This is a genomic window from Xanthomonas arboricola pv. juglandis, from assembly GCF_905367715.1.
GTDB classification, from domain to species: Bacteria; Pseudomonadota; Gammaproteobacteria; order Xanthomonadales; family Xanthomonadaceae; genus Xanthomonas; species Xanthomonas arboricola.
In genome coordinates this window covers 4,583,805-4,997,863 of record NZ_HG999362.1, presented here as the reverse complement: position 1 = coordinate 4,997,863, position 414,059 = coordinate 4,583,805, and the positions used below count along the sequence as shown (strand labels likewise).

General features: G+C 65.8%; 312 protein-coding genes, 2 tRNA genes, 3 rRNA genes, 4 other RNA genes, 8 pseudogenes and 1 riboswitch. Of the genes and pseudogenes, 199 read left to right on the top strand and 130 right to left on the bottom strand.

Annotated features, from left to right (window positions below):
* Window positions 1–242: 242 nt before the first annotated feature.
* From rpmH to mnmE, 5 genes are all read left to right on the top strand, one after another.
* The gene (gene rpmH, locus KHN93_RS21480; protein ID WP_002805908.1) at window positions 243–383 is read left to right on the top strand and encodes a 50S ribosomal protein L34; all 141 of its coding nucleotides are present in this window, start codon (window positions 243–245) and stop codon (window positions 381–383) included.
* Window positions 384–421: 38 nt separating this feature from the next.
* Complete coding sequence (gene rnpA, locus KHN93_RS21475) at window positions 422–868, top strand: ribonuclease P protein component (protein WP_039512801.1); 447 nt, start codon at window positions 422–424, stop codon at window positions 866–868.
* Window positions 869–883: 15 nt separating this feature from the next.
* Window positions 884–2,605, top strand: coding sequence for a membrane protein insertase YidC (yidC, locus tag KHN93_RS21470; protein WP_039518135.1), 1,722 nt, complete (start codon window positions 884–886; stop codon window positions 2,603–2,605).
* A gap of 93 nt (window positions 2,606–2,698) precedes the next feature.
* Window positions 2,699–5,401, top strand: a complete 2,703-nt coding sequence (locus KHN93_RS21465; protein ID WP_211921395.1) for a polysaccharide deacetylase family protein — start codon at window positions 2,699–2,701, stop codon at window positions 5,399–5,401.
* Between the two features lie 164 nt (window positions 5,402–5,565).
* Complete coding sequence (gene mnmE, locus KHN93_RS21460) at window positions 5,566–6,906, top strand: tRNA uridine-5-carboxymethylaminomethyl(34) synthesis GTPase MnmE (protein ID WP_211921393.1); 1,341 nt, start codon at window positions 5,566–5,568, stop codon at window positions 6,904–6,906.
* 102 nt (window positions 6,907–7,008) lie between these two features.
* Here the strand turns inward: mnmE and KHN93_RS21455 are convergent, their stop codons facing one another.
* Together KHN93_RS21455 and KHN93_RS21450 are read right to left on the bottom strand one after the other, a co-directional pair.
* Window positions 7,009–10,053: a TonB-dependent receptor gene (locus KHN93_RS21455; protein ID WP_104560923.1), complete on the bottom strand. Its 3,045-nt coding sequence runs from the start codon at window positions 10,051–10,053 to the stop codon at window positions 7,009–7,011.
* 582 nt (window positions 10,054–10,635) lie between these two features.
* Window positions 10,636–11,496 (bottom strand): acid phosphatase, encoded by an 861-nt coding sequence (locus KHN93_RS21450; RefSeq protein ID WP_104560922.1) that lies wholly within the window; start codon window positions 11,494–11,496, stop codon window positions 10,636–10,638.
* Window positions 11,497–11,691: 195 nt separating this feature from the next.
* On the opposite strand from KHN93_RS21450, the gene KHN93_RS21445 reads away from it, so the two are divergent.
* On the top strand, window positions 11,692–13,992 hold the full coding sequence (locus tag KHN93_RS21445) for a TonB-dependent receptor (protein WP_016901849.1): 2,301 nt from the start codon (window positions 11,692–11,694) through the stop codon (window positions 13,990–13,992).
* 97 nt (window positions 13,993–14,089) lie between these two features.
* On the opposite strand, the gene KHN93_RS21440 is transcribed toward KHN93_RS21445, so the two are convergent.
* A non-coding RNA gene (locus KHN93_RS21440) (sX9 sRNA) lies at window positions 14,090–14,165 on the bottom strand.
* A gap of 80 nt (window positions 14,166–14,245) precedes the next feature.
* Between KHN93_RS21440 and KHN93_RS21435 the strand changes: the two genes are divergently transcribed.
* Window positions 14,246–15,346, top strand: a complete 1,101-nt coding sequence (locus tag KHN93_RS21435) for a glycerophosphodiester phosphodiesterase (RefSeq protein ID WP_104560931.1) — start codon at window positions 14,246–14,248, stop codon at window positions 15,344–15,346.
* An 86-nt stretch (window positions 15,347–15,432) separates the two neighbouring features.
* Here KHN93_RS21435 and KHN93_RS21430 read toward each other — a convergent pair whose 3' ends face one another.
* Both KHN93_RS21430 and KHN93_RS21425 read right to left on the bottom strand, forming a co-directional pair.
* Entirely contained in the window at window positions 15,433–16,218 is a 786-nt protein-coding gene (locus tag KHN93_RS21430; protein WP_104560921.1) for a rhomboid family intramembrane serine protease, read from the bottom strand.
* A gap of 355 nt (window positions 16,219–16,573) precedes the next feature.
* Window positions 16,574–17,530, bottom strand: coding sequence for a TerC family protein (locus tag KHN93_RS21425; protein WP_211921391.1), 957 nt, complete (start codon window positions 17,528–17,530; stop codon window positions 16,574–16,576).
* 261 nt (window positions 17,531–17,791) lie between these two features.
* Between KHN93_RS21425 and KHN93_RS21420 the strand changes: the two genes are divergently transcribed.
* Complete coding sequence (locus tag KHN93_RS21420; RefSeq protein ID WP_024939159.1) at window positions 17,792–18,958, top strand: class I SAM-dependent rRNA methyltransferase; 1,167 nt, start codon at window positions 17,792–17,794, stop codon at window positions 18,956–18,958.
* Between the two features lie 31 nt (window positions 18,959–18,989).
* Window positions 18,990–19,307 carry a hypothetical protein gene (locus KHN93_RS21415; RefSeq protein ID WP_065046913.1) on the top strand — a complete coding sequence of 106 codons (318 nt, stop codon included), beginning with the start codon at window positions 18,990–18,992 and terminating at the stop codon, window positions 19,305–19,307.
* Window positions 19,308–19,539: 232 nt separating this feature from the next.
* Here KHN93_RS21415 and KHN93_RS21695 read toward each other — a convergent pair whose 3' ends face one another.
* Window positions 19,540–19,674: a hypothetical protein gene (locus KHN93_RS21695; protein WP_280518749.1), complete on the bottom strand. Its 135-nt coding sequence runs from the start codon at window positions 19,672–19,674 to the stop codon at window positions 19,540–19,542.
* Window positions 19,675–19,692: 18 nt separating this feature from the next.
* Window positions 19,693–20,004 carry a hypothetical protein gene (locus KHN93_RS21655; protein WP_244812169.1) on the bottom strand — a complete coding sequence of 104 codons (312 nt, stop codon included), beginning with the start codon at window positions 20,002–20,004 and terminating at the stop codon, window positions 19,693–19,695.
* On the opposite strand from KHN93_RS21655, the gene KHN93_RS21405 reads away from it, so the two are divergent.
* The 14 genes from KHN93_RS21405 (at window position 19,961) to KHN93_RS21340 (ending at window position 39,113) form a co-directional block, all read left to right on the top strand.
* Window positions 19,961–20,383, top strand: a complete 423-nt coding sequence (locus tag KHN93_RS21405; protein ID WP_244812168.1) for a DUF3088 family protein — start codon at window positions 19,961–19,963, stop codon at window positions 20,381–20,383. The genes KHN93_RS21655 and KHN93_RS21405 overlap by 44 nt on opposite strands.
* A gap of 101 nt (window positions 20,384–20,484) precedes the next feature.
* Window positions 20,485–21,072: an RNA polymerase sigma factor gene (locus KHN93_RS21400; protein WP_104560920.1), complete on the top strand. Its 588-nt coding sequence runs from the start codon at window positions 20,485–20,487 to the stop codon at window positions 21,070–21,072.
* A gap of 2 nt (window positions 21,073–21,074) precedes the next feature.
* A complete protein-coding gene (locus KHN93_RS21395; protein ID WP_104560919.1) occupies window positions 21,075–22,043 on the top strand; it encodes a FecR family protein in 969 nt (322 codons plus the stop codon).
* A 156-nt stretch (window positions 22,044–22,199) separates the two neighbouring features.
* Entirely contained in the window at window positions 22,200–24,962 is a 2,763-nt protein-coding gene (locus tag KHN93_RS21390) for a TonB-dependent receptor (protein ID WP_181141937.1), read from the top strand.
* Between the two features lie 11 nt (window positions 24,963–24,973).
* On the top strand, window positions 24,974–27,100 hold the full coding sequence (locus KHN93_RS21385) for a penicillin acylase family protein (RefSeq protein ID WP_244812167.1): 2,127 nt from the start codon (window positions 24,974–24,976) through the stop codon (window positions 27,098–27,100).
* A gap of 81 nt (window positions 27,101–27,181) precedes the next feature.
* Complete coding sequence (locus tag KHN93_RS21380) at window positions 27,182–27,658, top strand: hypothetical protein (RefSeq protein ID WP_166763786.1); 477 nt, start codon at window positions 27,182–27,184, stop codon at window positions 27,656–27,658.
* A gap of 122 nt (window positions 27,659–27,780) precedes the next feature.
* The gene (locus tag KHN93_RS21375) at window positions 27,781–29,037 is read left to right on the top strand and encodes a dipeptidase (RefSeq protein WP_211921389.1); all 1,257 of its coding nucleotides are present in this window, start codon (window positions 27,781–27,783) and stop codon (window positions 29,035–29,037) included.
* Between the two features lie 419 nt (window positions 29,038–29,456).
* Window positions 29,457–30,767 (top strand): MFS transporter, encoded by a 1,311-nt coding sequence (locus KHN93_RS21370; protein WP_104560914.1) that lies wholly within the window; start codon window positions 29,457–29,459, stop codon window positions 30,765–30,767.
* A gap of 25 nt (window positions 30,768–30,792) precedes the next feature.
* Window positions 30,793–31,962: a glycerate kinase gene (locus tag KHN93_RS21365; RefSeq protein WP_211921387.1), complete on the top strand. Its 1,170-nt coding sequence runs from the start codon at window positions 30,793–30,795 to the stop codon at window positions 31,960–31,962.
* 154 nt (window positions 31,963–32,116) lie between these two features.
* Window positions 32,117–33,295, top strand: coding sequence for a sugar diacid recognition domain-containing protein (locus KHN93_RS21360; protein WP_104560912.1), 1,179 nt, complete (start codon window positions 32,117–32,119; stop codon window positions 33,293–33,295).
* Window positions 33,296–33,437: 142 nt separating this feature from the next.
* A complete protein-coding gene (locus KHN93_RS21355; RefSeq protein ID WP_425512716.1) occupies window positions 33,438–35,168 on the top strand; it encodes a sensor domain-containing diguanylate cyclase in 1,731 nt (576 codons plus the stop codon).
* 137 nt (window positions 35,169–35,305) lie between these two features.
* Window positions 35,306–35,698: a DUF2628 domain-containing protein gene (locus KHN93_RS21350; RefSeq protein WP_016902101.1), complete on the top strand. Its 393-nt coding sequence runs from the start codon at window positions 35,306–35,308 to the stop codon at window positions 35,696–35,698.
* 601 nt (window positions 35,699–36,299) lie between these two features.
* Window positions 36,300–36,515 carry a hypothetical protein gene (locus KHN93_RS21345; RefSeq protein WP_211921384.1) on the top strand — a complete coding sequence of 72 codons (216 nt, stop codon included), beginning with the start codon at window positions 36,300–36,302 and terminating at the stop codon, window positions 36,513–36,515.
* 120 nt (window positions 36,516–36,635) lie between these two features.
* On the top strand, window positions 36,636–39,113 hold the full coding sequence (locus KHN93_RS21340) for a GH92 family glycosyl hydrolase (protein ID WP_104560910.1): 2,478 nt from the start codon (window positions 36,636–36,638) through the stop codon (window positions 39,111–39,113).
* A 440-nt stretch (window positions 39,114–39,553) separates the two neighbouring features.
* Here KHN93_RS21340 and KHN93_RS21335 read toward each other — a convergent pair whose 3' ends face one another.
* Together KHN93_RS21335 and KHN93_RS21330 are read right to left on the bottom strand one after the other, a co-directional pair.
* Window positions 39,554–40,969, bottom strand: coding sequence for an amino acid permease (locus tag KHN93_RS21335; protein WP_039816211.1), 1,416 nt, complete (start codon window positions 40,967–40,969; stop codon window positions 39,554–39,556).
* A 181-nt stretch (window positions 40,970–41,150) separates the two neighbouring features.
* The gene (locus KHN93_RS21330; protein ID WP_016902107.1) at window positions 41,151–41,531 is read right to left on the bottom strand and encodes a hypothetical protein; all 381 of its coding nucleotides are present in this window, start codon (window positions 41,529–41,531) and stop codon (window positions 41,151–41,153) included.
* A 319-nt stretch (window positions 41,532–41,850) separates the two neighbouring features.
* On the opposite strand from KHN93_RS21330, the gene KHN93_RS21325 reads away from it, so the two are divergent.
* From KHN93_RS21325 to KHN93_RS21310, 4 genes are all read left to right on the top strand, one after another.
* The gene (locus KHN93_RS21325) at window positions 41,851–43,386 is read left to right on the top strand and encodes a DNA recombination protein RmuC (RefSeq protein ID WP_181141938.1); all 1,536 of its coding nucleotides are present in this window, start codon (window positions 41,851–41,853) and stop codon (window positions 43,384–43,386) included.
* Between the two features lie 182 nt (window positions 43,387–43,568).
* The gene (locus KHN93_RS21320) at window positions 43,569–43,973 is read left to right on the top strand and encodes a hypothetical protein (RefSeq protein ID WP_026064228.1); all 405 of its coding nucleotides are present in this window, start codon (window positions 43,569–43,571) and stop codon (window positions 43,971–43,973) included.
* Between the two features lie 153 nt (window positions 43,974–44,126).
* Window positions 44,127–44,678 carry a glutathione peroxidase gene (locus KHN93_RS21315; RefSeq protein WP_104560908.1) on the top strand — a complete coding sequence of 184 codons (552 nt, stop codon included), beginning with the start codon at window positions 44,127–44,129 and terminating at the stop codon, window positions 44,676–44,678.
* 141 nt (window positions 44,679–44,819) lie between these two features.
* The gene (locus KHN93_RS21310; RefSeq protein ID WP_104560907.1) at window positions 44,820–45,449 is read left to right on the top strand and encodes a lysozyme inhibitor LprI family protein; all 630 of its coding nucleotides are present in this window, start codon (window positions 44,820–44,822) and stop codon (window positions 45,447–45,449) included.
* Window positions 45,450–45,612: 163 nt separating this feature from the next.
* Here the strand turns inward: KHN93_RS21310 and KHN93_RS21305 are convergent, their stop codons facing one another.
* The 6 genes from KHN93_RS21305 to KHN93_RS21280 are packed head-to-tail and all read right to left on the bottom strand — an operon-like array spanning window position 45,613 to window position 49,721.
* Window positions 45,613–46,662, bottom strand: a complete 1,050-nt coding sequence (locus KHN93_RS21305; protein ID WP_104560906.1) for an MlaA family lipoprotein — start codon at window positions 46,660–46,662, stop codon at window positions 45,613–45,615.
* A gap of 10 nt (window positions 46,663–46,672) precedes the next feature.
* A complete protein-coding gene (locus KHN93_RS21300; protein ID WP_104560905.1) occupies window positions 46,673–46,972 on the bottom strand; it encodes an STAS domain-containing protein in 300 nt (99 codons plus the stop codon).
* The gene (locus KHN93_RS21295) at window positions 46,962–47,624 is read right to left on the bottom strand and encodes an MlaC/ttg2D family ABC transporter substrate-binding protein (RefSeq protein WP_016902124.1); all 663 of its coding nucleotides are present in this window, start codon (window positions 47,622–47,624) and stop codon (window positions 46,962–46,964) included. Before KHN93_RS21295 ends, KHN93_RS21300 begins: the two co-directional genes overlap by 11 nt.
* Window positions 47,621–48,166 carry an outer membrane lipid asymmetry maintenance protein MlaD gene (gene mlaD / locus KHN93_RS21290; protein ID WP_016902127.1) on the bottom strand — a complete coding sequence of 182 codons (546 nt, stop codon included), beginning with the start codon at window positions 48,164–48,166 and terminating at the stop codon, window positions 47,621–47,623. Before mlaD ends, KHN93_RS21295 begins: the two co-directional genes overlap by 4 nt.
* Before the next feature lie 11 nt (window positions 48,167–48,177).
* Window positions 48,178–48,927, bottom strand: a complete 750-nt coding sequence (locus KHN93_RS21285; RefSeq protein WP_016902129.1) for an MlaE family lipid ABC transporter permease subunit — start codon at window positions 48,925–48,927, stop codon at window positions 48,178–48,180.
* On the bottom strand, window positions 48,927–49,721 hold the full coding sequence (locus tag KHN93_RS21280; protein WP_102252981.1) for an ABC transporter ATP-binding protein: 795 nt from the start codon (window positions 49,719–49,721) through the stop codon (window positions 48,927–48,929). Before KHN93_RS21280 ends, KHN93_RS21285 begins: the two co-directional genes overlap by 1 nt.
* 235 nt (window positions 49,722–49,956) lie before the next feature.
* Here KHN93_RS21280 and KHN93_RS21275 point away from each other — a divergent pair, with 235 nt between their 5' ends.
* Entirely contained in the window at window positions 49,957–50,244 is a 288-nt protein-coding gene (locus tag KHN93_RS21275) for a DUF6916 family protein (RefSeq protein WP_024940543.1), read from the top strand.
* On the opposite strand, the gene KHN93_RS21270 is transcribed toward KHN93_RS21275, so the two are convergent.
* From KHN93_RS21270 to KHN93_RS21255, 4 genes are all read right to left on the bottom strand, one after another.
* A complete protein-coding gene (locus KHN93_RS21270; RefSeq protein ID WP_102257240.1) occupies window positions 50,237–50,806 on the bottom strand; it encodes a GNAT family N-acetyltransferase in 570 nt (189 codons plus the stop codon). The genes KHN93_RS21275 and KHN93_RS21270 overlap by 8 nt on opposite strands.
* 4 nt (window positions 50,807–50,810) lie before the next feature.
* The gene (locus KHN93_RS21265) at window positions 50,811–51,350 is read right to left on the bottom strand and encodes a phage tail protein (protein ID WP_039518205.1); all 540 of its coding nucleotides are present in this window, start codon (window positions 51,348–51,350) and stop codon (window positions 50,811–50,813) included.
* 59 nt (window positions 51,351–51,409) lie between these two features.
* On the bottom strand, window positions 51,410–51,937 hold the full coding sequence (locus KHN93_RS21260) for a phage tail protein (protein ID WP_047126543.1): 528 nt from the start codon (window positions 51,935–51,937) through the stop codon (window positions 51,410–51,412).
* A 65-nt stretch (window positions 51,938–52,002) separates the two neighbouring features.
* Entirely contained in the window at window positions 52,003–52,548 is a 546-nt protein-coding gene (locus KHN93_RS21255) for a phage tail protein (RefSeq protein ID WP_024940539.1), read from the bottom strand.
* A 600-nt stretch (window positions 52,549–53,148) separates the two neighbouring features.
* Here KHN93_RS21255 and KHN93_RS21250 point away from each other — a divergent pair.
* The 6 genes from KHN93_RS21250 (at window position 53,149) to KHN93_RS21225 (ending at window position 70,177) form a co-directional block, all read left to right on the top strand.
* A complete protein-coding gene (locus KHN93_RS21250) occupies window positions 53,149–58,038 on the top strand; it encodes a putative Ig domain-containing protein (protein WP_425600186.1) in 4,890 nt (1,629 codons plus the stop codon).
* Between the two features lie 369 nt (window positions 58,039–58,407).
* Window positions 58,408–61,812 (top strand): exodeoxyribonuclease V subunit gamma, encoded by a 3,405-nt coding sequence (recC, locus tag KHN93_RS21245; RefSeq protein ID WP_211921380.1) that lies wholly within the window; start codon window positions 58,408–58,410, stop codon window positions 61,810–61,812.
* Window positions 61,809–65,744 carry an exodeoxyribonuclease V subunit beta gene (gene recB, locus KHN93_RS21240; RefSeq protein ID WP_211921377.1) on the top strand — a complete coding sequence of 1,312 codons (3,936 nt, stop codon included), beginning with the start codon at window positions 61,809–61,811 and terminating at the stop codon, window positions 65,742–65,744. The genes recC and recB overlap by 4 nt, the downstream gene beginning before the upstream one ends.
* A gap of 353 nt (window positions 65,745–66,097) precedes the next feature.
* Window positions 66,098–68,257, top strand: a complete 2,160-nt coding sequence (gene recD, locus KHN93_RS21235; RefSeq protein ID WP_211921375.1) for an exodeoxyribonuclease V subunit alpha — start codon at window positions 66,098–66,100, stop codon at window positions 68,255–68,257.
* 138 nt (window positions 68,258–68,395) lie between these two features.
* Window positions 68,396–69,451, top strand: a complete 1,056-nt coding sequence (locus KHN93_RS21230; protein ID WP_047126549.1) for a virulence RhuM family protein — start codon at window positions 68,396–68,398, stop codon at window positions 69,449–69,451.
* Window positions 69,452–69,802: 351 nt separating this feature from the next.
* Complete coding sequence (locus KHN93_RS21225; protein ID WP_244812258.1) at window positions 69,803–70,177, top strand: hypothetical protein; 375 nt, start codon at window positions 69,803–69,805, stop codon at window positions 70,175–70,177.
* Between the two features lie 113 nt (window positions 70,178–70,290).
* Here the strand turns inward: KHN93_RS21225 and KHN93_RS21220 are convergent.
* The 5 genes and pseudogenes from KHN93_RS21220 to KHN93_RS21200 form a co-directional block, all read right to left on the bottom strand.
* Window positions 70,291–70,546 (bottom strand): annotated as a pseudogene (locus KHN93_RS21220) (antitoxin).
* 579 nt (window positions 70,547–71,125) lie between these two features.
* Window positions 71,126–71,458 carry a hypothetical protein gene (locus tag KHN93_RS21215; protein ID WP_211921370.1) on the bottom strand — a complete coding sequence of 111 codons (333 nt, stop codon included), beginning with the start codon at window positions 71,456–71,458 and terminating at the stop codon, window positions 71,126–71,128.
* A 125-nt stretch (window positions 71,459–71,583) separates the two neighbouring features.
* The gene (locus KHN93_RS21210; protein ID WP_104575338.1) at window positions 71,584–72,324 is read right to left on the bottom strand and encodes a RelA/SpoT domain-containing protein; all 741 of its coding nucleotides are present in this window, start codon (window positions 72,322–72,324) and stop codon (window positions 71,584–71,586) included.
* The gene (locus KHN93_RS21205) at window positions 72,321–73,325 is read right to left on the bottom strand and encodes a ParA family protein (RefSeq protein ID WP_146094294.1); all 1,005 of its coding nucleotides are present in this window, start codon (window positions 73,323–73,325) and stop codon (window positions 72,321–72,323) included. The genes KHN93_RS21210 and KHN93_RS21205 overlap by 4 nt, the downstream gene beginning before the upstream one ends.
* A 61-nt stretch (window positions 73,326–73,386) precedes the next feature.
* Window positions 73,387–74,223, bottom strand: coding sequence for a restriction endonuclease (locus tag KHN93_RS21200; protein WP_104594072.1), 837 nt, complete (start codon window positions 74,221–74,223; stop codon window positions 73,387–73,389).
* A gap of 361 nt (window positions 74,224–74,584) precedes the next feature.
* On the opposite strand from KHN93_RS21200, the gene KHN93_RS21195 reads away from it, so the two are divergent.
* The 3 genes and pseudogenes from KHN93_RS21195 (at window position 74,585) to KHN93_RS21185 (ending at window position 76,772) form a co-directional block, all read left to right on the top strand.
* Window positions 74,585–75,481 (top strand): RluA family pseudouridine synthase, encoded by an 897-nt coding sequence (locus tag KHN93_RS21195; protein WP_211921368.1) that lies wholly within the window; start codon window positions 74,585–74,587, stop codon window positions 75,479–75,481.
* Window positions 75,482–75,599: 118 nt separating this feature from the next.
* On the top strand, window positions 75,600–75,917 hold the full coding sequence (locus KHN93_RS21190; protein WP_180969400.1) for a hypothetical protein: 318 nt from the start codon (window positions 75,600–75,602) through the stop codon (window positions 75,915–75,917).
* A gap of 128 nt (window positions 75,918–76,045) precedes the next feature.
* Window positions 76,046–76,772: pseudogene (locus KHN93_RS21185) on the top strand (DUF2306 domain-containing protein).
* Here the strand turns inward: KHN93_RS21185 and KHN93_RS21180 are convergent.
* Entirely contained in the window at window positions 76,769–77,224 is a 456-nt protein-coding gene (locus tag KHN93_RS21180; protein ID WP_024939627.1) for a hypothetical protein, read from the bottom strand. The pseudogene KHN93_RS21185 and the gene KHN93_RS21180 overlap by 4 nt on opposite strands.
* A gap of 303 nt (window positions 77,225–77,527) precedes the next feature.
* Between KHN93_RS21180 and KHN93_RS21175 the strand changes: the two genes are divergently transcribed.
* Entirely contained in the window at window positions 77,528–77,929 is a 402-nt protein-coding gene (locus KHN93_RS21175) for an antitoxin Xre/MbcA/ParS toxin-binding domain-containing protein (RefSeq protein ID WP_026064237.1), read from the top strand.
* 80 nt (window positions 77,930–78,009) lie between these two features.
* Here the strand turns inward: KHN93_RS21175 and KHN93_RS21170 are convergent, their stop codons facing one another.
* The 3 genes from KHN93_RS21170 to KHN93_RS21640 form a co-directional block, all read right to left on the bottom strand.
* Window positions 78,010–79,626: an alpha/beta hydrolase gene (locus tag KHN93_RS21170; RefSeq protein WP_211921364.1), complete on the bottom strand. Its 1,617-nt coding sequence runs from the start codon at window positions 79,624–79,626 to the stop codon at window positions 78,010–78,012.
* A 629-nt stretch (window positions 79,627–80,255) separates the two neighbouring features.
* Window positions 80,256–81,188: an XVIPCD domain-containing protein gene (locus KHN93_RS21745; RefSeq protein WP_043087610.1), complete on the bottom strand. Its 933-nt coding sequence runs from the start codon at window positions 81,186–81,188 to the stop codon at window positions 80,256–80,258.
* A 16-nt stretch (window positions 81,189–81,204) separates the two neighbouring features.
* Window positions 81,205–82,119, bottom strand: coding sequence for a DUF6393 family protein (locus tag KHN93_RS21640; RefSeq protein ID WP_244812165.1), 915 nt, complete (start codon window positions 82,117–82,119; stop codon window positions 81,205–81,207).
* Between the two features lie 136 nt (window positions 82,120–82,255).
* On the opposite strand from KHN93_RS21640, the gene KHN93_RS21150 reads away from it, so the two are divergent.
* Window positions 82,256–82,816 (top strand): hypothetical protein, encoded by a 561-nt coding sequence (locus tag KHN93_RS21150; RefSeq protein ID WP_211921360.1) that lies wholly within the window; start codon window positions 82,256–82,258, stop codon window positions 82,814–82,816.
* A 93-nt stretch (window positions 82,817–82,909) separates the two neighbouring features.
* On the opposite strand, the pseudogene KHN93_RS21835 reads toward KHN93_RS21150, so the two are convergent.
* The 3 genes and pseudogenes from KHN93_RS21835 to KHN93_RS21140 all read right to left on the bottom strand — a co-directional run.
* A pseudogene (locus KHN93_RS21835) lies at window positions 82,910–82,960 on the bottom strand (FitA-like ribbon-helix-helix domain-containing protein); the annotation flags it as partial.
* 133 nt (window positions 82,961–83,093) lie between these two features.
* Window positions 83,094–84,206 carry a type II toxin-antitoxin system RelE/ParE family toxin gene (locus KHN93_RS21145; protein ID WP_211921358.1) on the bottom strand — a complete coding sequence of 371 codons (1,113 nt, stop codon included), beginning with the start codon at window positions 84,204–84,206 and terminating at the stop codon, window positions 83,094–83,096.
* On the bottom strand, window positions 84,193–84,399 hold the full coding sequence (locus tag KHN93_RS21140) for a hypothetical protein (protein ID WP_024939633.1): 207 nt from the start codon (window positions 84,397–84,399) through the stop codon (window positions 84,193–84,195). The genes KHN93_RS21145 and KHN93_RS21140 overlap by 14 nt, the downstream gene beginning before the upstream one ends.
* A 269-nt stretch (window positions 84,400–84,668) precedes the next feature.
* Here KHN93_RS21140 and KHN93_RS21135 point away from each other — a divergent pair, with 269 nt between their 5' ends.
* Window positions 84,669–85,184, top strand: a complete 516-nt coding sequence (locus tag KHN93_RS21135) for a CcdC protein domain-containing protein (protein ID WP_211921356.1) — start codon at window positions 84,669–84,671, stop codon at window positions 85,182–85,184.
* 40 nt (window positions 85,185–85,224) lie between these two features.
* Here KHN93_RS21135 and KHN93_RS21130 read toward each other — a convergent pair whose 3' ends face one another.
* A complete protein-coding gene (locus KHN93_RS21130; RefSeq protein WP_211921354.1) occupies window positions 85,225–86,490 on the bottom strand; it encodes a phospholipase D-like domain-containing protein in 1,266 nt (421 codons plus the stop codon).
* A 178-nt stretch (window positions 86,491–86,668) separates the two neighbouring features.
* Window positions 86,669–87,217: an RNA 2'-phosphotransferase gene (locus tag KHN93_RS21125; protein ID WP_211921352.1), complete on the bottom strand. Its 549-nt coding sequence runs from the start codon at window positions 87,215–87,217 to the stop codon at window positions 86,669–86,671.
* Window positions 87,218–87,288: 71 nt separating this feature from the next.
* Here KHN93_RS21125 and KHN93_RS21120 point away from each other — a divergent pair.
* Together KHN93_RS21120 and KHN93_RS21115 are read left to right on the top strand one after the other, a co-directional pair.
* Window positions 87,289–87,405 (top strand): annotated as a pseudogene (locus KHN93_RS21120) (LysR family transcriptional regulator); the annotation flags it as partial.
* Between the two features lie 205 nt (window positions 87,406–87,610).
* On the top strand, window positions 87,611–88,972 hold the full coding sequence (locus KHN93_RS21115) for an MFS transporter (RefSeq protein ID WP_039518256.1): 1,362 nt from the start codon (window positions 87,611–87,613) through the stop codon (window positions 88,970–88,972).
* A gap of 223 nt (window positions 88,973–89,195) precedes the next feature.
* On the opposite strand, the gene KHN93_RS21110 is transcribed toward KHN93_RS21115, so the two are convergent.
* From KHN93_RS21110 to KHN93_RS21090, 5 genes are all read right to left on the bottom strand, one after another.
* The gene (locus tag KHN93_RS21110; RefSeq protein WP_211921350.1) at window positions 89,196–91,397 is read right to left on the bottom strand and encodes an FUSC family protein; all 2,202 of its coding nucleotides are present in this window, start codon (window positions 91,395–91,397) and stop codon (window positions 89,196–89,198) included.
* Complete coding sequence (locus KHN93_RS21105) at window positions 91,394–92,854, bottom strand: efflux transporter outer membrane subunit (protein ID WP_047129766.1); 1,461 nt, start codon at window positions 92,852–92,854, stop codon at window positions 91,394–91,396. Before KHN93_RS21105 ends, KHN93_RS21110 begins: the two co-directional genes overlap by 4 nt.
* Window positions 92,851–93,771, bottom strand: coding sequence for an efflux RND transporter periplasmic adaptor subunit (locus KHN93_RS21100; protein WP_164741626.1), 921 nt, complete (start codon window positions 93,769–93,771; stop codon window positions 92,851–92,853). Before KHN93_RS21100 ends, KHN93_RS21105 begins: the two co-directional genes overlap by 4 nt.
* The gene (locus KHN93_RS21095) at window positions 93,768–93,986 is read right to left on the bottom strand and encodes a DUF1656 domain-containing protein (RefSeq protein WP_211921348.1); all 219 of its coding nucleotides are present in this window, start codon (window positions 93,984–93,986) and stop codon (window positions 93,768–93,770) included. Before KHN93_RS21095 ends, KHN93_RS21100 begins: the two co-directional genes overlap by 4 nt.
* A 102-nt stretch (window positions 93,987–94,088) precedes the next feature.
* On the bottom strand, window positions 94,089–94,544 hold the full coding sequence (locus tag KHN93_RS21090) for a MarR family winged helix-turn-helix transcriptional regulator (RefSeq protein ID WP_047129764.1): 456 nt from the start codon (window positions 94,542–94,544) through the stop codon (window positions 94,089–94,091).
* 131 nt (window positions 94,545–94,675) lie between these two features.
* On the opposite strand from KHN93_RS21090, the gene folE reads away from it, so the two are divergent.
* The 5 genes and pseudogenes from folE to KHN93_RS21065 all read left to right on the top strand — a co-directional run bounded on the left by folE (window position 94,676) and on the right by KHN93_RS21065 (window position 104,116).
* Window positions 94,676–95,278, top strand: coding sequence for a GTP cyclohydrolase I FolE (gene folE, locus KHN93_RS21085; protein ID WP_211921346.1), 603 nt, complete (start codon window positions 94,676–94,678; stop codon window positions 95,276–95,278).
* 19 nt (window positions 95,279–95,297) lie between these two features.
* Window positions 95,298–96,767 (top strand): DUF3375 domain-containing protein, encoded by a 1,470-nt coding sequence (locus KHN93_RS21080; RefSeq protein ID WP_016902174.1) that lies wholly within the window; start codon window positions 95,298–95,300, stop codon window positions 96,765–96,767.
* Window positions 96,754–97,455: a DUF4194 domain-containing protein gene (locus KHN93_RS21075; protein ID WP_211921344.1), complete on the top strand. Its 702-nt coding sequence runs from the start codon at window positions 96,754–96,756 to the stop codon at window positions 97,453–97,455. Before KHN93_RS21080 ends, KHN93_RS21075 begins: the two co-directional genes overlap by 14 nt.
* Before the next feature lie 384 nt (window positions 97,456–97,839).
* A pseudogene (locus KHN93_RS21070) lies at window positions 97,840–101,359 on the top strand (ATP-binding protein); the annotation flags it as partial.
* A gap of 696 nt (window positions 101,360–102,055) precedes the next feature.
* Complete coding sequence (locus KHN93_RS21065; RefSeq protein ID WP_211921342.1) at window positions 102,056–104,116, top strand: TonB-dependent siderophore receptor; 2,061 nt, start codon at window positions 102,056–102,058, stop codon at window positions 104,114–104,116.
* On the opposite strand, the gene KHN93_RS21060 is transcribed toward KHN93_RS21065, so the two are convergent.
* Window positions 104,113–104,892, bottom strand: a complete 780-nt coding sequence (locus KHN93_RS21060; protein ID WP_211921340.1) for a sulfite exporter TauE/SafE family protein — start codon at window positions 104,890–104,892, stop codon at window positions 104,113–104,115. The two genes, KHN93_RS21065 and KHN93_RS21060, sit on opposite strands and share 4 nt — an antisense overlap.
* 90 nt (window positions 104,893–104,982) lie before the next feature.
* Here KHN93_RS21060 and KHN93_RS21055 point away from each other — a divergent pair, with 90 nt between their 5' ends.
* Window positions 104,983–105,372, top strand: coding sequence for a YchJ family protein (locus KHN93_RS21055; protein WP_211921338.1), 390 nt, complete (start codon window positions 104,983–104,985; stop codon window positions 105,370–105,372).
* Window positions 105,373–105,528: 156 nt separating this feature from the next.
* On the opposite strand, the gene KHN93_RS21050 is transcribed toward KHN93_RS21055, so the two are convergent.
* Entirely contained in the window at window positions 105,529–106,287 is a 759-nt protein-coding gene (locus tag KHN93_RS21050) for an SDR family NAD(P)-dependent oxidoreductase (RefSeq protein WP_065046747.1), read from the bottom strand.
* Between the two features lie 96 nt (window positions 106,288–106,383).
* Between KHN93_RS21050 and KHN93_RS21045 the strand changes: the two genes are divergently transcribed.
* The 6 genes from KHN93_RS21045 to bphP all read left to right on the top strand — a co-directional run bounded on the left by KHN93_RS21045 (window position 106,384) and on the right by bphP (window position 114,436).
* Complete coding sequence (locus KHN93_RS21045; protein ID WP_211921335.1) at window positions 106,384–107,256, top strand: LysR family transcriptional regulator; 873 nt, start codon at window positions 106,384–106,386, stop codon at window positions 107,254–107,256.
* A 262-nt stretch (window positions 107,257–107,518) separates the two neighbouring features.
* Entirely contained in the window at window positions 107,519–107,725 is a 207-nt protein-coding gene (locus tag KHN93_RS21040; protein ID WP_039518438.1) for a hypothetical protein, read from the top strand.
* Window positions 107,726–108,040: 315 nt separating this feature from the next.
* On the top strand, window positions 108,041–110,200 hold the full coding sequence (locus KHN93_RS21035; RefSeq protein WP_425600162.1) for a lytic murein transglycosylase: 2,160 nt from the start codon (window positions 108,041–108,043) through the stop codon (window positions 110,198–110,200).
* A 379-nt stretch (window positions 110,201–110,579) separates the two neighbouring features.
* A complete protein-coding gene (locus tag KHN93_RS21030) occupies window positions 110,580–111,845 on the top strand; it encodes a TCR/Tet family MFS transporter (RefSeq protein WP_104591272.1) in 1,266 nt (421 codons plus the stop codon).
* 99 nt (window positions 111,846–111,944) lie between these two features.
* Window positions 111,945–112,538 (top strand): biliverdin-producing heme oxygenase, encoded by a 594-nt coding sequence (locus tag KHN93_RS21025; RefSeq protein ID WP_211921331.1) that lies wholly within the window; start codon window positions 111,945–111,947, stop codon window positions 112,536–112,538.
* Entirely contained in the window at window positions 112,535–114,436 is a 1,902-nt protein-coding gene (gene bphP / locus KHN93_RS21020; protein ID WP_211921329.1) for a bacteriophytochrome BphP, read from the top strand. The genes KHN93_RS21025 and bphP overlap by 4 nt, the downstream gene beginning before the upstream one ends.
* 39 nt (window positions 114,437–114,475) lie before the next feature.
* Here bphP and KHN93_RS21015 read toward each other — a convergent pair.
* Together KHN93_RS21015 and KHN93_RS21010 are read right to left on the bottom strand one after the other, a co-directional pair.
* Window positions 114,476–114,546: non-coding RNA, sX9 sRNA (locus KHN93_RS21015), on the bottom strand.
* A 53-nt stretch (window positions 114,547–114,599) separates the two neighbouring features.
* Window positions 114,600–115,775, bottom strand: coding sequence for a benzoate/H(+) symporter BenE family transporter (locus KHN93_RS21010; RefSeq protein WP_104560842.1), 1,176 nt, complete (start codon window positions 115,773–115,775; stop codon window positions 114,600–114,602).
* A gap of 815 nt (window positions 115,776–116,590) precedes the next feature.
* Here KHN93_RS21010 and KHN93_RS21005 point away from each other — a divergent pair.
* From KHN93_RS21005 to KHN93_RS20970, 8 genes are all read left to right on the top strand, one after another.
* A 16S ribosomal RNA gene (locus KHN93_RS21005) occupies window positions 116,591–118,137 on the top strand.
* 92 nt (window positions 118,138–118,229) lie between these two features.
* Window positions 118,230–118,305: transfer RNA gene (locus KHN93_RS21000), tRNA-Ala, on the top strand.
* Window positions 118,306–118,324: 19 nt separating this feature from the next.
* Window positions 118,325–118,401: transfer RNA gene (locus KHN93_RS20995), tRNA-Ile, on the top strand.
* 227 nt (window positions 118,402–118,628) lie between these two features.
* A 23S ribosomal RNA gene (locus KHN93_RS20990) occupies window positions 118,629–121,509 on the top strand.
* Between the two features lie 112 nt (window positions 121,510–121,621).
* Window positions 121,622–121,736: ribosomal RNA gene (gene rrf / locus KHN93_RS20985) — 5S ribosomal RNA — on the top strand.
* The 16S, 23S and 5S rRNA genes sit together here with 2 tRNA genes alongside, the layout of an rRNA operon.
* Window positions 121,737–122,035: 299 nt before the next feature.
* Complete coding sequence (gene mutM, locus KHN93_RS20980; protein WP_211921327.1) at window positions 122,036–122,851, top strand: bifunctional DNA-formamidopyrimidine glycosylase/DNA-(apurinic or apyrimidinic site) lyase; 816 nt, start codon at window positions 122,036–122,038, stop codon at window positions 122,849–122,851.
* A gap of 184 nt (window positions 122,852–123,035) precedes the next feature.
* A complete protein-coding gene (locus KHN93_RS20975) occupies window positions 123,036–124,139 on the top strand; it encodes a DUF4380 domain-containing protein (protein WP_211921325.1) in 1,104 nt (367 codons plus the stop codon).
* 68 nt (window positions 124,140–124,207) lie between these two features.
* Complete coding sequence (locus tag KHN93_RS20970) at window positions 124,208–125,809, top strand: OpgD/OpgG family glucan biosynthesis protein (RefSeq protein ID WP_211921323.1); 1,602 nt, start codon at window positions 124,208–124,210, stop codon at window positions 125,807–125,809.
* Window positions 125,810–125,956: 147 nt separating this feature from the next.
* On the opposite strand, the gene KHN93_RS20965 is transcribed toward KHN93_RS20970, so the two are convergent.
* Both KHN93_RS20965 and KHN93_RS20960 read right to left on the bottom strand, forming a co-directional pair.
* A complete protein-coding gene (locus tag KHN93_RS20965) occupies window positions 125,957–127,201 on the bottom strand; it encodes a GAF domain-containing sensor histidine kinase (protein WP_024937659.1) in 1,245 nt (414 codons plus the stop codon).
* A gap of 523 nt (window positions 127,202–127,724) precedes the next feature.
* Window positions 127,725–128,360 carry a thymidine kinase gene (locus KHN93_RS20960; RefSeq protein WP_211921321.1) on the bottom strand — a complete coding sequence of 212 codons (636 nt, stop codon included), beginning with the start codon at window positions 128,358–128,360 and terminating at the stop codon, window positions 127,725–127,727.
* 113 nt (window positions 128,361–128,473) lie between these two features.
* On the opposite strand from KHN93_RS20960, the gene KHN93_RS20955 reads away from it, so the two are divergent.
* The 3 genes from KHN93_RS20955 (at window position 128,474) to KHN93_RS20945 (ending at window position 132,289) form a co-directional block, all read left to right on the top strand.
* Window positions 128,474–130,450 carry a UvrD-helicase domain-containing protein gene (locus KHN93_RS20955; protein ID WP_211921319.1) on the top strand — a complete coding sequence of 659 codons (1,977 nt, stop codon included), beginning with the start codon at window positions 128,474–128,476 and terminating at the stop codon, window positions 130,448–130,450.
* Window positions 130,451–130,513: 63 nt separating this feature from the next.
* Window positions 130,514–131,104 carry a GNAT family N-acetyltransferase gene (locus tag KHN93_RS20950; protein WP_211921317.1) on the top strand — a complete coding sequence of 197 codons (591 nt, stop codon included), beginning with the start codon at window positions 130,514–130,516 and terminating at the stop codon, window positions 131,102–131,104.
* 150 nt (window positions 131,105–131,254) lie between these two features.
* Window positions 131,255–132,289: a DUF4272 domain-containing protein gene (locus KHN93_RS20945; RefSeq protein WP_104560279.1), complete on the top strand. Its 1,035-nt coding sequence runs from the start codon at window positions 131,255–131,257 to the stop codon at window positions 132,287–132,289.
* 132 nt (window positions 132,290–132,421) lie between these two features.
* Here KHN93_RS20945 and KHN93_RS20940 read toward each other — a convergent pair whose 3' ends face one another.
* A complete protein-coding gene (locus KHN93_RS20940; RefSeq protein WP_047127679.1) occupies window positions 132,422–133,090 on the bottom strand; it encodes a YceH family protein in 669 nt (222 codons plus the stop codon).
* Window positions 133,091–133,429: 339 nt separating this feature from the next.
* Between KHN93_RS20940 and KHN93_RS20935 the strand changes: the two genes are divergently transcribed.
* Complete coding sequence (locus KHN93_RS20935) at window positions 133,430–134,395, top strand: 5'-nucleotidase, lipoprotein e(P4) family (RefSeq protein ID WP_211921316.1); 966 nt, start codon at window positions 133,430–133,432, stop codon at window positions 134,393–134,395.
* Window positions 134,392–135,123, top strand: a complete 732-nt coding sequence (pyrF, locus tag KHN93_RS20930) for an orotidine-5'-phosphate decarboxylase (protein ID WP_211921314.1) — start codon at window positions 134,392–134,394, stop codon at window positions 135,121–135,123. The genes KHN93_RS20935 and pyrF overlap by 4 nt, the downstream gene beginning before the upstream one ends.
* A gap of 243 nt (window positions 135,124–135,366) precedes the next feature.
* Here pyrF and KHN93_RS20925 read toward each other — a convergent pair whose 3' ends face one another.
* From KHN93_RS20925 to KHN93_RS20910, 4 genes are all read right to left on the bottom strand, one after another.
* Window positions 135,367–136,887 (bottom strand): tryptophan halogenase family protein, encoded by a 1,521-nt coding sequence (locus tag KHN93_RS20925; RefSeq protein WP_211921312.1) that lies wholly within the window; start codon window positions 136,885–136,887, stop codon window positions 135,367–135,369.
* Window positions 136,888–137,135: 248 nt separating this feature from the next.
* A complete protein-coding gene (locus KHN93_RS20920) occupies window positions 137,136–140,168 on the bottom strand; it encodes a TonB-dependent receptor domain-containing protein (RefSeq protein ID WP_039527680.1) in 3,033 nt (1,010 codons plus the stop codon).
* Window positions 140,169–140,485: 317 nt separating this feature from the next.
* Complete coding sequence (locus KHN93_RS20915) at window positions 140,486–143,515, bottom strand: TonB-dependent receptor (protein WP_039527683.1); 3,030 nt, start codon at window positions 143,513–143,515, stop codon at window positions 140,486–140,488.
* Window positions 143,516–143,649: 134 nt separating this feature from the next.
* A complete protein-coding gene (locus KHN93_RS20910) occupies window positions 143,650–144,702 on the bottom strand; it encodes a LacI family DNA-binding transcriptional regulator (protein WP_016904027.1) in 1,053 nt (350 codons plus the stop codon).
* A gap of 406 nt (window positions 144,703–145,108) precedes the next feature.
* On the opposite strand from KHN93_RS20910, the gene KHN93_RS20905 reads away from it, so the two are divergent.
* From KHN93_RS20905 to KHN93_RS20895, 3 genes are all read left to right on the top strand, one after another.
* Window positions 145,109–146,083 carry a hypothetical protein gene (locus KHN93_RS20905; protein WP_181141889.1) on the top strand — a complete coding sequence of 325 codons (975 nt, stop codon included), beginning with the start codon at window positions 145,109–145,111 and terminating at the stop codon, window positions 146,081–146,083.
* A complete protein-coding gene (plsB, locus tag KHN93_RS20900) occupies window positions 146,083–148,752 on the top strand; it encodes a glycerol-3-phosphate 1-O-acyltransferase PlsB (protein ID WP_024937637.1) in 2,670 nt (889 codons plus the stop codon). The genes KHN93_RS20905 and plsB overlap by 1 nt, the downstream gene beginning before the upstream one ends.
* A 321-nt stretch (window positions 148,753–149,073) precedes the next feature.
* Window positions 149,074–150,054 (top strand): zinc-binding dehydrogenase, encoded by a 981-nt coding sequence (locus tag KHN93_RS20895; RefSeq protein WP_211921309.1) that lies wholly within the window; start codon window positions 149,074–149,076, stop codon window positions 150,052–150,054.
* Window positions 150,055–150,464: 410 nt separating this feature from the next.
* On the opposite strand, the gene KHN93_RS20890 is transcribed toward KHN93_RS20895, so the two are convergent.
* Complete coding sequence (locus KHN93_RS20890; RefSeq protein ID WP_023905744.1) at window positions 150,465–150,668, bottom strand: YdcH family protein; 204 nt, start codon at window positions 150,666–150,668, stop codon at window positions 150,465–150,467.
* Window positions 150,669–150,824: 156 nt separating this feature from the next.
* Between KHN93_RS20890 and KHN93_RS20885 the strand changes: the two genes are divergently transcribed.
* Entirely contained in the window at window positions 150,825–151,397 is a 573-nt protein-coding gene (locus tag KHN93_RS20885) for a hypothetical protein (RefSeq protein WP_211921307.1), read from the top strand.
* A 185-nt stretch (window positions 151,398–151,582) separates the two neighbouring features.
* Window positions 151,583–151,936: a hypothetical protein gene (locus KHN93_RS20880; RefSeq protein ID WP_139052486.1), complete on the top strand. Its 354-nt coding sequence runs from the start codon at window positions 151,583–151,585 to the stop codon at window positions 151,934–151,936.
* A gap of 65 nt (window positions 151,937–152,001) precedes the next feature.
* Here KHN93_RS20880 and KHN93_RS20875 read toward each other — a convergent pair whose 3' ends face one another.
* A complete protein-coding gene (locus tag KHN93_RS20875; RefSeq protein ID WP_039408933.1) occupies window positions 152,002–152,256 on the bottom strand; it encodes an XAC0095 family protein in 255 nt (84 codons plus the stop codon).
* Window positions 152,257–152,774: 518 nt separating this feature from the next.
* Here KHN93_RS20875 and KHN93_RS20870 point away from each other — a divergent pair.
* On the top strand, window positions 152,775–153,128 hold the full coding sequence (locus KHN93_RS20870; RefSeq protein WP_024937634.1) for a ribonuclease E inhibitor RraB: 354 nt from the start codon (window positions 152,775–152,777) through the stop codon (window positions 153,126–153,128).
* Window positions 153,129–153,195: 67 nt separating this feature from the next.
* Here the strand turns inward: KHN93_RS20870 and KHN93_RS20865 are convergent, their stop codons facing one another.
* The 4 genes from KHN93_RS20865 to KHN93_RS20850 form a co-directional block, all read right to left on the bottom strand.
* Window positions 153,196–153,729, bottom strand: a complete 534-nt coding sequence (locus tag KHN93_RS20865; protein ID WP_104596771.1) for a lipocalin family protein — start codon at window positions 153,727–153,729, stop codon at window positions 153,196–153,198.
* 345 nt (window positions 153,730–154,074) lie between these two features.
* Window positions 154,075–155,109 (bottom strand): glycoside hydrolase family 43 protein, encoded by a 1,035-nt coding sequence (locus KHN93_RS20860; protein ID WP_104596773.1) that lies wholly within the window; start codon window positions 155,107–155,109, stop codon window positions 154,075–154,077.
* A gap of 36 nt (window positions 155,110–155,145) precedes the next feature.
* A complete protein-coding gene (locus KHN93_RS20855; protein ID WP_211921305.1) occupies window positions 155,146–156,633 on the bottom strand; it encodes an MFS transporter in 1,488 nt (495 codons plus the stop codon).
* 99 nt (window positions 156,634–156,732) lie between these two features.
* A complete protein-coding gene (locus KHN93_RS20850; protein ID WP_211921303.1) occupies window positions 156,733–159,672 on the bottom strand; it encodes a TonB-dependent receptor in 2,940 nt (979 codons plus the stop codon).
* A gap of 283 nt (window positions 159,673–159,955) precedes the next feature.
* Between KHN93_RS20850 and KHN93_RS20845 the strand changes: the two genes are divergently transcribed.
* The 7 genes from KHN93_RS20845 (at window position 159,956) to KHN93_RS20815 (ending at window position 171,215) form a co-directional block, all read left to right on the top strand.
* Window positions 159,956–161,464 carry an MFS transporter gene (locus KHN93_RS20845; RefSeq protein ID WP_425600161.1) on the top strand — a complete coding sequence of 503 codons (1,509 nt, stop codon included), beginning with the start codon at window positions 159,956–159,958 and terminating at the stop codon, window positions 161,462–161,464.
* Between the two features lie 10 nt (window positions 161,465–161,474).
* Entirely contained in the window at window positions 161,475–162,461 is a 987-nt protein-coding gene (locus tag KHN93_RS20840) for an endo-1,4-beta-xylanase (protein ID WP_211921299.1), read from the top strand.
* Window positions 162,462–162,504: 43 nt separating this feature from the next.
* A complete protein-coding gene (gene uxaC / locus KHN93_RS20835; RefSeq protein WP_211921297.1) occupies window positions 162,505–163,926 on the top strand; it encodes a glucuronate isomerase in 1,422 nt (473 codons plus the stop codon).
* A gap of 163 nt (window positions 163,927–164,089) precedes the next feature.
* The gene (gene galB, locus KHN93_RS20830) at window positions 164,090–166,789 is read left to right on the top strand and encodes a beta-galactosidase GalB (protein WP_244812164.1); all 2,700 of its coding nucleotides are present in this window, start codon (window positions 164,090–164,092) and stop codon (window positions 166,787–166,789) included.
* A gap of 459 nt (window positions 166,790–167,248) precedes the next feature.
* Window positions 167,249–168,295 carry a hypothetical protein gene (locus KHN93_RS20825; RefSeq protein ID WP_181141891.1) on the top strand — a complete coding sequence of 349 codons (1,047 nt, stop codon included), beginning with the start codon at window positions 167,249–167,251 and terminating at the stop codon, window positions 168,293–168,295.
* 618 nt (window positions 168,296–168,913) lie between these two features.
* A complete protein-coding gene (locus KHN93_RS20820) occupies window positions 168,914–170,101 on the top strand; it encodes an endo-1,4-beta-xylanase (RefSeq protein ID WP_425600160.1) in 1,188 nt (395 codons plus the stop codon).
* Window positions 170,102–170,177: 76 nt separating this feature from the next.
* On the top strand, window positions 170,178–171,215 hold the full coding sequence (locus tag KHN93_RS20815) for an SMP-30/gluconolactonase/LRE family protein (RefSeq protein WP_104560291.1): 1,038 nt from the start codon (window positions 170,178–170,180) through the stop codon (window positions 171,213–171,215).
* A gap of 251 nt (window positions 171,216–171,466) precedes the next feature.
* On the opposite strand, the gene KHN93_RS20810 is transcribed toward KHN93_RS20815, so the two are convergent.
* Window positions 171,467–172,369 carry a DUF3800 domain-containing protein gene (locus KHN93_RS20810; protein WP_244812163.1) on the bottom strand — a complete coding sequence of 301 codons (903 nt, stop codon included), beginning with the start codon at window positions 172,367–172,369 and terminating at the stop codon, window positions 171,467–171,469.
* Between the two features lie 111 nt (window positions 172,370–172,480).
* The gene (locus KHN93_RS20805) at window positions 172,481–173,524 is read right to left on the bottom strand and encodes a Kelch repeat-containing protein (protein WP_211914444.1); all 1,044 of its coding nucleotides are present in this window, start codon (window positions 173,522–173,524) and stop codon (window positions 172,481–172,483) included.
* Between the two features lie 161 nt (window positions 173,525–173,685).
* Here KHN93_RS20805 and KHN93_RS20800 point away from each other — a divergent pair, with 161 nt between their 5' ends.
* On the top strand, window positions 173,686–174,696 hold the full coding sequence (locus tag KHN93_RS20800) for a DNA-binding protein (RefSeq protein ID WP_211921295.1): 1,011 nt from the start codon (window positions 173,686–173,688) through the stop codon (window positions 174,694–174,696).
* An 80-nt stretch (window positions 174,697–174,776) separates the two neighbouring features.
* On the opposite strand, the gene KHN93_RS20795 is transcribed toward KHN93_RS20800, so the two are convergent.
* Window positions 174,777–174,935 (bottom strand): DUF2256 domain-containing protein, encoded by a 159-nt coding sequence (locus KHN93_RS20795; RefSeq protein WP_104560419.1) that lies wholly within the window; start codon window positions 174,933–174,935, stop codon window positions 174,777–174,779.
* A 227-nt stretch (window positions 174,936–175,162) separates the two neighbouring features.
* On the opposite strand from KHN93_RS20795, the gene KHN93_RS20790 reads away from it, so the two are divergent.
* Together KHN93_RS20790 and KHN93_RS20785 are read left to right on the top strand one after the other, a co-directional pair.
* Complete coding sequence (locus tag KHN93_RS20790; RefSeq protein ID WP_104560294.1) at window positions 175,163–175,567, top strand: hypothetical protein; 405 nt, start codon at window positions 175,163–175,165, stop codon at window positions 175,565–175,567.
* 90 nt (window positions 175,568–175,657) lie between these two features.
* Window positions 175,658–176,029, top strand: a complete 372-nt coding sequence (locus tag KHN93_RS20785) for a hypothetical protein (protein WP_104560295.1) — start codon at window positions 175,658–175,660, stop codon at window positions 176,027–176,029.
* 66 nt (window positions 176,030–176,095) lie between these two features.
* Here KHN93_RS20785 and KHN93_RS20780 read toward each other — a convergent pair whose 3' ends face one another.
* From KHN93_RS20780 to KHN93_RS20770, 3 genes are all read right to left on the bottom strand, one after another.
* A complete protein-coding gene (locus tag KHN93_RS20780; RefSeq protein WP_104560296.1) occupies window positions 176,096–177,100 on the bottom strand; it encodes a 2-hydroxyacid dehydrogenase in 1,005 nt (334 codons plus the stop codon).
* A gap of 232 nt (window positions 177,101–177,332) precedes the next feature.
* The gene (locus tag KHN93_RS20775; RefSeq protein ID WP_181141892.1) at window positions 177,333–177,491 is read right to left on the bottom strand and encodes a DUF2256 domain-containing protein; all 159 of its coding nucleotides are present in this window, start codon (window positions 177,489–177,491) and stop codon (window positions 177,333–177,335) included.
* Between the two features lie 296 nt (window positions 177,492–177,787).
* Window positions 177,788–178,078: a SymE family type I addiction module toxin gene (locus KHN93_RS20770; RefSeq protein ID WP_244812162.1), complete on the bottom strand. Its 291-nt coding sequence runs from the start codon at window positions 178,076–178,078 to the stop codon at window positions 177,788–177,790.
* 470 nt (window positions 178,079–178,548) lie between these two features.
* On the opposite strand from KHN93_RS20770, the gene KHN93_RS20765 reads away from it, so the two are divergent.
* Window positions 178,549–178,935 (top strand): bleomycin resistance protein, encoded by a 387-nt coding sequence (locus KHN93_RS20765; protein ID WP_054591734.1) that lies wholly within the window; start codon window positions 178,549–178,551, stop codon window positions 178,933–178,935.
* A gap of 150 nt (window positions 178,936–179,085) precedes the next feature.
* Here the strand turns inward: KHN93_RS20765 and KHN93_RS20760 are convergent, their stop codons facing one another.
* The 7 genes from KHN93_RS20760 to KHN93_RS21635 form a co-directional block, all read right to left on the bottom strand.
* Window positions 179,086–180,549: a mannitol dehydrogenase family protein gene (locus KHN93_RS20760; protein WP_212579697.1), complete on the bottom strand. Its 1,464-nt coding sequence runs from the start codon at window positions 180,547–180,549 to the stop codon at window positions 179,086–179,088.
* 227 nt (window positions 180,550–180,776) lie between these two features.
* The gene (locus KHN93_RS20755) at window positions 180,777–183,464 is read right to left on the bottom strand and encodes a glycoside hydrolase family 3 protein (RefSeq protein WP_425600159.1); all 2,688 of its coding nucleotides are present in this window, start codon (window positions 183,462–183,464) and stop codon (window positions 180,777–180,779) included.
* A 2-nt stretch (window positions 183,465–183,466) separates the two neighbouring features.
* Window positions 183,467–185,161, bottom strand: a complete 1,695-nt coding sequence (locus tag KHN93_RS20750; protein ID WP_211921293.1) for a glycoside hydrolase family 43 protein — start codon at window positions 185,159–185,161, stop codon at window positions 183,467–183,469.
* Complete coding sequence (gene manD / locus KHN93_RS20745) at window positions 185,161–186,420, bottom strand: D-mannonate dehydratase ManD (protein WP_211921291.1); 1,260 nt, start codon at window positions 186,418–186,420, stop codon at window positions 185,161–185,163. Before manD ends, KHN93_RS20750 begins: the two co-directional genes overlap by 1 nt.
* An 11-nt stretch (window positions 186,421–186,431) precedes the next feature.
* The gene (locus tag KHN93_RS20740; RefSeq protein ID WP_211921289.1) at window positions 186,432–188,420 is read right to left on the bottom strand and encodes a sialate O-acetylesterase; all 1,989 of its coding nucleotides are present in this window, start codon (window positions 188,418–188,420) and stop codon (window positions 186,432–186,434) included.
* Entirely contained in the window at window positions 188,417–190,612 is a 2,196-nt protein-coding gene (locus KHN93_RS20735; protein WP_212579695.1) for an alpha-glucuronidase family glycosyl hydrolase, read from the bottom strand. The genes KHN93_RS20740 and KHN93_RS20735 overlap by 4 nt, the downstream gene beginning before the upstream one ends.
* 118 nt (window positions 190,613–190,730) lie before the next feature.
* On the bottom strand, window positions 190,731–190,895 hold the full coding sequence (locus KHN93_RS21635; protein WP_016903660.1) for a hypothetical protein: 165 nt from the start codon (window positions 190,893–190,895) through the stop codon (window positions 190,731–190,733).
* Between KHN93_RS21635 and KHN93_RS20730 the strand changes: the two genes are divergently transcribed.
* On the top strand, window positions 190,846–191,862 hold the full coding sequence (locus tag KHN93_RS20730) for a LacI family DNA-binding transcriptional regulator (RefSeq protein WP_228960737.1): 1,017 nt from the start codon (window positions 190,846–190,848) through the stop codon (window positions 191,860–191,862). The two genes, KHN93_RS21635 and KHN93_RS20730, sit on opposite strands and share 50 nt — an antisense overlap.
* A 69-nt stretch (window positions 191,863–191,931) precedes the next feature.
* On the opposite strand, the gene xylA is transcribed toward KHN93_RS20730, so the two are convergent.
* Complete coding sequence (gene xylA, locus KHN93_RS20725; RefSeq protein WP_046342382.1) at window positions 191,932–193,269, bottom strand: xylose isomerase; 1,338 nt, start codon at window positions 193,267–193,269, stop codon at window positions 191,932–191,934.
* A 481-nt stretch (window positions 193,270–193,750) separates the two neighbouring features.
* Between xylA and ttcA the strand changes: the two genes are divergently transcribed.
* The 3 genes from ttcA (at window position 193,751) to KHN93_RS20710 (ending at window position 197,449) form a co-directional block, all read left to right on the top strand.
* Entirely contained in the window at window positions 193,751–194,671 is a 921-nt protein-coding gene (gene ttcA, locus KHN93_RS20720) for a tRNA 2-thiocytidine(32) synthetase TtcA (RefSeq protein ID WP_211921288.1), read from the top strand.
* 66 nt (window positions 194,672–194,737) lie between these two features.
* Window positions 194,738–195,643, top strand: a complete 906-nt coding sequence (locus tag KHN93_RS20715; RefSeq protein ID WP_007974628.1) for a recombination-associated protein RdgC — start codon at window positions 194,738–194,740, stop codon at window positions 195,641–195,643.
* A 1,020-nt stretch (window positions 195,644–196,663) separates the two neighbouring features.
* Window positions 196,664–197,449: a YgjP family zinc-dependent metalloprotease gene (locus tag KHN93_RS20710; RefSeq protein WP_211921286.1), complete on the top strand. Its 786-nt coding sequence runs from the start codon at window positions 196,664–196,666 to the stop codon at window positions 197,447–197,449.
* A 139-nt stretch (window positions 197,450–197,588) separates the two neighbouring features.
* Here the strand turns inward: KHN93_RS20710 and KHN93_RS20705 are convergent, their stop codons facing one another.
* Both KHN93_RS20705 and hemH read right to left on the bottom strand, forming a co-directional pair.
* Entirely contained in the window at window positions 197,589–198,455 is an 867-nt protein-coding gene (locus KHN93_RS20705; RefSeq protein ID WP_212579694.1) for an alpha/beta fold hydrolase, read from the bottom strand.
* 2 nt (window positions 198,456–198,457) lie between these two features.
* Window positions 198,458–199,423, bottom strand: a complete 966-nt coding sequence (hemH, locus tag KHN93_RS20700) for a ferrochelatase (protein WP_039521260.1) — start codon at window positions 199,421–199,423, stop codon at window positions 198,458–198,460.
* Window positions 199,424–199,574: 151 nt separating this feature from the next.
* Here hemH and KHN93_RS20695 point away from each other — a divergent pair, with 151 nt between their 5' ends.
* The 4 genes from KHN93_RS20695 to tatC all read left to right on the top strand — a co-directional run bounded on the left by KHN93_RS20695 (window position 199,575) and on the right by tatC (window position 202,166).
* Entirely contained in the window at window positions 199,575–200,477 is a 903-nt protein-coding gene (locus KHN93_RS20695; RefSeq protein WP_181105714.1) for a lipid-binding SYLF domain-containing protein, read from the top strand.
* A 73-nt stretch (window positions 200,478–200,550) separates the two neighbouring features.
* A complete protein-coding gene (gene tatA / locus KHN93_RS20690; RefSeq protein WP_016904256.1) occupies window positions 200,551–200,778 on the top strand; it encodes a Sec-independent protein translocase subunit TatA in 228 nt (75 codons plus the stop codon).
* 15 nt (window positions 200,779–200,793) lie between these two features.
* Window positions 200,794–201,432: a Sec-independent protein translocase protein TatB gene (gene tatB, locus KHN93_RS20685; protein ID WP_211921284.1), complete on the top strand. Its 639-nt coding sequence runs from the start codon at window positions 200,794–200,796 to the stop codon at window positions 201,430–201,432.
* Entirely contained in the window at window positions 201,429–202,166 is a 738-nt protein-coding gene (tatC, locus tag KHN93_RS20680) for a twin-arginine translocase subunit TatC (protein WP_016904254.1), read from the top strand. Before tatB ends, tatC begins: the two co-directional genes overlap by 4 nt.
* Before the next feature lie 267 nt (window positions 202,167–202,433).
* Here the strand turns inward: tatC and KHN93_RS20675 are convergent, their stop codons facing one another.
* From KHN93_RS20675 to KHN93_RS20665, 3 genes are all read right to left on the bottom strand, one after another.
* Window positions 202,434–203,333: a BPSS1780 family membrane protein gene (locus KHN93_RS20675; RefSeq protein ID WP_016904253.1), complete on the bottom strand. Its 900-nt coding sequence runs from the start codon at window positions 203,331–203,333 to the stop codon at window positions 202,434–202,436.
* A 45-nt stretch (window positions 203,334–203,378) separates the two neighbouring features.
* On the bottom strand, window positions 203,379–204,143 hold the full coding sequence (locus tag KHN93_RS20670) for a glutamine amidotransferase (protein ID WP_016904252.1): 765 nt from the start codon (window positions 204,141–204,143) through the stop codon (window positions 203,379–203,381).
* A 539-nt stretch (window positions 204,144–204,682) separates the two neighbouring features.
* Entirely contained in the window at window positions 204,683–206,497 is a 1,815-nt protein-coding gene (locus KHN93_RS20665) for a GspE/PulE family protein (protein ID WP_016904251.1), read from the bottom strand.
* Between the two features lie 90 nt (window positions 206,498–206,587).
* Between KHN93_RS20665 and glyQ the strand changes: the two genes are divergently transcribed.
* From glyQ to KHN93_RS20650, 3 genes are all read left to right on the top strand, one after another.
* Window positions 206,588–207,496 (top strand): glycine--tRNA ligase subunit alpha, encoded by a 909-nt coding sequence (gene glyQ / locus KHN93_RS20660; protein WP_039513568.1) that lies wholly within the window; start codon window positions 206,588–206,590, stop codon window positions 207,494–207,496.
* 296 nt (window positions 207,497–207,792) lie between these two features.
* Window positions 207,793–209,985, top strand: coding sequence for a glycine--tRNA ligase subunit beta (gene glyS / locus KHN93_RS20655; RefSeq protein ID WP_211921282.1), 2,193 nt, complete (start codon window positions 207,793–207,795; stop codon window positions 209,983–209,985).
* Complete coding sequence (locus KHN93_RS20650; protein ID WP_211921280.1) at window positions 209,985–211,574, top strand: tetratricopeptide repeat-containing sulfotransferase family protein; 1,590 nt, start codon at window positions 209,985–209,987, stop codon at window positions 211,572–211,574. Before glyS ends, KHN93_RS20650 begins: the two co-directional genes overlap by 1 nt.
* 217 nt (window positions 211,575–211,791) lie before the next feature.
* Here KHN93_RS20650 and KHN93_RS20645 read toward each other — a convergent pair whose 3' ends face one another.
* Window positions 211,792–214,482 (bottom strand): TonB-dependent receptor domain-containing protein, encoded by a 2,691-nt coding sequence (locus KHN93_RS20645; protein ID WP_212579693.1) that lies wholly within the window; start codon window positions 214,480–214,482, stop codon window positions 211,792–211,794.
* 239 nt (window positions 214,483–214,721) lie between these two features.
* Between KHN93_RS20645 and KHN93_RS20640 the strand changes: the two genes are divergently transcribed.
* From KHN93_RS20640 to KHN93_RS20615, 7 genes and pseudogenes are all read left to right on the top strand, one after another.
* Window positions 214,722–216,503 carry an autotransporter assembly complex protein TamA gene (locus KHN93_RS20640; RefSeq protein ID WP_016903873.1) on the top strand — a complete coding sequence of 594 codons (1,782 nt, stop codon included), beginning with the start codon at window positions 214,722–214,724 and terminating at the stop codon, window positions 216,501–216,503.
* Window positions 216,500–220,360, top strand: coding sequence for a translocation/assembly module TamB domain-containing protein (locus KHN93_RS20635; RefSeq protein WP_104560310.1), 3,861 nt, complete (start codon window positions 216,500–216,502; stop codon window positions 220,358–220,360). Before KHN93_RS20640 ends, KHN93_RS20635 begins: the two co-directional genes overlap by 4 nt.
* Before the next feature lie 75 nt (window positions 220,361–220,435).
* Window positions 220,436–220,560 (top strand): annotated as a pseudogene (locus KHN93_RS21830) (transposase); the annotation flags it as partial.
* A gap of 322 nt (window positions 220,561–220,882) precedes the next feature.
* The gene (locus KHN93_RS20630) at window positions 220,883–221,263 is read left to right on the top strand and encodes a hypothetical protein (RefSeq protein ID WP_211921278.1); all 381 of its coding nucleotides are present in this window, start codon (window positions 220,883–220,885) and stop codon (window positions 221,261–221,263) included.
* 405 nt (window positions 221,264–221,668) lie between these two features.
* On the top strand, window positions 221,669–222,103 hold the full coding sequence (locus KHN93_RS20625; RefSeq protein ID WP_211921276.1) for a hypothetical protein: 435 nt from the start codon (window positions 221,669–221,671) through the stop codon (window positions 222,101–222,103).
* 10 nt (window positions 222,104–222,113) lie between these two features.
* The gene (locus KHN93_RS20620; protein ID WP_046345097.1) at window positions 222,114–222,563 is read left to right on the top strand and encodes a 3-dehydroquinate dehydratase; all 450 of its coding nucleotides are present in this window, start codon (window positions 222,114–222,116) and stop codon (window positions 222,561–222,563) included.
* Window positions 222,544–222,771, top strand: coding sequence for a hypothetical protein (locus tag KHN93_RS20615; RefSeq protein ID WP_016903869.1), 228 nt, complete (start codon window positions 222,544–222,546; stop codon window positions 222,769–222,771). Before KHN93_RS20620 ends, KHN93_RS20615 begins: the two co-directional genes overlap by 20 nt.
* A gap of 90 nt (window positions 222,772–222,861) precedes the next feature.
* On the opposite strand, the gene KHN93_RS20610 is transcribed toward KHN93_RS20615, so the two are convergent.
* Window positions 222,862–224,592, bottom strand: coding sequence for an outer membrane protein assembly factor BamB family protein (locus tag KHN93_RS20610; RefSeq protein ID WP_211921274.1), 1,731 nt, complete (start codon window positions 224,590–224,592; stop codon window positions 222,862–222,864).
* 52 nt (window positions 224,593–224,644) lie between these two features.
* Between KHN93_RS20610 and KHN93_RS20605 the strand changes: the two genes are divergently transcribed.
* Window positions 224,645–224,875 carry a hypothetical protein gene (locus tag KHN93_RS20605; RefSeq protein ID WP_211921272.1) on the top strand — a complete coding sequence of 77 codons (231 nt, stop codon included), beginning with the start codon at window positions 224,645–224,647 and terminating at the stop codon, window positions 224,873–224,875.
* A 290-nt stretch (window positions 224,876–225,165) separates the two neighbouring features.
* Here KHN93_RS20605 and KHN93_RS20600 read toward each other — a convergent pair whose 3' ends face one another.
* Window positions 225,166–225,750 (bottom strand): gluconokinase, encoded by a 585-nt coding sequence (locus KHN93_RS20600; protein WP_065049481.1) that lies wholly within the window; start codon window positions 225,748–225,750, stop codon window positions 225,166–225,168.
* A gap of 158 nt (window positions 225,751–225,908) precedes the next feature.
* On the opposite strand from KHN93_RS20600, the gene KHN93_RS20595 reads away from it, so the two are divergent.
* From KHN93_RS20595 to KHN93_RS20585, 3 genes are all read left to right on the top strand, one after another.
* The gene (locus KHN93_RS20595; protein ID WP_211921270.1) at window positions 225,909–227,291 is read left to right on the top strand and encodes an MFS transporter; all 1,383 of its coding nucleotides are present in this window, start codon (window positions 225,909–225,911) and stop codon (window positions 227,289–227,291) included.
* Between the two features lie 68 nt (window positions 227,292–227,359).
* Complete coding sequence (locus KHN93_RS20590; protein WP_212579692.1) at window positions 227,360–229,714, top strand: GH36-type glycosyl hydrolase domain-containing protein; 2,355 nt, start codon at window positions 227,360–227,362, stop codon at window positions 229,712–229,714.
* A gap of 207 nt (window positions 229,715–229,921) precedes the next feature.
* Window positions 229,922–233,371, top strand: a complete 3,450-nt coding sequence (locus KHN93_RS20585) for a hybrid sensor histidine kinase/response regulator (protein ID WP_102581244.1) — start codon at window positions 229,922–229,924, stop codon at window positions 233,369–233,371.
* Window positions 233,372–233,466: 95 nt separating this feature from the next.
* Here the strand turns inward: KHN93_RS20585 and KHN93_RS20580 are convergent, their stop codons facing one another.
* Both KHN93_RS20580 and KHN93_RS20575 read right to left on the bottom strand, forming a co-directional pair.
* A complete protein-coding gene (locus KHN93_RS20580; RefSeq protein WP_104560433.1) occupies window positions 233,467–234,051 on the bottom strand; it encodes a manganese efflux pump MntP in 585 nt (194 codons plus the stop codon).
* Between the two features lie 12 nt (window positions 234,052–234,063).
* Window positions 234,064–234,226, bottom strand: a riboswitch (yybP-ykoY riboswitch).
* Between the two features lie 598 nt (window positions 234,227–234,824).
* Entirely contained in the window at window positions 234,825–235,574 is a 750-nt protein-coding gene (locus KHN93_RS20575) for an IclR family transcriptional regulator (protein WP_016901778.1), read from the bottom strand.
* 180 nt (window positions 235,575–235,754) lie between these two features.
* Here KHN93_RS20575 and fucP point away from each other — a divergent pair, with 180 nt between their 5' ends.
* On the top strand, window positions 235,755–237,062 hold the full coding sequence (fucP, locus tag KHN93_RS20570) for an L-fucose:H+ symporter permease (RefSeq protein ID WP_104560314.1): 1,308 nt from the start codon (window positions 235,755–235,757) through the stop codon (window positions 237,060–237,062).
* Window positions 237,059–237,427 carry an L-fucose mutarotase gene (locus tag KHN93_RS20565; protein WP_102584147.1) on the top strand — a complete coding sequence of 123 codons (369 nt, stop codon included), beginning with the start codon at window positions 237,059–237,061 and terminating at the stop codon, window positions 237,425–237,427. Before fucP ends, KHN93_RS20565 begins: the two co-directional genes overlap by 4 nt.
* A gap of 261 nt (window positions 237,428–237,688) precedes the next feature.
* On the opposite strand, the gene KHN93_RS20560 is transcribed toward KHN93_RS20565, so the two are convergent.
* The 5 genes from KHN93_RS20560 to KHN93_RS20540 all read right to left on the bottom strand — a co-directional run bounded on the left by KHN93_RS20560 (window position 237,689) and on the right by KHN93_RS20540 (window position 243,257).
* The gene (locus KHN93_RS20560; protein WP_211921268.1) at window positions 237,689–239,008 is read right to left on the bottom strand and encodes an L-fuconate dehydratase; all 1,320 of its coding nucleotides are present in this window, start codon (window positions 239,006–239,008) and stop codon (window positions 237,689–237,691) included.
* 571 nt (window positions 239,009–239,579) lie between these two features.
* Window positions 239,580–240,437 carry a fumarylacetoacetate hydrolase family protein gene (locus KHN93_RS20555; protein ID WP_047127638.1) on the bottom strand — a complete coding sequence of 286 codons (858 nt, stop codon included), beginning with the start codon at window positions 240,435–240,437 and terminating at the stop codon, window positions 239,580–239,582.
* A 158-nt stretch (window positions 240,438–240,595) separates the two neighbouring features.
* Window positions 240,596–241,366 (bottom strand): SDR family oxidoreductase, encoded by a 771-nt coding sequence (locus tag KHN93_RS20550; protein ID WP_039521219.1) that lies wholly within the window; start codon window positions 241,364–241,366, stop codon window positions 240,596–240,598.
* Window positions 241,363–242,235, bottom strand: a complete 873-nt coding sequence (locus KHN93_RS20545) for an amidohydrolase family protein (protein WP_211921266.1) — start codon at window positions 242,233–242,235, stop codon at window positions 241,363–241,365. The genes KHN93_RS20550 and KHN93_RS20545 overlap by 4 nt, the downstream gene beginning before the upstream one ends.
* Window positions 242,232–243,257 (bottom strand): aldo/keto reductase, encoded by a 1,026-nt coding sequence (locus KHN93_RS20540; protein ID WP_211921264.1) that lies wholly within the window; start codon window positions 243,255–243,257, stop codon window positions 242,232–242,234. Before KHN93_RS20540 ends, KHN93_RS20545 begins: the two co-directional genes overlap by 4 nt.
* Before the next feature lie 337 nt (window positions 243,258–243,594).
* Between KHN93_RS20540 and KHN93_RS20535 the strand changes: the two genes are divergently transcribed.
* A complete protein-coding gene (locus KHN93_RS20535) occupies window positions 243,595–245,223 on the top strand; it encodes a family 43 glycosylhydrolase (protein ID WP_211921262.1) in 1,629 nt (542 codons plus the stop codon).
* A gap of 100 nt (window positions 245,224–245,323) precedes the next feature.
* Here KHN93_RS20535 and KHN93_RS20530 read toward each other — a convergent pair whose 3' ends face one another.
* From KHN93_RS20530 to KHN93_RS20520, 3 genes are all read right to left on the bottom strand, one after another.
* Entirely contained in the window at window positions 245,324–245,527 is a 204-nt protein-coding gene (locus KHN93_RS20530) for a hypothetical protein (protein WP_016901788.1), read from the bottom strand.
* A gap of 3 nt (window positions 245,528–245,530) precedes the next feature.
* Window positions 245,531–246,094, bottom strand: a complete 564-nt coding sequence (locus KHN93_RS20525) for a peroxiredoxin family protein (RefSeq protein ID WP_212579691.1) — start codon at window positions 246,092–246,094, stop codon at window positions 245,531–245,533.
* A gap of 494 nt (window positions 246,095–246,588) precedes the next feature.
* Window positions 246,589–247,509, bottom strand: coding sequence for a DUF4424 family protein (locus tag KHN93_RS20520; RefSeq protein ID WP_053051278.1), 921 nt, complete (start codon window positions 247,507–247,509; stop codon window positions 246,589–246,591).
* 63 nt (window positions 247,510–247,572) lie between these two features.
* Here KHN93_RS20520 and KHN93_RS20515 point away from each other — a divergent pair, with 63 nt between their 5' ends.
* Entirely contained in the window at window positions 247,573–248,151 is a 579-nt protein-coding gene (locus KHN93_RS20515; protein WP_244812161.1) for a hypothetical protein, read from the top strand.
* Between the two features lie 82 nt (window positions 248,152–248,233).
* Here the strand turns inward: KHN93_RS20515 and KHN93_RS20510 are convergent, their stop codons facing one another.
* Window positions 248,234–248,902, bottom strand: coding sequence for a response regulator transcription factor (locus tag KHN93_RS20510; protein WP_016901792.1), 669 nt, complete (start codon window positions 248,900–248,902; stop codon window positions 248,234–248,236).
* Between the two features lie 262 nt (window positions 248,903–249,164).
* Entirely contained in the window at window positions 249,165–251,108 is a 1,944-nt protein-coding gene (acs, locus tag KHN93_RS20505) for an acetate--CoA ligase (RefSeq protein WP_211921260.1), read from the bottom strand.
* 294 nt (window positions 251,109–251,402) lie between these two features.
* On the opposite strand from acs, the gene KHN93_RS20500 reads away from it, so the two are divergent.
* From KHN93_RS20500 to KHN93_RS20475, 6 genes are all read left to right on the top strand, one after another.
* Window positions 251,403–252,785 (top strand): DcaP family trimeric outer membrane transporter, encoded by a 1,383-nt coding sequence (locus tag KHN93_RS20500; RefSeq protein ID WP_167707989.1) that lies wholly within the window; start codon window positions 251,403–251,405, stop codon window positions 252,783–252,785.
* Between the two features lie 84 nt (window positions 252,786–252,869).
* Entirely contained in the window at window positions 252,870–253,187 is a 318-nt protein-coding gene (locus tag KHN93_RS20495; protein WP_211921257.1) for a DUF485 domain-containing protein, read from the top strand.
* A complete protein-coding gene (locus KHN93_RS20490; protein ID WP_211921255.1) occupies window positions 253,184–254,911 on the top strand; it encodes a cation acetate symporter in 1,728 nt (575 codons plus the stop codon). The genes KHN93_RS20495 and KHN93_RS20490 overlap by 4 nt, the downstream gene beginning before the upstream one ends.
* A 502-nt stretch (window positions 254,912–255,413) precedes the next feature.
* Window positions 255,414–256,451 carry a glycerophosphodiester phosphodiesterase family protein gene (locus tag KHN93_RS20485; protein WP_225880096.1) on the top strand — a complete coding sequence of 346 codons (1,038 nt, stop codon included), beginning with the start codon at window positions 255,414–255,416 and terminating at the stop codon, window positions 256,449–256,451.
* Window positions 256,452–256,603: 152 nt separating this feature from the next.
* On the top strand, window positions 256,604–257,443 hold the full coding sequence (locus KHN93_RS20480) for a peptidylprolyl isomerase (RefSeq protein WP_211921253.1): 840 nt from the start codon (window positions 256,604–256,606) through the stop codon (window positions 257,441–257,443).
* On the top strand, window positions 257,440–258,270 hold the full coding sequence (locus KHN93_RS20475) for a hypothetical protein (RefSeq protein ID WP_211921251.1): 831 nt from the start codon (window positions 257,440–257,442) through the stop codon (window positions 258,268–258,270). Before KHN93_RS20480 ends, KHN93_RS20475 begins: the two co-directional genes overlap by 4 nt.
* A 149-nt stretch (window positions 258,271–258,419) precedes the next feature.
* Here the strand turns inward: KHN93_RS20475 and KHN93_RS20470 are convergent, their stop codons facing one another.
* Window positions 258,420–259,568 carry an ROK family protein gene (locus tag KHN93_RS20470; protein ID WP_211921249.1) on the bottom strand — a complete coding sequence of 383 codons (1,149 nt, stop codon included), beginning with the start codon at window positions 259,566–259,568 and terminating at the stop codon, window positions 258,420–258,422.
* A gap of 158 nt (window positions 259,569–259,726) precedes the next feature.
* On the opposite strand from KHN93_RS20470, the gene KHN93_RS20465 reads away from it, so the two are divergent.
* Genes KHN93_RS20465 through KHN93_RS20450 form a run of 4 tightly spaced genes read left to right on the top strand, consistent with a single transcriptional unit; the run spans window position 259,727 to window position 264,879 of the window.
* On the top strand, window positions 259,727–262,345 hold the full coding sequence (locus tag KHN93_RS20465; RefSeq protein WP_244812160.1) for a TonB-dependent receptor: 2,619 nt from the start codon (window positions 259,727–259,729) through the stop codon (window positions 262,343–262,345).
* Window positions 262,335–263,609, top strand: coding sequence for a phosphodiester glycosidase family protein (locus KHN93_RS20460; RefSeq protein ID WP_211921245.1), 1,275 nt, complete (start codon window positions 262,335–262,337; stop codon window positions 263,607–263,609). Before KHN93_RS20465 ends, KHN93_RS20460 begins: the two co-directional genes overlap by 11 nt.
* A 56-nt stretch (window positions 263,610–263,665) precedes the next feature.
* Window positions 263,666–264,445 carry an exodeoxyribonuclease III gene (gene xth, locus KHN93_RS20455; protein WP_039814811.1) on the top strand — a complete coding sequence of 260 codons (780 nt, stop codon included), beginning with the start codon at window positions 263,666–263,668 and terminating at the stop codon, window positions 264,443–264,445.
* Window positions 264,442–264,879 carry a GFA family protein gene (locus tag KHN93_RS20450; protein ID WP_016901809.1) on the top strand — a complete coding sequence of 146 codons (438 nt, stop codon included), beginning with the start codon at window positions 264,442–264,444 and terminating at the stop codon, window positions 264,877–264,879. Before xth ends, KHN93_RS20450 begins: the two co-directional genes overlap by 4 nt.
* A 55-nt stretch (window positions 264,880–264,934) precedes the next feature.
* On the opposite strand, the gene KHN93_RS20445 is transcribed toward KHN93_RS20450, so the two are convergent.
* Window positions 264,935–265,186, bottom strand: coding sequence for a GlsB/YeaQ/YmgE family stress response membrane protein (locus KHN93_RS20445; RefSeq protein ID WP_016901812.1), 252 nt, complete (start codon window positions 265,184–265,186; stop codon window positions 264,935–264,937).
* Window positions 265,187–265,312: 126 nt separating this feature from the next.
* Between KHN93_RS20445 and KHN93_RS20440 the strand changes: the two genes are divergently transcribed.
* Window positions 265,313–265,909, top strand: a complete 597-nt coding sequence (locus tag KHN93_RS20440) for a 4'-phosphopantetheinyl transferase family protein (protein ID WP_167706167.1) — start codon at window positions 265,313–265,315, stop codon at window positions 265,907–265,909.
* A 111-nt stretch (window positions 265,910–266,020) separates the two neighbouring features.
* Here KHN93_RS20440 and KHN93_RS20435 read toward each other — a convergent pair whose 3' ends face one another.
* Both KHN93_RS20435 and KHN93_RS20430 read right to left on the bottom strand, forming a co-directional pair.
* Entirely contained in the window at window positions 266,021–267,607 is a 1,587-nt protein-coding gene (locus KHN93_RS20435) for an alkaline phosphatase D family protein (RefSeq protein WP_211921243.1), read from the bottom strand.
* A 262-nt stretch (window positions 267,608–267,869) separates the two neighbouring features.
* Entirely contained in the window at window positions 267,870–269,498 is a 1,629-nt protein-coding gene (locus KHN93_RS20430) for an alkaline phosphatase D family protein (RefSeq protein WP_211921241.1), read from the bottom strand.
* A gap of 352 nt (window positions 269,499–269,850) precedes the next feature.
* Between KHN93_RS20430 and rsmG the strand changes: the two genes are divergently transcribed.
* From rsmG to rpmG, 8 genes are all read left to right on the top strand, one after another.
* Window positions 269,851–270,492, top strand: coding sequence for a 16S rRNA (guanine(527)-N(7))-methyltransferase RsmG (rsmG, locus tag KHN93_RS20425; protein WP_211921239.1), 642 nt, complete (start codon window positions 269,851–269,853; stop codon window positions 270,490–270,492).
* A gap of 118 nt (window positions 270,493–270,610) precedes the next feature.
* The gene (locus KHN93_RS20420; protein WP_211921238.1) at window positions 270,611–272,431 is read left to right on the top strand and encodes a DUF885 domain-containing protein; all 1,821 of its coding nucleotides are present in this window, start codon (window positions 270,611–270,613) and stop codon (window positions 272,429–272,431) included.
* Window positions 272,432–272,933: 502 nt separating this feature from the next.
* Entirely contained in the window at window positions 272,934–273,317 is a 384-nt protein-coding gene (locus KHN93_RS20415; protein WP_016902720.1) for a hypothetical protein, read from the top strand.
* Window positions 273,318–273,372: 55 nt separating this feature from the next.
* Window positions 273,373–274,644 carry a TolC family protein gene (locus KHN93_RS20410; RefSeq protein ID WP_211921236.1) on the top strand — a complete coding sequence of 424 codons (1,272 nt, stop codon included), beginning with the start codon at window positions 273,373–273,375 and terminating at the stop codon, window positions 274,642–274,644.
* 209 nt (window positions 274,645–274,853) lie between these two features.
* On the top strand, window positions 274,854–276,116 hold the full coding sequence (locus tag KHN93_RS20405) for an efflux RND transporter periplasmic adaptor subunit (RefSeq protein ID WP_211921234.1): 1,263 nt from the start codon (window positions 274,854–274,856) through the stop codon (window positions 276,114–276,116).
* Window positions 276,117–276,439: 323 nt separating this feature from the next.
* Entirely contained in the window at window positions 276,440–279,619 is a 3,180-nt protein-coding gene (locus tag KHN93_RS20400) for an efflux RND transporter permease subunit (protein WP_211921232.1), read from the top strand.
* Window positions 279,620–279,821: 202 nt separating this feature from the next.
* Window positions 279,822–280,058: a 50S ribosomal protein L28 gene (gene rpmB / locus KHN93_RS20395; protein ID WP_002809459.1), complete on the top strand. Its 237-nt coding sequence runs from the start codon at window positions 279,822–279,824 to the stop codon at window positions 280,056–280,058.
* Between the two features lie 13 nt (window positions 280,059–280,071).
* A complete protein-coding gene (gene rpmG, locus KHN93_RS20390) occupies window positions 280,072–280,239 on the top strand; it encodes a 50S ribosomal protein L33 (protein WP_002809462.1) in 168 nt (55 codons plus the stop codon).
* Between the two features lie 347 nt (window positions 280,240–280,586).
* On the opposite strand, the gene KHN93_RS20385 is transcribed toward rpmG, so the two are convergent.
* From KHN93_RS20385 to KHN93_RS20375, 3 genes are all read right to left on the bottom strand, one after another.
* The gene (locus tag KHN93_RS20385) at window positions 280,587–281,609 is read right to left on the bottom strand and encodes an amidohydrolase family protein (RefSeq protein ID WP_104571213.1); all 1,023 of its coding nucleotides are present in this window, start codon (window positions 281,607–281,609) and stop codon (window positions 280,587–280,589) included.
* A 234-nt stretch (window positions 281,610–281,843) separates the two neighbouring features.
* Window positions 281,844–282,899, bottom strand: a complete 1,056-nt coding sequence (locus KHN93_RS20380) for a 4-oxalomesaconate tautomerase (RefSeq protein ID WP_211921230.1) — start codon at window positions 282,897–282,899, stop codon at window positions 281,844–281,846.
* The gene (locus KHN93_RS20375) at window positions 282,892–283,563 is read right to left on the bottom strand and encodes a 4-carboxy-4-hydroxy-2-oxoadipate aldolase/oxaloacetate decarboxylase (protein ID WP_211921228.1); all 672 of its coding nucleotides are present in this window, start codon (window positions 283,561–283,563) and stop codon (window positions 282,892–282,894) included. Before KHN93_RS20375 ends, KHN93_RS20380 begins: the two co-directional genes overlap by 8 nt.
* Before the next feature lie 101 nt (window positions 283,564–283,664).
* Between KHN93_RS20375 and KHN93_RS20370 the strand changes: the two genes are divergently transcribed.
* The 6 genes from KHN93_RS20370 to KHN93_RS20345 all read left to right on the top strand — a co-directional run bounded on the left by KHN93_RS20370 (window position 283,665) and on the right by KHN93_RS20345 (window position 292,131).
* Window positions 283,665–284,975, top strand: coding sequence for a LysR family transcriptional regulator (locus KHN93_RS20370; RefSeq protein ID WP_211921226.1), 1,311 nt, complete (start codon window positions 283,665–283,667; stop codon window positions 284,973–284,975).
* A 13-nt stretch (window positions 284,976–284,988) separates the two neighbouring features.
* Window positions 284,989–286,407, top strand: coding sequence for a cardiolipin synthase (gene cls, locus KHN93_RS20365; RefSeq protein ID WP_039814846.1), 1,419 nt, complete (start codon window positions 284,989–284,991; stop codon window positions 286,405–286,407).
* A gap of 263 nt (window positions 286,408–286,670) precedes the next feature.
* Window positions 286,671–288,065 (top strand): FAD/NAD(P)-binding protein, encoded by a 1,395-nt coding sequence (locus KHN93_RS20360; protein WP_211921224.1) that lies wholly within the window; start codon window positions 286,671–286,673, stop codon window positions 288,063–288,065.
* Window positions 288,066–288,368: 303 nt separating this feature from the next.
* Entirely contained in the window at window positions 288,369–290,555 is a 2,187-nt protein-coding gene (gene uvrD / locus KHN93_RS20355) for a DNA helicase II (RefSeq protein WP_211921222.1), read from the top strand.
* Window positions 290,556–290,669: 114 nt separating this feature from the next.
* Window positions 290,670–291,308, top strand: coding sequence for a hypothetical protein (locus KHN93_RS20350; protein WP_146092563.1), 639 nt, complete (start codon window positions 290,670–290,672; stop codon window positions 291,306–291,308).
* A gap of 376 nt (window positions 291,309–291,684) precedes the next feature.
* Window positions 291,685–292,131 carry a universal stress protein gene (locus KHN93_RS20345; protein ID WP_024937550.1) on the top strand — a complete coding sequence of 149 codons (447 nt, stop codon included), beginning with the start codon at window positions 291,685–291,687 and terminating at the stop codon, window positions 292,129–292,131.
* Window positions 292,132–292,291: 160 nt separating this feature from the next.
* Here the strand turns inward: KHN93_RS20345 and tagK are convergent.
* A pseudogene (gene tagK / locus KHN93_RS20340) lies at window positions 292,292–292,922 on the bottom strand (transcriptional regulator TagK).
* A 288-nt stretch (window positions 292,923–293,210) separates the two neighbouring features.
* On the opposite strand from tagK, the pseudogene KHN93_RS20335 reads away from it, so the two are divergent.
* Window positions 293,211–293,389, top strand: a pseudogene (locus KHN93_RS20335) (type VI secretion system contractile sheath small subunit); the annotation flags it as partial.
* Window positions 293,390–293,765: 376 nt separating this feature from the next.
* Here the strand turns inward: KHN93_RS20335 and KHN93_RS20330 are convergent.
* Both KHN93_RS20330 and KHN93_RS20325 read right to left on the bottom strand, forming a co-directional pair.
* Complete coding sequence (locus KHN93_RS20330) at window positions 293,766–294,455, bottom strand: hypothetical protein (protein ID WP_016902737.1); 690 nt, start codon at window positions 294,453–294,455, stop codon at window positions 293,766–293,768.
* A 124-nt stretch (window positions 294,456–294,579) separates the two neighbouring features.
* Window positions 294,580–295,179: a TetR/AcrR family transcriptional regulator gene (locus tag KHN93_RS20325; RefSeq protein ID WP_244812159.1), complete on the bottom strand. Its 600-nt coding sequence runs from the start codon at window positions 295,177–295,179 to the stop codon at window positions 294,580–294,582.
* 59 nt (window positions 295,180–295,238) lie between these two features.
* Between KHN93_RS20325 and KHN93_RS20320 the strand changes: the two genes are divergently transcribed.
* The 5 genes from KHN93_RS20320 to KHN93_RS20300 all read left to right on the top strand — a co-directional run bounded on the left by KHN93_RS20320 (window position 295,239) and on the right by KHN93_RS20300 (window position 300,878).
* Window positions 295,239–296,243 (top strand): NADP-dependent oxidoreductase, encoded by a 1,005-nt coding sequence (locus KHN93_RS20320; RefSeq protein ID WP_244812158.1) that lies wholly within the window; start codon window positions 295,239–295,241, stop codon window positions 296,241–296,243.
* Window positions 296,243–296,626, top strand: coding sequence for a hypothetical protein (locus tag KHN93_RS20315; RefSeq protein ID WP_016902740.1), 384 nt, complete (start codon window positions 296,243–296,245; stop codon window positions 296,624–296,626). The genes KHN93_RS20320 and KHN93_RS20315 overlap by 1 nt, the downstream gene beginning before the upstream one ends.
* A 699-nt stretch (window positions 296,627–297,325) precedes the next feature.
* Window positions 297,326–297,700: a DUF2147 domain-containing protein gene (locus KHN93_RS20310; protein WP_104560359.1), complete on the top strand. Its 375-nt coding sequence runs from the start codon at window positions 297,326–297,328 to the stop codon at window positions 297,698–297,700.
* Between the two features lie 131 nt (window positions 297,701–297,831).
* Window positions 297,832–298,371, top strand: a complete 540-nt coding sequence (gene ecfK, locus KHN93_RS20305; RefSeq protein WP_026064380.1) for an ECF-type sigma factor EcfK — start codon at window positions 297,832–297,834, stop codon at window positions 298,369–298,371.
* Entirely contained in the window at window positions 298,350–300,878 is a 2,529-nt protein-coding gene (locus tag KHN93_RS20300) for a serine/threonine-protein kinase (RefSeq protein WP_211921220.1), read from the top strand. The genes ecfK and KHN93_RS20300 overlap by 22 nt, the downstream gene beginning before the upstream one ends.
* Before the next feature lie 203 nt (window positions 300,879–301,081).
* On the opposite strand, the gene KHN93_RS20295 is transcribed toward KHN93_RS20300, so the two are convergent.
* Window positions 301,082–301,363, bottom strand: coding sequence for a DUF2782 domain-containing protein (locus KHN93_RS20295; RefSeq protein ID WP_039515413.1), 282 nt, complete (start codon window positions 301,361–301,363; stop codon window positions 301,082–301,084).
* A 77-nt stretch (window positions 301,364–301,440) separates the two neighbouring features.
* On the opposite strand from KHN93_RS20295, the gene polA reads away from it, so the two are divergent.
* The gene (gene polA, locus KHN93_RS20290; protein ID WP_104560363.1) at window positions 301,441–304,242 is read left to right on the top strand and encodes a DNA polymerase I; all 2,802 of its coding nucleotides are present in this window, start codon (window positions 301,441–301,443) and stop codon (window positions 304,240–304,242) included.
* Between the two features lie 430 nt (window positions 304,243–304,672).
* Here the strand turns inward: polA and hemF are convergent, their stop codons facing one another.
* From hemF to KHN93_RS20270, 4 genes are all read right to left on the bottom strand, one after another.
* A complete protein-coding gene (gene hemF, locus KHN93_RS20285; RefSeq protein ID WP_104560365.1) occupies window positions 304,673–305,572 on the bottom strand; it encodes an oxygen-dependent coproporphyrinogen oxidase in 900 nt (299 codons plus the stop codon).
* 781 nt (window positions 305,573–306,353) lie between these two features.
* Complete coding sequence (locus KHN93_RS20280) at window positions 306,354–306,932, bottom strand: hypothetical protein (RefSeq protein ID WP_104560367.1); 579 nt, start codon at window positions 306,930–306,932, stop codon at window positions 306,354–306,356.
* Complete coding sequence (locus KHN93_RS20275) at window positions 306,929–307,645, bottom strand: hypothetical protein (protein WP_104560369.1); 717 nt, start codon at window positions 307,643–307,645, stop codon at window positions 306,929–306,931. Before KHN93_RS20275 ends, KHN93_RS20280 begins: the two co-directional genes overlap by 4 nt.
* A 310-nt stretch (window positions 307,646–307,955) precedes the next feature.
* Window positions 307,956–310,316, bottom strand: a complete 2,361-nt coding sequence (locus KHN93_RS20270) for a S9 family peptidase (RefSeq protein ID WP_212579688.1) — start codon at window positions 310,314–310,316, stop codon at window positions 307,956–307,958.
* Window positions 310,317–310,680: 364 nt separating this feature from the next.
* On the opposite strand from KHN93_RS20270, the gene KHN93_RS20265 reads away from it, so the two are divergent.
* Together KHN93_RS20265 and KHN93_RS20260 are read left to right on the top strand one after the other, a co-directional pair.
* Complete coding sequence (locus KHN93_RS20265; RefSeq protein WP_026064401.1) at window positions 310,681–312,024, top strand: AMP-binding protein; 1,344 nt, start codon at window positions 310,681–310,683, stop codon at window positions 312,022–312,024.
* A gap of 35 nt (window positions 312,025–312,059) precedes the next feature.
* Complete coding sequence (locus KHN93_RS20260; RefSeq protein WP_211921218.1) at window positions 312,060–313,073, top strand: hypothetical protein; 1,014 nt, start codon at window positions 312,060–312,062, stop codon at window positions 313,071–313,073.
* A 1-nt stretch (window position 313,074) separates the two neighbouring features.
* On the opposite strand, the gene KHN93_RS20255 is transcribed toward KHN93_RS20260, so the two are convergent.
* Both KHN93_RS20255 and KHN93_RS20250 read right to left on the bottom strand, forming a co-directional pair.
* Complete coding sequence (locus tag KHN93_RS20255; protein ID WP_211921216.1) at window positions 313,075–314,082, bottom strand: chorismate transformation FkbO/Hyg5 family protein; 1,008 nt, start codon at window positions 314,080–314,082, stop codon at window positions 313,075–313,077.
* Window positions 314,079–315,461: an NAD(P)/FAD-dependent oxidoreductase gene (locus KHN93_RS20250; protein WP_211921213.1), complete on the bottom strand. Its 1,383-nt coding sequence runs from the start codon at window positions 315,459–315,461 to the stop codon at window positions 314,079–314,081. Before KHN93_RS20250 ends, KHN93_RS20255 begins: the two co-directional genes overlap by 4 nt.
* A gap of 291 nt (window positions 315,462–315,752) precedes the next feature.
* On the opposite strand from KHN93_RS20250, the gene xanC reads away from it, so the two are divergent.
* From xanC to fabG, 9 genes are all read left to right on the top strand, one after another.
* Window positions 315,753–316,022: a xanthomonadin biosynthesis acyl carrier protein XanC gene (gene xanC / locus KHN93_RS20245; protein WP_011260626.1), complete on the top strand. Its 270-nt coding sequence runs from the start codon at window positions 315,753–315,755 to the stop codon at window positions 316,020–316,022.
* Between the two features lie 37 nt (window positions 316,023–316,059).
* The gene (locus tag KHN93_RS20240; RefSeq protein ID WP_212579687.1) at window positions 316,060–316,743 is read left to right on the top strand and encodes a COG4648 family protein; all 684 of its coding nucleotides are present in this window, start codon (window positions 316,060–316,062) and stop codon (window positions 316,741–316,743) included.
* 53 nt (window positions 316,744–316,796) lie between these two features.
* Window positions 316,797–317,546, top strand: a complete 750-nt coding sequence (locus KHN93_RS20235; RefSeq protein WP_039512728.1) for a lysophospholipid acyltransferase family protein — start codon at window positions 316,797–316,799, stop codon at window positions 317,544–317,546.
* An 11-nt stretch (window positions 317,547–317,557) separates the two neighbouring features.
* The gene (locus KHN93_RS20230; RefSeq protein WP_024937534.1) at window positions 317,558–317,845 is read left to right on the top strand and encodes an ApeI family dehydratase; all 288 of its coding nucleotides are present in this window, start codon (window positions 317,558–317,560) and stop codon (window positions 317,843–317,845) included.
* Window positions 317,842–318,816, top strand: a complete 975-nt coding sequence (locus KHN93_RS20225) for a lysophospholipid acyltransferase family protein (protein WP_039524636.1) — start codon at window positions 317,842–317,844, stop codon at window positions 318,814–318,816. The genes KHN93_RS20230 and KHN93_RS20225 overlap by 4 nt, the downstream gene beginning before the upstream one ends.
* Entirely contained in the window at window positions 318,740–319,387 is a 648-nt protein-coding gene (locus tag KHN93_RS20220) for a LolA-related protein (protein WP_039512723.1), read from the top strand. The genes KHN93_RS20225 and KHN93_RS20220 overlap by 77 nt, the downstream gene beginning before the upstream one ends.
* Before the next feature lie 93 nt (window positions 319,388–319,480).
* Complete coding sequence (locus tag KHN93_RS20215; RefSeq protein ID WP_166769561.1) at window positions 319,481–321,847, top strand: MMPL family transporter; 2,367 nt, start codon at window positions 319,481–319,483, stop codon at window positions 321,845–321,847.
* The gene (locus KHN93_RS20210) at window positions 321,834–322,283 is read left to right on the top strand and encodes a hotdog family protein (protein WP_054592914.1); all 450 of its coding nucleotides are present in this window, start codon (window positions 321,834–321,836) and stop codon (window positions 322,281–322,283) included. The genes KHN93_RS20215 and KHN93_RS20210 overlap by 14 nt, the downstream gene beginning before the upstream one ends.
* A 164-nt stretch (window positions 322,284–322,447) precedes the next feature.
* Window positions 322,448–323,185, top strand: a complete 738-nt coding sequence (gene fabG / locus KHN93_RS20205; protein ID WP_211921211.1) for a 3-oxoacyl-ACP reductase FabG — start codon at window positions 322,448–322,450, stop codon at window positions 323,183–323,185.
* A gap of 262 nt (window positions 323,186–323,447) precedes the next feature.
* On the opposite strand, the gene KHN93_RS20200 is transcribed toward fabG, so the two are convergent.
* From KHN93_RS20200 to KHN93_RS20180, 5 genes are all read right to left on the bottom strand, one after another.
* Window positions 323,448–323,678 carry a hypothetical protein gene (locus tag KHN93_RS20200; RefSeq protein ID WP_244812157.1) on the bottom strand — a complete coding sequence of 77 codons (231 nt, stop codon included), beginning with the start codon at window positions 323,676–323,678 and terminating at the stop codon, window positions 323,448–323,450.
* Between the two features lie 197 nt (window positions 323,679–323,875).
* Window positions 323,876–325,498, bottom strand: coding sequence for an NAD(P)/FAD-dependent oxidoreductase (locus tag KHN93_RS20195; RefSeq protein ID WP_211921209.1), 1,623 nt, complete (start codon window positions 325,496–325,498; stop codon window positions 323,876–323,878).
* Entirely contained in the window at window positions 325,495–326,316 is an 822-nt protein-coding gene (locus tag KHN93_RS20190; protein WP_211921207.1) for a glycosyltransferase family 2 protein, read from the bottom strand. Before KHN93_RS20190 ends, KHN93_RS20195 begins: the two co-directional genes overlap by 4 nt.
* Window positions 326,313–327,086: a beta-ketoacyl synthase chain length factor gene (locus KHN93_RS20185; protein WP_211921205.1), complete on the bottom strand. Its 774-nt coding sequence runs from the start codon at window positions 327,084–327,086 to the stop codon at window positions 326,313–326,315. Before KHN93_RS20185 ends, KHN93_RS20190 begins: the two co-directional genes overlap by 4 nt.
* Entirely contained in the window at window positions 327,086–328,282 is a 1,197-nt protein-coding gene (locus KHN93_RS20180; protein ID WP_024940579.1) for a beta-ketoacyl-[acyl-carrier-protein] synthase family protein, read from the bottom strand. The genes KHN93_RS20185 and KHN93_RS20180 overlap by 1 nt, the downstream gene beginning before the upstream one ends.
* A 218-nt stretch (window positions 328,283–328,500) precedes the next feature.
* Between KHN93_RS20180 and KHN93_RS20175 the strand changes: the two genes are divergently transcribed.
* The 5 genes from KHN93_RS20175 to zwf all read left to right on the top strand — a co-directional run bounded on the left by KHN93_RS20175 (window position 328,501) and on the right by zwf (window position 336,152).
* Window positions 328,501–328,761 (top strand): YcgL domain-containing protein, encoded by a 261-nt coding sequence (locus tag KHN93_RS20175; protein WP_039529613.1) that lies wholly within the window; start codon window positions 328,501–328,503, stop codon window positions 328,759–328,761.
* Entirely contained in the window at window positions 328,754–332,074 is a 3,321-nt protein-coding gene (locus KHN93_RS20170; RefSeq protein ID WP_211921203.1) for an ankyrin repeat domain-containing protein, read from the top strand. The genes KHN93_RS20175 and KHN93_RS20170 overlap by 8 nt, the downstream gene beginning before the upstream one ends.
* Window positions 332,075–332,100: 26 nt before the next feature.
* Entirely contained in the window at window positions 332,101–332,430 is a 330-nt protein-coding gene (locus KHN93_RS20165) for a low molecular weight protein tyrosine phosphatase family protein (RefSeq protein WP_104560393.1), read from the top strand.
* A gap of 63 nt (window positions 332,431–332,493) precedes the next feature.
* On the top strand, window positions 332,494–334,293 hold the full coding sequence (locus KHN93_RS20160; RefSeq protein WP_104560395.1) for a glycoside hydrolase family 15 protein: 1,800 nt from the start codon (window positions 332,494–332,496) through the stop codon (window positions 334,291–334,293).
* Window positions 334,290–336,152 carry a glucose-6-phosphate dehydrogenase gene (zwf, locus tag KHN93_RS20155; RefSeq protein WP_181141900.1) on the top strand — a complete coding sequence of 621 codons (1,863 nt, stop codon included), beginning with the start codon at window positions 334,290–334,292 and terminating at the stop codon, window positions 336,150–336,152. The genes KHN93_RS20160 and zwf overlap by 4 nt, the downstream gene beginning before the upstream one ends.
* A 310-nt stretch (window positions 336,153–336,462) precedes the next feature.
* On the opposite strand, the gene KHN93_RS20150 is transcribed toward zwf, so the two are convergent.
* Window positions 336,463–338,274 carry a monovalent cation:proton antiporter-2 (CPA2) family protein gene (locus KHN93_RS20150; protein WP_211921201.1) on the bottom strand — a complete coding sequence of 604 codons (1,812 nt, stop codon included), beginning with the start codon at window positions 338,272–338,274 and terminating at the stop codon, window positions 336,463–336,465.
* 548 nt (window positions 338,275–338,822) lie between these two features.
* Between KHN93_RS20150 and mgtE the strand changes: the two genes are divergently transcribed.
* Complete coding sequence (gene mgtE, locus KHN93_RS20145) at window positions 338,823–340,190, top strand: magnesium transporter (RefSeq protein WP_211921199.1); 1,368 nt, start codon at window positions 338,823–338,825, stop codon at window positions 340,188–340,190.
* A gap of 217 nt (window positions 340,191–340,407) precedes the next feature.
* On the opposite strand, the gene KHN93_RS20140 is transcribed toward mgtE, so the two are convergent.
* The 3 genes from KHN93_RS20140 to KHN93_RS20130 form a co-directional block, all read right to left on the bottom strand.
* Window positions 340,408–342,747, bottom strand: coding sequence for a TonB-dependent hemoglobin/transferrin/lactoferrin family receptor (locus KHN93_RS20140; protein WP_211921197.1), 2,340 nt, complete (start codon window positions 342,745–342,747; stop codon window positions 340,408–340,410).
* Between the two features lie 139 nt (window positions 342,748–342,886).
* The gene (locus KHN93_RS20135) at window positions 342,887–343,786 is read right to left on the bottom strand and encodes an EF-hand domain-containing protein (protein WP_104560403.1); all 900 of its coding nucleotides are present in this window, start codon (window positions 343,784–343,786) and stop codon (window positions 342,887–342,889) included.
* Between the two features lie 141 nt (window positions 343,787–343,927).
* Complete coding sequence (locus KHN93_RS20130) at window positions 343,928–344,713, bottom strand: DUF4198 domain-containing protein (protein WP_104560405.1); 786 nt, start codon at window positions 344,711–344,713, stop codon at window positions 343,928–343,930.
* Window positions 344,714–344,911: 198 nt separating this feature from the next.
* Between KHN93_RS20130 and KHN93_RS20125 the strand changes: the two genes are divergently transcribed.
* The 7 genes from KHN93_RS20125 (at window position 344,912) to KHN93_RS20095 (ending at window position 355,620) form a co-directional block, all read left to right on the top strand.
* Window positions 344,912–347,620: a bifunctional acetate--CoA ligase family protein/GNAT family N-acetyltransferase gene (locus tag KHN93_RS20125; RefSeq protein ID WP_039521122.1), complete on the top strand. Its 2,709-nt coding sequence runs from the start codon at window positions 344,912–344,914 to the stop codon at window positions 347,618–347,620.
* 106 nt (window positions 347,621–347,726) lie between these two features.
* Window positions 347,727–348,767, top strand: a complete 1,041-nt coding sequence (locus tag KHN93_RS20120; protein ID WP_039524674.1) for a DUF475 domain-containing protein — start codon at window positions 347,727–347,729, stop codon at window positions 348,765–348,767.
* 1,375 nt (window positions 348,768–350,142) lie between these two features.
* The gene (locus tag KHN93_RS20115) at window positions 350,143–352,641 is read left to right on the top strand and encodes a ribonucleoside-diphosphate reductase subunit alpha (RefSeq protein ID WP_024940692.1); all 2,499 of its coding nucleotides are present in this window, start codon (window positions 350,143–350,145) and stop codon (window positions 352,639–352,641) included.
* A gap of 169 nt (window positions 352,642–352,810) precedes the next feature.
* Complete coding sequence (locus tag KHN93_RS20110) at window positions 352,811–353,854, top strand: ribonucleotide-diphosphate reductase subunit beta (protein WP_039521116.1); 1,044 nt, start codon at window positions 352,811–352,813, stop codon at window positions 353,852–353,854.
* A 200-nt stretch (window positions 353,855–354,054) separates the two neighbouring features.
* Window positions 354,055–354,540, top strand: coding sequence for a flavodoxin (locus KHN93_RS20105; protein WP_039521114.1), 486 nt, complete (start codon window positions 354,055–354,057; stop codon window positions 354,538–354,540).
* The gene (locus tag KHN93_RS20100) at window positions 354,512–354,838 is read left to right on the top strand and encodes a thioredoxin family protein (RefSeq protein WP_039514063.1); all 327 of its coding nucleotides are present in this window, start codon (window positions 354,512–354,514) and stop codon (window positions 354,836–354,838) included. The genes KHN93_RS20105 and KHN93_RS20100 overlap by 29 nt, the downstream gene beginning before the upstream one ends.
* A gap of 374 nt (window positions 354,839–355,212) precedes the next feature.
* Complete coding sequence (locus tag KHN93_RS20095) at window positions 355,213–355,620, top strand: acyl-CoA thioesterase (RefSeq protein ID WP_104560574.1); 408 nt, start codon at window positions 355,213–355,215, stop codon at window positions 355,618–355,620.
* A gap of 6 nt (window positions 355,621–355,626) precedes the next feature.
* On the opposite strand, the gene KHN93_RS20090 is transcribed toward KHN93_RS20095, so the two are convergent.
* From KHN93_RS20090 to KHN93_RS20075, 4 genes are all read right to left on the bottom strand, one after another.
* Entirely contained in the window at window positions 355,627–356,142 is a 516-nt protein-coding gene (locus KHN93_RS20090; protein WP_016903647.1) for a hypothetical protein, read from the bottom strand.
* A gap of 388 nt (window positions 356,143–356,530) precedes the next feature.
* The gene (gene panE / locus KHN93_RS20085; protein WP_181141913.1) at window positions 356,531–357,475 is read right to left on the bottom strand and encodes a 2-dehydropantoate 2-reductase; all 945 of its coding nucleotides are present in this window, start codon (window positions 357,473–357,475) and stop codon (window positions 356,531–356,533) included.
* A 5-nt stretch (window positions 357,476–357,480) separates the two neighbouring features.
* Window positions 357,481–358,284, bottom strand: coding sequence for an ABC transporter permease (locus tag KHN93_RS20080; RefSeq protein ID WP_016903649.1), 804 nt, complete (start codon window positions 358,282–358,284; stop codon window positions 357,481–357,483).
* Window positions 358,281–359,297 (bottom strand): ABC transporter ATP-binding protein, encoded by a 1,017-nt coding sequence (locus KHN93_RS20075; protein ID WP_065048950.1) that lies wholly within the window; start codon window positions 359,295–359,297, stop codon window positions 358,281–358,283. The genes KHN93_RS20080 and KHN93_RS20075 overlap by 4 nt, the downstream gene beginning before the upstream one ends.
* Before the next feature lie 35 nt (window positions 359,298–359,332).
* Between KHN93_RS20075 and KHN93_RS20070 the strand changes: the two genes are divergently transcribed.
* The gene (locus KHN93_RS20070; protein ID WP_180969382.1) at window positions 359,333–360,160 is read left to right on the top strand and encodes a ferredoxin--NADP reductase; all 828 of its coding nucleotides are present in this window, start codon (window positions 359,333–359,335) and stop codon (window positions 360,158–360,160) included.
* Between the two features lie 260 nt (window positions 360,161–360,420).
* Here KHN93_RS20070 and dmeF read toward each other — a convergent pair whose 3' ends face one another.
* Complete coding sequence (gene dmeF, locus KHN93_RS20065) at window positions 360,421–361,422, bottom strand: CDF family Co(II)/Ni(II) efflux transporter DmeF (protein WP_211921194.1); 1,002 nt, start codon at window positions 361,420–361,422, stop codon at window positions 360,421–360,423.
* A 65-nt stretch (window positions 361,423–361,487) separates the two neighbouring features.
* Here dmeF and KHN93_RS20060 point away from each other — a divergent pair, with 65 nt between their 5' ends.
* Together KHN93_RS20060 and KHN93_RS20055 are read left to right on the top strand one after the other, a co-directional pair.
* A complete protein-coding gene (locus tag KHN93_RS20060; protein WP_039514053.1) occupies window positions 361,488–361,760 on the top strand; it encodes a metal/formaldehyde-sensitive transcriptional repressor in 273 nt (90 codons plus the stop codon).
* A gap of 62 nt (window positions 361,761–361,822) precedes the next feature.
* Window positions 361,823–361,897: non-coding RNA, sX9 sRNA (locus tag KHN93_RS20055), on the top strand.
* A 282-nt stretch (window positions 361,898–362,179) separates the two neighbouring features.
* Here the strand turns inward: KHN93_RS20055 and KHN93_RS20050 are convergent.
* Both KHN93_RS20050 and KHN93_RS20045 read right to left on the bottom strand, forming a co-directional pair.
* Window positions 362,180–363,751: a GH39 family glycosyl hydrolase gene (locus KHN93_RS20050; RefSeq protein WP_211921192.1), complete on the bottom strand. Its 1,572-nt coding sequence runs from the start codon at window positions 363,749–363,751 to the stop codon at window positions 362,180–362,182.
* A gap of 120 nt (window positions 363,752–363,871) precedes the next feature.
* Window positions 363,872–367,537, bottom strand: a complete 3,666-nt coding sequence (locus KHN93_RS20045) for a YobI family P-loop NTPase (protein ID WP_211921190.1) — start codon at window positions 367,535–367,537, stop codon at window positions 363,872–363,874.
* Window positions 367,538–368,132: 595 nt separating this feature from the next.
* Between KHN93_RS20045 and KHN93_RS20040 the strand changes: the two genes are divergently transcribed.
* From KHN93_RS20040 to KHN93_RS20020, 5 genes are read left to right on the top strand one after another with little or no spacing between them, the layout of a single operon-like run.
* Complete coding sequence (locus tag KHN93_RS20040; protein WP_104560564.1) at window positions 368,133–368,720, top strand: hypothetical protein; 588 nt, start codon at window positions 368,133–368,135, stop codon at window positions 368,718–368,720.
* Window positions 368,717–368,917, top strand: a complete 201-nt coding sequence (locus KHN93_RS20035) for a helix-turn-helix transcriptional regulator (protein WP_016903655.1) — start codon at window positions 368,717–368,719, stop codon at window positions 368,915–368,917. The genes KHN93_RS20040 and KHN93_RS20035 overlap by 4 nt, the downstream gene beginning before the upstream one ends.
* Window positions 368,918–368,975: 58 nt before the next feature.
* Entirely contained in the window at window positions 368,976–370,553 is a 1,578-nt protein-coding gene (locus KHN93_RS20030) for an alpha/beta hydrolase (protein WP_211921188.1), read from the top strand.
* A gap of 31 nt (window positions 370,554–370,584) precedes the next feature.
* A complete protein-coding gene (locus KHN93_RS20025; RefSeq protein WP_102255101.1) occupies window positions 370,585–371,331 on the top strand; it encodes an ABC transporter ATP-binding protein in 747 nt (248 codons plus the stop codon).
* Window positions 371,328–372,521, top strand: coding sequence for an ABC transporter permease (locus KHN93_RS20020; RefSeq protein WP_102255100.1), 1,194 nt, complete (start codon window positions 371,328–371,330; stop codon window positions 372,519–372,521). Before KHN93_RS20025 ends, KHN93_RS20020 begins: the two co-directional genes overlap by 4 nt.
* Window positions 372,522–372,822: 301 nt before the next feature.
* Here KHN93_RS20020 and KHN93_RS20015 read toward each other — a convergent pair whose 3' ends face one another.
* The 5 genes from KHN93_RS20015 to KHN93_RS19995 form a co-directional block, all read right to left on the bottom strand.
* Window positions 372,823–373,842, bottom strand: a complete 1,020-nt coding sequence (locus KHN93_RS20015) for an energy transducer TonB (RefSeq protein ID WP_211921186.1) — start codon at window positions 373,840–373,842, stop codon at window positions 372,823–372,825.
* A 131-nt stretch (window positions 373,843–373,973) separates the two neighbouring features.
* Window positions 373,974–375,539 carry a tryptophan halogenase family protein gene (locus tag KHN93_RS20010; RefSeq protein ID WP_211921184.1) on the bottom strand — a complete coding sequence of 522 codons (1,566 nt, stop codon included), beginning with the start codon at window positions 375,537–375,539 and terminating at the stop codon, window positions 373,974–373,976.
* 12 nt (window positions 375,540–375,551) lie between these two features.
* Window positions 375,552–376,565, bottom strand: a complete 1,014-nt coding sequence (locus KHN93_RS20005; RefSeq protein WP_211921182.1) for a cupin-like domain-containing protein — start codon at window positions 376,563–376,565, stop codon at window positions 375,552–375,554.
* Window positions 376,555–377,256 carry a SapC family protein gene (locus KHN93_RS20000; protein ID WP_181141910.1) on the bottom strand — a complete coding sequence of 234 codons (702 nt, stop codon included), beginning with the start codon at window positions 377,254–377,256 and terminating at the stop codon, window positions 376,555–376,557. Before KHN93_RS20000 ends, KHN93_RS20005 begins: the two co-directional genes overlap by 11 nt.
* Window positions 377,257–377,433: 177 nt before the next feature.
* On the bottom strand, window positions 377,434–380,448 hold the full coding sequence (locus KHN93_RS19995; protein WP_104560550.1) for a TonB-dependent receptor: 3,015 nt from the start codon (window positions 380,446–380,448) through the stop codon (window positions 377,434–377,436).
* Between the two features lie 251 nt (window positions 380,449–380,699).
* Between KHN93_RS19995 and KHN93_RS19990 the strand changes: the two genes are divergently transcribed.
* The 3 genes from KHN93_RS19990 to KHN93_RS19980 all read left to right on the top strand — a co-directional run bounded on the left by KHN93_RS19990 (window position 380,700) and on the right by KHN93_RS19980 (window position 386,093).
* Window positions 380,700–381,389, top strand: coding sequence for a glutathione binding-like protein (locus KHN93_RS19990; protein WP_104560548.1), 690 nt, complete (start codon window positions 380,700–380,702; stop codon window positions 381,387–381,389).
* A gap of 347 nt (window positions 381,390–381,736) precedes the next feature.
* On the top strand, window positions 381,737–383,965 hold the full coding sequence (locus tag KHN93_RS19985) for a S9 family peptidase (RefSeq protein WP_181141909.1): 2,229 nt from the start codon (window positions 381,737–381,739) through the stop codon (window positions 383,963–383,965).
* 343 nt (window positions 383,966–384,308) lie between these two features.
* Window positions 384,309–386,093, top strand: a complete 1,785-nt coding sequence (locus KHN93_RS19980; protein ID WP_104560544.1) for a DUF885 domain-containing protein — start codon at window positions 384,309–384,311, stop codon at window positions 386,091–386,093.
* Between the two features lie 786 nt (window positions 386,094–386,879).
* Here the strand turns inward: KHN93_RS19980 and KHN93_RS19975 are convergent.
* Window positions 386,880–387,326 (bottom strand): hypothetical protein, encoded by a 447-nt coding sequence (locus KHN93_RS19975; protein ID WP_104560540.1) that lies wholly within the window; start codon window positions 387,324–387,326, stop codon window positions 386,880–386,882.
* A 201-nt stretch (window positions 387,327–387,527) separates the two neighbouring features.
* Here KHN93_RS19975 and KHN93_RS19970 point away from each other — a divergent pair, with 201 nt between their 5' ends.
* The 3 genes from KHN93_RS19970 to KHN93_RS19960 all read left to right on the top strand — a co-directional run bounded on the left by KHN93_RS19970 (window position 387,528) and on the right by KHN93_RS19960 (window position 391,917).
* A complete protein-coding gene (locus KHN93_RS19970; protein WP_024939083.1) occupies window positions 387,528–387,770 on the top strand; it encodes a hypothetical protein in 243 nt (80 codons plus the stop codon).
* Window positions 387,771–388,028: 258 nt separating this feature from the next.
* Window positions 388,029–389,018 (top strand): porphobilinogen synthase, encoded by a 990-nt coding sequence (hemB, locus tag KHN93_RS19965; protein WP_024939082.1) that lies wholly within the window; start codon window positions 388,029–388,031, stop codon window positions 389,016–389,018.
* Between the two features lie 379 nt (window positions 389,019–389,397).
* Window positions 389,398–391,917 carry a PepSY domain-containing protein gene (locus tag KHN93_RS19960; RefSeq protein ID WP_211921180.1) on the top strand — a complete coding sequence of 840 codons (2,520 nt, stop codon included), beginning with the start codon at window positions 389,398–389,400 and terminating at the stop codon, window positions 391,915–391,917.
* Between the two features lie 35 nt (window positions 391,918–391,952).
* On the opposite strand, the gene KHN93_RS19955 is transcribed toward KHN93_RS19960, so the two are convergent.
* Together KHN93_RS19955 and KHN93_RS19950 are read right to left on the bottom strand one after the other, a co-directional pair.
* A non-coding RNA gene (locus KHN93_RS19955) (sX9 sRNA) lies at window positions 391,953–392,028 on the bottom strand.
* 756 nt (window positions 392,029–392,784) lie between these two features.
* The gene (locus KHN93_RS19950; protein ID WP_104560536.1) at window positions 392,785–393,666 is read right to left on the bottom strand and encodes a TolB family protein; all 882 of its coding nucleotides are present in this window, start codon (window positions 393,664–393,666) and stop codon (window positions 392,785–392,787) included.
* A 52-nt stretch (window positions 393,667–393,718) separates the two neighbouring features.
* Between KHN93_RS19950 and aroE the strand changes: the two genes are divergently transcribed.
* The 19 genes from aroE to KHN93_RS19855 all read left to right on the top strand — a co-directional run bounded on the left by aroE (window position 393,719) and on the right by KHN93_RS19855 (window position 414,058).
* Entirely contained in the window at window positions 393,719–394,570 is an 852-nt protein-coding gene (gene aroE, locus KHN93_RS19945) for a shikimate dehydrogenase (RefSeq protein WP_039512659.1), read from the top strand.
* Window positions 394,560–394,934 carry a hypothetical protein gene (locus KHN93_RS19940; RefSeq protein WP_211921177.1) on the top strand — a complete coding sequence of 125 codons (375 nt, stop codon included), beginning with the start codon at window positions 394,560–394,562 and terminating at the stop codon, window positions 394,932–394,934. Before aroE ends, KHN93_RS19940 begins: the two co-directional genes overlap by 11 nt.
* Window positions 394,931–395,167 carry a hypothetical protein gene (locus KHN93_RS19935; RefSeq protein ID WP_104555869.1) on the top strand — a complete coding sequence of 79 codons (237 nt, stop codon included), beginning with the start codon at window positions 394,931–394,933 and terminating at the stop codon, window positions 395,165–395,167. The genes KHN93_RS19940 and KHN93_RS19935 overlap by 4 nt, the downstream gene beginning before the upstream one ends.
* A gap of 253 nt (window positions 395,168–395,420) precedes the next feature.
* Entirely contained in the window at window positions 395,421–397,553 is a 2,133-nt protein-coding gene (gene dinG, locus KHN93_RS19930; RefSeq protein WP_211921175.1) for an ATP-dependent DNA helicase DinG, read from the top strand.
* A 148-nt stretch (window positions 397,554–397,701) separates the two neighbouring features.
* A complete protein-coding gene (locus KHN93_RS19925) occupies window positions 397,702–398,982 on the top strand; it encodes a beta-barrel domain-containing protein (protein WP_280518747.1) in 1,281 nt (426 codons plus the stop codon).
* Window positions 398,979–401,165, top strand: coding sequence for a peptidase domain-containing ABC transporter (locus tag KHN93_RS19920; protein WP_104595408.1), 2,187 nt, complete (start codon window positions 398,979–398,981; stop codon window positions 401,163–401,165). Before KHN93_RS19925 ends, KHN93_RS19920 begins: the two co-directional genes overlap by 4 nt.
* A gap of 19 nt (window positions 401,166–401,184) precedes the next feature.
* Window positions 401,185–401,352 (top strand): hypothetical protein, encoded by a 168-nt coding sequence (locus tag KHN93_RS19915; protein WP_023905561.1) that lies wholly within the window; start codon window positions 401,185–401,187, stop codon window positions 401,350–401,352.
* Between the two features lie 20 nt (window positions 401,353–401,372).
* On the top strand, window positions 401,373–402,506 hold the full coding sequence (locus tag KHN93_RS19910) for an ATP-grasp domain-containing protein (RefSeq protein WP_244812156.1): 1,134 nt from the start codon (window positions 401,373–401,375) through the stop codon (window positions 402,504–402,506).
* Complete coding sequence (locus KHN93_RS19905; protein ID WP_104560530.1) at window positions 402,503–403,111, top strand: DUF6624 domain-containing protein; 609 nt, start codon at window positions 402,503–402,505, stop codon at window positions 403,109–403,111. Before KHN93_RS19910 ends, KHN93_RS19905 begins: the two co-directional genes overlap by 4 nt.
* Window positions 403,112–403,143: 32 nt before the next feature.
* The gene (locus KHN93_RS19900; protein WP_211921173.1) at window positions 403,144–403,344 is read left to right on the top strand and encodes a hypothetical protein; all 201 of its coding nucleotides are present in this window, start codon (window positions 403,144–403,146) and stop codon (window positions 403,342–403,344) included.
* Between the two features lie 203 nt (window positions 403,345–403,547).
* The gene (gene katB, locus KHN93_RS19895) at window positions 403,548–405,053 is read left to right on the top strand and encodes a catalase KatB (RefSeq protein ID WP_211921171.1); all 1,506 of its coding nucleotides are present in this window, start codon (window positions 403,548–403,550) and stop codon (window positions 405,051–405,053) included.
* A gap of 57 nt (window positions 405,054–405,110) precedes the next feature.
* Window positions 405,111–405,686, top strand: coding sequence for an ankyrin repeat domain-containing protein (locus KHN93_RS19890; protein WP_016902785.1), 576 nt, complete (start codon window positions 405,111–405,113; stop codon window positions 405,684–405,686).
* Window positions 405,687–406,551: 865 nt separating this feature from the next.
* Complete coding sequence (locus tag KHN93_RS19885; RefSeq protein ID WP_016902784.1) at window positions 406,552–406,776, top strand: hypothetical protein; 225 nt, start codon at window positions 406,552–406,554, stop codon at window positions 406,774–406,776.
* Window positions 406,777–407,227: 451 nt separating this feature from the next.
* On the top strand, window positions 407,228–408,232 hold the full coding sequence (gene dusA, locus KHN93_RS19880) for a tRNA dihydrouridine(20/20a) synthase DusA (RefSeq protein ID WP_104560582.1): 1,005 nt from the start codon (window positions 407,228–407,230) through the stop codon (window positions 408,230–408,232).
* 337 nt (window positions 408,233–408,569) lie between these two features.
* Window positions 408,570–408,872 (top strand): hypothetical protein, encoded by a 303-nt coding sequence (locus KHN93_RS19875; RefSeq protein WP_047130012.1) that lies wholly within the window; start codon window positions 408,570–408,572, stop codon window positions 408,870–408,872.
* A 71-nt stretch (window positions 408,873–408,943) separates the two neighbouring features.
* Window positions 408,944–409,627, top strand: coding sequence for a response regulator transcription factor (locus KHN93_RS19870; RefSeq protein WP_002808458.1), 684 nt, complete (start codon window positions 408,944–408,946; stop codon window positions 409,625–409,627).
* 74 nt (window positions 409,628–409,701) lie between these two features.
* Window positions 409,702–411,072, top strand: a complete 1,371-nt coding sequence (locus tag KHN93_RS19865) for an ATP-binding protein (protein WP_024939071.1) — start codon at window positions 409,702–409,704, stop codon at window positions 411,070–411,072.
* A 231-nt stretch (window positions 411,073–411,303) separates the two neighbouring features.
* Complete coding sequence (locus KHN93_RS19860; protein ID WP_425512296.1) at window positions 411,304–412,785, top strand: DUF1800 domain-containing protein; 1,482 nt, start codon at window positions 411,304–411,306, stop codon at window positions 412,783–412,785.
* 85 nt (window positions 412,786–412,870) lie between these two features.
* Window positions 412,871–414,058 (top strand): DUF1501 domain-containing protein, encoded by a 1,188-nt coding sequence (locus KHN93_RS19855; protein WP_104560526.1) that lies wholly within the window; start codon window positions 412,871–412,873, stop codon window positions 414,056–414,058.
* Window position 414,059 lies beyond the last annotated feature (1 nt).

Sequence of the window (414,059 nt, the reverse complement as noted above, 5' to 3'; positions counted from 1 at the left end):
CAAAGTATGATCATCTGTTGCTGGCTGCGGCGCGCAGAAAAGCGCCGTGCTCGCAGCCCGGTAGTGAAAAGAGGATGCGCCAGACTAGCACCGAGGGCAGGGTTTTCCCAGACTTATTCACAGGTCCATCCACAGGGCTTGACCGCCATTACCCCCGCTAACGTCTGGGGGGAGTTGACCCGGCCGCTGATGGCCCTATAGAATTGCCGATTCTATTCGTCTCCATTCATGCAGAGGGCCCCATGGCCACCAAGCGTACTTTCCAACCCAGCAACCTCAAGCGAGCACGCGACCATGGCTTCCGCGCACGTATGGCAACTGCCGACGGCCGCAAGATCCTGGCTCGCCGCCGCGCCAAGGGCCGCAAGCGCCTGAGCGCTTGATTGCCGCGCCGCTCCCTGCGGCCGAGGCAGTCCCTAACGTGAACGCATCGAACCCGTGCAGGCGATTTCCTCGCTCTGCGCGGGTTCGTACGCGTGCGCAATATACGGTCGTTTTCGATACTGCACGTCGTACCTCGGACCCGTTGCTCAGCCTGCACTGGCGGACCGGCGATACGCCGCCGCGCCTGGGCATGGCGGTGTCGCGCAAGGTCGATACCCGTGCGGTGGGACGCAACCGGATCAAACGCGTATTGCGCGATGCCATGCGGCATCTGCTGCCCGAGCTTGCCGGCGGCGATTACGTGATTGTGGCGCGCTCCGCAGCCGCAAAAGCGACCAATCCACAGATTCGCGACGCCTTCCTGCGTCTGCTGCGCCGTGCCGGCGCATTGCCCCTGCCTGCTGCGCCCGGCACAATGCCGCCCGCCAGGACGATGCACCCATCCTCCCTTTCCCCGACAGAGCCGGAACCCAGTTCCGACTGAGCGAGTTGCTGCCCGATGAACCAGACCCGTGTTTTCCTGATTTTTGCCTGGCTGATGGTCGCGGCGCTGCTGTGGATGGAGTGGGGCAAGGACAAGGCCGCCGCCAATGCGCCGGTGGTTGCGGCGACGCAGTCGGTGCCGGCTGCGCGCGATCTGGACGCTGCGGCACCGTCGGCCAATGTGCCGGCGGCCCAGGCCATTCCGCAGGCGGGCGTGCCGGGCGCCGTACCGGCGACCAGCACGACTGCCGCGCCGCCGGCCGCTGCCGGTGCTGCGCCGGTGATCACCCTGACCTCGGACGTGCTGCGCCTGAAGCTGGACGGCCGCAGCGTGCTCGATGCCGAATTGCTGCAGTTTCCGCAGACCAAGGACGGCACCGCGCCGGTCAGCCTGCTGACCGAAGATGCCGCGCATCCCTATAACGCCACCAGCGGTTGGGCCAGCGAGCATTCGCCGGTACCGGGCGTGGGTGGCTTCCGCGCCGAACAGCCGGGCACCGCGTTCGAACTGGCCAAGGGCCAGAACACGCTGGTGGTGCCGTTCGTGTGGAATGGCCCCAACGGCGTGTCGATTCGCCGCACCTTTACCCTGGAGCGCGGTCGCTATGCGATCTCGATCAAGGACGAGGTGATCAACAAGAGTGGCGCGCCGTGGAACGGCTACGTGTTTCGCAAGCTGAGCCGGGTGCCGACCATCCTCAGCCGCGGCATGACCAACCCGGATTCCTTCAGCTTCAACGGGGCGACCTGGTACAGCCCGCAGGAAGGCTACGAGCGTCGCGCGTTCAAGGACTACATGGACGACGGTGGCCTCAATCGCCAGATCACCGGCGGCTGGGTGGCGCTGCTGCAGCACCACTTCTTCACCGCGTGGATTCCGCAGAAGGACCAGGCCTCGCTGTACGTGCTGAACCAGGACGGCCCGCGTGACGTGGCCGAACTGCGTGGCCCGGCCTTCACCGTGGCGCCGGGCCAGACCGCGACCACCGAAGCGCGCCTGTGGGTGGGCCCGAAGCTGGTCAGCCTGATCGCCAAGGAAGACGTGAAGGGGCTGGACCGCGTGGTCGACTACAGCCGCTTCTCGATCATGGCCATCATCGGCCAGGGCCTGTTCTGGGTGCTGAGCCATCTGCACAGCTTCCTGCACAACTGGGGCTGGTCCATCATCGGCCTGGTGGTGCTGCTGCGTCTGGCGCTGTATCCGCTGTCGGCTGCGCAGTACAAGTCCGGTGCCAAGATGCGCCGCTTCCAGCCGCGCCTGGCGCAGCTGAAGGAGCGTTACGGCGACGATCGCGTCAAGTACCAGCAGGCGACGATGGAGCTATTTAAGAAGGAAAAGATCAACCCGATGGGCGGCTGCCTGCCGCTGCTGATCCAGATGCCGATCTTCTTCGCGCTGTACTGGGTGCTGGTGGAATCGGTGGAACTGCGTCAGGCGCCGTGGCTGGGCTGGATCCAGGATCTGACCGCGCGCGATCCGTACTTCATCCTGCCGGTGCTCAACATCGCCATCATGTGGGCCACGCAGAAGCTGACCCCGACCCCGGGCATGGACCCGATGCAGGCCAAGATGATGCAGTTCATGCCGCTGGTGTTCGGCGTCATGATGGCCTTCATGCCGGCCGGCCTGGTGCTGTACTGGGTGGTCAACGGCGGCCTGGGTCTGCTGATCCAGTGGTGGATGATCCGCCAGCACGGCGAGAAGCCGAGCAAGATCATCCAGGCCAACGCCAAGTAAGCGCAATTGCACAGAGCCCGCCGCAAGGCGGGCTTTCTGCATGTCGCCGCAGTTGCTGTCTGCCCTGTTGTCTTCATCGCCAAGGACGCCGTCGTGATGTCATCGCCGCTGTATCGCCTGTTGCTGTGCGCCGCTTGCGCCGGAATGCTGGCGATGGCCGGCTGCGGCAAGCAGACCGCCGGCGAGGCAGCGTCTGCCGCCAGCACCGCTGCGCCGGCCGCCGCTGGTGCGGCAGCCGAAACCGACAACGACGACGCACGCGCACTGATCGCGCAGCTGCGCGAGCAACTGGACCGGCATCGCCGCATCATCGTGTTGCTGGCCGATGCGGATGCCCAGACACCACGCGATCGCGCCACCTCCAGCAGCGTGGGGCAGCAGCTGTTCCATGAAAACCTCCAGCAGCGCGAACGCATCGCTGCGCGATTCGAGACGGTGCTGACGTCGAACGCAGCGCGCCGCTTCGCGACGATCGCCACGGTGCTGGACGAGATCGAATCGGCACCGGATCTCTACGACGCCGACCGCCTGGCGTTTGCCGAAGTGTTGCGCGACCTGCACGCACGCATTGGCCGCGATTCGGCACTGCCGGCGGTGAAGCTGCATCAGCGCATCGGTGAGGATCTGGAAGCGCTGGACGAGATCGAGCGCAGCTACAACAAGGAACTGACGCAGATTTTCAGCCGCTTCGATCGCAGGCGCGCGATCGTGCCCAAGCGCGAGAAGTGGGACGACTACGTGGCGCATCTGCGCAGCCTGTACACGCGCGAAAAGATCCTGCGCGATCATGGCGTGGTGGAGCCGTACCCGTTCTCCGCGCGCGATAGCGACAGCGAGATCTTCGGCCGCGACCTGCCGCCCAAGACGGTGGTGCTAACCTTCGACGACGGCCCGCACAAAGCCTATACCGAGGAGATCGTGGCCATCCTCAAACGCTACGACGTGCCGGGCGTGTTCTTCGAAGTGGGCCGCAACCTGGGCAGCCTGGACGCGCAGGGCAAGCCGACACTCGCGCCGCTATCCAAGATCAGCCACGCGCTGATGGAAGAAGGTTATGCGGTGGGCAACCACAGCCTGACCCATGCGCAGTTGTCCAAGACCACCGGCGATGCGTTGCGCAGCCAGGTGCTGGACACCGACACGTTGTTGCGCGCGGTGGACGACAAGCGTGCGCCGTTGTTCCGGTTTCCGTATGGGGCGCGCAATGCCGAAGGCTTGCAGCTGCTGGGCGATGCAGGCTTGAAGTCGATCATGTGGAACATCGACTCCATGGACTGGGCTGACCCGGTGCCCGAGTCGATCGTGCAGCGCGTGCTCGACCAGGTGAACAAGGAGCAGCGCGGCATCGTGTTGTTCCATGACATCCACGACCGTGCAGTGAAGGCACTGCCGCAGATCCTGGACCGACTGATCGCCGATGGCTACCAGTTCGCCGGCTGGAATGGCCGCGAGTTTTCGGTGGCGCACGCGCCCAGCGCGGCGGCCGAGGCAACCGTGACCACCGGCTACGCCAACTCCTGGGCGATCGTGATCGGGATCGACGACTACGCGCACTGGCCCAAGCTCGAATATGCCGCCAACGATGCGCAGGCCATCGCCAGCACCTTGACCGGCCCGTTGGGATTTCCGTCCTCGCAGGTAATCGTGCTCAAGAACGGGCAGGCCACGCGCAACAACATTCTTGCAGCGTTCCACGATCGTCTCGGCGAGGGACGCGCGCAGACCAACGACCGCGTGTTCGTGTTCTTTGCCGGGCATGGCGCCACGCGCCGGCTGGCATCCGGGCGCGACCTGGGTTACATCATTCCGGTCGACTCGGATCCGCAGCAACTGGCCAGCGATGCGATCGCGATGAGCGACCTGCAGAACATCGCCGAAAGCCTGCAGGCCAAGCATGTGCTGTTCGTGATGGATGCCTGCTATAGCGGATTGGGGCTGACGCGCGGCGGGCCGACATCCAGTGCTTACCTGCGCGAGAACGCGCGACGCATCGCCCGCCAGATGCTCACTGCCGGCGGTGCCGATCAGCAGGTGGCCGACAGCGGCCCGAACGGGCATTCGGTATTTACCTGGGTGCTGCTGCAGGCGCTGGCGGGCAAGGGCGACCTCAATGGCGATGGCCTGATCACCGGTACCGAACTGGCAGCCTATGTCGCACCGGCGGTGTCGGCAGTGTCGGCGCAGACCCCGGCATTCGGCAGCCTGCCCGGCTCGCAGGGCGGCGAGTTCGTGTTCCAGGTACCGAGCGGCGAAGAGTTCCTGACCGCCGGTACCGCGCAGTTGTCCGCCGATGCGATCGCACTCAACGGACGCGTGGATGCGGCGCGTCCTGTCGCCACCACCAGCGGTGCTGCAGTGGCGGCTGCACCGGTGACGGTAAAAACCCTGCAAGGCGGCGAAGCCAGGCTGGTCTTGCCGACGGCGGTGAAGAGCAGCGACCGCCAACGTGCGCAGCTGGCCAACGAGCGCGGCCTGCAGTTGTACAAGGAAAAACGCTACGCCGAAGCGGCCGAGCAGTTTGCCGAGGCCTTGAAGCTGCGTCCGGATTTCGCCTTGGCCGCCAACAACCTGGGCTTTGTGTATTACCGCCAGGAACGCTTTGCCGAATCGGCGCGCTGGCTGGAAAATACCTTGAAAATCGATCCATCGCGTGCGGTGGCCTATCTCAATCTTGGCGATGCCTACGCAAAAGCCGGCGATCGCGACAAGGCGCGCAAGGCCTATTCCACTTACCTGGAATTGCAGCCGCAAGGCAGCGGCGCCGCGCAGGCTCGCACGCAGTTGCAATCGCTGTGATTCACGGCGGCTGACGCAGCGTTGCGAACAGGCGTCAGGAGAGCGCGTGCCGCGATGGAGGCGTGATACACCAGGGACCCGGGCATCGGCAGGATGCCGCTGCCGGCCGCGCAGTCGCTGCATCGCCGCGCTTGTCTTCTTCAATCCACCTCAGAGCAATGCCCATGTCGTCTTCCACGTCTACCATCGTTGCTATCGCCAGTGCCGCCGGAGCCGGTGGGGTGGGGATCGTGCGCCTGTCCGGGCCGCAGGCGGCGCAGATTGCCGCCGGGCTGGGCGTTGCGCAGTTGCAGCCACGGCAGGCGCGGTACGCACGCTTTCGCGATGGGCAGGGCGAGGTCATCGACGATGGCATCGCCCTGTGGTTCAAGTCACCGCGCAGCTTTACCGGCGAAGACGTGGTGGAGCTGCAGGGACACGGCAGCCCGGTGCTGTTGCGGCAGCTGGTGGCGCGTTGCATTGCGCTGGGTGCGCGGCAGGCACGCGCGGGTGAATTCAGCGAGCGCGCCTTTCTCAACGGCAAACTCGATCTGGCACAGGCCGAAGCCATCGCCGACCTGATCGCCGCCGGCGATCTGCGCGCGGCACGTGCTGCGCGCAGATCGCTGGACGGTGTGTTTTCGCAACGTGTCGATGCGCTCAGCGACAGCCTCACCCGGCTGCGCATCCATGTGGAAGCGGCGATCGACTTTGCCGACGAGCCGCTCGACACCCTGGGCGGGGCGCAGGTGCGCGACGGGCTACAGCAGGCGCGCGCATTGCTGGCACAACTGCTGCGCGATGCCGAGCGCGGGCGCAAGTTGCGCGACGGCCTGCACGCGGTGCTGATCGGCCCGCCCAATGCCGGCAAGAGTTCGTTGCTCAATGCACTGGCCGGTAGCGAGCGTGCCATCGTCACCGATGTCGCCGGCACCACCCGCGACACCTTGCATGAAGCGATCCAGCTCGATGGGTTCGAGTTGACCCTGGTCGACACCGCCGGCCTGCGCGATGGCGGTGATGCGATCGAGCGCGAGGGCATGCGTCGCGCGCGTGCGGAGTTGCAGCGCGCCGATCTGGCGCTGGTGGTACTGGATGCGCGCGACCCGCAAGCCGCGCGCGATGCGCTCGGCGATGCCATCGATGCGGTTCCGCGTCAGCTGTGGATCCACAACAAATGCGATCTGCTGGCCGGCCCCGCAGCGCTCGATCGCGACGCGGTCGCGGTCTCGGCGGTGACCGGGCAGGGACTGGAGCAATTGCACGTCCGGTTGCGCGAGCTCGCGCTGGGCGATGGAGCGGACAGCGTGGAAGGCGAATTCTCCGCACGCACGCGGCATGTCGAGGCATTGCGCCGCGCCGAACAGCATGCAGACGCAGCGGATCTGGAGCTGGGCTTCGAACAACTCGAACTGGCCGCCGAAGAATTGCGCCTTGCACAGGAAGCACTCGGCGAGATCACCGGCAAGCTGAGCGCCGACGAATTGCTGGGCAAGATCTTTTCGAGTTTTTGTATCGGCAAGTGATGCGGCGCGGCACCGCGCGCAGCGATGAATGCAGCATTCGCGAAATAAAAATCCGGCCTCTCACGAGGCCGGACATCGTATGTAAGACACGGATACTGCGAGTTAGAAATCGTAGCGAGCGGTCAACCGGAACGAACGAGGCGTCTGATAGTTCTGATCGTTCAAATAGTTCGGGCTGATCACATCGCGAGACGCTTCACTGAACTCGTTGTACTCGGTGACGCGGTCATTGTTGAACAGGTTGAAGACATCCAGCTTGATACGCAGCTTGTTATCAGCCCAGTTCGGCATGTACACCGCAGCCAGGTCGAACGTCCAGGTCCACGGTGTACGCCCTTCGTCACCACGCTGATGCAGTTCACGCGTGCCATCGGCGTTCAAGCAATAGAAGCTTGAGCCACTGTACGCAGTCAGGGTGCCTTGGTCGGGCTGTGCGATGCCTTCGAGCGGGATATAGCCTTGGCAATTCACAGGGCGACCGGATTGGAGGACTAGATTGCCGCCCAGCTGCCATTCGGGGGTGACCGTATAGGCACCGAACAGCTTGAGCGTGTGTTGGCGATCGTTCGGTGTCGGGCCGTAGGTGCCGTCGGTGAACAGACGATGGTCAAAGTCCTGCGTCAGGCCCGGATCTTCCTGTTCCAGGGTCGAATTGACGTAGCCCTCGACGTTGCCGCGCGTTCTGGCGAACGTATATGAACCCTGGAGGTTGAACTTTTCACCGGTCCGTTCCCAGAAGAACTCCAGCGCGGTGTGAGTACGCTGGTACTTGGGCAGACCGAGATACGAGGCCGGTAGGGTTGCCAGTTCCACTTCGCCGTCGCCATCCAGATCGACATTGAGGGTGACGTCGCTACCAGGATTCAGGAAGTAGCAGTTCGGAACGGAACTGGGATCGAAGTTGGTGTATCCGTTGTCCGCCGCCCAATCGATCCACGGATTGGTCGTGCAGGTGTCGTCCATGCCCGACTTCACTTCACGGCGGATCATGCGCACGCCGGCCATCCAGTTGTCTGTCAGCTGCAGCTGACCGCCGAGAATCACTTCATCCTGATACATGGGCGAAAGATTGGTGGAGGCGACCGACGCAGGGTTGGGTGCGACGAGCGAGCCATTGGTCTGGGTAGCGCCGATTTGCGCACCCTGACCAACCGGCCTGCCGTCGGCTTCACTCCAACCGTTGACGAAGTACCAGTTGGAAACGGTCGACTCTGCACCGGTCGCGCGGATGCTCGAGTTGGTCGCCACCGGGATGTAGTAGCGTCCGGCGGTACCGAACAGCTTTAGGCTGGCGTCACCGAGCACATCCCAGGAGAAGCCAATGCGCGGAGCAAGTTTGTAATCCGACTCGACCCAGGCAATACCGTCGCCGTTTTTGTTTTCGAATTTCTCCCCGCGCAGACCGAGCACTGCTAGAAAATTTTCGGTCACCTGCCAATTGTCTTCGGCATAGAACGCGCTATTGATGTTTTCGTAGCTGGAGCTGCTGGTCTGATAGACGCGCGAACGTGCGTACAGTGCACCACGTGGGACCAACTGGCCATTCACCGTCCGGCCCGGCCGCCCGGCAAACGCGCCGGTCGCCACGGCATTGCCCGGGACAGTGTAGTACGCCCAGTTGATTCCACCGGCATAGGTGCTGCCGCGATGGCTGGATTCGTATTTTTCTTGATCGACGCCAAAGCGCAGCCGATGATCGCCCAGCACCCATTCGCCATCGACGCGAAATGCCCTGCGGATATCCTCGTCCGGCTCGGCATTCAAGTCGGCGACTGTGGAGATGGTACCGGGGTTGCAGCCGATATAGCGATCGACCGTGCTGGTGGTCAGGCCAAAGCTATAGGCCCATGGGCACTCTCCACCTGCGGGATTGGCAGGCAGTCGGGAATCGATCAGGTTGCTCAAATACCCGTACTGTGCCGACAGGGTGAAGTTGTCGGTGAAATAGCCGGTGTATTTGAGAATCCCGACCTTGCCGCCGTTTTCCATCTCGTATTGTTCGATCGGCGCTTCGTGCCGTCCAACGTTGTAACGGCTGTCGCCGTTGGCGTCGGGGTTGTACTCGTAGGTGCTGTACTTGGTCTTGGCCTGGTTGTAGATGCCGGTGAACTCAAGCAGGTTGCTGTCGTTGATGTACCAGTCGAGTTTGACCAATCCCTGCGGGGTGTTGTCACGGGTACGTTGGCTCGTCAGTGCACTGAATGTGTCGTTCGTTTCACTTCGACCCTCGGCCATCGCGAAGAAGAACAACCGGTCCTTGATGATCGGGCCGCTGGCATAGGCCGAGTAGATGGTGCTATCGGATCGATTGTCGCTGCGGTACACGTACAGCGGATCGGAAGCATCCGGATCGCGGTCGCGAACATCCTTGCCGGTTGCCCTTCCCCAGTCGGGTTCCCATTCGACGCTACCGCCGTAGTGCCAGTCGTTGGAACCGGATTTGGTCACGATGCTGACGATGCCACCGAGCGAGCGCCCGTACTCTGCGCCATAGCCGCCGGTCTTGACCTGCAGCTGTCCTATCCCCTGGAACGGCACGTTGGCGAAGGACAGGAACGTGCGCATGTTGGTCACGTCGAAGCCGTTGATGTAATAGCCGTTCTCGGCCACCGACGAACCGCCGAACGAGGCGAGATTTCCGGCACCCAGACCGCTGTCGCCCCTGACTGCGCCAGGCGCCAGCAAGGCGACCGAGGAAACATCGCTGGCCACCGGCAGCGAGATCATCTGGTCGGCAGTGAACACCGTGGTGGATTCCACCGACGACACGTCGATGGGATTGAGCGCGCCCGTGCCAATCACGTTGACCCTGTCCAGAGTTGTCGCATTGGTTCCGAACACGACCTGCGAACCGCTACCCACCTTGACCTCGACCTCGCGCGTTACCCCGTCGGCAGTGACCACGTATTTGCCCGGCGGTAGCTGGCTGAAGCTGAATCTGCCGTCAGTCGCCGCGGTCACCGAACGGGTGACGCCGGTCTGAGGGCTCTGAATGGCCACGGTGCTGCCCGGCTGCCCGCTACCGAAGATGGATCCCACCGCACTCTGTGCGTGCACGCCACCTGCGACACACATGGCCAACGCAAGGCTCAAGGCGCTGCGCGTGATATTCCTGGACAACGAACTACGAACCCCTGAACGCGTCATTCCTCTCTCTCCTGATGAACTACGCCTACGACGACTTCGAAACGTGGGACTCAACTGCCCTGCGGCGGCTGAGGGGGAGGGGCGCTTCAAGCGACAGCAAGCTGAACGGCCGTCATTTTCCTGAAGGCTGTCTGAAGATTAACCCAGGATTTACGAAGATGTCATCTTTCGGGAACTTTCGTGTGAAACAGCACTTTCGGGCCGGGTATCGGAGAGCGAATTCGTGTAGCGGCGACTGATCGCGCCCAGGCGAACCACGCGCTTTTGGGCAAAGGCTGCGGCCAGAGGTGCCGAATCGCTGGCGCAGAGCTGCGGCTGGTCTGCAGGTCTGCTGCAAGTGGCTGGCCGCCGTTGCGGCACGGACGCGGATCGCCCATCCGAGCGATCCAGCGGCAATGGCTGTGGGTCGGAGCGAGCCAATCCGCAGCGGTAGCTGCTTGCCGGGGGGCATGGCGGAACGGTGTGGAGTCCGCCAGCGAGTGATTGCTCAGGCTGACGCAGCGCGCTCCGCCATGCCGGCAGTGTCGAAGGCGTGCCAGCCAAGCAGTCGCTACGTCTTTTGTAAGCCGAGGTCGGTGCCGCTTACATCACATCAGGCAACACCGTCAGCAGAGCAGCGTTCTCTGCATCGCATGCTGGCGATGCAGCGGCGGTGGCAGGTTGCTTCGCACGTGCCTTGTCGATCTCGCGGCGCGCAGCGGCTAGATCCTTCTGGAACTCGGGGTTGTCGTGCAGGGCGGCGACGGTGGCGGCGCCCATGATGCGGCCCTGCAGGACATCGCTCTGCCAGTGCACGTTGCAGACCAGGCGGCTGTCGCCGAAGGCGCGGCCGCGGGCGAGCAGGGCGTCGCGCTGGGCGGGTGCCAGCTCGGCCAGGATCAGGCCCCAGCTCCAGCCGATGGCGGTGTGGCCGGAGGGGTAGGAGCCGTTCTTGCGCAGCGCCGCGTCGTCGTCGGGCGTGCACATCGGCTGGTCGTTGCGCATGAACGGGCGTGGCCGCTGGTAACGGGCCTTGGCTGCGCTGGTGCTGGTGCTGGCGTCGCGCATGCTGCGTTCGAGCAGGCGCAGCAGGTGCGGGGTGTGCGCCTGGTCGATCTGGATGCCGAGCGCGCAACTGAAGTGATTGGCGGCCGCCGGGAAACTCAGCGCAGCATCCTGTGTGGCCAGGTCCCAGCGCGGTGTGCCGCGCAGGGCGAGCATGGATGTGGCGATGGCCTGATCGTTGGCGAGCGCGGCGCTGCCGTCCTGCGGCGGTGGCGGTACCAGGCGCAGGCTGTCGGGCACCTGTGCTTTTTCCAGGTAGCCATGTGCATCGGTGGCGATCACCGAGCCCGTCGGGGCCACCTTGTCGCGCGCGCTTGCACTGCCGCATCCCACTGCCAACACCGCCATGGCGACGCTGGTCAGCGTCCGGGAACAAGCGCGAGCAATGCGATCGGACATGCAGCAACCCTCGGACAACACAGATGGATGAGTGCGCAGATTACGACGCGCAGATGACATCTGCGTGCCAGCGCAACGCAGCTGCGGCGCGGAATGCGCAGCCGCTGTCGCAGCACTGTCATGTCCCGGTCGCATCGGCGCAAGACAGCTGTCGCACGCTTGCCGTCATCTTTTGACTCGTCCCCCCTGCCGCTCATGCCCAAGACCCATCTGTTAAGTGCCGCCGTTCTTACCGCGCTCGTGCTGTCGCCGGCTGCCCACGCCGCCGATCCCGAGGTGACTGCCGATACCGGCACGACCGTGCAGCAACTCGACGCGGTCTCGGTGATCGGCCAGGGCGAAACGCGTCAGGTGCAGCGCATCACCCAGCAGGACATTCCGGTGTTGCCGCCGGGCACCAGCATCCAGAAGCTGCTCAACCGCATGCCGGGCGTCAACGTGCAATCCAACGATGCCTTCGGTGCCAACGAGGAGTCGCAGACGATCAGCCTGCGCGGCTTCAACGGCACGCGCCTGGGTTATACGCTCGACGGCCTGCCGCTGGGCGACAACGCCTACGGCAACTACAACGGCCTCAATATCAGCCGCGCCCTGATCGCGGAAAACTTCGGTGGCGTGGAGCTGGCCTCGGGCATCGGCGCACTGGGCACCGCCTCCACCAGCAACCTGGGCGGCACCATCCAGTATTACTCGGCCGATCCGTCCAGCGTGTTCGGCGGGCAGCTGTCGCAGACGGTGGGCTCCGATGCCAACCGCCGCACCTTCCTGCGCGTGGACACCGGCGACTACAACGGGTTTTCGGCGTATCTGTCCGGCATCAATGCCGAAGCCGACATGTGGGCGCGCCCGGAGTCGCCGACCACCACGCGGCAGTTCAATGCCAAGGGCGTGTACCAGTTCGATGGCGGCAAGCTGACCGCGTTCGCCGACACCTCGCGGACCTCGCAGGCCGATTATTCGTATCTGTCCAAGAGCGGCATGGCGCGTGGCCTGGGCTGGGACTGGAACCTGTACGCACCGGACTGGAACCGTGCGTTAGCCGCGGCGTACTGCGCACCGGCCACGCGCAATGCGGCGCGCTGCGGTTTCAGCGGCGGCGTGGACAACATCGACGACGCCTATTACCAGAGCCGCGCGTTGCGCGACGACGATCTGTTCTACGTGGCCGGCGACTTCCAGCCCAACGATGCGATCAGCCTGCACACCCAGGTCTACCACCACGAAAACAAGGGTCAGGGCCACTGGTGGTCGCCGGGCCAGGCGTCCAACCCGGGCACGCCGCAGGCTTTGCCGATCTCCATCCGCAGCACCAATTACTGGATCAACCGCACCGGCGGCATCGCCTCGCTCGGCTGGAACCTGGGCCCGCATCACCTCGAAGCCGGGCTGTGGTACGAGCGCAATCACCACGATGTGGAGCGCAATTTCTACTGGATCGACGGGCCGGTCAGCGACGACAAGTTCCTGCAGGATCCCGACCGCCGGCTGTTCTCGCAGAACTACATCATCACCACGCGGCAGTTCTACGTGCAGGGCAACTTCAAGTTCCTCGACGAGCGCCTCAGCGTGGATCTGGGCATCAAGAGTCCGAGTACCGAAATGACCGCGCGCGAAACGCCGGGGCTGGCGGTGGAAGCGCCGGTGGCGACCGGCTCGATCAAGGCCAGCGAGTCAGTGCTGCCGCAGGTCGGTCTGGGCTATCGCATCGCAGACGGGCAGGAAGTGTTCGCCTCGTACGCGGAAAACATCGCCGCGTTCCAGGGCGGCGGCGCCGGTGGTCCGTTGCTGGTGACGCAGGCCTCCTTCGATGCCAGCGTCGGCGCACTGGAGCCGGAGAAGTCGCGCACCGTGGAAGCCGGTTATCGCTTCGTGCGTGACCGCTTCGAAGCCTCGCTGGTGGGTTACGACGTGACCTTCGACAACCGCCTGCTCTCGCTCAATCCCTGCGCCAGCATCCAGCAGGGCACCACGCCGGCCTGCACCACGCGCTTCTTCAACGTGGGCTCGGTGAGCAGCCGCGGCGGCGAACTGACCGTGATCTGGAAGCCGACCAGCTACCTGCAGTGGTACAACTCGGCCTCGATCAACCGCTCGACCTACGACGACAACTACGTGCAGAACGGGGTGATCATTCCGACCGCCGGCAAGACCACGGTGGATACGCCCAAGCGCATGTTCGCCAGCGAAATCGCCTTCAACTACGCCAACTGGAACATCAACCTGCGCGGCAAGTACACCGGCCAGCGCTACTACACCTACACCAACGACCAGGGCTTTGGCGGTTACACCTCGTTCGATGCGGGCGCCGGGTACGACTTCGGCCAGGCCGGCGTGCTGCAGGGGCTCAAGCTCTCGCTCAACGTGACCAACCTCACCGACAAGCGCTATGCGTCCAACCTCACCGCGTTCGCCAACAGCGATCCGAATGGCCGTCAGCTGGCGTTCCATGCCAGTGCGCCGCGGCAGGTGTTTTTGACCTTGGATGCCAAGTTCTGAGGACGGGATTGGAGAGTCGGGATTGGGGATTGGTAACAGCGGGTCTTGTGGCTGCTTATTGATTTCCGGTGGCGATCGACGTGGATGGTTTTAGAGTGGCTGGCAAGACTTAGGGAGTGATTGTCAGGCTAGTGCGGACGATGCGGAGAAAGCGGGATGTACACGTCGTACATCCCGCACCAACCATCGGCAGCGCTCGCCTGGCGGTTGTACCGTGGTGTTGATGGCTGCTTTTTTTTTGTTGGAGAAAGGCATGATGCAGTTCCACCGTGCGTTGGTGTTGGGGGCGATGATGGTCGGCATGAGCGGGCCCGCGTTGGCAGAGGCGCCGTTGGCGAAGACGGTGCAGATCTTTGCGCACCGTGGCGCCAGCGCGTTGCGCCCGGAACACACCCTGGCCTCGTATGCCAAGGCGATTGTCGATGGCGCCGATTTTGTCGAGCCGGACCTGGTGTCCACCAAGGATGGTGTGCTGGTGGCGCGCCATGAGAACGAGATCGGCGGCACCACCGATGTGGCCAGCCACCCGGAGTTCGCCGCGCGCAAGACCCGCAAGACCATCGATGGCCAGGCGATGGAAGGCTGGTTCACCGAAGACTTCACTCTTGCCGAATTGAAGACCTTGCGCGCGCGCGAGCGGTTGCCGCAGTTGCGCGGCACGCGTTGGGATGGGCAGTTTCAGATCGTCACCTTCGACGAGATCATCGATTTTGTCGCGGCCGAATCAGCAGCGACCGGGCGCACGATCGGGCTGATTCCGGAGATCAAGCACCCGAGCTATTTCAATGGGCTGAATCTGGCGATGGAAGACAAGGTGCTGGCGAGCCTGCGTGCGCATGCCTACACGCAGACGGCGCCGGTGGTGATCCAGTCGTTCGAGACCGGCAACCTGCGTTACTTGCGCGGCAAGATCGGGCGCAGCAGCAATATCCGCTTGCTGCAGTTGCTGGGCGGCGCGCAGATGGCGCTGCCCGATGTGGGCGTGGGCAACGCGCCGCGCACCTACGGGCAGATGATCACGCCCGAGGGGCTGAAGCAGGTTGCCGGCTATGCCGATGCCATCGGCCCGGACATCCGCAGCATCATTCCACTGGATGCGCAGCAACGCCTGAGCACGCCGACCAGCTTGGTGCACGACGCGCACGCGGCAGGATTGCAGGTGCAGCCGTATACCTTCCGCCCGGAGAATTATTTCATGGCCGCCAACAACCGCAGCAGTGCTGCGGTGACCGAGCGTAACGAGGCCGGTGCATTGGCCGAGTTGAACGCGTATCTGGATGCGGGTATCGATGCGTTCTTTGCAGATGATCCCGGCTTGGCGCGGCGTGCGTTGAGCGAGCGTGCAACGCGTTAAACGTTGGACGCATATGCGGTCTGTAGGAGCGCGCTGGCGCGCGATGAAGCGTTCCCGATAACGCTCCATCGCGCGCAAGCGCGCTCCTACGGCCCAGGTGGCCGTTCGCGTGGCGGGAAGTGCAGCACCACGTTCTGCGAGCCGTCTTCCTGGCGCTGCCACAGCACCGGCACCTGGCGTGGCGGCGGCGGTTCCAGCACGTCGCGTTCGGTATTGCTGATCTCCCAGGCGGCGTCTTCGTCCTCATCTTCCCAGCTGTAGCGCGGCCTGGCCTGTTGCGGGTCGCGCAGGCGCAGCAGCAGCGCGGCAATCAGGCCGGCCACCGCGCCGCCCAGATGCGATTGCCAGGACACGCCGGCCTCGTGCGGCAGGATGGTCAGCAACATGCCGCCGTAGAACAGGAAGGCGATCATGCTGGTGGCAATCGCCGGGCGGTCGCGGCGCAGCAGGCCCAGCACGAACACCAGGAACATCAGCCCGTGAGTGACGCCGCTGGCGCCCAGATGCCGGCTCCCGGGCTCGCCCAGCAACCACGCGCCCAGTCCCGAGCCCAGCCACAGCAACGGCAGCGCCAGGGCGGTGGCGCGCGGATACACGCTGCCGGCCAGTGTGCCCAGGATCAATAGCGCGGCGGCGTTGGCGCCCAGATGCGCAAGCGAGCCGTGCAGCAGCGGCGCGGTGAGGATGCCGAGCAGGCCGTCGGCCTGCAGCGGTGCCACCGCCCAGGCGCGCCAGTCGAACATGCCCTGGGCGGTGAACACCGCCACCAGCAGCAGCACGGCGGCCAGGCTGAAGTTGAAGGCACGCAAGACCCGGGAACGATCCAGGCGATCTTGCGAGGTGGCGTCGGCGGCAACAGGATGCGGTGTCATGCCTTCACGGATGGCGTCGCACAGATGTTTTACAAGCCTGTTCGGCGCGGGATAAGCAGGCCCGACGACGGGATAATCCAGTTCCGCCACCGCTGATTGGCGCAGCGGCTCGCGTGGCGTCACGCAGGTGGCCGAAGCGCGACACCCATTGGCTGCAGGGTCCTTGCCCGCCCACCGTCGCGGGACACGCCGCAAGTACCTCCGTGTAATCCCTTACGCGGCATCCATGCCGCGTAAGGTCCCGCGACGGTGAGCAGGCAACGACCCCCTCGAGTTGGTCAGTGCGTAACTGCGAGCAACGCACGCGGCCCTGCCGTTCGCGAATCCCAAATCCCTAATCCCGATTCCCAGCACCTCAGTGCCGAGCCGGCTTGGGCGGCCGCAGCAGGCTCAGCACGATGGTGAAGACCAGGATCACGATCACCACCGCCAGCGAGACCAGCACCGGGATCTTGTACAGATCGATGATCATCATCTTGGTGCCGATGAACACCAAGATCACCGCCAGGCCGTACGGCAGCAGGTGGAAGCGGTCGGCCATGCCGGCCAGCAGGAAGAACATCGCGCGCAGGCCCAGCACCGCGAACACGTTGGAGGTCAGCACGATGAACGGGTCGGTGGTGATCGCGAAGATCGCCGGGATGCTGTCCACCGCGAAGATCACATCGATCACCGCAATCAGGATCAGCACCACGAACAGCGGGGTGAACCAACGCTTGCCGTCCTTGATCACGCTCAGCGCATGGCCGTGGTATTGCGGGCTCAGGCGCAGATGGCCGCGCATCCAGCGCAGCACCCGGTTGGCTTCCAGGTCCGGCTCCTTGCCGGCGGAGAACCACATCTTGATGCCGGTCAGCAGCAGGAAGGCGCCGAACACGTACAGCAGCCAATGGAACTTGGTCAGCAGCACCGAGCCGGCGAAGATCATGATCGCGCGCAGCACGATCGCGCCCAGCACGCCGATGATCAGCACGCGCTGGCGCTGCTCCTCGGGCACGCCGAAGTAGGTCATCACCATCAGGAACACGAAGATGTTGTCGACCGCCAGCGATTTCTCGACCAGGTAGCCGGTCAGGAACTCCAGCCCGATGCGGTCGGCCGCCGCATCGCCCATGCTGCCCTGCAGGTACCACCACAGCCCGGCGTTGAAGGCCAGCGCCAGCAGCACCCAGCCGATGCTCCACCAGGTGGCTTCCTTGAAGGTGACCTTGTGGGCACCGCCGTGGCGCATCAGCACCAGATCGACCAACAGCGCCACGATCACCACGATCGCGAAGCCGCCCCATAACCAGACATTGCCAATGGTTTGCATAAAAGAATCCCGAAAGTGAAACGACCTGGACAGCCGGTGGGCTGAGGCCTTGTGACACGGAAATCGTGGATTCCGGGTGACGGACCTTCGCCTGCGCGGCGAAGGTCTCGCTCACAACCGGCCGGGCCGGTTGCCGTTGCACCGGAGCGCCTGATGGCAGGGCTCGTCATGACGGCGACAACGCTGGGAGCTACTCCCCTTCTGCAGCCGATTCTGCGTGCCCGGGGCAGGCACGTCAATCCAGCCGGATACAATGGGCGGATGAATACTCCTGTCCCCGTCGTCCGACTCAAGAATGCGTGGCGCTCCAGCCACCCGTGGATCTTCCAGAAGCTGGTGGAAAAGCCCGCCGCCAAGCCCAAACCCGGCACCATCGTCGATGTGGTCGGCGTGGACGGGGAGTGGGTCGGCCGCGGCTTCTACAACGGCCACTCGCGCATCGCCGTGCGCATCCTGGAGACCGACCAGGCGGTGCCGGTGGATGCGGGCTGGTTTTCGCGCAAGATCGCCGCGGCAGTGAGCCTGCGCCGCGACTGGCTCAAACTCGACGCGGTGTCCGATGCCTGGCGCGTGGTGCACAGCGAAGGCGACGGCCTGTCCGGCTTGGTGGTGGACCGCTATGGCGACCTGGTGGTGGTGGAGTTCTTCGCCGCCGGCATGTTCCGCCACCGCGAATGGATCTACGAGGCGCTGCGCGAGCAGTTCCCGGGCTGCCGCTTCCACAGCTTTGCCGACGAACACGTGCAGAAGCAGGAAAGCTTCGATTTCCACGGCAACACCACCACCGAAGCGTCGGTGATCACCGAGTACGGCATCAAGTTCCGCGCCGACCCGGCCGGTGCGCACAAGACCGGCTTCTTCGCCGACCAGCGCGAGAACCGCCAGTGGCTGAGCGAGCAGGTCGAAGGCAAGAGCGTGCTGGACCTGTGCTGCAACACCGGCGGCTTTGCGGTGTATGCGGCCGCTCGCGGCGCGTCCGAGGTGCTGGGCGTGGACATCGACGAGGACGTGATCGCCATCGCCAAGGGCAACGCCAAGCTCAACAACGTGCGGCCGAAGTTCGTGCAGGCCGACATCTTCCCCTGGCTGCGCGATGCCTCCAACCGCGGCGAGCAGTTCGATGTGGTGATCCTGGACCCGGCCAAGATGACCCGCGACCGCGAGCAGGTGATTCCGGCGCTGAAGAAGTACCTGGACATGAACAAGCTGGCGCTGGGCGTGGTCAAGCCCGGTGGCCTGTTCGCCACCTTCTCGTGCACCGGGCTGGTGGCCGAACAGGAGTTCCTGGACATGCTGCGGCGCGCCTCGTATTTCTCCGGGCGCACCATCCAGATCCTGAAGGTGGCCGGTGCCGGTCCGGACCACCCGTTCATGGCGCACGTGCAGGAATCGCGCTATCTGAAGGCTGTTTTCTGCCGCGTGATCTAGCGCGGCGATCAACCCCTGGAGCGGCCAGTCGATGACAGCGGACGATGAGGAACGCAAGGCGCTGACCCGGTTGCTGCGCGAGATCGAGCGGCCCCATGCCAGTCTGCTGGCCAGCAACTGGCCGGTATTCGGCGTGTGGCTGCTGTTCGCCGGCGCCTTCATGTACCTGTTCCAGACCGGTAGCGGTTCGCCGTTGCATCCATTGCTGCTGGCGCTGGGCTCGACCTGCCTGGGCGTGCTCGGTGCCTGGATCGTGCTGCGCTCGGTATGGGCGCGGCAGTGGCTGCATGTGCGCGAGCACGTCGATGTCGAGAGCGTGCGCGCGCGCCTGGCCGAACTGGGCGATTGAACGACGCGCAATACCACTGCGCGCCGATCGGGCGCGTGCGATGGATTGCGCGCAGGCCAGATCAAATCGCTTGCGTGCTGCGTGCTGCGCGCTGCGTGCAGCCCACTTGCGAACATCCGATCGCTCCTGCCAGCCGCGCGACATACCGCGTGTCGCAGGCCATATGCGGTCTGCGCGTATCGGTCACATCAGGCGATGACCTGCGGTGGGTTGCAGCTGCAGCGGCAACCGATCACCCAGCCAGCGGGCGTGCGGTGATTTCCGGCACGGCCTGGGACAGCTCGACACCGAACTCGGGATTGCGCATCGCCGCGCCATCGGCATAGCCGTGGAACACGCCTTGGGTGGGCGTGGTGCCTTTGCGCAATTCGATATCGTCACGCACCTACGCGGTGCCGGCAATGTTGACTGCACCGAACGCGCCCGGCCTCCTGAAGATGGTACTGGCCTGCGCATCGGCGCCGATCTTTGCGTCCGCATGCCACCCAGTCAGACCGCCAAGTACCGCATCGCCCTGCACGGTGCCGCCGATCACCGTGGCGTGGCCATTCGCATGGCAGCGCGCCCTGGTGCGTGGCGCGCCTGCATAACCCAAAGCAGTCAGGTCATTGCCAACGGCCATTTCGTTGGCCGCATCTGAGCGGACATTGTCGATGTCTGCCGCGATCTGCGCGGCGGCGGTCACCAGGCTGGACACACCCGCATCGATCGCGATCGATGCTTCCGCGCAGCGAGGACGCCACCGCCATGTCCGATTCGTCCACCTCCGCGCTGTCCGGAGCCAAACCGGTTCTGCTGTTGCTGGAGCACGACTCGAAGATCCCAAGCAGGCCGGCCGCCGCTTCTTCTGTCGCCATGGCTGGTTGCTGGAAGTTGCGTTGTCGGGCATCGATGGAGTGCACGGCCGGCTGGAGATGCGCCGGATCGGCTTCCCGCGGCCGCGTCGCGAAGTGATCGGCCTGGTCGGCGAAAGCGACCGATCGCTGCCCACGCTGGTGACCTGCAGCGCGCGCTGCGCGGGTAGTGCCATCGCAGCGAACCACCCGTCAGAGGGCATGGCGGAGTTGCGTCGCTGACGCATCGTGCCTTTGAAGAGCAGGTCATTCGCTCGAATCCCCCGGAGAACGCAATGACTTCCTCACTTCGACGTGCGGGCACGTCAGCGGCCGCGTCCTAGATGCCGGCCATCGAGTCCCAGCGCGCCGCCTGGTTGGCGACGCAGGTCCTGCCGCACGAGCCGGCGCTGCGGCGCTGGCTGCGCAAGCACGCCCCCGGCAACGTCGATTGCGACGATGTCATCCAGGAGACCTACGCCATCCTGGCCGGGTTGGGCGAGGTGGGCCATATCGCCAACCCGCGCGCCTATCTGTTCACCGCCGCGCAGTCGGTGCTGCTGCAGCAGGTGCGCCGCGCCAGAATTGTTTCGATCGAAAGCGTGGCGGAAATCGAGCGCCTGGACATCACACAGGACGAGCGCTCACCCGAGCGCCACGCCATTGCCGGTCAGGAGCTGCGCCGCATCGGCGAAGCGCTGGCGGCACTGCCGGACAAATGCCGCCAGGTGTTTCTGCTGCGCAAGGTCGATGGCCTGTCGCAGCGCGAGATCGCCGCGCGGCTCGGAATCAGCGAGAACACCGTGGAAAAACACATCGTGAAGGGGTTGCGGCTGCTGATGGCGCGGATGGGCCGCACCCCCGCACCCGCACCGAGTGCCGGCCAGGCCGCGCCGGCCACGCGCCTGGCCGATCCGCAGCGCGGCAGCTGAGCATGCGCAGCATCGACGACATTGCCGCCGCCTGGGTGGGCCGCGAAGACGGCGACCGGCTCACGCCGGCTGAGCGCATGCAGCGCGACCGCTGGCTGGCCGAAGACGTGCGCCATCGCGGTGCCTATGCACGTGCGCACGCGGTGCACCTGCATTTCGATCGCGCGCGTGCGTTGGGGCAGGGCTTTGGCGCGGAAGCGACGCGTTCACGGCGCACGCATCGACGCGGCAGGTGGCTGGCCGCACTGGCCGCCTGTGTGGTCGCTGCGGCCACCGGCATGCTGGCATTGCAGCAGGCCGTGCCCGACCACGGCGCGCCCGGCAGCGGCCATCACCTCACCCGCATCGGCGAGGTATTGCGCCTGCCGTTGGCAGACGGCTCGGCGGTGACGCTGAACTCCGGCTCGGAGGTGGTGGTGGAGTTCAGCGTGGCCCGTCGCCAGGTCCAGTTGCTGCGCGGTGAAGCCTTGTTCGACGTGGCCAAGGACCGCCATCGCCCGTTCGTGGTGATGGCGGCCGGCGCGGAAGTGCGCGCGGTCGGCACCAGTTTCAGCGTGCGTCGGCGGCAGGACGATGCCGTCAAGGTCGTCGTGCGCGAAGGCACCGTCGACGTGGAAGCCGACCAGCGCGCACCGCAGCGGGTGACAGCCAACATGCTGGCCATGGTCAGCCCGACGCGGGCGGTGCAGGTGCAACCGCTGCCAGCACGGCGCGTGCAGCAGTTGCTGGTCTGGCGCGAGGGCATGATCGCCTTCGACGGCGACACCTTGGCGCAGGCCGCTGCCGAATTCGCCCGCTACAACGACATGCGCATCCTGATCGACGACCCCGCGGTGGCGCGGCGCACCGTGGTCGGCCTGTACTCGGCCAACGACCCGGAAGGCTTTGCACGCTCCGTTGCGCTGAGCATGGGCCTGCAGATCGAACACACCCGTGGCGGCATCCACCTGCGCGGCGCACTCGCGCAGTGAGGTGCAGCGCTGCACGTCACCACCAGCGATGTCGATGGCGGAAAAGCGGCGGCGACGCATCCAACAGACAGGGGGCCACACAGCAACGGTGACAACGACCGGACAGCGGCGCACGCGCGCCAGCGGAGAGCAGTGATGCAGGCAGCAAGCAGGCGTTTGAGCAAGGCCATCGGCACCGCCGTGGCGATGATGGCAGCGGGACATGCGGTGGCAGCGTCAGCGCAGGGGCGCACCTTTTCGCTCCCCGAGAGCAATGCGGTGGTGGCGTTGCCGGAGTTTGCGCGGCAGGCCGGGGTGCAGATCGTGGCACCCGGTGAATACCTGCAGCAGGTCCGCACGCCGGCCGTGCAGGGCACGCTGGAATCGCGCGTGGCCTTGCGGCAGTTGCTGGCCGGCACCGGATTGAGCGTGGTCGAAGACGATGGCGAACGCATCACGCTGACCTCGGCGCAGCCGCTGACGGCCGCGCTCCACGGCCATCCGGGGACGGGGTATGCGCAGGTGGACGCATCCGCAACCACGCCACCAGCGTCATCGCCACCCGCAGATGCCGCCGTCGGCAATCTGGATGCGGTGGTGGTCACCGGCGCGCGCGGCGTGCAGCGCACCGTCACCGAAAGTCCCACCCCGATCGATGTGATCGGCGCGGCGGAACTGGAAAAGACCGGTCGCCCTGGCTTGCTGGCGGCGCTCAACGATCTGGTGCCGTCATTCAATGCGCCAGCCAAATCCGGCAACGGCACCTCGTATGTGATCGCCACCGGCGGGCTGCGCGGGCTCAATCCGGATCACACCCTGGTGCTGGTCAACGGCAAACGCCGCCATCGCACCGCCAGCATCAACATCGCCGGCATCGTCGGGCGCGGCTCGGTGCCGGTGGACATGAGCCTGATTCCGGTCTCGGCGGTGGACCACATCGAGGTGCTGCGCGATGGCGCGGCCGCGCAATACGGTTCGGATGCGATCGCCGGCGTCATCAACATCCTTCTCAAATCCGACGCCGAGGGCGGCAAGGCCGACATCCTGTGGGGCCAGAACATCGACCGCGCCGATGGCGACAGCAGCAGCGCCAGCGTCGGCAAGGGCCTGGCACTGGGCAGCGACGGCTTCGTCTATCTGGCCGCAGACGCCAGGTATCAGCAGACCTCCAATCGCGCAGTGCCGGTGGCCGACGATTACCGGCTGTACTACCCGGTCAACGGCCAGCCGGACCCGCGCGAGGCCACCGCCGACCGCCTGATCACACGCAACTTCGGCCAGCCCTGGCAGAAGGGCGCCAACCTGTCCTACAACGCCGAACTCGGCCTGGGCGGTGACCTGCGTGGCTATTCCTACGCAACCTACAGCCGCCGCCTAAGCGACCTGGAATGGTCGTTCCGCAATCCCAACGCCAACAACACCCTGCAAGAAATTTATCCGGACGGTTACAGCCCGCGCCTGCGCATCGACGAGACCGATTACGAGTTCACTGCCGGCATCAAGGACCTGTGGGGTGAGTGGGACTGGGACCTGGCCACCAGCTACGGCCGCAACGCCTCCGAACGCGACGGCCTGCACACGCTCAACGCTAGCCTGGGGCCGACCAGCCCCACCGCGTTCTATCTGGGCCAGCTGACCTCCACCGACTGGACCACCAGCCTGGACATCACCCGCGGCCTGCAACTGGCCGAGCGCCCGCTGCAGGTGTCGCTGGGCGTGCAATACCGCTACGAGAAATACCAGATCCAGGCCGGCGAGCAGGCGGCGTATGCGGCCGGTGACTACGTGTTTCCGGCTAGCCATCCGCGTGCCGGGCAGGCACCGCCGCCCGGCGCACAGGGCGCGATCACCTTCCAGCCCGATGAGGCCGGCAGCCTGGATCGCAACAGCGGCGCGGCCTATGTCGATCTGACCTGGGACGTGGCCGACAGCGTGTCGCTGGGCCTGGCCGGGCGCTACGAGCGCTTCGACGATTCGGCCGGCGACACTGCGGTAGGCAAGTTCACCGCGCGCTGGGCCATCACCCCCGCCTTCGCGCTGCGTGGCGCGGCCAGCACCGGCTTCCGCGCGCCCGCGTTGGCGCAGGCCTTGTACGCGGCCACCAACAGCAGCTGGCGCACGCTGGACAACGGCGATCGCGAACTGTTCCTGGCCAAGACGCTACCGGTGGATTCCCCCGCCGCGCTGGCACTGGGCGCCGAGCCGCTGAAGCCGGAGGAATCCACCAACGCCAGCATCGGCTTCACCTACAACCCCTCGCGCGCGCTCAGCCTCACCGTGGATGCCTACCGCATCGATCTGCACGACCGCATCGGCATGACTGGCTACATCACCGGTGCGGCGATCACCGACCTGCTCACCCGCGCCGGCGTGTCCGGGGTCGACAGCGCGCAGTACTTCACCAACGCCATCGATACCCGCACCGAAGGCGTGGACGTGGTGGCGACCTGGCGCATGGAGGCCGGCGACTGGGGCCGGGTCAACTGGAACCTGGGCTACAACTACAACACCACCGAGATCACCCGCATTGCCGACAACCCGGCCGCACTGGACTCGCTGGGCGCCGGCTACGAACTGTTCGACCGTGCCTCGCGCGGCTATCTGTCGCGCACTCCGCGCAGCAAGGTGTTGCTGGGCGGCAACTGGGTGATCGGCGACTTCGCGCTCAACGTGCGCGTCAACCGCTTCGGCAGTTTCGATGTGCTGGAGAACAACCCGGCCAACGACGAACACGTGCCGGCCAAATGGATCACCGATCTGGAAGCGTCCTACGCACTGTCCGGGCGCATCACCTGGACGCTGGGCGCCAACAACCTGTTCAACCAATACCCGAAGAACATCGGCGCGGTCGCCAGCACCGGCAGCGGTTTCTACGTCACCAGCGTGCCGTACGGCTTCACCGGCGGGTCCTATTACACCAAGTTGACCTACACCTTTTGAGGAGTGATCCAGTGCCGCGACTTTCTTCGATGCGGGCGCATGCGCGCAGCGCTTCCCTCTGCGCGGGGCTGTTGATCGCATTGTTCTGCGCCCCGCAGGCGGCCGGCGCCGGCAAGGGCAGCGGCGAAATCCTGTGGGACCGCTACGGCGTGCCGCATATCTATGCCAGGACCGAAGCCGGCACCTTCTACGGCTTCGGCTGGGCGCAGACCCACAGCCACGGCAATCTGTTGCTGCATCTCTATGGCGAAGCCCGCGGCCGCGCCGCCGAATACTGGGGCGAGAAGTACGCCGAACAGGATCGCTGGCTGACCAGCAACGATGTCTACCCACGCGCGCAGCAGTGGTACCGACAACAGACCCCGGGCTTTCGGGCCGACCTGGACGCATTCGCGCAAGGCATCAACGACTACGCGGCCGCACACCCGCAGGCCCTGGACCCAGAGGTCAAGGTGGTGCTGCCGATCACCGGCGTGGACGTGGTGGCGCACGCGCACCGGTTGATGAATTACGTCTACATCGCCTCGCCGGCCAAGGTGCTGGGCGAGCCACCCAAGGACGGCCAGGCCCGCGATGGCTCCAACGCCTGGGCGCTGATGCCCAAGAAGACCCGCGACGGCCACGCCATGCTGCTGGCCAACCCGCATCTGCCCTGGGGCAGCGGCTTTTTCACCTATTACGAAGCGCATCTCAACGGACCGGGAGTGGATCTGTATGGCGCCACCCAGGTGGGCCTGCCGATCCTGCGTTTCGGCTTCAACAAGCAACTGGGTTTCACCAATACGGTGAACACGCTGCTGGGCCAGACCACCTACAAACTCACGTTGTCGGGCGAGGGCTATCTGCTGGACGGCAAACTGCTGCCGTTCAAGCGGGAAACCAGAACGCTGAAGATCCGCCAGGCCGATGGCGCGCTGAAAGAACAGACCTTGCAGGTGCGGCAGTCGGTGCACGGGCCGGTGTTCGAACGTTACGACGGCAGCACTGTGGCATTGCGTGTGGCCGGCCTGGATCGGCCCGACATGCTCAAGCAGTACTGGGACATGGGCAAGGCGCAGGACTTTGCGCAGTTCCAGCGCGCGCTGAAACAACTGCAGGTGCCAATGTTCAACATCGTCTATGCCGACAACGCCGGCAACGTGCTGTTCCTGGACAACGGCATCCTGCCCAAACATGCCCAGGGCGATCTGAAGTACTGGAGCGGGCTGGTGCCGGGCGATACCGCGTCCACGCTATGGAGCGATGTGCACAGCTACGACGAGCTGCCCAAGGTGATCAACCCGGCAGGTGGCTTCGTGCAGAACACCAACGACCCGCCGTGGCTGGCCAGTTGGCCGCGCGTGCTTGACCCAAAAAAATTCCCGGCCTATGTCGCACCGACGGGGCCGATGTCGCTGCGCGCGCAGAACTCGGTGAAGATGCTGGCCGAGCACGACAGCATCGACTTCGACCAGTTGGTGGCGCTCAAGCGCACCGCGCAGGCGCTGGCGGCCGATCGCACGTTGCCGCAGCTGTACGCTGCCGCCGCAGACAGCACCGATCCGGACATCCTCGCTGCGGTCAAGGTGCTCAAGGCCTGGGACCGCCACTTCGAAGCCGACAGCCGTGGCGCGCTGTTGTTTGAGCAATGGGCGCGCTTGTTCACCGGCGATGCGCGCTATCTCTCGCAGGCCGGCTATGCCACGCCGTGGTCGCTGGACGCTCCGCTGACCACGCCCAGCGGCCTGAAGGACCCGGCGCTGGCGCTGCGTCAACTCAAGCAGGCCGTTGCCAGCACCAGGCAGGCCTATGGCGCCATCGACCGCCCGTACGGCGAGGTGTCGCGCTTCCACCTGGGCGATGTCGATGTGCCCGGCCGCGGCGGTTTCGGCAATCTCGGCGCGTTCGACGTAATTACCTGGAACCCGCCCAATGCCGATGGCCAACGCCTGCCGCAGCACGGCGAAACCTGGGTCTCGCTGGTGGAGTTTTCCACCCCGATCAAGGCCAAGGGCCTGATGAGTTATGGCAATGCCAGCCAGCCAGGCTCGGCGCATATCAACGACCAGCTGCAGCTGCTGTCCAAAGGCGAGTTCCGCACCTTGTGGACCACCCGCGAGCAGGTCGAACAGCACCTGGAATCACGCACCGACTTCTGACGATTACCCCGACGATCGCCCCAGCTTGAAGCAGCTACCCGACAGCACCGCCCGCCATCCCAGCATCCAAGGACACAGACCATGCGCACCTTTCCGACCGCCGCCCTGTTCGCCGTCGTGGCGTTGACCGCCACGTTCACCGCGTCTGCGGCCGATCCGCATGACGGCGCCTGGACCCTGGTGGAATCCAAATCCAACTGGAGCGACGGCAAGTTCCCCAAGGGCATGCGGCTGACTATCAACGTGCAGTTCTCCGACAACCGCATCGAATACCACTCCATCAACACCACCCGCCCTGACACTCCGTACAAGGTCGACTACGTCACCACGCTGGATGGCAAACCCAGCCCGCTCAACGAGCAGGCGCGCTTCAACCAGATCGCGGTGAGCAAGACCGGCGCCGACACCTACCAGATCCTCAAGATGAAGGACGACGACGTGATCGTCGGCGAGTTCTGGACGTTTTCCGCAGACGGCAAGACGCTGATCCGCAATGGCGTGGGCAAGTCGCCGGAAGGCAAATCCAAGGCCTACCACGAGTTCTTCGAACGCAAGTGAGCACTGGCGCGTGGTCGCGGGCAGCAATGTCTGCGACCACGCGCCACGACAGCCAGTGATCGTGCAGCGGCTGAGGCAAGCGCAGCTATGATCGATGCACCCCCCATCTTCTGCGAGCTGCCATGACCCTGCATCGCCTGTGCACCGCCATCCTGCTCAGTCTGGCCGTGGCCGCACCCGGCCACGCGCTGGAGTTTTCCAAGGCCGAACTGGCGCGCGCCACGGCGCTGCAAAAACGCCTGGTCACGCTGGATTCGCATCTGGACACGCCGGCCAACCTGGAGCGCCCCGACTTCGACGTGTTGCAGGCGCATGCCGGCAACCGGCTGTCGCAGGTGGACTACCCGCGCATGGTCGAAGGCGCGCTGGATGGCGGCTTCTGGGCGGTCTACACCGGGCAGGGCAATCGCAGTGCGGCCGCGCACCTGGACGATCGTGATGCCGGTCTGCAGCGGCTGTTGAAGATCCACACGCTGCTGGCCGCGCAACCGCAGCGCTTCGCCTTCGCCACCACGCCCGCCGATGCCGCGCGCATCAAGGCCGATCGCAAGCGCGTGGTGTACATCAGCATGGAAAACGCCAGCCCGCTGGTGGCCGACCCCACACTGCTGCGCTTCTATTACGCGCAGGGCCTGCGCCTGATGAGCACCGTGCATTTTCTCAACAACGAGTTCGCCGACTCGGCCACCGACCCCAAGGGGCCGGAGTGGAAGGGCCTGAGCCCGGCCGGCAAGCAACTGGTGCAGCAGGCGCAGGCGCTGGGCATCGTGATCGATCAATCGCATGCCTCCGATGCGGTGTTCGACCAGTTGATCGCACTGTCGCCGGTGCCGATCGTGCTCTCGCACAGTGGCGCACGTGCGGTGTTTAACCATCCGCGCAATATCGACGACGCGCGGCTGAAGGTGCTGGCCGAGCACGGCGGGGTGATCCAGGTGAATTCCTACGGCGGCTATCTGGTCGACAGCGGCGCCAGCCCCGAGCGCAAGGCCGCCGAGAAGGCGCTGACCGAGCAATATGGCGGCTGGGAGCACATCAAGATCGCCGACGGCACGGCCCTGAGCGCCGCGCTCAAGGAGCTGGATGCGCGCTACCCGATCAAGCGCGCCACCGAGGAGGACTTCTTCGCCCATCTGGAGCATGTGCTCAAGGTGGTCGGGCCCGAGCACGTGGGCATCGGCATGGACTGGGACGGCGGCGGTGGCGTGGTCGGCCTGGAAGACGTCTCCGACCTGCCGCGCATCACCGCCTGGCTGCTGCGCAAGGGCTACACCGAGCAGCAGATCGCCGGCATCTGGGGCGGCAACCTGCTGCGGGTGATGGGGCAGGCGCAGGCGTATGCGGTGGGGAATGGGGAATCGGGAGTGGGGAATCGGTAGAGCGCGGGAGTTGGGATTGGGGATTCGAGATTCGCAAAGCCTAGGGGGTCTGTCGTGCGGGGCTGGGTGCTGCGTCGGGCTTGGCGGTGGGGCGCCGGCTTGGTTGTTGGTGCAGGGCTGGGGTAAGGCGCGTCGCCGCTAGTTGTCAGCCAGGTAGTTGGGGGCGGGTCGCCGTCGCTGCATCGGGCGCCAGCCTGCACCAACAGCATGGTTGCTGTTGCGTTCCGAGCCCGGCACACGCCGGGTGTGGTTGTGGTTGATTTGGGCAGTTGCACAAAAACCGGCGTCTGCCTGCCCGCAGACAGGCAGCAGGCTGACGATGCTTCCGGGAAAAAGCTCCAACTAGAATGCGCCGACCCCTGTGTGGTGCCGATGTCAGCACTGCGCGCCGGTGGGCCCACCGACTGCTGGAGCGTGCGATGACCCAAGCCACCCGGCCACTGCCGCCCCCCGATGGCATGGCCCCGACCTACCGCAAGATCCTGTGGCGGCTGATCCCGTTCCTGTTCGTCTGCTACCTGTTCAACTACCTGGACCGGGTCAACGTGGGCTTCGCCAAGCTGCAGATGCTTGGCGATCTGGGCATGAGCGAGACCGTGTACGGGCTGGGTGCGGGCATCTTCTTCATCGGCTACCTGGCCTGCGGGGTGCCGAGCAATCTGATCCTGCAGCGCATCGGTGCGCGCCGCTGGGTGGCGATCATGATGGTCAGCTGGGGCCTGCTGTCGACCTGCCTGATGTTCGTGCGCACGCCTGCCGGCTTCTACACCCTGCGCCTGCTCACCGGCGCGGCCGAGGCCGGCTTCTTCCCCGGCATCGTGCTGTACCTGACGCGCTGGTTTCCGCGCGCCCAGCATGGCCGGGTCATGACCGTCTTCATGTCGGCCATCCCGATCTCCGGCTTGCTGGGCGGGCCGTTGTCGGGCTGGATCCTCGGCCATTTCTCGGCCGGGCAGGGCGGTCTGGCCGGCTGGCAGTGGATGTTCCTGCTGCAGGGCCTGCCAACCGTGCTGCTGGGCATCGGGGTGTGGTTCCTGCTCAGCGATGGCGTGCAGCAGGCGACCTGGCTGGACCCGCAGCAGAAGCACGCACTGACCCGCGCGCTGGCCGCCGACGAAGCCGGCAAGCCGGCCGGCGCCTCCAGCTCGCTGGGCGCGGTGCTGCGCAGCCCGGCGGTATGGATGCTGGGCACGGTGTACTTCTGCATCCAGAGCGGGGTGTATGCGATCAACTTCTGGCTGCCTTCGATCATCCAGGGCAGCGGCGTCACCGACCCGACCCGGATCGGCCTGATGAGCGCCATCCCGTACCTGGCCGCAGCGGTGTTCATGCTGCTGATGGGGCGCTCGGCCGACCGTCGCCGCGAGCGCCGCTGGCACCTGGTGATCCCGTTGCTGATGGGGGCGGCCGGGCTGTGCATCGCCGCCAGCGTCACCGACAACCTGGCTCTGGCCCTGTTCGGCATGACCCTGGCCACGATGGGCGCGGTCAGTGGCTTGCCGCTGTTCTGGCCGCTGACCAACGGCTTTCTCACCGCCGCCGCCGCGGCCGGCGGGCTGGCGCTGATCAACTCCACCGGCCAGGTCGCCGGCTTCGTCAGCCCGTACCTGGTGGGCTGGATCAAGGACGCCACCCACAGCACCGAGCTGGCGCTGTACGTGCTGGCCGGGGCCATGCTGCTGGGCGCCGCGCTGGTGCTGCGGGTGCCGGCACGCGCGGTGAACCAGTGATGCGTCCGTCCCAGCGAGTGTGCCCATGAAGATCGTCATCGCCCCCGATTCCTACAAGGAAAGTCTGTCCGCGCTGGAGGTGGCCACCCAGATCGAGGCCGGCTTCCGCGAGGTATTCCCCGACTGGCAATACCGCAAGGTGCCGGTGGCCGATGGCGGCGAAGGCACGGTCGACGCGTTGGTGGCGGCCACCGGCGGGCGGGTGATCGACTGCACGGTCAGCGGCCCGCTCGGCACCCCGGTGCAGGCGTTCTTCGGCCTGACCGGCGACGGCCGCACCGCGGTGATCGAAATGGCCGCCGCCAGCGGCCTTGCGCTGGTGCCGCCGGCCGAGCGCGCGCCGCTGCGCACCAGCACCGCGGGCGTGGGCGAATTGATCCTGGCCGCGCTGGATGCCGGCGCGCGGCGCTTCATCATCGGCATCGGCGGCAGCGCCACCAACGACGGCGGCGCCGGCCTGGCGCAGGCGCTGGGCGTGCGGCTGCTGGATGCGCAGGGCGAGTCGATCGGCCCCGGCGGCGGCGCGCTGGCGACGCTGGCCCGCATCGACACGCAGGACCTGGACCTGCGGCTGCAGGACTGCCAGTTCGAAGTGGCCTGCGATGTGGACAACCCGCTGATCGGCCCGACCGGCGCCTCGGCGGTATTCGGCCCGCAGAAGGGTGCCACCCCCAGCATGGTGCGCCAGCTCGACAGCAACCTGCAGCGCTACGCCGATGTGCTGCAACGCGACCTGGGCGTGCGCCTGCACGACCTGCCCGGCGGCGGTGCGGCCGGCGGCCTGGGCGCGGCGCTGGTGGCCTACCTGGGCGCGCAGTTGCGGCCCGGCGTGGAGATCGTCGCGCAGGCGCTGGGGCTGGATGCCCTGGTCGCCCAGGCCGATCTGGTCATCACCGGCGAAGGCCGCCTGGACAGCCAGAGCCTGCACGGCAAGACCCCGGTGGGCGTGGCGCGGCTGGCGCAGCGGCACGGCAAGCCGGTGATCGCCATCGCCGGTTGCCTGGGCAATGGCGCTGTGCTGCTGCATGGGCACGGCATTGATGCGATGTTTGCGGTGGTGCATCGCGCCTGCACGGTGGAGCAGGCGCTGGCCGAAGCCGCCAGCAACGTGCGCATCGCCGCACGCAATGTGGCCGCGGCGCTGCAGCTGGGCCAGGCCTTGGCGCAGTTGCCTGCGCGTGCAGCCACGCGCTGACGGCAGCGCGCGGGATGCCGTGCGCAGGCTGTGCCACGCGGTCGCCACGTGATCCACTGGCGCTGCCTGCCTGATGCATGAGCGCTGCACCGTCACGCAGCACCGAACATGCCACCGTGTCCTCCCCCCGATCGCGCCAACAGACCCCACGCCCATGCTCACGCTCGACCGCACCCTGGCGCAGTCCATCGTCGACCGCGCGATGACCATCATCGACGGCAACGTCAATGTGATGGACCACACCGGCGTCATCATCGCCAGCGGCGAGCCGGCGCGCATCGGTCAGCTGCACGAGGGTGCGCTGCTGGTGCTGTCCAGGCAGGGCCGGGTGGAGATCGATGCGGCGCTGGCCCAGCAGCTGGATGCGGCGCGCCCGGGCGTCAATCTGCCGCTGATCGCCGATGGCCGCATCGTCGGCTGCGTCGGGCTGACCGGCGACCCGCAGCGGATCGGGCAACAGGCCGAACTGGTGCGCATGGCCGCCGAAGCGATGCTGGAACAGGCCGGCCTGCTGCGCCTGCTGGCCCGCGATGCGCGCCTGCGCGAGGAAGTCACGCTTGGCCTGATCCGCGCCGACGGGCCTACCCCGGCACTGGCCGGCTGGGCCGAACGGCTCGGCATCGCGCTCGACCTGCCGCGCGTGGCGGCAGTGATCGAAGTGGAAAGCGACACCCTCGACCTGGACGCGATGCTGGTGGAACTGCAGCGCCTGCACACGCTGCTGTCCACGCCCGAACGCGGCAACCTGATCGCCGCCACCGCGCTCAACGAACTGGTGGTGCTCAAGCCCGCACTGGACCGCCGCGGCCACTGGGATGTCGACGAACAACGCCGCCGCGCCCACACCTTGCTCGAGCGCATGCGTGCCAGCAGCCCGCTGCGGATTCGCCTCGCGCTGGGGCAGTACTTCCCGCAGCCCGGCGGGCTGGCGCTGTCGCACCAGATCGCGCGCACCACCATGCGCATCGGCAAGGCGCGCGCGCCGCAGGCCGATGCGTTCTTCTACGACGACCATCGCCTGCCGGTGCTGGTGGACGACCTGCGTCAGGCCTGGCAGGCCGACGAACTGCGCAAGCCGCTGCAGGCGCTGCTGGCCCAGGACCGCCGCGGTGACCTGGCGCAGACGCTGTCGGTGTGGTTCGGCGCCGGCATGCGCATGGCGCCCACCGCCAAGGCACTGGCCATCCACCGCAATACGCTGGATTACCGCATGCAGCGCATCGCAGAACTCTGCGGCGTGGACCTGCGCAATACCGACGACTGCGTGCGCCTGTATCTGGCCTTGCAGATGCGCGACGACACTGCGGCAAGCGGGACCGAGCCCATCCTATGACGGAGCGTGTGAGCTGCGCACAAGGCATCTTCTGTGCGATGGCGCACGCAACGCTGCGTTAGCAGGTATGTTCGGTCCGCTAGACTGAGCGGATTGCCCGGGGGACCAAGCGAGCATTTCATTGAGCCACTGCGACGCCGTCGTGTCATCCACCTCCCGCGAGGCCGAGCGGCTGTCGCGTCTGGCGCTGTTGCAGGTCGTCGATACCGATGCCGAGCCGTTCTTCGATGCGCTGGCCGCCGCCGCGCAGGCGATCGCCGGCACGCCGATCGCGCTGGTGTCGCTGGTGGACGAACATCGCCAATGGTGGAAGGCCAATATCGGCCTGCCCGATGCCAGCGAAACCCCACGCGAACTCGCGTTCTGCGCCTACACCATCCAGGACGATGCGGTGATGGAAGTACGCGATGCGCCGGCCGATCCGCGCTTTCGCGACAATACGCTGGTCACCGATGCGCCGGGGATCCGTTACTACGCGGGCGCGCCGATCGTGTTGTCCGACGGCTTGCGCATGGGCACGGTATGCGTGATCGACCAGCGCCCGCGCGCGCTGGAGCCGGCGCAACTGGCCGCCTTGCAGCAGCTGGCCCGGGTTGCCGCCGAAGGCCTGGAGCAGCGCCGGCTGATGCTGGAACGCCAGGCCGCCAACGAACAGCTGCAGCAGCGCCTGCGCGAGAGCGAGGCGTTCCTGGAACGCACCGGCCGGGTCGCCGGCGTCGGCGGCTGGGAAGTGGACGTGGCCAGCGGCACCCTGACCTGGTCGGACCAGACCTGCCGCCTGCACGATCTGCCGGCGGGCTACCGGCCGACCCTGGCCGAGGGGATCGGCTTCTACCCGCTCGATGCGCGCGCGGTGATCACCGAGGCGGTCGAGGCCTGCGTGCGCGATGGCACGCCCTGGGATCTGGAACTGCCGCTGGTCAGCGCCACCGGCCGGCAGCTGTGGGTGCACAGCACCGGCTCGATGGAGCATGTGGACGGACGCACCCGCCTGATCGGCGCGATCCAGGACGTCACCGACCGCCACCGCGCGGTGGATGCGCTGGCCGCCAGCGAACGCAAGTTCCGCAACATGTTCCAGTACAGCCTGGGCCTGATCTGCACCCACGACATGGATGGCCGCCTGATCAGCGTCAATCCGGCCGCCGCACGCTCGCTGGGCCGCAGCGTGGAGGGCATGGAAGGCCGCTCGTTGCTGGAATTCGTCCGCCCCGAGCTGCATGCCGCCCTGCACGGCTATTTGTCGCGGATGGTGCTCGACGGCCAGGACGCCGGCGTGATCGAGCTGGTCGCCAGCGATGGCAGCCTGCGCCACTGGCAGTACCGCAACGTGCTGGACGTGGAGGCCGACGCCACTATCGTGCTGGCGCACGCCCAGGACATCACCAACCAGTACCAGCAGGAGAAGCAGCTGCTGGAATGGTCGTTCACCGACCCGCTCACCAACTGCTACAACCGCCGCTTCCTGGACGAGCTCGACAAGCGCGACCCCAGCGTGCGCTGGGGCTGCATCGTGGTGGATCTGGACAAGTTCAAGCTGGTCAACGACACCCATGGCCACCAGCGCGGCGACGAGGTGCTGGTGCAGATGGCCTGGTTCCTCAACCAGCCGCTGCGCACCCAGGACCGTCTGGTCCGCCTGGGTGGCGACGAGTTCCTGGTGCTGCTGCATCAACCCACCCAGCCGCAGCTGGCGGTCCTGGTGCGCGACTACATGGCCGCCATCGACGAGGCGCCAATCCGGTTCACCCTGGGCACCGCCCTGCGCAACGACGGCGAAGCGCTGGCAGCAGTGGTCGACCGCGCCGACCACTCGCTGTATGCGCTGCGCCGGGCGCGCCGCGGCACCGGCCTCAGCGACCAGCGCGAATAACGCGCGCTGTACTGCTTCAAGCGGCCACTGCCGAAGCTGATCGGCGGCTGACCCCGTCTTCCGTCCGGCGCCCGCAAACGTGTCCGGTGAATACGCGATCGCCTATCATGTAACCGTTTTCAACTACATGGTTTGGAATGGACACCTTCGATCGCACCCAGCTCAGTCCCAAGTGGCAGTTCCGTTTCGACTTCTTCGACCGGCACGGTGGCCCCAAGGACCCCAGTTACAAGAACGCACTGAAGACCTTGAGCTTTGGTGAGAAGGTCAAGGTCGGCATGAACTTCTATGCCTTCTTCTTCGGCGTCATCTACTTCTTCATCATCGGCCTGTGGCGCAAGGCGTTGAGCCTGATCGGCATCAGCGTCGTGGTGAGCATCGTGGCCTCGTTCCTGCCGGCCGCGTTTCAGAATGTGCTGTGGCTGCCGCTGTCGTTGTTGACCGGCATGATCGCCAACTACGCCTATTACCTGGACAAGGTGAAGGGCAGCACCAGCTGGAACCCGTTCGAAGGCATGCGCTGGATCTGAGCAACTGCGTCACCGGCGCGTCGGCCCCTCCCGCCGCCACGCTAGCGTCGCCAAGCCCGGTCACTGACCGGGCTTTTTTTATGGGCCAACCACACCCCAGGAACCAAGACCCTCTCCCCCCGGGGCGATAGGCACAGCTTGCGCGCCACTGGCGCGTGCCTGGGTAGCGCTGGCCGGGGCGCGGAGCGGGGGTTGGGGTGAGGGTCCGTCCCCCGACGCGCAACACGCCCAGGCGCACGCCTCTCAACCGACCGCGCGCAACGCAGCCAAATCACCCCAAGCCAGCTCATCCGTCAGCGCAACTGACACGCTTCAAAACTGCAGCACCCTGCCACGTGCAACAGCCTGATTCAAAACGCCTAAACCACCGAAACACTGCCAAACCCTGCACACTTTGCTGCGGCGCGGTGTGCAGCCGCGGGTCGGGAATGCTTAATCTTTGCCAACCGATAACACAAAGCGGTACCGGATTTGGATCGATCCAAGTACGCCATTCCGCAAGTGTTTGAAAAGACGATGTCTTTCCGTCGTACCACCGCCCTCGACGAGACGCTTGAATGACCGATTACGCCGTTTTCGCCCGCAGCAGCTGTCCCGTGCCGTGCTGCTCGCATTGCTGTCGCCCCTGTCCGCCCTGGCCCAGCAGGCCGGCGCCCCGCAACAACTCGATGCCGTCACCGTGACCGGTTCGCGCATCAAGCGCGTCCAGGCCGAAGGGCCGGCGCCGGTGCAGATCATCGGGTCCGAGGAGATCCGCAGCCGCCTGTTCAGCCCGGTCGGACGCGAGATCGCGGCAGAATACGTGTTCAATTTCTGAGCCACTGCCAACCCGTCGCAAGCCGCCGTCAGGCGGGTATCGACCGGTCGCCGCGTCTGGGCCGTCGGCACGCGTCATCCACCTGCGGCCTCGCCCGCTCTCTCCCCCGAGGTGTCCTGCATGCCCTTCGCCGTTGCATCCGATCGCTCTTCGTCGCATTTCCCATCAACGCCGCGGTGGCGCCGCGCCGCCGCCGGCCTGTGCCTGCTCGGCATGGCGGTGTGCGCGCCGCTGGCCGCGCAGGACCCGGCGCAGGTCAACACCTTCATCGGCAGCAAGGACGACGGCAACACCTTCCCCGGTGCCTCGGCGCCGTTCGGCCTGGTCCAGGTCAGCCCGATCGGCGCGCATTACGCCGGCTGGCGCTACGACGACCCCAGCATCCGCGGCTTCGGCCATTCGTTCCTGTCCGGGGCCGGCTGCTGGGAGCAGGGCGGGCAGGTCTCGGTGCTGCCGGTCACCGGCCGCATCGGCCCGGGCGGCGACTTCGACACCGGCGACGCCAAGGCCTTCGACCAGAAGCGCTACGCCGCCCGCTACACCCATGACGGCGAAGTCGGCCAGGCCGGCTACTACAAGGTGCGGCTAACCGACTACGGCGGCATCGACGCCGAAGCCACTGCGCTCACCCGCGCCGCCGCCGAGCGCTACAGCTTTGCCCCCGGCGCCGATACCGGGCATGTGCTGGTCAACCTGGGCCAGGCCAACGACCGCCACGTGGTGATCGGCAGCCAGCTGCAGGTGGTCGGCGACCGCGTGGTCGAAGGCAAACTGACCACGCAAAGTTTCTGCGGCGGCCACGAATACACCACCTGGTTCCGGCTGGAGTTCGACCGCCCGTTCACCGCGCACGGCGTCTGGGGCGAAGACGGCGGCGTGCCCGACGCGCGCCACGGCATGGGTGGCGAACTCAAGCCCAATGGTGCCTGGCTCAGTTTCCCGCTGGGCAACAACAAGAACGCGCGCGCAGTGACCGTGGTCAGCGCCATCTCGCACGTGGATGCCGAAGGTGCACGCAACAACCTGCGCGCCGACGGCATGCTCGGCGGCAAGCTGCTGGGCCTGGAGCAGATGCGCCAGCGCGCGCAACAGGCCTGGCGCAAGCAGCTGGCCAGCCTGCAGCTGGATGGCGCCAGCAACGACGATCGCAGCGTGGCCTACACCGCGCTGTATCACGCCCTGCTGCAGCCGCTGACCGGCAGCGATGCCGATGGCCGCTATCGTGGCTTCGACGATGCGATCCATCGCGCCGATGGCTGGACCTACTACGAGTATTTCTCGCTGTGGGACACCTATCGCTCGCAGAACCAGCTGCTCGCCTTGCTGCAGCCGGCACGCGCGCGCGACATCGGCCGCTCGCTGCTGGCGATCCATCAGCAAGGCGGCTGGCTGCCGCGCTGGGGCTATGCCAACTTCGATACCAACATCATGACCGGCGACCCGGTGACCCCGTTCCTGGTCGACCTGTGGCGCTTCGGCGCGCTGCAGGACAACCAGGTGCAGGCATACGCAGCGCTGCGCCAGAACGCCTTCGAACAACCGCCAATCAACTCGCGCCACGCCGGCCGCTCCGGCAACGCCAGCTACCTGGCCAACGGCTTCGTGCAGTACGACCGCGCGTTCCCGTCCAAGGGCATGGACGTGGACCCGCACCACGGCGGTTCGGCCACGCTGGAATACGCGCTGGCCGACTGCGCGCTAGCGCAGATGGCGCAGGCGCTCGGCCACCCCGACGACAGCGCGCTGCTGCGCAAACGCGGCGGCAACTGGCACAACGTCTGGGACGCCGGCGTGCGCGATGCCGACACCGGCTTCAGCGGCTTTCCACGGCCCCGGCTGGAAGACGGCAGTTGGTACGCACCCTCGGACGATCGCTACAGCCCGCGTTCGCAGCACGGCTTCCACGAAGGCACCGCCTGGCAATACCAGTGGCTGGTGCAGCAGGACATCCCCGGCATGCTGCAGGCCATGCATGGCAGCGAGCAGGCCGGCAAACGCCTGGATGCCTTCTTCGCCTACGACGACCTGCTGAAGGACCCGCTCAATGCCGCGCGCACGCACTGGGTGGTCGGCCCGTACAGCTACTACAACCAGTACCGCTACAACCCCAACAACGAACCGGACCTGCACGCACCGTGGATGTACACGTTGATCGGCCAGCCGTGGAAGACCGCCACCGTGGTGCGCGCCGCCCAGCAGCTGTTCACCAACGCGCCCAACGGCGTCACCGGCAACGATGACCTCGGCACAATGTCGGCCTGGTACCTGTTCAGCGCGCTGGGCCTGTATCCGGCGGTGCCGGGCAGCGGGCAGTTCCTGCTGCATGCCCCGCGCTTCAAGCGGGCCACGCTGGACCTGGGCAACGGCAAGCGCCTGCGCATCGACGCCCCCGGCGCCGACGGCCGCGCGCTGCAATACGTGGACAGCGTACGTTTTAACGGCAAACCGCAGCCCCGGGTGTTTCTGGACTGGACCCAACTGCAGCAGGGCGGCACGCTGTCGTTCGCGCTGACCAGGCAGCCCCCGACCCAGGGCTGGGGCACGCAGGCGGATGCACTCCCAACCTCGTTTTGCCCCACGCCTGCAGCCGCGCCTTGAGCCAAAGCTTCCCCCCTGGTTGCGGGGAGTGAGAGGGAAAGACCTAACGTTGCCGGCGCACGTGCTCAAGCCCCTCTCCTGCGGGGTGATAAGGCACAGCTTGCGCGCCTCTGGCGCGCGTGCCTGGGAGCGCCCGCGCTGCTAGCGCGGGCCGGGGTGAGGGTAGGGAGCCAAGCCCCTGACCAAGTTGGATAACACCAGGCGTCGCCCGTACCCTCATACGGCCTTTCGGGCCACCTTCTCCCGATGGGAGAAGGGAGTGGTCAGCGTGCATCCGCAAGCAGTCGTGCAGCACGGGACTGCTACCGCCAGGACTTTCCCATCGACGATTCAAGCTTGAAGGCGCGTGGCGACGCGTTCGTCATCGCTGGCTATTGGTGGATATCCGGGGCGCCCCTCATCCGGCCCTTCGGGCCACCTTCGCCCGATGGGAGCTGGAACTACCCAACCTTCGCCAAGCGGCTATTCCGCCGCCCATAGGCCACATACACCACCACGCCCAATACGTTCCAGACCAGGAACCAGCCCTGCGTGGTACTCGGCAGGCTCCAGAACAGGTACAGGCAGCCCAGGATCGCCACCGGTCCCACGACCCACGCCAGCGGCGTGCGGAAGGAGCGCGCACGCGTCGGCTCGCGCACGCGCAGCACCAGCAGGCACGCCGCTACCGCAGTGAACGCGGCCAGGGTCCCGGCATTGGCCAATGCGGCAATTTCATCCAGGCGTGCCACACCGGCCAACGCGGCCACCAGCACCGCCGTGAACAAGGTGATCGCCACCGGCGTACCGGTGCGTGCATTGACCTTGGACAGGCCGCGCGGCAACAGGCCATCGCGCGACATCACGAAGAAGATGCGGCTCTGCCCGTACAGAAACGCCAGCAGCACCGTCGGCAGCGCGATGATCGCCACCGCACCGATCACCAACGCCGCCTTGCCGTGGCCAAGTTCGCGCATGATCAGCGCCAGCGGCTCCGGGCTCTTGCCGAACACGGTGAAGCTCATCGCGCCCACCGCCGACAACGCCACCAGCACATAGATCAGCGTGCAGCCGATCATCGAACCGACGATGCCGATCGACAGATCGCGGCCCGGGTTCTTGGTCTCCTCGGCCGCGGTGGAGATCGCATCGAAGCCATAGAACGCGAAGAAGATGATCGCCGCCGCCGCCATCACCCCGCGCTCCACGCCATCCGGGCCTGCGGTCTTGGGAAAGCCATACGGCATGAACGGCTGCAGGTTGGCACTGTCGAAGGCCGGCAACGCGATCGCCACGAACACGCCCAGCGCCACGATCTTCAGCACCACCAGCACCGCATTGAGCGTGGCGCTTTCCTTGGTGCCGGCCATCAGCATGCCGGCCACCAGGAAGGTGATCACCACCGCCGGCAGGTTGACGATGCCGCCGGCGTGCGGCCCGGCCACCAGGGCATGCGGCAGGTTGACCCCCAACCACTGCAGGAAGCCGACGAAATAGCCCGACCAGCCCACCGCCACCGTGCTCACCACCAGCGAGTACTCCAGCACCAGGCTCCAGCCCACCACCCAGGCGATGCTCTCGCCGAGCGCGGTGTAGCTGTAGGTGTAGGCGCTGCCGGCGGCTGGCATCATCGTGGCCATCTCCGCATACGCCAGCGCCGCGCAAGCGCACACGATGCCGGCGGCTACAAACGACAGCAGCACCGCCGGGCCGGCCTTGTCCGCGCCCACCCCGATCAACGTATAGATGCCGGTGCCGACGATCGCGCCGATACCCAGCGCGATCAGATGCGGCCAACTCAGGCTGCGGACCAGTTGCCGACCGGCCTCGTGCACGGTGACCTGATCGATGGATTTGCGCCTGAGCCAAGACGACATGCGGACCTCGCGGGAATCAAAGAATTCCCGAGTGTCGCCCAACGCGCTGCAGCAAAGCTATCGGTCCAAGGTCATGCGTCGGCGCAAGCATGGCAGCGCAGGCACGCCCACCGCCTTCTGTGAGCGCGCGCCACACCTCGCCGTTCCCTGGCCAAACGCGACGGCCCCGCACAATCCACGCTCACTCAACCGACGGGCGATGCGGTGGACGCACATTGCGATACACCAACTGCACCGCCCACGCGCCCACCAGACCCACCGCACCGGCGGCAAAGTGGGTCCAGTCGAGCAGGCGTGGCGCCGCCCCGTTGGCGTCATGCCCCCAGAAGTTGAACCAAAGCAGCACCAGTGCGGTGACCCCGATCCCGATCCAGAACCACAACCGCGTGCCGCCGATCGCATAGAACCCGAAAGGCAAGGCCGCGCCGATCAAAAAGTGCACCGGGAAGAAATACGCCGTGCCGTACGGCCGCATCAGGTACCACACGATTGCCGCAAAGCTGCCGAGAAACGCGAACAGGCCCAGCGCGAACAGACGGGTTTGGTTGGTGGCAGTGGTCATCAGCTGGCCTGGCAGGAACGAAGCCCCACCCTAGCCATGCGCAGGTCACGTTGAGGTCAATGCGCTGCAATCTGCCTGCAACTCCATCACCGCGGCGCTGTCTGGCCCGCTTCGCGCAGCGGCTGCGGCATCTGCGCGAAGTGGCCCCGACGTGCTGCGTTGGCGCAGTGCGCGCGCCACCCAACTGCGCCACCCAACTGCGCCCTGCAGCCGCCGCCGGCCGGCAAGCCACTGACGCAGCCCCTGCGACCGGCCCGGCTACACTGCGCACATGTCATCCGAATCCCTGATCCTTCTCGGACTGCTCGTCGCAGTCCTGGTGCTGCAGCTGATCGCGCTGCTGCGACGTCCTTCCACCAGCGGCCTGGAGCTGGCGCTGCGCGCCGAGCAGCGCGACGGCCGCGGCGAATTGCGCGAGCAACTCGAAGGCCTGGCGCGGCAGCAGGACAGCCGCCTGGAAACCTTCGCGCGCAATCTCACCGAACTGTCCACGCGCACCGACCAGCGCCTGGACCTGTTGCGCGACGCACTCGGCGAAGACGCCCGCAAGGCCCGCGAAGAAAGCGCCCTGGCGCAACAACGCACCGGCGAATTGCTGACGCTGCGGCTGACCGAATTACGCACCCAGCTCGACGGCTTCGGCCAGCAGCAGGAAACCCGCATCCAGGTGTTCGGCCAGCAACTGACCGAGCTGATCGCACGCACCGACACCCACATGGCCGCCCTGCGCGACGCGCTAGCCGAAGATTCCCGCAAGGGCCGGCAAGAGGCCGGCGAGTCGCAGCAGCGCTTCACCGAGGCCTTGGGCCAACGTCTGACCGAACTCACCCAGCGCAACGAACTGCGCATCGGCGAAATGCGCGCCACGCTGGAACAACAGCTGGCCAACCTGCAGAACGACAACGCCAGCAAGCTCGAACTGATGCGCGCCACCGTCGACGAAAAACTGCAGACCACGCTCAACACGCGCCTGGATGCCTCCTTCAAGCTCGTCTCCGAACGCCTGGAGCAGGTGCAGCGCGGCCTGGGCGAAATGCAGCAGCTGGCCACCGGCGTGGGCGACCTCAAGCGCGTGCTGACCAACGTCAAGGACCGCGGCGGCTGGGGCGAGGTGCAGCTGGAGAACATCCTCGAGCAGACGCTGACGATGGAGCAGTACGCGCGCAGCGTGCGGGTCAAGCCCGACAGCGCCGAAGCGGTGGATTTTGCGATCCGCCTGCCGGGGCGTGGCGACGACACCGTGGTATGGCTGCCGGTCGATGCCAAGTTCCCGCGCGAGGACTACGAGCGCCTGATCGACGCGCAGGAAAAGGGCGACCTGGACGCGATCAAGAATTCGACCGCGCAGCTGGAGCGCGCCATCCGCATCCAGGCCAAGTCGATCAGCGACAAGTACGTCTGCCCGCCGCACACCACCGACTTCGCGGTGATGTTCCTGCCTACCGAAGGCCTGTACGCCGAAGTGATCCGCCGCGCCGGCCTGGTTGACCTGCTGCAGCGCGAACATCGCGTGGTGCTGGCCGGCCCGACCACGTTCACCGCCCTGCTCAACAGCCTGCAGATGGGCTTCCGCACGCTGGCGATCGAGAAGCGCTCCAGCGAGGTCTGGCAGGTGCTGGGCGCGGTGAAGAGCGAGTTCGGCAAGTTCGCCGGCATTCTCGAAAAGGCCGAGCGCCAGATCAGCACGGTCGGCAAGAGCCTGGGCGAAGCCAGCCGCAAGACCCGCACTATCGAACGCCGCCTGCGTGGTGTGGAAACCCTGGCCAGCGAACAGTCCCAGGCGCTGCTGGACGATGCCGGCAGCGACGACACCGGAAGCAGCAACGAAGACGACGGCAACGACGAGCAGGAGTGATCCGTTGCATAAGGCGATGCCACACGCCATGACGTAGGAGCGCACCCGGGCGCGACCAGGCATTACCGATAACGCCTCATCGCGCCCGGGTGCGCTCCTACCAACGCAGGCCTCCGGCGAGTCCTCTTGCGCCGATAGCGAGCACGCCACGCAGACATCGCCACCGCGATGCTGGCACCCACCTGGTTCAAGACGAGAGCTTCAACATGGCAACCCGATGGATTCACGCAGTGCTCTGCGCGCTGCTGTTGACCGCATGCAGCAATACCCCGGCGGCCAGGTCGGACGCTGCGGCGGACGCCCCGCAGGCTCCGCGCGCCGTCTCCGCCGACGCAGCCGAATGCACGGCAAAGGGCGGGCAACTGCGTCCGGTCGGCCGCATGCAGACGGTGCGTTGCGTAGTGCCGTATGCCGACGCCGGCAAGACCTGCAGCGACAACTCCGACTGCAGCGGCGATTGCCTGGCCACCAGCATCGTGCCGACCGGCACCGCGACATCCGGCACCTGCCAGCGCGACAGCGATCGCTTCGGTTGCCGCCAGGAAGTGGTTGGCGGCATGGGCCAGGCCGCGTTGTGCATCGATTGATGGCTGCGAACAGGGTCAAGCGCGCGCACAGGCCGATCAGTCGATCGGGCTGTGCGCGTCGCTGCAGATAACTGCAAGCGCCCTGAGCCAGCGGCATCGCTCGCTCCACCCTGGCGGTTTATGCTCTCGGCTCCACCTGTCCAGGACGCACCGATGAGCCAGACGCTGTACGACATCCCCGTGGCCCGCATCGACGGTGAGCCCGCCACGCTGGCCGACTATCGCGGCAAGGTGTTGCTGGTGGTCAACGTCGCCTCCAAGTGCGGGCTGACCCCGCAGTACGAAGGCCTGCAGGCGCTGTATCGCGACAAGCAGGCACAGGGGCTGGAGGTGCTGGGCTTTCCGGCCAACGACTTCAACGGACAGGAGCCCGGCAGCGAGGCGGAGATTGCGCAGTTCTGCCAGCTCACCTACGACGTGAGCTTTCCGATGTTTTCCAAGATCGCCGTCACCGGCGCCGAAACCCATCCGCTGTATCAGGCATTGACCAGCGCCCGCCCGCAGGCCACCGGCGATGGCCCGATGCGCGAAAAGCTGGCCGGCTACGGCATCGCACCCAACCCGGCACCGGGCGTATTGTGGAACTTCGAGAAATTCCTGATCGGCCGCGACGGCCAGGTCATCGATCGCTTCGCCCCCGACGTGCCGGCAGACGATGCGCGCCTGCGTGCAGCGGTGGATGCGGCGTTGGCATCGGCTGCCTGAAGTCCTCTCTACAAGGGCCAGACACCACGCGTGCGCAGCAGTGGCACGCGTGGCCTGAGCGCACACCGCGGAGCAGGGCTTGCGGTAGGGATACGGTTAAAGACGGCTGCACCATCTACATTCGACGCTGAAAACAGACAGATGTCTGGAGTGATCTGCACAAGTGCAGGAACACGCTGCGTTTGCTGGCCTGGCCAAAACATCACGGCGGTTGCGGATGAGCCGGGCTCCGCCAGTCAGCATGCGATTGCACTGCTCGATTTTCAGTCACCGGCCGCCCGAGCTGCGAGCAAGCTGCATCCGATGTGGCAGTGCCATCACCGCGAAGGCGACACAACAAGGAACCTGTCGATGCGTCTTATCTTTGTCGCCCTGATGCAGCTTGGCAGTTTGTCGCTACACGCTGCGGAACCTTGCCGCGATCTGCAGACAACCCCGGCAAGTAATGCCTGCTGGAACCAGCAGGTCGGTATATCGCAGGAACGTCTGGACGATTATCTGGCTACCGCGCGCGACACGGCCATTTCCACATTGGGTGTTCCCGCCAATGCGTTCGACAATGCACAGACGGCGTGGACGACTTACCGCGATCTTCAATGCGGCAATGTGCGAACGCGCTGGCGCGATGCGACAGTCATGCCGGCCAAGGTGGCGAGCTGCATCGTCGACCTCAACGATCAGCGGGCGCACGACCTGTGGAAACACTATCTCACCTATGTCGACCGCACACCGTCGCTCAGGCCCGAGCCCGCGTTGCGCTCCGGCAAGTGATATCGCAATTGCAATCCGATTCTTCGGTTCTGGTTGCCCGAAGTAATCATCCGCAGACGCAGCCAGGCCTTCGGTGACCACCTCGCATGATTGTTGCGGAAAACAAAAAACCCGGGATCGCTCCCGGGCTTTTCGTATTACTGCAAACCGCAAGCTCAACCGATCAACGGATCCACTGCGGGATCGGCATCGCATCCACCGGCACAGTGCTGTCCTTGTCTTCGCGCAGGTAGTCGGGCAGCTCGTTGTCCTTCTCGCGATGGCTGCGCAGATCGCGCACGATCTGGTAGTTGCGGCGCTGCATCCACGCATCGCGGGTCAGTGCATATTCGTCCGGTGCCTGGTCGCGCAGTGAATCCAGCGACATCAGCTGCGAGCGCGTATCCACCAGCTGCAGACCCTGCAGGGCGAAGCGTGCACCGCTGTCGTCGACCTGGCGCAACGGCGACAGCGGAATGTCGCCGCCCAGGCCGAAGGTATCGCGTACGGTGCGCGGGCCGAACAACGGCAGCTCGAAGTAGCGCGAATTGCGCCAGCCCCATACGCCCAGGGTCTGGCCGAAGTCTTCGCTGCGGCGCGGAATGCCGGCCGCGGAGGCCGGGTCGAACAGACCGGCCACGCCCAGCGTGGAATTCATCACGAAGCGGCCCAGCGACTGCACCGCATACACCGGGTGGCCCTGCAGCAGCTGATTGACCATGGTCAGCGGCGTGCCGAGATTGTCGAAGAAGTTGGTCACGCCCAGACGGGCCGGACGCGGCACCACCTTGGTGTAGCCGGTGGCCAAGGGACGCGCCACGCCGCGGTCCACCGCCAGGTTGAAGCGGTGCATGCCGCGGTTGTAGCGCTCCCACGGATCGTAGGACGGCGCGTCACCAGCCTGTGCCGGTGCACCGTTGGCGCCGGCCTGCGGGGTGGTGGGGCCGTAGAGCGCGGCGAAGTCGTCCTCGGCCGAGGTGGGGGCACCGGCCGTGCCGGCATCGGCGCTGGCCTGGTCGGCAGGCGCCGCCGCGGAGGCCGGCAGGGCGTCGGGTGCGGCAAAGCCGGCGGCGGCCGGCTGCGCGGTCACACCGGCATCGTCGCGTGCCGGCGCCGGCGTCGCATCCGGAGCGGGCGCGGCAGCGGCCGCAGGCGGTGCGGGCTTTGGAGCATGGCTGGCACAGGCGCCAAGCAGCAGGCAGGCCAACAGGGAAAGGGGGCGAAGCTGGGTCATGGGGTGGCGCTCAGGCCTGGAAATCGAAAGTAGGGGACAAACGGTAGGCGGCACGCAATTCGTCCAGACCGGACGCTTCACCCACCACCGTGACAGGACCGGCACTGCTGCTGCGCACACGCGCAGCCAGTTCGGCCAGCATCGCCACGCCGGCACTGTCCAGGCGTTGTACACCCGACAGGTCCAGCGTGCGAATGCCGTCCAGCTGCGCGATCGCCTGCGGCCAGGCCGCAGTGACCGCGTCGCGGTCAAACACGCCGGTGAGTACCAGCGTGTCGCCATTGCGTTGCACGGAGCTGTTACTTGCCATTGGCCGGTGCCGGACCGACCTGCAGATTGCCGCTACGCAGCTCTGCGGCGACCTTGGCAATACCCTTCTCGCGCAGCGGGCCGTCGAACTGGGTCTTGAAGGTCTGCACGTAGGAGATGCCTTCGATCATCACGTCAAAGATCTTCCACTGGCCACCGACGTTACGCATCATGTAATCGACCGGGGTCGGGTCGTTGCCGGCGCGCATCAGGTCGGTGGAGACCTTGACGCCGCGGTTGCCCGGCAGCGCGCTTTCGGACTTGGCACGGAAGGTCGGCTTGCCTTCGAAGTTCAACAGCGCGGTGCCGTAACGCTGCATCAGGTTGTCGGCCAGCGCATCGGCGAACAGCTTGACGTCCGCATCGGAGGCGCCACGGCCGTTGACGCCCAGCACCAAGCGGGCCGAGTAATCGCGGTCGAAGGCCTTGTTCAATTCGCCATTGATGTACTGGCGCAGGGCGGCCGGGTTGCTGCGGAACTCGGCGCGGCGCTGATCCAGCGTGCTCAGGATGCGGGTGCTGCTGTCGATGACGGTCTTGGTGGCCGCGCCCTGCGCAGGCGCGCTGGCGGCAGCCGGCTGCGCCAGCACGGTGGCCGGTGCGCACACCAGCAGGGTCGAGGCCAGGATGGCGGAAAGCAGGGTGGTCTTCATTGGTGTGGTTCCGTAGAGGGAGAAGCGGTCTGGGCAGGCGCCGGGGCCTGCCCATCGGTGGCGGCCGGGGCATTGCTGCCACCACCGCCACCACTGAACATGTATTTGCCGACCAGCTGCAGCAGATCCACCGCCGGCTGGGTGAAGCCGATTTCTTCGCCCGGCTTGAGCGTCTCCGGGTCGCCGCCCGGCTGCAGCCCGATATAGCTCTCTCCCAGCAAACCGCTGGTGAAGATGCCGGCCGAGGTGTCGGCGGGCAGATCCTTGTATTTGTTGTCCAGCGACAGGGTGACCACCGAGTCGAACTTGGTCGGGTCCAGGCTGATGTCGGACACCTTGCCGATGGTCACGCCGCCGATCTTCACCGGCGCCTGCGCCCGCAGCTGGCCGATCTGGCTGAAGCGTGCGGTCAGCGTGTACTGGCTGGAGCCGAAGCCCCAGCGCTGGTTGGTCGAGGCCACCGCCAGCACCAGCAGCGAGGCCAGGGTCAGCAGCAGAAAGGCGCCGACGGCGAATTCGAGTCGTGGTCCACGCATGGCCATAGTTATTCCACTCACCTAAACAACATTGCAGAAAGGACGAAGTTGAACATCAGCACCAGCAGCGAGGCGTTCACCACCGCACGGGTGGTGGCGATCGAGGTGCCTTCGATGGTCGGCTCGGCGTGGAAGCCCACGTAGGCGGCGACCAATGCGGCCGTGCCGCCGAAGATCGCCGACTTGAGCATCGCCACGCCGAAGTCGTCCCAGAAGTCCACGCTGTTGCTCAACCCCGACCAGAATGTGCCGTTGTCGATGCCCAACACGTGTACGGCCTCGAAGTAGCCGCCGGTGATGGCCAGCGAGCAGAACACGCCGGTGAGCAACGGCACCGTCAGCACCGCCGCCCAGAAGCGCGGTGCCACCGCCTTGGCCACCGGATCGATGGCCATCAGCTCCAGCGCCTTGATCTGGTCGGTGGCGCGCATCAGGCCAAGCTCGGCCGCGATCGAACTGCCGGCCCGGCCAATGAACAACAGCGCGGTCAGCACCGGTGCCAGTTCGCGGTACAGCGACAGTCCCAGCAAGGTGGACAGCGCATCCGACGCACCATAGGTGGTCAGCGTGCGGTAGCCCTGCAGGGTCAGCACCAGGCCGACGAAGGCGCCGCCGACGGCGATGATCGGCAGCGAGCGCGCGCCGACCTTGTAGATCTCGCGCACCAGCTCGGCGATGAAATCGCGCGTGGGCACCGAACCGCGCAGCACGGTCAGCGAGAACAGCCCGGCGCGGCCGAAGGCGCGGATCGAGTCGACCATGGCCATCAGGCAGCACTCCGGTCGCGCCGCGGCGCCGCATCGAAGGCGATCGGGCCATCCGGCTGGCCATGCAGGAACTGCTGCACCAGCGGGTCGGTGCTGTCCTGCAATTGCGCGGGCGTGCCGGCGAACACAATGCCGCCATTGGCGATGACCACCGCCTGGTCGCTGATCGGCAGGGTTTCGTGCACGTGGTGACTGACGATGATGCTGGTCAGGCCAAGGCTGTCGTTGAGGCGCTGGATCAGGCTCATGATCACGCCCGAGGCGATCGGGTCCAGCCCGGTCAGCGGTTCGTCGTAGATCATCAGCGGCGGGTCCAGTGCCAGCGCCCGCGCCAGCGCCACACGCCGCGCCATACCGCCGGACAGTTCGCGCGGCCAGGCATCGGCAGCGGCCAGCAGGCCCACCGCATGCAGCTTCATCTGCACCAGGCGCTGCAGCACCGGCGCCGGCAGGCGGGTATGCGTGCGCAGCGGCAGCGCGACGTTGTCGGCCACGCTCAGGTCGGTCAGCAGGCCATTGCCCTGCAGCAGCACGCCGACATTGCGACGCATCTCCAGCAGTGCACGGTTGCCATGCGGGATCGCGTTGCCGAACAGGGTGACCGTGCCGGCGACCGGACGCAGCTCACCTGTCAGTGCGGCCAGCAAGGTGGACTTGCCGCTACCGGAAGGACCGAGCACGGCCGTGATGCTGCCGCGTGGCACGTCGAGCGAGACGTCGCGCAGGATCGTGCGACCGCCGCGATCGATGCGGACACCGGACAACTGCACGACAGGGGATGCGGACGCCGTCATCGAAGCCTTTAACAGAATTCCAACGCGATAGAGTAACCGTCACACGGCTGAACATAACCGAACCGGTGCGTGCAGTATTGTCGCATGACGCCTGTACCGCAGCAGACGCGTCACCGCCTGTACGTATGCAACAAGCCGTCTCATGCATGACGCAACGCAATCTTCGAATGCGCGGGTGTTGTGGCAGGTATGCCCTATGTGGATGATCGGATGCCCGGCCGACCATGAGCACAAAATGGACTTACTGACCCTGGAGCACTTTGCAGGCAGCGTCAACGACACGTTCTCTGCCGCATTGAACGAAGGCGAGGTTCCATTCGTGCTGGTCGAGGCGCGCGCGCTGCCCACCACGCATGCGGTGCATCGCGCGCCATTCTCGCTGCTGTTCCGCAACAGCTCGGCATTCCTGTTTCCGCAGCAGACCTATCGGTTACGTCACACGCGGCTGGGCGAGATCGGCATCTTCCTGGTGCCGGTGGCGCGCGAGCGCGACGGGTTCCTGTATCAGGCGATCTTCAACTGAGCTGCGTGACCGCGTCTGCTTCGGCGCCGCGCCAATGCATTGCCAGATGCGTATCGCCGGAATCGCCGGCGACAAACCCCAGACGCGCATAGAGACGTTGGGCGGCTGGATTGGCATGCAGAACGTGCAGCGATAAGCCGCATCCCGCTGCACATGCGCGTGTTTGCGCCTGCACGATCAACGCAGTGCCGACGCCTTTACCGCGCCAGGCCGGCATCAGGCTGATATCGATCACTGCGTGTTGCGACGGTGCGCGCTGCAGATACAGCCGGCCGATGCGTTCGTGCTGCCACTGCACGACCATAAAGTCCGCATCGGGAAAATGGCGCAGATAATGCGCGCGCTGCAGGGCGAACTGCTGATCCAGAAACGCGCGCTTGGTTGCGTCCGGCCAGGGCACCTGCGCCAGCTCTTCGCTGCGCGTGCTCGCGTAGAGATCCTGCAGCCAGGGTAGATCGGCATCCTGCTCGGCCCGCAATGCGATGGCATGCGCATCCGGTACAGCGGCCTGGCCTGCGCCCAATGATGCTGTCATCACCTTGCTGGAAAGCAGGCGTGCCATGACGTCAACCGAAGTCTGGGTAGTCGCCGTACAACGCAATGCAGAAGTTCACTGCCAGATAGGGCTGCTGGTTCTCGTGCGCTACGCCATTGCCGGTGGGCAGCAGCGCGGTCGGCGAGAACTGCGTATCAGGCTGCGTCACCGTCACGAATGGACGTGCGGTGCTGCTGCTCATCGTCGACAGTGCCGCACCATTGGCGGGTGTGCCGGTCTTTTTGGTCGAGTCCGCTTGTGAAAATGCGTTGATGCCGTGTTGGTGCGGCGGAATCTGATTGCTCAGCAGGCTCACCCCGGCTGTGCCGAACGTGTCACCACGCTGCCGGTTGCTCAGTCCGCCGCCCTGGCCTTGCTGGGAGCCGGCGCGCGCGCAGAAGTTGGGCAACTGGAACGTACTGGAGCCGTTGCCGCCGTAGGCGACACCCAGCAGCGAGTACAGCGCAGTGTTCTGAACGATCGGCAATGTGGCGCCATTGCACAGCGCCCAGCCGACGGGATTGAAATCGAAGCCAAACAGCTGGATTTCGCCGGTATAAGGTTCGGTCATGAACGCATTCCTCCGATGGAACGGGTGGGCGTCGCGATGAGCGCGGTGCGCCGAATCGATCAGCTCTGCTGTGGAAAAATGCCGGCGGTGGAGATGCAGTACTGCACCGTCAAGGTCGGCATAGTGTTGTCGTGCGCCTGTCCGCCGCCGGCGATCGTCGTCGATTGCGTTGCCATCGGCGCTGCCGTGGCACCGGTCGTATCGGTCGCGTAGAACACGTCGCCGGTCACTGTGCCGGGCAGCAATCCCGCAGGCGCGGTCGCGGTGGCGGCAGTGGGTGTGGCGACCAGCGTGTGCGTGTGCGCCGGCATCTGCAGGCTGTTGAGCGTCACCGTTTCGGTGCCAGAGGTGTGGGCAATGACGTAGTTGCTCAGACCAGGGCCCTGGCCCTGGTGCAGCGGCACGCGTCCGCGCAGGTCCGGTACCGCAAAGGTGTTCTGCCCGTCACCGCCATAGAGCGTGCCTATCAGCACGAACAGGGTCTCGTACTCGGAGATCGACAGCAGGCTGCCGTCGCAGGCCTGCCAGCCCTGCGGGGTGCGGCCGAAGCCGAACATGCGGATCTCGCCGATGAATGGAGTGGCCATGGTGTCCTTCCTGGTTTGTGATGCCGCGCCGTCATCGGCACGCAGCGTGTAGAAGTGCCGGCGAACTAGCTACGCGAGGGAAAGATGCCGGACAGCGCAATGCAGAAATTGATCGTGGTGTAAGGCTGCATGTTTGGATGCGGTTGGCTGCCGCCGGCAGGGCCTACCGACTTCGGGTCCAAGGACACCAGGGTCCCCGGTGCCGCATAGAGCGCAGTGGCCGGACCGGTGGTGCTGGCATTGTTGCCGAAGTTGCGGCCAGAAGGACTGCGGTTATTGCCCGTAGTGCTGGTGGATTCCAGCAGGTGGGTATGTGCGGGCAAATTGCTTGGCAGCAGCGTCACGTTCTCGCTGCCAGCCATCTGGCCCAGTGGCGGCACCGGCGGTTGCCAGCTCGGATCCGTTGACGGTGCGAAGCCGATGGGCGTGCGCCCGCGCATGTCCGGCAAGCCAAAGGTAGTGCGGCCGTCGCCACCGAAACGCGTACCAAGCAAGCTGAAGAGTGCCTGGTTTTGATTGACCGGCAGCAGTTGGCCATTGCACTGCGCGAAATACTTGGGCGCAAACGCAAAGCCGGTCATCATGATCTGACCCAAGAAGAACTCACTCATGCGGACTTCCTTCCCGTAAGTGCAACGCCGACTGCGTGTCGGAATAATTTGCACAGATACATGTCATGTTTGAATAGAGCAAGTCTCAACTATTCAGAATTGGAATGAAGTATTAAGTTTTTGTTCTTTATTCGTTAGTCAGTTCCTGTTCAAATACCCCCGCAATGTCGAAGGGAGCAATCCCACTAGGGCGACGTTGTCTTCAGGCACGAGGATCGTTGCCGGCGCCGGGGATGGCGCGCTCCAGGGGTGTGGACAGTGAATAAGCAACCTAGGTTTCCAGCGGACGCCACCGGCGGCCGCGCACGTTTGGCCGTGATGTTTGTCCTGTTCGCGATGATGCTCTTGGCGCCAGGCTGGGCGATGGCGCAAGCCTCGACCTACTGCCCGACGCTGAACGCCACCGTGGTGCAGGGCGGTTCGGTACAGATCGACGTGACGACCTGCGATGGCACGGGAGCAGACGATATCGGCATCGGCTGGAACGGCGTGCAACCCCCGCACGGCACGCTCGTGGTGCCCAATCCGAGTGGTGCGCAGGGCACGCAGATCGTCACCTACACACACAACGGTGACAGCGCCACCAGCGATACGTTCCCGCTGGAAGATGGCCGGGGCGACACCATCACCGTCAACATCACCATCACTCCTAACCAGCCGACGCTGTCGATCAACAACGTGTCGGTGAACGAGGGCAATGCCGGCACCACAAATGCCACCTTCACCGTCTCGCTCAGCCAGCCGGCGGGCACCGGCGGCGTCAGCTTCGATATCGCCACCGCCGACGGCACCGCCACTGCCGGCGTGGACTACGTTGCCTCCAGCCTGACCGGGCAGACCATTCCCGCCGGCAGCAGCAGCGCCACCTTCACCGTGCTGGTCAACGGCGACACGCTCAGCGAGCCGAACGAGACCTTCTTCGTCAACGTCAGCAACGTCACCGGGGCGAGCGTGGGCGATGGCCAGGGCCAGGGCACCATCGTCAACGACGATGCGCTGCCTGCACTGTCGATCGACGACGTCAGCGTCAATGAAGGCAACAGCGGCACCACCACGGCCACCTTCACGGTGAGCCTGAGTGCGGCCAGCGGCCAGACCGTGTCGGTCAATTACATCACCGCCGATGGCACCGCCACCGCCGGCAGCGACTACGCCGCCCGCTCCGGCACGCTGACCTTCGCGCCGGGAGTTACCGCGCAGGGCGTGGCGATCACCGTCAATGGCGACACCGCGGTCGAACCCAACGAGACCTTCAGCGTCGGCCTGTCCGGCGCCAGCAACGCGAGCATTGCCCGCGCCACCGGTACCGGCACCATCGTCAACGACGATGTGGTGGTGGTGGTCGGGCCGGCATCGCTGCCGGCGGCGACCGCGGGCAGCGCCTATAGCCAGACCCTGAGCGCCAGCGGCGGCACCGCGCCGTACACCTTCGCCATCACGGCCGGTGCGTTGCCGGCCGGGTTGAGCCTGAGCGCTGGCGGCGTGCTGTCCGGCACGCCCACCGCCAGCGGCGGCTTCAACTTCACCGCGACCGCCACCGACAGCGGCGGCAGCCCCACCAGCGGCGCCCGTGCTTACACGCTGACCGTGGCCGTGGCCACGACCACCTTCCCGGCGACCAGCCTGCCGGCCGGCACCGCCGGCCAGGCCTATTCGAGTGCGCTTAATCCGGCGACCGGCGGCGTTGCGCCGTACACCTACGCCGTCACCGCCGGTGCCTTGCCGGCGGGCATCACGCTAGACGGCAGCAGCGGCGCCCTGACCGGCACCCCCGGCAGCGTGGGCAGCTTCAGCTTCAGCGTAACCGCCACCGACAGCACCACAGGCACGCCGTCGCAGGCCACACGTAGCTACACCTTGACCATCGCTGCGCCGCCGATCGTGGTCGCGCCGTCCACGCTGCCGGCCGCCACCCGCGGCACCGCCTACAGCCAGACGTTGAGCGCCAGCGGCGGCACCGCGCCGTATACCTACGCGCTCGCCAGTGGCACGTTGCCGGCAGGTATCACGCTGGCCAGCAACGGCACGCTGTCGGGTACCGCCACGGTGGAAGGCAGCTTCAACTTCACCGTGACCGCGACCGACGCGAACACCTTCACCGCCACGCAGGCCTACGCACTGACCGTGGCTGGCCCGAATCTGGTCTTGCCGGCGAGCACCTTGCCGGCGGGCACGGCCGGGCAGGCGTACTCCGCGGCGATCACGCCGGCCACCGGCGGCACTGCGCCTTACACCTATGCATTGACCGGCGGTGTTCTGCCGGCGGGTGTGGTGGTGGACGCGGCCACCGGCGCGCTCAGCGGCACGCCGACCGTGGCGGGCACGTTCAACTTCACCCTGACCGCGTCCGACAGCACGCCCAGCCCGGCGGCGCAGGCCAGCCGCAACTACGCGCTGACCATCGCGGCACCCGTGGTCGTGATCGCGCCCACCACGCTGCCGGCCGCCACCCGCGGTACCGCCTACAGCCAGACGTTGAGCGCCAGCGGCGGCACCGCGCCGTATACCTACGCGCTCGCCAGTGGCACGTTGCCGGCAGGTATCACGCTGGCCAGCAACGGCACGTTGTCGGGCACCGCCACGGTGGAAGGCAGCTTCAACGTCACCGTGACCGCGACCGATGCGAACACCTTCACCGCCACGCAGGCCTATGCACTGACCGTGGCTGGCCCGAATCTGGTCTTGCCGGCGAGCACCCTGCCTGCAGGCACGGCCGGGCAGGCGTATGCGGCGACGATCGCCTCGGCCACCGGCGGTACGGCGCCTTACAGCTATGCATTGACCGGCGGTGTCCTGCCGGCGGGTGTGGTGGTGGACGCGGCCACCGGCGCGCTCAGCGGCACGCCGACCGTGGCAGGCACGTTCAACTTCACCCTGACCGTGTCCGACAGCACACCCAGCCCGGCGGCGCAGGCCAGCCGCAGCTACACGCTGACCATCGCGGCACCTGTGGTCGTGATCGCGCCCACCACGCTGCCGGCCGCCACCCGCGGCACCGCCTACAGCCAGACCCTGAGCGCTAGCGGCGGCACCGCGCCGTACACCTATGCAGTCAGCGCGGGCAGCCTGCCGGCCGGCATCACGCTGGCCAGCAACGGCACGCTGTCGGGTACCGCCACGGTGGAAGGCAGCTTCAACGTCACCGTGACCGCGACCGACGCGAACACCTTCACCGCCACGCAGGCCTATGCACTGACCGTGGCCGGCCCGAACCTGGCGTTGCCGGCCAGCACCTTGCCGGCAGGCACCGCCGGGCAGGCGTACTCCGCAGCGATCACGCCGGCCACCGGCGGCACGGCGCCTTATCGCTATGCACTGACTGCGGGCGCCTTGCCCAATGGCGTGGTTGTCGATGCAGCGACCGGCGCGCTTAGTGGCACGCCGACCTTGTCCGGCACCTTCAACTTCACCCTGACCGCGACCGACAGCACCCCGAGCCCGGCTGTGCAGGCCAGCCAGAACTACTCGGTCACCATCGCGGCGGCAACGCTGGTGCTGGCGCAACCGACCCTGCCACCGGCGGTGCGCGGCAGCGCGTACAACCAGGTGCTCACGGCCAGCGGCGGCGTTGCGCCCTATCGCTACAGCATTGCCAGCGGCACATTGCCGGCCGGCCTGACGCTGGCCAACGACGGCACGCTGTCGGGCACGCCGACGACGCAGGGCACCTCGTCCTTCACCATCGCGGTGGCCGACGCCGGCAATGCCAGCGCCACCCAGGCCTACAGCTTCACGGTGAGCGATGCGGCGCCGGTGGCGGTGGGGGATGTGGCGGCCACCATGTCCGATGCTGCGGTGACGGTGGCGGTGACCGCCAACGACACCGGCAACATCACCGCGATCGCCATTGCCGCTGCGCCGACCAACGGCACCGCCGTGGTCAACGGGCTGGAGCTGGTCTACACGCCGGCCGCCGGTTTCGTCGGCACCGATGTGGTGAGCTACACGGTCACCGGTAGCGGCGGCACGTCTGCGGCGGCCACAGTGACCATTGCGGTCAATGCGCGGCCGGTTGCAGTGTCGGTGACTGCGGCGGCAGTGCCGGGCGAGGCGCAGCAGGTCGACCTGACCCGCAATGCCACCGGCGGGCCGTTCGTGGCCGCGGCCGTGGTCGCGGTGCTGCCTGCGTCGGCCGGTACCGCCACCATCACCCAGGTTGGTGGTCTCGCCACCGCGGCGGCGGCACGTGCATCGGGCCCGTCGCCGGCGGCGGCTGCAATGGCCGAGACGCCGACCTTCATGCTGACCTTCACCCCGAACCCGGCCTTCGTCGGCCAGGCCACGGTGCAGTTCACCTTGTCCAACGCGTTCGCCACCTCGGTGCCGGCCAACGTGGTGTTCACCATCGCGCCGCGCCGCGACCCAAGCGTGGATGCGGAAGTGCGTGGCCTGATCGATGCGCAGTCCGAGTCCACGCGGCGTTTTGCGCGGGCGCAGATCGACAACTTCCAACGCCGTCTGGAAGCCACCCATCGCGGCGGCAGCACCTTCAGCAACGCGGTGAGCTTCCAGCCGACCTCGCATTGCCGCCAGGCCGACCGCGGCATCAGTGCGCAGCCGTGCAGCCCGGACACGCAGGAGGCCGACAACGACTTCCGCGATGCGCCGGCAGTGGCCAGCAGCGGCACCAGCGGCACCAGCACCGCGCAGGGGCAGGGCGATCTGGGGCTGTGGGTGGGCGGTGCGATCCGCTCTGGCAGCCTGGACAAGCAGTCCAACAGCAACGGCGTGGACTTCCAGACCGACGGCCTGAGCGTGGGCGCCGATTACCGGGTGGCGCAGTCGCTGGCGATCGGTGCGGGCCTGGGTTGGGGCCGCGACGACAGCGATGTGGGCAGGAACGGCAGCCACTCCAAGGCCACCGCCTACACCATGGCGTTGTATGCCAGCTTCCATCCGGGCAAGGCGTTCTTCTTCGACACCCTGGTCGGCTACCAGTTGCTGTCCTACGACCTGCGTCGCTATGTCACCGACGACGCCTCGATGGCCGAAGGCAACCGCGACGGCAAGCAGTGGATCGCCTCGCTGTCCACCGGTGCGGACCTGCAACGCGGCGAGCTGCAGATCACCCCGTATGCGCGTGTGGATGTGGCGCGCGCCACGCTGGATGGCTATGTCGAAGATGGCGTGGCGCCGTTCGCGCTGCGCTATGACGACATGGACGTGGCCACCACCACCGGCAACCTGGGCCTGCGCCTGGAATGGCGCCGCGAAGTGGCCTGGGGCCGGCTGACCCCGCAGTTGCGCGTGGAATATCAGCGCGACTTCCAGGGCCGCGGCGATGCCACGCTGAGCTACGCCGATCTGAACGGTGGGCCGTTCTACCGCGCGGGCCAGAGCGCGTTCGATCGCAACCGCCTGATGGTGGGCATCGGCGCGGCGTTGCTGACCGAGCAGGGCCTGTCGACGCGGCTGGAATACCGCGGCATCACCGACGGCGACAGCAACAACGATCAGACCTGGATGATCAATCTGGAAAAGAAGTACTGATCGTCTCCAGCGTCGTGCACCAAGCCAACGCGATGGGCCGGGCGAAGACCCCGGCCCATCGCTTTTTGTGATGCCGCCGCAGGGGTATGGCATGGCGGCGCCGGCGCTTGGGGGCGTGTTGGTCGACGGTGGCTTGCGGGGGATACCGCCAAGCGCTGCGGCCGCACGGCATGCATCAAAGGCGATCCGCAATCCGCTCGCGCCTGCTGCGTTCGGGTGCACTAGCTCCGCAGCGTGTCGGCGGTCGATCGCCAAGATCGGCCCCACGTCTGCTCATTCCAGTACGGCCCGAACAGCGGCGCCACTCGCTGCGCGCCGGCCCCGGGCCAACAGCGCAGCACGGCCGCATCCGGCACAATGCGCGTACGCATGCACGCCACTTCCGCGCCCGATTTCCGCCTCTATCCCTCAAATGCGCTGGATACGCTGGCTGCCTTGCTCGCACAGGAGCTGCGCCGGCCGGTGCCGGAGCAGCCGTTGCTGCAGCCGGAGGTGGTGCTGATCCCGCAGGTGGCGATGCGGCGCTGGCTGCAGTCCACGCTGGCGGCCGAGCACGGCGTGGCGGCCAATCTGGAATTCCTCACCCCCGGCGAATTCGTCGCGCGCGCGCTGGAATGCAATCTCGGCCCGGCCAACGACGACCTGGACATGGCGACCACGCAGTGGCGCCTCTATACCGCCTTGCAGGCCGATCTGGGCAGCGACGCGGCGTTGGCGCCGCTGGCCGGTTATCTGTCCGATGGCGACGCGCTCAAGCCCTGGGCGCTGGCCGGCGAGCTGGGCAATGTGTTCGAGAAGTACCAGGCCTGGCGACGCGACTGGTTGCTACGCTGGGAAGGCGGCGCCGACCCCGATGACCCGCAGGCGCGGCTGTGGCGCAGCATTGCCACCGGCCGGCAATACCGCGCGCGCCGCATCGGCCAGTATCTGGATCGCTACGCACGCCCGGACGGCCCGCTGCCGCAGGGCTTGCCCAGGCGCCTATTCGCCTTCGCAATCTTGAATATTTCGCCCGACGTGCTGCGCGTGCTGGCCACGCAGGCGCGCGTGGGCACGCTGCATTTCTACCTGCCCACGCCCACGCAAGGTTACTGGGGCGATCTGCAAACCCTGTGGCAGCGCCGTCGCGAAGACGGTGCGGTGCAGTTGTTTGCCGAGCAGGTGCAGGAAAACCCGCTGCTGCAGGCCTGGGGCGCAGCCGGGCGTGACTTCATGGCATTGGTCGGCGACTACGAGGTGGTGCACCCGCTGGCCGAGATCGCCGCCTACGCCGACCCATTGGAGTCCGGCCGCCGCGCACTGGCCGACGGCGGCCTGGGCGACAGCCTGCTGCGGCGCATGCAGAGCGACCTGTTCCATCGCCGCGCGCCCAGCGTGCCTGCGGTGTTGCCGGCGGTGAATCTGCACGACCCCAGCCTGCAGGTGCACGCCTGCCACACCCGCCTGCGCGAGCTGCAGGTGCTGCACGACCAGCTGCGCGCCTTGCTCGACGATGCGCGCTTCGACCCGCCGCTGCAGCCGCGCGAGATCGCGGTGCTGTCGCCAAATATCGACCCGTACGTGCCGTACCTGGACGCGGTGTTCGGCAGCCACGGCAACGACGATGCCTTGCCGTACGCGCTGGCCGATGCCAGCCCGTTGGCCAGCGAGCCGCTGGCCGAAGTGTTCCTGAGCTTGCTCGGCCTGCCGATCGCACGCTTCGGCCTGCACGAGATCCTCGACCTGCTCGCCAGTGCGCCGATTGCCGAGGCCGCCGGCCTGGACGAAGCCGGGCTGGAACGTCTGCGCGGCTGGCTGCATGCGGCCGGCGCGCGCTGGGGGCTGGACGCGGCGCATCGGCGCCAGCATCAGGCACCGAGCGACGACGCCTACACCTGGCGCTTCGCGCTGGACCGGCTGCTGCTCGGCCATGCCAGCGGCGCCGATGACGATATCGAGGGCGTGGCGCCATGGCCGCAGCTGGAAGGCAGCGCGCTGGCCGCACTGGATATCTTGTTGAAGCTGCTGCGCGTGCTCGAACGCCACCAGTCCGTGTTGGCCGAGGCGATGACGCCGGTCGAGTGGCGCGAGCGGCTGCTCGGCCTGCTGGAGGCGCTGATGCCAAAAGCACCTTCGGCACCGCGTGCGCAGCGCGCGCTGGATCGGCTGCGCAGCTTGATCGACCAATTCGCCCGCGATGCGGTGCGTGCCGAGTACGCAGGCAGCGTGCCGGCCGAGGTGGTGCGCGCGCATTTTGCTGCGGTGCTGGGCGAGTCGGACACGCGTGCGCCGCTGCTCACCGGCGGCATCAGTTTCGGCCGCATGGTGCCGATGCGCTTGCTGCCGTTCCGCGCGATCTGCCTGCTCGGCATGAACGATGGCGACTTCCCGCGCCGCGACCCGGCCGCCGGGCTCAATCGCCTCACTGCAGAATTGGGCACCGAGCGTCGCCGGCACGGCGACCGTTCGACCCGCGAGGACGACAGGTTCCTGTTCCTGCAGTTGTTCGCCTCCGCGCAGGAAGTGTTCTACCTGAGCTATCTCGGCGCCGATGCGCGTGACGGCAGCGCGCGCGAACCGTCGGTGCTGGTCAGCGAGTTGCTGGGCAGCGCCGCGCAGTACCACGCCGACCCGGCGGCAATCGACACGCTGGTGGTGCACCACCCGTTGCAGCCGTTTGCCGCCGCCGCGTTTGGTGCGCCGGGCGATCACGGCGCCGACCCGCGCCGTTTCAGTTATCGCCGGCAGTGGCGGCCTGCGGTGGACAGCCTTACCGGCCAGCGCCAGCCGCTGGCACCGTGGGTGGCCGGCGCGTTGCCGGCCGATGACATCGCAGTGCCGGCCAGCGTCTCGATCGACGAACTGCGCCGCCTGTTCGCCGACCCGGCCGGGCAATTCCTGCGCCACCGCCTGGGGATGCGCCTGCCGGATCCGGCCGGCGAAGACAGCGATCTGGAGCCGCTGCTCGCGCCCACGCGCGGGCTGGAGCAATACGGCCTGCAGCAGCACGTGTTCGACGCCGCGCTGGCTGGCGACACCGAGCGGCTCTACGAGCGTCTGCGCGCGCGCGCGCTGCTGCCGTCCGGGCCGCTGGGGCGACGCCAGCTTGAGGAGCGGGTGGCGCAACTGCGCCCGTATGCCGAGGCATTCCGGCACTGGCGCGGCGAAGCGCCGGCGCAGTCGCGCCGGTTGCAGGTGCAGATCGGCCAGACCGAGGTGCACGGCCGCGTGCCCGGCTGGTATGCGAGCGGGGTGGGGCGGGTGCAGGTCGGCGCGCTCAGCGGCCGCAGCGCGATCCGCCACGGCCTGGAATGGCTGCTGCTGCGCGCCGCCGGCGAGCACGCGCCGTATGTACGCTTCTTCGAAGACGAAGACGGTTTGGGCCCGCATCCCATCGATGCCGAGCCGCTGTCGCAGACGCAGGCGCAGGGCGCGTTGGCTGCGCTGCTGCAGGTGTACCAGCAGGGCTTGCAGACGCCGCTGGCGTTCGCGCCCTATAGCAGCTGGAAATACCACCAGGCCGCGCGCAGCGACGACCTGGATAAGGCCATTAAGGAGGCCGCCGGGCAGTGGCAGTCCAGCTTCGGCTGGAGCGAATCGCACAGCCCGGAACTGCGCCTGGTCAACCGCGGCCGCGACCCGTTCGCCGATGCGCAGCGCTTTGCCGATTTCGCCATCACCAGCCACCGCGTGTACGACCTGCTCGAGCGCGGCAACGCCGATGCCACGCTGGATCCGGAGCGATTGATCGAGAGCTGGCGCCACTGGCACGGCGCGCAGGAAGAGGCCGAATGAGCGCCAGCCCGGTCACCGACCCGTATCTGCACCTGCCGCTGCATGGCGTACGCCTGATCGAGGCCAGCGCCGGCACTGGCAAGACCTTCACCCTGGCCACGCTGTTCACCCGGCTGGTGGTCGAGCGCGGCCTGCGCATCGGGCAGATCCTCGCCGTCACCTTCACCGAGGCGGCCACCCAGGAACTGCGCCGCCGCATCCGCGAGCGCCTGGTGCTGGCCGCAACGCTAGTCCCCGACGCCCCCGTAGGAGCGGCCCCGGCCGCGACCGACCTCGCCGATGGCCCATCGTGGCTAGGTCCGCTCCTACAGGACGCGCCCGATGTGCTGCTTACGCGCGCCATCCTCGCCACGCACTTGGCCAGCGGCACCGAAACACCCGCGGCCCTGCGCCGCCGCCTGCAACAGGCGGTGGAAGAAATCGACCTGGCCGCCGTGTTCACCATCCACGGCTTCTGCGCGCGCGTGCTGCGCGAGCATGCGCTGGAAAGCGGCCAGGCCTTCGCCGCACCGGAACTGCTCGCCAACGACCGCGAACTGCTCGGCGAAGTCGCCGCCGATCTCTGGCGCCAGCGCGCCGCCGATGCGGCAATGGCCGAAGACCTGATCGCGCTGTGGTCGGGCGGCCCGGAGGCATTGGCCAGCGATCTGCGCGCCTTGGTGCGCCATCCAACGCTGCTGCCGGCGGCAGCCACGACAAACGACGATTCCGCTGCGCTGCTGCAAGCGGTGCAGGACGCCAGTACTGCACTGGCCGCTGCATTCCAGGCGCACGGCAGCGCGTTTTTCGACACCATCATGGCCGCCATCGACGGCGGCATCCTGAGCAAGGTCAGCTACAAGCCCGAGTGGCTAACAGCGCTGTGGCATTGGTTCGACAGCTTCGCCGCCGCGCCATCGATGCACACAACGCCGCACGCCAAGCTGATCAAACTCACCGCTGCGGAACTGGCCGCCGGCACCAACAAGAAGTTCGTCGAGCGCACCCCGGCCTCGCCGCTGAGCCACGAGATCGACGGCTATCTCACCGCGCTGGCTGGTGTCGAAGCATGGCGCAGCCGTCGCCGCATCCGCCTGCTGCACGCCCTGCGCGAGGATGCCATTGCGCGGCTGGCATTGCTCAAGCGCCAGCGCCGCGTGCAGACCTACGACGACCTGGTCGATGGCGTCGCGCACGCGCTGGAAGGCGCGCAGGCGCAGGCGCTGGTCACGCGGCTGCGCGCGCAATACGCCATCGCGCTGGTGGACGAATTCCAGGACACCGACGACCGCCAATGGGCGATCTTCTCCAATGTGTTCGGCGAAGGCCCGCTCGCGCGCGCGGCCGGCCTGGAGCCGGCGCTGTTTCTGATCGGCGACCCCAAGCAGGCCATCTACGGCTTCCGCGGCGGCGACGTGCGCACCTATCTGGCCGCCGCCGTCGCTGCCGAACTCGCCCCGCCGCTGAGCCACAACTTCCGCTCGCGCCCCGGCGTGCTGGCGGCCATCGACGCGCTGTACGCACAGGCCGGCTACACCGATGCCTTCCTCACCGATGGCATCGCCTTCCACCCGGTGCGGCCCGGCACCAAGCGGGTGGATGCCGACCTGCAACGCGATGGCGCCGCCGCCCCGGCGCTGACGCTGTGGCGCGCCCCGGAACCGCCGCCGCCACCTGCCGCGGCAGCGGCAAAAACCAAGCAAGCAGGAAAGCCCAAACCCTGGAGCGCCAACCGCGCCCGCGAGCTGGCCACCGCCGCCTGCGTGGCGGCGATCCGTGGCTGGCTGGCCGGTGGCCGCGACGGCACTGCCACCGTCAATGGCCGCCCGGTGCAGGCCGGCGATATCGCCGTGCTGGTGCGCAGCCACGGCGAGGCCACGCGCATGCAGCAGGCGCTGGGCGCGGTGGGCATCCCCGCCGTGGCGGCCGGCAAGCAGAGCCTGTTCGCCACCGACGAGGCGCTGGAACTGCTGGCCCTGCTGCAGGCCTTGCTCGACCCGGGCGACGACAGCCGCCTGCGCGCCGCGCTGGCCACCGTGCTGATCGGCGCGGACGCCGCCGCCATCGCCGCACTCGCACACGACGGCGAGCGTCACCGCCGCTGGCAGCAGCAGGCGCTGGACTGGCGCGAGCGCTGGCAGCGCGGCGGCCCGCTCGCCCTGATCGGCGACCTGGGCGCCGCGCACGGGCAACGCCTGCTCGCCCTGGTCGATGGCGAGCGCCGCCTCACCAACTACCTGCAGCTGGCCGAACTGCTGCAGGAAGCCGACGCCCGCGCGCTCGGCCCGCACGGCCTGGTTGATTGGCTGTCGCGCCGCATCGCCAATGCCGACGACAACGACGAAGCCCAGCAGCTGCGGCTGGAGTCGGACGCGCGCCGCGTGCAGATCGTCACCCTGCACAAGAGCAAGGGCCTGGAATATCCGCTGGTGTTCCTGCCGTACATCGGCATCGGCCGCAGCGACAAGGGCGCCGGCCGCCATTGCGTGGTGCATGCGCCGGAGCTCGGCCGCCAGCTGCACTGGAAGACAGACAAGGACGACCCAACCTGGAGCGCCGCCGAAGCGGCCTGGAAGCAGGAACAACGCGCCGAAGACGCACGCCTGCTCTACGTCGGCCTGACCCGTGCCGAGCACGCGCTGTGGATCGCCAGCGGCCCGTTCCACCAGCACGAGCGCACCGCACTGTCCGGCATGCTGCGCGCGCTGGACGCACTGCAGGGCGCGGCCGGCGAGGGCGCAGTGGTGGTCGATATGTCCACGCCGCCCACCAACCTGCCGCGCCTGCCGCCGCCGGTCGAAGCGCAGGTGCCGCCCGCGCGCGCGCCACAGCGGCATATCGCCCCGGACTGGTGGGTCTACAGCTTCACCCAGCTGGCCAACGCCGATGCCGGCGCCGCCACCGACCCGATGGCCAGCGCCACGGTGGTCGGCAGTGGCGGCAGCGACGAGCCGTCCGGCAGCGAGGCCGTTGCGGTGGCCGCCGAGGTCGACGCCTTCGACCCGCGCTTTGCCGGCAACCGCTTCGGCGTGGTGATGCACGACGTGTTCGAGCGTTGCGATTTTGCCGCCTGGCAGGCCTGGCGCCCCGGCCTGCCAGCACCCGAGGGCCAGGCCGCCGCCATCCTCGAGGCGCTGCAACGCGGCGGCTACGTCGAGAAGGAATGGGACGACGGCCTGGCCATGCTCACCGCGCTGATCGGCCACACCCTCACCGTGGCCCTGCCCGAAGGCACCACCCTGGCCGCCGTGCCCGCGCCGCAGCGCCGCAACGAGATGGAATTCCACTTCGCCATGCGGCCCACCCGCGTCGATGCGCTGCTCGCGTTGCTGCATCGCTTTGGCGTGGTCGGCGACCGCCAGGCCTTCGGCGCGCGCCAGCGGCTGGAAGGCCTGATGACCGGCCTGATCGACCTCACCTACACCGTGGACGGGCGCTGGTACGTGCTCGACTACAAGTCCAACCGCCTGCCCAGCTACGATGCCGACGCCCTGGCCCGCGCCATGGCGCACAGCGAGTACGAATTGCAGGCGCTGATCTACACCGTCGCCTTGCACCGCTGGCTGCGTTTCCGCCTGGGCGATGGCTACGACTACGCCCGCGACTTCGGCGGCGTGCGCTACCTGTTCTGCCGCGGCCTGGACGCCACCCGCAACCCCGCAGCCGACTCCAGCTCCATACCCGGTTCCGGTTCCGGTTACGACTCCCGCTCCGACTCCGTCAACGGCGCCAGCGCCGCCTCCGATTCCGACCCCGTCAATGGCACCAGCTCCATCTCCGATTCGGGTTTCGACGCCGACGCCGGCTTCGACGCCGTCAACCGCGCCATGCCCGCACCCGGCATCCACGCCTGGCGCTTTGACCCGGCGCTGGTCCAAGCCCTGGACGCCCTGTTCGCCGGCAGCGCCCCGGAACCGACATCCAGCAACCCAGGCACGCCCGATGCCCGCTAGCGCACAGCCCCTTACCGCTGACGCACCAAAGCCCCGCTCCCCCCGGAGCGATAAGGCACTAGTTGCGCGCCACTGGCGCGCGTGCCTTGGAGCGCCCGCGCCGCTGGCGCGGGCTGGGGCGCGGAGCGGGGGTTGGGGTGAGGGTACGTCCGCCGCCGAAGCATCCAAGCCATGACCCAACAGACCGCACGCCCGATCAGCGCTGTGCGCACGCCCCGCTCCCCTCGGGGCGGGCAGACACCGCTTGCGCGCACTGGCGCGCGTGCCTGGCAGTGTCTGCGCCACGCCGCGCGGGCTGGGACGCGCAGCGGAGGTTGGGGTGAGGGCGCCTGCGCCCGGGAGGCGTCCAGCGCATGAACCACCCAACCCTCTTCAACGCCCTGATCAAGGCCGACGCGCTGCGCCCGCTGGATCTGGCCTTCGCCCAAAGCCTGCAACGCCTGGCCCCGGACACCGACCCCCAGGTGTTGGCCGGCGCCGCACTCGCCTCGCTGGCCGTCACCAGCGGCCACGCAGGGCTGGACCCCACCCGCGCCGGCATGCTGCTGGACACGCGCGAGGGCCCAGCGCCCGCACTCCCGGACCCCACCGACTGGCAACGCACCCTGGCCGCCTCGCGCTGGGTCGACCAACCCAATCCGCAAGATCCCGCCGCCGCCGACTGCCCGCTGGTGCTGGAACACGGCCTGCTCTATCTGCGCCGCTACCGCGAGTACGAGCGCCGCCTGGCGCTGGGCCTGCAACGCATCGCCGCCCAGTCGCCGCCCCCATTCGACGCCGCCACGCTGGCACCGCTGTTCGCGCAGCTATTCCCGAACGCCACTGCCTCATCCCCTCTCCCCCCGGGAGAGGGTGCCCGAAGGGCGGGTGAGGGGACGGGCCTGCCCGAGCCATCCGTCGACCAGGAAGGTAAGGCCTCACCGGCCCCATCCCACCACCCAGACCGCCAGGCCCAGGCCGCCGCGCTGGCGCTGCGCCGCACCCTGCTGCTGGTCACCGGCGGCCCCGGCACCGGCAAGACCACCACCATCGCCCGCCTGCTGCTGCTGCGCATCGCCCAGGCACACGCCTCCAACACCCCGGCACCGCGCATCGCTCTGGCCGCGCCCACCGGCCGCGCCGCCGAGCGCATGGCCGAGAGCCTGCGCCTTGCAGTCGCGCGCGCCATCGCTGGCGGCATCGACCCGGCCCTGGCCGATGCCCTGCCCAGCGGTGCCAGCACCCTGCATCGCCTGCTCGGCGTCATCCCGGATTCCCCGCACTTCCGCCATCACGCCGACAACCCGCTGCCGTTGGACCTGATCGTCGTCGACGAAGCCTCCATGGTCGACCTGCCGCTGATGTGCAAGCTGGTCGAAGCCGTCGCCGATGGCACCCAGCTGATCCTGCTCGGCGACGCCGACCAGCTGCCTTCGGTGGAAGCCGGCGACGTGCTCGCCGCCATCCTGCAGGCCGCCGGCCCCGGCGATGCCCTGCAGCCGCAGGACGCACAGGCGCTGCAAGCGCTGCTCGGCAACGCACCCGGCGACACCACGCCCGCCGCCAGCCACGGCGGCGGCCTGGCCGGCCACCGCGTGCACCTGCTGCGCGGCTACCGGCAGGCGGACGGCTTTGCACTGGCCCCATTGGCCGACGCCGTGCGCGCCGGCGACGCCGACACCGCCCTGGCCCTGCTGCGCAGCGGCGAGCTGGCCGGCGTGCACTTCCACGAAGACGGCGAAGACCCGCTCACCCTGGGCCGCGACGCACTGCTCGCCCACTGGCGCGCGCTGGCCGACGCGCAAGACCCGGCCGCGGCCCTGCGCGATGCCGCGCGCCTGCGCCTGCTCACCGCCGTGCGCGCCGGCCCGCAGGGCGCACGCGGCCTCAACGCCCGTATCGAACAACTGCTGGCCGAAACCGGCTCCGGCGCGCGCCGCCTCGGCGCCGCCTCGCCCTGGTTCCAGGGCCGCCTGCTGCTGATCACCGAAAACAGCTACCGCCACGGCCTGTTCAACGGCGACGTCGGCATCTGCCTGCGCAGCGAAGCGAGTCCTTTTTCGGGGCACAGCGACGAAGGCCCGTCTTCAGGGCCAGGCCAGCCCGGCGGCACCGCCAGCCGCCGCGACCCAGGCACCGACAGCCGTGCCCAAGGCCCGTTGGTCGCCTGGTTCGAAGGCGACGGCGACGGCCAGGTGCGCGGCTTCCACCCCGCCGCACTGCCCGCGCACGAAAGCGCCTTCGCCATGACCGTGCACAAGGCCCAGGGCAGCGAATTCGACACCGTCTGGCTGCAACTGCCCACCCGCGACGCCCGCGTGCTCAGCCGCGAACTGCTCTACACCGGCATCACCCGCGCCCGCCGCGCCCTGCACCTGGCCGGCAGCGAAGCGGTCATCCGCAGCGCACTGGCCCGGCACGCCGCGCGCATCTCTGGCCTAGCGTGGCGGTTGGGTGCGCAGCAGCAGGCGGCACCCGCCAAGCCAGCAACAGAACCAGCTACTGCGTTGCCCGTGCAGGGTTCGTTGTTCTGATGGACGCGAGCCGGCGCAATGGCAACATCACTTACGGCAGAACGGCACGTTCGCCTATCACCATCACCGGGCATGCCCGGATAGCATCATGGACGAAGAAAAACTGGTTGTGCGGTATCGCCAGCATGGGAGGCATCAATGGCGAAAAAGCATGAAATTTCGCTCGTCCGCTCGTCGGCGGCCGAATACCTGACCTTCGTGGCCGCCGCAGGCGAGGGCGGCGTGCAGGCGGCGTATGCCGACGAAAACGTCTGGCTGACGCAGAAGATGCTGGCCCAGCTCTACGATGTCGAAACCCACACCATCAACTACCACCTGAAAAAGGTGTTCGCTGACAACGAGTTACAGCCAGATGCAGTTATTCGAAATTTTCGAATAACTGCCGCCGACAGCAAGAGCTACGACACCAAGCACTACAACCTCGCGGCCATCATTGCCGTGGGCTACAAGGTCAATTCCGAGCGCGCGGTGCAGTTCCGCAAGTGGGCCACCACCATCATCGAGTCCTTCACGATCAAGGGCTTCGCGATGGACGATGAGCGCCTGAAGAATGACGGCACGGTGCTCGGCAAGCGCTACTTCGAAGAGCAGTTGCAGCGCATCCGCGAGATCCGTCTCTCCGAGCGCAAGTTCTACCAGAAGATCACCGACATCTACGCCACCGCCCTGGACTACGATGCCACCGCGCAGGCAACCCAGCGGTTCTTCGCCACAGTGCAGAACAAGCTGCACTGGGCCATCCACGGGCAAACCGCAGCAGAAGTCGTCTACCACCGAGCCGATGCCGGCAAGCAGCACATGGGCCTGACCACCTGGGCCGATGCACCGCGCGGGAAGATCCAGAAGTTCGACGTGGCGGTTGCCAAGAACTACCTGACCACCGGCGAGATGGCGCAGTTGCAACGCCTCGTATCGGCCTATCTGGACCTGGCCGAGGACATGGCACTGCGGCAGATTCCGATGACCATGCAGGATTGGGAAACACGTCTGAATCGTTTCATCGAAGCAACCGACCGGCAGGTGTTGCAGGACGCAGGGCGCGTCACCGCCGAGATCGCCAAAGCGCATGCGGAAAGCGAGTTCGAAAAGTACCGCATCGTGCAGGACCAGCTGTTCGTGAGCGATTTCGATCGCGTGTTGCAGCAGCTTGATGCAGGAGACCGGGTGGACGGTGCCGACGAGGACTTGCGCTAGACGGTGATGTGGGAAGCGCCAAAGCGTCAGGTCCCCAACCGCGCGCGATAGTGCACGTTGGATTGAAAGATCGCTCCGAGGATGAATCGCGACTAGCGTCTGCCCAGGAGTCGCCCGCCACGGTGGTTCCGCCCGTCCAGGGCTCGTACCCCAAGCCGGAGAGATGGCATGAGAACTGACGACAAAGAAGCGCTTGCGCGTAAGAGGTGAATGATGAAGGCGATATGGGTTCTTGGGATTCTCGCGCTGTCAGCCTGCTCCAGCGCGACTGCGGCTGGGAGGCTGGAGATCAGACTCCAAAACAGACAGGCAGCGCATACAGCGACAGCTGGAGCATCCGTCTCAGTCACGATGGCCAACGCAGGTGACCAGCCCATCGAGCTACCTGCCTCGTATGTTCCAGACGTAGACAAAGGCGGGGTGTTGCAGACCAATCTGTTCAAGGTCCTGCAAGAGGACGGCAGCCCCGTCGACTATCGCGGCATCTATGTGCACAACGTCCGAGGTTCCATGCCATCTCTTGTCCTGAAGCCGGGGCAGTCAATCGTCAGGACGATCAATCTGTCATTGAGTTACCAGATCATGCCTGGGCGCAATTACTCGGTCGGGGTACACCCACTTATACGTTATCGGGAGCAGCAGGAATCAAAGAGTAAAACCACCTCAGCCGATATGACGTCGCTGAAGACTGCTACATCCAACATCATCGAGATCACGCCTCGATAGGTCTGCGATGTATCGGCGAACCTGCGCCTGGCCCCAGCGTGCCGAGGTGTAGCGGATGATCCCGCGCAGATCGGCTTCGGCTTCGGCTGCGTCGGTGAGGACTTAGCCGTGCATCAACCGCGACGGCCCTCGGCCAATTCTTCATACAGGATGGTGCTGATGCTCCTGGTAGACACGTTGCCGGCAAGGCCTTCCTCGACACGTCCCCCAAGGAGGGTATTCAACTCCTGCCATGCCTGATCGGCGTTTAGGTCGCCAGGGAACAGGCGTTCAAGCGCGTATTTGCTTGATGGTCTTGCCCTGCAGAGCCGCCAGCTCCTTCAGGCTCTGGTGCTGCTGATCGTTCAGATCGATGGTCAAACGGCTCATGACGAGCTCCAAATCCGCACAAACCCACATTAGTGCAGCAGCTTTGGCCGGGTCGTTGATCGGTCTGCTGCAGCGTTGGGGTGCTACCGCAGGTCATGCCAGCGGTGAGTGGGAGAGTCCGACAGGCCGAGTTCGCAAGCCAACGCTCAGCCCCTAGTGAAACGTCCAAAAAACGCGAGGTCAGGCGATCCGCCTGACCCCGTTCGCCGTCTGGCAGGCCGGGCGGCTTACTTGCCCTTCTTTTCCTGCTTGGCCGCGCGCTTTTCCTTCAGCGTCTTGGTCGGCTCTTTCTTCTGGCTCTTCTTCTGGTCCATCCCCTTGCTCATGACACCCTCGTAGTTGCTGGATTGATCGGTTGGGCAGCGCCATGACCCTGGCGTGCCTGCGCACTGTACGGCTTGAGCGGGGTGGAATGGCAGCGGCAGCGCAAGGCCGGGCGACGGGCGGCGCGTCCGGCCCGGCGTCTGCGCGAGGCAGCATGCACCAGTAGCCCTTCGGCGTGGCCGGCTAGGCCACAAACGCAAACGCCCGCGTGCGACCGGCAAGGTCTGCACGCGGGCGCTGGCGACAGCGGCGGGCTTACTTGGTCGGCACGCGCTGGTACTGCTCGCCACCGGTGTTGAGGTGACCGTTGGCCGCGTCGATGGCGAAGTTCACCGTCTCGCCATCGTTGGTGACCTGCAGCGCCCCGTCCTTGTAGACCGCCGGGTAGCTCTCGGTCTTGGGCTTGCGGCTGAAGAACTTCGGCGTGGTGCTGCGGACCATGAAGGTCTCGCCATTGCGCTCGATGTCCATCGTCTCTTCCTGCGTCTGCACGTTGACCCAGTGGCCGACGAACTTCTCGCCCTCCTCCTTGGCGCAACCGCTCACCAGCAATGCCGCGGCCAGCGCGGTGCCCATCCACTTCATCATCGTGTGTTCTCCAGTTGAGTCTGGAGCCGAGGATGGCGGGTTGGGGATGTATGGGAGGTCAAGATCTCAAAGATATCGAACGGAGAAAATTTTTTAAGAATTATGTCCCAGCTTAATTTATATCCCTATTTTGGTACGGAAGATAAAGACTTGCGACGATTAGTGGATATCGATGAAGCTCCAGATACAGCGCTCAAACTGGCATTTAAAGTGTCAGCTTCCGCTCGCGATCGAATGATGGAATCAACTAAGCGACCACCCGTCCCGACGAGTTTTGATAAAGCACGTAATTGCTCTCTGCAAGCAATACTTTGCACGGGTCGTGGGTAATTCATAGAGTGGTCCACTTCACCCCAAATTTCTTCAAAAAGGGTTCGGACTTGAATCTCGCAACAAAGATCCGATTCAGCGCTAGGGCGAACTAGATAGTGGACAGATGTATAAAAGGTAGGTCTAATTTCCGGATCGAAACCCAATCCTCTGAAAAATTCGTCAGCCTCCGGGTCCCAACTGAAAACTTTTGGGTCTTCTCCCAATACCCAGTCGCCCGACTTGACTTGCGTCATGATCGCATCATGGATCGGTTTGAATTGGGCTGCGTGGATGTGGAAAACACGTACTCCGGCAAGGTCGGTAATAACTTTAAATATGTTTTTCTCTGAAACTGCAACCCCTAACTCCTTTTTTCTTTTTAATTTTCCGAGAAGGTTATCTTTACCCTTGATTCTTAGCTTAACTGAGTGGACGTCTGTCGACAAACTCGGGTGGGAGACGAAAAATTGAAGAACAGTGCTGGCGAATAGTTTGATTCGATGTTCTTGCTCACTGAATACTTTTAATGCCGATTTGTGTGCTTTTGAAATCATTTTTCGCCTCCTGTTCGAGTCATGACTTCATGGGCAATTTTATCAAATACTTGGCCAGCCTTTACAATCTGAGAATTATGCCCTGGATTAACTTTGCCTTTTAATTCGCTGAAGGGAAGTTTCAATTTTTGTGCGTCAGCGGCAAGGGACTGAAAGTGTTTGATTTCGCCAAGTTTGTAAGGGGGATTTATGTGGAAATCAGCTCCTAAATTAGCTAGAACATCTACGACACGTTGCTTTACGCGGGGCCCAATTTTTGATTCCCAGTGTTCATGGGGCTTTGCACTTTTTCCTCCCGTTTTCACTTTGTACGCGGAAGCTACATAGCCCAAGAACTTCGGTCGTCCCTGCAATAAAGTTGCTTTAGATGAGTCGGACGCTAGTGACTTGACGGTGTTCCAATCTGAAATCCACCTGTGAAGTGACTTTCCAACTGCGCCCAATGCTCGAAGTGAAAAAAGATCAGATCCCACCGGGGCCAGAAAATAATCAGAATCTAGAAGTATCGCCCTATTTAAAGGCCCAACGTTCGGGCCTACATCAAAGAGTACGTAATCAGCACCATAATCAGTAGCAACTTTGTTGACCAGCCTTGATAATGCACCCATCACATCATACCCGCGACTCTTTCGTGCAAAAGAATCCGTCCACGCAGCCGGAAGCTCTTCCTCATATTGCGATATCAAAACATCTCCGGCGAGAAGTAAGACGTTCTTATATATTTCTAGCACGTCTATTTCTGCAATATCGCCTCGACCAAGCACAATAGGCTTAATCCCATCCCAAATTGTGGTTGATCCTTTGTCTTCTTCACTTTTGCGGAGATAATTATCGAGCTCATTTTCTTCCAGGCAAAAAGCCGAGAGATTGCACTGCGGATCAGCATCAACCATCAGGACCTTCGCGCCGGCCTTTGCGATGGCAGTGGCGAGATTAACCGTTATTGTTGTTTTCCCGACGCCACCCTTATTATTAAAAAGAGCAATTTTTTTAAATGACATGATTTTCAAAGCCTATTTTTATTTCAGGGAGCATTTCAAGAACAAGCAGGACAGGGTCCATTTACACAGTCTTCCTGCACGCGGGGAATTGGCTGCAGCCTAGGAACTCTTGGCCAGTGCCCCAATTCCTTCTTCGCACAAGCACACTGCCGCATCGCGGACAGCTTGGAGAGGTGATGTTTGCAGAAGCATTAGACTCAGCCGAAGCAAATACAGGCTCGACACGCGCTGCTGGTTGCATCGGTTGGGTAGGCGGCTGTCGTTGAGCCGCTTGAATCATGTCCAGCAGCTGTTCGCCGCCGATCAGTTCAATAGGCTTGCCTCGGGCGAAATGCTCTGCGTCATTTGTGTAGGTGCCGATGCAGACGATCTTTACCGAGTGAGCCCGGTGATGAGCCAGCAGGCCGAACATCTCTCGCACGACGCTGACTCCGACCTGCTGGCGCTTCCATTGCTTGCATTGCACCAGTGTGCGGCGGCCGTCCTTGCGCAGGATCAGGTCGATGCCGCCGTCGGCGCCGCCCAGGCCGGTTTCTTCGACGCTGTAGCCCTGGCGGCGAAACGCTTCGCCCACCAATTGTTCGAACTGGCGCCAGCCGCCGGCGGCCAGGCTCTCCAGGCTTGTGCGTGTTTCCAAAAAGCGCCGCCGGCTGCGTGTGCCCAGGTAGGAGAACAGCGCGGCAAGCCAGCAGACGCCGAGCAGCGTCCACGCCAATGGCGCGAACATTCCACTCGATTGCTGGGCGAAGCCCTGCGACGGCATTCCGCTCTGGTGAGAGAACCACCAGGCGATGCCGTAGCGCACCACCAGATACGCAGCGATTCCCATCACGAAGCCAACCGGCCACGGCAATGCGGCTAGCGCTTCGAATCCACCCTGTTTCTTTCTGCGTCCCATGCCAGAACCCCCGTTCCCGGTTTGAACATAGCCGTTGAAACGGGTTTTGTCAGCAGACTAGGCGCGCCGTTGCGATCGATGCCTCGTCAACACTCGGCACGACGCGTGCGCAGGCAAACAGGTGTGTTCTTTACGCTAAAGCTTGAGTTCGCTTGCGCGTTGTTTAGCGCAACCGCATGCCAATCAACGCGATGAAGCGTGCTGCGGTAGTGGTCGCTGTGTGCGCTTTCCAGTAATGCATGCAATGCGCAGCGCTCGAAAGTATCTTTCCGGATTGGAGAGCCGATACATCCTGCGGAGAGAATTGACGCGACAAGGTACGATTCCAGCCCATCTGCTTGAGTGCGCTTCTGCTGTCGCCATGTCTGCTCCTCGCCCGACCCTCGATGGCACTCCTGCCAGCCAGTTCCAGCTCCCGTCCGGCCCGTGGCACACGGTGTGGGAGGCGCTGTGTGCGTGCTTTCCGGTTGTTGGTGCTGACACGTGGCGTGATCGCTTCGCGCGTGGGCGCGTACTGGATGCGCAGCAGCGGGCATTGGATATCGCTGCGCCGTATCGGGTTGGTGCGGAGATCTATTACTTCCGCGAAGTCGCGGACGAGCCAATCATCACGGCAACGGAAACGGTGTTGCATGCCGACACGCATATTGTCGTGGCCTGCAAGCCGCATTTCCTGCCCGTGGTGCCAGCTGGTGCGTACGTGCACCAGACACTGCTGACGCGATTGGTGCACCGCTTCGATAATCCCGCGTTGGTGCCGCTGCACCGTATCGATCGCGACACTGCGGGATTGGTCTTGTTCTCGGCCAACCCGTCCACGCGCGGCATCTACCAGGCGCTGTTCCGTGAGCGGCGTATTCGTAAACACTACTTGGCAGTCGCACCGCCGCTGCCGGGGCTGACGTTTCCGTATGTGCATCGCAGCCGGCTGGAGCCGGGCGAGCCGTTCTTCCGCATGCGCGAGGGCGTGGGTGAGCCGAACAGCGAGACGGTGATCGATGTGGTCGCGCGCGGCGTAGACACGTGGACGTACCGGCTGGAACCGGTCACCGGTCGTAAGCACCAGTTGCGCGTGCATATGGCCGCGCTGGGCGCGCCGATCCTGCATGACCGCTTCTATCCAGAGCTGGAAGATCAGCGGCCCGATGATCCGGAGCGGCCACTGCAGTTGTTCGCGCACACGTTGGCATTCGATGACCCGATTACTGGTGAGCCTCGGCGCTTCACCGCGACGATCGAACCGACAAAATCGGCTTGAGACGCAAACCTGCGCTGCGCTAAAAAATCAGGCGAAATATCTGGTTTTCAGATATCCGAAAAAGCGCGCTACGGTGGCCTTGCGGACATCCCGTCCGCTCACGTCGAGGACAGACGGCATGAGCACTTCGAGAGCCCTTACGACCAATACTCGGCAGCGCGTGCGGCCAGCGGCCAAGATAGAAGCGCGCGCAGAGCCCTTCACCTTCGGCGTCACCCTGCAGCAGATCGACCAGTTCCATTCGCTGCTGCGCACGATCACTGCGCAGAGCGACATGGTGGCGGTGTGCAGTGGCAAGCCGCTGGATGCCACCAGTCTGTCGGTTCTGGGCGAGAGCATCTTCAATGCCGCCCGCGCGATACGCGGCGTGGTCGACGAGATCTACGAGCAGCGGCTCGGTAGCGACGGTGTTGATCCGGTGTCGCACGCAATGTAGCGCCAGGCGTAAGTCTTCCCTCCGCGACGCGCCTACGATCTGCGCCAACGCTGCCGCTGCGTGTCCATGCTAGCTTGCCGCTGCCGAGAGCAGGCTGGCCGAAGGAGCGGGGCATGCGGGTCGATCCGATGCGCGAAGGTGTCGAGGTAGCGGGTAGCAGGCCGTTTGCCCGTGTGGCGTGGGCGTTGTTGTGGCTTGCGCTGGCCGCGTTCGCGGCCGAGTTCGTGCGCCACGTGTACCTGAAGTACGCCGCGCTGGAGTCGCCGGCATACGCCATGTTCCTGACCCGGCGCGGCTGGCTGTGGTGCCACCTGGGTGGCGGTGCCGTCGGCATCGCCCTGGGCACGTTGCAGTTCGCCACGCAAGGCTGGCGCCGCCAGGCATGGGTACACCGCTGGGTCGGGCGTGCCTATGTCGCCGGGATGCTGGCGGCAATGCTTGGCGCCGCCGGGTTGATCGCCACCTCGCCGGCGCCGATGGCGATCCGCGTGGCCTTCGCAGCGACGGAAGCGGCGTGGCTGGTGGTGGCCTCCGCAGGTATGGCGGCGATCTTTCGCGGGCAGGTGGACCGGCACCAGCGCTGGATGGTGCGGGCGTATCTGGTGACCCTGGCGCCGGTGATATTCCGCTTCGCGCTCTATGCGGCAGTGGGGGCCGGCATTGCGCCCTCGCCGGACACGATCGCGGCGCTGCTATGGGCCAGTTGGGCGGTGCCGTTGCTGATCCACAAGGTGGGGAGCGCCATCGCCAACGCCGCGCACCGGCACATGCGTCTGTCCGCAGCCGCGGCGGGTGCCGGCGTCGGCATGGACGCCGGCTGAAACGGCCCCGGTGCGAGGCGCAGGCGTGGTTTAGCGCACCTTGTACAACACCGCCGCGCCAGGCTTGGGCTCGAACATCGGCACGGTCTGCTGCTTGAGCGCGGTGCCCTTTGCGTCCCACACCAGCGTCTCGGCGGGGTATTCCTCGTTGCGGGTCATGGTGTCGATCTGCTTGACGATCACCGTCTTGCCGGCGGGCACTTCCGGGTTCCAGGCGAACACGCCCAGGCGGCCGTAGAACACCGCCGGCGCGGCGGCATCCAGGCGGCGGTCCGGGCACATGACCAGGCCGCGTTCCAGCATCACCCGTAGTGCGCCCACGGGCACGGCCTTGACGGTGGGCGCGGTGCGGTCGGTGCTGTGGCCGGGGCAGACATTGGCCGAGCGGGTGAGCATGTCCTCGACCACTTGGCGGTCGGACTGGGCCAGCGCCGGCAGCGCGGCGGTGGACAGGGCAAGCACGGCGAGGGCGGATTTCCAGGGCATCTGACAACTCCTCATGAGATGACACTCCAATACGGCAGCCCTGCAGGCGGGCTGCTGCCAGTGACGCGCCCGGATGCTAGCAATCCCCGCGTTAAGCGCTGCCAATGGTTGGCGCCGCTTCCAGACGGGGCGCGCAGGCGGGAATCGGCCACCGAAGCCACCGCCGGCCTGCCAACCGCGCAAGGGCCGGCAGGTGCGTAATGCAACGGCCGCTGACGCCCATCGCCGCTGTCAGGAGACTCCTGATTGAGCGGTGGCGGCGACGCGGATAGCGTGCGCGCTATCACACCGTTGGACTGCTTTATGGAACGCGCCGACCTCATTGCATCACTGCTCACCGGCATGCGGCGTGCCGAAGACTTCCGCGCGCAGGGGGCGGCCTACAACACCGCGCACAGCCAGCAGATGGCGGTCGACCACGGCAAGGCCGCCGACGCCGAGCTGGTGCTGTCGCTGTTCGCCTTCACCCCGGAGCACCTCAAGCTGCTGGGCAGCACCGGCATCGAGAACCTGGGCGAGATCGTCTGCCATGCCTGGGCCTTGAACGGCGGCAACAACGAGGCGCTGATTGGCTGGTTCCGCAAGCCCATGAACGCGCTGGACGGGCAGACGCCGGCCGCCCTGGTCCGCAGCGGCAGCCTGAAGGTGCTGCTGCTGGTACTCAGGCAGCAGCTGGAGTGGGAATTGCCCAAGCGCTCGGCCTGAGCAGCGGGGCCGGTGACGCTGCGCCCTGGCGTGCCGGTGGCCGGCACGCCGATCGGCAGTGCCGGCGGTGCGCCGGCGCGTTACTGTTTGGGTCGCGCCACGGCGTACATCTCCCAGGCAATCTTCTTCATCAAGGCGTTGCTGTCCTCGCCTTCCTTGTACAGGTCGAAGTGGGTGCGGCCTTCCAGATAGCGGAAGTCGCTTTTTGCGCCCAGGCCGTCCAGCACGGCCTGGAACTTGCGCGCCGCCCCATCCAGGTAGAACGTGTCGGCGGTGCCGACGATCAGGTGGATCTTGCCGTCCAGATCCGGCTTGAGCGTGGGCCACTGCGCGGCCACGCGCGCGGCGATGTCGTAGTGCGTGCGCCAGTAGGTCACCACGGCCGGGTCCACCTTGCCGGTGTCGCGGTCGAACATCGGCACCGGGCGGCCGTCGGGCCCGCGCGGCGAGAACACCCAGTCGAACGAGGTCATCTGGCCGCCATACGGGCCTAACACGCGTTCGAGCTTGGCGAAGGTTTCCAGGTCGGCCACCACCTTGCCCTGGTCGCGGATCAACGGGAACTGGCTGCCGTCCGGGCGCCGGTAGACGTTGGCATTGGGCGCGTACAGATCCGGCCCGGTGAAGTCGTGGAAGTCGCTCGAATCGGGCGAGGTGGACCAGGTACCGCCGAACAGCTTGGGGTAGCGCGTCTGCAGCCACAGCGTGGCCCAGCCGCCGGACGAATGCCCGTTGAGGAACCGGCCCTTGGCGTTGCCGTCCATCTTGTACTGCCGCTCGAGCGCGGGGATCAGCTCCTCGGTCAGCGCGGTGCCCCAGGGGCCGTTGTTGACCGAGTCGGCGAACTCGTGGGTGCCGGTGGGCGTGGACTGGTCCAGGAACACCCAGATCATCGGCGGCATCTGCTTGGCCGCCATTGCGCTCCAGGTGGCGGCGATGCTGCCGGCAAAGCGGTTGTAGTTGCCGCCGAAGCCGTGGGTGACATACACGGTGGGATAGCGGGTGGCGGCCTTGGCGTCGTAGCCAGGCGGGGTGAGCACGCGGGCGCGCAGCGACACCGGCCGGCCCCAGAACGCGCTCAGCGACGGGCTGACCAGCGAGGCGTCCGCGCTATGCAGCCTGGCCTCCGGGATGGCGTCGCGGATTGCCTGCGGCGCCCGCGGCGACACCTGCCACGGGTCGTCCGACGCGGGCACCTGCTTGCTGAGCGTCAGCGTGGGCAACGGCTTGCCCTTGCCCTGCGTCACCGCGGTGACCTCGCTCAACAGGTCGCCGCCATCGCGGCCGGCATAGCTGTAACTGTGGTCCGGATCCAGCACGGCCTGGAACAGGTACTCGCCGGCCGGCAACGCGGAAAAACCGCTGGGGAAGGCGATGTTGTCCAGGTCGATCTCGACGCTGGCACCGGGGGCGAGCGCGGTCACCTCCTGCGCCGCCACCGCCACCGCGGTCGGGCGGAACGGGTTCACGCTCACCTCCTCCACCTTGCCGTCCTTGCCATCCTTGGCCGCGGCCTGGGCGTCCTTGGCCAGGGTGGCGAAGACCAGCAGGCGCCCGGACACGGGCTGGTCGCTCGCCCCGTCCAGCGTGACGCGCAGCAGGCGATGGGCCGCGGCCGGTGCGGCGGCGTGCGCGCAGCAGGCGCACAACAGGCCAACGGCCAGACCCAGGCGGGGGGCAAGACGATGCAGAGACATGCAGATCCTTGGGAACGCAGGTGGATGGGGCGGGCGCACACGGCCCTGTGCAGACTGTAGCCAGTTCCCGGCCGGCCGTGCGCCACCAACGCGAGGTCTGGTCACCGTATCCGATCTGCCCGCTCCAGCGCTCACATCATCAACCGGACGCGACACCGACTCCGCACGGCATCGCGAGCGGTAGCGTGAAGCTGGGCCAGCGCCAAGTAACCAAACGAAAGTCAGCGTCAGTTTCATCCCGGTAAACGCCTAATCGATAGCTAATCTAATGTCGGCTTCAGACTTCGCTTATACCTGTTGACTGCCGGAATAATCTAAAGCCCGCTTTAGATTCGATCACCGCCATGCGCATCCCAATCGACCGAGCATCCGACATCGACGCCTATATCCGCCCAGTCCGCAATGCGGAAGGCTTGCGGCAGGCGGCCAGGTCGCTGTGCAACTAGGCCGGATGTCCGAGCTGTTGCGGCAATTGGGCATCCAGGTCCGGCCAGACCTGCCGGACCCGGTAGATGAGCGATCCAAGTGATCAGCGCCGATGCGCCACGCAGCCTGGAACTGTGGCTGGGAGAGCGCCGCGGCGGCGAGCTGCGGGAGCAAGGCGATACGACTGCATTCCCAATTTCTGTTCACCGCATTCCAAGCGCACCATGACTTGGTTGGTCCACTGCGCGTGATGCCTCCTGCGTAGACGCTTGCATGGTCTGTTGATTGGCAACTTCGAGCTTCTGCAGGTTCTCGGCCAAGGGCTGCTTGACGGCTTCGGCTTTATCTACGTGCGTGCGTAATACATCCATGTCATTTCCTGGATTCTTGTACGTCGCGAAAATATTGCCGTTTGTGTGATTCGGAATAACGTCCTGGATCTCGGGCAGCGGCGGGCGATTGAGTTTGGCCTGGACCGCCAGGGCACCGGCAATGCGTTCCTTGTCTTGTTGATTGGTGTAGACGCCTGCATCCGGGCCGAGCTTATCGAGCCCCGCCAAGGCTTGCTTGAACAATGGGTCATCGCGTAGCCGCGCTTCCTGATGCGGATCGAGGGGTGCTCCGCCTGCGCTGAAGGTACGTCCTGAGTTACCTAATCCTGGCACCGAGGGCTGGATCGATTCGTCGAGCTGTCGTCCCGATGCAGGCGCCCAGTGGCCGAAAACGCCATCGTTCTTTGGTTCCGGAAGGCGTACATCCCGCAGAACGCTATCGGCCAGTGTGTTGGAGTTTTGCAACTGGGGATCGTAGGGATACTTGTCATCCTTGCTCTTGGCATTGGCGACCATGCGTGCCCAGGTTCCCGACAAGTCCGCACCGTGTGTGATCTCTTCGCGATATTGCTTTTGTCCAACCGCATTCGGATTGTCGCGATGATCGGGGTTGGCCCGGTTGTAGGGCAGATTAGTCTCAACGTGCATCCGGCCATACGGCAATCCAGGTTGCTCATCGCCGGTCCAGCCGCTGATGGTGTGCTGGTTGCCCTCTTTATCGGTGTAGAGAAGGAATTTGTGATGGTACTCCTTGCCCAGTGCAGACCCGATGTTGCGATATCCAACTTCAATCTTCTCGTCCATGATGGTCTCCGTTGGCTTACTGATTCTTGATGTGGACGGCGTCGACGTGTGTCACCTTGCCGTCGGCATCCAAAGAAAAAGTCATCACAACGGAACGTGCATCTGGATCAAGCATTGCCTGCCCCTTATTGTCCCTGACGACCACCTTGCCTGGGGTGTCTTCAACAATCTTTGACGTTGGAGACTTGCTAAACGTCTCCAGCACCACCAACTTTGTTGTTCCCAGAGGAACGTACTTGGCAACGATGCTACTAACGTCGACCTGTTCGAATCGAACGGGCTTTTTTGATGCATAAATCTCTTCAAGCATTGGGCTGGCTCCTGATTTCATGGTGTCTTCCTGTGTCGAAGCGGTACGTGCAGTATCTGCATTGGCGCAGGATGAAAGCGGGAGCACCGCAAGCCCGGTAAGTGCAAGCGTTGCGGCCCACCCGTTTAGCACGATGCGTGGCATGGCGATCTCCTGATACAACCAATCACTTGAATAGAATGTCCGCGCGGTCCTGAGCCTTCCCAGGCAAGCTGGTACATCAACACTCCTTCCGTGCAGACGATGCCAGCGTACTACAAGCCTCCCATGGTTGATGAATAGCTGAGTTCGATCGTCAGGGCTGCCCAGGCGATCCATTTTGTGCCACATCCAAATGTATGCATTGAGATATTCCTGCAATCCACGCCTCTTCAAGTAGGCGACTACACTTCTACTGGCGTTACTGGAAGTTACAAGTCCTAAGCGCTTCAAATAGCCGCTTTGCCTCGACTGATGCTTGACGTGAGCCGTGGACAGCGCCGTATTCGCTTCCGAATTCCAAACTGCATCACGCAACGACGTTGTTGAGACGATTTGCCGGGTTTGCGAGGCCTTGGTCTTCAACGATGAACCCACCAGCGGCGTGGCCAGCTGGGTGGCGTAGGTGTGGTGCTGCCGCACAGACGCATGTCGTCATCGTACGCAATCGATCATCTGCCGCTTGGCGTTATGCACAGGTGCCGTTGCGAATGTCCATTCAAGGCGCAAGCGGCAGCCGCTGCCGACACCTTGCATCACACACCAGGGAACGATCGAAATGAAACGTAAAACCAGCTATCGCGGTGCGCTTGCGGCCTGCGGCCTCTCACTCGTCGTGGCCGCGTTGTGCATGGACGCTGCCGTTGCCGCACCGGTGACCGGGGCGGACACGGTCACGCTGAGCTATGTCTTTGCCACGCTGCAGACGGGCCAGCAGGATCAGAAGCCCGAAGACATCGCGGCCTGTCGCAAGCAGGTTTCCGCCCCGGGTTCCAAGTACCTGGGCTCGGCGGTCACCACCAAGTACTCCATCGACGTGCAGTCCAAGATGATGTCTGCGTCCTCGTCGCTGCCATCGCCTGGGGGCACGCAGCCGATGACGGTGACGATACCGCTGGCGCCGTTGGGCTTGTCCGGGGAGTATGCCTTCGGTGCGTTTCGGCCGAGCGCGCTGCCCAACACCTATGTGCTGTTCTCGGTCGGGCTGGATTTCAAGGGGCCGCAGTCGTCCGTGCTGGTTCTCAACAGCAACAAGACCTACAACTGCCTGGTGACCAGCAATCCGGCGCCGTTCAAGGGAGCACTGGGTACCAAACTGGGCAAAGACCAGGGCCGCTGATGCCTGCAACCGCCGGGTAATCGGTGAACGCGCCGAAGGCAGCTTCGGCTCGTTCGCCTCGGTGCTGCGGCCGTGCAGTGCAGCCCTCGCGCGGATCGCACCATGCACGTCGTCGGGGATATTGCGGACGGTGAAAGAAGGCATGTCGCCCTCGCGCAGGAATCAGGTTGCTTGCACTTCAGGAAAGTGCAAGCACTCAAACAACGTCACCCGGTATCGAAGCAGTCATCCCCGCACCAGCAATAAGTGAAACCCGGGGCCAACCTGGCCCTGCCACTCACCGATACGGCCCGGGCCCGCGCCATACCGGCTCGCCTTGCTTGTAGACCTCCATCATGTTGATGACCTCGCGGGCATCGCCGATGTCTTTGAGCTCCGGCGAGTCCGGCGGCAACAGGCGGCATTTGCTGGAGCCGCGCTTGAGCGCGACTTCCAGCGGGCAGACCATGCGGTACTGGGTGCCGGGCAGGATGATGGCCACTTCCTTCATGCCCTGGTCGCGCCAGTTGCGCAGCTGGGTTTCGCTGCGCACTTCGTAATAGACCTGGTAGCCGCCCACATCCATGCTGGGTTGGGCGTTGTTGCGGTCGCGGCGGCGGCCTTCGCTGATGGTGGGCGTGTTGGACATGCCGTCTTCGGCGGCATCGGCTTCTTCTTCGAGCATGCCGGGTGGGCGGCCGGTCCAGGTTTCGGGGCGACGCTGCGGCGGCGACGAGGGTTCTGCCGGCGGTTGCGGCGGGGTGGGGCGCTGCACCGGTTGCGTCTGGCGCTGCTCGACCAGGCCGCCACGGCGGGTATTGCCTGCCGGCGGGATCGGGTTCTTGGCGGTCTTGACCAGGGTGGACTGCACCGGCGAGGCGGCCGGCGGTGGCTGCACGGGTGCGGGCGTTTGCGATGGCGGAGTCGGGGTCGGCGAGGGCGTGGGTTGTTCGGGCGTGGCGGTGTCGCCGACAAAATCCACCTTGGTGCGGCCGCCGCTGGCCGAGCCCTGCGGCGGGGTCATGGTGGGCGTGGAGGCCGACAGCAGGATCAGCAGCATCAGCACGTGCAGCAGGGCGCTGATCAGCGCGGCGATCCAGGGCTCGATGCGTTCGATCAGCGGCTCGGTGCGCGGCAGCCAGTCCTGCGTCTGCAGGCGGACTTGCAGCAGCTGCAGCGCGTCGTCGCGCACGCGGTAGACCAGCACATAGGGCGTTTGCTTGACCACCCATTCGCGGGTGCCGGCGACGCGGCCGGCGCGGCCGCGACCGGGTTGCTCGGCCAGGGTGCGGGTGGCTTCCAGCACCTGCCGCGCCATCGCGGCGGCGGCGGTCGGGTTGAGCGCGTGGTAGTGATCCTGGGCGTGTGCGAGTTGCCTGGCGGCCGGGACGGTCCAGTCACGCCGCAACATCAACGCCCCATCTGGCGAACAGTGCGCTCACCTGTGCCGGCGCGGCAAAGGCGCCCTGATCCGCTGCGGCCATGCCGTCCAGCACGGCGGCCTCGAAGCTGGCGGTGTCCACGACGCGAACCACGTCGTCCCATCCTGCCGTCTCGGGCAGCGTGTCGATCAGCGTGCGGGCTTCTTGCTTGATGGCGGACATGGCACTGCGGTGGGGGAACTCTGCCGGCAAGTCTACCCGTGCGGCTCCGCTTCGCGTGTGGCAATGGCTGGCGCGCGGCTGGGCGTTCACCGGCGGTGGCAGGCAGGCCGGTCCTGCGCGAAGGTCGGTTGTCTGTCGCGATTGCCGCGCACGGCGGTGGCCGCCCGGGCAACCCGCCTGTGCGCGCAGAAAGTGACACTTGGCACCTTGTTCGCTGCGGGGGCCGGTTTCATTCTGCGTCGGTCACCTCACCCCGCAAAGGAATCGCCATGCCCGCTGCTGCCATCGCACCGCTGACCCCGTATCTGTCGATGGCGGCCATCGCCTTGCTCTACTACCGGCGCATCCGGCGCAGCTTCGGCCGCCAGCCGTGGAAGCCGGTGAGCACGGCGGTGCGTGCGGTGGTGCTGGTCATTGCGGCGGCAGCGCTGGCGTTTGCGGTGTATGGCCTGCCGCAGGTTCGGCCAGGGATCGCCGCCGGAACGCTGGTCGGCATCGGGCTGGGCGCGCTGTCGCTGCGCTACACGCATGCCGAATGGGTGGAGGGGCGCGGCTGGTATACGCCCAATCCGTGGATCGGCGGCGGCCTGACGCTGGTACTGCTCGGGCGCCTGGCCTGGCGCTGGGCCGATGGCGCCTTCAGCGCGGGCGCGGCGGCGGCCGGCTCGCAGGCCAGCCCGTTGACGCTGGGCATTGCCGCAGCGCTGGTGCTGTACTCGCTGGTGCACGTTGGCGGGCTGTGGTGGCGGCTGCGCCAGCTGCGGCTGCAGGCCGTGCAGCGCTGAGCGCGGGTGCGCTCACTGCCGAGTGGGGGAAGGCCGTTGCCTACACCTGCGAGCGGAACGGGACCACCAGCTTCTCGCCCAGCTTCTGCCGCAGCGGCCGCGTGCGCCAGCGCTCCAGCGTGTACAGCTCGGCCCGTTGCAGGTCGCGCTCGAACACCTCGGTCATCTGCGCGGCCAGGTCACGGTCGTAGACGTTCAGGCTGGCCTCGTCGTTGAGGCGGAACGAGCGGATGTCGAAGTTGGTCGAGCCCACCGAGACCAGCAGGCCGTCGATGATCAGCAGCTTGGTGTGCAGCATGGTGGGCAGGAATTCGTGGATGGCGATGCCGGCCTGCAGCAGCGGCTCCCAGCTGGCCTTGGAGGCCAGCCGCACCGAGACCGCATCGATATGCTTGCCCGGCAGCAGCACGCGGATGCGCACGCCGCGCGCACGCGCTTCCAGCAGCGAGCGGGTGATCAGCGCATCCGGCACGAAGTAGGCGGCGGCCAGGTCGATGGAGCTGCGCGCCGCGGCAATGGCGATCAGATACATCAGGTGCATGCTCTCGCTGCCGCCGGCGGGCGAGGCCACGAACAGCTGCGCGTCGCTGTCGCCGGCCGGTGCCAGCTCGGGGTAGTACTCGGCGCCGTTGAGCACGCGGCCGGTTGTCTTGATCCAGTTGTCGTTGAAGGCGGCCTGCACCTGCGCCACCACCGGGCCTTCGATGCGGTAATGCGAGTCGCGCCAGTGCTCCGGGTCCTGCGCATCGCCCATCCACTGGTCGGCCACGCCAACGCCGCCGGTGAAGCCGATGCGGCCATCGATCACCAGCAGCTTGCGATGGGTGCGGTTATTGACGCGGTGCAGGTTGTACCAGGTCAGCGGGCGGTAGCGATGCACCTCCACCCCGGCGTCGGTCATGTCCTGCACCAGCGAGGCATCCATCTTCAGGCTGCCGCCCCAGTCGATGGTGACGCGCACCTTGACCCCGGCACGCGCGCGCTCGGACAGCGCCTGGCTGAACTCGCGGCCGATCTCGCCCGACCAGTAGATATAGGTTTCGAAGGTGATGGTGCGCTGCGCGCTGCGGATGGCGGCCAGCATCGCCGGAAAGATCTCGCTGCCGTTGTGCAGCACCTGGATCTTGTTGCCGGGCAGGATCGCCGGACCCAGCAACACCGACATCTCGCGTTTGAACTGCGGGTCGGCGACGTCGTAGCAATGGCTGGGGATGTGCTCGAGCTTTTTCTCGGGCGTGGCGAAGTTGAGCAGCAGCAGCCCCACCACCAGCGTGGTGACGACCGTGGCCGCGATGATCCATGTCATGCATCCAACTCCGGTTCCCCTGCCATCGACAGCCCCAAGCGGCCGGCATTCTGGCAAGGCGGGCGGCATGGGGGCCGTGAAGGGGGATGCGTCCGGCGTCTGCGCGTGTCCATGCCGGCCCAGGTGCTAGCCGGCACCGCGCGCCGATACCGGTGGCAGGCCTGCGGCGTGCCTCAGCTCAGCGCGGGCGGGTCAGGAATGCTGCCGGAACCTGCGCGGTGAGCCAGACGCCGTTGTCGGCCTGGAAGAACGGCAGGCCGTCGCGATGCATGCGCCCGGCGTCGACCTGCAACACCACCGGCTCGCCGTAGCGCTGCCCCACCGATGCGGCGGTCTGCGTGTTGTCGGACAGATGCACATGGTGACGCTGGCCGGGGCGCAAGCCCTCGGCCATGATCGCTTCGAGAAAGCGCGTGGCGGTGCCGTGATACAGCACCTCGGGCGGCACCCTGGCTTCGAGCTGCAGGGCCACGGTTGGCGTGGAATGCCCCTGCACCGCGCGGATCCGCTGCCCATCGGCAGACAGCGCAAAGCGTTTCTTGTCGCTGCCGGCGACCACCGCCTGGATCAGCTCCAGATCGAGCGCGGTGCCGTGGGCCAGGGCGCCGGCAATCAACGCGTCCAGCTCGGCCCAGCCCTCCGAGTCGAGCGTGAGTCCGATTGCCTGCGGTTCGTGGCGCAGCACGAAACTGAGGAACTTGCTGATGTCGTTATGGTGCTTGCTCATGCGGCGGCGCCCGAAGCGTCCTTGCGGCCAGTGATGCCGGCAATTTTGACGCATCCAGGTGGCCAACGCGCGTGCGCGAGCCGTGGTGCCCGGCGGTGCCGGGACTGGTGCTGTAGGACCCGGGGCATCGACAGATTCCCCCCGGGCTGCGTGCATTCATCGAGACGCTCAGGCAGGTGCTGCCGTAGCGAGTGCCGGGCGTCACTGGCAGAAACCAGCAGTTGAGCTGTTGCCCACGGCCGCAAGCGACACACCGACGACCGTCGGAAGCGGACTGAAGCGTGCGCCGCTGCCGGCCGTTGCCGGGCCTGTATATGCGCCGAAATGCTTACATGCGTCACACAAGCACGCACCTATACTTCCGGGGTGTCCCACCCACAAGGTTCTGACTGCATGAGCGCACCCCCAACGTCTCCGATCGCCGCCGGTTCTGGCGCAGCCCCCGGTAGCCTTCGCCGTTCGGTGTCCAACACGCTCAAGGGATCGGCCGGCAATCTGGTCGAGTGGTACGACGTCTACGTCTACTCGGTGTTTGCCACCTACTTCGAATCGCAGTTCTTCTCCAAGGAAGACAAGAACGCCACCATGTTCGTGTGGGCGATCTTTGCGATGACCTTTTTGATGCGCCCGATCGGTGCGTGGTACTTCGGCCGCTTCGCCGACCGCTACGGCCGCCGGCTGGCGTTGACCATCTCGGTGTCGATGATGGCGCTGTGCTCGTTCGTCATCGCGGTGACGCCGACGGTAGCCACGATCGGCATCGCCGCGCCGATCATCCTGTTGCTGGCGCGCCTGCTGCAGGGCTTTGCCACCGGCGGCGAGTACGGCACCAGCGCCACCTACATGTCCGAGGCGGCGATTCCCGGCCGGCGCGGGTTCCTGTCCTCGTTCCATTACGTCACGCTGGTGGGCGGGCACGTGCTGGCGCAGACCACCTTGCTGGTGATGCTGCATTTCTTCGATGCGCCGCAGGTGTCCGAGTGGGGCTGGCGCGTGGCGTTCGGCCTGGGCGGCGTCGGTGCATTGGTGGTGTTCTGGCTGCGGCAGACCATGGACGAGTCGCTGAGCTCCGAATCCATCGCCGATTCGCGCACCGGCAAGGCCAAGGCGTCGGGCTCGATGCGCGAGCTGTTCGTCAACCAGTGGCGCCCGCTGCTGCTGTGCTTCCTGATCACCGCCGGCGGCACGATCGCGTTCTACACCTATTCGGTGACCGGGCCGAAGATGATCCAGACCGCGTTCGCCGGTGGCGACGTGATGGCCGGCACCATCATCAACCTGGTCGCGCTGACGCTGCTGATGCTGATGCAGCCGGTTGGCGGCTGGTTGTCGGACATCGTCGGGCGCAAGAGCCTGCTGGTGTTCTTCGGCATCGGCGGGGTGCTCTACACCTGGTTCCTGGTGATGGAGCTGCCCAAGCAGACCGACTGGCTGACCGCGTTCGCGATCCTCACCGTGGGCTTTGTGATCCTGACCGGCTACACCTCGATCAATGCGGTGGTGAAGGCGGAACTGTTCCCCACCCATGTGCGCGCGCTGGGCGTGGGCCTGGGCTATGCGCTGGCGAACTCCGCCTTTGGCGGCACCGCGCCGCTGCTGTACCAGGCCTCGTTGAAGACCGGCCACGTCAGCGAGTTCGTGATCTACGCCACGGCGGTGATCGCGGTGTCGTTGGTGGTCTACATGTTCTTCCTGACCAACAAGGGCAGCAACTGGCTGGACGACGAAGCGGCGATGCATCAGCGCAAGCGCTGATGCTCTGCCCTTCTCCCGTCGGGAGAAGGGCCCCGAAGGGGCGCCTCCGGTGACTGGCACGCCGACTGTGGTGAGCGCGTCGCCACGCGCCGCAAGGTGAAGCATCGATCCTGCGGTCGTGGATTGGTACACGCACCCTCACCCCAACCCGCACCGCGCCCCGGCCCGCTCCAGCAGCGCGGGCGCTCCAGAGCACGCGCGCCAGTGGCGCGCAGGCAGCGCCTTATCGCCCCGCAGGGAGATGGGCTAAGGGCGACTCAGTATCGGCGTTTGCCTGGGTATGCAGCGCCGTCTGCGCAAACACGCTGTAACGCAAGCCGATCAACCCCAGCAGCGCCTCATCGCGATGCGTCCCCGCCGGCACCTTGCCGACGCGCGCCAGCGAGGCATCCAGCCGCGCACGCAGCGCATGCGGCGCAGGCAGCGGGCGCTTGTGCGCGATCTGTTGCCGGTAGTGCGCGGCAACATCGGCCAGGATCGCGTTCACCGCCTCAACGCTCGGCTGCGGCAAACCATGCCGCGCGCTGCGCAGTTGCAGGATGTTCAAGCCCACGCGCACTTCGTTGAGCATATCCACCGAGGCCAGCTCGCTGCCTTCCGGCGTCAATGCCAGCCGGGGTGCGAGCAGGCCGAGCAGGTCCAGCATGCGGGCAGCAAAGTGCTGCCGGTCCTGCGCGCCGTGGCCCTCGGCGGCATCGGCCAGCGTGCGCCAGCCCTGGCGCACCAGCCGGCGTGCGCTCCATTCGGCGCCCACCGAGCGGAACAAGCGCGTCAGCACCACGGCAAATCCAATCCCCAGCACCATCGCCACCGCCGCGTTGACGAAGCTCTGGATATTGGCGTTGTAGGTGTTCTGCAGGCTCAGCAGCGCGGTGAGGTTCACCACCAGCGGCAGCGCGATCAGCATGGTCTTGGGGCGATGCAGCAACGCGCCGATCGGCAGGAACACCGCCGCCAGCACCAACACCAGCATCGGGAAATCGTGGATGGCCGGGAAGATGCCGAACAGATAGATGCCGGCGACCACGCTGGCCACCACCGCCCAGGTCAGGAACGACAGCATGCTCGGCGCCGGGTCGTCCTGCGCGGCGAAGAATGCGGCAGTCACCGCCGCCATCATCGCGCCGTTGCCGCCGCCTTCCCAGCCGATGCCGATCCACAGCACGCAGTACGCCATCAACGCAAAGCCCGCGCTGAGGGCGGAAAACGCGGCCATGCCGAAATCAATATGGCGGGTGGTGCTGGCAGCTGCCGGCGCGTCGGTTGTGTCGCGCGGTGACCAGGTCAGCCGCTGCAGCAACGAGGATTGCGTGCGCGAACGCACAGCAGGTTCGCTGTGTTCAGTGTCAGCCCGTTCGGATGATTCCGCCGTTGCAGCTTGTCTCGCCGCAGCCGGCATCGCGCGCAGCACCGGCGTCGCCGTGCCGTGCACCACTGCCTGCTGCAGCGCGCGGCAGTCCTGCCACAGGTCGAGCAGCTCTTCCAGCCGCAGCAGCAGGCTGGCCAGCAGCAGATGCTCGATGTCCTGATCCACCACCGGGCGCAGTGCGGCGATGCGTGCGCGCAAGGCGCCGACGTCCGCATCGCTGCGTGCGTCCTCGCTCTGGTCCACCCAGGCTGCGACGTCCTCCAGCAGCGCGGCGGTGGCGAGCGGCAACGCAGACCCATCGCGCTGCAAGGCATCCAGCCGATCGGCCATCGACGACAGCACCGGCAGCAACATCAGCATGCGTGCGCGCAGTTGTTCCAGCGTGGGTACCGCACCGGCATGACGTGGGTCGTCGTGGCGCACGAAGGCGATCAAGGCCTCGAACTGCACCAGATCGGCGGCCAGCCGATTGCGCGGTGCCTGCGACGGGCCGCGCTGCAGCACCTGCCGGCACCATTGCGCGGCGTCCTGCATCCAGTTGCCGATACGCGCGGTGAGCATCGGCTTGACCGAGGCGGGGAAGACCAGCGCGGCGAACAGCACCGCCATCACCGTGCCCAGGATGATCTCCTCGCTGCGTGCCACCACGGTGTCGAAGATGCCCTCCGGCGCGGTCACTGCCGGGAAGCCGATGAAGGCGGTGGTGTAGCCGGCCAGCAAGAACGCATAACCGCGCGGGCCGCGATTGAGCAGCGCCAGGAACAGGCAGGCCGACAGCCACAACGCCATCGCCGCACTGAGCAGCAGCGGCGTTTCCACCAGGTTCGGCAGCATCACCAGGGTGGCCGCGCCGGCCAGCAAGGTGCCGAGCACGCGGTACACGCCCTTGGCGCGGGTAGGGCCGAGCAGCGGCTGGGAGACGATGTAGACCGTGGCCATCGCCCAGTACGGCCGCGACAGGTTGCCGGCCAGCCCCACGTACAACGCCGCGATCGAGGCGGCGAAGGTCTTGGCCGAAAACAGCCAGGCCTGGCGATCGCGCAGCAGCGCACTCATCGCGCGGCAGTCGGGTCGGTGCGGCCGGCGGCCGCTTCCCAGCCGCCGCCCAGCGCCAGGAACAGCTGCAGTTGATCCTGCGAGACCTGCGCCTGCGCATTGGCCAGCGTCATGTCGGCGGTGGCCAGCGTGCGCTCGGCATCCAGGCTGGACAGATACGGCGTGCGCCCGCCCTGGTACAAGCGCCGGTTCTGCGCCGACGCCAGGTCGGCCTGTTGCTGCGCCTGTTCCAGCAGATGCAGGCGGTCCAGATCCTGCGCGTAACGCGACAAGGCGGTCTGCACCTCGCGCAGCGCCTGCAGCACGGTGTTGTCGAACTGCGCCAGCGCCGCGTCCGCGCCGGCTTCGGTGGCGCGCACGCGCGCACGCGCACCGCCGGATGGCAGCGTCCACGAGATCAGCGGGCCGAACGACCAGGCATGCGTGGCCGGCTCGCCGAAGTCGGCCAGCAGGCCGGTGGCACCGATCGAGCCGCCCAGACGGATATCCGGATACAGCTCGGCGGTGGCCACGCCGATGCGCGCGGTGGCTGCCGCCAGCCGGCGTTCGGCCTGGCGCACATCCGGGCGACGCGCCAGCAGCGCGCGGCCGTCGCCGATCGGAATCGGGCGCTGCAGGGCCGGCGCGTGCGCACAGCTATCCACGCCGGCCGGCACCTCGCCGGGGGTCTTGCCGAGCAGCGCGGCCAGTTGGTAACCGGCGGCCTGGCGGCGCGCGCGCAGCGGCGGCAGCGCCGCTTCCAGCATTGCCACCTGCGCGGTGGCGCGGGCCAGATCGGGCGGGGTGCCGCGGCCGGCAGCGATCAGGCGCTGGGTGATGTCGCGGCTGCGCTGCTGCAACTGCAGCGAATGCTCGGCCACGTGCAGCTCGTGGTTGGCGTGGCAGATCTCCACGTAACTGCCGGCCACCTGCGCGGCCACGTTGACGCGCGCCAGGTCGATCGCGGCCTGGGCGACCTGCGTGTCGGCCTGCGCGGCCTCGGCACCGCGTTGCAGCTTGCCGAACAGATCGAACTGATACGACACCCCGAACTTGCCGTCGGCCAGGTTGAACACCGGCAGCTTTTCCTGCTGCAGGAAGGCCTCGGCCGAGACCTGCGCGCGGCTGACGCCGGCCTCTACCTCGTAATCGAAACCGCCCGCGTCCAGCGCCTGTTCGTACACCGCGGCGGCGCGGCGCAGGTTGGCACCGGCCACCTTCAGCTCGACGTTGTCGCGCAAGGCCTGTTCGATCAGCCCATCCAGCATCGGGTCCTGGTACAGCGCCCACCAGCGTGCCGGCAGCGGCGCGCCGGCCTGCACCTGGTCGTTGCCGGTATCGCCAAACGCGGCATTGGCGGCCGGGCGCTGGTAGGCCGACTCCGCCGGCACCGCGTAGTTCGGGCCGACCGTGGTGCAGGCGCTCAATGCGGCCAGCAGTGTGGCCAGTCCCAGGGGACGCAATACGGTGCGGTTCATGGCGCGGCCTTGGCCGGCACGCGGGCAGGCGCGGTGGTGGCGTCGCGCGCGGCGTCCGGCAGGATGGTCACGGTGGCGGTGCGCCCGGCGATCAGCTGCACATGCGCCGGCACCCGATCCAGCACGATGCGCACCGGGATGCGCTGCGCCAGCCGCACCCAGTCGAACGCCGGCGTGACGTTGGGCAAGGCGCCGGCGCTGCCGCTGCGGTAACGGTCCTCGATACCGGCGGCGATGCTCTGCACATGCCCGTGCAAGGTGGCCGGCTCGCCCATCAGGTGCACGTCCACGCGCTGGCCGGCATGCACGCCCTGCAGGCGGGTCTCTTCGAAATAGCCATCGACGCGGAACGAGCCGGTATCCAGCACCGCCACCACCGGGCGCCCGGCGCTGACGTAATCGCCCACGCGCACGGTGCGGTCGCTGACATGGCCGTCGGCCGGGCTGCGCACCTGCGTGCGGTCCAGGTTGAGCTGGGCCAGGTCCACCGCCGATTGCGCGGTGGCCACCGCCGCCTGCGCCTTCTGCACATTGGAGCGGCGTACCTCGGCATCTTCGGCGGCCACCAGGTCCTGCAGGCTGCGGTCGCGCGCGATCTCGCGGCGCAACTGGCTCAAGGTGGCCTGGCGCTCGGCCAGCGCGGCGCGCGCCTGTTCCAGCGCGATCGCATAGCGTGCGCGGTCCACCACGAACAGCAACTGCCCGCGCCGCACCGCCTGGTTGTCGGCCACCGCCACTTCCTCCACCAGCCCGGACACATCCGGCGCCACCTGCACCACATCGGCGCCCACGTGCGCATCGCGCGTCCACGGCGCTTCCATGTAATAACGCCACAGGTGCTGCAGCACCACGGCTGCCACCACCACCATTGCCAGGGTCAACAGCGCCGGCCCCGCGTTCTTGATCAGCTTTTTCACGATTGCATCCAACGGGCAAGGGAAAACAGGCCGCCCAGCAGCGCGATGTACAGCGCCAAGTTGAACAGCGCCGGGTGCCAGATATGCCGGTACGCACCGGCCCGGGTCAGCAGCGCGCCGATGGCGCTGTTGAGCAGGTAGGCCAGCGTCATCAACGCCAGCAAGGTGGGAACGAACACACCGTAGAGACTGAACTCGCCGTACATCGGGCACATCCTGGGCAATGGGGAACAACCACGTCCGGCGCCGTGCGCAATGCGCACCGGGCCATTCGGAACGTCACAACCGGCGTCGCAGCGCGACGCCCGACAGCGGGCTCAGTCGGACTGACTCAGCCGCGCGTGCGCCTGCGCGATCTGCTCCCACAAGGTCAGCACCACCTGCACCTGCGCCTCGCTGAGCGCGCCGAACACTTCTGCGCGCAGCGCATCCAGGCGGATCTCGATGCGCCCGACCAGCGCCTGGCCTGCGTCGGTGAGCCACAGCTGGTTGGCGCGGCGGTCGCTGCTGTCGGCCTCGCGGCGCACCAGCGCCTGCGCGCACAACTTGTCCAGCAGCCGCACCAGGGAGGGGCCTTCCATGCCCAGTTGCTGGGCCAGCGCCACCTGGCGGATGCCGCCGCCGGAGCGGCCGATCATCAACAACGGCCCGGTGCAGGCGCTGGACAGCCCGAATTCGGCAAATGCCTGGTCGGCCAGCCGCTGCCACTGGCGGGCGGCGACCAGCAGGCCGGAGCTGAGCTGGGCGCGGGGAGAGAGAACGCTGTTCGTCATAATAGATAGGATGCTATCAATTCAACAATGAATCAATAGTCACTGAACCCGGGCAAGCCGGCGCAACCGCCACTGGGGCCGCTGGCCCGTCCTCGGGTACCATGCTCGCCCCCTTTGGGTGCACCCTGCGCATGAGCCAGTCCGACCAGCCCGATTCCCCCGTCACCCAGGCCCAGGCCGAAGATGCCGTGCGCACCCTGCTGCGCTGGGCCGGCGAAGACCCGGCCCGCGAAGGCCTGCTGGATACCCCGCGCCGGGTCGCCGAAGCCTATGGCGACTGGTTCAGCGGGTACCGCGATGAACCGCGCGAATACCTGGAACGCACCTTCGAGGAAGTGGCCGGCTACGACGAGCTGATCGTGCTGCGCGACATCTCCTACGAAAGCCACTGCGAGCACCACATGGCGCCGATCATCGGCAAGGTGCACGTGGGCTACCTGCCGCGCGGCAAGGTGGTCGGCATTAGCAAGCTGGCGCGCGTGGTGGAAAGCTATGCGCGGCGCTTCCAGGTGCAGGAAAAGATGACCGCGCAGATCGCCCAGTGCATCCAGGATGTGCTGCAGCCGCGCGGTGTCGGCGTGGTGGTGGAAGGCTCGCACGAGTGCATGACCACCCGCGGCATCCACAAGCGCGGCGTCAGCATGGTGACCTCCAAGATGCTGGGCAGCTTCCGCGAGGACGCGCGCACCCGCGCCGAGTTCCTGCAGTTCATCGAAGTGGGCGGCAAGCGTTGAGGCAGCCGTTGCCGTCGCCATGAAGCACCAGGCACGTATCGCCGGCTATCGCCAATTGCGCGAGCAGCCGGTGTGGAAACTGCTGGCCGCCGACCACGCGCCGGAGCTGATCGGCCTGCTGCAGACGGTGTTGCTGGACGGCGAACGCCGCCTGCCCTCGGCCGTGCTGCACGAGCGCCTGCAGCGCCAGCTCGACGCGCTGCGCGCCGACGAACTCTCGCGCGAGTTGCCGCGTACCGCGCAGGCTTATCTGGCGCATTGGCTGGCACAGGGCTGGTTGGAACGCCGCCTGCCCGAAGGTGCGGCCGAAGAAGAATACGAGTTGTCGCGCGCGGCCACCCAGGCCATCCGCTTCATCGTCGGCCTGCGCGAGAGCAGCAGCAGCGCCACCGAAAGCCGCCTGTCGCTGGTGATCCAGCAGCTGGTGCAGCTGGCGGGCCAGACCGAAGCCGACCCGGAGCTGCGCCTGGCCGCCCTGCGCGAAGAACGCGCGCGCATCGATGCCGAGATCGAACGGGTGGCCTCCGGCCGCGTGGCCGCGCTTGATGGCAAGCGTGCGCTGGAGCGCGCCCGCGACCTGATCCATCTCTCCGACGAGCTGGCCGAAGATTTCCATCGCGTGCGCGACGATTTCGAACAGCTCAACCGCCAGTTCCGCGAGCGCATCATCGACGACGAAGGCGCGCGCGGCGATGTGCTGGAGCAGCTGTTCAACGGCGTGGACGTGATCGCCGACAGCGAGGCCGGGCGCACCTTCGAGGCGTTCTGGAGCCTGCTCAACGACACCCAGCAAAGCAGCCAGCTCGATCAGGCGCTGGATGCGCTGCTGGCACGCGGCTTCGCGCGCAAGCTGGACCGGCGCGAACGCGCCTTCCTGCGCGGGTTGACCGGCACGCTGCTGGAGCGCGGCGGCGAGGTGCACACGGTGATGCAGCACTTCGCCCGCAGCCTGCGCGGTTTCGTGCAGAGCCGCGGCTATCTGGAGCAGCGCCGGCTCAATCAATTGCTCAAGCAGGCGCAGGGCGAAGCCTTGCAGCTACGCGACAGCCTGCACGCCACCACCGCCACCGGCTATACCCAGGCGTTGAGCGCGGCCCGCCTGCGTTCGCTGTCGCAATGGCGCCTGCACGACCCGCGCCTGACCCAGGTCGATGGCCGCGTGCAGGCCGCCGATGCGGCAGACATCTCGCTCGACAGCGTGGGCGATCTGGTCGCGCAATCGGAAATCGACGTGCGCAGCCTGCGCCGCGACCTGCACGAGCTGCTCGGCCAACGCCCGCGCCTGACCATCGGCGATGCGCTGCAGCAGCGTCCGGCCGCGCAGGGCCTGGGCAGCGTGATCGGCTACCTGTCGCTGGGCACGCGCCACGGCGTGGTGATCGACGGACAGATGGAAACGGTGCAATGGGAAGGCGGCGACGGCGCCCTGCGGCGCGCACGCATTCCGCTGGTGTGGTTCACCCGGGAGAAACGCAATGAACTGGACTGAGGACACCCGCCTGGACGCGGACGAGGACAGCGGCGCGTCGGCCGATGCCAGCCGCACGCCGCTGACGGAGACATCGCCTGCACAGCCGCGCGGCGAACTGTTCCTGGGCGACACCGGCACGCTGCCGTTCGACGCGCGGCGCGCGCTGTGCCAGCTGTTGGCCGGCCCCAGCATCGATGCGCAACGCCACGGCGCGTTGTGGCCTGCGCTGCTACGCAACGAGGCGGCGATCCGCCAGGTGTTGTGCGAGCTGTTCCTGGAGCTGGTGCTGGACCGCGAGGGCGGGGTGGCCTTTACCCGGCAGGCCGACACCGCCGAGCTGGAATCGCCGACCCTGCTGCGCAGTGCGCCGCTGACCTTTATCGAGTCGGTGCTGCTGCTGTTCCTGCGCCAGCAACTGGCCGAAGCCGATACGCGCGGCGAGCGGGCGGTGGTGGACGAGGCGCAGTTGGTGGAGGCCTTGTCGGTCTACGAGAAGAACGTGTCCACCGACCGCGCCGGATTCGCGCGACGTGTGCTGACGGCGATCGGCAAGATGCGCGAGAACCAGTTGCTGTCGCGGCTGCGCGGCAGCGAGGAGCGCTACGAGGTCTCGCCGGTGCTGAAGTTGCTGTTCTCGGCCGAAGACGTGCAGGCCCTGGTGGTGGCGTATCGCGGCTTGCGCGAGGGGGACGTTGCGCTCGACTAAGCAGCTTCTCCCCTCGGGAGAAGGTGCCCGAAGCGCGGATGAGGGGATGGCCGATCGCGATGCCCGATGTATGACGCCCGGGATGCGTGGAGTTTGTGTAGTCGTGCGTTGTGCGACGGATGTCGGCTCTCACGCCCGATCAAACGCGATCACTTTTCCACGGGCTGTAGCAGGGCATCCAGCTTCCTTATCGGCCGCCGCCGCCCCACGTCAACGCAGACCACCGCAGTCGTAGGAGCGGCCCCGGCCGCGAAGGGGCCGTACCGAATCACTCCCAGACCACAGCCCCGCCACCAGCCCAGCAGCACGCAACACCCCGCTACAAACAGTCCTGATGTAAGTCGTCTTCAGCGTTACCCGTCATCCCGTTTTGGTGAGTAAGCCATGAATTCCCAGTCCAACCTGTCGCCGGCGCAGCCGGGCGCGTCCCTGTTCACTGATTCGCTTGCCGAGCAGCGCGCGCAGCAGTTCCGCATGCGGCGGTTGCAGGTGCACAACTGGGGCACATTCAACGGCTTGACCGAGGTGCCGATCGCCGAGAAGGGCTTCCTGTTCGTCGGGCGCTCCGGGTCGGGCAAGTCGACCCTGCTGGATGCGATGTCGGCATTGCTGACCCCGCCCAGCATCGTCGACTTCAACGCCGCCGCACGCGAGGCCGAGCGCAGCGGGCGCGATCGCAGCCTGGTGTCGTATGTGCGCGGTGCCTGGGCCGATCAGCAGGACAGCGCCTCGGGCGAGATCGCCACCCAATACCTGCGCAAGGGCGCCACCTGGTCGGCGCTGGTGCTGGAATACCGCAACGCGCACGGCGAGACGGTCAGCCTGATTCGCCTGTTCTGGATCGCCGGCAGCGGCAATGCCGCGGCCGATGTGCGCCGCCATTACATGGTCGCGCCGCGCAGCTTCGATGTGGCCAGCGAGCTGGATGGCTTCGATCTGGATCTGCGCAGGCTCAAGGCGCGTCTTGGCGAGGAGGTCGCGCATTTCGACGGTTTCGCCGGCTACGCAGAGCGCTTTCGGCATGCGTTGGGCATCGGCAACGAGATGGCGTTGCGGTTGCTGCACAAGACCCAGTCGGCCAAGAACCTGGGCGATCTCAATGTGTTCCTGCGCGGCTTCATGCTGGACGAGCCGCGCACGTTCGAGGCGGCCGACCGGCTGGTGGAAGATTTCGCCGAACTCGACGGCGCACACCATGCGGTGGTCACCGCACGCCGGCAGGTGGAAACGCTCACCCCGGCACGCGAGCACCATGCGGCACTGATGGCCCTGCGCCACAGCGTCGGCGAGTTGCGCGAGCTGCAGCTGGGCGTGGACAGCTATCGCGAACAGCAGCGTCTGGCCTTGCTGGAGACGCGCCTGCACGAACTCGACAGCCAGGACCGCGGGCTGGCCGGCGAAGAAGGCCAGCGGCGTGAGTCGCTGGACAATCACGAACAGAAGCTCGCCGGGCTGGAACGCGAACAACGCGCCGCCGGTGGCGAGCAGATCGAGGAACTCGAACGCGAGCGCGCCCGGGTCGAGCGCGAACGCGACGAGCGCCTGCGGCGGCGCGTGCAGATCGAACAGGCCTGCCGCCAGCTCGGCACCTCCCTGGCCGCAGGCGCCAGCGGCTTTGCCGAGCAGATCGCGTACGCGCAGACCGTGCTCGAGAACGGCAAGCACGACGCCAGCGCGCTGGATGAGGCGATCGCCGAGCGCATGGGTGCGCGCCGCGACGATGAGCGGCGCTTTGCCGAGATCCGCGCCGAACTGGATGCGTTGAAGCGCGCGCCGTCCAGCATGCCGGCACCGATGCAGGCCTTGCGCGCGCGCCTGTGCGAGGACACCGGCATTGCCGAAGCGGCGTTGCCGTTCGTTGGCGAACTGGTGCAGGTGCGCGAGGATCAGTCAGCCTGGCGCGGTGCGATCGAGCGCGTGCTGAGCGGTTTTGCGCAGTCGCTGCTGGTGGACGACCGCCATTACGCGCAGGTCAGCGAGTGGGTCAACCGCACCCAGCTCGGCACGCGGCTGGTGTATTTCCGGGTACGCCGCAACGATGCGCTGCATGCGCGCACGCCGGATGCGCGTGCATTGCCGGGCAAGCTGCAGCTGCGCGAGCATGCCTTCACCGAGTGGCTGCGCAACGAGTTGATGCGTCGCTTCGACTACGAATGCGTCGATAACGCCGCCGCGCTGCGCAATGCCGACCGCGCCATCACCCGCGAAGGGCAGGTCAAGCATCCCGGCGACCGTTACGAAAAGGACGACCGCCATGCGGTCAACGACCGCAAGCGCTGGTTGCTGGGCCACGACAACCGCGACAAGCTCAAGGTGTTCGAGCGCGAAGCGCAGACGCTTGCCCAACGCATCGCCAGCTGCGATGCCGACGTGGCCGCGCTGCGCAAGCAACGCGAGCAGGACCAGGAACGGCAGCTGGCCGCGCACACGCTGGTCGAGCGCGACTGGGACGAGATCGATGTCGGCCCCAAGCTGCAGCGCCTGAGCGATATCGACGAACAGCTGCAGCAGCTGCGCGAAGGCAACAGCGGCCTGCGCGCGCTCGGCCAGGCGATCGAGACCGCACGCACCTTGCGCGACCAGGCCAAGCGCACCTACGAGGACGTGCGGCTGGAGCGCGCGCAGCTGGCACGCGAGCGGGTCCGGCTGGAACAGCAGCACGCTGCCTGTGCCAGCCGTGCCGGCACCGCTGCGCTCACGCCCACCCAGCTGCAGGGCCTGCGCGAACGCCTGGCGGCGTTGGCGCCGCTGTCGTTGGACAATCTGGAGGCGCATTTCCGCGTGGTCGAGCGTGGCCTGGCCGAGCAACTGGCCGAGAGCCAGGGCCGCGACAGCCGGCTCAGCGCGCAGCTGCTCGATTGCTTCCGCAAGTACTGCCAGCAATGGCCGGAAGACAGCGGCGATTTCACCGTGAGCCTGGCCAGTGCCGACGATTTTCTCGCGCGCCTGGATCGCCTGGAAAGCGATGGCCTGCCGCGCCACGAGCACCGCTTCTTCGATCTGCTGCAGACCCAGAGCAAGAACAATCTGCTGGCCCTGCAGCGCCACACCGCCGAGGCCCACAAGGGTATCAAGCAGCGCATGGACGAGGTCAACGCCAGTCTGGAGCAGGTGCCGTTCAATCGCGGCACGCTGCTGACCATCGAGGTCAGCGACCGTCGCCTGGGCGAGGTGCAGGAATTCCAGCAACAGCTGCGCGCGGTGTTGTCGCATCAACAGACCGAAGACCGCGCACTGGCCGAAGCGCAGTTTTCCACCCTGCGCGCGTTGGTGGCACGCCTGGGCGCGCAGGAACCGGACGCACGCCGCTGGCGCGAGCAGGTGCTGGACGTGCGCCAGCATGTGGAATTCATCGGTGTCGAGCTGGATGCGCAGACCCGCGCGCAGGTGGAGATCTACCGCAGCGGCGCCGGCAAATCCGGCGGTCAGCGCCAGAAGCTGGCAACCACCTGCCTGGCCGCCGCATTGCGCTACCAGCTCGGTGGCGAAGACGGCGAACTGCCGCGCTACTGCGCGGTGGTGCTGGACGAAGCCTTCGACAAGGCCGACAACGAATTCACCGCGCTGGCGATGAACATCTTCGAGAACTTCGGTTTCCAGATGGTGGTGGCCACGCCGCTGAAATCGGTGATGACGCTGGAGCCGTTCATCGGCGGTGCCTGTTTTGTGGAAATCAGCGGCCGGCACAACTCCGGCGTGCTGCTGATCGAATACGACGAGCAGGCGCAGCGACTCCAGTTGCCCGAGCGCTCGCGTGGGGACGAGGCCGCTGCAGCGGTGACGGAACAGGCGGTGAGTGCTGCGCAGCGCGAGGATGCGGCGCGTTCGACGCAGGGCCAAACGCGTGCGGACAGCACCGGTGCCGTCTCTGCCGCTGATGGCGCGGCACTTCAGGACGTCCCTGCACAGGACGACGTGGCGGCTAAGGCGGGCAGGCGCGCCAGCAAGGTCGCGCCGGCATCGACGCCGGCCGTTCAAGCCGCGCCGAAGCCATCAAAAACAGCCGCTGCAAGCGCACGTGCGGGATCAGGCAAGTCGGCAGCGGCGATGGCTGCAGTGGGCAAGGCCGTGTCCGCCAAACCTGCACCAGCCAAGCCTGCATCAGCCAGGCGTGCATCGCCTGCAGCGGGCACAGCGCGCAAGCCGGCAACGCCGACCAAACCGGCCAGGACGCCAGCGAACACCGGGACGGCACCCAGGCGCGCGACCGCGTCCGCCAAACCGACTGCCAGGCCAAACAAAGCCGCGACAACAGCGGCAGCGCCGAAAAAGCCCGCTGCCAAGTCGACGGTAGCGACCAGGCGCGCCACCACTTCGCTGGGTGGCGCAACCAAGGCAACCAGGACAACTGCCGCGCGTAGCGCGGCCAGGCCTGCGCCAGCCAAACCCGTGGCCAAGGCACGTGCTGTGTCCACGCGCGGATCTGCAGGCAAGCCGCGCGGAAAACGCTGAGTGCGCCATCTGGATGCCTGCGTCACCGCGCTGCGGTCGCAGGCGTCGCAGGTCAGCGGCGCAGCAAGTGGGCGCGCGTAGATAAGAATCGTTATCATTATCGGCCCAGATGTGCCCGCTAGCGCGCATCGTCCCGCTGAAGATCCCGATGACCCCACTGCCTGCGCCTCGCCACCTGTTGTTCGTGTCCCTGTTTGCCACCATGCCGGCCGCCGCCCAGGAGGCCAGCCTGCTCGACGCCATCGTGGTCAGCGAAAAGCGCGCCCTGTACCGGCCGGAAAAGGCCGCCGGCGCCACCCGCACGCAGACGCCGGTGGAGCGCATTCCGCAGGCGATCCAGGTGGTGCCGCGCTCGGTGATCGACGAACAGCAGCTCACCCGGCTGGTGGATGTGGTGGCCAATGTCTCCAACGTGCAGCCCGGCGGCACCCAGGGCAATCGCTCGGAAACCTTTGTCATCCGCGGCTTCGAGGCGTCCTCGTATGCGGTCGACGGCATCCTGCTCAACCCGGCGCAGAACTTCACCGAGACCGTGCGCGATCTGGCCAATGTCGCCCAGGTGGAAGTGCTCAAGGGCCCGGCCGCGGTGCTGTACGGACGCGGCGAACCCGGCGGGGTGATCAATCTGGTCACGCTGCGCCCGGATGCGGTGTTCGGCGGCAACGCATCGGTGCAGGTGGCCGAACATGGCCTGCGCCGCGTGCAATCGACCGTCACCGGCCCGCTGAGCCCGACGCTGTCGGCACGGCTCAGCGCCGCCGCGCAGGAAACCGCTAGCTTTCGCGCCGCGCAGGCCGATGGCGATCGCGTGTTCGTGTCGCCCTCGCTGGCCTGGCGCCCCAATGCGCAGCTGCGTGCCGATCTGGATCTGGAATACACCCGCCAGACCAGCCCGGGCGATCGCGGGCTGGTCGCCATCGACGGGGTGGTGCGTGGACCGGCGGAGCGCAGCTTCGGCGAGCCGTGGTCACGCAATCACGGCACTTCGCGCACCGCACGCGGGCGCATCGAATATGACGCCAACGACTGGCTGACGCTGCGCCAGATCCTCAACCACCAGGACGGCGACAGCGGCCGCGACGTGGCCGACTTCACCGGCTTCAGCGCCGACCGCGCCTTCCTGCAGCGCCGCGCCGTGCGCCAGGACCAGCAGGTGCGCGCAACGACCTCGCAGTCCGAAGCGCTGGCGCATTTCGCCACCGGCCCGCTGCGCCATCAACTGCTGGCCGGCGCCGAGTACGTCGATGCGCATCGCCACACCGACGAAGCGCGCGCGCCGCTGGCCCGCATCAGCGTGCGCAACCCGGTGCAGGGCGCCTTGCCGGGCAGCTATGTGCCGGCCCGCGCAATCGATGTCGATGCGCGCTATGCCGCGCTGTATGTGCAGGACCAGATCAGCATCGGCGAGCGTTGGGACGTGCTGGCCGGCGTGCGCTGGGACGACGTGCAGCAGACCACCATCGACAACGGCGCGCACACCCGCGAAGACGGCCGGCGTGCATCGCCGCGCATCGGCGTAGTGTGGAAGGCGGCGCCGCAGCTGTCGCTGTACGCCAATACCTCCACGTCGTTCCGGCCGCGCAGCGCCACGCTGTTTTCCGGCGGCAGCGCACCACCGGAGACCGGCCGCCAGTACGAGCTCGGCCTGAAGGGCGCGCTGTTCGACAACCGCGTGCTCGCCACCGCCGCCGCGTTCCAGATCACCAAGGACAACGTCGCCACCAGCGATCCGGACAACAGCGGCTTCGTGCTGGTCACCGGCCAGCAACGCGTGCGCGGGCTGGAGCTGGACATCACCGGCGAGCTCACCCGGAACTGGCGGCTGATTCTGGGCGCCGGCTATCTGGATGCGCAGGTCACCCGCGATACCGTCATCCCGGCCGGCAACCGCCTGCGCGGCGTACCGCGGGTCAGCGCCAGTCTGTGGAGCACCTATCACGTCGCCAGCGGGCCGCTGTACGGCCTGACCCTGGGCGCCGGCGCGGTGCATGTGGGCCAGCGCGAAGGAGATCTAGCCAACAGCTATCGCATTGCCGGCTACACGCGCTTCGATGCCTCGGCGGCGTACCGCTTCGGTGGCCGTTACCAACTGGCGCTGATGCTGCGCAATGTCGCCAACCGTTTCTACATCGAGCAACCGGTGACGCAGACCACCAATTATCCCGGCGCACCGCGCACCTTGTCGGCGACGCTGAGTATGGATTTCTAAACGCCGTGCAGCAGATCCCAGCCCATCTTGCCGATCAGCACGATGACCAGCACCAGGAACAACGTGCGGATCAGCGGCGTACCGCCGCGTAGCGCCATCCGCGTGCCGGCGACCGCACCGGCCACGTTCGCCACCGCCATCGGGATGCCGATCCCCAGCATCACCTGGCCGCTGGGCAGGAAGAACGACAGCGCCGCCAGGTTGGTGGCCAGGTTCACCACCTTGGCTGCGGCCGAGGCGCGCAGAAAGTCCAGCCCGAAGAAGCGGATGAACAGGAAGATCAGGAAACTGCCGGTACCGGGCCCGAAGAACCCGTCGTAGAACCCGATCGCCGCGCCCATCGCCAAGGCAGTGATCAATTCGCGCCGACCGATCTGGCGTGGCCGATGCAGCGCACCGAAGTCCTTCTTGATCAGCGTGTAGACCAGCATCGCGATCAGCAGCACCAGGATCAGCGGCCGCACCGCCTGCTTGGGCATCAGGCTGACCGCGGTCGCGCCCAGAAACGAAAACGTAAACGCCGCCACCGTCGCATACAGCACCGGCCGCCACGGAAAGCGCACGGTGCGCGCATAGCGCCATGCCGAGGCACCGGTGCCGAACATCGCGCTGAACTTGTTGGTGCCCAGAATCAGCGACGGCACCTGCTGCGGCAGGGTCGCAAACAATCCCGGCAACTGGATCAGGCCACCGCCGCCGACTGCCGCATCCACCAGCCCGGCGACAAAAGCGATGCACAGCAGCCACGGCAATTCGGTGGGGATCAGTTCCAGCAAGGCGGCGCTCCGCACGACGGGGCGACAGCATAAACGCGCAGAAACCCCGCCTCCCACTTCGCCGCTTCCCAATTCCCGCACAATCGCCAGATGCCGACTTCCATACCCACCGATCCCTGTCCCTGCGGCCGCGCCGCTACCTACGCGCAGTGCTGCGGGCACTACCATGCCGGCGCCGCTGCGCCCGATGCCGAAACCCTGATGCGTGCGCGCTACAGCGCCTACGTCCGCCGCGATGTGGCGTACCTGCTCGCCAGCTGGCATCCCTCCACGCGCCCATCCGAGCTGTCGCTGGACGAGGGCGGCCGCACAACCTGGCTCGGCCTGACCGTGCAACGCGCCATCGAGACCGGTACCGACACCGCCGAGGTGGCGTTCCTGGCCCGCTACCGCATCGGCGGCGGCAGCGCGGTGCGCATGACCGAACACAGCCGCTTCGTGCGCGAAGACGGCCACTGGTATTACCTCGACGCGCGCTGAGCACGGCCCGGCACTGTCGCTGTCGGGACACCACCAGGACGCGGCAGGGTCTTAACGCTCTTCGGCACCTGCGTGCCGGCGCGGCCCTGGACGCTGCGGCCGATATCGGCCTGCCTGGCCTCCACCGGTCCTCGGTAACGTCGGTAGTCGGTCGTACTAGTGGGCGAAGGCGTGCAGGCCTCCGTCCACGGCAATCACCTCACCGGTCAGATAGCGTGCAAGTGGCGAGGCTAGATAGGCGACCAGATGAGCGATGTCGTCGGGTTCGCCGAAGTAGCCGATCGGCACATGGCGCGCGATGAAGGCCTGGCGCGCTTCCGGCGTGGGATGGAGCTTGTCCAGCACCTGTTCGGAGTTGATGCGTCCCGGTGCGATGGTATTGACCGTGATGCCCTCGGCCGCCAGCTGCGAGGCCATTCCCTTGGCCCAGAACTGCAGCGCTGCCTTCGCCGCGCCGGCGCCGTTGACCTCGCGGGGCTCCATGCTGCCGCTGAAGTTGATGATCCTGCCCCAGCGCCGGTGGCGCATGCCGGGCAGCAGGGCCTGGGTCATGCGCCGGGCACTGCCGAAGTTGAGCGCGAAGGCTTCGTCCCAGTCCGCATCGCTGGCCTCCAGCGCAAAAGGGCGTGCGCCACCGGCGGTATTGACCAGGATCTCGATCCGGCCCAGCGCCTGGCTGGCATCCCGGGCGATGCGCGTGATCTCGGTCGCGCTGGTGATGTCGCCGGGGATCACCAGCGGGCGCGGGTGACCCTGTGCCGCGATGTCGCTGGCCAGCTGTTCCAGCCTGTCGGCGCGGCGCGCGGTGATCGCCAGCTGCACCCCCTCGGCCGCCAGCACGCGGGCGATGCCGGCGCCGATTCCGGTGCTGGCGCCGGTCACCAGCGCCGTGTGTTCACGCAATTGCAGATCCATCGACAACGTCCGTCTGAGTGAGGGCCCCAGCCTGATCCGTTATCGAGCCGCGATAAACGCCGTTATCCTGCATTGATTGGCAACCAGGAGTGTTGAATGGATCTGCTGGACAGCATGCAGGTGTTCGTCCGCGTGGTGGACGGCGGCAGCCTCGCTGCGGCGGCGCAAGCGCATGGCATTTCCCCGACCATGGCGGGCAACCACCTGCGCGCCCTGGAGCAACGTCTCGGTCTGCAGTTGCTGGTGCGGACCACGCGACGGCAGCGATTGACCGCGTTTGGCGAGGCCTACTACGGGCGTTGCCGGGAGATTCTTGAGCTGGTCGCCGATACACAGGTGCAGGCCGACGGTCAGCGCCTGGAACCGGCCGGGCCGCTGCGGGTCGCCGCACCGGTGTCGTTCGGAACCTATGGGCTCACGCCGGTGCTTGGCGAGTATCTGCAGCGCCATCCCCAGGTGAGCCTGGATCTGCAGCTCAGCGATCGGGTGCAGGATCTGGTCGACGAGGGCATCGATGTAGCCGTCCGCATCGGGGCGCTGGGCGAGTCCTCGCTGGTGGCGCGCGCGCTGCAGCCTTATCGCCTGTGGTGCTGCGCGACGCCGGCCTATCTGCACCGCAACGGTACCCCGCAACGGCTTGCCGAGCTGGCCGGGCACCAATGCCTGGGGATGGATGCCAAGGCGCTCGGCCAGTGGCAGGACTACACCGGCGAGCGAATCGGCCCGCTGTCGCACGCGCAGTTGCATCTCACTAGCGGCCCGGCTCTGCACCTGGCGGCCTTGCAGGGCCTGGGCATCGTGCTGCAGCCGGCGTTCCTGCTGCGTGCCGACGTGGAAGCGGGCCGGCTGGTGCGGCTGTTTCAGGACCGGGAACTGCACCGTCCAGTAAGCGTGCTCTACCCCCAAACCCGCTGGCGCTCGGTCACGGTACGCAGCTTCGTCGATTTCCTGCTGGAGCGGTTTGCCTGAAGCCGCCGGGCGTCAGACGGACCCCGTGGCAACGCGTTGCCGGAGCCTGGCTGGTGCGGCGAGCGTGCGGGGCGATCAATGCGCCGCGTTGCTGCTGCAATCACGCGGGTTGTCTCCATCACCCGCGTGATCTAACGCGATAGACAGCACCCCGTTCGTTCCGACGAACGGCAGGCACGGCCGTGCTTTCTCGACGCCACGTTCGCAGCCGATCCCGGAAGCTTGCCGCCTCGGCGGAGCTCGCCGCGGGGCGGACACGATGATGGCAACCTTCAATCTCTGGCAGTGGGTGCTTGTGGCCATCGTGGTGTTCGCGATCGTGCTGCCGGCGTGCCTGGCCACGGCACTGATCTGGTTCGGCCCCCGCCACGACGCCCCGCGCAGGGCGCGCGCCCGACGTATGTCCGACACCAGCCCCTCCAGCCCGGCGCTGTCGCTGCTGACCGGCATCACCGGCGACGGCAGCTAGGCGCGGCGATCGACGCCGCTGGGTTGCCGCGGCGTCTTCGCCAGGCGGGCCGGACCAATGCCACTCCATCGGCGCGCAACATCACCCTCTGACTGGCGCTACATGGCCTCTGCGCCGCACTCACCCCTCTGAAAAGCGTGCGCACCGCACAGTCACCCCTGCGTGTCGCTGCCGACCAGCGCAGCGCACGATGCCGTCGCAACATCACGGCCTGCACGCCTGCAACCAGCCAGGTTGGCTATCCTCGGCGGCTCGACCTGCCGCAGGAGCGCTCCACCGCATGACCTCCGTCCACACGCCGGCGATCGCGCCGTGATGCCGACCCGGCGCGTCCTGCCTGCGCTGTTGGCGCTGGTGCCGCTGATCGCCTGCGCCGATCCGGCCTTCGACCGCTGCCTGGCCGGCCTGCAGACCCAGGCCGCCGCCAAGGGCGTGGCGGCCGCCGACTTCCAGCGCTTCACCGCCGGCCTGTCGCCCGACCCCAGCGTGTTGCCGCTGCTCGATGCCCAGCCCGAATTCACCACTCCGATCTGGGACTACCTCGCCAGCCTGGTCGACAGTCAACGCGTCGCCGACGGCCAGGCCATGCTGGCCACCCACCGCGATTTGCTTACCCGCCTGTCCGAACAGACCGGGGTCGATCCGGCCACCATCGTGGCGGTCTGGGGCGTGGAGAGCGACTACGGCCGCGTCACCGGCAAGCGCCCACTGCTGGTCTCGCTGGCCACGCTGTCGTGCGCGGGCCGCCGCCAGCCGTTCTTCCGTGGCGAATTTCTCGCCTTGCTCGGCCTGCTGCAGCAAGGCGATCTGTCGCCGAATGGCTTGACCGGCTCCTGGGCCGGCGCCTTCGGGCAGACCCAGTTCATGCCCTCGACCTATGCCCGCATCGCGGTGGATGGCGACGGCGACGGCCGACGCGACCTGGTCGCCAGCATTCCCGACGCGCTGGCCTCCACCGCCAACTATCTGGTCAAGGCCGGCTGGGAGCGCGCCCGTCCCTGGGGCATGGAAGTCCGCCTGCCCGCCGGCTTCGATGCCAGCAAGGCCGGCCGCACCCGGCGCCAACCGCTGCAGGCCTGGCAAAACGCCGGCCTGCTCGGCACCGACGGCAAGGCGCTGGCGCCGGCCGGCCTGCCCGCCGACACCCCGGCTGCCCTGCTGCTGCCGGCCGGCGCGACCGGCCCGGCATTCCTGGTGTTCCGCAACTACGACGCGATCTACGCCTACAACGCCGCCGAAAGCTACGCGCTGTCGATCGCCCTGCTCGCCGACCGCCTGCGTGGTGGCGCCGGCTTGGTCGCCGCCTGGCCCACCGACGACCCCGGCCTGGGCCGGCCCGAACGGCGCGAACTGCAGCAATTGCTGCTGGCCCGCGGCCACCTGATCGGCGAGGCCGACGGCATGATCGGCACCGCCAGCCGGCGCGCCATCCAGGTCGAGCAGACCCGCCTGGGCCTGCAGCCGGCCGACGGCCGCCCCGGCCAGCGCATCCTCACCGCCCTGCGCGCCGCCCCGCCGGTCGCCGGCGCGGCGGCCATCCGCGCCACGGCGTTCAAGCTGCCGGCCGCCTATCCCGCATTCGTCCAATCCCCCATCGTCCAGAAGGCACCCCCCATGTCCGACCTCACCGGCCTGCGCACAGGCGACTTCCACGGCTTTCCCTCGCTGTTGATCGACACCCCGTTCTCCACCGCCGCCATCAGCCTGTTCGGCGGCCAGCTGCTGTCGTTCGTGCCCAAGGGCGGGCAGGACGTGATGTGGCTGTCGCCCACCGCCAAGCAGCCGCCCACCCCGATCCGCGGCGGCGCGCCGGTGTGCTGGCCGTACTTCGGCCGCCAGGACCAGACCGGCGAGGTCCCTGCGCATGGCTTCGTGCGCACCGTGCCCTGGCAGCTCACCGAGAGCCGGCGCGAGAACGACGGCACCCTGGTGCTCACGCTAACCCCGCCCAGCTTCGACGACCTGGCGCTGCGCCTGCGCATGACCCTGCGCATTGGCCGCACCCTCGAACAAAGCCTGATCACCGAAAACACCAGCCCGGCCCCGGTGCGCTTCACCCAGGCGCTGCACAACTACTTCCGCGTCGGCGACGCGCTCAAGGTCAGCGTGCAGGGCCTGGACGGGCTGGACTACCTCGACAAGTACGAGAACTACGCCACCGCCCACCGCCAGCAGGGCGACTGGAGCCTGCGCGACCCACGCGACCCCGGCCGCAGCGACCGCATCTACACCAACGCCGGCGGCCGCTACACCCTGACCGACCCGGTGCTCGGCCGCCGCATCGTCATCGCCACCCAGGGCAGCCGCTCGCTGGTGGCCTGGAACCCGGGCCAAGAGGCAGCCGCCAAGATGGCCGACGTGGGCGAGGGCTGGCGCGATTACGTCTGCCTGGAAGCGGCCAACGCCGGCCCGGACGTCATCGAACTCGCCCCCGGTGCCAGCCACACGCTGACCCAGACCATCAGCGTCGAGTAAGCGCAAGTTGGCACCAGGATCGCCCAGATCCTGCGCTGCCTTCCAAAACAGGAAAGAAGCAGCACGGCTCCCTTCTCCCACCGGGAGAAGGGGCCCCGGCGGGGCGGACGAGGGTGCGGGCGAAGCTCGTGTCACCTCACAATTCCTGTGGCTTCGTCGGTACCCTCACCCCAACCCCCGCTACGCGCCCCGGCCCAAGCATGAGGCGCGGGCGCTCCAGGGCACGCACGCCAGTGGCGTGCAAGCCATGCCTTCTCGCCCCGCAGGAGAGGGGCTTTCAGTGAGGGGGACCTTGGGCGTATCAGGCGACAGCTCATCCCCACAACTGCGCCACCCAGTCCACCGCTACACTCGCCGCTTCGCCCCACTGCGCAGCGCGATGTCCCTCCCAGCAGATTCCGCTCCCGCCACGGGCCGGCGCCGCGCCGCGCTGATCTTCATCTTCATCACCGTGCTGATCGACGTGCTGTCGTTCGGCGTGATCATTCCGGTGCTGCCGGATCTGGTGCGCCAGTTCACCGGTGGCGACTACGCCGTCGCCGCCGGCTGGATCGGCTGGTTCGGCTTTTTGTTCGCCGCCATCCAGTTCGTCTGCTCGCCGCTGCAGGGCACCCTGTCCGACCGCTATGGCCGCCGCCCGGTGATCCTGCTTTCCTGCCTGGGCCTGGGCCTGGACTTCATCCTGATGGCGGTCGCCCATTCCCTGCCGATGCTGCTGCTGGCGCGGGTGATCTCCGGGGTGTGCTCGGCCAGCTTTTCCACCGCCAACGCCTACATCGCCGACGTCACCCCGGCCGATAAACGCGCCGGCGCGTTCGGCATGCTTGGCGCCGCGTTCGGTATTGGCTTTGTCGCCGGGCCGTTGATCGGCGGCTGGCTGGGCAGCATCGGCCTGCGCTGGCCGTTCTGGTTTGCCGCCGGGCTGGCGCTGTTGAACGTGTTGTATGGCTGGTTCGTGCTGCCCGAATCCTTGCCTGCCGAACGCCGCACGCCACGCCTGGACTGGTCGCATGCCAACCCGCTCGGTGCGCTCAAGCTGCTGCGCCGCTATCCGCAGGTGTTTGGCCTGGCCTCGGTGGTGTTTCTGGCCAACCTGGCGCACTACGTTTATCCCAGCATCTTCGTGCTGTTCGCCGGTTATCAATATCACTGGGGCCCGCGCGAGGTGAGCTGGGTGCTGGCCGGCGTCGGCGTGTGCAGCATCATCGTCAATGCGCTGCTGGTCGGCCGGCTGGTGCGCTGGCTGGGCGAACGCCATGCGCTGCTGCTGGGTCTGGGCTGCGGGGTGGTCGGTTTCGTCATCTACGGGCTGGCCGACAGCGGTACCGCGTTCCTGATCGGCGTGCCGATCAGCGCGTTCTGGGCGATCGCCGCACCGGCCGCGCAGGCCTTGATCACCCGAGAGGTGGGTGCCGATGCGCAGGGCCGCGTGCAGGGCGCGCTGACCAGCCTGGTCAGTCTGGCCGGCATCGCCGGTCCGCTGCTGTTTGCCAATGTGTTCGCCTGGTTTATCGGCACGGGCGCACCGCTGCATCTGCCCGGCGCACCCTGGTTGCTGGCGGGTTTTCTGCTTGCCGCAGGCTGGGTCATGGCCTGGCGCCGGGCGGGGCGGGGGGCCGGCATGGCTCCCGCGCCACAGGGGTGAAGCCAACCTATTCAGCTTGTGCTCGCGCCCGCTTTATCTGATTTGCGCAGTCACTGCTAGGCTGGTGTCCTCCGTGCTGCGGCACCGCCTCGACTCCCTATGTGTCCTGACACCCTGGCTGTTCCGACCTCGGCCGCGCTCGTGCTGCGCCATGCCACGCAGGACACCCACCGCCTGGTCGAAACGGTTCCGCTGATGCAGGCGCTGGGGCAGGGGCAGGTCGATCGCGCTGCCTACGCGCTGATCCTGCGCCGGCACCATGCGCTGCTGGCCGGCTTCGAAGCGCAACTGAGCGACTGGCTCAGCACCCTGATTGGCACCAGCTGGCAGTACCGCCGCCGCGTCCCGGCCCTGCGCGAGGACCTGCACACGCTCGGGCAGCCGCCGCAGGCGCCCATCGCAGCGCCTGCCGCCGGCAACGATGCCGCGCGCTGGGGCATGCTCTACGTCATCGAAGGCTCGCAACTTGGCGGGCGAATGATCGCGCGCACCTTGCGCAAGCAGCAGCCTGCGCTGGCTGATGCCTTGCGCTATTTCGAACTGGCCAACGACGATCCGGCCGGCTGGCGCCGTTTCCAGGCCGTGCTCGACCAACGCCTGGACACCTCTTCCGCGCGCGAGGCCGCCATCGACGGTGCGCAGCGCATGTTCGCCCACTTCCACACCTGTCTTGCAGCGGAGCCGCGCCCGTGAATCAGCCCACCGAACCCCTGGATATGGATGTCTGTGCGCGTGAGCCGATCCATATTCCCGGCATGATCCAGCCGTACGGCGTGCTGCTGGTGATCGAGCCGGCCGACGGCCGCATCGTGCAGGCCAGCACCACCGCCGCCGACCTGCTCGGCGTGCCGCTGGCCGAGCTGTTGGGCATGGTCTACACCCACGTGCTGGAACTGCCCGGCGAGCAGCCGTTTGCGGTGGAGGACCAGGCGCAGCACCTGCTGCATGCCGACGTGCGCTTTCCCTTGCGTGCAGCACCCACCGAGCACCCCTGGGTGGCCGCCTGGCATCTGTATCCGGAGCAGTGGCTGGTGGAAATCGAGCCGCGCGACGCACGCCTGATGGACGTCACCCTGCGCGAAGCGCTGCCACTGCTGCGCAGCATCGAGCGCGATCCCGGCATCGCCGAAGCCGCCGTGCGCGCCGCCAAGGGGCTGCGCAGCATGATCGGCTTCGATCGGGTGATGGTGTATCGCTTCGACGAAGAGTGGAATGGCGACATCATCGCCGAAGCGCGCCAGCCCGAGCTGGACGCCTATCTCGGCCTGCATTACCCGGCCACCGACATCCCGGCCCAGGCGCGCGCGCTGTACCTGCGCAACCGCGTCCGCCAGATCGCCGACGTCGGCTATCGGGCCTCGCCGATCGAACCCACCCTGCATCCGCGCCTGGGCACCCCGGTGGACCTGAGCGATGTCAGCCTGCGCAGCGTCTCGCCGGTGCATCTGGAATACCTGGCCAACATGGGCGTGACCGCCACGCTGGTGTCCTCGATTGTCGTCAACGACGCGCTGTGGGGGCTGATCGCTTGCCACCACTACAGCCCGCACTTCACCAGCCACGCCATGCGCGATGCCACCGATGCGGTGACCCGCGCGCTGGCCGGGCGCATCGGCGGATTGCAGGCGGTGGCGCGTGCGCATATGGAATCGGTGCTGCTCACCGTGCGCGAGAAGCTGATCACCGACTTCAATGACGCCGACCAGATGACCGTGGAAATGCTCGCCGACATGGCGCCCGACCTGATGGACGTGGTCGACGCCGACGGCGTGGCGATCTTCCATGGCGGCGAGATCAGCCGGCATGGCAGCACCCCGGACGCGGCCGCGCTGCGCCGCATCCGCGACCACATCGAATCCGAACACCACGATGCCCTGCGCGAAGACGCGGTCGGCGCCCTGCATGTGGATGCGATCGGCGAGGTGTTCCCCGAGCTGGCCGACCTCGCCCCGCTGGCGGCCGGTTTCATCTTCGTGCCGCTGATGCCGCAGTCGCGCAGCGCCTTGCTGTGGACCCGCCGCGAGCAGGTGCAGCAGGTCAAATGGGCCGGCAATCCGCAGCTGGCCAAGCTGCAGGACATTCCCAATTCGCGCTTGTCGCCACGCAAGAGCTTCGACCTCTGGCAGGAAACCGTGCGCGGTCGCGCGCGGCGCTGGTCGCCGCTGCACCTGGAATCGGCGCGCAGCCTGCGCGTGCTGATCGAACTGATGGAGCGCAAGCGCTTCCAGCAGGATTTCACCTTGCTCGAAGCCTCGCTCTCGCGGCTGCGCGATGGTGTGGCCATCATCGAACGCGGCACCGCAGACGCGCACCGGCTGATGTTCGTCAATCCGGCCTTCGCAGAACTCAGCCAGACCGAAGTGGCCGACCTGATCGGTTGCGACATCCTGTTCCTGCTGGCCAGCGATGCCGCCCCGTCCAAGGTGGAGCTGCTCGAAGACGCGCTGCGGCAAGGGCGCGCCGCCTATGTCACCCTGCCGCTGCGCGCGCAGGGCGGCGCGCCGGTCTACCGCCAGTTCCACCTCGAACCGCTGCCCAGCCCCAACGGCGTCACCGCCCACTGGCTGCTGCAGCTACGCGACCCCGAATAAGCGCAACCCGCAACCGAATCGCCTGCCGCGGCCAGCAGTGGCTGACAAAACGTCGCGAGCAGTCGCCAGCGGGGTGCGGACGGCGCGGAAGTACCGCAGTGTTGAGGACTCCGCGCACGGCCGCGCCCGCCTGGCGGTGCGCGCCGTCGCTTTGATCGCTGCCCTAGGCCCGCGGTCGCAACACCAGCAAGGTGATCGTCCCGGCCACCAGGCCCCAGAACGAGGCGCCGATCCCGCCCAGCGTCAGCCCCGATGCGGTCACCAGGAAGGTGATCAAGGCCGCTTCGCGCTCACTGTCCTGCTGCAAGGCGGCCGCCAGGCTGTTGCCGATCGTGCCCAGCAAGGCGATCCCGGCGATGGCCATCACCAGCTCGCGCGGGAAGGCCGCGAACACCGCCGCCACGGTCGCACCGAACACGCCGATCAGCACATAGAACACCCCGGCGCTCACCGCAGCGGTGTAACGCCGCGCCGGATCCTCGTGCGCCTCGCGACCCATGCAGATCGCCGCGGTGATGGCCGCCAGGTTCAAGGCATAGCCGCCGAACGGTGCCAGCAGCGTATTGACCACTCCGATCCAGCCGATCGTCGGCGAGATCGGCACCGCGTAGCCGGAAGCGCGGATCACCGCCACGCCCGGCACGTTCTGCGAGGCCATGGTGACCACGAACAACGGAATCGCCAGCCCGAACAACGCCGCCCACGACAACGACGGCACCACCAGCACCGGCCGGGCCAGTTCAAGCTGCACGCTCTTCCACTGCATCAACCCGCTGCCGGCCGCAATCGCCACGCCGACCAGCAAGGTCGCGATCACCGCATAGCGCGCAAACCAGCGCCGCCCGGCCAGATAGGCCGCCAGCATCGCCAGCGCCAGCCACACCTGGCTCTGCATCGCCACGAACAAGTCCAGCCCAAAGCGCAACAACACCCCGGCTAACATGCCCGAGGCCAGCGAGATCGGAATGCGCCGGATTGCCTTTTCAAATAAGCCCGAGAAGCCGGCCAGCATGCCAAGCACCGCCGCCAGCACAAACGCGCCGACCGCTTCGCGCAATGGCACCCCGGCCGCACTGCCGATCAGCATGGCCGCACCCGGCGTGGACCAGGCCGTCACCACCGGCACCCGGTAGCGCAGCGACAGGCCGATGCAGGTCACGCCCATGCCGATGCCGAGCGCCCACATCCACGAGGCGATCTGCGCCTGGTCCGCGCCCAGGTGACGCGCCGCCTCGAACACGATCACCGCAGAACTGGCAAAGCCCACCAGCACCGTGACAAAGCCCGCGGCAATCGCAGGCAGGGACAGATCGCGAAGCAGGCTGCGTAAGGGAGACATTGGGAGCTCTCTATCTAGTGCATGCATTCTCACCGAGCGCGCCGATGATCGATAGCGCAGCACCTTGCGTGGTTGGCTCTCTATCGACGCTCTTGTTGTCCTGCCTAGAAAGCACGGCGTCGCTGCGATGCGGATGCACGGTCCCCATGACCCTGATAGAGAGAGCAGGCCGGATACACCGCAAAGTGCGTGGAATCAGGTCCCGCGCATGGACGCAATGACGTGCGTGTCATGCCAGTGTCAAAAAGTGCTTGCACTTCTGCACAGTCTCGATAAACTGCGCGGCCTCGCTCAGGACGGCGGCGCTTCTCGAAGCATCGCAACAACGAACGGGGCGAATCGGAAACATCACAAGGTGTTGACGAAACGGAAAAGCCGGCTATGATGGGCGGCTCGCTACACGGAAAGACGCTACGGCGGATTGAAGTGCAGCGACGGCAACTTCCTCTTCACGAGGGGTTGACGAAGATGAAAAGCCTGCTAATATGGCCGGCTCGCTTCGCAGAAAACCTTCGGGTCGAAACGAAGCAGCGTCAACCACCTCGAAATGAGGTGTTGACGGCAAGAAAAAGTCCGCTATAATGGGCGGCTCGCTTCGACGGAAACGACGAAGCTGACGGGAACGGCGCTGAGGCCACTTCCCAATGTTCTTTGACAGTGTGCGCAGGTAATTTGTGCGGACGCCTGCAGGAAGGATGATTGTCCATCTTGCAGACGTTTAATCAAAATGCAACATATTAATTGCTTTGCAAGCGATAAGTTGCCAGTGGTTGAACTTCTGCAGCTAAAGTAATTTGCCTTCGGGCATGTAATTTTAAGTGAAGAGTTTGATCCTGGCTCAGAGTGAACGCTGGCGGCAGGCCTAACACATGCAAGTCGAACGGCAGCACAGTAAGAGCTTGCTCTTATGGGTGGCGAGTGGCGGACGGGTGAGGAATACATCGGAATCTACTCTTTCGTGGGGGATAACGTAGGGAAACTTACGCTAATACCGCATACGACCTACGGGTGAAAGCGGAGGACCTTCGGGCTTCGCGCGATTGAATGAGCCGATGTCGGATTAGCTAGTTGGCGGGGTAAAGGCCCACCAAGGCGACGATCCGTAGCTGGTCTGAGAGGATGATCAGCCACACTGGAACTGAGACACGGTCCAGACTCCTACGGGAGGCAGCAGTGGGGAATATTGGACAATGGGCGCAAGCCTGATCCAGCCATGCCGCGTGGGTGAAGAAGGCCTTCGGGTTGTAAAGCCCTTTTGTTGGGAAAGAAAAGCAGTCGGTTAATACCCGATTGTTCTGACGGTACCCAAAGAATAAGCACCGGCTAACTTCGTGCCAGCAGCCGCGGTAATACGAAGGGTGCAAGCGTTACTCGGAATTACTGGGCGTAAAGCGTGCGTAGGTGGTGGTTTAAGTCTGTTGTGAAAGCCCTGGGCTCAACCTGGGAATTGCAGTGGATACTGGGTCACTAGAGTGTGGTAGAGGGTAGCGGAATTCCCGGTGTAGCAGTGAAATGCGTAGAGATCGGGAGGAACATCCGTGGCGAAGGCGGCTACCTGGACCAACACTGACACTGAGGCACGAAAGCGTGGGGAGCAAACAGGATTAGATACCCTGGTAGTCCACGCCCTAAACGATGCGAACTGGATGTTGGGTGCAATTTGGCACGCAGTATCGAAGCTAACGCGTTAAGTTCGCCGCCTGGGGAGTACGGTCGCAAGACTGAAACTCAAAGGAATTGACGGGGGCCCGCACAAGCGGTGGAGTATGTGGTTTAATTCGATGCAACGCGAAGAACCTTACCTGGTCTTGACATCCACGGAACTTTCCAGAGATGGATTGGTGCCTTCGGGAACCGTGAGACAGGTGCTGCATGGCTGTCGTCAGCTCGTGTCGTGAGATGTTGGGTTAAGTCCCGCAACGAGCGCAACCCTTGTCCTTAGTTGCCAGCACGTAATGGTGGGAACTCTAAGGAGACCGCCGGTGACAAACCGGAGGAAGGTGGGGATGACGTCAAGTCATCATGGCCCTTACGACCAGGGCTACACACGTACTACAATGGTAGGGACAGAGGGCTGCAAACCCGCGAGGGTAAGCCAATCCCAGAAACCCTATCTCAGTCCGGATTGGAGTCTGCAACTCGACTCCATGAAGTCGGAATCGCTAGTAATCGCAGATCAGCATTGCTGCGGTGAATACGTTCCCGGGCCTTGTACACACCGCCCGTCACACCATGGGAGTTTGTTGCACCAGAAGCAGGTAGCTTAACCTTCGGGAGGGCGCTTGCCACGGTGTGGCCGATGACTGGGGTGAAGTCGTAACAAGGTAGCCGTATCGGAAGGTGCGGCTGGATCACCTCCTTTTGAGCATGACGTCATCGTCTTGCGGGCGTCCTCACAAATTACCTGCATTCAGAGATTCATACCGGCACAGGTCGGTATGCGAAGTCCCTTTTGGGGCCTTAGCTCAGCTGGGAGAGCACCTGCTTTGCAAGCAGGGGGTCGTCGGTTCGATCCCGACAGGCTCCACCATATTGAGTGAAAAGACTTCGGGTCTGTAGCTCAGGTGGTTAGAGCGCACCCCTGATAAGGGTGAGGTCGGTAGTTCGAGTCTACCCAGACCCACCACTCTGAATGTAGTGCACACTTAAGAATTTATATGGATCAGCGTTGAGGCTGATACATGTTCTTTTATAACTTGTGACGTAGCGAGCGTTTGAGATATCTATCTAAACGTGTCGTTGAGGCTAAGGCGGGGACTTCGAGTCCCTAAATAATTGAGTCGTATGTTCGCGTTGGTGGCTTTGTACCCCACACAACACGACATGTAACTCCGAGGCAACTTGGGGTTATATGGTCAAGCGAATAAGCGCACACGGTGGATGCCTAGGCGGTCAGAGGCGATGAAGGACGTGGTAGCCTGCGAAAAGTGTCGGGGAGCTGGCAACAAGCTTTGATCCGGCAATGTCCGAATGGGGAAACCCACTGCTTCGGCAGTATCCTGCAGTGAATTCATAGCTGCTGGAAGCGAACCCGGTGAACTGAAATATCTAAGTAACCGGAGGAAAAGAAATCAACCGAGATTCCCTAAGTAGTGACGAGCGAACGGGGAGCAGCCCTTAAGCTGGAATGGCTTTAGAAAAACAATCTGGAAAGATTGGCCATAGAAGGTGATAGCCCTGTATTTAAAAGGGCCACTCCAGTGAAGACGAGTAGGGCGGGGCACGTGAAACCCTGTCTGAATATGGGGGGACCATCCTCCAAGGCTAAATACTCCTGACCGACCGATAGTGAACCAGTACCGTGAGGGAAAGGCGAAAAGAACCCCGGAGAGGGGAGTGAAATAGATCCTGAAACCGTGTGCGTACAAGCAGTAGGAGCTCGCAAGAGTGACTGCGTACCTTTTGTATAATGGGTCAGCGACTTACTGTTCGTGGCAAGCTTAACCGTATAGGGGAGGCGAAGGGAAACCGAGTCTGATAAGGGCGCATAGTCGCGGGCAGTAGACCCGAAACCGGGTGATCTAGTCATGGCCAGGGTGAAGGTGCCGTAACAGGTACTGGAGGCCCGAACCCACGTCTGTTGCAAAAGACGGGGATGAGCTGTGATTAGGAGTGAAAAGCTAATCGAACCCGGAGATAGCTGGTTCTCCTCGAAAGCTATTTAGGTAGCGCCTCGGACGAATACTACTGGGGGTAGAGCACTGTTATGGCTAGGGGGTCATCGCGACTTACCAAACCATTGCAAACTCCGAATACCAGTACGTACTATCCGGGAGACACACGGCGGGTGCTAACGTCCGTCGTGAAAAGGGAAACAACCCAGACCCACAGCTAAGGTCCCAAATTCACTGCTAAGTGGAAAACGATGTGGAAAGGCATAGACAGCCAGGAGGTTGGCTTAGAAGCAGCCACCCTTTAAAGAAAGCGTAATAGCTCACTGGTCGAGTCGGTCTGCGCGGAAGATTTAACGGGGCTAAGCAGTGAACCGAAGCTTGGGGTGCATAAAACTTGTTTTATGCGCGGTAGAGGAGCGTTCCGTAAGCCTGCGAAGGTGGATTGAGAAGTCTGCTGGAGGTATCGGAAGTGCGAATGCTGACATGAGTAACGATAATGCGGGTGAAAAGCCCGCACGCCGAAAGCCCAAGGTTTCCTTGCGCAACGTTAATCGACGCAGGGTTAGTCGGTCCCTAAGGCGAGGGCGAAAGCCGTAGTCGATGGGAAGCAGGTTAATATTCCTGCACCTCGCGTGAGTGCGATGGAGGGACGGAGAAGGTTAGGTGTACCGGGCGTTGGTTGTCCCGGGGAAAGGCGGTAGGTTTGGATCTTTGGCAAATCCGGGATCCTTTAAGACCGAGCACCGAGACGAGCCTTTATGGCGAAGTCACTGATACCACGCTTCCAGGAAAAGCTCCTAAGCTTCAGCTCACGAAGACCGTACCGTAAACCGACACAGGTGGGTAGGATGAGAATTCTCAGGCGCTTGAGAGAACTCGGGTGAAGGAACTAGGCAACATGGCACCGTAACTTCGGGAGAAGGTGCACCCTTTTTGGTGGCTCATGCGAGCTATAGCTGAAGAGGGTCGCAGAAACCAGGCCGCTGCGACTGTTTATCAAAAACACAGCACTCTGCAAACACGAAAGTGGACGTATAGGGTGTGACGCCTGCCCGGTGCTGGAAGGTTAATTGATGGGGTCAGCCGCAAGGCGAAGCTCTTGATCGAAGCCCCAGTAAACGGCGGCCGTAACTATAACGGTCCTAAGGTAGCGAAATTCCTTGTCGGGTAAGTTCCGACCTGCACGAATGGCGTAACGACAGCGGCGCTGTCTCCACCCGAGACTCAGTGAAATTGAAATCGCTGTGAAGATGCAGCGTTCCCGTGGCAAGACGGAAAGACCCCGTGAACCTTTACTATAGCTTTACACTGAACGTTGAGTTCGTCTGTGTAGGATAGGTGGGAGGCTATGAAACTGTGGCGCTAGCTGCAGTGGAGCCATCCTTGAAATACCACCCTGTCGTGCTTGACGTTCTAACCTAGATCCGTTATCCGGATCAGGGACCGTGTATGGTGGGTAGTTTGACTGGGGCGGTCTCCTCCTAAAGAGTAACGGAGGAGCACGAAGGTACGCTCAGCGCGGTCGGACATCGCGCACTGTGTGCAAAGGCATAAGCGTGCTTGACTGCAAGATCGACGGATCAAGCAGGTACGAAAGTAGGTCTTAGTGATCCGGTGGTTCTGTATGGAAGGGCCATCGCTCAACGGATAAAAGGTACTCCGGGGATAACAGGCTGATACCGCCCAAGAGTTCATATCGACGGCGGTGTTTGGCACCTCGATGTCGGCTCATCACATCCTGGGGCTGTAGTCGGTCCCAAGGGTATGGCTGTTCGCCATTTAAAGTGGTACGCGAGCTGGGTTCAGAACGTCGTGAGACAGTTCGGTCCCTATCTGCCATGGGCGTTGGAAGTTTGAGAGGGGCTGCTCCTAGTACGAGAGGACCGGAGTGGACGAACCTCTGGTGTTCCGGTTGTCACGCCAGTGGCATTGCCGGGTAGCTATGTTCGGAAGCGATAACCGCTGAAAGCATCTAAGCGGGAAGCGCGCCTCAAGATGAGACTTCCCGGGGCACAAGCCCCCTAAAGGAACCATATAGACTATGTGGTTGATAGGTCAGGTGTGTAAGTACAGCAATGTATTGAGCTAACTGATACTAATGATCCGTGCGGCTTGACCATATAACCTCAAGTTGCCTTGGTCCCAACGAACGTTGGTAGATCACCAAACGCAAGCTACGTCACAAGTTACCTATGCGAGACGAGCGCTATCAAGCGCTGCTCCAACCGTCTCCCTGGTGAAATTAGCGCTGTGGAACCACCCGATCCCATCCCGAACTCGGAAGTGAAACGCAGCTGCGCCGATGGTAGTGTGGCTCAAGCCATGCGAGAGTAGGTCATCGCCAGGGGCTTTACCCGAAACCCTCAGTCCAATAGGACTGAGGGTTTCTTTTTGTGCGAAATTTAGCTGCGAAAAGCCAAAGCCAAAGCCAAAGCCAAAGCCAAAGCCAAAGCCAGAGCTAAAGCCAAGCCAGAGGCAGAGGCAGAGCTGAAGCCGAGTAGCGCCACGGCAATCAGACACTCGGACGCTCCACTGGCGCAATCGAGCACCGTAACGAGACTGGGGCGACGAGCTGGATTTACTGCCGTTGGCCACCATATTGAATCGGTGTCGGTGCACCGCCGGCCTGGCCAATTGGAGACCTGCATGCCCGAGCTGCCCGAAGTCGAAACCACCTTGCGTGGACTGGCTCCGCATCTGGTCGGCCAACGCATCCATGGCGTCATCTTGCGACGCCCCGACCTGCGCTGGCCGATTCCTGAGCAGATCGAACGCTTGTTGCCCGGCGCGACCATTACCGATGTGCGTCGCCGGGCCAAATACCTGTTGATCGATACCGCTGCCGGCGGCAGCGCGCTGCTGCATCTTGGAATGTCGGGAAGTCTGCGCGTGTTACCTGGCGATACCCCGCCGCGGGCGCACGATCATGTGGATATCAGCCTGGAAAATGGCCGTGTCCTGCGCTTCAACGATCCGCGTCGGTTTGGTTGCCTGTTGTGGCAGAGCGATGCACACGTGCACGATCTGCTGGCGGCACTCGGCCCGGAACCATTATCGGATGCATTTACTGGCGATTATCTGCATGCACTGGCGAGTGGCCGGCGCGCGGCAGTGAAAACCTTTCTGATGGATCAGGCGGTCGTCGTCGGCGTGGGAAATATCTATGCAGCAGAAAGCCTGCATCGCGCCGGAATCAGCCCATTACGCGAAGCGGGCAAAGTGTCATTGGACCGTTACCGGCGCCTGGCCACAGCAGTGAAAGACATCCTCGGCTACGCCATCCAGCGCGGCGGAACCACGCTGCGCGATTTCATCAGCCCGGACGGGGCGCCCGGTTACTTCGAGCAGGAACTCACGGTGTATGGGCGTGAGGGTGAAGCCTGCAAGCAGTGTGGACGTGTGTTGAAACACGCCACGATCGGACAACGCGCGACGGTGTGGTGCAGCAGTTGCCAGCGTTGAACGCCGGACAGGTGACCCACGCTGATCGAAACACCAGCCTCCAGTTCTGCGTCAGCTACGACAGCTTGCGAGTCGCCCTCGGGTAACAGCAAACGGCACCCTTGGAGCCGCAGTGGCCGATTGCTTGATGGTGCGTTGCCGTGCATCGCGCCACAATCGTGACGTCCTGCGATTGGAGTCGTCTATGCCTGCCTCACTGCGCTACTTAATGCCGATCATGCTTGTGGGTGTATCAGCGTTGCCGCTGGCAACAGGCGCATGCGCGGATGAGCTTGCGTCCAGCGCCAAACCTGCAGTTGAGCGCATCCAGTTGCACAACGGGGTTGTTGAACTCAGTGCTACGCCCGCGTTCGGTGGGCGCGTACTGTCCTTCAATTTGCGTGGACACCCCAACGTGTTGAAGACGGGTGAGGCGGTTGATCAGCAGCCCGTGCCAGAAGTGTCCGTTACTGCAGGCGATATTCCGTATCTCGGCCACGATGTCTGGGTGGGGCCGCAGAGTCAGTGGTGGATGCACCAACAGGTCAACCCGACACGCAAGGCGGCCACCGCGGTTTGGCCACCGGATCCATATCTGTCGTTGGCAACCACACGTGCAGTCACACGTAGTGGCGATCACCTGATCCTGGAAGGCGTGCCCAGTCCGGTCACCGGCGTGCAGCTACGCAAGCGCGTTGCCCTCTCATCGACGCGGACCGATACCGTGGAGGTGGAAGCAATCGCTCGGAATATTCGCAAGGAGTCGATCGCCTGGGATCTGTGGTTCAACACGCGGGTTGCCGCGGGCACGCGTGTGTTTGTGCCGGTTGCCGACGCGGCAGACATTCGCCTGCAGCCGCCGACCGAGGCCGGCACGGTTGCGCCGATCTACCGGCATCAAGGCGGTGTGTTTGCGTTGCGTGCCGATGCGCGACAGGACGGGCTGATTCAGCGCGGCAAGGTGTTGTTGCAGCCTTCGGCAGGCTGGATGGCGGGCTTTGCGGGTGACCAGGTGCTGGTGATCCGCTTTGCGCATCAGCCGCTGTCCGCGATCCATCCGGAGCAAGGGCAGGTGGAGCTGTATCTGGACGCGCCACCGCAGCATCCCGAGCGCGGACTGCTGGAAATGGAAGTACACGCACCGTACCGGCAGCTGGCGCCGGGCGAGCGCATGCAGGCGAACGAGCAATGGACCTTGCTGCGCTACACCGGACCCGACGCGCAGCAGGCGCAACAACAGTTCCTGTGCAGCAAGGCGCAGGAGCTGCAGCTGACCAATGCGTGCGCGCCTTCGTCTGCCGCGCCCTGACCTCCGCATTCACCTCCGTGCCGAGCTGTGGCTATGATGGCGGCCATTCCCTGAGCAGACCGATGCGCATGCAACGACGCCACTTCCTGAAGAATGCCGCCGCCGCATTGGCCGCGCTCGGTTTGCCGGCGCTGCCGCAGTGGGCGTTGGCGGCTAAGGCCGTTGGTCTGCGTCGCTTGGGACAGCCGCAACCATTCGACTATGGCTGGCTCAAGGGGCAGGCGCGTGCGTTGGCCACGGCGCCTTACAAGAGCCATAAGCAGCTGCTTCCGGGGTCGCTGGAAGCATTGAACTGGGATCAGTACCAGTCGATCCGCTACCGCCAGGACCATGCACTATGGGCCGACGGCAACGGCAAGTTCCAGGCGAAGTTCTTCCATCTGGGGCTGTACTTCCATACCCCCGTGCACATCTACGACATCGTCGACGGCCAGGCGCAGCAACTTGCGTACGATCCGGCGGCGTTCGATTACGGCAGCAGCGGGCTGGGCGGCAAGCAGTTGCCCAAGGACCTGGGCTTTGCCGGGTTCCGTCTCAACACGCGCAAGGACACCGATCGCGATTTCTCCGCCTTTCTGGGCGCGAGCTATTTCCGTGCGGTCGGCAAGGAAGGCCAGTATGGGCAGTCGGCGCGCGGGCTGGCGATCGACACCGGTACCGGCGGGCCGGAGGAGTTCCCGGACTTCATCGCCTATTACCTGGAACAGCCGGCTGACGATTCGAACACCGTGGTGGTGTACGGGCTGCTGGACTCGCCCAGCGTTGCTGGTGCGTATCGCTTTGCCATCACCAATGGCGAAGTGTTGGTGATGGAGATCGACAGCGCGCTCTACCCGCGCAAGACCATCGAGCGATTGGGGATCGGTCCGTGCACCAGCATGTACCAGGTCGGCGAAAACGATCGCCGCATGGACTGGGACTGGCGGCCGGAAATCCACGACACCGATGGCCTGGCGATGTGGACCGGCGGCGGCGAGTGGATCTGGCGGCCGTTGTGCAACCCGCCGCAGCTGCGCTTCAACATGTTCGTCGATGAGAATCCGCGCGGATTCGGCCTGTTGCAGCGCGATCGCAACTTTGACCATTACCAGGACGACGGCGTGTTCTACGAGAAGCGCCCCTGCCTGTGGGTGGAACCCAAGAGCGGCTGGGGCAAGGGCTCGGTGCAGTTGGTCGAGATCCCGACCGTGGACGAGACCTTCGACAACATCGTGGCGTTCTGGAATCCGCAGGACAAGCCGCAGCCGGGGCAAGAGTTGCTGATGGGGTACCGGTTGTATTGGGGCGCGCATCCGCCGGCCAGCTCGCCGCTGGCGCATTGCGTGGCCACGCGCACCGGCCTGGGCGGCATAGTCGGGCAGAAGCGCAGCCATTTCTCGTGGCGGTTTGCGGTGGATTTTGCCGGGGGCGAACTGGCTGCGTTGGCCAAGGACCCCAAAGCCAAGGTCGAGGCCATCCTCCAGGTGTCGCGTGGCAGCACCGAGATCGTGTCGGCGCGTCCGCTGCATGAGCTCAAGGGTTATCGGGCGATGTTCGACCTGGTGCCGCCGGATGACAGCACCCGACAGATCGATATCCGCCTGTTCCTGCGCGCCAACGGCAAGCCGCTGACCGAAACCTGGCTGTACCAGTGGACGCCGCCGCCGGCGAGCGAGCGCAAGGTCTACTAGCGCACAGGGACGTCGCGCGACCGATAAGGTGGGCGATTGTCACGCAGGTGCGGATGGCGCAGTGACGACAGGCCGCCGATTTCGAATGTCGACCGTGGCTGCGTTACAGCCGCACAGTCGCCGATGCGTCGCCCAGGCGCCGCGGACTCAGGCCGACGTCGAGCTGTTGACCAACTGCATGCGCGCACGCGGGCGCACGCAGGCCAGGTCCACCCGGAAGCAGGTGCCGTCCTTGCCGCTGAGGATGCGCAGTTCGCCTTGATGGGCCCGGGCGATCTGGGCGGCCATGTGCAGGCCCAGATCCACTTCGGGCAAGGCGCGTCCGCCGGTGTGCACGTGGGTGGAGGCCTGCAACACGTCGAGCCGGCGTGGATCGATCCCGTCCAGATTGCAGACCTCGATGCGCAGGCGGCCCTGCTCGGTGACCGCGACCGCCTTGATCAGCGAACTCTGTTGCCCCTGCACCACGGCGTTGATCATCAGGCTGCCGAACATCTGCGCCAGGCGCACCGCATCGCCATGCACTGGCTCGTCGATGGCCACATGTGTGGACAACACCTGGTTCGGATACGCGGCGCGGGTTTCATCGACGACCTGCGACAAGGCATCGAGCAGATCGCTGCCGTTGCCGTAGTCCAGTTGCAGCCAGTCGCGTTCGATACCGCGCGCGAAATCGTTGGCGAAGTCGATCAGTTCTTCCATGCGCCGCAGGCTGCGCTGCATCGACCGGATCGCGCCGCCCTGGCGCTGGTTGAGCGGGTCGATCGCCAGCATGTCCACCACCGCATGCATGGACTGCAGTGGGTTACGTAGATCGTGGCCAAGGATGCCGATGAATTCTTCGCGCAGGCGCGCGGAGGCGCCGATACGCCCCAGTTCGCTGCGTGCGCGCCGCGATTCCTGCGCGCTCTCTTCGGCGCGTTGTTCGGCCTGGATCTGCGCTGCCAGCAGTTGCGCCAGCAGCTCGACCTTTTCCACCATCGGCGCATCCATGACGCGCGGCAGCGGGTCCAGCGCGCACAAGGTGCCGAACACGCTGCCGTCGTCGAACTTGATCGGCACCGAGACATAGCTTTCGAAGCCGTACAGCCGCGGCGTGGGGTGATCGCGGAAGACCGGGTGCTCGGAGGCATGGCCGAACCACAAGGCGTTGCCCTGGGTACGCACGCTGTCGCAGAAGGTGGTGACCAGGGGCAGCTCGTCGCCGGGCGCCAGGCCGAACGACAGCTCGTCGCGGACCTGGCAGGTGATCCAGCGCGTATCGGTCACGCGCGCAACAGCCGCGAACCCCATGCCGGTCAGGCGGGTGAGAATGGTCAGGACATCCGGGACCGACGATAGCCGGCCAACACGCGCGATATCTGCGCGTAACTCGGGAGGAAGCGGACCCATGAATTGCCTCCCGACAAGTGGATGGTCGCCAGTTTACAGGACTGTGGTTGCGCCTGGTTGCGCGTGGATCGCTGCAACGGCACCGCAACGATACGCCTGTTGATGTGTAGCGGAAATGCAGCGGCGATCGAATGCCTGCAGGGGTTTAGCAACGCATCACACGTGCATACCGGGCCAGCGCGCTAACCGCATTTCGGCTGAATTCTTCAGCCAGTTACCACGGCGGTTTACCTGCCCGATGGCGGGCAAATACCCGGCGCGGCAAGGCCGAATCATCGAAGAATGTGGTGTGTCACGATCCGCGCATCAAGACCATCTGGCGGGACTGGGTCATGGCCGCCGCACAAGGACGGTATCTGCGCGTAGGCAAGGCTTCGTCCGGTGCGCAACCGCTTCGGCATGACGATGCCACTCTCACTGGGCGACGTGTCGATGCCCGGTCTCGCAGAAGATCGACATTGCCCGCGGCAGGCGACATTCACGGCATCGCGCTGCACCTCAGCCAGCGCGATGCCGTGGAGCGTTACGCGCCCGCAGGCGGCAGCGGCAACGCGATCTGCAGCGGGTCGATGCGGCCTTCGCCACGCATGATCTTCTTGAACTCGGCGCGGCTGACCGACACGTAGCGCTCGTTGCCGCCGATCTCCACCTGCGGGCCGTCCTGCACCGCGTGGCCTTGCGCATCCACGCGCACGGTCATGGTGGCCTTGCTGCCGCTGTGGCAGATGGTCTTGATCTCCTCCAGCTCGTCGGCCCAGGCCAGCAGGAACTGGCTGCCCTCGAACAGCTCGCCGCGGAAGTCGGTCCGCAGGCCGTAGCACAGCACCGGAATGCGCAGGCGGTCGACCACCTCGCTCAACTGCCAGACCTGGCCACGGTTGAGGAACTGCGCCTCGTCCACCAGCACGCAATGCAGCGCGCCTTCGGCGTGGATGTCGCGTTCGATCAGTTGCTGCAACTCGGTGCCGCGATCGAAGGTGCGCCCGTCCGCGCGCAAGCCGATCCGCGAGGCCACCACGCCGCTGCCGGCGCGGTGATCGAGCTTGGGCGTGAGGATCAAGGTGCGCATGCCGCGTTCGCGGTAGTTGTGCGCCGACTGCAGCAAGGTGGTGGTCTTGCCGGCATTCATTGCCGAATAGTAGAAGTAGAGCTTGGCCATTGGAGGATTTTACCGGGCCGGGCGGCCGGCGGTGACAGCCATCTGCATGAACCGGCGGCGCAGGCCTGCCCGGCGCGGCGCCGGTACAATGGCCTGCTCTGTTGGAAGCCTCTATGCACGGTCTCAATCCCCCGCAAAGCGCCGCAGTGTTGCACTGCGAAGGTCCCTTGTTGGTGCTGGCCGGTGCCGGCAGCGGCAAGACGCGCGTGATCGTGGAGAAGATCGCGCACCTGATCGCCACCGGCCGCTATCCGGCCAAGCGCATCGCCGCAATCACCTTCACCAACAAGTCGGCCAAGGAAATGCGCGAGCGTGTGGCCAAGCGCATCCGTGGCGATGGCGCCGATGGCCTGACCATCTGCACCTTCCACGCGCTGGGGCTGAAGTTCCTGCAGATCGAGCACGCCGCTGCCGGCTTGAAGCGCTGCTTTTCGATCTTCGATTCCGACGATGCCGCCGCCCAGATCAAGGACCTGATGCACGGCGCCAAGCCCGATGCGATCGAAGATGCCAAGAACCTGATCTCGCGCGCCAAGAACGCCGGCCTGTCGCCCGAACAGGCGATGGCAGCGGCACGCAGCAACCGTGAAAAGGAAGCCGCCAGCCTGTACGAGCGCTACCAGGCGCGGCTGACCACCTTCAACGCGGTGGACTTCGACGACTTGATCCGCCTGCCGGTGCAGATCCTGGAGGCCAACGAAGAGATCGTGATGGGCTGGCGCGAGCGCATCGGCTACCTGCTGGTGGACGAGTGCCAGGACACCAACGATGCGCAGTACCGGCTGCTGAAAATGCTGGCCGGGCCGCGCGGCAACTTCACCTGCGTGGGCGACGACGATCAGAGCATCTACGCCTGGCGTGGCGCCAATCCGGAAAACCTGCAGCAGATGGGCCGCGATTATCCGGCGCTGGAAATCATCAAGCTGGAACAGAATTACCGCTGCTCCAACCGCGTGCTGCGTGCGGCCAATGCCTTGATCGCGCACAACCCGCACGAGCATTTGAAAACGCTGTGGAGCGACCAGGCCGACGGCGAGCGCATCCGCGTGTGGGAATGCCGCGACAGCGAGCACGAAGCGGAAAAGGTCGCCGCCGAGATCTCGTTCCTGGGTACCGCCAAGCAGGTGCCGTGGAGCGATTTCTGCATCCTGTTCCGCGGCAATTTTCAATCGCGGCCGCTGGAAAAAGCCCTGCAGCTGCTGCGCGTGCCGTATCACCTGACCGGTGGCACTGCGTTTCTGGAGCGGCAGGAAGTCAAGGATGTGCTGTCGTGGTTGCGGCTGATCGTCAACCCCGAAGATGACGCGGCGTTTTTGCGCGCAGTGCAGTCGCCCAAGCGCGAGGTCGGTGCGACCTCGCTGGCGCGGCTGGCCGAGCTTGCCAGTGCGAAGTCGGTGCCGATGTCGCGCGCGGCCGAGTCGATGGGCGCGCTGCAGCACCTGCCGCCGCGTGCGGCCAATGGCCTGAGTGCGTTCACCGACATCCTGCGCGATATGCGCGAGCATTCGGCCAGGCTGCCGGCGGGGGAACTGGTGCGCATGCTGGCCGACAAATCCGGCCTGCTCAACGACCTGCGCAATCAGTCCAAGGACGAAACCGGTTTCCAGCGCCGCAAGCGCAATCTGGACGAGCTGGCCGAGTGGTTCGAAGGCGGCCCGCGTGGGGCAAGTGCCAGCGATCTGGCCGCGCAGCTGGCGTTGTTGTCGCGCAACGACAAGGACGATGGCGGCAACCAGGTACGCATGATGACCATGCACGCGTCCAAGGGCCTGGAATTCCGTTACGTGTTCATCGTCGGCTGCGAGGACGGCGTGCTGCCGCATGAAGTGAGCCTGGAAGAAGGCAACCTGCAGGAAGAGCGCCGCCTGCTGTATGTGGGCATCACCCGTGCCAAGGAGCAGCTGTGGATGAGCCATAGCAAATTGACGCGCAAGTTCGGCGAGCATGTGCGGCTCAAGCCCAGCCGCTTCTTCGACGAGATCCCGGCCGAAGAATTGCAGCGCGATGGTGCCGACCCGGTGGCCGATGCCGAGCGCAAGAAGGAGCGCGCCAGTGCGGGCTTGGCGGCGATCCAGGCGTTGTTCGACTAGCGGTTGTTGCGTACCACGCAGGCTTGCCAGCGACACGCCTGCACGGCAGTCTGGTTTACCCTTATGCCGGAGTGCGCCGTGACTATCGTGATCGAAACCCCGCGTTTGCGCCTGCGGACATTGGATCCCGAGCGCGATGCCGACGCAGTGCTGACGCTGGTCAACGACCCCGGCTTCATCGCCGGCATCAACGACCGCGGTGTGCGGACCCGCGAGCAGGCGCGTGATCATCTGCGTGAGTGGGCGCAGGCCCACCAGGAAAAATACGGCTTTGCGCACTGGGCGGTGGAGACGCGCGCCGAAGGGGCGTTTGCCGGCACATTGGGGTTGTTGTGCCGCGATACCTTGCCGGTGCCGCATATCGGCTTTGCATTGCTGCCCGAGCACCGCGGCAAGGGCTATGTCAGCGAGGCCGGGCGCGCAGTGCTGGACCATGCGCGCGATGTGCTGGGGTTGCCGCAGCTGTGCGCGATCGTGTCGCCGGACAATGCCGATTCGATTCGCGCGCTGGAAAAACTCGGATTGCAGCGGCAAGGCCTGCGCGTGTTGAGCCAGGAGGACCACCCGGTGCTGTATTACACGATCGCGCTCGCTCCGGCCGACATGGACAGTCGGGCAGGCCTGCGGCACCCTGGTGGCGACTCTCACCGCTGAACGCGGCCGACACAACGCAGCAAACAATCGTCAGCGCGGCGGGCACGGCGCGCGGGCACTTCGGTGGACGAGCGGCGCAGCGACTCCGCACCGCACCTGCCTGGCGATGAGCGCCGTCGTTGTGTCCATCGCCCCAACAAGGACACTTGCATGCCATTGCTGGTCAACGCCTATTCCACGCTGCGCGAGCCGTTGTGGCCGGATTTCCTGCCGCGCGCCGCCGTGCAGCACCGTGACCACGCCGATCCGGAATTGGCCACGCATCTGCATGGCTTCGTCGGCTACGTGAGTCAGGCCGGCGACGGCCAGATGACCCAGCCGCGCTATCACCTGATGCGGCATGTGCAGCGGGTGCGTCAGCATTTCACTTTCGAGGTCGACGATGCGGCTTTCGGGGAATTGGCGCAGTGGGCCGAGCAGGCCAACGCGGTGTGTTTCCTGGCCGACGGCAGCGTGCGCGATCCGCACGGGCGGGTGCTGATCAGCCAGGGCGAGCCGGCGATCGATGAGCAGGCGCAGGTGCCGTATCCGCCGGATGCCTTGCAGCGGCGTGCGCAGCAACTCGCGCAGCTGACCGCGCAAGGCATCCGCGTGCCCCCCAGCCTGCCGCCGGTGCCTGGCGAGACCGAAGCACGGGTGCGCGATGCGGCGGCGGTGACGCAGCGCATGCTGGCGTTGTTTGCGGTGGCCTTGCGCGCGGAGATGCTGGCCGCCGGCGATACGCCACCGGCGTTGGAAGCGATGGACGCCCGCCTGCCCGGTGTGGCGGCGGCACTGTCGCCGCAGGAGCGCGCCTTTTTTGCCCAGCCCGTGCCGGAGCCGCAGCAGCTCGCCAACTTCGGCTGGCGCTACGAGAGCCTGGCCGTGCTGCAGTGGGCCCTGGGACTGGCCGAGGCGCTGCCGGAGCCGACCGGCCTGTGCGATGTGCCCCTGGCTGCCCAGCGCGCGCTGGAGCATGCCGAAGCCGCGACGCGGCCGTCGCTGACGCTACGACCGGTGCCCGAGCTGCTGGATGCGCTGGACCGGCACTTGCGCCTGCATTGGGCGGTGCGCCAGGCCGGCCAGAGCGAGCAACCGCCACCGGCCGGCATCGTGCCGGGCGTGGTCTACGAGCGTCACTACACCCTCAACTGGCTGCTGCACTTCGAAGACGCCGACTGGGACGAGGTGGATACGCCGACGTAAGCGGGCCGGCCGCAGGTTGCGCCGTTACTGCGCGGCAAGCGCGTCGTCTGGCGGTTTGGCTGGTCGTTGCGCGCTTCGCGCCCCGCGCGGGCGTCGATGTGAAGCGGGCATCTCCATGAGCGAACCGTCGCGCTAGGCGCCAGCCGCCTCCAGGCGCGCCTGCACGGCGGCCAGCGCATCCTGCAGCTCGGCGACGGTGGCTTCCAGCGTTTGTACGCGCGCTTCCAGCTCGCTGCTGTCGGCGTTGCTGCGGGGGCCTGGCGCAGCGCGTGCCGCCGCGGCCTGCAACGCCTCCACATCCAGTTCGCCGCTGAGCAGATGCATGTAGCGGTCCTCGCGCTGGCCGCTGGCACGCGGCAGTTGCACCGCCAGGCCGCGCTGGATCAGCCGGTCCAGATGGTGGCGTACGTCGTCGGCATCGTTGAAGCGCGCCAGCCGCTCGCTGCGCGCGAACAGCTCGCCCAGCGTCTGCGGGCCGCGCAGCAGCAACAGGCCGATCAGGGCCACCTGCTGGCGGGTCAGGTCCAGCACGCTGCCCAGCCGGTGTTCGTAACGCTCGGCGCGCGAGGAGAACTGCTGGCGGACCAGCCCCAGGGTTTCGAGTTGACGCAGGGCGTGATGCACCACGCCGGTCTGCAGGTTCAGCACCGGCTCGCGTGCGGTCTTCTGGTTTGCGGCCACCTGCGCGGCATTGACCGTGAGCGGATACGCATCCGGCGTGGTCGCCTCTTTTTCGATCAAGCAGCCAAGCACGCGGGCCTGGGCGGTATCGAGGACGGGCGGGGAAGGTGCATCTGTCATGGGGGCGACTCCGGGGCAATCAGCGCACAAGCATATGCCGATCTTGCATTTGCGTTCTTCCGGTGCGGCCATCACGCAGCGTGGCTTACGACATCGACGTCTGCATGGTGCACGTCTGCATTGTGCGGCGACCATCAGCCTGAGCAGGGTCGGACTGGCGCAAGCACGCATCCGTCGCAGTGGTGTTCAAACCCATTCGGTCAACTGGCCATACGCCCCTTGTCGCAGCGGCAGCCATCCGTTCGCCTCAGCCGTTGCTGACGGCATAGCCATCAGCCGGAGCGGGCGGGGCGGCGCGAACCCGCTAAAATCGCGGTCTTCATTGCCGCTCCTGTTCTGGTGGATGCCATGCGCCCCTCGCTTTACGCCCCGTTGTCCCTGCTCGCCTGCACCGCGCTGGCCCTGAGCGCCTGCAAACCCGGCGACAAGGAGCTGGCGCAGCGCGCGCAGGACGCCGCCGTGTCCGCCAATGCGGCCGCCGGCGCCGCCGCAGCCAAGACTGCTACGCCGCCCGCAGCCGCCACCGCGCCGGCCGGCGACGACAACCTCAACGCGGTGCTGTGGATGCAGCGCTCGGAGGAATACCGCGCAGTGGCCGAGCAGACCTACCGCGCCGCTGCCGACAAGCTGGACGCTGCGCTGAAGCAGCCCAACTGGGACGCGCTGGTGCCCGAGGAACGCGGCAATGCCGCCACCGGGCTGAAGCCGGCGGTGGTGCTGGACGTGGACGAGACGGTGCTTGACAACTCGCCGTACCAGGCGCGCCTGCTGCGCGACGGCAAGGAATACGACGAGCTGAGTTGGGACCAGTGGGTGGCGGAGAAGAAGGCCACCGCGATCCCGGGCGTGGTGGATTTCGCCAAGGCCGCCAACGCCCGCGGCATCACCTTGATCTACATCTCCAACCGCGCCGTGCACCTGAAGGACGCCACGCTGGCCAACCTGCGTAGCGTCGGGCTGCCGGTGGCCGATGACAGCGTGTTCCTGGGCCTTGGCACGGTGGTCCAGGGCTGCGAGCAGAACGGCAGCGAGAAGAACTGCCGGCGCCAGCTGGCCGGCCAGAAGTACCGCGTGCTGATGCAGTTCGGCGACCAGCTCGGCGACTTCGTGCAGGTCACCGCCAACACCGGCCAGGCGCGTGGCGCGCTGCTGCAGCAGTACCACGACTGGTTCGGCGAGCGCTGGTGGATGCTGCCCAACCCCAGCTACGGCGGCTGGGAGCCGGCGCAGTTCAACAACGATTACGCCCAGCCCTGGCAGCAGCGCCACGATGCCAAGCGCGCCGCGCTGGAGGTGGCCCGATGAGCCGCGCCCCGTTGCTGCTGGCCGCGCATGAGCGGTTGATCTTTGCGCTGGATGTGCCCGGCCACGACGAGGCGATCGCCTGGGTCGACCGCCTGGGCGAGTCGGTGTCCTTCTACAAGATCGGCATGGAGCTGCTGGCCTCTGGCGAGTACTTCCAGGTGCTCGACGCCCTGGCCAGGCGCGACAAGCGCGTGTTCGTGGACCTGAAGTTCTTCGACATCCCCGCCACCGTGGCCGGCACCATCCGCCGGCTGGCGCAGTGGCCGGTGAGCTATTGCACCGTGCACGGCTGGCACGCCGGCATGCTGCAGGCCGCCGCCGAGGCCAACCACGGCGACATGCGCCTGCTGGCGGTCACCGTACTGACCTCGATGGGCCGGCCGGACCTGGCGGCGATGGGCATCGACCGCGAGCCGGTGGAGGTGGTGGTGGAGCGCGCGCTGGCCGCGCAGGCCGCCGGCATCGACGGGGTGATCGCCTCCGGCCAGGAGGCCGGCCCGATCCGCAGCGCCACTGGCGCGGGGTTTTCGATCGTCTGCCCCGGCATCCGCCCCGGCGGCCCGGTCGGCGACGATCAGCAACGTACCGTGGGTGTGGCGCAGGCCTTCCACGATGGCGCCGACGCCATCGTGGTCGGCCGGCCGATCCGCCTGGCTGCCGATCCGGCCGCTGCGGCGAATGCGATCCAGGCAGAGATCCAGGCAGTGCTGCGAGCGGAGCAGCACTGACGGAGCATGGGGATAGTGCACGCCGCCCGCGGCGCAAGCGAGCAAAATCAACAAGTTAAAGCGATAGAATTAAAGTGTTGCTTTAACGTTAAAGCCTGCGTACGATGCCCCTCGTCCGATGTCAGTCGGAAGCTGTGCCACTCATTGTCCACCGGGCTTGTCCCGGTTTTCGAAGGGATCGGGCCTTGTGCCCGGTCCTTTTTTTTGCCTGCCGATCGGTGCCTGCGCCGGCGGTGACGTCGCTCAACGCGGCGCGGTTGCCTTGCAGTAGCGATCGATGAACTGCTGGTGGGTCGGCATGACGTCCACGCAGTGGCCGATGGTCTGCGCCACGCTGGCCAGGAAGCGTTCGGCGTCGTGATCGGGCACCTGGTCCACCAACGGGTGGTAGCCACGCGGCAGGATGCCCTGGCCGACCATCACCTGCACCCAGCTGATCTCGGCGAACATCTCCTCGGCATTGCGGTAGAAGCGCCCGCTGTCGCGGAACAGGTCCAGCGTGGTCTGCAGCTCCGGGGTGATCGGCATCGTGCGGCAGTGCCGCCAGAACGCGCTGTCGTCGCGCTCGGTGGCGTGGTAGTGCAGCACCAGGAAGTCGCGGATGCGGTCGAACTCGAATGCCAGCCGGTCGTTGTAGCGCTGCACCAGCACCGGGCTGATGCCCTCGCGCGGAAACAGCTCCAGCAGCCGGGAAATGCCGGCCTGGATCAGGTGGATGCTGGTCGATTCCAGTGGTTCCAGGAAGCCGCTGGCCAGGCCTAATGCCACCACGTTGCGGTTCCAGAACTGCTTGCGTCGGCCGGTGGTGAAGCGCAGCGGGCGTGGGTCGGCCAGCGGCTTGCCGTCCAGGTTGGCGAGTAGCGTGGCGGCGGCTTCGTCGTCGCTGATGTGCGCGCTGGAGTACACATAGCCGTTGCCGGTGCGGTGCTGCAGCGGGATGCGCCACTGCCAGCCGGCCGCGCGCGCGGTGGAGCGCGTATACGGCGTGGGCGGGCCGACGTTTTCGCTCGGCACCGCCAGGGCGCGGTCGCAGGGCAGCCAATGGGTGAAGTCGTGGTAGCCGGTGTGCAGCGCTTCTTCGATCAACAGCCCGCGGAAGCCGGAGCAGTCGATGAACAGGTCGCCGCTGACGACCTGCCCGGAGGCCAGCTGCAGCGATTGCACGTGGCCACTGTCCGCATGCAGCTGCACCTGCTCGACCAGGCCTTCGATACGGGTGACGCCGCGCTGTTCGGCGTAAGTGCGCAAGAAGCGCGCGTACTGCGTGGCATCGAAGTGATACGCGTAGGCGATATTGGCCAGCGGCGAATTGGCCGGCACATCGCCGGCCGAGGTCATGAACTTGCCGCGCACCGCGGCCACGGTGTTGAGCGTATAGGCGCCCAGCGGCTGCGCCTTGCCGCGCGCGTGCTGCTTGATCCAGTACTGGTGGAACGGCAGCAGCCCGAGCGGGTGCCCGATCTGGGTGCCGAAGCCATGGATGTACGACGTGCCGGGCCGCTGCCAGTCGACGAACTCGATGCCGAGCTTGAAGCTGCCCTGGGTCTGGCGGACAAACTCGGCTTCGTCGACGCCGAGCAGGTTATTGAAGGCCTTGATGTGCGGCACGGTGGCCTCGCCGACGCCGACGGTGCCGAGCTGTTCGGACTCGATCAGCTGCACCTTGAAGCCGGGGCCAAGCACGCGCGCGAAGGCCGCGGCGGCCATCCAGCCAGCGGTGCCACCGCCGACGATGACGATGTTGCGGAGGGGAGCGGGGATCATGGAAGTCCGGTCCTGAGAAGAAGAGAAGCCGCCAACAAAGCGTCTGTGATCATTGCCAGGCGGTTGCAATCGATACACGGGACAACATGCACCGCGTGCACACCGTTACGTCGCAAGTGTGTGATACCCAACAGACGACTGCCCGCTATGTTTTGTTCGCCACTTTGAAAGCTGACAGGCGAACGGGGCCACGCGGCCCCGTTCGACTCACGCGCATGCAGGCGCATGCGCGTGCACGTTGCAGTGGATCAGAACTTTGCGCCCACTTCGAAAATCACGCTGCGTGGCACGTAGCTGATCTCGCCGTCGTTGACCACGGTGATGTCCGGCTCCAGCCGACCATTGCTGCCGAAGCTGTTGTACTGGTACTGGGTGAAGTTCTTGAAATCGAACACGTTGAGCACGTTTACCCGTGCGGTCAGCTTGAAGTCGCCAGCCACGGTGAAGTCCTTGGTGGCCTGCAGATCCACGGTGCGGTAGCCCCAGATCTTGCCGCCCAGCAGGAACTTGCCGTTGCCCGGCGGAGTGACGCCGATCTGCTGGCAGGTGCCGCCATCGGGATCGGTGAAGCCGTAGCAGGCAATCGTGTTGATCGGCTCAGGCGTTGCCAGCACCAGCTTGGCACCAAAGGTGACGCCCCACGGACCATCCAGCGAGCCGGAGGCCACGAAGCGGTGCGCCGAGACCGCATCGGACTTCACGAATGGATAGTCGCGGATGGTGGCCTTGTCGAATGCAAACGGCTCGTCGATGTTGCGGTTCTGGCGCGCGCTGGTATGCGTGTACGCCAGGTTCAAGCCCCAACCCGATTCCTTGGTGTAGGGCTTTTCGGCCGACAGCAACACCTGGCTGCTGCGCTGCTCCAGGCCGTTGTTGCCGATGATGGTGTTGCGATAGCCCGGCACCGGCTCGCCCCACGGCACGCCGCCGTTGGCATCGAAATACGCGCCGTTCGGATAGCGGTTGACCAGGCTCATCACCAGGCCGTCGTAGGACAGGATGCGCTGGAAGGTGACATCGGTCAGCCAGTCGCCGACCTGGTTGCTGATACCGATGCTGTATTGGTCGCTGTACGGGGTCTTGAGCTTGTTCTTGAACATGAAAAGCTCGGAGCTGTCGCTGGTGCCGGGGATCGTGTTGAGCTGATCGATGCCGGTGAGAAACGCCGGATTCCAAGGCGCACAGGCGCGGTCGTCGCGGAAGCAGCCCTGGCCGCTGGCGGCATCGCTGAAGTACACCACCACCGGCGACAGCGCGGCCTTGACCGATTCCAGCGCGAGCTGTTCGAACAGGTTGCGGTCGTAGGAACGGCCCGCACCACCGTGGATCACTGCCGCCTCATCGCCGAACAGGTCGTAGGAGAAGCCCAGACGCGGTGCCCAGGCGTCCTTGAAGTTCTTGCGGTTGTTGCCGGTGCTGATGTAATCGGCCACGTTAACGCCGCTGGGCAGCAGGCGGTTGGCCCACGGCTGACCGGGGTTTTCCGGGTCGTCGGAATACAGCGCATCCACGAACGGCTGCGAGGTCACGAAATCGGTGTAGGCCGGGGTGTCTTCGTAGTCGTAGCGCACGCCGATGTTGATCATCAGCTTGTCGGTGGCGGCCCAGTCGTCCTGCAGATAGATGCCGTACTGCTTGGACGGCGACTCGACCACCGGCAGCTGGCCAGGGTTGTCGAACGCACGGATGTAGCGCACCTGGAACGGCACTGGTGCCACCCCGTTCTGGCCGACTTCATAGCTGAACTGCGGATTGAGCGAGCTCGATTCGCGCGAGGTCAGCTTGATGTCGCGGTAGGTCACACCGGTCTTGATGGTGTGCTCGCCATGCCACTGCAGTGCGTTGAAGGTCAGATCGTTCTGGAACGACCAACCCTTCTGGCTACGCAACTTGAAGTCTTCGCCACTGGCGGCGCCGGTGTTGAGGAACACCCACTGGCGCGGATCGGCCTGGGTGCGGTCGATGTAGGTGTAGATGGAACCGTTGCCCACACCGCGCGGCGTCGGCACATTGCGCGAATCTTCGGTGGTGAGGATGGCTTCGTTGAACCAGCTGTCGGCACTGTGCTGCCAACGCAGGCTGGTGCGCTTGTCCTTGTTGATCTTGTCCACCGCGCGGTCGGGCGCGTTCTGGCCGCCCACATTGCTGACCTGGGTTTCGTCGCGATACTGCGTGGCCAGTTCGATGCGATCGTTGTCGGTCGGTTCGAAGTCGATCTTGCCGAAATACAGATCTTCGGTGAACGGCATGTTGGACGCGCCGTACTGGTCGCGCAGGTTCGACGGCAGCAGGCCGATGAATGGCGCCGCTTCGGCACTGGGCTGCACGCTCTTGGGCGCGACGTTGTCCTTGCCTTCGTAGGCGAAGAAGAAATGCATGCGGTCCTGGATCAGCGGGCCGCCGATCGCAAAACCATATTCCTTGGTCTGCGAATCGACCTTGCCATCGGCTTCGTCAGGGCGTTGCTTACGCAGGTCCTGATTGGTGAAGCGGTAGAACGCTTCGCCATGGAACTCGTTGGTGCCGGACTTGGTCGCCGCAGTGATCGCCGCGCCGCTGATCTGGCCGTATTCGGCCTTGTAGTTGGAGGTGATGACCTTGTATTCGCCGATCGCCAGCTGCGGGAACGGGTTGCCCTGGGTCTCGTCCTGGCCGGCGATGCCGCCGCCGGAAACGTAGCTCTTCTGGCTCACGCCGTCGATGTACAGGTTGCTGGAGCTGGCGTTGGACGCACCGCCGCGCAGCTTGGTGTTGCCGTCCTGGTCGATGGTGAACACCATGCCCGGCACGGTGTCGGCGAATTCCAGGAAGTTGCGCGTGGCCTGCGGTAGCTGCTGGATCTGGCGCAGCGACACCGTGTTGCCCACCTCGGAGGTCTTGACGTCGCGAATCATCGGCGCGCTGACCGTCACCGTGTCCAGTGTGGTCGCGTCGCCGGCGGGCGCCGCGGCCGCCTCCGTGCCGAGATCGACGGTGGCGCTGGAGGCCACCGACAGGGTCACCGTGCGGCTGGCGCCATTGGATTCGACCTTGTAGGTGCCCGGCTGCAGACCGACGATGGTGTAGTTGCCGTTGGCATTGACCGGTGCGCGTCGCACCGAGCCGGTGGCGAGGTTGGTGACGACGACCTCGCTGCCGCTCTGTGCGGAAGCGACCTGTCCGCGCAACGTGGCGTTGCTGGACTGGGCCATGGCCGGGGTGGTGGCGAACAACGAGGCAGCCAGGGCGCAGCACAACAGGCTACGTGCCGGCAGGGTGGAGACGGTGCGGTGAGTCTTCATGACTTTCCCCCTCCCAGGGGTAAAGCGCGAACCAGTGAAGTGACTGGCGCGTCGAGGTTGGTGCTTGGTGTGGATGGAACGGGTACAGCGGGCAACAAACAAACAGCAGGGACGGCAAACACAGCAAAAACGGTCGCCAACCGGAGCGTGCCATCTGCGGCATCGCGCGCATCGCGCGTCGCGCCGCAGCAACACACCTCAATCGGGACGATGCAACAAGCCTGCGGCCGGCCCCTCCCCATTGCCGTGGGGCCGATGCAGCTTAGGCAGCGGGTGCGGTACCGGCGCCGAGACGCCGGATGCCGCCAACGCAGCCGTTACCAGATGATGCGTGCGCTCATGAACAAGGTCCGTGGCGGAGTGGACATCGCGCCGTACTGGTTGATGCTCACGCGCGGGTCGTACACGCCGGCACTGCCCCAGTCGATGCTGTACTGATCGTAGTTGCGGAAGTTCAGCGCATTGATCAGATCGCCGCGCACCTGCACGGTCACCGCGTCGGTGATGTGCATGTCCTTGGACAACGACAGGTCCAGCTGGCGGGTGCCGAAGATATCGCCGCCGGCGATGAACTTGCCGCCGGGCGCATCCACCGAGACCACGCGGATGTTGTCCGAACTTGGGCCGCCGTACTGGTCGTAGGAGATCGCCTCGTTGCGCGGCGGCACCGTGGCCAGGGTCAGCTTGGCCGAGCCGCTGATGCCCCAGAACAGGTCGTAGATGCCGGTGAGCACCAGGCGATGGCGCGGCACCGCATTGAGATCCAGGAACGGATAGTCGGCAATGGTGGCCGCATCGAATCCGTAGCGATCGTCGTTGCCGCGATTGCCGCGCGCACGGGAGAAGGTGTAGGCCGCGGTCAGGCCCCAGCCGCTTTCCTGCGTATAGGCCTTGTCCGCCGACAGCAGCAACTGGCCGGTCTTGGTCTCCACGCCGTTGTTGCCGATGATCAGGTTGCCGAAGCCCTGCGGCCGCTGCTCGAACGCCTGAGCGCCGTTCTGGAAGAAATCGCCGTTGGCATAGCGGTTGCCCAGGGTGAAGATGAAACCGTCCTTGCTGTGGATGTACGACAGCGTGGCCGAGGTGTTCCAGTCGCCCAGCTGGGTGCGCAGGCCCAACGAATACTGGTCGGCATACGGCGTCTTCAGATCGTTGTTGAGCAGGTCGATTTCGCCGTTGCGTACGCGCGCATCGACCAGGTTGGCCAGGCTATCGGGATTGCTCACATAGGTCGGATCGAAGGCGGTGCAGGTACCCGCCGCCGGGACGCAGTTGGTGGGCCCGGCAAAGCGGATCGTGTACTGCGCCAGCGCGGATTTGATCTGCTCCAGGCCCATCACGTCGAACAGGTTGCGGTCGTAGCTGCGGCCGGCACCGCCGAACAGCACCAGCGACTCGTCGCCACGGAAGTCGTAGGAAAAGCCCAGGCGCGGCGCGAAGTTGTTGTTGTCCTGTTTGCGGTTGCGGCCGTTGCTGATGTAGTCGTTGATGTCCACCCCGCCCTTGGCCAGCTGCTCGGCGTAGGTGGCGCTCACGGCCGGATCGGTGCCGGGGCCGTTCAAGGCCGCCACCACTTCCGGCGGGGTCACGTTGTCCAGGTACGAGGGAATCTTTTCGCCATCCCAGCGCACGCCGATATTCAACTGCAGCTTGTCGTTGACGTCCCAATCGTCCTGGATGTACAGGCCCAGCTGCTTGCTGGTGGTGGTCACCGACGGTGCGGCACCGGCGAACGGCAGGTTGAAGCGCACCTGGTAGGGAATGGCCGAGGTGCCCGCGCCATCGCCCACCGCGTAGTAGAACGACGGGTTGGCCGCAGAGTTCTCGCTCTGGGTCAGCTCCACTTCCTTGTACTTCACGCCCATCTTGATGACGTGGTTGCCGTGCCACTCCAGGTTGTTGAAGGTCAGGTCGTTCTGGAAGCTGGGGCCTTTCTGGCCCTTGCGCTGGATCGCCAGGCCACTGGTGGCGCCGTCGTTGAGCAGCACGTCGTCTTCGGCGATGCCGCGCGTGTACACGCTCTGGCTGCCCACGGTATAGGCGGTGGGATTGAACAGCACGTCTTCATAGGACACGCGCGCTTCGTTGACGTAGCGCTCGCCGTAATGCTGCCAGCGCAGGTCGAAGCGCTTTTCGGTGTTGAGGTTGATCTTGGAGGCGATCGCGGTGGTCTGGCCGCCGACGCTGTCGCGGCTTTCCTCGTCGCGGTACTTGCCGGTGAGCTCCAGGCGGTCGTTCTCGCCGATGTCCCAGTCGACCTTGCCGAAGTACAGGTCTTCGTTGAACGGGCGGGTGACCGAGCCGAGCCGGCTCTGCACGCCGGCGGGCAGGTCGTCGCTGAGCGCGCTGAAGCGATCGGGCACGGCCACCGGATCGGCCGAGACCTCGAAGCCCTTGCCTTCGTAGCTGAAGAAGAAATGCGCCTTGTCCTGCACGATCGGCCCGCTCAGCGCAAAGCCGTATTCGTCCTGGTGGGTCTTGCGCTTGCTGCCATCGGAGTTGGGTGCGCCGGCGCGTTCGTCGGGCTGGCGCGCGCGGAAATCGGTATTGCTGGTGCGCCCGAAGATCTCGCCGTGGAACTCATTGCCGCCGGACTTGGTCGAGGCCACGATCGCCGCCGAACCGACCTGGTCGAACTCGGCCTTGTAGTTGGAGGTGATGACCTTGTACTCGCCGATGGCCAGCTGCGGGAACGGGTTGCCCGCGCTCTGCTCCTGGCCGGACACGCCGCCGAACAGGTAGCTCTTCTGGCCGACGCCGTCGATGTACACGTTCACCGCCGAGCTGCCCTGCGCGCCGCCGCGGATCTGGCTGTTGCCGTTGGAGTTGGTCTCGAACTGCATGCCCGGCACGGTGTCGGCGAACTCCAGGAAGTTGCGCGTCAGCTGCGGCACGGTGCTGATCTGCTTCAGCGACACGTTGGTGCCCACTTCGGAGGTCTTGACCTCCTGCAGCGTGGTGGCGGTGACCTGCACCGCATCCAGCGTGGTGGCATCGCCGGCAGGCGCCGCGGCCGCGCCGCCGCCCAGGTTCAAGGTGACCGACGAGGCCACCGACAGGGTCACGGTCTGCTCGCTGCCGGGGCCGGCATCCACCTTGTAGGTGCCCGGGGGCAGGCCGACCAGCGCGTAGCTGCCGTCGGCGCCGGTGGGCACGCGCCGGACGGCGCCGCTGGCCACATTGGTCGCGGTCACGGTGGTGCCGGCCTGCGCCGCCGCGACCTGGCCGCGCAAGGTCGCATTGCTGGACTGGGCCATGGCCGGGGTGCTGGCCAGCAACGAGGCGGCAAGGGCGCAGCACAGCAGGCTGCGCGCCGGCAGGGTGGAGACGGTGCGGTAATTCTTCATGACTTTCCCCCTCCCAGGGGTAAAGCGCGAACCAGCGGAGTGGCTGGCGCGTCGGTACTGCGTCAAGCGGGACAGCTGGCAACAACGGCAAGGACTGCAAGCAACACACGTTCGGCAAAGCGTGGTGGCGCGTTTCAGGTAGGAGGCGCCGCCCGCGGCGCGCTGGACGCGCGCACGATCAGTTCGGGAACCATCTCGGAAAACGCCGGCGGTGCGGCATCGGCGGGCGGGGCGGGCGCATCGACCAGTTGCTGGCCCAGCAACAACTGCAATGCCCGCGCGCCCAGCCCGGCGATATCCACCCGCATGGTGGTCAGCGCCGGCAGCACGTAGCGCGCCATCGGCACGTCGTCGAAGCCGGCCAGCGCGATGTCCTGCGGCACCTTCAGCCCGGCATGGCCGAGCGCGAACAGGCAGCCCAGCGCCATCATGTCGTTGGCCGCGAACACCGCATCCGGGCGCGCGCCCTGTGCCAGCGTCTGGCCGGCGCGGTAGCCGGACTCTTCGTCGAAGTTGCCCGGCAGCACCCACGGCTGCACGTCGGCATCCAGTGCCAGCTCGTCGCGGTAGCCGCGCAGACGCTCGTGCGCATCGAAGTTGTCGGCCGGCCCGGCGATGAAGGCGATGCGGCGGTGGCCGCTGTCGCGCAGGTGCCGCGTCATCGTCCGCGCGCCGCCGTAGTTGTCCACGTTGAGCACCGGGCGCTGGCTGGCCGTGCCGGCGCAGTTGAGCAGCACCGCCGGCAGGCCGCCGGGCAGGGCGTCCTCGTGCACGCCGGAGTCGCCCAGCGAGGGCGACATCACCACCACCCCGTCCACGCGGCCGGGCAGGCGTTCCAGCGCCTTGCGCTGCGCCTGCGGGTCGCCGTGCGAGCTGGACACCAGCAGGTGGTAGCCCTGCTCGCGCGCCACCTGGTCGATGCCGCGGATCAGTTCGGAAAAGAATTCGCCATGCAGGTCCGGCAACACCACCCCGATGGTGTGGGTGCGCCGGCTGCTGAGGCTGCGCGCGGCGTGGTGCGGGATGTAATGCAGCGCGCGGGCCACCTGCAGCACGCGCTCGCGCACCGACTCGGCCACATGCTGGTGCCCATTCATGGTGCGCGAGACCGTTGCCACCGACACCTGCGCTTCGCGCGCGACGTCCTTGATGGTGACGCTACCGCCTTCGGAGCGTGGCCGACTCATGGCAAAACCTCCAGGACAACGCGGCTGCCGCCGCACGCCGGGAAGGGTCGCACGGTCCGCTGGCGCAGAACGTTCGTGTCACACATGCACATGAATGACATCGGCCCCAACCGATGGCGACCTCAGAGCGAGATGGCGCGCACGCTAGCAGGAACTGCAAGCGCTTACATGATGCGCTGCACCATTGGGCCAAACGCAGGTGGCACAAGGGCTTGGCGGCATCGCCTGGACAAGTTTGTCCGGAGAGGACAACGGCAGTCAATGTCGGACACTGGGCGACAACATGCATGGAACTACGAAAATCTAACGTTTCCGCACCGTACCCGGGCGCACGGTTGTCGCGCGCCTTGCCGCCAGTGCGTTCAGACAGCAAGATGCGCCGATCGATCAGGGGAACAGCGTGCGCATGTCGCCATCCACCGTCCGCGCCGGCCGGTTCCAGTCCATCGCGTGGGTGCTACTGGCAGCGCTATGCCTGGGCAGCTGCCAGCGCGCCGACAAGACCGCCGCCTTGCCGGGCGCCAGCGCCGAGCCAGCCGCAGCGATGCAGTCGATGACCCTGCCATTGCGGCGCAACGACCTGGTCGCCTATGCGCGGATCCGGGTCACCCCCGCGCAATACACCCAGCTGGAGGCGGCCTGGCGCACCGGTGCCAGCCGCTGGCCGCTGACCGAGCTGCCGCTGCCCAACGAGGTCGGCAGCCTGCTCGGCACTTTGTCGGCGCCTGGCGCCGAACGCCAGCTGCAGCAGGCCTTCGATGCACAGCTGGCCGGCCAGTCGCAGGGCATCCGCCAGGCCGCGCAGTCGCTGGGCCAGTTCGGCGTGCAATACCTGCGCAGCCGCAGCGACTACCAGCCCGAGCAGCGCGCCCATTACGTGCAGCTGGTCGATGCCCTCAGCGCCTGGGCGGCCACCGCGCCGCTGGCCGACCGCGCGCGTGCCAGGGCCAGCATCGCCGACCTGGTGACCGCCGCCCGCGCCACCGGCATCGGCTCGGACGCCGATCTGCAGCGTTTGGGGATGGAAGAGAGCCTGCGCCGGCTCGGGCCGTTCTGGGCCGCGGCCAAGCAGGTGCTGGAGCGTTACGGCCTGTCGCTGGACAGCAGCCTGGATGCGCTGCGCACCGGCTTGATCAGGCAAGACGGCGACCGCGCCCAGGTGCGGCTGCGCTATCCGTTGGCCGCGCACGACATCGACCTGAGCATCGCCCTGATCAAGCGCGACGGCCACTGGTACCAGCAGCAGACCCAGGACGAGGTGCAGGCGCTGCTCGGCGCTGCGCCGGCGGCGCCCGCACCCGACGCCGCTGCAAGGCCTGACACCCCGGCGGCCGCGCCCGCCACGCCCGCCGCCACCGGGCAACGCCCGGCTGGGCGATAATGACCGTGATGCCAGAACAGAATCCCCTGCCGTTCCCGGACGGCCAGCCCGCCCCGCCCAGCGCTGCCGCCACCGATCTCGGTGCCACGACCGCCGCCTTGCCGACCGCCGTTCCGGTTCCGCCGGACGCTGCGCCGTCGATAGCGCCCGCCGTCGCCGCTGCCCGCAGCGCCAAACGCCCGTGGTGGGCGCGCCTGCTCGGCCGCCTGGCCGACCCCTGGCTGAGCCTGACCATCGAACCGGACCAGCCGAGCCGCTACGACGACGGCACGCCGGTGGTCTACGTGCTGGAGGACTACGGCCTGTCCAGCGCGCTGATCCTGGACAAGGCCTGCCGCGAGGCCGGGCTGCCCTCGCCACTGGTGCCGCTGCCGGGCGACCCGCTGCAGCGCAAGCGCGCCTACCTGGCGCTGTCGCGGCGCAGCAGCAGCAATTCGCTGATCCCCGAGCAGCGCGGCGGCAAGACCCATTCGGATTCGCTGGCCAAGCTGCTGCAGGCGCATCGCGTGCGTGCCGACCTGGACGTGCATCTGGTGCCGGTGTCGATCTTCGTCGGCCGCGCGCCGGACAAGCAGAGCGGCTGGTTCGCGGTGCTGTTCTCGGAAAACTGGGCGCTGGTCGGCCGCTTCCGGCGCCTGCTGGCGGTGCTGCTCAACGGCCGCACCACTATCGTGCGCTTCGCTCCGCCGATCTCGCTGCGCCAGACCATGGCCGAGGGCCTGCCGCCCGAGCGCACCCTGCGCAAGCTGCAGCGCGTGCTGCGCACCCACTTCCGGCGCATCCGCGAGGCGGTGATCGGACCGGACCTGTCCACCCGCCGCCTGCTGGTGGACCAGGTGCTGGCGGCCGATTCGGTACGCGAGGCCATCGCCACCCAGGCCAAGCGCGACAACTCCAAGCCGGTCGATGCCTGGCGCAAGGCGCATGCCTACGCCTGGGAAATCGCCGCCGACTATTCCAGCCCGGTGGTGCGCTCGGCCAGCTTCCTGCTCACCCACGTGTGGAACCGCATCTACGCCGGCGTGCTGGTGCATCACCTGGACAAGCTCAAGCAGGCCGCGCCCGGGCACGAAGTGGTCTACGTGCCCAGCCACCGCAGCCACATGGATTACCTGCTGCTGAGCTACCTGCTGTACGAACGCGGCATCGTGCCGCCGCACATCGTGGCCGGCATCAACCTCAACCTGCCGGTGGTCGGCACGCTGCTGCGCAAGGGCGGCGCGTTCTTCATCCGCCGCTCGATCAAGGGCAATGCGCTGTATTCGGCGGTGCTCAGCGAGTACGTCGCGCAGCTGGTGGCCGGCGGTTACTCGATCGAATACTTCGTCGAAGGCGGGCGCTCGCGCACCGGGCGTCTGCTGCAGCCCAAGGGCGGCATGATCGCGATGACGCTGCGCGCCTACCTGCGCCAGCCGCGCAAGCCGGTGCTGTTCCAGCCGGTCTACATCGGCTACGAGAAGCTGATGGAAGGCAACAGCTACCTTGACGAGCTCACCGGCCGGCCCAAGGAGAAGGAATCCATCTGGGGCCTGCTGTGGTCCATCCCCAAGGTGCTCAAGCAAAACTACGGCCAGGTGGTGGTGAACTTCGGCGAGCCGATCGCGCTCAACGACGTGCTGGCCAAGCACGCGCCCGACTGGGACGGCCAACCGCTGCCCGACGACGAAAAGCCCACCTGGCTGGCACCGGCGGTGGACACGCTGTCCACCCAGATCCAGACCCGCATCAACTGCGCCGCCGACGTCAACCCGATCAACCTGCTGGCGCTGGCGCTGCTGTCCACGCCCAAGCACGCGATGGGCGAGGCCGACCTGATCGCGCAGATCGAGCTGTGCAAGAAGCTGCTGGCGGAGATGCCGTATTCGGACCGCGTCACCGTCACCCCGCACACCCCGGCGCGCATCATCACCCACGCCGAAGAGATCAATGTGCTCACGCGCGTGTCGCATCCGCTGGGCGATGTGCTGAGCGTCAGCGGCGACACCGCGGTGTTGCTGAGCTACTTCCGCAACAACGTGCTGCACCTGTTCACGGCCTCGTCGTGGGTGGCGTGCTGTTTCCAGAACAACCGCCGCATGAGCCGTGCCGGTCTGCTGCGCCTGGGGCGCACCGTGTACCCGTTCCTGCAGGCGGAGTTGTTCCTGCCGTGGAGCGAGGACCGTTTTGCCGAACGCATCGAGCAGACCATCGACATGTTCGTGCGCGAAGGCCTGCTGCTCAACGTCACCGACGACGATGGCGGCATCCTCACCCGCAATACCGGGCAGACCGACGAGGTGTTCCGCCTGCGCGCGATCGGCCATTCGCTGCAGCAGGCCTTCGAGCGCTATTACATCGCCATCTCGGTGCTGGTGAAGAACGGCCCCGGCGTGCTCGGTGCCGGCGAGCTGGAAAGCCTGTGCCAGCAGGCCGCGCAGCGCCTGAGCCTGTTGTATGCCCCGGCCGCCCCGGAGTTCTTCGACAAGACCCTGTTCCGCAGCTTCATCCAGAAACTGCGCGAGCTGCGCCTGGTGTGGCCGGACGAGAACAGCAAGCTGCTGTTCGACGAGCGCCTGGATGCGTGGGCCAAGGACGCCAAGTTCATCCTTGGCCGCGAATTGCGCCACACCATCGAGCGGGTCAGCCCCGAGGCGGTCAAGCCGGACGTGGTGCTGCCGCCGGCCGAGTAAGGCAGTACAAACCCCAGCGTCTCCCTGCGGCAGGTGATGCGGGCAATGGCAGCGCACCCGCAGGGAAGCGCAGATGCGCACGATGCCTGCCTTCTCTCCCCGGGAGAAGGTGCCCGCAAGGCGGATGCGGGTCGGTCAGCACGCTACCCCCCGGCGCTGTGGTAGACCAGAGTCACTCCAGGCGTCCTCCACCAACGCCGCAACTTCACACAACAGTTCCGTTCGTTTCATCCGCCTCTTGCAGCCGTACCGATAGCATCGCGCCACCTTTCATCACGATCGGGTGCGTTGGATCACAGGCGTGCCCGGCAGGAGATCTCCATGCGCGCAGCCATCCACACCCAATTCGGCGACCCGGCCAAGGTGCTCGAACTCGGGCAACGGCCCACCCTGCAGCCCGGCAAGGGCCAGGTGCGCATCGCCATGCGTCGCTCGCCCATCCACAACCACGACCTGTGGACGGTGCGTGGCAACTACGGCTACAAGCCTGAGCTTCCCGCAATCGGCGGCAGCGAAGCGGCCGGTGTGATCGATGCCCTCGGCGAAGGCGTCCAGGGCCTGCAGACCGGCCAGCGCGTGGTCGCCGCCGGCGTGCACGAGAGCTGGGCGGAGTTTTTCCTGGCCGACGCGTCCGGCGTGGTGCCGCTGCCCGACGCGCTGGACGACGACCGCGGTTGCCAGTTGATCGCCATGCCGCTGAGCGCGCTGATGCTGATCGAGTTCCTGCAGGTCGAAAAAGGCGACTGGATCGTGCAGAACACCGCCAACGGTGCGGTCGGCAAGACTGTCGCCATGCTCGCCGCCGCGCGCGGCATCAACGTGGTCAACCTGGTGCGCCGCGACGCCGGCGTGGACGAGCTGCAGGCCCTGGGCATTGGCAACGCGGTCTCCACCGCCCGGGAGGGCTGGCAGGACAGCGTGCGCGCGCTGCTCGGCGAGGCGCCGATCGTGCGCGCAATCGACTCGGTGGCCGGCAGCGCGGCCGGCGACTTGATGGGGCTGCTTGCCGAGGGCGGCGAGCTGATCTCGTTCGGCTCGATGACCGGCGAGCCGCTGCAGATTTCCAGCGGCGATGTGATCTTCAAGCAGGCCAGCGTGCGCGGCTTCTGGGGCAGCAAGGTCATGGCCGCCACCAAGCCCGAGGACAAGCGCCGCATGATCGGCGAACTGCTCAAGGCCGCCGTCGATGGCAGCCTGGCCCTGCCGGTGGAAGCGGTGTTCGATCTGGAAGATGCGGCCAAGGCGGCAGCGGCAAGCGCCGAACCGGGCCGCCGCGGCAAGATCCTGCTGCGCGCAGGTTGAGGACAGCGGCTCGGGTCGTCTTACGACAGTCGGCGCCTGACGCGCAAAAGCGGTGAGGCGCTTGCACGTCCGCTGACGCGAACAAGCGCCCGGATCCGTTGCCCAGATCGGCCGAAGAGATCGACAATTCTCCAAGGCCGGCATATCAAGCCCCTCTCCCCTCGGGGCGAAGCGGCACCACTTGCGCGCCACTGGCGCGCGTGCCTTGGGGCGCCCGCGTCGCAAGGCGTGGGCCGGGGCGCGGAGTGGGGTGAGGGTGTGGCCCAAGCGACCAACGCGACACGCCTCAGCTCAAGCCGGCGCCATGCGGACAAAACCCTGCCTTCGTCATCAACTGACTCAACTGCCTGTCACCGCGACGCTGGTATCCACGACCGCAAAGCAAACCCAGGCGGCCGCACGCACCAACCTCACGCCGGCTCGTCAGGCACCAGCTCCATTTCCAGCCGCGTGATGCAGTCCTTGAGATGCAGCTTGCGCTTCTTCAGACGCTTCATCTGCAGCTCGTCGTCCATGTTGGCGGGCACGCGCTGGATCTCCTCGTCCAACGCGCGGTGGGCGCGTCGTAACTCGGCGATCTGCTCGGCGATCTCGGCGGGTGAGAGAGTTTCCACGGCTCCGAGCATACACAACCACGGGCCGGCCGCGTCACCTGTGCTTGCCAAGCCGCCCGGGGCTGCGACAATGCCTGCGCGCCGTTGGGGAAACGGCGGCGCGCCTGATCCCATCATTGCCGCGCGGCCATGGCCGTCGAGAAAGGAGTCTTTACGATGCGTTTGCGTTCTTCCATGCTGGCCCTGAGCCTGCTCACCGCCGCCAACCTGGCCAGCGCCGCCGACGTCGCCAAGTACGACGGCTTTTTGTGCTGCAACCTGCGCACCGACGGCAGCTGGATCAGCGACAGCAACTACGCCGAAGACGGCAAGCGCATGCTTCCCGTAGGCACCCCGGTCAGCGTCACCGGCTTCGGTCGCAACCGCGTCAACCTCAAGATCGCCGGCGAAAAGCAGTCCATCGGCAACGATTACAGCCGCGACCTGGACAACACCGCTTTCGCCGCCCGCTATGTCGTCACCGCCGACCCCAAGCTCAAGCTCGCCACCTTCCCGCCCAAGATCCGCCAGGCCATCAATGACGGCAAGCTCACTGGCGGCATGACGCGCGAACAGGTGCTGATGGCCGTCGGCTACCCGATCAGCAGCGAAAACCCGAATCTGGACGCCTCGCTGTGGCGCTACTGGCGCGACAGCTTCTCCGAGTACCAGGTGCAGTTCGGCCCCAGCGGCAAGCTGGTCAAGGTGACGGCCGATCCGCAGCTGATGAATCTGGTTTGGCTGCCGTGATAATCACCGGCGGAGGCGAAAGACGCCTCCGCCTTTTTAAGCTGCATCATTGAGTTGCTGTGACGCGCATGGCTTGTGATTTATGTGGCTCTGTGGCGCGTAACGAATGCGTGCTCGCAGGGATTCCATGATCCGTGCCGGAATCACTTCCCGCATAGCAGGTCAGCTAAAAAATCGAGGTTTTCTTGACTAGCAATAAAGTAATATTTTTATCTATCATTTTTGGCTGTTTGTCTGGTTGCGCAACTGGATCGGTGAGAATGATAGGCGCAGCTACCAACTATAAGAGTGGTAGTTGTGAGGTGATGGTCTATCAAACAAAGAGTCAGGCGATAGAGAATGGCCTGAAAAGAGAAGTATGCGTTGTTGAAGGAAGTAGTGCATTTAGCTTCGATCACAGCATTGAAGGCGCCATCAAAAACAACGTCAAGAAAGTCTGCCAGTGCGGGGTTAGCCGCGCCTACGTTGAATCGGGTCACACCGAATCTCATATGGGAGTCAAAGGTGTGTCGTATATAAACTTGATCGGTTTTGAATGAATCAGAGGCCAGGCCTTACTTGCGGGCTGGGCACCTTGAGGTGACAGCCTGAGGTGTTGTCGCAGTTACTGTGCCAAGTTCGATTCTGGAAGATCATCGGGCGTCAGCGTCTGCTTCAAGACGGTCTCCAGCTGCTCAGCCAATAGATCAAAGCAGAACGCCAGCGCATCCAGGCTGACATGCGGCTCATTGCAATGTCTGGCGATTGTGTTGCGTGGCCGTGCCAACATGCCCAGCAGGCGTAAATGATCGCGCGTCTGCAACAACCGAAGCTGCGCGTCTTCCGGCAGCAGGTAATACCCGAACAGAGACTGCTCCATGCTCAACTCTCCGGACAGGCTCCCGCCGCACGATGCGGCGGGATGCCGGGAGGTTAGCAACCGCAAACAGACGGCGGGCTTATTTCCCTTGCGGGTATTGTATTCGCCGCCCTCCCGGCGTGGAGACGCCGAGCATGTGCCCGAACATCAGGCACAAAAAACCACCGCTTGACGGGGGTGGTACCGCTGTTTGCGGAGTTGCTACGCTCCGTGAAGGAGTGTGCTACCGATGCATGGGGGAGTCAAGATGCGGGCCTGGAATCCTGGTGCTCTTTGGATTATCAATGTCGTGTCGCAAAGGTATAGTTATTAATATCCACACATTTCACATCGGGGGTCTAAATGGGAGGCCCGAATATGCCAGCTGATAAAGCAGAAATGACGTAATTGCAAAGAAATCGTGGGCTCGACAAGCATTCCGACACGATTCAATTTCAGGCCGCAGTTAATGACAGGCTTCACAAGCCAGGCGCTAGAATTCTCTCCCTGCCAACCGGCCGCCAAAGACCGAAGCTCATATGCAACGACATCCGGACCTGTATCCCAACGACGATAACGGCAACACCCTCTGGCACATTGCCCAGCAAGGCGTGGACCTGTCGAAGCCGCGCGAGATTGCGTTCTCCGTGGTCTTCCCCACGAAGGAGTCGGCCTTGGAGTTCTCGGTGATGCTGCTGCGCTTCGAGCAAAAGGTGCGTTGCTGCCACTATCCGGAAAACACCGCGTTTCCGATGGACGTGACGGTGTATCCGACCATGGTGCCGTCGCACAAGGCGATTTCGGCATTCGAGGAGGAGCTGGCCGTGGAGGCCAAGCCCCTGGGTGGCCTGAATGACGGCTGGGAGTTTTCCGTGGATGACAAGGACGCCTGACGCAGCCCGTGTGCGAGAGCCGGCGACGCAGTCACTGCATCGCTAAACTGGTTGCACTCTTACCGCGTTACCGCTGTGACTGCGGTACGCGGCGCAGCTTTGACACGTCATAGCCCATGGCGGCGATGCGTTGGACAGCCTGCTGATAGTCGGCATCGGACACTTGCGGGGTACGCGCCATGTACCAGACGTAATCGCGCTTGCTGCGCGCCACGATGGTCTGCGCATACGCTGAATCCCGCCAGGCGATCACGTACTCGGCCTTGAACGGCCAGAAGAACTGCATGCTCCATAGCGCACCATTGCCTTCCTTCGCCACCTGGCCGATCGGATGCATGGACTTGAGCGGTGCCTGGAAGCTGCCCTTGCGGTAGGTGAAGGTGGTCTGGATGCGGCCGTCCGGCCGCAGCGCATAGCGCTCCACGGCATCGTAGGCCTTGCGCTCGGGCCGGGTGGGAATATGCGCGATGACGTACCAGTCGCCCATGAAGCGCGGCACGTCGACGCTGTCTGCGCGGGGCAGGGCGGCACGCGACTCGCTTCCACTGGCACTCCCGTAGACCGCTAGCGTCAGCAACAACAGCATTGAACCACCTCGCATGGCAACCTCCACCAGAAAGAACCAGTAGATAGGCCTACGGCGTTACTGTGCGTCCGGATGCAACCCCATGCGATGCAGTTCCGGACTGAGTGCACGCTGGCGTGGTGTGCCAGCGGCACGACCGTAACGCTCAACATGTCATGGCGGTGTTGAAGCGCCAGGCCGACGCCTTGCGCATGCCAGGAAACGCGCGATCACGGAGTGGTGAGCGCCGGGTCGACGATCAGCCGCAGCGAGGAATCACGATGCGCTTCGAAAGCGCAACGTTGACGGGATGTGTCGTTCAGCGCCGGCGGTTGAGCCATGACGCGCTGATAGTCCCGGCAGGCGGTAGCCCGACGGCATTCACCAGGGCGATACCGCGTCTTCCCCATATGGATGAATCGTCGCGATCCTTCCATCCGCGTCGTGTTCCAGCGGTGCCATCTTGATACTGCGCAGATGTGTCTGCCCGCCCGACAGCACGGCGTCGTGATAGAACAGGTACCACTGGCCGTTGAACAGGCAGATGGAGTGATGCGTGGTCCAGCCGACCACCGGTGCGAGCAGCACGCCCTGGTAGGCGAATGGCCCGTACGGGGTATCGCTGGTGGCGTAGCAGATGCGGTGGGTGTCGCCGGTGGAGTAGGACAGGTAATAGCGGCCGGCATGGTGGTGGACCCAGGGGCCTTCGAAGAAGCGGCGGGCATGGTCGCCGGCGCGTAGCGGGGTGCCGTATTCGTCGAGGATGACGATCTCGCGGGTGGGTTCGGCCAGTTGCGTCATGTCCTCGCGCAGGCGGGCGACACGCGGGCCGAGTGCGGGCGCGTCGTCGCCCGGTTCCTGATGGTCCGGCGCATAGACGTTGTCGCGGTAGTGCTGCAGTTGGCCGCCCCAGATCCCGCCGAAGTACAGGTAATGCGCGCCGTTGTGGTCGGCAAATACCGCCGGGTCGATCGAGTAGGTGCCGGCGATGGGCTCGGCTGCGGCGACGAACGGGCCTTGCGGGCCATCGCCGACCGCTACGCCGATCTGGAAGGTACCGTCGGCCCGCTTGGCGGGAAAATACAGATAGGTCTTGCCGTCGCGCTGCGCGGCATCCGGGGCCCACATCTGGCGCTGTGCCCAGGGCACGTCGCGCACGTGCAGGACCTGCCCCAGGTCTTCCACCGCCGCGCCGGGATGCGCCATGCGGAAGACGTGGTAGTCGGCCATGTCGAAGTGCGAGCCGTCGTCGCTGAAGGCAACGCCAGCATCGATGTCGTGCGAGGGGTAGATGTACAAGGCGCCGTCGAACATGTGTGCGGAAGGGTCGGCGGTATAGAGGTGGGTGACCAGCGGTGCGGAAATGGCGGTGCGCGCCAGCGCCTGCAGTGCAGCGGTGTGCAGTTCATCGGACATGCGCGTACCTGTGCATGAGGTGGGAGGGAGAGGGCGTCAACTGGTGGCGAGCGCGGCGCTGCGTCGGCGCAGGCCCAGCTCGTGTTCGATCCGGGTTTCCAGCGGCTTGTCGATCTCGTACAGCGCCAGCAACGCGGTACCGAGCAGGAACGGGATGGACGCATACACGCTGATGGCCAGGCGAATGCCGTTTGTCACGGCATCGCTTTGCAGCGGCAGGGCGGCATCGTAGCCATAGAACGCCAGGATGCCGGCGACCAGCGCGCCGCCGACGCTCAGGCCGATCTTCAGGCCGCACAACATCGCCGAGAAAATGATCGCGGTAGCGCGGCGGTGGTTCTTCCATTCCGAGTAGTCGGCCACGTCGGCGATCATCGCCCACAGCAGCGGGATGGTGATGCCGTAGAAGAAGCCGTGCAGCACGTAGGAGGCGAACACCCAGGCGATCGCAGTCGGCGGATACACGTAGAACGCCAGCAGGAACAGCGTGGAGATCAGCAGCGCGCCGCCGAACACGTTGCGCTTGCCGTAGCGATCGGCCAGCCGCTTGGAGAAGCCGATGCCCACGATCATCGCCAGGATGCCGCCGGCGCTGAACACGCTGAAGGCCGAGGTGGGTGCGTCCTGCGGCCATTGCAGCGCGCTCAGGCCGGCGCCGGTGAGCGCGCTGTTGATCGCAGCGATGAAGCGGTTGAAGCCGGCGTTGTCGAGGAACAGCGTCAACGCGTTCGCGTCGAGGGTGTACTTGAAGTAGTAGATGTACATCCCGCCCTTCATGGCGAGATTGATGAAGACCAGGATGGTCAGCGACAGCATCACCAGCCAGGGTCTGTTGCGGACCAGATCGGTGAGGTCCTGGCGCACGCTGCTGCGTTGTTCGCTGATCGGCAGCACGCGCTCGCGGGTGGTGAAAAAGGTGATCAGAAAGCACAGCGTGCCGACGGCGGCGAACAGCGCCATGGTGTTGCGAAAGCCCTGTGCCTTGTCGCCATTGCCCAGGATCAGCACCAGCGGCAGCAACAACACCTGGATGATGAACTGCGCAAACGTCACCGCCAGGAAGCGGTACGCCGACAAGCTGTTGCGTTGCTCCATGCTGCCGGTGAGCACGCCGCTCAATGCCGAGTACGGCAGGTTGTTGGCCACGTACACCAGCATCAGCAGCGTGTAGGTGGCGAAGGCGTAGGCGATCTTGCCCTGCTCGCCGAGTGCGGGCGTGTTGAACGCGGCCAGCGACAAGGCACCGAACGGCACTGCCGTCCACAGGATCCACGGGCGGAACTTGCCCCAGCGCGTGCGGGTGCGGTCGGCCAGGATGCCGATGATGGGCGTGAACACGAACGCGCCGAGCATGCCCACCACGAAGATCAGGGTGGCGGCCACGCTCGCCGGGATGCGGAACACATCGGTATAAAAGAACGCCAGGAAGGTAACCAGCGTCTGGAAGATCAGGTTGGCTGCCAGGTCGCCCAGGCTGTAGCCGATCTTTTCGCGCAAGGAGAGCTGTTGTGAGCGATCGTTCATGAGGTGGGGCGGGGCTCAGGGAGTGCTGCGGAAAACGCCGCGGCGCGCGCCAGGCTGCCGGTCGCGATGGGAGGTGATCGCGACCGGCAAACACAGCACTCAAAAGGTACCGCGGATGCCGAGCATGACCGTGCGCCCGGGCTCGTACAGATCGTAGGTGGCGTTGGGCCAGGCGTAGGTGGTGCGCAGCGGCTCGTCGGTGAGGTTGGTGACGTTGAGGGTGATCTGCGGCTTGGACGGCAGCGATTCCAGCGTGTAGCTGGCAGACAGATCCAGCTGCCCGCGCGCATCGGCGTTGAGGCGCGCGTAGGGAATGCCGTTCTGGTTGGCGCCGGAGATCACCATGTCGTCGTTCCAGGTGTAGGACAGGCGCACCGAGGCGGCGTCCTTTTCCCAGTACACGGTGCCGTTCCACAGGTTGGGCGCCACGCCGACCGCCACTGCCGGAATGCCTTCGCCTTCGGAGGATTGGGTGACATGGGTGTAGTTCACGCTGAAGCCCAGGCCGTCGACCAGCCGGTCCAGCGGCTGCACCCAGATCGCCTCGGTGCCGCGGATGTTGAGCACGCCGTCGGCGTTGACCTGGGTCTGGACATCCACGGTGGCCGCATTCGGGCCGCCGCGCTGGTCCAGGCCGGCCTGCTGGATCGGCAGCAGGCTGTCGTAGGGCACGCCCAGGTCGTTAAAGGGAATGCGCCGCACGCCGTTGACGGTGAAGCCGCTGATGCGCTTGTTGAACAACGTCAGGCCCACATAGCCTTCGCCGCCGGTGTACCACTCGCCACCGAAATCCACGTTGGTGGACAGGTACGGCGCCAGGTTCGGATTGCCCTGGGTTGCGGTCTGCGCGGAGGGGTCGCTGAAGTTGGTGTTGGGCAGCATCGCGCTGGGGTCGGGGCGGGTGAGCGTGCGCGAGCTGGACAGGCGCAGCACCACGTTGTCGGCCACGTCCCAGGCGGCGTTGAACGAGGGCAGGGTCTCCTTGTAGTCCGAATCCAGCACCTGGACGCGGCGGATGCCGTTGATGGTGACCGGGCCGGTGATGGTCTGGTCGGTGGTCACGTAGCGCACGCCGGCATTGAAGCGCAGCGTGCGGTTCCACACTTCGGTTTCCGCGTTGGTTTCGATATAGAAACCCCAGTTTTTTTCGCGGATGCCGCCGGCCGAGGCACCGGTATTGGCGGAGTTGGTTTCCGGTGCGGAATCGCGCAGCGCGTAATAATTGGTGTCGCCCAGGAAGCGGTTGAAATCGGCGGTGATGAAGCCGTCCGGGCCGGGGCGCAGATAGCCGGCCAGCGCCGCATTCGGGATTGCCGAGCCAGGGCCGCCGTTGCAGACATTGCCGCCGCCACCGCGGCAGACCACCTGCTCCCAGGCGATGCTGTTGTCGAAGCCGCGGATGGTGCGCTCGGCCTGGTCGTAGGCGGCGCCGATCTTGATGTTGCGCTTGTCTTCGCCGAACTGCAGATCGGCGCGTGCACCCCGGGTCTCGGTCACGCGTTTTTCGTTCTGGATATTGACCCGGCCGCCGTTCCAGCCCCAGCCCAGATTGGGGTCGTTGAGATCGAGCGGGCTGCTGATCGAGGGGCGGTCGCCGCCTTCGTTGCGGTAATCGACGGTGGTGAACGGCGAGGTGACCAGGATGCTGGGCGACTCGCGCTCCAGCCAGCTGCGCGTGGCATTGGCCTGCACGTTGAGCTTGATGTCCTGGTTCTCGCCGAACAACAGCTCGGCACCCGGATTGACGCTCCAGAACTTGACCTCTTCCCGGTACGGGCGCGCTTCCAGGAAGTACTGCGCATTGGCAAACGTGGCGCTGGTGACCACGTTGTTCTGGTCCAGCTGCATGCCCAGCGGGATCATGTTGCCGTTGCGGCCGATCAGATTCATGCTGATCCGTTCGGTGGTGCGCTTGGCTTCCGAATACAGCGTATCCAGGTAGAAATGCATGCTGTCGGAGGGGCGCCATTCCAGCGACATCACCGAGGCATCGCGGTCGCGATCGCCATTCATGTACACGCTGCGGCCCAGCCGCGGGATCAGCGCGTCGCTGATCTGGTCGATGCTCAGGCCCGGGTTGCGCGCCAGCAGCCAGGCCGCATCGATGGTCTCGCCGGTGGTCAGGCCGCTGCCGGCGGTGGCCGGCACGCGGTCGGGGATGCGCCAGTTGCCGCCGCCATTGACGTTGCACGCGGCCGGTTGATTGGTGGCCGGGGTGCCGGCAGGCGGGGTGAGCCCGCACTGGGTGTAGGTGAGGCCGGGGTTGGTCCAGCCCACGCTTTCGAAGCCGCGCACGCCCAGCTTGCCGCGGACCGAAGCCATGCCCAGCAATGCGCCGAAGGTGCCTTGCTCGTTGGTCCAGCTGCCCATGAAGGCGCCGCGCGGGGTGGTCTTTTCGCTGGTGCTGTTCCAGTCGGCCTGGGCCTGATAGGTGAAGTGCACGCCGGGGCGATCGAACGGGCGCGCGCTGCGCATGTCCACCACGCCGGAGACGCCGCCTTCGAGCATGCTGGCGGTGGGCGTCTTGCTGACCGTGAGCTGGGTGAAGAACTCGGTGGGAAACAGGTTCAGATCGACTTCGCGGTTCTGGTTCTGCGCGTTCAGGCCGATCGAGGCGGTGGCGATGCTCGCGCCGTTGAGCGTGGTCTTGGTGAAGCTGGTGCCCAGGCCGCGGATGGCGATGTTGAGGCCCTCGCCATTGACGTCGCGCGAGAGCTGCACGCCGGGGATGCGGTTGAGCGACTCGGCGATGTTCATGTCCGGAAACTTGCCGATGTCCTCGGCAAACACGGTGTCGGCAAAGCCGACCGAGTCGCGCTTGGCGTCGGTGGAAAACTGGATGCTGCGCCGGTAGCCGGAGACGGTGACGGTGTCGAGCTGGGTCACCGCATCGCCGCTGGCAGCGGCGGCCGCGGGCGGTTGTGCGGGGGAAGCGCTGTCGGCGTCGCTGGACTGCGCCCAGGCGGCGGTGCTGGTCATGCCCAGCAGGATGGACCCCAACGCGCAGGACAACGCGGTTTGTGCGTAGCTGTTCTTCACCGTAATCCCTTCCCTAACAGGTGAGCAGATGTCCCACGCATCGCCCCTGCGCAGGGAGTGCCGCTGCCGAACAGCGGCGCGGCGATGGTGCGATGGGGGAGACGGGCGATCAGCGGTGGCCGATGTTAGCGCTACCAAATTCAGAACATCACGCTGCAGGGCAGCATAGGCGACGGAAGGCATTGCGGCGGCTGCGACAGTGGCGCTGATCGGAATGGTGCCGGCTGCGTATGGCGCACTGGCGTGCTGCACTGCGCGATGGTTTTTGCCCGACAGCGTGGTAATGATAGCGCTATCACCCGTGGCGCAAGGCCACCTTCGTGCAGGTGCAGTGGTCGATGAATCGAACCGAAGAACACGGCAGCCAGAGGCCGGGCCACGCGCGACACGTGGCAGCGCATTGCAGTGGCCGTTGCGCGATTACCCATCGCAGGCTGCGTCCAGCAGCGCTATGGCGCCCGCGCACATGAGCGAGTTGCCGCAAGCGGCTGCCGCTGCCGGCACGCTGGCGCGCCTGGGCCGCATGCGTTGGCGCGTCTGCGCACTGCTGCTTGCCGCCACCACCATCAACTATGTCGACCGCCAGGTGCTCGGCGTGCTGGCGCCGTTTCTGCAGACGCAGATCGGCTGGAACGAGATCCAGTATGGCTATATCGTCACCGCGTTCCAGGCCGCCTACGCGCTGGGCCTGTTGTGCAGCGGTGCGGTGATCGATCGCTTCGGCACGCGCGTCGGTTACGCACTGGCGATCGGCATCTGGAGCCTGGCGGCGATGGGGCATGCGCTGGCCACCAGCGTGGTGGGCTTTGCGATTGCGCGCTTCTTCCTGGGGCTGGGCGAGTCCGGCAACTTCCCCGCTGCGCTGAAGACGGTGGCCGAGTGGTTCCCGCGTCGCGAGCGCGCACTGGCCACCGGCATCTTCAATTCCGGCTCCAACATCGGTGCGATCGTCGCGCCGTTGCTGGTGCCGCTGATCGCCACCGCCTGGGGCTGGCAGGCGGCATTCCTGTTCACCGGCGTGCTCAGCGCCACGTGGCTGCTGGTGTGGTGGCTCAGCTATCACCCGCCCGAGCAGCAACCCGGCCTGCCGGCGGCAGAGCTGGCGCATATCCGCAGCGATGCGCACGAGCCGGTGCAGCGGCGGCTGTCGTGGTTGCAGGTGCTGCGGCATCGGCAGGCCTGGGCATTCGTGCTGGGCAAGTTCATCACCGACCCGATCTGGTGGTTCTTCCTGTTCTGGCTGCCCAAGTTCCTGCATGCCGAATACGGATTGAGTCTGTTGCAACTGGGCGCGCCATTGATCGTGATCTTCGTGCTGGCCGATATCGGCAGCATTGCCGGCGGCTGGGTCGCCGGGCGCTTCATCGCGCGCGGCTGGAGCGTCAACCGCGCACGCAAGAGCGCAATGCTGATCTGCGCAATCTCGGTGGTGCCGATCGTGTTCGCCGCACGCGCCGATAACCTGTGGCTGGCGGTTGGCCTGATCGGCCTGGCCACCGCTGCGCACCAGGGGTGGTCGGCCAATTTGTTCACGCTGCCGTCGGACATGTTTCCACGCCACGCGGTCGCCACCGTGGTCGGCATCGGCGGCTTTGCCGGCGCGGTCGGTGGCATGCTGATCGCCACCTTCATCGGGTTCCTGCTGCAGGCCACCGGCAGTTATGTGCCGGTGTTCCTGATGGCAGGCTCGGCGTATCTGCTGGCGCTGGCTGCGGTGCACATGCTGGTGCCACGCTTGGCGCCGGCGCAGCTGCCGGCAGATGCCGCCGCAGCTGCCAACGCATCTTCCTGAGGGGATCATCATGCAATTACGCACACTCGCAATCGGGTTGTTGTTGGCGGCGAACGTCGCAACGCTTGCGCAGGCCGCACCGCTGGCTTCCGGCGCGCCCAAGTTCCTGGGCAGCGCCTACAGTCCGCAACAGGCGCCGGGATTTGCGCAGTACTGGAACAAGCTCACGCCGGAAAACAGCGGCAAGTGGGGCAGCGTGGAAGCGGTGCGCGGCCAGATGGACTGGAGCGGGCTGGATACGGCCTACCGGCTGGCCAAGGCCAACGGCATGCCGTTCCAGATGCACGTGATGGTGTGGGGCAATCAGCAGCCGGAGTGGATCAAGTCGTTGCGGCCGGCCGAGCAGCGCCGCGAGATCGACCAGTGGTTTGCCGCGGTGGCGCAGCGCTATCCGGATATCGACCTGCTGGAAGTGGTCAACGAGCCGCTCAACGACCCGCCCAGCAAGGACGACACCGGCGGCGGCAATTATCTGCAGGCCCTCGGCGGCAACGGCGCCAGCGGCTGGGAATGGGTGTTGCAGTCGTTTCGGCTGGCGCGCCAGCATTTTCCGCGTGCGCGGCTGATGATCAACGACTACAGCATCACCAACAGCCCCCAGGCCACGCAGAAGTACCTGCAGATCGTGCAGCTGCTGCAGCGCGAGCAATTGGTCGATGCGATCGGCGTGCAGGAGCATGCCTTCGAAACCACCCCGAATGTGGCGATGTCAGTGCACCGCGACAATCTCGATGCACTGGCCGCGACCGGTTTGCCGATCTACATCACCGAGTTCGACCTGGACGGGCCCACCGATGCGCAGCAGCTGGCCGCCTACCAACGCGTGTTCCCGGTGTTCTGGGAGCACCCCGGCGTGCGCGGCATCACGCTGTGGGGTTTTCGTCCCGGGCTGTGGCGCGACAAGGAGGCGGCCTATTTGATTCGCGCCGATGGCACCGAGCGGCCGGCGCTGACCTGGCTGCGCGATTACGTTGCCAGCCACGGCGCGGCGCGGTGATCCCGGTGCCCTGCCTCTTTCCTGCCCGTTCGGCGACCGACTGATGCCTACCTCCATTCCGCTGACCCTGCACGCCGACCGCCTGCTGCCCGCCGACCCCGGCACCCGTGCGATCGCGCGCCGCCTGTATGCGCAGATCGCCGCGCTGCCGATCATCAGCCCGCACGGCCATACCGATCCGGCATGGTTCGCTACCGACGCGCCGTTCGCCAATGCCACCGAGTTGCTGCTGGTACCGGACCACTACGTGTTCCGCATGCTCTACAGCCAGGGCATCGCACTGGATGCCTTGGGCATTCCGCGTGCGGATGGGTCGCGCGCGGCGGTGGACCCGCGCGCGGCGTGGCGCGTGCTCGCCGAGCACTACACGTTGCTGCGCGGTACGCCCTCCGCGTTGTGGTTGAATCATGTCTTCCATGACGTGTTCGATCTGCGCATCCGGCTGGATGCCGGCACTGCCGATCATTACTACGACCACATCACCGCTGCGCTGCAGACGCCGGCATTCCGCCCGCGTGCCCTGTTCGAGCGCTTCGACATCGAGGTGATTGCCACCACCGAGTCGCCGCTGGACACGCTGCAGCACCACGCGGCCATTCGCGACAGTGGCTGGAAGGGACGCGTGCTCACCGCGTACCGCCCGGACCCGGTGGTCGACCCCGAACACGAGCAGTTTGCCGGCGCGCTGCAACAGTTCGGCGCGCTCACCGGCGAGGATGTGCTGAGCTGGCAAGGCTATCTGCGTGCGCACCGGCAGCGCCGCGCCTTCTTTGCCGCGCATGGCGCCACCTCGACCGACCACGGCCACCCCAGCGCAGCCACCGCCGATCTGTCGCCGGCCGAGGCGCAACGCCTGTTCGACACCGTGGTGCGTGGTGCCGCCACACCGGCGCAGGCCGAGCTGTTCCGCGCGCAGGTGCTGACCGAGATGGCGGCGATGAGCCTGGACGATGGCCTGGTGATGCAGCTGCACCCGGGCTGCTTCCGCAATCACAACCGGCAGCTGTTCCAGACCTTCGGGCGCGACAAGGGCGCCGATATTCCGATGCGCACCGACTACGTGCACGCGCTCAAACCCTTGCTGGACCGGTTCGGCAACGACCCACGCCTGCGCCTGATCGTGTTCACCCTGGACGAAACCAGCTACAGCCGCGAGCTGGCGCCACTGGCCGGGCATTACCCGTCGCTGCTGCTGGGGCCGGCCTGGTGGTTCCATGACGCGCCGGAAGGCATGTGGCGCTTCCGCGAGCAGACCCTGGCCAGCGCCGGCTTCTACAACACCGTGGGTTTCAACGACGATACCCGCGCCTTCCTGTCGATTCCGGCGCGGCACGATGTGGCGCGGCGCGTGGACAGCGCCTTTCTCGCCAAGCTGGTCGCCGAGCACAGGCTGGACGAGGACGAGGCGGTCGAGGTTGCGATCGATCTGGCGTATCGCCTGCCCAAGCAAGCCTACAAGCTGTGAGGCTGAGCGAGGCAGCACGTGGTGATGCCTGCACGCGTGCAGGTGGCGCGGATGGGACACGCCTGCATGCACGGTCGATGCGAGGCGCGATATGACGCACACGGGCATGCAGGCGAGGGTGATGCGCGTTCTCAGGGACTGCGCACGCCTCGCGCGTGTCGCGATGCTTTGCATCTGCGTGGTAGTGCCCGCGCTGGCAGCACCACCGGCATCGAACCAGTTGCCGCGCGAGCGTGTCTCGCTCAACGCGCAGTGGCGCTTCCATCGCGGCGATCCTCCAGGCAATCGGCAAATCCTGGACTACGACATCCGCCCGCACGTGCTACGTAGCGAAGACGGCAAGGTGGCCGACGCGCAGCCCGAGCAGGCGCAGCACCTCGATGCCGCCGCAACCCGCGTGCTCAAGCCGTGGATCCTGCCCACGGCCAATGCCTTGATTGCAGATCCCGCGAAGCGGCACAAACGCCCGCCCGGCCACCCCGGCAGCAGCGTCGCCTTCGTGCAGCCGCAGTTCGACGACAGCGGTTGGGAGCGCGTGGATCTGCCGCACGACTGGGCCATCGCCGGGCCGTTCCTGGCCGATGGTCCCTACGGTGGCATGGGGCGCCTGCCAAGCTGGGGCGTGGGTTGGTATCGCAAGAGTCTGGACATCCCCGCAAGCGACCGCGGGCGCGCGCTGTTTCTGGATCTCGATGGCGCCATGGCCTATGCCACGGTCTGGCTCAACGGCAAGCTGGTCGGCGGCTGGCCGTATGGCTACAGCTCCTGGCGCGTGGACCTGAGCCCCTACGTGGTGTTTGGTGCGCGCAACCAGCTGGCGATCCGCCTGGACAACCCGCCCGACTCGGCGCGTTGGTATCCGGGCGGCGGGCTGTATCGCAATGTGTGGCTGACCAAAGCTGCGCCGCTGCATGTCGCGCACTGGGGCACGCAGCTGACCACGCCGCAGGTCTCGGCCGACACCGCGCAGGTGCAGCTGGCGATCACGCTGGACAATGCCGCGCGCAGCGCGGTGCAGGCGCAGGTCAGCACCGCGATCTATGTACTCGACGATGCACGTGGCACACGCAGCGGCGCGCCGGTCGCGCGCATTGCCGCCGTGCAGGTTGTGGTTGCCGCAGGTGGTAGCGCCCGTGTGCAGGGCAGCACGCAGATCGACCGCCCGCGTCTGTGGGGCCCGCCGCCGACCCAGCGCCCGCACCGCTATGTTGCGGTGACGGAGGTCAGTCAGGACGGGCACGTGGTGGATCGCTACGAAACACCGTTCGGTATCCGCAGCATCGTGTTCGATGCCGGCAAGGGCTTGCTGGTCAACGGCGAACATGTGCCGATTCGCGGCGTGAACAATCATCACGACCTCGGCGCGCTGGGTGCGGCGTTCAACCTGCGCGCCGCCGAGCGGCAACTGCAGTTGCTGCAGCAGATGGGCGCCAATGCCATCCGCATGAGCCACAACCCGCCCGCACCGGAGCTGTTGGAGCTGACCGACCGCATGGGCCTGCTGGTGGTGGACGAGGTGTTCGACAGTTGGGAAATGAAGAAGACCCCGCTGGATTTCCACCTGGTGTTCCCGCAGTGGCACGAGCCGGACCTGCGCGCGATGCTGCGGCGCGACCGCAATCATCCCTCGGTGATCCTGTGGAGCGTCGGTAACGAAGTCGGTGAGCAGTACACCGGCGAGCAGGGCGCGGCGATCGCACGCACACTGCACGCCATCGTGCATGAGGAAGACCCCACGCGCCCTGCCACGGTGGCGATGAACTACGCCTCGCCCGAGATGCCGCTGCCCGCTGCGCTGGATGTCATCAGCCTCAACTACCAGGGCGAAGGCATCCGCGACGCACCGGAATTCGCAGGCACCGAGCGCATCCGCAAACAACCGCAATATCCGGCGTTCCATGGCAGGTTCCCGCACAAGGCCATTCTCAGCAGCGAGACCGCTTCGGCGTTGAGCAGCCGCGGTGTGTATCTGTTTCCGGTGACGCCGGACACCAGCGCGCCGGTGCGCGATGGGCGCGGCGGCGATTCGGTCGCGCACCAGGTCAGCGCCTACGAACTGCATGCGGTGGACTTCGGCTCCAGCGCCGACAAGGTGTTCGCGGCGCAGGACCAGCATCGGTATGTCGCCGGCGAATTCGTCTGGACCGGCTTCGACTATCTGGGCGAACCCACGCCGTACTACAGCTCGCGCAGTTCGTACTCCGGCATCTTCGATCTGGCTGGTTTTCCCAAGGACCGCTACTGGCTGTATCAATCGCGTTGGCGCCCCGATCTGCCGATGGCGCATCTGCTGCCGCACTGGACCTGGCCCGGCCGCGAGGGCCAGATCACGCCGGTACATGTGTTCACCTCCGGCGACGAGGCCGAGCTGTTCGTCAATGGCGTCTCGCAGGGGCGCAAGCGCAAGGGGCCGCTGCAGTACCGGCTGCGCTGGGACGCGGTGGTCTACCAACCCGGCGAGCTGCGCGTGCAGGCGTACAAGGAAGGCAAACCCTTGGCCGACGACCGCGTGCAAACCGCCGGCAGCGCCGCGCGCATGCAGGTCACGCCCGACCGCAGCAGCATCCGTGGCGACGGGCAGGATCTGAGTTTCGTCACCGTGCGTCTGCTCGATCGCGCCGGCCGTCCTGCACCGACCGCCGGCGATCGCCTGCGTTTCCGCATCGAAGGCCCGGGCGAGCTGGTCGCCACCGACAACGGCGATCCCACCAACCTGGAATCCTTCGCCGCGCCGCAGCGCAACGCGTTCAACGGGCTGTGCCTGGCGATCGTGCGTGCCAAGCCCGGCGCGCGTGGCACCATCACGCTGCATGTCGAGTCGGACAGCCTGGACGCCGCGCAGGCGCAGATCGTGGCGCAGTGATGAGATTCCGCATGAGCTGTCGCCTGTAGTAATTCACCCTGCAGGCAGCGGTAGAAACAACACCGCCTAGATGGGGAGCGTGCTCGGGTGCGGCCAAATCAGTCGGCCATGCGGTAGCAATCGTTCCATGAAAGCCGCCCGTCATGGAGTTCGCGTGATGGATATCGGCTTGATCACGCGTGCGTTGCATGGCGCCGTCGGGCGCGTATTTCGCTATCTCCCCTGACAATCAATGCTGGAGACGTCGCCTGCGCGCATCGGCAGCCCGGATTGCGAAATGCCGTAACGCAGCATCGACACCTCGCGGATGCGCGCTTAACACAAGAGCGTGACACAGCCCAAAATTGACGCTTTTGCCGCATCTTCGACTTCGTTTTCCAGGACATTACTTCTTGGCGGCGCATGGCCGGACTGGCCTTGCGAGGAAGATCGTTTACTCCACCTTCATAAGGAATGGGAATGAATAATTTTGGATCAACGTCAGTGCTTGTTGCCTGCATCATCGGAAGTGTGGCCAGCGCAGGGGCCGCGACGCAGAGCTCGGCCCTCAACGCCGCTGGCCGCGCCAAGGCCATGTCGTCCTGGGAAGCAACGATCCATCAGCAAGCGCCGTCGATGGAGGGTTGTTTCCGCTCGGCGTTCCCGAACAATGGCTGGCAGGCGACACGTTGCGCGGCGCCCCCCAAGCTCGTGTCGGTGCCACCGGCCGTCATCAATGGCAACGGTCGCGCCACCACCGCGCACACCGATGGTGCTTTCACTGTCGGTAACGGCACCGACTACGCCGCACGCACCGGCAGGTTCACGCGCTCTGCGGTGGGCTCGTTTCCGAGCGTGAGCGGCGTGACCACCGGCGTGGCCGATTATTCGTTGCAGATCAATACCGACACCGCCAGTAATCCCACCACCTGTTCGCAGTTCGGTTACTCCACGTGTCAGACCTGGGAGCAGTTCATCTACTCCACCGATGGTGACGGCGACGCCAGCAATGGCCGCACTCCGATTGTCTTCATCCAGGACTGGTTCTTCGCCGGTAGCACTTCGCAATACAACGCGGTCGGCTGCCCATCCGGCTGGAACGCCTATCCCGACCAGAACGCCTGCTATCGCAACAGCGATGCAGTGGACGCACCGCTGGTCGCGGTGAAGAACATCGGTAGCATCAAGCTGACCGGCTCGGCGACCGCTGGTGGCGTGGACACCGTCTCGTTCTCGGTCAACGGCCAGGCCTATAGCGTGAACCAACCCGCCTCCACATTGAACATCAACAAGATCTGGCGGCAGTCCGAGTTCAATATCTTTGGTAATGGCAGCGTCAATCCGGTGGTGTCGTTCAATCGCGGCTCGAGTGTTACCGTGAACGTGGCCGTCAACGACGGCACGACCAATGCCCCGACGTGTCTGGGCAACGCCGGCACCACGTTCGAGCAGAACAACCTGAACCTTGGCAGCTGCACCGCTTCCGGTGGTTCGTCGCCACGCATCAGCTTCACCCAAAACAACTAAGGTGTGCTCAACGCCCGGGAAGGCCTTGGCCTTCCCGGGCGTTTTTCGTTGTAGGACTTGCCGGCGCCCGGTTGGATCCCGATCCGATGCGCGTCGTCGATCATCTTCGTGCAACGCAACGCAACGCAACGCAACGCAACTCGTCGCGGCCGCTGCCACTGTGCATCGCTCAGTAACGTGCCTGCATCTGCTATCGCGCAGGCACTGGTTGGGTGCGGTACGCCCTGCACAACGCAGGCGCGCTGATCGATGCGACTGCCGCAGGTACATAGATCTTCGCGCAATGATCGACGCGACGGCTGACGCTCCGTGCCGCGTCGTGGCCGACACGCCATGTCGCCCTGCAGCCGTTGGACGTTGGAGCAAGGCCAACATAGGTGCGCCAATGTGTACTCGCAACCACTGGACGCCATTGCGCACACTGTTTGCCGGCATGCACGCGCCAACGCAGGTCGTCGCCGCCCTCGGAGACGGAAGCAGCTATGCTGCATTACCGCCGGAGTTTGCCGCAGGCGGACTGTGCCATGGCCTTGCGCATCCCCCGCGACGCACGCTGCACTCCAGTGTCGTTCCTGCGTCCCGGTCAGTTGCCCATGCCTTCCTTATCGAGCTGCCGCCATGTTCGCACCTCCGCAGTTTTCCTTCTTGTTGCTGGCCGGCATGGTGGGTGGCAGCGCGATCGCCAGCGCTGCGCCGTCGGCGGTTGCCACCTCTCCCTGTCCGGGGCAGACGCTCAAGCAGGTCTATGCCGATGCCTTCCTGATCGGTACGGCCGTCAATGCCGAGATCGTGTCAGGCCACGACGCCGCGTCCGCGGCCTTGGTCGCCTGCCACTTCAATGCGCTCACGCCCGAGAACGTGATGAAGGCCGAAGTGGTCTCGCCGCGTCGCGGCATCAACGATTTTTCCGCCGCCGATGCCTTCGTCGATGACGCGCGTGCGCAGCATATGTTCGTGGTCGGTCACACGCTGGTGTGGCACAACCAGACGCCGGACTGGTTCTTCACCACCGCTGATGGCCGGCCCAATACGCCGGCGCAGCAACTGGAGCGCATGCGCCAGCATATTGCGTTGGTGGCGGGTCGCTATGCCGGCAAGGTGCAGGCCTGGGACGTGGTCAATGAGATCATCGACGAAGACGGACGTTACCGCGATACCAACTGGGTGCAGCGCGTCGGCGATGGCGACACCGTGGTGCGCAACGCCTTCACCTTTGCCCAGCGATATGCACCGGATGCGGAGCTCTACTACAACGATTTCAACGCATGGCGGCCGAGCAAGCGCGATGGCATCGTGCGCATGGTCAGGATGCTGCAGCAATCGGGCATCCGCATCGATGGCGTCGGCATGCAGGGACATTGGGGGCTCAACTATCCCAGCCTGCGCGATATCGAAGACGCCATCGATGCCTACGCCGTGCTCGGCATCAAGGTCATGATCACCGAGCTGGACATCGACGTGCTGCCACTCACCAGGGAAGGCCAGGTCATCGGGACCGGACTTGCACACAAGCAGTTCCAGCTGCCGGAATTCAAGCGCTTTCTCGACCCGTATCGCGAGGGCTTGCCACCGCAGGTGCAGGCGCAGCTGCGCGATCGCTATGCCGAGTTGTTCGCGCTGTTCTGGCGCAAGCGCGACAAGCTCGCACGCGTCAGCGTGTGGGGTGTGAGCGATGGCATGTCCTGGAAGAACGATTACCCCGTGCCGGGCCGTACCAATTACCCGCTGCTGTTCGATCGCAATCACCAGCCAAAACCGTCGCTGGATGCGGTGTTGGCGATACCCGCGCACGCTAGCGGGCGCTAGCACGACCGCCGGCGTGCGCAGCAGGCCTGCACACGCATGGTGGCATCATGGCCCGACTTCGTTACTGGACTGACCGATGCGCTTGCCGCCCTATCTGCTGTTGGCCGTTCCGTTGCTGGCAATCCTCGCCGCCTGCACCAGGAAGGAGGTGCCGCCACCGCGCTTTGCCGCGATCGGGCATCTGCAGAGCTTCGATCGCAGCTTCAGCGAGGTGGTCGCTGGCGATGCGCGCATCGAGAAGCTCAGCGAAGGCTTCACTTGGTCCGAAGGCCCGGCCTGGGTCCGCAACGGTGGCTATCTGCTGTTCACCGATGTGCCGGAAAACAAGCTCTATCGCTGGTCCGAGGACGCAGGCCTGTCGGTCCTGCTGTCGCCATCCGGTTACAGCGGCCCGGAGCAGGCCACGCTGCGCGAGGCCGGGGCCAACGGGCTGTATGCCGAACCGGGCGGCACCGTATTGCTGGCTGATTCCGGCACGCGCATCGTCGCCAGGCTCGACCCGGCCACGCGCAAGAAGACGCCGCTGGCGACGCAGTTCGAAGGCCACCGTTTCAACAGCCCCAACGATCTGGTCCGTCGCAGCGATGGCGTGGTGTTCTTCACCGATCCGCCGTACGGCCTGAAGGGCATGAACGATTCGCCGGTCAAGGAACTGCGCTACAACGGCGTCTACCGGCTGGACACCGACGGCAGCGTGCACCTGCTGGACGACAGTCTCAGCCTTCCCAACGGCATCGCACTGTCGCCGGATGCGCGCACCCTGTACGTGGCCAACTCCGATCCGGAGCGCCCGATCTGGATGGCCTACACGCTCGACGCAGCCGGTGCGGTAACCGGCAAGCGCGTGTTCGCCGACGCCTCCGATCTGGTCGCCGAGGACTCGCCCGGCCTGCCCGACGGCATGGCGGTTTCCGCCGACGGCCACCTGTTCGCCACCGGTCCCGGTGGCGTCATCGTGTTCGCCCCCGACGGCCGCAGGCTGGGCCGTATCGAAACCGGCGAACCCATCTCCAACTGCGCCTTCGGCAACGACGGCCATACGCTGTACATGACCTCGCACGCGATGCTGGCGCGGGTGCGGGTCAAGGCGCTTGGCTTGGAGTTTGCGCCGTAGCGCCCATTGGCCGGCCAGACCGCAGCACAGCAGTCGCCGCTCTGTAGGAGCGGCCCTGGCCGCGATGGAGCTGTACCCATCGCCCTATATTGCAAGTCGTTCTTCTTTTAGCCGTCACAACAGCTGATGGATGCGATGTCCTGACAGACCCGGTTTTGTAGCAGGCAACCTTGAATTCTTCGGTCCAGAACTCTAGACTCGCACCCCAAGTGGACTGGGGGTTCCCGGTCGGCGTCATAGCCTCGGTGAGATCACCGGGGCTTTTCGCTTTCTGGCGGCGGGAAAATTTTCAGGCCCCAGCCTTCATAGTCGACACCCAATTGACGCCGGCCCTGCTTGCAGAAGAATTTTCGCTGCAGCACGTCGAATGCGCGATTGGGATGATCCGGGCGAAGTACCGATAGCCCGATGGGCCGCGCAACGAGGTCAGCCAGTTGCAAGCCAGATGAGTTGGCCTTTTTGTCCGCAAAGACGATGGTGAAGGGAAGTTGCCGGCCCCAGCGGTTTGCGTCGTCGCAGATCCGCCGGAATTCCAGCTCCAGATCGCGGTCTTCCTTCTTGCCACGGCATTCAACCACCACGAGCGTTGCAACGTTGTCCTGCTTCTTTTCCTGCATCAGTTCGAAAAGTGTTTCCAGGCAGAATGCGAGCGCCAGGTGGTAGGGATTGTCTGCGGTCTGGGCCTTTTCCTTCAGCCGTGTCTTGTCGATGACACAGCTGATCAGGATGAAGTTATGCGACTCGATGATGCCCGTCAGCTCGTCCAGAAAAATCGTCTTTTCCAACCGATCATTGAAGCGGAAATGTCCCTTTTCCTTGCGGATGTCATGCTCGTGGAGAATCACCACGTCATGCCCGAAATGCCTGAACTTGAATGACTCAATGGCGGCAACAACGTGTTGCGCGTAGTGGCCTTTGTGGAAGACACACAAGGCCAGCACAAACACCGGATAGTTGGGATCTACCGACTCCAGGCCGTGGTCGCCGCTTTCATCGACATAGACGATGTAATTGCTGTAACGCGGGTCGGCAGCCGCCAGCAGTGGCGATGTCGCCGGCTCGCCTTCCGCCTGTACCAGTGGCAGCGAAAATTGCCCGGCAACGCCGGGCATTGTTGATGGCGTGTGATTTGATCCACGTTTCGGAATGACCACTCCTTGGCGCTGCACATTGAACAACGATGCAGCAGATTAGATCCTCATCTGCAGAGGCACAATCTTCAATCAGGTATCTCGCAGCATGCCGTACGCGTGAGTCGGCATGGCCTATTGCGCGCTGCTTTCATGCAGTACCAGCACATCATCCAGCTCCGGCCCGCCGCCGCGGTTGCCGCTGCCCGCCACGATGTACAGCGCGTCGCCGACCGCTGCGGCCTGGGTGCCGTGGCGCCCTTGCGGCAGCGAAGCCAGGGTCTGCCAGGTGGAGGTGGCCGGGTCGTAGGCTTCGACCTCGTCGTGCGCCTTGACCTGGCGCGTGCTCTCGCCGCCCATGACCAGCAGCTGGCCATTGCGTGCAATGGCGGCGGCACCGGCGCGCGGCGTCGGCAGCGCGGCCGGGGCAACGCTCCAGGTGCCGCGCTGGATGTCATAGACATCGACTTCGGAAATCGTCTGCGCCAAGGTGTTGCCACTTTCGTGCGAGGACCTGCGGCCACCGGCGGCATACAGCTTGCCGTCGAGCACCACTGCATGGAAGTGATCGCGCGCACGCGGTGCGTCGGCCAGCTGCGTCCATCGCTGCGTCCTGGTGTCGAACGCATCCAGCCACGGCACATACCCGCTCATATGGCCGCGCGTGTTGCCGCCGACCAGGTACAGCACGCCGTCGTGCGCCACCGCGCCTGCCGCGCCGCGGCGACGGCCTTTGGGAATCTCCGCGCCGACCTGCCAGCGATCGGTGGCAGGGTCGTAGATCAGCAGGTGGGTCAGCGCGGCTTCTTCCGGGTAGTCGCCGGTCAGGCCGCCGACGACGTAGATCTTCCCCGACGACACCACTGCCTGCGCATGGCTGACCGCCAGCGGCGGCGTGCTGCCCTTGGACCAGCGGCGTGTTGTAGTGTCGAAGATGTCCAGCGGTCGGTCGTCGCGCCCTCCGATCAGATAGAGCCTATCGCCGACCGACACCAGGCTGTTCTCATGGCGCGCGTGCGGTTTGTCGTGCGGGGTCAGCGTCTGCCAGGAGGCCACCTGCTTCGATTGTGCCGAGGTGACCACCGGCATCGCTTTGTCGGTGGCCTGACCAAGCGCGGGGAAAGTGCCGACCGCGGCAGCAAACAGGCTTGCGCGGAACCAGCTCGTCAACAGGCGCATGCAGCACTCTTCCGATGGCGTGGGCAGGCCAGTGTAGCGACAAGCGCGCGATGATCCACTCGCACAAGCAGGCTGATCCAGCGCCAGGTCGCGCGTGCTTGCGCGTTGCCGTGATGTCCCCCGGCAGGCTGCCTAGGCAGTCCTGGTTGCCGGTTCTTCACATGCAGCAGCACCGCGCATGCGAACACTACGGCAACGCGATACGACAGGAGAAAGGTGTGGCACGCAAACCGGCAAAGCAGGCGTCTTCGACAACACCACCCAAGACAGTTGCCGACGCGGCGGCACGCGGACTGCGGTTGCGCGAGCAGCATGGGCGTGGTGGCACCGCAATCGGCGTTGCGCGTGCGCGCGATCTTTCGGCACGGAAATCGCTTTCCACGCAGACCATCAGGCGCATGCATGCGTACTTCGCGCGCCACAGCGTGGACAAGACTGGCAAGGGCTGGGCCGACCGTAGCGCGCCATCGGCCGGCTACATTGCCTGGCTGCTCTGGGGCGGCGATGCCGGCCAGCGCTGGGCGGCGCGGCAGTACCAGCGTCTGGAAGAGGCGGCGAGCGCGAAGACCCCGGCAGGAAAACGAGCAAGCGCGACCACGACGGCCGCCGCCCATGCCAGTGCCGCGGACAAGCGCACCCCGAAGAAGGCCGCGAGAAAGAAGGCGGTCGCAAAGAAAGCAACCGGAACGTCGCCAGCGAGGAAACCGTCGGCAACACGGGCCGCGACCAAGAAAACGAGCGCCGGTAACGCAGCGACGCGCAAGTCGGCGCCCTCGGCCGGTGCCCGCAAGGCGACCGGCAAGAAGGCAGTCAAGAAGGCAGTCAAGAAGACTGCGGCCAGGAAATCTCCTGCAAAGAAGGCAGCATCGACGAAGAAGGCGGTAAACAAGACGGTCGCCCGCCGAACTGCAGCCGGGAAGAGCGCTTCCACGCGTGGTGCAGCGAAGAAAGGCACAAGCAAGACGTCTGCGCCATGGAAAAGGCCCAACCCCAAGAGTCGCTCGCGCTCAGGTGCGCTGTCCCCGGCGCAGAAGGCACAGGCCAGACAACGCGCCAAGGCAGCAGGCCGCCCCTATCCCAATCTGGTGGACAACATGGCAGTGGCAGGTAAAGGCAGCGCTGCCAAGCGGGCGAGTGGATCGGGTGCTGCTAAAAAAACTGGTAAACGTTAGCCGCAACCGGCTGTCAGAATGGCCGAACCCGCTCGGCTCACGCGCGACGGCACGGGAGAGATGGGTTGCGCGTGAGCAGACTATTGTTCCGGGCGATGCCGCTTGCTGTTTCGGCGGCATTGGTCCGAACAATACTTCACCTCGTCCCACACCTTTTCCCACTTCTTGCGCCAGCAGAAGGGTCGCCTGCATTGAACACAGAGCTTTTCCGGCAAGTTCTGCTTCTTGTGGGCGGCCATGGCAAGGCGGACGTCGGACGCTGTGCGGCAGGGGTTCAAGCATGCCATAGCGATGCATTGGGCCGAAGCCTCCGCCGCTTCACGAGATGCGTCGGCGGGCTTTGCAGCGTGGTCGTGAAAGCGGCACGCGCAGTGTCTATAGTGATGCAGGTTGGCTTGTGCCGAGATGGAACGAGCCTCCCCAACGCGGGGACATGCACTCGCCTCATCATCAGACAAGGACGCCCATGAAGCTGTTTCCACTTCTGCTATCTGCGCTGCTGTACGGCATTTCGCTGTGCCTTCCTGCACTGCATGGCGGTAATGATCAACTGGGTGGATTAGTCATCCTGCTGCTTGGCTGGATGCAGGTGCTCGATGGCCAGTGCCTGGCCTGGATGAGTAACCCGCTGTTCCTGCTGGCATGGCTGTGTTATTTCCTCAAGGCGGACAAGATGGCGGCGGCCCTGTTGGTAGCGGCTTGCCTGATCGGGTTGGATACCTTTCGCGCAACCCGGTTCGACAAGAACGAGGCTGGCCAGCAAGTCATGATCGATCACGTGGGCGCCGCATTCTATGTGTGGGAGTTGAGCTTTGTGGTCCTGCTCGTACTGGTGCTGACGCGCATCTTCAATACATCCGGCGGCAGCTAGGGCGTCCGGGTATCGTGACCGACAGGCAAGCCAAGATGCCTGAATGGCACAGATCTGCGTGACATCCAGAGAGCGCTCAGGACCATCGACATGTGGCCGATCAACTTGAACCGCAGGGCGGTCATTGCCATCACCACGCTGGCGATTGCCTGCATCGCATCCAATCCGGAGGTTGCAGCGGCCATACCACTGCTGGAGATGGTGGGTATCGACGTGTTTGCATACTTGTTGGCAAGCCGGCTGGGCCCGGTTCTGCTGCAGGGCGTGGCGCTGGTGATCCGGGATGCATACACGCGCCGGGGCCACAGGTTGGTGCGGCCACTGGGCTATGCAGTCAACTGCTGCCTGGGTGGATACTTGCGGCAGGTGAGCTGGTACACCGGTCAGCTGGGGCTGGCCGTCGTGGTTGGTTGCACGCGGATCTGTGCGCTGCGTCGCCAGGCAACTGCCGTACCGGCTTGAACCCGAGTACCACGACAGAGGAGTCGATGCGTCGAACCTGCGCGGGTGGTGAGCGAGAAGGTGCCGCTAAGGTGCCGGAACACGATTCGCGCATGGGGAACCGGCAGCGAAATCGGCAAGGTTGCGCAGGGTGATGTCTGAGATCTCCTGCAATGCCTCTGCGGTGAAGAACCCCTGGTGCCCGGTCACCAGCACATTGGGGAAGGTCATCAGGCGCTGAAACGCCTCATCGTCGATGATCTCGCCCGAGCGGTCCTGGAAGAACAGCGCGCTTTCCTGTTCGTAGACATCGATGGCCAGATGGCCGAGCTGGCGGGACTTGAGTGCGCGGATCACCGCATCGGTATCCACCAAGCCACCGCGCGAGGTGTTGACCAGCATCGCACCCGGCTTCATCGACGCCAGCGCCGCGTCATCGATCAGGTGCTGCGTCGCCGGTGTCAGCGGGCAGTGCAGCGAGACGACGTCCGAGCGGGCGAGCAGCGTCTCCAGCTCCACCCGCTGCCCGAGCGCATCGAAGCCAGGCGTGGGATAAGGGTCGAAGCCCAGCACATCGCAGCCCATTCCCCGAAAGATACGCGCAGTCGCCAGCCCGATCTTGCCCAGCCCGATCAGGCCCACCGTCTTGCCGTGCAAGGTGCGGCCGAGCAGGCCATTGAGCATGAAGTTGCCCTCGCGCACGCGGTTGTAGGCGCGGTGCGTCTGGCGGTTGAGCGTCATGACCAGCGCCAGGGTGTGCTCGGCCACCGCTTCGGGCGAGTAGGCCGGCACGCGTGCCACGAACAGCCCAAGTGCGGTGGCCGCAGCGAGATCCACATTGTTGAAACCGGCACAGCGCAGCAGCACCGCGCGCACACCGGCCGCGTGCAGTGCCTGCAGCACGGGCGCATCGAGCTGGTCGTTGACGAACACGCAGACCACCTCGCAGCCCTGCGCCAACGCTGCCGTCTGCAGATCGAGCGATGCCTCGAAATAAACGAACTCGGCTGCACATTGCATGCCGGGGCGTAATTTCGCTTCATCGAGAAAGCGCTTGTCGTAAGGGCGCGTGCTGAAGACAGCCATTTTCATGCAGAGAACTCCATCGATACGGAAGGACAGTGACCCATCAGATGCCATGTGTCTGCCACTGACATTCGCCAATCAGTGCGGATGTGGCTAGCTCAAGCGGCGGCATGGACGTCAGCCTGACGGATAGAGTCTAAGCATGTCGCGCACCAACACTACGCGTATGCGTCAGTGTGCGCTGGTTTGGCGATGGGGTTGCGCGTGTTGTCGATCGGCGATCAACACACCGCGTAGGTCACGGAGTTGGACGCGTCCGCTTGCTCTCGCCACGGCAACGGTCGGAGCAGTACCTCACCTCGTCCCACACGCGCTCCCACTTCTTGCGCCAACGAAACGGCCGCCCGCATTGCATGCAGGGTTTTTCCGGCAACTCGTGTTTCTTGCGCATGGCCATGTGGCGCTTGAACCTGTCCGAACGTGGGCGGGGCGTAGGTGAGGCCAAGCATGGCATGTCGAGCGATGTGGTGCAGATGCCATTGCAGGCAAGAAGCTCTCTGCCGCTGACAGCCCCTGCGCTACGCAGCCTTGCTTTGCTGCTCCGCACGGCAACAGGCACGTCTGCTTTCACGCGCAAACAGGAACAGCCGGACTCCCTTCTGCAATCCAGACAAGAGCAGAATGCGTCCCTTCTCCCGTGCACGGGAGAAGGAACCGCAAAGCGCTGGGCAAGGGCGCTCGCCCCAAGGCGTGTCACCTGCGGCGCGATCTCACCGCTGGTACCGCAGGCGCCACGCGGCTGATCAACAGCACGCCGCGTCCCGCCGTTACCCGCAAGGCATCACCCACTGCGAAACCGCAGTGTTCCAGCCAGCGCCCGGACAGACGCAGCTTGGGCACCGCACAACCGATGACATCCTCGGCACGCCGCACGTCGTAGTGCTGGTAGCTCATGGTGACCCACTCGGGAATGCGGAAGCCGGGCTTGCGCAAGGGCGGGGTAGGCGCCAGCGATGGATCCACCGCTGGCTCAGCGTCGGTCATGCTGGCGGCCGAGCGGTGCTTGGATCTGGCGCGTGTCACAACAGATCGACTGGAAGGCGATGCAGCGCGTGCACGGGCGGTTGCTTTTGGACGGGTCATATCGAACTCCTTGTGCGATAGGAAGTCCGCCGCATCGCTGTCAATCGAGGTGGCGGACGGTATGCGGTTGACAGACCGGCCACAAGGTACCGGCAGACCTTTCGGTCTCCGCACACCGCCCGCCATAGAGCGGGCACGCCCCCACGCATGACATCGGGCAAAGAAAAAGCGCCGACATCGTGCAATGGGCGCTGGTGCGCCTTGTGGTTTCGGACTGTCAAATCCGGCTGCGGAATGTGCCGCAGCACAGGGATCTTGCTACTCGCCAACACAGCGAGTCAAGACAGCACGGCACGGCTCCCAACCGATCCCTCGTATCTGGCGTATCGTTGTGCTCAAAGACGGCTTCGTTATCCCACTATGAGAAAGCGATGACTTCCACTGCCGAAACACCAGACCGTGCGATTCCACTGCTCCCCGGTCGCTCGATCGAACACACGGTCGCCTTCTATCGGCGGCTGGGCTTTGTCGGCGACGCGCACCCGCATGATGCGGGCTACGCGATCCTGACGCGTGGCGAGGTGGAGCTGCATTTCTTCGCACACCCGGACCTGGATCCTGCGGCCTGCTATGCGGGCTGCTATATCCGGGTTGGCGATGTCGATGCGGTCTACGCCGCCATGCGTGCCGCGCAGCTTCCGGCGCACGGCATCCCCAGGCTCGATGCTGTCAGCGACAAGCCCTGGGGCATGCGGGAATTTGCGCTTGTCGATGAGAGCGGCAATCTGATCAGGATTGGACAGGTAATCGGTAGCTAGGCGTCCAATCGCCCGCTACATTTGCTTACCTGCATATCCGGAGCAGGCCATCGACCAGGTGGCACGATATACACGCTGCCCGACATCGCACCATGCGGACATCGGGCCTTTCTGGCATGCGGTGTCAGCCGGCGATGCGTATGCCGTGCATCACCGTGCATCGATTGCCAGCTGTATCTCTGATGGTGTTGCAGTGCCCAGCGCAGCATAGGCAGCGCGCAGTGCCTCCACAAAACACGCATCGCCAGAGAGCGCAGCGAACACCGCATCCACGGTGAGGAATGCCGCGATGTCATGGCTGGCATTGCCGGTGGTCGAATGGGCGATGTCGCTGAGGACCTCGCTCAGTGGATCGACCAGGGCCACGCCGTTGGCCGCCTGCCTGCGCACGAACTGCAGCCATGCCGCTACTGGAAGGCAGAGCCGGTCGATCCGTCGCCCGGCGTCCAATGCATCGCTGATGACGCCGAGCAGACGCACCGGAATCTTTTGCGAGCCGTCCCAGGCGATCTGGGCGAGCAGGTGGCGGATGGCGGGGTTGCGGAAGCGGGCGAGGACGGCGTCGATGTACTGCTGTGGGTCGAAGACCGGCATGCGCTGCAGGGTGGGGGCGATGTCCTCGCGCATCAGGGTTTCGACAAAGGAGGCCAGTTGCGTGTGGCGCATGGCGTCGGCGACGGTTTCCAGATCGAGCAGGCTGCCGAGATAGGCGAGTGCGGAGTGCGGGCCGTTGAGCAGGCGCAGTTTGGCGCGTGCATAGCCGGCGATATCGTCGCTGAGAATCACCCCTGCGTTTTCGAAGGCGGGGCGGCCGTTGCAGAAGCGGTCTTCGATCACCCACTGGCTGTAGCGCTCGCGCTGGATCGGCCAGGCGTCGTGCAGACCGGTTTGCGCTTGTACGTTGGCGCGCAGTGCGTCGTCGGTGGCGGGGGTGATGCTGTCGACCATTGAGCGCGGGAAGGTGACGTGCCGGTCGATCCATGCCGCAAGCGCGGGATCGGTTTGCTGGGCGAGCCGCAAGACTGCGCGGCGTAGCAGGTGGCCGTTGTCTTGCAGGTTGTCGCAGCTGAGCACGGTGAACGGTGCGCTGCCCTGCTGCCTGCGTTGTTGCAGGCCGGCGACCAGATAGCCGATGGCGCTGCGCGGCGTTGCGGGATGTGCGATGTCGTGCGCGATGTCGGGATGGGCGAGGTCGAGCGTGTCGCCGGCCAGACAATAGCCTTTTTCAGTGACGGTGAGGGTGACCAGGCGCACGGCGGGATCGGCCAGGCGCGCGAGCACGGCGGTTTGTTCGTCGGCGGCGCACAGCACCTCGCGGATGGCGCCGATGATGCGTAGCTGCGGGTGTTCGTCGAGCAGGGCGAGGGTGTAGAGGCCGTCCTGTGGGCGTAGGGCGTCGCGCACCGTTGGGCTGTGTAGCGAGACGGCGCAGATGGCCCAGCTGGGGTCCTGCGCGAGCAGGTCATCGATGTAGACGGCCTGGTGGGCACGGTGGAAGGCGCCTGCGCCTAGATGGACGATGCCGATGGTGGTCTGTTTGGGGTCGTAGCTGGGAGTGAGGACGGTAGTTGGTAGGTGCGCGAGTGTTGCGATGGAGAGCGTTGGAATTGGCATGGGTTTTTGTTTGGAATCGTGGGGGTGCTGCAAGTTCGCCTGTGGCCGTACCCTCACCCCAACCCCCGCTCTGCGCCCCGGCCCACGTCTTGCGACGCGGGCGCTCCAAGGCACGCGCGCCAGTGGCGCGCAAGCGGTGCCTCTTCGCCCCGGCGAGAGGGGCTTAGAGCAATCGCGGCTGAGTGGGTTCTTCGCCCACGTCCGCATGGCGAGGGTGTCAACGGCTGCTACTTGTCGGTGACGGTAAAGCGTTGTGTGCTGCGGATGTCTGCGCTGGAAGCGCCGATCTGTACTTCGTAGTCGCCTGGATCCACTGCGTAGGCCTTGCGCTGCTCGTCGTAGATGCGCAAGGCGTCTTGCGCCTTGAGGGTGAAGCGCAGCTGCCGTTGCTCGCCGGGTTGCAGGGTGATGCGCTGGAAGCCGCGCAGTTCCTTGATGGCACGTTCGCGTTGCGGCCTGAGCGGATGCAGATACAGCTGCACCACTTCATCGCCTGCGCGTTGGCCGGTGTTCTTCAGCGTGACCGTGGCCGTGAGCGTGCCATCGGCTGCAACCGTGGTGCGATCAAGGCGTAGATCCGAATAGGCGAATTGCGTGTACGACAGGCCGTGGCCAAACGGGTACAGCGGCTTGCCGGCGAAGTAGCGATAGGTGCGGCCGCGCATGGCGTAATCGTCGAAGGCGGGCAGGCGCTCGTCGTCCTTGTAGAAGGTGATCGGTAGGCGGCCGCCGGGACTGGCCTGGCCGAACAGCACATCGCCGACCGCGCTGCCGCCGCGTTGGCCGGGGTACCAGGCCAGCAGGATGGCGGGCACGTGGTGCTGCGCCCAGTCGATCGCCAGCGCCGAGCCGGTGGTCAGCACCGCAACCACCGGCGTGCCGGTGGCCTGCAGTGCCTGCAGCAATTCGCGCTGCGGTTTGGGCAGGCGGGTGTCGGTGCGGTCGCCGCCGGCAAAACCGGGATAGTTGACGTCCATCTCCTCGCCTTCGACATCGCCGGTGAGGCCACCGACGAACACCACCACCTCGGCGTTGCGTGCGGCGTCCACCGCTTCCTGCAGCGGCGGTTTGGCGCCGGGCATGCGCCAGGCCAGACGCACGCCGGCATCGCGTGTGGCCTCGAAGTATTCCACGCGCAGGTCGTAGGCCTTGCCCGCTTCCAGCGCGACGCTGGCATTGCCGCCGCGCATGCGCGGGGCCTCGCTCCATTGATCGATGAGCAGCTTGCCGTCCAGAAACAGGCGCACGCCATCGTCGGCGGCAATCTGCAGCTCGTAGGTGCCCGACACCGGCGGCAGCAGCTGGCCATGCCAGCGCACGCTGAAGTCGTCCTTGGCCAGCGCACGGTCGGCCTGCAGTTCACCGCGGCCGACGGCATCGTCGGTGGGCGCATTGCGGTCCCAGCGGAAGGCGACGCGCGGATCGATGCGGGTCAGCACCGGCTGGCCGGCCAACGCACGTCCACGGAAGTAGTCTCCGGTGAGGCCGTTCTGCTTGGCATCTGGCGCCGGGCGCAGATAGCGGGTGTCGATCGGTGCCGCGGCATTGGGGTCTTCGCGCCCTTCCACCAGGTCGCTGCCGCGCGCGTAGACCACCTGCGCCTGCGGTGCGGCGTCGCGGATGCCTTGCAGGATGGTGACTGGCGCGGCCGGCGTGCCGTAGTAATTGCCCAGCAGCGACATCGGGTCGTCGGCGGTGGGGCCGATCACGGCGATGCGCTTGAGCGTGGGTTTGAGCGGCAGCAGGCCGTCGTTCTTCAGCAGCACCAGCGATTCGCGCGCGGTGCGGCGGGCCAGTGCATCGTGCTCTGGCGATTGATTGACCGCCGCAGGAATCTGCGCCCACGGCACCCTGGCCGGCGGGTCGAACATGCCCAGCCGCATGCGCGAGGTCATCAGCCGCTTGAGCGCGGTGTCGATGCTGGCCTCGTCGATCAAGCCGGCACGCACCGCCGCCGGCAACGCGGCATAGGTGTCGCCGCAATCCAGGTCGGTGCCGTGCTTGACGCCGAGCGCGGCGGCGGCCTCGGGCGTGGGCACGATCTTGTGGTTCTGCCAGATATCGCGGATGGCGGCGCAGTCGCTGACGATGTAACCATCGAAGCCCCAGTCGCGGCGCAGGATGCCTTCCAGCCGCGTGCTGGCCGAGGCGGATTCGCCATTGACGCGGTTGTAGGCGCCCATCACTGCGGCGACCTTGCCTTCCTGCACCAGGGCCTGGAACGCAGGCAGATAGGTTTCATGGAGATCGCGCTCGCTGGGATGCACGTCGAAGTGATGACGGTCGGCCTCCGGGCCGCTGTGCACGGCGAAGTGCTTGGCGGTGGCATCGAGCTTGCGGTACGGCCCTTGCTGCGCCTGCAGGCCCTGCACGAAGGTCACGCCCATGCGTGCGGTCAGAAACGGGTCTTCGCCATAGGTTTCCTGCCCGCGGCCCCAGCGTGGATCGCGGAAGATGTTGATGTTGGGCGACCAGAAGGTGAGTCCCTGGTAGCGCTTGTGCTCGCCGCGCGCCAGGAAGGCGTGGTGCTTGGCGCGCGCTTCGTCGCTGATGGCGGTGGCCACCTCGGCCATCAACGGGGTATCGAACGTAGCAGCCAGGCCGATCGCCTGCGGAAACACGGTGGCGCCGCCGGCACGCGCCACGCCGTGCAGCGCTTCGTTCCACCAATCGTATTCGGGCACCTGCAGGCGCGGGATCGCCGGGGCGGCGTTCTGCATCTGCGCGGCCTTTTCTTCCAGCGTCATGCGCGACACCAGGTCGGCCGCACGTGCGTCGAACGGGCGTTGGGTGTCCAGATACGGCGGCGGCGTTGCGGCCTGCGTGCCGGTGGCGGCCAGCGCCATCGCCAGCAATAAGCCGCGCGCACATGGGCGACGCGGGGAGGTGGCGCGGTGGGCGGGGTGCGAATGCATGGTCAGTCCTCCTGGGTGCGGTGCGGTTCCAGCTGGGCAAACGGCCCGATCATGCTGCCGACGAAGCCGCCGGCCTGTGCGGTGCTGAGCATGCCCGCATCGTCGTTGCGATGTAGCGATTGCCAGCCGCGCCCATCGGCATCGAAGGCGAAGCTGTACGCGCCGCCGTCGCCGCTGATCTGCAGGCGTAGCTGCGCCGTTGCGGGGACGCGGGTGCGTGCGAGCGTGGTGGTTCTTGCGCCCTCGCGCTTGTCGAGGAAGACGTCCAGCGCATCGCCGTCGCGTCGGACGCCCAGCGCATACCACGCGTTGGAATTCTGCAAGACCGCAAGCCCGGCGCTGACGCCGGCCTGCGTGGGCACCGCCAACGCGGTGCTTGCGGCAAAGCGCGTGTGTTGCTGGCGCCGCGCGAGGAAGGCGGGTGTGGCGGTGCTATCCAACCCTTGCGCACTGGCATGGAGGGTCAGCCAACCGGTGCGTGCGCTTAGATCGGCTACCTCATGTTTGGGCACACGCAGAGATAGCCATTCGCGCTGCAGCGAGGTGCCGGCGAAGTCGTCACGCCAGGTGAAGTTGCCCGACAACGGCGCTTGATCGGCCGGTGTCTTGGCGCCACGCGGGCTCTGTGCGACAGACGGAATCGGCTCGCCGGCCGGCAGGATCGACGGCCAGCCATCGCGCCAGTGCACTGGCAGCAGGAAGGTTTCGCGCCCGGTGTTGTAGCGTTCGCCCGCATACGGGCGGCTGGCCAGGAACACCGCCCACCATTGCCCGTCCGGTGTGTCCACCAGATCCACATGCCCGGCATTGCTGACCGGGTGTGCGCGCCCGGCCGGCAGGTCGCGTTGGGTCAGGATCGGATTGTGCGGCGAGGCCTCAAACGGCCCCCACACAGTGCGGCTGCGCAGCACCACCTGCGAATGCTGCGGCCCGGTGCCGCCTTCGGCACACGAGAGGTAGTACCAACCGTCGCGTTGATACAGATGCGGGCCTTCGATCCAGATCGGCTTGCTGGCCAGATCCACCCCACCGTTGAGCAACACCTTGCGCGGGCCGACCGGTTGATTGCTGGCGAGGTCGAAGCGCTGCATCCAGATCGCGCGGTGGCCTTCGTACAACGGCGTGCCTTCCGGCGGGCCGTTGTTGAGCAGATAGGCGCTGCCGTCGGTATCGAAGAACAGCGACGGGTCGATGCCGTCGATGCCCGGCAACCACGTCAGTGGCGACCATGGGCCGGCGGGATTGCGGACGCTGGCGATGAAGTTGCCACCGCTGTCGACCGAGGTGCCTACGACATAGAAACGCCCGGCATGATGACGGATGCTGGCAGCGAACATGCCACGCGACACGCCCAGCCCGTCGTAGTCGAGCTGTTCGCGGCGCTCGACCACATTGCCGATCTGCGTCCAGTGCACCAGGTCGGTACTTTCGAACACCGGGATCGCCGGGAAATACGCGAACGTGGAGTTGACCAGGTAGTAGCGCTCGCCCACGCGTGTCACGCTGGGGTCCGGGTAGAACCCGGCCAGCACCGGGTTGCGGTAGTGGCCGGGTGGCAATGGCGTGGCGAACACCGCATCGTCGCCGCGATACTCGAACCAGTCGAAGGCGACATCGGCGTGTGCTTGCGCCTGCACGCGCGCAGGCGCGGCCACCGCAAGCAGCAGTGCCGCAAGCGCGGCCGGCAGCCAGCGCATCACCAGTCCCACATCGCACCGTCTTCCAGCCGCGCGATCGGCAACTGCTTGGGCACGTAGGGATACTTCGCGGCCAGGGCTTCGTCGATGTCCACGCCATGCCCGGGTGTTTCGCCGCAATGCAGGCGGCCATCGCGGAATACGTAATCGTGCGGAAACACCGCGTTGGCCTCGTCGGAGTGGAACATGTATTCCTGGATGCCGAAGTTGGGCACCCAGGTGTCGAAGTGCAATGCCGCGCCCATGCACACCGGCGACAGATCGGTGGCGCCGTGGAAGCCGGTGCGCACCTGATGCAGCGCGGCGAAATCGGCCAGCCGGCGCACATGGGTGATGCCGCCGGCGTGGACAATCGTGGTGCGGATGTAGTCGATCAGTTGCTGCTCGATCAGGTGCTTGCAATCCCACAGCGAATTGAACACCTCGCCTACCGCCAAGGGGGTGACCGTGTGCTGGCGGATCACTTCGAACGCGCGCTGGTTTTCTGCAGGGGTGGCGTCTTCCAGCCAGAACAGCCGGTACGGTTCCAGGTCGCGGCCCAGCCGCGCGGCCTCGATCGGGGTGAGCCGGTGGTGGGCATCATGCAGCAGTTCGATCTCGTCGCCATGATCGCTGCGCAATTGCTCGAACAATTTCGGCACCACGCCGAGATAGCGTGGTGTGGACCACACCGTTTCGGTCGGCAATTCGCTCTCTGCCGGCTCATACGGTTTGCCGCCGCTGGAAATGCCGTAGGTCTTCTTGATGCCGGGCACGCCGCACTGCGCGCGGATGGCGATGAAACCGAGCTCGCGGAAGCGGCCCACCTCATCGCTGGTTTCGGCGATATCGCGGCCATTGGCATGGCCGTAGACCAGCGCGCCCTCGCGCGAGCGCCCGCCCAGCAGCTGGTATAGCGGCAGGCCGGCCATCTTGCCCAGGATGTCCCACAAGGCCACGTCCACCGCGGCGATTGCGCTCATCGTCACAGGGCCGCGCCGCCAGTACGCACCGCGGTAGAAGAATTGCCAGATGTCTTCGATACGGCCGGCATCGCGGCCGATCAGGTTCGGCACCAGGTGTTCCTGCAGGTACGCCGCCACCGCCAGTTCGCGGCCATTGAGCGTGGCATCGCCCAGCCCGGTGATGCCCGAGCGGGTGCGGATCTTCAGGGTGACGAAGTTGCGGCCCGGGCAGGTGACGATGACGCGCGCCTCGACGATCTCGCGATCGCGGGCCGAGCCTTGCAGCGGAGCAGGGGAGTCGGGAGTCTGTGACATCGTGGTCTCGCTCAGGGAGAAGTGGCGGCAGTGAGGGGGAGTTCGAACGGGCCGGCCGGCAGGCCGCTGCGGTCGTACAAGGTGCATACCGGGCTGTCGGCCCAGCAGTAGCGCACGCGCGTGACGGCCAGGCCGGAGGGAACACGCAGGCTGATGGCGTGGTCGTGCAAGCTGGCAACGGCATAGCGGCAGCTGTTGGACGCGGCGCCGCACAGCTCGAAGCCGATTGGCGCATCGGCGCCATAGCTGAGCAAGGCGGTGTCCACATCGTCGAAGGCGATGCGCACGCTGTCGCCTTCGCCTTCGCCTTCGCCTTCGCCTTCGCGTTGCGCGCTGCGCGGCACCGGACCGGAGGGCGCAAGCGCCTCGCCGTACACCACTTGCCGCGCCACACGCGCCAGGCGCCGTCCCAGTTCCTGCTTGTTGGCCGGATGGATGTCGTAGCGGTCGCCGATGTCGATCGTCACCGCCAGGCCCGCATGCGCATCGTTGGCGACGAAGCGGCGTTGCGCCTCGCGCAGCTGCGCCCAGCCGCTGTCGACCGGCTGGGTGGGCGGCGCGCCATAGTTGGCCAGCTGCACGATCAGCAGTGGCAACTGCGCACCGAAGCGCTGCCGCCAATCGCGTTGCCATGCAGCGAGCAAGGCTGGGTAATGCACCGCATCACCGGCATTGGATTCGCCCTGGTACCACAGCACCCCACGCAGGCCGAGCTGGCCGAGCGGGGCGATCATGCCGTTGTACAAGGTGGTCAGCCCGGCCGCCGACGACCACGGCGCGCGCGGTGGCGAGCCCAGTTGCGGCGGCACGATGCGGTACTGCCAGGGCGCATCCAGTGGCAGCGTGCTGCCATCGGCGAACTGCAGCGCACGCGATTGCGCATCGCCCAGCAGCCCACCGCGCCGATAGGTGTTGAGCACATTGAGCACGATGCTGTTGCGCCCGGCATGCAGGCGCCCGCGCGGCACGCTGTAGCGACGCGGCTGGTCGGCGCCGTAACTGCTGCCCACACCGCGCCCGTTGACCCAGGTCTGGTCCAGCTCGTCCACCGGCCCGAGCAACAAGCTGGCGTCCTGCGCGGCCTGCGCCGGCGTCAGCTCCACGCTGGTGCGGTACCAGACCATGCCGTTGAAGCCGACCAGCTGCGGCACGCCCCAGTCGTCCCACGCGCCCAATGCCGCCGGTGCGGTTTGCCAGGCGCCGGGCGCATCCGCCTGCCAGGGCTCGCCTTCGCCGTGCGCATGCCACCAGGCCTCCCACAGCGCGCCCCAATGCGGCGCGGCATCCACCGGGTCGCGTGCGTAACGCGCCAGCACATCCAGCGCCGGGCCATCGTCGCCGGCAGCGCGCAGTGCCTTCTCGCCGATCCAGGCCTGCAGTTGCGAGCCGCCCCAGGAGGCGTTGATCAGGCCCATCGGCACATTGACGGTCTTCTGCAACTCACGCGCGAAGTAATAGCAGGCCGCAGAAAACTCCTTCACCGTCTCCGGCGTGGTGCGCTGCCACGCCGCAGCGCCACCGAAGCGGCGCTGCGGCGTCGGGCTGGACTGCGCCGGCACCTTGAACATGCGGATGCGCGGGTTGTCGGCATCGGCAATCTCGCTGCGTGAATCCAGGGTGCGATGCACCTGCAATTCCATATTGGATTGGCCTGAGCACAGCCACACATCGCCGATCAGCACGTCGTTGACCTGCTGCGTCACGCCCGTGTTGGTGCGTGCGCTCAAGGTGTACGGGCCGCCCGCGGCGTGCGCGGGCAGGCGTGCTTCCCAGCGGCCTTGTCGATCTGCGCGTGCCTGCACCTGCTGCGCATCCAGTTGTACGCTCACGCGCGCACCAGGGGGTGCATCGCCCCACACGCGGATCGGCGCATCGCGCTGCAACACCACATGCTCCTGAAACAGCGCATGCAGCAGCGGCGCGTCGGCCGCCTGCGCCAGGCGCGGCAGCAGCGCTGCGCAGAGCGTTGCCATGATGACCGTCGAGAGGCGCGCGCTCATTTCGGATTCCCCGGTGCATAAGGAAACTTCAAAGCCTGGTAATAGGCCAACGGATGCGCCGGCGGCGCCGTGCCGGCTGGCAACGGCCGCCCGGACACGCGTTGGAAGTAGGCGATGCTGGCATCGCGCCACCACTGCGCTTCGTCCTGCTGGATCGCCAGGAAGCTGGCCACCTGCTGGTAACGCGGTGGATCGATCCTGCCGGCGAGGTTTTGCCAAGTGGTTCGCATTGCACGCACCTCGTCCACGCCATGGTCGTAATGCCATACCAGCTCGTCCCACAGCGGCCGCCCGGAGGCCATGCGGTGCTCCCAGGACACATGGTGGAACCACAGCAGGTAATGCTCCGGCACGCGCTGCACATCGCCGAACACGCGCGCCACCGGCTTGGCGTATTGCGCCACCGCATTGCTGCCGCTGGTACTGCGATTGAAACCGATGCCGTCGCGATCGGCGCGGTGGTAGTAGACCGGGTCCCAGTCCGGGCGCTCGCTGCCCGCATCCCAGGGGGCCGGGCCGTAGTGATGGCCGCGCCCCATGAGGTGATGCAGGCCGAGCGGGGTCATGTAGTCCACCACTGCCTCGCGCGAGCGCAGCATCATGTCGACCACGGGCGTCACCACGTCAGCATCGTTGGAGAAGGTCATGCGTGCCCACTCCTGCGCGATCACCTGCGGTGAAAATTGCGGGTTCCACGCCAGCCGCCCGTACGCATACCAGTTGGCCTGATCGAAGATCGAGCCGCTCCAGTTGCGGTCCGCACCGATGTTGGCCACCCCGGCAATGCCGGTCAGGCGCGTGCGTCTGGCATCGTTGAAGAGCGTGCCATCCACGGTTCTGGCAACGGTCGAGCCCTTGCCGCGCGCATAGGTGTCTGCCTGCAGGGTTTCGGCGAACAGCGTGCCCAGATAGGCCAGATGGGTGGAAAAGCCCAGATACTCCTTGGTGATCTGGAACTCCGGCATCAACGGCGTCTTGTGCATCGCACCGAACAGCGGATGGAACGGCTCGCGCGGCTGGAAGTCGATCGCCCCGTTCTTGACCTGCACGATCACGTTGTCGCGGAACTGGCCATCCAGCGGTAGGAACTCGCTGTACGCCTGCTTGGCGCGATCGTCCGGCTGCTCATGCGAATAGACGAACGCGCGCCACATCACCACCCCGCCGTGCGGCGCCAGCGCGTCGGCCAGCAGATTGGCGCCATCGGCATGGCTGCGCCCGTAGTCCTGCGGGCCGGGCTGGCCTTCGGAGTTGGCCTTGACCAGAAAACCGCCGAAGTCCGGAATGCGTGCGTAGATCTGGTCGGCGGTGTCGCGCCACCACTGGCGTACCTGTGGATCCAGCGGGTCGGCGGTCGTCAAACCGCCGATCTCGATCGGCGCGCTGAAGCGCGCGCTGAGAAACACGCGAATGCCGTAAGGGCGAAACACCTTTGCCAGTGCTGCCGCCTTGTCCAGATACTGCGGCGTCAGGCTCCACGCCTTGGCGTTGACGTTGTTGAGCACGCTGCCGTTGATGCCCAGCGATGCATTGGCGCGCGCGTAGTCGGTGTAGCGCGGATCCAGGTAACCCGGCAGGGTTTGCCAGTTCCATAACGAGGCGCCGGCGTAGCCGCGTTCGACCACCCCGTCCAGGTTGTCCCAATGGTTGAGCATGCGCAGCTGCAGTCGCGGCGACTCGCGCAGGTCCAGCGCGGCCAGCGACTGGCCGGTCTGCAGCAGGCGCAGGAAGTGGAATGCCCCATACAGCGCGCCGACATCGCTGCCGCCGACGATGGCGATGGTGCGATGCCCGTCCACGCTGACACTGCGGATCAGATAGCCCTCGCGGCCCAGGCCGGTGGTCTGCAGCTGCAACGCCGCGATCTGCGGCGCGGCGGACGCGCCCAGCAAGATCGCCCCATCGCGCGTGACATTGGCGGACGACTGCGGCGGAGCACCAAGCAGGCCCGACAGTCCGCGCTGCAATTCCTCACGTGCAGCCTGCAACGTCGGCGAGTCACCGGCGACGATCAGTTCGCTTGCGCTGCCACGCAACTGCGCCGCGTTGGCCAGCGGGTGGTAGCGCAACCATAAATCGTAGCCATCCTCGGCCCGCGCGCCGGCACTGGCCAGCATCAATCCGCACAGCAACGTCAGCGCCAGCCACCACGGCTGCGCCAACGCAGCGCAATACGCGCCGCAGCGCCGCATTACACGCGCGCTCATGCGGCATGCTCCAGCGACATCACCGCACGCCGCGGTGTATCGCCGCTCTGCCTGCTTCCCGGTACCATGCGTCGCATCGTCATGCACGCAGTCGGCGCTTGCGTTACTGCAGCGGGTTGTGTGCATCGTGCAGGTTCGCCACCCACTTGAAGAGGCCACGCTTGGAGAAGGTCAGGAAATCGGTCCGCCGCACCAGCCGCGCGACCACCATCGACGAGGTGGCGGCGCTGGCGAAGGTCTCGCCGATGACGGTCTCGCGCGTGGTCAACAACAACGGCAGCGTGCGCGATGCCACCCGTGCACGCGTGCTGCGCGCGGTCGACAAGCTGGGCTACACGCCCAACCTGGCGGCCAGTGCCCTGGCCGCCGCGCAGAGCACGCGCATTGCGTTGATCTACAGCGATCCCAGCGGCGCCTACCTGCGTGAGTTGCTGCTGGGCGTGTTGCGGGTTGCCTCGCGCACGCCGATCCAGCTGGTGATCGATTGCTGGGACGACCTGGATGCCGACGCCGAACGCCGTGCCGCACGCAAGCTCGCCAAGGGCGTGGCCGGCGTGATCCTGCCGCCGCCGCTGTGCGAATCCAAGGCCGCGGTACTGGAACTGGTGCGCGCCAAGGTGCCTGTGGTGGCGATCGCCTCCAACCATTTCAGCCCGGATGTGGCCTGTGTGCGCATCGACGAATTCGCCGCCGCCAAGGAAATCACCGAGCATCTGATCGCGCAGGGCCACACGCGTATCGGTTACATCGCCGGGCATCCCAACCTGTCTGCCAGCACGCGTCGCTTCGAGGGGTTCCAGGCCGCGTTGGCCGATGCGGGCCTGCGGCTGGACCGGCATCTGGTGCAACCGGGCGACTACACCTACAAATCCGGCCTGGTCGCTGCGGAAAAACTGCTGGCGCGCAAACGCCGCCCCAGCGCCATCTTCGCCAGCAACGACGACATGGCCGCCGCCGCGATCTCGGTCGCGCATCGGCGCGGGCTGGATGTGCCGCGCGATCTGTCGGTGGTCGGCTTCGACGACACCTCCGCTGCCACTGCGGTATGGCCCGAACTCACCACCGTGCAGCAGCCCATCGCCGCCATGGCCGACGCTGCGCTGGATATCCTGTTGAAGACGATTCGCGCCAAGGAGCGCACGGCGAAGATGGTCGATCATGTGGTCGCGCACCTGCTGGTCAAGCGGGATTCGGTGGCCGCACCGGCGGCGCCGGATGCAACGGAACAGCCATGACGCTGCACGCGGTTCTGCGCGCAGGCCGCCGGCGGTCGCCTGCACGTGCAGGCGACCATCGGCACAACATCAACGCGTCAGATACTGGTTGATCAGGTTCTCGTAGGCTTCCTGACGGCCGCTGAGCTGCTTGGGTTCGTTGCCGGCGGCGTACTTGGCCAGATCCACCAGCGTGCTGCTGCCGTTGGCGAAGTCCGCGCCCGCGCCGCTGTCGAAGCTGGCGTAACGCTCGGCGCGCCACTGCTCCAGCGGCGAGGAGGTCAGCAGCGCATTGGCCACTTCCAGCCCGCGTGCGAACGCGTCCATGCCGCCGATATGCGCCAGGAACAGATCCTGCGGGTCGGACGACTCGCGGCGCACCTTGGCGTCGAAGTTCAAGCCGCCCGGTGCCAGCCCGCCCTGGCGCAGCACCACCAGCATCGCGCCGACGGTGTCGTACAGGTCGGTCGGGAACTGGTCGGTATCCCAGCCGTTCTGCGGGTTGCCGCGGTTGGCATCGATGCTGCCCAGCAGGCCGGCATCGGATGCCACCTGCAGGTCGTGCTCGAAGCTGTGGCCGGACAGCGTGGCGTGGTTGGCTTCGATGTTGAGCTTGAAGTCCTGATCCAGGCCGTGCTGGCGCAGGAAGCCGATCACCGTGGCGCTGTCGAAGTCGTACTGGTGCTTCATCGGCTCCATCGGCTTGGGCTCGATCAGGAAGTTGCCGGTGAAGCCGATCGCGCGGCCGTAGTCGCGTGCCAGGGTCAAAAAGCGCGCCATGTTGTCCTGCTCGCGCTTCATCTGGGTGTTGTGCAGGCAGGCATAGCCTTCGCGGCCGCCCCAGAACACGTAGTTCTCGCCGCCCAATTCCACGGTGGCATCGATCGCGGCCTTGACCTGCACCGCCGCACGCGCGACGACATTGAAATCAGGATTGGTCGACGCACCATTCATGTAACGCGGGTGCGAGAACAGGTTGGCGGTGCCCCACAACAGCTTGATGCCGGTATCGGCCTGGCGCTGCTTGGCAATGCCGACCATGTGCTTGAGGTTGCTCTGGTACTCGCCGATGTCGTCGGCATCGGGCGACAGGTCGATGTCGTGGAAGCAGTAGTACGGCACGCCGAGCTTGGTGAAGAACTCGAACGCGGCATCGGCCTTGGCTTCGGCACGATTCAACGCGGTGTTGCCGATATCCCACGGGTACGCGCGCGTGCCCGGGCCGAACGGATCGGCGCCGTTGCCGCAGAAGCTGTGCCAGTAGGCCACGGCAAAGCGCAGATGCTCGGCCATGGTCTTGTCGCCGACCTGCTTGTTGGCGTCGTAGACCTTGAACGCCAGCGGGTTGTCCGAGTCGCGGCCTTCGAAGCCGATCTTGCCGATACCGGGAAAATATTCCTTGGCGCCGATGTAAACGGTGTTGCTCATGGGGTGGAACTCCTGCAGAGAGGCGAGGGGAGAAGGGAAAGGTGTCGAACGCGAATGACCAGCCACGCAGCGCAGCGATCGCGCATGCAGGCCGTCACCGCCGCCACCGGCGCGCACTCTCAATCAGCGTCGGTGACGGACGCCGGCGCAGGGCCTGACCCGCGCCGCGCAGAATGTTAGCGCTACCACAATCGCGACCGAAAAAAGCCGCGCGATGGAGCGAAGCTGAAGATGCCATGCCGATCCCGAGTGAAGCGGTCTGCCCGACTTTACCCAGCCCGGCGCCGAAAGGCTTGCTGCGCTGCGAGATGTGCGCTGCCCCAAACACCTGCGGCACACCGTTAGCCGTGATCGGCTCGCCAGCGCCCCGGCACCGCCAAACCAGCGCCGGACACCCCGCCCGCAAGCGGCTGACCGCCCGTTCAGCCGCGCACGCCCGGCGCCGGCCCGCCGCGCGCCGGGCAGCTACAATGGCCGGCTTATGACCGCTGTCCTGCCGCTGCCGCAACCCCTGGCCGACCCCGCGCCGCGCGACCCGCGCCAGCGGTTGCAGCGTGAGCAGCTGCGCCTGGGCAAACGCCTGCAGCGCCAGGTGGGCCAGGCGATTGCCGACTTCGGCATGATCGCCCCCGGCGACAAGATCATGGTCTGCCTGTCCGGCGGCAAGGACAGCTACACCTTGCTGGACATGCTGCTGCAGTTGCAGCGCAAGGCACCGGTGCCGTTCACCCTGGTGGCGGTCAATCTGGACCAGAAGCAGCCCGACTTCCCCGCGCAGGTGCTGCCCACTTACCTGCGCGGGCTGGATGTACCGTTCGACATCGTCGAGCAGGACACCTATTCGGTGGTCAGCCGGGTGATTCCGGCCGGCAAGACCATGTGTTCATTGTGCTCGCGGCTGCGGCGCGGCGCGCTGTATGCCTATGCGCAGGCGCATGGCGTGACCAAGATCGCGCTTGGCCACCATCGCGACGACATCGTGGCCACGTTCTTCATGAATCTGTTCCACCACGCCCGGCTCGCGGCGATGGCGCCCAAGCTGCGCAGCGACGACGGCGCGCATGTGGTGATCCGCCCGCTGGCCTACGTGCGCGAAGCCGATATCGCCGCCTACGCGCAGGCGCGCCAGTTCCCGATCATTCCGTGCAACCTGTGCGGTAGCCAACATAACCTGCAGCGCCAGCAGGTCGGGCGGATGCTGCAGCAGTGGGACCGCGAGCAGCCCGGGCGGGTCGAGCAGATCGCCCGCGCGCTGGGCGATGTGCGGCCCGAGCAACTGGCCGACCGCACCCTGTTCGATTTCCTGGCGCTGGGCCGCACTGGCGATGCAGCACCGCCCGTTCCCGATCCCGATTCCAGCGCCTGGCTCGCCGCCGGCGCCAGCGCACACGACAGCGACTGACGCGGCCATCGCGGCGCCGGCAGTCTTTCCACCCTCCCCGTTTCTTCCTCCTCTTCGGTCCGACGCATGTTCTTTCGTAATCTCACTTTGTTCCGTTTCCCGACCACGCTGGATTTCTCCGAGATCGACACGCTGCTGCCGCAAGTGCAGCTCAAGCCGGTCGGCCCGCTGGAAATGAGCTCGCGCGGTTTCATCTCCCCGTTCGGCCGCGACGAGCAGGAAGTGCTCTCGCACCGTCTGGAAGATTTCCTCTGGCTCACCGTCGGTGGCGAGGACAAGATCCTGCCCGGCGCGGTGGTCAACGACCTGCTCGAGCGCAAGGTCGCCGAGATCGAAGAGAAGGAAGGCCGTCGCCCCGGCGGCAAGGCGCGCAAGCGCCTGAAGGACGACCTGATCCATGAGCTGTTGCCGCGCGCCTTCGTCAAGAGCTCGCGCACCGATGCCATCCTGGACCTGCAGCACGGCTACATCGCGGTCAACAGCTCCAGCCGCAAGAGCGGCGAGAACGTGATGAGCGAGATCCGCGGCGCGCTCGGCAGCTTCCCGGCATTGCCGTTGAATGCCGAAGTCGCACCGCGCGCCATCCTCACCGGCTGGATCGCCGGCGAACCCTTGCCCGAAGGCCTGAGCCTGGGCGAAGAGTGCGAGATGAAGGACCCGATCGAAGGCGGCGCGGTGGTCAAGTGCCAGCACCAGGAACTGCGCGGCGACGAGATCGACAAGCACCTGGAAGCCGGCAAACAGGTCACCAAGCTGGCGCTGGTGCTGGACGACAATCTGTCGTTCGTGCTCGGCGACGATCTGGTGATCCGCAAGCTCAAGTTCCTCGATGGCGCACTGGACCAGCTAGAACACAGCGAAGACGACGGCGCACGCGCCGAACTCGACGCCCGCTTCGCGCTGATGAGCGCCGAAATCCGGCGCCTGTTCCTGCTGCTGGAAACCGCGTTGAAGCTGAGCAAGGCCGAGTAAGCGCAACGGTCGAACGGTGGCGTCGTGTCGTCGCGATCGATGCTCGAGTCAAACGCCCGGTGAGTCGAGTGCGCAGTGCCCTCACCGCTCGCGGGCCACGCCGTGCATCCGTTCGTGGAGTCTCCTTGGCGGCATCCATGCCGCCAAGGGTCCCGCAACCGGTAAGGACTCCGCACCAGTCAGTTGGTCGGCTGCTTTCTTGAAAGCGTGTTGTCCGGCTGAGCTGCGTCAGGCATTGAAAAGTTTGCAGGTTGCGTGCTGAAAGCCTGTCCGCTGCTCGGCTTGAGGGAAAGCTGATCGCATGCACAACGATCCGAACAACACGCGTCTTACCTGCTTGCAAACATGCACACCGACCATCTCCGATGGTCCTTGCCCGCCTACCGTCGCGTAAGAGCCTACAAGGACGTACTTGCGGCGTGTCCCGCGATGGTGGGCGGGCAGGGGCCCTGCAACCAAGTCGCAGATCAACAATCAAAGCCAGGTGAGTCGAGAGCGCGGTGCCCTCACCGCTCGCGGGACACGCCGTGAACCCGTCCCTGGGGGCTCGGTGGCGGCATCCATGCCGCCACACGGTCCCGCAATCGGTGAGGGCACCGCACCAGAAAGTTTGCTGGCTGTTTTGTTAAAAGCCATGCGTACCGAGCATCTCGATTGGTCCTTGCCCGCCTACCGTCGCGGGACCTTACGCGGCACGGATGCCGCGTAAGAGCCTACAAGGACGTACTTGCGGCGTGTCCCGCGATGGTGGGCGGGCAAGGACCTTGCAGCCAAGTCGCCGATCCGCCGCTCTGCAGCTTTTTCATTCGCGCTATCCAGTACGACGCCCCAAGCACAGAGACTCGGCCGTGCTGGGCGGGCAAGGGCCCTGCAACCAGGCCGCAGATCTAGCGACGTCGGCTGCGCCCACCTGGCGATGGGCAGCGTCGTTTGCCAGTCGCTCAAAGAAGTCTTGCCAACATCGAATGCATCAATCGCTTCGTCTCACCACCTGACACATCGCAGCGCTATCCTGTGCCCATGTTCAAGCCCGTCCGCCGCCTTATCGCGCCCGCCCCGCAGGTTGTCGAACGCGATTGCCTGCGCCTGCAGCTGGACGGGCGCGAGATTGCGGTGCTGCGCGTGCGCGACCCGCGTGCGCGGCGCATCAAGCTCAGTGTGGACGAACGCGGCGCGCGGCTGACCTTGCCACTGCGCGCAAGCCTGGTGGCCGGCGAACGCTTTCTGCAGGCGCATCTGGACTGGCTGAGCACGCAGTTGTCGCGTTATCAGCAGGTCGATGCGTTTCCGGCGCTGGAGCGTGGCGTGCCGGGGCTGCTGCCGTTACGCGGTGCCTTGTTGCCGCTGAGCTGGCACGACGGGCGCTACGCACGCATCGAGGTCACCGATGATGGCGCACAGTTCCATGTGCCGACTCGCCTGGGCGATGCAGGTTTGCGCCGCACGCTGAAGGAATTCTACGAAGCGCAGGCGCGCGCCGATGTTGGCCGCTGGTTGCCGAGCTATCTACCCGGCCTGCCGCGCGCCCCGGCGCGGGTGCGGCTGAAGGTGATGTCCTCGCAGTGGGGCTCGCTGGCACCGGATGGCTCGATGGCGCTGGATCTGGCGCTGGTGCTCGGCCGCCCGCCCGCGTTCGAATACGTGCTGGTGCACGAGCTCTGCCACCTGCTGCAGGCCAACCACTCGCCGGCGTTCTGGGCCGAGGTGGAACAACGCTTCCCCGCCTGGCGCGACGAGCGCAGCTATTTCCACGAGCACGGCCGCCAGCTCAAGGCGCAACTGCGGCGGTTGTTGCAGGTGGAGTGAGGCGGGTCGTTGCGATGCAGTTGGCATCGCTGGCGCTACCTGCCGGTGCTGCCGGCACTGAGATCTGCTGTCGCATGCAAGGCAAGCACGAACGTCAACGCCGTGGCATCGCGCAGGACGCATGCACGCATTCCACGCATCACGCGTGCGGCGGCGGCAACGACGCCAGGAATCCGTTGATCACCGCCGCCACCGCGTCCGGTGCTTCCATGTGCACATGGTGGGTGCCGGGCAACAACTGCAGGCGTGCATCGCGCATCAGCGCCACCCGGTGATCGCGCAATGCATCTGGGAAGTACACCTGCGCCGGCGTGGCGAAGATGGCCTGGGTCGGGCAGGCGATGGAGGCCAGCAATACGTCGATCTGCGCTTCGGTCATGCGGATGGCGGTGGGCAAGGTCAGGCGCGGGTCGCTGCACCAGCTATAGCCGCCTTCGACCGCGCAGACCCCGCGCTCCACCAGCAGCCGCGCGGCCGGTTCGGCGAGCTGGTTGGCCATCATGCGTGCACGCACCGGCATCTCCATCGACGGAAACACCCGCAACGGCCGCTGCGCCAGCGTGCGTGCCGACGCCACCGCATCGCGCAGGCGGGTGGCGGTGCTCTCGACCGGCTCGGCCAGCGCGCCCAAGGCCTCGATCGCGATCAGTGCCTCGACGCGTTCCGGCGCCGCAGCGGCCAGCAGGCTGGCGACGCCGCCGCCCAGCGAGTGGCCGAGCACGCTGAAGCGCTCCCAGCCCAGATCATCGGCCACCTGCAGCAGAATCGCGATCGCGCTGCTGAGCGTGTATTCGGCGCCGGTCGGCAACCACGCGCTATGGCCGTGGCCGGGCAGATCCAGCAACACCAGATCCAGGTCCTGCGCGTGCAGATGCGCGCTCAGCGGCAGGAAGCTGGCGGCATTGTCGAGCCAGCCATGCAGCGCCAGCACCCGGCGCGGGCCACGTTCGGTATTGCGCAGCCCGGTGACCCGGCCGATCGCCAGGTCGCACGCAAACGGCTCCAACCTCACGCGCGTCGCGCCACTGCGGCCAGTGCCTGAGCGTGTGCCGGGCTGGCGTTGAGGCAGGGGATATAGCTGAGCGTGGCGCCGCGTTCGGCCAGCGTTTCGGCAAAGCCCAGCGCCACTTCTTCCAGGGTTTCCAGGCAGTCGGTGGCAAAACCCGGGCAGACCAGGTCGAAGCTGCGCACGCCGCCTTCGGCCAGTTTCCACAAGGTCGGCTCAGCGTACGGCTGCAGCCAGCGTTCCGAACCGAAGCGCGACTGGTAGCCCATCTGCCATTCGTCCGCGCCCAGGCCGAGCGCGGTCACGATGGCCTGCGCGCTGCGCTCGCATTGCTGCGGATACGGGTCGCCGGCATTGGCCACGCGCTGCGGCAGGCCGTGGAAGGAGAACATCAGCTTCTCGCTGCGCCCATGCGCCTGCCAGTGCGCGCGGATCGAATCGGCGATCGCCGCGACCCAGCCGGCGTCTTCGCAATAGTCCTGGATCACCTCCACCGCGATCTCCGGCGCGCTCGGGCGCCAGGCATCGATCACGTCCTGGATCGAGGCGGTGGTGGTGGTGGAATACTGCGGATACAGCGGCAGCACCACGATGCGCCTGATGCCGCGCGCGCGCAGGCCATCCAGCGTCTTGCGCAGCGCCGGGGCGCCATAGCGCATGGCCCACTCCACGTGCCAGTCCGGCATCACCTCTTTCAGGCCCTCGGCCAGGCGGCGCGTGTACACCGCCAGCGGCGAGCCGTCCGGCAGCCAGACCTTGGCGTATTTCTCGGCCGACTTGGGCCCGCGGATCGGCAGGATCACCCCGTACAGCAGCGGCTTCCAGAACAGCGGCGGGATCGCGACCACGCGGCGGTCGCTGAGGAACTCGGCCAGGTAACGGCGCACGGCCGGGGCGGTGGGCGACTCGGGGGTGCCGAGATTGACAACCAGCAGGGCGGTATCGGGGGTGGTGTTCATGCGCACCATTCTGGCAGAGCGCAGCATTGCTGCCGAGGACAGCGCATCGATCGCCGCCATTGACCGCCTCTGCCCCCGGTTGCGCTCACCACCGATTCATTGCGCCACCACTAACGTCGCGCCATTGCTATCTTTGACGGATTGTCCTCTGGAGCTTGTCATGCCTCGTCTGTCGCGCCTGGCCCTGTTGTTGTCGCTGACCTTCGCCGCCGGCCATGCCGTCGCCGGCCCGGAAGAGGACCAGCGCGCGCGTAACGCGGTGCGCGTGCTCAACGAGATCATGAAGATCCCCGAGCAGGCGATCCCGGACAAGCTGCTCGACGAGGCGCGCGCCATCGTGGTCATCCCCGACACGCTCAAGGCCGGGCTGGTGATCGGCGGCCGGCGCGGGCATGGCCTGATGTCGATGAAGAATGCCGACGGCAGCTGGTCGCAGCCGGTGTTCGTCAAGCTCACCGGCGGCAGCATCGGCTTCCAGGCCGGCGTGCAGTCTTCCGACGTGGTGCTGGTGTTCCGCAACGACCGCAGCCTGGACAACATCGTCAACGGCAAGTTCACCCTCGGTGCCGATGCCGGCGTGGCCGCCGGCCCGGTCGGCCGCAATGCCGCCGCCGCCACCGACGGCCAGCTCAAGGCCGAAATCTGGTCGTGGTCGCGCGCCCGTGGCCTGTTCGCCGGCGTGGCGCTGGACGGTGCGGTGCTGCAGATCGACGATGCCGCCGACCTCAACGCCTACGGTGGCGGCGCCACCCCGCGCATGATCTTTGAAGGCCGCACCAACGAGCGTGCCTCCACCGACGTGATCGCCTTCCGCGACCGCCTGGAAGAGGCGACCTACACCGCACGCGCCAATCGCGGTACCGATGGCAGCGCCGACGACGGGGCCAGCGCGCCGCGTCCGGCAACGCCGCCGCCGCCACAGGCGACCACCACGCCGCCGCCAGCGGTGAACGAGGCCAGCACCGTGCCGATGCAGCCCAGCACGACGCCACCGCCGCAGCAGGGCTTCCAGCCGGTGTCCGATGGCGAAATCCGTACCGAATCGCTGGACGGCAACCGCTGACAGGCTGTCATCCCCCTGCGCGGTGCGCTGGGGTATCCTGCGTCTTCCTTCTTCTTCAGCAAGCGAGCAGATCATGGGCGGTTTCAGCATTTGGCACTGGCTGATCGTGCTGGTGATCGTGTTGCTGGTGTTCGGTACCAAGCGGCTCACCAGCGGTGCCAAGGATCTCGGTAGCGCGGTCAAGGAATTCAAGAAAGGCATGCACGACGACGATAAGCCGGCCGGCAAGCTCGGGGACGACACCCGCACGGCCGAGCAGGCACGTGAGGCGCAGGCCGAGCGCGATCGCGACGCGCGTTGATCCGGAGCGGCGTCGGTGTTTGACATAGGTGTTGGCGAACTGACGCTGATTGCGATCGTCGCCCTGGTGGTGCTCGGTCCCGAGCGCCTGCCCAAGGCGGCCCGGTTTGCCGGACTGTGGGTGCGCCGCGCGCGCATGCAGTGGGATTCGGTCAAGCAGGAACTGGAGCGCGAGCTGGAAGCCGAAGAGCTCAAGCGCAGCCTGCAGGATGTGCAGGCCTCACTGCGCGAAGCCGAAGACCAGCTGCGCAACAAGCAGCAGCATCTGGAGCAGGGCGCCCGCGCGCTGCACGACGAGGTGGGGCGCGATATCGATATCCGCAGCGCGGCCACACCAGTGGCGACACCGCTGGAGCTGGCGCACGCGGATCTGTCTGCCGAGGCAACTGCCACGTCGGCAGCGGGCACTGCGGATGCGGCCGACCGTGAGGCCGCACCGGCCATTGCCCAGGCCCAGCCGATTGCGCCGGCGCCCCATCAAACCTTGGTACCGGCCCCGCACGACACCGTGGTGCCGGCGCCGCATGCCGCGCATCTCAGCAGCACCAGCGCGCAGGCGCAGACGCCGGCCACCACCACGCCGCTGGAGCCGAGCACGCTGAAAGCGCCGAGCGAGCCGACCGAGCTACGCAAGATCCAGGAGAAACAGCCGTGAGCCTGTTCGACGACGCACAGGCCGAAAGCAGTCTGATCGAGCATCTGGTCGAACTGCGCGCGCGCCTGGTGCGCGCCCTGATCGGCCTGGGCGTGGTGCTGCTGGCGTTGCTGCCGTTCTCGCGGGCGATCTATTCGTGGCTGGCCGCGCCGCTGATTTCGCAGCTGCCGCTGGGACAGACGATGATCGCGATGAACCCGGCCGGCGCGTTCTTCGCACCGCTCAAGCTGACCTTCTTCGTGGCGGTGTTCGTCAGCGTGCCGTGGCTGTTGTACCAGGCCTGGGCCTTCGTGGCGCCGGGCCTGTACCAGCGCGAAAAGAAACTCGCATTCCCGTTGCTGGCTTCGGCGGTGGCGCTGTTCTACATCGGCTGCGCGTTTGCGTACTTCCTGGTGTTGCCGGCGGTGTTCCACTTTTTGACCACGTTCAAGCCGGACGTGATCGCCATTACGCCGGACGCCAATTCCTACCTGGATTTCGTGCTGGCGATCTTCTTCGCCTTCGGTGCGAGCTTTGAGCTACCGGTGGCACTGGTGATCCTGGTACTCCTGGGCTGGGTCAGCCCCAAGCAGCTGAGCGAAGGCCGCGGCTATGCCATCGTCGGCATCTTCATCCTGGCCGCGGTGCTCACCCCGCCGGACGTGGTCTCGCAGCTGATGCTGGCCATCCCGATGTGCCTGCTCTACGAGCTGGGCATCATCGCCTCGCGCGCAGTGGGGCCGAAGCCCGCCTAGCGCACTCGCCGCGGTGAGGCGCGCCGACATGCAGGCGCGCAATCCGGCATCACCCGAACGCAATCACCCCCGTAGGAGCGCACCCGGGCGCGACCGGGCTTTCCCGAGGAAGGCTTCGTCGCGCCCAGGTGCGCTCCTACGGGTTGGGATGGTCAGGCGGCGAACACGTTGGCGCGAGCGAGGGCGTTCCCGGGGGACGCTTCGTCGCGCCCGGGTGCGCTCCTACGGATCAGGGTGTCGTTGTCAGCACATCCCGGATCAAGGCGATCAGGCGGCGAACACATCCGGGCGCGACGGTGCCGTGGGCTGCGCGGTTGCGCCTGCGTGGGTGAACATCTGCTTCCAGGCGGCGTACACCGAGCCGGCGAATACCGGCATCAATACCGCCATCAGCAGCAGCTGGGCCAGCCACATCGCCACGGTCTGCCCGGCCACCAGGCCGACGATCAGCGCCACGATCATCACCGCGAAATAGATCGCAAAGATGGCGATGAAGGCCAGCACGAAGAACACCAGCATCGCCGGCAGGTTGTGCAGGCTGGCGCGCAGGCTCTCGCGCAGTGCATGGCCGCCGGTGCTGCGGTCGAACATCACCTGCGGCGGCATCACGAACAGCGCCAGCGTCATCGCCGCGAAGGTGGCGATGGTCAGCAGCAGCCACAGCAGGATGCGCCCGGCCGGCAGGCTGGCGGCCAGCTGCTCGATCTGCACCGGGTCCGGCTGCGCGCCGGACTGGCTGATCTGGTTGATCTTGATCATCACCTCGGACAACTGCTGCAGCCCGCTGGCGCCGATCATCACCAGCAGCAGCACGCCCAGCAGCAGGCCGGCGATCAGCTGCGGCAGCAGCGACACCAGCAGATGCGGCGCGCGGCCGTCCTGCAGGCCGTGCAGCAGATGCGACGGCTTGGCGATGCGGCCTTCGTCGACCTCGCGGATCGCCCACAACAGGCCGCCCATGAACAGCGGGCCGGCCAGCACCAGCAGGAACTGCAGGGCCGGGCCCAGCAGCGGCACCAGCACCGACAGCGACACCACCAGGGTGGCCGCCACGCTCCAGATCACCCCCAGCGAGCCAAGCGCCAGTGGCGCCCGCTTCAACAGCGAGAAACCGGTCAACAGCCATTCTGCGCCGGCAGACGCCGGCACCTTGCGGATTTCGCTCATTCCCATTCCGGATCGATACGCACCGGACCATCCGGCGTGGCGCGATTATCGCTGCTTTTGCGTGTGTGCGGCGGGATGAGTGGTCACTGTTTGCAGGCCGCGTGCGTGATGCACGAACCGGCGCAGCAGCTTGCGGGCGATGGGCGCGGCGGTGACCTCGCGGGCGACCGTGCGGGCGCAGTGCCCGTGGCGGGCAATGCACTCGGCGCGCGCCTGCACATAGCCGCGCATGTGGTGGGTGGCGAACTCGGGGTGGAACTGCACGCCCCAGGTGGCCTGCCCCCAGCGGAAGGCATGGCAACGGTCCTGCCGCGAATGCGCCAGCACGATGGCCCCGTCCGGGGCGCGCACCACGGTTTGCATGTGGGTGGCGTGCGCCGGGAAATGTGCCGGCAGGCCGGCAAACAACGGGTCCTGCTCGGCTGGCGGGTGCAATTCCAGCGCGATGGTGCCGGACTCGCGCCCGGCCGGGTTGTAATCGACTTCGCCGCCCAGCGCGTGCGCCAGCAGCTGGTGCCCGTAGCAGATGCCGAGCAGCGGCATGCCCTGGTGGGCGGCATCGCGCAGCCAGGCGGCACTGCGTTCGCTCCAGTCGGCGCGGTCGGTGACGTAGGCGGCCGAGCCGCTGACGATGGTGCCGGCAAAGCCGTCGCGGTCGGGCAGGCGGCCGCCGTTGGCGACATCGACGGCGACGGTCTCATGCTCGGCCAGCCCGGCCGCGACGCGGATCCAGTGCCGAAAACGGCCGTATCGCTTCATCTCCGGCACGGGATGCCCGGTTTCGATGATCAGGAACGGCAAGGCGGACATGCGGACGGAAATCCAGCAGCGACTGATGTGCCCGATTGTAGGCAGCTCCAGGCGGTTTTTTTCAAGTGGCGTGCCAACGCATGCAGCTAAGGTTATTCCGGATGGCTATGTGCTGATGGCTGGGGGGCGGGGAGCTGGCTACTTGCGCTGTGTGGATGTAAGAGCAGTGATGGCTGAGATGGCTTGTGCCACGTCGGTTGCCGACTCGGTTGCCGCGGTGATCGTGCGCCGCTGATCTGGTTGTACTCGGCCGTGCCGTGTACCTGGTCAATGGTGAGGCCTGGCCCCTGCCAATGGCGGCATGTGCGTGCCGACGTACCCTCATCCGCCCTTCGGGCAGCTTCTCCCGGTGGGAGAAGGGAGCAAACGGTGGGAGAACGGAGCGAGCCCTTCTCCCGCCGGGGCGAGAGGGCACGGCTTGCGCGCCACTGGCGCGCGTGCCTTGGAGCGCCCGCGTCGCAAACGTGGGCCGGGCGCGGAGCGGGGGGTGAGGTGAGGGTCGCCTGTGCCGATAACCGTGCAAGTCCCAGGCGATCCGCCTAGTCCCGCGGCGGCAACACCGACAACACCTCTTCCACCGTGGTCAGCCCGGCGGCGACCTTCTCCAGGCCGGTGCGCCGCAGCGTGCGCAGGCCCTCGCCACGCGCGGCGTGGCTGAAGCTGGCCAGGTCGGTGTCGGCGCGGATCAGGCTACGCAAACGCGGGCTCACCGGCAGCAACTCGTACAGGCCGACACGGCCCAGGTACCCGGTGCGGCGGCATTCCAGGCAGCCGACCGGCGCGTGCACGTTCAGCACCTCCGGCAGCGCTTCGCCCGGCTCGCGGATCGCCGCCCACTCATCGTCGCTGAGCGTATGCGGGCGCTTGCAGTGCACGCACAGGGTGCGCACCAGCCGCTGCGCCAGCACGCCGTTGAGCGTGGACGCCACCAGGTAATGCGGCACGCCCAGATCCAGCAGGCGGGTGATCGCCGAGGCGGCGTCGTTGGTGTGCAGCGTCGACAGCACCAGATGCCCGGTCAGCGAAGCCTGCACCGCCATCTGCGCGGTCTCCAGGTCGCGGATCTCGCCGATCATGATGATGTCCGGGTCCTGGCGCAGCAGCGTGCGCACGCCGCTGGCGAAATCCAGGTCGATGTTCTGCTGTACCTGCATCTGGTTGAACTCGGGCGCGATCATTTCGATCGGGTCCTCCACGCTGCATACGTTCACGTCCGGCGTGGCCAGACGCTTGAGCGTGGAATACAGCGTGGTGGTCTTGCCCGAGCCGGTCGGGCCGGTGACCAGCACGATGCCGTGCGGGCGCTCGACCAGCGCGCTCCAGCCGGCGGCCTCTTCCGGGCTGAAGCCGAGCTGCTCGATGCTCTTGAACGCCGAATCCGGGTCGAAGATGCGCATCACGCACTTCTCGCCGAACGCGGTGGGCATCGTGGACAGGCGCATTTCCACCTCGCGCCCACCCGGCGACCGGGTCTTGATGCGGCCGTCCTGCGGGCGGCGGCGTTCGGCCAGGTCCATGCGCCCGAGCACCTTGATGCGGCTGACCACCGCGGTCATCACCGACGGCGGCACTTCCAGCACCTTGTGCAGCACCCCGTCGATGCGGAAGCGCATGCGCCCGGCCTCGCGACGCGGCTCCAGATGGATGTCGCTGGCCCGCTGTTCGTAGGCGTACTGCAGCAGCCAGTCGACGATATGCACGATGTGGTGGTCGTCGGCATTGACGTCGCCGGCGCGGCCCAATTCCACCAGCTGCTCGAAACTGGGCAGGCCGGCACCCGGTTCGGCGCTGCGCACATCGCCGCGCGCGCCGCGCACCGACTGGGTCACGCCGAAGAACTCCATCGTGTAGCGATGCAGGTCCAGCGGGTTGATCAGTGCCAGTTCGATGCGACGCCGGCTCAGATGCTGCACGTCGGCCAGCCATTCCAGCGCCAGCGGCTCGCTGGTGGCGATCAGCACGCGCTCGGCATCCAGCGCCAGCGGCAGGATGCGGTGGCGGCGCGCATACGCATGCGAGACCACACCGGTGACCGCGGCCACATCGATGCGGGTGGGATCGATGCGCAGATAGCGCAGGCCGGTGCGGGTGGCCAGCCATTCGGTCAGCCGTTCCAGCCCGAGTTCGCCGGCCGGCGGCTGCGCGGCATGCAGTTTGAGATTGGCCAGCAGCACCAGCGGATGCACCTCGCTGGCATTGCGCACGCCGGCGGCGGAGAACTGCACGCGCTCGTGTTCGTGCGGCACCACCATGCCATCGGCGAGCAACGCGGCGGCCACCGGGTCGAACATCAACCGGCCGCGCGGCAGGATCGCCGCTGCGCTGTCTGGATCGGCCGTACGCCGCTGTTCCATGTTCGATGTTCCCCTGCGGCGGTGCTCCGCGGCAAAGCGCTGCGGGTCGGCCGGTATACTAGCGCACCCCTTCCGCACGGCCTTTGCTGCATGTCCGATTCCCGGCGCGTTCCAATCACTTTCCAGGGCCTGATCCAGACCCTCAACCAGTACTGGGCCGAGCAAGGCTGTGTGCTGATCCAGCCGCTGGACCTGGAAGTGGGCGCAGGCACGTTCCATCCGGCCACCTTCCTGCGCGCACTGGGACCGGAGCCGTGGAATGCGGCCTACGTGCAGCCCTCGCGCCGCCCCACAGACGGCCGCTACGGCGAAAACCCCAACCGCCTGCAGCGCTATTACCAGTACCAGGTGGCGATGAAGCCCAACCCGGACAACATCCAGGACCTGTACCTGGGGTCGCTCAAGGCTCTGGGTATCGATCCGCTGGTGCACGACCTGCGCTTTGTCGAGGACAACTGGGAATCGCCGACGCTCGGCGCCTGGGGCCTTGGCTGGGAGGTTTGGCTCAACGGCATGGAAGTCACCCAGTTCACCTACTTCCAGCAGGCCGGCGGACTGGAGTGCAAGCCGGTGCTCGGTGAGATCACCTACGGGCTGGAGCGGCTGTGCATGTACCTGCAGAGCTGCGACAACGTCTACGACCTGGTGTGGACCTACGGCCCGGACGGCACGCCGGTGAGCTACGGCGATGTCTATCACCAGAACGAGGTGGAGCAGAGCGCCTACAACTTCGAGCATGCCAACGTGGCCGAGCTGTTCCATCGCTTCGACGCCTGCGAAGCCGAAGCCAGGCACCTGGTCGAGGTCGGTCTGCCGCTGCCAGCCTACGAGCAGGTCACCAAGGCCAGCCATGCGTTCAACCTGCTGGATGCGCGCCGCGCGATCAGCGTCACCGAACGCCAGCGCTACATCCTGCGCGTGCGCGCGCTGGCGCAGGGCGTGGCGCAGGCGTATTACGCACAACGCGAGAAGCTGGGCTTTCCCGGAGTAAAGAAGTAACCAAAGCCCCTCTCCCCCGGGAGAGGGGTCGGGGTGAGGGGACGGAGGCGCAGTCCTCCTGCACCCAAACTCCACAGAGCTTCGCCTGCACCCTCATCCGCCTCTTCGAGGCACCCTCTCCCGGTGGGAGAAGTGACCAGCAAATCCCTCTTCCCCCCGGGAGAGGGGTTGGGGTGAGGGGACGGGGCGCAGCCCTCCTGCACCCAAACTCCACAGAGCTTCGCCCGCACCCTCATCCGCCCCTTCGGGGCACCTTCTCCCGACCGGAGAAGGGAACACGTAAAGGTCCACGTCTTATGAGCGAACAACTTCCCCTGCTGATCGAAATGGGCACCGAAGAGCTGCCGGTCAAGGCGCTGCCGGGTCTGGCGCAGGCTTTCTTCGATGGCGTGCTGCACGGTCTGGAAAAGCGCGGCGTCGCGGTCACCCGGGGAGATGCCAAGCCGCTGTCCACACCACGCCGCCTGGCGGTGCTGCTGCCGGGCGTGGCTACCGAGCAGCCCGAGCAGCGCTCCGAAGTGCTGGGCCCGTATCTCAACATCGCGCTGGATGCCGAAGGCAAGCCGACCAAGGCGCTGGCCGGTTTCGCCGCCAAGGCCGGGATCGACTGGACCGCGCTGGAGCGCACCAGCGACGCCAAGGGCGAGCGCTTCGTGCACCGCGCGGTGACGCCGGGCGCGCGCACCGCCGACCTGCTGCCCGACATCCTGCGCGAAGCCATCGCCGCGATGCCGATCCCCAAGCCGATGCGCTGGGGCGCGCACGAATACGCCTTCGCACGGCCGGTGCAATGGCTGGTGCTGCTGTTCGGCGACAGCGTGGTTCCGGCCGAGCTGCTGGGCGTGCGTGGCGATCGCCTCAGCCGCGGGCACCGCTTCATGCATCAGGGCGAGGTGTCGCTGGCGGCACCGGGCGACTACGTCGAGGCCTTGCGCGCGGCGCATGTGCTGGTGGATGCGGACGCACGCCGTGCGCGCATCGTCGAAGAGGTCGAAGCCGCCGCCAGGCAGGCCGGCGGCAGCGCACGCATCAGCGACGACAACCTGGAGCAGGTGGTCAACCTGGTCGAATGGCCGTCTGCGGTGCTGTGCAGTTTCGAGCGCGACTTCCTGGCGGTGCCGCAGGAAGCGCTGATCGAAACCATGGAGATCAACCAGAAATTCTTCCCGGTGCTGGACGACGGCGGCAAGTTGACCGAGCAGTTCATCGGCATCGCCAATATCGCCTCCAAGGACGTGGCCGAAGTCGCCAAGGGCTACGAGCGGGTGATCCGTCCGCGGTTTGCCGATGCCAAGTTCTTCTTCGACGAAGACCTCAAGCAGGGCCTGGAGGCGATGGGCGCGGGCCTGGCCAGCGTGACCTACCAGGCCAAGCTCGGTAACCTGGCCGAGAAGGTGGAGCGCGTGGCCAAGCTGGCCGAAGCGATTGCGCCGCAAGTCGGCGCCGATCCGTCGCAGGCGCGCCGCGCTGCGCAGCTGGCCAAGAACGATCTGCAGTCGCGCATGGTCAACGAATTCCCGGAGCTGCAGGGCATTGCCGGGCGTCATTACGCCAAGGCCGCAGGTGAGCCGAGCGAGATTTCGCTGGCGATCGACGAGGCCTACCAGCCGCGCTTTGCCGGCGACGACATCGCACTGTCGCCGCTGGGCAAGGTGCTGGCGATTGCAGAACGGCTGGATACCTTGGCCGGTGGCTTTGCGGCCAGTTTGAAGCCGACCGGCAACAAGGACCCGTTCGCGCTGCGGCGTAATGCCCTGGGGCTGGCGCGGACGGTGATTGAGAGTGGGTTTGATCTGGATTTGAAGGCGACGCTGGTGACTGCGGTCAAGTTGCTGCCGTGGGATCGCCTCGTGCGAACAGCGACGCTTAAGAACGAAGAAACGGTTTCTGCTATCGATTCCGCGCAATACGCACAACTCGCTTCTGAAATCTTCGACTTCATCCTCGACCGCCTACGCGGCTACTACGCAGACAAGGGCGTTCCTGCCACGCACTTCAATGCGGTCGCTGCCTTGTTCTCGGTCGCGCCCGAGGGCGCTCCTACAGGGCCTGTAGGAGCGCACCTGGGCGCGACCCACGGTTCCCTCTACGACTTCGACCGTCGTATCGATGCGATCGGCATCTTCGCCACGCTGCCCGAAGCCGAAGCCCTGGCCGCAGCCAACAAGCGCATCCGCAACATCCTGCGCAAGGTCGAGGGCGAGATCCCCGGCGACATCGACACCACGCTGCTGCGCGAACCGGCCGAAGAAGCCCTGGCCGAAGCGGTGGAAGCGGCAATCGGCGATACCGGCGATGCATTGCACCGGCACGACTACGTCGCCGTGCTCGCGCGCCTGGCGCGGTTGCGCCCGCAGGTGGACGCGTTCTTCGACGGGGTAATGGTCAATGCCGAAGACGCGCAACTACGCGCCAATCGCCTGGCCCTGCTGAAGAAGCTCGGCGACCGCCTCGGCAGCGTCGCCGCCATCGAGCATCTGTCCAGCTGATGGCCGCGTCCGCCGGCGCGGTGCACTGGCAGACCGCGCAGGCCGCGTTGGCACGCCGCGACCTGGGTGTGGCGGCGTCTGCGTTGCAGGCGCTGCTGGAGGTGGAGCCGGCGCATGTGGCGGCTCGCGTGCTGCTGGCCGGCACCGTGCTGGCCAATGGCAGGATGCGCGAGGCGGTTGCGCAGCTGCGGCTGGCGGCAGGCGATCTGGGCGACGACGTGGCGATGCGTTGCCGCGTGGCGCAGGCCTTGTTGCGGGTCGGCGAGCATCGCGCACTGCATGCCTTGCTGCGGCACCCATCGGTGACGCAGTGCCAGGACGGCGCGACCTTGGCTCTGCTCGCGCACGTGCATCAATCGCTGGGCGAACATGTCGACGCACTGGCGATGATGCAGCGCGCGCAGGCCTGCGGATTCGATGGACCGGATTTCCGGTTTTTTCTAGCGGTGCAGTTGCAGTTCAATGGTCGCCTCGATGAAGCGGCGCAGGCGCTGGAGCATGCGCTGGCGCACACGCCCGGCTATGGCCGCGCGGCGTTGACGCGTGCGCGCCTGCGCCGGCAGAGCGCCAGCAGCAACCATGTGGAACAACTGCGTCAACAGTTGCAGCTCGCCAAGCCCGACAGCGAAGATCGCGCCGGGCTGGCGTTCGCGCTGTACAAGGAGCTGGAAGACCTCGGCCAGACCGAGGCCGCATGGGACGCGCTACAGCACGGCAACGCGGTGATGCATGCACGCCTGCGTCATGACGCCGACGCCGAGGCGGCGTTGTACGCGCAGCTGGGTGCGCTGGCCGGCCAGGGCGTGTTCGCTGCGCAGCAAGCCCCCGTCGCACACGGCCCGCAACCGATCTTCGTGCTCGGTTTGCCGCGCTCGGGCACCACGGTGCTGGAGCGGATGCTGGGTAATCATTCCCAGATCGTGTCGGCTGGCGAGTTGAACGACTTCGGCCATCAACTACGCTGGGGCGCCGACCAGGCCGGTCGCAGCCTGCTGGATGCGCGGCTGCTGCAGGCCTTGCCGACGCTGGACTACGCGCAGATCGGCGCGCGTTACCTGGAACAGACGCAATGGCGGGCCGGATCGGCACGCTGGTACATCGACAAGTTACCAGCCAATGCAGTGGCGATCGGCGCGATTGCGCGCGCCTTGCCGGGGGCATTGATCGTGCATCTGGTACGCGAGCCGATGGCGGTGTGCTTCTCCAATTACCGCGCGCTGTTCGGCGACTCCTACGCCTACAGCTACGACCTGCGCACGCTGGCGCGCCACTATCAGGCGTATCACGCCCTGATGGCGCAGTGGCGCGCGGCATTGCCGGGCCGGTTGATCGATGTGGACTATGCGCAGATGGTGCGCGATCCATCCGCGGTGTTGCAGCAGTTGATGACGCGCTGTGGGCTGCAGATCGAGCCCGGGCAGATCGATATCACCCGCAATGCGGCCGCGTCGGCCACGCTGAGCAGCGTGCAGGTACGCGAAGGCGTGCATGGGCGCAACGTCGAAGAATGGCGGCGCTACGCCGCGCAGCTGGAGCCGCTGCGGCAGGCCTTGTTGCATGCCGGCCTGATCCAGACCGACGCACGCTGACAACGGCCAGCGAAACGACGCGGAGACGCCGCCGCGATGTATGCGCTATGCCCGCAATCGAAAACGCCTACGTGTCGCCAGCCTCGTCGTGTCTGGCCACTCCAAGTTCGCCCACTCGCAGCAGCGGCGATCCCCAAGCGCTCGATCCAAAAACGCTTGTCTCAAAACGCCAACGGCAGCCCCGTGGCTGCCGTTGGCAAATACCGCCCTGGCTGACTCAGTGCGCGCCGAAACGCCAGTTGAGCTCCAGCATGTAGGAACGTCCGTAACCGGTGTAGTTGAAGATGTTGTAGTACGGATAGCTACTGTAGGTGCGATCGCGCGGCGGCCGGGTGTCGGCCAGGTTGTTGACCGTCGCCGTCAGCGAGATGTCGTCGTTGACCGCATAGTCCAGCGTGGCATTGAGCGTGGTCCACGCACCGACCTTGCGTGCGCCTTCCACCGCATAGCCATCGGTGCTTTGCTGTGCGGTGAAGTTGGGCGTACGTCCGTAACGCTGGCCGAACAAGGTGGTGGTCCACGCATCCTTCTGCCAGGTGATCGAGGCATTGGTGATGCTGCGGAACTCGGAAGAGAAGAACGGCTCGCTCAGCAGGTCGCGCACCGGGTCTTGTGGGAACTGCTGACTTTCATGCTTGAGCGTGAGGTTGTATTGCGCGTCGAACACGAACAGGCCCCAGGAGTCGGTAGCCAGGTTGTAGGTCGCCTTGGTCAGCACGCCGGAGATTTCCTCGTTGGAAATATTGACCGGATTGATGCGGATGTTGCTCAGGCGATTGGGTACCGGCGCATCGGCGGCCGTGCGATCGATGCGCGACAGCGCGTCGACGCAGGTCGGCGAGTTGATATCCAGGGCGCCGAGCCGGCAGGCCGATTCGTTCTGCAGCAGGGCATCGGTGCTCAGGTCGCTGACCTTGTCATCGATCTTGATGTTGTAGTAATCGGCGTTGACGCTGAAGCTTGCGCTCGGCGACCACACCACGCCTGCACCCCAGGACTTTGCGGTGATCGACTTCAGATCCGCATTGCCGGACCGACGGCCCTGGATGCTGGTGCCGCCATAGGTGCAGTCGGCGATCGGCACGTTGGGTTCTTCGAGTGCGCAACGGTAGTAATCGTTGACGCCCTGGAAGAAGCCGCTGTCGCCAGCGAAGGAAAACGCCATGTCCGGTGCCTTGAACGCGGTGGCGTAGTTGCCGCGGAACAGCAGCGAATCGATCGGACGGAATTCCAGCGCGGCCTTGTAGGTGACCTTGGAATCACCACCGCCGCCCTGGTTCTTGTAGTCGTCGTAGCGGCCCGACAGATTGGCGGTCAAGGTGCTCAGGATCGGCACCCGCATTTCGAAGGCCGCCGCCCAGTTCTCGCGCTTGCCGCTGCCCTGGGTGCCGGTCAGCTGGTAGAAGTCGCCAGCGATCACGCGTTGGTCGGTCGGGTTGGTCCAGTACTGATTACCGGCCTGCACCACACCGGCGACGCCGACCGCACCGGCCGGCAGGTTGAACAACTCGGTGTTGGTCAGCTGCAGGTTGACGTTCTGGGTCCAGGTCCGGGACTTGGTACGGATTTCGTCGTTGAAGCTGCGGTACTGCGCCGGCGTCAAGGCGCGATAGAAGTTGGCATCGTTGGGTGAATAGATCGGGTAGCCGTAGTACTCGCCCTGCGGAGCGCCAAGGAACTGTTCGCGGAAGAAATCTTCGATGCGGTCGGCCAGTGGCCACTGCTGACGGCTTTCGATTCGATATTCCGAGCGTGCGTAGTAGGCATCGTAGGTCCAGTTGCTGGCACCCAGGCCGCCTTTCAGGCCAAGCGCGATGTTGTAGGAGTCGGCAGTCTGGCGGTCGTTGTTGAAGTTTTGATTGCCGGTTTCCTCCGGCGCAAAGATGCGTTGATAGCTTTCGAGCTGCTGGCTGTCCTGATTGTAGAAAAAACCACCGGTATCGGAGGATGTCTGCCAGAAGCGGGGGCCACTATTGACCTCGACCTTGGTGCGATTGAGCAGCAGGGTCGAGTACAGCTCGACGTTATCGTTGAAGGCATAGCTCAGGTTGGCATAGCCGCTGGCGCTGCGTTCCTTGTTGAGGATGCTGGCGTAGCCCGGCTCGGTGCGGCTGCTGCAGAAGTTGCCGCGGTTGGCGCGGTTGTCGTACTGCACCGAGCCATTGAACAGCGGTCCCAATGCAGCGCAATTTTCGGCGCCCGGATCGAGATAGGTGGCGGGCAGGTTATGCAAGGCAATGCGTGAGCCGTAACGCAGGGTCGGGTCAGGATTGTCGCTGGTGGAATCGAAATCGCGGCGCTGGTAGCCGTAGATCGGATCCTGATTGTTGAGCTGCAGGCCCCACACGATGTTGGCGCCACCGATTTCGTTGCCACCGGTGAGCTGGAAGCGCTGGTTGTTGCCGCCACCCCCGTCGTAAGTGCCCATGCGGTAATTCATCTGCACGCCGTCCATGCGTTTCTTCAGGATGATGTTGACCACGCCGGCAATGGCGCTGGAGCCGTAGATCGAGGACTGGTTGCCCGGCGCCGCGTCGATGCGTTCGACCATGCCCACCGGCACGCTGGCCAGGTCGACGAAATTGCTCTGGCCGTTGTAGAGCAGTGGGTAATCGGCCATCGGCCGGCCGTCGATCAGCACCAGGGTGAAGCCGGGGTCCAGGCCGAGCAGGCTTAGCGATTTGGCGCCGGCAGTGAAGCCGCCACTGAACTGACCGTCCTGGACCGAGCCGGTGGCCATCGGTTGCGAGCGCAGCACGTCGTAGACGTCCTTGAAGCCGCGGCGCTGGATGTCCTGGGCGGTGATCGAAAACACCGGGGTCGCGGTTTCGACCTGGGACCGGGGAATCAACGACCCTGTCACCGTGACCTTGTCCAGTTGAGTCACTTCACCTGAATCCTGTGCCATCGCAAGCGATGGCATGGTCAGGGCGGTGCACACGGCGGTGACCAGCAAATGACGTTTCATGAAACGCACCTCTCTCTCCAAAGGTATGAACGGGCGCGCGGCAATCGGGGGGCCGCACGCAATGGGTGTCAACGAAACGTTAACAACGTGCCGACTGTACCGAGTTCTATCCGATGCCGTATAGGCGTGTTTCTTCAGTTTTTTTGTCCCTTCACGCCCAGGCTGGGTATCCTTTGCCGATGCTTAAAGCCGCGTTTGCTCTCTCCCTGCTGTGCACCCTGTTCGTTCCGCTGCAAGCGGTTGCCCGGGCGACCATCGACAAGATCGAAATCAAGGGCTTGGACGACGACGCCGATGCCGAGATGATCGAGAACATCGAGGTCTCCCTGTCTCTGTATGAGGCCGTCGGCAAGGAGCAGGGCGAGTCGCGACTGGAATATCTGCTGGCGCAGGCCGAACGACAGACGCGCGAGGCGCTGGAACCGTTCGGCTATTACTCGCCCACCATCGAGCTGGCCGCGCCGCGCACCGGCGACAAGGTGACGGTGGTGATCACCGTGGAGCGCGGCGAGCCGGTACGCGTGCGGCAGTCGCATATCTCCATTACCGGCTGGGCCGAGCAGGACCGTTACCTGGGCCAGGATCTCAAGCAGTTCGAACCACGCGAAGGCCAGGTCTTCAGCCATCCGCAGTACGAAGCGAGCAAGGTGCGCATCACCCGCCGGCTGGCCGAGCGCGGTTACTTCGATGCCGACTTCACCCAGCGCCGCGTCGCGGTGACGCGCGCCGAGCACGCCGCCGATATCGATCTGAACTGGGACAGCGGCCGCCGCTACGACATGGGCAAGGTGCGCTTCGACTACGACTACTTCCGCCCCGGCCTGTTCGAGCCGCTGGTGTATTGGGACGAGGGCAGCTACTACCACGAAGGCAAGCTGGATCGCCTGCGCGAGTCGCTGACCAAGCTGGATTACTTCAGCACCATCGACATCCAGCCCAAGCCGGAAGAGGCCGACGATCAGGGCCGCGTACCGGTGGATGTGAAGCTCACCCGCGCCAAGCGCACTGTCTACACCTCCGGCTTGAGCTACGGCAGCGAGAGCGGCGCCGGTGTGCGTGGCGGCGTGGAGCGGCGCTACGTCAATTCGCGCGGCCACAAGATGGACACGCAGCTGGATTACGCGCAGAACCGCAAGAGCCTGACCACCAGCTACCGCGTGCCGGCATTCCGCTGGCTGGACGGCTGGTACACCGCCTCGGCGCGGCTCTACGACGAGCAGACCGAATACATCGACCTGCGCAACGTCAAACTCACCGGCAGCCGCAGCGGCCAGATCAACGAGCGCTGGAGTGCGATCGCCTCAATCAACGCCTTACGCGAGCGCTGGCGGTTCAGCAGCGGCAGCGATTTCACCGATGCGGTCTACGAGACCTCCACGCTGATCTATCCGCAGTTGCAGGTCAATTACGTCAATGTCGACGACCGCCTGTTCCCGCGCAGTGGCGTATCCGGGCAGGCGTTCATCCGCGGCGGTGCCGAAGGCGCCGGCTCGGATACCAATTTCGGCCAGCTCTACGGCCAGCTGCGCTGGTTCCTGGGGGCCGGCGACAACGGCCGGGTGATCCTGCGCGGCGAAGGCGGCACCACCTGGACCAGCGACTTGGTGGCGATGCCGCCGAGCCTGCGCTTCTTTGCCGGCGGTGCCAACAGCATCCGTGGCTATGCCTTCCGCGAAGTCGGCCCGCGCACGCCCAAGCCGGACGAATTCGCGCTCGGTGCCAAGAACGTGGTCACCGCCAGTGCCGAATACGAGCATTACCTCAAGGGCGGCCCCTGGGGCGGCGCGGTGTTCGTCGATAGCGGCAGTGCCTTCGACGACACGCCCGACTGGCACACCGGTATCGGCTTCGGCCTGCGCTGGCGCTCGCCGGTGGGCCCGGTGCGCGTGGACATCGCGCATGGCCTGAACGACCCCGACTCGCAGTTCCAGCTCTATATCGATATCGGGGCCAACCTGTGAGCACGCCGACGCCGACGCCACCCCCCGCACCGCGCCGCGCGCGTTTCTACCGCCGCCGCCGCTTCTGGGTGGGCTCCGGGCTGACCGTGCTGGGCCTGGTGTTGCTGGCGCTGATCGCGGTGTACTGGCTGCTGCAGACCGTGGCCGGGCGCGACGTGTTGCTGGCGCAGGTGACCGCGCGCCTGCCGGTCGGTGCCACCTTTACCTACGGCAAGGTCGAAGGCCCGGTGGCCGGCCCGCTGACCTTGCGCGATGTCGATTTTCGTTATCAGGACATCCATTTCACCGCCGAGCGTGTGTACCTGGAACCGGACCTGCGCCCGTTGCTCGGGCGCAAGCTGCAACTGGATGCAGTGCAGGTCAGCAATGCCAGCCTGAATCTGGGCAAGAGCGAGGAGCCGTTCACGCTGCCGAGCTGGCCCGAATCGCTGCCGCAGATCAACGTGCCGCTGGCGATCCAGGCCGACAAGATCGCCGTGGAAAATCTACGCATCACCCAGCTGCAGCAGCCGATGATCGTCCTGCACAAGGTACAGGGCGGGCTGGAAGTGGCCACCGGCGAACTGCGCACGCGCAATCTGGTGGTCGATACCGACATGGGCGACTTCCGCCTGCACGGCGACTACGTGCCCAACGACGATTACCGCGCCGACCTGACCGCCACCGCGGTGCTGCCGGCCGCACGTGGGCGCACCCCGGCCAGCCTGGGGCTGGTCGCACGCGGCGATCTGGACAAGATGGAAGTGGCCATCGCCGGCCGCGCGCCGGCCCCGCTGCAGGCCAGCCTGGTGTTCACCGGGCGCGACGATCCGACCTGGGCCTTCAAGGCCGTCACCGAAGCGCTGGATACCTCGCTGCTGACGCCGGCCACCAATGGGGAGTACGCCGCCCCGGCCACACCGATCGCGCTGAACCTGCAGGCCTCCGGCAAGGGCGGCAACGCCGACCTGCAAGGCAGCGTCAAGCAGGGCGAGCTCAGCGCCACCTTGCAGCCCTCGCACATCAGCCTGCTGGACCAGGTCATCACCGTCGAACCATTGGTGATCGATGCCTTCGAAGGCCGCGCGCAGTTGCGTGGGACTGCCGATTTCCGCGACACGCAGAATCCGAGTTTCCGTTTTGCGGTCAATGCCAGCGGCCTGCGCTTCACCCCGACGCCGGACCCGGCCACCCCCGATGCGCCGGTGGTGCCGGTGGAACTGGTCGATGCGCGGCTGGGCGTGGCCGGTAACCTGAAGGCGTGGGCGGCGATCGGCCGCGCCACGCTGGAGCGCGACGGGCAGCAGGCCGCGCTGGTGTTCGACAGCCGCGGCAACGATCAACGTGCGCAGCTCAAGCAGGTGCAGGCCAAGACCCCGGGCGGCTCGCTCGATCTTACCGGCGAGGTGGGCTGGACCCCGGAGCTGCAGTGGGATGTCACTGCCCAGCTGGCCAAGTTCGATCCGGGCTACTTCGCGCCGGGCTGGAACGGCAATCTCTCCGGCAAGGTCGCCTCCAAGGGCCGCCAGTTGCCGGCACCGGCCGGTGGCGTATCGCCGGGCTTCGAGGCCACGGCGGATATCCCGAGCCTGACCGGCCAGCTGCGTCAACGCGCGCTGTCGGCCAACGGCAAGTTCGCCCTGCGTGGTGAACAGGGCGAGGGCCAACTGCAGCTGTCGCTGGGCAATAGCCGCATCACTGCCAAGGGCAAGGTCGGCGACCAGCTGGATATCGCCGCGCAATTGCAGCCGCTGCAGCTGGACGATGTCTTGCCCGGCGCCACCGGCACGATGCGCGGGCAGCTGCAGGTCAGCGGCCGTCGCGACGCGCCCGACATCACTGCCGACCTGGTCGGCAACGGCTTGCGCTGGAACGACTACAGCGCGCAGAGCATCAGCTTGCGCGGGCGTTTGCCGTGGCGCGGCAGCGACGGGCAGCTGGCCTTGCAGGGCACGGCGATCGAAGCCGGCGTGGTGCTGGACAGCGTGCGCGTGCAGGCACGCGGTGCGGTGGAAGCGCTGCGCCTGGATGCCGATATCGCCAACAGCATGGCCAACGTCGCGCTGCAGGGCGATGTCCGTCGCAATGGCGAGCGTTGGCAAGGCCAGGTCGCCACGCTGCGGATCGCACCGGCCAAGGGCGATGCCTGGGCGTTGCGCCAGCCGGCGCAGTTCAGCACCGATGGCGCCGCGTTTACGCTGTCCGACACCTGCCTGGGCGCGGCCACCGGGGGCGCGCTGTGCGCCAGCGCCAACTGGCCGCGCGAAGGCATGGTGGTGCACGGCGATGCACTGCCGCTGTCGCTGGTGCAGCCGTGGCTGCCCAAGCAGGAGGGGCGGCAGATCTATCTGCGTGGCGATTTGTCGCTGGACGGCAGCTTCAAGCCGCGCGGCAATGCCTGGGAAGGCTCGTTCCGCATCGCCTCGCCCGAAGGCGGCATTCGCCTGGGCGAAACCCGCTACGCGGCGGTGGCCGGCAACCCCAATCGCGGCGAGTTGCTGCGCTACGACCAGTTCAGCGTGCAGGCCGATTTCACCCCGCAGCAGATCCAGGCCAAGCTGGGTATCGGCTTCCAGGGCGCCGGCTTTGTCGATGCCAAGTTCAACACCGGCTGGGATGCGTACGCGCCGCTCAACGGCGAGCTGTATCTCAATATGTCGCGGCTGTACTGGCTCGAGCTGGTGGTGGCCGATGTGGTGCAGCCCAAGGGCCTGGTCGAAGGCCATGTGAGCCTGCGCGGCACCCGCGACAAGCCGCTGCTGGGCGGCGATGCCACCTTGAGCAATTTCACTGCCGAATATCCGTCGATGGGTTTGACCCTGAGCGAGGGCAAGGGCCGCTTCGACGCGCTACCGGATGGCTCGGCCAAGATCACCGCTTCTGCCAAGTCGGGGCAGGGCACGCTCAACATCGATGGCGGGCTGTCGTGGTTCGGCACCAGCACGCCGTTGCTGCTGAATATTCGCGGCGAAAACGTGCTGGCCTACAACACCAGCGAGTTGCGCATCATCGCCAACCCGGACATGCAGTTCGGCATCACCGACAACACCATGCAACTGCGTGGCAAGGTCACCGTGCCCGAAGCCGACATCGACCTGGAACGCCTGGATCGCGGCACCTCGGTATCCGAGGACGTGGTGGTGCTGGACCCGGTGGATCCGGAAGAAGCACCCGCTTCGCCGCTGGATATGGATCTGGCCATCGTGCTTGGCGACAAGGTCAACATGAGCGGCTTCGGCCTGAAGGGAGGGCTGAGCGGGCAGATGCAGATCCGCGCCCGCCCGGGCCGCGAGATGACTGCCAACGGCGGGCTGGACGTGCGCGGCCGCTACAAGGCCTACGGCCAGGATCTGACCATCAGCCGCGGCCAGCTGACCTGGAACAACAACATCGTCTCCGACCCGCGCGTGAGCCTGCGCGCCGAGCGCAAGGTCGGCGATGTCACCGCCGGCATCGACGTCAGCGGCCGCGCCGAATCGCCGCGCGCCGATGTCTGGTCCGAGCCGGCGATGTCGCAATCCGAAGCGCTGTCGTACCTGGTGCTCGGCCGCGGCCTGTCCACCGCCAGCAGCGACGAAACCCAGCAGGTCAGTGCTGCCTCGGCTGCCCTGTCGGCTGGTAGCAGCCTGATCGCCTCGCAGATCGGCGCCAAGCTCGGCCTGGACGAAGCGGGGGTGAGCGAATCCAGCACCGTCGGCTCGGTCGTGGGCTTCGGCAAGTATCTCTCGCCAAAACTCTACGTCGGCTACGGCGTCTCGATGGTCGGCAGCGGCTCGGTCCTGACGCTGAAATACCTGCTCAGCCGCGGCTTCGATATTGAAGCGGAATCCAGCACGGTGGAGACCAAGGGCTCGGTGAACTGGCGGCGGGAGAAGTAGGCTGCGTCCGACGCCCCGATTTTTTGAGTGTCGCCCCAGTTTGGAGTTCAAGTCTCTACTCCGAGGAGATTGGACGTGAAGAAGCGTTCTACCGAAGAACAGATCATCGGCTTCCTGTGCGAAGCCGAGGCCGGTTTGGAGATCAAGGACCTGTGCAGGTGACATGGTTCAGTGAGGCGTCCTACTCTCTGTGGCAGAACTGGTCGGCGCCAAAATCGTTCGTCGGCCGGCTGTGCGACGGATACAGCGGCTCCACCTTAGACAGGAATCGGCGGCATGACACAAGCTGCTTATACCGAATATCTGGCAAACACCGATATCATTAGCCCTGGATTCAAAAATCAACCACTCCTCAGTGCGGTGATGCGCTGTTGCAGTAGGTGCTCCAGTTATGATCAAGGATCCTGTCAATCTGCCTTCGGGGGGTTACCAAGAGTGACTATAGGAAGTCCGCGACCTGAGCGACTTGGTAAGTAGCAGCGCTGAGATTTATTTATCTATATAATTTAATATGGAGGAATGATGCTATTCGAACATCTTACGCCAGGATGGGGCTTTTTCTTTGGCATCATACCCGGCGGAATATTTATGGCGGTTAATATGGTGAATTTATCCATATTGGGCAGGAAGGTTCGCTCGATGGCAATATCAGAGGGCCAAGATTGGGATCTTAATAAAGATTTTTCTCGGCGCTTTAAGGTATTGAAGGATCCTAATGTTATTCTGTTTCCGGGAGAAAGTCAGAACCTCTCTGAGCTAAAAAAGGAACTTATCAAAAAGTATCCGGTATTCATGGCAAAACATATGATTTCTGGATTATTAATGGCAGTTGGCGGTACAATTGGAGCGTTGATTGGTTTGTATTCTCAGGAGGCAATTCAAGGAGTCGCAAGTTATCTTTAAAAAGCGCCGATTGTCATAAGGTCGCATGAACTACAATTGCATGGAAGCCAAGAAGGATTTAGGGAGCTCTTTCATTTTCGGTTGGCGTCGTGAGTACGATTGGTGCGCTATTCCAGGTTGAGGCAGGTGATTTCTCTAGTTGCGGGTCGGCAAGCTTGCACCACTTCTCACGGCTGGGAGTCAGGGATGATCAAGTCGCGATTTACTTTCCCGGCAGACTTCGCCTAAAGCTCTGCGCTAAGGTTGCCAAGCCAGAGTAGGTGCTGATAAGTGCAATGGGATGTTGCTTGAGCATTTAAGTCATTACGCACTCTTTATGCCGGCATACCAACGCATGGATAGCCCCTTTATGCCCTGCGAGCCTACCTTGGCACTCCCGCACTGTGGTGCGTTGAGTCGAACACGATGTGTATCCTGATTTTGCAAGGTCCGCAGGCCGATCCGGCGCAGATGGCGCCGATGCAGCTGCCCGAGTGTGCGGGACGTGCGTTGCGCACGCTGGCGTGTGCCGATGTCGATGGCTTGATCGCCGGCTTGCAGGCCGCCGGTGGCGATGCCGAGGTGGAGCTGGTGTTGCTGGATTCGGGTGATTTGTCGGCCTCCGAGCGTGCGCAGGTGTATGCGAGCGCATTGCGTGCTGCACTGGATGCGCTGTCTGCGCCGTATATCGAGCTGCACACCGATGCGGCGCAGGAGCTGGAGCCGTGGCTGCATCCGCAGCATGCGCCGCTAGCGGTGGTGATTACGCCGCACGATGCGCCGCGCGCCTATGCGATGTCGCTGGGTATTGCGGCGCGTTGTCTGCCGTCGCTGTGCGCGCCCTTGCGCGCTGCTGCCTGAGGAGGCCGCCATGTCGATCATGATCGTGCGTGGGCCGGAGGCGGCAATGCCGCTGGTGCGTGGGCCGCAGCCGTTGCCGCGGGCCGTCATTCGGCAGCTGGTGCAATGCGCCGGCGACGCGGGCAAGACGGTGGCCTTGCGTGCCTGCGGGTCGGAGCAGGAGCTGCTGGATGCCTTGCGCGTGGCCGGGCAGGCGCGGATGGAAATCGCGTTGATCGATCCGGGCAGCTGCGTGGACAGTGCGCGCCTGCACCGTGTACTCAGCGCGTTGCCGTACCCGTTCGTGGAAGCTCACGACGATAGCGTGGACCGTCCGGAGCGTTGCCTGCCGGAGGGGTTCGGGCAGCGCATTGCGACGGTGCGCGGTTACTGCGCGCAGAGCTATCTGCTCGGGCTGGAAATTGCGTTGGAACATCTGGGCTGCACGGAGATCCAGGGCGATGTCCACGTCGGTACCTGAGCTGCGCCAGCTGCATTACTTCGCCGACTACGAGGGCTATTGCGACGGTCGGCCGGTGCTGTGGGGGCAACTGGCCCATAGCGTGGACGTGCCTGCCGATGGCGTGCTGGATGCCGCCGGGCTGGTCACCGCGTTGCGCCGCCGTGCGGCAGAGGCGCATGGGCTGGAAGCGGGGCAGATCCGCTTGTGCCAGGTCACGCGGCTGTAGCGGCGTGACACACAACGACGCCACCCGAAGGTGGCGCCGTCGTTCTGCCGTGATTGCGCGTCGCTCGACGCAGATCACATGGGTTGACGCTTACTTGGCCGGGCTGGCCTCCGGCACGAACTTGGTCAGCTGGTTGGCCGTTGCGGCAGTGCCGAAGTTGAAGCGGCCGTAGCCGGCGCCCCAGTACAGCGCACCGTCCACGATCGCCGGCGAGCTGATCACCGAGCCGGTGGCGTCGTGGTTCCACAGCGTGGCGCCGGTGTCGGCGTCGAGGGCGACCATGTTGCCGGCCATCGAGCCGGCGTAGAGCAGGTTCGGCGACACCGTCAGCGAGCCCTGGCCGCCGGCCGGCACATTCGGATTCACGCGGTTGATGCCGGGCACCTTGACCTGCCACTTGATCCTGCCGGTGGCGGCATCCAGCGCTGCCCACGAGCCGCCGTTGTGGCTCTGGGTATTCGCAGGCCCCAGCGTATAGGTGGCGTTGGTGCTGTTGTTGATGGCCACATAGACCTGCGACTTGTACGGATCGAACGCGGTGCCCCACTCGACGCCGCCAGTGGTGCCGCCGGGACCGACCTGGGTCGACCACACCTTGGCACCGGTCTTGGCGTCGAAGGCCCAGTAGATGCCGCTCTTCTGCCCTGCGCCGACCAGCTGCTGCGCCTTGCCATCGCGCCACACGGTGAACAGCTGCACGCCGGCGCCGCCGAAGTCGTAATCAGGTCCGGTCAGGTTGGTTGCCTGGGTGTTCGGGCACAGGCCATTGGTGGGCGCCACGATGCACGACAGGTTCCAGGCGTCGTAGCCTTGTGCACGGTCGGCCCAGACCAGCTTGCCGGTGTCCAGATTCAGCGAGATCACCGAGTCGACGTAGTTGTCCGGCGCCATGCACGCCAGTTCATCCTGCACGGTGAGTTCGCTGCCGCGGTAGGAGCGTGCGTTGGAAACGCAGTTACCCACGCTGGCGGGAATGTTGTAGTTGTTGCCGGTGCCGAAATACAGGCGGCGGTTGATCGGGTCGATCGCCACCTGGCCCCACACCGATGCACCGGTATAGCCCTCGGGTACGTTGTAGAACTGCCACACCTTCTTGCCGGTGTTCAGATCCAGCGCCACCACGCTGCCGCGGAAACTGAAGGTGTGGGTCGGGTCCAGGTTGCCCCAGTCGCCCGAGGACACGGGCACGTAAACGCGATTGCCATAGATCACCGGCGAGGAGGTGATGCGCGCCTGCGGGTTGGCTTCGGCGGTGGTCTTCCATAGCAGCTTGCCGGTCTTCTTGTCGATCGCCAGCACGGTGCCGGCGGCCTGATCGCCGACGATGATGCTGTTGGCGCTGATGGCCGGCGTGTTGCGCGTCACCGAGTTGGCATTGCCGGTGTAATCGGACAACTTGGCCTGCCAGTTCGGTTTGCCGGTCTGGGTGTCGACGCTATACAGCGTGCCGCCCCAGTCGGGAACGTACAGCGTTCCACCTTCCACGCTCGGCGTGGCCGAGATGTCGCCGGTGGTGGTCAGGGTCCAGGCCGGCTTGAGGCCTTTGACGGTGGTGCGGTTGATCTTCCACTCGCCCGGCGCAAAGCGCTGGTTCAAGTAGCCGCCGCCGGCGGTGGTCCAACTGGTGGGACTGGCGAACGGCAGTTGATTGCCGAAGCTGCGCCAGATCTGGCCGGAGCGTGCAAAAGCCTGGGTATCCAGCGACGACACCGACTGTTGTGCGGTTGTGGAGCCGGCCTGGGCGAAAGCCACTGCGCTGGCAAGCAGGCAGGGAATGAGCGTCAAACTGCGAAATCGCAAGCGGCGAATTGAATTTGTCATCACGGCATGTCCATAGATGGAAGGAAGCGCTGGATCCCCCCGGATCTGCCGAGTGAAGATGGCCGATTGTGGCGACCGTGCAACACACGCACCTTCCCGCATTCATTCAACGGTCGGGTCCGCTCGCATCTGGTGCCACCAGCTCGAAAAAATTGCGTTCAACGTGTTCGCTATTCGCACAAATGCTGAAGATTCATCACTATCGGCGGCCGCTGCGATAGAAAAAATGATTGGCCGCGATGCATGCGTATTTGCACGCAAATCAATGGTCTGCAAAAAGTAACCAGGAAATTTTGCGCCACCTTGTGAGGCTGGCCACTGTGTTGAAAAGCCCTTCTTCCCGCGGGGCGAGAAGGCACGGTTTGCGCGCCACTGGCGCGCGTGCCTTGGAGCGCCCGCGTCGCAAACGCGGGCCGGGGCGCGGAGCGGGGCGTGGGGTGAGGTGAGGGTACGGAGCGAAGCTTCTGTGTCGTCAAAATGCACGAGGCTTCGCACGTCCCCTCATCCGCCCCTTCGGGGCACCTTCTCCCGGAGGGAGACGGAAACAGCCATGTTGCTGCGCTATCCGGCGCGTTATGCGCTTTGCGGCGAGGGCACGGCGGTATGCACTGCAGCGGGAGCGATCAGCGCCAACTGCGCGATCGCATCCTGCACCACCTCCGCTACCGTGGCGTCCACATCCACCGATACCACGTCGGCTTCGTCCAACGGCAATTCCAGGGTCTGCAACTGGCTGTCCAGCAGGCTGGCCGGCATGAAGTGGCCGGCGCGCGCGCTCAGGCGTGCGGCGATCACGTGCGGGGCCGCGTGCAGGAACACGAAGCGGATCGGAATGCCGCTGCGGCGCAGCAATTGACGATGCGTGCCGCGCAAGCCCGAGAACGCGAGTACTACCGACTCGCCTGCCTGTACGCAGTCGCGCAAGGTGGCCGCCAGCAACTCCACCCACGGCAGACGCATCGCATCGGTGAGTGGCTGGCCGGCGGCCATCTGCGCGCGTGCGGCCACGCTGTGGTAGTCGTCGGCATCCAGAAAACGGTAGCCGTAATGCGCTGCCAGGGCCTGCGCGATGGTGGTCTTGCCGCTGCCGGAAACGCCCATCACCACGATGGCCAGGGGCGAAGCGGACGCGGGTGTAGCGGGGGCGGCGGTGTCCATCACGTCAGGTTATATCTCCGGATCGATTCGGCATTTTGCCGGATTTCACGTTGGCGGCAGTCGATGCGTGGTGTAGCGTCGGCGCTCCTCGCCAGGTGAGCGGGCCGCCCAGCGTAACGGCGCGCTCGGCCGGGTTCAACGCACTCCAAGGTCTGCCGATGACGTCATCGTCTGCAACGTCTCCTGCATCGGCGCGCCTGCGCTGGCGCGAAAAGCTGGGCTACGGCGCCGGCGATCTGGGCCTGAATCTGTATTGGGCCAACATTTCCGCATTCCTGTTGATCTTCTACACCGACACCATGCATCTGCCGGCAGCAGCGGTGGGCACGATGATCCTGTTGACCAAGATCGCCGATGCGATCGCCGATCCGGCGATGGGTGCACTGGCCGATCGCACACGCAGCCGCTGGGGTAAATTCCGCCCGTATCTGTTGTGGGGCGCCGTGCCGATGGCGGTGACCGGCGTGCTCGCCTACACCACGCCTGCGCTGGATCAGAACGGACGCATGTGGTGGGCCACGATCAGCTTCCTGGTGATGATGCTGGCCTACACGGTGGTGAGCATTCCGTACTCGGCATTGTCCGGCGTGATTACCGCCGACAGCAGCCAGCGCACCAGCTTGATCAGTCTGCGCTTCATCGCCGCGTTCGCCGGCACCACGTTGGTGAATTACTGCACGCTGGATCTGGTGGCCTGGTTCGGTGCCGGCAACGATGCACTGGGCTGGCAGCGCACGATGATGCTGTACGGCGCGGTGGCGGTGGCGTTGTTCGTGACCGTGGCGTTGACCACGCGCGAGCGCGTGCAGCCACCGCCGCAGCAGCGCACGCCGATCCGCCGGGATATCGCCGACCTGCTGCAGAACAAGCCGTGGTGCGTGCTGTTCGTGCTGTCGCTGATCATCATGATCACCATTGTCATGCGCGGTGGTGCGGGTGTGTATTACCTCAAGTACTACGTGCAGCGGCCGGACCTGACCGGGCTGTTTCTGGGTGGCTATTCGGTGTCGCTGGCAGTGGGCGCGGCGATCACGCCCTTGCTGACACGGCATTGGGACAAGCGCCAGTTGATGACCGCGCTGATGGCGGTGGTGGGCGTGTTGAGTTGCCTGATGTTTTTCATTCCTGCCGATGCGGTGTGGGCGATCTTTGCGCTGAACATGTTGATCGGGCTGGCACTGGGGCCGAAGTCGCCGCTGGCATTTTCGATGTATGCCGACAGCGCCGACTACACCGAATGGCGCACCGGCCGGCGCGCCACCGCGATGACCTTCGCCGCCGCGACCTTCTCGCAAAAGCTCGGTGGTGCGCTGGCGTCGGCCGGCATCGCCTGGGTGCTGGCGGGCATGGGCTATGTGGCCAACAGCGCGCAGTCGGCGGGGTCGTTGACCGGCATCGTGCTGCTGCTGACGGTGATCCCGGGCGCGGTGGCGCTGCTGGCAGCCTGGACCATGCGTTTCTATCCACTCGACGATGGCCTGTTGCGCCGCATCCAACACGAACTGGCCGCGCGCAAGCGCGACGAACAGGAGCACCGCTGACCGTGTCTGCACTCTCCCTCTCCCACGCTGATTCCAGGTCCACGTCCCACGACGATCTTTCCGCGTTGCTGGCGCCCAGCGCCGACGGCACGCGCTATGCGCTCTACAGCCCCACCGCGATGCCGAACGCGGGCGGGTTCCTGTGGAACCGCCGCATGATGCTGCAGCTGACCTGCCGTGGTTACGCCACCGGCCAGTTCATGCAGCCGGAGCCGGCCAAGTACGCGCATGCGCCGCTGCTGGAAGCGCGCAACTTCATGATGCCCGAGCAGCCGTACTACGCGCATCATCCCGGGCGCTTCTTCTATCTCAAGGACGAAGACAGCGGTGCGTTGTATTCGGTGCCGCACGAACCGGTACGTGCAACGCCGGAGCAGTTCGCGTTTTCCGCGGGCAAGCACGATGTGCGCTGGCGGGTGCGTCACGACGGCATCGTGGTGGAACTGTGCGTGGCGTTGCCCACCGACGATGCAGTGGAGCTGTGGGAATGCCGCGTGCATAACCAGTCCGGACGTACGCGCCGGCTCAGCCTGTACCCCTACTTTCCGATCGGCTACATGTCGTGGATGCATCAGGGCGGCGCTTACGAGCCGGCGCTGGGCGGCATCGTCTGCCGTAGCGTGGCGCCGTACCAGAAGGTGGACGACTATTTCCGTCAGCGCGATTTCAAGGACTGCACCTTCCTGTTGCACGAGCAGCCGCCGGTGGCCTGGGATGCGCAGCAGATGGCCTTCGAAGGCGAGGGCGGCCTGCATGCGCCCTCGGCCATCCAGGCCGAGCAGCTGGGCAACAGCGATGCGCACTACGAGAACCCGGCCGCGGCGTTGCAGTATCGGCTGACGCTGGATGCCGATGCGGCAAGCGTGTACCGCTTCGCGTTCGGGCCGGCCAAGGACGATGCGGAGATCGCCGCGCTGCGTGCGCGTTATCTGTCCGAAGCCGGCTTTGCCGCCGCCGCGCGCGATTACGCGCAGTATCTGCAGGGCGGGCGGGGTTGCGCGCAGATCGCCACGCCCGATCCGGCCCTGGACAACCTGGTCAACCATTGGCTGCCGCGGCAGGTGTTCTATCACGGCGACGTCAATCGCCTGACCACCGATCCGCAGACGCGCAACTATCTGCAGGACCACATGGGTATGGCCTACCTGCAGCCGGCCACTGCACGTGCGGCGTTGTTACATGCGCTCTCGCAGCAGGAGCCCAGCGGTGCGATGCCGGACGGCATCCTGCTGGTGGAAGGCGCCGAGCTCAAATACATCAACCAGGTGCCGCATACCGATCACTGCGTGTGGTTGCCGATCTTCCTGAGCGCCTATCTGGCCGAAACCGGCGATGCCAGCGTGCTCGATGCGGTGGTCCGTACGCACGATGGACAGGCGCTCAGCGTGGCCGAGCGACTTGATGCAGCGATGCAGTGGCTGCTGGACGCGCGTGATGCCCGTGGCTTGAGTTTCATCGCGCAGGGCGATTGGTGCGACCCGATGAACATGGTCGGCTGGCGCGGCAAGGGCGTGTCCGGCTGGCTCACCGTGGCCACCGCGTATGCATTGCGGCTGTGGTCGGGCATCTGCGCAGCGCATGGGCGAAGCGCGCAGGCGGAGACGTTTGCGCAGGCCGTGCAGGCGATCAACGCCGATGCCAACCGCGAGCTGTGGGACGGCAACTGGTATGCGCGCGGCATCACCGACGATGGCGTGCGCTTCGGCATCGCCGAGGATGTGGAAGGACGCATCTATCTCAATCCGCAGAGCTTTGCGCTGCTGGCCGGCACCGCCGATAGCGCGCAGCGCGAGGCCTTGCTGGAGGCGGTGCGCGAGCAGCTGCATACGCCGTACGGGCCGGTGATGCTGGCCCCGGCCTACACGCACATGCGCGATGACGTGGGCCGGCTGACACAGAAGTGGCCGGGCGCCGCAGAAAACGGCGCGGTCTACAACCACGCGGCGGCGTTCTACCTGTACAGCCTGTACCAGATCGGCGAAGCCGACCGCGCCTGGGAGATCCTGCGCGCGCTGCTGCCCGGCCCCACCCGCGAGGACGTGCTGCAGCGCGGCCACCTGCCGGTGTCGCTGCCTAACTACTATCGCGGCGCCTGGCACCAGTACCCGCGCACCGCCGGGCGTTCCAGCCAGCTGTTCAACACCGGCACGGTGGCCTGGGTGTATCGCTGCGTGCTGGAAGGGCTGTTCGGCCTGGTCGGCGAAGGCGATGCATTGGCGATCCGCCCGCAGCTGCCCTCGCACTGGCCGCAGGCCCGGGTGACGCGCCAGTTCCGCGGCGCGCAGTTCGAGGTGACGCTGACGCGTGAACCGGGGCGGCGCGACATCGAGGTGCTGGTGGACGGCGAAGCCTGCCCGGACCAGCGCGTTCACGGCATTGTCGCCGGACGCACGTACCAGGTGCAGGTGCGGCTACCGGGCTGAGCGGCGCGCCAGGTGCGGCGCCTGATTGGGGCAACTGCGATAACTGCCAAGCTGGTGTAGGAGCGCGCTTGCGCGCGATAAGGCTTTCCCGCCGGTGCCCTGTCGCGCGCAAGCGCGCTCCTACGCACGTGCGGCCAGGCGGGCTGTTCCCCACTCCCGATTCCCCACTGCGTAAACTCCCCGTTCGCATTGGCCTAGGAACGCCCCTTGGTATCAAGCTGGATCCTGCTGCTGGTTTCCGTCGGCTATGCCGTGCTGCTGTTCGGCGTGGCCTGGTGGGGCGACCGTCGTCCGCTGTACCCGGAGCGGCCGTGGCTGCGGCCGGCGGTCTACAGCCTGGCGCTGGCGGTGTACTGCTCGTCGTGGACCTTCTACGGCGCGGTCGGCTCGGCGGTGCGCAACGGCATCGGCTATCTGCCGATCTACCTGGGCCCACTGCTGTTGCTGCTGTTCGGCTGGCGCATCATCGAGCGGCTGGCGCTGATCGCACGCGCTGAAAACACCGTCTCCATCGCCGATTTCATTTCCTCGCGCTATGGCCGCTCGCGGCGGCTGGCGGCCTTGGTGGCGGTGATTGCGCTGGTCGGCATCGTTCCGTACCTGGCGCTGCAGTACAAGGCGGTGGCGATGAGCCTGGAGGTGCTGACCGGGCATAGCAGTGCCGGGCGCGGCATCCTTGCCGATCCGGCGTTGTACGTGGCGCTGTTGATGGCCTTGTTCGCCACCTTGTTCGGCACCCGCCAGGTCGATGCCACCGAACACCACCGCGGCATGATGCTGGCGATCGCGCTGGAGTCGGTGATCAAGCTGATCGCCATCGTCGCGGTGGGCCTGTTCGCCTGGGTGTGGCTGAGCGACCACCAGGTGCCCATCGCCGACTCGGCGCGCACCTTGTTCGAGCACACGCCGTCGGTGGGCTTCATTTCGCAGACCTTGCTGAGCTTTCTGGCGGTGATCTGCCTGCCGCGCCAGTTCCATGTGGCGGTGGTGGAATGCAGCGACGTCGGCGACATCCGTCGCGCGCGCTGGTTGTTCGGTGCATACCTGGTGATCATCTCGGCGATGGTGGTGCCGATCGCATCGGCCGGCGTGGCCTTGTTCGGCAAGGGCAGCACGGTGGTCGACGACGCGGTGGTGCTGGCGCTGCCGCTGAGCCAGGGCAACACCGTGCTGGCATTGGTGGCCTATGTGGGCGGGTTCTCGGCCGCCACCGGCATGGTGATCGTGGCCAGCATCGCGTTGGCCACCATGGTCAGCAACGACCTGGTGATGCCGGTGCTGCTGCGCCGCCGCGGCAGCGCCGATGCGCGCGCGGCGGTGGCCTCGCGGGTGTTGTGGATCCGCCGCGTCGCCATCCTGTTGCTGGCGCTGATCGCCTACGGCTACCACCGCAGCGTGGCCAACGACACCACCTTGGCGGCCTACGGCCTGATGGCCTTTGCGGCGGTGGCGCAGTTCGCCCCCGGCGTGATCGGCGGGTTGTACTGGCGCGGCGCCAGCCGCAAGGGCGTGGAGACCGGCATGGTGCTGGGCTTCATGACCTGGATCTACACGCTGCTGCTGCCGGCCGCCACGCGCGCGGGCTGGCTGCAGCCGGACTGGCTGGTGGACGGGCCGTTCGGCATCGCCTGGTTGCAGCCGCAGCAGCTGTTCGGCATGCGCGGCTGGGACCCGCTGGCGCATGGCACGTTCTGGTCGCTGCTGATCAATGTCGGCGCGATGATGCTGGTCTCCGCACGCTGGCGCCCCGGAGTGGACGAACGCCTGCGCGCCGCGCCCTTCCTGGACCCGTATGCACAGCGGCCGGCGGTGGCCGGCGACTGGCCCGGGCATGTGCGCGTGGCCGACCTGCAGGCCCTGGCCGAGCGCGTGGTGGGCGAGCGGCATGCGCACCGCGCCTTCGTCGACCAGGCGGTGCTGCTGGAGCGCGAGCTGCAACCCACCGTGGTGGCCGACCGCGCCTGGGTGCAGTTCACCGAACGCCTGCTGGCCGCCTCGATCGGCGCGGCCTCCGCACGCCTGGTGCTGACCAGCCTGTTGCGCGGCTCGGGCATGGACCTGGGCGAGGTGGTGGCGGTGCTGGACGAGGCCGGCCAGGAGCTGCGCTTCAATCGCGAGATCCTGTCCACCACGCTGGAAAACATCAGCGCCGCGGTCAGCGTGGTCGACCCGGAGATGCGCCTGACCGCGTGGAATCGCCGCTATCAGCAGCTGTTCGGCTATCCGGACGGCATGCTGTATGTCGGCCGCCCGGTGGCCGATCTGATCCGCTACAACGCCGAGCGCGGCGAGCTGGGCGAGGGTGATATCGAAGATCAGATCGATCGCCGTATCCGCCACATGCGCGCCGGCTCGCCGCATGTGTTCGAGCGCACCCGCAGCGACGGCAAGGTGATCGAGATGCGCGGCCAGGCGCTGCCCGGCGGCGGTTATGTCACCAGCTACAACGACATCACCGACTACAAGCGTGCCGAACGCGCGCTGCTGGACGCCAACGAGAACCTGGAGCAGCGCGTGGCCGACCGCTCGCGCGAGGCCGAGCTGGCGCAGCAATCCAAGACGCGCTTTCTGGCCGCGATCAGCCACGACGTGTTGCAGCCGCTCAATGCCGCGCGGCTGTTTGCCTCGGCCCTGCGCGAGAGCCATCAGAACAACGAGGAACAACGCCATCTGGCCGAGCGCGTGGATGCCTCGCTGCGTGCGGCCGAGGAGTTGCTCGATGGCCTGCTCGATGTCTCGCGGCTGGATGCCGGCGGCCTGCGGCCCACGGTCGAGGATTTCGATGCCAGCGCGCTGATGCACGAACTGGCCGCGCAATACGCGCCGGTGGCTTCCAGCCGCGGCCTGCAGCTGCAGGTGCACAGTCGCCCGTTGTGGGTGCGCAGCGACCGCCGCTTGCTGCGCCGGGTGATGCAGAACTTCCTCGCCAATGCGCTGCGCTACACGCGCCAGGGCCGCATCGTGCTGGGCATGCGCGGCCGCGGCGAGCACGTGGAGCTGCAGGTGTGGGATACCGGCCCGGGCATTCCCGAGCACCACATGCGGCAGATCTTCGAAGAATTCCGCCGCTATCAGCAGCCGTTCGACTGGGGCGAGCAGGGCCTGGGGCTGGGCCTGTCGATCTGCCAGCGCATCTCGCGCCTACTCGACCACGACCTGAGCGCGCGCAGCCAAGTCGGCCGCGGCAGCATGTTCTCGATCCTGCTGCCGCGCGTGGCGGCGGTCCCGCTGCCGCCGGTGCTGCCGGTGGCCGTTGCACGCGCGCTGCCCAGCGGCGATTCGCTGGCGGGCCTGCGCGTGCTGTGCGTGGACAACGACCGCGAAATCCTCGACGGCATGCGCGCGCTGCTCGGTCGCTGGCAGGTGGAGGTGATCACCGCCAGCACCGTGGATCAGGCGCTGGAACGCGCGCGCGAACAGCCGGACCTGATGCTGGTGGATTACCACCTGCACGACCGGCTCGATGGCCTGGACACGCTGGATGCGCTGCAGGCCGTCGCCACCGCGCCGATTGCCGGCGCCCTGCTCACCGCCGACGGCCGCGACGAACTCAAGCAGCTCGCGCGTGCGCGTGGCTATCGCCTGCTGACCAAACCGGTGAAGCCGGCCTCGTTACGCGCGTTCCTGAGTGCGCATCACGATGCGAAAACGCGCTGACCGGTGCGACTGCAGCGTAGGAGCGTGCCTGCGCGCGACGAAGCTTTATCGGTAACGCCCGGTCGCGCGCAGGCACGCTCCTACGAGGGAGGTGCTTACGCTGCGCCGCTCAGGTGTTCGTAGAGGATGACGCTGCCGACGATCACCAGGATCAAGCCGCCGAGGATCTCGGCGCGCTTGCCGATCAGGTTGCCGAGCACGCGGCCCAGCATGACGCCTGCGGTGACCATGCTGAAGGTGCACAACCCCACCACCACCGCTACCACGCCGATATGCACGTCCAGAAACGCCAGGCTCACGCCGACCGCCATCGCATCGATGCTGGTGGCAAAACCGGTGGTGGCCAGGGCGAGCAAGCCGTGCCGTTTCGGCGTCTCGGACGTTGCTTCTTCAGCGTCGTCCGCATCGTTTCGCAGCCCGGCCACGCTCATGTGCGTGCCCAGCGCACCGAGCAGTACGAAGGCGATCCAGTGGTCGTAGTCGGATACATAGCTGGACGCGGCGCGTCCCAGCAGCCAGCCGATCACCGGGGTGATCGCCTCGATGCAGCCGAAGATCAAGCCGGCGCGTAGCGCATCGCGCCACTGCGGCTTGCGCATCGCCGCGCCCTTGCCGATAGCCGCGGCAAACGCATCGGTCGACATCGCGAAACCGATCAAAACAATGGAAAAAGGGGACATCGACATTCTCGGGTTGGGCACGGTCACAACGACATGCGCCCGCGCCAACCTTCGTCGTGCACGCATGCCGCTGGTCTCGCCAAACCGGAACTGGTTGCCTGCACCACGGCGCAACGGCCGAGTATGTTGATGCAGGCGCTTCCGACGATGCGAAAGCAGGCTACTCCCCAAGGGGCGCGCAGTGTACCAACGCATGGCCGCGTCCGGTGCGTCTGCAGCGCACGCGAAGGTCGGTCTGATCTTTATAGCCGTGGCTATTGCGAGCAGGGGTGACGCGGTTTTTGCCTTGTTTTCAGGCATCAAAGCCAGGCAGGCGTGTTCACGCAACGGAGCGATGCGGCGCCCGATAGCCTTGGCTATAGCGACGAACGGTCTGCATGCCGGTGACCCAGGTAGCGAAAAACGCCGGGAAAGCCGCTGATGTGGGGTGTGCTGCAAGCAGTGCGAGATGGAAGCCTCATGTCTGGCTGCGCGTGCGTGAGCCAGCGCCTGCGTCGTGCTGTCTTTCCCGACGTCGTGCAGGAGTGCAGCGATCGGCAACGATGCCGCGATCTCCATGGCGTCTGGATTTGCACGGCTTGCGATGCCGCGCGTGCTGGCGAAGCCGTTGGGTGGAGTGCGATGGTCAGGCTGCCATCGCAGCGCTGCGGAAAGAGCGCGCTGCGCTCCACGCACAGGGCCGGCTGCGCTGCGGATAGACCGCAGAAGTCAGCCTTCGGAAGCGAGCAACAAGAAGCACCAGCGCCGACGCAGACTCCCGGCGCGGGCCGCGGCTACATCAACGCGGCGGAGATCTCTGCCGTTGCCGCGCACAGGGCCTGCAAGGCCGCGTGCGGGCCGACCAGCTCGGGGCGGCGCGCGATGAAGGGCACGGTGAGTGTGTAGGTCGCGCTGCCGCGTTGCAGGATCGGTGCGGTCAGGTCGACCACGCCCACCACCGCTTCGCTGGGCTGCATGGCGTAGCCGTCGTTGCGCGCCTGCGCGGCGGCGGCGAGGAACTGCGCGCGCTCGAACGGCACCTCGCTGGCGTCGAGCATGTCCAGCCAGCGCGCCTGCACCTCGGGCTGCTGGAACGCGAACAGCACCAGCCCCGAGCTGGAATGGGTCAACGGGCGGCGGTGGCCCGGGCGCACCACCAGGCCCAGGTCGCTGGGTACGTCCATCTGCGCGATCACCACGATCTGGTCGCCGGACGGCGCCACCAGGTGGCAGGGCTGATAGATCGCATCGGCCAGCCGCCGCATCACCGGTAGTGCCGCTTCGCTGATGCTCTGCACCTGCGGCTGCTGCATGCCGAGCATGAACAACCGATTGGTCAATACATAGTCGCCCTCGCCGTCGCGGGTGAGATAACCGCGCTCCTCCAGCACCTGCAGCATGCGGAAGATCTCCCCGCGCGAGCGCCCGATGCCCTGCGAGATCGCGCCCATGCTCATCGGCTGCGCCTGGCGGGCGAGCAGCTCGAGGATGTCCAGACCCTTGTCCAGGGCGGGGGCGCGGTACTTGGCGGGTTCGGTGCTCATCCGTTTGCGGCTCCAGGCAAGGCTGCGGCGCGCCAGGGTACAGGCATCGCGGGCTGCGGTGAGATGTGGCGCTTGCGTGCAAATATAAACAAAGTTTTTATATTTGCATGGCGCTGGCGTGCGCAGTAGGCTCGCCGCACAGCAACGCAAGCGCCACAGCCTTGGGAGGGGATCGGTCGCATGCATCACAGTGACATTGCCGCGTCACCGCGCGGCAACCTGGCGCGTACCGCCATGGTTCCCCTGTTGTTGATCGTCAGCCTGTTCTTTTTGTGGGGCATGGCCAACAACCTCAACGACATCCTGATCAAGCAGTTCAAGAAGGCCTTCGAGCTGACCGACCTGCAGGCAGGTCTTGTCCAGAGCGCGTTCTACCTGGGCTATTTCGTGTTCGCGATGCCGGCGGCGATGTTCATGCGCCGCTACAGCTACAAGGCGGCGGTGGTGCTGGGCCTGCTGCTGTATGCGTGCGGCGCGTTCCTGTTCTATCCGGCTGCGCAGGTGCATACCTACTGGCTGTTCCTACTGGCCTTGTTCGTGATCGCCAGCGGCCTGGCCTTCCTGGAAACCACCGCCAATCCGCTGGTGACCGTGCTCGGCCCGGCAGAAGGCGCGGCGCGGCGCTTGAATCTGGCCCAGGCATTCAACCCCTTGGGCTCGATCACCGGCGTGCTGGTGGGCCAGCACTTCATCTTCTCCGGGGTGGAACACACGCCGGCCGAACTGGCGGCAATGGCGCCCGCCGCGCGCGAGGCGTTCTTTGCCGCCGAATCCTCAGCCGTGCAGACGCCCTATCTGATCATCGGCGCCGTGGTGGTGTTGTGGGCGATCCTGATCGCGCTGGTGCGCTTTCCCACCGGCGCGCCGGAGAGCGAGAGCGGCGTGGCGCCCAAGCGTGCACGCTTCGGCGAACTGCTGCGCAATCGGCGCTTCATGTTTTCGGTGGTGGCGCAGTTTTTCTACGTGGGTGCGCAGGTCGGTATCTGGAGTTATCTGATCCGCTATCTGCAGGATGCGGTGCCGGGCACGCCCGAAAAAACCGCCGCCACCTACCTGACCATCTCGCTGGTGCTGTTCATGGCCGGCCGCTTCATCGGCACCGCACTGTTGCGCTATCTGGCGCCGGCCAGGTTGCTGGCGAGTTTTGCCACGATCAATCTGGTGTTGTGCGCCGTTGCCATCGCGTTGCCGGGTTGGACCGGCTTGTACGCGCTGGTGGCCGCAAGCGTGTTCATGTCGGTGATGTTCCCGACCATCTTCGCGCTGGGTCTGGATGGCATGCATGACGATGCGCGCAAGCTGGGCTCGTCGTTGCTGGTGATGTCGATCATCGGTGGCGCGCTGCTGACGGCAGTGATGGGTGCCGTATCGGACATGGCCGGTATCCATTGGGCGATGGTGGTGCCGGGCGGGTGCTTTGCGGTGATCCTGCTGTTCGCGTTGCGTGCGCGCCGCGCTGCGCCGGTGGTTGCAGGAGTGGGCGCATGAGCACGCGGCGTCTGTGTTACGTGCTGGATCTGCACGACGATCCGCAGTTGATCGCCGAGTACGAGCGTTGGCATCGGCCCAGCGAGGTCTGGCCGGAAGTGGTGGCCTCGCTGCAGCAGGCCGGCATCCAGGAGCTGGAGATCTTTCGCAGCGGCGACCGCCTGGTGATGCTGATGGAGGTCGGTGACGACTACGATCCGGCGGCCAAGGCGGCGCGGGATGCGGCAGATCCGCGTATCCAGGCCTGGGAAGACTTGATGTGGCGGTTTCAAAAGCCGTTGCCTGGCAGTGCGCCGGGAGAGAAGTGGCGCGAGGCCGGGCGGATTTTTGCCTTGAGTGCGGCGGTTGAAGCGGGGCAGGGTTAGGGTGTTGGCCTGAGTTTTTTGCGGATGTGTTGGCTCCGTTGTGGGGCGCTGGTCTTGAGTGTCTTTGCTGCCGCTGCCGCCGGGCGTCGAAACAGGTGTCTTTTACGGGCGCAGCGTGATTGGCGCAGCGCAGGCGTGACGGCTGCATCGCAGATGCGCCAGGCAGAAGCGGCTTCGGTCGCGATCGGGCAATCGGGAAAGCCTGTCGCGGCTTGAGCCGCTCCTACAACATTCTGGGATTAGGTGAGGCGGTGCGTTGGATTAGGCCTTTGTCGTGGCCAGGTCTTCGACCCAGAAGCGGCCGTCGGGGTAGCTGAATTCTGCGATGGAGGCCGGGCGCATCGCGGCGGAGAAGCCGGCGGCTTGCGGGGCCAGGTAGCGGCCGTGCCGGATGCGTACCGGGTCGATGAAGTGCTGGTGCAGGTGGTCGACGAATTCGATCGCGCGGTCTTCCATCTTGCCGGTGATGGCGACGAAGTCGGCCATGGCCAGGTGTTGCACCAGTTCGCACAGGCCGACGCCACCGGCATGCGGGAACACGCGGATGTTGAACTTGGCGGCCAGCAGCAGGATGGCGAGGTTTTCGTTGACGCCGCCCACGCGCGCGGCGTCGATCTGGATCAGGTCCACCGCGCCGGCCTGTAGCAACTGCTTGAACACCACGCGGTTCTGGGTGTGCTCGCCGGTGGAGACCGGCACCGGGGTGATGCCCTGGCGGATCGCGGCGTGGCCGAGCACGTCGTCCGGGCTGGTCGGTTCCTCGATCCAGGCGATGTCGAATTCGGCCAGCTGGCGCATCCAGTCGATCGCCGGGCCCACGTCCCAGCGCTGGTTGGCGTCCACCGCCATCGCGATATCCGGGCCGATCGCCTCACGCGCCAGGCGGCAGCGGCGGATGTCGTCCTGCACGTTGGCGCCGACCTTGAGCTTGATGGTGCGGAAGCCGTCGGCGACGGCTTCTTTTGCCAGACGCACCAGCTTTTCGTCGGAGTAGCCGAGCCAGCCGGGCGAGGTGGTGTAGGCGGGATAGCCCTGTTCGATCAGCGTGGCGATGCGTTGCGCACGCTGCGGTTGCGCAGCGCGCAGGATCGCCAGCGCTTCGTCGCGGGTGAGCGCGTCGGTGAGGTAGCGGAAGTCGATGGTGTCGACCAACTGCTCCGGGCTGAGCTCGGCGATATAGCGCCACAGCGGCTTTTTCGCCGCGCGTGCGGCCAGGTCCCAGGCGGCGTTGATCACCGCGCCGATCGCCATGTGCATCACGCCCTTTTCCGGGCCCAGCCAGCGCAGCTGCGAGTCGTTGGTGAGCCGGCGCGCGAACGCACCCAGATCGGCAATGACCTCATCGACCGACAGGCCGACCACGTGCTCGGCCAGTGCGGCCACCGCGGCGGTCTGCACATCGTTGCCGCGGCCGATGGTGAACACCAGGCCGTAGCCGGCCAGGTCATCCGGCGCATCGGTGCGCAGCACGACGTAGGCGGCCGAGTAGTCCGGATCCGGATTCATCGCATCCGACCCATCCAGCTCGCGCGAGGTGGGGAAGCGGACGTCGTGGGTGTCGAGGGCGATGATGGTGCTCATGGAAGTCCTGGGCGATGGAAACGGGAATAAAACGCGCGAAATAAAACGGAAACGGAGAACGGAAACGGGCGCCAGAGCCCTCTCCCCCCGGGAGAGGGGTTGGGGCGAGGGTACGGACGCAAAGCGCCGACCGTCCGTATTGAAGCGCTGCAGGTACGCATGCGTTTGCAACGCAGATCAACGAACAACACAGATCAACGCATCACTGCACGACCAACTGCGTGTGGATATCAACGCGCGACAGCGCTTAGAAGTTCAACGCCCTCGCACATCGCCTAAAAAATTTGCGCATGACACATCAACACACATGCCGACATGTCACGCCTGACGGCAAACGCACATCGCGACGAACTGCTTGGATATGTCGCTACGTACCCTCACCCCAACCCCGCTACGCGCCCCGGCCCGCGCTTGCGGCGCGGGCGCACCAACGCACGCGCGCCAGAGGCGCGCAAGCCGTGCCCTAGTGCCCCGAGGGGAGAGGGGCTTTGGGCTGCTTCGTGCGGATACTTAGCCACTTACTTTCACTCAATCTTTTCTTCGAGAACCTAGGTTCGGGAAGGCGATGGCCTCAGGCCGCATCACGCGGATGCGCCACCACCGGCTGGCGCTGGCGGCCCAGGCCTTCGATCTCCAGCTCCATCACGTCGCCCGGCTTCAGGTACACCGGCGGCTTCTGGCCCAGGCCCACGCCCGGCGGGGTGCCGGTGCTGATCACATCGCCCGGCATCAGCGTCATGTAGCGGCTGATGTGGCTGACCAGTTCGGCCACGCCGAACACCATCGTGCGGGTGCTGCCGTTCTGGTAGCGGTGGCCGTTGACCTCCAGCCACATCGACAGGTTCTGCGGGTCGGCGATTTCATCGCGGGTGACCAGCCATGGGCCGATCGGGCCGAAGGTGTCGGCGCTCTTGCCCTTGACCCACTGGCCGCCATGTTCGAGCTGGAACTCGCGCTCGGACAGATCGTTAATGACTGCGTAGCCGGCGACGTGGTTCAGTGCTTCGTCCACCGAGACATCGCGCGCCACATCGCCGATCACCACGCCCAGTTCCACTTCCCAGTCGCTCTTGACCGAGCCGCGCGGGATGATCACGGTGTCGTTGGGGCCGGTCACCGCAGTGGTGGCCTTCATGAAAAGGATCGGCATCTTGGGCACGTCCATGCCCGATTCGGCCGCGTGGTCGGCGTAGTTCAACCCCACGCAGATGAACTTGCCGATCTGCCCCACTGCGGCGCCATAGCGCAGCTCGCCTTCGAGCAGCGGCAGCGTGGACACGTCCAGCGCACGCAGTTTGTCCAGGCCGGCATTGGTGATGTGCTCGCCGGCCACATCGTCGATCACGCCGCTCAAATCGCGGATGCGGCCTTCGCCATCGATCAGGCCAGGACGTTCCTGGCCGGGGGCGCCAACGCGTACGAGTTTCATGCAGTCTTCCTTTGCAGGTGAGGAATGGAGCGGCCAGCAACGCTGGCGCGCATGCATCGGGTGGATAAGGACGGCGTGCTCAAATCAAGCCACTACAAGTCGCATCCGGCACTGGCCGTCCACGTTGCGGTGCGCGGCACGGCGGTGCGTTGCCGCGCTCAGTTGGACCAGCCGCCATCGATGATGTGGGTCTGGCCGGTGGTGAACGACGATTCGTCCGAGGCCAGGTACACCACCAGCTGCGCGATTTCGCGCGGGTCGCCCAGGCGGCCCATCGGCTGGCGGTCGGTGAAGCTCTTCCACACCGCCTGTTCGTCGCCGCCCAGCGCCTTGACGCGCTGGCCCAGCGACGGGGTCTTGATGGTGCCGGGGCAGATCGCGTTGCAACGCACGCCCTGGGCCACGTAATCGGCGGCAATGGCCTTGCTCAGGCCGATCACGGCGGCCTTGGTCACGCCATAGACGAAGCGGTTGGGCACGCCCTTGATGCTGGAGGCCACCGAGGACATGTTGATGATGCTGCCGCGGCCGCGTTCGAGCATGCCCGGCAACACCGCCTTGCAGGTGTAGTACATCGCATCGACGTTGATCGAGAACGAGCGCCGCCAGGCCGGCTCGTCGCAATCGAGAATGCTGCCCTGGTGCACGAAGCCTGCGCAGTTGAACAGCACATCGAACGGGCCGTGTGCCGCGACCAGTGCGGCAACCGCCGCCGCGTCGGTGACATCCAGCAGCTGGGTGGTGATGGCCTCCGATTCGGCCGCCAGCGCCTGCAGGGCAGCGGCGTCGATATCGGTGGCGATCACCTGCGCACCGGCGCGTGCGCAGGCCAGCGCGCTTTCGCGGCCGATGCCGGCGCCGGCGGCGGTGATCAGGCAGCGCTTGCCATGCAGGCGGTCGTTGGGAGTTGCAGGGATCGAGACAGTCATACCGAAGAGGTTCCGTGGGTGGGGGCCGCCGGCCGTGGCAGACGATAGAACGTGCGTGCGTTGTCGCCGAACACCGCTCCGGCATGGCCGTCGGCGTATGTGGCGACCAGCTGCTGTGCGATGTCGAACCACTGCGCGTAATCGGCACGCTGGGTCAGCACCGGCCAGTCGCTGCCCCACAGCACACGCTGCGGGCCGAAGCGTGCGAACAGATGCGCGACATACGGTGCCAGCGCCTCCACGCCGGCGCCGCGCGCTGCTTCGGTGAGCAGGCCGGAGAGTTTGCAGTGCACATTGGGATGCTGGGCCAGCGCGGCCATGCCGGCGGCCCAGGCGACGAATTCGCCTGCGGCGATCTGCGGCTTGCCGCCGTGATCGATGACCACGCGCAAGTCAGGGTGACGCTTCAGGCGTGCCTGCAGCGCCGGCACATGCACGCTGCGGATCAGGGCGTCGAAGGCCAGGTCGTGCGCGAGCAGGGCGTCGAAGGCAGCATCCAGTTCGGGTTGGGCCAGCCATTGCACATCGGCGATGTCCTGCACCATCGGGCGCAGGCCCTTGAGCACGCCGCCGCCGGCCTGCACCAGTGCGTCGATGCGCGCGGCGGCGTCCGGCGCGGCGAAATCGACCCAACCGACCACGCCGGCAATACGCGCATCGGCGCGCGCCAGCTCGAACAGGTAACGGGTCTCGGCCTCGGTCGCGGCCGCCTGCACCACCACCACGCCCTCAATATCGGCAGCGTCCAGCGCCTGACCGATATCGGCGGGGCCGAAGTCGCGATACAGCGGCGCCAGCTCGGGCGTCAGCCAGTGGTAATCGCCACGGGCCAGCTGCCAGAAATGCAGGTGTGCGTCGATGCGGCTCATGGCGTGGGCAGGTCGGCGTCGAGCAGGCCGCCATCGCGCAGGCGCTGCCACAGTGCCGGTGCGATTGGCACCTGCAGGCGCGCGGCGGCCGATTGCACCTCGGCCACCGTCCGCATGCCGGCCACCACCGTGGTCACCGCCGGATGTGCCAGCGGAAACTGCAACGCCGCCGCGCCGATATCCACCTCGAATGCTGCGCAGGCCGCGTACAGGCGCTGCGCATGCTGCAGGGTGGCGGCGTCGACCGGGGCGTAGTTGTAGGTGGCGCCGGGGCCGCGTGCGTCGCTGAGCAGGCCGGAGCTGTACGGGCCGGCCGACAGGATCGCCACGTTGCGTTGCTGCGCCTGCTCGAGCAGGGCGCGGGCGCCGTGCTGTTCCAGCAGCGTGTAGCGGCCGGCCAGCATCACGCAGTCGAGCGGAAAGCGTGGCAGCACCTCCAGTGCCACGTCCTGCTCGTTGACGCCCAGCCCGATCGCACCGCAGACACCGGCCGCCTTCAGCTCCGCCATCGCCGGCAAGGCCTCCTCCAAGGCCTGGCGCAGCACGTTGGCGTGGTTGTCGCCGTGGGTCAGCGCACCGATGTCGTGCAACAGCAGCACGTCGACGTAGTCGGTGCCCAGGCGCTCCAGGCTGGAGGCGAACGCGCGCCGCACGCCGTCGGCGCTGTAGTCGAACTCGGCGCGGCGGCCCGCCACCGCAAAGCCGTCGCGCCCGGCGGCGGCCTGCGCATCGTCGTAGATGCAGCGGCCGACCTTGGTCGACAGCGTATAGGCGCCGCGCGGCACACCGGCCAGGCCGCGGCCCAGGCGGGTCTCGCTCAGCCCGTAGCCGTAGTACGGCGCGGTATCGAAATGGCGGATGCCGGCCTCGAACGCAGCCGCCACGGCGGCCAGTGCCTGGTCCTCAGCGACCTCGGCATACAGATTGCCGATCGGCGCGGCGCCAAAGCCCAGTGCCGAGAGCTGCACGTCGGTCTTGCCCAGACGCTGCCGTGCAATGGTCACGCTGCACGCTCCGCGCATCGGGCGGTCGCCGAACAGGTGCTCAGGCAATCGTTGAAGCAGTCACTGGGCATCGCAACGTCCACCAGCCGGCCGGTGCCGGACTGTTCGCATATGAATATCGCAATCATAAGTGAACAGATCACGCTGCAGTGCAGCATCGCAGCTGGCGGCGTTCAGCACGTGGGTCCTGCATGGATTCCAGCACCTTGCCGTTTGCAAGCTCCGCACGCCGTGGCAGCTGATCTATGTCGAAATCCGCAGCTGGCATGAGCGCTTCCTATAACGCCGCCTGCGCGGTTGCCCCGGTCCGATACCTGGGGCTAGATACCAGCCCGTCCCGCACGAACGCGCACCCATGCCAACCACCACCCGCCGGGACCTGTTCAAGGTGCTTGCCGCCGGCGCCGTCGTCGCCCCGCTGTCGCCGAGCGCACTGACGGGCGACGCGCGCGCGGCCTGCACCCGCACCCCGCAGTGGGCGCGCGGCATCGAAGGCCAGCGCAAGGCAGACCTGGGCAACGGCACTTACCTCAATCCCATCGTGGCCGGCGATCACCCCGACCCCACCATCCTCAAGGATGGCGACGACTACTACATGACGTTTTCGTCGTTCCTTTCCTATCCAGGCATCGTGCTGTGGCATTCCACCGACCTGGTCAACTGGACGCCGATCGGCCCGGCGCTGCGCAAGCAGCTGGGCACGATCTGGGCACTGGACCTGTGCAAGCACGATGGCCGCTATTTCATCTATATCCCGGCCAATCCGGACGACACCGGCTGGTCGATCTTCGTGATCTGGGCCGACGACATCCGCGGACCCTGGAGCGACCCGATCGATCTGCAGATCGCCGGCTGCATCGACCCCGGCCATGTGCTGGGCGAGGACGGCAAGCGCTACCTGTTCGTCAACGGCATCCGCAAGCTGCGCCTGCGCGACGACGGCCTGGCCACCGACGGGCAGGTGGAACCGGCCTACGCGCCCTGGCGCTATCCCGATGAATGGATCGTGGAGAACTTCGCCCCCGAAGGCCCCAAGCTGACCTGGCACGACGGTTGGTTGTACCTGGTCACCGCAGTCGGCGGCACCGCCGGTCCGGTCACCGGGCACATGGTCATCGCCGCGCGTGCGCGCTCGGTGCACGGGCCGTGGGAGCACTGCCCACACAACCCGCTGGTACGCACCCAGTCCGAGCAGGAGCCGTGGTGGTCGCGCGGGCATGCCACGCTGGTGGAAGGGCCGCGTGGCGATTGGTGGATGGTCTATCACGGCTACGAAAACGGCTTCCGCACGCTGGGCCGGCAGACCCTGCTGGAGCCGATCGAGTGGACCGCCGATGGCTGGTTCCGCGCCACCGGTGGCGATCTGTCCAGGCCATTGCCCACGCCTGCACGCGCAAACGCCACCGGCAACGCGGCGCTCAGCGGTTTCGCCTTGTCGGACGATTTTTCCAGCGACAGGTTCGGCACCCAATGGAGCCTGCATGCGCCCGGGCCCGGCGAGCAGGCGCGCGTGCAACGGGCAGATCGGTCGCTCACGCTGGCCTGTTCCGGCAGCTCGCCGGCCGACAGCTCGCCACTGACCTGCGGCGTGCCCGATCGCGGCTACGTCGCCGAGGTCACGCTGGAACTCATCGGCAATGCCGAGGGCGGCCTGTTGCTGTTCTACAACCACAAGGCCTTCGTCGGCATCGGTGTTACGCCTGACACCATCAAGACCTATGAGTACTCTGAAGAGTTGGTGTGGGCACGCGCGCCCAACACGCACCGACGCATCCGCCTGCGTCTGGGCAACGAGGCGCATGTGGTCACCTTCGACTATTCGTTCGACCAGGGCCGGCAGTGGATCCGCCACCCGACGCGCATGGAAATGTCCGGCTTCCACCACAACGTGTTCGGCGGCTTCCTGAGCCTGCAGCTCGGCATCTACGCCGCGCAGCAGGGCGCAGTGGTGTTGCGCGATTTCCGCTATCGCGCGCTGCGCTGAGCGCGGTGCTGCCGGCAAACGGCGGGGCCCGGGGGGACCCCGCCGTCAGACCTAAAGCGACTGATGAGGCTGAACTGCGCAGTAGGTGTGATAGCCGCTGTCAGCCGCAGCAGTAGCAGACGTTGCCCTGCCCCAGGTCGCCGCCAAACTCCGGACATTCGGCTTTGCAGGCCCACGCACTACACGATTCGGTCTTCGGCTGTGCGTTATCGACCGCCATCACCTGGAACGCACCGAAACCGGTACTGGCCAGGAACGTGGCCGCCATCAACGCCGTCCGCAAGGTACCCCAACGCTTCTTCATGCATTACTCCTTCACCGTTGCCAAAGCCGCTGGCGCATCCGTGCGGCGCAAGGCGGCGACCAGGTCCTGCACCTGCTCCGTGGTATCGAAGACGCCAAGACGGGAATGGCGCACGCGCCCCTGCCCGTCGATGGCCAACAGCAGTGGCACGTTGCGCGCGCGAAACAGCATCAACGCGCGACGATCGGTCAACGTGACCACCGGAAAATCAAAGCCATGCACATGCGCATAGCGCGCAGCCTGCGTCGCGTCGCACTGGCACACGCCGAGCAACTGTGGACGGCCGGGTAGATTGGCCTGTAACTGCTGCGCTGCACGCAGCACGGTGGGTGCCGAGCGCTGGCAATACGGGCAGGTGGTGGTGAAGAAGAACAGCACCTGCGCCTGTCCCTGCGGTACGCCGAGCAGATGACGCTGGCCGGCGGTATCGGTGACCTCGATGCGCGGCACGTACATGCCGTCATACGGCGCGCTGACGCGGGCCTGCAGCAACTGCTGCTGGGCGCGCAGCTGCTTGTTCTGCCATGCCAGCACGGCGATCAATGCACAGGCAATCAGCAGCCCGATCCAGAGCCAGGGGAAACGTCGCGCCATGCCAGCTCCAGTAGCGTCATCAAGCCCGAGCCTTGCCCAGGCATGAGCTGATGGTCAATGGTGATATCGACAACTGCGATGTCGCGCGGTGCGGGGTTGTGGAGGCGGTCACGCCGCTGCGCTTGGGCTTGCCAGTTACGCAGCAGTTGGCAGGCAGCGATTGCGCAACGGTGGTGTGTCGATCAACCGCAGTGCGCCGTGTCTGCGTGGCACGCAGCACCATCCGAAAAATTGATGAAACGGTGCCTGCAACGCCTGCGCGTGTTCCTGCGATCAGTGGCTGCGAGCGTTGCCGCCGTTATCTGATCCTTGCCACTGGCACCGACCATTGCCGACCGATGACGCGGCGCCCTGCCGCCAGGCGAACACAAGCGGTGCGCGATCCATCAGCGCTGATCTGCAGTGCGTCTGCAACGCGCCGACAGCAGGCAGACGCGCGTTCGGCTAGCCGGTGCTGGCCCCGCCGGTCACTCCACGCCGCGCACGAACAGCAGCTCCAGATCGCGCATCGGCACGAAGTCGGCCTGCCTGAACTGGAAGGTCAGCGGGTCGATCTTCTTCAGCGCGCCGTCGAAGCACAGGCTGAGGATGTCGCTGGCGGCCTGCTTGCGGATGGTCAGCTGGAAGTCCTTGATCGGGCCGTTCCAGTTCTTGCCGGTGGTCAGCACATAACGCAGGTTGGCCCAGCCCAGGCCGTGCGCACCCTCGCGGCGCTGCATGCTGGCCTTGGTGGCCGGTTCGATGCAGGTGCGCTTTGCATATGATTCCAGCAGGAACGCGCTGCCCTGCGGCACGCCGGTGGACAGGCTGGGCGCGTAGGTATGCCGGATCTGCACGCTGCCCCGTGCCGGGAAGAGCTGTTGCCAGACGAAGTACTCGCTGAGCGTGAAGCGCGGTTGCTGGTCCCGGTCGATCCAGCGCGCCGGCAACGGCGTGCGCCCGGTCGGCACGTTGCCCGATTCGGCGAACGCGGCGATATCGTCGGTGCTCCAGCCGGTGGCGGCGAATGCCTTGGAGATGTCGCTGCCATCGTCCAGCAACACCACCAGCTTGCGCGTGGTGGTCACCGGTTTGCCGTCCACCCACAGGTTGAAATCGGTCAGTTCGCTGTGATCGGCCATGCCGAAATACATCGGCGGCATCGGGAAGGCGATCGGCACGCTCAACGCGCGCGCGCTGTGGTTGGTGAACACGTAGTCCACCTGCACGCGCTCCTCGCTGAGCAGCAGCGCTTCCTTGTCCATGCTGATATCGGGCTGATGCAATAGCCGGATGGTGCCGTTGTCATCGCCGAAGCTGCTGTCGTTGGCCTGCGCACTGCCGCAGCCGAGTACGGCCAGCGCAAGGACCAGCCCGAGCGGGCCGCGCGGAAAAGAGAGTGGCTGCATGGATCCCCTGGCACTGGCACGCACCGACGCGCCGCAGGCGCACAGCATGCCACGCACCTGCCGATGCCGCAGCGCGGGCATGCATGGCATCAACTGCGCATGGCGTACAGTCGCACGCCCTGTGCACTCCAAGCCCGCGCTCCGATGCCTTCCTACGTTTCCCTGCTGACTGTCGCCGCCTGCCTGTTGCTGCCGCTGCAAGACAGCCTCGCTGCTGCGGCCGATCGCAGCCAGCCCGCCGCCGTGGTCTCAAGCTGCACCGCCGATGCGTACGGCAGCTGCCCGTCCTGGATGCCGTCGCAGCGTGAGATGCGCACGGTGCTTGCCGATTACTTCTGCGACGCCGCCGATCGCGGGCTGGTCCGGCCACGCGTGAGTCGCGTGGTGCGCGCGGAAACCTCGCAGATCACCTGCGCTGCCCTGGGGACGGAAACCAACTCCAATATCGTGTGCGGAGGCGACATGCATTTCATCGGCCCCGACGGCCGCACCGATTTCGTCACCTTCAGCCCCACCATGCATCGCCAGGACGACGGGCGCTATGCGATCTATGAAGGCGAGGACGAAAACGAAAACGCGGTGTGGCATGTGCCCTCGCCGCACAGCGCGTCGAAGGTCTGCACGGGCCAGCCGTTGCGTTGATTGCCGTCTGCGGTGGTGACCTCACGCGCCGCTTCGCTGAGGCGATCGGCCTTCGTTTTCGCAGGCCGGCCGACGAACGCGCTCAGTCTTCTTCGGGCGGCGGCAGCACGATGCCGTCGGCATCGATGGCGAGCTTGCCGGCCATCAGCACCGCCTGGGTGCGGTTGGTGACGCCGAGCTTGCGCAGGATCGCGGTGACATGCGCCTTGATGGTGGCCTCGGACACGCCCAGGTCGTAGGCGATCTGCTTGTTGAGACGCCCGGCGCCGAGCATCTGCAGCACGCGGAACTGTTGCGGAGTGAGATCGCGCAGGCGCTGGCCCACTTCGCGTTCTTCGCTGTCGGTCGGCGGCAGGTTCTGCGCTTCGGCGGGGATCCAGCGCTCGCCATCGAGCACCGTGGCCAGGGCGCGGCCGATGGTGTCCGAATCGGCGGACTTGGGAATGAACCCGAACGCGCCATGGTCGATCGCACGCCGCATCACCGTCGGTTCTTCGCGTGCCGACACCACCACCACCGGCAGCTGCGGATGCAGCGAACGCATGTGCACCAGCGCGCTGAATCCCTGCGCGCCCGGCATGTTGAGATCCATCAACAACAGATCGGCATCCGGTTGCGCATCGGCCAGGGTGTACAGCGCATCCACCGTGTCGGCCTCGAACAACTGCACCCCCGGCATCACGCGCTGCACAGCCCCGCGTAAGGCCTCACGGAACAGGGGATGGTCATCGGCGATCAGCAGGGTGGTCATTGAGGGGCTGGGATTGGGGAATTGGGAGTGGGGAATCGGGAATCGCAAAGGCAACAGCGAAGGCAGCAAGGCAAGCAACAGCAAGACGGCGACGGCGAGGTAACGGCGACGTCAATGTGACGGGGTTGAAAATCAAGTCTGCAGTGGAGAGGAGTGGGCCGGGGACTGCTTTTATGAGTCCCCAATCCGAACATTTACTCCTCGCTCCTCAGGGAACGGCTCTAACCATTCCCCACTCCCGATTCCCCATTCCCGACGCGCGTCAGCGCGCCAACCGCTCGCTCACCAACGAATCCACTACCGACGGATCGGCCAGGGTCGAGGTGTCGCCGAGTTGGTCGGGTGCGTTTTCAGCGATCTTGCGCAGGATGCGGCGCATGATCTTGCCCGAGCGGGTCTTGGGCAGGCCCGGTGCCCATTGCAGGTGATCGGGTGAGGCGATTGGGCCGATCTCCTTGCGCACCCAGGTCACCAGTTCCTTGTGCAGTTCCTCGCTCGGGGTTTCGCCGGCGATCAGGGTGACATAGGCATAGATGCCCTGGCCCTTGACGTCGTGCGGGAAGCCGACCACGGCTGCTTCGGCGACCTTCGGGTGCGAGACCAGCGCGCTTTCCACCTCGGCGGTGCCGATGCGGTGGCCGGACACGTTGATCACATCGTCCACGCGGCCGGTGATCCAGTAATAGCCATCGGCATCGCGGCGGCAGCCGTCGCCGGTGAAGTAGCTGCCCGGATAGGTGCGGAAGTAGGTGTCGATGAAGCGCTGATGGTCGCCATAGACCGAGCGCATCTGACCCGGCCACGAATCCAGCAGCACCAGGTTGCCTTCGGTGGCGCCTTCCAGGATCTTGCCTTCGGCATCCACCAGCGCCGGCTGCACGCCGAAGAACGGCAGGGTGGCCGAGCCCGGCTTGAGATCGACCGCGCCGGCCAGCGGCGAGATCAGGATGCCGCCGGTTTCGGTCTGCCACCAGGTGTCCACGATCGGGCAGCGGCTGTCGCCGACCACCTCGTAGTACCAGCGCCAGGCTTCCGGATTGATCGGCTCGCCGACACTGCCGAGCAGGCGCAGGCTCTTGCGCGAGGTCTTCTTGACCGGCTCCTCGCCATCGCGCATCAGCGCGCGGATCGCGGTGGGCGCGGTGTAGAAGATGCTGACCTTGTGCTTGTCGATCACTTCCCAGAAGCGCGACACGTTCGGGTAGTTCGGCACGCCTTCGAACATCACTGCGGTGGCGCCGTTGGCGAGCGGGCCATAGACGATGTAGCTGTGGCCGGTGACCCAGCCCACGTCGGCGGTGCACCAGTAGATGTCGTCCTCGCGCAGGTCGAACACCACTTCATGCGTGTAGCTGGCAAACAACAGGTAGCCGGCGGTGGTGTGCAGCACGCCCTTGGGCTTGCCGGTGGAACCGGAGGTGTAGAGGATGAACAACGGATCTTCCGCGTTCATGCGCTCGGGTTCGCACTCGGCCGGCTGGTCGTCGACCACATCGTGGAACCAGCGATCGCGTGGTGCCTGCATCTCCACCGCACCACCGGTGTGGCGCACCACCAGTACCGTTTCCACGGTGTTGGTGCCGGGCAGTTTCAGCGCCGCATCGACATTGGCCTTGAGCGGAATCTTCTTGCCGCCACGCAGGCCTTCGTCGGCGGTGATGATCAGCTTGCTTTGGCAATCGACCACGCGGTCGGCGATCGAGTTGGCGGCAAACCCGCCGAACACCACCGAGTGCACCGCACCGATGCGCGCACAGGCGAGCATGGCCACGGCGGCATCGACGATCATCGGCAGATAGATGGTGACGCGGTCGCCCTTCTTGACACCGAGATTGCGCAGCGCATTGCCGAGCTTGCAGACGCGCTCGTACAGCTCGCGATAGGTGACCGGGTAGGACTGCGCGTCCGGGCTGTCGGGTTCGAACAACAGCGCGGTCTTGTCGCCGCGCGTGGCCAGCTGGCGGTCCAGGCAGTTGACGCTGGCATTGAGCTCGCCGTCGCCGAACCAGCGGATGTGGAAATCGTCCAGCGCGTAGCTGACGTCCTTCACCTCGGTGGGTTGCTTGAACCATTCCAGCCGCTGCGCGGCCTTGCCCCAGAATTGCTCGGGGTGTTCGATCGATTCGCGGTACAGCGTTGCGTACTGCTCGCGCGTAATGCGCGCATCGGCGGCGAACGCGGGATCGACGGGATAAACATCAGCCATGGCACCCTCACTTGCGATGAACTTGTCGGAAGAGGACGTTGCGGCTGCCCTCGGTAGGCAATCAGTGTGCCGCATCCATTCTGTCCCGGCGTTCAACCGCGCCTTAGACCTTGGTCTTAACCGCCGCAGCGCGCGATCGGCAATCGGTTGCCGGCCCTGGTGCGACGATCGGTCACCTTGCGGAATGCTGCGTTGCAGCTACGACCAAAGGCGAATAGGCTCCAAAGCGCGGACTGCCTCACGCTCCGCACAGCATCGCCATCAAGCGCGAGGCCTTATCGGGGAGAGGGGTCCATGACACACCGTACTGCACCGTTGGTGCGCCATCCGCTGGCGGCTGCCTTGTTCGTGGCGAGCATTCTGCCGGGCGTGGCGTTCGCGCAGACCGCCAAGGAAAAGGCGCTGGAAGCACGCATTGCCGAGCTCGAGCGTCAGGTCCAGCTGCTGGTGTCGGCGCAGCAACAACAGCAGGGCCAGATCACGCAGACGCAGACTCAGGTGACCGAGGTGCGCGCCGCGCAGGCACAGGCACCGGCCGCGCCTGCGGTGCCGGCCGGCAAGCGGCCGATCCAGCTGACCAGCATCACACCAAACGCAGCGGCGGGGACAACGTTCCGTTACGGTGGTTTCATCAAGGCCGACTTCATGACCACCCGCACCTCCGACGGCGCATTGCCTGAAGGCGCGGTAGGCCGTTACCTGTACATCCCGACCCAGACCCCGGTCGGTGGCCAGGCCTCGAGCACCGATACCGACTTCCATGCCAAGTTCTCGCGCTTCAACCTGGGCGTGGACACCATCACCGAAAACGGCGACAAGATCACCGGCTTCATCGAACTGGATTTCTTCGGCAACGCGCTGGCCAACCAGGTCAACAACCTGTACGGCGGCACCCTGCGCCACGCCTACGTGAGCTGGAACAACTGGCTGGCCGGCCAGACCTGGTCCAACTTCATCGATTCCACGATCCTGCCCGAGGCCGCCGACATCGTCGGGCCGACCGACGGCGCACTGTTCAGCCGTCAGACCCAGATCCGCTACACCCGTGGCGCTTTCAGCGTGTCGGCGGAAAACCCCGAGACGCTGACCACGCCCTACCAGGGCGGCAACACCATCCTGGCCTCCGACCACGGTGCGATGCCGGACCTGACCGCGCGCTACAACTGGAAGGGCACCTGGGGCACGTTCGGCCTGTCGGCGATCGCGCGCCAGTACCGCACGCGCAGCGCGCTGACCAACGACACCGACTTCGGCGGCGCGATTGCCGGCGGCGGCCGCTGGATCATCAATTCCAACAACGATCTGCGCTACCAGCTCAGCTACGGCGAGGGCCTGGGGCGCTATCTGGGCCTGGGCAACGGCTCGGATGTGGAGATCGACATGGACGGCAATATCCAGACCGTCAGCACGATTGCCGGCTGGGTGGCCTGGCGCCACGACTACAACGCCAAGCTGCGCAGCACGATCATGTATTCGCGCGTGAACTACGACCACGACATCGCCAATACCGGCGCGCTTGCGAGCAAATCGCAGCAGAGCATCCGCGCCAACGTGTTCTATTCGCCGCTGCCCAAGGTCGATGTGGGCGCGGAGCTGATGTATGGCCGTCGCGAAGCCGAGAACGGCGACAGCGGCGACATTTCGCGCCTGCAATTCACCACCAAGTACAGCTTCTAGTTTCTGCCACCGGCGGCTCGTTCCACTGCGGTGGGACGGGCAAGGCCACCGTCGTTTTACCAGCGCTCTACCAGGAGACAGACAATGATCGTCTCGAATGACGCACTGATCGCCAAGATCGATGCCAATCCGAAGTACCACGCACTCAAGCGCCAGCGCAACACGCTGGGCTGGACCCTCACCGTGCTGATGTTGCTGGCCTATTACGGCTACATCGGCCTGATCGCCTTCGACAAGGAATTCCTCGCCAAGCCGATCGGTGCCGGCGTGACCTCGATCGGCATTCCGATCGCGATCGGGGTGATGGTGTTCACCATCGTCATCACCGCCATCTACGTGCGCCGCGCTAACAACACCTATGACCAGCTGACCGCGCAGATCCTCGAGGAAGCCCGCAAATGAGCAAATATTCGCGCCTTCTCCTGATCCTGGCTGGGCTGATGCCGGCCGGCATCGCGCTGGCCGCCGGCGGCGACATGGGCCAGGTCGACAAGCAGCCCACCAACTGGGTGGCGATCGGCATGTTCGGCTTCTTCGTGCTGGGCACCTTGTGGATCACCAAGTGGGCGGCGGCCAAGACCAAGTCGGCCTCCGACTTCTACACCGCCGGCGGTGGCATCACCGGCTTCCAGAACGGCCTGGCGATCGCCGGCGACTTCATGTCGGCGGCCTCGTTCCTGGGCATCACCGCGGCGGTAATGGCCAATGGCTACGACGGTCTGATCTATGCGATCGGCTTTCTGGTCGGCTGGCCGATCCTGACCTTCCTGATGGCCGAGCGGCTGCGCAACCTCGGCAAGTACACCTTCGCCGACGTGGCCGGCTATCGCTTCGCGCCGACCGCCATCCGCAGCTTTGCCGCGTCGGGCACGCTGGTGGTGGTGCTGTTCTATCTGATCGCACAGATGGTCGGTGCCGGTGCCTTGATCAAGCTGCTGTTCGGCCTGGACTACTGGGTGGCGGTGACCCTGGTCGGCGTGCTGATGATGGTCTACGTGCTGTTCGGCGGCATGACCGCCACGACGTGGGTGCAGATCATCAAGGCGGTGCTGTTGCTGACCGGCGTGACCTTCATGGCGGTGGCGATCATGTGGCACTTCAACTTCAGCTTCGAGGCGCTGTTTGCCGAGGGCGTGCGGGTGAAGACGGCCATTGCGGCCAATGGCGGTGCATCGCCGGAGGACGCGGCCAAGGCCGGCCTGTCGATCATGGGCCCGGGCGGCTCCGTGAAGGACCCGATCTCGGCGATCTCGTTCGGCATGGCGCTGATGTTCGGCACCGCCGGCCTGCCGCACATCCTGATGCGCTTCTTCACCGTTCCCGATGCCAAGCAGGCGCGCAAGTCGGTGCTGTGGGCCACCACCTGGATCGGCTACTTCTACATCCTGATCTTCATCATCGGCTTTGGTGCGATCGCGCTGGTGCTGACCAACCCGCAGTTTGCGGACGTCACCACCGGCACCATCCACGGCGGCAAGGGCGCGGCCAACATGGCGGCGGTGCTGGTCGGCAATGCGGTCGGCGGCAACGTGTTCATGGGCTTCATCTCGGCGGTGGCCTTCGCCACCATCCTGGCGGTGGTCGCAGGCCTGACCCTGTCCGGCGCCTCGGCGGTGTCGCATGACCTGTACGCCACGGTGATCAAGAAGGGCAATCCGGCGCCGGGTTCGGAGCTGAAGGTCTCGCGTGCCACCACCCTGGTGCTGGGCGTGATCGCGGTGCTGCTGGGTATCGTGTTCGAGAAGCAGAACGTAGCCTTCATGGTGTCGCTGGCGTTTGCGATCGCGGCCTCGGCCAACTTCCCGGTGCTGATCCTGTCGTTGTTGTGGAAGAACTGCACCACCCGCGGTGCGGTGGTCGGCGGTTTCCTGGGCCTGGTCTCCTCGCTGGTGCTCACCATCCTGTCGCCGTCGGTGTGGGTGGACACGCTGGGCAATGCAGCCGGCTCGGCGCCGTTCCCGTACACCTCGCCGGCGCTGTTCTCGATGACCATTGGTTTTGTCGGCATCTGGCTGTTCTCGATCCTGGATCACAGCCCGCAGGCCGCCAACGAACGTGCCGCGTTCAAGGCGCAGCAGATCCGTGCCGAAACCGGCCTGGGTGCCAGCGGTGCGTCGGGTCACTGACGCATCGGTCCATCGCTGGATGTCTCGCAGAACGCCGGCCTTGTGCCGGCGTTCTGCGTTTTGGCAAACGCTTGCGGTCAGCTGCGCAACGCCCGCTGCGCGAGTATGCGGAGCTGCAACTTTGGTGGAGCCGGCAAGCACCAATGCGCTGCTGCCGCGTGCATCGCTGCGTATGCAGGGCAGGCCATGCATCGCATCTCGGCGCCGCACCGCGCATGCGCGACAGATCGCCATCTCGCAGAAACAATTAATTCATGGAGAGTGACTAAATTGGCGGGCAAGCCGAACGCTGATCACGCGCGGCTTGGCCTCTCCCCCGGTATCGACCGGCTGGCGAGTGCGCTGCAAGCGAGTTCGCCGATGGCGTCGACCCCTCGGCTCTCGTCCATCCCTTGCCTTTCCTGCCTCTATAACCGGGACATAGACCATGCCGACCGCTCTCGTTCCACATCCGCTTGCCCGCGCCTGCCGCCTGCTTGGCGCACTGGCCGTGCTGGCTGCAATGCCGCAACTCGCTGCGGCATCGTGCGGCAACACCGCCCACAAGATGGCCGAAATCCTCAACGACACATTCACCGCCGACACCCTGGTCCTGGCCCATCGCGGCCTGTGGGGCAAATATTCCGGCGATGCAGCGCTTCCGGAAAATTCCAGCCGCGCCGTGCTCACCGCCGACGTTCAGTGCATGGACGGTGTGGAGCTGGACGTCAAGATCACCCAGGACGGCATGCCCATACTGATGCACGACTTCAATCTTGGCCGCACCACCGACGTGTATGCAGTGGTGGGCGGAGGAAAGTACAACCCGGCAACCAATCAGGGCGCCAACCCGACCGTCAGCAGCCTGCCGCTGGCCACGATCAAGAGGCTGCATCTGCTCACGCCCGACCGTAGCACCGTGACCGGTTGGCAGGTCTACAGCCTGGACGAGCTGTTCGCGTACTGGAAGAACAACAACATGCAGCTGCCGTTGATCTTCGACGTCAAGACGGCCGATGGCGTACGTGCCGTGCATACCGCTGCATTGCGCGCATTCCCCAACCATCCCGAGCAGGTGGTGGCGATGAAGGTCAATGCCACGTTGTTCCCGCATCCGGCCGCATTTGTCGGCAATTCCAGGTACGTGCACGCCATCCCGGTCTACACCACCAACATGCTGTCGAGCATCGACGTGCCGGCCAGCCGGGTCGAGTGGCAGAGCTATGCACATACGCTGGAGATCAACGTCAAGCAGGACGATGGCCTGCTGCAAGGCCAGAAGAATGCCGCGCGTGCCGAAGGCAAGCGCATCGGCGTGTTCCAGGCCATTCCCGATGGTCCGGTGGCCGGCAAGTTCTACAACAACAACGGCTCGTGCTGTTACACGCTGGCGGAAAAATTCGCGCCGGCTTACCAGGGAAATGCCGATACCGCCGACCATCGCGGAGATATCGGCTTCCTGATGTCGCAGCGCTTCGGGCTGATCACCACCGACGACCCGAAGGCCACCATGCGCGTGCTCAAGACCAACGGCCGACGCGTATCGCATTACGCGCCGTAACAGGCTGATCGTATGAGAGGTGCCCGGTGTGGAGGCTCGACCCTGCACCGGGCACCGCATGGCGTTCGATCGCCGCGATGCGACTCTTTGAAGGGAACCTCATGTCAGATGCTGGAGTGGTTTCAATGACGTCGGCAAGCAGGAAGGTTGGTTTGCGTTGGCTGCTGGGCGCAACGACGACCGCTACCTGTCTACTCGCTGCGCTGCTGCCTCTGTCGGCCGGCGCAGTCTCCGCAGGCGATGCCGCGCCGGTCGGGCAGGATTCGCACCCGGGCCAGGACCGCGCTGCCTCGCAGATCGAGCGCGAGGTGCTGGTCGAACGTGCCAAAGCAGATGGGCTTGCCGACGACCCGCAGCTAGCGGCCATGTTGCGCGCCGATCCCGATCCGGACACGGTGCTGGCGCAGGCCGAACGCAATCGTCTGTTGCTGGATGCGACGATCACCCAGGCCCAGATCGCGCAACGCTTTGCTGAGCGGCCCGGCGATTTCGACGAATTCCGGCTCAGCCATCTCTTTATCGCAGAGCAGCCCGACAGCGGTGCGCGTGCCGGGCATCCATTGAGTCAGGCGCAGGCACTGGTACGCGCGCAGGAACTGCGTCGCCGCGTGGACGCCGGAGCGGATTTCGGCCAGCTGGCCAGCAGCGACTCCGACGATGCGGCCACTGCGCACGAGGGCGGCCAGCTGTCGTCGATGTTCGGCCTGTATCTGGCCAAGCCGTTCGAGGCGGCGGTGCGTGCGTTGACGCCCGGTCAGGTCTCACCGCCGGTGCGTGGGCCGGGTGGGTATCACCTGATCCGGCTGGAGGAAAAACACGTTGCGACCCTGGACAACGTCGGCGCCATGATCGAGGCGCAGCTACGCGAAGAAGCACGTGACCGCGCCATCGCGCAGCTGGTGCAGGCGCGTTCGGCTAGGTTGGACGATGCCGCTGCGGCGGACAATGCGTCGCAGCCCGCCGACAACCGCGACCGTCAGGCCCTGCAATGATCGCGCAGTGGGCCACGCATGCACGCTGGCTCGGATTGGCATGGGCCGCTGCGCTGTGCGGCTGTGGCGCGCCTTCGCCACCGGCGCCGATGCACAACGACACTCCAGCGCAGTCGACATCTACTGCAGGTGCGGATTCGCACGCTGCGGTGGCGAGTGCATCGGGCAGCGCTGCGGCCGGCTACGCGCGTGCGCAACGGTATGCGCGCTGCGCATTGATCGCCGAGACGTCGCAGCCCACGCGCGATGGGATCGAGCTGGATGACATCGACCGGCTCGGCGACGCTGCGACGGCCGGTGCCAGAAACCGGTTGGACCCGCAGGCGCTGCAGCGCGCAGCATGCCGTCATGTCGGGGCCGGCGAATACGCACAGGTGGATCAACTGCTGCGTCAGTCGGCCGCCGCCGGCAATGTGGATGCGCAGATCGAGCTGCTGCGTCGCCGGGCAAGCGCCGTGCTGGAGCGTCGGGTGCCTGCGGTGGCAGACGGACTGTTCGCGCCGCCGTCTGCTTCCGATCATGCCGAGGCAGACCAGGTGCTGGCGGCGCTGGAAGACTTGGCCATGCGTGGTCATCGCGCCGCCATGCCGGTGCTCGATCAACTGCTGTCCTCGCCGCTGCCGGGCACCGCCGAACCGCTGTATGGCGACGCCTGGCGGCTGGTCGCCGAGCAGCCGTTTGGGCATCCCTTGCCTGACGCACAACCGCTACGTGGCGAAGCGATGTTCGACGACATGGATGCGCACACCGAACAGCAGGTAGTTGCACTGGCCCGCGAACTGCATGCGCACTGCTGTGCGCGTCAGGGCGACGGCCAACAGGAGTGAAGCAGGCCTGCGGTTGTGGCAGCGTCGTCTGCGCATCGCGTCCAGCCCCCGATGGCGTTGCTGCCGCTACGCGGTCTCGTGCTGAAGCATCGTCAATGGCGCGCTGCGCTCGCCCGCGTCCGATGGCGCAGCAAGCATCGCGCCAGCACTCAACGGAAATACCGCGCCTGCAGCGGCAACGTCGCCGCACCGATCGCGCAGGCATCGGCCGGTGCTTCGGCCGGCAACAGTAGCGGCATCGGCCTGGCCTGACCGCGACGCGGCAGGTTGTCGATCTGCACGGCGGCGATCAGGCGCCGGGCCAGGTCGGCCGGCAGGCGGCCACCGAACACGATCGCTTCCGGGTCGCACACCGCGGTGATCGCCGAGACGATCAACGACACCCCCGGCGCGCTGCGCGCGATCCAGCGCTCGATCGCCGGCCAGGTCGGGTCGTAGGCGGCCAGCAGGCTGCGCACGTCGGCAAACGCCACGCCATCGTCGGCCAGCAGTTCGCGCAGCAGTTCCAGCGTGGCGCGTTCGAGCTTCTGCGCCGGCAGCATGCCGGCAAATTCACCGGCATTGCCGCGCGCACCGCGCATGACCTGGCCATCGATGACCAGGCCACCGCCGAACCCGTAGCTGAGGTAGAGGTAGGCAAAGTCGCGATGTCGACGGCCCACGCCCAGCATCGCTTCGCCGGCGGCGGCCACGCTGCCGTCGTTGTCCATCCACACCGGCTGCGCGCAGGCCTGCGCCAGCCACGGTGCCAGGGCGAACTCGCCAAGCGCACGCAGCGGCTCTGGCGGATTGATGCGCCCGTCCTCGCCGGTAAAAAACCCGCTCATCGCCAGCCCGATCCCCAGCCGCGGCCCCACCGCGTGCTCCAGGCCTGCCAGCAGCGCCGCGTCGCCGGCCTGCAGCTGCAGCAACACCGCGTCGGCACTGCGTGCATCCAGCGGCAGCTCGCTGACCGCCAGCACCTGGCCGGCGAAGTCCACCAGCGCCAGGCTCAGCGCGTCGGTGGCGATGGAGACGCCCAAGGTGTGGCCGTGCGCCGGATTCAACGACACCGCCACCCCCGGCTTGCCGCGGCCGGCGCGTGCCACGCCGCTGCCCATGTGGACCATGCCGCGCGCCTGCAGGCCTTCGATCAGGCGCACCGCGGTCTGCACGGTCAACCCGGTGCCGCGGCTGAGGTCGGCGCGGGTGAGCACGCCGGCGAGGCGCAGGCGGTCGAGCATGTCGCGCTCGTTGCGGCTAAGGCTGGGGAAGTTCGGCGAATGCGGCGGCAATGCGACGGTGGCAGTGGACGGCATGGCGAGCGGTGGCACGGGGAGGCGCTAGCTTACCCGTTCCGGCTGAAATAATTAATTCACAGTAAGTTATTAAATTGGCGGCCTCTGCCATCTCCGGTCATCCCATGTCACGTTTGTGCACCCGTCCGTGTCCCCGCCGCTGCCTGCTGGCCCTGTGCGTGAGCGCCAGCCTGGGCGCCCATGCCGCCGAGCCCGTGGTTGCCGCGCCCGCCAGCGACACCGCCCCGGTGCAGCTGGATGCGGTGCAGGTCTCCGGCCAGCACCTGTCGATCCGCCAGGCGATCGGCGCCAAGCGCGAGGCGGCCGTGGTGTCTGACGGCGTGGCCGCCGACGATATTGGTTCGATCCCGGACTTCGGCCTGGGCGAGGCGCTGCAGCGGGTGCCGGGCGTGTCGATGGTGGTCAACAACGGCCGCGGCGAGGCGCAGTTCATGAGCCTGCGCGGCTTCAATCCCGACTACAACAACGTGCTGATCGATGGCGTGGCGCTACCGTCCACCGAGACCAGCCGGCGCGTGCAATCGCTGGACGTGATTCCCGCCTCGCTGGCGCAGCAGGTGGATATCTACAAGACCTTCAACGCCGACATGGACAGCAATGCCATCGGCGGCATCGCCGCGCTGCGCACGCGCAGTGCCTTTGATCACGGCGGCCGCTTTGCCACGGTGCGCGCCAACCTGGCCGATTGGGAAAACCGCCGGCATCTGCAGGGCAGCACGCCGTCCGGGCAGGTGCAGGGCAGCTTCAGCGATACCTTCGGGCCGGACCAGCGCTTCGGCGTGGTGCTGTCGGCCGATTACTTCCGGCGCGATTCCTCCTCGCTGAACACCGCCATCGACAGCTACAGCTATTACGCCAATGGCGTGCGCCAGAACCTCACCCCCGGCCTGGACCCGGACGGCCTGGCGATCGCACCGGACCGTTTCCGCCCGCTCAGTTACGACAACCTGCGCCAGCGCCGCAGTGTCTTTGGCAAGCTGGAATACGACGATGGCCAGGACCTGAAACTGGCCTTCAGCGCGGGCACCTTCGAGCACAGCAACGACGAGCAGCGGCGCTCGCAATGGATCAACCGCGTCGGCAACGCCACGATCACCGATGGCGACCGTGGCCGCTATGCGCAGGGCAGCGCGCAGGTGGATGCCAACCGCTTCGATCAGACGCGCACACTGCGCTACGCGCAACTGGGCGGCAGCTTCCGGCTCAACCCGGAAGGCCATGTGGATGTTGTGCTCAACCGCGCCACCGGCAAGTATCAGCAGGACACCCGCGAGGATGTGTTCAGCGCCGCCGCTTCCGCGCGGCTGGGCTTTGCGTATGCGCTCGGCGATGCTGCGCGCCCGCGCATCGCCTTGAACGACCCGGGGTATTACGGCAATGCGGCCAACTACACGCAGCAGTATTTTCTGACCCGCGTGGAAAAGAGCAGCACCGACACGACAACAGTCAAGCTGGACTACAGCCAGAACGCCGATGCCGATGCGCGCGGTTGGGGCATGCGGACCGGCCTGCAATATCGCGACCTGCAACAGCGCTACAACCTCGATGAAGTACGCCGCAATCCAGCCGGCCGGGTGAGTCTGGCGACGATCGGCACCGATGACGCACGCATCTGCCCGTATGCGGATTTCAGCTGCCTGTTGCTGGTCGACCCGGCCAGGGTCGCCGCCTTCGCTGCCGCCTCGCCAGGTGCCTACGTGCTGGCCAACACCAATGCACGCAACAGCGCGATCAGCGACTTTGGCATCGACGAGCGCAACGGCGCCGCCTATCTCATGGGCACCTGGCATGGCGAGCGGACGCTGGCCACGGCCGGCCTGCGCAACGAATACCTGCAGCGCGCCGTACGCAGCGCGGTGCCGCAGCCCTTGAACAGCACCAGCAACTACCTGCAGCAATCGGCCGACAGCGATCGCCGTTTCCTGCTGCCCTCGGCCAACGTTGCCTGGGACATCACCCCGGCGTTGAAACTGCGCATGGCCGGCAGCCGCACCATTGGCTTGCCCACCTATGCCGACATCGGCCAGAACAGCAGCCCGGTGGTAGATGCCACCGGCTTGACCATCAACCGCAGCATCGCCAATCCGCTGCTGCGCCCGCGCCGCGCGGACAATCTGGACCTGTCGCTGGAATGGTATCCGGACCGCGATTCGCAACTGTCGCTGGCGCTGTTCCACAAGCGCATCGGCGATGAAATCGTGCGCCTGACCAGCACCGATACCCAGCGCGACCCCGGCGGCCTGGTCGGCAGCTACCAGGTCACCACCACCCAGGCGATAAACACCGGTGCTGCGCAGGTGCAGGGCATCGAATTGACCGCCATCGACACGCGCTTCGATTTCCTGCCCGGCGCCTGGTCCAACCTGGGCGCGATGTTCAATGCGACCTTGCTCGACCCGCGCACCGCCGACATGCAGATGGCCGACGGCACGCGCCGCGCGTTGCCCGGCCTGATGGAATCGCCCAAGCGCAGCGCCAATGCCTCGCTGCTGTACGACATCGGCCGGTTCAGTGCACGCGTCAGTGCCAACTACACCGGCCAGCAGTTGCTGTCCGCCGCCACCGACAACCGCGTCAACGACCGCTATTACGATGCGATCACCAGTTACGACGCGCAGCTGGCGTGGAGTTTCAGCAAGCAACTGCGCCTGACCGTCCAGGGCCGCAATCTCAGCAATGCGCGGCTCACCCGCGTGATTGGCGCCGACCAGCAACTGCTGCGCGAGCAGCTCGACAACGGCCGTGCCTACTACCTGGGAGTGGACTATGCGTTCTGATCGCCGCGCCGCATCGGCGCCATTGCATGCAGTGCTTGCACTGCTTGCACTGCTGGCAACGCTGGCCGGCAGCGCCACTGCCGCCGATGCCGCAGTGTCGCCATCCGATGCGACCTTTGTGCCGATGGAGACCCTGGTCAGCGGCGATTGCTGGGGCCAATGGCCAGAGGATGTGCTGGCCGCGGTGAGCCGCTGCAAACCGGCCGAACACAATCGCATCGCCTTGCAGGTGCCGGACGATGCCGATGGCCCGGCACGCGTCGGCGTCGATGCCAAGGCCTGCAGCGGCGCGCGCTGCGCCGGCCTGGCGCAGGTGTTGCAAACCGCGCCCACCCAGCGGCTGCTGCTGCGCACGCCACCGGCACGCATCGACGCGGTGCTGGCCGCGCTGGATCAGGCCCATGCCCGCGCGCGCGTCAGCATCGAGCCGCTGGTGCAGCCGGTGCCGGCGCCCGGCGCGCCGATCACGCTGGCGCCGGGCATCCGCTACTGGCGGCAGGCCGTGCGTGGGCCACAAACGGTGATGCTGCATATCGCCGAAGTCGATCTCGCCACGCCCGGGCTGCAACTGGTCGGCACGCGCGGCGAGCGCAGCGGCGGTGGCGAGTTCCTGGCCAACCCCACCACCGCGTTCGTACGCGACGGCGAGCTGGCCCTGGCGATCAATGCCGATTACTTCCTGCCGTTCGACGGCGGGCATCTGTTCGACAAGGCATTCGTGCCCGCCGCAGGGCAGGGCGTCACTGCCGAAGGTCTGGCGATCGACGCTGGCCATCTCGATTCGGCCGCCGCCACCAGCGATGCACGGGTCAACGCGGCGTTGTGCGTGAGCACGCGCAATGCGGTCGGCATCGTGCGCGGCAGTTGCCCGCCCGGCACCCGTCTGGGTGTGGGTGCCGGCCCGCTGCTGCTGCTCGACGGCAAGCGCCAGCCACGCGAGGCCAGCCGCGCCGAGTACTACGACGGCCCCGAGCCACGCAGCGCGCTGGGCCTGGATCGCGCGCGCAGGAAGCTGTGGATGGTGGTCGCCGATGGCCGCCAGCCCGGCTATAGCGCCGGCATCAGCCTGGACGCGCTGACCGCAGTGCTGCAGCAGCTCGGCGCCACATCCGCCATCAACCTGGACGGCGGCGGCTCCAGCACCCTGGCCGCGCGCGTGGACGGCCGCGTGCGTGCCCTCAATCGCCCCATCCACACCGGCATCCCGGGGCGCGAGCGCCCGGTCGCCAACCAGCTCGGCGTGCGCATCGCCCCGCGGCCCTGAGCACACTCCGGCGGCGCGGTACCATTGGTGGTTTGAACCACGGTCCGCGCCACGCCATGAAGATTGCCTCCTGGAACGTCAACTCGCTCAACGTGCGCCTGCCGCACCTGCAACAGTGGCTGGGCACGTTCGCGCCCGACGTGGTCGGCATCCAGGAAACCAAGCTGGAAGACCACAAGTTTCCGGATGCGGCGCTGGCCGCTGCCGGCTATCGCAGCGTGTTCTGCGGGCAGAAGACCTACAACGGCGTGGCGATCCTGTCGCGCTCGCCGGCGCTGGACGTGCAGATGGGCATCCCCGGTTTCGACGATGTGCAGCAGCGCGTGATCGCCGCCACCGTCGACGGCGTGCGCATCGTCAACCTGTATGTGGTCAACGGCCAGGACGTGGGCACCGACAAGTACGCCTACAAGCTGCGCTGGCTGGCCGCGGTGCACGACTGGCTGGCGCAGGAACTGCACAAGTATCCGCAGCTGGTGGTGCTGGGCGACTTCAACATCGCCCCGGATGCGCGCGATGTGCACGATCCGGCAGTGTGGAACGAGCACCACATCCTTACCTCCACCGCCGAGCGCGCTGCGCTGGAACAACTGCTGGCGCTGGGCCTGCACGATGCGTTCCGGCTGCATCATGAGCAAGCCGAGCAGTTCAGCTGGTGGGATTACCGCCAGGCCGGATTCCGCCGCAATCTGGGCCTGCGCATCGATCTGACCCTGGTCTCGGAGGCCTTGCGCGCACGCGCGGTGGACGCGGGCATCGACCGCGAACCGCGCACCTGGGAGCGCCCCAGCGACCATGCACCGGCCTGGGTGCGCCTGGCCGAGGCGGGCGCATGAGCGAGCGGCATCTGCGGCGTAGCACGCACAAGGTCGGTGAGGTCACCCTGGGGCCGGTGCATCGGCTGAGTTGCCACTGCGGCGCGGTGCAGATCGATCTGGATCTGCCGCACGGCCTGCTCGATCCGCGCCGTTGCGACTGCTCGATGTGCCGCCGCCGTGGTGCCATCGTCGCCTCGGTGACGCTGGACGGCCTGCACGTGCTGCAGGGCGAGGATGTGCTGCGGCTGTATCAGTTCAACACGCATGCGGCGGCGCATTACTTCTGCGGTGTGTGCGGCATCTACACGCATCACCGGCGACGCTCCAATCCCAACGAGTACGGCTACAACGTCGGCTGCCTGGAGGGCGTCAATCCCTATGCGTTGAACATCGCCGTGCCGGTGGAAGATGGGGTGCACCATCCGCTGGATCGTGCTCCGGTCGATGGCTGAAACGACAACGCCCGGGCAAGCCCGGGCGTTGGATGTTCCATCAGTGGATGCGTGCTTAGCGCACGCGGCCACGGGTGAACAGATTGACGATTGCCAGCAGGATCACCGCGCCCACCAGCGACCATACGAAGGTCCACAGCGTGATGGCCTGATTGATGCCGCCACCGAACAGGAACCCGGCAATCAGTGCGCCGACGATGCCGACCACGATATTGAGAATGATGCCTTGCTGCGCATCGCGACGCATGATGATGCTGGCCAGCCAACCCACAATGCCGCCGACGATCAACCAGATGATGATGCCCATGTTGCCGAACTCCTCATGCGATTGCACCGGAAGTAGTGCATGGGCGCCATTCAACGCAGACCGGCGTGAAGTGACTGTCGAGCGCGGTGGCACGCGCATGCGGCTGTTGTGCTTGGTGCACGCAGCGTGACAGCGCACGCAAGCTGGCACATCGGCCCGGTGCAGCTGTGGCTGCGTCCGCACCGGCATGGCGAGCGTGGCGAACCGCAGGCGCGCGAGTTGCTGGGCCAGGCCCTGGCGCTGGAACCTGCCCAGGTGCCGCTGCGGCGTGACGAGCGCGGGCGGCCGTCGCTGCAGCCAGCCCTGCCCGACCGGGACACCGGCTGGAGCCATAGCGGCGATTATCTGCTGGTCGGCCTGGGGCAGGGCGTGCGGCTGGGAGTGGATCTGGAGCGCATCCGCGCGCGCCCGCGTCTGCTGGAAATCGCGCAGCGATTTTTTCATGCCGACGAAATCGCATTGCTGGCCAGCCTGCAGCCGGACGCGCAACAGGCGCTGTTTTTCCGCCTGTGGTGCGCCAAGGAAGCGCTGCTCAAGGCGTACGGGCATGGCCTGTCGTTTGGCCTGCATCGGCTCGCCTACGCAGTGGCGCCCGACGGCGCATTGCAGTTGCAGTGGTGCGACCCCGCGCTCGGCCATGCCGCGCAATGGCAGTTACACGAATGGTGGGCCGCACCGGACTGCCGCGCTGCGCTGGCGTTCTACCCCTTGCCGGCCGAATAGGCGCGGCGATCGCTTCACTGTGTGGCTGCAGCGCAAGCGCGCGTTGCATCCCAGACCTTGATGCAGCACGTGCCGGCCGTGGATGCTTGCCGTAGCGGCCCGACTGGCGTTTCAGGCATGTTCCGGCCGCGTCGCAGCGTGCGGCAAAATCGGCTGACGGAACTGCGCTACCCCATCCAGATTGCGCAAGGTCACCGTCAGCACGCCGGTGCGTGCATCGATCTCCACTTCGCCAAAGAACTGAAATCCTGCCAGTGGCGAGAGGTTTGGCGCCGGCGGTGCTTTCTGGAAGATCACCGTCGGGCCAAAGGTGGCATCGAGTGCATTCGGGCCGAAGCTGCCGGCATTGAGCGGACCGGCCACGAACTCCCAGAACGGTTCGAACTGCTGAAATGCCGCCCGATCCGGGTGGTAGTAATGCGCCGCGCAATAATGCACATCGGCAGTCAGCCACAGCGTGTTGCGAATGCGCGCTGTGCTGATGAAACGCAGCAGCGTGGCGATCTCCTGTTCGCGTCCACGCGGCACGCCCGGATCGCCGTTGGCGATCGCCTCCCAGCGCGCGCGGCCTGCGGCGTCCTGCCCATCGGGCACCTGCAGGCCGATCGGCATGTCGGCGGCAATCACCTTCCATTGCGCGCGCGAGCCGGCCAGTTCGCGCTGCAGCCAGGCCAGTTGCTGCGGGCCCAGAAAGGCCGCGTCCGCGCCCGGTTGCTGCTGCAGGTTGTCGCTGTTGGCGCCGCGATAGCTGCGCATGTCCAGCACGAATACATCCAGCAGCGGGCCATAACTGATCTTGCGGTAGATGCGCCCGTTGCCATCGGCATGCACACCGCGCATCGGCGCGTATTCCAGAAATGCCTGACGCGCACGACCGGCCAGCACCCCGATATCGCGCACCTGATAGCGCTCGTCCAGCTGCTTGCCGGGCGACCAGTTGTTGGTGGTTTCGTGGTCGTCCCACTGCCAGACCTGCGCCACCTCGGCATTGAAGCGACGCACATGCTCATCGAGCAGGTTGTAGCGGTAGTTGCCGCGGAATTCGTCCAGCGTTTCGGCCACCTTGCTCTTGGCCGCAGTGGTGAGGTTGCGCCAGCGCTTGCCCTCTTCCACGATCAGCTCGGCCGGTATCGGGCCGTCGGCATAGATGGTGTCGCCGCTGTGCAGGAAGAAATCCGGGTTGCGCTCGCGCATCGCGCTGTAGATGCGCATGCCGCCGATGTCCGGATTGATGCCGAAGCCCTGGCCGACGGTGTCGCCACTCCAGACAAAGCGCACATCGCCACGCGCCTGCGGCGCACTGCGCAGATGGCCGTGCACCGGTGCGCTTAAGACGCCGTTGTCGGCATCTTCGAAGCGCACCCGGTAGAAGATGTCCTGATCGCGCGGCAGTGCGCCCAGATCCACCCGCGCAGTGAAATCGTGCGCCGGCGAAGCCACCGGCCCATCCACGCGACGCGCCTGACGCAGGCTCGGGCGCGTATCCCATTCCACCCGCAGCCGCGCCGGCCGATCGCAGCGGCTCCACAGCAACGCCCGGCCATCCACGACATCGCCGCTCTGCACCCTATCGGTGATCAGCGGCCGCCCGGACGGCGCAGCCAGACTGCGCGTGGACCAACCGGCAGTGGCCGGCAGCAACAAGCCGGCACCCAGCCCTTGCAACACGCGGCGGCGGGCGGGATCGGAGGCGGTCATGGCATCCTCGAACGTCTGGCAGCGGCGCCCAGATATAGCGCCGCCGTCTTACCGGCGCGTGTCCATTGCGCTGCACGACGCGCCCGGCCTGTGGGGATGGATGCAGTCACCGCGTTGTGCAGCACGCATCGCAAGCTCTGCGCGGCAAGGTCGTGGCAAGGCGGTTCACGCGTGCTGCGACAGTCGTGGAGATCGGCAAAGGCAAGTTGTGGTGGATGGTGAGGCAGGAGGTCGCCACTACCCGCGGCAGCGCAGCGCAGGCTCACGCCTCTACCGCACCGGCCTTGCCGTCTTCGACCACAAAGCGCTTCAACGTCGAGACGGTGGCATCGCGGTCGCGGCGGTCGGAGATGCCTTGCAGGCGCGTGTCCATCCGGCCCGGCGTCAGCGTCACCGAGACATAGCCGCGGGTTTCGCCTTCGGCGTAGTGCACGTGTGGATTGAGCGCCATGGTCTGTTGCAGCTCGGCGTTGCTCTGGCCGTCGGAGGTGATCGAGGTGCCGACGAATTCGGTGGCCAGCGTCGGCGAGTCCGGGTTGGCCGGATCGGCCTTCAGATCGGTGACCCAGTACGAGTGGATGTCGCCGCCCCAGAACACCGGGTTGCGCAGTCGTGTGGTGGCGATGGCATCGAGCATGCGGGTGCGCGTGGCCGGGTAGCCGTCCCAGCCGTCGGTCCAGTGTCCGAACACGCCGTCGCGGCCGTGCTGGTTCATCGGTGCCACCAATAGATCCTGCGCAATCACGTTCCAGCGCGCGGCCGACTGCGCGAAGGCGCCATGCAGCCAGCGCTCCTGTTCCCAGCCGAGCATGCTGCGGCGTGGGTCGGTGCGTTCGTGGCAACTGTCATCCACCACATGCCCGCCGCGCCAGCCGTTGGCCTGCGGGCAGGGTTGTTCGCTGCGGTACTGGCGCCCGTCGAGCACGTAGAAGCGCGCCAGCTGGCCGTAGTCCAGCGAGCGGTAGATGCGCATGTCGGCACCATGCGGGCGACTGCGTGCGCGCAGCGGGAAGTGTTCGTAAAAGGCACGGTAGGCGGCCGCGCGCCGGGCCAGGAACATGTCGACCGCAATCGACGGGTCCTGCGACCAGCGGTTGGCGTAATCGTTCTGCACCTCGTGGTCGTCCCAGGTCGCCACGCAGGCGCTGCCGGCGTGCAGCGCCTGCAGATCGGCATCGGTGCGGTACAGCGCATAGCGGTTGCGGTAGCCGGCCAGATCCAGGCACTCGCCGCTGCCATGCGGGCGCACGATCTTGTTCGCTGCCTCGCCGTGGTTGCTGTATTCGTAGATGTAATCGCCGAGGAAGAACACCAGGTCCGGCTGTTCGGCGGCCAGGTGGCGGTAGGCGCTGAAATAGCCCAGCTCCCAGTGCGAGCAGGACACAAAACCCAGCCGTGCGGCATCCGGCAACTGGTGCGGCGCCGGCAAGGTGCGTGCGCTGCCGACGGCGCTGCGCGCGCCCAGCGCCTGGAAGCAGTACCAGTACGGGCGATCGGCGGCCAGGCCGGCGACCTCCACATGCACCGCATGGCCCCAGGCCGGGCTGGCGACGGTCTGGCCCTGGCGCACGATGCGGCGCATGCCCGGGTCGCTGGCCACCTGCCAGCGCACCTGTACCGGGGCGGTCAGCCCGCCGCGTCCATCCGGCTCCAGCGGGCGCGGCGCCAGCCGGGTCCAGATGACAAAGCCGTCGGCCAGCGGGTCGCCCGCGGCCACGCCCAGGGTGAACGGGTCCGGGCTGCCGCTGGCACGCGCGAACGGGCTGAGCAGCCCGGCGGCCGCCAGCCCGGCACCGGCGACGAGAAGACGGCGGCGGCCGTGATCCACGGCGGCAGCTGCGTTGCCGGGGCCGGGCAGGGGCGAAGCGGAAGACGGGTCGATCAAGGACATGGGCACAAAAGCGATCTAGCGGACGCGACCATAGTGCGACCGGCGGATGTCCGTTCAATGGCAGCGGCAGTGGTGTCGCTGCTGGCGCAGGCTTGCCTGCGTCATCGGCTGCGGATGGCGGATACGGATACGGGTGTGCCACCGCGGCGGGTGACCCTGCCCACAGTGATGCCCATACGCCGGTGCAGCGGCGGCTGTCGTGCGTGGCAGGTCTTGCGGCATCGCAGGCCTGGACGTTGTGCTGGGCAAGTTCACGTACGTCGGCTTGCGGCCCACGCGCTCACGTGCCACGCATCGCTACCATGCGCGTCACGCACGCACCTGCACGCCAGCCAGCTGCGATAATCGCGGCATGAACGATGCCGCACTTCCCCCCGATGTAGCCGCTGCGCTGGCCAACGGCCTGCAGGCCCAATCCCTGGATGCGGCCTTTGCCGCGCCGTTGTTGCGCTATCTGACGCTGCTGGTGCGTTGGAACAAGACCTACAACCTCACCGCCGTGCGCGACCCGCGCGAGATGGTCACCCGCCATCTGCTCGATTCGCTGGCCATGCAGCCCTACATCGCCAGCGGCACGCTGGCCGATCTGGGCACCGGCCCCGGCCTGCCCGGCATCCCGCTGGCGATCACCCGCCCGCAGCTGCAGGTGACCCTGGTGGAAAGCAACGGCAAGAAGGCCCGCTTCATGCGCGAGGCGCTGCGCCAGCTGGCGCTGGGCAACGCGCGCGTGGCGGAATCGCGCGCCGAGGCGCTGGACGAGCCGGCCGCCTACGACCATCTCACCGCGCGGGCGCTGGACACGCTGGCCGGCATCATTGACGTCGGCGGCCACCTGCTGCGCCCGGGCGGCAGCCTGCTGGCGATGAAGGGCGTCTACCCGCACGAAGAAATCGCCGCACTGCCCACCGGCTGGACGGTGGGCGAGGTGCATCCGCTGCAGGTGCCCGGTCTGGACGGCGAGCGGCATCTGGTGGTGGTGCGCAAGGCAGGCTGAGGCGGTCGGCCTGTCCGGTCGCGCGCCCCCAATCCCCGCGCTGGGACTTCCGGCCCATGGCAGCTGCCGCCCGGGCTGCCATGATCGAACGTTCGATCCGAACGCAGGCCGCCCGCACGTGACATCTCCTCTCGCCGCCGCACTTTCGCTCGCCCTGCTGGGCGCAAGCTTCGCCGCCACCTCGGCGCAGGCCGCCGCACCAGCACCAGTGGCGCCTGCCACGCTGACCGCCGAGCGCCCCGCCGATGCGCGCTTCCGCGCCATCTACGAAAAAGAGTGGAGCTGGCGCCAGGCCGAGACCGGCCAGGCCGACGAAGACAGCGACACCACCGGCGACAATACCCATCTGCCCGATGTCGGCCCGGCCGCGCAGCAGGCGCGCCTGGCGGTCTGGGACGGCGTGCTCAAGCAGCTCGACGGCATCGACCCGAAACAGCTCTCGCCCGCCAACCAGGTCAACTACGCCATCTACCGCCCGCAGGTGGAAAACCTCGCCGCCGAGGTGCGCCTGCGCCTGTACGAGATGCCGTTCAATTCGGACAGCTCGTTCTGGTCCAATCTCGGCTTCATGGCGCAGCGGCCGATGAAGACCGCTGCCGAGTACCGCGCCTATATCGCGCGCCTCAACGATGTGCCGCGCTACTTCGAGCAGCAGACCGCCAACATGCGCGCCGGCCTGGCGCGCGGGTTCAGCGTGCCGCGCGCGGTGCTGGATGGCCGCGACGTTTCCATCGCCACCGTGGCCGATGTCAAGGATCCCACCGCGTCCAGCTTCTACGCGCCGTTCAAGCAGCTGCCGGCGCAGATCCCCGCCGCCGAACAGGTGCAGTTGCGCGAACAGGCCAAGGCCGCGCTGAGCAATGCAGTGCTGCCGGCCTACAGCAAGCTGCTGAGCTTTTTCCGCGACGAGTACATGCCCAAGGCGCGCACCACGCTGGCGGCCGAAGCGCTGCCCGACGGCAAGGCGTTCTATCGCCAGCAGATCCGCGAATACACCACGCTGGACCTGACTCCCGAGCAGATCCACAAGATCGGCCTGGACGAGGTGGCGCGCATCCAGGCGCAGATGGACGCGATCATCAAGCAGGTCGGTTTCAAGGGCAGCTTCGCGCAGTTCCTGACCTTCCTGCGCACCGATCCGCAGTTCTACGCCAAGACCCCGCAGGAACTGCTCGATCGCGCCGCGTGGATTTCCAAGCGGGTGGACGGGCAGGTCGGCAGGTTCATCGGCACGCTGCCGCGCGGGCGCTTCACCATCAAGCCGGTGCCGGACGATATCGCCCCGTTCTGGACCGCCGGCCGCGGCGGCGCCACCACCTACTGGGTCAATACCTACAACCTGCCGTCGCGGCCGTTGTACAACCTGCCGGCGCTGACCCTGCACGAGTCCTCGCCCGGGCATTCGCTGCAGGGCTCGCTGGCGCTGGAGCAGGGCGACCAGCCGGCGTTCCGCCGCGAAAACTACATCTCTGCTTATGGCGAAGGTTGGGCGCTGTACACCGAAAAGCTCGGCCAGGAGATGGGCATCTACGAGACCCCGTACGAGGAATTCGGCCGGCTCACCTACGAAATGTGGCGCGCCTGCCGGCTGGTGATCGACACCGGCGTGCACCACGACGGCTGGAGCCGCGAGCAGGCGCTGGCTTACCTGCGCGACCGCACCGCGCTGAGCGAGCACGAGGTCACCACCGAGGTGGACCGCTACATCTCCTGGCCCGGCCAGGCGCTGAGCTACAAGCTGGGCGAGATCAGCATCGTCAAGCTGCGCGCCGAGGCCGAACAGCAGCTGGGCGACCGCTTCGACATCAAGGCCTTCCACGACGCGGTGCTGAAGCAGGGCTCGGTGACCTTGCCGGTGCTGGAGCAGCAGGTGCGCGCCTTCATCGCCGAGAGCAAGGCGCGCCCGGCAACGTCCAAGCCCAGCGCCGCCGCGCCCTGACCCAGGTCACCGGTCCGCTCCACGTAGGAGCGGACCCGGCCGCGACGCTGTCCCGACCCTGGCGCCGCCATGGCCTCGATCCAGGTCCAGGTAATCGTCGGCAGCTTCTCGCCGGCCCGGGCGCTGTCTGCGATCAACCAGCATGTAGGCGGAGTGCCATCGAGCTGACCAGGACGGCGTCGCGGCCAGGTCCGCTCCTACGGCTGTCCGTGCTGCTGCGTCGCGCCCGCCTGTTGCGCCTGATGGCGCTGGCCAAACGGTCCGCTCCACGTAGGAGCGGACCCGGCCGCGACGCCGTCCCGCCCCCGGCGCCGTCATGGCTTGAATCATCAGGTGATCGCTGGCGACCGACGTTACGCGCGCTGTGCGCGCGCAACCGGCATCCTGGTGTGATGCCATCGATCCGACCGGATGGCGTCGCGGCCAGGTCCGCTCCTACGACGCTGCGCGCCAGGCCGTGCATGCGATTGTGTAACTGCCCCGGCCCCGATACGCTGCGCCCATGCTGCTGCGTCGCGCCCGCCTGTTGCACCCCTTGCTGCGCCTGATGGCGCTGGCGGTGCTGGCCATGGGCGTGCTGGTCGCACCGGTGGCCTGCGCGCTGGGCGATGTGCATGCGCTGGCGCACGACCAGATGCACCTGGAAGACACCGCGCCGCACGGCCATGACGGTGCCGACGAAGGCGATGCCGGCGAGCGCGATGGGGCCGGCCTGATGCACGCCCTGATGCATAGCGGCTACTGCCACGGCCAGAATCCGGCCGTCTTGCCGGCACTGGCCTGGCTGCCGTTGTCCACGCACACGCAGGCCCAGCCCGTGGCCGTGCTCGCGTACTACCGCTCGCATCTGAGCGAGACCGGATTGCGTCCCCCGATCGCGGCCTGATGCATCGCCGGCGGCTGCCGGCCTGTCCATCGATCCCGATTCCGGAGACACCCTCATGTGGTTGCGACTGACGGCACTTGCCGTCTTCGCGGTCGTGCCGTGCGCCATGGCGCAGGACGTACCGCCCAAGCCCGTGCTGACCCTGGACGACGCCATCGCGCGCGTCGCCCGGCAGCACCCCGACCTGCGCCTGGCCGATGGCCAGCGCGCGGTCCTCACCGCCGAAGCCGAGCGCGACGCGTTGCGTCCGCCGTTGCGCATCGGCGCCGAACTGGAAAACGTGTTCGGCAGCGGCCCGACCCGCGCGCTGGACCAGGCCGAACTCACCGTCACCCTGGCCGGCGTGCTGGAACGGGGCGGCAAGCTGGACGCGCGCCGCACCCTGGCCCAGGCGCGCATCGATGCACTGGCCCCGCAGCGGGCGCTGGCGCGGCTGGACGTGCTGGCCGAAGTCGCCCGGCGCTATCTCGCCATCGGCATGGCCGCGCAACGGCATGCGGCTGCGCTGGAAACCCTGGCCCAGCGCCAACGCACCGTCAGTGCCGCGCGCCAGCGGCTGCAGGCCGGCGCATCGCCCGAATCGGTGCTGCTGACCGCCCAGGCCCTGCAGGCGCGCGCGGAACTGGAGCGCGATCGCGCGCAGCAGGAGCTGCTGGCTGTACGCCGCCAGCTGGCGGTGCTGTGGGGCCAGCGCACGCCTGACTTCGGCGATGTCACCGGCGACCCATTGCAGCTGCCGGCGATTCCCGAATTCGAGGTGCTGGCGCAGCTGCTCGATGCCACTCCCGAACTGGCGCGCTTGAACGGTGAGCAGCGCGTGCGCGAGGCGCGGGTGCGGCTGGCACGCAGCCAGGTGCGCCCCGACCTGGACTGGCAGGTGGGCGTGCGCCGGCTCGAAGCCAATGACGCCACCGCACTGCTCGGCAGCGTCTCACTGGCGCTGGGCAGCGCCGCGCGTGCGCAACCGGAGATCCGCGCCGCCGAAGCGGAGCTGTCGTTACTGGAGATCGAACGCCAATCGCAGGCACTGGCGCTCTACACGACGCTGGCCGACGCGCATGGCCGCTACCGCGCCGCGCAGCTGGAAGTGGCGCGCATGCGCAGCGATGTACTGCCCGCACTTGCGCGCGCCGATGCCGCCGCCGAGCGTGCGTACCGCGCCGGTGCCACCAGTTATCTGGACTGGGCGCAGCTGCAGGCACAGCGCAGCGATGCACGCCAGCAGCAACTGGCCGCCGCATTGGAAGCGCAGACCGCATTGATCGAAATCCAGCGCCTGACCGGGCAGCCGTTCGTGGCCGACAGCACTGCGCAGGTGGGGCCATGAGCGCTACCTCCGCTGCGCATTTTCGCCCTGCCTGCCTGCGTCCGCCTGGAGCCGCTGCGTCGGTACCGGCCTCGACGCTTGCAACCGCATCGGCATCCAGCAGTCGCCAAGCGCTGCGCGCGCCTACTGCGCATCCAAGACATCCAGCGCACACCTTCTTCGTTCGTTCGCCCGACACACAGCGTCGGCGCCAACCAGGATTTTCTTCGATGACACGTTTTCTGCTCGCGCCGCTGTTGCTGGCGCTGCTGCTGGGTGGCTGCGGCCGCAACGGCGAACAATCGCATGACCACGCAACGCCCGGTGCCGAGGGCGACGCCGACGCACATGGCGAGGAAGCCGAAAAAGGCGCGCACGGCGGGCGCCTGCTCGAACAGGGCGACGACAGCGTGGAGCTGGCGATTGCCGAAGACGGCACGCCACCCACGTATCAAGCCTGGCTGTATCGCGACGGCAAGCCGTTGCCGCCCAGCGCCGGCAGTGTCGAAGTGCGGTTGACCCGGCTCGGCGGGATCAACGAAGTGCATCGATTGCGCGCGCGTGACGATGGCAGCCTGTTGGCCGACAGCACGGTCGGCGAGCCGCATTCGTTCGATGTGGAGGTGCGCGCCACCGTGCAGGGCAGGTCGCATCGCTGGGCCTATCCCAGCTATGAAGGGCGCACCACCATCGCGGCGAAAATCGCGCAGGACGCCGGCATCCGGGTCGCGCCGGTCGGCCCCGGCAGCATCGCCGACCAGCACGAAGTACAAGGCCTGTTGACGCCGGCAGAAGGTGCGCAGGCGCAGGCCACCGCACGCTTTCCCGGGCCGGTGCGCAGCTTGCGCGTCAACGTCGGCGACCAGGTGCGTGCCGGCCAGGTGCTGGCCACGGTGGAGAGCAACCTGAGCCTGACCACGTATTCGGTCAGTGCACCGATCAGCGGCACCGTGCTCGCCCGCAATGCCAGCCTGGGCAGCAACGCCAGCGAAGGCCAGGCGTTGTTCGAGATTGCCGACCTGTCGAGCCTGTGGGTGGATCTGCACATCTTCGGCGCCGATGCCGGCCACATCACCGCCGGCGCACCGGTGACGGTGACGCGCATCAGCGATGGCGTGGTGGCGCAGACCACATTGGAACGCGTGTTGCCGGGCACGGCCACCGCGAGTCAGAGCACGGTGGCGCGCGCGGTGCTGCGCAACAGCGATGGCCTGTGGCGGCCGGGCTCGGCGGTGAAGGCGCGGGTGACGGTGGCGCAGCAGCCGGCGGCGATGGTGGTGCCGGTGGGGGCCTTGCAGCAGTTTCGCGACTGGGAGGTGGTGTTCGTGCGGGTGGGAGATGTGTACGAGGTGCGGCCGGTGACACTGGGCGCGCGCGATGCGCAGCAGGTGCAGGTGGTGTCGGGTCTGACCGCGGGTGACGCGGTGGTGGTGGAGCAGAGTTATCTGGTGAAGGCGGATATCGAGAAGTCGGGGGCGTCGCATGATCATTGATCGCTGCGCTTCCGGTTTGCGTCTGCCTCGACCGCAAGCGCGTGCTTGCGACCAGTTCGTCCATTCTTCGGTGAAACGTTTTTTACGTCATCCACGCACTTACGGCGCAGGCGATCACGCCAGCAACAGCGTGAGAATCTGCGCGGCAAAGGTTAGATGCGTCGGGGGCGATCGCGATAGCGGCGAGGGTCGGGATCCTGGCTGCAGTGCCGCTGGCCGACGGCAGCCCGCTGCGATTGCGCCGGCGTCGTGCGTGCGTACTTACGCACTGATCGGCGTGGCTGCGCACGCCGTTGCGCCGCGTGTGCGTGGAGGTGCGCGTCATGCTCACTAACATCATTCGGTTCGCGATCGCGCAGCGGTGGTTGATGCTGGCGTTGACGGCGGTGTTGATTGCGATCGGGGCATGGAGTTTTTCGCGCCTGCCGATCGATGCCACGCCGGACATCACCAATGTGCAGGTGCAGGTCAACACGGCCGCGCCGGGGTACTCGCCGTTGGAGTCGGAGCAGCGGGTGACGTTTCCGCTGGAGACGGTGCTGGCGGGCTTGCCCGGCCTGGAATCCACGCGTTCGTTGTCGCGCTATGGCTTGTCGCAGGTGACGGCGGTCTTTGCCGATGGCACGGACCTGTATTTTGCGCGGCAACAGGTGGCCGAGCGGCTGCAGCAGGTCAAGTCGCAACTGCCGGCCGACCTAGAGCCGCAGCTGGGGCCGATCGCGACCGGGCTTGGCGAGATCTTCATGTACACGGTCGAAGCCAAAGCGAATGCGCGCAAGCCCGATGGCAGTGCGTGGACGGCCACCGATCTACGCACCCTGCAGGACTGGGTGGTGCGCCCGCAGTTGCGCAATGTGCCTGGCGTCACCGAGGTCAATACCATCGGCGGCTACGCGCGGCAGATCCACATCACTCCGGATCCGGCACGCCTGGTCGCCCTGGGTTTCACGCTGGACGATGTGGCGCGCGCGGTGGAGGCGAACAACCGCAACATCGGTGCCGGCTATATCGAACGTAACGGCCAGCAGTTCCTGGTGCGGGTGCCGGGGCAGGTGGACGATATCGCGCAGATCGGGGCGATCGTACTGGATCGGCGCCAAGGCGTGCCGATCCGGGTGCGCGATGTGGCGCAGGTCGGCGAGGGGCGCGAGTTGCGCACCGGTGCGGCCACCCAGGACGGCACCGAAGTGGTGCTCGGCACGGTGTTCATGCTGGTCGGCGCCAATAGCCGCACCGTGGCGCAGGCCGCAGCGCAGCGGCTGGAAGTGGCCAATGCCAGCTTGCCGGCCGGCGTGCAGGCGGTGCCGGTCTACGACCGCACCGCGCTGGTGGACCGCACCATCGTCACCGTCGCCAAGAACCTGATCGAAGGCGCGTTGCTGGTGATCGTGGTGCTGTTCCTGCTGCTGGGCAATGTGCGTGCGGCCCTGATCACCGCGGCGGTGATTCCGCTGGCGATGTTGTTCACCCTCACCGGCATGGTGCGCGGTGGCGTGTCCGGCAACCTGATGAGTCTGGGTGCGCTGGATTTCGGCTTGATCGTCGATGGCGCGGTGATCATCGTGGAGAACTGCCTGCGCCGCTTCGGGCAAGCGCAATTGCGCCTGGGTCGGGTGCTCGAGCGCGACGAGCGTTTCGAACTGACCGCCGAAGCCACGGCAGAGGTGATCCGGCCCAGCCTGTTCGGCCTAGGCATCATCACGGCGGTGTATCTGCCGGTGTTCGCACTCACCGGCATCGAGGGCAAGATGTTCCATCCGATGGCGATCACGGTGGTGCTGGCGCTGAGCGGTGCGATGCTGCTGTCGCTCACTTTTGTCCCCGCAGCGATCGCCTTGTTGCTCGGCGGCAAGGTGGCCGAGCACGAGAACCGCGCGATGCGCTGGGCGCGCGGCGTGTATGCGCCCTTGCTGGATCGCGCGCTGCATCACGGCCGTTGGGTCGGTCTCGGTGCGGTGGTGGCGGTGGCGCTGTGCGCGGTATTGGCCACGCGCCTGGGCAGCGAGTTCATCCCGAACCTGGACGAGGGCGACATCGCGCTGCACGCCTTGCGCATTCCCGGCACCAGCCTGGAACAGGCCATCACCATGCAGTCCACGCTGGAAAAACGCATCAAGCAGTTTCCGGAGGTGGCGCATGTGTTCGGCAAGCTCGGCACCGCCGAAGTGGCGACCGATCCGATGCCGCCGTCGGTGGCCGATACGTTCTTGATCATGCATCCGCGCGCGCGATGGCCGGACCCGCGCAAGCCCAAGGCGCAGTTGGTGGCCGAGATCGAGGAAGCGGTGAAGCAGCTGCCCGGCAACAACTACGAGTTCACCCAGCCGATCCAGATGCGCATGAACGAGCTGATTTCCGGCGTGCGTGCGGATGTGGCGATCAAGGTCTACGGCGATGACCTGGACACGCTGGTCAAGCTGGGGCAGCGCGTGCAGGAAGTCGCCAGCAAGGTGCCGGGTGCGGCCGACGTGAGCCTGGAGCAGGCCACCGGCCTGCCGATGCTGGCGGTGGTGCCCGATCGCGTCGCACTGGCCGGGTACGGGCTCAATCCCGGCGTGGTGCAGGACACGGTGTCGGCGGCGGTGGGTGGGCAGGCGGCCGGGCAGTTGTTCGAAGGCGACCGCCGGTTCGACATCGTGGTGCGCCTGCCCGAAGGCCTGCGGCAGGACCCGACGGCATTGGCCGATCTGCCGATCCCGCTGCGTGGCGATGGCGAGCGCGCCGATGCCGACGAGTCCAGCCGCGCGGCCGGCTGGCGGAGTGGCGAACCGACCACGGTGCCGCTGCGCGAGGTCGCAAAGGTACAAACCGTGCTCGGGCCCAACCAGATCAATCGCGAAGACGGCAAGCGCCGCATCGTGATCACCGCCAATGTGCGCGACCGCGACCTGGGCGGGTTCGTCGCCGAGGTGCAGCAGCGTGTGCAGGCCGAGGTCGTGCTGCCCACCGGCTACTGGATCGGCTACGGCGGCACCTTCGAGCAACTGATCTCCGCCGGCCAGCGGCTGGCCTGGGTGGTGCCGGGCACCTTGCTGCTGATCTTCGCGCTGCTGTACTGGTCGTTCGGTTCGCTGCGCGATGCGCTGGTGGTGTTCAGTGGCGTGCCGCTGGCGCTGACCGGTGGCGTGGTGGCGCTGGCGCTGCGCGGCCTGGCGTTGTCGATCTCCGCCGGTGTCGGCTTTATCGCGCTGTCAGGGGTGGCGGTGCTCAACGGCCTGGTGATGATCGCCTTCGTGCGCAGCCTGCGGGCCGAGGGCATGTCGCTGGAGCAGGCCTTGCGCGAAGGCGCGCTGAGCCGCCTGCGCCCGGTGCTGATGACGGCGCTGGTGGCCGCACTGGGCTTTGTGCCGATGGCCTTCAATGTCGGCGCCGGGGCCGAGGTGCAGCGCCCGCTGGCCACGGTGGTGATCGGCGGCATCGTCTCGTCGACCTTGCTGACCCTGCTGGTGCTGCCGGTGCTGTATCGCTGGCTGCACCGCGAGCGGGCGGGGAGTGCGGTCTAAGTGCTTGCGGCACATAGGAAAGCCGTGCATAATGCGCGGCTCGCTGTGCCCGGATCGCTCCGGATGGCGGCACCCAACGCGATGGGGTTGCCGGCTTGTTCCCAGCGTAAGTTCTTGATTCCCAACGTTGCGTGGCAGCTTGACGCTGTCGGGGCCGCCGCTCCCCAGGCTATGGGTGGCAATTCATTTATCGAGGTGCGTAATGTCCCGCGTATGCCAAGTGTCCGGCAAGCGTGTGCAGACGGGTAACAACGTCTCCCACGCAAACAACAGAACCCGTCGTCGCTTCCTGCCCAACCTGCATGAGCGCCGCTTCTGGGTCGCCAGCGAGAACCGTTGGGTGAAGCTCCGTGTCTCCGCGCATGCATTGCGCACCATCGACAAGAACGGGATTGATGCCGTTCTGAAAGAGCTGCGTGCGCGCGGCGAAAAGGTCTGAGGAGTAAGCAGTCATGGCAAAAGGCAAGCGTGACAAGATTCGTATGATTTCCTCGGCCGCTACCGGCCACTTCTACACCACGGACAAGAACAAGAAGAACACTCCGGGGAAGATGGAAATGATGAAATACGACCCGGTCGTGCGTAAGCACGTGATGTACAAGGAAGGCAAGATCAAGTAATCCACCGATTACCCGATCTGCATCCAGGCAAACACCCGCCGCAAGGCGGGTGTTTGCGTTTGTGGAGTGTTGCGGGGGTTGATTGCAACAATGGTCAGCGTGCACTCCCCTCTCCCTCCGGAAGAGGGGGCGGGGTGAGGGTACGGGGCGAAGCCACTCGCAAGCGAAACGTCGTTTTTCCGATTGCACGCACCGTCAGTCGTTGGCAGTTCGAGGCGAAGCAGCCGGTGTTTCATTTCTAAAGGCGCGCGGCGACGCGTTTGGCATCGCAGCCGATGACCACTCTCCGAGGCGTCCCTCATCCGCCCCTGCGGGGCACCTTCTCCCGATGGGAGAAGGAAGCGCAGCTACAGCCCACGCGCACGCAATTGCGCATCCAGGCGTGGATACACCCGCCGCGCATTGCCTTCGAATACCTTGCGCTTGTCGGCGTCGGAAATCGCCAAGGCATCGATGTAGCGCTTGGTGTCGTCGAAATACTGGCCGGTCTGCGGGTCGATGCCGCGCACCGCACCGACCATCTCCGAGCCGAACAGGATGTTGTCGATGTCGATGACCTTGAACAGCAGATCGATGCCGGGCTGGTGATACACGCAGGTGTCGAAGAACACATTGCGCATTACATGCGTGGACAGCGGCGGCTTGCCGAGCATGTCGGCCAGGCCGCGGAAGCGGCCCCAGTGATACGGCACCGCGCCGCCGCCGTGCGGGATGATGAAGCGCAAGTCCGGGAAATCAGCGAACAGATCACCTTGGAGAAACTGCATGAACGCGGTGGTATCGGCATTGAGATAATGCGCGCCGGTGGCGTGGAAGTTGGCGTTGCAGCTGCCCGACACATGCACCATCGCCGGCACGTCGAGCTCGACCATCTTTTCGAAGAACGGATACCAGGCGCGATCGGTCAATGGCACGCCGTTCCAGTGGCCACCGGACGGGTCGGGATTGAGATTGCAGCCGACAAACCCGAGTTCGGTGACACAACGTTGCAGCTCGGCGATCGACTGGGCGATCGGCACGCCCGGCGACTGCGGCAACTGACACACGCCGATGAAGGTCTGCGGATACAGCTGCACCACGCGCGCGATCAGGTCGTTGCAGTGGCGCGTCCACACCTGGCTGACTACTTCGTCGCCGATATGGTGCGCCATGGTGCTGGCGCGTGGCGAAAAAATCGTCATGTCGGCACCGCGCTCGCGCAACAGGCGCAGCTGGTGCTGTTCGATGCTGTCGCGCAGTGCATCGTCGGAGATGGACGGATACACCGGCGCGGGCAAACTCGGGTCGTCGTACTGCGCGATCTGCGCCTTGCGGAAGGCATCGTGCGCCGCGGGCGCGGTGGTGTAGTGGCCGTGGCAGTCGATGATCATGGCAAGGGTCTTGTTGAGGCGGCGGGATCGGTGAGCAAACGACCACGTACGCGAAAGGCGGGCCCACCCGGTGCGCGGAACCTGCAGGTGCCCACGTGGGGTGTGGTGCGCGCATGGATGCTCACGCGCAGGTCGCTGCAGCACGCGGTGTCGGCCATGCCGCGCCGCAGGCGCAGGTCGTGGGACGGGCATGGCCGATGGCGATCGATCCAGCGTGGTGGCGCATCCATCCGCTCAGCCATACAACTGCCCATCGAACAGCTTGCGTGCAGTGCGCAGCACGGCAGCGCGCACCACCTTGCCGTGCGAATCGACCGTGATCACGCAGCTGCTCGCACCACTGGGATGCTCGACCTCCAGCTGCTGGGTGGTGCCGCCAGGCAGCTGCGCCAGAGCATGCGCGGGCGAGCCGGGCAGCAGGCAGGCAGTGGCCACGGTGACGGCGCCGAGCACGCCGATCGAGGCGTGGCAGCGGTGCGGAATGAACGAGCGCACGCTGATCGCGCCGCCATGGCGCGGGGCGGCGACCAGCATCATCTTGGGCACGGTGGCCTCGGCAACATCGCCCAGCTGCATCAACGGGCCGGCTTGCAAACGAAGCGATTCCAGGCGGGTCTTCAGTGCCGCATCTGCATCGAGGGTGTTGCGGTCTTCGTAACCGCTGATGCCGAGATCGCTGGCGCGCAGCACCACGCAGGGCATGCCGTTGTCGATCAGCGTGACCTCCACGCCCTCCAGGGTGTCGACCCTGTTGCCGGTCGGCAGCAAGGCGCCACACGAGGAGCCGGCGATGTCGGCAAATGCCAGCGCAATTGGCGCAGCGGTGCCGGGCACGCCGTCGATGCGCGCGTCGCCGTCGTAGCGCACCTGGCCGCCGGGCGTCTGCACGCTGGCGGTGGCCAGCGTGCCGGTGTTGCGCATGAAGATGCGCACATCGGTTTCGCCATCGCGTGCGGGCAACAAGCCCCGCTCCAGCGCGAACGGCGCAACGCCGGCCAGCATGTTGCCGCAGTTCTGCGCGTCGCTGACCTGTGCCTGGTCCACCGACACCTGCAGGAACAGATAGTCCACGTCGGCATCGTCGCGTGCCGAGCGCGAGACGATCGCGACCTTGGAGGTCAGCGGATCGGCGCCGCCCATGCCGTCGATCTGGCGGACATCCGGCGAGCCGTAGGCGCGCAGCAGGAAGGCATCGCGTGCGGCGCGCTCGCCCGGCAACTCGTCGGCCAGGAAAAAGCCGCCCTTGGAGGTGCCGCCGCGCATCCACATCGCGCGGATGTGCTCAGACATAGCGCAGGCCCTTGGCCGCCAGCCGCTCGCGCATGGCATAGATGTCCAGGCCCAGTTCGCCGCGTGCCAGGCGCTCGCGTTTGCGCAGTTCGCGCGCTTCGCGTGCCTGCGCTTCGGCCAGCACCGCGTCGGCGCTGGCGCGCGGCACCACGCACACGCCATCGTCGTCGGCCACCACCACATCGCCCGGCTGCACCAGCGCGTCGGCGCAGACCAGCGGCACGTTGACCGAGCCCAGCGTCTCCTTGATGGTGCCATGCGCGCAGATGGCGCGGCTCCAGGCGGGGAACTGCATCGCCGTGAGGTCGCGCACATCGCGTACTCCGGCATCGATGATCAACCCGCGGCAGCCGCGCGCCTGTGCCGAGGTGGCGAGTAGGTCGCCGAAATAGCCATCGCAGCAGGCGCTGGTCGGGGCGACCACCAGCACATCGCCGGGCTGCAGTTGCTCGATGGCCACATGCATCATCCAGTTGTCGCCGGGCGGGATCGACACGGTGACGGCGGTGCCGGCGATGCGGCAGCCGGCATAGATCGGCCGCAGGCGATGGTGCAGCAGGCCGCTGCGCCCCTGCGCCTCGTGCACGGTGGCCACGCCGGCCTGCGCAAGCCCGTCGACGACGGCCAACGGGGTGCGCTCGATCCGGGTGACGACCTGGCTCATCCATCCATCCTCGTTAGGGGTGCACTGAGTCTGTGCGGCGATCGCCTGCTGGCTCAAGATTCATTTGAGGTATGCATATTGGTTTTGCTTATAGTTAGAGCATGCCGCCGACTCCCGAGCCGAACCTTCGCCATCTCTACGCCCTGGTGGTGGTGCACCGGCTGGGCAGCATCAGCGCGGCCGCGCCGCAGGTGAATCTGTCGCAACCGGCATTGACCCAGGCGGTGGCGCGGCTGGAACAGCAGCTCGGCGTGCGCCTGTTCGAACGGCATCCGGGCGGCATGGTCGCCACCGAGGCCACGCAGTTGCTGGTGCCGCGCATCGCGCGGGCGTTGGAGCAACTGGGTCGCGGCATCCGGGTGGCGCGGCGGGCGTTGCGGCTGCCGGCCCGGCCCGGCCTGGAGCGACGGGTCTCGCTGGGTCAGCTGCAGGCGCTGGTCGCGGTGGATGTGGCCGGGAGTTATTCGCTGGCGGCGGCGCGCGCCGGGGTCTCGCAACCGGCGATCTACCGCGCGGTGCAGTCGCTGGCCGATGTGATCGAGGTACCGCTGACGGTGCGCCGCGGCAAGACCATGCAGGCCACGCCGGTGGCCACGCGGCTGCTGCGGCAGGTGCGCCTGGCGCTGGCCGAATTGCGCGCGGGCCTGGACGAAGTGAGCGCGTTGCGCTCGCAGCACGCCGGCCGGATCGCGCTAGGGGTGATGCCGCTGGCGCGGGCGATCCTGCTGCCGCAGGTACTGGCGCGGTTTGCGCGCGCGCATCCCGGTGCCAGCGTCAACGTGGTCGAAGGCCCGTATGACGAGTTGCTGGCGCATCTGCGCGAGGGCGGGCTGGACCTGCTGATCGGTGCGCTGCGCGAGCCGTTGCCGGTGCGCGATGTGCTGCAGGAGCCATTGTTCGACGACGAGCCGGTGATCGTGGCGCGCAGCGGGCATCCGCTGGCCGGGCGCGCCTACGCGTTCGCGCAGTTGCTGGACTATCCCTGGGTGATCGCCACCACCGGCACGCCGGTGCGCGCACGCTGGGAGCAGATGTTTCGCGATCAGCGGATCGAGCCGCCGGCGCTGCGCATCGAATGCGGCGCGGAGCTGACCATCCGCGGGCTGCTGCTGGAAGGCGACTGGCTCACGCTGATGTCGCGCGACCAGTTCCTGTTCGAGCGCCGCGCCGGCTTGCTGTGCGAGGTCGGCCGCGCCGGGCCGCAGCTGCGCCGCCAGATCGGCATGACGCTGCGCAGCGACTGGCATCCCACCCGCGCGCAGTCGGCATTCGTGCAGACGCTGCGGCAGGTCTGTGCCGAGCGCGTGCAGCCGGCCGATGCGCAGGGTGGGCCGTTTCGCTATTGCGCGCCGATCGACGCGCCCGCCCCGTTGCGTTCACGCACCGGGCGGTCAGAATCGGGGCCTTCTTGAGAACGGATCGCTGATGCTGCCTGACTGGTTGCAAGGGACCTGGCTGTTGGCACTGGACTGGGCGATTCGCCTGGCCGCGCTGTTGTGGATTCCGGCCCGCACCACGCCGGGTGCGGCGCGCAGCTGGTTGCTGCTGATCGGCTTCGTGCCGGTGGTCGGCCTGCCGCTGTATCTGCTGTTCGGGCATCCGTGGCTATCGCGGGTGCGGGTGGAACGCCAGGCCACTGCCTCGCAGGTGATCCGCGAGCAGCAACTGCCGCTGCATGCCCTGCGCTGGACCCCGCAGGCGGACACCAGCAGCGCCGAGGTGGTGCCGCTGATCGAACGCCAGGGCGACTTCATGCCCACGCTGGGCAATGCGGTGGACTTGCTGGACGACTACACGCAGTCGCTGCAGGCCTTGATCACCGCGATCGACATGGCGGAAAAGCGCGTGCATCTGCTGTATTACCTGATGTTCGACGATGCGGTGGGCGACGCGGTGGTCGCCGCGCTGCTGCGTGCCGGTGCGCGCGGCGTGCGCTGCCGCGTGCTGCTGGATGCGGTGGGCGCCAAGCGCGGTCTGCGCCATTACCGCAAGCAGCTGCAGGCTGGCGGGGTGGACGTGCTGGCGGTGTTGCCCGGTGGCCTGCGCTGGCGCCGCAGCGGGCGCATGGATCTGCGTAACCACCGCAAGATTGCGGTGATCGACAACCAGGTGGGCTTTGTCGGCTCGCAGAACCTGGCCGAGGCCGGCTTCATCGACGGGGTGCCCAATCGCGAGCTGGTGGCGCGCGTGCGCGGGCCGGTGGTCAATCATCTGGAAGCGGTGTTCGCCAGCGACTGGTTCACCGAAACCGGACAGCGCCTGGACGTATGGCCGGATGCGCCGGTGTGCGAGGCCAACATCGCCACGCAGCTGCTGCCTAGCGGGCCGGCGTATCCGTTCGAGAATGCGCGCGATGCGATCAACGCGGTGATCCATCTGGCGCGGCGCAAGGTGGTGCTGGTGACACCGTATTTCGTCCCCGACGAAGCCTTGCTCAGTGCCTTGCGCATTGCTGCGGTGTCGGGCGTGGATGTGCAGCTGATCCTGTCGGAGAGCAACAACCAGATCCTGGCGGCCTGGGCGCAGGAGGCGTATTTCGAAGAGCTGCTGCGTTGCGGGGTCAAGATCGCGCTGTATCGCCCGCACTTCCTGCATGCCAAGCACCTGAGCATGGACGAGGACATCGCGCTGGTCGGCTCGATCAACCTGGACATCCGCTCGTTCGCGCTCAATGCCGAGATCGGCATGCTCTGCTACGACCAGGGCGTGGTGCAGCGGCTGCGTGCGATCGAGCAGGATTACCTGGCCAACGCACGCCAGCTGGAGCTGGAGCAGTGGCGCACGCGCCCGGCCTGGCGCCGCAGTCGCGAAGGCATTGCGCGCCTGGCCGATGCGTTGATGTAGTCCGTGCGGGCGCGGTCCATGCGCGCGCAGCGCCCGTTGTGGCGCAGTGGGTGCCTGCGGTGGCAGGTGAAGTGGGGGACGCGTCTGGGGCGGCAAGATCGCGCTGCATGCGAACGCGCCCGCGCTCGAATGGACGCGTTCGGCGACCGCTTTGTTGGACGGGGTGCGTCGCGCTGGCGTGTGCGCGCGGGGCTATCCCGGCCATCGCGGCGGGCATGGCCGCTGTCATCGGTGCGACGCGACGCATCGCCTACAATTGCCGGATGAATGAATTGCGTGGTCCCGGCGATGCAGTGATCGCCATCGTTGGCGGTGGCGCATCCGGGGTGCTGGTGGCGCTGCAGCTATTGCGTCAGGCCGTGGCACCGGTGCAGATCGTGCTGATCGAGCCGCAGGCGGTGCTGGGCGAGGGCGTGGCCTACTCCACCGCGCGTCCCGAACATCTGCTCAATGTGCCCGCTGCGCGGATGAGTGCGTTGGTGGAGGCGCCGCAGGATTTCGTTGATTACCTGCGTGCGCACGCCTGCTGCCCGGAGCTGGAGGACGTGCAGCTGCCGCAGCACTTCGTCGGGCGCCGGCACTACGCGCCCTACTTGCGCGAACGCCTGCAGGCCGCGCGTGCGCAGAGCCCGGCGACGCTCACCGTGCACAGCGCCCGCGTGCAGACGCTGCAAGCCGGTGCCGACGGCGCGCGGTTGCAGCTCGACGATGGGCAGACCCTGCACGCCAGCAGCGTGGTGTTGGCGGTAGGCAATGCGTTGCGGCCGTTGCCGCTGCGCGGGGCCACCGGCCTGTCGGCAACCCAGCGGGTGGAAGCCTGGGATACCGAAGCGGTCGCCGCGTTGCCGCAGGACGCGGCGGTGTGCATCGTCGGCTCGGGACTGAGCATGGCCGACACGGTGGTGACGCTGGCCGCGCAGGCGCATCGCGGGGCGGTGCACGTGGTGTCGCGGCATGGGCTGCTGCCGTTGCCGCAGGCGCACTGCGTTGCGGCGGACTTCGATCCGCAGCCGTTGCTGGCGCTGTCGCTGCGTGCACGGATGCGCAGCTTGCGGCAGCATGCGTGGGTGGCGATGGCGCAAGGCCTGCCCTGGCAGAGCGTGATGGAGCGTGTGCGCCCGCTGAGTCAGGCCCTGTGGCAAACGCTGTCGGCTGCCGACCAACGCCGCTTCCTGCGCCACGTGGTGCGCTATTGGGATGTGCATCGTCACCGCATCGCCGCGCCGGTGCATGCGCAGCTGCAGGCGATGCGCGCGCGCGGACAATTGCAGCTGCATCGCGCGCGGCTGGATGTGGCGTTCCAGGCCGGCGCCTGCGTGCGGCTCAGTGCCGGCGCCAGTGCCGGGCATGCCTTGCAGCTGGATGTGCAGACGCTGGTCAACGCCACCGGCGTGGAAATGCGCGTGCAGGCGATGCGCAACCCGCTGCTGCAGCAGCTGCTGGGGCAGGGCATTGCGGTGGCCGGGCCGCATGGGATCGGGGTGGATACCGCTGCCGATGGCTGTCTGATCGACGCGGAGGGGCGCGCCAATCCGCGGTTGCGGGTGATCGGCAGCCTGCGGATCGGGTCGTTGTGGGAGAGCCTGGCAGTGCCGGAGCTGCGTGAGCAGGCAGCGGCGATTGCGCGGGATGTGCTGGGGCTACCAGGCGGCGATTGATCGGCCAGCCGCGAGATCTGACGGGAGAAGATGGCACGTAGTGCCGGATGAGGGCGCCTCAGACATCTACCAGTGCCTGCAGTGACAAACGCGTCGCCACGCGCCTTCGGAAGTGATGCACCGACTGCTTCGCCCCGTACCCTCACCCCAATCCCTCTCCCGATGGGAGAGGGGCTTACTCCCTTCTCCCACCGGGAGAAGGTGCCCCGCAGGGACGGATGAGGGTGCGTGCGAAACCCCGCATTCCCAACCGCTTCATCGCAATCTCAGCCGCAGCGACGCCACAACCGGTAAAATGCGGCGGTGGATGTCTCTCATTTGCTCGATCATTTAAACCCCGCCCAGCGCGAGGCCGTTTCCGCGCCGCCGGGGCATTACCTCGTGCTGGCCGGCGCCGGCTCCGGCAAGACGCGCGTGCTGATCCATCGCATCGCCTGGCTCAACGAAGTCCAGGGCGTGCCCAACCACGGCATCTTCGCGGTGACCTTCACCAACAAGGCCGCCGGCGAAATGCGCCACCGTACCGACCTGCAGCTGCGTAACGGCAGCCGCGGGATGTGGATCGGCACCTTCCATGGGCTGGCGCATCGGCTGCTGCGGCTGCATTGGCAGGACGCGCGGCTGCCGGAAGGCTTCCAGGTCATGGACAGCGACGACCAGCTGCGGCTGGTCAAGCGCGTGGTGCAGGCGCTGGAGCTGGACGAGGGCAAGTATCCGCCCAAGCAGATGAGCTGGTGGATCAACGAGCAGAAGGACGAAGGCCGCCGTCCGCAGCATATCCAGCCCGAGCCCAACGACGACTGGACCGAAGTACGCCGGCAGGTCTACGCCGCCTACCAGGAACGTTGCGACCGCTCCGGCCTGCTCGATTTCGCCGAGTTGTTGCTGCGCGCGCACGAACTGCTGCGCGACACCCCGGCCTTGCTGGCGCATTACCGTGCGCGCTTCCGCGAGATCCTGGTCGACGAGTTCCAGGACACCAACGCCATCCAGTACGCCTTCGTGCGCGTGCTGGCCGGTGAAACCGGCCACGTGTTCGTGGTGGGCGACGACGACCAGGCCATCTACGGCTGGCGCGGCGCCAAGGTCGAGAACGTCCAGCGCTTCCTGAAGGATTTCCCCGGCGCGCAGACCGTGCGGCTGGAGCAGAACTACCGCTCCAGCGCCAATATCCTGGGCGCGGCCAATGCGGTCATCGCGCACAACCCGGACCGGATCGGCAAGCAGCTGTGGACCGATTCCGGCGACGGCGATCCGATCGACCTGTATGCGGCCTACAACGAGGTCGACGAGGCGCGCTATGTGGTCGAACGCGCGCGGCAGTGGGTGCGCGATGGCGGCAGTTATGGCGAAGTGGCGGTGCTGTATCGCAGCAACGCGCAGTCGCGCGCGCTGGAAGAAGCGCTGATTTCCGAGCAGCTGCCGTACCGTGTGTACGGCGGCATGCGCTTCTTTGAGCGTGCCGAAATCAAGGATGCGTTGGCGTACCTGCGCCTGCTTACCAACCGCAGCGACGATGCCGCGTTCGAGCGCGCGGTCAACACGCCCACGCGCGGCATCGGCGATCGCACGCTGGATGAAGTGCGCCGCCTGGCACGCGCCAACGCCTTGTCGCTGTGGGAAGCGGCAATGCTGTCCACGCAGGAAAACACCCTGGCCGCGCGCGCCCGCAATGCGCTGGCCACGTTCCTGAGCCTGGTCGGCCAGCTGCATGCCGAAACCGGCGACATGGAACTGGCCGAACGCATCGACCATGTGCTGATGCGCTCGGGCTTGCGCGAGCATTGGGCCAAGGAAAGCCGCAGCGGGCTGGATTCGGAATCGCGTACCGAGAACCTTGACGAACTGGTGTCGGTGGCTTCGCGCTTCACCCGCCCGGACGATGAAGACAGCCAGGGCATGACCGAGCTGGTGGCCTTCCTGGCCTACGCCTCGCTGGAAGCCGGCGAAGGCCAGGCCCAGGCCGGCGAAGAAGGCGTGCAGTTGATGACGCTGCATTCGGCCAAGGGCCTGGAATTCCCCATCGTGTTCCTGGTCGGCCTGGAAGATGGCCTGTTCCCGAGCGCTCGCTCGCTGGAAGAAAGCGGCCGGCTGGAAGAAGAGCGCCGCCTGGCCTATGTGGGCATCACCCGCGCGCGGCAGAAGCTGGTGCTGTGCTACGCCGAATCGCGACGCATCCACGGCCAGGACAACTACAACGTGCCCTCGCGCTTCCTGCGCGAAATTCCGCGCGAATTGCTGCACGAGGTACGCCCGAAAGTGCAGGTCTCGCGCACCGCCTCGCTGGGCGCGGCCCGCGGCGGACCGGTGCATGGCGTGGTCGAAGCTGCGCCGATCAAGCTCGGCGCCAATGTCCAACACCCCAAGTTCGGCAGCGGCGTGGTGGTGGACTACGAGGGGGCCGGTGCGCACGCGCGGGTGCAGGTGCAATTCGATGACGTCGGCGCCAAGTGGCTGGTGATGGCGTATGCGAATTTGACGGTGATGTAGGCGTTTCTTCTACTACGGGGAGACGCACTGTGGTGGCCGCTGCTGATTGGACAACGAGGTTTTCCCTTCTCCCATCGGGAGAAGGTGGCGCGCAGCGCCGGAGGAGGGTACGTCGTGGCTGGCAGTGGCGATGCGCGAATTTCCACAGGACGGAGCGAAGCAATGATGGTGGAAGCGACGATAAAAGCTTTTGTGGAAGCCTCGATTTCTGCAGAGGAGTTTGAACGGAAGATTCAGTCATATGCGTCCTTCGAACGTCTTCTAAAGAATGAAGTTCAACTTCCTGCCTACATCCAGGAAGCTGATCTCTACACGCATCTGATCAGCCAGGACTACAGCCGGATCGGCTCTGTCTACAATGTTCAAAAACTACTTTGCAGCTTCTTGAAGAAACACGAGGTTGCGCATGTCTGTAGTGAAAAATATGGCGAGTTACTCGAGTTGACACTAAAAGTTCAGCCCAAATGGCTTGATCTTCCATCCTGGTACTTTTCCCTTGCTATCGAAGGTCAGGGCGATAGCAAGGGAAAGGAACTAGTGAGAATTTTAAAAGACAAGATCGCGCAGGATTTTCGTTTCTTGAAATCGGCGCCGAAGTGGCTGCAAGGCCCTGATTGGCCTATCGTTGAAGGACGGCCGTTGGTGTTTGTAGGGCAGATCGATATTGGCAGCCTCCGTCACGACACTGCGCAGCTATACATTTTCTATGATGATCACACTGGAGCATTCGTAAATTTCAGCCAGTCCTGCTAGAGGCTGCCGAGCTGGGCAATATCAGCGGCCAGCGAAAGTTTTCATGTCATGCGTACACGTGCAACGCATCCGACAGCAGACGAGCGCGTTGCATCTACGCATTGCGGTCGTAAATTGGACATGTAACCGTCACTACGAGCGTGCCGTTGTGCGCTGCCCGATGCATTCACAGCATCATCCGTGACACCCTGCGATCGAATCGAACGCAGAGCAACAGACGGCAGGATGCACAGAAAATGCGTCGGGCGAGCTCTACAACCCTGCTTGAGCAACAGTGCGACCGCCGCAGCTGGATTGATCCACATCAATGTCTGCGTCGCTGGACCCTGTCAGGCTGCCATCACCGGCGATGCTGCCAGTCACTTCGGAGATCACCATGTACAAACGTATCCTGATCGCCATCGATGCATCCGAGCTGTCGCATCGTGGTTTGTTCCAGGGTCTTGAACTGGCCAAGGCGACTGGCGGCAAGGTCGATATCGTCACCGTGTCCGAGCCGTGGGCAATGGGCATGTACGACGCGATGGGCTGGAGCGTGGGCTACGAGGCAAGTCCGGAGTACCGCAAGGAACGCGAAGCTGCCGCAGAGAAGATCCTGCGCCCGGCGCTGGAGCTGGCGGCTGCGGCCAATATCAAGGCCACGTCGCGCCACGTGCTGGACCGCTTCGCCGCCGAAGGCATCGTGCAGACCGCCAAGGAGTGCAACAGCGATCTGATCATCATGACCTCGCACGGCCGCCGTGGCATGCGCCGCATGCTGCTTGGTAGCCAGACGGTGGAGGTGCTCACGCACAGTTCGATCCCGGTGCTGGTGATCCGCTGATCGTTGGATGTTTTGCTGCGCCAGAGCAGATGCAAAGCGTCCTACGTTCCAAGTCGCACAATCCTCGTAGGAGCGCGCCTGAGCGCGACGGGGCGTTATCGGTAAAGCCTCATCGCGCTCATGCGCGCTCCTACGCGGATTGCGGCTTGCGAATTGGAGGTCAGCTTTCCATTGGTGCCGGCTGTGCAAGACGCCGTAGCGCTTCGGTATGCGCCAGCGTGGCGGACTGCACCGGCAGCGTGCCGGCGCGCACCGATGCGTGATCGCGCTGCGCATCCTCGCTCAGCTCGCGCATGAAGCGCCACACCGGCATGTAGTGTCCGCGGCGTGGCGAATGCGTCGGCGGCGCGGCGCGGCACTGGCGGCGCCAGTGCATCGGCGGCATGCCGAAACGCTGCTGGAAACAGCGTTGGAACTGCCGCTCCGATGCAAAGCCCATTTCGTACAGCAGCCAGGTCAGGCCGCACTCCGGGTAGGCCTGCAGATAACGGTACGCGGCGCACAGGCGCTGCTCGCGGATATAGCTGGCCACGCCCCCGCGCGACTGGAACAGCCGGTACAACGATGCACGCGACAGTCCGAACGCCTGCTGCAGGGACTCGGTACCGAGCTCGGCCTCGCCGATGTGCTGCTCGATGTAGGCCAGCAGATCGATCATCAGCGACGCATGCGCCTCCATGGTCGAGGACGCTTGCGGAACGATGGCGCTGTAGTAGCTGATGCTCATGCGGTACTGCCTGCGGCCCACCTCCGGGGCCTGTCCTTCGATCAACCGAAAAAAGCATCGCCAACCCATCACGTTTCTTTCATGAAGTCGGCCGCGCATCACGCATCGGCACGAGTGAGAGGATTTGCCGGTTGTGTGCAGGGGCATTCCTAGACTCGCCGCACTGCTGAAGGGGCGTCATCGCACGGCCTGTCGCTTGGGTCCGCGTGGTGCGGTAGTTGCGGGCAGGCCAGCAGCACCGGCGTCGCACGCAGGCTCCAGGCGATCGGCCGGGCCGGCGATATCCAGGCCACAAGACAGCGCACGTGCCCCGCACGTTGGCGCAACGGGCAAGCTCAATCGGAAATCAGGCATGGCCAGCCGTCAGAAGTTCATCGCCCGCAATCGGGCGCCATGCGTGCAGATCGAATACGACGCGGAGGTCTACGGCGCGCAGGAGAAGGTGCAGATTCCGTTCGTGATGGGCGTGATGTCGGACCTGTCCGGCGCCAATATGAGCTGCCGTCGCTGGACGATCGCAAGGCATTGCAGTCGCTGGTGTCAGCGGCCAAGCCTGCCTCCGAACCGGAAGGGGCCTGACGGAGCTGGACCAGGACAGCACGATGTTGCTACCCAGCAATTGGGACGCCTACCTGCCCATCGCCAGGTCCACCTGGTTCAATCGCAAGCTATTCGAGGCGGCCATGCGCTGAGCATAGGGCGGCCTGTGTCCTTGCGCGCAAGTAAGCGTTGTCAGATTGCGTCGCGCCGATAAGCGGTCGTGTGCGACCGAAATGGTGCTGGAATCGTCGGCCGCCAACGTGCTCACCGCAGATCACTGCACGCATTATCTCGAAGGCATTGTTGGACTTCGGGAGACTGAGCCGTTTTCCAGCCGCTCCCGAGTAAAGCGCAATGCATAGCTCGGTCAGTGAATCGTTGTTTTCTCAGTGATCGCTGGGTTGCTCGGCGGCCCATGCGCTGCCTGTGTAGCCGCCCTGTGTGCCTCAGCAATCAAGGCTTGCCTGATCATTTCTTGTTGGTAGGTCTTGGAGGCGCTTTCAGCCAACTGAGGTTCAACCTGCAATAAGTGATTATTGAGAAGGGCACGCTGTAGACAATACGCATCGTACAGAGGCGCATCACGCATCAGTGCTTCATGCATGACATTCCAATGCGACCTGGCAAGTTCCTGCACCAACGCGTCGTCCTGAAGATCGATCCTTTCAAAGCCTTCTAGACGTGGTTGTGCTGGAACCCAGGCGGGTATGGCGGGGGGGTTAGGCCACTGTTCATAGCCAAGAAAGCGCTGGGACCAGATGCCCAGCTTCATGAGGGCTAGTGAAAACGGAAGGGGCAAGATCACCAATATCATCCAGTAATTGCGCTCGATTGCCTCAACTTGTGTCGGGATGATGCTAGCCAATTGATCCAATAAAGCGTTGGCCAGTGCGATGCCGATGGTATGACAAATAGGATAGGCCAATGCTCGATGGAGCCAACGACGCCAACGGACACGATGCCCCAAGTTGGGCGCAGAACTGGGCTCCATAAAGAGCAGATAATTGATGAAAAGAAGTGCCAGAAAGAAAATGCCGACGGCTTTGGACAGTTCCATGTCGCTTGTTCTCTTTATCAGGGGGCGTCATCGTGACCAGGTAAGCACAGCTGCCCGAAGTTGCTGAAGAAAGGGCGTCGGGTCAGACGCGTCGGTCGTTGCAACGCTGCTGCTCCTAGCTTATCTACTGCTTCGCTGCAGGGGCACCAACGAGAATCGCCTCGGTCACGACCTCGAACAAGCGGCCGGACCGATCGGTATGCGATGGCTGTTCGCGAAGCCAGGCCAACGCGGCGATGAGGTCGAACAGTTCGTCTCCGTCGATGTCGGCACGCGCCTTGCCATCTGCCTGGGCTCGCGCCAGCAGTGCCGCGCCAGCGCAGCGTAGCCTGACGCAGGAGCCGTGCAGTGCGGAGGATTCGTCTTCGATGGCCGACATCATCGGCGCAAGGACGCCGCGCTGGCGGTGCGTGAAGTCGATGATGTCCTGCAGCCACAGCACCAATGCCCGGTCCGATGCGTCTGCGTGCTGCAAGTCATCGGCCTTGGTCGCCAGGTCTTCGAAGCTGCTGCGCAATAGCGCTTCCAGCAACGCCTCACGTGTGGGGAAGTGCCGGTACAAGGTGCCCAGCCCGACTCCGGCACGGCGGGCGATGTCGCGCAGCGATGCCTCCGCTCCTGATTCTGCGAGGGCTTGCCGCGCCACGTCCAGCAAGCGCTCATAGTTCTTTTGTGCGTCGGCTCTCATATCCACCCTGTACATTCGGAGCAGTGCTCCGTACATTCGGAGCACCGTTCCGTTAAGGGTATCGCATGCCAGCCACTGCAGAAAAGATCAAGACGATGAAAGCCATCCGTCAGACCGCATTCGGCGGGCCCGACGTGCTCCGCTACGAAGATTCGCCTATGCCTGCGCTGCAATCGGGCGAGGTGCTGATTCGGGTGCGCGCCGTCGGCTTGAATCCCCCCGACTGGTACCTGCGTGAGGGCTACAAGGCGCTGCCCGCGCAGTGGCGCCCGGCGGTGGATTTTCCGTTGATTCTGGGCACGGACGTGTCAGGCGTAATCGAAGCAGTCGCCGACGACGTCGAAGGGCTGTCGGTGGGCGAGGAGGTCTATGCGATGGTGCGCTTTCCGAGCGGATTGGCCGGAGGCAGCCGGGCGTATGCACAGTATGTGACCGCACCAGCGGGCGAGGTCGCCGTCAAACCGTCCGGGATCGATCATGCCCACGCTGCGGGTGCGCCCATGTCGCTGTTGACGGCCTGGCAGTTCATGGTCGAACAAGGGCATAACGCACCCAATCCGCTGCAACCGATGCCGCATGTGCCGGTGGAGCTGCACGGCAAGACCGTGGTGGTCAACGGTGCCGCCGGCGGCGTCGGTCACTTTGCAGTGCAGTTGGCGAAATGGAAGGGTGCACACGTGGTTGCGATCGCCTCAGGCAGACACGAAGCATTCGTGCGTGAGTTGGGCGCAGATGTATTCATCGATTACACCCGGGTAACGCCGGAAGATGCCATCAGCGAGGCAGATCTGGTCGTGGATGCCGTGGGCGGTCCGGCGACGGGGCGATTCCTCCACACGCTCAAACGTGGTGGAGCGCTGTTTCCAATCTTTCCGCTCGGATTCGATGGCCGGCAAGCCGCCGGCACCTTGGGTGTGAGCGTCTCCACCACCCAGGTCAGGTCCAGCGGCGCACAACTCGCTGCACTGGCCCCGCTATTACAGTCCGGTGCCGTGCGCGTAGCCATCGACAGCAGCTTCGATCTGTCGCAGGCGCGGCAGGCACACGAACGCGCCGCGCAAGGCCACATCCAGGGCAAGATTGTGATGACCGTTGAGTGATGGACGACCGCCAGGCACTCCTGCATACGAATGTTCTCAAGGCCGCTGTCGATGACCTGCTCAACAATCGCCAGCTGAGCGTGGAAGAGGCCATGGACCGGCACTTCAGCCCCGACTTTCGTCAATGTACCAACGGCCTTCGGGAAGACCGCGCTGCCGTGCGCGAACGCATCGTGCAGCTACGCGAAGATCTGCAGCACGCCACGTTTGTTGTACGCGACGAGTTTTGTTGCGGCAATCGCTACGCGCAGCGGCACACGATTGCCCTTGCGATGCGAGATGGCGCAGCGGCCGCGCTCGATGTCTACGTGTTCGCCGAGCGCGATGCCGATGGGCGGTTTCTGTGGATCGAGGAAGCGGTTCATTCAGTTGCAGTGGCATAAGCCAACCTGTCATGACGCCGAAGAGCAGCAACAAACACTGCAGCGCTCACCGCCAGGTACGCGCAGCCGGTGTGCAGTGCGGCATGTAACACGTGTATACCCAGATTCTGGGTGCGTCTTCCACACCCGCCTGATGACGGCCGTTGTGTGTTGTAGGCCGCTTGCCCGCGTCGAACTGAAAGCGCCCGGGAGTGGCCAACTCCGGGCGCTGTCGTCACGGCACCGGATGCAGGTTGCGTACGGAACTGACGCTCTCCAGTAGCGCAGCGAGGTGCAGGATGGTGGATTCCGCCTGCCACTTGCCGACGATCTGCACGTTGATCGGCAGACCTTCCCTGCTCGTGCCGAATCACATCGCAACGCCAGGCAGGCGGCGACATTGAGCGGCACGGTTGCGCCCTGGAGATAGGCGGCGTCCACGGTCTTGCCGTCGATGCTGAATTCGGCGACGCCGTTGGTCGCTGGTGCAATGGATCAGACAGAACCCTTGAGAGCTTCCTGCGAAGTTCCAGGCTTCTAATCATCTCCCAAGACCGCGTCGCTACGCTTCGATTCGCTTGATCCAACGCAAGCTGCAGCGGCGGCAGTAGCACCGCCGTAGCTTGTCAATCCGCGTGCCATACGCGTCGTATCGACGTCTGGGGAAATCCGATGAACCCGATCTCAGTCATAAGCTGTCTTGCGTTTGCCTTTGCGACGTTGAGTGCACCGACATTCGCCGCCGAACCAATCACCGGGAAATGGTTCACCGACAACCAGCAGGCCCTGGTGGAAATCCGGCCCTGTGGCGCGTCGCTCTGCGGCACCATCGTCAAGGTCTTGAGGAGCAAGCCCGGTAGTGCAAAGACCGATGTCTTCAATCCGGATCCGGGCAAGCGCAACAACCCGATGGAAGGCACGGTGATCCTCAGCGAACTGGTGGATGCCGGGAATCTGTGGAAAGGCAGGATCTACAACCCCGAATCCGGCAAGACCTACAACGCCAAGCTCACGCGCGGGGCGGATGGCTCCTTGAAGGTGGAGGGCTGCGTGGCCTTCATCTGCCAGGGGCCGACCTGGCAGCCCGCACCTTGATGGCTGCCTGATCCACGGCCCCACGCGCGTTTGCCAGGGACGGCGCAGGCGAGCTAAACCGTTTGGTTTTGAAATGCCTACCCGGTCGCCAATGCGGGATACTGCGCTTCCACGCAGGCGAGATGGACCGGATGTCCGAGCTGCCGATCACCGAGTTGTTGCAGGCCTGGCAGCGCGATGAGCCCGGCGCGGGCGATGCATTGGCGCGGCAGGTCTATGAGGTGCTGCGCGCCACCGCGTTGCGCGAGCTGCGGCGCGATGCGCGTGCCGGCCTGCAGGCGACCGAGGTGGTGCACGAGGCCTGGATGCGGCTGGAGCAGGGCCAGCAGGCGTTTCGCTCGCGCACGCATTTCTATGCGGTGGCGGCGCTGCAGATGCGCCATCTGCTGGTGGATCTGGCGCGCCAACATGCCAGCGCCAAGCGGCTGGGGCAGGCGGTGACCCTGACGATCAGCTTGTCCGACGGCGCGCCACGGCCGGAGGCGTTGATGGTGGTCGCCGATGCCTTCGACAAGCTGGCGCGGGTGGACGAGCGCAAGGCCAAGGCCTTCGCGCTGACCGAGCTGGTGGGTTTCAGCGTGGCCGAGGCAGCCGAGCAACTTGAAGTGTCGGTGCCGACGCTGGAGCGCGACCTGCGCTTCGCGCGGGTGTGGCTGGCGGCGCAGCTGTGAGCGGCGCCGCCACCTCCTGGCAGCGATTGGAGGCCTTGTTTCATCAGGCCTGTCTGCTGCCGGTGGAAGCGCGCGAGGCATTCGCGCGTGCGCAGGCCGACGACGATGCAGTGCTGCGCGATGAGTTGCTGGCGATGCTGGCAGTGGAATCGCAGGCCACGCTGCGCGTGCGTGCGCCGCTGCAACAGGCCGCCGCGGCACTGCGCGCGCCGCTGCCGGAACTGCCGGCCGGTACGCGCTTCGGTGCCTGGGCGATCGACCGCCTGATCGGCGCCGGCGGCATGGGCCAGGTCTATCTGGGCCATCGCGCCGACGGTGCCTACGAGCGCGAGGTGGCGATCAAGCTGGTGGCCGCCGAAGCCCTGGATGCGCAGGGCCGGGCCTTGTTTGAATTCGAATGCCGGCTGCTGGCGCAGATGGTGCACCCGGCGATCGCGCAGATCCACGACGTGGGCACCGATGCGCACGGCCGGCCGTATCTGGTGATGGAGTATCTGCGCGGCGAGCCGATCACCTGGTGGTCCGATGCGCACCTGCTGTCGCTGCAGGCGCGCGTGCTGCTGATGCTGCGGGTGGGCGAGGCAGTGCAGCACGCCCACCAGAAAGGCGTGATCCATCGCGATCTCAAACCGAGCAACGTGCTGGTCAGCGCGGTCGATGGGCGGCCGATGCCGGGCGTGATCGATTTCGGCATCGCCGTCGATGCGTCCAACCCCGGCATGACCTCCGCGCACGGTCGCGGCACCCCCGGCTACATGAGCCCGGAACAGGCGCGCGGCGCGCCGGAGGTGGACGCACGCAGCGACATCTATGCGCTGGGTGCGATGTTCTACGAACTGAGTTGCGGGCTGGCCCCGGTGGCAGACCGTGACGGCGTGCCGCAGCCGCCATCGCAGCGGGTGGCGGCAGTGCCGGCGGATGCGCGCGCGCGCATCTGCGCGGCCCGTGCGACCACCCACGGCAAGCTGCAGGATCAGCTGCGCGATGGCCTGGATGCGATCGTGCTGCGCGCGCTGGCGCCGGAACCGGGCGCGCGCTACGCGTCGGTGTCGGCCTTGCTGGACGATCTGCACCGTTGGCTGGATGGTTATCCGCCACGTGCGTTGCAGGCCGGCAGCTGGTTGCGGCTACGCAAGTTCACCCAGCGCCATCGCAGCGGCGTGCTGGCTGCTGCACTTGTTTCGATCGCGCTGGTTGCCGGCCTGGGTGCAACACTGTGGTCGCTGCAACACGCTGCGCGCGATGCGCAGCGCGCGCAGGTCACCGGCGACTTCATGAGTTCGGTGCTGTCCAGCGTGGACCCGGGCATTGCGCAGGATCTGGACAAGACGCTGATGCTGCGCGTGCTGCAGCAGGCCTCGCAGCGTGCCGCGCGTGAGTTGGCCGAGCAGCCGGATGCTCGTACGCAGGTGGAGCTGACCCTGGGCCGCACGCTGATCGCGCTGGGCGATTATCCGCAGGCGGTGCTGCATCTGCGCATCGCCCAGACATTGGCGCGGCAGCACACGGGCGCAGCCAGCGTGCCGGCCCTGAAAGCGGCCTGCATGCTTGGCCAGGCGCTCACCGGCGCCGGCAAGGCGAACGAGGCCGAACAGACGCTACGCCAGGGCATGGCGCTGGCCGCAGGCGGCAACGCAGAACAGCAGGCGCTGGGCAACGAGATGCGCGCGCGCTTGGCCTGGGCGTTGCGCGACCAGGGCCGCATGGCCGATGCCATGGCAGAGAGCCGGCATGCCTATGTCGCCGCGTTGGCCAACGGCGCCACCACTGCGGATCAACGCATCGATGCCGGCAATGTCTATGCCGGCCTGCTGGCCGACGTCGGCCAGCTGCTGCCGGCGATCGCCCTGCAGCGCAGCCTGCTGCGCGAGCGTATCGCCATGCGCGGGCCGGAGCACCCGCTGGTGCTGTCGATGCGCAACAGCCTGGCGGTGTTCCTGCTGATGCAACGCGACTTTGCCGCTGCCGAAACCGAACTGGCCTCGTTGCTGCGCCTCACCCGCAAGCTCTACGGCGACAACGCCGCCGACACCTTGATGGTGGAAAGCAACCTGGCCCACGCATTGCGGCAGCAGGGCAAGCTGGCCGACGCCGGCCCGCATTACCGCGCAGTCCTGGAGCGCGCGCGCACCCTGTTCGGCGACGATGCGCCGGCCACCATCGGCTATCGCAGCAACCATGCGTTGTGGCTCTTGGACAGTGGTCAGCTGAATGCCTCGCTGGCCGAACAGCGCGCATCGCTGGCGTCGTCCATGCGGGTGCTGGGCCGCGCGCATCCACAGACCGCCGAGATCCTGCGCGGCCTGTCCGAAGCCGAGCGCAGGCTCGGCCAGATGGCCGCCGCGCGCGACCACGCGCAGCAGGCATTGCAGATTCTGACCGGCATCTACGGCGATGCCGAACAACCCTTGCGCGCCGCACGCCAGACTTTGGCGCTGGTCGCCCCGGCCAAGGCGCTTACCGCAACCTCCAGCGCAGAAACCATGGAGTCGGTGGCGCAACGCTAGATGAAGTATCGGGCCGGCCAAGTGCCGCCGGCCGACAGCTGCCGCAGGGCGCCAGCACACGCAATCCCTGTCGCCATGCGGCGGTGTACTGAAACTACCGGGCAATCTCGCCCGGCACTAGGCTGATGTCACCGAAACCAGCGCCGCAAGACCCGCAAGGCTTACGCTCTACGATTCCCGATTCCCGATTCCCGATTCCCGAATCACCAGCTATACAGCTTCCAATACACCTTGTTGACCTTGTCCTTCTCCGCATCGGTATGCCCGTCGTGATCGCGGTCGTACAGGAAGTAGGGCGCACCGCGTGCAGGCGTCACCCGCACCATTTCCAGCTGGCCATTGACCCGGTACTCGTCGACCTTGTCGCCGTTGCCCATGGTCTTGCTGGTGACATCCGCACCGGCCGGCACATCGCCGACCGCGCCGCTGGTGGCGCAGCCGCCGAGCAGCAGTAACGGCAGCAGCAAAAGACTCGCTCTCTTCATCGTCGTCATCCGTTCTAGGTCGTCGGCAAGTATGCGCCGGCACGGTGTGGCGTGAGCGTGCAGCGTAGAATTGGCGCATGAGCAGATTAGTCCTGATCGACGGGTCCAGTTACCTGTATCGCGCGTTCCACGCGCTTCCGCCGCTGACCAATGCCCAGGGCGAGCCCACCGGTGCCTTGTTCGGCGTGGTCAACATGCTGCGCGCCACCCTGAAGGAACGCCCTGCCTATGTCGCGTTCGTGGTGGACGCGCCGGGCAAGACCTTCCGTGATGACTTGTATGCCGACTACAAGGCCAACCGCCCGTCGATGCCCGACGACCTGCGCGCGCAGGTGCAGCCGATGTGCGACATCGTGCATGCGCTGGGCATCGACATCCTGCGCATCGACGGCGTGGAAGCCGACGACGTGATCGGCACGCTGGCCCTGCAGGCCGCCGCCGACGGCCTGAGCGTGACCATCTCCACCGGCGACAAGGACTTTGCCCAGCTGGTGCGTCCGGGCATCGAACTGGTCAACACCATGAGCGGCAGCCGCATGGATTCGGACGAGGCGGTGATCGCCAAGTTCGGCGTGCGCCCCGACCAGATCGTCGACCTGCTGGCGCTGATGGGCGACACCGTGGACAACGTGCCCGGCGTGGAGAAGTGCGGCCCCAAGACCGCCGCCAAATGGCTGGCCGAATACGACTCGCTCGATGGCGTGATCGCCAACGCCGACAAGATCAAGGGCAAGATCGGCGACAACCTGCGCGCCGCGCTGCCGCGGCTGCCGCTCAACCGCGAACTGGTCACCATCAAGACCGACGTGACCCTGGCCAGCGGCCCGCGCGCGCTGGACCTGCGCGAGCCCAACGCCGAAACGCTGGCGGTGCTGTACGCACGCTACGGATTCACCCAGGCACTGCGCGAACTCGGCGGTGCAGCTGCCCAGGCCGGCCTGCTGACCGAGCCGATGCCGTTGGGAGCCGCCGCCGCCAGCGCCCGCACCGAACCCGGCCGCGCGCGCGGCACCGGCTTCGTGTCCGGCCCGGTCAGCGCTCCGGTGGACCTGGACCCCGCGTTGTCGGCGCCCGGCCAGTACGACACCATCCTGACCCAGGAGCAGCTCGACAGCTGGATCGCGCGCCTGCGCGCCGCCGGCCAGTTCGCCTTCGATACCGAAACCGACAGCCTGGACCCACTGCAGGCCGACCTGATCGGCCTGAGCGTGGCGGCCGAGCCCGGCCAGGCGGCGTATCTGCCGTTCGGCCACAACTTCCCCGGCGCCCCGGCCCAGCTCGACCGTGCCCAGGCGCTGGCGCAGCTGGCGCCGCTGCTCACCGACCCTGCGGTGCGCAAGCTCGGCCAGCACGGCAAGTACGACCTGCACGTGATGCGTCGCCACGGCATCGCCCTGGCCGGCTACAGCGACGACACCCTGCTGGAGAGCTTCGTGCTCAATTCCGGCAGCGCCCGCCACGACATGGACAGCCTGGCCAAGCGCTACCTGGGCTACGACACGGTCAAGTACGAGGACGTCTGCGGCAAGGGCGCCAAGCAGATCCCGTTCGCCCAGATCAGCCTGGACGACGCTACCCGCTACGCCGCCGAAGATGCCGACATCACCCTGCGCCTGCACCAGGTGCTCGGCCCCAGGCTGGCCGCCGAGCCGGGCCTGGAGCAGGTCTACCGCGAGATCGAGATGCCGCTGGTGGAAGTGCTGGCGCGCATCGAAGCCAACGGCGTGTGCGTGGACGCGGCCGAACTACGCCGCCAGAGCGCGGACCTGTCCAAGCGCATGCTCGCCGCCCAGCAGAAGGCCACCGAGCTGGCCGGGCGCAGCTTCAACCTGGATTCGCCCAAGCAGCTGCAGGCGCTGCTGTTCGACGAGCTCAAGCTGCCCGCCGTGGTCAAGACGCCCAAGGGCCAGCCTTCGACCAACGAAGAGGCGCTGGAAGCCATCGCCGACCAGCACGAGCTGCCGCGGGTGATCCTGGAATACCGCGGCCTGACCAAGCTGCGCAGCACTTACACCGACAAGCTGCCGGAAATGATCCACCCGCAGTCCGGGCGCGTGCACACCAGCTACCACCAGGCCGGCGCGGCCACCGGGCGGCTGTCCTCGTCCGATCCGAACCTGCAGAACATCCCGATCCGCACCGAAGACGGCCGCCGCATCCGCCGCGCCTTCGTCGCCCCGGCCGGGCGCAAGCTGATCGCCTGCGATTACTCGCAGATCGAACTGCGCATCATGGCGCACCTGTCCGGCGACCCGGGCCTGGTCGGTGCGTTCGAGTCCGGCGCCGACGTGCACCGCGCCACCGCCGCCGAGGTGTTCGGCCGCACCATCGACACCGTCAGCGCCGACGAGCGCCGCGCCGCCAAGGCGATCAACTTCGGCCTGATGTACGGCATGAGCGCGTTTGGTCTTGCCCGGCAGCTCGGCATCGGCCGCGGCGAGGCGCAGGACTACATCGCGCTGTACTTCAGCCGCTACCCGGGCGTACGCGACTTCATGGAAACCACCCGCCAGCAGGCGCGCGACAAGGGTTACGTGGAGACGGTGTTCGGCCGCCGGCTGTATCTGGACTTCATCAACGCCGGCAGCCAGGGCCAGCGCGCCGGCGCCGAGCGTGCCGCCATCAACGCACCGATGCAGGGCACCGCGGCCGACATCATCAAGCGCGCCATGGTCAGCGTGGACGGCTGGATCGCCGACCACGCCGAGCGTGCGCTGATGATCCTGCAGGTGCACGACGAACTGGTATTCGAAGCCCAGACCGATTTCGTCGACACGCTGCTGAGCGAGGTGACCACGCGCATGTCGGCCGCGGCCGAATTACGCGTGCCGCTGGTGGTCGATTCCGGGGTTGGCGATAACTGGGATGAGGCGCACTGACGCAGCAGATAAGGCAGATATGCTGAATGCGCAGACCAGACATAATACGAATCGAGCCTGCGCCGATGGAATGAATAACCGCTAAATTCTACATATTTTTAACAGTTATCTTCACGATCCATCAATGTAGAAAATGGTGTTATATCCCTCGACGGGCGCAACGCCTGTCGGCAGATCTCTCCCATCCCCTGGAGCAGATCTCGGAACGGAAACTACTCCCCAAGTTTCCGTTCCCTGGCCCCGCCGACCTCCCCCTGGTCTGCGGGGCTTTTTATTTCTGGCCTGCAATTATTTTGCTACGCAACACAACCGGTTCATCGTATTGCACGATTCACCGGCGGCGCTGGAAATCACAAATTTAAATAGGCCGAATAAACTCGATCAATCAACACAGCGTTTCATTGGCGCTGTGTTTTTTTAATTGACCGATTCAACCGAGCCAATCGCGTGGGACCAGATAGTCCATCAGCCGTGCCTCGGCGCTACCCGGTTCCGGCGTGAAGCCGTATTCCCAGCGTACCCGCGGGGGCAGGCTCATCAGGATGCTTTCGGCACGCCCGCCACTTTGCAGGCCGAACAACGTGCCGCGGTCGTAGACCAGGTTGAATTCCACGTAGCGGCCGCGGCGGTAGAGCTGGAACTCGCGCTCACGCTCGCCGTAGGGCGTGTCCTTGCGGCGCTCAACGATCGGCAGGTAGGCATGCAGGAAGCCGTCGCCAACCGCGCGCTGGTAGGCGAAGTCGCGTTCGAAATCCTGCCCCAGGTCGTCGAAGAACAGCCCGCCCACGCCACGCGTCTCGTTGCGGTGACGCAGGAAGAAGTACTCGTCGCACCAGCGCTTGTGCGCGGCATAGCGCTCCTCGCCGAATGGCGCGCACAGCGCCTGCGCGGTGCGGTGCCAGTGCAGCACGTCCTCGTCCACCGGATAGAACGGGGTCAGATCGAAGCCGCCACCGAACCAGGCCGCCACTACCTCGCCATCGCGCTCGGCACGGAAGTAGCGCACATTGGCGTGGGTGGTGGGGATGTGCGGGTTGTGCGGGTGGAACACCAGCGACACGCCGCAGGCGCGCCACGTCGCCCCTGCCAGCTCTGGCCGGTGCGCACTGGCCGAAGGCGGCAGGCGCGAGCCGGACACATCCGAAAACCCGATGCCGGCCTGCTCGAACACCGCGCCATCGCGCAGGATGCGGGTGCGCCCGCCACCGCCTTCCTCGCGTTGCCAAAGGTCTTCGGCAAAACGCGCGCTACCATCGATGGCTTCCACGGCAGCGCAGATACGGTCCTGCAGGCCGGTCAAATAATCGCGTACACGGTCGAATTCGTTCATGCCACGATTCTAAGCGGTGCATCGCGCTTCATGCAGTCGGGCAAACGCGCCCGTTTGTCGCAGGGCGAGGCGCTGCGTCGTGTAGGCATCGGGTGCTCGACCAGTCAGGCTTTGCCGGGTCGTCCCACGCCCGGATTCATATGCCGGTTGTTTTTGGCAGGGATTGGGCGGTGTGGGCGAGGCAGAAGCAGCAGAAGGAGCGGAAGCGGAAGCAGGGCATGCGATCGGCGGTCAGGCTGCAGGGTCCTTGCCCGCCCACCCTCGCAGGACACGCCGCAAGTACGTCCATGTAGGCTCTTACGCGGCATCCATGCCGCGTAAGGTCCCGCGACGGTGAGCGGGCAAGGACCCGTCGGGGTGGTCGGTTCGCATGGTTTTCAACAAACAGCATGCAACCGGTGCGGTGTCCTCGCCGCGTCCTCGCCGCTGTGAGTTTGCTGCAGGGCCCTTGCCCGCCCACCACCGCGGGACACGCCGCAAGTACGTCCTTGTAGGCTCTTACGCGGCATCCATGCCGCGTAAGGTCCCGCGACGGTGAGCGGGCAAGGACCTGTCGAGATGGTCGGTGTGCATGGTTTTCAACAAAACAGCCCGCAACCGGTGCGATGTCCTTACCGGTTCCGGGACCCTTGGCGGCATGGATGCCGCCAAGGAGCCTCCACAGACGGATTCACGGCGTGCCCCGGACGTGATGAGGGCATCGCGTCCTCGACTCACCGAACCTTTGATTCAAGCCTCGTGCCGTGTTTAACCGTCGCCACGGCTCAAGATCTCGATTCCCTCATGCGTTGCGCCCGCGCGAGGCGGCAAATTCGGCGCGCACCGCGGGCGTGCACAACCGCCATGCCAGTGCTGCGTGGAGACAGCCGATTGCCAGCACGCCCAGGCCTGTCAGCAGCAACGCCGCCTGGCGGGTCGCCTGCAGGCGTGCCTGCATCTGCGGCCACTCGGGGCTGTGCACGACATCGGCAGGCAGCATCGCCTGCACGCCCTCGAACAGCGGCCCGATCAAGGCCAGGCCACCGACATTGAGCAGTGCGGTCACCAGCAACACCGCCACGAACCCGACCCGCGCCCACTCGCGTCGCTGCAGCAAGGCCCAGCTCAACCATGCGAAGGCCACCGACAGCACCACGCCTACGACGGACAACGACAACGCATGATCGATCAGCCACTGCAACGAGGCAGGTAGGATGATTCCTTCGGGCAAGCCCAGCGCCGCCGCGTCGGGCATCAGCACGATCATCATGATCTGCAGCAGGTTGGACATCGCGCTGACGACACCCAGCAGCAGGGACACCCATGCCAGCGGCGTGACGAAGCCGCCGCGCGGTCGAGGGCGCGGCGTCGGCGCGCTCATTGCAGCGATGCGATATGGGCAGCCACGGCGGCCTGGCCATCCGGATCCAGGGCCGGCTGCAGTTGCGCGTACCAACCGGGCAGGGCGTCGGCCGGCAGGCACTGGCGCAACAACGGTGTGCTGCGCTCCAGGAAGGCCTCAAAGAAGGGCAGACCGCGCACGTAGAGGAAGTGGCTGTCGGTGATCGACATGCCGGCGTACGCCTCGCGCAACCACTCCAGATGCGGCAACGCGTGCGCGCCGTGACCGGCGCGGGTCAGCGCGGTGAGGAAGCTGGTGCGTGCGGTGGCCGGCGAGGTGGAGCGCTCCTGCGCATTCAGATCGTCGAAGGTCAGCAGCCACTGTTCGCCACGATCGATCTCGTTGCACATCACCGAGGTCGTCGCCAACTGCAATGCGTTGTGCGCGGTAGGCTCCAGTTCGTACAGCGCCAGCCAGTGCGGATACGCCTCGCGGTAGCGGTCCAGCGCGCTCAATGCCAACGCGCAAAGACGTTGTGCGTCGGCACCCAGGTGCAGCTGCGCTTGCGCAGCGTTGTAGGCGCCCAGCTGATCGCCGCGCTGGAACAGGCTCAGTGCGGGCTGCAGTGCCGGGTCGATCTGGACCTCGGTATCGGTGTCATCGGCTGCAGCTGCCGGCGCTGCGGTCGGTTCGGCTCGGGGCGTCTTCGCCGCCGGGGTCTTGCGTCCAAACAAACGGTCCCACAGGCCCATCGCGATTACCTTCTGCGCGCCGCGAATCGGAAACCGCTGCGGTGCCGGCGGCGCTCCGGTCGGGCGGCGGGCCGGCAGAGGGGAGCGCGATGCGCCAGCGATCTGCCGATCCTGCGCCAAGCTTAGGGCCAGTTGCGTACGTGGAGGTGAGTGCCGGGCAGGGTGACGCATGGCGACGGGTGACGCAGTAGCGCATCACGCGTGCAACCTGGGCGATCTGTCGCTTGCTGCAGCATGGGGATGCTGGCGCTGCGCGCCATGTCATCGGCCGGGCGGTGCAGCACGCATCGCCCGGCCGCAGCGGCATGGCTTACGGCTTTACCTGCTCATTGAACAGCTTGAGGATGCGCTTGTATTCGTCCAGCCACGAATCGGCACGCGTAAAGCCGTGGCGTTCCAGCGGATACGGCGCCACCTGCCAGTTGTCCTTGTGCAGCTCCATCAACTTCTGGGTCATGTCGACCGAGTCCTTGAAGAACACGTTGTCGTCGATCATGCCGTGCGCGATCAGCAGATGGTCGCGCAGTCCGTCGGCGTAGTTGATCGGCGATGAGGTCTTGTAGGCCTCGGGATCGAGCTCGGGCGTGTTGAGGATGTTGGAGGTGTACTCGTGGTTGTACTGCATCCAGTCGCCGACCGGACGCAGCGCCGCGCCGGCCTTGAAGGTGCCGGGGCTGCGGAACAGCGCCATGTAGGTCATGAAGCCGCCGTACGAGCCGCCGTAGATGCCGGCACGCGCGCGGTCGCCCTGCTTCTGCGTCACCAGCCACTCCAGCCCGTCCAGATAGTCTTCCAGCTCCGGGTGGCCCATGTTGCGGTAGATCGCGGTGCGCCAGTCGCGGCCATAGCCTTCCGAGGCGCGGTAGTCCAGGTCCAGCACGATGTAGCCCTGCTGCACCAGCAGGTTGTGGAACATCTGCTCGCGGAAATACGGCGTGTAGCGCTGCGAGACGTTCTGCAGATAGCCTGCGCCGTGCACGAACATCACGATCGGATACTGCTTGCCAGGCTCGGGGTTCTGCGGCCCGTAGTACTTGCCCCAGACCGTGCCGGCGCCATGCTTGGACGGTACCTGCACATACTGCGGTGCGATCCACGGCTGCGCCTTGAACGCGGGCGTGCGGGTGTCGGTCAGCAGCGTGGCCTGGCCGCCTGCGGCCGGCACCACCGCCAGCTGCGGTGGCAGGTAGCTGCCTGAGTAACGCACCAGCAGTTGCTGCCCGTTCGGCGACAGGCTGAAGCCTTCCACGCCATTCAACGCAGTGACTTCGCTGAGCTGGTCGCTGCGCATATCCAGCTTGCACACCTCGTAATCGCCCGGCCATTTCTGGTTGCACAGGAAGAACATGCTGCTGCCGTCGGCGCTGGGCACCGGCATCGACACTTCCCACTTGCCGCGCGTGCGCTGGCGCGGCTTGCCGTTGCCTTCCACGGTGTACAGCTGCGAATAGCCGGATTCTTCCGACAGCAGCCACAGCGTGCGGTTGTCGGGCAGCCAGCCGAAATCGTTGAAGTCCCAGTTGATCCAGGCGCTGTCGCTCAGGCGATGCCGCGGCTGCAACGTGGCGTTGGCCAGGTCGACGCTGGCGATCCAGCGGTCCTTGTTGTCCACCGCGCGAATCTCCACCGCCACGTTGCGCCCGTCGTCGCTCCAGTGCACCGCCGGCCCGCTGCCGTCGCCGTCGCTTTCCACACGGACGGCGCGGTTGCCCTTGAGCGCGTCGCGCTTGGCGGCCTTGCGCAGCGCGGCCAGCGGGTCGGTGGCGATACCCGGCAGGGTGTCGAAGGACAGCGGTCTTGCAGTGCCGGCGCTGACATCGACCAACCACAGCGCATGCGCCACCGGTGCGTTGCGACCGACGCGGGTGCGCACTTCCTGGAATTCCTCGTAACCGGATTCGGTCACGTACTTGGGCATCTTGCCGGCCTGGCCCTCTTCGGCACTCTTGGCCTGGGTGACCACCAGCAGGTGGCGGCCGTCCGGCGACAACGCGCTGTCGACGATCTCCACCTCATCGCCCAGGTACACCGGCGCTGCCGCACGCGTGGCATCGGCGCGGCGCCAGGCGTCTTCCTGGGTGCGTAACGCATCGCGCTGCTCACGGTCGCGCCGCAGCGTGGCCAGCGTGGCCAGCTGCTGCTCGCGCAACACGTCGGCTTTGGGCGCAGCGTTGGGATCGCGCTCGGCCTTGACCACTGCAACCTGCGCAGTGCCACCGTCGGCGCGCCAGTGGTACCAGTTGTTGCCCGCGCGCCAGATCGCGCCGCCATCGCTGGCAAATTGCGGCCGCGATTCGACCTCGTTGCTGCGGGTCAGCTGGGTCAGCGCGCCGGAGCGCAAATCGCGCAGGAAGATGTCGCCATTGCGCGCGAACAGCATGCGCTGGCGGGTCGCGTCGTAGCTCGGGTTATCCGCATCCAGGCCGGCGCGTGCGTTGTCGGCCACGCGTTCGGCGCTGCCGCCGCCGGCGCTCTGGCGATAGGTGTCGCGCACCGGGGAACCGTCGCGCTTGAGCAGGTATTGCACCTGTTTGCCGTCCCACTGCCACCAGGCCTGATCCACCGACGGCCCGATCCAGTCCGGATCGGCCATCACCTGTTCGATGGTGAGCGGTGTGGCGGATTGCGCATGCGCGGTGACAGCCAGCAACAACAAGGACAGCGGCAACAATCTGGGCATCGGTAACAACTGGACGCAACGAGGAGCGGACAAGCCTAGCAGCTCGCTTCCGCCGGGGGCTTGGGCCACAGGTCATGTGCGCGTGGGGGCGAGTGCGTTATCGAACAGGCAAGGCATGGACGAGTGGCGGACGCGACCATAAGCAGTACGTACGTTGGCCCGCAGGGTGCGTACGCGCTTGATGGCCAATGCACTCCAGCTGCAATGCGTAGCTGCAATGAGTTGGAATGTGCTTCGCGGACGGGCCTCGCCGAGGTTCCAGACCGCGGCCCTCGTGGCGCAGCCGGAAACCTCCCGACTTGCCAGCAGGGCAGGTGGCGGCCAAGCTAGCGCGCTTTTGCGATTGCCGGTTCCCATGTCCAGCCTGCCTGTTCCTGCCGTTTCCCACCCGATGGCCGTCGGCGCGCCCGGCCGGCCGCTGGCCTGGCGCGCGGGGCAGTCGGTTGATCTGGCCACCTTCATTGCACACGTGCATGGCCTGGCGCAGCAATTGCCGGACGGTCGCCACGCGGTGAATCTGTGCGAAGACCGCTATCGCTTCATGGTCGCGTTCTATGCGTGCGCATTGCGCGGGCAGGTGTCGCTGCTGCCGTCCTCGCGCGCGCCGGCCGTGGTCGGCGAAGTGCAGGCGCGGCATGCCGATGCCTACTGCCTGGGCGATCTGGCACTGGAGCTGGCACCGCCGCGCTATTGGCAGCTGCCGGCCGAGTTGCCGCAGGCCGCAGGCCCGATTCCGCAGCTGGCCGACGATGCCCTGGTGGCCATCGGCTTCACTTCCGGCAGCACCGGCAGCCCGCAGCCCAACCCCAAGACCTGGGGCAGCTTCCTGACCAGTACGCGTCAGGATCTGGTCGCGCTGGAAAGCCTGTGGGCGCACACCGATGCGGTGCCACACGTGGTCGCTACGGTGCCGCCGCAACATATGTACGGCATGGAATTGTCGGTGCTGCTGCCGATGGTGACCGAGCTTGCGGTGCATGCGGGCCGCCCGTTCTTTCCGGACGATGTGGCGCGCGCGCTGTCGGACATTCCTGCCCCGCGCGTGCTGGTGACCACGCCGGTGCACCTGCGCGCGCTGGTCGAATCCGGCGTGGCGTTGCCGCCGCTGGTCGGCATCGTCTCGGCCACCGCGCCGTTGGCGCAGGAGGTGGCCGCGGCCGCCGAAGCGCGGTTTGGCGGCGAGGTGCGCGAGATGTTCGGTTCCACTGAAACCTGCGTGTTCGCGGTGCGCCGCACCGCGCTGGAGGCGGCGTGGACACCGCTGCCCGGTGTGCGTCTGGAAACGCAGGCGGCAGGCACCTTGGTGCACGCACCGCATCTGGCCACGCCGGTGCTGCTGGCCGACATGATGGACGTGGCTGCCGACGGCACCTTCCAGGTGCGTGGCCGGCAGGCCGATCTGCTGGAAATCGCCGGCAAGCGCGCCTCGCTGGCCGATCTGACCCGTCGCCTGCTGGCCATCCCCGGCGTCGTCGACGGCACCATCGTGCAGCTCGCACCCGAGCCCGGTCAGGCGGTCGGCCGCATCGCCGCACTGGTGGTCGCCCCGACCCTGGACGAAGCGCAGATACTCGCCGCCCTGCGCGTCAGCGTCGACCCGGTGTTCCTGCCGCGCCGCCTGCGCAAACTCGCCGCCCTGCCACGCAACGAAACCGGCAAGCTGCCACGCGATGTGGTGCTGGGTTTGCTCAACGGCTGAGTGATACTGGCCGGACACCAGGGAGGCGTAGCCGCATGCACAAGGGATCTGCAGGCAGATTGGTACTGATCAGTGTGGCGGTCGTGTTGGCGATTGCGGCGATGTATCTGGCGTGGCTGCGATGGCATCGCCTTGATCAGGCAGTTGAGCCGGGTCCTGTGCATGCAGCCAATGCGGTCATGCCGGCCGGACAAGCCAGGCCTGCCGTTGCTTCGGCGCCTCTACCGCCAGCTGATACGCCGCTCCGCCAGATCTTCAACGACCTCAGTCGTCGCGCTGAGCAAGGTGATCCAGCTGCCGCATGCCGTCTGGCCATTGAGCTTGATCGCTGCGATGCGGTCCAGCAGCAACTTGCCACTTATGACGAGTTGGTGTGGCGCGCGCAGCGTGCCCATGAGCGAAAGGTCGTAACCACGAATGCGACCACCGACTTTGATGCATGGAACAAGATGTTGGATGGCATGGCGACGGGTCTGATCAAAGCCGCAGATCGTTGCGAAGGTGTCAGGCAGGTTTCCGTGGCCGAGCGGGTCGCGTTGTGGCGACAAGGTGCGCTTGGTGGCAATCCAGGCGCGCTTGCGCACTATGCGGTCGGTAACGCGTTTCGGCGTCGCGACACGCTGGAGCTGCTGCCGGAATTGCAGCGCTATCGAAAAGAAGCGGAATCGATGGCGCTGCAGGCAGCCGCGCGAGGAGACCTGCAAACCTCCCTGGCCTTGGCGGCGGCTTATTCGCCGCGCCGCGATACCGGTGAGCGCTTTTTCCTGGCGCAGGTGGTCCAGACGGATTTGGCCCGATCTTTGGCGCTGTATCGGCGCGGCAGCCAGCAGCTGCCGGCAACTGCTGGCCCGCGATCTCGCGAGGCGATAGACGACAATATCGCCTGGTTGCAGGAGCACGCGACAGCCAGCGATCTCGCAAGAGCCGACGGGTTTGGCAATGAGTGGGCGCGGCAGTGGTCTGCTACGCCAAAGTCAGGATCAGCCACATTGATGGTGAACGAAAACGGTGGTGTGGGCGATATCGAGCCGGCGCAGTGCGCTCAATGACTCACCCATGCACCCCATCGATCTCCACCGCCAGCTCGTCGCGGCAGATCACTGCGTGCAGCAGCAGACGCGGCACCGCATCGCCGAAGCGGGCGTCCAGCGCCTGCGCCACCTTGGGCAGATCATCTTGCTCGCGCACGTAGACCTTCAGGCGGGTGCCGGCGCCGAACTGGGCGGGCAGGGCGGGGGCATGCTGGCGGGCGGCGCCGAGCAGGGCGTCGAAGTTGGCGAAGGTCTCTTCCAGCTGCGCCAGCAACTGGCCGGTGTGCATCGAGGCATGCCCGACCACGGCGGCGGTGCCCGATAGCAGCAGCGGTATGTCTCTGCCGGCCGGCGGCAGCATGGCGCGCGCGAAACTCGGCGGCTGCGGACCGTATTGGCGCGGGTAGTTGTAGGCGCTGACCTGGCGCGGATTTTCCAGCGGGGTGCCGGCGTCGCTGGCGGCCAGCCAGTAGATCTGGATGATGCGCTCGGCATCGCAGCGTCCCACCGCGGTGGCGGCCGGCAATTGCGCATTGTCGAAGGCGCCCAGGCCGCGCGCACGGCCCACGCAGAACTGCCGGTAGCGTTCGCGGTCGCCACTGCCCAGGGTGATGGCGTCCAGATAGTTCCAGATACGCAGCAGGCGCGGGGTCTGGCTGCGGGTGACGAAGGCGGTGATTTCCGCATAGGCCTTGGCGGCGGCGGCTTCGATATCGACATCCTGCTCGTCGATTTCGATCACGCCGAACTGCAGGCGGCCGTCGCTGGCCCAGGCGATGTTGCCATCGCGGCCGCTGTGCACCGCCGCATCGCTGCGCCACACCTCCAGCACGTCGGCCTGATACGGCTGCAGCGGCACGCGCAGGTAGCGTGGGTCGTCCAGGCGCGGCGCCGCCGTGCCGAAGCCGAACACGGCCAGCACCTGCGGATCGGCCAGCAGTGCAGACGGGTCGGTCTGATCGACATAGTCGACCTGCAGGCGGGGATGGCGCACGGTGTGCGTGGTCTGGGCCTGGGAAGCGGTCATCGCATATCTCGTTGTTGCGTGTCGCGTTGCAAGGTGTCGCCGTCGAAGCCGAGCGTGGCCTGACGTCGGCGTTGGCGCCAGGACTGCCAGGCGCGCGGCATCATCGACAAGGTGGTCAGGGCATAGATGGCGCGGAACGCGCGCAGACGCAGGCGCACCCTGGGGCTGTCGAACACATCGCCGGCCAGCATCGCCACCACCGCTTCCTCGATCTGCCAGGTGTTCTGCGGTTGCGCGAACAGGGCGCGCATGGTCGGCGAGGTGAAGCGGTAGATGAACCACTTGAACTCGTCCACGCCGCGCTTGAGTTCGCGCTGCAAGGCGCGCTGCAGTTTCGCCTCGTGCTGCGGCATGCGCAGGGCCTGGTCCACCATCGCCGCGCCGCGCTCGGCGCTGTGCATGGCCAGGAACACGCCCGACGAAAACATCGGGTCGACGAAGGTGTAGGCATCGCCCAGCATCAACCAGCGTGGGCCGGACATGCGCGTGCATTCGTAGGCGTAATTGCCGGTGGCATGCACCGGGGCCACGCGTTCGGCGCCGAGCATGCGCGCGTTGAGCTCGGCATTGAGCGCAAGCGTGCGCATGAAGAAGCCTTCGCTGTCGCCTTTGCGGGTCTTCATGTATTCCGGATAGCAGACCGCGCCCACGCTCATGATGTCGTCCGGCAACGGGATCAGCCACATCCAGCCATGCGCGTGGCGGTAGATGCTGATGTTGCCGGCATCTTCGCCCGGTCGGCGCGTCACGCCGCGGAAGTGGCTGAACAATGCGGCCGATTGATGCCTGGCATTGGCGCGCTTGAGCTTGAAGCGGTTGCCCAGGAAGGTGTCGCGGCCGCTGGCATCGAGCAGATAGCGCGGGCGGAACTGCTGCACACCCGCCACGCCTTGCGCCTGCAGTACCGGCTGCTGCCCGTCGAACTCCACCGCTTCGACCTTGACCTGATCGCGCGCATCCACGCCCACCGCCCGCGCGCGCTCGAACAGCACCTGGTCGAACTGCGCACGCGGCACCTGGAAGGCGAAATCGGCCTTGGCATCCAGCGCATGCGAGAAGCGGAAGGTGTTGTAGCCGCCGCTGTCGTTGGGAAAGTCCGCACCGCGCTTGAGCACGCCGATGCTGCGCACCTCTTCCAACACGCCCAGGCGTTCGAGAATCGGCATGTTCATCGGCAGCAGCGACTCGCCGATATGGAAGCGCGGATGCTGCGCCTTCTCCAGCAAGGTCACCTGCCAGCCCTGCTGGGCCAGGACGATGGCGGCCGCGCAGCCTGCCGGCCCGCCGCCGATGATCAGGACATCCGGGCACTCGGGTCCGGGAGCCGGCCCGGCTGCCGGCTTGGCGGTCGGGGTAGGGCCAACAGCGGTGGAAGTCATCCTGGAACGAACCTGCAGCGGGCGAGCGTCATGCAGTCATGATAGCCTGACCGGCGGCCCGGACAGGTATGCCGGCCGCCGAATCGCTGTTGCATAACCATCGACACCCTCGACAATGCGGCCGCAAGGCCGGCGTGGCGAGCGCTCGGAATCGGCCGGCACGGCAACGTACACTGTCTGTGTTCCGCAGCATCGCCGATGCCGACCTGACGGTTGTCCGCGCCGCTGTGGTGGTTGTTCTGCAATTTCGCTGTGAATCTGTCGCCCGCCCCTCACCTGGAAGCTCTCTGGATGTCCTCGCAAACCGCTGCCGAACGTGAACTGGCCGAACTCCTGGTCGAAAGCCTGAACCTGGAAGACGTCCAGCCCGCCGACATCGACCCAGAGGCGCCGTTGTTCAACACCGGGCTGGGACTGGATTCGATCGACGCGCTGGAACTGGCGCTGGCGATCAGCAAGCGCTATGGCTTCCAGCTGCGCTCGGACAATGACGAGAACCGTCGTATCTTCGCGTCGCTGCGCGCATTGTCGGCGCATGTCGAAGCCAACAAGACCGTCTGAGGTTGCGACCGCCGCGCCTGGCGATGCGCCCCCGTGGGTGCTGGGGCTGGGCGTGCTGCTGGCGGTGGCGTATTCGCCGCTGGCGCATTGGGCCAACGCCAGCCATCGCCCGGAGCTGGCCGTCATCGCCGGTGGCTTGCTGGTGCTGATGGTGCTGATCGAACCGATGGTCGCGCGCCGCGCCTGGGCTTGGGCGCTGGCCGTGCTGACCTTGCTGGGCCTGAGTGCGTTGTGGCACTCGCCGTACGCGATGCTGGTGCTGGCCGCGCCGCCGGTGGTGTTCACCGGCTGGATCGCCTGGTTCTTCGGCCGCAGCCTGCGCCGTGGCCGCACGCCGTTGATCACGCGCATCGTCGAGGGGCTGTATCGCCAGGCCGGTATGCCGATCACTCCGGAGCAGTACCGCTACACGCGCCGCCTCACCCTGGCCTGGGCGCTGCTGCTGTGCGCGCTGACCCTGGTCAACCTGGTGCTGGGCCTGTGCGCCGAACCCAGTGGCGTGCTGGCGCAACTGGGCTATGCCTCGCCGCTGCCGATCAGCGACGCGCGCGCATCGTTGTTCGCCAATCTGCTGGCGTACGGGTTGGTTGGCGGGTTCTTTGTAGGCGAATATCTATTGCGCGGCCGCTGGTTTCCACAGCGCCCCTATCGTAATCTGCCAGACTTCTTGCGCCAGATGGCGCGGCTCGGGCCGGAATTCTGGCGCGATCTGCTGCGCTGAGTGCGTGGCCAGGGGCAGCGACGTACGTGCATATTTTCGGGGACAAGACAAAAATGCCGCTGGCAAGGATGCCGTCGCGCCTGGCGTGGGCCGTGTTCAATCTGCTGCAACTGGCTTTCACGCTGACGTTTACCGCTGGCGGAATTGTCTATGCGCTGGCGTTGCTGGCGATCACGCGCGATGCCGACCGCCTGCTGCGCATGGGCGCGTGGATGTGGTCGCCGGTGCTGTTTCGCGGCGCCGGCGCCACGGTGATCGTGGAAGGCCGCGAGCGCGTGGACTGGTCCAGGAACTACCTGTTCGTCAGTAACCACCAGTCGATCATCGATATCTGCGCGTTGTTCTACGCCTTGCCGGTGCCGCTGCGCTTCCTGCTCAAGGACGAAATGCTCAAGGTGCCGTTCGTGAACTGGTATGCGCGGGCCACCGGCATGTTGTTCCTGGACCGCGACAGCCGCCGTGCCGGCGCGATGGTGCGCCGCCAGGCTGCCGCGCTTCTGCGCGAGGGCAAGCAGTTGTGTCTGTTTCCCGAAGGTACCCGCAGCCGCAGCGGCGCATTATTGCCATTCAAGGCCGGGCTGTTGCAGGCCGCTATCGATGCTGGTGTGCAGGTGGTGCCAGTGGCGGTGGATGGCTGCGGCAAGGTGCTGCCGGTGGAGGGTATGTTCAGGGTGCGCCCGGGCATCATCCGGGTGCGGATCGGCGATCCGATCCCGGTGACCGGGCCGGATGCGCCGGACCGCCAGCAATTGACCGAGCAGGCACATAACGCCGTGGCTGCGATGCTCCAACCCAGGATTTGAGTTACCCGCTTATGGATTTTGTCGTGCCGCATGATCATCCCTGCCTGCCCGGGCATTTTCCGGGGCGTCCCGTGGTGCCTGGTGTGGTCGTGCTCGACCATGTGCTGCAGGCGGTGGAGGCCGCGCATGGCCCACGCGCCGCGGCACGCCTGCCGCAGGTGAAGTTCGTGCAGCCGTTGCTGCCCGGGCAGACGGCATCGGTCATGCTGGACGGCGCCGGCCCGCGCTGGCGCTTTCGCGTGCAGCGCGCCGACGAGCTGCTGGTCAGCGGCGAACTGGTGGCGGAGGCGGCGCAATGAGCAGTCAGTGGAAGCAACGCCCGGAAGGCGGCGGACGTTTCGCGCTGTGGCTGATCCGCGGCATCGCCCAGCACGCCGGGCGCGCGGTGGGGCGCGCGTTGCTGTACCCGATCACGCTGTACTTCCTGCTGGTGCGTGCGCCCGAGCGCAGCGCCTCGCGTGCCTATCTGACGCGCGTGCTGGAGCGCCCGGCCACGCTGCGCGATGTGGCGCGGCATATCCACACCTTCGCCTCGACGATTCTGGACCGCGTGTACATGCTGTGCGGGCAGATGCAGCGCTTCCGGGTCGACATCACCGGGCTGGACCAGCTGCATGCGCAGATGGATCGCGGCCGCGGCGTGCTGATCTTCGGCTCGCACCTGGGCAGCTTCGATGCGCTGCGCGTGCTGGCCACCGAGCGGCCGGACGTGCAGGTCAAGGTGGTGCTGGACAAGGCGCACAACCGCGCCATGACCGAACTGCTGGGCGCGCTGAATCCGCAGCTGGCGGCCAACATCATCGATGCCGGCATGGACGCGACCTCGATCGTCATGGCGATCAAGGACGCCACCGACGCCGGTGCGCTGGTGGCGCTGCTGATCGATCGCCCGCGCGAGGGCGACCCGGCGTTGCCGGCGACGTTCCTTGGCCGCAACGCGATGTTCCCGACCTCGCCGTGGCTGATCGCCGCAGCGCTGAAGGTGCCGGTGGTGCTGGCGTTCGGCCTGTACCGCGGCGGCAATCATTACGAGCTGGCGTTCGAGACCTTCAGCGAGGGCCTGGACGTGCCGCGTCGCCAGCGTGCGCCGGTGCTGGCGGTGCTCATGCGCGATTACGCGGCCAGGCTGGAACATTACACACGCTACGCGCCGTACAACTGGTTCAACTTCTACGATTTCTGGAACACCCACCATGCCGATGTGCCGCACCCTGCCGTGGATGCTGATACTGCTGTTCAGCGCCGCACCGCTATGCGCCGCACCGCCTGAGACGCTGGACGTCGGCCAGGTGCTGCAGCGCCTGGCACGCCCCGCACCGGTCAGTACCGAGTTCGTCGAACTGCGTGGCTCGGCGCTGCTGAAGACGCCGTTGCGCGTGCAGGGCCATTACCGTCGCCCGGATGCGCAGACCCTGGTGCGCGAGGTCAGCGCGCCGTATCGCGAGACCACCACGTTGCAGGGCGACGAAGGCGTGCTGGAACGCGAAGGCAAATCGCCGCGGCGTTTTTCGCTGAGCCGGGTGCCCGAACTGGCCGGCTTGAAGTCCGGCTTCGGCGCGTTGCTGGCCGGCGACCGCGCGCTGCTGGAGCAGCACTACCGCATCAGCGGGCAGGGCCAGCCGCAGGCCTGGCAACTGACGCTCCAGCCCAAGGACGCTGCCGTGGCCAAGCAGGTGCGCGAGTTGCGGCTGTACGGGCGCAATGACGAGTTGCGCTGCATCGAGAGCCAGCCGGCCAAGGGCGACGTGCAACGCACGCTGCTGGCCGGTGCGGCGCGCGAGGCCGCAAGCGTGACCGATGCGGCGGCGCTGACCACGCTGTGCCACGGGTCGGGCGCGTGACGCAGCGCGCCCACGGCGCAAGCAAGCCGCCCGCACAATCCCATGCCGCGCGCGCGGCCGGTGGACGTTCCGCTGGCACAGCGAGGCTTGCGCATGGCGTTTAAGTTGAACGCAAACCGCCGCATCGGCCTGGCGCTGCTGTGGCTGGCGTTGCTGGCGGTGGCCGGGTTCTGGTTGAGCGAGACGCTCAAGGTCACCGGCGATCTGCGCAAATTCATGCCCGCCCCACGCACGCCGGCGCAGAAACTGCTGATCGAAGAACTGGGCGAAGGCCCCGGCTCGCGCCTGTTGCTGATGGCGCTGTCCAACAGCGACCCGGCCACGCTGGCCACGCAGTCGCAGGCCCTGCAGCAGGCCCTGGCTGCGCAGCCGCAGCTGTTCGAGCTGGTCGGCAATGGCGGTACTGCGGGGCTGGATGCGATCCCCGAGCGCCTGCTGCCGTATCGCTATCTGCTCAGCGACAGCTTCGACACTACGCCGCTGGATGCGCACACCCTGCAAGCGGCATTGCAGTCGCGCGTGCAGGATCTGGGGTCGCCGGCGGCGGCGCTGGTGGAGCCGTTGCTGCCGCGCGACCCCACGCTGGAAGTGCTGCATCTGGCCGAAACCCTGCAGCCGGCCGCGGCGCCGCAGACGCGCAACGAGGTGTGGTTCGACCGTGCCGGCACCTCGGCCTTGCTGGTCGTGCAGACGCGCGCAGCTGGCTTCGATCCCACCGGCCAGCAACTGGCCTACGACGCAGTGCAGGCGGCCTTCGCCAAGGTCAGCAAGGGCAGCACGACCCGGCTTACCTTGACCGGCCCCGGTGCATTTGCCGTGGAAATCACCGCGCGCACGCAGGGCGAGGCGCAATGGATCGGGACGCTGGATACGGTGGGACTGGTGTTGTTGCTGCTGGTCGCCTATCGCAGCTGGAAGATTCCGGTGCTCGGCGTGCTGCCGTTGGCCAGTGCCGGCCTAGCCGGTCTGGCTGCGGTGGCGCTGCTGTTCGATGGCGTGCACGGCATCACCGTGGCCTTCGGCTTCACCCTGATCGGCGTGGTGCAGGATTACCCGATCCACCTGTTCAGTCATCAACGTCCGGGTCTGGATCCGCGCGACAACGCGCGTCATCTATGGCCGACGCTGGCCACCGGCGTGGTGTCCACCTGCATTGCCTATGTGACCTTCCTGTTTTCCGGTGTGGACGGCTTGCGGCAGCTGGCGGTGTTCACCATCGCCGGGCTGGCGACCGCCGCGATCACCACGCGGTGGCTGTTGCCGTCGTTGATCGACCCGGCGCCGCGCGACTACGCCGATTCGCGCATGCTCGCCGCGCTGTGGCGCGGTATCGCGCGCCTGCCACGGCCGCGCATCAGCCTGGCAGTGATTGCGCTGATCGGCATCGCGGTGATCGCGTTCGCGCCGGGGCAGTTCTGGCAGAACGATCTGTCGAAATTGACCCCCGTGCCGCCCAAGGCCCTGGCGCAGGACACGCATCTGCGCCAGGAACTGGGTGCCCCCGACGTGCGTTACGTGCTCGCGCTGACTGCCGCCAACGACGAGGCTGCGCTGCAGGCCAGCGAGCAGTTGCGCCCGCGCCTGGATGCCCTGGTGCGCGCCGGCGCATTGACCGGTTACGACATGGCTGCACGCTATCTGCCCAGCATCAAGACCCAGCATGCGCGTCAGGCCGCGTTGCCGGATGCTGCGCAAGCGCGCGCATTGACCGACAGTGCGGTGGCCGCCACACCGTTTCGTAGCGACGCGTTCGCGCCGTTCCTGCAGGACCTGGACGCTGCCAAGCGCGCCGCGCCGCTGTTGCCGAAGGACCTGGCCGGCTCGCCGCTGGCAACGTCGGTCGGCGGGCTGCTGCTGGGTCGCGGCGATCGCAGCACTGCGTTGGTGTCGTTGACCGGCCTGCGCGATCCGTCGGTACTGGCTGCCGCCGTGCAAGGCAGCGGCGCGCAGTTGCTGGATCTGAAGGACGCGTCCGAGTCCCTTGTGGCCGCGTATCGCGGACGTGTGCTCGGCGCGCTGGTGCTGGCCGCGCTGCTGCTGGCGGTGACGGTGGCGATCGCGTTGCGCAGCCCGCGCCGGATCGTGCGCGTATTGCTGCCGATGGCGCTGACCACGGTGCTGATCCTGGCGATCCTGCGCGGCATGGGGGTGGAGCTCAACCTGTTCCATCTGATCGCGCTGATCCTGGCGGCAGGCCTGGGCCTGGATTACGCGTTGTTCTTCGACCATGCCGGCGACGATCACGCCGACCAACTGCGCACGCTGCATGCGCTGATCGTGTGCAGCCTGATGACGCTGCTGGTGTTCGCGCTACTGGCTGCCTCCAGCATCCCGGTGTTGCGTGCGATCGGCAGCACGGTGGCGCTGGGGGTATTGTTCAATTTCATCCTCGCCTTGCTGGTATCGCGCGAGCCGGCGCTGGAGCGCGCAAGACACGGAGATGCACATGCAGGGACGTGAGGCAATTGCCGCGCTGATTCCGCACCAGGGCAGCATGTGCCTGTGGGAAGCAGTGCTGGAATGGGATGCGCAGCGCATCGTGTTGCGCAGTGATGCCCATCGCAGCGACACGCATCCGCTGCGTTGCAATGGCCGCCTGCGCGCGCTGCATCTATGCGAATACGGCGCGCAAGCCATGGCCGTGCATGGCGGCTTGCTCGGCCGGGAATCGGGCAAGCCGGTGCGCCCAGGCATGCTGGTGGCGCTGCGTGCGGTGGACCTGCACGTCGCGTATCTGGACGACCTGCCCGATGCGATCGTCTGCGAAGCGCAGGTGTTGCTGCAGGGCGAGGATAGCCAGCAATACAGTTTTCGCCTGAGCCACGGCGCGCAATTGCTTGCCGAAGGGCGCGCCACGGTCATGCTGGGCGCCGCGCAGGCCACCCCGGCCCTGTAGGAGCGCGCTTGCGCGCGATGGCTTTAGCGCTGATGCCGCATCGCGCGCAAGCGCGCTCCTACATGAAGTGGGCGATCAATGCTGGATCTATTCCTGCGCCTGCTGCGAGTCGTTAGGATGAGGCTCTTTCCGCCGTCGTGTCTGCGGCTTTCATCGAGGCTTCCATGAGCACTTCCATTCCACAGCGCCGCGCACTTGTCACCGGCGGCAGCGGCGATCTTGGTGGTGCGATCTGCCGTCAGCTGGCGGCGCAGGGGCGCCATGTGATCGTGCATGCCAATCGCAATATCGCCCGCGCCGATGACGTGGTTGCAGCGATCGTGGCCGACGGCGGCAGCGCCGAGGCGGTGGCGTTCGATGTCGCCGATGCGCAGGCCAGTGCGGCGGCGCTGGCAAGCCTGCTGGAGGTCGGCCCGATCCAGATCGTGGTCAACAACGCCGGCATCCACGACGATGCACCGATGGCGGGCATGAACGCCGAACAGTGGCATCGGGTCATCGACGTGTCGCTGCACGGGTTCTTCAATGTCACCCAGCCGCTGCTGCTGCCGATGGCGCGTACGCGCTGGGGCCGCATCGTCAGCGTGTCGTCGGTGGCAGCAGTGCTGGGCAACCGCGGGCAGACCAACTACGCCGCGGCCAAGGCCGCCTTGCACGGCGCCAGCAAATCGCTGTCGCGCGAGATGGCCAGCCGCGGCATTGCGGTCAACGTGGTCGCGCCGGGCGTGATCGAAAGCGAGATGGTCGGCGAAAGCTTCGCGCCGGAAGTGATCAAGCAACTGGTGCCGGCGGGCCGGGTCGGCAAGCCCGACGAAGTGGCCGCATTGGTGGCGTTTCTGTGTTCGGAAGCTGCCGGTTACATCAACGGCCAGGTCATCGGCATCAATGGTGGGATGGGCTGAGAGCGGCTGATCTGCTGGTTTGCTGCGGGGTCCTTGCCGGCCCACCATCGCAGGACACGCTGCAAGTACGTCCTTGTAAGCTCTTACGCGGCATCCATGCCGCGTAAGGTCCCGCGACGGTGGGCGGCAAGGACCAGTCGAGAGGGTCGGTGTGCATGGTGCAAGCAATGCACGCTGCGCGGCTCTTCGATGAGGTGCGGTCTGGGATCAGCTCAGTTTCATCCGAACACTGCGCTGCACATCGACAGCAGTGCATACCGAATTAGCCACCGGTCTCGTCGATCCTCATGACCAGATCGCGCTCGTGCGCACCCCGCGCGGCGCTGCAATGCACCGACACGGTATTGCCATTGGCACGCAGGCGGCCGTCGACATACAGGCCATCGCCGCGATCGTGATACAACGCCGTCCAGTTGTAGATGCTGGCGCCTTGTGCAAGGTAATGGGTTTCAGCGGCGCGCCGACACACTGGCACCAGGTCGCTGCCATTCATGAGCAGCGGCTCGGGTGTGTACTGCACAACGTTCTGCGCGACAGCCTGGGCACTGATAACGCCAGTGATTGCCACGACAAGCGAATAGAGCAGTCTTCGATACACGGGTCACCTCCTGTGAATGCGGATGCCCGAAGTATAAATGCCACGACTGAATGCAGAAACGAACGCGCCGTTACCGGCGCGTTCGATCAAACTCACGCCGCGTCGGCGTACCAGGCGGCGGTGAGGATCGGCTCGCCGATGGCGTTGGCGGTCAAGGCGTCCAGCCCGTGGTCCGGCAGTGCGGCATGGCGCTGGCGTGCCTGCTGCAGGATCTCGCGTGCCAGCACCGCCATCTGCGCCACGTTGCTGTGGATGCGTGCGGCAAAGGCGTCGTCGTCGAGGGTGTCGTTCAAGGCGCCATTGAGTTCGTTGAACCAGCCGATCAGGTATTGATCGAGCAGGCGCCCATCGTCGGTGGCCAGGCCCTGTGCAGTGTTGTGCTGGCCCCAGTCGTGCAGCACACGCTGCATCGCCAGATTCATGTCGCGCGCATAGAAGAAATCGGACTTCATGCGTGAGAGCAGGCTGAGGTCGGCGATGCGTCCGGAGCAGAACAGTGGCGCCAGCAGCGACCAGTAGTAGGTGTAATCCCAGATCACCTTGACCGGCATCACCTGCGCGTCGCCGAACAGCGCGTACTGTTCCTGATACAGGGTCAGGGTGTTTTCGTAGAACGAGAAATACAGCTGCTGATACAGCTCCACATACGGGCTGAGCGATCTGCCGGCGCGGTCGCGGCCAATCAGTTCGCAGATGTAGGTATTGGAAATCGCAATGAAGTCGCTGCCGGGCGAATAGAACGGGTCCAGGAACAGGCCCGCTTCGCCGGTCAGCGCCCAGCGCTGTGGCGAGAACACCTGCTTGCAGCCATAGGAGAAGTTACGCAGGAACAGGAAGTCCTGCAGCCGGTAGTCGGCCTTGTCGAGCGTGGCGGCGACCTGCGGCTGATGCGTGCGCAGCCAGGTCATCGCCTTGTCGTGGGTGTTCATCGTGTCCAGCGGGTGCATCGACGCATCGCAGACGATGCCCAGCGAATGCGCACCGGACGACAGCGGAATCAGCCAGAACCAGTAGCCCGGCCCGCACATGTGGTTGGTCGAGCGCCAGCGGTCCGGTGGCGTGCAACGCTGCAGCCAGCTGCTGTCCTGCGACCAGCCATTGGGGTCGATCAAGCCTTCCACACGCCACCACACCGCATTGGCGTCGTGTGCATTGTCCTGCGTCAGGCCGAGCTTGCGCTTGAGCAGGCCGGCGCGGCCGCTGGCATCCACCACCCAGCGGGCGCTCAGCGTGCCGGCCTCGCCGGCGCGCTCGTAGCGCACGGCGTGGTCGGCCTCGTCATCGGACAGGTCCACGCCCTTGACGCTGCAGTTGTCGACAAACGTGATGCCCTGCGCGCGGGCGCGCTCGCCGAGGAAATTTTCGAAGCGGCCACGGTCGATCTGCCACGACGGCGTCGGCAGGATCTGGCTCACGCCCAGCTCGGTGCAGCGGTCGATGTCCTCGCGCTTGTCGGAGAAGAAGAAGCGGAACCCGAACTTGCGGATCTGCTCGGTCTCCAGATGCTCGCGCAGGCCCAAGACCTCGGCGAAGTAATGCGCGCCGATCTCCACCGTGGACTCGCCCACCTTGAACGCCGCCTCGCGCACCGGGTGCGCACGGCGCTCCAGCACGGTGATCGCCAGTTCGGGATCGCATTGGCGCAGCTGCAGGGCCAGACTCAGCCCGGCCAGGCCACCGCCGGTGATAACGACATCGGCACGCTGTGCATTCATGGGGTTGGCTTGCTCTTGGTAACCGCGGGCACAGTAGCAAATTCGCCGTCAGCGTCGTCGATCAGCACCGGGTTGGCGCGCACGCGGCGGTACTCGCGCCAGATATGCCCGTAGCTCCAGGCCTGGACCACGACATGCGAGGTGATTTCCCACAGATCGCGTACCAGGCGGAAATGGCTCTTGCGGAACGTGCCCGGCGAGGTGCCGGCGTAGCGGGTTTCGATCGGCACCGCGACCACGCGCGCGCCGGCCTGGCGTGCTGCGGAAATCAGCAGTTGCGCCTCGAACACGAAGCCTTCGCCGGGCACGTCGGGCAGGGTGAACACCGAGGCCGGATACAGGCGCTGGCCGCTCTGGCTGTCGATCAACTGGAAGCCGCAGGCCCAGGCGATGCCCCAGTCGCCGAAATCGTTGCCGATGCGGCGGATGGTGGGCTGGGTGGCGCGCTTGCGCATGCGTGCGCCGACGATGACGCAGCCGGGGTGGCGGTTGGCCGCCGCCAACAGGCGCGGGAAATCGGCGGCCTTGTGCTGGCCGTCGCCGTCCATGGTCATCACCGCGCGCATGCCCATCCGCTGCGCCTGCGCAAACCCGCTGCGCAACGCGGCGCCTTTGCCCCTGCGCTGCGGATGCCGGATCAAGGTGATCGGCAGGCCGGCGATGCAGTCGGCAGTGCCGTCATCGGAGCCGTCGTCGATCACGATCACGTTGGAGCAATAGGTCAGCGCATCGTTGACCACTTCGCGGATGCGCAGCGACTCGTTCAGCGCCGGCACCAGGATCGCGGTGTCCTCGCGGGTCAGTGGCTGCCGGCTCACTGCTGGAGCTCCACGCGCAACACCCGGCCCGGGCCGGCGTACAGCGCCACGCGTTCGCCGCCAGTGGCGATCAGGTCGAACAACGGCAGCATCGGCGCCATCGCATTGGCGGCGACATGCCGCGCCAGCGGGCCGGCGCCCGGCGTCGGCGTGCCGTCGTCCAGCCACGCCCGCACCTGCGGCTTGCCGGCCTGGCCTGGCGCACCCAGCACCAGCGCGCCACCGAGCAGCCCCTGGCTGGGGGCGACCCGACCCAGCGGCCCGACCGAGCGGGCGTCGTAGCCGGCCAGCAGCACTGCGTCCTCGCCTGCGGCACGTTGGACCAGCGCCTCCAGCAAGCCTTGCGCGAAGCTGCCCAGGCTGGCGCTGATCGCGGTGGCCGGGGTCATCGCCCCGGCGCCGATGGTCCAGTAGCCGGCCGCGGCGTTGTGCACCGAGTTGTGGAACTTGGTCGGCGAGATCGCCGTGGGGTCGCTGGCCAGGGTGGTGCACATGTAGTCGGAGATGGCCAGGTCGCCGTACGTGGAAGTGAAGATCGACGGCAGGCTGGCCGGCTCGCGGCCGGCGGCGGTGCAGGCGGCCAGCGCGGCCTCCAGCGAGACCGCCACCGTGTCCGGTGCGCGACGGCGCTCGTTGGCGGCCAGCAGCTGCGGCGCCGGGCGCGCGCCGGTGTCCTGCAGCGCGCCGCCGCGGACGAACGCCGCAGCGGCGTCCCAGCTCGGCAGGCCCTGGGTCCAGAAGCCGATCCCCTCGATGGTGGCAGCCAGCATCAGCGGGCCTGCCCGAACAGCAGCGAGCAGTTGTTGCCGCCAAAACCGAAGGAGTTGTTCATTGCGTAATCGATCTTGGAATGGGCATTGTCGAAACGGATCTGCGGGCCGCAGGCGGGGTCGGGCACTTCGCTGTTGAGCGTGCCCGGCAGCACGCCGTCGCGCAGCGCCAGCAGCGCGATCACCGACTCGACGATGCCGGCCGCGCCCAGGGTGTGGCCGGTCCAGGCTTTGGTCGAGCTGGCGTGCAGGGTGGCCGGGAAGATCGCCGCCACCGCGGCGGCTTCGACGCTGTCGTTGGCCGGGGTGGCGGTGCCGTGCAGGTTCAGATAGCCCACCGCGGCCGGCTCCAGGCCGGCGCGCTCGAGCGCGCCGCGCATCGCCAGCTGCGCGCCCAGGCCCTGCGGATGCGGGGCGGACATATGGTGCGCATCGCTGGATTCGCCATAGCCGTACAGCCACAGCGTTGCGTCCGGCGCAGCGGCGGTGCGTTCGAGCATGGCAAAGCCGCCGGCCTCGCCCAGGCTCAGGCCGACCCGGCGCGCATCGAACGGCTGGCACAGCTCCGGTGCCACCACCTGCAGCGAGTTGAAGCCGAACAGCACGCTGCCGCACAAGGTATCCACGCCGCCGACCAGGGCGGCATCCACCACCCCGGCATCAATCAGGCGCGCGGCCTGGGCAAACACCTTGGCGCTGGACGAACAGGCGGTGGCCACGGTCACGCTCGGGCCGCGCAGGCCGGTGGCGTGCTGCACGAAGTCGCCCAGCGAGTGCGGGGTGTGCACGATCGGGCGATCCAGGTCGTCGGGGAAGCGCGCGCCGTCGGCGTCTTCGACCAGCCGCGTGTAGGCCTCTTCGCTGGCGCCGATGCTGGAGGTGGAAGTGCCGATGATCACCGCCACGCGCTCGGCGCCGTAGCGCTGCGCGGCGGCCTGCACCGCCTCGGCCATGCCGTCCTGCTGCAGGGCCAGCCAGGCCAGGCGATTGTTGCGGCAGTCCCAGCCTTGCAGGGCCTCCGGCAACACGATGTCTTCCACGCCGTCGACGCGGCCGATCCAGCACGCCAGCGGCTGCGGGCCGAAATCGTTGCGACGCATGCCGCTGCGGCGAGCAGTCAGGGCGGCGGCCTGGGCATCGAGCCCGGCGCCGAGCGCGGTAGTGGACGTAAAAGCGGTGACGGCGACCGGGGCCATCTGGGACGAATGCTGCGCTTGGCTCACGGTGGTCTGGCTGGCAAGAAGTGGGCTCAGTATATCGATGGCGGGTGCGCCTCCCGTCGATGGCGCAACTGAACGTGCCGGTCATGTCGCTGACGGGGCTGGAGTTTTCGCGCGTTGCCGCGCTTTCGCCATCGGCGCAATTGGGACACAATCCTGCGACACACTTGCCGATCGAGCGCGACCACGCGCGCATGCACGCCTACGTCTATAAAAGCCAACGCAAGCAGGACACCTTCGTCTATCTCGCCACGCGCGACGACTTCTCCGGTCTTCCCGCCGCCGTGCACGCGCAGCTGGCGCCGTTCGCGTTCGTGCTGGAGGTGGCGTTGACGCCGGAGCGCCGTCTGGCGCAGGCCGACGTGGCCACGGTGCGCGAAGCGCTCGCCAGGCACGGCTTCTATCTGCAACTGCCCAAGACGGTAGTGCTGGCGGGCGAGTGCGACTATGACTGAGGCCGCACGGGCCGCACGCTTGCGGGCCGCAGCGCTGGCCGGCCTGGCCGGCGTGGCGTTGTCGTTGCTGGGCGGCATCGGCGGCGGTGTCGCCGCGGTGACGCTGTGGCTGGCGCAGCCGGCGTTCGCGCTGGCGGTGTCGTGGGCGCGCGGTAGCCGCGCACTGCCCAGCCGGCCGCGTGCGGTTGCGCAGGCCTTGCCGCCGCTGCTGACGATCTGGGGTGTGGGCCTGCTGGCGCTGGCCGCGCTGATCAGCTGGCCGCTGACCGCCCTGCGCGACAGCGGCAGCCTGGCCGCCGCATTGGCCTTGAGTGTGGCGGTCAGCGCCGCGCTGCTCGGGTTGTGGCGGACCTGGCCGCTGTGGGGCGAGGTCGAACGCGATGGCGGCGCCCTGGCCCCGCGCTGGCATGCGCTGGCAACGCAGGAGTTGCACGCCTGGCGCGGCCTGCTGGCCGCTGCCCTGGTGCTGGCGATGTGCACACTGGTGGTGGCGCTGGCCTGGCCGGGCTGGTTGTCGAGCAGCCTGCGCTGGAGTCTGGCGATCGCGGCTAGCGTGCTGCTGCCCGCCGCCCACCTGCTGTTGCAACGCACCGCCGCCCCGGCGCGTAGTGATGCCCCGGCGGCCTTGCAGGCGGCCGATTTCTTTTCCGAAGCGGCGGCCGAGCCGCGTCCGCTGGAGCCGGTGGCCCAGCACCAACTGGTGCCCGAACTGTTCGAGGCCGCGCGCAGCGGACGCGTGGACCGTGCGCTGCAGCTGCTCGACGCCGGCGCCGACCCGCAGGCGATGCCGTTGCCGGAGTGGCGCGACCAACGCAGCCTGCCCGCGCTGGCCGCGGTGCTGCCGGATCTGCGCCTGCTGCGCGAGCTGATCGTGCGCCGCGTCGACGTCAACCAGCCGCATCGCGGCATGACCCCGTTGCTGGCCGCCACCCGCGACAGCTGGCATGGCCGCCCGGATGCGGTGATGACGCTGCTGGCCAACGGGGCCGACCCGCGCGCCAGCGACAACGACGGCAACACGCCGCTGCACCACGCGGTGCGCAGTTCCGACCCGGGTGTGGCCGCGCTGCTGCGCGATGCCGCCGCCGAGCTCGATGCGCTCAACAACGAAGGCCACTCGCCGCTGGCGATGGCCTGCCAGGTCGGCAACTGGCGGCTGGCAAAGTTCCTGCTGGAACGCGGCGCGCACTCCGAACCTGAGGGTGGCGCGCCGGTGCTGCTGGCCGCGGCCGGCACCGAGGAAGACGACCCGGCCGGCGTGCAGCTGCTGCTCAAGCACAAGGCGCGTGTGGATGCGCGCGACCGCCAACGCCGCAGTGCCCTGCACGAAGCCGCGTTGGCCGGACATGGCGACATCGTCGAGGCGCTGCTGGCGGCCGGCGCCAATCTGGAAGCGCGTGACCTGCTCGGTCGCACGCCGTGGCTGGATGCGGCGCGGCAGGCGCGCAGCGGCGTGCTCGAACGCCTGGTCGCGCGCAAGGCCGATGTGCTGGCCATCGACGGCGAGGGCCGCAATGCGGTGATGCTGGCCTGCGCCGCCGACAGCGTGTCGCCGGCGCTGATCCGGCGCCTGCTCGAGCTGCAGGTGCCGGCCGACAGCGCCGACGCGCACGGCCGTCGCGCGGTGGATGTGGCCGCCGAAGCCGGGCGCTGGGCGATCGTGCAATTGCTCGATCCCGGCTACCCCTTGCCGGCGGCGGTCAGCGACGCGCACGGCGAGAGCCCCGGCGTGGCGGTGCCGCCCGATCGCCCGCCACTGGTGCTGCTGCGCGAAGGCCTGCAGTTCGGCCAGCGCGACGGTCTGGTCGCGCTGGCCCGCCTGTGCGGCCCGGAAGAACTCGGCGGCCTGCTGCACGACGCGCATCTGGCCTTGAACGCCGACGCGGTGGACTGGCTGCTGCGCCACGGAGCCGATGCCGAAGTGCGCGATGCCTGTGGCGATGTGCCGATGTTTGCGCTGCTGTCGCGGGGCGTGGAGGCGGTGCCGGCGCTGCAGGCGCTGCTGCGCCATGGCGTGTCGCCGGCCGGTGCCGGCGGGCTGACGCGGCTGCTCAGCGCCTGCGTGCAGCACGATGCGGCATCGCGCGGGCTGGAACAGTTCGCGCTGGAACTGCTCGAACGCGGCGCCGATCCGTTCGCCGCGTCGGCCGCCGGCGATCCGCCGTTGTCGCTGGCGGTGCGGCTGGGCTGGCTGCGCCTGCAGCAGTGGCTGCTGGAACACGGCGTGGACCGCGAGGCGCGCGACAGCCATGGCATGACCGCGCTGCACCTGGCCACCGCGCTGGGTCGCGAGGCGTCGCTGAAATTGCTGGTCAAGCAGGGCGCCTCGCCGGAAGCGCGCGCTGCCGACGGGCAGACCCCGCTGGGCGTGGCGCTGTCGATCGGCCGCCGCGACCTGGCCGACTGGCTGGACTGGCGCATCTGGTCGCTGCCGCAGCGCAGCCTGCGCGAGGCGGACGTGCCGGCCGCCGCGATGGTCGGCGACACCGATGCGGTGCGTCGGCTGATCGATCTTGGCCTGCCGGTCGATGCGATCGATGCCCAGGGCTGCACCGCGTTGCTGCGTGCTGCCGGTGGCGGCCATCTGGGCGTGGTGGCGCATCTGCTCGGTCGCGGCGCCGACCCGCAACGCGCGGCCAATAGCGGCGCCACGCCGTTGTCGGCGGCGGTGAGCATGCGTCAGACCGAGATCGTGGCCGCGTTGCTGCAGGCCGGCGCGCAGATCGAACACCGCCTGCCCGGCGGCGTCACCGTGCTGATGCTGGCCTGCGCGCTGGGCCTGCCGGATATTGTGGCGCGCCTGCTCACCGCGGCGGCCGATGTGCACGCCAACGACGACCAAGGCCTGGCGCCGCTGCATTGCGCCGCGCTGTACGGCTTCACCGCGCGCGACAAGAGCCGCCTGCTGGCCTTGTTGGATACCTTGCTGCTGGCCGGCGCCGACCCGGACTACCTGGCCGGCGGCCGGGTCAGCCCCTTGCTGCTGGTGCTGGGTGCGCGCGCCGAACCGGGCACCGCCTGCGACGAGCAGGTGGTGCTGGCCGGCGTGGAACGCCTGCTCGACGAAGACGTCTCGCTGGACGTGGCCGATCAACGCGGTTTCGGCCCGCTGCACCTGGCCGCACTGCACGGCCTGCCGTTGCTGGTGCAGCGCCTGCTGCGTGCCGGCGCCGATGCCGACCGCCGCGACGCGCTCAACCGCACCCCGCGCGAAATCGCGATCATGCGCGGCTTCATCGATGTGGCCGGCCAGTTCGAACCCGCCTTGCCGGGGGTGTCCTCGATGGCGCGCTTCCTGCGCGAAGGCCGCTGAGCCAGCGCGCCGGCGCACCGCTGCGGGTGCTGTTCGTGTGCAGCCGCAACCGCCTGCGCAGCCCCACTGCCGAGCGCGTGTTCGCCGACTGGCCGGGCGTACAGACGCAATCGGCCGGGCTGGCCGCCGATGCGGAGGTACAGCTCACCCCGGAGCTGTTGCACGAAGCGCAACTGGTGCTGGTGATGGAGCGTCGCCATCTGCAGTTGCTGCGCAAGCGCTTCGCCCCGCATCTGCGCCATTGCCGGGTGATCTGCCTGCAGATTCCCGACGACTACGCGTACATGGATCCGGCACTGATCCGTCGCCTGGAACACACGGTGCCACCGTTGCTGCGTCTGCCGGCGCAGTCGTAACCTGATCCCGACACCGCGCATGCAAGACTTTGTGCTCCCTCGCACGAAGGAAGCGCCTCTACGATGAGCGTGCGTATCGAGGACCACGCCATGCTGGGCAATTGCCACAGCGCGGCCCTGGTCGACCACCGCGGCACCATCGACTGGCTGTGTCTGCCACGTTTCGATTCCGATGCTTTTTTCGCATCCCTGCTGGGCGATGAGCAGCACGGGCAATGGGCGTTGTCGCCGGCCGGCGACTTTCGCAGCGAGCGTGCCTACGAAGACGACAGCCTGGTGTTGTGCACGCGCATGCACACCGACACCGGCACGGTGGAACTGGTCGACTTCATGGTCGCCAGCGATGAAGGCGACGGCCACCAGCACCTGGTGCGGATCGTGCGTTGCGTGCAGGGCCAGGTGCCGATGCACATGCGCCTGACCTTCCGCTTCAACTATGGCCGCACCGTGCCATGGGTGACGCGCATCGACGGCGGCATCCGCGCCATTGCCGGCCCCGACCAGCTGGCGCTGCGCTCGCCGCAGGCGCTGCACGGCGAGGACATGGGTACCGAAACCGACTTCACGCTGCGGCAGGGCGAGAGCACCTGGTTTCTGCTCAGCCACGGCCTGTCGCATCAGCCTACGCCGGCGGCGATCGATCCGGAACAGGCGCTGCAACGCACGACCGCGTTCTGGCATGGCTGGGCGCGGCGCTGCACCGATGTCGGCCCCTGGACCGAGCAGGTGCGTCGCTCGCTGGTGGTGTTGAAGGGGCTCAGCTATCTGCCCACCGGCGGCATCGTCGCCGCACCGACTGCCTCGCTGCCCGAGCATCTGGGCGGCAGCCGCAACTGGGATTACCGCTACTGCTGGCTGCGCGATTCGGTGTTCACCCTGATCGCCTTGCTGCAGGCCGGCTATCGCGACGAAGCAGAAGCTTTTCGCGACTGGGTGCAACGCGCCATCGCCGGTTCGCCGGATCAGTTGCAGGCGCTCTACGGCATCGCCGGCGAACGCCGCCTGCAGGAGTGGGAAGCGCATTGGCTGCCCGGCTATGAAAATTCCGGGCCGGTGCGGATCGGCAACGGTGCGGTGGACCAGTTCCAGCTCGACGTCTACGGCGAGTTGATCGGCGCGTTCCATTACGCACGCGAAAAGGGCGTGGCGCCGCCGTCCGATGACGATGGCTCGTCGGCATCGTTGCTGGAAAAGGTGCTGGAGACGCTGGAAACGCTGTGGCGCCTGCCCGACGAAGGCATCTGGGAAATCCGCGACGAGCGCCGTCATTTCGTGCATTCCAAGGTGATGGCCTGGCTGGCATTCGATTGCGGCGCGCGCGATGGCATCACCAACGCCGATGCGGCCAAGCGCGCGCATTGGGGCCGCATTGCTGATGACATCCGCGCCGAAGTGCTGGAAAAAGGCGTGCACCCGGACGGGCACTTCGTGCAGAGCTACGGCTCCGATCGCCTGGATGCGTCGTTGTTGCTGATCCCGATCGTGGGGTTCCTGCCGGCCGACGATCCGCGCATCGCCGCGACCGCCGATGCGATCGCACGCGATCTTACCATCGATGGATTGGTCGAACGCTATCGCGCCGACGACAGCGCCGACGGCTTGCCGGCCGGCGAGGGCACCTTTCTTGCCTGCAGCTTCTGGCTGGTGGAAAACTACGCCCTGCTCGGGCGCACCGAGCAGGCACGCGTGCTGCTCGAGCGCCTGCTCGGGCTGTGCAACGACGTGGGCCTGCTCGCCGAAGAGTACGACCCGCGCAGCAAACGTATGCTTGGCAACTTCCCGCAAGGGTATTCCCACGTGGCTCTGGTCAATGCGGCATTGCGCTTGCACGGACGCATGGGCAAAGAGGAAACACATCCATGAACGAACAAGCCACCACCCCGCCGTGCATCATCGTGGTGTTCGGTGCACGCGGCGATCTGACCAAGCGCCTGGTGATGCCGGCGCTGTACAACCTGCGCCGCTCCGGCGCACTGGGCGAGCAGTTCGCCATCGTCGGCATGGACCACGGCGATATCAGCGAGCGTTCGTGGCGCACCATGATGGGCCAGTCGATGACCGAGCTGCTCAGCAGCCGCGATGCCGAATTCCAGACCGACGAATTCGACACCGACACCTGGGAGTGGCTGCGCGAGCGCATGCATTATCTGCGCGGCGATTTCACCGACCTGGGCGCCTATCAAACCCTGGGTGGCGCGCTGGAGAAACTGCACAAGCGCTACGGCACCCAGGGCAACGTGCTGTTTTACCTGGCCACCGCCGCACGCTTCTTCGAGCCGGTATTGCTCAACCTGGGCGAAGCCGGGCTGGTCAGGCAACGCGAGGGCGAGGGCTGGCGTCGTGTGATCGTGGAAAAACCCTTCGGCCACGACCTGCCCAGCGCCGTCGCGCTCAACGCCACCGTTGCCAAGGTCTTGCACGAGGACCAGGTGTTCCGCATCGACCATTTCCTCGGCAAGGAAACCGTGCAGAACATCCTGGCGTTCCGTTTCGCCAATGGCCTGTTCGAGCCGGTGTGGAACCGCGACCGCATCGACCATGTGCAGATCACCGCCGCCGAAACCATCGGCGTGGAAGGGCGCGGGCGCTTCTATGATCCCACCGGTTGCCTGCGCGACATGGTACCCAACCACCTCTTCCAGCTGCTGGCGATGATTGCGATGGAGCCGCCGGCTGCATTCACCACCGAAGCGATGCATCGCCGCCGCGCCGAAGTGATCGAAGCGGTGCGCCCGATCAAGCCCGAAGACGTGGTGCGCGGCCAGTACGCCTCCGGTGCGGTCAACCGCAGCGCCGTGCCCGGCTATCGCGAAGAAGACACGGTGCCGGACGATTCGGAAACCGAAACCTACGTGGCGATGAAGCTGCAGGTCGACACCTGGCGCTGGGCCGGCGTGCCGTTCTACCTGCGCACCGGCAAGCGTCTGCGCGAGCGCACCACCGAGATCGCGATCCGCTTCAAGCCTGCGCCGCTGGCGCCGTTTCGCAGCACCGAAGTGGGCGGCTACGGCCCCGACTGGCTGGTGCTGCACATCCAGCCCGACGAAGGCATCTCGCTGCAGTTCGATGTAAAACGCCCCGGCGCGCAGGTCAGCCTGGCACCGGTGCGCATGGACTTCCGTTACCGCGACTGGTTCCCCAAGGAATACACGGTGGGCTACGAGCGCCTGCTGCAGGACTGCATGAACGGCGAGGCTGGCCTGTTCCAGGATGCGGCAATGGTGGAAGGCGCCTGGCGCATCGTGCAACCGATCCTGGATGCCTGGAAACAACCGCCCAGCGATTTTCCCAATTACGCCGCCGGCAGCGCCGGACCCTCGGCCGCCGACGCCTTGCTGGCGATGAACGGCGGACACGCCTGGCGCGCGCTGACCCCCGGCCGCAAGCCACCGCCGCGCCGCGCACCGGAAGCGCGCAGCAGCGCTGCAACGCCGATTAAGAAAGCCACCGGGAAGACGGTCAAGAAGGCTGCCAAGGCGCCGGCCAGGAAGATCACCAAGGCGGTAGCCGAAAAGGTCACCAAGGCGCCAGCCAAACGCGCATCCGCGGCTGCAGCAAGACCATCGCAGGATGCGGCTACGTCACCGGGCAGTGCGGCAAAGAAAGCTGCGGGCAAACGCGCAACCGGCAAGGTCGCAAAGACCGCCGGCAAAACCGCGGCTGGCAAGAGCACAGCGAAGAAGTCGGCCAGCAAGCCCGCGGCGCGCACGCCACGCCGCTGACGGAGGCAGCCGCCGCAGCTCCACGTAGGAGCGTGCCTGCGCGCGACGGGCTTTATCGGTAACGCCCGGGTCGCGCGCAGGCACGCTCCTACGAACGGCGCAGCGATGGTGGGTGGTTGGTGGGAGCTCGCCATCACATCGGCGTATGACTTGGACGCAATCGGCCGCTCGCATGCAGGTCGTTTCCAAGGCATCGACTGCGTCACTACCGCTGATGAACGATGCACCACATCCACGTAGGAGCGTGCCTGCGCGCGACGGGCTTTATCGGTAACGCCCGGTCGCGCGCAGGCACGCTCCTACCAAGGGCTCAGCGATCCTGTGTGGTAGGCGCGGGCTCGCCATCCACATCCGCCTTGACGTCGGCTTCGAACAGATTCATCAGGTCGGCGCGTGCGTCGCGCGAGGTCTGGATCACCTTGGCTTCGTCGTCGTAGACTAGGTGCTGGCGATGCAGCAATTCTTCGTCGTGCTGGCGGAAGCGTTTGACGTGATCCTTGGCAACCGCCTCGCCCAGGCCGAGCGAGGTCAGCACGCGCTCGCTCAGTTCCAGGCTGGAGGCAAACACCTCGCGGAACGGTTCGGCGCCCAGGTCCATCAGTTTCCAGGCGTGCTGGCGATTGCGTGCACGTGCCAGCACGGTGGCCTGTGGATACAGGCGGCGGATCAGCCGCACCGTCTTGATGTTGGTGTCCGGGTCGTCCACCGCGATCACGAACACCTTGATGCGGTCGGCGCCGGCGGCGCGCAGCAGTTCCGGTCGCGTGGGGTCGCCGTAGTACAGCTGGCTGCCGAAGCGGCGCAGATCTTCCACGGTGTCCGGATTGTGTTCCAGCGCCACGAACGGCACATGCCGCGCGGTGAGCAGGCGCGCGACCACCTGACCGAAGCGGCCCATGCCGGCGACCAGCACCTTGGGCGTCTGCGCATCGATGGTGTCGAACGGGCGGTCGGACTTGGGCGCATGCAGCCGCAGCGGCCCGTTGAGGATGCGTTGCATGCCCAGCAGCAATAGCGGCGTCAGCGCCATCGACACGCCGACGACGGCCACCAGCCGGTCGTGGTTGGCACGCTCCAGCAAGCCGACCCGATCGGCCTCGTTGAACACCACGAAGGCGAATTCGCCACCCAGCCACAACACGCTGCCCAGCATCAGGCTGCTGCGCAGCGGCAACTTCGCCACGCTGCCGATGCCGACCAGCAGCGAGAACTTCACCACCAGCAGGATCGCCACGCCGCCGGCGATCAGGCCTGGTTCGGCGACCACCCGGTTCAGATCGATGCCCATGCCGACCGAGATGAAGAACAGCCCCAGCAGCAATCCTTCGAACGGCTCGATCTGCGATTCGAGCTCATGGCGGAATTCCGAATCGGCCAGCAGCACGCCGGCGATGAAGGCGCCCAGGCTGGCGCTCAATCCGGCTTCCTGCATGATCCAGGCGGTGCCCAGCACCACCAGCAGGGCGCTGGCGGTGAACACTTCCGGCATGCGCGTGCGCGCCACCACGTTGAACAGATGGCGCAGCACGAAACGCCCGCACAGGATCACCAGCGCCAGTGCCGCGACCGCCTTGGCCACGTCCGGCCATGCCAGCGTGGCGTTCTTGCTGCCGCCGAGCAGCGGAATCGCCGCCAGCAACGGAATGGCGATCAGATCCTGGAACAGCAGGATGGCGAACGCCAGGCGCCCGTAGTCACTATTGAGCGCCTTGCGCTCGGCCAGCAGTTGCAGGCCCACTGCGGTGGACGACAACGCCAGCGCCACGCCGACGATCAACGCGCTCTTCCAGCCCAGCTTGCCGAGCATCAGCAGGCCACCCAGGATCAGCGTGGTCACCACCACCTGGGTGGCGCCGGCACCGAACACCGAATGACGCATCACCTTCAGGCGCGCCGGCGACAGTTCCAGGCCGATCACGAACAGCAGCATCACCACGCCGATCTCGGCCGCGCCACTGATGCGCTCGGCATCCTGCACCACGCCCACGCCATCGGGCCCGAGCACCACACCGGCGACCAGATAGGCCAACACCGCGCCCAGGCCGAAGCGCTTGAACACCGGCACCGCCACGATGGCGGCCAGCATCAGCACCAGAGCCAGTTCCAGACCACCGCTATGCATGCACGTTCTCCGTTGAGGTTCGCATTATGCCGCCCGCGGTCGGCTGCTGGCCTGGATCGGCGTGCGCTGCGTGCAACTGTGTGGATTGGCGGTGTGCGCTGGTCCGGTGATGCAAGCCGGCAGCGCCACATCGCGGGCAGTCATGCGCCAGGTCGTCCGCATGACTGAGCTGCATGTCGCCACGTCGTTCCGCATTGCACGCGTGCACGCAGCCGCCGTTGCAGGCAATGACCCACGGTCCTGGTCGGTCGCGCATGGCCGGTCGTCGGGTGCAGTGCAGTCGCTTGTCGACATGACAGGCCCGGCGTTGTGGCGTCCGCCTGGACGCCCGCTGAGCATGGCCTGCGCAGGGCATTGACCAAGCGGGCGCAGGCGCGCAGACTGCGCCGCGCTGCCGCCCGGATCACCGGCCGGTACGCACCTTTCGGAGCCCTTACTCATGTCCAGCGACAGTCACCCTAGACCCGGGTCGATGACCCAGCTGGCGCGCACCTGAGGCTCAGGTTCGCTGGCTGTCATCGACGACGGTCGTCACCAGGCGAACCACCATGTACAACGAAACCCTGCGCCTTGCCCAAGGCGTCGATGCCTTGATCGCACCCATCGCCGACTTCAACACGGCCGATGCGGTGGAATACCTCAACACCCTCGACCGCGACGAGGCCGCACAGTTGCTGGCCGCGCTGCCGCAGCCGCGTGCGGTGAAATTGCTCGAACAGCCCGAGCTGCACGCCGCCAGCGCGCTGGTCGCGCTGCTGCCGGCCGAGCAGGCCGCCTACCTGCTCGGGCAGATGGCTGACGACCGCGCCACCGACATCTTCCATGGCCTGGATGCCGAGCAGCGCCAGCCGCTGCTGTGGCTGCTCAGTGCCGAGGCGCGGCTGTCGATCCAGGCGTTGATGCGCTACCCGCCCAATACCGCCGGCGCGCTGATGACCACCGAGTTCGTGGCGGTGCCGGCCGACTGGACGGTGGGCCGCACCCTGCAGCACATCCGCGAGGTGGAGCGCAGCCGCGAGACGGTCTATGCGATCTATCTGCTCGACCCGCACAGCCGCGTGCTGACCCAGGTGGTCACCATGCGCCGGCTGATCACCGGCGCGCCGGAGGCGCCGATCCTGGAGGTGGCACAGGTCAATCCGCCGGTCACGGTGGACCCGGCGCTGGACCAGGAAGAAGTCGCCCGCCTGATCCGCCGCCACGACCTGCTGGCGATCCCGGTGGTGGATGCGCACGGCCATGTGCTCGGCATCGTTACCGTGGACGATGTGCTGGACGCATTGATCGCCGAATCCACCGAGGACGTGCACAAGTTCGGCGGCATGGAAGCGCTGGACAAGCCCTATATGCAGATCGGCTTCGGCCAGATGATCAAGAAGCGCGCCGGTTGGCTGAGCGTGCTGTTCCTGGGCGAAATGCTCACCGCCAGCGCGATGCAGCACTTCGAGGACGAGCTGTCCAAAGCGGTGGTGCTGACCCTGTTCATTCCGCTGATCATGAGCTCGGGCGGCAACTCCGGCTCGCAGGCCACCTCGCTGCTGATCCGCTCGCTGGCACTGCGCGAGCTGCGCCTGGGCGACTGGTGGAAGGTGGCGCTGCGCGAGCTGCCGACCGGGCTCACCCTGGGCACCATCCTGGGCCTCCTGGCGATCGTGCGCATCACCATCTGGCAGACCGCCGGCCTGTACGACTACGGCCCGCACTGGCAGATGGTGGCGCTGACCATCGGCGCAGCGCTGATCGGCATCGTCACCTTCGGCTCGCTGTCCGGCTCGATGCTGCCGTTCGTGCTGCAACGGCTCGGCTTCGACCCGGCCAGCGCCTCGGCACCGTTCGTGGCCACGCTGGTGGATGTCACCGGGCTGGTGATCTATTTCAGCATTGCCGCCGCAATCCTCAGCGGCACCTTGTTGTAGCGTAGCGGGCGGGGCGCGCGGAAGTTGCGCCCCGCCATGCCTGGATGAGGAATGCGATGGTCGAGGTGCCGCATGTGTTGCGGCACCTCTGACCGGATGGCTGACGCCGCGGACCGGCACCAGGCGTAGCGCGACGTGTGCAGGCTCAGGTCGTATCGCCGGTCTACTGCGCATCGCTGCACGGCAGGCCATGCAGCGATGCGCGGCAGCGATCGCGTCAGAAGGTCACATACAGCGTGGCACGCAGGTTGCGTCCCGGTTCGCTGTAGCGGCCGATGCCGTCGTCGGTGGCATAGCCGTACAGATAGAAATCGCCGCGGGTGACATTGCGGATGCGCGCCCACTGGTAGTAGCGCTCGTCGAACAGGTTGTAGACGCCGAGATTGACGCGCACGTGCGCGTTAAAGCGGTAGCTGCCGAACAGGTCGACCACGCTGTAGGCGTCGCTGAGGAACGGCTCGGCCGCAGCGCCGAAGATGTCGTTCTCGACATTGACGTCCTTGGCTTTCTTGGCCAGCGCGTGGGTGATGTTGGCGGTGACACGCAGGCGCTCGTCCAGGCCCTGCCAGCTCAGGCCGAGCACGCCGCGATCCGGATTGATGCTGTCCAGCGGGCGGCCATCTTCCAGCTCACCCTGGTTGTGGGTCCATGCCGCGCGCAGCAGCCAGGCATCGCCGAGCTTGAACTGCGCATCCAGTTCCACGCCCTTGACCTCGACCTGGCCGACGTTGAGCAGCGTGGTGTAGGCGTAGCCGTTGCGCGTGCTGCACACGCCGCGGGTGCAGGTCTGGTAGAGCGTGCCGGCATCGGTGGTGACGGTCTCGCTCTGGATGAAGTCGTCGTAGCGGTCGCGGAACACCGACAGGCCGACGCGCGCCCAGTCGCTCTCCCAGCGCCAGCCCAGTTCCAGGTTGAGGCTGCGCTCGGCGTCGAGCGCGGGATTGGCGGCCACCGTCGGCACGTTGACGGTTGCGCCGGTGTCCAGCCGGGTCAGTGCGGTGATGCTGGTCGGAGCGTACATCTCGGCGGTGGTCGGCGCACGGAAGCCGCGCCCGGCCTGGAACCACAGCGTCTGCTGCGGGGTGAAGGCGTAGCTGATGCCGGCCTGCCAGGTCGGTGCGGCGAAGGTCACCTCGCGCACCGTGCCGGTGACATCGACGAAGGTGGACGACAGCGTCGGCGCGTAGCGGTAGTGGTCGTAACGCGCACCCAGGGTGAGCTGCAGGCGGTCGTCGAGCAGGCCGATGCGGTCGCGCAGGTACACGCTCCAGGTGTCGGCATCGGTCTTGGGCACCTGCGCCGGGTCGACGGTGGCGGTGTCCAGCGTGCCGGCGTTGTTCCAGCGGTAGTCGATCGCGCTGAAGTCGATGCTGCGGCGCTGCCAGGCCGCCCCGTACAACAGTGCTTGCGACCAGCCGCTGCCATGCAGCTGCTTGTCGAAGTCGACCGCGAGGCGGTCCAGGGTCTGCTCGGTGTCGCGGTCTTCGGCACGGCGGCACGGCAGCGCCACCGTGCAGCGCGTGGTGGCGGCGGTGGCCGGCGTGCTCGAGCTGCCGCTCTGGGTGAGGATGCGGGTGGTGCCGCGGCTGTCGGTCTGCTGGCGGTCGAGCTGCGCCTCCAGGGTGTCGAACAAGGCGTTGTCGGCCTTCCAGAAGTAGCGTAGGCCGTAGCGGTCACGGTCGTTGCTGTCTTCGCCGATGCGCTCGGCGTAGCTGGGCGCGCTGACGCGGCTGAGGTTGTCGACCCGGTTCTGCGAGCGGTTGCGTTCGTACACCACGCCGACGCGGTGCTGTGCGTTCGGCACCACGTCGAGCTTGGCCAGCACGTTGTCGCTCTGGCTGTCGACCGGGTCGGGTGTGCGCCGCGCGCTGCCAGTGTCGATGTCGGTGCTGGAATACCAACCCTCGGATTCGTGGCCCTCGCGACGGGTGTAGCTCAGCATCGATTCGACGATGCCGCTGCGGTTGGCGACGGTGAGGTTGCCGAGCAATTGGTCGTTATGCCCGGTGTAGCCGGTCTTCAGTCCGATATAGCTGTCGTTGCCCTGGGCCTTGAGGTAGTCGTAGGGGTCCTTGGTGGTGAACACCACCGCGCCTCCGAGCGCGCCGCTGCCGGCGCTGATGGAGTCGGCGCCCTTGACGATGTCCACCTGCTTGAGCGAATCGACGTCCACGCCGCCGCGGCCGGCGCGGAAGAACTCGTAGTCGCGCGCGGTCTCCACGCCCTCTGCCATCGACAGGCCATCGATGGTCATCGCCACCCGGTCACCTTCCAGGCCACGGATGTTGAAGCCGTTCTCGCCGAAGCGGCCCATGTCGGCGATGCTCACGCCGGGGATGTAGCGCATCAGGTCTTCCATGCTCTCGGCCTGTTCCTGCTGCAGCTGCGCGGTGTCGAGGGTGGTGACGTTCTGGTTGCTGGAGGCGCGCTTGTCGCGCGCGGCCTTCACTTCGACCGGGTCGAAGGTGGTGGCGTCGGCGGGTGCCTGTTCGGCATGCAGCGGGAAGGCCAGGCCGGCGGCGATCGCCAGGGCCAGCAGGGTCGGTGTCGAGGTCATCGTGAAGTCCACAGTCAGGAAAGGGGAAGGGGCGCCGGAAGGCGCGGACCTGGCTGCGGGCGGCAAGAGCGGTCGCGTGGCTGGGTGGGCCCGCCGGTGGCGGGCCAGGGGCGCGGGCGGCAAGGCCCGCGTCGGGAGGTCAGTCGGCCCGGGCCGGCGTGGTGGCCGGCGCAGTCGCAGGTGCGGGCGGCGGCAACGCGGCATCGCCGGCATCGACCACACCGTCGTGGTTGCGGTCGACGCGGGCGAAGGTGCGCAGGCCCGAGGCCTGGTACTCGGCAAAGCTCATGCGCTGGTCCTTGTCGATGTCGAGCACGGTGAAACGCACATGCACCTGGCGGTCGTCGGCCTGTTCGAGCGCGGTGAGGCGGCGGTTGAGGCGGTCTTCGAATTCCACCCGGTACTCGTCCAGCGACAGCGCCGCGTTGCGGTCGGCATCGGCACTGGCGAACTGTGCCGCGCGCAGGTCCGCGTATTCCTTGCGGCCCACCTTGCCGTCGCCGTTTTCGTCGTACAGCGCGAGAAAGCCCTCGGCCGAGCCGCTGTCGGGCATGCCCGGGCGGCCGCCGTCGCGGTCGAAGGCCTGCGTCCGATCGGCAGGCGCATCCTTGGCCGCTGCCGCCAGCGCCGCCTGACCGCGTGCCCAGTCCTGCGTGCCGGCCGCGTCGAATTCGGCGCGCGACACCTGCCCGTCGCCATCGGCGTCCAGGGCGGCAAAGCGGGTCCGGCCCTGTGCCGCCTGTGCGCGGCGTTCCTGCTCCAGCGCATGCTGGCGGCGCTGGCGGAACTCGGCCACGTATTCGTCCTCGTCGACGCTGCCGTCGTGGTTGCGGTCGGTGGCGTCGAAGCGGGCGCGGCGGAAGGCCGCGAAGTCGGCGGTGGTGATGCGGCCGTCGCGGTCGTCGTCATGCTGGGTGATGAAGGCCTGCACGTTGTTGCCGTGCCCGCCGAGCAACGGGCGCGGGTCAGATTGGGCGAGAGCGGTGGCAGGAAGTAACAGCGCGCACAGATACGCGCCGGCCAGGGAGCCAGTGTTCATGGATTGCCTCTTGAGGGGAGAAACGGTGCCGGGCCGTGGCGCTGGCTGGGCCTGCAGGCGGAGTGCGGTGCCGGGCGGATGGCCGCGCCGGTAGTGTCATGCTGCCAGGGCGATGCAACCGCGGTTAGCGGTTGCGCAACGCTATTGTTCGAGCACCTGGAAGGTGAGCGTGGTGCTGTTGCTGTATTCGCGCACAGGGGCATCGGCCGGGGCCGGGGTGCGGTGACGGGTCAGCGCCAGCCAGGTGCCGGCGTGGTCCAGCTTCAAGGTCGCGCGGCCCGCGGCGTCGGTGGTCACGCTGACCTGCGTCGGCTTGCGGTCGGAGGTCCACACCGCCTCGCTGATGTCCACGCTCTGCCCAGCCAGCGGCACGCCGTCGTACTGCACCGTGAAGGCGAAGCTCTCGCCGACATACAGGTCGTTGGGGTGCGTCACCGGCACCAGTTCCAGCCCGCGGTTGCGCGGTGCCAGCGCGCGGCGATCGGGCTTGCCGACGCTCAGATAGGTTTCCGCCAAAGTGCGCGACTGGAAGCTGGAGATCAGCGTGGCGCCCTTGGGCATGGCCACGTTCGGGTCGCGCACGGTCTGCCGCTTGCCGTCCAGCTCCCAGGTGCGGAACTGCGCCCCCACGCGCAGGCCGCTGCTGACCCGGTAGGTGCCGGGCTGTTTGCCCAGGGTGTGTTCGAGCACGGTGCGGGTGTCGAGCGCCTGCACCCGGGCCGGTTCCACATCGCGGCCGTCGGGCCCGGTGATGTTGAAGTGGCTCTGGTCGAAGGCCGCTTCCGGGACGAAGAAGGTCTCGGCGAAGGCCGCGTCCAGGGTCACCGTCTGGCCGGGCTGGGGCGCGAAGGTATTGGGTGCCAGATAAGGGGTGTGCGCAGAGGCAGAGGCAGCGAGCAGCAGCGCCGACAAGGTCAGCAGTTTCATGGGGGGCCCTGTTCCGAGTAAGTCGCTGGCGGAGGGGCGCGGGGCGGCGCAGGAAGCTGGCTGACCACGGGATATTAACGAAAATGGGAATCGTTCACAACAATAGCAGGCGCTGTGTCGCGCTTCTTCGCTGCGGGATCGATGACGTGCGCTCGGGCCGACGTGTACCGTGTCCGTTTCCCGTCGTCTCTTTTAGCCATGAGTACCTACCACCTGCAGCAGGTCTTTCGTCCCACCACCGTGGCGGTGGTCGGCGGCAGTCCGCGCGATCGCTCGGCCGGGCGGGCGGTGGTGCGCAACCTGCGCGCGGCCGGGTTTCCCGGGCAGATCGGCTGGGTGAGCCCGCGCTACAGCGAGATCGATGGCGTGCGCACGGTGGCGCGGCTGACCGATCTGCCCTGGGTGCCGGACCTGGTGGTGATCACCGCGCCGGCGCGCATCGTGCCGCGCATCGTGTCGATCGCGGCGCGGCGCGGGGTGGCTGCGGCGATCATCCTCACCGCCGGGCTGGGCAGCGGCCCCGGCTCGCCGGCCGCGCGCATGGAGGCAGCCGCGCGCGCCAAGGGCATGCGCATCCTCGGCCCGCACTGCCTGGGCGTGATCGCTCCGCATGCGCGGCTCAATGCCAGCATCGCCGCGCATTGCCCGCAGGCCGGCGACCTGGCGCTGATCTCCGAGTCCAGCGCGATTGCCGCAGCCTTGGTGGAATGGGGCGTGGCGCGCTCGGTGGGGTTCTCGGCGGTGGTGTCGCTGGGCGATACGCTGGATGTGGATTTCGGCGATCTGCTCGACTACTTCGCCACCGACTACCGCACCCGCGCGATCCTGCTGTATGTCGAACGCATCGGCGATGCGCGCAAGTTCATGTCGGCCGCACGCGCCGCCGCGCGCGCCAAGCCGGTGGTGGTGGTCAAGTCCGGGCGCCAGTTCCGCATCAATCCCAATGCCGACACCCACGCGCAGGCGCTGGCCGGCTCGGACGCGGTGTATGGCGCGGCATTCGCGCGTGCCGGCCTGTTGCGGGTGGGCGCGCTGGACGAATTGTTCGCCGCCGCCGAAACCCTGGGCCGGCTCGGCAGTTTTCCCGGCCGGCGCCTGGCCATCCTCAGCAACGGCGGCGGGGTGGGGCAACTGGCGGTGGACCAACTGGTGCTGCGCGGCGGCACCCTGGCCGAGTTGTCGGCCAAGACCCTGGAGCGGCTGGATCAGTCGCTGCCGCAGGGCTGGTCGCGCAGCAATCCGGTCGACATCATCGTCGATGCCGACGGCCCGCGTTATGCCGCGGCGATCGAAGCCCTGCTGGACGACCCGGAGAACGACGCGCTGCTGGTGGTCAACGTGCCCACCGCGTTCACCTCCTCGGCCGATGCGGCCAAGGCGCTGACCCGCGCGCTGGACCAACGCAACCGCTACCAGCGCGAAAAGCCGGTGTTTGCGGTGTGGCTGGGCCAGGATGATGCGGCGATTGCCGCGCTCAATGCCGCGCGCGTGCCCACCTATGCCACCGAATCGGACGCGGTGCGCGGCTTCACCCACCTGGTGCGCTACCGCGAGGCGCAGGCGGCGTTGATGGAGACCCCGCCCAGCCTGCCGGAAGATTTCGTGGTGGATGCCGGCATCGCCCGCGCGGTGGTCGACGACGCCCTGGCCGCCGGTCGGCGCTGGCTGGACCCGGTCGCCACCAACCGCCTGCTGGCCGCCTACGGCATCCCGATCGTGCCGCTGCAGGTGGCCGCCACCGCCAACGAGGCCGCGTTGCTGGCCGACCCGTTACTGGCCGTCGGCCGCACGGTGACCTTGAAGGTGCTGTCCAGCGACATCGCGCACAAGTCCGATGTGGATGGCGTGCGCCTGAACCTGTCCAGCGTGGCGGCGGTGCGCGAAGCGGCGACCGGCATCCTGGCGCGTGCGCGCGCCGCGCATCCCAATGCGCTGATCGAAGGAGTGATCGTGCAGCCCACCGTGCTGCGGCCCAAGGCACGCGAACTGATCGCCGGGATCGCCGACGACCCGGTGTTCGGCCCGGCGATCGTGTTCGGGCGCGGCGGCACCGCGGTGGAAGTGATCAACGACCGTGAGCTGGCGTTGCCGCCGCTGGATCTGCGCCTGGCCCACGAGCTGATCGGGCGCACGCGGGTGTCGCGCATCCTCAAGGCCTACCGCGACGTGCCGGCCGCGGACGAGCGCGCGGTGGCGCTGGTGCTGGTCAAGCTGGCGCAGCTGGCCGCCGACATCCCCGAAATCACCGAGCTGGACATCAACCCGCTGCTGGCCGACCGCGATGGCGTGATCGCGCTGGACGCGCGCGTGGCGGTGGCACCGGCGCGCAAGCTGCACAAGGGCCGCGGCCATCCGCGTTTTGCGATCTTTCCGTATCCGAAGGAATGGGAGCGCCAGATCGGGCTGGGCGATGGCACGCATGCGCTGGTGCGCCCGGTGCGCCCGGAAGACGATGCGCTGTTCCGCGCGTTCTTCGCACGGGTAACCGACGAGGACCTGCGGCTGCGCTTCTTCCAGTCGGTCAAGCATTTCAGCCACGAATTCATCGCGCGGCTGACCCAGCTCGATTACGCGCGCTCGATCGCGCTGGTGGCCATCGACCCCAAGACCGGCGACATGCTCGGCGCGGTGCGGCTGCATGCCGACGCCGACTACGAGCGCGGCGAATACGGCATCCTGATCCGCTCCGACCTCAAGGGCCACGGCATCGGCTGGCAGCTGATGCGCATCATGATCGAGTACGCGCGCTGGCTGGGCCTGAAGCAGATCGAAGGCCAGGTGCTGCGCGAGAACCGCACCATGCTGGCAATGTGCCAGAGCCTGGGCTTCGGGGTCCGCCCGGATCCGGACGATGCGACCCTGATGGCGGTGACACTCCCTATAATGGGCGAGCCACGCCCGGCCTGACCTCGCGTCACGCCGCGGTCCCCCATCCTCCACCGCATGCCGGATCTGCCGGGCCTCACCCTGGCCGGTTGCTTCGGCTGTCGTCTCGGCCCGCCTGGGAGTGTCAATGTTCCGCGATTTCAGAATGTCGTTTTTGGTCACAGCGATCTGCCTGGGCCTGGCTGCCTGGTGGGGTCATACCTCCTCGATGGGTATCTGGCAGGCGCTGTGGCTGTGCCTGGTGCTGAGCGTGCTGGAGGTGTCGTTGTCGTTCGACAACGCGGTGGTCAACGCCGGTGTGCTCAAGCACATGAACGCGTTCTGGCAGAAGCTGTTCCTCACCGTCGGCATTCTGATCGCGGTGTTCGGCATGCGCCTGGTGTTTCCGATCGTGATCGTGTCGGTGGCCACCGGCATGGGCCTGGTGCCGGTGATGCAGATGGCGCTGAAGGAGCCGGACCGCTACAGCCAGGTGCTGACCGACAACTACCCGTCCATCGCCGCCTTCGGTGGCATGTTCCTGCTGCTGGTGTTCCTGAACTTCCTGTTCGACCAGGAGCGCAAGCTGCACTGGCTCGGCCCGGTGGAACGGCTGGTCGGCAAGCTGGGCAAGGCCGATGCGATGTCGGTGATCGTGGCGGTGACGGTGCTGCTGTGCACCAAGCTGTTCCTGCCCAATGCCATCTTCCAGAGCGTGCTGTTCGCCGGCCTGGGCGGCATCCTGCTGTACCTGCTGGTCGGCAGCGTGGATGCCTTGTTCGAGTCCGAGGAGAGCGAAGACGGCATGGGCCCGGCCAAGCGCTCGGGCATTGCCGCTTTCCTGTACCTGGAAGTGCTGGACGCCTCGTTCTCGTTCGACGGGGTGATCGGCGCGTTCGCGATCACCCGCGATGTGGTCATCATCATGCTGGGCCTGGCGATCGGTGCGATGTTCGTGCGTTCGATGACGGTCTATCTGGTGCACAAGGGCACGCTGGACGAATTCGTGTTCCTGGAGCACGGCGCCCATTACGCCATCGGCGTGCTGGCGATCATCATGCTGGTCGGCACCGTGTACCACGTGCCGGAAGTGCTGACCGGCCTGATCGGCGTGGCCTTCATCGCCGCCTCGGTGTGGTCGTCGATCCGCTACCGCAAGCGCCACCACATCGGCCCGACCGAGATCTGATCTCGCGCATGGCCGCGCTCAGGGCGTAATGCAGTTCACTTGATAGCGGCTGACAGCGTCTTCATGGCCATCGGGCGGGCGTCGCTAGTTCTGTGGCTTGGCTGCATTGCCTTTGCACGCCCAACCTCGACGCTGTGGGTTTGCTGCAGGGCCCTTGCCCGCCCACCATCGCGGGACACGCCGCAAGTACGTCCTTGTAGGCTCTTACGCGGCATCCATGCCGCGTAAGGTCCCGCGACGGTGGGCGGGCAAGGACCAGTCGGGATGGCCGGTGTGCATGGTTTTCGACAAAGCAACCGGCAATCGGTGCGGTGTCCTCGCCGCGCCCTCTACGCTGTGAGTTTGCTGCCGGGCCCTTGCCCGCCCACCCTCGCAGGACACGCCGCAAGTACGTCCTTGTAGGCTCTTACGCGGCATCCATGCCGCGTAAGGTCCCGCGACGGTGAGCGGACAAGGACCAGTCGAGATGGTCGGTGTGCACGGTAGGAGCCGTGCTTGAGGCGCGTTGTTCGATCATGACGCGCCGGCTCAGCGTCCGATGCGCAATGGGCTACAGCTTTCACGTGACCACTGACCAACTTTCTGGTGCGGTGTCCTCCCGATTGCGGGACCGTGTGGCGGCATGGATGCCGCCACCGAGCCCCCAGGGACGGGTTCACGGCGTGTCCCGCGAGCGGTGAGGGCACCGCGCACTCGACCTGGATTCGGTAGCGGCGAGATCCTCCCACTGCCGGGCCGGGCCGGGCCGGGGAGGCGCCCCAGGTGTGCGGTGCCGCCTGAGACAGTCACGGCCAACCGTGACCGGCTTCAGTGTCGATGGGTGTCGCAGCCAACCCAACCGGACCCAACTGATCGACAGAATTGCCGGTTTGGGCCTTGACTGCGCAGTCCAATTGGACGGGTTCGCAGCCTTGCGCCGACCGTTCGTCAGACAGTGCTTTGTGCCGTAAGGGTTTTCGGGATTTTCCTACATTTGGTGTTGACCCCTCCGGGGGACCCCACTATCTTGGGGGAGTCGGTGGTTGGTCGCCCCAAGGCGTCCGGACCAGTGAGAGCATGATTTGCAGCAGGTTGCCAATCAAACGCCTCTCCGCGGCGGCAGCAACGAACGATCACAGCCATCCGGGCGTCGCCTGGAGCGGGCGGCGTGGTCTCGTTGCGCCGCGGTTGTTTCGCCACCGACCACTGCGCGACAGCACACCGCGCGGTGGCGGCCGTGGAATCTCCGGTAAGGAGATGGCTGGTGAAGGCGATGCCGCCGCAGACCGTGGGTCTTGCGTGCTGGTCGTCGCGCACCGCCATCGCTGTCCAGGGAATCCGGATCCGGCCGCAACCCGTCCCCAGCCGGGTTCGTGTGCCTACGCATGGAGGACGCATGACCACCAACGACACCCTTGCCGCGATCGCCGCCGGTACCGCAACACCCACCAGCGTTCCCGCCAGTGTCAGCGCGCCCGGTTGCGGCGCGCCGGAATTGACCGACCCGTCGGACATCGTGCCGCCTCCCCGCCAAGCCATTGCAATGCACGCACAGACCATCGAAGAACAAGCCGTCGCCACCTGGATCACCAAGGAAGCCGGCAACCGCCGGATCCCGTTCGAGCCGGAGCGCCTGGAGCGCGCCATCGACCAGATCCATGCCGAATTCCCGCAGCTGGACGTGGCCGACTACAAGCGCTCGGTGTTCGGCTTCGTCGACCGCAAGGACAGCGTCAACGCTGACGACCTGGTCGACCACCTGATCCGCGAGGCCGAGGCCCGCGTCGATCTGACCACCCCGGAGTGGGAGCACTTTGCCGCGCGCCTGTACCTGCGCCGCCTGTACAAGCGCGCCAGCCGCAACCGTTTCTACGATGCCAGCCAGAAGTACGGCTCGTTCGTCGGCCTGCAGGAGAGCCTGGCCGACCGCAATGTCTATTCCAACGACATCCTGCGTCGCTACTCCAAGGACGAGCTGATCGAAGCCGGCAAGATGATCGAGCCCGAGCGCGACAAGCTGTTCGCCTACAACGGCCTGTACCTGCTGGCCACGCGCTACCTGGCCACTGACAACTCGCGCGGCGTGTTCGAGCTGCCGCAGGAGCGTTGGCTGACCATCGCGCTGTACCTGATGCAGGACGAGATCGGCAACGGCAAGGGCAGCCGCGAGCGCCGCATGCAGTTGGTCGGCGAGGCCTACTGGGCGCTGTCCAACCTGTACATGACCGTGGCCACCCCGACCCTGGCCAATGCCGGCAAGGTCGGCGGCCAGCTGTCGAGCTGCTTCATCGACACCGTCGACGACAGCCTGCAGGGCATCTACGACTCCAATACCGACGTGGCGCGCGTGTCCAAGCACGGCGGCGGCGTGGGTGCGTATCTGGGCTATGTGCGTTCGTCCGGTTCGGCGATCCGCGGCGTGTCCAATTCCTCCGGCGGCGTGGTGCCGTGGATCAAGCAGCTCAACAACACTGCGGTGTCGGTGGATCAGCTGGGCCAGCGCAAGGGCGCCATCGCGGTCTATCTGGACATCTTCCACCGCGACATCGAGTCGTTCCTGGATCTGCGCCTGAACAACGGCGACCAGCGTCTGCGTGCGCACGACGTGTTCACCTCGGTGTGCATCCCCGACCTGTTCATGGAAGCGGTCGAGCGTCGCGGCGACTGGTATCTGTTCGATCCGCACGAAGTGAAGCGGATCAAGGGCTGGTACCTGCAGGACTTCTACGACGAGAAGAAGGGCGACGCCAACAGCAGCTTCCGTCGCAAGTACGAGGAAGTGGTTGCCGACGAGCGCATCACCCGCAAGACGGTCAAGGCGATCGAGATCTTCAAGCGGATCATGGTCAGCCAGCTGGAAACCGGCAACCCGTTCATGTTCTATCGCGATGAAGTCAATCGCAAGAACCCGAACAAGCACGAGGGCATGGTCTATTCGTCCAACCTGTGCACCGAGATCCTGCAGAACATGAGCCCGACGCGGATGATGCAGGAGATCATCAGCGGCAATCAGATCGTCACCACCAAGAAGGCCGGCGACTTCGTCGTGTGCAACCTGTCCTCGATCAACCTGGGCCGCGCGATCACCGTGCAGGCAGACCAGGCCGATCTGCTGGGCGCCGACGTGCTGGAGCGCTTGATCCCGATCCAGGTGCGCATGCTCGACAACGTGATCGATCTGAATCAGTTGCCGGTGCCGCAGGCCACCATCACCAACCAGAAGTATCGCGCCATCGGCCTGGGCACCTTCGGCTGGCACCATCTGCTGGCGCAGAAGTCCATCCACTGGAATGCCAAGGAAGCCGAGGACTACAGCGACGAGCTGTACGAGCGCATCAACTATCTGACCGTCCAGGCGAGCATGGAGCTGGCCAAGGAAAAGGGCACCTACAGCGTGTTCCGCGGCAGCGACTGGCACACCGGCGAGTACTTCCGTGCGCGCGACTACAACAGCCCGCAGTGGCTGGAGCTGTCCGCACAGGTGGCCGTCAACGGCGTGCGCAATGCCTGGATGCTGGCAGTTGCGCCGAACATGAGCACCGCGCAGATCGCCGGTTCCACCGCCTCGATCGACCCGATCTACAGCGCGTTCTACTACGAAGAGAAGAAGGACTTCCGCCGTCCGGTCGCCGCACCTGGCCTGTCGCTGGAAACCTGGCCGTACTACGAAAAGGGCGCCTACAAGGTCGACCAGTTCGCCAGCGTGCGCCAGAACGCGCGTCGCCAGCGGCATATCGATCAGTCGATCAGCTTCAACTTCTACGTGCCCAGCACCATCCGTGCGAGCACCTTGCTGGACCTGCACATGACGGCCTGGCGCGAAGGCCTGAAGACCACGTACTACGTGCGCTCCAACGACATCGACATCAGCGAATGCGAGTGGTGTTCGAGCTAAAGCGCATTCGCGCTTCAGCTCCCCACGGTTCGCCTTGCGAACCGTGGGCCCCGGCTCATCAGCCTCCACACCCCGCGCCTTCGGCGCGCCCCCTGACTCAGGGGGCTTTCCTCCAGATTGATTTGTTGCGCCGCCGTACGCGCGACGCCTGAAACACGAGTAGAGACCCATGTCCGCAACACCGCTTGAGCGCATCAAGATCCTGGAGCCGCGTCACCCGAACCGCTCCACCGCCATCATCAATGGCGAAACCTCCGGCATCCTCAACTGGAACGACATCCCGTACCCGTCCTTCTATCGGGCCTACAAGGAGCTGTCGACCAACTTCTGGATCCCCGACGAAGTGGACATGAAGGGCGACGCACGCCAGTACAACGAGCTGTCGGCGCGCGAAAAGAACGCCTACGACTCGATCATCGGCCTGCTGGCCACGCTGGATTCGCCGCAGACGCGCTTCATCTACAACGTCGCCGAATACATCACTGACCCGGCCGCGCACGCCAATGCCGCGATCATCGGCCAGCAGGAAGTGATCCATAACGAGAGCTACAGCTACGTGCTGGCCTCGATCACCGGCCTGGCCGATCAGAACCGCGTGTTCGAGATCGCGCGCACGCATCCGACCATCATCAAGCGCAATGCGCCGATCATGGGCGCCTACGAAGACTTCATGCGCGACAAGACGGCCGAAACGCTGATCCGCGCGCTGATCCAGTCCTCGATCCTGGAAGGCATCAACTTCTATTCCGGCTTTGCGTATTTCTACAATCTGGTCCGCCAGAACCGCATGACCGGCACCGGCAAGATCATCAGCTTCATCAACCGCGACGAGCTGGCCCACTCCAAGTTCATCAGCGAGCTGATTCGCGCCATCATCGGCGAGAACCAGGCACTGCAGGGCGACCAGCTCACCGATTACGTGCACAAGGCGTTCGAGCACGCGATCGACCTGGAAACGGTGTGGACGGCCGAAGTGCTGGACGGCATCGACGGCATCGACGTCGACGAGATGATCCGCTACGTGAAGTACCGCGCCAACAAGATGGCCGGCATGCTCGGCATCGAGAAGCTGTACGAAGGCGCCAACGACAACGTGATGCCGTGGATCAAGGCCTACGCCGACAACTTCACCGAAACCAAGACCGACTTCTTCGAAATGCGCAATGCCTCGTACAAGAAGACCAACTCGGATAACGGCTTCGACGATCTGTGAGGAGCTGGGATTAGGTATTCGGGATTTGGGATTCGTCGCAGCCGCATCGATGCGCTTTACGAATCATCAAGATCCGGGATTGGAGAGTGGGTAGGCGGGATTTGCAACAGCAACTTGATGGGCTTTGACGAATCTCCACTTCGACTCTCCAATCCCTGCTTTAGACAAATCCCTAATCACGACTCCCGAATCCCCGCCTCATGAACATCCTGCTCGCACTGGCCTCGTTGAGCGGCAACACGCGCGATGTCGCGCGCAGTGTTGCGCTGCGCTGCGAAGCGGCCGGGCATGCGGTGACCTGGGTGGAAACCGATGTGCAGACGCTGGCGCAGGTGCCGCATGCGCCGGGGCAGTACGAACTGTTTCTGCTCGGTAGCTGGACCGACAACGGCGGCCGTACGCCGGCAGAGATGAAACGCTTCATCGTCGAGTTGGTCGAGACGCTGGGCAAGCCGCCGCGGGTGGCGGTGTTCGGCACCGGCGAAACGCAGTGGGGCGAGGACTATTTTTGCGGCGCGGTGCATCGCATCGCCCAGTTCTTCGCCAGCCCGTTTCCACGTTTGACCATCGAACAGATGCCCCACGGCCAGCGCGACGCGCAGGCCATCGCCGCCTGGACCGACGAGGTCCTGGCCCAATGCAAGAACGATCCCCATGATGCAGACCATTACCGTCACGTCGCCTGAGCACTACACCGCCACCCTGGCCGCACATCCGCGCGCGCTGGTGGATTTCTACAAGGACAACTGCCCCGGCTGCCGCATGCTCGACATGTCGCTGGACAAGTTCGCCAACAGCGATGCCGCCGAAGGTGTGGCCTTGTTGAAGGTCAAGCTGGAAGTGGTCGGCGAGGAGTTCTTCCGCGACCTGGGCCTGCGCCAGACCCCGACCCTGGCGCTGTACCGCGATGGCAGCGAGGTGGCGCGCCTACCCGGCTTCCAGTCGCCGGCGCAGGTGGAAACCGCGGTCAAGACCAGCCTCTGAGCCACCGTGGCGCGCAGCCGCCTGCGCGCTTGCGGTTGCACGCCATCGCATCGGAAAGGTGGCTGCATGCCGCCTAAGCGAGCGAGACGCAATCTGATGCTCCCGTAGGAGCGGCCCCGGCCGCGACCGCCGTCCCGACAAACCCCATCGTGCGCGCGGCGGTACACGACAGCCACGCCGAATGCCGGCCACCGGCCAACCCGCCCACGGCAACCGCGCGCAAGCGCAGTGCAGCGCCTGCGTCGGCAAGATGGCCGCCAATCACCACTGCGCTACGTTCCGGCGTACGCCGCTGCGGCTGACCGCCTATCCTGTCGTTGCCAGGCTGCTGCAATCGCCCTGGCGCGTAGCGCCCCCTTCCCTGGAAACACCTCATGTCAGACAGCCTGCAGACCCAGCCACCGATCGAAGTCCGCATGGCCGAGATCGTATTTCCCAACCACACCAACCACATGGGCACGCTGTTCGGTGGGCAGGCGCTGGCGTGGATGGACAAGGCCGCCTTCCTGGCCGCCTCGCGCTATGCGCGGCGTTCGGTAGTCACTGCGCGCTCGGACCAGGTGGATTTCAAGCTGCCGATCCGCCAGGGCCAGATGGTGGAAACCATCGCGCGGGTGGTCTCGGTGGGGCGCAGCTCGATCAAGGTGGAAGTGGAACTGATCGCCGAAGACCTGCTCAGCGGCGCACGCGAGCTGTGCACCCGCGGCCACTTCGTGATGATCGCGCTCGGCGACAACGGCAAGCCGACCACGGTGCCGCCGCTGCCTGCCGTCAGCAGCTGACGGCGCTTATTCCTCGACCTCGCGGTCCTCGCGCTTGGTTTCCGCCATCGCCTCGGGCTCCAGCTCTTCGGCGCTGCGATTGAGTTTGACGAATACGCCCCAGGCGATCAGCAACAGCGCCGCGCACAGGCCCACCGCCGCCGCATACGGCAGCTTGGCCGGGTCGTCGTGCATCAGTTCGAAGATCGACACCAGTGTCTCGATCGCCAGCGCAATCACGATCACCACGAAGAACCGCGACAGGTAGCGCCGCACGCGTGTGGGGCCACTGACCTTGACGTCGCGCAGGATCTCTTCCTCAAAGATGGTCTGGCCCAGCTCCAGCGTCACCAGCGCCACGGTGAGCAGACCGATCGCCTCCAGCACCACGTTGAAGCGGTCGCGCACCACCATGTCGCCGCCGGGGGTAAAGCCATGCCACAGCTCCAGCCCGGCCATCGCCACCAGACCCGCCGCGCACAGCACAAAAAACGCCAGAATCACGAAGTGACCGGCACGGAACAGGTGGCTGAGCAGTTTCATCGGCGGCGACACGGGCGAGAGGATGCAGAGCATCGTGCGCACCGCGTCGTGATGGCGCGAAGGCAATGGCAACGTCGACGTCGATGGCATTGCGTTGCGGAGGTATCGCGTGAGGTGTGTCGACGCCTCGCGCCAATGCAACGCATGCGCCTGATCGAAGCAGGCATCAGGAGTCAGCTTCTTTCCGAAGACCGCTTCAACGATCAGCGCCGAAAGGGCGCCAATCAGCTGCGACACGCGTGGAGGTACCAGAGAGGCGGACGGCGCTACACGAAAAGCCGTCCGTTCCAGGTCACAGCCCTTCACCCACCGGGGGAAAGGTGCCCGCAGGGCGGATGGGGGTACGGTTCACACGCAGCCCAACAACCGCCCGCACACCCCAACACCCTCAGCTATGCCGCAACACCTGATACGTCTGCAGATGCACATTCGCCGCCATCAGCAGCGGCGCGTTGCGCCCTGTCTCGCGCACCCGCTTCAACATGTCGCCGACGATCTGCGCCGCTTCCACGTCCTGGCCGGCTTCCAGGTCGCGCAGCATCGAGGCCTTCAGCGGCGAATCCACCTGCAACAAGGTCTGCAGCGCCTTGGCGCGCGCAGCTTCCGGAATCGGCTGCCCGGCCGCATCGGCGGCCCACAGGCACTCGTTGTACAAGCCGTTGATCAACGCGCGGCCGTCGTCGGTGGCGACGATCGCCCCGACCGGTGCACGCATCAGGCAGGTCGCAGCGGCCAGCGCGGTGAGGAAGCTGTACTTGATCCACTGCTCCTGCGCGATCTGCTCGCTGGCCACATGATCGATGCCGGCCTGCGCGCAGGCCGCCGCAAACGCCTGCACGCGTGCCGATGCGGCGCTGCCATCGCGTTCGCCGAAGGTCATCGCCGCCGGCTTGCCCAGGTGCAGGATCTCACCGTGCTCGCCCTTGGTCGCGCTGATGAAGCACAGCCCGCCCAGCACGCGTGCGGCACCGAAACGCTCGTCCAGCGCCGCGTAATGGCGCAGGCCGTTGAGGATCGGCAGCACCGTCGTGTGCTCGCCCACCGCCGGCGCAATCGCCTCGATCGCGCTATCCAGGTCGTAGGCCTTGCAGCTGAGGATCACCAGATCGAACGGCCGCTGCGCCACCAGGGCCGGCAGGTCCTGCGCGGTGACATGCGCCACCGGCAGATCCGCATCGCCCAACGGACTGCGGATGCGCAAGCCATCGGCCTGCAGCTGCGCCGCCCGCGCATCGCGCACCAGAAAGGTCACATCCACACCGGCCCGCGCCAGGCGTCCGCCGAAATAGCCGCCGGTGCCGCCGGCACCGAGGATGAGGATACGCATCGCCATCGTCATCAGCTCCGCAAACCCACGCCACGGCGCAGCAGCCACAGCGCCAGCGCGCTGAGGACCGCGACAAAGCCCAGCATCAGCGCGTAGGCGACCCAGATCGGCACGTCGGAGCTGCCGAGCAGGCCGTAGCGGAACGCGTTGACCATGTAGAAGATCGGGTTGGCGTGGGTGGCCGCTTCGGCCCATGGCGGCAGCAGCTTCACCGAGTAGAACACGCCGCCCAGATAGGTTAGCGGGGTCAGGATGAAGGTCGGCACGATCGCCACGTCGTCGAACTTCTTGGCGTACACCGCGTTGACGAAGCCGGCCAGCGAGAAGATCGTCGCACCCAGCAGCACCGTGGTCAGCGTGACCAGCGGATGCGGGATGCGCACCGGGGTGAAGAACATCGCGATGATCAGCACCAGCGCGCCGACCATCACTCCGCGCAGCACTGCGCCGGAGACGTAGCCCCACAGGATCACCCAGTTGGGCATCGGGCTGACCAGCAGCTCCTCCACATGCCGGCCGAACTTGGCGCCGAAGAAGCTGGAGGAGATGTTGCCGTAGCTGTTCTGGATCACGCTCATCATCACCAGGCCGGGCACGATGAACTGCATGTACGAGTAGCCGCCCATGTCGCCCACGCGCGAGCCGATCAGCCCGCCGAAGATCAGGAAGTACAGCGTCATGGTGATGGCCGGCGGCACCAGGGTCTGGCCCCAGATGCGCAGGATGCGCTGCACTTCGCGGCGCACGATGGTGCCCAGCGCAATCCAGTTGCGGCGCGCGTTGGTGGGTTCGGTCACGGTGCGGATCTCGTTCATGGCTGGCCTCCGCTGCGCGGCTGCGCGGGCGGTGTGCCGTTGGGGGCGACAGGCGTGGGGGCGGTGGCCGGTACCGGGGTGTCACCGGTCAGGCGCACGAACAGCTCTTCCAGCCGGTTGCTCTTGGTGCGCATCGAGCGCACCCGGATGCCGGCGCTGCCGAGCGTGGCGAACACGCGGTTGAGGTCCATCGCGCGCGGCATGTCCAGGTCCAGCGTGTGGCCGTCGATGGCGGTGAGCGTGGTGCCTTCGATCACCGGCAATTCGGCCGGCAGGTCGCCGTCGATATCGAACAGGAAGCCTTCCACGTCGAGCTTGGCCAGCAGTTCGCGCATCGGCCCCTGGGTGACGATCTGGCCGTGGTTGATGATGGCCAGGTTGCGGCACAGGTGCTCGGCTTCTTCCAGGTAATGCGTGGTCAGGATGATGGTGGTGCCGGCGGCGTTGATCTCCTTGAGCACGCGCCACATGTCGCGGCGGATCTCGATGTCCACGCCGGCGGTGGGCTCGTCCAGGATCAGCAGCCGCGGCTGGGTCATCATGGCGCGGGCGATCATCAGCCGGCGCTTCATGCCGCCGGACAGCGTGCGGCTCATCACCTGGGCCTTTTCCCACAGGTGCGAGCGGCGCAGCTCCGCTTCGGCCAGGCGCTCGGCCTCGGCGCGCGGCATGCCGTAGAAACCGGCGTAGTTGACCAGGATGTCGAAGGGTTTTTCGAACAGGTTGAAGTTGACCTCCTGCGGGACCAGCCCGATCAGGCGCATCGCATCGCTGCGTTGGCCGACCAGGTCGGTGCCGAACACTTCCACCTGGCCGGCGGACAGGTTCACCAGCGAGCTGATGATGCCGATCAGGGTGGATTTGCCGGCGCCGTTGGGGCCGAGCAGGGCGAAGAAATCGCCTGGCGCCACGTCCAGCGAGACGCCCTTGAGCGCCTGGGTGCCGTTGTCGTAGGTCTTGCGCAGATCGCACACACGCAGCGCGGGTGCGGTGATCGGAGATGGAGAATTCAAGATGTTCCTTCGCGTCAGCGTGACGGCGCAGCGAGTTGCAGGCCGTTATTATAGAAGCCCGCGGGGGCAAGCCCCGATCACAGACTGTCCCAAATACGTTCGTGCCCGTTCAATTCCCCCTCAAGCTTGTCGACCGGCGCATGATTGCGCCCACCGTGGCCCACTGCCAGTTCCTGCGTGACGACGGGCAGCCGCTGGATTTCCAGCCCGGGCAGTTCATCCAGATCCATTTCGATGCCGCCGACGGCACGCCGACCAAGCGCAGCTATTCGCTGGCGACCATCCACGACCATGCGCTCGGACCGGGCGAGGCGGTGGATATCGCGGTGAGCTTCGTGCCCGGCGGCTCGGCCACCGCGCTGTTCGAAGGCCTGCAGATCGGTGACCAGTTGCAGGCCAGCGGGCCCTACGGGCGCTTCTGCCTTCCGCCGGGCGACCACAACCGGCGTTATGTGCTGATCGCCACCGGTACCGGCGTCACCCCGTACCGGTCGATGCTGCCGTTGCTGGCCGAGGCGATCGCCACCCGTGGCGTGCAGGTGCTGCTGCTGCAGGGCGCACGCACGCCGGCCGAGCTGTTGTACGGCGACGACTTCCGCGCGTTTGCCGATGCGCATCCGCAGTTCCGCTATGTGCCGTGTTTTTCGCGCGCACTGCCCGAGCAGCCGCATGCCGATGTGCGCCAGGGTTATGTGCAGCAGCAGCTGGCCGAATGCGCGCCCGATGCGCAGGGCGATATCGCCTACCTGTGCGGCAACCCGGACATGGTGGACAGCTGCATCGAGGCCCTGAAGGCAGCCGGCCTGCCGAACGCGCAGATCCGCCGCGAGAAATACGTCAGCCCGGCTCCGGCCAAGATCTGAGCCAGTCGCACGGTGCCGGGCTGGCTTGCTCGGCACCCGCCGATCGCGCCCGGTGCGCGGGTCCCGATGTGTTCAAGGCCCCTCGACAGCATCGCGATGCTGTCCCGGCCATCCCTCCCGCCCACTGTGCGCTGCTGCAGTCGCATCCTGTGCTCCGGCGCGTGGTGCAACTGGAGCCACTGCTGCTCGGGCTGGCATTCTCGCTGACCGCTTCCGCGCTCACTACAGCAGGGCGCCGAATGCAGCGCGCCGCCGAATCGTCAGACCGCAGCCCGCGCCGCTGGCGGGCGCTGCAACTCGACGGTGATGTGCACCAGTTTTTCGTGGATTTGCAAGGCAGTGCGGACCATGTCAGCATCGATGTCGGCTGCCGTGACCAGACTGACGACGCAGGCATAACGATCGCTGCCCACGCGCCAGACATGCAGGTCGCCGATATCGATGGCGTGCGGCAGCTCGGCGATGACCTGCTTCACTTCTTCCACCACCGGTGCATCCATCTCCGCGTCCAGCAGCACGCGGCCGGTACTGCGCAGCAGTCCCCATGCCCATACGGTGACCAGCACCGCGCCGACGATGCCCATGATCGGATCCAGCCAGGTCACGCCCCAGTACATGCCGGCGAGCAGCGCGACGATCGCCAGGACCGAGGTCGCCGCATCGGCCACCACGTGCAGATACGCGGCACGCAGATTGAGATCGGCATGAGCATCATGATGACCATGACCATGACCATGACCATGACCATGACCATGACCATCATGCGCGTGGGCGTGACCGTGGTGATGGCCATGCGCATGGCCGTGCGAGTCGCGTAACCACCAGGCGCAGATCAGGTTGACCAGAAGGCCGATGACGGCGATGACGGTGGCTTCCTGGTACTGGATGGGCTTGGGCGAGAACAGCCGTTCCAGCGACTGGAACGCCATCAGGCCGGCCACGCCCAACAGCAGGATGGCGCTGGTATAGCCCCCGAGCACTTCGACTTTCCAGGTGCCGAAGCTGAAACGCAGGTCGTTGGCGTTGCGCCGCGCGAAGCGGTAGGCGAACAGTGCCAGCCCCAGCGCCAGTGCGTGCGAGCTCATATGCCAGCCATCGGCGAGCAGCGCCATGGAATTGAGCGTCCAGCCGCCGACGATCTCCACCACCATCATGACCACGGTCAGGATGACGGCCTTGCGGGTGCTGCGCTCGGCGAGCGGGTTGGCGCTGGCGAATGTGTGCAACTGCGCGCAATGCGGCGCGGCGTGCGTGATCGACATCGGAAGAGGCTCTGGCTACGATACCCCCCTAGGGTATCTCATGTACCCCCAGGGGGTATACGGCAATGGCACATCTGAATCAGGACAAATCCAAACTGCTCGCCCGCGTGCGCAGGATCCGTGGGCAAGTGGAGGGGCTGGAGAAAGCCCTGGCGCAGGACGTGGACTGCACCGCCTTGCTGACGCAGGTGGCGGCGTTTCGTGGCGCGGCGCAGGGTTTGATGGTCGAGCTGCTCAGCGAGCATTTGAAGCACCACGTCGCGGCACCGGAGGCGCTGGGCGAGCGCGAACTGGCGGTCGACGACATCACCGCCATTCTCAAGACCTATCTCAAGTAAGAGCGGTCATCAAAACGACTGCGCTCACCGTCAGGTGGGCGCGGCCGGTGCTTGGAATGGGCATGTACCACTCGTGCACTGCGGTTGCTCCGCGCTGTCTGCACCCGCTGGTCACTGCGCGCTACGTTTTGTTTGCAGCTTCAAGTCCTGCACATCGGGTCCAAGCGATCACGCCGATTCGCTTTTCACCTTGTGCGCTGCGCGGACTGAGCGATGGCCCAGCGCGCTGGACCTTGATGATGTCGTGCCTTTAGTGTCCTGCGGCGATGCGCGCGACATGCGGCAACGCACGCATGACGCACCCGATGTCGCGAACAATGCACGGTCGGGACGTCGCGCCGAACTGCGCGCATCGCTGCGCGCATGCAATCCACACCCAACGCCTCGCCTGATTGCAGGCGCAATGGCGTGCCGGGCGCTCAGCGCGCCGAAGGCTCCAGCGTCATCAGCACCACATCGTTGCTGCGCATCGGCACGCGGATCTCCACCACGCCATCGGCGCCGACGCGTACGCGCCGGTCCTGCTCGGGCGTGTCGCGCGTGGCCTGCTGCAACTGCGCCAGCTGCCGCGGCGCTAGGTCCTTGGGCATGCCCATGTCGATGTACAGCGACAGCGGATCGTTGCGCCGGTAGCCGGTCTTGCGCACCTGCAGCCGGTAGTTGCCGGCCGGCACGTGCGCCAGGCGGAATACCAAAGCTGCGCTGTCGGTGCTCGGCACCTGTTTGGTATAGAACGGGGTATTGCTCACTGCCTGCACCGGCTGCTGCCAATCCCAGGCCAGCGCGGCGATGCGCTGGCCATCCACCGCCGCAAATGCGTGCGCATCGCGCAGTGGAACATCGCGGCCCTTGAGCGCGTTCAAGTATTTGTAGGCAAACCACGCCGGCTTACGGATGCCCTCGCGATTCATCAGCCCGAAGCCGCCGTGGAAGGGCGTGGGCGGCGGGCCGGGTTCTTCGAACAGATCGGTGTAGGTCCAGTAACTAATGCCCTGCACCAGGCCTTGCACCTGCTTGAGCTTGGTCAGGATGTAGGACGCGTTGATGTAGCTGTCGTGGACGAAATCGCGCGGCGTATAGCTGCTGCTCCACTCGGTGAAGTACAGCGGCAGATCCGGAAATGGCGAGGCCTGGATCTGCGCACGCACGCGGCGCACGTCGCCGACGATGGCATCCGGCGATGCCGACAACTTGACGTCCTGCTTGCCATCTTCATCGAGAAAGCCGCCCTCCACGCCATAGGTATGCGTGGTAACGAAGTCGATCGGCAGTTTGTGCTTGGCAACGAAGGCCAGCAGTTCCGGCACCCAGTCCGCACCGGCGGTGGAGGGGCCACCGACGCGCAGCTGCGGATCGATCGCCTTGATCGTGCGCGCGGTGTTCGCATACAGGTCGAAGTAGGCCTGCTGGTCGGCGTTCTCCCAGAAGTCCTTGAGGTTGGGCTCGTTCCACACCTCGAAGTACCACTGCCGCACCTCGTCGGCACCGTAACGCGCACGGATGTGGCGCACGTACGCATCGATCAGCTGCGTCCACTTGGCCGGGTCCGGATGCGAGGTATTGCCCTTCCAGTAGAAGAGCGTCTGCTCGGAGGTCTTCATCGCGCCAGGCGTAAAGCCCAACTCGACGAATGGACGGATGCGTTTGGCCAACAGCGCATCGTAGAGCTGATCCAGTTTGGTCCAGTCGTAGACGAGCGTGCCGTCGACGTCTTTCACCGTGCCGAGCACGTCATGGAACACGTCGTGGAAACGGATATAGCGAAACCCCAGCTCCTGCACCGCCGGAACCAGTTGCGCCTGGCTGTCGCTGCGGATCAAGGTGCCGGGAAAGTCCGAGCCGATCGACAGATCGTAGAACCGGTCGACCGGCGCAGCGGCGCTGGCCAGATCCAGCTCGATCGTGCGAGGCGCAGGCGCCACCTGCTCCGCCACGGCAGAGGTCGTCATGCAGCAGGTCAGTGCCATTGCCAACGAGATGTTCAGACGCATTGCCGCTCCCACTGAAGTTCGATCGGGGAGCGTAACCCAGCTCCGGTACAGCGTTGCGGACGGGGTGTGCATTAGCTGCTGACGACGAGGCCTCACAATGATCTGGCAATCGCTACAGTGTCATTTGTGCTTCTTATTAACCCTCAGGTAGCCCTTCTCCTTAACATAGGTATTGACTGCACCATTAGTGATTAGGAAATCAAGTAATAGAACTACCGGTGGGGTATTCGGTACCTTGGGGCGATCCTTGCCCACCGCGGTGAGAGCTGCGTAATCACCGCCCAGCACCCTGAGAATGGAAGAGACCTGAGGCTCAGTGAGTTCGCTTAGCACAGCTCCAAGCAATACCAATGTGGTGCTTGAGTCTCCTCCTGCTTCGGCGAGGCGCTCGATCAGTCCATAGTCGAGTTTCATACCTTGCTCTGCGGCATAGTTGCCAAGTTGCTTAAGGCCTCCAGTGTCGCTAGCATCCGCATACGCCAACGCGTTCGCAACAATTGCATCCTTGATAGCGCCCGACACAGACTTACTGCTCAGAAGCGCTTCTAGGTCATGGCCTATGGCTGCCGGCGTCATGAACTCAGCGAACTTCTTGGAAGAAGTGATGAGGTCCTCCTTCGTGGTCCAGCTCATTTTGCTAACACGGAGATACGACTCAATAGTGTCGTTGATGACATTCCGCCGTAACAACTCTGCGAAAAGGGCACCCTCCTCAGGCTCAATCGCCGTGGGATCAATATAGTATTCCAAGCTTAAGGAAGCGCAAATCTTGGCACGCGCGGTTGCGGATAGAAGGTCTCTTGCTTGTAGTGCAGCAAATGCAACCGTCTTCTTGTTCTCCTGCGCATCTCCCCGCTCTCCCACATCTGTGACAACATCACTCTCGCGCAAAACTTCCACAAGGCTACCGTCCACCTCTCCGTATTCTTGCAAGTAAAGATGTACGTTGTGCAGGCTGGCTTTGAACCGGCACTCAGTAGCCAACAGTGCCCACATGCCGGATGGAACGTCAGATATGTCATCAAGAGCACAATCCTCAGCTGCCATCCGGATTAACTTCTCCAACAAGGTGCGATCGGCGGAAGCAGAGCCCACCAATACATGTGCGAAGTTTTGGCCTTCCGCTACCGAATGAGAAATCCCCTCCACGCTAGAGAGGTACGCTGACAAATGGTTGATTGCGTGTGAGTAGACCGCTCCGTTGACCTGCTCAATTAGGTCAAGAGCTAAGCTCCCTTGATCACCAACTGCAATCTGGAGGTTCTCTGTCGTGACCTGATAAAGATACCTGTTGATGAAGATCTTCCGTGCTTCGGCGCCAAGTGACCGAAGCGAACTCAATTCGATGCCCAGCTGTTCAAAAAGGCTCGCGGCCAATTCAAGCTGCTCGTCCGTGGTCTGATCTGACGAGAGAAGCTTGAGCTTACCGTAATTTTCAGATAAAAATGCCGAGAGCTCCTCGCCCGTCACGTACTTAACTTCGGAGGAGAGCTTGGACAAGGCAGAGTTGAATAATATGAGGCGATCCGATAACTCAAGCTCCGCCTCAGAGGCTAAGTAGGCGAGAATACTTGGCGCGATGGGTGTAATGCGCTCAACCAAATCACTACGTTTAGTTCCTCGCCTTAGATAGTTTCCGATAAAAGATTTTTGCTCCTTTCCCAGCTTGGCAAGAGAGCTGATCACCGTTCCCGCAACGCGGTCATGCGCCTTCGATGCTAAAAGGTGATTCAGGATGTCAATGTTGTATAGAGCAGGCTCACCAAACAAGGAGCGGCGCTCGCGAATGATTGCCTCCACGTCATCACCGGCGAGAGCGAAGTCTTCATCTCTCTTATCTCTATCGACATGATGAATGATATAGTTTGTTGCTGCTGAGCTGACTCGGTCGCCGTGAAAAGTTGCGGTATAGAGAGTGAAATTGCGGTTGATGTAACCGGATTTAAGCAGCTGATAGGCAAGACCCTCCCGAAAAATCCCCTTGGCCGCCTGATCAAGTCCCTCGCCCTCAACCTTTCCGTCGACTGTCAGTTCATCACGTGCCATTAGATGGTGGATGTCTGCACTCTTCATAAATCGCATCAGATCCCGTAGCTCTTCCTGAGACTTGAGATTCTTATTGCGATCCACTTCTCTCCAGGCAACTGTATCGAAAGTGCCTAGAACACCCTGGAGATCCGATCTAGAAAAAGTCAGCCTTGTCAGCTGCTCTTGGTAACTGCGAGGAAGATCAACTATGAGCGCGGGGGCTCCGTCAGCCTCTATAAATGTCTTCCAGAATTTTGTCGTCAGAAGATCATCGTGAGCGAGGTTCTCCCCGTTTAGTACGAGTGCAGCGCGATTATAGTCTTTACCGAGCGCCTTAACTGCGAGCATCAAATGAGCGCGCAGTTGCTCCCCAAGTTCAGCGCTGCGACTGGCAACGGCCAGATCGAGCCTTGCGCTACGGCGTAGCTGAAGTACCTCATTTTCGAGCCGCCGAATGTTGGCAGTAACAGCCCCACGGCTCTTCAGGTACAGTTGGTCTAGGCTGCTCTTCCCTATCCGAATCGCCTCGAAATCTGAGAGATGCGTATTCTTATAGAGCATCATGGCAAACAACTCAGTCTCGCTCAGTTTCAAACCTACAACGCCGGGCGTCAGGATCTTCTCCCGAAAAATTAGGAATTCGTTCCGAACATTCTTGAGAAGCCTCATGTCAGGCACATATCGACTTGCCAGATCGACGAGATCAAGATCTATAGAGTGGGTCAGGCCTTGGAGGAGCTGGGCCGTTAGGTTCCTTGCGCTCTGATGGGTAATGAATGGCACGACGGGAATGACAAGGTCAAAAAACTTTGTTCTGTTCGCCCTTACGATCTCGACCTGGGCTGGATCATCGCCAGCCTGCAGGTCGTGGTTGAATATACGTTTATCCTGTGCGATTGACATGCGATCGAAAATGCTGTCTTTGATCGCATAGATAAAGCATATCCTCCCTTTGATCTGCGGAGACCCATTAAGGAGCGTGTTGAGTGACCTAAGCGTCTCGAAGATATGAGAATCGTTGAATCTGTCAATGTCTTCGAACACAACAATCTTCTTCTTAGAAACCTCAAAGAAGTAGACAATCTCATCTAAGTACTGATCAAAATAGGAAACTGATTTCGAGTCAAGCGTTACCGTTGCAGCGCCTGCCTTAAACTCCTTAATGTTCAGTCTTCCATAGAACGTGTGTCTGAGCAGTAAGGAAACGAGCGTTCCTACGCACAGAACGGCTACATGGGACCACGGTGCGGATAGATGCAAGCCAGGTAACGCAACGACAATCTTGGTGGTCCACCCGGTCAAGATGAACGCAGTTGTTAGGACTGTTCCTACTAACAGCGCGAGAAGGGCTTCCCTCAACCAGTGAAATCTCTCGATGCGCTTAAACCGAGACCCAGGTGTCCTGCTTGGCGTCTCTCTATAGAGTAGTTGCTTAACAATCTCTTGCTGAATGGTGTTTGTTGGAGTCGTAGCCTGTTTCGGCAGGCCGTCCTCTCCCTCAGGCTGTTCAATAGGAGCCAAGGTGGATAGTGACAATTCTAATACTGCTTTCTTATGAATCTCTGTTACACGCTTCAGGATGCTGCTCTTTCCGACGCCATAGCTACCTGATAAGGCAATGTTATGAATATCGGGGTTCGCTAAGGCAGCATTGAGCTTCTCGACATACAGTCCATGCTCTGCCTCAATGAAGTGGGGCGTAAGCGGATTCAACAATGGACCATTTTCGGGCTTCTTCTTGCGCAGAAAGCTGAACATCCCTATTCCTTCCCCCTGTCCCACGTCGAGCTCACCGAAAGTTTCTTATTAGCAATTTGAAGTTTCCGCGGTATTTTGGCAAGTAGCTTCCTGCTGGACCTAACAGCAGGGCGATCGGTCTAGACTGTGTCGAGCGTGATGTCGCTTCCTGGTCAGCAGGCTTCTAGCGTTGGTGGGATACCGCCAGGCGGAGACACTACGCCTCGGAATGCGAGAGGCAGGCCACGTGCCCGCCGATAGGCGCCGTTACTTCTTCCGGAGTACATATATGGGCTACTAGCGCTATATGCAGCCCGCGCTAGCGCTTTATGCGTACCGAACTAGCGGCTTTTGGGTATTCCTACATCTTGCCATCGTTGAATCGGCGATCAAGATAAACTGCACGCAGCTGGACGTGTAAAGGGTGCTTGACAGTCGGCCATGTCAAGCGCATCGTGCCTGTCAAGTTGACTTGACAGGCGAAGGGAATGCGTCAGCAGCATCGGCAACGGGAATGCACACCGGCATGGTCGGCGCAGCGACCGCTGCGCAGTGATTCCGGGATGGGGGGCGCTGGCCTGCCAATGCGTCCATCGGCGGGCGCGAGGCAACGCGCATGAGCCGCTGCAGACGCAATGCGCTACTGGCGCTCGGTCTGGGAGCCGGCCTGCTCGCCGTCAGCGCGCTCGGTCGTTGGCAACTGCTGCCGCTGAGTGCCCACCTTGCCGGGCTCTGTGCCGGCGCGGGCGTGTCCTGCCTGGTGCTGTCGCTGCTGCTCTTGCTGTCGCGCGGCAGCCTGCGCGATAGCACACGGCCGGCATTGGCGCGGCGCTATTACCGCGAATTCGGCGTGCCGATGGGCTTGTATGTGGTGGTGATGCTGTTCTGGAGATATTTGCTTGCGCATGTGGATCCGAGCTGGGCGCGCGTGCTGATCGCCTTGTTGCCGGCCGTGCTGGTCGCTCTGGTGATCCGTGCGGTGGCGCGCTACGTGCGCGATTCGGACGAGATGCAGCGGCGCATCGAACTGGAGTCGATCGCCATTGCCGCCGGCCTGGTCAGCGGCGCGTATATGACCGGCGGATTCCTGCAGGCTGCCGAGCTGATCGACATCCCCGCGACGGTGGCGATGCTGTGGGTATTTCCGATGTTGTGCGCCATCTACGGCGTCACCAAAAGCATCAATGCCCGACGGTTCGAATGAATAGCCGGGTGCGCGAATTGCGCGAGGCCAGCGGCTGGTCGCAAGGCGAGTTGGGCGAACGACTGGGCGTATCGCGGCAGACCATCAATGCGCTGGAGACCGGCAAGTACGATCCCAGTCTGCCGTTGGCGTTTCGCATCGCGCGCCTGTTCGGGGAATCGATCGAGCACGTCTTTCTTTACGAAGACGGGCAGTAGCCGTGCCGGTCACGCCCGACCGGATGCGGCGTCAGGGAACAGGAACTCAGGAGAGATGGTGAATATGGTGAAGCAACCCACACTGGTGGCGGCGCTGCTGATCGCATTGCTGGCAACCGGATGCCAGCCTGCTGACAAATCGGCTGAAAACGCAGTTGCCGCGCCCAAGGCGCGCGCAGCCACGCCCGGCACCGCGCAGCCGCAGGCCGCCAAGCCGCAGACCGGCACTGCCGCAGGCACTCGCTACGGCACGCTGCAATTTGCACCGTGCACGCTGAGTTCCGGCAGCGCGGCCGGCAATATCGAGGCGCAATGCGCCAGCCTGCGCGTGCCGGAAAACCCGGCCGCGCCGACCGGGCGCAGCATCGATCTAAAGATCGCCTGGCTGGAAAGCGATGCCGGCGCCGGCAGCACGCCGGATCCGGTGTTCTTCATCGCCGGCGGGCCGGGGCAATCGGCGACCGAGGTTGCCGCCATCGCCGCGGCTGCATTGCGCGAAGTGCGTAAAAAGCGCGACATCTTTCTGGTCGATCAACGCGGCACCGGGGGATCGCACCCACTGCGGTGCGAGACCGCCGATGGCAAGCCGTTGCAGACCGGCATGGCGTCCAGTCCGGAAGAATTGATGGCCCATGCCCGGCAGTGTGCCGAAGGCTTGCGAGGCCGTGCCGACCCGCGGTACTACACCACCGCCGAAGCCATCGGCGATCTGGATGCAGTCAGAGCCGCCCTGGGCGTGCCACGTATCGACCTGGTCGGTGTGTCTTACGGCACGCGCGTGGCGCAGCACTATGCCAAACGCTATCCCGCACAGACGCGGGCCATCGTGCTTGATGGCGTTGCGCCCAGCGATCTGGTGATCAGTGGTGAGTTTGCACGCACCTTCGAGGATGCACTGATCCTGCAGTCCGAGCAGTGTCGTGCCACCGCCGCGTGTCGCGCGCGCTTTCCCACCGATGTGCGCACGCAACTGCGCACCGTCATGGAGCGGTTGAAGACCGAATCACCGGAGGTGGAGTATCGCGATCTGCGCACCAATGCCATCAAGCGCGACCGGGTGACCGCCGATGCGGTGATAGGCTTGGCGTTTACGTTCTCCTACGCACCGCAGAGTGCTGCCCTGCTGCCGCTGGTGTTGGATGAAGCCGCCGCGGGTCGCTACGCGTCGCTGATGGCGTTGTCGCACATGGACATGCAGATCAACCAGCCCATGCAATGGTCGGTGGTGTGCGCTGAAGATGCGGATCGCTATCGCCCGGCGCCCGAACACCAGGCGCTGCTGCTGGGCGAGGATGTCCCACGCAGCGTCTTTGCCGCATGCCCTGTGTGGCCCACCGGCAAACGTGCCGCCGACTTCACCGCGCCACTGCGCTCGCAGGTTCCGGCCTTGCTGTTGTCCGGTCAGCTGGACCCGGTCACGCCGCCACGCTATGCCGACACCGTGCTCAAGGGACTGCCCAATGGGCGGCATCTGGTTGCGCCCGGCCAGGGACACAGCGTCATGGCGCTGGGCTGCATCCCCAAACTGATGGCGCAGTTCATGGAAACCACCAACGCCGGTGGGCTGGACGCGCAGTGCGTTGCCGATCTGAATAACGTGCCTGCGTTTACCTCGTTCAACGGATGGGAACCATGAGCCGCACCGACCACGCCACGGAGGCGCACGCATGATCGTCGTCGACAACCTGCACAAATCGTTCAAGACCAAGACCGGGCTGGTGAAGGCGGTGGATGGGGTCAGTTTCAGTGCTGCCGACGGCCAGATCACCGGCCTGCTCGGCCCCAATGGTGCCGGCAAGACCACCACCTTGCGCATGCTCTACACGCTGATGTCGCCAGACCAGGGCAGCGTCATGGTGGACGGTGTGGATGCCGCCCGCGATCCGGTGACGGTGCGCCGCGCGCTGGGCGTGTTGCCGGATGCGCGCGGCGTCTACAAGCGGCTGACCGCGCGCGAGAACATTGCCTATTTCGGTGAGCTGCACGGCCTGTCGCGTGCGCGGATCGCCGAGCGCACGCGCCTGCTGTCGGCCGCGCTGGACATGGACGACATTCTCGACCGTCAGACCGAAGGCTTCAGCCAGGGCCAGCGCACCAAGACCGCCATTGCGCGCGCGCTGGTGCACGACCCGCGCAACGTCATCCTGGACGAGCCCACCAACGGGCTGGATGTGATGACCACGCGCGCCATGCGTGGCTTCCTGCAGCAACTGCGGGCCGAGGGGCGTTGCGTGATCTTTTCCAGCCACATCATGCAGGAGGTGGCGGCGCTGTGCGATCGCATCGTCATCGTCGCCAAGGGCACGGTGGTGGCCTGCGGCAGCGCCGACGAACTGCGCGCCAGCACCGGTGAAGACAACCTGGAAGACGCCTTCGTCAAGGCGATCGGCTCGGACGAGGGACTGCACGCATGAGCACCACATCGTTGTTGTCCACGCTATGGACGGTGCTGCGCAAGGAATTGCGCGACATCGGCCGCGATCGCCGCACGCTCGCACTGGCCTTGCTGCTGTCGCCATTGCTGTATCCGGTGCTGATCCTGGGCATGGGCGCATTGAGCGAAAGCCGCGTGCGTACGCAGATCGACAAGCCGTTGCAGATCCCCATGCTCGGCCGCGAGAACGCGCCCAATCTGGTGCGGTTCCTGGCCGCGCAGGGGCTCAATGCGGTCGATGCGCCGGCCGATCTGACTGCCGCAATCCGCAATCAAGATGTGGATGTGGCATTGCGCATCAGCGACAGCTACGCCGACGATTGGCGCGCCGGGCGCCCGGCCCTGGTGGAGGTCATCAAGGACAGCACGCGACGCGAGGCCGACGTGCCCAGCCTGCGCCTGCAGGCCGCACTCGGCAGCTATAGCCAGCAGGTGGGTGCACTGCGCCTGCTGGCGCGCGGCATCGATGCGCAGGTGGGCAGGCCGCTGGAAATCGCCGCGCAGGATCTGGCCACCGCCGACGCCAAGCGCGGGCAGATGATGGCGATGCTGCTGCCGGTGCTGCTGGTGATCACCTCGTTCCTGGGTGGCGCCTCGCTGATCCTGGATGCCACTGCCGGCGAGCGCGAACGCCAGTCGCTGGAACCCTTGCTGGCCACCCCGGCGCCGCGCAGCGCGATCGTCAGCGGCAAGATCGCCGCCGCCTGCGTGATCGGCATGGTGTCGCTGTTGCTGACCTTGCTGGCCTTCAAGTTGAGTGCGCAGCTGTCCACCTCGAACCTGGGCCGCCAGCTCAACGTCGGCTTCGTGCCGATGCTGCAGATGCTGTTCATCCTGGTGCCGATGCTGTTCATCGGCACCTCGCTGCTGACCTATCTGGCCGCCGCCGCCAAGAGCATGAAGGAAGCGCAGGCGCATATGACCTGGTTGTTGCTGCTGCCGATGCTGCCGGGCTATGCGCTGATGGCGTATCCGTTGAAGACGCAGCTATGGCATTTCGCGGTGCCGTTTCTGGCGCAGAACCAGATGCTGCTCAAGGTGATCCGCCACGAGCAGATCAACGCGCAGACCTGGGCGGTGTATCTGCTGGCGGGCTTCGGTGTGGCCGCGGTGCTGTGGTACGCGGCAGTGCGGCGCTATCACCAGGAGCGGCTGGCGATTTCCGGTTGATGTTCCTTCTCCCATTGGGAGAAGGTGTCTGAAGTGCGGATGAGGGTACGGATCACCAGCAAACAAGAGCCCGCATCGCTGCGGGCTTTTTGTTTGGCGCCCACATTCGCCGGGAGTGCAGTGCACCGATCGTCGGCAGCCATCAGCCATCAGCCATCAGCCATCAGCCAGCAATCAACAAACGATCGACCAATCAGGCGATCAACGACCAAGCAACCAAGCGATCAAGCGATCCACCAACCAACCAACCAACGGAATCACTCAACCGCATGCAGCGCTACTCGATCGCCCAACGCACCAATCAACCGCCCGGGTTGAACGATAACGTGCGCCGCGTGGTCACCGGGGCGGCCACCGGTTCGAAGCGCCAGCGCTTGACCGCATTGAGCGCTTCGCGGTCGAACACGCGCGGCGGGGTGGCGCGCAGCACGCGCGAGGCGGTGATCGAGCCGTCGGTGCCGACGGTGATCTCCACCAGCACTTCGCCGGAGGTGCCGGCGCGCAGCGCTTCGGGCGGGTAACGCGGTGCCGGGGTGCTGATCGGGCGCAGCGACTGCGCGGCCGGTGCAGCTGCGGCAGCCGCCGGGGCCGGGCGCGGGGCGGCCGGAGTTGGAGCCGGCGTCGGGGTCTCGGCCTGACGGCGCGCGGCGGCCTGGCGTTCGGCCTCTGCGCTCTGCTGGCGGGCGGCTTCCTGTTGCGCGGCGATCTGCTGCGCAGCGGCCGCCTCGCGGGTCTGCTGCTCGGCCAGACGCTTCTGCTCGGCGGCCTGCTTGGCCTTGTCTTCGACCAGCTTCTTGGCCTGCTCGGCATCCTGCTCGGAGCGGCTGGCGGCGGTCTTCATGCCGGCTTCCAGGCCACTCTTCAGCCGCGGCAGTGCCGGTGCCTTGGGGTCGACCTTTTCGATCAACGCGATCAGGCGCTGCGCTTCGGGGAATTCTTCGCGGCTGATGCCCTGTTCGGCGGCGATCAGCGTGTACGGCAGCAGGTCGGTCAGCGCGCTGTTGACGGTGGCGTCCTGCGGCTGCTTTTCACGCAAGGCCAGGTAGTACTCCACCGCGTTGTCGCCGGCCGGGGCGTACATGCGATTGTCCTGCAAGGCCTTGGTGGCCGATGCGCGCAACTGGTCGGCGGCCATCGATTGCACCTGTGGCGACACTGCCGTAGCCGGCGTCGGCGCGGCGGCCGGTGCCGCAGGCGTGGCGCCGGTGGCAGGCGCGGTGGTGGCGGCCTTGTCGTCCTGCTTGGAGCAGGCGGCCAAGCCGACCAACAAAATGACCGGCGCGATCCGGCGTGCCATACGGCCCTGTGTCAGATCCAACATGCGTCCCCCTTACCCGATTGCGAAAGATGCTGCGGCGAGGCCGGCCATTGTTCCCGCAATGGACGGCAAAGCGGCAATCTAGCATTGCTGGGGCGGTCTAAGCCAAGGGGGGCGCCTGCCGGGCGCGAAATTCATCGCGCTCCGGTAGCCAGTGCGGCGTCGGCCGGCAGCCGCGTGGCCGGCTCGGGTAGCGGCGGCGCAGGGCAGTAGCGGCGCAGGAAGTCCGCATGCGCAGGCAGCCGCGCTAATGCGGCATCGACCCGCGTGCGGATGGTTTCCAGGAAATGACGGAGCTCGGCATCGCCCATCAGGTCGGCCACCGGGTGGTGGTGCTTCGGCGTGATGCCCTGGCCCAGCATCACCTGCACCCAGGAATTTTCGGCAAACAGCTCGTTGGCCTGGTGGAACACCCGCCCGCTCTGGCGGAACAACTCCACCCGGTGACGCAGCGTGTCGGGGATGTCCATCGCCGCGCAATCGCGCCAGAACGGCGTGTCGCGGCGGTCGGTGGCGTGGTAATGCAGGATCACGAAATCGCGGATATGGGTAATTTCGGCGGCGGCCTGGCGGTTGTACTCGGCAATGTCGACATCGTTGATGACCTGCGGAAAGGTCTGCATCAGCCGGATGATGCCGCGCTGGATCAGATGGATGTTGGTCGATTCCAACGGCTCCAGAAAGCCGCTGGCCAGGCCCAGCGCCACGCAATTCTTTTCCCATACCCGATGCCGCTGATTGGGCGTGAAGCGCAGTGCGCGCGGCTGAGTCAGTGCGCGGCCGCTGAGATTGCGCTGCAGTACCTGCGCGGCGCTGTCCTGGTCCATGTAGCGGCTGGAATACACGATGCCGTTGCCGACCCGGTGCTGCAGCGGTATGCGCCACATCCAGCCCGCCTGATCGGCGCGCGAGCGGGTGTAGGGCACCGGCGCGCCGACCGATTCGGTCTGCACCGCCAGCGCGCTGTCGGCGAACAGCCACTGCGACCAGTCGTCCGTGCCCACGCCCAGCGTCTTGCCGATCAGCAGGCCGGCAAAGCCGGTGCAATCCAGGAACAGATCGCCTTCCACCCGCGTGCCGTTGTCCAGCGTCAGCGCGGTGAGATAGCCGCTGTGCGCGTCGGTCTCCACGTTGCCGATGCGGCCTTCGATGCGCTGCACGCCGAAGCCTTCGCTGAAGCGGCGCAGGAAGCGCGCGTACAGGCCGGCATCCAGGTGGTAGGCGTAATTCATGCCGCCATTGGGCAGATGTGCAAAGCGGCCTTCCTGCGCGGCGCGCAGTTCCAGGCAGTAGTCGCCGAAGTCACGTGCCAAGCCACGCTGCTGGCCCTTCAACCAGAAATGCTGAAAGCCCGCGCTCCAGTGATCGGTGCCGGTGTGGCCGAAGGAGTGGATGTAGTGCCGGTCCACATCGCGCCAGTGTTCGAAGCCGATGCCCAGCTTGATGGTGGCCTGCGTGGCGGCCATGAACGCGGCCTCGTCGATTTCCAGCAGGCGGTGGAAGGTGACCAGGCTGGGGATGGTGGCTTCGCCCACGCCCACGGTGCCGATCTCGTCCGATTCCACCAGGGTGATCTGCAGGTGCCGGCCCAGCACTTTGGATAACGCGGCGGCGGCCATCCAGCCGGCGGTGCCGCCACCGGCGATGACGACGCGGCGCACCGGGCGCTGTTGTGGGTCGGAAGGGGGGGTGTCGGTCATGGCGTCAGATCCTCAGCGATTCAGGCGTTGCAGCAATCGCGCGCGCAGGCTGCGGGCACGGGCCTCGTCCATCGGCGCCAGGACGCCGCGCGCAGACTCCGGCATGTGTGCGGCGGTGTCCGCATCGGCATCGAACACGTAATGGTCGAACACGTCCTGCCAGATCGCGCGTTGTTCGGCTGGCAGGTCGCGGAGGGTGAGCAGCGCCAGCATCAGCGCGTTCATCGGCGAATCCATGTAGGCCGGGCTCTGCCGCCACCAGAAATTCACCAGCACGTTGAACGGCGTCAGCGCTTCGACGTGATGCCACCACATGCTGGGAATGAACAACGCATCGCCCGGTGCCAGCTCGGCCACCAGCGCGTGTTCCAGCGCCTGCGCATAGCGTGGAAAGCGCTGCAGGTCCGGCGCGGCGATATCCACCAGGCTGACCGGCTGCCCGGCCGGGGTGAGATCAAGCGGGCCGATATACAGATTGGCCAGTTGCTGCGGCGGAAACAGGGTGAAGCGGCGGCGCCCGGCGACCACGCAGGCCAGGTTGTCGGGCAGGTCCTGGTGGGCGGCGATGCGGGTGCGGTTGCCGATCCAGATACTGGCCAGCGGCTCGCGCTGCGGCAGCGCGATCGGGTTATGCGCGCGCAGACCGGGCAGGTAGGTGTCCAGCGTGGTGGAGCCGACGTAGATCGCCGGTGGCTGCGGGTTGTGCAGATCGCGCAACAAGGTCTCCAGCACCACGCCCAGCGGCACGCGCTCGGGGCGGAAATTGAAGCCGCTCATGTCCGCGTTGTAGAAGAAGCGCCCGCCGATGTCCGGCGGGCCGACCTGCGCCACCACCGCCTCACCGCGATCGAAATCACGCAGGTAGGCGGCCGCCGCCTGCGCCGAGGTCGCGCCGGCCTGCGCCAGTGGCCAGTCGCGCACCAGCCCGCGCAACACCAACGGCGTGGTGGAGCGCAGCACGGCCGGGTCCAGCTGCTGCGGGTCCAGCCCGTGCCGTTCTTCGATGGCGCGCGGCTCAGCCAGCATGACGGCGCTGCATGCGGTCGAGCAGATGGCGGAACTGCGCGATCGAGGCCACCGCCATGTACAACGGTTCCAGATCGCCATGCCGATGCAGGTCGAGCAAGGCCGCATCGTCGAGTGCGCGCAGGCGTTCCTCGTGCACCGCGTAGAGCCCGGTCAGACGGCATTCCAGGCCGTTCTGCAGCGTGGCCTCGAACACGAACGGTTCGAGCAAATCGTAGCCAAGCAAGCGTTCGACGAAGGCCTCGCTCGCGGCCAGGCCATCGTGCAAGGTGCGCAACACCTGGCCGATGTGGTCGAGAAATTCGGTAGTACCGCCGTGTTCGCGAAACAGCACCTCGCCTTCGCTGCGGCTGATACGCGGGCTGTCCAGGTCCACGTGCACCATCGGCCCGTCCGCCTGCTCGCCGATCAAAAACGGTTGCCGCTGGATCGCCAGCGGCACGTACGGCGCATCCCAGCGCGCACCGTCCAGGAACAGGTTCTCGCCCAGGCGTAATCCCAGCAATGCCAGCGGCTGAAAACTGCGCTCGCCGCTGCGATGGAACACGATCGGGTATTGCGCCTGCAGTTGGCGGAACTCCTGCGGAAAGGTCGCAGCCGACATCACGTCGTCGCCGAAGGCGGCGCCGTGCGCGGTGATCACGCGCAGGTCGCGGTGATCGAGATTGTTCAACAACACGGCATTGGTCATGGGGGGAAAGACACATCACGCGGGGCGCGTGGCCCATGCTTGGACAGTTGCTTCGGCATGGCAAGCCCCGGATGCGACACATCCGGGAAACGCCACGAGAGCGCCGTGCGAAACGCCCCGGCAGACTCACTGCCGGGAGCGCTTAAAAGAACATCACTGCATGACCAACGCGCTGCATCACCAGAACTTGTAACGCACGCCCAGCATGTAGCGCGGGCCGGTCTGGGTGGCGTAGATGATCTGGTTCGGGTGACGGCCGTGCTGACGCTGCACCTCGTCGGTGAGGTTGATCGCCTCCAGGCTCAGCGACAGGTTCTCGGTCCACTGGTAGCCGATGCTCAGGTCCAGCTGGCCATAGGCTTCGGTGTAGACCGGGTTGGGCTGGCCGCTGCCGTCGAAGCGTGCGGCCAGGAACTCATCGCGCCAGTTGTAGGCCGCACGCACCTGCCACTTGTCCCGATCGTAGAAGCCGACCACGTTGGCCGAATCGCTCAGCCCTTCCAGCGCGAACTGCTCGCCGATCACGTAGTTGTTGTAGGTCAGGCCGGAGTCGACCATGGTGTAGTTGGCCGACACGCCGAAGCCGCTGTCGCCGAACATGTGCTGCAGGTTGAATTCCCAACCGTCCAGCGAGGCCGAGCGCTGGTTGGCTGGCGCGGTGATGGCGAAGTTGGCCACCGGATCGCCCGGCTGCCCGCTGATCACACCGGTGGCGTTGCCGTTGGAATCGTCCTGCCCGCGCACCACACCTGGCGCACCGCCGCGGTTGCGGAAGATGTAGTTGCGGATGCAGGTCAGGTCGGCCGAGGCACAGCCGTTGCCCAGCGCTTCGTTCCAGTACGCACCACCCACCGGCGTGTTCAATCCCAGCGAGGTGTCGTTGCGCGTGGTTACGCCGATGTAGTTGTCGATGTTCTTGCGGAAGAAGCCCACCGAGGCGTAGCTGGCATCGCTGTAGTACCACTCCAGCGAGAAATCGATGTTGTGCGAGAGCAGCGGCTTGAGGCCGGGATTGCCTTCTTGGCCGGTGCCGCCTTCCAGGCGCGCGATCTGGTTGAGCGTCTGCCCGCCCTGGATATCGCCCCAGCCGGGCCGGCCGATGGTTTCGCCGTAGCTGCCGCGCAGCACCAGATCCTCGGTGAGCTTGAAGCTCAGGTCCAGGCTGGGCAGCCAGTATTCGTATTTGCCGCTACCGCTGGCGAATGCCGAGTCGGCCAGGCGGATCGGCAACTCGTTGTTGGCGACCCAGTCGATGCCCACCGCCACCGGCACCAGTGCCTGCGCGTCCACCTTGGTTTCTTCGTAACGCACACCGGCGGCCAGGCTGATCGGCACGCGCAGATCGTCCCAGCTGTTGTTCCACTGCAGGTAGGCGTTCTTGGATTTTTCGGTGACGCGGCGGTCGGTGGTGAACACCGGCGAGGTGCGGTACAGCGCATCGTCGCCGGCCACCTGTGCAGCCGCCTGGCGGGCACGTTCGAAGTCGAACAGGAACAGCTGGTTGAACTGCGCCGGATTGCCGCTGCCGTCGATCGCATCGAAGTACTGCGCAAACGAACTGGGGATCCACAGATCGTCCGGATAATCGGCCGCGGTGCCGGCACCGCCCCAGGTGTCGCGCTGCACGTTGGAGAACGCCGAGCGGTTCTTGACCTCGGTGCTGCCGATACCGAACTTCAACTGCGAATAATTTTCGAAGGTGAAGTCGCCGTTGACCTGGGCCTGGTCGATCTCCGACTTCATGTAGCTGTTGCGGAACGCCGAGCCGGTGACCAAGGTACGCGACGGATCCAGCCCGGTCAGGCCGAAGCCCAGCTGCTGCTGCAGCACCGGGAAATCCTTGCTGAAATCCACCACCGAGGTGCCGCGGTAGAAGCCGGACACGCCCAGCGAATTGCTGGAACCGAACGGACTGTCCGCACCGGCTTCTGCGGTGGAGCGGTGGATGTCGAAGTTGAGCTTGAACTGGTCGTTCACCGCCCAATCCACATTGAAGCCCAGCGACTTGTTCTGGTTGCGGGTGGCCGCGTTGGAGCCGGCGGTGGCCAGATCGCTGGTGGCCGGATTGACGATTTCCGAATAGCTCACCGGCCCGGCGACCGGGCCATTGGTCCAGGCGCTGGCCGACGGCCCATAGTTGAACCACACCGACATCTCGTTGCGCTGCTGCTGGATCTTGTTTTCCGAGTACGTGTAATCCAGCGTGGTGGTGACGTTGTCCAGCGGCTTGTACTGCAGCGTCAACTGGCCGTTGGTGCGCTGGCGCTCCACGCCGACCACGCGGTAGTTGAGGTTCTGCGGCACCGAATAGATGTCATTCGGGCCGGGGCGGTTGACGATGTTCTCCGAGCCCGGCGCGCCCGGCTGCGGGATGGTGCCGTAGGCGGTGGAATCGCCGCGGAACGAACGCCAGCCGTTGGGCACGCCGACCTGGCTGTAGCCGAAGTCACGTTCCTGGTAGCTGCCGCTCAGCGATACACCGAAGCGTCCATCGGCCGAGGTGTTGCTGAAGATGCCGGAGATTTCCGGGGTCAGCGAATCGCCCTGCAGGCGTCCGGGCAGATTCTCGTTGGAGCTGTCGTGTACGCCCTTGAGGCCGACGTTGGCATGCAGGCCCGGGTTGTCCAGCGGCCGGCTGGTCTTGATGTTGATGGTCGCACCGATGCCGCCAGTGGGCGTGCTGGCGCGACTGGTCTTGAACACCTCGATGCCGGAGATCGACTCCGACGCCAGGTTGGCGAAGTCGAACGCGCGCGAATTGGAGGCGTTGGATTCCTCGATGCTGGCGCCCGGCATCTGCCGGCCGTTCAACAGCACCAGGTTGAAGTCCGGGCCGACGCCGCGCACGGTGACGCGCGAGCCTTCGCCCAGCGAGCGGTCGATCGACACACCGCTGATACGTTGCAGCGATTCGGCCAGATTGGTATCGGGGAACTTGCCGATGTCTTCGGCCACGATGCCGTCGACGATGCCTTGCGCATCGCGCTTGACGTTCATCGACGAGGTCAGGCTGCCGCGGATGCCGGTGACCTGCACCGCATCGAGCGTGGCGGGGGCGGCCTGGCTCGCGCCGGGGACGGTGGATGCGGACTGCGGTGCCGGCGCGGTCTGCGCGGCCAGCGGCGTCGACAGGGCAAACAGCAGGGCAGACGTCAGACGCCGCGTGCGCGGCAGGGTGCGTGGCTCTCTCACGATGATTTCTTCCCCAAGTGAAGATAAGCCGGCCCCAGGCGGGACAGGCGAAGGTCGATGAAGCAATCGTGCATTTGTGAGCGCAGGCTTAACCAAGTCAACTTGCACTGCAGCATCGGCCGCGAGCCAATCGCGTCACACATCGTTCCAGCCAGCACCACCATACGCGCACGCGCCGGTAGCGGGCTTGGTCGTACCATCGATTGCCAAGGCGCGCGCTGCGTGCCATCCCCGCCGAACTGGAGCGCACGATGATCGACCTGTACTACTGGCCCACCCCCAATGGCCACAAGGTCACCTTGTTCCTGGAAGAAGCCGGGCTGGACTACACGCTCAAGCCGGTCAACATCGGCAAGGGCGAGCAGTTCGAGCCGGCCTTCCTGCAGATTTCGCCCAATAACAAGATGCCAGCGATCGTCGACCACGCACCGGCCGACGGCGGCCCGGCGCAGAGCGTGTTCGAATCCGGCGCCATCCTGCTGTATCTGGCCGAGAAGACCAGCCGTTTCCTGCCGCGCGATGCGCGTGGCCGCATTGCCGCGCTGGAGTGGCTGTTCTGGCAGATGGGTGGGCTGGGGCCGATGAGCGGCCAGATGGGCCACTTCAACGTCTACGCGCCGGAAAAGATTCCCTATGCGATCGAACGCTACAACGCCGAAGTGCGTCGCCTGCATGGCGTGCTCGACAAGCGCCTGGCCGAGCAGGCATTCCTCGCCGGCCCCGAATACGGCATCGCCGACATGGCCAGCTATCCGTGGATCGAGGTCTACGCCGACATCCACCCCGATTACGCCGAGTTCCCGCACCTGAAGCGCTGGCACGACGCCATCGCCGCGCGCCCGGCCACGCAGCGTGCGTATGCGCTCAAGGAGCAAGTCAACCCCAACGCCGGCAAGCCGCTGAGCGAGGAAGAGCGCAAGCATCTGTTCGGAAAGCGCTGAGGGCGCAGTAGCAACAGCGCGGAACGCACAGCAGTTCCACACGGCGCCCGAGCCCCTCTCCCCCGGGAGAGGGATTGGGGTGAGGGTACGCAAGTGGAGCCAGACCCACCCCCCCGTAACCTGCGCACCACGAAACGCGCATGCACCATCCGCAGCCCGCCAACTGCGACCATCAGCCCAAACGCACCTCTGCTCGCTAAAAACTGAGCGACAACAACCCCAGCACCATGCTGCAGTACACGCTCACAACCGCGCGCAGCCCTTCATCGCGCACGCGCAGCATCGCCGCGCTTCTCAAACACCCCACGCGCCCGCATCCTGTGTGCTATCTCAAGACAGGATCTTCGATGCGCGCCCTGTTCGCCGCCCTTGCCCTCATGCTCAGCACGATCACCACCGCCCACGCTGAAAAACTCACCCTCGATGCCATCACCGGCCCGTTGCCGTTGTCCGGCCCGACGCTGATGAAACCCAAGGTCGCCCCCGACGGCTCGCGCGTGAGCTTCCTGCGCGGCAAGGACAGCGACCGCAATCAACTGGATTTGTGGGAGTACGACATCGCCAGCGGCCAGACCCGGCTGCTGGTCGATTCCAAAATCGTCCTGCCCGGCACCGAAACGCTCAGCGATGTCGAAAAGGCCCGCCGCGAGCGCCAACGCATCGCCGCCTTCGCCGGCATCGTCGATTACCAATGGGCGCCGGATGCACATGCACTGTTGTTCCCGCTCGGTGGCGAACTGTATCTGTACGACCTGCGCAAGACCGGCGCGGCGGCAGTACGCAAGCTCACCCACGGCGAAGGCTTCGCCACCGACGCCAAGCTCTCGCCCAAGGGCGGCTTCGTCAGCTTCGTGCGCGAGCGCAACCTATGGGTGATCGACCTGGCCAGCGGCAAGCAGCTGCAGCTCACCAGCGACGGCAGCGAGACCATCGGCAACGGTGTGGCCGAGTTCGTGGCCGACGAGGAAATGGATCGCCACACCGGCTACTGGTGGGCGCCGGACGATTCGGCGATCGCCTTCGCGCGTATCGACGAATCCGGCGTGCCGGTACAGAAGCGCCCGGAGGTCTATGCCGACCACACCGAGGTCATCAGCCAGCGCTATCCGCAGGCTGGCCAGCCCAATGTGGCCGTGCAACTGGGTGTGATCGCACCGCGCGCCAACGCTGCGCCGCGCTGGATCGAGCTGGGCAATAACCCCGATATCTATCTGGCACGGGTGGATTGGCGCGATGCGCAGCGGCTGACCTTCCAGCGCCAGTCGCGCGATCAGAAAACCCTCGAGTTGATCGAAACCACGCTGGCCAGTGGCAAGCAACGCGTGCTGATCACCGAGACCTCGCCGACCTGGGTGCCGCTCCACAACGATCTGCGTTTTCTCAAGGACGGTCGCTTCATCTGGACCTCCGAGCGCAGCGGCTACGAGCATCTGTACGTGGCATCGGAAGATGGCCGCACGCTCACGCCGCTGACCTCCGGCGCCTGGGTGGTCGATGCACTGCTCGCCGTCGATGAGCAAGCCGGCACGGTGTATTTTTCCGCCAGCAAGGAGTCGCCGACCCAGGCCCACATCTACGCCGTGCCGCTGGCCGGCGGTGCGATCGAACAACGTTCGACACCCCACGGCACGCACGCCGCCAGCTTCGCCAACAACGCCAGCGTGTATGTCGACAGCTGGTCCAACACCGCCACGCCGCCGCAGATCGAGCTGTTTCGCGCCAATGGCGAAAAAATCGCCACACTGTTGAAGAACGATCTGGCCGATCCGCAGCACCCGTATGCCAGATACCGTGACGCGCAGCGCCCGGTGGAATTCGGCACGCTCACTGCCGCCGACGGCACCACGCCGCTGCAGTATCGCCTGATCAAACCGGACAACTTCGACCCGGCCAAGCGCTATCCGGTGATGGTGTACGTGTATGGCGGCCCCGCCGCGCAGACCGTGCTCGACGCCTGGCCAAGCCGTGGCGATGCGCTGTTCGATCAATATCTTGCGCAGCGTGGTTACGTGGTGTTTTCGCTGGATAACCGCGGCACCCCGCGACGCGGCCGCGACTTCGGTGGCGCGCTGTACGGCAGGCAGGGCACGGTGGAAGTGGACGACCAGCTGCAAGGCGTGGCCTGGCTCAAGGCGCAGCGCTGGGTCGATCCCACCCGCATCGGCGTGCAGGGCTGGTCCAACGGCGGCTACATGACGCTGATGCTGCTGGCCAAACACAGCGAGGCCTATGCCTGCGGCGTAGCCGGCGCACCGGTCACCGATTGGGGCCTGTACGACACCCACTACACCGAGCGGTACATGGACCTGCCGGCCGGCAACGCCGCCGGCTACCGCGACGCACGCATCGCCACCCATCTGGACGGCCTGCGCGCCAAGTTGCTGCTGATCCACGGCATGGCCGACGACAATGTGCTGTTCACCAACTCCACCGCGCTGATGAGCGCGTTGCAGGCGCGTGGCACTGCCTTCGAACTGATGACCTATCCCGGCGCCAAGCACGGCTTGTCCGGCAGCATTGCCTTACATCGTTACAAGACCGCGGAGGCATTCATCCAGCGCTGCCTGATGCCCTGAGCGGCCGGCGATCGGTGCCGGGGAGACGGAACTGCAGTGGTAAACGACCGCCGATGCCTGGCATCGGCGACACTCACCAGAGCGGTCGGGCAGGAGATGCCCGTCGCAGCGTGGACCTGCACAGGGCGCGCGTTGAGGGAAACCGGCGGCAGGTGGACGCCAGCCGCAGGCACGGGCGATGGCGCTAGCAAATGCTGATATTCGCCAGTAGATCGGCCGATTCAATCAACCTGGTAGCCGACCCGCAAACGCCGCCGCACTCCTGCCGACCATGACCTAAGACGCATTGCCGCAACCGCTGCGGATGGGTAGGGTCGCGCTACTCAACTTGCGGATCCGCCCCATGAAACCACTTGTTCTCGCCATTGCGCTGGCGCTCGGTGCTTCGCTGCCATTGCAGGCACAGACCGGTAAGGCCGCGCAGGCCCAACCTGCCACGCCGGCCTGGGTGCAGACCAGCAATGGCTACGCACAGATCCTGCTGAACGCGCAGGCGCCATTCCAGCCCGAATACGCCAGCTTCTTCGGCGTGCCTGGCTACGACGACCAGGTCATCGACCTGGGGCCAAACAACGCCGCGCGCTACCGCGATGCGATGAACAAGGCGCGCGCCGCGTTGCAGGCCAAGCTCGCCACCGAGCGCAACGTCAATGTGCGCCAGGACCTGCAGATCATGATCGCTGCGGCCGAGCAGAACATCGAAGGCAGCGAACTCAACGAGCGCTACCTGCTGCCGTGGAATGATGCCCCGCAGCTGGTTTTCAGCGGCCTCAATGGATTGTTGTCCGACCAGACCGTGCCCGAGCGCCGCGCCAAGGCGCTGGATCGCCTCAAGCGTTACGTCGGTCTGGTGCCGGGCAGCACACCGACCACCACGCTGGCCCGCCAGCGCTACGAAGAACAGCTCGGCAACACCACGTTGCTGCAGCCCACCCAGCGCGAAGTGGAGCAGGCGCTGGCGAACGTGGACACCTACGTCGCCGGCATCGGCGAGTTGTTCGCCAAGTACAAGATCGCCGGCGGCGACGAAGCGCTCAAGGCGATGTCCACCCAGTTGAAGGATTACGCCAACTGGACCCGCACCAAGGTATTGCCGAAGGCGCGCAAGGACACCCGCCTGCCCGAACCGCTGTATGCCTTCCAGCTCAAGCAGGTCGGCATCGATATCGCCCCGCAGCTGCTGATCCAGCGCGCGCAGCTGGAATTCATGGAAACCCGCTCGGCGATGCGTCAGCTCGCGCCGCTGGTGGCCAAGGCCAAAGGCGTGCAGGGCAGCGATTACGTGCAGGTGATCCGTGCGCTCAAGGGCAACAAGATCGCCGACGACCAGCTGGAAACCCACTACCGCGGCGTGATCGACCAGATCGACCCGATCATCCGCCAGCAGCGCATCGTCGATGTGCCCAACCGCCCCATGCAGATGCGCCTGGGCAGTGCCGCCGAAAGCGCTGCGCAACCGGCACCGCACTTCCTGCCAGCACCGCTGATCGGCAATACCGGCCAGCAGGGCCAGTTCGTGCTGCCGCTGGGCAACCCGACCGCCGATGGAGCCAAGAAGGAGCAGTACGACGACTTCAACTTCGGATCGGCCGCCTGGACGCTCAGCGCGCATGAAGGCCGCCCCGGCCACGAGCTGCAGTTCACCGCCATGGTCGAACGCGGCGTGTCGCTGGCGCGCAGCCTGTTCGCGTTCAACTCGGTCAACGTCGAAGGCTGGGCGCTGTATGCCGAAGCCGAAATGGTCCCGTACGAACCGCTCGACGGCCAGCTGATCGCCCTGCAGTTCCGCCTGCTACGCGCCGCCCGCGCCATGCTCGACCCGATGCTCAACCTCGGCCTGATCGACCGTGAACGCGCACGCCAGGTACTCGAAGACGACGTCGGCCTCTCGCCAGCGATGACCCGCCAGGAACTGGACCGCTATACCGTCCGCGCCCCCGGCCAGGCCGGCAGCTACTTCTACGGCTACACCCGCATCCTCGAACTGCGCATGCGCACCGAGCTCGTCCTGGGCAAGAAGTTCGACCGCCTGGCCTTCAACAACTTCCTGCTCGACCAGGGCCTGCTACCGCCGGATCAGCTGGCCAAGGCGGTGGAAACGCAGTTCATTCCGGCGCAGCAAAAGTAATCGCTGTCTAATTCTAAAGCGATGCTTCTTAGTAAGTCTTTCGGTAAAGTAAATGCGACCCGCTTCGTCAAACGGGCGGGTCAATCTAAGCTGACTGTCAGCAGATGTATGCCAGCAAGCTGCATGTCACCCTATTTCAGACTAGCTGCCTGAACCTATATTAATGGGCAAATGGCACATTCTCTGGCCGCTGTTGGCCCGTCCATTTGCCTTGCTTCTTAGCTATTTTGCAGATTGTCTGGTACTGGCCAAGCGCAGTAATAGCCGTTGGCGTCCAAGCTTGAAGGCAAACCGGACCCGCGCAGCAGGGTGAAAGACTGGGAAAAAGACAGTAGCCGGGCGCGGCAACCCAGGTCGAACTGATAGGATCTATCGGTATCCAGTTCTTGTCTTGATCTTTGCAACCCTGCGTACAGAAGACAAATGGATCATCGGAGCGACAGACAAGCTTGACTCCCTTAGTTTGAGCCGCAGCTTGTCCAACGAAACACATTGCCAACATCAACATCCATATCCAGCTTTTCATGACTATTCCTTAGATGACTGAGGTCAATAGTTTCGCTCTGCCAAGATCGAGTGACTACGAGCGGGGCAACAGGAAAACTGGCAAGCGATTGCTTAGGCCGTTACCAACTTTGTTTCCCGCGAAGGATACTGCATTCGATTGTGGGTTTCACCACAAGCCGGTGCAGGAGATGCGTTGCACTAGTCGTCACACGCAACCAGCATCTTTTCGATGCCGGTCGTTTTGCTAGGTCAAAAGAACATCCGAATCCCAGGAAACCTTTATTGCCCAGGCGGAGAGCGAGTGGCATCGCTAGCCCCCGCCGGTACCCAGATCGCCATGCCTGCCGCGCGTTTCTGGGTGGTAGGGATGCCGATGCCCAGCCCGCCGCCGACTCGGCCGCCATAGCTGCCGCCGCCGACTGACAGGCCGCCGCCAGAGCGTTCGGAGCCCACGCCGACGATGACCACGCCGTTGGCGCCGAGCTTGGCGGCTTCGCGCTTGAGCCGTTGCACAGCCGCATCGGTCTGGCCCTGGGTGCCGAAACCGGCAGCGCTGGTGGATTCGAGCTGGGCGATCTCCACCGAGCCGACCGGTGCATTGGAGTACACCTGCACCAGTGACGGGTCGATCGGCGCACGCGCCTGACCCAGCATGACCTTGGAGCTGCTGGCGCAGCCGGCCAGGAGCATGGCGAGCGCAGCGGCGATGACGGCATGCTTGTTCATGATATGGGCCCTGTTGACGACGATGGTGGCGATGATCCTGCGCCCGGACTGAATCGTTCCGGACTTTGCCGCACCCTAGCCATGCCCACGTGAGGCTACCGCCAAGCCGCCATTGGTCAGGGTGACCATCTGCCCACAGCGTCTTGGCGGGTGCGGCGCTAAGCTCATGCCATTCTTTAGATGGCGAGGTGGCACGTGGGATTGATCAGCCTGCTGTGGGGTATTGTGGCGTTGCTGTGGATGGTGCTGGCCTTCATCCCGTTGCTGGGCTGGGGCAACTGGTTCCTGATCCCGTTTGCGGCGTTGGGCGCGCTGATCGCGGCGATCGCACTGCTGTTCACTTCGGCCGGCAATCGCGGGCGTGCCAAGACCGGTCTGCTGCTCAACGGCCTGGTGATCGTGGTCGGGGTGATCCGCCTGAGCCTGGGCGGCGGCGTGATCTAGCACGCGGCGTCGCCTTCCAGGCAGGTCGCGCGAGCTTGAGGGGCTGTGCACCAACTGGCGATGGAGAAGATCGACGCGTGGCACCGCCGCCAGCCGAGCGCGTTCCCTATGGGGTGAGCTGACCGCGTGCCCCAAGCAGATCACGCTTGCATTGATCACAGCGTGATCCGGCCCGTTGCACCGCTGCGACACAGCGTCGCAGCGCGTTCGGCGGCGGGTCGCGGGCGTAAACTTGCGGGCTGCTGACAGGAGCCCACAATGGCCCATCCCCATTACCGTCCCCGCCGCATGCGCCACGATGCGTTTTCGCGCCGTTTGATGCGCGAAAACACGCTGACCACCGATGACCTGATCTGGCCGGTGTTCGTGCATGAGTTGTCCGGCCGTGCACCGATCGCGTCCATGCCCGGCGTCGAGCGCCTGTCGCTGGACGAATTGCTGCGCGAAGCCGAAGCGGCCCTGGAGCTGGGCATTCCGGTGATCGACCTGTTCCCGGTGATCGACCCGGCGGGCAAGAGCCTGGACGCGGCCGAGGCCTGGAATCCGGACGGCCTGGCGCAGCGTGCGGTACGCGCGCTGAAAGCGCGGTTTCCCGAACTCGGCATCATGACCGACGTGGCGCTGGACCCGTACACCACGCACGGCCAGGACGGCATCATCGATGCCAAGGGCTATGTGCTCAACGAGATCACCGTCGAGGCGCTGGTCAGGCAGTCGCTGTCGCATGCCGAAGCCGGTGTGGACATCATCTCGCCGTCGGACATGATGGATGGCCGCATCGGTGCGATCCGCCGCGCGCTGGATGCGCAGGACCATCTCAATGTGCGCATCATGGCCTATTCGGCCAAGTACGCCTCGGCGTTCTACGGCCCGTTCCGCGATGCGGTCGGCAGCGCCGGCAATCTGGGCAAGGCCGACAAGACCACTTATCAGATGGACCCGGCCAACAGCGACGAGGCCATGCGCGAGATCGCGCTGGACCTGGAAGAGGGCGCGGACATGGTGATGGTCAAGCCGGGCATGCCGTATCTGGATGTGGTGCGGCGGGTGAAGCAGGAATTCCGCGTGCCTACCTTCGCCTATCAGGTCAGCGGCGAGTACGCGATGCTCAAGGCCGCCGCCGCCAATGGCTGGCTGGACGAACGCAAGTGCGTGCTGGAAGCGCTGATGGCGTTCAAGCGCGCCGGCGCCGACGGCGTGCTGACCTATTTCGCACCGCAGGTGGCGCGTTGGTTGCGCGAGGGCTGAGTGCAGCGCTGCGATTGCGCGTGGGAGACGTTGGTGTCTCCCTCGTCATAGTGCATCGCTGATGCATTGAAGTAAGCGTTTCGGTCCTGCTGTGATCTTTACCAGCGGTATGGACCGTGTGCCGCGAATCCGTCGCCTGGTGCGTGGCCCGCTTGGCAGGCGCAGCAATATGTGCGTTGGTCCGAGCTAGCGTGCCTGCAATCGCCCAGCCACTGCAGCAATACGCACACCGGGCGCACAGGCGGATAGGCCAGCAAGCATCTGCCGACGGTGCTTGTTCTGGCCCGGCGGATGACGCTATCGGCGCAGTTTCGCCCACCAAGCTGCGATAACGATTCTCATCTACAATGGCGAGCCCACTGTTCCAGGCTGCTCGCGCGTGCTCAAGACCGTTCTATTCCAACTGCACTGGCTGCTCGGCATTACCGCCGGGCTGGTGCTGTCGGTGATGGGGCTGACCGGCGCGCTGATGTCCTTCGAAAACGAGATCGTGCGGCTCGCCAATCCGGCCATCGCGCAGTTGGCCGAGCGGCATGCGGCAGGCGAACGACCAATGCCGCTCGACGCATTGCTGCGCAAGCTCGATCTGGACCGGCAGCAAGCAGTCACCCGCATGCTGATCGATCCGACCGGCAAGCGTCCGTCCACCGCACGCCTGGCCGGTAAGGGCGGCGGCCGGGTGTATTTCGATCCGTATACCGGCGACAAGGTCGCCGCTCCGCGGCTGAGCGGCGCGTTTGCCTTTATCGAGGACCTGCATCGCCATCTGACCGCCGGCAAGCGCGGCCAGGCGGTGACCGGGGCGAGCACCCTGATCCTGCTGTTTTTCTGCGCTTCCGGCCTGTATCTGCGTTGGCCGCGACGCTGGTGGAGTCTGCGTACCTGGTGGGCAGTGGAATGGCGGCGGCAGGGGCGCAGTTTTCTGTGGAGCCTGCACGCGGTGTTCGGCACCTGGTGCCTGCTGGTGTACCTGCTGGTGGCGCTGACCGGGCTGACCTGGTCCTACAACTGGTACCGCGACGGCATGGTGGCCTTGCTCGGCACCGAGCCGGCGATGCGTGGTGACGGGCGCGATCACCGCCCGGCCACGCTGGATTTTGCAGCCGTGCAACGCACCCTGGATGCCATCTCGGCCACGCACAGCGCGGCACTGGACCTGCGTATTCCGCCGCGTGCGGGGCAACCGCTGAGCGTGCGGTTCCTGCCCGACCATCCCGATCACGATCGCGCCTACGACAATCTGGAGATCGAGCCGGGCAGCGGCGCGTTGCTGCGTCGTCAGGACTATGCACTGCTGCCGCGCGGGCAGCAGTTGCTGGTGAGCATGTTTCCGCTGCACTCGGGCAGCTTCTTCGGGCTGCCGGGCCGCATCGTGGTGATGCTGGCCAGTGTCGGCATGTCGGTGTTCTTCGTGACCGGCTGGATGTTGTACCTGGATCGCCGCCGCAAGAAGCGCGCGCTGCGTGCCGCGCGCGATGTCCTGCACGGTGCACCGGCGGCCTCGCAGGCTGAGCCGTGGTTGATCGGGTTCGCCAGCCAGAGCGGGTTTGCCGAACGGCTGGCCTGGCAGGCGGCCGGGCATCTGCAGGCGGCCGGTCTGCCGGTGCAGGTGCGCTCGCTGGCACAGCTCACCGCGCAGCATCTGCAGGGCACCCGGCATGCCTTGTTCGTGGTCAGCACCTTTGGTGATGGCGAGCCGCCCGATACCGCCCGCAGCTTCGAGCGCGAACTGTTGCGTCAGCGCATGACGCTGCCACAGCTGACCTATGCCGTGCTGGCCCTGGGCGACCGCCAGTACGCGCAGTTCTGCGGGTTTTCGCGACGCATCGAGCAATGGCTGCAGGCGCAGGGCGCGCAGCCGTTGTTTCCGGCAGTGGAGATGGACAACACCGATCCGCAGGCCCTGGCGCAATGGCATGCGCAATTGGCCCAGATTGCCGGTGCGCCGGTGGCCGCCGTGCCGCTGGCACGCCCGACGCTGCTGCACTGGACGTTGTCGGCGCGCACGCATCTCAACCCGGGCAGCGAGGGAGCACCGATCTGGCAGATCGATCTGCTGCCACCGCCCGGCACGCAGTGGCAGGCGGGCGACATTCTCGAAGTGCAGCCGGCGCACGCCTACACGCACGTGCGTGCGTGCCTGGCCGCCTGGGGACTGCCGCCCGACGCGCTGGTGCATGTCGATGCGCAATTGCTGCCGCTGCAGCAGGCCGTCGCCGAGCGCGTGCTGCCGGAGCCGCCCACGCGCCCGCCCACGCCGCATCCGGATCCGCAGACCTGGCTGGACGCCTGCGCCTGGCTGCCGACCCGCGACTACTCGCTGGCCAGCGTGCCGGCCGATGGCGTTGCGACCGCGGTGGTGCGCCTGACCACAGGCGCCGACGGCAGCCCCGGCCTCGGTTCGGGCTGGCTGATCTGCCACGCACCCATCGGTGGGCAGATACGCGCGCGGTTGCGCACCAATCCCGCCTTCCATCGCATCGAACAGGCGCCGATGGTGTTGATCGGCAACGGCACCGGTATCGCCGGTTTGCGCAGTCTGCTGCGCGAGGCCGAGCTGGCCGGCGTGCACGGGCATTGGCTGCTGTTCGGCGAACGGCAGGCCGCGCACGATGGTCTGTTTGCCGACGAACTTCAGGCCTGGCATGCACGTGGCCATCTGCAGCAGCTGGACCGGGTGTTCTCGCGCGACCAGGCACACAAGCGCTACGTGCAGCATCACTTGCGCGAGACCGGCGACACCTTGCGCCACTGGATCGATCGCGGTGCGGTGATCCATGTCTGCGGCAGCCTGGACAGCATGGCGCGTGAGGTCGATGCCACGCTGCGCGAATTGCTGGGGGAGACGCGGCTGGAGTCGCTGACCGCAGCGGGACGTTATCGGCGCGATGTGTATTGAGCGCGGTCATCGCCACTGCATCGCTGGGTTGGAGCGGTTAGTAAAACGTGGCGTGCGGTCGTCAAGCGGGTGCGAACGGTTTGGAGAAATCGCGGTGAACGATGGGTACATGCTGCGTCCTAGCTAGCATCGACCGCGCCCTCCTTGCAGCGTGTGCGGTGGTTTTGTTAGCTGCCAACCATGGCGGCGTCTAAGCGCGGTCCGATGCTTGAATCAAAAGCCTGGTTGGTCGAGGGCGCGATGCCCTCACCACTTCCGGGACACGCCGTGAATCCGTCCATGGAGGCTCCTTGGCGGCATCCATGCCGCCAAGGGTCCCGGAACCGGTAAGGACATCACGCCTGCCAAGATGGTCGTGCGCTGATGGAACCGCAAAAAGCGAGATGACTTAAGCGAGACGACTTAACGCAGCGGCCTGGCTGCTTGTATGCATGTGTGGATGACTATTAGCGATAGGGGGCAAACCCAATCTACTTGCTGCCCGCCTTCGGCGGAAAGATCAGGAAATCAGACCACGTCGGCCAGATCAAAAGGAGCACGGAACCACCGCTGCGTCTGACCCACCGGTCGCCGCTCCTGCTGCTGACCATGCACACCGACCATCCCGACTGGTCCTTGTCCGCCTACCGTCGCGGGACCTTACGCGGCATGGATGCCGCGTAAGAGCCTACATGGACGTACTTGCGGCGTGTCCTGCGAGGGTAGGCGGGCAAGGGCCCTGCGACCAAGCCTCAGATCAGCAGCTCTGCAATCAAACCGCAGATCAGCAGTCCTGCAGCGAGGACCCAGATCATCCGCTCTGCAACAGCTCGGCGTGAAGTCGTATTCCCTGCAGCTCCTGGCCCGGGTCTGCGCACCCACCCATCCTCAACGGCAGCTTGTATCCCCCTCCACCGCCGGCGCCTTCATCCGATAGATGTCCAACTGCCCCGCACGCGGTGCGCGCGCGCTGCCGGTCACCAGCAACTCGCCTGGCTTGGCCGCATCCAGCACCGCACCGAAGGTGCGTTCCTGCGGCCCGTTGAACGACAGCGGCACTGCCTGGCCCACGGTGTAATGGCCGTTGTTGCAGGTCGCCAGCAATAACTGGCTGGGACCATTTTGCTGGCCGCGTGCCCATACCAGCCCCCGTCCATCGCCAAGCCAGGCCGCATCCAGCTCGTCGGCAGCGCTGTTGATATCGCTCAACGCCACCGGCGCGATGAAGGCCTGCCCATCCCAGCGCGCCACGAACATGTCCATGCCGCCGGCGCCGCCGTGGCCATTGCTGGCGAACAGCAGGCGGGTGCCGTCCAGCGACAGTGTCGGGGAGCGCTCGTCGCCGCGGCTGTTGATCGCCGCGCCCAGTGATTGCACCGCACCGATCCGGCCCTGCGCATCCACCGGCGCGCGATACAGGTCGGCGCCGCCGGCACCGCCAGGGCGGCTGGAGGCAAACAGCAGCCAGCGGCCATCGGCACTGAACAGCGGGGAGGTCTCGTCCTGCGCGGTGTTGATCGGCAGCACTTCTGCGTTCTGCCAGCGCCCGCCGCTCAACCGGGCCTGCCACAGATCCCAGCCCCCGCTGCCGCCGGCGCGGTCGCTGGCCCAGACAATGCGTTGCCCGTCCGGACTCAGCGTGGCGCGCGCTTCGTTGGCCGGCGTGGAGACCACGCCCATGCCTTCGATGCCGAATTCGGCAAGCCCCGACGCGGCCGGGACGCAGAGTAAACTTGCCGCCAGCGCGAGCAGTGTCCATCGAAGTTGCATGCGGTGTTCCTGCCTCAAGTCGCGCACAGTCTAGTCAACCAGAGAGCGTTTCATGCCCGTATCCCGTTATGCCGTGTTCGGTCACCCCGTCGCCCATTCGCTGTCGCCGGCCATCCATGCCGACTTCGGGAAGCAGACCGGCATCGCGCTGGACTACACCGCCATCGACGCACCGCCGGAGGCGTTCACTGCCGCGCTGGAGCGCTTCGCCGACGAAGGCGGCAAGGGCGCAAACGTCACCCTTCCGCTGAAGGAAGCCGCCTGTGCATTGTCGGCCAGCCTGAGCGATCGCGCGCGTCTGGCCGGTGCGGTCAACACGCTGGTGCGCAACGACGGCCAGTGGCAGGGCGATAACACCGATGGCGCCGGTCTGGTGCGCGACCTCACCGACCGCCACGGGCTGGATCTGCGCGGTCGCCGCGTGCTGCTGCTCGGCGCCGGTGGTGCCGCGCGCGGCGTGGCACCGGCGCTGCTGGAAGCGGGCATCACCGAAATGGTGGTGGTGAACCGCTCGCCCGAGCGCGCCGATGCCTTGTGCGATGCGCTCGGCGAGCCGGGGCGGGTGGTCTCGCGCTACATCGAAGACCTGCGCGATCTGGGCGACTTCGAACTGATCGTCAATGCCACCGCGGCTGGGCGCGATCGCGACGCCGGTGCGTTCGCCATGCCGCTGGGCCTGGTCAACAGCCTCACCGCGGCGGTCGATCTCAATTATGGCGCCACCGCCATCGCCTTCCTGGCTTGGGCACGCGCGGCGCAATGCCGCTACGCCGTCGATGGCCTGGGCATGCTGGTGGAACAGGCCGCCGAGAGTTTCGCGCTGTGGCACGGCGTGCGACCGGACACCGACCCGGTCTACGCCGCGCTGCGCGCGCGCGAGGCCCTCCTGGTCAGTGCCGACTGAGGTGGGCAGCGTCACCACCACCGAGATCCTGCTGACCCTGGTCACCAGCCTGCTGTCGCGCGTGCCGATGCTGATCGCGTTGCTGCTCGGGCTGGTTCTGCTGTGGCGTGCCTCGCAAAGCCCGTTGCGGCGTGCCGGGCTGGCCGCGCTCTGGCTGCTGCTGGGCTGCTTGTTTGCCGAGGTTGCCTTCCAGGCGATTCCGATGCTGTTGCTGCAGCAAGGCAATGTGCGTCAGATCAGCATGGTGACCAGCATCGCCCACTTCGTGCTGATGGCGATGCAAGGCGTGGGCATCGGCGTGCTGGTGTGGACGCTGGCAGGCAGCCTGCAACGCGTGCCGCCCGCCGCCGGCCCGCGCCCATGATCCCGCTCAAAGCCATCGCGCTGGTGGTGCTCGGGCTGGTCAGTGCCGGGCAGGGCGGGTGGACGCTGCTGCATCCGCAGGCGCTGGCTGCGGTCAATCGCGGCGGCCTGCTGTATGAACGCTTCGGGCCCACTGGCGTGGGCGCCGGCATGTTGCTGATGGGCGTCGCAATGGTGGTCATCGGACTGGTCTGGGCGCGCCATGCATGGCCGTCGCGGACACAAGGCCGCTGACAACGTGGAGCGACGCTGCCTGCTCGTTGCAGGCAGCGCAGGGTGATTGGGTCGGCATCCATTGCGCGACCCTCCGGGTCAGAACTTGCGGCCAGTGCCCGCCGGCGATGAGCGGATCCGACGCATGCAGTGGCCGTGCAGCGTGCGCACCCGGGACCAGGCTGGCGGCGCCGCCGCCCCGCGCCAGCAAACACGTTCAGCCGAGTGCCACGCCGGTCGCAGGCGCTGCGCCGGTCCGTGCGAAAATAGCGCGATGAATGAAGTCGCCCCACCGGCCGCGCCGTCTGCGCCGGTTCCCACCCAGCGTGTTCTGACCGACCCGATCAAGGCCGGCATCCGCGAGGCCTACGCCAAGCTGCAGGCCAACACGCCCGGCTTTGCCACACGGCGGGCGCAGAGCCAGATGATCGGCCTGGTCGCGCGCGCGCTGGCCACCTCCGGCGGCATCGGCATTGCCGAGGCGCCTACCGGCGTCGGCAAGAGCCTGGGCTATCTCACTGCCGGCGTGCCGATCGCCCTGGCCACCAAGAAGAAGCTGGTGATCAGCACCGGCACCGTGGCGCTGCAGTCGCAGTTGGTGGAGCGCGACATCCCGGCCTTCCTCAAGGCCACCGGGCTGGAAGCCACGGTCGCGCTGGCCAAGGGCCGCACCCGCTACCTGTGCACGCGCAATGCCGCCGAGCTGCAGGGCGAAACCAGCCAGGAAGGCATGTTCGACGACGAACAGGTGCTTTACGACCGCCCGCTCAGCCCGGCCGACGCGGATCTGGCCAAGCGCCTGGCCACGGCCTACGCCGAGCGCAGCTGGAACGGTGATCTGGACGATGCGCCCGAGCAGGTCTCGGTACCGCTGCGCCTGCGCATCACCACGCCGGCCTCCGGCTGTGCCGGCCGCCGCTGCAGCTACGCCGCGCAATGCCCGGTGCTGAAGGCGCGCACCGACGTGCGCGAAGCGCAGATCGTGGTCACCAACCATGCATTGCTGCTGTCGTCGCTGTCGCTGGGCGATGCCGAAAATGGCCAGCCCTTGATCGCCCCGCCCGCCGACATGTTGCTGGTGCTCGACGAAGGCCATCACATCGCCGGCGTGGCGATCGACCAGGGCGCGGCCAACCTGCCATTGGACGAGATGGCCAAGCGCACCGGCCGGTTGCAGATCCTCATCGCCGCCGCCTACCGCGCCGTGGACAAGGACAAGATTGGCAACCTGCTACCCAACGAGGCCATCGAGGTGGCCGCGCGCGTGTCCAAGCTGCTCAAGGCCTTCCACGCCGAGGTCGAACGCGTGTGGAAGCCCGAGCCCGGCGAGCGCGATCCCTTGTGGCGTGCGGCCAACGGCAAGCTGCCGCCGCAATGGGGCCCGGCGATCGAAGAGCTCGGCGAAGAAACCCGCGCGTTGTTCAACTGGGTGCATGCCGCGCACAGCGCGATCGCCAAGGGCAAGCAGGACGACTCGGCGCGCGAACGCCTGCAGCGCAGCCTCGGCCTGGCCCTGGAGATGGCCGAGCAGCAACACAATCTGTGGAGCGGCTGGCGGCGCGAAGACAAGGAAGGCCAGCCGCCGATGGCGCGCTGGATCACCCTCTCGCGCGACGGCGATCTGATCTGCCATTGCTCGCCGGTGTCGGCCGCGCAAGTGCTGCGCACGATGATCTGGAACGAGGTGGATTCGGTGGTGATGACCTCGGCCACCTTGACCGGTGGCGGCGATTTCCAATCGTTCGCGATCGACAACGGCCTGCCCGATCACGCCGAGATGGCCTCGCTGGCCTCACCGTTCGACCTGCCCAATCAGGCCGAATTGATCGTGCCCAATTTCCCGGTCACCCCAGACGATCGCGAAGGCCACCCCAAGGAAGTCGCACGTTACCTGGTGCGCGAACTCGACTGGACCGCCAAGGGCAGCATCGTGCTGTTCACCTCGCGCTGGAAGATGGAAAAGGTCGCCGACCTGATGCCGCTGGCGCAACGCAACCGCGTGCTGGTGCAGGGCGAGGGCAACAAGTCGCAGCTGATCACCGAACACCTGCGCCGTATCGCCGCCGGCGAGGGCTCGGTGCTGTTTGGCCTGAACTCCTTCGGCGAAGGCCTGGATCTGCCCGGCGACGCCTGCACCACGGTGGTCATCACCCAGGTGCCGTTCGCGGTGCCGACCGACCCGCAGACCTCGACCCTGAGCGAATGGCTGGAAAGTCGCGGCCATAACGCCTTCAACCTGATCGCCATCCCGCACGCGCTGCGCACGCTCACGCAGTTCGCGGGCCGCTTGATCCGCAGTTCCAGCGACCACGGCCGCGTGATCATCCTCGACTCGCGCCTGCTGACACGCCGCTACGGCAAACGCATCATCGATGCGTTGCCACCGTTCAGGCGGATGATCGGCTAGTCCAGGGCAGCCATTTCCTTTTGCTTTAGAGAGATTCCTGGGCGCGGCATATGGTTATGCGATGCAGTGCGCTTGACAGCGCTCATTTCTCTAGATTAACTGGGCCTGAAGGAAGTGGGCGCGTCTCTTAGCGAAGCAGGGAGTGCATATGCCGGGCAGTTTCTTCAGGGAAGAGGTGTTGCGCGCACGCCGAGAAGCCTGGCTCGCGCCGGTGCGCCTTGAGGCGCCAAGGTTCGGTTGGCCTTGCTTTGTCACCGCACTGTTTCTCGTGGTCACGGTGTTCGCATTGCTGTGCTTTGGAAGTTTTACCCGGCACGAAGCCGTCAATGGCGCATTGGTACCGGACCGTGGCCTGTTGACATTGACTCCGCTCAGCGCGGGCATGGTGTCCAAGGCGTTCGTGGTCGAGGGAGCCGCGGTACGGGCTGGTGATCCCGTGCTGGAAATTTCGGGAGAGCAAGACAGTACTTCGCTCGGGGACACGCAGGCATCGGTCATCTCGCAACTTGAGATAAAGCGTAGTCGTCTGAACGCAGATATGCAGGCGCAGGATCAGCTGTACGCGGCCCAGCAGCGCGATCTGCGCCGAAGGATCGCCTTGCTGCAGGCTCAGGTGGACAACACCGCCGAACAAATCCGGTTGCAGCGCCAGCGCGCAGACAGTGCGCTTCGACTCTACGAGCAATGGGTGAGCGCCGCAGAAAAGGGAATATTGACCAAGGTTCAATTACTGCAGCAGCAGGACATTGCAATCCAGAACCAAAGTCAACTCAAGGAGCTGCAAAAGCATGCGCTGGACCTGCGCGTGGAGCATTCCCAACTGCAATCTCAGCTGGAACAAAATCCTGCGACGTTGGAGGCAAAGCGTAACGAAATTGCAAGGCAGATCGCCGACGTCGCTCAATCCCTTTCGGAGAGCGAGGCGCGCCGTTCCATCGTCTTGCGCGCTCCCGCCGACGGAATCATTGGAAACCTGTTTGTCCACGCCGGACAACCTGTCAGCGCGCAACAGCCGCTGGTCACCTTATTGCCCAAGAATATTACCTTGCGCGCCGAGCTGTGGGTGCCTTCCAAGGCCGTTGGATTCGTGACGCGTGGCGATCGCGTCCTTCTTCGCTACCAGGCGTTTCCGTATCAGAAGTTCGGCCGCCACGCAGGCCGTGTGGTTGAGGTCTCGCGTAGCGCGGTCACTTCGAAAGAGTTGTCGTCGCTGCTGGGGCAACAGATTGAGGAGGCCCGCTATCGTGTCATCGTCGAACTGGAAGCACAGCATATTGTCGCCAACGGAAGAAACGAACTGCTGCGTCCGGGCATGGTGTTGGATGCCGACATACTTCTGGAGAAGCGCAAGCTGATCGAATGGATGTTTGAACCCGTTTACGAAATGACGGGGCGTTTGTTGGATGGTCCGGCCGGGAAACACGCATGATCGACACCGCATCGGTCCACCGGCTATTGTCGAACCGCGCGCAGATCGTCCCGGTGATGCAGACGGAAGCGGCCGAATGTGGTCTTGCCTGTCTGGTCATGGTCGCTGGATATCACGGTGACAGAATCGATCTCGCTCAGGTCAGGCGGCGATTCAATATCTCGCAGAGAGGCGTTCGCCTTGAGCGGCTGGTGCAGATTGGTCGTGCCATGGGTCTGGATGTTCGGGCAATGCGAGCCGAGCCTGACTATCTGCAGGACCTGGAACAACCATGCATCCTGCATTGGGACATGTCGCACTTCGTTGTTCTTGAACGCATCGTGCGAGGCGTTGCGCTGCTACACGACCCTGCACGAGGGACATTGCGGCTACCGATGTCCGAGGTCGGCAAACATTTCACGGGCGTCTTGCTGGAACTGCAGCCCGGCACAGACTTTCGGCCTTCCGTCGAGGCGCCGAAGGTGTCCTTGCGATCCCTGACAGGGCGAATTTTTGGCCTGAGGCGGGGATTGCTGCAGATATTCGGCTTGGCGTTGGCGATCGAAGTGCTCGCGCTGCTTTTGCCTTTCCAGATGCAGTGGGTTATCGACCACGTGCTGGTTTCAGCCGATATGCAACTGCTTAAGATCCTGACCATTGCTTTCTTGCTTACCGTCGTTTTCCAGACCATGCTGACAGTCGCGCGGAGCTGGATCGTCAGTTGGCTCGGCGCATCATTGAATACCCAATGGATCACCAACCTGTTTGGTCATCTGATGCGGCTTCCACTCGAGTACTTCGAGAAGCGGCACATGGGCGATGTGTTGTCGCGCTTTTCTTCCTTGAAATCCATTCAGACGACATTGACCGGCAGCTTTGTGGAAGCGATGCTCAATGGGCTCACGGGGTGCCTGGCTGTGGTCATCCTGATGGCCTACAGCCTGCCACTCACAGGCCTGGTCCTGGTAGCTTTCACCCTATATCTCGGCTTGCGTCTGGCCTTCTATCGACTGCAATTCGTGATCAGTCGTGATCAGTTGGCATATGCGGCACGTCAGCAAAGCGAGCTGATGGAGTCGGTACGGGGCATACAGGCGATCAAGCTTGCCAACAAGCAGGGGCTTCGCCAGGGCAGATTGTTCAGTGCCACAGTACAGAGTGTGCGTCTGGAAATGCAGACGCAACGTTTTGGCCTTGCATTCAATGCGCTCAATCAGGGGCTGTTCGGGGCGCAGAAAGTGTTTCTCATCGCCATCGGCGGTTACTTGGCATTGAATGGAACCTTGTCGGCAGGCATGCTTGTTGCCTTCCTAGCGTACGCAGATCTTTTCACCAGCAGGGCTGCGGGCTTGGTCGATAAGTTCATCGAACTCAAGATGCTGCGTCTGCATGCCGAGCGGATCGCGGATATCGCCACGACTGCCCCGGATCTGGATGAAGTTTCCAGTTATAGCGGCCCGGAGCCCGTTCCTGAAATTCTCGTCAAGGGGCTGAGTTTCCGTTATTCAGACGACGATCCATGGGTCATACGCAATCTCAATCTGCGCATCGAAGCGGGTGAGTCGGTTGCCATTGTGGGCCCCAGCGGCTGTGGCAAGTCCACATTCGCCAAGTTGCTGCTGGGTCTGATCGAGCCGACTGAGGGCGCCATCGAGGTCGGCGGTGTCGATATCCGCAAATTCGGGCTGGAAAACTACAGGGCGATGGTGTCGGCAGTCATGCAGGATGATCAGCTATTTGCCGGATCGTTGGCCGACAACATCGCATTCTTTGATCCCGATTCGAGTATCGAGCGGATCGCCAGTGCCGCGCAGCTGGCTGCGATCCATGACGATATTTCCAGGATGCCAATGGGCTACGAATCCCTTGTCGGTGATATGGGTTCGATCCTGTCCGGTGGTCAACGTCAGCGCGTCATCCTTGCGCGCGCTTTGTATCGGCAGCCGAAGATCCTCGTGCTGGACGAGGCGACCAGTCATCTGGATTCCACCAGAGATCAAGTGGTCAACGCGCATATCAAGGCAATGAAAATGACCCGGGTCATCATCGCGCATCGGCAGGAAACGATTGCCTCTGCCGACCGCAGGATATCGCTTGTCGCCGATTCGCGAGATAAGCAGGCTGCCATTCATGGCGCCGAGAAACTTGATGCCAGTGATGGTGTCGAGAAGCACGTCGGCAATCTCGCCGGCGAACTACCCTGAAGCAGCCAAGGAGTAAGTAATGGAAAACTTTGAACTCATGGAAAACTCGCGTCCCGTCGCTCAGCGCTTCGCACGTGAGATGACTCAGGAAGAAGTCAGTGCTGTGTCCTGCGGTGGTGCTGGCGATACGTTAGTCATCATCATTGTCGAGGCCATCGACACCGAAACGATCATTATCGTCAGCTAAGCGTCCCCCGGCATGGCGACATGCAGATGTCGCCATGCTCCTGTCGTGCTTTGGAATGTGTCGCGTCTATGGACGAAAATACCAGGAATGTGTTGATCGTCGCGCCGCGCAGCGATACACACGCGTCCACGATTGCTGCGATGATCGCTGCGTCGGGACACGCCGTAAGCCTGTTGGACACCGGGCAATGGCCGTGTGGCCTTGACGGGTCTTTGCTGTATGGGCCGCAAGGCGTGAGTGTTGTTCGAGATGGCGTTCCGATTGTCTACGATGCGGCTTGGAGCCGCCGTTTGTTGTTCAGTAAATCCGCACCTGTGCATGTCCACGATCAGGACATAAAATTCATCAGGACAGAAGGATTGCTGTTCGATCTGGGGGCGGTGGCCCTGCTCGCAGCTGGGCATGGCGTAAAGCGCTGGGTCAATGCGCCGCTAGTCGCACTTGCCGCCGATCAGAAGCCGCTGCAGCTCGCCGCCGCAGTTGTCAGTGGTTTGTTAGTGCCTGAGACCTTGATCAGCCAGCGTCCAGAAGATGTTCATGCATTTCGTCAGAAACATGCCGATGGTGTTGTCGTCAAGCCGTTCAATGTCGGGGCATGGGCGGATGGTGAAAACTACAGCGTCTCCTATGCGACACGCATTGCTCCGAAAGAGCAGCTGGCGGATGGGGATCTGCGCGCGTGTCCGACGACTTATCAGGAGGTTATTAGTCATCAAGCGGACCTGCGGGTGGTCTGCATGGGGGGGGAGTACTTCTGCATGCAGATGCGTCATTCCTTGTTGGGCGAGATCGACTATCGTGCCATCAGGCATAAGACGACCATGCACTACGAGTGGGTATCTTTGTATCCCGGCTTGCAGGCAAAGCTGGATGTGCTTCGATCAGCACTGGGGATTGACTTCTTCTGTGCAGATTTTGTCGTCCCCATCGCTGGGGGTGAGCCGGTATTCCTGGAGCTCAACCCGGGTGGACAATTCCTCTATCTGGATGACAAGTCGCCTGGGATGGACATCGCGGGTAAGTTTTGTTCGTTCCTGGTTTACGGGAAAACCAGTAGGTGCCAGGAATTTCCACGCTTGGAAGAAAAGCCCATAGCTGTTCAGAGTGGGACTGGGGTCGAGAGCTTTCCAGAATCGGGAGTTGAGTGCTCATGAAAGTGGTGATGCTAGGAGTGTTGCTGTGGCAGCTGGCGACGATAGGGCATGCTGTTTCCGAAACAGGGCAGAATCTGCAGCCGGACCGGCACTCTATGAATGCTACCTACCGCGAACAGCTGCTGGCACTGGCCGATGCAGATCAGAAGATCCGCGAGCAGATTCGTGGTGCCTTCACGGCGCAACAGCTACAGGCCAACCAAGGCGCAGCGAAAGACATGGCCATGCGTCTGGTTGCGTCGCAACGGGAAAACCAGGCTGCGCTGTCTGCATTGATCGAGAAATTCGGCTTCCCCGATGTCGCGTCGGTTGGCGAAGACGGGGCGCATGCTGGTTTCCTGGTTGCGCAGCACTCCACTGACCGCACGTTTCGCGATGGCTTCCTGAAGAGCATCGAGGTCGCAGTGGCGCGCGGGTCTTACAGCACCGCGGACATGGCGTTGTTCGTGGATCGTAATCTGATCATGTCGGGCAAGCCGCAGCGCTACGGTACCCAGCGCAAGGCGGACGGCAGCCTGTTCGAGCTGGAGGATCCGGCGCAGCTGGCACGCAGACGGGCAGACGTCGGTTTGCCTGACGAACAGGGCGGTTCTGGGGGCCTTTGAACCATAAGCGATATCCAGCTGCGATGCGATAGATGCTGGTCAACGCATGGGGCGCGCGTGCATACCTGGATCAAGAAAACGTTGCGAGTTGTTGGTGCTTCGGTTTCTACCAGGCGATGACACCCGGCCCTGTGCGTATTTTTCACCGCATGCTGTTGCTGGTTCCTGAGCCTGCCGATCTTCTGCACTGCAGTATTCTTACAGTCACCAACGCACTACGTGCGTCGCTGTGAATCAGCTTGGTCACCGCATCTGCGGCATAAGCGGCATGATCTTCAACGTGTCGCCGCTTTGTAACGCGATGCATATCACGCTCTGTAGTCATCATCATGTTCGCCTATCGCAGCGATCATAACTAACGACTTCTCACGCTTCGGTCCGCTGGACATGATTCAGCTCCCTCAAACGAGCTGACGCCATGCGCCCTGGATCCCTCATGGTGCTAGCCCTGCTAGCCCCGACGCTGATCGCCCCGCCGGTCTTCGCCCAATCCGTCCTGACCCGCGACAACGGCGCCAAGGTCGGTGACAACCAGAATTCGCAGACCGCCGGAGCCAATGGCCCGACCGTGCTGCAGGACGTGCAGCTGATCCAGAAGCTGCAGCGCTTCGATCGCGAGCGCATCCCCGAGCGCGTGGTGCATGCACGCGGCACCGGCGTCAAAGGCGAGTTCACCGCCACCGCCGATCTGTCCAGCCTGACCAAGGCCAAGGTCTTCAGCGCCGGCGAAAAGACCCCGGTCTTCGTGCGCTTTTCCTCGGTGGTGCACGGCAACCACTCGCCGGAAACCTTGCGCGACCCGCACGGCTTCGCCACCAAGTTCTACACCAGCGAAGGCAACTGGGATCTGGTCGGTAACAACTTCCCGACCTTCTTCATCCGCGATGCGATCAAGTTCCCCGACATGGTCCACGCGTTCAAGCCGGACCCGCGCACCAACCTGGACGACGATTCGCGCCGTTTCGATTTCTTCTCGCACGTGCCCGAAGGCACCCGCACGCTGACCCTGCTGTACTCCAACGAAGGTACGCCGGCCGGCTATCGCTTCATGGATGGCAACGGCGTGCATGCCTACAAGCTGGTCAATGCCCAGGGCGAAGTGCATTACGTCAAGTTCCACTGGAAGACATTGCAGGGCATCAAGAACCTCGATCCCAAGCAGGTTGCCGCCGTCCAGGCCAAGGACTACAGCCACCTGACCAACGATCTGGTCGGTGCGATCAAGAAGGGCGACTTCCCGAAGTGGGACCTGTACGTGCAGGTGCTCAAGCCGGAAGACCTGACCAAGTTCGATTTCGATCCGCTGGATGCCACCAAGATCTGGCCGGATGTCCCGGAGCAGAAGGTCGGCCAGATGGTGCTGAACAAGAACGTCGACAACTTCTTCCAGGAAACCGAGCAGGTCGCGATGGCGCCGGCCAACCTGGTGCCGGGCATCGAGCCGTCGGAAGACCGTCTGCTGCAGGGGCGCATCTTTTCCTACGCCGACACCCAGCTGTATCGCATCGGTGCCAATGGCCTGAACCTGCCGGTCAACCGTCCGCGTGTGGCCGTCAACAACGGCAATCAGGATGGCGAAGGCAATAACGGCCACACCACTAGCGGCGTGAACTACGAGCCGAGCCGGCTGGAGCCGCGTCCGCAGGACACCGCTGCGCGTTACAGCGCGTTGCCGCTGTCTGGCACCACCCAGCAGGCCAAGATCACCCGCGAGCAGAACTTCAAGCAGGCCGGTGAGCTGTATCGGTCCTACAGCAAGAAGGATCGCGCCGATCTGGTGCAGAGTTTCGGCGAGTCGCTGGCAACCACCGACACCGAGAGCAAGCACATCCTGCTGTCGTTCCTGTACAAGGCCGACCCCGAGTACGGCACTGGCGTGACGCGTGTCGCCAAGGGCGACCTGGCCCGGGTCAAGCAGCTGGCCTCCAGCCTGCAGGACTGATCCACCCACGGCATCGCGGCCTGTGCCGCGGTGCCGTTTCGCTATCGGGAGAGCCATATGCGCACCCTGTTGTTTCTGATGCTTGGCACCCTGTCTGCGGCTGCCAATGCAGCCTCGCCCGCGCCGATGTCCACCAGCGCCACCACTGCCGCCGCCGACCCGGCGCAGATCAAGCTGCAGTTGCGCGAGTACTTCTTCGACGCGGCACGCGAAGGGCGGCAGGACATGCTGGCCGAGTTCATCCGCTCGCACTACGACCTCAATACCCGTGACGAGAAGGGCTACACCGCCCTGATCCTGGCGGCCTACCACGGCCAGCGCCCGGCAGTGGAGCAGTTGCTCAGCGCCGGTGCCGACCCCTGCGCGCAGGACAAGCGCGGCAACACCGCGCTGATGGGCGCGATCTTCAAGGGCGAGCTGGGTATCGCCAAGCGGCTGATGCAGGCCGACTGCGCGCCGGATCAGCGCAACAACGCTGGCCAGACCGCAGCGATGTACGCAGCGCTGTTCCAGCGGACCGACGTGCTCAAGGATCTGGCCGCCAAGGGCGCGGACCTCAGCCTCAAGGACGGGCAGGGCAACGATGTGACCAAGCTGCAACGCGGCGAGTTTGCGACGTCCCCGGCGCGCTGAGCGCGCCACGCATGCGTGGCGAGCCTGGCATGCGTGACGCCATGCGTCAGCAGCTCGCATAGGCGCCATGCGGCCGACGCAGGTGCCAGTCCGGCCACCGATGCCGGCGAGAGCCATCGGTGATGCTTGCTGCAGCGTGCTGCACTGTTATCCACCGGCCAGCCGTCTGTAGGCCCCATCCGGGCGGGTTGCACGCCTCGCGCTCGGCCATCTTCGACGCGCTGTACGTGGTTGCGACGCCAGCTCCGTCCCAGTGACCGTTGGTTAGTCGCTGATCGCCATCGCCTGAGTCCTGCACCTCGATACCCGGGGTCTCGGCAGCCTCGCTCGCAGCATCCCATCGCGTGCGCTGACGCCACTGGTGCGGACTGGCGAAGCCCGCTCAGCTATGCCCACCGACGTGGTTCTGGGGTCAGCCGTTGCGCACCGAGCGCACCTCTTAGATGGGCTGGTCGCGCGTCGACTTACTCAATCTGCCTCCAGCACATCCCGAGAAGCGCAGCCATCGCCCACGCCAGGTTCGGAGGTCAGCCATCGTGCACCGAGCGCGATGAATCGTCGCTCCCGGATCGGCTAGTGGCTCGCCGACCTGCTCAATTTGCCTCCACGACCCGCAGAAAAGTGCAGCCATCGCCCCCGCCGGTTTTCTGCCGCAGGCGCGTTGGATCTCTGGCGGTGGTGGTGATTTTTCCACCACTGCGTCAGGAGTCTCCTGACGTTGAAACCTTTGTGCGCCAAGGGTTTGACATAAGTCTGAGCGCGCGCTGACTTGCTTAAAATTTGTTTGGAAAAACCGCAAAAAACAGTTCAAGAAAGCGCTGCGAACGCCGATGCTTCCGCTATCGCACACTGGAACCCCCGGACCATGAAGCTCGATCCCTCCATCCCTTTCCTGATGTCGCTGCTGGCGATGGTGCTGTGCACCGCCACTGCCGTGGTCGCCCTGGTGTTCGGTCAGGTACACGTGCTGGCCACGTCGTGGAGCTTCTACACCGTTCTGGGTACCGCCCTGATCACCCTGGTCGCCTCGTACCATGCCCTCGGCAAGCCGCTGAGCGCCGAAGAGCGTGTGGGCTTCCGCAACCCGTAACTGCAGATCCTGTCCAGGCGCAGTGCACGACGCCAGCACCGGACGACACAAGCTCCGCTCGTCATTGACGATGCACCGCGTTCGCTCGACATGGGCGAACGCCCAGGCACCGCGCATCCTGCAGCGATGCTGCCCGATAACGCGCGCACCTGGCGAGCGAGGGCAACGACAGCGGCGCCATCGCGATTTTTCGTTTCTTCCGATGGCAGAGTAGCCGCGAAGCTGGACGCCGAAGCGCGTTACCAGCGGGTTTCATCAACGCGCGTCATGCCGAACTTAGCTAGCCCGTACGGGTCGACCACCTGGCGCAGTGAATCGGCCATCGACCAGCGGGCTCCGGCAGGTCGGCCTCGCAGGACGTTATGCCGCGCTGCGGCAGATTCATCGACACCCGTGTAAGCTGTTGATCCTGCTCCGCATTCCGATGGCTGCCCGCTGCGGCCACATGTCGATGACCGCTTCCGCCGATCGCTACGCCGCCTCCCTGCGCCTGTCCGTCGCCCCGATGATGGACTGGACTGACCGCCATTGCCGGGTCTTCCATCGCCTGCTGGCACCCTCGGCACGTCTGTACACCGAGATGGTGCACGCCAATGCGGTGATCCATGGCGATCGCACGCGGCTGATCGGCTTCGATCCGGTCGAACACCCGTTGGCGCTGCAGCTGGGCGGCAGCGAGCCGGCACTGCTTGCGCAGGCCGCGGCGATCGCGCAGGAGTGGGGCTACGACGAGATCAACCTCAATTGCGGCTGCCCGTCCGATCGCGTGCAGGCCGGGCGCTTTGGTGCCTGCCTGATGCGCGAGCCGGCGCTGGTGGCCGACTGTGTTGCTGCCATGTGTGCGGCGACCACGCTGCCGGTCACGGTCAAATGCCGCCTAGGCGTGGACGACGATGACGACTACGCCGTGTTCGCTAGCTTCGTCGATCAGGTGGTCGCAGCCGGTGCCGCCATGGTGGTGGTGCATGCCCGCAACGCGTGGCTCAAGGGCCTGTCGCCCAAGGAAAACCGCGAAGTGCCGCCGCTGCGTTACGACTGGGCGTATCGCCTCAAGCAGGAGCGCCCCGCGCTGCGGGTGGTGCTCAATGGCGGCATCGCGGCGGTGGAGACCGCGATGGAGCATCTGCACCAGACCGACGGAGTCATGCTCGGCCGCGCCGCCTACCACGACCCCTACGTACTGCATCGCCTGGATGCAGCCCTGACGCATCGTGCGGAACAGCCGCGCGACCAATTACTGCGCGCCTTGCGGCCCTACGTCGAGTCCCAACTGGAGCAAGGCCTGGCGCTGAAGCACATGACCCGTCACGTATTGGGGCTGTTCCATGGCCAGCCGGGCGGACGCGCGTTCCGGCAGGTCCTGAGCGAGGGCGCACACCGGCCAGGTGCCGGCTGGGAGCTGGTCGAGCAGGCCTTGCAGCGGACCGACACCCAGGGATGGCGCGTGGTGGCCTGAACTGGCCTGCCGCTTGCATACCTGAACAGGCATTTCCGCTGTCTGCATCTGACCGGGATGCCAACTGCCGGGCATGGGTGTGAGATCCAGAAAAAAAATGCCGTTTCAGGCGTCCAGGGATTCATTTCACTGAACGGCGTTAACACAAAGCTAAAAAGTTCAGATGGGATTCACCCCGAAAAATCAAGAATTTGGCTCTATTCTCGGGCTCGACCATGCTGTCATCGGTGGCCGGTTTCACGAATTTTGAATGTTCCTGAACAACCCGCTAGGATTCATTGTGACCCAGCCGTCCTGCCGCGCTCGCTATATCGTCCTGGTTGCCCTCGGGCTAGCCATGGCAGCGCCGTCGGCGTGGGGGCAGGGATATCCGATGTCACATGCGGGACGCGATCCGTTACCGCCCTCCGCGCGCGGCAACGGGCGCACGCTTTCGGACACCATCCGGCAGGTGCAGCGGTCCACCGGTGGACAGATACTCAGCGCCGAACGCGTGCCGTTCGACGGCGGCAATCTCAACCGCGTCAAGTACATGAAGGACGGCCGCGTGCACACCGTGTACGAGTCGGAGCAGATGCAGGCCGCGCCACCGCGCGGCCAGGCGCCGCCGGATGCGCCACCACGCGACGATAACCACTAGACGTAGATAGTGCTGCGTTCAGTCTTATAAATTCCCCGGCCACTGGCCGACAACGTAACTAGGGAGAGTGCATGCGTATCCTTTTGGTCGAAGACGAAGCTCCGCTGCGCGAGACCCTTGCCGCGCGCCTGAAGCGTGAGGGCTTTGCTGTCGACGCTGCACAAGACGGCGAAGAAGGCCTGTACATGGGCCGCGAAGTCCCGTTCGATGTCGGCATCATCGACCTCGGCCTGCCCAAGATGTCGGGCATGGAGCTGATCAAGGCGCTGCGCGACGAAGGCAAGAAATTCCCGGTGCTGATCCTGACCGCGCGTTCGAGCTGGCAGGACAAGGTCGAAGGCCTCAAGCAGGGCGCCGACGACTACCTGGTCAAGCCGTTCCATGTCGAAGAGCTGCTGGCGCGCGTCAATGCGCTGCTGCGGCGCGCGGCGGGCTGGAGCAAGCCGACGCTGGAATGTGGCCCGGTCGCGCTGGATCTGGCCGCGCAGACGGTCAGCGTCAATGGCGCCAACGTGGACCTGACCAGTTACGAGTACAAGGTGCTGGAATACCTGATGATGCATGCCGGCGAACTGGTCTCCAAGGCCGATCTGACCGAGCACATCTACCAGCAGGATTTCGATCGCGATTCGAACGTGCTGGAAGTGTTCATCGGCCGCCTGCGCAAGAAGCTCGATCCCGATGGTGAGCTCAAGCCGATCGAGACCGTACGCGGTCGCGGCTACCGTTTCGCCATTCCGCGTACCGAAGGCTGAGTCCGCGCATCGGCAAACAGGAAGATCAGGTGCCGGGCCGCTCCAAGTGGTATAGACGCTGGCGGCCGCGCTCCCTGCAGGCCCGCCAGCTGCTGGCCGCCAGCCTGAGTCTGGTGGCCTTCCTGGCGCTGGCGGGTTACGCGCTGGATGTGGCGTTCGCCGATACCGCCGAAAAGAACCTGCGCGAGCGGCTGAAGAACTACGCCTCTGCGTACGCCGCCAATATCGATTTCGTCCGCGACGGCTCGTTGTACATCGGCGGCCAGCCGCCGGATCCGCGTTTCGATGTGCCCGGCGGCGGGCTCTATGTGGAAGTCGTGCGTCCGGACGAAAGCTGGACCTCGATGTCGGCCGAAGGCCCGAACATTCCGCACGGGCGCATGCTTGAGCCGCGCCAGGAAGAATTCATCGGCCCGCTGGAGATGACCCAGATCGACGGCAGCGTGGGCCAGTTGTACCGCTACGGCCTGGGCGTGAGTTACGTCGAGCGCGAACACGGCGGCGAGATTCCGTACACCATCTACGTGATGGAAGATGCGCGCTCGATGGGCGCGCAGCTGCGCGTGTTCCGTGGCGCAGTGTGGTTTTACCTCGGCAGTGCCGGTGTGGTGCTGCTGGTGCTGCAGGCCTTCATCCTGCAGTGGAGCCTGCGCCCGCTGCGGCGGGTCATCAACGAGTTGACCAAGGTGCAGCGCGGCGAGATCCAGCGCATGAGCGAGCAGCATCCGCGCGAACTGGAGCCGCTGACCGAAAGCATCAACGCCTTCATCGAGAGCGAGCGCGACAATCTGGACCGCCAGCGCAACACGCTGGCCGATCTCGCGCACAGCCTCAAGACGCCGATCGCGGTGTTGCGCACCCAGCTCGATAGCGGCCAGTCCGAGCGCGACCTGCACGAGGAAATGGATGTGCAGTTGCGCCGCATGAACGATCTGGTGTCCTACCAGCTCGCACGCGCGGCCTCCAGCGGGCACAAGCTGTTTGCCGCACCGCTGCCGATCGAGTCGACCGCCGAGGAGATCGTGCGCGGGCTGGAGAAGGTCTATTCGGTCAAGGGTGTGTTGTGCGAGTTCGATATTTCGCCCGATGCGCGCTTTCATGGCGAGCCGGGCGATCTGCAGGAACTGCTGGGCAACCTGCTGGAAAACGGCTTCAAGTGGGCGCGCAGCCGCGTGCTGCTGACCGCACAGCCCGGACCCACCACCGGCAGCCGTCGTGCCGGATTGATCCTGTCGGTGGAAGACGACGGCCCCGGCATCGCGCCGGAAGACGTGGCCAAGATCCTGCAACGTGGCGTGCGTGGCGACGAGCGCGTGCAAGGCCACGGTATCGGCATGTCGATCGTGCAGGATCTGATCAAGGCCTACCGCGGCGAGCTGCAGGTGGTGCGCTCGCAGGAACTGGGCGGCGCCCGCTTCGACGTGACCCTGCCGCCGGGACTGTGACCGGTGTGGGGTGCGGAATGAACCCGTGGTCAACGCTGCGGCGCACTCCGACAACCGTTTAACGCCCCGCGCGTTGGCTTGACCATACTGGGCCCGTTTCAGGCCGTTGCGATGGAGAGCTGCATGTTCGAGCGCAATGCACAGACGCGCTGGCTGAGCGCACGTCCAGCAGGCGCGCCCCGCCATCACCGATGGCAGCTGGCATGGCTGTTGGCGGGCTGCGCTTTGGCGATGTCGTGCAGTGCTGCCAATTCAGCACTGACGCCGGCGCAGACGCGCTGGCTGCAGCGTGCGACCTACGGCGTGGATGCCGACAGCGCAGCGCAACTGCAGCGGCTCGGCCCCAAGCGCTACGGCAGGTCGCTGTTGCAGGCCAGCGACGATGCAGCGTTGCCAGCGCCGATCCGTGCACAACTGCAGCACTTCGATGCGCTGCACACGCCGTTGCTGACCTTGCTGACGCAGTACGAGGCCGACAAGATCCGCCTGCAAGACATGCCCGATGGCGATGAAAAGACCGCCTTGCGCAAGGCATGGCAAGCGCGTGGCGGGCAGATGCTGACCCAGGCGCGTCAGGCGCAGCTGTTGCGCGCGGTGTATGCGCCGGAGCAGACACGCGAGCAGCTGGTGTGGTTCTGGCTCAATCATTTCAGCGTGTACGCCGACAAGGGGCGAGTGAAGTGGATGGCGGCCGACTACATGGAAAACGCGATCCGCCCGCATGCCACCGGCAAGTTCGCCGACCTGGTGATGGCGACGCTGGAAAGCCCGGCGATGCTGGAATATCTGGACAACGCCAAGAACGCCAAGGGCAAGGTCAACGAAAATTACGCGCGCGAACTGATGGAACTGCACACGCTGGGCGTGCATGGCGGTTACAGCCAGCAGGATGTGCAGCAACTGGCGCTGATACTCACCGGTGCCGGCCTGGTGCCGGTCAAGGCCGAGGGCGCTCCGCCCTTGCCGACTGCCGTGCCGGGGCAACCGCAGGTGGTGCGCAAGGGACTGTTCGAATTCAATCCCGCGCGCCATCAACCCGGTGACAAGACCTTGCTGGGCCAGCGCATCGCCGCGGGTGGTCTGGATGAGATCGAGCGGGCGGTGCAGTTGTTGGTGCGGCAGCCGGCATGCGCGCATTTCATTTCGCAGCGCTTGGCCGAGTACTTTGTCAGCGACAAGCCGCCGGCCGCGCTGGTCGAGCGCATGGCAAACACGTTTCAACGCAGCGATGGCGATATCGCCAAGGTGATGCAGGCCATGCTGGACGCGCCGGAATTTGCGCAAGCGCAACCACGCAAGTTCAAGGATCCGAATCGGTTCGTGGTTTCGGCCATGCGGCTGACGTACGAGGGTCAGCCGGTGGTCAATGCCGCGCCGATGGCGAGCTGGCTGCAGCAACTCGGCGAGCCGCTGTTCGGGCGCATCACCCCCGATGGCTGGTCGCTGCAATCGCAGGCATGGACCAGCTCCGGGCAACTGGCGCGACGCTTCGAGGTGGCACGTTCGCTGGGCAGCGGGCCCAAGCAATTGTTCCGCTTCGATGGCGATAACGACACGCCACTGCCGGTGCTGACGCAGATCGACACGCGTCCATCGTATCGCTGGGTGGCGCCGTCGCTTTCCAGCGGCACGCGCGATGCCTTGGGGCAGGCGCGTTCGCCTGCGGAATGGAATGGATTCCTGCTGTCATCGCCGGACTTCAACTATCGCTGATTCGAAGGCTCGCCGATTCGACGGTTGCCGATTCAAACCTGCTGTTTCAACGTTCGACCAGCGATCACCGCCACAGGAGCGCGCCATGCAACGACGTCAATTTCTGCTTGCCTCTGCAGCGGCGGCAAGTCTGCCCTGGAGCGGTCGCCTGTTTGCTGCGCCACGCGACAGCGCGCGCATGCTGGTGGTATTTCTGCGCGGCGGCTACGACAGCAATAATCTGCTGGTGCCGCATGCCAGCGATTTTTATTATCAGGCGCGTCCGACCCTAGCGATTGCGCGGCCTGATGCGGCCAACCCGAACAGTGCCGTTGCGCTGGATACGCAATGGGGTCTCAACCCGGTGATGCGCGATGCGCTGCTGCCGCTATGGCAACGCCAGCAGCTGGCGTTCGTGCCGTTTGCCGGTACCGACGATCTGTCGCGCAGTCACTTCGAAACCCAGGACGATATCGAATCCGGGCAGGCCGGCCGGCAGCGCCGTGATTATCGTTCCGGCTTCATGGCGCGCCTGTCGGGTGTGCTCAGCGGAGTGCCGGCGATTGCCTTCACCGATTCCTTACCGCTGACCTTCCAAGGCGGCGGCGACTTGCCCAATGTGTCGTTGCGGGGCATCGGCAAGGGCGGCCTGGATGCGCGTCAGGCGCAGATCCTGTCGCAAATGTACGACGCAACCCCGCTGGCGGCGGCTGCGCGCGAGGGACTGGCACTGCGTCAGCAGCTCACCGCGCAGCTGCGCGAAGAGATGGAGCAGGCCGGTCGCGGCGCCGCCAGTGCGCGCACCTTCGCCGACGAAACCCGGCGCATGGCAAGCCTGATGCGCGAGCGTTATCGGCTGGGCTTTGTCGATGTCGGTGGTTGGGACACGCACGCCAATCAAGGCAGTGTGGAAGGTGGCCTGGCGAACAATCTGCGCAATTTGGGCGAAGGGCTGGCGGCGTACGCCGACGCCCTCGGGCCGGCATGGAAGGACACCGTGGTGGTGGTGCTGTCCGAGTTTGGCCGCACCTTCCGCGAGAACGGCAGCAAGGGCACCGATCACGGGCACGGCACTACCTATTGGGTGCTGGGTGGCGGCGTGCGCGGCGGCCGGATCGCCGGCGAGCAGGTAGAAGTTGCGCAAGCGCAGCTGCTGCAGAACCGCGATTATCCGGTGCTCACCAATTACCGCAGCCTGTTCGGCGGTGTATTGAGCCGGTTGTGGGGATTGTCGCCTGCGCAGCTGGAACGGGTGTTTCCTGGTGCCAGGCCGCGCGATCTTGGGTTGGTGTGAG

What these genes read in the sequence shown, in the direction of transcription:
- KHN93_RS20470 (WP_211921249.1), bottom strand. Translation starts at nt 259,568, where the DNA reads ATGCCGTCCACTGCCACCGTCGCATTGCCGCCGCATTCGCCGAACTTC.
- cls (WP_039814846.1), top strand. Translation starts at nt 284,989, where the DNA reads ATGCTGCCTGACTGGTTGCAAGGGACCTGGCTGTTGGCACTGGACTGG.
- KHN93_RS20925 (WP_211921312.1), bottom strand. Translation starts at nt 136,887, where the DNA reads ATGATCCCCGCTCCCCTCCGCAACATCGTCATCGTCGGCGGTGGCACC.
- tatA (WP_016904256.1), top strand. Translation starts at nt 200,551, where the DNA reads ATGGGCGGTTTCAGCATTTGGCACTGGCTGATCGTGCTGGTGATCGTG.
- KHN93_RS20765 (WP_054591734.1), top strand. Translation starts at nt 178,549, where the DNA reads ATGACTTCCACTGCCGAAACACCAGACCGTGCGATTCCACTGCTCCCC.
- KHN93_RS20280 (WP_104560367.1), bottom strand. Translation starts at nt 306,932, where the DNA reads ATGAGCGCGCCGACGCCGCGCCCTCGACCGCGCGGCGGCTTCGTCACG.
- KHN93_RS20435 (WP_211921243.1), bottom strand. Translation starts at nt 267,607, where the DNA reads ATGACCGCCTCCGATCCCGCCCGCCGCCGCGTGTTGCAAGGGCTGGGT.
- KHN93_RS19925 (WP_280518747.1), top strand. Translation starts at nt 397,702, where the DNA reads ATGCCGGGCAGTTTCTTCAGGGAAGAGGTGTTGCGCGCACGCCGAGAA.
- KHN93_RS20960 (WP_211921321.1), bottom strand. Translation starts at nt 128,360, where the DNA reads ATGGCCAAGCTCTACTTCTACTATTCGGCAATGAATGCCGGCAAGACC.
- KHN93_RS21225 (WP_244812258.1), top strand. Translation starts at nt 69,803, where the DNA reads ATGGCCAACGCAGGTGACCAGCCCATCGAGCTACCTGCCTCGTATGTT.
- KHN93_RS20750 (WP_211921293.1), bottom strand. Translation starts at nt 185,161, where the DNA reads ATGCGCTGGCTGCCGGCCGCGCTTGCGGCACTGCTGCTTGCGGTGGCC.
- KHN93_RS20970 (WP_211921323.1), top strand. Translation starts at nt 124,208, where the DNA reads ATGCAACGACGCCACTTCCTGAAGAATGCCGCCGCCGCATTGGCCGCG.
- KHN93_RS20105 (WP_039521114.1), top strand. Translation starts at nt 354,055, where the DNA reads ATGAACATCCTGCTCGCACTGGCCTCGTTGAGCGGCAACACGCGCGAT.
- fabG (WP_211921211.1), top strand. Translation starts at nt 322,448, where the DNA reads ATGAGCACTTCCATTCCACAGCGCCGCGCACTTGTCACCGGCGGCAGC.
- KHN93_RS20400 (WP_211921232.1), top strand. Translation starts at nt 276,440, where the DNA reads ATGCTCACTAACATCATTCGGTTCGCGATCGCGCAGCGGTGGTTGATG.
- KHN93_RS20915 (WP_039527683.1), bottom strand. Translation starts at nt 143,515, where the DNA reads ATGAAGAATTACCGCACCGTCTCCACCCTGCCGGCGCGCAGCCTGCTG.
- KHN93_RS20370 (WP_211921226.1), top strand. Translation starts at nt 283,665, where the DNA reads ATGCCGCCGACTCCCGAGCCGAACCTTCGCCATCTCTACGCCCTGGTG.
- KHN93_RS20610 (WP_211921274.1), bottom strand. Translation starts at nt 224,592, where the DNA reads ATGACAAATTCAATTCGCCGCTTGCGATTTCGCAGTTTGACGCTCATT.
- KHN93_RS21285 (WP_016902129.1), bottom strand. Translation starts at nt 48,927, where the DNA reads ATGGCCATGGTCGACTCGATCCGCGCCTTCGGCCGCGCCGGGCTGTTC.
- KHN93_RS21315 (WP_104560908.1), top strand. Translation starts at nt 44,127, where the DNA reads ATGAGCCAGACGCTGTACGACATCCCCGTGGCCCGCATCGACGGTGAG.
- KHN93_RS21455 (WP_104560923.1), bottom strand. Translation starts at nt 10,053, where the DNA reads ATGACGCGTTCAGGGGTTCGTAGTTCGTTGTCCAGGAATATCACGCGC.
- KHN93_RS20090 (WP_016903647.1), bottom strand. Translation starts at nt 356,142, where the DNA reads ATGAAACTGCTCAGCCACCTGTTCCGTGCCGGTCACTTCGTGATTCTG.
- KHN93_RS20295 (WP_039515413.1), bottom strand. Translation starts at nt 301,363, where the DNA reads ATGAAGAGAGCGAGTCTTTTGCTGCTGCCGTTACTGCTGCTCGGCGGC.
- KHN93_RS20120 (WP_039524674.1), top strand. Translation starts at nt 347,727, where the DNA reads ATGTTCCGCGATTTCAGAATGTCGTTTTTGGTCACAGCGATCTGCCTG.
- KHN93_RS21080 (WP_016902174.1), top strand. Translation starts at nt 95,298, where the DNA reads ATGAAGCACCAGGCACGTATCGCCGGCTATCGCCAATTGCGCGAGCAG.
- KHN93_RS21335 (WP_039816211.1), bottom strand. Translation starts at nt 40,969, where the DNA reads ATGTCGTCTTGGCTCAGGCGCAAATCCATCGATCAGGTCACCGTGCAC.
- KHN93_RS21445 (WP_016901849.1), top strand. Translation starts at nt 11,692, where the DNA reads ATGCCCAAGACCCATCTGTTAAGTGCCGCCGTTCTTACCGCGCTCGTG.
- KHN93_RS21010 (WP_104560842.1), bottom strand. Translation starts at nt 115,775, where the DNA reads ATGTCTCCCTTACGCAGCCTGCTTCGCGATCTGTCCCTGCCTGCGATT.
- KHN93_RS20520 (WP_053051278.1), bottom strand. Translation starts at nt 247,509, where the DNA reads ATGCAGCCACTCTCTTTTCCGCGCGGCCCGCTCGGGCTGGTCCTTGCG.
- KHN93_RS20865 (WP_104596771.1), bottom strand. Translation starts at nt 153,729, where the DNA reads ATGCGAGGTGGTTCAATGCTGTTGTTGCTGACGCTAGCGGTCTACGGG.
- KHN93_RS21375 (WP_211921389.1), top strand. Translation starts at nt 27,781, where the DNA reads ATGACCCTGCATCGCCTGTGCACCGCCATCCTGCTCAGTCTGGCCGTG.
- KHN93_RS20015 (WP_211921186.1), bottom strand. Translation starts at nt 373,842, where the DNA reads ATGTTGGATCTGACACAGGGCCGTATGGCACGCCGGATCGCGCCGGTC.
- KHN93_RS19915 (WP_023905561.1), top strand. Translation starts at nt 401,185, where the DNA reads ATGGAAAACTTTGAACTCATGGAAAACTCGCGTCCCGTCGCTCAGCGC.
- KHN93_RS20625 (WP_211921276.1), top strand. Translation starts at nt 221,669, where the DNA reads ATGTGTATCCTGATTTTGCAAGGTCCGCAGGCCGATCCGGCGCAGATG.
- KHN93_RS20510 (WP_016901792.1), bottom strand. Translation starts at nt 248,902, where the DNA reads ATGACCACCCTGCTGATCGCCGATGACCATCCCCTGTTCCGTGAGGCC.
- KHN93_RS21330 (WP_016902107.1), bottom strand. Translation starts at nt 41,531, where the DNA reads ATGACCACTGCCACCAACCAAACCCGTCTGTTCGCGCTGGGCCTGTTC.
- KHN93_RS20495 (WP_211921257.1), top strand. Translation starts at nt 252,870, where the DNA reads ATGATCGTCTCGAATGACGCACTGATCGCCAAGATCGATGCCAATCCG.
- KHN93_RS20000 (WP_181141910.1), bottom strand. Translation starts at nt 377,256, where the DNA reads ATGACCAATGCCGTGTTGTTGAACAATCTCGATCACCGCGACCTGCGC.
- recC (WP_211921380.1), top strand. Translation starts at nt 58,408, where the DNA reads ATGCACGCCACTTCCGCGCCCGATTTCCGCCTCTATCCCTCAAATGCG.
- KHN93_RS20175 (WP_039529613.1), top strand. Translation starts at nt 328,501, where the DNA reads ATGCACGCCTACGTCTATAAAAGCCAACGCAAGCAGGACACCTTCGTC.
- KHN93_RS21110 (WP_211921350.1), bottom strand. Translation starts at nt 91,397, where the DNA reads ATGAGTGCGCTGCTGCGCGATCGCCAGGCCTGGCTGTTTTCGGCCAAG.
- rsmG (WP_211921239.1), top strand. Translation starts at nt 269,851, where the DNA reads ATGAACGATGCCGCACTTCCCCCCGATGTAGCCGCTGCGCTGGCCAAC.
- KHN93_RS20740 (WP_211921289.1), bottom strand. Translation starts at nt 188,420, where the DNA reads ATGAGCGCGCGCCTCTCGACGGTCATCATGGCAACGCTCTGCGCAGCG.
- KHN93_RS20675 (WP_016904253.1), bottom strand. Translation starts at nt 203,333, where the DNA reads ATGAGCGAAATCCGCAAGGTGCCGGCGTCTGCCGGCGCAGAATGGCTG.
- KHN93_RS20540 (WP_211921264.1), bottom strand. Translation starts at nt 243,257, where the DNA reads ATGCGCGGAGCGTGCAGCGTGACCATTGCACGGCAGCGTCTGGGCAAG.
- KHN93_RS20595 (WP_211921270.1), top strand. Translation starts at nt 225,909, where the DNA reads ATGACGTCATCGTCTGCAACGTCTCCTGCATCGGCGCGCCTGCGCTGG.
- KHN93_RS20615 (WP_016903869.1), top strand. Translation starts at nt 222,544, where the DNA reads ATGTCCACGTCGGTACCTGAGCTGCGCCAGCTGCATTACTTCGCCGAC.
- galB (WP_244812164.1), top strand. Translation starts at nt 164,090, where the DNA reads ATGCTTTGCATCTGCGTGGTAGTGCCCGCGCTGGCAGCACCACCGGCA.
- KHN93_RS20160 (WP_104560395.1), top strand. Translation starts at nt 332,494, where the DNA reads ATGAGCGTGCGTATCGAGGACCACGCCATGCTGGGCAATTGCCACAGC.
- KHN93_RS19860 (WP_425512296.1), top strand. Translation starts at nt 411,304, where the DNA reads ATGTCGTGCAGTGCTGCCAATTCAGCACTGACGCCGGCGCAGACGCGC.
- xanC (WP_011260626.1), top strand. Translation starts at nt 315,753, where the DNA reads ATGTCCTCGCAAACCGCTGCCGAACGTGAACTGGCCGAACTCCTGGTC.
- dusA (WP_104560582.1), top strand. Translation starts at nt 407,228, where the DNA reads ATGACCGCTTCCGCCGATCGCTACGCCGCCTCCCTGCGCCTGTCCGTC.
- KHN93_RS21230 (WP_047126549.1), top strand. Translation starts at nt 68,396, where the DNA reads ATGGCGAAAAAGCATGAAATTTCGCTCGTCCGCTCGTCGGCGGCCGAA.
- KHN93_RS21745 (WP_043087610.1), bottom strand. Translation starts at nt 81,188, where the DNA reads ATGGACGAGAAGATTGAAGTTGGATATCGCAACATCGGGTCTGCACTG.
- KHN93_RS20560 (WP_211921268.1), bottom strand. Translation starts at nt 239,008, where the DNA reads ATGAGCACCATCATCGCCCTCGACACCCACGACGTCCGCTTCCCCACC.
- KHN93_RS21260 (WP_047126543.1), bottom strand. Translation starts at nt 51,937, where the DNA reads ATGGCCACTCCATTCATCGGCGAGATCCGCATGTTCGGCTTCGGCCGC.
- KHN93_RS20840 (WP_211921299.1), top strand. Translation starts at nt 161,475, where the DNA reads ATGCAATTACGCACACTCGCAATCGGGTTGTTGTTGGCGGCGAACGTC.
- hemB (WP_024939082.1), top strand. Translation starts at nt 388,029, where the DNA reads ATGGCCCATCCCCATTACCGTCCCCGCCGCATGCGCCACGATGCGTTT.
- KHN93_RS21115 (WP_039518256.1), top strand. Translation starts at nt 87,611, where the DNA reads ATGAGCGCACCCCCAACGTCTCCGATCGCCGCCGGTTCTGGCGCAGCC.
- KHN93_RS19920 (WP_104595408.1), top strand. Translation starts at nt 398,979, where the DNA reads ATGATCGACACCGCATCGGTCCACCGGCTATTGTCGAACCGCGCGCAG.
- KHN93_RS20375 (WP_211921228.1), bottom strand. Translation starts at nt 283,563, where the DNA reads ATGAGCCAGGTCGTCACCCGGATCGAGCGCACCCCGTTGGCCGTCGTC.
- KHN93_RS21150 (WP_211921360.1), top strand. Translation starts at nt 82,256, where the DNA reads ATGAAACGTAAAACCAGCTATCGCGGTGCGCTTGCGGCCTGCGGCCTC.
- KHN93_RS20230 (WP_024937534.1), top strand. Translation starts at nt 317,558, where the DNA reads ATGGATTTTGTCGTGCCGCATGATCATCCCTGCCTGCCCGGGCATTTT.
- KHN93_RS20790 (WP_104560294.1), top strand. Translation starts at nt 175,163, where the DNA reads ATGAAGCTGTTTCCACTTCTGCTATCTGCGCTGCTGTACGGCATTTCG.
- ecfK (WP_026064380.1), top strand. Translation starts at nt 297,832, where the DNA reads ATGTCCGAGCTGCCGATCACCGAGTTGTTGCAGGCCTGGCAGCGCGAT.
- pyrF (WP_211921314.1), top strand. Translation starts at nt 134,392, where the DNA reads ATGAGCCGCGCCCCGTTGCTGCTGGCCGCGCATGAGCGGTTGATCTTT.
- KHN93_RS20875 (WP_039408933.1), bottom strand. Translation starts at nt 152,256, where the DNA reads ATGGAGCAGTCTCTGTTCGGGTATTACCTGCTGCCGGAAGACGCGCAG.
- KHN93_RS20785 (WP_104560295.1), top strand. Translation starts at nt 175,658, where the DNA reads ATGTGGCCGATCAACTTGAACCGCAGGGCGGTCATTGCCATCACCACG.
- KHN93_RS21130 (WP_211921354.1), bottom strand. Translation starts at nt 86,490, where the DNA reads ATGACATGGATCATCGCGGCCACGGTCGTCACCACGCTGGTGGTGGGG.
- KHN93_RS19905 (WP_104560530.1), top strand. Translation starts at nt 402,503, where the DNA reads ATGAAAGTGGTGATGCTAGGAGTGTTGCTGTGGCAGCTGGCGACGATA.
- KHN93_RS21145 (WP_211921358.1), bottom strand. Translation starts at nt 84,206, where the DNA reads ATGTTGCGGCGTGACTGGACCGTCCCGGCCGCCAGGCAACTCGCACAC.
- KHN93_RS20825 (WP_181141891.1), top strand. Translation starts at nt 167,249, where the DNA reads ATGAATAATTTTGGATCAACGTCAGTGCTTGTTGCCTGCATCATCGGA.
- KHN93_RS21215 (WP_211921370.1), bottom strand. Translation starts at nt 71,458, where the DNA reads ATGATGAAGTGGATGGGCACCGCGCTGGCCGCGGCATTGCTGGTGAGC.
- KHN93_RS20140 (WP_211921197.1), bottom strand. Translation starts at nt 342,747, where the DNA reads ATGACCTCGACACCGACCCTGCTGGCCCTGGCGATCGCCGCCGGCCTG.
- KHN93_RS19935 (WP_104555869.1), top strand. Translation starts at nt 394,931, where the DNA reads ATGATCCCGCTCAAAGCCATCGCGCTGGTGGTGCTCGGGCTGGTCAGT.
- KHN93_RS21265 (WP_039518205.1), bottom strand. Translation starts at nt 51,350, where the DNA reads ATGACCGAACCTTATACCGGCGAAATCCAGCTGTTTGGCTTCGATTTC.
- KHN93_RS21135 (WP_211921356.1), top strand. Translation starts at nt 84,669, where the DNA reads ATGCCCGCTGCTGCCATCGCACCGCTGACCCCGTATCTGTCGATGGCG.
- KHN93_RS20710 (WP_211921286.1), top strand. Translation starts at nt 196,664, where the DNA reads ATGTTCAAGCCCGTCCGCCGCCTTATCGCGCCCGCCCCGCAGGTTGTC.
- KHN93_RS20265 (WP_026064401.1), top strand. Translation starts at nt 310,681, where the DNA reads ATGTCCAGCCTGCCTGTTCCTGCCGTTTCCCACCCGATGGCCGTCGGC.
- KHN93_RS20775 (WP_181141892.1), bottom strand. Translation starts at nt 177,491, where the DNA reads ATGGCCATGCGCAAGAAACACGAGTTGCCGGAAAAACCCTGCATGCAA.
- mutM (WP_211921327.1), top strand. Translation starts at nt 122,036, where the DNA reads ATGCCCGAGCTGCCCGAAGTCGAAACCACCTTGCGTGGACTGGCTCCG.
- KHN93_RS21275 (WP_024940543.1), top strand. Translation starts at nt 49,957, where the DNA reads ATGGACTTACTGACCCTGGAGCACTTTGCAGGCAGCGTCAACGACACG.
- KHN93_RS21125 (WP_211921352.1), bottom strand. Translation starts at nt 87,217, where the DNA reads ATGAGCAAGCACCATAACGACATCAGCAAGTTCCTCAGTTTCGTGCTG.
- KHN93_RS20200 (WP_244812157.1), bottom strand. Translation starts at nt 323,678, where the DNA reads ATGAATGGCAGCGACCTGGTGCCAGTGTGTCGGCGCGCCGCTGAAACC.
- rpmG (WP_002809462.1), top strand. Translation starts at nt 280,072, where the DNA reads ATGGCAAAAGGCAAGCGTGACAAGATTCGTATGATTTCCTCGGCCGCT.
- KHN93_RS20485 (WP_225880096.1), top strand. Translation starts at nt 255,414, where the DNA reads ATGCCGCAACTCGCTGCGGCATCGTGCGGCAACACCGCCCACAAGATG.
- KHN93_RS20575 (WP_016901778.1), bottom strand. Translation starts at nt 235,574, where the DNA reads ATGAGCACCGAACCCGCCAAGTACCGCGCCCCCGCCCTGGACAAGGGT.
- KHN93_RS21450 (WP_104560922.1), bottom strand. Translation starts at nt 11,496, where the DNA reads ATGTCCGATCGCATTGCTCGCGCTTGTTCCCGGACGCTGACCAGCGTC.
- KHN93_RS20415 (WP_016902720.1), top strand. Translation starts at nt 272,934, where the DNA reads ATGCTGCTGCGTCGCGCCCGCCTGTTGCACCCCTTGCTGCGCCTGATG.
- KHN93_RS20650 (WP_211921280.1), top strand. Translation starts at nt 209,985, where the DNA reads ATGGCCGCGTCCGCCGGCGCGGTGCACTGGCAGACCGCGCAGGCCGCG.
- KHN93_RS20320 (WP_244812158.1), top strand. Translation starts at nt 295,239, where the DNA reads ATGAAAGCCATCCGTCAGACCGCATTCGGCGGGCCCGACGTGCTCCGC.
- KHN93_RS20550 (WP_039521219.1), bottom strand. Translation starts at nt 241,366, where the DNA reads ATGACTGTCTCGATCCCTGCAACTCCCAACGACCGCCTGCATGGCAAG.
- KHN93_RS21310 (WP_104560907.1), top strand. Translation starts at nt 44,820, where the DNA reads ATGTCTGGAGTGATCTGCACAAGTGCAGGAACACGCTGCGTTTGCTGG.
- KHN93_RS20910 (WP_016904027.1), bottom strand. Translation starts at nt 144,702, where the DNA reads ATGAGTCGGCCACGCTCCGAAGGCGGTAGCGTCACCATCAAGGACGTC.
- KHN93_RS20150 (WP_211921201.1), bottom strand. Translation starts at nt 338,274, where the DNA reads ATGCATAGCGGTGGTCTGGAACTGGCTCTGGTGCTGATGCTGGCCGCC.
- KHN93_RS20225 (WP_039524636.1), top strand. Translation starts at nt 317,842, where the DNA reads ATGAGCAGTCAGTGGAAGCAACGCCCGGAAGGCGGCGGACGTTTCGCG.
- KHN93_RS21090 (WP_047129764.1), bottom strand. Translation starts at nt 94,544, where the DNA reads ATGACGAACAGCGTTCTCTCTCCCCGCGCCCAGCTCAGCTCCGGCCTG.
- KHN93_RS20905 (WP_181141889.1), top strand. Translation starts at nt 145,109, where the DNA reads ATGTCGCCATCCACCGTCCGCGCCGGCCGGTTCCAGTCCATCGCGTGG.
- KHN93_RS20170 (WP_211921203.1), top strand. Translation starts at nt 328,754, where the DNA reads ATGACTGAGGCCGCACGGGCCGCACGCTTGCGGGCCGCAGCGCTGGCC.
- KHN93_RS21280 (WP_102252981.1), bottom strand. Translation starts at nt 49,721, where the DNA reads ATGACGGCGTCCGCATCCCCTGTCGTGCAGTTGTCCGGTGTCCGCATC.
- aroE (WP_039512659.1), top strand. Translation starts at nt 393,719, where the DNA reads ATGCCCGTATCCCGTTATGCCGTGTTCGGTCACCCCGTCGCCCATTCG.
- KHN93_RS21180 (WP_024939627.1), bottom strand. Translation starts at nt 77,224, where the DNA reads ATGCCCTGGAAATCCGCCCTCGCCGTGCTTGCCCTGTCCACCGCCGCG.
- mnmE (WP_211921393.1), top strand. Translation starts at nt 5,566, where the DNA reads ATGTCGTCTTCCACGTCTACCATCGTTGCTATCGCCAGTGCCGCCGGA.
- KHN93_RS20545 (WP_211921266.1), bottom strand. Translation starts at nt 242,235, where the DNA reads ATGAGCCGCATCGACGCACACCTGCATTTCTGGCAGCTGGCCCGTGGC.
- KHN93_RS20735 (WP_212579695.1), bottom strand. Translation starts at nt 190,612, where the DNA reads ATGCGGCGCTGCGGCGCGTATTGCGCTGCGTTGGCGCAGCCGTGGTGG.
- KHN93_RS21025 (WP_211921331.1), top strand. Translation starts at nt 111,945, where the DNA reads ATGTGTCCTGACACCCTGGCTGTTCCGACCTCGGCCGCGCTCGTGCTG.
- KHN93_RS21095 (WP_211921348.1), bottom strand. Translation starts at nt 93,986, where the DNA reads ATGTGCCCGATGTACGGCGAGTTCAGTCTCTACGGTGTGTTCGTTCCC.
- KHN93_RS21170 (WP_211921364.1), bottom strand. Translation starts at nt 79,626, where the DNA reads ATGTCTCTGCATCGTCTTGCCCCCCGCCTGGGTCTGGCCGTTGGCCTG.
- fucP (WP_104560314.1), top strand. Translation starts at nt 235,755, where the DNA reads ATGCATCACAGTGACATTGCCGCGTCACCGCGCGGCAACCTGGCGCGT.
- KHN93_RS20040 (WP_104560564.1), top strand. Translation starts at nt 368,133, where the DNA reads ATGAGCCGCTGCAGACGCAATGCGCTACTGGCGCTCGGTCTGGGAGCC.
- KHN93_RS20895 (WP_211921309.1), top strand. Translation starts at nt 149,074, where the DNA reads ATGCGCGCAGCCATCCACACCCAATTCGGCGACCCGGCCAAGGTGCTC.
- KHN93_RS21105 (WP_047129766.1), bottom strand. Translation starts at nt 92,854, where the DNA reads ATGAACCGCACCGTATTGCGTCCCCTGGGACTGGCCACACTGCTGGCC.
- KHN93_RS20045 (WP_211921190.1), bottom strand. Translation starts at nt 367,537, where the DNA reads ATGTTCAGCTTTCTGCGCAAGAAGAAGCCCGAAAATGGTCCATTGTTG.
- KHN93_RS20410 (WP_211921236.1), top strand. Translation starts at nt 273,373, where the DNA reads ATGTGGTTGCGACTGACGGCACTTGCCGTCTTCGCGGTCGTGCCGTGC.
- KHN93_RS20025 (WP_102255101.1), top strand. Translation starts at nt 370,585, where the DNA reads ATGATCGTCGTCGACAACCTGCACAAATCGTTCAAGACCAAGACCGGG.
- KHN93_RS19950 (WP_104560536.1), bottom strand. Translation starts at nt 393,666, where the DNA reads ATGCAACTTCGATGGACACTGCTCGCGCTGGCGGCAAGTTTACTCTGC.
- KHN93_RS20885 (WP_211921307.1), top strand. Translation starts at nt 150,825, where the DNA reads ATGCGTTTGCGTTCTTCCATGCTGGCCCTGAGCCTGCTCACCGCCGCC.
- KHN93_RS20405 (WP_211921234.1), top strand. Translation starts at nt 274,854, where the DNA reads ATGACACGTTTTCTGCTCGCGCCGCTGTTGCTGGCGCTGCTGCTGGGT.
- KHN93_RS20135 (WP_104560403.1), bottom strand. Translation starts at nt 343,786, where the DNA reads ATGAACACTGGCTCCCTGGCCGGCGCGTATCTGTGCGCGCTGTTACTT.
- KHN93_RS20050 (WP_211921192.1), bottom strand. Translation starts at nt 363,751, where the DNA reads ATGCGTCTGAACATCTCGTTGGCAATGGCACTGACCTGCTGCATGACG.
- KHN93_RS20670 (WP_016904252.1), bottom strand. Translation starts at nt 204,143, where the DNA reads ATGTCCGCCTTGCCGTTCCTGATCATCGAAACCGGGCATCCCGTGCCG.
- manD (WP_211921291.1), bottom strand. Translation starts at nt 186,420, where the DNA reads ATGTCACAGACTCCCGACTCCCCTGCTCCGCTGCAAGGCTCGGCCCGC.
- KHN93_RS20460 (WP_211921245.1), top strand. Translation starts at nt 262,335, where the DNA reads ATGCGTTCTGATCGCCGCGCCGCATCGGCGCCATTGCATGCAGTGCTT.
- KHN93_RS21300 (WP_104560905.1), bottom strand. Translation starts at nt 46,972, where the DNA reads ATGGCAAGTAACAGCTCCGTGCAACGCAATGGCGACACGCTGGTACTC.
- KHN93_RS21340 (WP_104560910.1), top strand. Translation starts at nt 36,636, where the DNA reads ATGCCCTTCGCCGTTGCATCCGATCGCTCTTCGTCGCATTTCCCATCA.
- KHN93_RS21305 (WP_104560906.1), bottom strand. Translation starts at nt 46,662, where the DNA reads ATGACCCAGCTTCGCCCCCTTTCCCTGTTGGCCTGCCTGCTGCTTGGC.
- KHN93_RS20860 (WP_104596773.1), bottom strand. Translation starts at nt 155,109, where the DNA reads ATGTCCGATGAACTGCACACCGCTGCACTGCAGGCGCTGGCGCGCACC.
- hemF (WP_104560365.1), bottom strand. Translation starts at nt 305,572, where the DNA reads ATGAACGAATTCGACCGTGTACGCGATTATTTGACCGGCCTGCAGGAC.
- KHN93_RS19975 (WP_104560540.1), bottom strand. Translation starts at nt 387,326, where the DNA reads ATGAACAAGCATGCCGTCATCGCCGCTGCGCTCGCCATGCTCCTGGCC.
- KHN93_RS21065 (WP_211921342.1), top strand. Translation starts at nt 102,056, where the DNA reads ATGACCCCACTGCCTGCGCCTCGCCACCTGTTGTTCGTGTCCCTGTTT.
- KHN93_RS20125 (WP_039521122.1), top strand. Translation starts at nt 344,912, where the DNA reads ATGAGTACCTACCACCTGCAGCAGGTCTTTCGTCCCACCACCGTGGCG.
- KHN93_RS21040 (WP_039518438.1), top strand. Translation starts at nt 107,519, where the DNA reads ATGGCAACCTTCAATCTCTGGCAGTGGGTGCTTGTGGCCATCGTGGTG.
- KHN93_RS20235 (WP_039512728.1), top strand. Translation starts at nt 316,797, where the DNA reads ATGCCGCTGGCAAGGATGCCGTCGCGCCTGGCGTGGGCCGTGTTCAAT.
- KHN93_RS20475 (WP_211921251.1), top strand. Translation starts at nt 257,440, where the DNA reads ATGATCGCGCAGTGGGCCACGCATGCACGCTGGCTCGGATTGGCATGG.
- KHN93_RS20870 (WP_024937634.1), top strand. Translation starts at nt 152,775, where the DNA reads ATGCAACGACATCCGGACCTGTATCCCAACGACGATAACGGCAACACC.
- KHN93_RS21140 (WP_024939633.1), bottom strand. Translation starts at nt 84,399, where the DNA reads ATGTCCGCCATCAAGCAAGAAGCCCGCACGCTGATCGACACGCTGCCC.
- plsB (WP_024937637.1), top strand. Translation starts at nt 146,083, where the DNA reads ATGACCGTGATGCCAGAACAGAATCCCCTGCCGTTCCCGGACGGCCAG.
- KHN93_RS21400 (WP_104560920.1), top strand. Translation starts at nt 20,485, where the DNA reads ATGCCGGCCATCGAGTCCCAGCGCGCCGCCTGGTTGGCGACGCAGGTC.
- KHN93_RS19890 (WP_016902785.1), top strand. Translation starts at nt 405,111, where the DNA reads ATGCGCACCCTGTTGTTTCTGATGCTTGGCACCCTGTCTGCGGCTGCC.
- KHN93_RS20975 (WP_211921325.1), top strand. Translation starts at nt 123,036, where the DNA reads ATGCCTGCCTCACTGCGCTACTTAATGCCGATCATGCTTGTGGGTGTA.
- KHN93_RS21195 (WP_211921368.1), top strand. Translation starts at nt 74,585, where the DNA reads ATGTCTGCTCCTCGCCCGACCCTCGATGGCACTCCTGCCAGCCAGTTC.
- KHN93_RS20770 (WP_244812162.1), bottom strand. Translation starts at nt 178,078, where the DNA reads ATGACCGACGCTGAGCCAGCGGTGGATCCATCGCTGGCGCCTACCCCG.
- KHN93_RS20060 (WP_039514053.1), top strand. Translation starts at nt 361,488, where the DNA reads ATGGCACATCTGAATCAGGACAAATCCAAACTGCTCGCCCGCGTGCGC.
- KHN93_RS20195 (WP_211921209.1), bottom strand. Translation starts at nt 325,498, where the DNA reads ATGAATGCACAGCGTGCCGATGTCGTTATCACCGGCGGTGGCCTGGCC.
- KHN93_RS20430 (WP_211921241.1), bottom strand. Translation starts at nt 269,498, where the DNA reads ATGTCCTTGATCGACCCGTCTTCCGCTTCGCCCCTGCCCGGCCCCGGC.
- KHN93_RS20035 (WP_016903655.1), top strand. Translation starts at nt 368,717, where the DNA reads ATGAATAGCCGGGTGCGCGAATTGCGCGAGGCCAGCGGCTGGTCGCAA.
- KHN93_RS20250 (WP_211921213.1), bottom strand. Translation starts at nt 315,461, where the DNA reads ATGACTTCCACCGCTGTTGGCCCTACCCCGACCGCCAAGCCGGCAGCC.
- KHN93_RS20445 (WP_016901812.1), bottom strand. Translation starts at nt 265,186, where the DNA reads ATGGGCATCATCATCTGGTTGATCGTCGGCGGCATTGTGGGTTGGCTG.
- xylA (WP_046342382.1), bottom strand. Translation starts at nt 193,269, where the DNA reads ATGAGCAACACCGTTTACATCGGCGCCAAGGAATATTTTCCCGGTATC.
- KHN93_RS19900 (WP_211921173.1), top strand. Translation starts at nt 403,144, where the DNA reads ATGCTGGTCAACGCATGGGGCGCGCGTGCATACCTGGATCAAGAAAAC.
- KHN93_RS21190 (WP_180969400.1), top strand. Translation starts at nt 75,600, where the DNA reads ATGAGCACTTCGAGAGCCCTTACGACCAATACTCGGCAGCGCGTGCGG.
- KHN93_RS21350 (WP_016902101.1), top strand. Translation starts at nt 35,306, where the DNA reads ATGGACACCTTCGATCGCACCCAGCTCAGTCCCAAGTGGCAGTTCCGT.
- KHN93_RS20820 (WP_425600160.1), top strand. Translation starts at nt 168,914, where the DNA reads ATGTTCGCACCTCCGCAGTTTTCCTTCTTGTTGCTGGCCGGCATGGTG.
- KHN93_RS20620 (WP_046345097.1), top strand. Translation starts at nt 222,114, where the DNA reads ATGTCGATCATGATCGTGCGTGGGCCGGAGGCGGCAATGCCGCTGGTG.
- KHN93_RS20210 (WP_054592914.1), top strand. Translation starts at nt 321,834, where the DNA reads ATGCAGGGACGTGAGGCAATTGCCGCGCTGATTCCGCACCAGGGCAGC.
- KHN93_RS21435 (WP_104560931.1), top strand. Translation starts at nt 14,246, where the DNA reads ATGATGCAGTTCCACCGTGCGTTGGTGTTGGGGGCGATGATGGTCGGC.
- polA (WP_104560363.1), top strand. Translation starts at nt 301,441, where the DNA reads ATGAGCAGATTAGTCCTGATCGACGGGTCCAGTTACCTGTATCGCGCG.
- folE (WP_211921346.1), top strand. Translation starts at nt 94,676, where the DNA reads ATGAGCCAGTCCGACCAGCCCGATTCCCCCGTCACCCAGGCCCAGGCC.
- KHN93_RS20555 (WP_047127638.1), bottom strand. Translation starts at nt 240,437, where the DNA reads ATGAAACTCGTACGCGTTGGCGCCCCCGGCCAGGAACGTCCTGGCCTG.
- KHN93_RS19885 (WP_016902784.1), top strand. Translation starts at nt 406,552, where the DNA reads ATGAAGCTCGATCCCTCCATCCCTTTCCTGATGTCGCTGCTGGCGATG.
- KHN93_RS20950 (WP_211921317.1), top strand. Translation starts at nt 130,514, where the DNA reads ATGCCGGAGTGCGCCGTGACTATCGTGATCGAAACCCCGCGTTTGCGC.
- KHN93_RS21365 (WP_211921387.1), top strand. Translation starts at nt 30,793, where the DNA reads ATGAAGATCGTCATCGCCCCCGATTCCTACAAGGAAAGTCTGTCCGCG.
- KHN93_RS20315 (WP_016902740.1), top strand. Translation starts at nt 296,243, where the DNA reads ATGGACGACCGCCAGGCACTCCTGCATACGAATGTTCTCAAGGCCGCT.
- KHN93_RS21205 (WP_146094294.1), bottom strand. Translation starts at nt 73,325, where the DNA reads ATGTCATTTAAAAAAATTGCTCTTTTTAATAATAAGGGTGGCGTCGGG.
- KHN93_RS20640 (WP_016903873.1), top strand. Translation starts at nt 214,722, where the DNA reads ATGCTTAAAGCCGCGTTTGCTCTCTCCCTGCTGTGCACCCTGTTCGTT.
- recD (WP_211921375.1), top strand. Translation starts at nt 66,098, where the DNA reads ATGAACCACCCAACCCTCTTCAACGCCCTGATCAAGGCCGACGCGCTG.
- KHN93_RS21415 (WP_065046913.1), top strand. Translation starts at nt 18,990, where the DNA reads ATGACAGCGGACGATGAGGAACGCAAGGCGCTGACCCGGTTGCTGCGC.
- hemH (WP_039521260.1), bottom strand. Translation starts at nt 199,423, where the DNA reads ATGGTGCGCATGAACACCACCCCCGATACCGCCCTGCTGGTTGTCAAT.
- zwf (WP_181141900.1), top strand. Translation starts at nt 334,290, where the DNA reads ATGAACGAACAAGCCACCACCCCGCCGTGCATCATCGTGGTGTTCGGT.
- KHN93_RS21255 (WP_024940539.1), bottom strand. Translation starts at nt 52,548, where the DNA reads ATGAGTGAGTTCTTCTTGGGTCAGATCATGATGACCGGCTTTGCGTTT.
- KHN93_RS20500 (WP_167707989.1), top strand. Translation starts at nt 251,403, where the DNA reads ATGACACACCGTACTGCACCGTTGGTGCGCCATCCGCTGGCGGCTGCC.
- KHN93_RS21050 (WP_065046747.1), bottom strand. Translation starts at nt 106,287, where the DNA reads ATGGATCTGCAATTGCGTGAACACACGGCGCTGGTGACCGGCGCCAGC.
- KHN93_RS21295 (WP_016902124.1), bottom strand. Translation starts at nt 47,624, where the DNA reads ATGAAGACCACCCTGCTTTCCGCCATCCTGGCCTCGACCCTGCTGGTG.
- KHN93_RS21395 (WP_104560919.1), top strand. Translation starts at nt 21,075, where the DNA reads ATGCGCAGCATCGACGACATTGCCGCCGCCTGGGTGGGCCGCGAAGAC.
- panE (WP_181141913.1), bottom strand. Translation starts at nt 357,475, where the DNA reads ATGGCGATGCGTATCCTCATCCTCGGTGCCGGCGGCACCGGCGGCTAT.
- mgtE (WP_211921199.1), top strand. Translation starts at nt 338,823, where the DNA reads ATGTACAACGAAACCCTGCGCCTTGCCCAAGGCGTCGATGCCTTGATC.
- KHN93_RS21420 (WP_024939159.1), top strand. Translation starts at nt 17,792, where the DNA reads ATGAATACTCCTGTCCCCGTCGTCCGACTCAAGAATGCGTGGCGCTCC.
- KHN93_RS21200 (WP_104594072.1), bottom strand. Translation starts at nt 74,223, where the DNA reads ATGGGACGCAGAAAGAAACAGGGTGGATTCGAAGCGCTAGCCGCATTG.
- KHN93_RS20345 (WP_024937550.1), top strand. Translation starts at nt 291,685, where the DNA reads ATGTACAAACGTATCCTGATCGCCATCGATGCATCCGAGCTGTCGCAT.
- KHN93_RS20530 (WP_016901788.1), bottom strand. Translation starts at nt 245,527, where the DNA reads ATGAAGAAGCGTTGGGGTACCTTGCGGACGGCGTTGATGGCGGCCACG.
- mlaD (WP_016902127.1), bottom strand. Translation starts at nt 48,166, where the DNA reads ATGGCCATGCGTGGACCACGACTCGAATTCGCCGTCGGCGCCTTTCTG.
- KHN93_RS20940 (WP_047127679.1), bottom strand. Translation starts at nt 133,090, where the DNA reads ATGACAGATGCACCTTCCCCGCCCGTCCTCGATACCGCCCAGGCCCGC.
- KHN93_RS20535 (WP_211921262.1), top strand. Translation starts at nt 243,595, where the DNA reads ATGCCAACCACCACCCGCCGGGACCTGTTCAAGGTGCTTGCCGCCGGC.
- KHN93_RS20095 (WP_104560574.1), top strand. Translation starts at nt 355,213, where the DNA reads ATGTCAGACAGCCTGCAGACCCAGCCACCGATCGAAGTCCGCATGGCC.
- glyS (WP_211921282.1), top strand. Translation starts at nt 207,793, where the DNA reads ATGAGCGAACAACTTCCCCTGCTGATCGAAATGGGCACCGAAGAGCTG.
- KHN93_RS21175 (WP_026064237.1), top strand. Translation starts at nt 77,528, where the DNA reads ATGGAACGCGCCGACCTCATTGCATCACTGCTCACCGGCATGCGGCGT.
- KHN93_RS20780 (WP_104560296.1), bottom strand. Translation starts at nt 177,100, where the DNA reads ATGAAAATGGCTGTCTTCAGCACGCGCCCTTACGACAAGCGCTTTCTC.
- KHN93_RS20815 (WP_104560291.1), top strand. Translation starts at nt 170,178, where the DNA reads ATGCGCTTGCCGCCCTATCTGCTGTTGGCCGTTCCGTTGCTGGCAATC.
- dinG (WP_211921175.1), top strand. Translation starts at nt 395,421, where the DNA reads ATGAATGAAGTCGCCCCACCGGCCGCGCCGTCTGCGCCGGTTCCCACC.
- KHN93_RS21360 (WP_104560912.1), top strand. Translation starts at nt 32,117, where the DNA reads ATGCTCACGCTCGACCGCACCCTGGCGCAGTCCATCGTCGACCGCGCG.
- KHN93_RS21075 (WP_211921344.1), top strand. Translation starts at nt 96,754, where the DNA reads ATGAACTGGACTGAGGACACCCGCCTGGACGCGGACGAGGACAGCGGC.
- KHN93_RS19980 (WP_104560544.1), top strand. Translation starts at nt 384,309, where the DNA reads ATGAAACCACTTGTTCTCGCCATTGCGCTGGCGCTCGGTGCTTCGCTG.
- KHN93_RS21270 (WP_102257240.1), bottom strand. Translation starts at nt 50,806, where the DNA reads ATGGCACGCCTGCTTTCCAGCAAGGTGATGACAGCATCATTGGGCGCA.
- xth (WP_039814811.1), top strand. Translation starts at nt 263,666, where the DNA reads ATGAAGATTGCCTCCTGGAACGTCAACTCGCTCAACGTGCGCCTGCCG.
- KHN93_RS19855 (WP_104560526.1), top strand. Translation starts at nt 412,871, where the DNA reads ATGCAACGACGTCAATTTCTGCTTGCCTCTGCAGCGGCGGCAAGTCTG.
- KHN93_RS20795 (WP_104560419.1), bottom strand. Translation starts at nt 174,935, where the DNA reads ATGGCCGCCCACAAGAAGCAGAACTTGCCGGAAAAGCTCTGTGTTCAA.
- KHN93_RS20115 (WP_024940692.1), top strand. Translation starts at nt 350,143, where the DNA reads ATGACCACCAACGACACCCTTGCCGCGATCGCCGCCGGTACCGCAACA.
- yidC (WP_039518135.1), top strand. Translation starts at nt 884, where the DNA reads ATGAACCAGACCCGTGTTTTCCTGATTTTTGCCTGGCTGATGGTCGCG.
- uxaC (WP_211921297.1), top strand. Translation starts at nt 162,505, where the DNA reads ATGCCTACCTCCATTCCGCTGACCCTGCACGCCGACCGCCTGCTGCCC.
- KHN93_RS21370 (WP_104560914.1), top strand. Translation starts at nt 29,457, where the DNA reads ATGACCCAAGCCACCCGGCCACTGCCGCCCCCCGATGGCATGGCCCCG.
- KHN93_RS20380 (WP_211921230.1), bottom strand. Translation starts at nt 282,899, where the DNA reads ATGTCTGAGCACATCCGCGCGATGTGGATGCGCGGCGGCACCTCCAAG.
- rpmB (WP_002809459.1), top strand. Translation starts at nt 279,822, where the DNA reads ATGTCCCGCGTATGCCAAGTGTCCGGCAAGCGTGTGCAGACGGGTAAC.
- KHN93_RS20100 (WP_039514063.1), top strand. Translation starts at nt 354,512, where the DNA reads ATGCAGACCATTACCGTCACGTCGCCTGAGCACTACACCGCCACCCTG.
- KHN93_RS20180 (WP_024940579.1), bottom strand. Translation starts at nt 328,282, where the DNA reads ATGGCCCCGGTCGCCGTCACCGCTTTTACGTCCACTACCGCGCTCGGC.
- KHN93_RS20080 (WP_016903649.1), bottom strand. Translation starts at nt 358,284, where the DNA reads ATGAACGAGATCCGCACCGTGACCGAACCCACCAACGCGCGCCGCAAC.
- KHN93_RS20665 (WP_016904251.1), bottom strand. Translation starts at nt 206,497, where the DNA reads ATGGAACAGCGGCGTACGGCCGATCCAGACAGCGCAGCGGCGATCCTG.
- KHN93_RS19985 (WP_181141909.1), top strand. Translation starts at nt 381,737, where the DNA reads ATGCGCGCCCTGTTCGCCGCCCTTGCCCTCATGCTCAGCACGATCACC.
- KHN93_RS20020 (WP_102255100.1), top strand. Translation starts at nt 371,328, where the DNA reads ATGAGCACCACATCGTTGTTGTCCACGCTATGGACGGTGCTGCGCAAG.
- KHN93_RS19910 (WP_244812156.1), top strand. Translation starts at nt 401,373, where the DNA reads ATGCAGATGTCGCCATGCTCCTGTCGTGCTTTGGAATGTGTCGCGTCT.
- KHN93_RS21030 (WP_104591272.1), top strand. Translation starts at nt 110,580, where the DNA reads ATGTCCCTCCCAGCAGATTCCGCTCCCGCCACGGGCCGGCGCCGCGCC.
- KHN93_RS20490 (WP_211921255.1), top strand. Translation starts at nt 253,184, where the DNA reads ATGAGCAAATATTCGCGCCTTCTCCTGATCCTGGCTGGGCTGATGCCG.
- KHN93_RS21405 (WP_244812168.1), top strand. Translation starts at nt 19,961, where the DNA reads ATGTCTGCCGCGATCTGCGCGGCGGCGGTCACCAGGCTGGACACACCC.
- KHN93_RS20855 (WP_211921305.1), bottom strand. Translation starts at nt 156,633, where the DNA reads ATGAACGATCGCTCACAACAGCTCTCCTTGCGCGAAAAGATCGGCTAC.
- KHN93_RS20600 (WP_065049481.1), bottom strand. Translation starts at nt 225,750, where the DNA reads ATGGACACCGCCGCCCCCGCTACACCCGCGTCCGCTTCGCCCCTGGCC.
- KHN93_RS20565 (WP_102584147.1), top strand. Translation starts at nt 237,059, where the DNA reads ATGAGCACGCGGCGTCTGTGTTACGTGCTGGATCTGCACGACGATCCG.
- rpmH (WP_002805908.1), top strand. Translation starts at nt 243, where the DNA reads ATGGCCACCAAGCGTACTTTCCAACCCAGCAACCTCAAGCGAGCACGC.
- glyQ (WP_039513568.1), top strand. Translation starts at nt 206,588, where the DNA reads ATGTCCGATTCCCGGCGCGTTCCAATCACTTTCCAGGGCCTGATCCAG.
- KHN93_RS21430 (WP_104560921.1), bottom strand. Translation starts at nt 16,218, where the DNA reads ATGACACCGCATCCTGTTGCCGCCGACGCCACCTCGCAAGATCGCCTG.
- KHN93_RS20695 (WP_181105714.1), top strand. Translation starts at nt 199,575, where the DNA reads ATGCCTCGTCTGTCGCGCCTGGCCCTGTTGTTGTCGCTGACCTTCGCC.
- KHN93_RS20215 (WP_166769561.1), top strand. Translation starts at nt 319,481, where the DNA reads ATGGCGTTTAAGTTGAACGCAAACCGCCGCATCGGCCTGGCGCTGCTG.
- KHN93_RS20920 (WP_039527680.1), bottom strand. Translation starts at nt 140,168, where the DNA reads ATGAAGACTCACCGCACCGTCTCCACCCTGCCGGCACGTAGCCTGTTG.
- KHN93_RS20760 (WP_212579697.1), bottom strand. Translation starts at nt 180,549, where the DNA reads ATGCCAATTCCAACGCTCTCCATCGCAACACTCGCGCACCTACCAACT.
- KHN93_RS20255 (WP_211921216.1), bottom strand. Translation starts at nt 314,082, where the DNA reads ATGACCGCTTCCCAGGCCCAGACCACGCACACCGTGCGCCATCCCCGC.
- recB (WP_211921377.1), top strand. Translation starts at nt 61,809, where the DNA reads ATGAGCGCCAGCCCGGTCACCGACCCGTATCTGCACCTGCCGCTGCAT.
- KHN93_RS20800 (WP_211921295.1), top strand. Translation starts at nt 173,686, where the DNA reads ATGCAGCAGCACCGCGCATGCGAACACTACGGCAACGCGATACGACAG.
- KHN93_RS20330 (WP_016902737.1), bottom strand. Translation starts at nt 294,455, where the DNA reads ATGGAACTGTCCAAAGCCGTCGGCATTTTCTTTCTGGCACTTCTTTTC.
- KHN93_RS20945 (WP_104560279.1), top strand. Translation starts at nt 131,255, where the DNA reads ATGCCATTGCTGGTCAACGCCTATTCCACGCTGCGCGAGCCGTTGTGG.
- KHN93_RS20220 (WP_039512723.1), top strand. Translation starts at nt 318,740, where the DNA reads ATGCCGATGTGCCGCACCCTGCCGTGGATGCTGATACTGCTGTTCAGC.
- KHN93_RS20110 (WP_039521116.1), top strand. Translation starts at nt 352,811, where the DNA reads ATGTCCGCAACACCGCTTGAGCGCATCAAGATCCTGGAGCCGCGTCAC.
- KHN93_RS21035 (WP_425600162.1), top strand. Translation starts at nt 108,041, where the DNA reads ATGCCGACCCGGCGCGTCCTGCCTGCGCTGTTGGCGCTGGTGCCGCTG.
- KHN93_RS20275 (WP_104560369.1), bottom strand. Translation starts at nt 307,645, where the DNA reads ATGGGCCTGTGGGACCGTTTGTTTGGACGCAAGACCCCGGCGGCGAAG.
- KHN93_RS20645 (WP_212579693.1), bottom strand. Translation starts at nt 214,482, where the DNA reads ATGGCACAGGATTCAGGTGAAGTGACTCAACTGGACAAGGTCACGGTG.
- KHN93_RS20130 (WP_104560405.1), bottom strand. Translation starts at nt 344,713, where the DNA reads ATGAAACTGCTGACCTTGTCGGCGCTGCTGCTCGCTGCCTCTGCCTCT.
- KHN93_RS20385 (WP_104571213.1), bottom strand. Translation starts at nt 281,609, where the DNA reads ATGATCATCGACTGCCACGGCCACTACACCACCGCGCCCGCGGCGCAC.
- dmeF (WP_211921194.1), bottom strand. Translation starts at nt 361,422, where the DNA reads ATGTCGATCACGCACGCCGCGCCGCATTGCGCGCAGTTGCACACATTC.
- KHN93_RS20965 (WP_024937659.1), bottom strand. Translation starts at nt 127,201, where the DNA reads ATGGGTCCGCTTCCTCCCGAGTTACGCGCAGATATCGCGCGTGTTGGC.
- KHN93_RS21380 (WP_166763786.1), top strand. Translation starts at nt 27,182, where the DNA reads ATGCGCACCTTTCCGACCGCCGCCCTGTTCGCCGTCGTGGCGTTGACC.
- KHN93_RS20805 (WP_211914444.1), bottom strand. Translation starts at nt 173,524, where the DNA reads ATGCGCCTGTTGACGAGCTGGTTCCGCGCAAGCCTGTTTGCTGCCGCG.
- KHN93_RS19990 (WP_104560548.1), top strand. Translation starts at nt 380,700, where the DNA reads ATGATCGACCTGTACTACTGGCCCACCCCCAATGGCCACAAGGTCACC.
- KHN93_RS20755 (WP_425600159.1), bottom strand. Translation starts at nt 183,464, where the DNA reads ATGCATTCGCACCCCGCCCACCGCGCCACCTCCCCGCGTCGCCCATGT.
- acs (WP_211921260.1), bottom strand. Translation starts at nt 251,108, where the DNA reads ATGGCTGATGTTTATCCCGTCGATCCCGCGTTCGCCGCCGATGCGCGC.
- KHN93_RS20185 (WP_211921205.1), bottom strand. Translation starts at nt 327,086, where the DNA reads ATGCTGGCTGCCACCATCGAGGGGATCGGCTTCTGGACCCAGGGCCTG.
- KHN93_RS20005 (WP_211921182.1), bottom strand. Translation starts at nt 376,565, where the DNA reads ATGCTGGCTGAGCCGCGCGCCATCGAAGAACGGCACGGGCTGGACCCG.
- KHN93_RS21055 (WP_211921338.1), top strand. Translation starts at nt 104,983, where the DNA reads ATGCCGACTTCCATACCCACCGATCCCTGTCCCTGCGGCCGCGCCGCT.
- KHN93_RS21425 (WP_211921391.1), bottom strand. Translation starts at nt 17,530, where the DNA reads ATGCAAACCATTGGCAATGTCTGGTTATGGGGCGGCTTCGCGATCGTG.
- KHN93_RS20260 (WP_211921218.1), top strand. Translation starts at nt 312,060, where the DNA reads ATGCACAAGGGATCTGCAGGCAGATTGGTACTGATCAGTGTGGCGGTC.
- KHN93_RS21210 (WP_104575338.1), bottom strand. Translation starts at nt 72,324, where the DNA reads ATGATTTCAAAAGCACACAAATCGGCATTAAAAGTATTCAGTGAGCAA.
- KHN93_RS20325 (WP_244812159.1), bottom strand. Translation starts at nt 295,179, where the DNA reads ATGTACGGAGCACTGCTCCGAATGTACAGGGTGGATATGAGAGCCGAC.
- KHN93_RS19875 (WP_047130012.1), top strand. Translation starts at nt 408,570, where the DNA reads ATGGCAGCGCCGTCGGCGTGGGGGCAGGGATATCCGATGTCACATGCG.
- KHN93_RS20010 (WP_211921184.1), bottom strand. Translation starts at nt 375,539, where the DNA reads ATGACCGACACCCCCCCTTCCGACCCACAACAGCGCCCGGTGCGCCGC.
- KHN93_RS21045 (WP_211921335.1), top strand. Translation starts at nt 106,384, where the DNA reads ATGGATCTGCTGGACAGCATGCAGGTGTTCGTCCGCGTGGTGGACGGC.
- KHN93_RS20515 (WP_244812161.1), top strand. Translation starts at nt 247,573, where the DNA reads ATGCCGCAGCGCGGGCATGCATGGCATCAACTGCGCATGGCGTACAGT.
- katB (WP_211921171.1), top strand. Translation starts at nt 403,548, where the DNA reads ATGGTGCTAGCCCTGCTAGCCCCGACGCTGATCGCCCCGCCGGTCTTC.
- KHN93_RS20360 (WP_211921224.1), top strand. Translation starts at nt 286,671, where the DNA reads ATGAATGAATTGCGTGGTCCCGGCGATGCAGTGATCGCCATCGTTGGC.
- KHN93_RS20580 (WP_104560433.1), bottom strand. Translation starts at nt 234,051, where the DNA reads ATGTCCCCTTTTTCCATTGTTTTGATCGGTTTCGCGATGTCGACCGAT.
- KHN93_RS20630 (WP_211921278.1), top strand. Translation starts at nt 220,883, where the DNA reads ATGCTATTCGAACATCTTACGCCAGGATGGGGCTTTTTCTTTGGCATC.
- KHN93_RS20715 (WP_007974628.1), top strand. Translation starts at nt 194,738, where the DNA reads ATGTTCTTTCGTAATCTCACTTTGTTCCGTTTCCCGACCACGCTGGAT.
- KHN93_RS19870 (WP_002808458.1), top strand. Translation starts at nt 408,944, where the DNA reads ATGCGTATCCTTTTGGTCGAAGACGAAGCTCCGCTGCGCGAGACCCTT.
- KHN93_RS20845 (WP_425600161.1), top strand. Translation starts at nt 159,956, where the DNA reads ATGATAGCGCTATCACCCGTGGCGCAAGGCCACCTTCGTGCAGGTGCA.
- ttcA (WP_211921288.1), top strand. Translation starts at nt 193,751, where the DNA reads ATGACCGCTGTCCTGCCGCTGCCGCAACCCCTGGCCGACCCCGCGCCG.
- KHN93_RS20955 (WP_211921319.1), top strand. Translation starts at nt 128,474, where the DNA reads ATGCACGGTCTCAATCCCCCGCAAAGCGCCGCAGTGTTGCACTGCGAA.
- KHN93_RS20450 (WP_016901809.1), top strand. Translation starts at nt 264,442, where the DNA reads ATGAGCGAGCGGCATCTGCGGCGTAGCACGCACAAGGTCGGTGAGGTC.